Genomic DNA, 353,516 nt, shown 5'->3' with positions numbered 1-353,516 from the left:
TGCGCGGGCGCGTGGGCCGCAGCCACCACCAGGCCTACGCCTACCTGCTGGTGCCCGAGATCGAGGGCCTGACCAAGCAAGCCGCGCAACGCCTGGACGCCATCCAGCAAATGGAAGAGCTGGGCAGCGGCTTCTACCTGGCCATGCACGACCTGGAGATTCGCGGCGCGGGCGAGGTGCTGGGCGAGAACCAGAGCGGCAACATGCTGGAAGTGGGCTTTCAGCTCTACAACGAGATGCTCAGCGAGGCGGTGCGCTCGCTCAAGGCCGGCCGCGAGCCCGACCTGCTGTCGCCACTGTCGGTGACCACCGACATCAACCTGCACGCCCCTGCCCTGCTGCCCAACGACTACTGCGGCGACGTGCACCTGCGCCTGTCCTTCTACAAGAAGCTGGCCACGGCCAAGAGCACCGACCAGGTGGACACCCTGCTGGAAGAAATCGTGGACCGCTTTGGCAAGCTGCCCCCGCAGGCGCAAACGCTCATTGACGTGCACCGCCTGCGCGTGCTCTCGCAGCCCTACGGCGTGGTGAAGGTGGACGCGGCACCCGGCGTGACCCACATCACCTTCCGGCCCAACCCGCCGATCGAGCCGATGCGCATCATCGAACTCATCCAGAAGAACCGCCACATCAAGCTCGCCGGCAACGAAAAGCTGCGCATCGAAAAGGCCCTGCCCGAGGTGAAAGACCGCGTGCAAATGGTGCGCGATGTGCTGCGCGCCCTAGGCCAGCCCCTCACGGCCAACGCCACCGCCCCCACTTCATCCTGATTGCCCCCCATGACCACCGCCACCGAATTCGCCCCCGGCCTGACCCTGCGCGGCGTGACCGCGCCCCTGAAGCTGACCGACTTCAAGCTGATCGCCTTCGACATGGACTCCACGCTCATCAACATCGAGTGCGTGGACGAAATCGCCGATGCCGTGGGCCGCAAGGCCGAGGTGGCCGCCATCACCGAAGCGGCCATGCGCGGTGAGATCACCGACTTCAAAGACAGCCTGCGCCGCCGCGTGGCCCTGCTCAAGGGCGTGACCGAGGCCGACATGGAGCGTGTCTACACCGAGCGCCTGCGCCCCAACCCCGGCGCCGCCGAGCTGGTGCGCGCCTGCCAGGCCGCAGGCCTGAAGGTGCTGCTGGTCTCGGGCGGTTTCACCTTCTTCGCCCACCGTGTGCGCGACACGCTGGGCATCGACTTCGTGCGCGCCAATGTGCTGGAGTTGGACGATGGCGTGCTCACCGGCCGCATGGTCGACCAGCCCTGGGGCGACATTTGCGACGGCGCCGAGAAGCGCCGCACCCTGCTGGAAGTGGCCTCGCTGCTGGGCGCCTCTCCCCAGCAATGCATCGCCATGGGCGACGGCGCGAATGACCTGCCCATGATGGGCGAGGCAGGCCTCTCGGTGGCCTATCACGCCAAGCCCAAGGTGCGCGAGCAGGCCATGGTGTCGATTGAGACCGGCGGCCTGGACCGACTGCTGGAACTGATGCGCTGACACCAGCGCCTTGACGCCCTCCCTGGCGGCACCCTGCCGCCAGGCTTTGCGTGGCCACGCCCACGCGCACCCCATTGCATTCGGCGAATACACGCGGCGCCCACGTGCCAGGCGCCGGCCTGCGTGTGCCCAGCACCGCCGCCCCCAGGCCCAATGCGACCGCCACGTCACCGCCACGTGGCCAACCCCTTTCTCGCCCTAGCGCGACGGTCAATGCAACACGCCTCCTAGCCTGACTCACTCATTGGGCAGTTGCCACATGTCGTGGCAACAGACATGGGAGAAAACAATGCTCAATGACATTTCGAATCGGGAGAGATTCGACATTCTGGTCGAAGAATTTTGTAAAGAAATTGAAATTCCGAGCGCAGCAGAAGACGTCAAGAATCATCAAGCCTTTCTGGCAAATGACTACCTCTGCAAACTGGAATTCAATGCATCGTTTGATCCAGACCGAGCTTACGTCTTTATTGAAGCAGCCCTGGCAACCAAAACACCAGAAACCGTAGGCTTAGAAGCTCGTGCAGATGAAATAGAAGATGGCACGCTAGGCTACATTCACCCAGAGAGCGACAGGTGGATTTACGCGGTTGTTCCCTTTTCTTTGACCGAAACAACAGTGGACGACCTGTCGAACCATGTGTTGACAGCCATCCAAGGTGCCAAAAACCTGCAGCCAGAATAATCAATAACAGGAGAAAAAAATGGAAGCAAGAACCACACCCAGAATTAAAGGCGCCCTCGCCGATTCCCACTTTCACCACCGGAACTACACGCAACAAGGCACCCCGCCATTGCACCTGATCAGCCCCATGAATGACCAAAACATGCGTTATGCAGTTTTGGCACCAATTCCGACCAGCCTGCTGTTACGTTGTGGCAATTGCTCTCATGACCATGGGCATGGAAATAGGCAGCCATCAGAAATCGGTACAAAGACGATAGAAAAATTCTGGTCAAGCTACAACCCGGCGGATGGCTTGCCGGCTGCCGCACAAGAGCATATTGAGTCGATCCTTCCTAACTACTATATCTCGGAACTCAAGGTTCGGAACGCATTCCATGCCAGCCAAGAGGAATACAAAGCGTTGATCGACAAGGACGGGCCGCTCTACTACGACACCGAGGTGGACAGCCGAACGGCGTCAGACTACAACGGGCTAGCCACTGAAGAAGACCCAAAAGGCAATAAAAACAAAGACCGTTTCGACCCGATGATCACAGGCTTGGCACTGGGCGATATGCGGGCATCCGAAAAGCTGATCACGAAGCTGCATAACAATCCAGGGGTTTTTACCGGCATCGGTGAGATCACAGTATTCAAAGAGTGGGTTCAGCACAAGGTCGGAAAAAACCTCCAGGCCAATATGAGCGACCAACAGCGTGCGCTTATCAAACTAATGAAGACGTGCGGCAGCATCGGTATGCCCGTCATTCTGCATTGCGACGTTAACGACTACCACCCTGATGTCAACGATGTCAATCACACCTCAGAAGATGACGAGAAAACCAAACCCAGGTATTTAGATGCCATCTTGGAATTCCTAAAGCATCCAGATTGCCAAAATACAACCATCATCTGGGCCCACGCCTGCGGCTTGGGAAAATATTCACGAGCTCTGCCTTCACACCTAAGCAATATCGAGAAACTTCTGGAGAGCTCCGACCATCAGCACGTAAAAGTTGATCTCTCCTGGGACACGGTCGCAGAACAGCTCTTGTACACAGACGAGGAGCTCAAAAAGGGCGACAAACGAAATCTCGATACAAAAAAATTGAATGATCTAGTCGAGCTGATCAGCAAACATCCTGATCGATTTTTGTTCGGCTCAGATTCATTGAGCCCCAATAGCACCAAAATCTGGGATCAAACGGCAGACACTTACCAACCTCTTTTTGAATCACTCAAGAAGCTACCGAATGGTGAGGCCGTTTGCGAAAAATTCAGAATCGGCAATTATATCGACAATATTCGGAATGCACGCCTAAAAGTAAGGCTATGGGAGAAACTCTGCCTGCCCTATGCGATGGCCGCCATCACGCGCCGCACGGACAACGCACTACCGAGAGATGTAAAAATTGCCATCTCCATTGCGATCAAACAGGCCATCAAGAATGCGAATGGTGTCATCAATGGGAAGATCACCCCTCTACTCGCCGCGGCCAAGAATGATAACGATAACTTTAACACAATAATCAGCAAGTTAATTGAAGTAAGCGCAGGGGATAATGCTGTTCAACAAGAATTCAGCGCAAAGGATTTGGAGCAATGGGCAACTTATATCTACCCCAAAAATGACCAGCCTGCACCGTGGACCGCGAATAAAAAGTTTGTTGAAATCCTGGGCAAGGTAAATAAGCTTTGGGGTGATGAAGGAAAGGCACTCGACGATCTAAGGGACAAAGTTAAGAAGGACAGCAAAGAACACAAGAGCCTGTATGCAACCTTACCCAAGGAAAGCAACGTATATTCCATTGCACTGGATTACGCCCTTCGGGATGCCATCATTCACCGAATGATGCAAGTCGAAATTAATCTGGAACGCGAAATGAACATCAATCCACAAGCAAAGGCAATTGATGACTTCCCACTTTCAGCCAAAACATTGGGCGAAATTTGGGATCAAATAATGGATCCAAAGAGAGGAAACCCAAAGCATGATATTTATGATGATTATGTGAAGCAGGTGGTTGCGGAAATTGAGAAAGCCCAATCTCAACGGGAGGACTGATCGCGATTGTCGTCACACCAGTTCTTGGGAATTGAGCCTTGAACCTTCGGCCAGGTGGGTCATGAGCACAAAACCGCACGGCAAGCTGGTGGCCATGGCGTAAATCGGCTGAGCGATCCGTCTGCGTCCGGCCCCGCCGCGCGAAGTGCGGATACAGCCAAGTTGCGCCGATGGTTCGGCAAATGCAAAAAGCCCCGTGCTTTCGCACGGGGCTTTTTGACGATACCTTTGGTGGGCGGTGCAGGGTTCGAACCTGCGACCCCTGCCGTGTGAAGGCAGTGCTCTACCACTGAGCTAACCGCCCGGTTGGTTGATTTGATTATCAACCTCTCGGAAGCTTCAAATTATAGCCAGTTTTTTGACGTTTTCCTAGCGGGGCGAAAATTTTTGAAAGTTTTCTTCACGCCGGGTCGGGCTGCGGCTCGAATCGGCGCCACACGGTCTTACCCTTGCTGGCCTTGTCGAGGTCAGCCAAGAGAGAGGCGTGGGCCTGGGCCTCGGTCTCGTTGGCCAGCAGCACCGGCAGCTCGAAGCGGCTGAGGTCAACCACCTCAGTCTCGCCTGAGGCGCTCACCTCTTCCACCATCTCCATCACCAGCGCGTCTTGCCCGCGGGTCATGTTGATGTAGACGTCGGCCAGCAGCTCGGCGTCCAGCAAGGCGCCGTGCAGCGTTCGGCCCGAGTTGTCCACGCCCAGGCGGTCGCACAGCGCATCGAGGCCGTTGCGTTTGCCCGGGAACATTTCCTTGGCCATCGCCAGGCTGTCGATCACCCCGCTGACGATGCTGGTGACCGGGGGCAGACCCAGGCGCTCGAATTCCTTGTTCAGGAAGCCGATGTCGAAGGGCGCGTTGTGGATGATGAGCTCGGCGTCGCGCAGGTAGTCGACCAGCTCTTGCGCAATGGCCGCGAACTTGGGCTTGTCGCGCAGGAATTCATTGCTGATGCCGTGCACCTTGAGCGCGTCTTCGTGGCTGTCGCGCTCGGGGTTGACGTAGTGGTGCAGGTTGTTGCCGGTGAGCTTGCGGTTGAGCAGCTCCACACAGCCAACTTCAATGATCCGGTCGCCGTTGTCGGCGGACAGGCCGGTGGTTTCGGTGTCGAGAACGATCTGGCGCATCGGGCAATTATCAACCGGGGCTCACGCCCGGTCAGTGGTTCTCTTTGGCGTGGTTGATCGTGTACTTCGGAATCTCGATCGTCACGTCCTGCTGCGCCAGGATGGCCTGGCACGACAGGCGCGACTGCGGCTCCAGGCCCCAGGCGCGGTCGAGCAGGTCTTCTTCGGCCTCGTCGGGCTCGTTGAGGCTGTTGAAGCCCTCGCGCACGACCACGTGGCAGGTGGTGCAGGCGCAGCTCATGTCGCAGGCATGCTCGATGTTCACGCCGTTGTCCAGCAGCGCCTCGCAGATGGAGGTGCCGGCCGGCGCGGTGATGGTCTTGCCCTGGGGGGCGTATTCGGTGTGGGGCAGGATCTTGATCGTGGGCATGGTGTCAGACGTCTTGGATGTTTTTGCCGGCCAGGGCCTGCTGGATGCCGCGGTTCATGCGCTGGGCGGCGAAGCCTTCTGTGCCTTTGGCCAGTGCGGTGCTGGCGGCCTCGATGGCGGCGGCGTCATTGCCCGCCGCGATGGTTTTCAGCGCTTGCATCAGCGCATCGACCTGCTGGCGCTCGTCTTCGGTGAGCAAATCACCGTCCACCGCCAAGGCCGATCGGGTGGCCACCAGCAGGCGGTCGGCGTCCACGCGGGCCTCCACCAGGGCGCGGGCTTGCATGTCTTGCTGGGCGGTGGCGAAGCCTTCTTGCAGCATCTGGGCGATCTGGTCGTCGCTCAGGCCGTAGGCGGGCTTGACGTCGATCTTGGCCTCGACGCCTGAAACCTGCTCTTTGGCCGTGACCGACAGCAGGCCGTCGGCGTCGATGGTGAAGGTCACGCGGATGCGCGCGGCGCCGGCGGCCATGGGCGGAATGCCGCGCAGCGTGAAGCGGGCCAGGCTGCGGCAATCGGCCACGAGGTCGCGCTCGCCTTGCACCACGTGCAGGGCCAGGGCGGTCTGGCCGTCTTGGTAGGTGGTGAAGTCTTGGGCCAGGGCGGTGGGGATGGCGGTGTTGCGCGGCACGATGCGCTCCACCAGGCCGCCCATGGTCTCGATGCCCAGCGAGAGCGGGATCACGTCGAGCAGCAGCAGGTCGCCATCGCGGCTGTTGCCGGCCAAGGCGTTGGCCTGAATGGCCGCGCCCAGCGCCACCACCTCGTCGGGGTTGAGGTTGACCAGCGGATCGCGGCCGAAGAATTCGCCCACGGCGCGGCGAACCACGGGCATGCGGGTGGAGCCACCCACCATCACCACGCCCTGCACCTCGTCCTTGCCCACGCCCGCATCGCGCAGGGCTTTGCGAACGGCGCTCATGGTGCGGCTGGTGAGCGCGGCGGTGCAGGCCTCGAAGTCGGCCACGGTCACGGCTTGCTCGATGGGGCGGCCCGCCACCTGGGCCTGGAACACGGCGCTGCCGGCGTTGGACAGTGCTTCCTTCACGCGGCGCGCTTCCTTGTGCAGGGCAGCGCGCTCGCCGGCATCGGCGGCCTCGCTCAGGCCTTGCTGGGCCAGCACCCAGGCGGCCAGGGCCTGGTCGTAGTCGTCGCCGCCCAGGGCCGAGTCGCCGCCGGTGGCCATCACCTCGAAGACGCCACGGGTGAGGCGCAGGATGGAAATGTCAAAGGTGCCGCCGCCCAGGTCGTAGATGGCGTAGACGCCCTCGGCGCCGTTGTCCAGGCCATAGGCAATCGCGGCGGCGGTGGGCTCGTTGATGAGGCGCAGCACGTTGATGCCCGCCAGTTGGGCGGCGTCTTTCGTGGCCTGGCGCTGGGCATCGTCGAAGTAGGCCGGCACGGTGATGACCGCGCCATACAGGTCGTCGTTGAAGGTGTCTTCGGCCCGGAAGCGCAGGGTGGCCAGAATCTCGGCGCTCACCTCCATGGGGGTCTTGAGGCCGGCCACGGTTTTCAACTGGGCCATGCCCTGCTCGTCCACCACGGTGTACGAGAGCTTGTCCACGTCGCCCACCTGCGCGCGGCGGCGGCCCATGAGGCGCTTGACCGAGCTGATGGTGTTGGCCGGGTCGCTCACCTGGGCGGCGAGTGCGTCAAAGCCGATCTGCCGGCCCGAACCGCCTTGGGCCGGATCGAGGTAGCGCACCACGCTGGGCAGGATCACCCTGCCTTGTTCGTCGGGCAGGCACTCGGCCACGCCATGGCGCACCGAGGCCACCAACGAATGGGTGGTGCCCAGGTCAATGCCCACGGCCACGCGGCGCTGGTGCGGGTCAAGGGATTGGCCGGGTTCGGAAATCTGAAGAAGCGCCATGACAGAAGATGGGGGTGGGGGTAAAGCGAAACCGCTTATTGTCCCAGTTGCTCAAGCCGGTTCTCGACGTCGCGGGCAAAGCGCTCAACGAACATAAGGGCTCTGACCTGCTGCGCCACGGCGGCGAAGTCGCGCTGCTCGTCGGCGCAGCGCTGAAGCTGCACCAGGCGCTGGCGGCGGGCGTCGGCCACGTCATCGGCCATGCGCTCCAGGTCGTCCACGCCACTGGCCTCTTCCAGCGCTTCGCGCCATTCCATCTGCTGCATCAGGAAATCGGCCGGCATGGCGGTGTTGTTCTCGGCCTGGATGGGCGCACCGTTGAGTTCGCACAAGTAGGCCGCGCGCTTGATCGGGTCTTTGAGGCGCTGGTAGGCCTCGTTGATGCGCACCGACCATTGCATGGCCTGGCGCTGCGTGGCCGCATCGGCGCTGGCGTGGCGGTCGGGGTGGGCCTGGCGCTGCAGGTCTTTCCAGCGTTCGTCCAGCGCCTGGCGGTCCAGGGCAAAGGCCGGGCTCAGACCAAAAATCTCGAAGTCGTTGGATTGCAGGTTCATGGCAGACGAAGGCCGCCGACGCGCGAGCGCGAGGGCGGCCCATTGGCTAACAAAACAGCGGGCGTCAGACGCGGAAGCTCTCGCCGCAACCGCAGCGGTCGCGCTCGTTGGGGTTGTGGAACTTGAAGCCTTCGTTCAGGCCTTCGCGCACGAAATCGAGTTGCGTGCCATCGATGTAGGCCAGGCTCTTCGGGTCCACCAGCACCTTCACGCCGTTTTCCTCGAACACCACGTCTTCGGGCGCGATCTCGTCGGCGTACTCCAGCTTGTAAGCCAGGCCCGAGCAGCCCGTGGTCTTCACGCCCAGGCGTACGCCCACGCCTTTGCCGCGTTTGGCGATGTATCGGGTGACGTGCCGGGCTGCGGCTTCAGAGATCGTGACGGCCATGTTCTTTAAATCTGTGTACCGATGCGAGAGCGCCCCTCGCCAGCACACGCCGCAGAACCGGCTCAGCCGGGCTGCTGGCGTGGTCCCCCTGGGGGGAAGCCGCGGAGCGGCGCAGGGGGAACTTAGTTCGCGTGTTTCTTGCGGTAGTCGTCCACCGCGGCCTTGATCGCGTCTTCGGCCAGGATGGAGCAGTGAATCTTCACCGGCGGCAGGGCCAGCTCTTCGGCAATCTCGCTGTTCTTCAGCGCCGCGGCTTCGTCCAGCGTCTTGCCCTTGACCCATTCGGTCACCAGCGAGCTGGAGGCAATGGCGGAACCGCAGCCGTAGGTCTTGAAGCGCGCGTCTTCGATCACGCCGGTTTGCGGGTTGACCTTGATCTGCAGCTTCATCACGTCGCCACAGGCGGGTGCGCCCACCATGCCGGTGCCCACGGTGTCGTCGCCCTTGTCAAAGGAGCCGACGTTGCGGGGGTTTTCGTAGTGGTCAACAACTTTTTCAGAGTAAGCCATGGTGTTTCTCCTTCATGCACTCAGTGGGCGGCCCACTGGATGGTGGACAGGTCAATGCCGTCCTTGAACATTTCCCAGAGGGGCGAGAGTTCGCGCAGCTTGGCCACGTTTTCTTTGATCGTGGCGATGGCGTAATCGATCTCTTCTTCGGTGGTCCAGCGACCAATGGTCATCCGCAGGCTGCTGTGGGCCAGCTCGTCGCTGCGGCCCAGGGCGCGCAGCACGTAGCTGGGCTCCAGGCTGGCCGAGGTGCAGGCCGAGCCGGACGACACCGCCAGGCCCTTGATGCCCATGATCAGCGACTCGCCTTCGACGTAGTTGAAGCTCATGTTCAGGTTGTGCGGCACGCGCTGGGTTTCGTGGCCGTTGATGAACACCTCTTCGATGTCTTTCAGGCCATTGAGCAGGCGGTCGTGCAGCGCGCGGATGCGCTGGTTCTCGGCGTGCATCTCTTCCTTGGCGATGCGGTAGGCCTCGCCCATGCCCACGCACTGGTGGGTGGGCAGCGTGCCCGAGCGCATGCCGCGCTCGTGGCCGCCACCGTGCATCTGGGCCTCGATGCGCACGCGCGGCTTGCGGCGCACGAACAGGGCACCGATGCCCTTGGGGCCATAGGTCTTGTGCGAGGTCAGGCTCATGAGATCAACCGGCAGGCTCTGCAGGTCGATGTCCACACGGCCGGTGGCCTGAGCGGCGTCCACGTGGAAGATGACACCCTTCTCACGGCAGATGGCGCCGATGGCGGCGATGTCTTGAATGACGCCGATCTCGTTGTTCACGAACATGACCGAGGCCAGGATGGTGTCAGGGCGGATGGCGGCCTTGAACACATCGAGGTCGAGCAGGCCATCGGCCTTCACGTCGAGGTAGGTGACCTCAAAGCCCTGGCGCTCCAGTTCGCGCATGGTGTCGAGCACGGCCTTGTGCTCGGTCTTCACCGTGATGAGGTGCTTGCCCTTGCCTTTGTAGAAGTGGGCAGCGCCCTTGAGGGCCAGGTTGTTGGACTCGGTAGCGCCGCTGGTCCAGACGATTTCGCGCGGATCGGCGTTGATGAGGGCGGCCACCTGCTCACGCGCGGTTTCCACGGCCTTCTCCGCTTCCCAGCCCCAGGCATGGCTGCGCGAGGCGGGGTTGCCGAAGTGCTCGCGCAACCAGGGGATCATGGCGTCCACCACCCGCGGATCGCAGGGGTTGGTGGCGCTGTAGTCCATGTAGATGGGGAAGTGCGGAGTGCTCATGGCAGGCGAATCAATCAGAAATCGAAACCCGTTCGACCAGCGTCAAGCGCCGGGCGGCCGGAAAGGGACGAAGGGGGGCGGTGGCGGCCGGGGCCGCGCGCCGCCGCTGTCATTTGGAGAACGCAGCCCCTCCCAAGGCGAACACCGAGTTGGGTGCGTTCACGCGGATGGGCTTGACCACCGGGGCGCTGGAGATGGCGCGCTTGATCATGGGGGCGTTTTCCACCACCACGCCCTTGGCGAGCTGGTCGTCCACCAGGGACTGCAACGAGACCGAATCGAGGAAGTCGACCATCTTGGCGTTGAGCTGGGCCCACAGTTCGTGGGTCATGCAGCGGTTGCCCTCACCCAGGCAGTTTTCCTTGCCGCCGCACTGGGTGGCGTCAATGGGCTCGTCCACCGAGACGATGATGTCGGCCACGGTGATGTCGCTGGCCTTGCGGCCCAGCGTGTAGCCGCCACCCGGGCCACGGGTGGATTCCACCAGTTCGTGGCGGCGCAGCTTGCCGAACAGCTGCTCCAGGTAGGACAGCGAAATCTGCTGGCGCTGGCTGATGGCAGCCAGCGTGACAGGTCCGTTGTTCTGGCGCAGGGCCAGGTCGATCATGGCAGTGACCGCAAAGCGGCCTTTGGTCGTGAGGCGCATTTCAAGCTCCAGGTTCGTTGGCTTGACCGTCGTGGTCATGCTTCAGCGGCGGGTTGCCGTTGAAGCCCCTTCTCCACCCGCCCCGACCCTTGAGGGTCATTTATTGCGAGAAGGTTCCCGACTGTTTTCGTCGAGTATACATCAAAAACCGACTGATTCGCTCGGCATTGTACCCAAACAGACAGATCAGGACAAGACGAAACCAATTGGTTTTCAATTTAACCAATCAGGCCACATGGTCCTCGCCCGCGGCGCCGAAAACCTGGGCCTTGAGGTGGGCGAGTTGGTCGCGCACCTGGGCGGCGCGCTCGAATTCGAGGTTGCGGGCGTGCTCCAGCATGAGCTTCTCCAGCCGCTTGATTTCCTTGGCCACGTCGCGCTCGCTCATTTCCTCCACCGCCGCGCGCTGGGCGATTTCGGCGGCCAGGCGCTCGGCTTCCTTGCCCGCCTTTTCGCTGTAGACGCCGTCGATCAGGTCTTTGACCTTCTTGTTCAGCGCGCGCGGTTCGATGCCGTGGGCCAGGTTGTGGGCGATCTGCTTGGCGCGCCGGCGCTCGGTCTCGCCGATGGCCCGTTTCATCGAATCGGTGACCTTGTCGGCGTAGAGGATGGCCTTGCCATTGAGGTTGCGCGCGGCGCGGCCGATGGTCTGGATCAGGCTGCGCTCGGAGCGCAGGAAGCCTTCCTTGTCGGCGTCCAGGATGGCCACCAGTGAGACCTCGGGGATGTCCAGGCCTTCGCGCAGCAGGTTGATGCCGACCAGCACGTCGAAGGCGCCCAGGCGCAGGTCGCGGATGATCTCGACCCGCTCGACGGTGTCCACGTCGCTGTGCAGGTAGCGCACTTTCACGCCGTTTTCGGTGAGGTAGTCGGTGAGCTGCTCGGCCATGCGCTTGGTGAGCGTGGTGATGAGCACGCGCTCGTTGCGCTGCACGCGCAGGCGAATTTCTTCCAGTACGTCGTCCACCTGGTGGGTGGCGGGGCGCACCTCGATTTCGGGATCGACCAAGCCGGTGGGGCGCACCACCTGCTCGACCACTTGCCCTGAGTGGCTCATTTCGTAATCGGCCGGCGTGGCCGACACGAACACCACCTGGCGCATGCGCTGCTCGAATTCCTCGAATTTCAGCGGCCGGTTGTCCAGCGCGCTGGGCAGGCGAAAGCCGTATTCCACCAGCGTGGTCTTGCGCGCCCGGTCGCCGTTGTACATGCCACCGAACTGGCCGATGAGCACGTGGCTTTCGTCCAGGAACATGAGCGCGTCGCGCGGCAGGTAGTCGGTGAGGGTAGCCGGCGGCTCGCCGGGCAAGGTGCCAGCCAGGTGGCGCGAGTAGTTTTCGATGCCCTTGCAGTGGCCCACTTCGCTGAGCATTTCCAGGTCAAAGCGGGTGCGTTGCTCAAGGCGCTGGGCCTCCACCAGCTTACCCATGCCCACCAGCTCTTTGAGGCGCAGGTCGAGTTCGAGCTTGATGGCCTCCACCGCGCGCAGCACCTCTTCGCGGGGCGTGACGTAGTGGCTGCTGGGGTACACGGTGAAGCGCGGAATCTTCTGGCGCACGCGGCCGGTGAGCGGATCGAACAGCTGCAGACTTTCGATCTCGTCGTCGAACAGCTCGATGCGGATGGCCATTTCGGAGTGTTCGGCGGGGAAGACGTCGATGGTGTCGCCCCGCACGCGGAATTTGCCGCGCGAGAAATCTTGCTCGTTGCGGGTGTATTGCATGCGAACCAATTGCGCGATCAGGTCACGCTGGCCCAGGCGGTCGCCCACGCGCAGGGTGAGCACCATCTGGTGGTAGCTCTCGGGTTTGCCGATGCCGTAGATGGCCGAGACGGTGGCCACGATGACCACGTCGCGCCGCTCCAGGATGCTTTTGGTGCACGAGAGCCGCATCTGCTCGATGTGCTCGTTGATGGCGCTGTCCTTTTCGATGAACAGGTCGCGCTGCGGCACGTAGGCCTCGGGCTGGTAGTAGTCGTAGTAGCTGACGAAGTACTCGACCGCGTTCTTGGGGAAGAACTCGCGAAACTCGCTGTAGAGCTGGGCCGCCAGGGTTTTGTTGGGGGCGAAGACGATGGCCGGGCGACCGCAACGCGCGATGACGTTGGCCATGGTGAAGGTCTTGCCTGAGCCGGTCACGCCCAGCAGGGTCTGGAAGACCTCGCCGTCGCTGACGCCCTCCACCAGTTGCTCGATGGCGGTGGGCTGGTCACCCGCTGGTGGGTAGGGCAAAAAGAGCTCGAAGGGGGAGTCGGGAAACCGGACGAACTCGCCCTCGGCGGGCTTCTCGGGGGTGGCGTCGATCAAGGGCACGGCAGGCATCGCGAAATTGTGCCGGATGGCGCTTAAGCCGCGCTGGCGCTGGCCGTTCCTGGCGGCACCGCAGCGGCCCGCAAGGACTTTTGGAAGCGGATTTGGAGTTTTTACTGACACGAAAAATAGTTCTTGATACCTCAAAAAAATCACATAAATCGCTTGCTTTTTGTTCTTTTTAACTCCTTGGTAGTATTTTTTTGAGATCGCCACAAGAGTACCTTGCGGGCTTCGAGGCACCGTCAGCGCCGGACCATCCCCCCACCGGCACCTCGACGGCCCGTCGAGCGTTTGATCGAAAACATCAGCAGTTGCACCAAGCGTCCATATCAGGGGGAACGCTTGCCCAGGAGAGCCACAGCGCGGCCACTTAGACCGCGCGGCGCCTAGGCATCGGCCATGGACAGCGGTGACTTTCCTTCATTGGGCCCGGCGGGCATTGACCACATGCCATCCGCACCAACCAGAAGGAGACTCCATGGCCATCGATCTCAACGGCACTCTCGCCGGTGTCAACAACACCATTGCCTACACAGAAGGGGGCGCCTCGATCTCGATAGCACCCGCCGCAAGGGTGGGTGCGGGTAGCACCAGCATCAATTCGGACCAATGGGTGCAGATCAAGGTAACGATGCTGAATCCGCAGGCTGGCGATCTCTGGTCGATCAAGTCATTGCCACTGGGAATGAGCGTGAGTTCGACTTCTGGTGGCGCGCCACTGCCCCTGCCTGTGGACGTGTCAATCGTCACCAGTCCGGTGCTGTACCTCAATGGCGGCCTCTTCACCACGGACAGCGCCTGGCAAACAGCCTTGGCGGCCATCCGGTACCGGGACGCGGGAGAGGTTCTGCCGGGCGAATCGGCTCGCCAGATTGACGTGCTTGGCCGCACCTCCACAGGCAACGGCCCGACAGCCAGCGTCATGGTGAACATGGTGCCGGTGAACGATGCACCGGTGGCCAATGCCGACAGCGGGAGCGCCCTGGAAGCGGGGGGCATCAACAACAGCACCGCGGGCAGACCGGCATCGGGCAATGTGTTGATGAACGACCGCGATCCCGACAGCGCCGCGTCCAGCCTGCGTGTCATCGGCGTGAGCCAGGCGGGCACGGCGGTGCCGGCGGGCACAGCCATCTCAGGCGCGTATGGCTGGCTGGTGATTCAAGCAGACGGCAGCTACGTCTACCGCGTCATTGACAGTCTGCCAATCGTGCAAGCTTTGCGAACCGGCACCCAAACGCTCAGCGAATCGTTCACCTACACCGTCCAGGACGACGCAGGCGCCACCAGCCAAGCAGCCCTGACGGTGACGATTGCCGGGCGAAACGACACACCGGTGGCCACGGCAGATGCGGGCATGGCAGTGGAGCAGGGTGAGTCTGACCCCGGCCGCTCGGCCAGCGGCAATGTATTGGCCAATGACTGGGACGTGGACGCGGGCGACGCCTTGACGGTGGTGTCAGCTGGGCTGGTCGGGCAGGCTGCCGTGGGCACTGGCACGGCGTTGGTGGGGCGCTACGGGACGCTCACGGTGGCCGCCAACGGCGATTACGTCTACACAGCGGACGACTCAATTCCCGCCGTGCAGGCCCTTCGTGGTCCGGGCGACACGCTGGCCGATACATTCGTCTACACCGTGCGCGATCTGGCGGGGGCCACGCGCAGCAACACTCTCACGCTGACGATCAGCGGCCGTAACGATGCGCCTGTGGCCGAGGCGGATGAAGCCATTGCTGTGGAAGCCGGTGGCTGGCGAAATGGCACGCTGGGAGTGGATCCCAACGGCAATGTGCTTGCCAACGACCGCGACCCCGATGGTGGTGACACCTTCAGCGTCGACATCGTCTCCTTTGGCACTCGCACAGGCCAAGTGGGCCAGGCGTTGCAGGGTGCCCACGGCACCTTGTGGCTCAACGCCGACGGCAGCTACCGCTACGCGGTGAACCAGACCGACCCCGCCGTGCAAGCGCTGCGCCGCGCGAGCGACACCCTGAGCGAGACTTTCAGCTATGGCATGCGCGATGCCGCCGGCGCCAGGAGCACCGCCACGCTCACGGTGACGGTGCGAGGCCAGGACGACACTCCCGTGGGCGTGGGGTTTGGCGCCGTGTTCGATGGCACGACGGCCACCGCGCTGTGTGCGGGCGAAGACCCCGGTGCACGGCGCGACTTCGCGATCGTCTTCACCGCCACGCCCATGTCCACCATCGTGCTGCACCACAACGAGGGGGGGCACGTGGATCCACTTAACAGTGGGCAACACTTCGCCATCGCGCCGCAGCGCCAGAGCGCCTGGGGGGACCTGAACCACGCCAGCGTCGGGGTGTCGGTGGGAAGCAATGGGGTGTCGGTGTATGCCGACAACGGCGCGCTCACCCCACTGCTCACATGGGCCGGCGAGGTGCAGCCACAGACCCGCATCGCGGTGATTGTTCAGGACAACCGCCCCACATTGATCATCGACGGCGAAGTGGTTCGCTTGGGGGTGAGCACACCATTGCAGCTGCACCCCGGCACCCAGCTGGGCGCCAGCGCGGAGCACCCTGCTGACGGTTTCATCGGCGGGCTGGAGGGAGTGCGCATCTGGGATGGCCACTACACCCCAGGCTCGCTGGCTTTGCGAGAGCTGACCTCGGCCGCGGGCTCCCCTGGCCTGCTGGGACAGGCACTGAACCCGCAGGTCTCGGAAAACGCCATCGCCGGCACCGTGGTGGCCCGGGCCCACACCTGGGACGTGGACCAAGGCGACAGCGCCACCTATTCGCTGGTGGACGACGCCAACGGGCGTTTCGTGGTGAACGCCAGTACAGGCGTGCTGTCGGTGGCAGACGGCGCGCGCTTTGACCACGAGACGCAACCACAAGTCTCGGTGCGGGTGCGCAGCACCGACCTGAGCGGCCAATGGACCGAGCAAACGCTGCGCATTGGCGTAGCTGACGCCAACGACGCGCCCACAAGTGCTGCAAGTTCGGCCACCATGGCCGAAGACAATCAGATTCGCCTTCGCGCCACCGCACTGGGGGCGGACCCTATCACCAATGACCAAGCCGGCCCGCCCAGGGTTCGCCTGGACGAAGTGCCTGACGCCCTTCAGGGCACGCTCAGGCTGAATGGCGTGGCAGTGGCCGCTGGGCAAGTGATCGCAGCAGCAGACGTGGCACGCCTGGCCTTCCAGCCGCGCTTGTTCCATGTTGGGGCTTTCGCGTTTGACGACCAAGACACAGGCGATGGTCTGTCTGCCGTGCGCTTGGACACGCTGCCTGCCGCCGAGCAAGGCCTGCTCACCTACCAGGGCCAGCCGGTGGTGGCGGGCCTGGTGGTACCAGCCGATCGGTTGGGCGACCTCAGCTTTGAGCCCGTGCGTGACTTCAATGGCATCGTCACCTTTCGGTACAGCGTGTGCGACTGGCAGGGCACTTTCCAGGCAACACCGGGCACCTTCTCGCTGACCGTAACGGCCGTGAATGACACGCCAGCCATCGCGCCCGTGCTCACCATGGACGTTCGCGAGGGCGGCACCACCCGCCTGGACGGCATCCGTCTCAACGACGTGGACGCGGCCGGCGATGAAATGGTGCTGACATTGCGCGTGAGCGAGGGCAAGCTGAGCGCCAATGCCACGCCCGAAGTGGTGGTGCAAGGCAACGGCAGCGACACCCTGCAATTGCGCGGCACTCTGCAGGCGCTAAACGCGCTGGTTCAAAGCGAGCCAGGCATCTCCTATGCGGCCCCGCACCATGAGCCACCGGCGCTGAACTGCACCCTGATGCGCCTGGACAACGACCCCCAGGCCATCGACCCGCTGGTGCGCCTGGTGTTGAGTACCCAGGCCGGGCATCTTCAGGCCATTGGGCGGGAGGGTGTCACCGTCAGTGGCAGCGGCACCGATTGCCTCTCAATCGAAGGCCTGGCCAGTGTGGTGGAAGCCTTCGTGCAAGACGAACAGTCGGTGAAGCGGCTGGTGCCGCACCCGATGGCAGAACTCACGGTAACGCTGGATGACCAAGGCCACACCGGTACCGATCCTGGTTTCACTGGCACCGACCTGAACGAACAAGACACCCGTGTCATGGGGCTGGTGCTGGTGCCTCAAGGACTGCCACTGGCCACCACCGAACCGACCCCAGACACCGGCACGGCGGCACCGACGCACAACACCGGCCTGGACCCGGCCGCCATGGCTGGCGTGGCGGCGGGCACGCCACTGGTGATCGCGCTGGGGCTTCAAGATCGCCTGCGCAGCGTCTTCGTCACCGGTACTGCTGACACGGTCAGCCAGTTGCAGACCACGGCAGCGCGCATCGAGCTGAGCGAGGCCTTGCACACGCTGCGTGGCGATGTGCGGTACCGCGCGCTTCAGTTGGTGGCACTGGCCCCCTCGGCTGATGCACTGACCGTGGTAGCGGGCGCATTGGCCGTGGGCGCGGCCATCGCGGTTGGCACGGTGGTGGTTCAACGCGTATTGCCGCATCCCGGGGCCGACACTGGCACCGGCGGCAGCACCGACAGCAGCGGAACCACCGCGCCACACTTGAACGAGCGCCCCACGATAGGCGCCCCGGCCCAATTGCACGGGGCCGAAGACACTGCCCTGCGAATCACTGGCCTGCTCTTCAACGATGCCGATGCCGGCGACGGCACCGTGCGCCTGACACTGCGCGTGCCCAACGGGCAGGGCACTCTGCACGCCATCGCCACGGCTGGCGTACAAGTGCTGGGAGACAACAGCGACACGCTCACGCTGCTGGGCACCGTCACGGCCTTGCAGGCCTTCGTCAACGGTGCAGCCGGCCCGGAGTACCAGCCCGCCCCCGATGCCCACGACCACGTGAGCCTGACGGTCACCCTCAATGACATGGGCAACACCGGCACAGACCCTGGCACCTCAGGCACGGACCACGACGAGGAGCGCACGGTAGTCATTGACCTGGACATTGCCAGTGTCAACGACGCACCGACCGGGCACGATCACCAGGCCACCGTCATTGAAGGGCGCACCCTGGTGTTCGGCACCGCCGATTTCCCCATTAGCGATGTAGACGGTGACGGGCTTGGCCGCGTGTGCATTGAAAGCCTGCCCAACAGCGGCCAGCTCCTGCTGAGCGGCCGGCCCCTGATGGCCGGCACCTGGGTCACGCGCGATCAGCTCGACGCCGGCGCATTGCGCTACCAGTGCGAGGCCGGGCGGGAAGACGGCCCCCCAAGCTTCCAGTTCCTGGTGGAAGACGATGGTGGCCAAAGCCTTGGCGCCGCCCAACTCGATCCACAAGCACATCTGTTCACCCTGGAAGTGCTGCACACCTTGCGCGTGCGGATGGACGGTCGACACAGCGATGGTCAGGCCACCTGGCGCCAAGATCCCAATGCCGATCTGGCGCTGTTCGGGAATGCCCGCCTTCAAGACATCGACCAACGCGGTCAGCAAGTCGCGGCCATCTGCATCAAAGCCACCCAGCGCCAACCGGGCGACCGCTGGTACCTTGACGATGCCTACGCCAACCTTTACCGCGACGCCACGGGCGCCTGGCCCAGCCCGCTGGAGTGGACAGAAGACACCCAGGGCCGCACGCTGCTACGCCCCACCGATGGCAGCTCGCTCACGACCACACAAGCTGAGGCCCTGCTGCACGCCATTCGCTACCGGAATACCCTCAGCGCGCCAGATGAGACGCCACGCGGCTTCACCGCGTCGGTCATCACCTCCGATGGGGAGACCTCACCCGACGCCCACCTGACCCTGACGGTGCGCAGCACGCTGGGCGACGCCCTTCGGGAGGCGGCAGCACACGAAAACCGCCTGCGCGACGCGCTCGACAGCGGCACTGGCACGGCCGCTGGTCACGGCGAAAGCGCCGCCCTGGTGCGCTTGCTGGACGCAAGGGCAGCGCTGGCCGACAGCGCCTGGCAGGCCCTTGGCATGGCCCGCCAGGGTGAGCATGGCAACGTGGTGGTGGGTGGCATGGTGCTGCAGGCACTTGGCGACCTGGGCATCGACGCGCCCCTGGTGCTGGAAAAGACCGACGACCACCTCAGCGCCTGGACGCAAACCCCTCTGCCAGAAGGTCTCTTGCTGCGCGACCCGGCGTCGGGGCTGGTGTGGATGTCGTCCCGCGTACAGGCCCAATTGCTCTCGCGCATCGGGGCGGTGCAGCAGGAGCAGCGTCAGCTGGCCTGGCAAGAGGTGACGCTGGCCATCGAGGCCGCCACCCCCGGCGACCAGGCCGACGGTGCGCTGCGCCTGACCGGAGCGGCCTGGCTGCTGGATCACCTGCACGGCAAGGGGCTGAACACACCGGAGGTAGTGCACACGGACTCGCCACAGAGCACCTTGGCCATCGACCAGTCGGCCTGGGTGGTGACCACCAGCGGTGACTTGCTGCTGCCACGCGCCGCCTGGAGAGAGCTGGCCACCCAGGTGGAGTTGTTGCGCCATGCCGACCTGAACCCCACGGCCAGCCCCGCAGCGCTGGCGTTCCAGGCACTGAACACCGCATGGGCCGAAGGCACCGCGCTGCTGGTGTCCGCCGACCTGCTGCCGCGCCTGACCGCGGCTGGCGTACCCCACGGTCCTGTGCGCGACGGCAATGAAGACCCCACCAACGCACTGGCTGAGCCCGGCGTGCTGCTGCGTGTGTCCGGTGGCTTGCTGATCGCACCGGCCACTCGGGATTCACTGGCCGGCGCGCTGATGGACCAGCTCATCGAGCACCCTTCGGCCACCTCGCTGGAACCCTTGCGCGATGCGCTGGCCCACGCCAGTCCCGCCAGTGACCCGTATTACCTGCCTGCCCACCTGCTGCCCCAACTGCAGGCCATGGGTTTTCCCCTGCGCTGGGTGGAACAACTCGATGCCCTGTCCTGGCCCGGCGACGTCATGCGTGATGCACAGACCAACTCCATCGCCCTGGGCCGCCAGAGCGTGGCGGCACTCAAGCTGTGGCTGCAGACCCTGGATACGCTGCCCCAGGTCGACGTCTTGCCAAACGACCTGGCACCCAGCGATGCCCTGGCCGGCTTGCGTGCGCTGCAAGCCATGGGTACCGACACTGCAGAGCACCCTGGCCTGGTGGCCTTGCACGATGCCCCAGTGCTGCAGGCGTTGCTGCGACTGGCCGACATTGAGCCCGAGCGCATCGAACGCTACCGCACGCTGGGCATGCACCACGCCCTGGCCGAGCGCTTCGAAGCAGCCGATACCCCGCTGCTGGACGCCAGCCGCGGCGTGCTGTACCTGCCCCGCGCGCTCTACACCGAACTTGCCCACACTCTGCAAAGCGAGCTAACCCGCAGCGTGACATCCCTGGACGGCACACCTCTGGCACTGCCCCCGAGCCGGCCCGCTGCCCCAACATTGGCTCAGGGGCACGATGCACTGGCCCAAGCATCCCCCCAGCCCACCACGGTCGAAACCCTGCAGACGTGGCTGCAGACCGCGCAAGCCCTGCACGCGCTGCTGGGCACCACCAGACCGCAATGGGTCCACGGTGCGGCGCTGGTCAATGCGGTGGCACTGGAAGACATCGCGTTGCCAGCGGTGCAACAACGCTTGGCCAATGCTGGCATCTCGGCCGAAGCAGTGGGCAAGCTGTCCGAGCTTAGCCCGGCGGGGTTGGACGCCTTGCTGCAAGGCACCTCACCCGCCCTTGCCTTGAACGACCAGCAACAAGTGGTGATCGGCTTGAACCAGTGGCAGGCCCTGCAGCAGCATCTGCAGGCGCAGTTCTTCCGTGAGAAGGCGCAGGCCACCGAGGTGCTGCTGCACGAACTCATGCGCACAACCACCCCTGATGGCGTCGCCGTGCTTGTGGGACAGACGCTGCAGGTGGCATCGGCCGGTGACGAGTCGCTGCAAGGCCTGGTAGCCCTGAGCCCAGCGCTGCTTGAACTCCTGCGGCAAGTGGGCGTGGCGCTGCCCAGCATCGACGCCGGTGGCACGCAGCTCACCGACACAGTGCTGCAGGCGCTGCGGGACGAACCCGGCCAAGGCTTTCACGACAGCGCGCGTGGGCTGGTGTGGGTAGCGCAAGCCACCTTCGATGCCCTGGTGCGCGACACTGCTGCCCAATGGCTGGCAGCGCGCGCCATCTGGTGCGCCACCGAACCCGAGGTCACACCAGTCGCCGTGGTGAATCAGCACGCCATGGCGGCGCTGCAAGCCGCCGAGGCACTGCCTCAAGGTCTTGTGCGCGTGGCCGTGGAAAGCAGCGAACTGCGCGCCCTCCACCTGGCTTTCTGGCCCATGGGCGCATTCGATGGCAGCGCCGAGGCCACGGCCGCGCTGGCACTGGCCCGCTGCGGCACCGTGCAGGGCGATCTCACCCAGCCAGGCCACCTGGTGATGAGCTCTGCCACCCGCGACTGGCTGCTGGCGCAAAACGCCAGACTGGAGTCATTGGCCAGCGCCCTGGCATTTGACCCGACACAGGCCAGCCAAGACTTCCTGAGAACCAACCGCCTGGTTCATGCACTGGCGCGGGCCATGCCCGATAGTCTGTCGGGCCTGTTGCGCATCGACGGCCCTGACGATCTGGTGAGCCAGCTGCAGCAGCTCGGCCTCGACGTGGTAGAGCTCGACACCCTATGGCCATTTCACCTGTCCACCGATAGTCCGGCCTTTCAGATTGGTGCAGTGGTGCCCTGGAATGGCCACTACCTGGTGAGCCAGGCCACGCTGGACGCCTGGTCTACCGCTTTGGCCGAACACGCCCTGCGCGTGGGCGGCTCAGTCGCCGATGCGCTTCGTCCACACGAACTGGTACTGCCAGACGACACCCCTGCCCAGATCGCCAGCACCGCGAGCCTCGACCGCTACCGCGAACTGGCGCAGCAGGTGCATGCCTGGGTGACTGGCGCAGAACCCGATCGCGTTCAAGGCAGTGACGGCAGCCACGCCATCTGGCGTCTTCCGGCTCAAACACCTGGCGCATCAGAGCAGGCACTGCAACAACTCCTGCGAAGCGCCGATCCGCCCATCACCGCTTTGGGCACACTCGACACCGCCTCACCGGCCAGTATGGACACACTGCTGGGTCCCTCGCTGGCCTGGGGCCGCGCCGTCAACGGCGACATCCTTGTCTCGGCAGCAGCCCACGAAGCCATTGCGCGGCAGGGACGGCAATTGCTGGAGCGGGCGCGGGCAGAGGTGGCATGGGAGGCCACGCACCTGCTGGTGGCCGGCCATCAGATCGAGCCCGAGACGCTGCCCGTGGGCGACGATGTACCGCACGTGCTGCCTGCGGCTGGCCCGCTGGGCCACATCGAGGTCATCACCGCCCTGGCGCGCCTGCGCGACTGGCCAATCGCGCTGCTGCAAGACAGCGCCGAGCTGGTGCAGAGCCTGCACAACGCCCTGGCGGCCCACAGCGGCCAGGGCTTGATGCAACTTGGTCCCCAGTTGACCGTGCCGCTGGACGGCACCTTGGCCACTGTGCGTGACAGCGGTGTCTTTCTCGACAACGCTCTGGGTCGCGTGCGCCTGGCCGAGCTGCCACTTGGAAGCGTGCAAACCGACAACGACGGCCACCGCTGGATGACACCCGCCACGGCGGCGCTGCTGCTGGCCGAGGCCAGGGGGCTGGCTGCCGTGGCCCGGGGCGAGGGCACCGCCAGCGCCACAGACGAGTTATTTGGCGACTCCCTGCGCATGCTCCACAGCCTGCAAACACTGGCACGCGAGACACTTGCCCAGGTCTGCCCAAGCCCCTCACCCGATACACCCCCAGGCTGGTGGGCGGTGTTCCATGACTGGGTGCTGGTGCCTACCGAGGGCGCCGACCTGCTGGCCAAGCTGCAGGCCTTGAACTTGCCATGCCAAGCGATCACCCTCACCAGCGACGTCGAGTTGGCCAACGCCTTGCATCAGGGCCTGCTGGCACGGCCGCTCACTGTGGTTGTCGACGCTCAGAACCACCACCTCATGTCTGCCAACACCTTGCAGTACCTCACCGAGGCACTGGCCTTGCGTGTTCGAGAGGCCTATGGCCTGGGTCACGACCTGCTCGGCCTGCCTGAGGCCACGCACACCGTGGGCAAACGACAGCTTCAAGACCAGGCCCAAGACACGCCGGGCGAGTCACCTTCTTTTGCTGAAGCCACTCAGCAACTCGTGGCCCTGACCTGCACGCCTGAAACCGTGGCTCCCAATACCGTGGCCGTGCCGGTAGACGCGCGGGCCCTCCAGGCCTGGCTGGTGCGCGCGGCCAACCTGGGTGTGAACCACACTGTCGTGGAAATCGTGGGCGATGGACAGGTGCTGTTTGACGGACAAGCACGCCCGGTGAATGGCACCCTTCACATGACCCATGCGACGGCAATGGCCTTGCAAGACACCCTCCACCAGGTGGCCATCACCCTGGACCTGGACAGCGCACAGGCCATGACCGAGGCACTGCTGGCATCGGCCAAACCCCGCGCTGCAAGCCAGGCCAGCGACACCATGGGTGGGCGCCTGCTGGTCTTGCACACCAACGCCACGGTGGACGACTTCCTCTCACGCCACCCCGAGGTGGGCCGGCCCCAGGCCCGCGACACCGATGGGCGCTGGCACACCATTGGCCTGGACACCCTTCGCATCGCACAGGCCGCCTACGACAAGGCGCTGGCCAGCGACACAGCCAGTGCCCTGCTCAACTCCACCACCACGTTGGTCCTGCCCGACGGACTGGGCAACGCCACCTTCACCCAGGCGGCGCTGCTCGAAGCGGCCCAGCGCCTGGCCACCAACGAACTGGCGGTGGCCCAAGACAGCCGGGGCGACTGGTGGTTGTCGGCCAGCACCCACCAGTGGCTCTTGCGCGAAGCCGCCCAAGAACAATGGACTGCCCGACGCGAGCTGGGCCAGATCGCCTTCGAGGCACTGGACAACGCCAGCACAGACCAGGGCCTCACCACCTTGCACCACCCCGACCTCATTGCGCTGCTGAGCGCCCTGTCAGTTCCACTGCTGGAGGTGAACTCTGCAAACGCCCTGAGCGGTCCCGGCACCTACTTGCGTCTGCCAGGAGGCGCCGTACAAGTGGCCCAGGCCACCCGAGAGGCCTGGGTCGCGGCCACAGATGCCGCCATGAGCGGCAACGACCAAGCCATCCACCTGGCGGCCAATGCCCTTCACTCCGCCCAAGCCATCGCCGACGAGGTGGACTATCTCGTGCAACGCAGCGACATCACACAGCTGGCGGTGCTCGCCACCAGCGCCGACGACCCAACCGGCCTGAGCGTGTTGAGCATTGCCCTGCCCCCCGGTGTGCTGCAAGCCTGGCAAGACAAGCACTGGCTCGCCAATGACCTGACCCGCGTCGACCCGACCGCCCCCAGCGGGCAACACCTGCTCAACCCGCTGCACCAGACCGGCCAAGCCATGGTGCACACCGGCGCCGATGGCCAGGTGCGCTTGCTGGTGACCCAGGCCTCCTGGCAAGAACTGCTCGAGCGCGTGGCCCTTGAGCAAACCTCCACAGCTCACACCCTGGTCATGCTGCCAGACGCCGACGCCCTGTCCGCACTATGGGGTGCGGGGGTACCCCTCGTGCCGGTCGACTCTCTCCTGCTTCGTGGCCAGGCCACCAATCGCTTTGCCCAGGCCACCGCGCTGGGCCAGGCCTTGCAGGAAAGCCCTGTGGGCACCGTGTTTGAAGACGCCCAGGGCCGTGCCTGGATGAGTGCTGACACGGCCCGACTCGCCCAGGCCATGGTGCAGGCGCTGGAGCACGGCGCTACCACGCCCGAGCTCACCCTGGCACCCGCGGCACTGCATCAGCACCTGGCTGCCTACGATGCGCTCATCGAGCGCCTGGCCCATACAGGCGCCACCCCCAGCGAAGACCTGGTGCGCGAACTTTGGGCCGCCGATGCGCAGCAGCAGTTGAGTACCCTGGGCATTGACCTTCAACGCGACATCACCGGGCGAAACGACACCAGCCTGTATGCCAATGACCTGCTGCGGCTGAGGCAAGCCGTGGAACTGGCCGGGCGCAGCGCTGAGGCCAGCCTGTACGAGCACGCCTGGCGTGCGATCGACTACACCGATGCCCACGGCCAGCACCAAAGGGTGTGGCAACTGGACGACCCCGAGGGCCTGCTAGCCCAAGCCCTGGAGCGTTCGCACCTGAGCCTGGGCGCACCAGCTCAACTGCTGGCCGGCGACCTGGCCAGCCAGCTCTCTCCCGGCAGTTGTCGAACAGACGAGCGCGGGCGCCTCTACGTTTGCGACGCCACCCACCAGGCAATGGCCACCCAGCTGAAAATCAGCGCGCTGGAGAACAAGGCCGCGCTGCACAACGCCTTGCGGGCCACGCTCATGCAGGCGCAACTGGCCTCCACCGAGCCACTGGTGCTGGTGAACGACCCCGACACCGTACAGGCCCTACGCCACGACCACCGCCTCAGCCTGCTCGGCACGCTGCAAGACGCCCACCACCTAGACGGGGCGCAGCGCCAGGCGCTGGCCGAACCCACTGGTGGCGCGGGCTATTTCCTCACCCCCGACGGCTTTCTCGTGATGCAGACCGCCGATTTGCTGGCCCTGCGCAACAGCACCGCCTACGCGGTGCCACTGCAACAAAGTGACGCCCAGGACCTGGAGCCGCCACCGGCTGTCATGAGCGTGAAGGCCGCGCACCTCGCCCCCCTACTGCAGCAGAGCGGCCATCCCCTGGGCCACCTGCTCGATGCACAAGGCAACCCCATCGACACCACCGGTCTCACCGCCAGCGGCCTTGGCGACGCGCAGCGCCTACAGCTCAACCAGACAGAAGGGCTGATCGTCCAGGGCGAAAACGGTGAACTTCTGATGTCCACCGACACATGGTCACAGCTCACAGCCCAGCTCACGCGTGAGTCGGGTTCAGCCGACGAGCAGCTGGCCCTAGCGCTTCAACAAGGACTGAGCGCGGATGCCAGCGAAGAAACGGGCCTGGTCACGCTAGACGGCGACGGTCGCACCTGGACCGAGGCCCTGGCCGCCATCGGGCTGATGCCGAGCGTGATTGCCATCCCATCCGCCATGCAAGCGCCTGATGTGGCCAACCTGCTCAATGAGCAGATTGCCGTTGGCATGGACGCACAAGGCCGCCTCGTGATGAGTACCGACACCCACCAGTGGTTGCAGCAAGCCACCCTCGCTCGTGGCCTGCAAGCCGCCCAAGAAGCGACGGGCGCCAAGCTCTCAACTCTTGAGGCGATGCCCATGCTGGCACTGCCAGACCCGTCCCCCGCTTTTGTGGGCAATGCCTCCACTGCCGCCGTGTCCGGCTACGGCTTGCGCGCCGTCTACATGCAGGCCACGGCCATGCGGGCGCACATCAACACCCGCACCGCCCCCGACACCATGCTGGCCGACAACATGGCCCAGGCCATCGAGCTGGTGGCCAAGTACATCAGCAGCACCAACCTGAATGAGCAGGACGCTGCCCGCATGGGCGACATCGAGGCTCTTCGCCAATACCTGGCGCTGCAACAGCCCGAACAGTTGGACACCATTGTTGACCTCCGCGGCCTGTCGCTGGATGGCAGCACCACTCAATTGCAGCGGGCGTCAAAAGCCCTCAGCGCCCTGACCCCTGAGCTGAATGAACGCCTTACCAATGCGAACACCCTGTTCTGCGACCTGTTGCACGAACTGCAGACCCAAGGCGTGCTGCAGGCCAACCAACGTGACTGGACACGCGCCCAATCGCTGCACGGATCGGTGCAACGGGCCGTTGCAGACCTGGCCACCACCATCAACGCCGACGTGCAAACGCTCAAGAAGTCGCTGGACTTGAACGGCCAGTACGAAGTCACTGACGCGGAACTCAACGACCTCTCGACTCTGCTGTCCGACACCTTTTCGCCTGCAGGTGGGAGTACACCCGTGGTACCGGCGAACCTCAGGGCCTGGGCACAACAGGCGTCTGACAGCTTTGAGGCGCTAAGCACCAAGGGCGCGCAACTGCAAGACGAGGTACAAGAGCTGACCGGGCTCGGGAAAAAGCTGACCGATCAACTGCTGCAAGACGCACAAAACGAACTGAAAACCTCCGAGCAGGTGCTGATCGCCACCGAGAAAAAAGCACTGGCCGATGGCATTCAATGGATACGCCTGATGGCCTCGCTGGGCAGCATCGGCCTGTACGTGCCCGGTGCCGTGTCAGACGCGGTGCTCTACCACCGTCAGGCCGCCCTGACGTACACCGGCACCGAGGCCGGTCGGCAGTGGCACGACTACTACCAAGGGCGGGTGATCGGCTCGGCCCTCCAGGCCGCGGGCACCCTGGCCAACAACATGCAGGTGCCCTCGGTTTGGTACAACCTGGGCCCTGGCACCCTGGACAAATGGTGGGACAAGTTCCGACACGACTGGAACTTTCCCGACAACCGAAACCCCTGGCTGCTGGGTCGCCACCGTGAGCCGCTAGGCGAACTGGCCCTCGAATGGGGTGCCAAGGCTGCGGCGACCAAGAAGCTGGGCAGCGTCTACACGCGCAAGAACCTCTTGCACCCGCTCACCTTCATGGACTCCGACACCTGGACGGTGATCAACGGTGTCGCGGGACTGGCCCTGAACCAATACGAGTTCAGGCCAATCGGGAACTACCTCTGGGCGCGCCACCTGGCGGTCACGGCTGGCGGCCTGTCCAACTTCATCGGCAACTCGGCCGCCACCAGCATCCCAGTCGAGCGACTGCATGCCTGGGGTCTCATCAGCGATGCCGCCCTGGCGCAGGCCTGGATCACCCAGGGCTCCATCAACGCCGGCGGGGTGTCGCTGGCCCACTTCATCCTGTCCACCATCGTGCCCGCCATGGACGTGATGGGCCAAAGCATCACCTGGTTGCTCTACGGGCCAGAAAGTGGCGCCTCGCTGTACACCGCGTTCGACAGCGCCCTGTTCCTGGGCATCCACTACGGCACCATGGCCGCACTGCCCTGGCTGGGTGCCGCCACCTTACCCTCCATGCTGGCCACCAACCTGTTCCGGGTGGACAGTGCCTCTGCGGCCAATGCCGGGCATGGTTACCAGTTGCACCAGCAGCTGCTCAGCGAGGGCCGTGAGGTGGAGGCCGGGGTGGTCTACCAGCAGTTCTGGCGCGACGCTATGCGGGCCACGCCCTACGTGAACTGGCTGTCGGGCTGGCTGCAGATCATCGACCTGATGGCCGGAACGCTGCCTGGGCAGGGCCTGACCCTGTCGGACTTTCAGAACGCCGTTCGCCAGCGCGTGGCCGCCCAGGAAAACCATCCCCAGGCCGACCTGCCGGCGCTGTCGCAGGCCATTCTTGACATGGCCAAAGCCCTGCAAGCACAGGAAAACTACCACTTCATCACCGGGCGGGCAGACGACTTTCCCTATGGTTCGAACACGCAGGTGCGGGTGATTCGCTCAGCTCAGGTCTCGCACGTCACCAACGGCGAGGCCGCCACCGAACACGACCTCTGCTTCGCCGACGAAGCCGATCAGGTGCTCGACCCAGCCCAGGCGGACCACTACCACAACCCGGTACCGGTCCGAGTGAACCTGGCCAACACCACAGGCGCTGTGGCGACCTATCACATCAACGCCCCCACCAGCATCACACTGCCCGACCTTCGGCTCCGCGTAGACAGCCCCAACATCGAGTTGGACACCAGGGACTCAAGCGCCGATTCAACCAACCGCGTCATCGTGATGGACCCGCGCAGCGTTGTGCGTGGCGGCGCCGCCACCGACTTGTACCTGCTGGGTCAAGAGCTCACGCCCATCGTGGGCACCGACGGCCGGCTGCTGGCCGGCTTCATCGTGGATGGCAGCCACAGCCCAGGGCGCGACGTGGTGAGCTTTGCCATGGCACCGGCCAGCAGCCCCGACAGCAGCCAGGGCTACCACGTGCACACCGGCACGAACTACCAGGGCTTTGTGCTTTACCAGGGCATCCAGCAATTCGTGGGCAGCGACTTCGACGACCGCTTCACGCGCTACGGTGCCAGCGGCCCCAGCGACACGTGGGTCAGTGTGGTCACCGGCACCGGCTGGGACAAGGTGGACCTGCGCTCGGGCAACAACCTGGTGCTCATCGGGCAGGGATCGGTGCACTTCAACCTCGACACCACCGTCAGCGCTGCCAACATGGCCCTCAACCCACTGGACCTGGCTAACCTGCGCGACCAAGGCCCCTGGGCAAACGACGGTGAGCGCTACGAAACGCTGTACGCCAATCACTTCACCGCGCAAAACACCAACGTCGTCACCTTGACGCCACTGCCGAGCACACCCGGCGACCCAGGTGCCACCGTGCACGTCTACGGCCATGCCCTCGCGCAAGACGTGGTCGATGCCCACCAGCTGCGTGGCCCGCTCCACGTGAGCACGCTGGCAGACGGCCAAACCCGCGTGCACCAGGCCGATGACACCGACGGTGCCCAGACACTGGAGGTCACACTGGACGCCAATGTGGACAGCCTCATCGGCACCCTGGGTGGCGACACCTTCGTGTTCGACCAGCCCACGGGCATCAAGCAGGTGGTGGGCATGGGGGGTGACGACACCTATCGCATCAACACCGCGGGAATGTCCATCACGGCAGGCGACGGACGTGCGCTCATCGAGCTTGGCATCGACGCCTTGAACACCGAACTCAACCTGGGCGACGGTCACCGGGCACAGCTGCACGTCAAGGCGCCCACCGCAATCGCCAGCGCGGACGAGCCGCCAGCAACGGTGCTGGCCCGTATCGACGGCGGCGCCCACAACACCTGGATCGACGCCAGCGACGCCAACGTCGAGCTGCACGTCGTGGCCATGGATGGCTGGGGCACGATCCAGATGGGCGGACTCACCCGGGTAACGGTGGGCCAGGACATGGACCGGCTGGACATTCAGTGCGGCCAGCACGCCCAGTGGAAAGAGCTCTACATCGAGATGGGTGACCCGGGATTCGACTTCGACCAACTCATCACCGCCGATGGTCAGCAAGGCAAATTCCTCAAAACTGTGGTGGATGGGCAAGAGGTGTACGAGACCCGCTGGTACCACGCCTCGGGTGGCTACACCGAACTTCGGTACACCGGCCACGAAAGCGACAACGTGGAAATCGCGGCCCTCAATGGCACCTTCGTTCGGCCCCTGGATGACCTGGTGGCCAGCCCCCTGGCCCACAGCTAAGCGCAGCGCCCACCATGAACCAGCCCTTCGCCACGGCGGTCGCGCCGACCGCCGGAGCCCCTATCACGCCCGGTGCCCAGCCAACAGGGAACTTTGAACTCGCGCTGGCCCTCAGCGCGGCCTTGTGCGGCCGGCCCACCTCGCCCGTTTCGCTGAGCGCGGGCCTACCAAGAGAAGGCCCGCACCTGAGCCCCGATGCCTATGGGCGGGCCGCCGAGAGGGCGCAACTCGAATTGCGGGCCCTGGCGGCCGACGCGCTGTTCGCAGCCCACCAGAGCGGTGAGCTGTTGATCGTGCCCGAGGGAGATGGCTTTGCCGTCATCCGCCGCCACCAGGACGCCGCCCAACGCCTGCCCACGCAGGCGCACGGCACACTGATGCCCCAACCACTCGACGACGACACCCTTCGAGCCACCCTCGCCTCCGGTGGCTGGGCCGTGCGCCCGCGCCACCTCGCCCGCGCGGCCGACACCGAGCTGCCCCCGGTGGTCGATCGTTACGGCTGGCTGCGCCGCGCCGTGCTGGCGCAGTGGCCCACCCTGGCCTGGGTGGCGCTGTCCAGCCTGGTGGCCAACGGGCTGGTGATCCTCTCGTCCTTCTACAGCATGCAGGTCTACGACCGCGTGGTGCCCAACAACGCCTACGAGACCCTGTGGGCACTGTCGGTGGGCGTGACGCTGATCTACGTGTTCGACACGGTGATGCGCATCCTGCGCGCCTACATGCTGGACGTGGCAGGCAAGCGGGTGGACTTCGCCATCTCCTCGCGCCTGTTCGAGCAGGTGCTGGGCCTGAAGATGGCGCAGCGCCCCGCCTCGGCCGGCGTGTTCGCCAACCACCTCAACGACTTCGAGTCCATCCGCGACTTCTTCACCTCACTCACCCTCACCGTCGTCATCGACTTCCCCTTCGTGCTGCTCTACCTCGCCGCCATCGCCTTCATGGCCGGCTCGCTGGTGTGGGTGCCGCTGCTGCTGATGCCGGTGATGCTGGGCATCGCCATCGCCCTGCAAGGCCCGGTGGACCGCGCGGTGCGCACCTCCATGCAGGCCAGCGCCCAGAAGCACGGCATGGTGATCGAGGTGCTGGCCGGCATCGAGGCGCTCAAGCTCTCGGCGGCCGAGAGCGTGTTCCAGGGTGCGTGGGAGCGCGCCGTGCGCCAGATCGCCGAGGCCTCCATGCGCTCCAAGCTGCTGTCCTCGGCGGGCCTGTCGGTGGTGAACTTCATGCAGTCCATGGCCGGCGTGGCCGTTCTCATCGCCGGGGTGTACGCCATTGGCGCGGGGCAGCTCACGATGGGCGGGCTCATCGCCGCGTCCATGCTGGTCTCGCGGGCGCTGGCGCCCATCGGGCAACTGGCCTCGCTGCTGTCGCGCTGGAAACAGACGCGGCAATCGATGGACACCGTGGCCCGCATCTTCGAGCGCCCGGTGGAGCGCCCCGCCGACAAAACCTTTCTGGTGCGCGAGCGGCTGGACGGCGCCATCGAGTTCCAGGGCGTGGGCTTTCAATACCCCGGTGCTCCAGGCCCGGCCTTGGTGGACGTGAGCCTGCGCATCCAACCCGGCGAACGCGTGGCCGTGATCGGCCGCTCGGGCTCGGGCAAGTCCACCCTCATGAAGCTCATCAGCGGGCTCTACGAACCCAGCCAGGGCTCGGTGCTGGTGGGCGGCGTGGACACGCGCCAGCTCGACCCGCACCAGCTGCGCCGCGCCATGGGCTGCGTGCCGCAAGACCCCTTTCTCTTCAACGGCTCGGTGCGCGACAACATCGCCTACGGCGACGACGCCGTGGGCGACGCCCGCCTGGTGCAAGCCGCCACCGAAGCCGGCGTGGACGAGTTCGTGCGCACCCACCCCAAGGGCTACGACCTGCCCGTGGGCGAGCGCGGCGCCCTGCTCTCGGGCGGCCAGCGCCAGGCCGTGGCCCTGGCCCGCGCCCTGGTGGGCGAGCGGGCCATGCTGTTGATGGACGAACCCAGCAGCTCGCTCGACCACGTGGCCGAGCAATTCCTTCGCCGGCGCCTGCTGCAGCGCCGCCCTGGCGAAACCCTGCTGCTCATCACCCACCGCCTGCCCATGCTGGAACTGGTGGACCGCGTGATCGTGCTGCACGAAGGCCGCGTGCAGCTCGACGGCCCACGACAGGCCGTGCTGCAAAAGCTGCAAGCCGCCGCCACCTCAGGAGACCCGACATGACCGCCCTTCTGACCCGTGTTCGCCAGTGCTGGACCGAACTGCGTGCCACCCACACCGGGGCCGACCCGCACCTGGCCCTGCCGCGCGCCATGCTGCTGACCATCCTGGCGCTGCTCCTGAGCTTCCTGGCCTGGGCCGCCTGGTTTGAGCTGGACGAACTGGTGCGCGGCGAAGCCCGGCTGCTGCCCCCCCAGCGACTGCAAACCGTGCAGCACCTCGAAGGCGGCATCCTGGCCGAGCTGCGGGTGAACGAGGGCGACACCGTGCGCAAGGGCCAGGTGCTGATGCTGCTCGACACCAAAGGCTCGCTGAGCGAGCTGGCCGAGGTGCAGCGCCCGTGGCTGCAAGCCATGGCCGAGCTCGCCCGCATCGACGCCGAACTGCAGAGCCGCGCGCTGCGCCTGCCCCCCGCGCTGGACCGCCACACCGAACTGCGTGAGCAAACCCTGCGCAAACTGGCCGCCAACCGGGCCGAGCAGCAGCACGTGCAAAACAGCCTGGAGCAGCTCATTCAACAGCGCCAGCAAGCCTGGCAACGCCTGCGCGCCGACCTCACCCTGGGCGCCCGCGAGCTGCAACTGCTGCAACAAGAGATGGACCTGCTGCGGCCCCTGGCCCCTGCCGTGATCGCCCCCGCCGAGTTGCTGCGCCGCGAGCGCGAGCTCATCGCCAAGGAAACCAGCCAGAGCGCCTTGACGCACCAGGTGATGGAGGCCGCCGGCGCCCTGCGCCAGGCCATGGCCGAGCGCGACAAAGCGCAGGCCACCTACCGCGCTACCCTGCTCAAAGAGGCCTCAGAGCACCAGGCCCGCCTGGACGTGCTGGGCACGCGCACCACCGAAAAAACCGACCGCCTGGCCCGCGCCTCGGTGGTGGCCCCGGCCGATGGCGTCGTGCGCCAGGTGTACACCCGCACCTCCGGTCAGGTGGTGTCTCCGGGCGCCCCTTTGCTCGACCTCGTGCCCGAGAGCGACCGGCTCATCGTCGAGGCCCAGGTCGCCCCCGGCGACGTGGGGTTTCTGCACCCTGGGCAGAAGGCGCGCATCAAGGTGTCGGCCTACGACTTCGCCGTCTATGGCGCACTGGACGGCGAGATCCAGCGCATCAGTGCCGACACCGTCATCGACAAAGACAGCCGCGATCCGCGACCGCACTACCTGGTCACCATCGCGGCGCCCAACGCCCTGCTCGACCGCACGGGCCAGCCCCTGGCCCTGGCCCCCGGCATGACCGCCTCGGTGGACATCGTCACCGGGCGGCGCACCGTGCTCACCTACCTGTTCAAGCCGCTGGTGCGGGGCATGAGCCAAGCCCTGCGCGAGCGCTGAGTTGCACCGCCATGAACGCCCTTCGCCCCCTGTTCTTCGCCTGGTTGCTGCTGGCGCTGTGCCAGCCCCACCCGGCCCTGGGCCAACAGCCCACCACCACCGAATGGCTGCAACAAGCCATCGCCCACGACCCCGCCCTGGCCACCCAGCGCGCCGCACTTGACGCCGCCCGCGCCGCCGAAGACGCCGCCTCGGCCGGCTTTCGCCCCGAGCTGAGCCTGTCGGCCCAGCGCGGGCGCAGCCACCGCACCGCGCCCGAGCGCCTGCCCTTGGCGCCCGAGTCCCACTCGCTGCCAGCGGCCGGGCACACGCTCACCCTGTCGCAACTGCTGTACGACGGCCAGCGCACCGAGGCCACGGTCAGCGCTGCGCAAACGCGCGTGCAGCTAGAGCAACTGCGGCTGAGCCGCCGCCTCAACGAACGCCTGCTGGCCATGCGCGAGGCCCTGCACAACCAGGAAGCCGCCGCCGCCCGGCGCCACCACGCACACGATGCCCTGCGCGACATTCAGACCTTGAACGCCCTGGTGCAGCAAAAGCGCGCCGCTGGCCTGCTGGCCTTGGTGGATGTGCGCCGCGCCGAATCGCGCCTGCTGGAAGCCCAGCGCAGCGTCACCGAAGCCGACGCGCGTTGGCAAGAAGCCCTGCTGACCCTGGCCGGCGAGACCGGCCTGCCGGTGCCGCCGCACGCCCTGCACAGCGATCCCTTTGTGGCGCTGCCGCCGGAGGCACTCGATGCCCTCGGCCTGACCTGCGCCCAGGCCTGTCCCGAGGTAAGGGAAGCGGCCCTTCAGGTGGACCGGGCCCAGGCCGAGCTGCGCGCGGCCGAAGCCGCCTGGCACCCCCGCCTGAGCCTGGAGCTCTCGCGCAGTGACTCGCGCAACCTCTCGGGCAGTGCCGAGCACTACCGCAGCGCCAGCGCCTTCGTGAAACTGAACTGGGCCTTGTACGACGGGGGCCAGCGCTCGGCCCAAACCCGGCGCCTGGGGCACGACATCCAGGCCCAGGAAAACACCCTGGAGGAAATGCGGCGCACCGTGTCCACCCGCTGGTCGGTGGGCCGCTCGCGGCTGCAAGCCAGCGCCGAGCTGCACGCCATTGCGCTGCGCAACGCCACGGTGGCGCGCCAGGCGCGCGAGTTGGCCGAACAGGGCTTGCGCGCCGGCCTGCGCAGCCCCATTGAGCTGGCCGACACGGTGAACGAAGAAACCCGTGCGCTCGACGAAGCCGCCAGCCGCGACGCCGAGCGGCGCATCGCCCAAGACCGGCTGCTGGCGCTCGCCGGCCTGCTGGCCCAGCACCTGGGGCTGGTGCCGGGCGAGCCCTGATCAGCCCTTGATGGCCTTGCCCAGGCGGCGGGCGCCTTCTTCGATCTTGTCCAGCGGCGCGGTGGCGAAGCTCAGGCGCAGCGTGGACACATCCGGCTGGCTGGCGTAGAACGGCGCGCCCGGCACAAAGGCCACACCCGCGGCGATGGCGCGCTCGGCGAACACGTTGGCGTCTTTCTCGCGGCCGCCCGCCCCCGTGAGGCGGGCCCAGATGAACAGGCCACCCTGGGGTTGCACGAACTCGATGGCGTCGCCCATTTCGCGCCTCAGGGCATCGCCCATCACGCGGGCGCGCTCGCCGTACACCTGGCGCACCTTGGCCAGCGTGGCAGGCATGCGCCCGGCCTTGAGGTACTGCGCGGCCGTGGCCTGGGCGAAGGTGCTGCTGTTGGCGTCGCTGAACTGCTTGCACATGGCGGCCTTGGCCAGCAGCTCGGCCGGGGCAATCATCCAGCCCAGGCGCAGGCCGGCACTGAGCACCTTGCTCAGCGAGCCGCAGTGCACCAGGCGCTCGCGCGAGCCCGGCACCTGGGCCGACAGCGCCAGCAGGCTGGGCGGCGGGGCCTCGCCGAAGTACAGGTCGCCGTACGGGTCGTCTTCCACGATCAGGGTGTTGTGGCGCACGGCCATCTCCAGCACCGCGCGGCGGCGCTCCAGCGGCATGAGCGCGCCGCTGGGGTTGCCGAAGGTGGGAATCAGGTACACGAACTTGGGGCGGTGCTCGGCGATCAGTCGCTCCAGCTCGTCGGTGCGGGTGCCCTGCCCGTCCACCGGCACGGTGATGACCTCGGCCCCGTACAGGCGGAAGCACTGGATGGTGGCCAGGAAGGTGGGGCCTTCCACGATCACCTTGTCGCCCGGGCCCAGCAGGGTCTTGCCCAGCAGGTCCAGCGCCTGCTGGCTGCCGGTGGTCACCAGCAGGTCGGTGGGGGCCACATCCTTCGCACCCTTGGACGCCATGAAGATCGACAGTTGCTCGCGCAGCGACTGGTAACCCTCGGTGGCGCCGTAGCTCAGGGCCGGGCCGGGCTCTTCGTCCAGCGCGGTGTTCACGGCGGCGCGGATGCCCTCGGCGTCGCACATGGTGGCGTCGGGGAAGCCCCCGGCGAAGCTGATGATGTTGGGGTCTTTCAGCAGCGCAAACAGCTTGCGGATGGCGGAGGTCTCAACGTGGTTCAGGCGGTCGGCAAAACGCAGGGTGGGTTCCATGGTGGGCGAAGGGGAAAGACAAAGACCGTGCATTCTCGCCAATTCCCCATGCCCGCCGCGATGGGTGGCCTCGCGGATAGACTGCGGCGCCATGAACCGCCAGCAGATCGAACTGTTCTTCGCCACCCTCAAGGCCGCCAACCCCACCCCGCAGACCGAGCTGGAATACACCACCGTGTTCGAGCTGCTGGCCGCGGTGCTGCTCTCGGCCCAGGCCACCGACGTGAGCGTGAACAAGGCCACGCGCAAACTCTTTCCGGTGGCCAGCACGCCGCAGGCCATTCTGGACCTGGGGCTTGAGGGCCTGGAGTCTTACATCAAGACCATCGGCCTGTACCGCAGCAAGGCCCGCCACCTGATGGAGACCTGCCGCATTCTGGTGGAGCGCCATGGTGGCGAGGTGCCCAGCACCCGCGAGGCGCTGGAGGCCTTGCCCGGCGTGGGCCGCAAGACGGCCAACGTGGTGCTCAACGTGGCCTTCGGCCAGCCCACCATGGCGGTGGACACGCACATCTTCCGCGTGAGCAACCGCACCGGCCTGGCCCCCGGCAAAACGCCGCTGGCGGTGGAGCAGCAACTGGAAAAGCGCGTGCCCGCCGCCTACGCGGTGGACTCGCACCACTGGCTCATCCTGCACGGCCGCTACGTGTGCCTGGCGCGCAAGCCGCGCTGCCCGCAGTGCGCGGTGTCGGCCTATTGCGACTTCAAAGAGAAAACACGGGCCTGAGGCCGCGCCTCAGAAATCGAGGCAGCGCCACTCGCCCGGCTGCGGCCCGCCGCGCGGCCATTCCTGGGCGCTGGCGATCACCCGGAGGCCGTGGGCCTTGAGGTAATGCGCCGCCGCGATCACGCCGGCGTGCGTCACCCACACCGCCTCGCCCACGCCGGCGCGGTGCAAATCGAGCACCACCTGCGCCACCCGCTCGATCACCTGCTGGGTGCTCTCGGCCCCGCCCACGCGGTGGTGGGCGAAGTCATCGGTCCAGCGGTCAAAGGCCTCGCGCGGCAGCGCCGCCCAGGGCCGCATCTCCCACTGGCCAAAGTCCATCTCGTTCAGGCGGGTGTCAATGCGCGCGGCCTGCCAGCGCGGGTGGCGCGCCTGCACGGCAGCGGCCAGTTGCTGGGTTCGCGTCAGGCCCGACACCCACACCGGCAAGCCCGCCGGCACCTCAGCCACCACGCGCTCGGCCGCCTGCGCGGTGGCCTCGGGGTGGGCCGGCAGGTCGCTGGCGCCGTAGCACAGGCCCTCGGGCGCCATCACCCTGGCGTGCCGCAACAGCCACAACCTCATGACAGCGCCAGGGCCATGCCCAAATAGAAGCCGACTTCGCTCACCTGCTGCGTGGCGCCCAGGCCGTCGCCGGTGAACCCCTGCAGGCGGCGATGCAGCAGCCGCGCCATCCACGCCAAGCCCAGGGCCGCCCCCAGCACACCGGCCCACCAGGGCGCGGTGGGCCAGCGCCACATCACCAGCCCCATGGCCAAGCCCCACCACAGCAGGCCACCGAAGAAGCTGCCCCAGGCCAGGCTGTCGGCCAACGGCTTGCTCTTGGAGCCGGCCACGTCGCCCACGTGCGCCATGCCCTTGATGACGAACAGCGGCGCGGTGCGCGAGGTGACGTGCGCGGCGAACAGCACCAGCACGGCCAGGTAGGCGTTGGCCTGCGCCAGCAGCGCCAGCAAGGCCACCTTGGTGAACAGCGCCAGCACCAGCGCAATGGCGCCGAAGCTGCCGATGCGCGAGTCTTTCATGATCTCCAGCGCGCGCTCGCGCTGGTGGCTGCCGCCCAGGCCGTCGGCCAGGTCGGCCAGGCCGTCTTCGTGGAAGGCGCCGGTGAGCATCACGCTGGCCACGGTGCAGCCCAGCGCCGCCACCCAGGGCGCGGCCGGTACCGGGGGCAGGCCCAGCAGCAGGCCCCAGAACACCAGCGCGCACAGCCCCCCCACCAGCCAGCCCACACCGGGAAAGTGCGCGGTGCTGGCGCGCAGCATGGCCGGGCTGTAGCCCACCCAGGCCGCCAGCCGGCCAGTGACCGGGATGCGGGTGAAGAACTGCAGCGCCAACAAATAGTGCCGAAGGGCCTGCTTCACGGCTGCACCACCTCACCAGCCTCTTGCCGCGACACGCCGGCCGCCTCGAAGCTGGCCATCTCGTTGAGGATGGCGCAGGCGCTCACCAGCAGCGGCCAGGCCAGGGCCGCGCCCGAGCCCTCGCCCAGGCGCAGGCCCATGTCAAGCAGCGGGTCGGCGCGCAGGTGGGCCAGCATGAGGGCGTGGCCGCGCTCGCCCGAGCGGTGGGCGTACACGCAGCGCTGCGCCACGGCCGGGGCCAGGTGGGTGGCCACCATCACGGCCGAGGTGGCGATGAAGCCGTCCACCACGATCACGCGGCGCTCGGCCGCGGCCTGCAGCACGGCGCCCACCAGGGTGGCGATCTCGAAACCGCCAAAGGCCGCCAGGGCTTGCAGCGGCGTGCGCGCCTCGGGGTGGCGGGCCAGCACCTCGCGCAGGATGCCGATCTTGCGCTGCACGGCGGCGGCGTCCAGGCCGGTGCCGGCACCGGTCACGTCGGCCACGTCCAGCCCGCCCAGGCGGGCCAGCAGCAGCGAGGCGGCCGAGGTGTTGCCAATGCCCATTTCGCCCAGCAGCAGCGCGTTGCCCGGCAGGCCCTGCACGATACGCTGGCCGTTGGCCATGGCCTGCTGGCACTGCTCGTCCGTCATGGCCGGGCCTTCCAGCGCGTCGGCCGTGCCGGGGGCCACCTTGGCCAGCACCAGGCCGGGGCGAGGCGCAAATTCGTGGCGCACACCGCAGTCCACCACGGTGAGGCCAATGCCGTTCTGGCGCGCCAGCACGCTCACGGCGGCGCCACCGGCCAGGAAGTTCTCCACCATCTGCCAGGTCACGTCGCTGGGGTAGGCCGAGGTGCCGCGCGCGGCCAGGCCGTGGTCGCCCGCGCACACCAGCATCTGCGGCTCGCGCAGCACCGGGCGCTCGGTGCCCAGGATGGTGCCCAGGCGCAGGGCCAGGGCTTCGAGCCGGCCCAGCGAGCCCACCGGCTTGGTCTTGTTGTCGATGAGCTGCTGCAGGCGCTGGGCCAGGGTGGCGTCGTCCAGGGGCGCGATGGCGGGCAATGTGGTCATGGAGGGCTCCGGAAAATTCAGGGGGCGATCAGGGCGTCCAGCACCCCGGCTTGGAAATGGGTGTGAATGAAATCGGCCAGGCCGTCGAACACGGCGTCCAGCGAGGGGGCCGCGGCACCGAACAGGGCGCGCAGCGCGGCCTCGTCTTCCAACAGGCCATGCAGGTACAGGCCCAGCACCTGGCCCGAGGCGTCTTGCCAGCCCAGGCCGGGCAGCACCTCGTGGGCGACGTGGCCGGCGGCCACCATGGCCGGGTGCGGCGCGGTCTGGCCGTGGTGGATTTCGTAGCCGCTCACGGCCACGCCAGACAGCGCGGCCCAGGGGCCGTGCACTTGGCCAAACGCGGTGTGGGTGCGCTGCACGGTTTTGTCGGGCGAGAAGGCGGTGACCAGGGGCAGCAGGCCCAGGCCGGGGGCGTTGCCGTCGATGCCGTGGGTGTCAATGAGGGCCTCGCCCAGCATCTGCAGCCCGCCGCACACGCCCAGCACGCGCCCGCCGCGCTGCACGTGGGCGGCGATCTCGTGGTCAAGCCCCTGCGCGCGCAACCAGGCCAGGTCGGCCGCGGTGGCCTTGCTGCCGGGCAGCACGATCCAGTCGGCCCCGGCGCAATCGGCCGGGCTGCGCGCCCACACCAGGCGCACGCCGGGCACGTTCTTCAGCGGCTGAAACTCGTCCAGGTTGCTGATGCGCGGGTAGGCAATGACGGCCACCGTGGTGTGCACCGCGCCGCTGGCGTGGGCACGGTCGTCGAACACGCCGTCTTCTTCGGGCAGGCCGTGGCGGTACCACATGGGCAGCGTGGCCACGGTGGGCACGCCGGTGAGGGCCTGCAGGCGCTCGGGCGCGGGCGAGAGCAGGCTGGCGTCGCCACGAAAGCGGTTGAGCACAAAGCCGCGCAGCAGCGCGCGGTCGGCCTCGGGCATGAGCGCCCAGGTGCCGTACAGGTGGGCGAAGGCGCCGCCCCGGTCGATGTCGGTGACCAGCAGGCAACGCGCCTGGGCGTGGCGGGCCACGCGCAGGTTCACGATGTCGCTGTCCATCAGGTTGATCTCGGCCGGCGAGCCCGCGCCCTCGATCACCACCACGTCGTTCTCGGCGCGCAGTTCGTCCAGCGCCTGCGAAATGGCGGGCCACACGCGCTCGCTGCGCCCGCGCCAGGGCGTGGCGGTCAGCTCGGCGCTCACCTGCCCCAGCAGCACCACCTGGCTGTGGGTGTCGGCCTCGGGCTTGAGCAGCAGCGGGTTCATGCGAACGTCGGGCTCGGCGCGGGCGGCCAGGGCCTGGAAGTACTGGGCAGATCCGATTTCACCGGCCAGCGACCGAGGCGCCGCCGGGCCGCCCCAAGGCGCCTCAGCCCCCTCGGGGGGCAGCGACCCGCCCAAGCGGCGGAGCGTGGGGGCCACGACCCTGGCGTTGTTGCTCATGTTCTGCGCCTTGAAGGGCGCCACCTTCAGGCCCTGGCGGGCGTAGTGGCGGCACAGCGCAGTGGCCAGCCAGCTCTTGCCGGCGCCGCTGGTGGTGCCCAGCACCATCACGCAGCGCGCGCTCATGCCGGCACCTCCACGCCGATGGCCTGGCGCAAGGCGGCCTGGGTCTCGGGCGCCATCACGCGCAGGCGCCACCAGCCCGGCAGGCCGAATGAGGTGGCATCGCGCAGGCGCAGGCCCCGGGCGCGCAGGGCGGCGGCGTCCAGCGGGTGCGGCGGCTGGGCGCAGAAGAAAGGGGTGTCGCTGGGCTGGCAGGTCCAGCCGGTTTGGGTCATCCAGTGCATTTGCTCGGCCTTCCAGGCGCGCAGGGTGGGCAGGCTGCGGGCCAGCCATTGTTGGGTATCGGGCCGCACCCAGGCGGCCAGCATGGCCACGGCGTGCGCCCCCAGGGGCCACGAGGGCGCCAGCCGCTCCAGGGCCTGCACCTCGGCCTCGGCGCCCAGCGGGGCGATGGCGTAGGCGCCGCGCACGCCCACCAGGCCCAGGGCTTTGTTGGGCGTCCAGAGCTGCCACACGCGGTCCAGCAGCGCGGGCGGCAGGCTGGGGGCGCCGCTCAGGCGCAGGGGCTCGTAGGCGCGGTCCAGCACCACGGTATGGCCAAGCTGGGCCACGCGCTCGGCCAGGGGCTCGGCCTGCCCCAGCGGGCTGCTGGGCTCGGCCAGCCAGCACAGCGCGGCCTGGGCCGGCTCGGGCACCGCCAGCAGGCCCCAGGCCTGGGCGTGGTGGGCGTAGTCGCCATAGGCGTGGCCGGGCCACCAGGCGCTGCGGCCGCCGCGCTGGGCCACCCGGGCGCTCAGGCGGGCGATGGCCTCGCTGCCGCTGGCGGCCAGCAGCACGCGCTGCGGTGCCACGCCATGAAAGGCGGCCAGGGCCAGGCGCAAGGCGGTGTAGGCCGGGTCGGGGTATTGGGTGGCGTCGGCCTGCTGCAGGGCGGCCAGCGCGCTGGGGCAAGGCCCGGCCGGGTGGCTGTTGACCGAAAAATCCCAGCGCACAGCGCCCTGCCCGTCCGGGCCGCCGTGCACGCGCTGCGGCGAAGGGTGGTTCATGCGAGGGCTCCCCAGACCAGCAGCAGCCCAGCCAGCAGGCCCACCGCCCCCACGGCGAACCCGGCCAGTTGCAGGGCCTGGGCCACGTCGGTGGCGATCGGCGCGCGGGCCTGGGCATTGAGCGAGTAGCCACCGGGCTTGCGCAGGCGCACGTCCAGCGCCAGGGCCATGCAGGCCATGGGCCAGCCGCTGTTGGGCGATGGCGTGAGGCGGGCCTGCGCCGGCAAGGCGCGCAGCCGCGCCGTGGGGCGCCGCAAGGCCAGCAGCAAGGCGGTCAGGCGCGCGGGCAGCCAAGAGAGCACGTCGTCGGCGCGGGCGGCCCACTGGCCGGCCCAGGTCCACACCCGCCCGCCGCGCTCACCGGGGTAGCCCCACATGGCGTCGGCGGTGTTGGCGAAGCGGTACAGCGCCGCACCCGGCAAGCCAGCCACGGCGAACCAGAACAGCGGCGCCACCACGGAATCGTTGAGGTTTTCGGCCAGGGTTTCGATGGCGCTTTCGCGCACCTGCGAGTCGTCCAGCGAGGCCACGTCGCGGCTGACCAGCCAGGCCAGGCGCGCACGGCCGGCGGCCAAGCCTTGGCCCAGGGCGGTGTCCACGGCCTGCACCTCGTCGCGCAACATGCGCCAGGCCAGCAGGGGCTTGAGCAGCGCGCCCAGGGCCAGGGCTTGCGCCCACCACGCCCATTCAGACATCGCCGATTGCAAGGCCAGGGCCACCCCGCACACGGCGGCAGCGCCCACGCACCAGGCCACCGCGCCACCCAACCAGGGGCGAAACGCGGGCAAGGTGCTGGCCCCGGCCTGGGGGGCGATGCGCGGGCCCAGCCAGCCCAGGTAATTCCCCATCCACACCACCGGGTGCCAGCGCGTGGGCGGCTCGCCCAGCCAGCGGTCAATGGCCAGGGCCACCAGCACGGCCAGTGGGGCGACCACGGCCAGGCCCTCAGCCACGGGCGGCTCCTGCTTGGTCACTCGCGGGCGCGCCCAGATGGGCGGGCTGGCCCCAGGCGTCTTCAAACACCAGGCTCTCCAGCGGGCAACGCTGCGCCCAGCCCTGCTGCTGCAGCATGGGCTCTGGGTAAAACCCGTGCACCGGCCCGATGCACAGCAGCGCCACTGGCTCGGCCCCCTGGGGCATGCCCAGCAGGCGGGCCACGGCGGCGGGGTCGAAGATCGACACCCAGCCCATGCCCAGCCCTTCGGCGCGCGCGGCCAGCCACAGGTTCTGGATGGCGCAGGCGGTGGAGGCCAAGTCCATCTGCGGCATCGTGCGCCGGCCGAACACGTGGCGCTCGCGGCCATCGGCCAGCGCCACGGCCCACACCTCGGCGGCGTCCATCAGGCCTTCCACCTTCAGGCGCATGAACTCGTCTTCGCGCTCGCCCAGGGCGCGCGCGGTCAGCACCCGCTCTTGTTCCACCAGGGCCTGCAGCTCGGCGCGCAAGGCGCGCGAGGCCACGCGCACAAAGCGCCAGGGCTGCATGAAGCCCACGCTGGGCCCGTGGTGCGCGGCCGTGAGCAGGCGGCGCATCACCTCGGGCGCCACGCGGCCGCCCGCGAAGTGGCGCATGTCCCGCCGCTCGAAGATGGCGCGGTACACCGCCTCGCGCTCGGCGGGCGAGAAGGCCTGGTCTGGTGCGGGCTGGGGCTGCATGGCAATGGGCGGTCAGTCTTCGATGCCGCGCTGCGCCGGAATGCCGGCCTGGTAGGCATGCTTGACCAGGCGCATCTCGGTGACGGTGTCGGCCAGTTCGATGATCTCGGGCGGGCAGCGCCGGCCAGTCAGGCACACGTGCACGTCGCGCGGGCGCTCGCGCAGCGTCTGCAGCACGTCGTCCAGCGGCAGCCAGCCGTAGATCAGCGGGTAGGTGATTTCGTCCAGCACCACCAGGAAGTGCGTGCCGGCCAGGATGGTGGCCTTGGCGCGCGCCCAGCCGTCGCGCGCGAGCTGGGCGGAATGCTCCAGGTCTTGGCTTTTCCAGCTGAAGCCGTCGCCCAGGCCTTCGATGGGCAGGCCCAGTTGCTCAAACATGCGGTGCTCGCCAAAACGCGCGCTGGGCACCTTCATGAACTGGTAAATCTTCACCGGCTTGCCGTGCACGTGCTGGCGGCCGTGGGCGCGCAGGGCCAGGCCGAAGGCGGCCGTGCTTTTGCCCTTGCCGTCGCCGGTGTTCACGATGAGCAGGCCGCGCCGGTCACCGCTGGGCTTCTCGACGTTGCGTTCGGTGGGGGGCGATTCGATTTGCATGGTTCGGTTCTCTGAAAACGGTCAGATGGGCAGCGCCACCCAGCGCTCGCCCACGGCTTGAATGGAAATGCGGTGCTCGAACACCGCCTCAAGGGCGCGGTGCGCTTCGGGCACCTGGGCCGGCCCGGCGTAGGCCACCTGGCCCTGGCGCAGCACCACCAGGTCATCGGCCAGCAAGGCCATGCCCACTTCGTGCAGCACGCTCACCACGGTGCGGCCCTGCCCCACCTGCTGGCGCACCAGGTGCCACCAGTCGGCCTGGTGGGGCGGGTCAAGGTTGGCCAGGGGTTCGTCCATCAGCATCACCTGGGCCTGCACCGCCAGCAAACGGGCCAGCAGCACGCGCTGGCGCTCGCCGCCGGAGAGCGCGCCCATGGGGCGCTGGCGCCAGTCCCAGGCCTGGGTGGCGCGCAGGGCCTGCTCCACGGCCTGGCGGTCGGCCTCGCTGGGGCTGGCCAGCCAGCCCTGGTGCGGCAGGCGGCCGAGCATGGCCACGTCCCACACGCTGAGGTCTTCGGCGCCGTGTTCGCCCTGCCCCAGCCAGGCCAGCGCTCGGGCGCGCTCGCGCCCCGGCCACTGCGCGAGCGGGCGGCCCAGCAGGCTCACTTGCCCCTGGTGGGGCAGCAGGCCCGCCATGGCCTTGAGCAGGGTGGACTTGCCCGCCCCGTTGGGGCCGGCGATGCAGGTCCAGCGGCCGGGTGCCAGTGAAAGCGACACGCCACGCAACACCGGGCGGTCGCCCAGGGTGACGCACAAGTCTTGCGCCTGCAGCGCGGGGGTCTGGCGCGGCGCGCTCACAGCACCCCCCCAGCCGCGCGGCGGCGGTGCATGAGCCACAGCAGGTAGCTGCCGCCCAGGGCGGCGGTGAGCACGCCCACCGGCAGTTCTTGCGGCGCCAGCAGCCAACGCGCCAGCACGTCGGCCGCCATGAGCAGCAACCCACCCATGGCCGCGCTCAGCAGCACCAGGCGGGTGTGGGTGGTCTTGACGATGGAGCGCACCAGGTGCGGCGCGGCCAGGCCCACAAAGGCGATCAGGCCGGTCTGCGCCACGGCCGCGCCGGTGCACAGGGCCAGCACGGCCACCAGCGCCAGGCGGGCCGCCGGCAGCGGCAGGCCCAGGCTGTTGGCGGTGGCCTCGCCCAGGGCCAGGCCGTCGAGCACGCGCCCCAGCGCGGCGGCGGCCAGGGCGCCGGCCAGCAAGGCGCCGGCCATCACCGCCACGGCGGGCCAGCCCACGAAGCCGGTGCTGCCCAGCATGAAGCCTTGCATGGCCTGCAGGGTGTCGGGCTGGGCGATGGTGACCAGGTCGCGCGCCGCGCCCAGCACCACCCCCACGATCACGCCGGCCAGCAGCAGGCGCAGGGTGTGCTGCACGCCGCGCGCCAGCACCAGGGTGAGCGCCACGCCCAGCACCGCGCCGGCGAAGGCCGCACCCGTCATGCCCAGGCGCACCAGCCAGGCGGCGGCAAAAGGCGAGCCGCCCCACCACGCCAGCGTGAGGGCCACGGCCAGGGCCGAGCCCGAGGCGCTGCCGAGCAAATAGGGGTCGGCCAGGGGGTTGCGAAACAGGCCCTGCGCCACGGCGCCAGCCAGGCCCAGCAAGGCACCGGCCACCCAGGCGCCCAGGGTGCGCGGCAGGCGGATGTCCCACAGAATCTGCGCGGCCACCGGGTCGTGCCAGGCGCCCCAGACGCTGGCCCAGCCGGTGCTGCCCACGCCCACGCCCACCATCGCCAGCACACTGGCGGTGAGGGCAAGGGCCAGTGCCAGCCAGGCGCTGCGCGCACCGTTCATGGCGTCCCCTTGCTGGCGATGCAGCGGGCCATCAGGCGCGCGGCCTCGGCCATGCGCGGGCCCGGGCGCACCAGCACGTCGGACTCGTCGCGGTTGAAGATGCACACGCGCTGGTCGCGCACGGCGCGCATCTGCGGCCAGCCTGGGCGCGCGCCCAGGTTGGCCGCGTGGTGCGAGCCGATCATGATCAGGTCGGGGTCGGCGCGCACCACGTACTCAGGGTTGATGCGCGGAAACGGCCCCAGGTCGGGCGTGACGATGTTGCTCACGCCCATGCGGGCCATCAACTCGCCAATGAACGACGACGGCCCGGCCGCGTAGCCCCCGGTGCTGACCTCGTAGTACACCCGCAAGGGCCGGCTGCGCGGCGGCAGCGACTGGGCCGCGGCCCCCACACCGGCCTCGATGGCGCGCCACACGCGATCGGCGTCAGGCACGGCCAGCAACTGCCCCAGCGTGCCCAGCACGCGCCGGGCGTCGGCCGCGCTCTTGGTGTCCAGCGCCACCACCTTCAGGCCCAGCGCCTCCAGGCGCAGCGCGGCGCGCGACGAGGTGGACATCAGCACCACGTCGGGCCGCAGGGCCACCACCGATTCGATCTGCGGGTCAAGCCCGCCGCCCAGTTGCGGCAGGCGCCGCACCGAGGCCGGGTAATTCGAGTACCGGTCCACGCCCACCAGCCGGTGGCACTGGCCCAGCTCGCACACGGTCTCGGTGAGCGAGGGCAGCAGCGACACGATGCGCTGTGGCGCTTGCGGCAAGGCCACGCGCACGCCGCGGTCGTCGGTGATCTGCACGCCCTGGGCATGGGCCAGGTTGACCAGGCCGGCCAGCGCCAGCAGGCCGCACAGCAGCCAGCGCCACAGGCTGGCCCAAGTCTTAGGCATGGTTGTCCTTCAAGGTAAGGGACAGGCCCGCGGCCATCAGGGTGGCCCGGGGGCACACCGCCGCCAGGGCCTGGTTGGCGTGGCCCAGGGCGTCCACGAAGGCGCGCACCTCGCGCCCCATGGGGATCACGCCCCAGCCAATTTCGTTGCTCACCAGCACCACCGGGCCAGGCGCGGCGGCCACGGCCTCGCACAGCGCGCGCACCGGGCCTTGCGGATCGGCGGGCTCGCCCTGCATGGGCATGAGCAGGTTGGTCAGCCACATGGTGAGGCAGTCCACCACCACCAGGGTGTGGGCGCGGCTGTGCTGGCGCACGGCCTCGGCCAGGGCCAGGGGCTCTTCCACGGTGCTCATGCCGGGCAGGCGCTGGGCGCGGTCTTGCTGGTGGCGGGCGATGCGTTCGCGCATCTCGTCGTCCCAGGGCTGGGCGGTGGCGATGGTGACGGCGCGGTGCGCGGGCGAGGCGCTCAACCAGCGCATCGCAATGGTCTCTGCCCGGCGCGACTTGCCGCTGCGCTGGCCACCCAGCACGAACTCGCTGCAAAACACCTCAGCCATGGGCCACCATCCAGTCGCGCACGAGGCGGTGCAACTGGGCCACGCCATCGGTGAGGGCGGCGGGGCCGGGCTGCAGGATGTCGGCCGACTTGATCTCGAAGAGCTGCCCGTCGCGCACGGCGGGCACGTCTTGCCAGCCGGGGCGGGCCGCCACTTTCTCGGGCCGGAATTTCTTGCCGCACCACGAGCCCACGATGATGTCGGGCTGGCGGCGCACGATCTCCAGCGGGTCGGCGATGATGCGTTGCTTGCCCATGGCCTGTAAGGCCAGCTCGGGAAACACGTCGTCGCCACCGGCCACGCCGATCAGCTCGGACACCCAGCGAATGGCGCTGATCGGCGGCTCGTCCCACTCTTCAAAGTACACGCGCGGGCGCCGCTTGCCCTGCGCCTGCAGGGCCGCCACCTCGGCCCGCATGGCGGCCAGGCTGGCGCGGTTGGCCTCGATCCAGGCCAGGCCCGCCTCGGCGCAGCCCACCATGGCGGCCACCTGGTACAGCATGCCGTGGATGGCGTCGATGCTGCGCTGGTTGAACACCGTCACCTGCACGCCAGCGCGAATCAGCTCGGCGGCGATGTCGGCCTGCAGGTCAGAAAAGCCGAACACGCAGTCGGGCGCCAGCGCCAGGATCTTGTCGATCTTGGCGTTCAGGAAGGCGCTGACCTTGGGCTTCTCTTCGCGCGCCCGGCGCGGGCGCACGGTGTAGCCACTGATGCCCACGATGCGCGCCTCCTGCCCCAGCAGGTAGAGCCACTCGGTGGTTTCTTCGGTCAGGCACACGATGCGTTGCGGCCCGGGCAGCGTGGCAGTGGTCATGCAGGCTCCGGCAAGAACAAGGACGCGGCGGCCGCAGGCGCCGACGCGAACCAGGCATGGAAATAACTGGCCCCGACGGGACCGTGGCGGTACACCGCCTCGCCCGGCCCCACGGCGCCACCGCGCACCGCCAGCGTCTGCGCGGCGGGCACCAGCGGCGTCTCGGTGCGAGAGTAGTGGAAGGTGTGGCCGCGCAGCGAGCCGGCGGGCAGGTCGAGCTGCTGCGGGCCGAGCGCGGCCAGGCGCTTTTGCATCACCACGCGCCCGGGCAGCAGGCCCCAACCGGCGTGGGTCTGCTCGGCCTGGTCCACCAGCTCGTCAAACAGCGCCATCATGCCGCCGCACTCGGCCCACAGCGGCCGGCCGGCGGCCACGTGCGCGGCCAGGCTGGCGCGGCATTGCGCGCCCTGGGCCAGGGTGGTGGCGTGCAGTTCGGGGTAGCCCCCAGGCAGCCACACCGCGTCGCACGCGGGCAGCGGCTCGTCGGCCAGGGGCGAGAAATACACCAGGCGAGCCCCCATGGCCTGCAGCACATCGAGGTTGGCCGGGTAAATGAAACAGAAGGCCGCGTCGCGCGCCACCGCCACGGTGCGCCCCGCCAGCAGGGGCGGCGTGTCGACGGGCTGCGCGGGCGGCGCGAACTCGGTGGCCCAGCGCGCCAGGTCGGCCGTGTCCATGCGGCCCAGCAGGGTGTCGGCCAGGGCATCGGCGGCAGCGTCAAGCCGGGCCATGGCATCGGGCAGTTCAGCGGCCACCGTCAGGCCCAGGTGGCGCTCGGGCAGGCTGAAGCGGGCATCGCGCATCACCGCGCCCAGCCACGACGAGGCCGCCGCGTCGCCGGGCCCGGCCTGCAGGGCCTGCTCCAGCATTTGCGCATGGCGCTCGCTGGCCACCCGGTTGGCCAGCACCCCGGCCCAGGGCATGCCCGGGCGGAAGTGCTGCAGGCCGAAGGCCAGGGCGCCAAAGGTGCCGGCCATGGCCGAGGCGTCGATCACCGCCAGCACGCGCAGGCCCAGGCGCTGGGCCAGGTCGGCGGCGCTGGGTTCGCCATCGAACAGGCCCATCACGCCCTCGACCACAATCAGGTCGCTCTCGCGGGCCGCCTCGTGCAGGCGCTGGCGTGCGTCGTCCTCGCCGGTCATCCACAGGTCGAGGTTGTGCACCGGCTGGCCGGTGGCCAGCGTGAGCCAGTGCGGGTCCAGAAAATCGGGCCCGCACTTGAAGGCCCGTACCCGCCGCCCGGCCCGCGCGTGCAGCCGGGCCAGGGCACTGGCCACGGTGGTCTTGCCCTGCCCGGAGGACGGGGCGGCCACGAGAACGGCGGGACAGGACACGGCGGCTGGGGTCATTCGCTTCTCACTTAACGAGGGGCCCAGGTCAGGCCCAGGTAGAAGGTGCGGCCGGCGGTGGCGTAGCCGCGCGCGGTCTGGTAGTCCTTGTTGGCCAGGTTGTTCACCCGCGCCAGCAGGGTCCAGTCGCGCGCCACTTCGGTGCTGGCGCTGAGGTTGAACAAGGTGTACCCGCCCAGTTCGTTGCGGTTGGCCACGTCGTCAAAGCGCGAGCCCACGGCCTGTACCTCGCCGCCCAGCTTCCAGCCGCCCACCCGGGTGTCGGCCAGCAAGGTGGCCTGGCGGCGCGCACGGCGCGGCAGGCGCTTGTCGGTGATGGCGTTGCGCGGGTCCATCCAGTCCACCGAGCCACTGAGGTTCACGGCCCCCACCTGGGTGGCAGCGGTCAGGGTGACACCGCGGTACAGCGCCTCGCCCACGTTGCCATAACAGCCGGGGTAGGTGCCCGTGCCGTTGATGCAACTGCCCGGCCCGCTGAGGTAGTCGATCAGGTTATCCACGTGGTTGCGGTAGACCACCACGCCCACCTTGTTCTGGCCCGACTGCCAGCGCAGCCCGGCCTCGACGTTGCGCCCGGTCTCGGCCTGCAGGTTGGGCGTGCCGTAGATGCTGAAACGCTGGAAGAGCGTGGGCGCGCGAAACGAAGTGCCGGCCGACGCGGTGGCGCGCCAGGCGGGCGAGATGTCGTAGCCATAGGCCAGCGAGCCGGTGGTGTGGGTGCCGAACTCGCTGTCGTTGTCGCGTCGGGCGTTGGCTTGCAGGGTATGTGCCCCGGCGCGAAGGGTGTAGCCCAGGGCCAGCGCGTTTTGCGAACGGCGCGTGAGCGAGGGGGTGGTGCTCAGGTTGGTGAGATGGTCTTCGCGGCGCTCCAGGTCCAGGTTGAAGCCATGGCCACCCAGCTTCCATTCGTTTCGCAGCCAATACGAATCGACCTGGGTCTCGGTCTCATAGGGCGAGGGCATGGTTTCGTAGCGCTCGGTGCCGCGAGACAGGCCCACGCGTGTGCTCCACACCTCGCTCCAACGGGCCGCCCAGTTCAGGCCCAGGGTGCGCAGTTCCTGCACGGTCTGGTCGTCCTGGCCTGGCGTGAAGCCGTCGTAGCGGCCTTTCTGGCGGCTGTCCAGGAAGGTCAGGTTGAGCTGGTGGCCAGTGGCGGGCTTCCAGCCCAGACGGCCCGATACCGAGTGGCTGCGGTAGCCGTCGCGATCGGGGTTGCCCGAGGGCTTGGCGTTGAAGCCGTCGCTGCGCTCCGTGGCCAGGCCCAGCGAATAGTCCACCGCGCCCTGCCCGCCGCGCAGCGAGGCGCTGAGGTCGTGCGTGTGGTGGGTGCCCACGCCAGCGTGAATCGAGGGGAAAAAGCCCTCCTCGCCCTGACGGGTGAAGAGTTGCACCACGCCGGCCACCGCGTCAGAGCCGTACACGGCCGCGGCCGGCCCACGCAGCACCTCGATGCGCTCGATGTGCGCCAGCGGAATGCCCTGCCAGGACGCCCCGCCGGTGGACTGGGAGTCCACCCGCACGCCGTCCACGAACACGGCGGTGAAGCGCGTCTCGGCACCGCGCAGGAAAACGCTGGTGGTGGACGCCGCGCCACCGTTGGTGACGATGCTCACGCCAGGCAGACGGGCCAGCACCTCGGCCACCGAAGCAGCACCGCTGCGGTCAATGGCCTCGCGATCGACCACGGTGACGTCGGCCACCACGTCGGTGATGGGCTGCTCGGTGCGGTTGGCCGAGACCACCACGGCATCCAGGGCGGCAACGACCACCGCGTCGGTGGCTGGGGCAGCGTGGGCAGCGCCCACGCACAGCGAAGCACCCGCCAGGACGACAGGCGAGAGCGCGGCCATGGCGGCGCGCGAAGAAGAGCGATTCATGTGAGTTAACGATTGACAGTGTCCTCACCGCCTTCCCCGACGGTGCATGGACGTCACGGCGGCGCCTTGCGGCGCCACCACCTCGTTGGCCGGTATCCGGGCTGGCAGAACAACCTCCATCGCCTTCCCAGCGCACGTGTGCGCGCCAGTGACCGATTGATGGAAGCGGAGCACTCGGCCCGGGTGGGGCCAAGGGTCTCGTCTGCTTACCGTTGCGGGGGCAGCGCAGGTTAGGTCGGGCCGTGTGGAACCCTTCCCTCCTGCTTCCCGTTGAACTGCGGCATGAGAACCACGCCGCGAGCACCAACACCGGGCATTCTACGGTACCCCCTCGGGTGCCCGCCCTACAATGCCCCGAATTGCGAGCGCGCCCATGTCCAACCAGACCCCCATCGACCAGCTCACCGAACGCGTGGAACGCCTGTTGCTGCGACACGAAGAGTTGCAGCGCACCAACCAGTTGCTGATGGAGCAGGTGCAGGCCCTGAGCGCCGAGCGCGACTCGCTCAAGTCACGGCTGCTTGCCGCGCGCGCCCGCGTCGACGCCCTTCTCGACCGCCTGCCAGGCCAGCACAACGCCGCGCCTGAAGCCCCCCAAGACCGCCCATGAGCAACAAGCCCAACCACCAGCAGATGGAAGTCCAGATCATGGGCCAGAGCTACCTGCTGTCCTGCCCCACCGGGGGCGAAGCCGCCTTGCTGGAGGCCGTGAACCGGGTGGACGTTGCCATGTGCCGCATCCGCGACGCAGGCAAGGTGAAGGCGCGCGACCGCATCGCCGTGCTGGCCTCGCTCAACCTGGCCTTCGAACTCGCCCAGAAAGAGGCCGAACCGCAGGCGCAGGCCATGCCCACGCCGAGCGAGACCACCGCGCCGAACGACCTTGACCCCGCCTTGCACACCAAGGTGCAAAGCCTGATCCAGCGCCTGGACCAGACCCTCGGCCAAGACGGCCAACTCATCTGAGGCCCGCGCGTCCGACCGCCTCGGGCGATCGACGGGTGGGCCAATTCCCACCCTTGCGGCGGCCCTACAATGGCGACTGTCTGCAAGGCCGCCGGGCTTTATATTCCTGCAACCAATGCTCTTAGAGCCCGGGCTTGGTACATTGCGTGGCTGGTGCGAGCGTCTCGCGTCAGACGAACCCGAAGCCTCGTTGCCCTCGCCCACCTGAACCCCGGTTCAGGATGCCGGCCTGGTGGCACTTGCAGACACCTTTCATGTCGATCGAACCCCTCCTCGTTCTCGAACTGGCCATCCTCGGCCTTGGCACCGGTTTCCTCGCAGGCCTGCTCGGCATCGGCGGGGGCATGTTGATGGTGCCCTTCATCACCTTCATCCTTGGCGCCCGCGGCGTGTCGCCCGACCTGGCCGTCAAGATGGCCATCGCCACGTCCATGGCCACCATCATCTTCACCTCGGTCTCCAGCGTGCGCGCGCACCACAAGCGCGGCGCCGTGCGGTGGGACGTGGTCAAGCGCCTGGCGCCCGGCATCGTGCTGGGGGCCGCCGTGGCCAGCCTGGGTGTGTTCGCGGTGCTCAAGGGTTCTTGGCTGGCGCTGTTCTTCGCGCTGTTCGTGAGCTTCTCGGCCACGCAAATGCTCATCGACAAAAAGCCCAAGGCCTCTCGCACCCTGCCCGGCACGGCCGGCCAGTTGGGCGCGGGTGGTGCCATCGGCTTCCTGTCGGGGCTGGTGGGTGCCGGCGGCGGCTTCGTGAGCGTGCCCTTCATGACCTGGTGCAACGTGCCCATCCACAACGCCGTGGCCACCAGCGCCGCCCTGGGCTTTCCGATTGCCCTGGCCAATGCCCTGGGCTACATCGTCTCAGGCCAGAACGTGGCCAACCTGCCGGCGGGTTCGCTGGGCTACATCTACCTGCCCGCGCTGCTGGTGATCGCCTGCGCCAGCGTGCTCATGGCCCCGCTGGGCGTGAAGGCCGCGCACGCGCTGCCGGTGAAGGCGCTCAAGCGCGTGTTCGCCAGCGTGCTCTACCTGCTGGCGGCCTACATGCTCTACAAGGGCCTGATGGCTTGATGGCCTGATCACAGCGCCCGGTCGGCCACCACCATGCCGTCTTCGTCGGCATAGAGCCAGTCTCCGGGTCGCACCCACACGCCCTGCACCTGCACCGGCACGTCGCGCTGGCCTTCCTGGCGCTTCTCGGTGGGCATGGGCATGCTGGCCAGGGCGCGAATGCCCACCTGGCACGCCGCCAGCTCACCCACGTCGCGCACACAACCGTCAATGACCACACCGGCCCAGCCGTTGCGCGCAGCGGCCGCGCCCAGGTTGCCCCCCAACAAGGCCTTGCGAAGCGAAGCGCCACCGTCCACGACCAACACGCGACCCTCACCCGGGCTGTCCACCGCGGCCTTCACCAGGGTGTTGTCTTCAAAACATTTCACCGTGACCACGGGCCCCGCGAAACGGCGCAGCGCGCCATAGTCGCGGAACACCGGCGGCAGCACGCGAAAGGCGCCAGAGGTGTCGGTTTTGTGGGCATCGCAGAGGTCGCAAGTGGGGGTGAATTCGGCAGCGCTCATGGGCATTTCCCTTCGGTTGAAACGGCAGCGATTGTGTGGCGAGAGCACCGCCCTCGCGGCCCATCGGCGCACGCACCACGCATGACTGTTGTTTTCCCCGCCAAAAACGCGCATTTCCCCTCTGAAAACTCGCGCGAAAAAGGCCTTCGCACCTTGGATTGCCCCGGCATCTCCATTAGCATGGCTGCACCAGTGCGATAGCGCGTTCATCCACTGGCGAATAGACCACTTCTAGAAGGATCATCAACCATGGCAACTGCAAAGAAAGCGCCGGCCAAGAAGGCCGCTGCACCGGCAAAGAAAGCGGCTCCGGCCAAGGCCGCCGCCGCACCGGCGAAGAAGGCCGCTCCGGCCAAGAAGGCAGCCGCTCCGGCGAAGAAAGCCGCCCCGGCCAAGAAGGCAGCCGCTCCTGCGAAGAAGGCCGCTCCGGCCAAGAAGCGCACGCCCAACGCCGCCTTCATGAAGGCCCTGACCCCCAGCGCCGCCCTGGCCGCCATCGTGGGCGCCAGCCCGCTGCCGCGCACCGAGGTGACGAAGAAGGTGTGGGAATACATCAAGAAGAACAAGCTTCAGGACGAAGTGAACAAGCGCATGATCAACGCCGACGCCAAGCTGAAGGAAATCTTCAAGAAGGCCCAGGCGTCCATGTTCGAGATGACCAAGCTGGTCAACGATCACCTGAAGTGATCCCAGTTGCCTTCGGGCAACCCAACACAAAGCCGGCCCCGCGCCGGCTTTGTTGTTTCTGAGGGCACGCGCCCGTCACCAGCGCGATGGCAAGGGCTTGAGCAGGTGAATCCAGCGGTCACGCACCGCGATGTAGCCGCCGTTTTCCAGGTCTTTGAGCAGGCGGCTGATCATCTCGCGCGAGCAGGCCAGGTGATGCGCCATTTGCTGATGGGTCAGGCGCTCACGCAGCGCTCGGTGGCCGTGCTCGTTGGCTGGCATGGCCAGCTTCTCCAGCAAGAGCACCAAACGCCCGTACACGTCGATCAAGGCCACGCTGCGCGCGCTTTCGGTGGCCAGGCGGGCGCGGCGGATCAGCCGGGCCATGAGTTGCAAGGCGAACTCGGGGTGCTGGGCGATGTACTGCAACAGGGTGGCGCGGCTCACCACGGAACACACCGTGGCCTCCAGGGCCTCCACATTGGCCGAGCGGGGCCCTCCGTCCAGGGCCATTTCGCCCACGTATTCCATGGCGCCGAAAACCCCTAGCGTCAACTCTCGCCCTGAGGCATCCGCCAGGTAGGCCCGCAAGCGGCCCTTGAGCACCACGAACAAGGTGTCGCCCGTGTCGCCCTCTTGGATCAGCAGGGCACCGCGGCGGTAGGTGCGCGGCACGCCCATGGACGCCAGCGCCTCGATGTGGAGTTTGTCTTCGGTGATCGGGGCGTCGGCTGTTTGGGGCATCCAGTGGCGTCAGGGCTAGGCGTCAAGCCTGGGATTCTGCGGCACTGGTGTGACGATGCGCAAGGCGGGAACCACGGGGGGCAGGCTGTTGATGCGCTGCAGGAGTTTGCGGATGCTAGGCACGCCGGCCTTCTCGCGCAGGGTCTTGATCTGGCTTCGCACGGTGGACACGGCCACGCCGTTCTCCTGCGCGATCTCATTGATGACCAGGCCCCGGCACAGGGCCAGCATCACGCCCTCCTCACTCGGGCTCAGGGCCAGGGTGCGCGCAAACATGCGCACGGCCAGGTTGTCGCAGGTGCTTTGGCGCGACAGCATCACCAACACGCTGGGGCTCGTGTCTTCCAGCGGATGGGCCAGCGGATTGAACGTGAGGGAGAGATCGCGCTCGCCTTGCGTGAGCAACACCAGGCGGCGCTGGCCACGCAACGCCGCCTCAAGTGCCAGGCGAATTTTGGTGTCGTGCGCAGGGTCGCCGGATGACAGCACCCCATCGCAGGCGCGCAGAAAATCGCGTCGCCCCAACTCCACCCGCGCCAGGTGGTTGCTGTGCAGGATGTGCCCATTTGAATTGAGCACGATCATGCCGTAGTCAATTTCATCGAAGGCACGCAACAGGTGCCGCATGGTCAGGCCAAGCTCGTTGGTCTCGGGGCTTGCCGCTCCCCGAATGTCCCAGTGAAGGTCTCTGGCGTAGGGCAAGGTGTTGCGTGCGTCCATGCCCACATGCTGGCGCCTTCGCCGGGCTGGCGCTGTGCCAGCTTGCCAACGGGTTTGTGATGTATTCACCAACCTGTTGGCAAGGAAGGGTCACGCGGTTCGCCGGCCCACGCCCACGGCCGCGATCACCGACAGCCCCAGCACCAGCGCGCCACCGGCCAGGGTGGCGGCGTACCAGCCTCGGTCCATGAGCAGGCCAAACACCAGCGGTGACACCGCGAAGCCCACGTCAAGCCCGGAATACACCGTGCCATACACCCGGCCGGTGGCGCCCTTGGGCGTGGCGCGCTTGATCATCATGTCGCGGCTGGGCCCGCCCACGCCAACGGCAAAACCCGTGGCCGCCAGCGCAGCCATGGTGCCGGAGCCGCCCAGCCAGCCGGTGGCGCACACCAGCATGAGCGCAGCGCCCGCCAGCATGGCCCAGGCCACCACGCGATCGCTGGAGAGGTGCGAGCGCTGCCCGTAAGCCGCCACGAAGCCGCCCACCAGCATGCCCAGCGCACTGCACAGCATGTAGGCGCTCACGGTCAGGGTGGCGGCCTCCACGCTCACGCCATAGAGGGCCTTGAGGATGGACGGTGCAAAGCTTTGCACCACCGCCAGGGTGACGGTGGACAACAGAAAGAAGGCAAAGCACCACCACACCACCGGCAGGCGAAGAAAGGCCAGATCAGAAACCGCTGCGGCGTGGCTTGGCTTGGCCACCACCTCGGTCTTGAGGTGGTGGCGCTGCCAGAACATCAAGGCCAGCACACCGGCGTACAAGACCGCAGCCGCGTAATACGCCGTGCGCCACTGACCCAGTGACGCGATGCCCACCAGGAACACCGGCGCCAGCGCCCAGCCCAGGCTGCCGGTGAGACCGTGGACGCTGAAGGCGTGGCCCAGGCGCGCCGAGGAGACCCGCTGGTTGAGGATGGTGAAGTCGGCCGGGTGAAACGGCGCATTGCCCAGGCCAGCCAGCACGGCCACGCCCATCAGGCCGGCGTAGCCATTGGCCTGCGAGGCCACCAGGGAGGCGAGCAGGAAGCAGAAAACGGCGGCAAAGAGCACCGGGCGGGCGCCCACGCGATCGACCAGAAAGCCCGAGAGGGCCTGGCCGGTGCCCGAGATCACGAAGAACACCGTCATCAGCAGGCCGACATCGGAATACGTGAGCCCGAAGTCGCGGATGAACAGCGGGAACAGCGGCGCCAGCAGCAGGTGGGAGAAGTGCGAGGTGGCGTGGGCCAGGCCCACCAAGCCGATCACGGCGGCGTCTTGTTTGAGGGGAACGGAAGGTGGCGATGGCGGCAGTGCGCCAGTGGTAGCGGTCGTCATGCCCCGATGGTAGGCCGCCAGACCCCCGGGGGTAGGTCAGGCCACGAGGCGGTCGACCGAGACTGTCGCCGAGGCGACGCGAGCGGTCTGAAGGATGGCACCGGGCACCCCCACTGGGCGCAGCAGGCGGTCTTGCACCAGGCGCAGGCAGATGCGGCGCGTCATGGAATGGGTCTGCCCGCCCTGGCTCACGAACATGAACAGGGTGCGCTTGGGGTTGACCCACACCAGTTCGGCGCGCAGCCAATCGCGGTGGGAATACAGGTCAACCCAGTCACCGGTGCTCAAGCCGTCCAGCACTTCGTCCGGAGTGGCCTGAGCGGCTTGCGTCTCGGTCACTTCGGCCGAGGCCACCAGGGTGCCGGGCGCCAGTGTCGAGGCCTCCAGCGCCTGTGGCTGGGTGGGCAGGGTGTCCTCGAAACCCGCGGCCTCTTGCTCGGCCACGGCAAGCCATGGGGATTCGGCCGCGCGTGGGGTGCGCTCCTCTGGCGTGGCGGGCTCGGGCTCGACGTAGTTCACCGGCTCAGGCTCAATCGCCACGGGCGCCGCCCCAAGCGGCAGGCCTTTGGCCTGCACTCGCTTGCGCGCGCGCAGCAACCCCAGTGCGGGCTCGTGCAGGTGCATCAGCGCGTCAAAGAAAGCACGCCCCTCCTCCGGGGACTGGCCCAGGCGATGAAGCCCGCGCTGCAGGCCCTGCAACAAGCCGGGCAACAGCCGGAACAGTCGGGCTGGGTCGTTGAGGGTGTCGTCCTTGCGAATGCTCCAGAGCAGATCGCTCAGGGTCTTGTCGTGCTGAGCCGCCTCGGCAGCGGCGGCGGCCGGGTTGGCGATCTCGGCCTCTGCCAGGGCCAGGGCCCAAGGTCCGTACAAGAACTCCAGCACGAAGGCGGGAGCCCCCTCGATGTCGGGGCGCTGGCTGATGGTGCGGGCTATCTCAAGGGCTCGGGCTTGCCGGCGATCGGCGCGTTGCACAGTCTGAAGGCCCGCTTGTCGCCGTTCCATTTCGGCGCGGTCTTCCTGGGCCCAGGCCTCCATCAGATCGGCCAGTACGTGGGCGAACATCAACGGGTGATCGATGCGCATGGCGTTCAGCGCATTGATGGCGTCGCGAACCGGCGCAAAGAAGGCCGCAAACTCGGGCGAGAACTCGTCGTTGTAACGGAAGCTGCGGGCGCTGATGTGCTCGACCATGGCGCGCGCGGCATGGCCTTGCTGATGGAAATAGCGCGGCTCGGGCAGCACCAGGCGCAGCAAGGCCGGCTCAAGCGCCACCACCGCCTCACGCACGGGCGCCAGAAGAAGGGGATCACTGGCCACCTGCCCCACCATCAGGCGCACCATGTCCAGGCCCACGGCCTGCGACACCTCGCTGGCCTGCGCCTTGAGCTCCAGCAGCACCCGCGCCCGCTCATGCGGGTAAGCCATCTCGCCCCAGTCGGCCTCACTGAGCACGCTGTCCACGCCAACCTGCCGCGTTGGGCGGTCCACGGCGGCCAGCCCCTGGTGGCGGTGCCGGGCCGCCAGCACCGCGGCTTCGTCGTGCCGGTAACCCTGCGCCGCCCCTTCCACTGTGGCGCGCTCGCGCGCCAGGGCCGCGCGGTATTCGCTGCCCAGGGCCTGGTCGAAATAGGGGTCTTCCTCTTGGAGGAATCGGTCAAACACCGACGGTTCCAAGGTGCTGTGGACGCGCGCCAGTTCGGTGTGGTCGCCTCCGGTGCCGTCCACCGGTGCGGGGGCAGGCGCCTGAGGCAGGCGAGGCATGCCCGGCAGATCGAACCACTCGTCCAGGAGACCGTGCCCCGTGGCAGGCGCCTGTTCCGGCACCTTGCCGGCGGGCGTGTCGTGAACCAGGCGAACGTGGTACCCGCCCGCTTGCGACTGCTGCAGGATGGCCGCCAGGTCGCTGTACAGCGCCCGCAGCTCTCGCGCCAGGGGCTCGGCCAGGGCGCGAAGCCACTGGGCGCGCACCGCAGGATCGGGCTCACTGGCCAGCATCAGTTCGCGGATCGCCCCCAGGAAGACCGAGGGTCGCAAGGGGTTCTTTCGCCGCGCTGGTCGCACCCCTTCGAGCAAAGGCCCCATGCGCGCGTCCAGCGCCGCCAGCTCGGGCTCGGCCTGGGTGGCCACCGCCTGCAGCGTGCGGCGAAAGGCCACCTGCTCCAGTTGGTCGGCCTCGTCCAGCAAGGCCAAGAGACTGGAGTCGCCCATCAGGCCCATGCGCGAGGTGGCTGCGTCATCGGGCCGCTCCGTCAAGGCCCGCAGGCGCAACACCAGCCGCTGCCCCCAGACCATCTTGTGGCGCATCAGGGCCATCCACACGGGCGAGCAAGACTCGATGACCTTCATCTCACGCCCCGGCGACACCGACGCCAGGTGCTCGGCGATCATGTGGTCAAGGCAGCGTGCCAGCATGCCTGGCGCGCGCGAGATCGCGTCGTCAAGGCATTGCTGAAGCAGGGAGAGGCGGGCCTTCATGGCGATCGGCTGGGCCATGGCGGCCCTTGTTCGTGACAGATTTCACGTTTTATCAGCCGAAGCGCCTGGCATTGAAGCCGTGGGCGATGGCCTGCCCCGCAGGCCCGATGACCGGCCCTGCCATCCCCGAGCCGGCGATGGTGGCGCGATGCCTTAGTTCAAAGGGCTGACAGGGCCGCGCCCGCCAACGCGCAGCCGAGCACCACCACCACCGGGCCTGCACGCGTCTTCATCAAGACGAGCCAGGCCACTGCAGCCAGGGCAGCATCGCCCCAGCCGGCAACAGCGGCCGGCCACATCGGGTGCACCCACGCCGCCAGCAGCAAGCCCACCACGCCGGCGTTCACGCCGGCCATGCTGGCCCGCAGCCCAGGGCGCTGGCGCCAACCGGCCCAGAACGGCAGTGCCCCCACCAGCACCAGGGCGGCCGGTGCGAACAGGGCCAGCAGCATCACCAGCCCGCCTTGCCAGCGCGACAGACCGCTCAGAACGGCCGGCTCCATGGCCGCCCCCAGAAAAGCCGCGAAGGTGAACAAAGGCCCTGGCACCGCCTGCGCCGCCCCATAGCCCGCCATGAAGTCGGTGGCCGACACCGCCCCCGCAGGCACCACCGAGGCCTGCAACCACGGCAACACCACATGCCCCCCACCAAACACCAGCGCCCCCGCCCGGAAGAAGCCGTCTATTTGGGCCCACAGTGGAAGGTACGTCCACGCGGCCAGCAGAGGCAGCGCCACGAGCAGGCCAATGAACACCAGCAGGGCCAGGGCGCCGGTGCGCGCTGACGGCGCGCGCATGGGCGCCGATGCCCCCTCTCCCGCCTTGCCCACCCAGCCGCCACCCCAACGCCAGCCCACCAGCGCGCACAAGACCAGGGGCAGCAACTGTCCGGCCCAGGCCGAGCCTCCCAGCCACGCCGGCCATGCCAGGGCCAGGGCGGCCGTGCCGAGCGCCAGCGCCCGGCGGGTGGCGTCGGGGGTGAGTTGCCGGGCCATGCCCCAGATGGCCTGCGCCACCACCGCCAGCGCCGCCAGCTTCAGGCCCTTGAGCGCGCCTTGCCACCATGGCGCCTGGGTGGCGTCGCCCAGTGCCACCACGCCATAGGCCAGGGCGATCAAGGCCAGCGCCGACGGCAAGGTGAAGGCCAGCCAGGCGGCGGCCATGCCGGCCCAGCCCGCCCTCCCCCACCCAAGGGCCATGCCCACCTGGCTGCTCGCGGGCCCGGGCAAAAACTGACACAAGGCCACCAGGTCGGCGTAACTGGCTTCGTCAAGCCAGCGGCGTTTCACCACGAACTCATGGCGGAAATAGGCCAGGTGGGCCACCGGCCCCCCAAAAGAGGTGAGGCCCAGGCGCAGAAAGGCCCAAAACACCTCGAACACACCCCCGCTTGGCGGGACAATTGCTGGCTTGCTTTGCATGATGCGCGCGAGCATAGCGAGCCTGGCAGACACCGCCATGACTTCTTCACGGCACTGTCATGCCAGCTCGGCAAGCTCGACGGCCACGCCCCGGCATGGCACTTGCAAGCGCCTGCCCCAAGATGATGAAAAGAACGCTGTACGCCAAGACACCCCTGGCCTGGGAGGCCTTGTCCCGCCCCGACGCGGTGGACCGGGACACCCACGCCCTGCTGCTGATGGCCAACGGGCGCCGATCGGTGCACGAGCTGTGTGTGCTGCTGGGCAAGGACATCAGCGTGCTGGCCTACGAACTGGCGGGCCAGGGCTACCTGAAGGTGGTGCTGCCACCCAGCTCACCACCTGACGAGGAACCCCACAGCAGCTTCACGAATTGAAGGCCGTGGCCATCGCGCTCAGGCCCAGCGCCTGAGCCAGGCCATGAGGCGGCGCCACCGATCACCATAGGGCGGGTAGAACAGGTGGCCCAGGCCCAGGCGGGATTGGGTGAACACCGCCTTCTGGTGGCAGAACCGCAGGAAGCCGGTTTCGCCGTGGTAAGCGCCCCAGCCACTCTCGCCCACGCCACCGAAGGGCAGGTTCTCGTGGGCCACGTGCATCAGCGTGTCGTTCACGCTCACGCCACCGCTCACGGTGCGCTTGAGCACACGGTCACGGGCGGTGGTGTCGCGCCCGAACCAATACAAGGCCAGCGGCCGAGGCCCGGCGTTGATGTGCGCCACGGCCTCATCAGGCGTGTTGCAGGTGAGCACCGGCAGCACCGGCCCGAAGATCTCATCGCGCATCAGGCGCGTCGCCGGCGGCAAGTCGAATACCAGCATCGGCGGCATCTGGCGCTGGCCTTCGGGTGGCAGATCGCCCAGCACCACCACCCGCGCGCCGGCCTGACGGGCCTCGTCCACCATGGCCTGCTGTCGGGCCAGGTAGCGCTCGGACACGATGGCCGCGTAATCGGGGTTGCCCACCAGCGTGGGAAACAGCCGCTGCACGGCCTGGGCATAGGCGCGCTCAAACTCGGCCTCGCGCCCTCGCGGCAGCAGCACGTAGTCGGGCGCGATGCAGGTCTGCCCGGCGTTGAGCAGCTTGCCGTGGGCGATCTTGGTGGCAGCGTCGGCCAGGTCGGCCGAGGCATCGATCACGCAGGGCGACTTGCCACCCAGCTCCAGCGTGGTGGGGGTGAGGTTGGCGGCCGCCGCCTGCGCCACCAGGCGCCCCACGTGGGTGGAGCCGGTGAAGAACAGGTGGTCAAACGGCAGCGCGCTGAACTCGGTGGCGATGTCCACGCCGCCCTGCACCACGCAGAACTCCTCGGCCGCGAACGCGCCGTGCACCAGCTCGGCCAGCAAGGCCGAGGTGTGGGGCGTGATCTCACTGGGCTTGAGCATGACCCGGTTGCCGGCGGCCAGGGCGGTGGCCGCCGGCCCCAGCGAGAGCTGAACCGGGTAGTTCCAGGGGGCGATGACCCCCACCACGCCCAGGGGCTGGCGCATCACCTGAGCGCGCGCGGGCCAGAGGTACCAGGGCGTGGGCGCGCGGCGCGCACGCATCCAGCGCGGCAGTTGCCGCTGCAACTGGCCCAGGCCGGCGCGCAGCACGAACAGGTCGGCCACCTCGGTGAGTTCTGGGGAACGGACGCCGAAATCGGCCTGCACGGCCTCGGCCAGGCGATCGCCGTGCTGTTCGATCAGGTCGCGCACACGGGCCACGCGGTCGGCCCGCGTGGCCAGGGGCACATCCACCTCACGGCGGCTGGCCTCGCGCTGGGCATCGAACAGCGCGCGCATGGGTAACGTGGGGGGTATCTGGGTCATTTGGCCATGATAGGCCGCTGACCCGCGGGCGTGTAGGGCCACGCCCGCATGTCCCCCTCCATCCGTCAGGTCAGGCCAGCGGCTGGGCCTCACCAAACTCGAACACGCCCGGGTTGAGCACCGGGTCCACGCCCACCGGAATCACCGACTTGGGCGGGTAGCGGCCTTCGAGCAGCAGCTTGGAGAGCGGGTTCTCAATGCGCTGCTGAATGGCGCGCTTGAGCGGGCGCGCACCGAACACCGGATCGAAGCCCACCTTGGCCAGTTCGCCAAGTGCGGCTGGCGACACCTCCAGGCGCAGGTCCATCTTGTGCAACCGGGCCTGCAAGGCCTTGAGCTGGATGCCCGCGATGGACTCGATGTGCTTGGCGTCCAGCGCGTGAAACACCACCGTCTCGTCGATGCGGTTGAGGAACTCGGGACGGAAGTGGTTCTTCAGCTCGCCCCAGACGGCTTCCTTCACGTCGTCGTAACCCTCGCCCACCATGGCCTGGATGAGGTGCGAGCCGATGTTGCTGGTCATCACGATGACCGTGTTCTTGAAGTCCACGGTGCGGCCCTGGCCATCGGTCAGGCGGCCATCGTCCAGCACCTGCAGCAGCACGTTGAACACGTCGGGGTGGGCCTTCTCCACCTCATCGAGCAGGATCACGCTGTAAGGTTTGCGGCGCACGGCCTCGGTGAGGTAGCCACCCTCGTCGTAGCCCACATAGCCCGGGGGCGCACCGATCAAGCGGCTCACCGAGTGCTTCTCCATGAACTCGCTCATGTCCACCCGGATCAGGTGGTCTTCGCTGTCAAACAGGAAGCCGGCCAGCGCCTTGCACAGCTCGGTCTTGCCCACGCCGGTGGGGCCCAGGAACAGGAAAGAGCCGGTGGGGCGGTTCGGGTCGGACAGGCCCGAGCGCGAGCGGCGGATGGCGTTGGCCACCGCGCTGATGGCCTCGTCCTGGCCCACCACGCGCTCGTGCAGCTTGTCTTCCATGCGCAGCAGCTTGTCGCGCTCGCCCTGCATGAGCTTGCTCACCGGAATGCCCGTGGCGCGCGCCACCACCTCGGCAATTTCTTCCGCGCCCACCTGGGTGCGCAGCAGCTTGTGGCGGCTGGCGCCGTCGCCCGCGGCCTCCTTGGCCTGCGCTTCCTTGAGCTGCTTCTCCAGTTCAGGCAGGCGCCCGTATTGCAGCTCGGCCACCTTGTTGAAATCGCCCTTGCGCTTGAGCGCCTCGATCTCCAGCTTGACCTTGTCCATCTCCTCGCGCACCGTGCCCGAGGTCTGCACCGTGGCCTTCTCGGCCTTCCAGATTTCGTCGAGGTCGTTGTACTCGCGCTGCAGCTTCACCAACTCTTCCTCGATCAGCGCCAGGCGCTTCTGCGAGGCCTCGTCGGTCTCTTTCTTCACCGCCTCGCGCTCGATCTTGAGCTGAATCATGCGGCGGTCGAGCTTGTCCATCACCTCGGGCTTGGAATCCAGCTCGATCTTGATCTTGGCCGCGGCCTCGTCGATCAGGTCAATGGCCTTGTCGGGCAGGAAGCGGTCGGTGATGTAGCGGTGGCTCAGCTCGGCCGCGGCCACGATGGCCGGGTCGGTGATGTCCACGTTGTGGTGCTTCTCGTAGCGCTCTTGCAGGCCACGCAGGATGGCGATGGTGGCCTCCACCGAGGGCTCGTCCACCAGCACCTTCTGGAAGCGGCGCTCCAGCGCGGCGTCTTTCTCGATGTACTTGCGGTACTCGTCCAGGGTGGTGGCGCCGATGCAGTGCAACTCACCGCGGGCCAGGGCCGGCTTGAGCATGTTGCCCGCGTCGATGGCGCCCTCGGCCTTGCCGGCGCCCACCATGGTGTGGATCTCGTCGATGAACAGGATGATGCGGCCCTCGTCCTGCGACACCTCTTTCAGCACCGCCTTCAGCCGCTCCTCAAATTCGCCACGGAACTTGGCGCCGGCCAGCAGGCCGGCCATGTCCAGCACCAGCACCCGCTTGCCCTTCAAGGTCTCGGGCACCTCGCCGGCCACGATGCGCTGGGCCAGGCCCTCCACGATGGCGGTCTTGCCCACGCCCGGCTCGCCGATGAGCACCGGGTTGTTCTTGCTGCGGCGCTGCAGCACCTGAATGGCACGACGAATCTCGTCGTCGCGGCCGATCACCGGGTCCAGCTTGCCGGCGCGGGCGCGCTCGGTGAGATCCAGCGTGTACTTCTTCAGCGCCTCGCGCTGGCCTTCGGCCTCGGGGCTGTCCACGCCCTGGCCGCCGCGAACGGCGTCGATGGCGGCCTCCAGGCTCTTGCGCGAGAGGCCATGCTCGTTCGCGAGGCGGCCGATCTCGCCCTTGGCGTCGGTCAGGGCCAGCAAAAACAATTCGCTGGCGATGTACTGGTCACCGCGCTTGATCGATTCCTTTTCGGTGGCCTGCAACAGCTTGGCCAGCTCTGGCCCCACCTGCACCTGCTCCTGGCCTTGCACCTGGGGCAGGCGTTTCACGGCCGCCTCGGCCGCCTGCGTCAGGCCCTTCACGTTGACGCCCGCGCGCTGCAGCAGCGACTGCGGGCCATCGGTCTGGCGCAACATGGCCGTCAGCAGGTGAATGGGTTCGATGTAGGCGTGGTCATTGCCCAGCGCGAGGGATTGGGCCTCGCCGAGGGCTTCCTGAAACTTGGTGGTGAGTTTGTCGAGTCGCATGGAACGGCGCTCCGAAAGATTGGGATTGCCCGGCACATGGAGCCGGCGGCGGGCTTTTTCAAGACACCCCACCCAGCATGCCGCCGCCAACCCGGCGCGGCCTTGACGCAGATCAGAAGCGCCAGTAGGCGTAGGCCCAGGCGGTTTGCAGGCCGGCACGGCGGTACAGCGCCAAGGCTGGTGCGTTGGCGGCGTCCACCTGCAGGAACACCCTGGCGATACCTTGGCGACGTGCCGCCAACCCCATGGCCTTCAGCACGCGACCCGCCAGGCCATGCCCACGCCAGGCCAGTTCGGTGCGCATGCCGTGCACGCCCAGCCAGCCGCGCGTGAGCGAGGCGGCGCCGCAGGCCCGCATGGCACCGGCCTCTTCCACCCCCACAAAGGCCGTGCCGGCCGCGCTGGCCAGGGCACGGGCGCGGTGGCGGCCGTCCACCGGGTCCAGCCCCGGGCCCAGGTACATGGCCATCCAGGCGCCTGATGGCGCATCGGCCACCTCGCCGGCCTCGCCCGGCAAGGCCAGGAGCGCAGCCACCGAGCCCACCTGGGTGAGCATCGGCGCATCGCACCGGGCGCCCCGGCGCTGCAATTCGGTGGTGAAAGCCTGAAAGCTGGGCAGCACCGGCAGGCGCAGCACAGGCGGCAGGCCGGCGGCGCGGTAGCGGTTGAGGATCTCGTCAATGGCGGCCAAGTCAGGCGCCGCGTGGCTCAGGGGCACCGCGCTCTTGGCGCGCCCCACCGTGCCGTGGTCAAAGGGCAGCAGCCAGCCCGGCAGGGCTTCCACCCGCTCGGGCGACACCGCCTGCAAGGTGGCGCGCTCAATGGCCGCCACCTCGTCGTCGGCCAGCGGCACGCCCTCAGGCATTGCGGGCGTCAATGCCCCAGCGGGCCAAGGCCTTGTCGTCGCTCACACGGGCGTCCACCCAGCGGGCGCCTTCGGGCGTTTGCTCCTTCTTCCAGAACGGGGCCTGGGTCTTGAGGTAGTCCATCAGGAACTCACAGGCCTGGAAGCTCTCGCCCCGGTGCGCCGAGCTCACGGCCACCAGCACGATCTGGTCGGTGGGCTGCAGCAGGCCCACGCGGTGAATGACCCGTGCGCCCAGGATGTCGAAGCGGCCAAACGCCTCGTCGATCATGGCCTCGATGGCCTTTTCGGTCATGCCCGGGTAGTGCTCCAGCTCCATGGTGCTGACCGACTGGCCCTCGTTGCGGTCGCGCACCGTGCCAATGAAGCTGCACACCGCGCCCACGCCACGGTCTTGGCCGCGAAGCGCCGCCACCTCGGCCGACAGGTCGAAGTCCTGCGTTTGGATGCTCACCCGCTCGGCCATGTCAGCCCCCGGTCACGGGCGGGAAAAAGCCCACCTCGGCGCCATCGGCCAGGGCCGCGCCCTCGTCGGCCATGGCCTGGTTCAGGGCCACGCGCACGGCGCGCCCACGGGCCAGGGCATCGGCGTAAGCGCCGCCACGGGCGATCAGTTCATCGCGCAAGGCGGCCAGCGACGCGGCCTGGGTGTCGATGGTTTCAGCCCCATGGCCCAGGGCCTCACGAATGGACGCGAAGTAACGCAGTTGAATCTTCATGCCAGCAACTCAGCCAGTGAAAGGTAAGAAACGGCATCGCCGTGGGCGATGGTGGTGCCAGCCGGGTTGTCCACCAGGCCATCGCCCCACACGGCCGAGGTGAGCACGCCCGAACTTTGGTTGGGGAACAGGTCCAGCCCGCCGGCCGCGTTGCGGCGCACCCGCAGGAACTCGCGGCGCTTGTCGGCACGCGGCAGGTCGAAGTGCGCCGGCAACTGCACCGGCTGCGGCAGGCCCAGCAGGCGCGCATCGCTCACGCCCTGCAGGGCCAGCAGGAAAGGCCGCACCAGCAGCAAAAAGGTCACGAAGCTCGACACGGGGTTGCCCGGCAGGCCGATGAAGTGGCAAGGCGTGGCCACGTCGGCCCCGGCACCCGCGTCGCGCCGCACCTGGCCATAGGCAAAGGGCTTGCCCGGCTTCATGGCGATCTGCCAGAGGTCAAGGCTGCCGAGCTGTTGCACGGCGGGTTTGATGTGGTCTTCCTCGCCCACCGACACGCCACCGCTGGTGAGGATGAGGTCGTGGTGGTCGGCGGCGGTGCGCAGGGCGGCCAGGGTCAGGTCGCGCCGGTCGGGCACGATGCCCAGGTCGCTCACCTCACAGCCCAGGCGCTGCAGCAGCACACGCAGGAAAAAGCGGTTGGAGTTGTAGATGGCGCCGGGCTTCATGTCTTGCGGCGGCACGTCACCGGGCATCACCAACTCGTCGCCGGTGGAGAACAGCGCCACGCGCGGGCGGGCCACCACGTCCAGCCGGGCCAGGCCCAGGCTGGCGGCCATGCCCAGTGCGGCGGGGTTCAGGCGCTGGCCGCGCGGCAGCACCACGGCACCACGGGTCACGTCTTCGCCGGCGCGGCGAATCCACTGGCCCGGCGCAGGCACCACGTCCACGTGCACCGCGTGCAGGTTGCCGCCCACCTCGCGGGTGTCTTCCTGCATGACGATGGCATCGGCCCCTTCGGGCACCGGGGCACCAGTGAAGATGCGGGCACAGGTACCGGGCTGCAGGGCGTGGCCGAAATGGCCGGCGGGAATGCGCTGGCTCACCGGCAGCACCACACCGGGGGCGGTGATGTCGGCCGTGCGCACGGCATAGCCGTCCATGGACGAGTTGTCGTTCGGCGGCACGTGCAGGGCAGACACCAGGTCGGTGGCCAGCACGCGGCGGTCGGCGTCAAAGGTGGCCACGCTCTCGGTGGCCGTGAGCGGCTGCACACGCGCCAGCAACAGGGCCAGCGCCTCCTCCATCGGCATCAGGGGGGCGCGTCGCGGAGCGTTCATGGGGGCAAAACCTCAAACGGGTGGGGAGTATTCGAATCGGCTGGCATTGTCGACCAACCAGGCGGCCACGTCATCGGCCGCGTTCAAATCCAGCACGGGGCGTGCGGGTGGTTCGGGAAGGACCTCGGGGCTGTCGGTGGCGATGGCCAGCACCTGCGCCTGCGCGGGGTAGATGACCGGCTGGCCGCTGGCCTCTCGCCACACCTCGATCTTGGGCAGGCTGCTCTGTTTGAAGCCCTCCACCAGCACCCAGTCGGGCGCGGCGCTCAGGCGGGCAATGAGCTGGTGCACGTCGTGCACCGCGTCTTGCTCGAACTCGCGCATGAACACCAGCCGCTTGGGCGAGGCGGCCACGATCTCCACCGCGCCGGCCTCGCGGTGGCGCCAGGTGTCTTTGCCGGGGCGATCGATGTCAAAGGTGTGGTGGGCGTGCTTGATGACCGCCACCCGGAAGCCGCGAAAACGCAGCGCGGGAATGAGCTGTTCGACCAGCGTGGTCTTGCCGGACCCGGAGAACCCGGCAAACCCCACGACCCTCATGCGCGAGGGCAGTGCTCGGCAATGTAGGCCTGCACACGCGCGGTGTCGGCCGGCATCACCTGCACCCGCTTGGGCAGCGCCTCGATGCCCTCGAACTTGGCCGGGCGCTCGGGCTCGCGGCCCAGCGCCTCGACGATGGTGGCGGCGAACTTGATCGGCAAAGCCGTTTCCAGCACCACCATGGGCACACCGGCTTGCAAGTGCTCGCGCGCCACCTTCACGCCGTCGGCCGTGTGGGTGTCGATCATCACGCCAAAGCGCTCGAAGGTGTCCTTGATGGTCTGCAAGCGGTTGGCGTGCGTGCTCTTGCCGCTGCGGAAACCGTAGCGAACAGCCGCATCAGCGAACACCGGGTCAGCCCCCAGGTCAAAACGCCCCTCGCGCGAGAGCGCGTCGCCGAACAGCGCCTTGCAGCGCGCGGCGTCACGGCCCAGCAGGTCAAACACAAAGCGCTCGAAGTTGCTGGCCTTGGAGATGTCCATCGACGGGCTGGACGTCTCGTGCGTGTCGGCGCTGCCGCGCACACGGTAAGAGCCCGTGCGGAAGAACTCGTCGAGCACGTCGTTTTCGTTGGTGGCCACCACCAGCGTGGCGATCGGCAGGCCCATCTGGCGGGCCACGTGGCCAGCGCACACATTGCCGAAGTTGCCGCTGGGCACGGTGAACGACACGCGCTGGGCGTTGTCGCTGGTGGCCTGGAAGTAGCCGGCGAAGTAGTACACCACCTGGGCCAGCAGGCGGGCCCAGTTGATCGAGTTCACCGTGCCAATCTGGTAGCGGCGCTTGAAGTCGAGGTCATTGCTGACCGCCTTGACGATGTCCTGGCAGTCATCGAACACGCCCTCGATGGCGATGTTGTGGATGTTCGGGTCTTGCAAGCTGAACATCTGCGCCTGCTGGAAGGGGCTCATGCGGCCGTGCGGGCTGAGCATGAACACGCGCACGCCCTTCTTGCCGCGCATGGCGTACTCGGCCGCGCTGCCGGTGTCGCCACTGGTGGCGCCCAGGATGTTGAGCTCTTCACCACGGCGGGCCAGTTCGTACTCGAACAGGTTGCCCAGCAACTGCATGGCCATGTCCTTGAAGGCCAGCGTGGGGCCGTTGGACAGGGCTTCGAGCCACAGGCCGTCTTCGAGGTGGCGCAGCGGCACGATCTCGCCGGTGCCGAACACCTCGGCGGTGTAGGTCTTGGCGCACAGGGCTTGCAGGTCGGCCGCCGGAATGTCGTCGATGTAGAGCGAGAGGATCTGGAACGCCAGCTCGGCGTAGCCCTGCTCGTGGTAGGCCTTGCGCAACTGGGTCAGCTGGGCGTCGTCGATCAGCGGGTAGTGCTCGGGCAGGTACAGCCCGCCGTCGGGCGCCAGGCCTTCGAGCAGGATGTCGCAGAAATGCTTGCGGTCCGGGTGGCCGCGGGTGGAGAGGTACAGCATGGCGTTCGTCCTGCTCGGGCGTTTAGTTCAGCTCTTCCTTGCGGATGCGCGTGATGGGGGCCAGCACCGTGGGCAGTGCCTGCATCTGAGCGATGGCGTCGTTCATGGTGCCTTCACGCGTGTCGTGCGTGAGGATGATGAGGTCGGTCTGGGTGGAGCCCTCGCCGCCCACTTCGTCGGCCTCGCGCTGCAGCACGGCGTCGATGCTGATGCCGGCGCCGGCCAGGATGCCGGTGACCTTGGCCAGCACGCCAGCCTGGTCGGCCACGCGCAGGCGCAGGTAGTAGCTGGTGACCACTTCGCTCATGGGCAGCACGGGCAGCGCATCCATGGCGTCGGTCAGGGTGTGCGGCTGGAAGGCCAGGTGCGGCACGCGGTGCTCGGGGTCGGCCGTGTGCAGGCGGGCGATGTCCACCAGGTCGGCAATCACGGCGCTGGCCGTGGGCTCGGTGCCCGCGCCCTTGCCGTAGTAGAGCGTGGTGCCCACGGCATCGCCCTGCACCACCACGGCGTTCATGGCGCCTTCGACGTTGGCGATCAGGCGCTTGGCGGGCACCAGGCTCGGGTGCACGCGCAGCTCCACGCCCCCAACGGCTTTGCCGTTGGCATCAAATCTTTCGGCCCGCTTGGTAATGCCCAGCAGCTTGATGCGATAGCCCAACTGCTCGGCGTACTTGATGTCAGCCGCGCCCAGCTTGGTAATGCCTTCCACGTAGGCCTTGTCGAACTGCACCGGGATGCCGAAGGCGATGGCCGACATGATGGTGGCCTTGTGCGCGGCGTCCACGCCCTCGATGTCGAAGGTGGGGTCGGCCTCGGCATAGCCCAGGCGCTGCGCTTCCTTGAGCACCACGTCGAAGTCCAGCCCCTTGTCGCGCATTTCGGACAGGATGAAGTTGGTGGTGCCGTTGATGATGCCGGCAATCCACTGGATGCGGTTGGCCGTGAGGCCCTCGCGCAGCGCCTTGATGATGGGGATGCCACCGGCCACGGCGGCCTCGAAGGCCACCATCACACCCTTGGCCGAAGCGGCCGCGAAGATCTCGGTGCCGTGCACGGCCAGCAGCGCCTTGTTGGCGGTGACCACGTGCTTGCCGGCCGCGATGGCCTCCAGCACCAGCGCCTTGGCAATGCCATAGCCACCGATGAGCTCGACCACGATGTCGATGTCGGGGTTGGCGATGACGGCGCGCGCGTCGTTCACGACCTTCACGTCCGGGCCCACGATGGTCTGGGCACGCGCCACGTCCAGGTCGGCCACCATCGTGATTTCAATGCCACGGCCAGCGCGGCGGCGAATCTCTTCCTGGTTGCGCTTGAGCACGTTGAACGTGCCACTGCCCACGGTGCCAATGCCCAAAAGGCCTACTTGGATCGGTTTCATGTCGGTCGTCAAATCAAAAGAAAGGAATCAGGTACCGTGGCGTTTTCGCCAGTTTTCCAGGAAGCGCGCCACGCGGCCGATGGCCTCGCGCAGGTCGTCTTCGTGGGGCAGGAACACGATGCGGAAGTGCTGGTTGTCGGGGTAGTTGAAGCCCGAGCCCTGCACCAGCATCACGCGGGTCTCTTGCAGCAACTCCAGGAAGAACTGCTGGTCGTCCTCGATGGGGTACAGCTTCGGGTCCAGCCTGGGGAACATGTACAGCGCAGCCGAAGGCTTGACACAGGTCACGCCAGGAATGGCGGTGATGAGTTGGTGTGCGAGGTCGCGCTGCTTGCGCAATCGACCACCCTCGTTCACCAGGTCATTGATGCTCTGGTAGCCACCCAGTGCCGTCTGAATGGCGTACTGCCCCGGCACGTTGGCGCACAGGCGCATGTTCGAGAGCATGTTCAGGCCCTCAATGAAATCGCGCGCCGGCTTCTTGTCGCCCGACACCACCAGCCAGCCCGCACGGTAACCGCACGAGCGGTAGCTCTTGGACAGCGAGTTGAAGGTGAGCGTCAGCACGTCTTCCGACAGGCTGGCCAGCGCGGTGTGCTTCACGCCGTCGTACAGCACCTTGTCGTAGACCTCGTCGGCGAAGATGACCAGGTTGTGCTCGCGCGCCAGTTGCACGATTTGCAGCAGCAGCTCGTCCGAGTACAGCGCACCGGTGGGGTTGTTGGGGTTGATGACCACGATGCCCTTGGTGGCCGGCGTGATCTTGCGGCGAATGTCCTCGAGGTTGGGCATCCAGCCGTTGTCCTCGTCGCACATGTAATGCACAGGCGTGCCACCCGACAGGCTCACGGCGGCCGTCCACAGCGGGTAATCAGGGGCGGGCAACAGCATCTCGTCGCCGTTGTCCAGCAAGGCGTTGGTGGCCATCACGATCAGCTCGCTGGCGCCGTTGCCCAGGTAGATGTCGTCCAGCGTCACGCCCTTGACGCCCTGCTTCTGGGTCTCGTGCATCACCGCCTTGCGCGCCGCGAAGATGCCCTTGCTGTCCGAGTAACCCGCCGAGGTGGGCAGGTTGCGGATCATGTCTTTCTGGATCTCTTCCGGGGCATCGAAGCCGAACACCGCCAGGTTGCCGATGTTCAGCTTGATGATCTTGTGGCCTTCTTCTTCCATCTGCCGCGCCGCGTCCATGATGGGACCGCGGATGTCATAACAGACGTTGGCCAGCTTGGCGGATTTGCGAATGGTCTTCAAGGCGGCTCCCAAAGGGTGCGGAACTCGGGCGGTATAGTCGGCAATCCCCCGAGGGGAAACCCGCCATTTGACCACAATCCGCCGCCCGGCCTGCCCCCGCCACCCCATGAAACTGCACGCAGACAAACCCGATCGAGTGGCCATCACCGGCTACGGTCCCGGCTGGATCGCGGTCAACGGCGAGCGCCACACCACCAGCCTGCTGATCGGTGCAAACGGGACGCTGCAGCCTTGGGATTGCCGCACGTTCGAGGCCCTGACAGCCGAGCACTTCGCCGGCCTTGCCGATTCGAACCCCGAGCTGCTGATCTTCGGCAGCGGGCGCCTGCTGCGCTTCCCCTCTCCCAGCGTGTTGCGCGCACTGCTGGAACGCGGCATCGGCGTGGAGACCATGGACACCGGAGCGGCCTGCCGCACCTTCAACATCCTGGCGGGCGAAGGCAGACGTGTCGCCGCCGCCCTCATCCTGGAGGCCTAGGACAGCGGGGGTTCGGACGGCCGGGCATCCATTCGGGTTAAAATGCGGGGTTGTTCCCCGCTAAGCGGGAGCGGTGCCCCGGCATCGCTCTTGGCGCCGCCAGGGGAATGCCAACGCCTCACCATCCACTTACTCAGGGGTCTCCGCAGCATGGCCGTCGTTGTCAACAAACCCATTCCCGAATTCGAATCTATGGCCACGGGGGGCGTGAAAGTCACTCACCAGAGCCACCTGGGTCAGACGGTCGTACTGTACTTCTACCCCAAGGACAACACCCCTGGCTGTACCACCGAGGCCATGCAGTTCCGCGACAAGTACAAAGACTTCGTCAAGGCGGGCGCGCAGGTGTTCGGCGTGTCGCGCGACAACATGAAGTCGCACGACGAGTTCAAGGCCAAGCTGGAACTGCCCTTCGAGCTGATCGCCGACACCGAAGAAAAAATGTGCCACATGTTCGGTGTGGTCAAGAACAAGATCATGTACGGCAAGAAGGTCAAGGGCATCGAGCGCAGCACCTTCCTGATCGGCGCTGACGGCGTGCTCAAGCAAGAGTGGCGCGGCCTGAAAGTGCCCGGCCATGTGGAAGAGGTGCTCAAGGCCGTCAAGGCCCTCAAGAAGGCCGCCTGACGCCTGTCTCCAGCAGACGACAGCGTCTCGCTGGAAGCGCCACGGGGCTCATGCATAATGAATTCATGACGCCAGGACAGCCAACCGTCCTCTCTTCCTGCCAATCGCCCCGCCGCCCTGAAAGCCGCCCGGTCACACCGGCGGCTTTTTGTTTTTCAGACCCGCGCTGAACACGCTCCTCCCATGCCCCTGCCTCCCGCCCCCGCCAAACGCGCCGCCCTCCTGTCGCCCGAGGCCTACCACCTCAAAGCCGATGCCGCCACGGCAGGCCCCGTGACCGCGCAAGCCGTCGCACCGGTGGCGGCTGCACCGGCCGCCGCCGAGCCCACCACCGCCCGCCGCGGCGGCAGCCGCGCCAAGGGCAGCACCGCCGCTGGCGGCGGTTCGGGCGAGAGCAGCACCACCACCGCCCGAGCCAGTGCCCCAGCCAAGGGCAAGGCCGCCATCCCGGCTGCGCAGCCACCCGCCGCGCAGCCCGCCGTCGCCGCCCCGGCGGCCTCGAATGCCAGCGCCGGCAAATCCTCCACGGCCCGCCGGCGAAGCGCCGCAGCACCTGCCAATGGCGCCAAGCGCCTCTTCGTGCTGGACACCAACGTGTTGCTGCACGACCCGATGAGCCTGTTCCGGTTTGAGGAACACGACATCTTCCTGCCCATGATCGTGCTCGAAGAGCTTGACGGGCACAAAAAGGGCATGACCGAGGTCGCCCGAAACGGCCGCCAGACCAGCCGCACACTGGACGCCCTGGCCGCCCAAACAGGCGCCGACATGACCCAGGGGCTGAAGCTTTCGGCCACCGGCCATCAGTCCGCAAGGGGGCTGCTGTTCTTCCAGACCGAACCCCTGGCCAACGACTTGCCCGCCAGCCTGCCAGCAGGTAAGGCCGACAACCAGATCCTGGGCGTGGTGGCTGCCCTGCGCCAGCGCCACCCTGAGCGCGAGGTCATTCTGGTGTCCAAGGACATCAACATGCGGGTCAAGGCCCGTGCGCTGGGGTTGGCCGCCGAAGATTACGAGAACGACAAGACGCTGGACGACGGCGAGTTGCTCTACCCCGGCTCTTTCGCGCTGCCGCCTGACTTCTGGACGCGGCAGAGCAAGACCATCGAGAGCTGGCAAAGCGGCAGCCACACCTTCTACCGCGTCAGTGGCCCCACGGTGGGACAGCTCTACATCAACCAGTTCGTCTACTTCGAGGCCCCCGGCGAGCCCTCGCTCTACGCACGGGTGGTGGAGATTCGCGACAAGACCGCGGTGCTCAAGACCCTGAAGGACTACACCCACCTGAAGAACGCGGTCTGGGGCGTCACCAGCCGCAACCGCGAACAGAACTTCGCGCTGAACCTGCTGATGGACCCGGAGATCGACTTCGTGACCCTGGCCGGTACGGCGGGTACAGGCAAGACGCTGATGGCGCTGGCCGCGGGCCTCACGCAGGTGCTGGACGACCGCCGCTACACCGAGATCATCATGACCCGGGCCACGGTGAGCGTGGGCGAAGACATCGGCTTCCTACCGGGCACGGAAGAAGAAAAAATGGGCCCCTGGATGGGCGCTCTGGACGACAACCTGGAGTTCCTGGCCAAGGGAGAAGCCGGCGGCGCGGGCGAATGGGGACGTGCTGCCACGAACGAGTTGATCCGCAGCCGCATCAAGGTCAAGAGCATGAACTTCATGCGCGGTCGCACCTTCATGAGCAAGTACGTCATCATCGACGAGGCGCAGAACCTCACGCCCAAGCAGATGAAGACGCTCATCACCCGCGCAGGCCCGGGCACCAAAATCATCTGCATGGGCAACCTCGCCCAGATCGACACGCCCTATCTCACCGAAGGCTCATCGGGCCTCACCTTTGCGGTGGACCGCTTCAAGGGATGGCCGCACGGCGGACACATCACCCTGGCGCGCGGTGAGCGCTCACGCCTGGCCGACTTCGCCAGCGAAGTGCTCTGAGGGCCTCGCGTACCCACAAAAAAACCGGCCAAGGCCGGTTTTTTTGTGCCCGATGGATCGGGTGATCAGTAGTCGTCACCACCCATGCCGCCGCCCACGAGGCTCTCGAAACGCGTGAGCATGTTCAGGAAGGCCAGCTTCACCGTACCGGTGGGGCCGTTACGTTGCTTGCCGATGATGATCTCGGCCACGCCTGGCTCTTTGCAGGTCTCGCGGTTGTAGTACTCGTCGCGGTAGATGAACATGATGATGTCCGCGTCCTGCTCAATGGCGCCGGATTCGCGAAGGTCAGACATCATGGGGCGTTTGTCGGTACGCTGCTCCACCGAACGGTTGAGCTGCGACAGCGCGATCACCGGGCATTGCAGCTCCTTGGCCAGCATCTTCAGGCCCCGGGAGATCTCACCCAGTTCGGTTGCGCGGTTGTCGCCCGAGCTGCCGCCCGAGCCGCTCATGAGCTGCAGGTAGTCAACCACGATCAAACCCAGCTTGCCGCACTGGCGGGCCAAGCGCCGGGCGTTGGCCCGCAACTCGCCAGGGGTAAGACCCGGGGTTTCGTCGATGTGCAGCGAGACGTTGCGCAGCTTTTCGATGGCCTCCGTCAGACGAGGCCACTCGTCATCGGTGAGCTTGCCGTTGCGCAGGTGACCCTGGTTGATGCGACCGATGGAGCCCACGATACGCACCGCGAGCTGGGCCGCACCCATTTCCATGGAGAACACCGCCACCGGCAGGCCTTCGTTCAAGGCCACGTGCTCGGCAATGTTGATGGCGAAGGCGGTCTTACCCATGGACGGGCGGGCCGCCAGCACCACCAGGTCGCCTGGCTGCAGGCCAGAGGTCATGCGGTCAAGATCGATGAAGCCGGTGGGTACCCCGGTGATGTCGTTGGGGTTGTCGGCCATTTCCTGCACGCGGTCGAGCAGGTCGACCACGAGCTTGTCCATGGCCTGGAAGCCCTCCTTCATGCGAGAGCCCTCTTCGCCGATCTTGAAGATCTTTTGCTCGGCCTCGTCCAGGATTTTTTCCACCGGGCGCCCCTGCGGGTTGAAGGCCGCCGTGGCGATCTCTTCGCTGGCGCCCACCAGCTTGCGCAATACCGCACGCTCGCGCACGATTTCAGCGTAACGCCGGATGTTGGCTGCGCTGGGCACGTATTGCGCCAAGGAGTTCAGGTAGGCCAGACCGCCCACGTCATCGGCCTTGCCCAGGTTCTGCAAGTGCTCGAACACCGTGACCACGTCCGCCGGCTTGCTGGCGTTCACGAGCGTGGCGATGGCCGAGAAAGCCAGTTGGTGCTCGTGACGATAGAAGTCGGAGTCGGTGATCAGGTCGGCGATGCGGTCCCAGGCGCTGTTGTCGAGCAACAAGCCACCCAGCACGCTGGACTCGGCCTCAATGGAGTGCGGTGGCACGCGCAGTTGGGCGACCTCACGGTCCTGGCCCAGGCCATCCAGGCCGGCGTCGAAATCGGGGAAGGGGCTCGAAAAGACGGCTGACATGGGATCTGTGGGGTGAAAACACGATGGTACGCGCCTGCGCCGCGGGTGCCTGTGGACAACCCTGTGGAGATGCGGTGCAGATGCAGTGCAAATGCAGTGGGTGACGCGGGATAACCGTGGCCCCAAAAACAAAAAGCCGCTGCCCGGAGGCAGCGGCTTTTTGCGAACCGGAAACGGTATCAGGCGGTTTCGCCGAGCACGGTCACGGCCACATCGACGGCCACGTCGGTGTGCAGGCTCACGTTCACGGTGTAGTCGCCGACCAGCTTCAGCGGGCCGTTGGGCATGCGCACTTGGGCCTTGGCCACGGCGAAGCCTTGCTTGTTCAGCTCTTCAGCCACGTCATGGTTGGTGACGGAACCGAACAGGCGGCCGTCAACGCCAGCCTTCTGGGTCAGCTTCAGAGACACAGAGGCGAGCTTCTCGCCCAGGGCTTGGGCTTCGGCCAGCTTGGCGGCAGCGGCCTTTTCGAGCTCGGCGCGGCGGGCTTCGAATTCGGCGATGGCGGACTGGGTGGCACGGCGGGCACGGCCCGAGGGGATCAGGAAGTTACGGGCGTAGCCGTCCTTGACCTTCACCACATCGCCCAGGGCGCCGAGGTTCACGACTTTGTCGAGCAGGATAACTTGCATGTTCTGGGCTCCTCGTTCAGACGCGATGCTGGTCGCTGTACGGCAGCATGGCCAGGAAACGGGCGCGCTTGATGGCGGTGGTCACCTGGCGCTGGTAAATGGCGCGGGTGCCGGTCAGGCGGGCCGGGATGATCTTGCCGTTTTCGGCGATGAAGTCACGCAGGACGTCGATGTCCTTGTAGTCAACTTCTTCCACGTTCGCCACGGTGAAGCGGCAGAAGCGCTTGCGCTTGAACAGCAGCGATTGGGTGTTGCGCTTGGGGCGCTTGTCTTTGTTGAAACGCTTGGGTGCAGCCATGATGGGCCTTCCTATGTCTTGCTGAAATCTTGGATGTGGAACACCACGCCCTTGCCGTTGCGCGCATTGGCCAGAAAGCCGTGAAACTCACAAACCGAATCGAGACCCTGACGGGCAAGGATTTCGGCCTGGGCACCGAAGGCAACCGCCCTCAGTTGCAGCTTCACCAGCCTGGGGGTGTCCAGTTCGACTTGTTGCGATTCGTGCTCAAGCACGATATTGATCGCTGGGATGCCCGCCGGGGTGTAACGCAGGCTCTGCACCTGCACCACCACCGCCGAGAGTCGAACCAGATTCACCTGTTCTGACACTGCCACGCCGCGTCAATCAGGCGGCGGGTTGCTCCTGCGACTGTTGCTGGCTCTTGCGCGCTTCTTCGCGCTCAACCGACTTCATCATGGCCGAAGGGCCAGTGTCGGCCTTCTTGCGCTGCACGACGAGGTGGCGCAGAACGGCGTCGTTGAACTTGAAGGCGTGCTCCAGCTCGCTCATCACAGCCTGACCGGCTTCGATGTTCACGCAGAGGTAGTGGGCCTTGGACAGCTTGTTGATCTGGTACGCCAGTTGACGGCGGCCCCAGTCTTCAACGCGGTGGATCTTGCCGCCGCCGGCGGTGATCATGCCCTTGTAGCGCTCCAGCATGGCCGGAACCTGTTCGCTTTGATCCGGGTGGATCAGCAGCACGATTTCGTAATGACGCATGGACTCTCCTTTTGGATGAAAAGCTGCCCCCGGCGTCAACAGGGGTGCAGCAAGGCAAGCCCGCGATTATACAAAAAGCAAAAGCCCGGTCCACCAGGGGCAGACCGGGCCGACCACCGGCCCCGAGGGACCGGTGCGATTTGGCAGGCGATCAGGTGAGTTTCAGGTTGGGGTAGCGAACGTGCTCCACCAGTTCCTGAATCTTGCGGTTCGGTGCCGGGGTGACCAGGCTGACGAGGATGATCACCGCAAAGCCCACCGGCACACCGAAGATGCCGGCCGAGATCGGCTGGATGCCGAACCACAGTTCCACCGGCGAGGTCACGCCGAAGATGCCGCGCAGCCAGGGTTGGGTGGTCACCATGTAGTAGAAGGTGATGCCCAGGCCGGCGATCATGCCCAACGAGGCGGCGATGCCGGTGGCGCGCTTCCAGAAGATGCCAAGCACCAGGGCCGGGAAGAACGCTGCGGCCGCGAACGAGAAGGCAGCAGAGACCAGGAACAGGATGTCGGCCGGTTTCTGGGCCGCCACGTAAGCAGCGGCCAGGGCCACGACCAGCAGCAGGACCTTGGAAATGGTCACGCGGCGGGCGGTCGAGGCGTTGGGGTCGATCATCTTGTAGTACAGGTCGTGCGACAGCGCGTTGGCGATGGTCAGCAGCAGGCCGTCGGCGGTGGACAGCGCGGCGGCCAGGCCACCGGCGGCCACCAGGCCGGAGATCACGTAGGGCAGACCGCCAATTTCCGGCGTGGCCAGCACCACGATGTCGCCACCGATGGTCATCTCGTTGAGCTGCAGGACGTTGTCCTTGTTGATGTCCACCACCGACAGCAGGGTCGGATCGACCTTGTTCCAGGCGGCCACCCACTGCGGCAGTTGGTCAAACGGCGTGCCGACCAGCACGTGGAAGACCTCGTACTTCACGAGCACGGCCAGGGCCGGCGCGGTGAAGTACAGCAGGAAGATGAAGAACAAGGACCAGGTCACCGACTGTCGAGCTTCCTTCACGCTGGGCACGGTGTAGTAGCGCATCAGGATGTGCGGCAGCGCGGCGGTGCCCACCATCAGGCAGAAGATCAGCGCCAGGAAGTTGGCCCGCGAGGTGTCGAACGCGGCTTTGGCCTTGTCGTCGCCCTTGGGGTCACCCGAGAACTGCTGCGCGTGACGCGGCATGCCATTGAGCGGCGCCGACTTGGCGTCTGCCGCGGCCTTGGCCTTGGTCCAGGCGGCCTTGGCGGCGGCCTCGTCCTTGGGCAGATCGGACAGCGCCTTCTCGGCCGCCGAGATCTGGGCGGCGGGTGCGTTGGCGGTGCGCAGTTCGTTCAGCTTGGCTTCGGCTGCGGCCTTGTCGGCGGCCAGGGCCGCTGCAGGGTCTTTCAGCTTGGCGGCCAGGGCCTCGGAGCGCTGCTTGTAGATGCCGCGCACTTCCAGCTCTTTCGGGTCGTCGATCAGCAGCTTTTCCTTGGCGGTGACTTTTTCGAGCTGCACGCCGTAGATGGCCTGCGGCACGGGCACGCTGGTTTGCTTCACCGACAGCCACACCACCGGGATCATGTAGGCCACGATCAGGATGATGTACTGCGCCACCTGGGTCCAGGTCACGGCGCGCATGCCACCCAGGAACGAGCACACCAAGATGCCGCCCAGGCCCAGGAAGATGCCCAGTTCAAACGCCACGCCGGTCAGGCGCGAGGTGATGAGGCCCACGCCATAGATCTGCGCCACCACGTAAGTGAACGAGCACAGGATGGCCGCGGCAATGCCCAGGAATCGCGGCAGGTTGCCGCCGTAGCGCTCACCCAGGAAGTCGGGAATGGTGAATTGCCCGAACTTGCGCAGGTAAGGCGCCAGGAACAGGGCCACCAGGCAGTAGCCGCCCGTCCAGCCCATGATGAAGGCCAGGCCGCTGTAACCCGTGAGGTACAGGGTGCCGGCCATGCCGATGAAGGACGCGGCCGACATCCAGTCGGCGCCGGTGGCCATGCCGTTGTACACGGCTGGCACACGGCGCCCGGCCACGTAGTACTCGGCCGCGTCGGTGGTGCGGCTCATGATGCCGATGCCTGCGTACAGCCCGATGGTGGCCAGCAGGAAGATGAAGCCAATCCATTCGCGCGAGAGGCCGAGTTGCTCCAACACGGCCAAGGCGATCACGAAGACGATGAAGCCGCCCGTGTACCACTTGTAGACCTTGTTGAGCTGTTGCTTGAATGCCTTGTTGGAGCCACCGCCGCCGGCGGCCGTTTCAAACATGCCTGCCATGGTTCACTCCTCGTCTTCCTCGACACCGTGTTCGATGTCGAGCTTGTTCATGTACCAGGCGTAGTAGCCAATGATCAGGCAGTACACCACCAGTGAGCCCTGGGCCCCCATCCAGAAGCTGAAGGGCCACCCAAAGAAGTTGAAGCTCAACTCCCGGGCGAAGTAGCTCACCACAAACGTCACCACAAACCAGATGGCCAGCAAGATGGCCGTGATATTGAGGTTCTTCCGCCAGTAACGGCGGTGGTTCTCGGTCAGTTCCATGCGATCGACCTCCATCAACTCACCCTTTCGGGCACGTCACGGACACCACCCGTCTCCTGTGGGTGGCCTGCAGCCCAGGTCCGCGTTTTTCGGGCATCGGCTGGCACCGACGCCCCCTTTTGTTGGGCCGCTCAGCCCAAACGCCAGCTCAGGAAGGGGTGGCCCCCAGCCCGGTCTCGCGTTCCAGTTGAGCGGCCACTTTGGGCTCGAACCGTTTGAGGTGGCGAATGATCTTCGCCGCCTCGTCGGGCTCTTGCCGGTCGACATGAACCCGGGCCAGCTGGTACCAGCCGTAAGGGCTCATGGGCTGCAGTTCGGTGTTGCGCTTGAGGGCGGCGATGGCCTCGTCAAAGCGCTGTTGTCGGATCAGGCACAGCCCCAAGCCATACCAGGCCCGATCGAGCTGGGGGTCGATTTCGGTGGCGCGGCGAAAGGCCGTGGCGGCGCGGTCGAGCTGGCCCAACTCTTCGCACACGTAGCCCAGGTTGAACCAGCCAGCGGCTTGCGCGGGCGCCACGTCCACCAGGCGCTGCAGAGCGTCTGCGGCCCGGGCCTTGTCGCCCATGAGGGCCAGCACATGGGCCTGGGTGGCCAAGGCGTGCAGGTTGCCGGGGTCTTGGCCCAGCAGGCGCCGGGTCAGGTCCAGCGCCTGCTCACGGCGGTCCAGCAGCACCAAGGCTCGAAGCTGAAGGCGACCAAACCAGCGATTGAGGGATTGGCTCATTGACACAGTTGCACCCCGATGGACAGGCAATGGTTAATCTTGGCCATGGTGGCGGCCAGCCAGACGAAGCCCAGAATCAAAAACGCCACCAGGGGGAGGTGGCGGTCGAGCACAAAGCGAGGGGTGACGATGCGCGCCAGCCGAACGAAGGGCCGCCCTAGCAGGGTGAGCACTTGGTAGAAGGGGTTTTGGTCGCGCTTGGCACCGGCCAGCAGCCCCAAGACGAACTGCCCAGCCAAGGCCAGCAGGGCAATTTCGGCGACCAACTTGACGATGGAGATGGTGAGGAGCATGTCAGGTGATTGAAAGCTGAAGCCATTCTTAAGGCCCACCTTACCGAGTTCTTACAAAACCACTCTTATCACGGTCTCACCGGTCGAAACCCTGATGGGGTTTTCCCCTGAAAGTCCCTCGAACAGGCGACTACGATCGACGGCACCATGACTGACACCCCCCCTCCATCGCCTGTGCCTACGACAGACACCTCCATGGCCTTGATGGTCGAGCCGGTGGACGCCTTGATGTCCTGCGATCCCCTCTGCGTGTCAGCGGACCAGTCGTTGCAAGAGGTGGCGAGGCAAATGGCACAGCGACGCAGTTCGGCGGCCCTGGTGCGGCAAGACGATGTGTTGCTGGGTCTGGTCACCGAACACGACCTGAGTGCCCGCGTGGTGGCACAAGGGCGCCCGGTAAACACGCCAGTGGCCGAGGTGCTGACGCCCAACCCCCACTGCGTGCGCCGTGGCGTGCCGGCCTTCGAGGCCATGCTGCTGATGGCCCGCCACGGCATTCACCATGTGCCAGTGCTCGATGGCAATCGCCCCGTCGGCCTGATCACGGCCGACGACCTGCTGCGCGCACAGCAGCGCTCGCCCTTGTGGCTGGCGCGCTCGATTGACCGCCAACCGGGCTTGCCCGGCCTGATCGAGGCCTGCGCACAGGTCCCCTTGCTGCAACTGGACCTGGTGGCGGCCGACGCCACCGCGCACCACACGGGGCGGCTCATCACCGCCATCACCGACGCGGTGACCGTGCGGCTGCTGGCGCTGGCCGAACGCGAGCTCGGCCCGCCTCCCCTGCCCTACGCCTGGGTGGCCGCCGGTTCGCAGGCGCGGCAGGAACAGACCGCCCGCTCCGACCAGGACAACGCCCTGGTGCTGGACGACGCTTACAACGCCGACCGCCATGGGCCCTACTTCGAGGCCCTGGCGCGCTTCGTGTGCGACGGCCTGCACGCCTGCGGCTACGTGCACTGCCCCGGCGACATGATGGCGCGCAACCCGCAATGGCGGCTCACGCGGCGCGAATGGGCCGAGCACTTTGACCAATGGACGCGCACGCCTGACCCGACGGCCCTGATGCTCACCAGCGTGTTCTTTGATCTGCGCACCGTGCACGGCGAGGCGGCACTGGTGGAGTCTCTGCGCGGCGAGCTGCTGCGCGGCACACGCGACAACCCCCTCTTCCTGGGCCACCTGGTGGCCAACGCCCTGAGCCGCACGCCGCCGCTGGGCTGGCTGGGTGGCCTGGCCCCGGCGCGCAGCGGCGAGCACAAAGGCACGATTGACCTCAAGCACCTGGGCGTGGTGCCCATCGTCGACCTGGCGCGGGTGCACGCCCTGGCCGGCGGGCACGCCGAGGTGAACACCCTGGAGCGACTGGACGCGGCGGTGCGCGGTGGCGCGCTGAGCGAGCAGAACGGGCGCGACCTGCGCGAGACCTGGGAGTTTCTGGCCGTCACCCGACTTCGCCACCAGGCCCGGCAACTGCGCTTGGGGCTGGGGGCAGACAGCTTCCTGGATCCGCAAGAACTGTCGCCTTTCGAGCGCACCCAGCTCAAAGACGCCTTCGAGGTGGTGCGCACCGTGCAAACCCTGCTGGGCCAGCGCTACCGATTCTGAGGCTCACTGAGGCTCAGTAACGCAGGCGCGAGAGGTAGCTCCGCTCGGCCGCGGCGCGGGCCTGCCCCAGGGTGGTGATGCCCTGGGCGGCCAGCAGGGGCAGCAGGCGCAGGAACACCTCGGCGGTGACGATGGCGTCACCCAGCGCGGTGTGCCGCCCCACCACCGTGACACCCATCCGCTCGGCGATGGCCTCCAGCCGGTGCGACTCTTGCGCCGGGTGCACCACCGCCGAGAGCAGCAGCGTGTCGAGCACCGGCTGCTCGAACACCACGCCAGTGCTGTCCTCTTTGAGCTGCAGAAAGCGCATGTCAAAGGCTGCGTTGTGCGCCACCAGCACCGTGTCGCGGGCAAAGGCGTGAAAAGCGGGCAACACCACATCGATCGTCGGCTGACCGTGCACCATGTGGGGCTCGATGCCGTGGATCGGCACGGTGGAGGCGGGAATGGGGCGCTGGGGGTCGACAAGCTGCTCGAAGCTTTCGTGCCTGAGCACCTTGCCATTGACGATTCGGGTGGCCCCGATCTGGATGATCTCGTCCCCTTGTGAGGGATTGAGCCCGGTGGTCTCGGTGTCAAACACGGTGAACACCAGCTCGCTCAAGGGATGGTCGTCCAGGCTGCGGCTCAACGGCGTGCTCTGGAACAGATCAAAGTCGTAGAACTCGGGACGGCTGCCCGCCAGCACCATGGGCGTGCTGGACTGCACGGGCGCGGCGGCCAGCGGCAGGTGCCAGCGGAAACAGGCGGTCTGGGTAACGCGGTTTCGCTCGAAGCCCAGGCTGCCCCCATGGCGGGCCACCACGTCGCGCACGCTGGTGCCCAGGGTCTGCCCACCCAGGCGGATCGGGTCAAGCTCCCAGCCCATCACGGTTTCGGTGCTGATGGCCGCGCCCACCCACTCCAGATCAAGAATGGCCTGGCCCTCGCCTGGCTGCAGCCGCAGCGCCACCTGGCGCACGCCAAATTCGTCGCCCAGGCGCTCGGCCAGGCTGGCCAGGGCCTGCAACAAGCCGTAGCTCTCGACGTGTAGCCACACAGCATCGTCCACCGCCGCCAGGTCCACGCGCATGCCGGTGGCGTCCTCGATGCGGCGGGCCGCCGCCGCCAGCAGGTCTCGGCCCCACATGTCCTCCAGCGGCCAACGCTGGTGCAAACCCCAACCGGCCTCGTGCTCGCCCATGCGCACGCGGTGGTTCAGCATGGCCTGCGCTTCCTGCAGTCGGGCACGGGCGGCATCGCGCTGCGCGCCCTGCCAGTCTGTCGAATCGACAAGCGCTTGCATCTGCGCCAGGGTCGCGCGACTGGTCTCCACCAGAGACTGCCAGGCGTGTTCGCGCGCGGCCTCTCGCTCCACTTGTTGCGTCACGTTCTCCAGCATCAGCACGAACCCGCTCAGGCCCTCGGCGCTGGTGGTGTCGCGCACGGGCGCCACCTGAACCCGCAACATCTGCGAGCCCACCGCGGTCACGAACTGGGCCTTGGCCTGGGCCTGCCCGCGCGCCAGGCGCTGGCGGATGAGTTCCAGCGCGTGGGCCAGGGACTGGCGGTCCAGCACGCCATAAACCGAGCGCCCCAGCCCGATCAGTTCGGCGCCGCCCAGCCCCCCGGGGGCCAGCGACAGGCCCCGAAACAGCTCGCGCGCACTGGGGTTGTAAAGCAGGACGCGGCCATCGCGGTTGCACACCACCACGCTGTGCGACAGCTCCGACATCAGCGCCGCCAGTCGCGCCTTTTCTTGCGCCACGCCGGCCGTGGCCTCGGCGACGCGGGCGTCCATGTCTTGCAGCACCTGGCGGCGCTGGACCACCAGGTGGTTGATGGCCTCGGTCAGGGCGTGCAGATCGGGCCCGCCCTCCACCTGCAACTCGCGGTCAACGCCGGTATCGGCCAGCGCCCGGGTCCACTCGGCCAGCCGGCGCACCGGCGCCACCGTGCGCCGCCACACCCAGTTGACCAGGGCCGACACCGCGATCAGCAGGCCCACCACCAGCAAGGCCAGCAATGGCCCACGCGACGCCCAGGCCTCCAGCCACGCCTGGCGCACCGATTCGTCCAAGCTGTAGTCCAACAGCGCCACCACCAAGGCCAGCCACGCCAGCACCAGCGCCGACAAAGCGACGGACACCAGCAGCGGACGGCGGTCGGGGCGGGGTTTCATGGCGTGTCTCCTGCGCGCGATGGTACGCCGGGCTCTGACCGCCACCTGACGTCAGCGGGCAGGTCCACGCCGGGCGCAGACGAAAAAAAGCCGGGCAGGTGCCCGGCTTTTGGGTTGGCGTTGGAGCGCGCGATCAGCTCTTGGCGCCGGCCAGCAGTTGCCAGGTGGCGACCACGGTGTCGGGGTTTAGCGAGATGGAGCTAATGCCCTCATCGCGCAGCCACTGAGCGAAGTCGGGGTGGTCGCTGGGGCCCTGGCCGCAGATGCCCACGTACTTGCCCTCGGCCTTGCAGGCGCCGATGGCGAGCTTGAGCAGGGCCTTGACGGCCGGGTCGCGCTCGTCGAAGTCGTGCGCCAGCAGTTCCAGGCCCGAGTCGCGGTCCAGGCCCAGGGTGAGCTGGGTCAGGTCGTTCGAGCCGATGGAGAAGCCGTCGAAGAACTGCAGGAAGTCGTGAGCCAGCACAGCGTTGCTGGGGATCTCGCACATCATGATGATCTTCAGCTCGTTCTCACCGCGCTTGAGGCCTTGGGCGGCCAGCAGCTCGGTGACGCGCTGGGCCTGGCCCAGGGTGCGCACGAAGGGCACCATCACCTGCACGTTGGTCAGGCCCATTTCTTCGCGCACGCGCTTGATGGCCTCGCACTCCATGGCAAAGGCCTCGCGGAAGTCTTCGCTGACGTAGCGGGCCGCGCCACGGAAACCCAGCATGGGGTTTTCTTCGTCGGGCTCGTAGCGGCTGCCACCGACCAGCTTGCGGTACTCGTTGGACTTGAAGTCGGAGAGGCGCACGATGACGGGCTTGGGCCAGAAGGCCGCGGCGATGGTGGCCACGCCTTCGGCCACTTTGTCCACGTAGAAGGCGCGCGGCGAGGCGTGGCCACGGGCCACCGACTCCACGGCCTTCTTCAGGTCGGCATCAACAGCGGGGTAGTCCAGGATGGCCTTGGGGTGCACGCCGATGTTGTTGTTGATGATGAATTCCAGGCGGGCCAGGCCCACGCCGCCATTGGGAATCTGCGCGAAGTCGAAGGCGAGCTGGGGGTTGCCCACGTTCATCATGATCTTCACGTCCACCGGGGGCATCTCGCCGCGGGTGACCTCGGTCACCTCGGTTTCGAGCAGGCCGTCGTAAATCTGGCCGGTGTCGCCTTCGGCGCAGCTCACGGTGACCAGGGTGCCGTCCTTCAGGGTGTCGGTGGCATTGCCACAGCCCACCACGGCCGGAATGCCCAGTTCGCGCGCGATGATGGCGGCGTGGCAGGTGCGGCCGCCGCGGTTGGTGACGATGGCGCTGGCGCGCTTCATCACCGGCTCCCAGTTGGGGTCGGTCATGTCGGTGACCAGCACGTCACCGGGCTGCACCTTGTCCATTTCGCTGATGTTGTGCACCAGGCGAACCGGGCCAGTGCCCACCTTCTGGCCGATGGCCCGGCCCGAGGCCAGCACGGCGCCCTTGCCCTTGAGCTTGTAACGCACCTCGGTCTTGCCGGCGCTCTGGCTCTTCACGGTCTCGGGGCGGGCCTGCAGGATGTAGAGCTGGCCGTCGGTGCCGTCCTTGCCCCACTCGATGTCCATGGGGCGGCCGTAGTGCTGCTCGATCACCAGGGCGTACTTCGCCAGTTGCTCGACGTCGGCTTCGGTCAGGCTGTAGCGGTTGCGCTGCTCCACCGGCACGTCGATGGTCTTGACCAGCTTGCCAGTGGCGGCCTTCTCCTCGGGGGTGGAGAAGGTCATCTGGATCAGCTTGCTGCCCAGGTTGCGGCGAATCACGGCGCGCTTGCCTGCCTTGAGCATGGGCTTGTGCACATAGAACTCGTCGGGGTTCACGGCGCCCTGCACCACGGTCTCGCCCAGGCCGTAGCTGGAGGTGATGAAGACCACGTCTTCAAAGCCGCTTTCGGTGTCGATGGTGAACATCACGCCGGCGGCGCCCAGGTCAGAGCGCACCATGCGCTGCACGCCGGCCGACAGGGCCACGTCGGCGTGGGCAAAGCCCTTGTGCACGCGGTAGCTGATGGCGCGGTCGTTGTAGAGGGAGGCAAACACCTCCTTCATCTTGTGCAGCACTTCTTCGATGCCCACCACGTTCAGGAAGGTTTCCTGCTGGCCGGCGAAGGAGGCGTCGGGCAGGTCTTCGGCGGTGGCCGACGAGCGCACGGCGAACGAGGCGGCGGGGTTGCCGGCGGAGAGCTTGGCGAACTCGTCGCGGATGGCCTTTTCCAGGTCAGCCGGGAAAGGCTGGTTTTCCACCATGGCGCGAATCTCGGCGCCGGCTTCGGCCAGGGCACGCACATCTTCGGTGTCCAGGGCGTCCAGGCGGGCGTTGATGCGGTCGGTCAGGCCGTCGGCCTTGAGGAATTCGCGAAAGGCGTGCGCCGTGGTGGCAAAGCCCGTGGGCACTTTCACGCCGCTGGGGAGCTGCGAAATCATCTCGCCGAGGCTGGCGTTCTTGCCGCCGACGGCCTCGACATCGCTCATTCTGAGCTTCTCGAAAGGGACGACCAGATCGGTCGCGCCAAACAGGTTGGACATGGAAAGACTCCTAAGGTTGAAAAACCGGGGTTCCATGCGCCAGCGATTGACCTGTTGTTCTGTTGTGGGTCGGCACCGGGCAAGGGAGCAAATGGGGGGGCTGGGTCAGCCGGGATAATGGCGCACCCAACACAACCCTCGCATTGTAAGGACGGCCGCACCATGCCCACCAGGACGGTTTTTTTCATCTCTGACGGCACCGGCATCACCGCTGAGACTTTTGGCAACGCCATCCTGGCGCAGTTCGAGACCAATTTGCGCCGGGTGCGCCTGCCCTTTGTGGACGATGTGGACAAAGCCCACCAGGCGGTGCGCCAGATCAACCACACGGCCGACGTGGAAGGCCGCCCGCCAGTGGTTTTCACCACCGTGGTTCGCGAAGACGTGCTCGATGTGTTCAAGCACAACTGCAAGGGCAAGATCCTGGACATGTTCGGCACCTTCGTGGAGCCGCTGGAACACGAACTGGGCATCAAGAGCAACCACCGCGTGGGCCGCTTCTCTGACGTCTCCAAGAGCAAGTCTTACAACGACCGCATCGAGGCCATCAACTTCTCGCTGGCCCACGACGACGGCCAGAGCCACAAAGACCTGGCGGGCTCAGACGTGATCCTGGTGGGCGTGAGCCGAAGCGGCAAGACGCCCACCTCGCTGTACCTGGCCATGCAGCACGGGCTAAAGGCGTCGAACTACCCGCTCATTCCGGAGGATTTCGAGCGCCGGCAACTGCCCCCGGCGCTGGTGCCACACCGCAAGAAGATCTTCGGCCTGACGATCGCGCCAGAGCGCCTGTCCGAGATCCGCAATGAGCGCCGCCCCAACTCACGCTACGCCAGCCTGGCCAACTGCCGCATGGAAGTGGCCGAGGCCGAGGCCATGATGCGCCGCGAGGGCATTCGCTGGCTCTCCACCACCACCAAGTCGATCGAAGAGATCGCCACCACCATCCTGCAAGAGGTGCGGCCCGAGCGCCTCGAGTACTGAAGCGGCGTGGCGAGAAAGCTGACGGCTGTTTAAGGCGACGGTCAGTCTCGCGTCAGCGCCGGGTCAGTGGTGCGTCAGTGGGGGTGCCTACCCTCCGTCTCCTTACCCCCTTAGAAGGAGACAACGATGGACGAAGACTTGGTGAAACGGATCGCAAGCGATCCCACCTATCAGCAACTGCGCCGAAGCCGCTCGGCGTTTGGCTGGTGGCTGACCCTGGCGATGATGGTCGTGTACTACGGCTTCATCCTGCTGGTGGCCTTTGACAAACAACTGCTGGCCCAGCGCCTGGGCGAAGGCGTGATGACGCTGGGCATCCCCGTGGGCTTCGGCGTGATCGTGTTCACCATCGTGGTGACGGCCATCTACGTCAAGCGCGCCAACGGCGAGTTCGACGAGCTGACCGAGCGCCTGCTGAAGGGGGTGAAGCGATGAGCCGCCACCACAACACCTTGCGCCGCGTCGCCACCTTGCTGGCCTTGTGCGGTGTGTCGGCTGCGGTGTATGCCGCCGGTGCCGACCTGGGCCAGGCCGAGAAGCAATCGACCAACTGGACGGCCATCGGCATGTTCGGCCTGTTCGTGCTGGCCACGCTCTACATCACCAAGTGGGCCGCGGCCAAAACCCGCAGCGCCGCCGACTTCTACACCGCCGGCGGCGGCATCACCGGCTTCCAGAACGGCCTGGCCATCGCGGGCGACTACATGTCGGCCGCGTCCTTCCTGGGCATCAGCGCGGCCGTGATGGCCAGCGGCTTTGACGGCCTGATCTATTCCATCGGTTTCCTGGTGGGCTGGCCGGTCATCACCTTCCTGATGGCCGAGCGCCTGCGCAACCTGGGCAAGTTCACCTTCGCCGACGTGGCGGGCTACCGCTTCCAGCAGACGCCGATCCGCGCCTTCGCGGCCTCGGGCACGCTGGTGGTGGTGGCGTTCTACCTGATCGCGCAGATGGTCGGCGCCGGCCAGCTCATCAAGCTGCTGTTCGGCCTGGAGTACTGGATGGCCGTGGTCATCGTCGGCGCGCTGATGATGGTCTATGTGCTGTTCGGCGGCATGACGGCCACCACCTGGGTGCAGATCATCAAGGCGGTGATGCTGCTGGCGGGCGTGAGCTTCATGGCCTTCATGGTGCTGGCACAGTACGGCTTCAGCCCCGAGGCGCTGTTCGCCAAGGGCGTGGAAGTGCGCACCAATATCGCCGCCAACACCGGCATGTCGGCTGAAGACGCCGCCAAGAAGGGGCTGTCCATCATGGGCCCCGGCGGCTTCATCAAGGACCCGATCTCGGCCATCTCGTTCGGCATGGCGCTGATGTTCGGCACCGCCGGCCTGCCCCACATCCTGATGCGCTTCTTCACCGTGCCTTCGGCCAAGGAAGCGCGCAAGAGCGTGATGTGGGCCACCGGCTGGATCGGCTACTTCTACCTGCTGACCTTCATCATCGGCTTCGGCGCCATCACCTTCGTACTGACCAACCCGCAATTCCTGGACGCCAAGGGCGGCCTGGTGGGCGGCAGCAACATGGCCGCCGTGCACCTGGCCAATGCCGTGGGCGGCAACGTGTTCCTGGGCTTCATCTCGGCCGTGGCCTTCGCCACCATCCTGGCCGTGGTGGCCGGCCTGACGCTCTCGGGCGCCTCGGCCGTGTCGCACGACCTGTACGCCACCGTGATCAAGCAAGGCAAGGCCGACAGCAAGGCAGAACTGCGCGTGTCCAAGATCACCACCATTGCCCTGGGCGTGGTGGCGGTGTTGCTGGGCATTGCCTTCGAGAAGCAGAACATCGCCTTCATGGTGTCGCTGGCCTTCGCCATCGCCGCCTCGGCCAACTTCCCCGTGCTCTTCATGAGCGTGCTGTGGAAGGACTGCACCACCAAGGGCGCGGTGATCGGCGGCTTCCTCGGCCTGATCTCGTCGGTGGTGCTGACGGTGGTGTCGCCCTCGGTGTGGGAAGCCACGCTGGGCAACCCCAAGGGCTCGGCGCTGTTCCCCTACACCTCGCCGGCGCTGTTCTCGATGACCATCGGCTTCGTGGGCATCTGGGTCTTCTCGCTGCTGGACCGCAGCCGCCGCGCTGGCGTGGACCGCGCGGGCTTCCTGGCGCAACAGGTGCGCTCGGAAACCGGCATCGGTGCCTCGACGGCGTCGGGCCACTAAGCCACGACCAAGGCCTGGGCGAGCGGTCGCCAGGCCACCAAGGACAAAAGGCCACGGGCACTGCCCGTGGCCTTTTGCGTTTCACCCAGCCTGATGGGGTGCGTCAGGCCGCAACCGCCTCACCCGCCGCCACCACGGGCTGGCGAATGAGGTAGTCAAAGGCGCTCAGCGAGGCTTTGGCGCCATCGCCAGCGGCAATCACGATCTGCTTGTACGGCACGGTGGTGCAGTCGCCTGCAGCGAACACACCGTCCACGCTGGTGTGGCCCTTGGCGTCCACCACGATCTCGCCGAAGCGGCTGAGCTCCAGCGTGCCCTTGAGCCACTCGGTGTTGGGCACCAGGCCGATCTGCACGAACACGCCTTCGAGTTCGACGTGGCGAATCTCGCCGCTCACGCGGTCCTTGTAGCTCAGGCCATTCACGGTGCCGCCAGCGCCGGTGATTTCGGTGGTCTGTGCGTTCACGTGGATGGTGACGTTGGGCAGGCTCTTGAGCTTGCTCACCAGCACCGCGTCGGCCTTGAGGGCGTCGGCGAATTCGATGAGGGTGACGTGTTGCACCACGCCGGCCAGGTCAATGGCCGCTTCCACGCCCGAGTTGCCACCGCCGATCACCGCCACGCGCTTGCCCTTGAACAGGGGGCCGTCGCAGTGCGGGCAATAAGCCACGCCCTTGTTCTTGTACTCGGCTTCGCCGGGCACGTTCACGTTGCGCCAGCGCGCGCCGGTGGACAGGATCACGCTGCGCGCCTTCAAGGTGGCGCCGTTGCTCATCTGCACCTGCACCAGGCCGCCCGGCTCGCTGGCCGGAATCAGCTTCTCGGCGCGCTGCAGGTTCATGATGTCCACGCCGTAGTGGCGCACCTGGGCTTCCAGGTCGGCCGCGAACTTCGGGCCGTTGGTTTCCAGCACGCTGATGTAGTTCTCAATCGCCAGCGTGTCGTTCACCTGGCCGCCGAAACGCTCAGCGGCCACGCCCACGCGAATGCCCTTGCGGGCGGCGTACACGGCAGCGGCGGCGCCGGCCGGGCCACCGCCCACCACCAGCACGTCAAAGGCGTCTTTGGCGTTCAGCTTGGCGGCTTCGCGCTCGTCGCTGTTCACGTCGAGCTTGGCCACGATCTCTTCCACCGACATGCGGCCCGAGCCGAACACTTGGCCATTGAGGAAGACCATGGGCACGGCCATCACCTGGCGGGCTTCCACCTCTGCCTGGAACAGGGCACCGTCGATCACCGTGGTGTGGATGCGCGGGTTGCGAATGGCCATGAGCGACAAGGCCTGCACCACGTCCGGGCAGTTGTGGCAGGACAGGCTCATGTAGACCTCGAAATGGAAGTCACCGTCGAGCGCGGCGATGGTCTCCAGCGTTTCGGCCTCGACCTTGGGCGGGTGGCCGCCGGTCCACAGCAGGGCCAGCACCAGCGAGGTGAACTCGTGGCCCATGGGGATGGCGGCAAAGCGCACACCGGTGCTTTCGCCTTCGCGGGCGATCACGAACGAGGGCTTGCGGCTGTCGCTGCCGGATTCGTCGTAAGACACCTTGTCGGACAGGCCGGCGATCTCTTGCAGCAGCTCGCGCAGCTCGGCCGACGAAGCACCGTCGTCCAGGGACGCGATCAGCCGGATGGGCTGACGCAAGTTGCCGAGGTAAGCCTGCAACTGGTTCTTGAGGTTGGCGTCGAGCATGGGGATCTCCTTCAAAACGGGTGGGGCAAAAGTGCCGCCGGGGGATGGGTCGCGGTCCGCAAGGGACCGCAACCCATCGGGCTGCGGTACTTGGCAGTACTTGAGCGGGTGGCTTAGATCTTGCCGACCAGTTCCAGCGACGGAGCGATGGTCTTGGCGCCTTCGTTCCACTTGGCCGGGCAGACCTGGCCGGGGTTGTTGGCCACGTACTGGGCAGCCTTCAGCTTGCGCAGGGTTTCCTTCACGTCACGGGCGATGGCGTTGTCGTGCACTTCCATCGTCTTGATGGTGCCTTCGGGGTTGATGATGAAGGTGCCGCGCAGGGCCAGGCCTTCTTCAGGGATGTGCACGCCGAAGGCGTTGGTCAGGGCGTGGGTGGGGTCGCCCACCAGCGGGAACTGGGCCTTGCCCACGGCGGGGGAGGTCTCGTGCCACACCTTGTGCGAGAAGTGGGTGTCGGTGGTCACGATGTAGACCTCGGCACCGGCCTTCTGGAACTCGGCGTAGTTGTCGGCAGCGTCTTCCACTTCGGTGGGGCAGTTGAAGGTGAAAGCGGCGGGCATGAAGATCAGCACGGACCACTTGCCCTTCAGGGAAGCTTCGGTCACTTCGATGAACTTGCCGTTGTGGAAAGCCTGGGTCTTGAAGGGCTGAACTTGGGTGTTGATCAGGGACATGGTGTCTTCCTTGAGTTGAGGTTGCGAGTAAGGGTGAAACGCGCGCCACGGCAAAGTGGCGACGGGATGAACTATAGATGATTTCTATGACATTTACGTATTGATAGTTGCTATTCACCCGATAGCTTTTTTGCTGCAACGCAAAACCTGAATGCGAATGTTTCTCGTTTATGGTATCGTTCAGCCTGAACAGCCAGCCAATCGCCCGAGGCGATGCAGCCAGCCGACAACCCTCCGACCGGACTGCTTCACTCATGCCTCAACACCCGCTCTCCCCCCTGCCCCTGGGCGCCATGCTGCTGCTGGGTTCTCTCAATGCCGTGGCCCAGACGGCCCCCGCCACCGCCACCCTGCCCACCGTCGAGGTGCGCGAAGACGCCCTGGGCAGCGACGCCAAAACCACGCTGCGCGCCAAAGAGACCAGCATCGGCAAGGGCCGCCAGGCGCTGCGCGACATCCCGCAATCGGTCACGGTGATGACCGAGCGCCTGCTGGACGACCGCAACCTCGATGACTTCCGCGAGGTGCTGCGCACCACCGCCGGCGTCACCTTCATGTCGGGCGAAACCGGCGAGGAAGACGTGCGCCTGCGTGGCTTCTCGCTGGGCCAGGCCGGCGACATCTACGTGGATGGCCTGCGCGACGCCCCGCTGATCGAGCGCGACACCTTCAACCTGGACCGCGTGGAGGTGCTCAAGGGCTCGGCCTCGATGCTCTTCGGCAAAGGCTCCACCGGTGGCGTGGTGAACCAGGTGAGCAAGCAGCCTTTCCTGATGGACCAGCACGAGGTGACCACCACCATCGGCACCGGCAGCGAGGTGCGCCTGACGGGTGACTTCAACCTCAAGACCGGCGAAGACTCGGCCTTGCGCCTGAACGCCATGGTGCAAAACGCCGACAACGATGGCGCGCGTGACAACAAGCGCGGCGTGGCCGCCGCCTACCGCTGGGGCATCGGCCTGCGCGACGAGTTCCAGGTGGGCCTGATGCACCTGGAAACCGATGGCAACCCCATCTACAACCACCCCTGGTTCCTGAGCAACGGCAAGATCGTGCCCACGCTGGACGCGGGCAACTTCTACGGCTTTGACAGCGACTACAACCGCACCCAAAGCACGGTGGCCACCTTCACCCACAAGCACCGCTTTGACGCCGACACCGAGCTCAAGACCACGGTGCGCCACGGCCAGTACGAACGCGAGATGTGGTCCAGCGTGGTGCGCTTCGCCGCCGGCACCACCCAGGCCAACCTGAACCCGAACACGGTGATCACCCGCAGCCCCAAAGGCCGCGTGGGCTACAGCGACCTGACCCAGGTGCAGAGCGACTACAGCACCGCCTTCGACGCCCTGGGCAAGCGACACCAGCTCATCGCCGGCGTCGACCTGAGCATCGAAGACGCCAAGCGCAACCAGAACTTCGCCGGCACCGCCTCCAGCCTCACCACCACCGTGGGCACGCCCAACAACGGCGACTGGCGCCTGGACACGCGCGGCGTGCCGCCGCTCAACCGCTTCGACGCCAAGGGCCTGGGCCTGTACGCCCAAGACACCATGGCGCTGACGGACACCGTCAAGCTCATCGGCGGCCTGCGCTTTGACCATTTCACCGCCAGCTACCGCGACAACAGCGGCAACACCTTCGACATGAGCGAGAACCTGTGGAGCCCGCGCGTGGGCGTGCTCTACCAGCCCAGCGCCACCGCGTCGTACTACGCCTCGTTCGGCACCTCGTACAACACCTCGGGCGACACCTACCAGTTCGCCACCGGCACGTTCGCGCCCGGCGGCACCAACGCCAAGAACGCCAACACGCCGCCCGAGAAGAGCCGCAACTTCGAAATCGGCGCCAAATACGAGCTGTTTGACCAGCGCGCCTCGGTGGGCGTGGCGCTGTTCCAGGCCGAGAAATACAACGAGCGCAACACCGACCCCGACACCGCCGCCACCCAGCAACTGCTCTCGGGCAAGCGCTACGCGCGCGGCATGGAGTTCAACCTCGCCGGGCGCATCACCCCTGAATGGGAGATCTTCTACAACCACACCTGGATTCCCGATGCCAAGATCACGCGCAGCAACCAGGTGCTGGCCGCCAACGGTGGCGGCTCGCAAGTGCAAGGCGACCGCCCGGCCCTCACGCCCAAGCACAGCGGCAGCCTCTGGACCACCTATCGCCTCAACCCCAAATGGCGTTTTGGTGCAGGCCTGAACTTCCGCAGCAAGCAAAACCCCGAAGGCGCACGCACGACCGTCGCCGCCGGCTTCAGCACCATCGACGCCATGGCCGAGTACACCCTGTCGGACTCCAGCCTGCTCAAGCTGAACATCACCAACCTGACCGACAAGCTCTACGCCGACGGCCTGTACCGCGGCTTCTACCAACCGGGGGCGCCGCGCAAGGTGCAGCTCACCCTCACCACCCTGTTCTGACCCCCATGCTGCTGCACCTGAAACACCTGATCAACGCCGACGAACTGCGGCGCCTGCGGGCGCTGCTGGCCGAAGACGCGCCCTGGGTGGACGGTGCGGCCAGCGCCGGCGCCCAGGCGGCGGCCCGCAAGCACAACCGGCAACTCGCCCAAGACAGCGAGCCCTGCCGCGAGGCGCGCGCCATCGTGCTGGGGGCGCTGCAGCGCGACCCTCTTTTTTTCGCCGCCGCGCTGCCGCGGCGGATCTTCAACCCCCTCTTCAACGCCTACCGCGCCCCGGGCGAGCATTACGGCGCGCACATCGACAACGCCGTGATGCACTCGCGCGCCAGCGGCGAATGGGTGCGCTCTGACCTGTCTTGCACCGTGTTCCTGAGCGAACCCGACAGCTACGACGGCGGCGAACTGGTGGTGCACCACAGCATGGGCCAGCAGCGCGTGAAACTCGCCGCGGGCGACGCGGTGCTCTACCCCGGCACCAGCCTGCACGAGGTCACGCCCGTCACCCGTGGCGAGCGGCTGGCCAGCTTTTTCTGGATCGAAAGCATGGTGCGCAGCGACGAGCAGCGGCGCGTGCTCTTTGACCTGGACATGAACCTGCTGCGCCTGCGCGCACGCGACGGCGAAAGCGACGAGGCCACCGGCCTCTCGGGCGTCTATCACAACCTGCTGCGCATGTGGGCGCAACCATGAGCCACCCGCCCCTGGACGCCGCCACCAACGCCTGGCTCGAAGGCGGTGCCGCCGACGAAATCACCGTGCGGGCCAACGAGACCGCCTGGCAATCCATCGCCCTGCGCCCCCGCGTGCTGCGCCCGCTGGCCGGCAGCCACACCCGCATGCGCCTGCTGGGCCGCGACTGGCCCACCCCCCTGCTGGTGGCCCCCATGGCCCACCAGCGCGTGCTGCACCCCCACGGCGAGCAGGCCACCGCCCTGGCGGCCGCCGCGTTGGGCGCGGGCCTGGTGCTGAGCTGCCAGGCCAGCACCCCCCTGGAAGACGTGGCCCGCCTGCACCTGGCCGACCCGGGGCGCGGGCCGCTGATGTTCCAGCTCTACCTGCAGGCACAACGCGAACAGACCGAGGCCCTGGTGCGCCGCGTCGAGGCGGCCGGCTACGAGGCACTCGTGCTCACCGTGGATGCCCCCGTTCAAGGCGTGCGCGACCGCGAAGGGCGCAGCGGCTTTCGGCTGCCGCCCGGCGTGTCGGCCGTCAACCTGCCAGCCACTGCCCCCGCAGACGTGGCCACCCTCTTGGCCCGCGCGCCCACCTGGGACGACGTGCAGTGGCTGTGCCAGCTCACCCACTTGCCGGTCTGGCTCAAGGGCGTGCTGCACCAGGACGACGCCCGGCAAGCGGTGCTCAGCGGGGCGCACGGCCTGATCGTGTCCAACCACGGCGGCCGCACACTCGACACCGCCTGCCCCACCGCCCACGCCTTGCCCGCGGTGATCGCGGCCGTGGGCGAAGCCCTGCCGGTGCTGGTGGACGGCGGCATCCGCCGGGGCACCGACGTGCTCAAGGCCCTGGGGCTGGGCGCCACCGGCGTGCTGGTGGGCCGGCCGGTGCTGCGCGCCCTGGCGGCCGAGGGCGCCCAGGGCGTGGCCAAGACGATCAAGGCGCTGCACGACGAGCTCATCGCGGCCCAGGCCCTCACCGGGTGCCGCGACGCGCACGAGGCCCGCTCACTGGGCATATTTTTCGATCAACGCAATTAAATGCGAACCATTCGCGTTTAGAATGGCAACATGTCCACACCAGGAGCCCCGCATGAGCAACGGCATCGCCGCCATGGCCATTGGCCTGATCGTGTCCCTGCTGGCCGCCTGGTGGGCCCTGCACCGTTGACCCACCTGGAATCCAGCCCTCCTACACTATGAAACCCCTTGGCGCCGACGCGGCGCTGTCCCTTTCCGTTGCGCATCCAGCCATGACAAGCCTCCCGTCCAAACGCCTGGTGGTGGTCGGCGCCGTGGTGGGCCTGCACGTGGTGGCGGTCTGGGCGCTGCAGACAGGCCTGCTGCGTCGCGCGGCCGAACTGATCATCCCGGTGCAGGTGATGGCCGACCTGATCGAGCTGCCCCAGCCGCAGGTCGCACCGCCCCCACCTGCCCCGCAGCCCAAACCCACCCCAACCCCGGCACCGACACCCAGGCCACGCCCGGTCGCCACGCCTCAGCCGCAACCTGTGTTGACCCCTGAGCCTTCGCCCACGGCCCCCGTGGTGGCGCCCGCACCACCTGCCCCGCCGCAACCGGTGGTGGCCGCCGCTCCACCGGCCCCGGCCGCGCCCCCGGCACCGCCCGCCCCGCCGGCGGTGGTGCTGCCCAGCAGCAATGCCGACTACCTGAACAACCCGCCCCCACCCTACCCGCCGCTGTCGCGCCGCCTGGGTGAGCAAGGCAAGGTGGTGGTGCGCGTGCTCATCAAGGCAGACGGCACCGCGGCCGAGGCCACCGTGGTCAGCTCCAGTGGCTATGAGCGCCTGGACGAAGCCGCCCGCCAGACCGTGCTGCGCTGGCGCTATGTGCCGGGCAAGCGCGCCGGCGTGGCCGAGGCCATGTGGTTCAACGTCCCCATTCAATTTGTTCTTCAGTAAACCCTGTCACACACCATGAACAACGATTTCGCCACCTCGGGCCTGGCCCACGTCTGGACCCAGGGCGACTGGGTCACCCGCTCCGTCGCCCTGGTGCTGCTGGCCATGAGCCTGACCACCTGGGTCATCATCCTGTGGAAGGCCCTGGACCAGCGCGCCCAGCGCGCCCAGGCCAAGGGGGTTGAGGGCTTCTGGCACAGCGCCGACTTCGCCGAGGGCCTGGACAAACTCGGCGCCTCCGAGGGCAACCCCTTCCGCGCGACCGCCCTGGAAGGCCGCGAGGCCGCGCGCCACATCACCCAACCCGAGCGCAGCACCCGCCCCCAACTGCACGACAGCCTGGACGTGAGCGACTGGATCGAGCGCTCCTTGCGCAAGAGCGTGGACGACTTCACCGCCCGCGCCCAGAGCGGCCTGTCGGTGCTGGCCTCGGTGGCCTCCACCGCGCCCTTCGTGGGCCTGTTCGGCACGGTCTGGGGCATTTACCACGCCCTGCTGGGCATTGGCGCGGCCGGCCAGGTGAGCATTGACCAGGTGGCGGGCCCCATTGGCGAGGCGCTCATCATGACGGCCCTGGGCCTGCTGGTGGCCATTCCCGCGGTGCTGGGCTACAACGCCCTGGTGCGGGGCAACAAGGGCATCCTGCACCAGCTCAACCGCTTCGCCCATGACCTGCACGCCTACTTCGTCACTGGCGCCCGCGTGAGCGTGGCAGGCGACGGCAAGGTGCTGCCCATCAAGAAAGCCTGAGCCGGAGCTGCCCCATGGCCATCGGAACGCAAAACGACAACGACGACGTGATGGCGGAGATCAACATGATCCCGTTCATCGACGTGATGCTGGTGCTGCTGATCATCTTCATCATCACGGTGCCGGTCATCAAGCACGCGGTGAACATCGAGCTGCCGCAGGCCAGCGTGAACAAGGTGCAAGACAAGCCCGAAAACGTGCGCCTGTCGGTGGACGCGCAGGGCCAGTACTTCTGGAACGACCAGCGCGTGGACGACACCGACTTCGCCAACCGCCTGGCTTCGGTGGCCGCGCAAGACCCCCAGCCCGAGCTGCACATCCGCGGCGACAAGGCCGTGCGCTACGAGCGCGTGGCCCAGGCCATGGCCGCCGCCCAGCGCGCGGGCGTGCGCAAGATCGGTTTCATCACGGAGCCCGAACGATGAACTCGGCACCCGAGGCAGGCCAGGCGCCGGCCGACGAGCCGCGCCAACCGACCCTCCCCGACCCACCAATGCCGGTGCTGCCCAGCGCGGCGTTGCTGCAGGGCCAGCGGGCGGTGGCCATTGAGCACAACGGCGCCATCTACCGGCTGCAGACCACCCGGCAGGGCAAGCTCATCCTGACCAAATAGTTTTCGTGGGGCGACCCAGGACCGGGCAGATCCTGAGGTCGTGTTGGCCAGCCAAGGCACCCCGCACAGGGGAGCCAGTAGCCAGGCTTTTTTTGCCTGAACCGGGTACGGAGGCCGATTTCAGAGTCCGATGGCGGCAATGCCCGCGCGGGCAATCTGCGCGTCTTCGGTAGACTTGACGCCGCTCACGCCCACAGCGCCGATGCACTGCCCGTCCTTCATGATGGGCACGCCGCCCTCCAGCATGCCCTCCAGCACGGGCGCGCTGAGGAAAGACACGCGGCCGTTGTTGATGGTCTCTTCGTACAGGCGGCTCTCGCGGCGCCCAAGCGCGGCCGTTTTGGCCTTGGCCGGCGCGATGTGGGCGGAGATCGCGGCCACGCCGTCCAGGCGCTGCAGCCACAGCAGGTGCCCACCGTCGTCAACGATGGCGATGGTGACTGGCCAGTTGTTCTTCAAGGCTTCGGCCTCGGCGGCAGCGGCGATGGCCTTCACGTCGGCCAGGTCGAGCACGGCTTTGGTTTTCATGAACTTTTTCTCGGGAAAAGGTGACAAAGAAACGGGAGCCCGACGATACCCGCATTCCCCCCATCCCTTCGCCGGGACGAACCCTGGGGGTGAGAGTGGATCAACGGGCCGACGAGGAAACAGGCCCCTACAATGGCCTGCGATTGATTTTTTCGATCAACCCAGGAGAAACCAACAAATGACCGACCACGTTCAAACCACCGGCCGCTTCGGCGCCGCCGTGTCTGTTGCCTCGCAGCGCAATCGCGTGTTGCGCAACACCTACTGGCTGCTTGCGCTGTCCATGCTGCCCACGGTGCTGGGCGCCTGGCTCGGCGTGGCCACCGGCATCACCGCCGGTCTCACCGGCTTCATGGGCCTGATCGTCTTTCTGGGCGGCGCCTTTGGCTTCATGTTCGCCATCGAGAAGACGAAGAACTCGGCCGCCGGCGTGCCGGTGCTGCTGGCCTTTACCTTCTTCATGGGCCTGATGCTCTCGCGCCTGGTGGCCAATGTGCTGGGCTTCTCCAACGGCGCCAGCCTGATCATGACCGCCTTCGGTGGCACTGCCGCCATCTTCTTTGGCATGGCCTCGCTGTCCACCGTGATCAAGCGCGACCTCAGCAGCATGGGCAAGTTCCTGTTCGTCGGCATGATCCTCCTGCTGGTGGCAGGCATCGCCAACGTGTTCATTCAGTCCAGCGCGCTGATGATCACCCTCTCGGTGCTGGCCATCGGCATCTTCTCGGCCTTCATCCTGCATGACCTCAAGCGCGTGCAAGACGGCGAGGAAACCAACTACATCAGCGCCACGCTGGGCGTGTACCTGAGCCTGTTCAACGTGTTCCAGAGCCTGCTGGCCCTGCTGGGCATCTTCGGCGGCGAGCGCGAGTGAGATCGCCCGCTCCACAGAAAAAAGGACCTTCGGGTCCTTTTTTTTGGCCGATTGATCGGGCTTTGTGCGCCATTGGCATCAAGTTGGTCGAGGGCCTGCCGATACGAAACACAAACTGCTTCAGCACTGCCCATGCGACGCCCCACCCTCCTCAGCCTGATTGCCGTGACCGCCCTGCTCGGGGGCTGTGATGCCCTGGGCATCGAGACCGCCGCCCAGGTGTACGCGCGCAAAGAGGCCGAGGGCCGAGCCATCGGCAGCGCCTGCCGCCACGCGGTGCGCAGCATCGAAGACTGCTTCGCCTCCAACCCCAGGTCCGGCAAGGCCGCCGTGTTCGAGGGCTGGAAAGACATGGACCAGTACATGCGCGAGAACAGCATCGTGGGCATGCCCAGCGAGAACCGCGCGCCGGCCGAAAAAGCCGAGACCAGCGCCGGCAACCGGTCCTGATCCGCCGGTAGCCGGGCACCCAGGCACCCGGCCCCAGCCTCAACCCTGATCGATCAGTTCGAACACCGCCATGCTTTCCACGTGCGCGGTGTGCGGGAACATGTTCACCGCGCCCGCCGCCACGCAGCGGTAACCCGCCTGGTGCACCAGCAGGCCGGCGTCGCGCGCCAGGGTGGCCGGGTTGCAGCTCACGTAGACGATGCGCTTGGGCGGCGTCCAGGGGCCACGCTGCTCGGGCTGCTGGTGCAAGTCGGCCAGCGCCTTCACCAAGGCAAACGCGCCTTCGCGCGGCGGGTCCACCAGCCATTTGTCGGCGCTGCCGTCTGACACCAGCAGGCCAGGCGTCATCTCGAACAGGTTGCGCGCCACGAACTGGGTGGGGGCCAGCGGTCGCTCGCGCCCCATTTGGTTGCGCGCAAGGTTCTCGCGCGATCGGGCCACCAGGGTCTCGCTGCCCTCGATGCCCAGCACCTCTCCCGCCGTGGTGGCAATCGGCAGGGTGAAATTGCCCAGGCCGCAGAACCAGTCGATCACGCGCTCATGCGCCTGGGCGTCAAGCAGGCGCAGCGCCCGCGTGACCAGCACGCGGTTGATGTGCGGGTTGACCTGGGTGAAGTCGGTGGGCTTGAAGGGCATGGTGATGCCGAACTCGGGCAGGCTGTAAGACAGCTCGGGCCCGATGTCGTCCAGCAGCTTCACCGTGTCCGGCCCCTTGGCCTGCAGCCACCACTGCACACCGTGCTGGGCCGCGAAGGCGCGCAGGCGGGCGATGTCGTCCTCGCTGAGGGGCTCCAGGTGGCGCAGCACCAGGGCGGTGACCTCGTCGCCACAGGCCAGCTCGATCTGCGGGCAGGTTTCGCGCGCGTCCATGGCGTAGATGAGCTCGCGCAGCGGCATGAGCATGGCGCTCACGTGGGGCGGCAGCACGTGGCAGACCTGCATGTCGGCCACGTAGCGGCTCTTGCGCTCGTGAAAGCCGATCAGCACCTCGCCCTTCTTGTGCACGAAGCGCACCGACAGGCGGGCGCGGTAGCGGTAGCCCCAGGTGGGGCCTTCGATGGGGCGCAGCAGGGTCTCGGGCTTGACCTTGCCCAGGTGCCAAAGGTTGTCTTCCAGCACGCGCTGCTTTATGGCCACCTGGGCGCTGCCGTGCAGGTGCTGCATCTTGCAGCCGCCGCAGGCGCCGGCGTGCAGGCCGAAGTGCGGGCAGCCAGGGCGCACGCGCTGGGACGATTCGCGGTGGATCTCGGTGGCAGTGGCGGCTTCCCAGTTGTTCTTCTTGCGGTGCACGCTGACGCTGACCTGCTCGAACGGCAGCGCGCCTTCGACGAACACCACCTTGCCGTCGGGGCGGTGGGCGATGCCCTGGGCCTCGATGTCCAGGGATTCGATGGCCAGCCAGCCATCGGGGAGGGTTGTCTTGTCGTCGGTGGGGATGTCGGATTGCATCCCGCGATTGTCTCAGGCCCAGGCGGCCAGGTACTCGCGCCAGTGCGGTTCGGTGTGGGCCAGGCCGTCCAGGGTGTGCTTCACGTAGGCGATTTCCTGCTCGTACTCGGCCTCGGTGAAACCGCCGCGCATCTTTTGGAAGCGGCAGTAGACGAGGTAGGTGTTCATCACGTCGGTTTCGCAGTAGCGGCGCACGTCTTCGGTCTGGCCCGCGAGGTACTGCGCGTACACCTGCGAGCCGTCCATGCCGAGCTTGCCCGGAAAGCCGCAGAGCTTGGCCATGGCGTCCAGCGGCGCGTTGTTCTTGGGTGAGTACATGGCCAGCAGGTCCATCAGGTCAAGGTGACGCAGGTGGTAGCGGCTGATGTAGTTGTTCCACTTGAACTCGCGGTCGTCCTCGCCCATGTCCCAGTATTTGCTGGCCTCCACGCCGTGGCGCAGGCCGCGGTAGTGCAGCACGGGCAGATCAAAGCCCCCGCCGTTCCAGCTCACGAGCTGGGGCGTGTGCTTCTCCACCGCGTGAAAGAAGGCCTGCACCACCCGGCCCTCGCTCTGGCCGTCGCGGTCAACGAAGGAGTGGATGCGCAGGCCCTCGGCGTTGCGGAAGACGCAGCTGATGGCCAGCACCCGCTGCAGGTGCAGCGGCATGAAGTCGCTGCGGCCTTCGGCCTTGCGCTCGGCCAGCCACTGCTCGTGCACCTCGGCGTCGCTGGCCTCGGCGGGGGTGCCCCGCAGGGCGCGCAGGCCCTGCATGTCGGGGATGGTCTCGATGTCGAAGACCAGAACCGGCCAGGCCATGGGCACCTGGGCGCCTCAGCGCTTGGGCAGGAAGCCCAGCGGATCGACCGGCTTGCCCTGGCGGCGCACCTCGAAGTGCAGCTTCACGCGGTCGGTGTCGCTGCTGCCCATCTCGGCGATCTTCTGGCCTTGCTTCACGGCCTGGTCTTCGCGCACCAGCAGCGCCTGGTTGTGGGCGTAGGCGGTGAGGTAGGTGTTGTTGTGCTTGAGGATGATCAGGTTGCCGTAGCCACGCAGGCCGGCGCCGGCGTACACCACGCGGCCGTCGGCGGCGGCCACCACCGGGTCGCCGATCTTGCCGGCGATGCTCACGCCCTTGTTGGTGCTCTCATCGAAGTTGGCGATGACGGAACCGCTGGCGGGCCAGATGAATTGCAGGTCGTCACCAGCAGCACTGGGCGCAGGTGCGGGCGCGGGTGCCAGAGCGGGCGCGGCACCGGCCTCGCTTAAGGGGCGGGCGGCCACGCCGCTGCTGGCCACGGGCGCGGCCACCACGGCCGGGGCGGCGCTGACGGGCGGCTGCACGCGCAGCACTTGGCCGATTTCGATGGTGTTGGGGTTGCTCAGGCTGTTCCAGGCAGCGATGTCGCGCCAGTTCTGGCCGTTGTCCAGGGCGATGCGGTACAGGGTGTCACCGGCCTTGACGGTGTAGTAGCCGGGCTTGCCGGCGTTCTCGGCGCCAGGCAGGGCGGCGGCGGCCGGAGCGCCATCGGCCGGCCGCGAGAAGCCACGGTCAACCACCGGGGCGGGTGCGGTGACGCGGCGGGTGGAACACCCGGCCGTCACCATCAGGGCGGCCAGCACCGTCAGCAGGGCAACGCCTTGCCAACGCGGGCGCGCAGCCGACAGGGATGGGCCCATGGGCAGGGAGAGGGATTGGTTCATGAAGACTCCACCGATGTGCGGGGCCGGCGTGCCGACCCGCGAGAGAACTCGGGAAAAAACGGTGCAAAGCGCCAGCCGAGGCGCAACCGTCAGGCAATGCCCGATTTTAGGGGCACGAAATGAACGGCCTCCAGCTCGGTTCGCACCACGCCGGTGGGGGTTTTGTCCACCACCACCAGGTTCTGCCGCCCTTGGGCGGTGACGGCCGGCGCCACCAGGCGACCGCCCACGGCGAGCTGGTCCACCCAGGCGGTCGGAATGTCTTCGCCACCGGCAGCGGCGATGATGGCCGCGTAGGGCGCGCCACGGGCGAAACCCACCATGCCGTCGCCGAACAGCAAGTGCAGATTGGGCACACGGAAGTGGCGCAGGTTGTCGCGGGCCTTGTCGTGCAGGCCCTTCAGGCGCTCGATGCTGTACACCTCGCGCGCCACCTGGCTGAGCACCGCGGCCTGGTAGCCGCAGCCGGTGCCGATCTCCAGCACGCGGCCAAGCTTGTCGTGCCGGCCGTGCAGCAGCAGCTCGATCATGCGGGCCACCACGCTGGGCTTGCTGATGGTCTGGCCCAGGCCGATGGGCAGGCTGGTGTCTTCGTAGGCCTGGTTGACCAGGGCGCTGTCGACGAAGCGGTGGCGCTCCACCGCCAGCATGGCGGCCACCACCATGGGGTGGGCCAGGCCCTGGGCCTGCAGCTTGCGCACCATGGCCGCGCGCACGGCGGCCGAGTCCATGCCCAGGCCTTGGGGCAGCACGACCTGCGGCGCGGGGGTGGCGGCCAGCGGTTTGCGTGCTGGCTGCGGCGCCGGGGCGCTGGGCAGGCGGGCCGGAAAGGCGGGGCGAGGCCGGTTGGCCGGCGGCTGCTTCACTTCATCGCCCCGGAGAGCTGGGCCGCCGTGGGTGCCCAGTAGGCCAGGCGATCGTGGTCGGTCAGGTCGATCTGCAGCGGGGTGATGGTGGCGTAGCCCTGCTGGGTGGCGTGGAAGTCGGTGCCCTCGGCCTCGTCTTTGGCGGGGCCGGCGGCACCGATCCAGTACATGGTGTCGCCGCGCGGGTTCACCTGGGTGATGACCGATTCGGCCGCGTGGCGCCGGCCCAGGCGGGCCACCTTGAAGCCCTTGAACTCGCTGGCCGGGCGGCAGGGCATGTTCACGTTGAGCAGCCAGGGCTCGTGGCGGCGGGCGGCCTCGGCCGAGGCGGGCAGCAACTGCTGCACCAGTTGGGCGGCCTTCTCGGCGGCCACGTCGAGGTGGGCCCAGCCTTTTTCGGTTTGCGAGAAGGCGATGGCCGGGATGCCGAAGAGGTAGCCCTCCATGGCCGCGCCCACGGTGCCGGAGTAGATGGTGTCGTCGCCCATGTTGGCGCCGTTGTTGATGCCCGAGACCACCAGGTCGGGCCGGTACCCCAGCAGGCCGGTGAGCGCGATGTGCACGCAATCGGCCGGGGTGCCGTTCACGTAGCGAAAGCCGTTGGGCGCGGTGTGCACGTACAGCGGCGAGTGCAGCGTGAGCGCGTTGGACTTGGCGCTGTTGTTGTGCTCGGGGGCCACCACCTCCACGTCGGCCAGGCCTTTGAGTGCCTCGTAGAGCGCCACGATGCCGGGCGCCTGGTAACCGTCGTCATTGGAGATGAGGATTTTCATGGCGGCGATTTTAGGCCGCACCCCATGCCCTTTCGGGCCGGTCGCCCGAGAGACAAGACCGCCCGTGAGGCTGCCCGATCATGCGCGCCAAACCCAACAAGGAGACCGACGAATGAAGGCTTGGCTTTGCGAGAACCCCGTGGGCGTTGAGGCCCTGCGCTGGACGGAACTGCCCACCCCGCAACCGGGGCCCGGGCAGGTACTGGTGGCCATTGAGGCCGCCAGCCTGAACTTCCCCGACCTGCTGATCGTGCAGAACAAGTACCAGATCAAGCCGCCCCTGCCCTTCGTGCCGGGCTCGGAGTTTGCGGGCGTGGTGCAGGCACTGGGCGAGGGCGTGACCCACCTGAAGGTGGGCCAGCGCGTGGCCTGCCTGGCGGGCACGGGTGGCTTTGGCACCCACACGCTGGCACCGGCGGCCATGTGCATGCCGCTGCCCGAGGGCTTCCCGGCCGTGGACGCGGCGGCTTTCATCATGATTTACGCCACTTCATGGCACGCGCTGATGGATCGCGCGCAATTGAAGGCGGGTGAGACGGTGCTGGTGCTGGGCGCGGCGGGTGGCGTGGGCACCTCGGCCATCCAGATCGCCAAGGCGGCGGGCGCGCGCGTGATTGCCGCGGCCTCCACCGACGACAAGTGCGCACTGTGCCGCGAACTGGGTGCCGACGAGACCATCAACTACAGCGTGCACGCGCCCGGCGGCTCGCTGCGCGAAGAGATCAAGCGCCTCACCGGTGGCAAGGGCCCTGACGTGGTGTATGACCCCGTGGGCGGCGAGTTTGCCGAGCCGGTGTTCCGCTCGATTGCCTGGCGTGGGCGCTACGTGGTGATTGGCTTTGCCAGCGGCCCGATTCCTTCGCTGCCGCTGAACCTGCCGCTGCTCAAGGGCGCCAGCATCGTGGGCGTGTTCTGGGGCGACTTTGCCAAGCGCGAGCCCAAGGCCAACGCCGAGATGATGCAGACCCTGGCCCAGATGTACCTGAAGGGCCAGATCAAGCCGGCCATTGACCAGACCCTGCCCATGAGCGAACTGATGAAGGCCTATGAAGTGATGGGCTCGCGTGCGATCAAAGGCAAGCTCGTCCTCGTGAACTGACCGCCCAGCGGGCAATTGTCTTGTTTGCAAACTTTTATTGCACTTTTTTATTACAATAAATTCTATTGTCATAGACAAGGCAGTGCAGAGGGTTTAAAAACTCACGCCAACAAGAAGCTGCTGGAGGCGTGATTGACTACATCTGAAGGAGCAAACGGGGGCGGGGCTCGGGGGCAGGCCAGTGCGAAAAAGAAATCCGATGACGGGGATCTGTCGCTGGAGTCGGTCCCTGCGCCATTGATTGATCTGCAAGCCGCGGGCAGGGTGCCGGGCAGCCAAGATCCGGATGAGAAGGCGTTTGAAGCCTGGATCAAGGGAGCACACGCGCATCAGCGCGAGGCGGCCATCCTTGCCAGCCTTCGGGTGTGCTCACGCGCCCTTGCGCCCGCCCAACCTTCCGATGCAGGCATGGAGCTGGTGCGCCGGGTCATGCCCAACGGGCCTGAGGCGCAGGTGAGCGCCATGCTTTGCCTCACCGCCATGGCCTTTGATGCCGCTCAGGTCAACCGTTTTCGGTTGCTGTTGGCCGAGTCGTTACGGCTGATGCAGCAAAGCTCCCTGCTGGGCACAGCGCTGGCGCCGCCCGAGGTGATGAGCCAGTTGTGCGCCTGCGCCTTGCGCCTGCAGATTGAGCCGCAGGCGGCGCGCGAAGCGATTCTGGCGCAGCGGATTCGGCCAGCGAAGGAAATCGACAGCCTGATCTGGCCTTGGGCGGTGCGCCTGCACACCTTGGGGCGATTTGGGTTGGTGATCGCTGGCGAGCCGCTCACCTTCAAGGGCAAGTCGCCGAAGAAGGCACTGGAGCTCCTGCAGCAGCTGGTGGCCAGCGGGGGGCGAGAGGTCAGCACCGAGGCCTTGATGCAAAGCCTGTGGCCCGAAGAGAGCAGCAGCAACCTGCGCAACCTGTTTGACAACACCTTGCACCGGCTTCGTCGTCTGCTGGTGGACGGCGAGGCCTTGCAAATCCAGAACGGCAAGCTCGGCCTGGACCCTCAGCGCTGCTGGGTGGACGCCTGGTCATTTGGTCGGCTCACACAGGGCGTGGCGGTCGACGTGCAGACCAGTTCGCCGCCGCTGGACGTGGAAAACGCCAATGCCGCGCTGCGCCTGTATTCCGGACATTTCCTGGCCACCGAGGGGGACGTGCCCTGGGCCTTGCCCTATCGCGACCGCCTGCGCAACCGCTTTCACCGGCTGGTGCTGCAGCTGGGGCGGCGATTCGAGGGTTTGAACGCCTGGGAGGCGGCCATTTCCATCTACGAGCAGGGGCTGGAGGTGGACAACCTATCTGAGCTGCTCTACCAGCAACTCATGATCTGCCACCTCAACCGGGGTGAGCACGCCGAAGCCATGCTGGTGTACCGGCGTTGCCGCGAACTGCTCTCCATCGTGCTGGGGGTGGCACCCTCCGAGCGCACAGAGCAGTTGCACCGGGCGGCCATGATCGCTCCCCGTCACTGATCGGCCAGGCGACAGGCTTGCCCAACCGACAGGCGGTGCCTACTCCCCCGCCATTCCTGAGCGATCGCTAAGAGATCGCTAGGCCCCCCCTTCCTAGCATCAGGTCGTTTCTGCACGTCGCAGAAGTGTTTGTCATGACCAGAGCTGGAGGGTGCCATGTCTTACCTTGGCCAATCGCGGGAGTCGGGTGAATCGTCGGTGCGCCGCCGTGGCGACCAGTTGCTCAAGCTGCTCAAGCCCCGAAAACTCTGGAGCAAGCTGCAGGAGAGCTACCAGCTCTGGTGCCACCGGCACGCCTGGCTGGCCTTTCCCTACCCCCCGGCGCACGCCAAGCCCCAGGCTGCGGGCAAGGCACCGCCCGACTTCCGCGCGCAAGACCGCGCCTGGGCCATGCCCGCCAGCACCCACCACCGCCCGCGCTTGCGCATGCGGCCACGGCGCATGCACCTGGTGCGCACGGGGCGAGGCATTGGGCTGGAGGCGCTGGAGCCGCGCCTGCTGCTCTCGGCCGATCTGTCTTACACCGCCATGGGCAGCGGCGACTTCACGCTGCGCCTGGACGAGGTGGACGGCGTGGCCACGGTGCGGCTGGTGGACAGCGCCGACGCGCAGGTGATTTTTGCCTCGGCCGCGCTGGCCGACATCGACGGCAGCAGCGGCGCGGGGGTTCGCGTGGTCAGCAGCGACTACGACGTGCGCCTCACGCTGGACGCCAGCCTGCTCACGGTGGACGTGGCCGGCGGCATCGAATTCTTGGGCGGCGCGGGCGAGGACAGCCTGTTCGGCGCGGCGGTGGATTCGTTGTGGACGCTCACGGGCGACGGCATCGGCACACTGGGCGATGGCCTCACCGATTACCTGCGCTTCAGCGCGCTGGACAACCTGATCGGCGCGGCCGACAACCAGGACACCTTCCGGGTGCAAGCCGGCGGCGCGCTCTCGGGCACGATGGACGGCGGTGCCGGTGGCTTTGACACCATGCTGCTCGACGGCGGGCACTTCCAGAACGTGAGTTACGGCGCCAGCGGCCCGCAGTCGGGCTACGTGGACCGCGACGGCCAGCGCCTGAACTACGAGGGGCTGGAGCCCATCGTGGACAACAGCACCGCCGACAACGTGAGCCTGAGCACCAACCAGCTCAACGACTCGCTGCCCGTTCCCCTGCCCGACAACCTGGCCGATGAGGCCACCCTCACCGACAACGGCGACGGCACGTTGAGCTTTGCCTCGGTCTCGGCCATTCCCACCTTCGAGTCGATCCGCTTCAACAAGCCGGTGCAGACGCTCACCATCCGCCTGGGCGGCGACCCGGGCCTGCCCCTGTTCAACCAGGACACGCTCACCGTGACCGGCGTTGACCTGGGCACGGCCACCCTCACCATCGACGGCGAAGACGGGCGCGATGCGGTCGTCTTCAACGGCAACGTGAGTGCCGGCGCCATCACCGTGCTGGCCGAAAGCATCGACGTGAACGGCAGCCTGTCGGTGGCTGGCGACCTTGTGCTCACCGCCAGCGCCAGCGGCGACGGCACCGTGCCCCTGGCCAGCCAGTACCTGGGCTTCTACCTGGCCAACGACGCCAGCGCGCTGATTGACCTGAGCGGCGCCACGGTGAGCGCTGGTGGCGCCATCACCCTGAGCGCCACGGCCACGGCCAACGTCATCGCCGACCCGGCCGACCTCGGCCCGGTGGCGGTGGCCGGCGTGGCCGCCGTGCCCAAGGCGCAGATCGTGGTGAACAGCGCCGTGCTCTCGGCCGCCAGCCTCTCGGCCAGCGCCAACGTGTCGGCCACGGTGAACGTGGTGGACGCGGCCGACGCCAGCGACAACAGCGTCACGCTGGACGCGGCGGTGAGCATCGTCTACCTGGAGACCGTCTCCAGCGTGCACCTGGGCGGCAGCACCAGCGTGCAGGTGAGTGGCGCGGTGAGTTTGGCGGCCACCACGGTGGCCAGCGTCACCAGCGCCGCTGATGGCACGCAGGGCCAGGCCGGCGCCACGCTGGGCCTGACCATCGTGGACCTGAGCACCGAGGCCCTGGTGCAAGACAGCGCCAGCATTGGTGCGCTGGCCGGTGACGCGCCCGACAGCATCACCATCAGCGCGGCGCTGGGCAGCGCCATCAGCACCAGCGCCACCTCCACGGCCGGCGGCGCCAGCGATGGCGGCGGCAGCAACCAGTCGGAACAGCGCCTGCAAGACCCCAACCAAGACAGCAACACCAGCGACCAGGCCGCCACCAGCGGCGGCGGCATCAACTTCGCCGGCGCGGTGGCCATGTCGTTTTATGACGCCAGCACCACCGCAGCCATCACCAGCACCGGCAGCATCGCCACCGGCGGCGCCCTGGCGCTCACCGCGGCCAGCACCGAGAGCCTGAGCACCACGGCCGACGGCCGCAACACCGGCGCCGGCAACACCGGCGTGGGCGTGGCCGTGGCCTTTGGCCTGACCAACAGCCAAACCACGGCCAGCATTGGCGGGGCCAGCGTGAACGCCGGCAGCGTGAGCCTGGGCGCCACCCTGGCGGCGGGCAACAGCTACACCATCAGCGCCACCTCGGGCGCGGGCGACGCCAGCGAGTTCGGCCTGGCCGGTTCGCTGGCGATTCAGGTGCTGTCCACCACAGTGCAGGCCGAGGTGCTCTCCAGCGCCACCCTCACCCTGGGCGACACCAGCGACCTGAGCCTGAGCGCCAGCAGCACCACCGCCGCCACCACCTCGGCCCTGCCCGGCGAGAGCGGCGCGGCCGGTCTGGGCATTGGCGCCTCGGTGGCGGTGAACGTGATCGACCACAGCACCCGCGCCGAGTTGGCCGGGGCGGTGGACGGCGGGCACGACGTGACCCTGGCCGCCAGCGGCACCCACACCTCAGCCACCACGGCGCAGGCCGGTGGCAAGGGCAACGGCGGCGGCGTGGGCGTGGGCGGCGCGTTTGCCATTGACGTGATCGACAACACCACCGAGGTCAAGCTCAGTGGCAGCGACGAACTGGACGTGAGCGGCAACGTGAGCGCCAGCGCCACCCACAGCGGCAGCAGCACCACCACCGCCAGTGGTGACGCCGCCGGTGGCGACGCCGCCGTGGGCGCCGCCATTGCCCTGGGCTTCGTGGACAACCGCGCCAGCAGCAGCAACCAGCGCGCCAGCGTGCGCGCCGACGGCAGCGTGGGCCTGGCCGCGCACGGCAGCGGCTTCAGCAAGGTGGAGGCCAAAGCCTCGGCCGCGGGCGCTGAAGACGACGGTAGCGGCAGCGCCGACGGGCAGGCGCAAGACCAGGCCGGGCTGGCCAACAGCCGCTCGGGCGACAGCGACGCGGTGGGCCAGTCGGCCAGCGACGGCGGCGGCCAGGGCGTGGGCGTGGCCGCCGCGCTGGCGCTGCAGTCGGGCAGCAGCGTCAGCAGCGCCACGGTGGACGCGGGCAGCGCCATCACCTCAGGCGGGGCCACCAGCCTGAGTGCGAGCAACCAGCACGACGCGCGCGCCCTGGCCGATGGCTCGGCCAAGACCGATGGAGCCACCGGCATCGGCGCGGCGGTGGCCATCAACCTGGCGCAGATGCACAACACCGCGCGGGTGGACGGCAGCGTGAACGCCAACGGCTTCAGCGCCAGCGCCACCATGACTGACCTGGCCGCCCAGAACCCCGATTCGCACGACTTCCAGGCCAGCGCCACCTCGGGCGCCAGCGGGCAGGACGTGGGCGTGGCCGGCTCGTTCGCGCTGAACGTGTCAGAGGCCGACACCTGGGCCGGCATTGGCGGCACCGGCGTGGTGAACGCGGGCACGGGCGACGTGAGCATCACCGCCAGCAGCCGCACGGCCACGCAGGTCACGGCCAACGCCGCCGCCGACGACCTGGGCAGCAACGCCACCGGCGTGGGCGCCGCCATCGCGGTGAACGTGGTGGACAACACCACCGAGGCCACCCTGGCCAACGGCAGCACCCTGAACGGCAGCGCCGACGTGAGCCTGGCCGCCACCGGCCACCACACCACCGGCACCCTGGCCGATGGCGGGGCCAGCGGCGGCACCACCAGCGTGGGCGGGGCCTTTGCCATCACCGTGGCCGACAACCGCACCGCCGCCACCGTGGGCACCGGCTCGGCCATGGCCATCAGCGGCGACTTCAGCGCCACCGCCACCCACACCGCCAGCACCACCACCGAAGCCGGTGGCTCGGCCCTGGGCGGCACCGCCGTGGGCGCGGCCATTGCCCTGAGCTTCGTGGACGACGTGGCCCAGGCCACCACCGCGCGCAGCATCACCGCCGGCGGCTCCGTGACCCTGGCCGTGGTCTCGCAGGCCAGCAGCAGCGCCACCGCCAGCGCCTCCGCCGGCGGCGCCGACGCCAACGAAGACAGCAACGGCGGCGACCCCGGCGGCAACACCGCCGACGACCAGATCGGCAAGCAGACGCAACTGGCCAACGACAAATCGGGCCAGAGCAACAGCGCCGGTGCCAGCAACACCGCCACCGACGGCAACGGCGGCTCGGTGGGTGTGGCCGCTGCCCTGGCGCTGAACGTGGCGCAGGGCGAGGCCCGCGCCGCCGTGCTCAGTGGCAACCTGGTGGCCCAGACCGGGGCGGCCAGCGTCACCAGCGAGCAAGACATGGACGCCGAGGCCGTGGCCGATGGCTCGGCCACCGACGGCGAGGCCTCGGCCACCTCGGTGGGCGCGGCGGTGGCCATCAACGTGGCCAACGTGGAGAACGTGGCCCTGGTGGGCGCGGGCGCCTTCCTCAGCGGCCAGGGCCTCACCGTGGGCGCCACCATGAAGGGTGGCGACACGGCCAAGCACAAGACCGCGGCCAAGGCCAAGTCGGGCGCCAGCGCCACCGACACCGGCGTGGCCGGCTCGTTCGCGCTGAACGTGGCCAACCAGGGCAGCGACGCCGGCACGCGCGCGGCCATTGACGGCAACGCCAGCGCCGGCACTGGCAACGTGAGCATCGAGGCCGAGAACTTGAGCGACCACACCGTGGAGGCCAAGGCCGCCGTGGACGAAGGCGCTGCCACCGGCGTGGGTGCCGGCATCGCCATCCAGGTGGTGGACAACAGCACCCGCGCAGAACTGCTGGGCAATCTCAGCGGCGGCGACGACCTGGCCATTTCGGCCACCGGCAGCCACGACACCCGCACCACCGCCTCGGGCGGCGCCAGCAGCAAAGACGGCACCGCCGTGGGCGGCTCCTTCGCCATCACCGTGGCCGACAACCGCACCCAGGCCGTGGTGGACGGCGGCAGCGCGCTCAACATCACCGGCGATTTCTCGGCCAGTGCCCAGCACCACGGCCACACCACCACCCAGGCCGAAGGCGACGCCGCGGGCGGCACGGCCGTGGGCGCGGCCATTGCCCTGAGCTTTGTGGACGACGTGGCCCACGCCAGCCTGGCGCGCAGCCTCACCGCCGGCGGCGCGGTGGCGCTGGACGCGCACGGCGACGGCACCAGCGTGGCCGAGGCCACCGCCTCGGTGGCCGGCGCCAGCAGCGAACAAGACCCCGGCGGCAGCAGCGCCAACGACCAGCTCACCAGCCAGAAGAACACCGCCAACGCCAAAGACTCGGGCGACAAGGCCAGCACCGCCCCCACCGAGGCCACGGCCGATGACGGCAGCGGCGGCTCGGTGGGCGTGGCCGCCGCGCTGGCGCTCAACGTGGGCGCCTCGCACGCCGAGGCCCTGATCACCGGCAACACCACCGTGGTCAACGCCAATGGCGGCGCGGTGGCCCTGCGCGCCTCCAACAACCAGGACGCCAGCGCCACGGCCGACGGCTCCACCGTGGAGCTTGACCCGGCCGCCGACCCCAACACCGGCACCAAGCCGTCCGACACCGCCGTGGGTGCGGCGGTGGCCATCAACGTGGCCAATGCGCGCAACGTGGCCCGCGTGGGCAGCGGCGCGCAGGTGAACGGCCAGGGCTTCACCGCCAGCGCCACCATGAAGAGCGCCGGTGGCGACACCCTGCACGAAACCGCCGCCCGCGCCACCTCGGGCGCGGCCGCTGGCGAGACCGGGGTGGCCGGCTCGTTTGCGCTGAACATCGTCAACGCCGGCAGCGACTCGGTGACCGAGGCCGCCGTGCAAGGCACCGCCAGCGTGAACGCCGGCACCGGCGCGGTGGCCCTCACCGCCACCAACCGCAGCCAGAACGACGCCGTGGCCGAGGCCGCCACCACCGGCGGCAAGACCGGCGTGGGCGCGTCCATTGCCATTCACGTGATCGACGAGGTGGCGCAGGCCGCCATCGCCAACAACGCCACCCTCACCGGGGGCGGCAACGTCACCGTAAACGCCACGGGCGAACACGACAACATCACCCGCGCCAAGGGCGGCGCCGAGGGCAAGGGCGTGCAGACCGCCGTGGGCGGCGCCTTCGCGCTCACCATTGCCGACCACCGCACCGAAACCCTGGTGGGCAGCACCGCTGGCGCGGGCATGGACATTGGCGGCAGCTTCAGCGCCACCGCCCTGCACCACGGCGACACCGACACCACCGCCGAGGGCAAGGCCCAGGGCAGCGACACGGCCGTGGGCGCGGCCATTGCGCTGGCCTTCGTGGACGACAGCGCCCGCGCCATCGTGCAGCGCGACCTGAGCGCCGATGGCGCGGTGGGCCTCACCGCCAGTGCCGATGGCGCCAGCATCGCCCAGGCCACGGCCTCGGCCAAGGGCGCCGACAAGAACAAGGAATCGGCCAAGGGCAACGACTCGGCCGACCAGCAGGTCACCAAGCAGACCAATGTGCTCAACAGCAAGAACGCCGGGGCCGACAAGAGCGCCGGCAGCAACGCCTCGGCCAACAACGGCAGCGGCGGCAGCGGCTCGGTGGGCGTGGGTGCGGCCCTGGCGCTGAACGTGTCGTCTTCCAAGGCCGAGGCGGCCTTGGCTGGCGCGGGCACCGCCATCACGGCCGACGCCGACGACAACGGCACGGGCGGCGTGTCGCTGACCGCGCGCAACCACATGGAGGCCGAGGCCATTGCCGACGCCAAGGCGGTGGACGGCAGCCTGGCCACCGCCGTGGGCGTGGCCGTGGGCATCAACGTGGCCGACATGCGCAACAGCGCCTCGGTGGGCACGGGCGTGAGCGTGCAGGGTGAGGGCTTCTCGGCCCAGGCGCTCATGAAAACCGTGGCCGGCGACAGCCAGCACCACTACACCGCGCACGCCACCTCGGGTGCGGGCGGTGCCAGCACCGAAACCGGTGTGGCCGGCTCGTTCGCGCTGAACATCGTGAACCCGGCCAGCGGCTCGGTGACCGAGGCGGTGGTGAAGAGCGGTGCCTCGGTCAACGCCCAGGGCGGTGACGTGACCCTGGCCGCCGCCAGCAGCACCGATTCGGACGTGAACGCCAAGGCCGCGGTGAACGGCGCCAGCGCCACCGGCGTGGGCGCGTCCATCGCCGTGCACGTGGTGGACAACGCGGTGAACGCCCGCCTGGAAAGCGGCGCGGCCCTGAGCGGCGGGCACGACCTGACGCTGAGCGCCACCGGCGACCACACCACCACCACCTACGCCGCGGGCGGCGCCAGCGGCGGCGGCACCAGCGTGGGCGGCTCGTTCGCCATCACCGTGGCCGATGGCAACCACACCGACGCCAGCGTGGGCAGCTCGGCCACGGCGCTGGACATCACCGGCGACTACAGTGCCACGGCCACGCACACCGGCGTCACCAACACCAGCGCCAAAGGCAACGCCACGGGCAACACCGCCATTGGCGTGGCGATCGCGCTGAACATCGTGGACGACCAGGGCACCGCCAACCTCAACCGCGACCTCACCGCCGATGGCGACGTCACGCTGCAAGCCGTGGTGGGCGGCACCACCTTTGCCCGGGCCGATTCCTCGGCCGCGGGTGCCAAGAAAGACGAAGGCGGCAACAGCACGGCCGATGGCCAGGTGGCGCAGCAGAAAACGCTGGCCGACCAGAAGAACGGCGCGGGCAGCGACGTGAAGACCGGCCCCTCGGCCTCGGCCAACACCAGCGGCACGGGCGGCGGCGACCAGCAGGTGAGCGTGGCGGCTTCGCTGGGCCTGAACGTGGCCGAGGCCACGGCGCGCGCCAGCATCCTGCCCTCGCGCACGGTGGTGGCGGGTGACGGCGCGGGCGCCGGCAACGTGGCGCTGCGCTCGTCCAACCAGATGGACGCGCGCGCCGATGCCGACGGCTCGGCCAAGGCCACCTCGTCCGATGGCAGCACCGCCGTGGGCGTGGCGGTGGCCATCAACGTGGCGCAAATGGACAACGAAGCCCTGGTGGGCAGCGGCGCCACGGTGCGCGCCGATGGCCTGGCCCTGGAGGCCACCATGCGGCCCACCGGCAACGCCAGCCACGATTTCGCGGCCACCACCAAGTCGGGCTCCAGCGGCGCCAACACCGGCGTGGCGGGCTCGGCCTCGATCAACGTGGCCATCACCAACACCCGCGCAGTGTTTGGCGATGGCGGCACTGCCACCGCGGTGCTGGGCGGCAACGGCGACTTGAGCCTGCAGGCCATCAACCACCACAGCGACACGGTGTCGGCCACCTCGGCCGCCACCTCGGCCGGCAGCGACAGCGTGGGCGCGGGTGTGTCGGTGGGCGTGAACGTGGGCATTCACGACACGATTGCCGAAACCACCAGCGGCAGCAGCGTGACCACCGGCCTGGGCCAGACCCTGGACGACGTGACGGTGAAGGCCGACAGCACCAACACCGTGAAGACCGACGCCAAGGCCGGCGCGGGCGGCAGCACGGCCGTGGGCGGTGCCATCGCCGTGACTTACACCGAAAACCTCACCCGCGCCCAGCTGGGCAGCAGCGCGGGCGTGCTGGCGGTGGACGGCGACATCGACATCCAGGCCTTCCATGTGTCCACCGTGGCCAGCACCGGCGACGGCTCGGTGACGGGCGGGCAGTCGGCCGGCGTGGGCGCTTCGGTGGCCATCAACATCGGCACGCACGACACCACCGCCCTGCTGGGCCGCAGCATCGCGGGCACGCCCGATTCGCTGGACGTGCAGACCCGCTCGCTGCTGAGTTCCACCATCGACGTGACCGCCAGCGCCAAGGGCGGCTCCAGCTCGCAAGGCAAGTCGGACGAGCAGACCACCAACCAGGGCAACCTGGCGCGCTCCAAGGCCGGCCCGGCCGCCGACAAGGCGCCCACGCAAAGCGGCGAAGGCGCCATGACCAGCGCCAACACCAGCACCGAAGGCCAGGGCGGTCAGAAGACCAACTCGTCCAGCGCAGGCGGCTCGGGCGGCACCTCGGTGGCGGCCACCGTGGGCGTGAACTACATCGGCGGCACGGCACAGGCCAAGATCGCCGACGGCGTGAGCGTGGCGGCCAGCGGCGCGGTGCGGGTGGAGACCGAGCACCGCATCACCGCCCACATCGACGCCGACTCCACCGCCACCAACACCTCGTCGGACACCGGCGTGGCCGCGGCCGTGGCGGTGAACGTGGTGGTGGTGGACGCGATCGCCGCCATCGGCAACAACGCCAGCGTGCAGGGCAGCGGCGTGGCCGTGCGCGCTTACATGCCCGGCACCGACCAGAACAGCTACATGGTGCGGGCGCTCTCGGGTGCGGTGGGCAAGAACACCGCGGTGGGCGGCTCCATCGGCATCAACTACATCGACACCCTGGCACAGGCCAGCGTGGGCAACGACAGCACCCTCACCGGCACCAGCGGCGACGTGCGGGTGGAGGCCAGCAACCGCAATGGTCTGCAAAACGTGACCGGCGGTGCGGCCTTCTCCACCAACGGCACTGGCGTGGGCATTGCGGTGGCGGCCAACGTGGCCAACCGCCTGGAGGCCAAGGCCAGCGTGGGCGACCGCAGCACGCTGGACGCCGCCGGCGAGGTGACGGTGAAGGCCGACCTCAGCCTGCTGCCCAAGAAGCTGGACGTGAGCGAACTGGGCCCGCTCAGTGGCGTGGACATTGACCTCACCTCCTTCGCCGCCGGTCTGGCGGGCTCGGGCGGCAGCAACGTGGCGGTGGGTGGCTCGGCCAGCGTGAACGTGTTTTTCATCACCACCGAGGCCAAGGTGGGCAACGACAGCCTGCTGCGCGGCGACGCGGGCGTGACGGTCTCGGCCATTGACCAGCTTCGGGTGGTGTCGGCGGCTGGCAGCATCGGCGCCTCGATGAACGGCGGCGGCGTTGGCCTGGGCTTTGACGTGGGCGTGATCACGCGCGACACCTTGGCCACCGTGGGCCTGCGCAGCGACCTCGAATCCGACAACGGCGACATCACGGTGGAGGCTGACTCTGACGACCGCCTCACCTCGATTGCCGCCACCCTGGGCCTGAGCAGCGGCAGCGCTGGCGTGGCGGGCTCGGTGGGCGTGCTGGTGCTGCTCACCCAGACCCAGGCCACCCTGGCCGGCGGCAGTTCGCTCAACCGCACGCGCCTGATCGCCGGTGGCGACGTGACGGTGCGCGCCGAGGGCACGATGGACGCCTTCCTGCTGGCCGGCAGCGCGGCCTTCAGCGCCAGCAGCGCCGGGGTGGGCGTGGCCACCATCGTGCTGGTGCACGAAGACACCGTGCAGGCCAGCATTGGTGACTACGCCACGGTGGACACCAATGGCGCCAACGGACTGAGCGTGAGCGCCACCTCCAGCGAGGCGGTGGCCACCATCGCCGCCGCAGGCGCGGGCTCGGCCAGCAGCGCGGCGGTGGCCGGCTCGGTGGCGGTGACGGTGCTGACCGAAACCACCCGCGCCACCATCGGCGCCAACGGCGTGATCACCGCCGAGGTGGACGGCGCCACCCGCGACCCCGGCGTGGACGTGTACGCCGAGTCGCACAGCGAACTGCTGACCATTGCCGGCTCGCTGGCGGTCTCGGGCGGCAGCGCGGGCGTGGGCGCCGGCGTGAACGTGGCCACCCTCACCAAGACCACCGAGGCCCTGGTGGGCGCCAGCACCAGCGTGGACGCCGATGGCAACGTGGTGGTAGAGGCCGACAGCCGCGAAAACGTGGGCTCCTTCTCGGTGGCCGCGGGCGTGGGCAGCAGTGCCGGCATCACCGTCACCGCCGATGTGTTCGTGCTCACGCCCACCACCCGGGCGGCCATTGGCGCCAACGCCGACATCGACACCGACGCCAGCGTGCTGGTGCAAAGCAACGACGAGACCGAGCTGGACCTGATCGTGGGCGGCGTGGCCATTGGCGGCAGCGCCGGCGTGGGCGTGGCCGCAGGCGTGGCGGTGGTGAACAAGACCAATGAGGCCCTGATCGGCAATGGTGCCCAAGTGACCGGGCGAGGCGCCGACGTGGTGCTGGCCCGCGTGGGCGCGGCCAGCGAGAGCTACGTGGGTGGTGCGCCGCAAGACTACGAAACCCAGACCGCGGCCGGCAGCCGCCCGACCAAGGGCCAGCTTGAAGGCGGCGCGCCCTCGGGCCTGAGCCAGTTCAACGACCTGGACCAGGACGGCGCCGATGACGGTGCCGACAAGCAAGACCCCGGCCTGACCGGCCGGCGCGAATACAACGCCACCAAGAGCGCCGTGCGCGGGGTGGCCGTGTCGGCCAACAGCGAAGACGACATCGCCACCGTGGCGGTGAGCGTGGGCGGCGGCGGCTCGGTGGGCGTGGCCGTGGGCGCGGCGGTGAACGTGGTGGACGTGAAGACCAGCGCCGCCATCGGCACCGATGCCCGCATCAACCAGACCGGCACCGGCGTGGCCGGGCAGTCGGTGGCGGCGCACGCGGCCAGCGACTTCAACCACGTGGGCGTGGGCGCTGGCGTGGCCATTGCGGGCTCGGGCGCGGGCGCGCCGGGGGTGGACGTGTCGGTGCTGGACATCGAGACCTCGGCCAGCATTGGCGACCGCGCGGTGGTGAGCGCCGCCGATGACGTGGTGGTGAGCGCCGAGGCCAGCGAGAAAGTGCTGATCGTCTCGGCCGGCCTGGCCTTCAGCGGCACGGTGAGCCTGGCCGGTGGCGTGTCGGTGCTGTCGCTGGAAGACACCACCAGCGCCAGCATCGGCAACGACGCGGTGGTGAAGGCCGGCGGCGACGTGGCCGTGATGGCCAACGACGACACCCGCCTGACGGTGATCTCCGGCGCGGTGGCGGTGGGCGCGGCCGGGGCCGGTGCGGCCGGCTCGGTGGGCGTGACCAGCATGACCAAGGACACCACCGCCAGCATTGGCGACCGCGCGGTGATCGACGCGCGCGGCCAGGGCAGCGCGGGGGTGGACGACGTGCTCGATGGCACGGTGGGTGGCGCGGGCTTTGGCAGCGCCGACGACCGCCACGGCGTGGTGGTGCAGGCCACCTCCAGCGAGGCGGTGACGCACATCGCTGTGGCCGGTGGCGTGGGCTTGTACGCCGGCATCGCCGGTGGCGTGACGGTGACGCTGATCGACTCCGACACCATTGCCCGCATCGGCGCCAGTGCCCAGGTGAACCAGGGCTGGGCCGACTACCTCAGCCAGGGCGAGGCGGTGAGCGCCAGCCAGGGCGTGTACGTGAACGCGGGCAACCGCACCGACATCACCTCGTTCGCCGGGGCGCTGGGCGTGGGCCTGGTGGGCCTGGCCGGCGCGGTGGACTTCGGCAACATCCAGAACGACGCCGTGGCCCAGGTGGGCAACAACGCCAAGGTGCGCGCGCGCGGCGATGTGGAGGTGCACGCCGTGGCCGACCGCTCGCTCACCGGCTACACCTTCTCGGGTGCCGGCGGGCTGGTGGGCCTGGGGGCCTCGGTCTCGGTGTGGTCGGTGGGCGAGAACTTCTCGTCCGAGTACAAAGATTCCGAAAAAGGCGGGCAAGACTCGGCCAACGCCCTGCAAGGCGAAGGCGGCGCCAGCGCGGTGAGCGATGCCGGCGGCCAGGCCGAAGGCGGCGTGAGCGCCCTCACCGGCGAACTGGGCGGCTTCGGCGCGGGCGCCAACAGCAAGACGGCCGATTCGCGCGTGCAGGCCGGCATGCTGGACATCAACAGCCGCGTGACCAACCGCCAGTTCAGCCAGACCGACCTGACCAATGGCCTGAACGCCGCCATCTCGGGCGACCGGGGCACCACCGCCAGCGTGGGCGAAGGCGCCGAGGTGCGCGCGGGCGACGACATCGCCATCACCGCCAATGAGCGCATGGAAGTGGACCTGCTGCTGGGCAACCTGGGCGTGGGCCTGGTGGGCGCTGGCGCCTCGGTGGCGGTGCTCAATGTGTCGGGCCAGGTGAACGCCAAGGCACTGGGCAAGCTGCGGGCCGAAGACAGCATCACCGTGGGCGCGACCTTCGATCAGAACGTGGACGTGCTCTCGGTGGCGCTGCAAGGCGGCTTCGTGGGCCTGGGCGCGTCGGTGGTGGTGGTGAACGACACCAGCGCCGTGCGCACCCTGGTGGGCGACAACAGCGCCAGCACGGCAGCCGCCCTGGACGGCGCGCAGACGGTGGCCCTGAGCGCGCAGGCCGACCAGGAATTTCAGGTCTCGTCCACCGGCGTGCAGGTGGGCGCGGTGGCCGCGGGCGCCTCGTTCACCAAGGTGACGGTGGGCGACAGCGACGGTGGCACCAAAGAGGCCCTGGTGGCCGTGGCCAACAACGCGCAGATCGGCCAGGTGGACGCCATTGGCGACCTGACGATGAGCAGCCAGTCCACCATCGACGCCAACGCCGACACCTTCGCCCTGGCCGGTGGCGCGATCGCGGCCACGGTGAACTTCGCCTTCATCGAGATCAACACCGACACCCAGGTGTCGATGGGCGACAACGTGAAGGTGGACGCCACCGGCGCGCTGAGCCTGACCAACGAGACCAGCCACCGGGGCGAGGCCGATGTGTTCGCCCTCTCGGTGGGCCTGGGCGTGGTGGGCACCAGCTTTGCCGACACGCGCATCAACACCACGCTGGCCACCACCATCGGCAGCACGCCCGACATTCAGGCCGCCAGCCTGTCCATGCGCTCGCGCCACAACGTGAGCGACAGCGGCCGTGGCGCCTTTGCCACCGCCGAGGCCGCAGGCGGCGGCCTGTTCAGCGGCCAGGGCGCGGTGCCCGAGGCCCGATCCAACGCCACCGCGCTCACCCGCGTGGGCGCGGGCGGCAACATTGCCCTCACGGGCGACCTGGTGGTGGTCTCCAACGTGGCCAACTACGCCAAGGCCGACACCGATGTGTTCTCCTTCGGCGGCGCGGCCATCGGCGTGACCAAGACCGTGGCCGAGGCCAATGGTGGCGCCACCACCGAATTCGGGGCGAACGTGAGCGCCGCGCAAGACGTGCAGGTGGAGGCCTACGGCACCTCTGACGCGCGCGCCACTTCCGAGGCCGCCGCCGGCGGTGTGCTGGTGGGGGTGAGCGTGAACGACGCCAAGGCCACCGCCAGTCCCACGGTGAACGCCAGCATCCTGGCCAGCACCCAGATCAACGGCGTGCGCCACGTGACGGTGCGCGCCACGGGCGACGGCGAGGCAGACGCCCGCGTGGAGGGCATTGCCATCGGCGGCCTGCTGGGCGCGGGCTCGTCGGATTCGGAATCGACCGCCAGCCCCACGGTGAACGCGCTGATCGGCGCGGGCGCGCGCATCAGCGCCACCGGACTGGTGAGCGTGATCGCGCGCGGCGGCCCGCAAGACGGCGAGGGCTCGGGCTTTGTGATTCGCTCGGCCAACGCCGACGACGAGTCGCTGCAGGTGCTGGGCCACGGCCTGAGCACCGGGCAGGTGGTGGAGTACGTGGTGACCAATGGCACCACGGCCCAGGAAATTGCCGGTCTGGACCAGTTCCTGCCCGATGGCGTGGTGATCGAGATTCCCATCGTGGGCGACGTGGTGGTGAACGTGCACCGCCAGTACGGCGTGATCAACGTGACCGACGACCAGGGCAATGTGGACACCGACCGCATCTACCTGGGCGCCACCTTCGACACCGCCAACGTGGACAGCGCCACCGAGATCATCACCTTCGTGGCGCCACACAACTTCCTGGCCGGCGACCAGGTGCGCTACTACCCGGGCGACAACCAGGCCCTGGCCAACTTCGGCCTGCAAGAGGGCAAGCTGTACTTCGTGCAGCGCATCGACGACACGCGCATCCGCCTGGTGTATGGCGACTACGCCACCCAGGCCGAGCGCGATGCGGCCCGCGCCCGCGCCCTGAACCCCGATGCCTACTACAAGGCCTTTGACGCGGTGAACAGCGTCAACGGCGGGGCCAACACCATCACCATCACCGGCCACGGTTTCGACACCGGCGACCTGGTGATCTACGACGCGCCCGACCCCATCACCTTTGCCACCGGGCAGGTGGACGCCAGCGTCACCTACGACAACGGCCAGCTCAAGCTGGTGTTCCAGGACAACAACACCATCGTCTTCCTCGACGACGACGGCAACCTGTACGAACACGGCTTCGCCGACAACGAACTGGTGGTGTACCGCGCGGTGGATGCCGGTGGCGACCCCAGCAAGGCATCGGCCCTCACCGGCCTGGTCAATGGCGAGACCTACCGGGTGCGCGTGCTCAACGACTACGCCATCCAGATCGTTCGCAGCGAGCGCATCGTGCTGGACAACGTGGACTTCTTCCTCGACAACGGGGTGCAGAAGTTCCTGCGCAACGACACCGGCAGCTTCATTGCCGATGGCTTCACCAGCACCGAGGACGTGACCCTCTACTACGACCTGCTGAACCTGAACCTGGGCAAGTGGGACATCACCAGCGTGAGCACCAAGACGCTCACCGTGGGTGCCAGCCCCAACTTCCAGGCCACGCGCATCGCCGACAACTCCTTCACCTTTACCGCGCAGAACGGCAGCGACCTGGCCAGCATCACCTGGTCGGAGGGCAATTTCCAGAACGAAGGCTTCGCGGCCTTCCAGAGCATTGACGTGACGCGCAGCGGCGTGACCACGCAGTACGTGATCCAGTCGGTCTCGGGCAACCAGATCCTGCTGGCCAACGGTTCGGTGCTGGCCAATGGCACCGACGCGGCCGTGATTGACCGGGGCAACCTCAACAACATTGCCTTCGACCAGGACGCCATTGCCATCGGTCGCCCGCAGGACGTGCTGATCCCCGATCTGGCGCACCCCGAGGTCACGGAGCTGCGCGAGTCGAACGACACCCACACCCTGATCCGCCAGAAAGACCTGCCGCTCAGTGGCCTGCAAGACCAGCACAGCTACTACGTGCAGAAGATCGACAACAACACCATTCGCCTGTACCAGGACGCGGCTCGCACACTGGTGGCCGACATCGCGCAAGTGTCCGACCCCGAAGGCACCCGCACCCTCAACAGCCACCGCCTGGCCGAGTTCGCGGTGGACCTGGACACGGTGGAGTACATCACCGACGGCGTGCAGATCAACGCCCTGGCCGACACCATCACCTTCCTCAACGGCGGCCACAGCTACAGCAACGGCGACACGCTGCGCTACCGGCCTGGCGTGGGCATCGCGGCCGCCAGCGAAGGCGCTGACGCCGGCACCCTGTACTACGTGCGCGTGCTCGACGCCAGCACCATCCAGCTGGTGGACTCGCTGGCCAAGGCCACCAACCCCACCGCCTCGCTGGACGCCTTCACCCCGGCCGACGTGAACGACCAGAGCAACGCCATCACGCAGGTGGGCCACGGCCTGAACACGGGCGACGCGGTCACCTACATCGCCCCGGCACCGGCCACCGCCACCATGGCCGGCGTGAACGAGGCCGGCGACAGCATCACCTTCGGCTCGGCGCACGGCTTCGCCAATGGCGACAAGGTGCTCTACACCGTCAAGGACTTCGTCAACCCCGACCCGCGCGCCAACGACCCGGACGACCCCGACTTCACCGGCCTGCGCAACGACGGCGAACTCACCGCCATCGGCGGCCTGGCGAACAACAGCGTGTACCGGGTGAAGGTGGTCAACGCCACCAGCATCCAGCTCAAGGTGAACGACGTCGTCACCACCGACTACTGGTTCGTGCTGGACAACGGCGTGCAGAAACTGGTGCGCGCCGACCAGAAGAACTGGGCCGACAACGGCTTTGCCACCACGCAGGTGATCCAGATCAGCGGCGCACCGGGCTACAACGGCAGCTACACCATCAGCGCGCTCAGCGGCGCCACGCTCACCCTCACAGGCGGGCCCGATGTGCAGAACCAGCGCATCACCGACGAGTTCCAGTACATCCGCGGCGAAAACCCGGGCGACAAAGACCAGATCGTGTGGATCGGCGGCAGCGGCTGGACTGGCGAGGGCTTCGCGGTGGGCCAGCAGATCACCGTGGGCGCGGCCGGGCTGAACAGCACCGGCGCGGCCGAGACCTACACCATTGACGCCATCAGCGGCAACACGCTCACGCTGTCGGTGTCGCAGCGCCTCTACAGCGTGGCGTCTGACCTGTCCACCATCACGCGCGGCACGGTGAACGCCACGGTGGACGTGCCGGCGGTGATCCAGCTCGCGCGGCAGTACTACGACGCACCGGCCAACACCATTCTTGACCCCGACACCCATTCCTTCGTGCGCGTGCAGGACGTGGCCATTGGCGGCCTCACCAGCAACGCCACCTACTACGTGGACGTGATCGACGCCGACCACTTCCGCCTCAAGCTCAGCCCCAGCGCGGCCGGCGCCCTGAACCTGGCGCCGCGCGCCACCGACCCCGCCCTGCCCTTTGGCAACCACCACATTGGCAAGCTGGCGGTGGACCTGGTGGCCAACCAGGCCACGGCCTCGGTGCAGCAGTTGCGCATTGACCTGTCGGCCAGCTTCACCTACGTGAACGGCAGCAACCCGGTGCACAGCCTCACCGGGCCAGACGGGGTGTCGCTCAGCGAGCTGGTGCCCAACGCCGGCGACGGCATCACCACCGCCTACGCCAAGGGCTCGGGCGGCGGCTTCGTGGGCGTGAACGCCAACGAGGCCACGGTGGTGAGCAACCCCACGGTGAGCGCCGTGCTGGCGGCCACCCAGGTCACCACCAACGGCAGCGTGGTGGTGCAAAGCCTGGCCGAAACCAACACCACCGCCTACGCCACCAATGGCACCGGCGGCTTCGTGGCCGTGGGCTCGGCCAACGCCGACAGCGACCAGTACCTGCAGAGCACCGCCAGCATCGCCGACAACGCCTCGGTGGTGGCGCTGGACAGCGTGACGGTAGAGGCCGACGTGATCGCCCGCTCGGCCTCCACCACCCGCTCCAGCGCGGGTGGCTTCGTGGGCACGGTCTACCCCAACACCGACTACGCCGAAAGCGGCGGCAACGACCAGGACACCAACGACCTCAAGTTCGTCGCCATTGCCAGCATTGGCGAGAACGCCGTGGTGCGCGCCACCAACGGCCTGGCCCGGGTGGACGCCAACGCCTGGGTGAGCATCACCGGCAAGTCCACCGGCTCGGGCATTGGCTTCGGTGGCGATGCCAGCGCCGATGTGCAGATCGACGTGGCCAGCTCCAAGAGTGAAGTGACCATTGGGCAGAACGCCATTCTGGAAGGCAACCAGGTGCTGCTGAGCGCCACCATGGACAAGTTCTACGCCCGCGTGGAAGCCGATGGCCGCGGCGCTGGCTTCTATGGCGAGGGCACGGCCTATGCCGCGCTGTACGCCGACATCAACCTGAGCATCAACCTCATGACCGGGGCCAAGGTCACCGGCTGGGAAGGGGTGGACTTCATCACCCGCTACGACAACGTCGACACCCTCACCAAAACCTTCTCGCGCTCCACCGGCCTGTTCGGCTATGTGGACTCGACCACCCGGGCCAACATTCAGCTGCACTCGGCGGTGAACGGTGCCGCTGGCGCACTGGTGACGGCCGGTCCTCGCCCGCGCAGCGGCGAGGTGAGCGGCGACCCGCTGGGCCACCCCACCGGCACCGGCATTCCCGCAGGCAACGAGGAGCACCTGGCTTTCTACGTGTCCACCGCCAACGGCAGCATCTCCAACGAGGTGAAAGCCAGCACCAGCAAGCGATCACTGGCCCTTGGCGGTTCGAGCAAGTCGCCCGTGCCGGCCACGGTGGGCGACGAGATCGATTTCAGTTCTGACGTGCTCATCCTCTCCGGCCGCTCGCCCGAGCTGCTGGTGCGCGAGCTCAACATTGCCGAAGACGGCAAGATCGAAGTGGCCGTGGAAGTGACCGTGAAAGACGGCGGCACCGACAAGGGCCAGGGCCAGAACGTCAACGGCAGCGTGGTGGAGGTGAACGACATCACCAACCCCGGCCCGGGCGACGTGGTGTTCGTGTCGGCGGCCATCGCCGGCGCGGGTGGCACCTGGACCTTCCGCGAAACCCTCTCGCGCGTGAAGATCACCAACCGCTCCGACAAAGACCTGGTGATCAACGGCATCGACGTGACCGCCGGGGTCGATTCGCGCCCCATCATCTGGCTGGACCCGCGCGAGGCTGGCAACGGCGGCCTCTCCAGCTCGCTGTCGTTTGACATCGTGCAGGACGTGGCCCCCACCGTGATCGAGATCTTCAACCTCGGCCCGGACAGCGGCGCCGGTGCCACGCGCAACGTGTACCTGGACGGCACCATCAACAACCCCATCGGCACCACCTACGTGCGCAACGACGTGGGCTCGGTGTACGGCACCACCGACGCGGACTCGCTGGTGCGCACCAACATCCTGAAGATCGAGGCGCGCGACCACGTGGGCACCACCAGCGCCGGCACGCCCGCCCTGGGCATCGCCAACACGGTGGCGGCCGACCGGGTGAACGTGGACATCGTGGACGCCATGCTCAACGACAGCCAGGGCCTGCCCATCCCGGCCACGCTGCGCACCAACGAGGTCAACTTCACCACCAACCGCATCAACCTGGGCAACGGCAACCCGCTGGTCAATGGCCAGCTGGTGCAGTACCAGACGCTCTCCGGCTCGGCCATTGGCGGCCTGGTGAACGGCCGCTTCTACTACACCGTGGTGGACGACAACGGCCAGACCGTTGGCCTGGCCAACACCCTGGCCGACGCGCTGGCCGGCAACGCCATTGACCTGCTGCCCGGCGGCAGCCCCACCGACCGCCACTCGCTCACCGTGATGGAGCAGTTCACCGTGGACGCCGGCAACAGCGTGGCCATGGAACTGCGCGCCCTGCAGCGCATGGACGGCGCCGACTACGTGGTGGAGATCGACCGCGTGAAGGCCGGGCAAGACATTGACCTGCTGCTGCACTCCAGCCTGAACCAGGACACCAGCGGCCAGTACGGCGGCGTCTTCGTGAAGTGGGACAACACCATCGGCCAGAACCCCGACGGCGTGCTGCACTACACCTTCTTTGACATCCCCGACAACGACCGCATCGACCAGAGCCGCGGCGTGTTCGCCAGCGGCGAAACCAACCCGATCGCCTCCACCTACGACTTCCGGGGCCGCAACCCCGGCGCCCTGCCCAGCGGCGGGCGCTACGAATTGCCGGGCCTGCAGGCCGGCAACAACGTGAAGGTGGTGGCGGTGAACAACGCGGTGAACACCGAGAACCGCATGGTCAATGTGCTGGGCATCACCGAGCTGGCCGCCACGGGCGATCAACAGGGCGAGGGCCACCTCACCGTGCTCACCAACGGCTGGGTGGCGCTCACCGAGAAAACCGGCGACATGCGGGTGCAGAGCATCACCTCGATGTTCAAGGACGTGCTGCTCTACTCGCCGCAGGCCATCATCGACGCCACCTGGGACGCCAACACCACGTCCGACGTGGCCGGGCGAAACATCACCCTGGTGGCGGCCTCGGCCTTCATCAACCCCAACGCCAGCCAGGTGGCCGCGCAGGTGCTCAACCCCACCCTCACCCCCAACGGCGGCACGGGCGGCATCGGGCGCAACAACAACTTCCTGGAGATCAACGTCGCGCGGGCCGACAACAGCACCGGCGTGCTGCGCGCCTTTGACCTGGCCACGCAGAACAACACCCAGGGCATCTTCCTGGACGAGATGAGTGGCGACCTGCTGGTGCACACGGTGAGCACGTCTGAAAACGTGTCGCTGCGCACCAAGGCCGGCTCGGTGTTCGACCGCCAGGCGGGTGAGGCCGCCAACGTGCTGGGCCAGAGCATCGACATCGACGCCAACGGCGGCGCCATCGGCGAAGACGGCAACGACCTGAAGATCGACAGCCGCCGCTCGTCCAGCGCCTTCGCCAGCGGTGCGGCGCTGAACACGCCCGATGGCACCGACGGCAGCGTGGGTGGCTTCATCGACACGCTGCGCCAAGACCTGAACAACGAAAGCCTGGACGACGTGGCCCTGGAGGCCCAGGGCAGCATCTACCTGACCGAGGTGGACGCCGAGCTGCGCCTGCTGCTGGCCCACAGCTACGAGGGCAACATCCGCCTGACCGTGCGCGAGAGCGCCGACCTGGACGAGCACCTGCTGCTGGTGGGCCACGGCACCGCCCGCTTTGCCGAAGACGGCAGCACCCTGCCCGGCAACCAGCTGGATGCCGAGCGCGTGGTGGCCCAGGGCCAGGTGCTGGCCGAGAAGGGCTGGGTGGAACTGCTGGTGGGCGACAACGTGTTCACCGACGAAAACACCGCCATCCTGGCCGCCCTGGCCGTGACCCTGCGCGGCGACCACGGCAACGCCGACCCGAACCGGGGCACCAACATGGTCTTGCGCGGGCGGCTGATCGCCGGCGCCAACGTGACATTGGGCAACCAGACGGGCGCCAACCCCATGGGCACGGCCGCGCCCACGCTCACCGCGCCGCAGCACCTGTTCCAGGTGTTTGGCGGCAGCGACGTGGACACCATCCAGTTCGGTGACCCCAGCGGCATCGCCGGTGGCACCAACAACGGCACCGCCAGCGGCGACGCGTCTGACGGCTATGTGTTCGTGGGCAGCAAGACCCGGGTATACGGGTCGGCCGACGACAGCGTGGCCGTGGGCGACCGGGCCAACGACGGCGAGGACCGCTTCCGCGTGTACTACCTGCAAGACAGTGCCACCCGCACCTCGCCCGAGACGGCCAGCGTGGTGGCCCAGCACACGCTCACCCTGGACGGCCAGGCCGGCAGCGACAGCTACTTCATCCACACCACCGGCTCGAATGCCGGCAGCGCCGCCCTGGAGCGCAACTACATCATCAACCTGCTCGACCGTGGCCAGGAAGACGACGGCGTGGACGAGGCCTTCGTCTACGGCTTCGATGCGCCGGCCGACAAGACCACCACCGACGACATCTTCCTGCTGCGCGCGGGCCAGTTCATTCCGGGCGAAGACCCGGCCAAGGTCAGCCAGCCGGGCTACGTGGCCTTGCTGCACGGCCAGCTCAGCACCTACGAAGACGTGCTGCCGGGCAACGAAAGCTCGAAAGAGGTGCAGCGCATCAACTACGACCGGGGCCTCAACGGGCGACTGGTGATCGAAGGCCGGGGCGGCAACGACGCCTTCTTCAGCGACGACGCCACCGTCATCACCACGCTGGACGGCGGCGCCGGCGCCGACACCTTCCAGATCGGCCAGGTGTTCGGCAGCAACCGCAACCAGGCCGAGGGCAACCTGCTGGCCGAAGACGTGTTCGCCAACCTGGTGGCCACCACGCGCGGCTGGCTGTCGGCCGGCACCAGCGCACCCATGGTGGCGCAGGGCGGCACGGGCAACGACGTGTTCCGCGTGTACTCGAACCAGTCGGCCCTGCGGCTGGAGGGCGACGACGACAACGACCTCTTCATCGTGCGCGCCTTTGCCCTGGCCGCCACGGTGGACTTCGACTGGAACAACGACGGCGTGCGCGACCAGAAAGACCTGGACGCCGGCGTGGCCGTGCTCAAGGAACTGGACCGCCTGTTCCAGCTGGGCAACAGCGTGGCCGCCTCCATCACCGCGCTGAACCTGCCCGGCGTGCTGGGCAATGCCCAGCCGCTGGCCGACTACAAAGACGCCTTGCTGACGCGCATCAACGCCTTGCCCGCCCCGCCGGCTGGCGTGAGCCCGTTCGACGTGAACCGCGACACCACCATCAACTACGTTGACCTCAACCTCACCCGGGGCAACGTGAGCGACGACACCATCGTGCTCGATGCCGACGGCGTGGCCTCGCCCCAGATCGGGCGCGGCTTCTCGGTGGCGCAGGCGCCCGATATCCGCACCGGCGGCGGCAACGACGAGGTGCGCTACAACGTGAACGCCCCGGTCTCGGTGGACGGCGGCGCCGGCTTTGACAAGCTGGTGATCCTGGGCACCGAGTTCGCCGACGACATCGTCATCACCAAGAAGGGCATCTACGGCGCCGGCCTGAACGTGAGCTACACCACCATCGAGGTCGTGGAGGTGGACGGCCTGGAGGGCGATGACCGCTTCTTCGTGCAGTCCACCGAGTTCGGCGTGGCCTACCGCGTGATCGGCGGCCTGGGCTCGGACACCATCAACGTGGCCGGCGACGTGACCGAAGACATCGTCACCCGCGAACTCGAAGGCGCCTCGGGCTGGACGGAGCACCTCGTCACGTCTGACGACTTCCTCTACAACGGCCTGCTGATCGACGGCATCGACTACAACGTGCCGGTGCCCGGCGAGGGCCTGGTGGTCATCAACGAAGAAACCGGTGGCGCCACCAACGGCCGCACCGAGGTGCAAGAGATCACCGGCAACGGCATGACCGACTTCTACACCGTGCGCCTGGCCAAGCAGCTCACGGGCAGCGAGGTGGTGTACGTCACCGTGTCGGCCGCCCGGTCCAACCAGGAAGAGCGCGACGGCTACGACCTCAACGACGACCCGCTGTTTGACGGCAATGGGGACACGATCTGGCTGTCCGAGGTGGACCCGGGCGCCCTCGTCACCGATGCCGACTTCCAGCGCTTCATCCAGGTCAACGGCATCAACACCCCGGTGGCCAACCGCGCACTGGTGCTGAAGTTCGACGCCAGCAACTGGAACCAGGAGCGCAAGGTCTTTGTGTACGCGCCCGATGACCCGCGCGCCGAAGGCGAGCGCGTGGTGGTGGTGCAGCACTCGGTGATCTCCAACGTGCCGGTGTACGACAGCATTGACGTGCGCAACGTCGAGGTCACGGTGAAAGACAACGACACCCCCGGGGTGCAGATCATCGAACTCGACGCCACCGCCTACACCAACCTGGGCACCATCAACCCGGCCACCGACGCGCTCATCAGCGACGGCCGCACCTTGGTGATCGAAGGCAACGCCACCACCGGCCTGCGCGACGCCTTCGTGGTGAAGCTCACCCGCGCGCCGCAGCCGGGCGACAGCATCGCCATCCAGGTGGGCTTCGATGTGCCCGGACAGGACGCGATGTCGCTCACCAGCGCCAAGGCCAAGCTCAGCTCCAGTGGCTTCGTGGCCGGCACCCAGACCCTGCTGTTCACCAGCGCCAACTGGGACAAGGGCTATGTGGTGGTGGTGGAGGCGCACGACGACGACGTGCCCGAAGACGCCGAGACCGCCGTGCTGCGCCTGGAGATCGACCCGGCCCGCAATGTGGACGCCGACGGCGACTACGTGCTGCCCAACCTGCGCGCCAACCCCGCCTTCTTCGATGTGGAAGTCATCGACAACGAAACCGAAGGCTCGGTGGTGCTGGAGAGCGGTGGCAGCACGGTGCTCATCAAAGACGGTGTGGACACCGACACCTACACCATCCGCCTCACCCGCCCCATCGAGGCCGGCAAGACGGTGCAGGTGGCCGTGCTCACCGACGGCCTGGCCGACGTGGCCAATGTGCTCGACGGCAACGGCAACCCGCTGAACCCGGCCTACCAGACGGTGGGTGCCATCCGGCCCACGCTGCGCTTTGACGGCAGCCTGGTGTTCGCCAACGGCGGCGGCCTGGCCACCCTCACCCGCGGCACAGGGGCCGACCTGGGCAGCTTCATCGACGAAGGCTGGCGCGTGGGCGAGCAGCTTCGCATCGGCGGTGCCGGTGCCGGGCGCGACGGCGACTACGTGGTCACCAACGTGAGCGCAGACGGCCAGACCCTCACGCTGGACCGCGCCTTTGCCAGCGCCACCACCACCGAAATCGCCAACGTGGACCTTTCGGTGCTCTCGCCCGAGGGCGTGTGGAAGGGCCACGTGACGCTGGAAGAAAACGTCAAGGACGAGTTGCTCTCGCTCAAGGCCGGCGCCGACGTGTTCGTGGACCGCCTGCTGCGAGACGCCACCGGCAGCATGGAAGGCTGGCTGGCCGAGGGCTTCCTGGAAGGCCAGCGCGTGCGCATCTTCGAGCTGGACGCCAGCGGCCAGCGCACCGGGCAGTTCATCGACCTGAAGATCGCCATCATCCGCGGCGACAACGACACCTTCGACAACCGCCTGCAGTTCACCCTGGAGAACGCCGGCCCCATGCCCGCCTGGCTGGCCAACGCGAATGGCGCGAACGTGGAGGTGAACCGCATCGCCAAGGTCATCACCTTTAACAGCACCGAGGGCGATGCCAGCGCCTGGCACCAGAACCTCACGGTGGTGCTCAAGGCCGACACCTTCTTCGACGTGCCCTCGGTACGCGAAGGCGTGAAGATCTTCCCGGTGACCGGGCACTACCTCTCCAACATCCGTGGCCCGCTGGCCGTGGAAGGCGGCCCCGCGGGCGCCGACCGCTCACTCACCAACGGCGTGAAGCTGCCAGGCGAGAAAGACGGCTTCCTGATCGCCATCGGCGCGCAGGCCCCCGAGAGCCAGCAGATCGACGTGCTCAACGTCTTCAACGACTCCAGCAAGGCCAACACCCGTGGCGTGCTGACGCAGACCAACCTCAGCGGCTTCAACATGGCCGAGACGCTGGACTTCACCAAGCTGGTCTACGGCCTGGACGAGGCCGACGCCGCCACCTTCGGCGAAAGCCTGGTGGTGCCCGGCGGCATCAGCTTCGGCAAGGTGAACTTCGGCTCGGGCGGCATCGGCACCGATGCCCAGCAGTCCACCATCGAAGTGCTCAACGTGATGCTGGGCGAGGGCAATGACCGGCTTGACATCCAGGGCACGCTGCAACCTGCGCCCTTTGTGCAGGCACAGAACGTGTTCACCTTCGCCAACACGGGCTTCGTGAACGACAACGGCCAGGTGATCGGCCAGGGCACCATCACCCGCGCCGGCTTTGACTGGAAGGCACAAGGCTTCCTGGTGGGCCAGCTCATTCAGGTGGACGGCGTGGCCGGCCAGTGGCGCGTGGTGGCCATTGAAGACGCCATCGAGTACGTGGATGGCCTGGGCAACCCCATCCTGAACCCGGCCACTGGCAAGCCCTACCGCGACCCCAACGACAACTCCATCCTGGTGGTGCAGCGCGTCAACGGCGGCCCGGCCCTGCCCACGCCCAGCGGCGAGGTGCGCATCACCGCGCTGGACGCGCTGGTGCTGGTGAGCGGCCAGGCCGTGGCGGTGAGCAACGCCAGCGCCACCGGCGGCACCTTGAGCAAGACCGGCAAGACCTGGAGCGAAGAAGGCTTCCTGGCCGGCCACCTCATCACCCTGCGCACCACGCAGGGCGACCAGCAATACCGCGTGTTGTCGATCTCGGCCAACGGCTTTGACATGACGCTCGAAGGCGCAGGCCTGGCCAACGGGGCCCTGGCCTACCAGGCCCTCTTTGTGCAAGGCCCGCACGGCGGCCTGACCGTGACGCACGGCGGCGGCAACCGCTGGATCGCCACCGACGGCACCTTCAACGTGGGCACCACCACCGTCACGCACAACGGCCAACAGGTGGCGGGCATCACCCTCACCCGCACCGACGGCCGCAGCTTCACCGACGACCAGTACGCGGTAGGCCAGTACATCCAGATTGGCAACGGCGCGCACACCTACCTGGTGAAGGCCGTGGGCGACGCCACCTGGACCGGCCCCGGCACCCAGCCCTTCGACGGCTGGGGCACTGGCTCGGTGCTGGTGCTGATGCCCACCCAGGGCACGCCCATCGCGGCCGGCGCCAACCAGGGCCTGCACATCCACGTGGCCGAGGCCCTGCGCACCACCGTGACCGAAAGCGTGGTGGTGCAACTGGAAGACTTCAACCCGCACCTGCTGGTGGACGACCTGCGCAGCACCATCACCCGCACCGGCCAGACCTGGCAAGACGCCGGCTTCTTCGTGGGCCAAGTGGTCTATGTGGAAGGCTATGCCGGTGGCTTTACCGTGGCGCAGATCCTCAACAGCGGCAGCGGCGCCAGCCTGAGCAGCAAGCTGGTGCTGGCCGATGCGGCCCTGACCCAGTGCGGCTGCGTGGGCCCCAAGACCATCACCGTGTTCGGCTACGACGTGCGGCGTGACGGCGGCATGCGCGTGGGCGGCGACCACTTCGTGGTCACGGGCGGTGCCGGCCCCAACAGCCCGCTGGTGATCTATGGCGACACCAGCCAGGACGGCGTGTGGTACTCGGGCCGGGCGCAAGACCGCCTGGGCCTGGAGTTCGGCGAGAAGCCGTTCGACCCCTTCCCCAACCTGCCGGACGAAGAGAACGAAGACGACGAGTGGATTTTCCCCGTGGCCAATCCCTACAAGCTGGCGGGCCACGACATCATCGACGCCAGCGCCCTGTTCGCCGGCATGACCGATGCCCAGCTGGCCGCCGCTGGCATCACCGTGGGCATCACCGCCTACGGCGGCGCGGGCAACGACCTGATCATTGGCAGCCAGGCCGGTGACCACCTGGCTGGCGGCTCGGGCGACGACACCATTCGCGGCCAGCGCGGCAGCGACCACATCTATGGCGACAGCGGCGTGAACGTGAACATCCTCACCCGCGCACTCGACATCGCCACCAGCGACCGCAGCCCCGCGCCCTCGGTGGACCCGGCCACCCCCAAGGCCGACAGCACCTTCAAGCCCGCGCCCTCGCCGGTGCGCGATGACCTGACGGCCGGGCGCGACGTGCTGGAGGGCAACGGCACTGCCCTGCCCGACCTGCCCAACATCGTGTTCGGCGACCACGGCCAGGTCATCCAGTACGTGTCCGACCCCAACCTGCCTGACCTGCCCGGCGGCCCGCTGCTGCAGAAGATCCAGACCACCAGCCTGGGCTCGGTGCTGGCCATCGTGTCGGTGGAGCTGCAAAACGGCGACGACGACACCATCCGTGGCACCGACATCGCCGACATCCTGATCGGCGGCGCGGGCCATGACATGCTCGACGGCAAGGGCGGCGACGACCTGATCTTTGGCGACAACGTGCGCCTGTACCGCAATGGCGGCGACGACGGCAACCTGCTGGACGACATCGCCAGCCTGCGCTTCCAGAGCCTCTACGGCACCCTGCTCTACAGCCGCACCGACCGCATCGACTCGACGTCACTGGGCGCGGCCTACGCAGCCCTGGCGCCCACCATCAACGAAAACACCAGCGGCCAATTGCTCACCAACGGCGTGGCCCGCGACTACCGCGACCCCAACGGCCCGCAGTGGTGGGCCGAGTACCGCATCGACTACGCCGACCTGCACACCTTCGCGGTAGAGGCCGGCCAGGAGGGCGCAGGCAGCTTTGGCAACGACTACATCGCCGGTGGCGCCGGGCACGACCAGATCTTTGGTCAGCTCGGGCACGACGTGATCCAGGGCGATGGCTCCATCGAAAGCGCAGCGGCCGGTGGCGCACACGTGGGCGCGGCCCGCGCCCAAGGCACGCTGGACGACCCGGTGGGCGCGCTGAAGGTGGTGGCCAGCCAGGACAACGCCGCCACCGACGGGCAGGACTACATCGAAGGCGGCGGCGGTTGCGACGTGATCTTCGGCAACCTCGGCCAGGACGACCTGGTGGGCGGCTCATCGAGCTTCTTCAGCCTGACCAGCGCCAACAGCCGGCCCGACGATGACGACTTCCTCTTCGGCGGCTCGGGCACGCAGATCTCGCGCAATAACGCGCTCAACGCCGACGGCTCCCTGTCCGACAGTGGCACGGCGTCGGCCCGCCACGCGGCCGATGCCGACACCATCGTGGGCGACAACGGCAACATCGTGCGCATCGTGGGCATCAACGGGCAGGACGTGAACACCAACAACCCGGCCAAGCCCAACTACGTCACCTTCAACTACGACATCTACGCCGGCGAGAAGATCGTGGTGCGCGGCGTGAGCCTGCTCGACTACACCCCGGGCGGCCCCGACTTCAAGCCCGACGACTTCTACCTGCCCACCGGCGAGGCAGGCGAGGTGATACCCGCTGGCATGCGCGCCGAGTTCGGCCTCTATGCCCGCCACGACATCGGCGGCCACGACGAGGTGCACGGCGAAACCGGCGACGACACCATCTACCTCGGCGGCGGGGCCGACATCGCCTTCGGCGACGCCGAAGACGACGACATCATCGGCGGCTGGGGCGCCGACTGGATCTCCGGCGGCACCGGCGAAGACGGCGTACTCGGCGACGACGGCCGCATCTTCACCAGCCGCAACACCGCCGACGCCGCCAAGGCCGAATCGCTCTACGGCGTGCTACCCCTGCTCGCCAGCGACCCCGACACCCGCACCAGCCAGGGCGACGTGCTCAACGAGTTCATCTCCACCCCCGGCTCGGTGCAGACCGAGACCATCAACATCGGTGGCGAGATCAAGAAGTCGGTGGACCTCACGCCGCACCTGCTGGTACCCGAGAGCGAGCGCCCCAACAGCGACCCGCTCACCGTGCAGCTCTTTGCACCGCTGTTCGCCGACGACATCATCTTCGGTGGCCTGGGCGACGACTTCCTGCACGGCGGCTCGGGCAACGACGCCATCAGCGGCGCCGAGGCCCTGAACGAGTCGTACACCGTGCGCTTCGGCAGCGAGGTGAACACCGGCCAGCTCGAGCAGCAGGTCACCCCGGTCAGCGGCCTGGTGCGGGTGGACTTCAACCGCCCCTGGAACCCCGGCAACATCCTGTACTTCGGCGACGACACCAACCCGTGGAATTCGCCCAAGCCCATCGTGCCGCGCCTGGGTGAGTTCTTCCTGTACGACGAGTACGACCCGCGCCGCCTCATCCTCTTCCACGCCAGCGGCGAGGTGTGGGACGACAGCAACCCGCTGGGCGCGGGCCAGCAGCTCACCGACCTGAAGCAGTACTTCCTGAACTTCGCGGAAGACGAGGGCGTGAAGATCGCGGGCTACACCCAGTTCAACAACAACGGCACGCCCATCACCAGCTCGCTGCAACAGCGCGAGAGCGACGGCCGCGACGCCATCTTCGGTGACCTGGGCAACGACTGGGTGGTGGGCGGCACCGGGCGCGACCACCTCTACGGCGGCTGGGGCAATGACCTGCTCAATGGCGACGACGTGATGGGCGGGCGCAACGCCAGCTACAACACCGCCACCGGCACCGTGGTCTACAGCAAGACCTACGACACCACCGGCGGTCTGAACGACGTGCCCGACACCCACCCCTCGTACGAAGACCGCGTGTTCGGCGGCGCGGGGCTGGACATCCTGATCGGCAACACCGGCGGCGACCGGCTGATCGACTGGGTGGGCGAGTTCAACAGCTACCTCGTGCCCTTCTCGCCCTTCGGCATCGCCACGGTGAGCCGCCAGGTGCCACCGCACCTGTTCGACTTCCTCTACGCCCAGGCCTTCAGCGACGGCGGCGACATCACCCGCACCGCCGACACCGGCGACAGCAACGGCACCGACCGCTACAGCAACGTGAACAAGCTCTCGGGCGGCGTGAACAGCGAGATCGGCCTGATCACCCAGCAAGACCACGGCTACTGGCAAGACCAGACCGGCGGCCCCACCGACCCGCAGGCCGGCAACATCCCCGGCGGCCGGCGCGACGTGCTGCGCACCGCCACCTTCAACGACGGCACCATGGACGTGTTCGCGGTGGACGCCGGCAAGTTCAGCGTGAGCGGCGGCAAGATGGTGGCCTCGGCCGACAGTGGCACCACCCAGGCCGCGGCGGTGTACTACCTCGACAACTACCTGCCCTCGTACTTCGAGATCAGCGCCACCATCACCGCCGACAAGCCCACCGGCACCTGGAAGGCCAACGCCTACGTCATCTTCGACTACCAGTCGCCCAGCGACTTCAAGTACGCCGGCATCAACGTCTCGACCAACCAGATCGAGATGGGCTACCGCGACGCCAGCGGCTGGCACATGGTGGTCAAGTCCAACAAGCCGGTGCAACTCAAGCCCGGCACGGCCTACGACATGCTGGTGGCGGTGAACGGCACCAACGTCACCGTGTCGGTGGCCGGGGTGAACTGGTTCACCTACACCTTCGCCCCGCGCATGGAAGACGGCGAGGCCCAACCCCTGAGCCACGGCCTGGTGGGCTTCGGCCTGGACGGCTCCAAGGGCACGGTGGACAACTTCACCGTGCAGGTGCTGCCGCCCGACTGGACGCTCAACATCACCGACGGCCAAGACAGCAGCACCGGCCTGCTCGACGGTGGCGCCACCACCGGCACCTGGACCGAAGCCGGCGGCTTCACCACCGTGAGCGCCCCGGCCAACACCAACGCGCTGCGCCTGGCCAACCTGGGCACCGAGATCGCGGCCGACTCCATCATCGAACTGGAGGCCAAGCTCAAGATCACCAGCGCCAGCGGCCTGGCTGGCATCGCCTTCGACGTGTACAGCAGCACCGACTTCAAATTCGTGGCGGTGGACGAGGCAGGCGACCGCATCCTGGTGGGCCACCACAGCAACCGCGACGGCTGGGTGATCGACCGCAGCTTCGCCCGCACCATTGCCGCCGGGGCCGACGTGACGCTCAAGCTGGTCTCCAACGGCGCCTCGCTCAGCGTGTACGCCAACGGCTCGCTGGTGGGCAGCCACGCCTTCAACGCGGCTCTGGTGGACGGCAACTTCGGCCTCATGGCCCGCGGTGCCAGCGCCCAGTTCGACAGCTTCACCCTGCGCGCCAACGACCGCGCCCTGGCGGGCTACACCCTGCCCCAGGCCAGCACCGTGCAACTGCTGCAGGCTGACAGCGTGGGCCAGGGCACCCACGGCCCCGCGCTAACGGCCGAGCAGGCGCAAAGCCTGTTCGATGCCGCCGTGCGCCGGCTCGACCTGGGCGACGACCCGGCCCTGCTGGCTGCGCTCTCCCGGGTGCACCTGCGCATCGAAGACCTGGGCGGCGCGGCCATCGCCAGCTGGCACGACGACGGCGTCATCACGCTGGACATCGACGCCGCCGGCCACGGCTGGTTCGTTGACCTCACCCCCGACGCGGACGAAGAGTTCGACCCCAGCGGCTTCGCCCTGCCGGGCCTGGCCGCCCAGCGCATGGACCTGCTCTCGGCCCTGGTGCACGAGCTGGGCCACGCCACTGGTCTGCACCACGGCGACACGCCCTGGATGGCCGACACCCTGGCCACCGGCCAGCGCAGCGCCCCCGCCTACGGCCTGCCGCTCACCCCGGTGGTGCCCAGCGTGCCGCCGCACGGCCTGTGGCCCTATGGCCTGCCGCTGATGGCCGCGCCCGAGGCCACGGCCGCCACCGCCCGCGCCCCCGCGCCCAGCATCGACTGGACGCTGGGCGGCGCCCAGGCCGCGGCCCTGGCCACGGCGCCCGCTGGCAAGGGCAACTGGGTGCGCGACTTCACCCAGCACCTGGGCCAGGGCGAGGCGCAGCGCAACCCCAACGCCAGCCTGCGGGTGCAACTGCCCGTCAGCGCCAGCGCCGCGCCCAAGGCCACCCTGCGCTGACGCGCCGGGTGGTGCGCCCACCCACCCGCGCCCCCACCCGGGGCGCGGGTGCCAACCGCCCATGCCGGGGCCGCTGCACGCGTGCGCCGGCGTTGGCCATTTCTAGGTCATTTCTACGAAGGCCCCTCTTAGCATGGCCCGCACAGGGCACGGCCACATGGCTGCCCTGCCCCTCAACCAAACACCCAGGAAGGGACACGCCATGAGCACGCAAATGCTGATCTACGAAACCGCATTCCCCGTCTCGGCCCGACGCCACGCCCAATGGAGCGTGGAGCCCTCGGGCGATTACGCCTTCAGCGCCAAGGTCAACTCGGTGCCCCTGATGGCGGTGGAGTTCCCCCCGGCGGCGGCCGAGTACGCCATCGTGTTCGCCGGCAAGGACGACGCGGTGATGCCGGTGGTGATCCTGGGCATGCGCGGCAACCAGAACGTGTACCTCGACCCCAAAGGCGGCTGGCAGGCCAAGTACATCCCGGCCTTCATCCGCCGCTACCCCTTCATCTTCTCCAGCGACGAGGCGGGCAAGACCCTCACCCTGTGCATCGACGAGGCCTACAAGGGCTGCAACCAGGCCGGGCGCGGCCAGCGCCTGTTCGACGAGGCCGGCCAGCCCACGCCCTACGTGGACAACGTGCTCAAGTTCCTGCAGAGCTACCAGGCCCAGTTCCAGCGCACCCAGCAGTTCTGCCGCAAGCTCAAAGACATGGGCCTGCTGGAGCCCATGCAGGCCTCCGTCACCCTGCCCAGCGGTGAAAAGCTCGCCCTCACCGGCTTCATGGCCGTGGACCGCCAGAAGCTCAAGGCCCTCAGCGGCGATCAGCTCAGCGACTTGGCCAAGACCGACGAGCTGGAGCTGGTGTATCTGCACCTCGAATCCATCCGCAACTTCGCCGGCGTGCGCGACCGCCTCACCGTGATCCCCGGTGGCCGGGCCGACGACAGCGCCACCCCGGGCGAGGCCCAGCAGGCCGCGGCCTGACCCGCCACCTGGGCCTGTGCTGAACGCACAGGCCCAGCCCCACCGCCAGGCCCCTTGCCATGAGCAGCACCGCCTCTGTTCACGCCCTGGTGCAGAGCGACCCGGCGCGCGCCGAATCGGCCGCCTGGGCCAGCTTCACCGCGCCCGGCAGCACCAGCGACTTTCACGCCAGCTGGCTGGGCATCCTGTGCGCGCAACTCGCCCAGGCCAAGGGCGCTCTGCTGCTGCTGCGCGACGAGCGCGACGACAGCCCCGGTGGCAGCTTCGTGGCCGCTGCCGTGTGGCCCGACCCCAGCCGCCCCATGCAATACCTTGGCCCCACCGCCACCCGCGCCCTGCAAGAGCGCCGCGGCGTGGTGCTGGGCGCCGACGGCAGCCAGCCCCCTGCGCGCGAGCAGCCGGTGCACATCGGCTACCCCATTGAGGTGGAAGGCGAGTTGCAAGGTGCCGTGGTGGTGCACCTCAACCCCGCCCCAGAGGCCGAGCTGCAACGCGACCTGCGCCTGCTGCACTGGGGCACCGCCTGGCTCATCGACCAGTTCCGCCAACGCCGCCACCAGCACGAGCGCCAGCACCTCCAGCGCCTCACCACCATCACCAACGCGATGGCCACCGCCACCCAAGGCGATGGTCTGGTGCCCAGCGCCGTGGCCACCGTCAATGCCCTGGCCACCGAACTCGGCTGCGAGCGCGTGAGCCTGGGCCTGGACAACGAAGGCGACGCCCGCGTGCTGGCCGTTTCGCACACCGCCACCTTCGACCCCAAGAGCCAGCTGCTGCGCCTGATCGCCGAGGCCATGGACGAAGCGCTCGACCTGGACACCACCCTGGTCTACCCCCCGCCCGACGGCGACGAACTCGGCGCCATTGCCCACCGCGAACTCGCCCGCGAGACCCGCCTGGCCGCCATCTGCACCGTGCCCCTGATCGACCAGGGCCAGCCCTTCGGCGTGCTCTGCTTCGAGCGCCACGCCCCGTTTGACGAGGCCACCGCGCAAACCTGCCAGGCCCTGGGCCTGGCCCTGGGCCCGGTGCTGGCCCTCAAGCAAGACAACGAGCGCGGCCTGTGGCAGCGCGTCACCGAGCCCGTGCGCCACGCCGGCACCGTGCTCTTCGGCACCGGCCACCCCGGCGCCAAGATGGCCGCGCTCGGCGCGCTGGCCGTGGTGCTGGCCCTGGGCGTGGTGCAGGCCGAGCACCGCGTGGCCGCCCGCACCGTGGTGGAAGGCGCCGTGCAACGCGCCGCCGTGGCCCCCTTCGCCGGCTACGTGCTGGAGAGCCGCGTGCGCGCGGGCGACACCGTGCGCGAAGGCCAGGTGCTGGCCCGCCTGGACGACCGCGACCTGCGCCTGGAACAAGCCCGCTGGAGCGCCGAGCTGCAGCAACTGCAAGGCAAGCAGCGCCAGGCCATGGCCGCGCAAGACCGCACCAGCATGCTGCTGGCCGGCGCCCAGATCGAGCAGGCCCAGGCCCAGCTGGCCCTGGTGAACAACCGCCTGGAGCGCGCCAGCCTGAAGGCCCCGTTCGACGGCGTGGTGGTCTCGGGCGACCTGAGCCAGCTGCTCGGCACCCCGGTGGAGGTGGGCAAGGTGCTGTTCGAGATCGCCCCGCTGGACGCCTACCGCGTGATCCTGGAGGTGGACGAGCGCGACATCGACCACCTGCGCGTGGGCCAGGGCGGCGAACTCGCCCTCTCCGGCCTGCCCGGCCAGACCCTGCCCTTCGCGGTGAAGCAGATCACCCCCGTGACCACCGCCGCCGAAGGCCGCAACCATTTCCGCGTGGAAGCCGAGGTGCAGGCCGCCACCGACCGCCTGCGCCCCGGCATGGAAGGCGTGGGCAAGGTGCAGGTGGGCGAGCGCCGCCTGATCTGGCTCTGGACGCACCGCTTCACCGACTGGCTGCGCCTCACGCTTTGGAACTGGCTGCCATGAACCAGCCACACCCCTGCTGGCGGAGGGCACCACCATGAGCGGCTCGGTGACCAGCAGTTCGTGGCACCGCGTGGCGGCGCTGCGCCCGCGCCTGCGCGCCCAGGCGCGGCTGTTTCGCCACCGCTACCGCAGCGAGCTGTGGTACCTGCTGCAAGACCCGGCCACCGGGCGCGTGCACCGCTTCTCGCCCGCCGCGCGTCTGCTCATTGCCGCCATGGACGGCCAGCGCACGGTAGACGAGCTGTGGGCCCTGGCCAACCGCCACCTGGGCGAAGACGCGCCCACGCAGGACGAAGTGATACAGCTGCTGGGCCAGCTGCACACCACCGACCTGCTGCAGACCGACGTGACGCCCGACACCGCCGAACTGTTCGAGCGCGGTGAGCGCGAGGCCCGCACCAAGCGCCGCCGCTCCTGGAGCAACCCCATGGCGCTGCGCCTGCCCCTGTGGGACCCCGACGCCTTTCTCAACCGCACCCAATGGGCCGCCAACTGGCTCTGGAGCCGCTGGGGTGCGTTGCTGTGGCTGGCCGTGGTGCTGCCCGCCGCCGCGCTGCTGCCCTCGCAATGGGGCGAACTCACCCACAACCTGAGCGACCGCGTGCTGGCGGTGGACAACCTGCTGCTGCTCTGGATGGTGTTCCCCGCCCTCAAGGCCTTGCACGAGCTGGGCCACGCCTACGCCACCAAGGCCGGCGGCGGCGAGGTGCACGACATGGGCCTGATGTTCCTGGTGCTCATGCCCGTGCCCTATGTGGAGGCCTCGGCCGCCACCGTGTTTCGCGACAAGCGCCAGCGCGCCCTGGTGGGCGCGGCCGGCATGCTGGTGGAGTTGTTCGTGGCCGCCCTGGCCTTCTACCTGTGGATGCTGGCCGAGCCCGGTCTGCTGCGCGCCCTGCTGTTCAACGCCATGCTGGTGGCCGGCGTGTCCACCCTGGTGTTCAACGGCAACCCCCTGCTGCGCTACGACGCCTACTACATCCTGGTGGACCTGATCGAGATGCCCAACCTCGCCCAGCGCGCCACCCGCTACTGGGCCTACCTGTTCGAGCGCCACCTGCTGGGCGTGCACGAGGCCGAATCGCCCGCCCACACCCGAAGCGACCGCGCCTGGTTCCTTTTCTACGGCCTGGCCTCCACCATCTACCGCCTCTTCGTGACCGTGGCCATTGCCCTGTTCGTGGCCACGCAGTTCTTCTTCGTGGGCGTGCTGCTGGCCATCTGGGCGGTGGTCATGATGGCCGCGGTGCCCGTGTTCAAGGCGCTCAAGCACGTGTTCGGTTCGCCGCGCCTGATGCGCCAGCGCCGCCGCGCGGTGGGCGTGGTGGGCAGCGCCGTGGCAGCGGTGCTCTTGCTGGTGCTGGTGGTGCCCATGCCCTTTCGCACGCAAGTGGAGGGCGTGGTGTGGTTGCCCGAAGAATCGCTGGTGCGCGCTGGCCAGAGCGGCTTTGTGCAACAGGTGCTGGCCACCCCGGGCAGCGCTGTGCGCCCCGGCGAGGCGCTGCTGCGCCTGGACGACCCCGCCCTGCTGGCCGAGCGCGACCGCCTGGCCGCCCGCGTGGCCGAGCTGGAGGTGGAACTCGCCTCGCGCCTGGTGAGCGAGCCCGCCGAGGCCGCGCTGGTGCGCGAGAAGCTGCAGGCCGAGCGCACCGGCCTGGCGCTGGCGCAAGAGCAGGTGGCCCGGCTGCTGGTGCGGGCCGAGGCGGCCGGCGTGTTCCAGGTGCCGCAGGCGCGCGATCTGCCCGGCAGCTTCCGCCGCCAGGGTGAGGTGCTGGGCTATGTGCTCGACCCCGCCCCCGAGCGGCGCCAGGCCGTGGCCCGCGTGGTGGTGTCGCAAGCCGATATCGACGTGGTGCGCCAGGCCACCGCCGCCGTGCAGGTGCGCCTGGTGGGTCGCCTGGCCGACGCCCTGCCCGCGCGCGTGGTGCGCGAGGTGCCGGCCGGCGAATCGGTGCTGCCCAGCCGGGCGCTGTCGGTGCAGGGCGGCGGGCGCTTCGCCACCGACCCGGCCGACCCGCAAGGCACCCGCACGCTGGAGCGCCTCTTTCAGTTTGACCTGGCGCTGGACGCCCCGCTGCGCGCCGACCTGTTCGGCCAGCGGGTGCACGTGCGCTTCGAGCACCCGGCCGAGCCCCTGGGCCACCAGTGGTACCGAGGGCTGCGCCGCGTCTTCCTGACCCAGTTCCACGTGTGAGCCATGGCCCGCGCCCTCACCCACCCCGACCTGGTGCTGCGGCCCTTTCCCGAGCGGGCCGAGCGCGCCAGCGGCTGGCTGGACCGCACCGCCGACGGCCTGCTCGCCCGCACCCTGGGCCAGGCCCAGGCCTGGTGGCTGCGCTCGGCCCCGCGCCACCGCCCACTGCTGCAGGCGGTGCACGAACAAGCCCCGCCGGCCCAAGCCCTGAGCGACGCCGAGCTGCGCCAGCGCCTGGCCGCCCTGCGCCCCGTGCTGCGCCGCGAAGGCTTTGCGCCCGGCCCCACCGCCCAGGCCTTTGCCCTGCTGCGCGAGGCCAGCGGCCGCACCCTGGGCCGGCGCCATTTCGACACCCAGATGATGGGCGCCTGGGGCCTGCTGCAAGGCCGGCTGGTGGAAATGGCCACCGGCGAGGGCAAGACCCTCACCGCCGCCCTGGCCGCCACCACCGCCGCCCTGGCCGGCCACCCGGTGCACGTGATCACGGTGAACGACTACCTGGCCCAGCGCGACGCCGACACCATGGCCCCGCTGTTCCGCTTTGCCGGGCTCGACGTGGGCGCCGTGGTGCAAGACCTCTCACCCGCGCAGCGGCGCGCCGCCTACGCCCAGCCCATCACTTACTGCACCAACAAAGACCTGGCCTTTGACTACCTGCGCGACCGCGTGGCCCTGGGCGAACGCCATGGCCCGCTGCACCGCCAGCTGCAGCGCCTGGGCGGCCAGGGCGGAGACGAGCTGATCCAGCGCGGTCTGCACTTCGCCATCGTGGACGAGGCCGACAGCGTGTTCATCGACGAGGCGCGCACCCCGCTCATCCTCTCGGCCACCGTGCCCGGCGACGACATGGCCGAGCGCTGCGAGCAGGCCCTGGCCCTGGCGCACGCGCTGCAGCCGAACGAGCACTACCGACTCGATGCCGCCATGCACTTCGTGCAGCTCACCCCGGCCGGCATCGAGCGCGTGGCCGAGTTCGCCGAGGGCCTGGGCGGCGTATGGACCTCACGCCGGGGGCGCGAGGAAATCGTGCGCCAGGCCCTCTCGGCCCTGCACCTGTTCCGGCTGGACGAGCACTACGTGATCGTGGAGGGCAAGGTGCAGATCGTGGACGAGTCCACCGGCCGCGTGCTGCCCGACCGCAGCTGGGAGCGCGGCCTGCACCAGATGATCGAAACCAAGGAGGGCTGCGAGCTCACCGGCGAGCGCCGCACCCTCTCGCGCATCACCTACCAGCGCTTGTTCCGCCGCTACCTGGTGCTCAGCGGCATGACCGGCACCGCCCGCGAGGTAGCACCCGAATTGCGCGCGGTGTATGGCCTCTCGGTGGTGCCCATTCCGCTGCACAAGCCCTCGCTGCGCACCGTGGCCGCGCCGCGCGCCTTCGCCACGCTAGACGAAAAATGGCAGGCCGTGGCCGAGGAGGTGCGGCGCGTGGCGCGCGAGGAAGGCCGCCCGGTGCTCATCGGCACCCGCTCGGTGAAGGCGTCAGAGGCCATCAGCGCGGTGCTGCGCGGCCTGGGCCTGCCGCACGCCCTGCTCAACGCCAAGCAAGACCGCGACGAGGCCGAGATCGTGGCCCAGGCCGGCCAGCCCGGGCGCATCACCGTGGCCACCAACATGGCCGGGCGCGGCACCGACATCCTGCTGCCGCCCGAGGTGCTGGCGCGCGGCGGCCTGCATGTGATCCTCACCGAATACCACGAGACCCAGCGCGTGGACCGCCAGCTCTTTGGCCGCTGTGCCCGCCAGGGCGACCCCGGCAGCTGCGCGGCCCTGGTCTCGCTGGAAGACGACCTCTTCACCACCCACGCGCCCTGGGCCACCCAGGCCGCGCGCTGGCGCCTGGCCAGCGGCCAGGCCCTGAGCCCCCGCGCCATCGACACCCTGCGCCGCGTGGCACAGGCCCACGCCCAGCGCCTGCACGCCCAGGTGCGCCTGCACACCTTCAAACAAGACCAGCAGCTCGACCAGCTCTTGTCGTTTTCCGGGAGCACGCCATGAACCGCCCCACCCTTCTCGCGCTGGCCGCCCTGAGCCTGGGCCACGCCAGCGCCCACGCCCAAACACAGGCCCAGCCCGCCGGCTTCGACTGCCTGATCGAGCCCTCGCAGGTGGTGGAAATTCGCAGCGCCGTGGAAGGCCTGATCCAGCGCGTGCACGTGCAGCGCGGCGACGACGTAAAGGCCGGCCAGGTGGTGGTGGAGCTTGACGCCTCGCTGGAGCGCTCGGCCGCCGCCGTGGCCCGCTACCGCGCCCAGGCTGAGGGCCGCATTCAGGCCTCGCGCAACCGCGCCGACTACGCGCAGCGCAAGGTCAAGCGCGCCGACGACCTGGCCAGCAACAGCTTCATCTCGGCCCAGGCCCGCGAAGAAACCGACACCGAGCGCCGCCTGGCCGAGGCCGAGCTGAAAGAGGCCCAGGAAAACCAGGAACTCGCCCGCCTGGAGCACCAGCGCGCGCTCGACCAACTGGCCCAGAAAACCCTGCGCAGCCCCTTCAACGGCGTGGTGGTGGACCGCATGCTCAACCCCGGCGACCTGGCCGAGGCCGGCAACGGTCGCAAGCCCATCCTGAAGCTGGCCAAGATGGACCCGCTGCGCGTGGAAGTGGTGCTGCCCCTGGCCACCTTCGGCCACATCAAGAGCGGCACCAAGGCCCGCGTGCGCACCGAACACGGCCAAGACCTGGACGCCCGCGTGCAGGTGGTGGACCGGGTGTTCGACGCCGCCAGCGGCACCTACGGCGTGCGGCTGGACCTGCCCAACCCCCAAGGCAACATTCCCGCCGGCCTGCGCTGCCGGGTGGAATTCCCGGGGCTGGCGAAACTGGCCGACGCGCGGGCAGCGGGGCGCTGACGCCGCCCGGCACGGCTCAGATCTCGACCTCGTCCACCGCGTAGCGGAACAACCAGTCGTAGCGCTCGTGCACCTTGGCCGCTGACCACTCACGGTCAACGTAGGCGGCGGCACCCTCGGCGTCGGCCAATGCCGGGTTGTGGAAGCGCCGCCCGTTTTCGGTGGAGCGCCGCACGATTTCCGAGGTGCGCTCGATGCGCAACTGCTCGTAGCGCCCAAAGGCCCGTGGCAGGTCGGTGGGCCAATGGTCTACGCAGCGCGCCAGCACAAAGCCGTCTTCAATGGCCATCACCGCGCCCTGGGCCAGGAAGGGAAGCGTGGGGTGGCAGGCGTCGCCCAGCAAGGTGGCACGGCCTTGTGACCACTTGGCCAGCGGCTCACGGCCCATCAAGGCCCACTTGAAGGGCACCTCCAGGCACTCGATCATGGTGTGCACGTCGTCGTGCCAGCCAGCGAAGTCGCGGTGGCATTCCTCGTGGGTGCCACGTTCGGTCCACGACTCCACCTGCCAGTCGCTGCGCTCGACGATGCCCACGAAGTTCACCAACTGCCCGCCGCGCAAGGGGTAATGAATGACGTGGGCGCCGGGGCCCACCCAGTTGCTGCCCACCGGGCGGCGCAGGGCCTCGGGCAGCTTGGCCACCGGGATCACGCCACGCCAGGCCACACAGCCGGAGAACACCGGCCGATCGGCCCCGTGCAACTGGCCACGCGTCTTGGAGTGCACGCCGTCGGCCCCCACCAGCGCTGCGCCGCGCACCTGGCGGCCGTCGGCCAACGCCACGGTCACGCCCTGCTCGTCTTGCGCAAACGAGGCCACGCTGGCCCCCAGCACGATGGCCTGCGGCGACAGGGCCTTGACCGCGTTGGCCAGGGCGGCGTGCAGGTCGGGCCGGTAGATCATGAAGTAGGGGAAGCCGTAGGTCTGCACCGCCGAGGCGCCCAGGTCAAACAGCTTCCAGGTCTGGCCGGTGCTCCACAGGCGCACTTCTTTGGCCGAGGGTTCGCTGGCCACGGCGCGAATGGCGGGCTCCAGGCCCAGGCCAAAGAGCGCGCGCAAGGCGTTGGGGCTGAGCTGCAGCCCGGCGCCTACCTCGCGCAGCTCGGCGGCCTGCTCGAACACGCGCACGTCAACGCCGCGCTGCAACAGGGCCAGGGCCGCCGTCAGGCCCCCGATGCCGCCACCGGCGATCAGGATGGGTTCCGATGTCTTGCTCATGTGCGGCATCAATCCAGGCTAATCGACTTGTCTTTGATGATGCGGCGCCATTTGCTGCTCTCGGCGCTCACGCGCTGCGCCAGCGCCTGCGGGGTGGAGGCCTCGGGCGTGAACTGGGCCTTGCCGAACTGCTCCAGCACCGCCGTGTCGGACAAGGCCTTGCGCGTCATTTCGTTGAGCCGCGTGACCACCGCCGCCGGCGTGCCACGGGGCGCGAACAGGGCGAACCAGGTGCTGGCCTCCAGACCGGAGAGCCCGCTTTCCTGCAGGGTGGGCACATCGGGCAGCTCGGCCAGGCGGCGGGCGCTGGTGACGGCCAGGGGGCGCAGGCGGCCCGCCTTGAACATGGGCAGGGGCGCGGTGGGGGTGTCGAACATCATCTGCACCTCGCCGCCCAGCAGGCCGGTCATGGCCGGCGCGGCGCCCTTGTAGGGCACGTGCTGGGCCTTGATGCCCGCGGCGTCCAGGAACATCTCGGTCATGAGGTGCGGCGAACTGCCCTGCCCCGGCGAGCCGAAGTTGAAGGTGTCGGGCTGGGCCTTGGCCTTGGCCAGCAGGTCGGCCACGGTCTTGATGGGCGAGCTCGCGCTGACGAACAGCACATAGGGCTGCGAGGCCACCAGGCTCACCGGCGCGAACGAGTCCAGCCCGTCAAAGGTGAGCTTGGTGTAGAGGTTAGGCGCCATGGCGTTGGAGCTGAGGCCGCCCCACAACAGGGTGTAGCCATCGGGGGTGGCCCGCGCCACGCGCGCCGCGCCAATGGTGGTGCCCGCGCCGGGCACGTTCTCCACCACGAAACTGCCGCCGGTCTGCTTCTGCAGGGCCTGCGCCATCAGGCGGGCGCTGGCGTCGGTGGCGCCACCGGCCGCGTAGGGCACCACGATGGTCACCGGGCGCTCCGGGTATTCCGCCAGGGCCGAGCCGACGCCGGCCAACAAGGCCAGGCCAATGGCCACCGAGCGCAGACGCGCGGGAAGTTGACTCCACATGTTCATGTCTCCTTATTGGGTATCGAAATGAGCGATTGAACCGAATGCGGCCTCACAATACAAATGAATATATTTTGTTATTTCACATTCATTGCTTATGAATTTGACGCAACGCCAGATGCAGGCCTTTCTGGCCGTGGCCCGGCTGCGGCACTTCACGCGCGCGGCCGAACAACTGCACATCACCCAGGCGGGCCTGAGCGCCATGATGAAAGACCTGGAGGCCCAGCTCGACTGCCGGCTGTTCGACCGCACCACGCGCTCGGTCTCGCTCACCGAAGAAGGCCAGCAACTGGTGCCGGTGGCCGACCGGCTGGTCACCGAGCTGCAGGCCGTGCGCGACGCCATTCACCACGTGAGCTTCAAGGCCCGGTCGGTGCTCACCGTGGGCGTGACGCCCATGGTGGCCGCCAGCGTGATGCCCGAGACCGCCAAGGCCTTCGCAGCCCTGCACCCCGAGGTGGCCCTGAAGGTGCGCGACATTGACCGCCAGGCCATCCAGGACGGCGTGGCCACCGGTGCCATCGACGTGGGCTTTGGCGCCTTCTTCCGGCCCGCCTCGGGCATCGAGCGCCGGCCGATTGCTGTGTTCCGCCTGATGCAGTTCAGCGCCAGCGCACGCGCCAGCACGGGCAAGGGCTCGGCGCGGCTGCGCAAGCTGCGCTGGGCCGACCTGGGCGACGAGCCCCTGCTGGCCCTGCACCGGGCCAACCCCATTCAAGCGCTGATCGATGAGCACCTGCACCGTGTCGGTCAGGGTGGGCGCGCACGCACCGAGCTGGAGAACATTCAGACCCTGCTGGCCATGGCCGAGGCGGGCCTGGGCAGCGCCATCCTGCCGTCTTTCGTGCGGCCGGCGGCGCGCCGGCTGGCCCTGGCCGAGCACCTGCTGGTGGAGCCCGAGGTGCCTGTGAGCTACTACCAGATCACGCGCAAGGGCAAGCCACCCGCGCCCGCGGTGCAGGCCCTGGCCCAGGCCTTGCAGGCAGCGCTGGGTGGGGGCCCACAAGACGCCTCCCCTCGCCAGGCCAAGGCCTAAGCCTAGCGCGACGCGAGATCGGAAAAGCCCACCCGGTTCCATTCGATGGCGCGCTTGCGCCAGTGCGTCTCGATGGCCTGGGTGAAGTCAGCCCGCACTAGCTTGGCCCGAGCCTCACACCATTGGGCAGACTCGCGGCGGATGACCACGCCTTCGAGCGAACCTTGCCGATAGCGGCTGGGGGTGGTGGCCACCAGGCGCTTCAGATCATCGACCGACTGTCGCCCCCTGGCCACCTGGGGCACGGTGACCAAGCCCCCGCTCTCGGCCAGGGCGTTGCGGCGCGAGGTGCACCAGAAACGCTCGGCGCGGCGGTCGTACACGTCAAACAGCAGAAACCAGTCGGGCAAGGCGGCGTAGTCGAGTGAGTGGCGCGCGGCGCACCACTCGCCAAACAGCATGAGGTCAGGCGTGAGCACGCTGCGCAGCGACTCGCCGTGCTGGGCCAGCCAAGCAGGCAAGCGGGCAAACTGCCCCGCATGGGGCTCAACCAAATATTGCCCACGGTTCTGCGCTCGCAAGCTGCCATCCGAGGCAAGGGAGAAGCCGAGATTGGCGCCATCGAGCTTCTCTTCCACGACCACGTCGTCAGCCAGCAGGGCCTTCGCTTCGGAAGGTGACAGCACCTTGTCGTCGCGCGGCGAATCCTGGCCCAGCCAGGCCAGGTGTGGGGTGTGGGGAAAACGAAAGAAGTCGGAATTCATGACCTTCAGCCCGGCAGTTGGGGGGCCGGCTTTTTGGGGAACTTCTTGACGTAGAACGCGCAAGCATCATCCGGACACAAAAACTCAACCTCGACACCCTTCGCCTTCAACGCAGGCCACCAATCGAGCCACTTGCAGTCTGCCGCCTGCCAGATGACGGGCTTGTCCGGATGGGCGTTTGCCACCGCAACGAACTTTCGGTCGGGGACGTCAAACTGGAGTTCAAGTGCCGGATCAGGGAACTCGAGAAAACAGTCGTTTGCGGTATCGGTCAGCGTCACCTGCTCGACACGGGCTGAATTTTCCCCGGCTTGGCGCAGCAGCCACTTCAAGAAGACATCGCCAACACCCTTGGGTGGATTGAGGCGGGTCTTGTTCTGGTACTCGCCCAAGATGCGAAAAGCATCGTCGATCACCGCAACCCCATCCTGCTGCAGGAACAGCAATCGGGTGACGCATTCGGTCACGCACTCAGTAGATACATCGGCGTGCTGGCCATTGGCCACCAACAGCACGTTGGTGTCGATCACCACCTTCACCGGACACCACCTTGCTCGCGCATCTCTTGCTTGCGCCGCATGGCCGCCAAGGTGCGTCCGGCGATGTCGGCCATCTCGTCGCCAAAAAAGTTCTCCGGCCAGTTCTCAATGTCGCCGAACATGTTCAAACGCAGCGGCTCCAATTCGGTTGCGGAACCCGCTCGGCGGCAAAAGTAGACCGCCACGTCTTCTGGCGCAACAGCGCCCTCGGCCACCCGACGCTGCAAGCGGTTCAGGAAATGTTCTGAATGGCTCTCGACGATCAACTGCACATCGCGAGGTTTGCCACCCTCTCGGGCCTGTGTGGCAGAAATGAAGACGTCAGCCAGTTCGGCCTGGACTTGCGGGTGCAAATGGATTTCGGGTTGCTCCATCCAAACTGTGGAGTGCGGCGGGCAATAGAAAGCCTGCACCAAGGCTGGTAACACCTGAGAAATACCAAAGCCGACGTCGGTGATCTTCACCTCGGGCGCCTTGGAATGGGTTTTCACCAACACCTCATATTCCTTGCGGCCCTCCGCCACCGGGCGCACTGCAAAGTCGTGGATAACGCCGAGGTCTTTGAGCCAGGCCGCAATGAACTCGCCAAAGCCCTTGGTGTGATGCCCGACCTGACGATTGAGGCGTCGGCCTTCACCCTGAGCAGCCAGGATGGCGGCCACCGCGTATTCACCCATCTGCCCAACGCTGGCCGGCGTATCGCCTGACCACTGGTAGATGCGCTTGGGATGACTGCGCAGAGGCCCCAGGTAGGAAATGCGCTCCAGCATTGCTTCGGTGGCCAGCGCAAAATCCGCCATGAAGCCCGCGTTCTTGTAGCGGGCCATGCTGGTGTCAGACAAACGATAGAACTTCTCCGGTTCTTCCAGTGGCCATTTGCGCCCATCGGCCATCTTGAAGCCGTATTGGGCAGACGTAAGGTTGAGCTTGCGCTTGTCGTCCCGATTGAGCGTGACGTCGAGCACTTCGTGCTCGCCTGAGGTCAAGGCATAGCGCATGGCCTGAACCTCAGGCTGCTGCGCCTTGTTGGCCGACAGCGTCACGTCCAGGCGCATGCGATCACCCTGATAACGGGTTTCAACCTGCAAGGGATCACGAACCTCCATGGATTTGGGCAGCGTCCAACCAAGCTCAAAAGACAGCGCCTGCTTCAGATCGTGCCCATGCAGGCAATCGGTGAAAGTGCCCAAGTCAATCAGCGACGAGGTATCCCCCAGATGCAACGCGCGCTTGCGATCCGTCGAGCGCGCCGTTTGCTGCAAGGCCAACAGCAGGTGGCCCAGGCTGCTCTTGCCCGCGCTGTTGGCGCCGAAGATCACGGTGAGCGGCGCCAGGCGAATCGGCCCGGTGTCTTTCCAGGCTTTGAAGTTTTTGATGTGCAAATGGTTGAGCATCGGTACCGCTTTCCGTCGTTCGATTGCATCGATGAGGGGTGCGATCGCCCTTTTTGAAAGCGACCTAAGCCTCTCAGACCCCCTTGAACTCTAACGGACTGGGGCGGCCAATCGCCGTCGCACTTGGAATGGGGTTTCGATCCGCTTCCGAGGCAACCACTACCGGTACTAGGTACAGGATATGTACCGAACTGTTGGGTTGCGCTTGAGGGCTTCAGGCAAGACGAACAAACCAAATGTGGATGCAAGAGCCACCCTACCCACACGCCCCCAGAAACCCACAGGCCGTGCACTGCTCGCAGCCGTCTTTGCGGATCACGGCGTGCGCGCCGCATTCCGGGCAGGGGCGGCCGGCCATGAGGCCGGGCGCCGGGGTGGGCGCGGCCTCGGCTTGTGCGGCGGGTTCGCCGCGCTCGCCGCGTCGGCGGGCCAGGATGTTCTGCACGGCGTAGGCAATGGCGGCCACTTCCGATTCGTGCCAGCGCGGCACCTGGGTGCCGTCTTCCTTCACCAGGTGGCCCAGGCGCACGGGGCCTCGGTCCCAGGCGACCTTGCGCATGTCGCTGAGCGCGCGCTCCAGAAAGCCGCCGCGCGCGGCCAGTGAGAGCAGGCGCATGCTGGAGGTGATCCACTGCTGCGATTCGCCGTGCTGGCCCACCGGCATGAAGAACTCGATGGCGCGCTCGGCGGTGCCGCCGTCGGCCAGCGGCACAGGCAGAAAAGAAACCACCAGGTACGAGGTCTTGTGGCCTTCGTGCGTCCAGTACTCGATCTTCTCGGCCACGGCGTTGAGCGCGCCCTTGGGCCGGCTTTCGATGACGGCGCGCATCGGGTCGGGCGCGGGGCCGGCGTGGGTGGCCGCTGGCGTGGGCGTGGTCTGCAGCACCGCGCCCAGGATGGCGTTGGGCCGGTAGGTGGCCAGGCCTTTTAGGCCGGCACGCCAGGCGCGGCGGTAGAGGTCCTGGAAGTCTTCGTAGGGGCAGTCGGCCGGCACGTTCACCGTCTTGGAGATGGAGGTGTCGATGTAGGGCTGCACCGCGGCCATCATGGCGATGTGCTCGTCGGCCCCCATCTCCAGCGCCGACACGAACCACTGGGGCAGTTGGACCACGTCGCCGCCGCGCTCGCGCCACAGGCGCCAGGCGTGGTCGGCCACCTCGTACTCGCGGGTGCCGCCATCGGCCTCGCGCTTCTTGCGGGTGTAGGTCCAGGCGAAGGCGGGCTCGATGCCGTTGGAGGCGTTGTCGGCAAAGGCCAGGCTCACGGTGCCGGTGGGCGCAATCGACAGCAGGTGGCTGTTGCGAATGCCGTGTTCGCGAATGGCGGCTTTCAGCGGCTCGGGCAGGCGGCTGGCGAAGGTGCCGCTCTCCAGGTAAGTGCTGGCCTCGAACAAGGGGAAGGCGCCCTTCTCTTTCGCCAGGGCCACCGAGGCGGCATAGGCCGCGTCGCGCATGCGCTCGGCGATGCGCCGCGCCATCTCGCAGCCCTCGGGCCGGTCGTAGCGCAGGCGCAGCAGGGTGAGCGTGTTGCCCAGGCCGGTGAAGCCCACGCCAATGCGGCGCTTGGCCTGCGCCTCGCGCTGCTGCTCGGGCAGTGGCCAGAAGGTGAGGTCCAGCACGTTGTCGAGCGCGCGCACCTGGGTGGCCACGGCCTGGCCGAAGGCCTCGAAATCGAAGCAGGGCTCGCCGTCCAACCCGAAGGGGTGGCGCACAAAGCGCGGCAGGATGATGGGCCCCAGGTCGCAGCAGCCGTAGGGTGGCAGGGGCTGCTCGCCGCAGGGGTTGGTGGCGGTGATGGTCTCGATGGCGCGCAGGTTGTTGTCGCGCTGGATGGCGTCGATGAACAGAATGCCGGGTTCGGCGAAGTCGTAGGCCGAGCGCATCACCGTGTCCCACAGGGCGCGGGCCTTCACCGTTTCATACACCCACTGGCCATCGGCGCGCTGGTGGGCGCCGGCGCGCAGGCGCTCTTCGCCCGGCGCAGCCACGTGCGCCAACTGCCAGTCACCGTCTTGCTCCAGCGCGGTGAAGAAGGCGTCGGGCACGGCCACCGACACGTTGAAGTTGTTCCACCGCCCGGGCGTGCGCTTGGCGGTGATGAACTCGCGCACATCGGGGTGGTCGATGCGCAGCACGCCCATCTGCGCCCCGCGCCGCGCGCCCGCGCTTTCCACCGTGGCGCACGATTGGTCAAACACATTGATGTAGCTGCACGGCCCCGAGGCGGTGGAGCCGGTGCCTTTCACGCGCGCGCCGCGCGGGCGGATGCGCGAGAAGTCGTAGCCCACGCCGCCGCCGCGGCGCATGGTCTCGGCGGCCTCGCGCAGGGCCTCGTAGATGCCGGGGAAGCCGGCCTCGTCGCGGCCCTGGATGCAGTCGCCCACGGGCTGGACAAAGCAGTTGATGAGGGTGGCCTGCAGGTCGGTGCCGGCCGCGCTCATGATGCGGCCCGCGCCAATGGCGCCCGCCGCCAGGTTGTCGCGGAACACGCGCTGCCAGTGCTCGCGCTGCTCGGGCGCTTCCACCGAGGCCAGGGCACGCGCCACGCGGTCGTAAAGCTCGTCGATGCCCTGCTCCCCGTTCTTGAGGTACTTCTCGCGCAACACGTCCAGGCTGATGCCCTGGGGCGCGGGCTCGGGGGTGGGGGGCACGGGCAGGTCGCGGTTCATGAAGCATCTCCAACGAAGACCACAGCGTAGGCCAGCGCCCATGGTAGGTTGTGTGCAACCGGATGGCGAGCAGGGGCTTGAAGGCTGGTGACAGGCGGGCGGCCTAGCATGGCACCCATGCCCACCTCCCTTCCCGGTTTTTCTTCTCCCGGCGCCAGCACCGAGGCGCCGCTGGAAATGCTGGCCGCCTGCCACGGCCGCATCGAGCGCCAGTGCGAGACCTTGCAGCGCCTGCTGCCCCATGTGCAGGCCCATGGGGCCGATGCGGCGGCCCAGCAGGCCGCGCGCGCGGTGATGCGCTATTTCGACAGCGCCGCCGTGCACCACCACGAAGACGAAGAGCAAGACCTCTTCCCCGCCCTGCGCGAGGCCATGGCCGGCTCGGACGCGGTGTGCATCCGCGAATTGACCGACGGCCTGGTGCAAGACCACCGGCGCCTGGAAGGCCTGTGGCGCGCGCTGCGCGCCGCGCTGGACGCACTGGCCGAGGGTAGCGCGCAGGTGCTGGACGAGGCCGTGGTGGGCGACTTCATGGCCGCCTACGCGGCCCACATGGCGCGCGAGGACACCGAGCTGCTGCCCATGGCCGCGCGCCTGCTGGACGACGCCACGCTGGCCCGCATCGGGCAGGCCATGCGAGAGCGGCGCGGCATTCCTGCGCCCTGAACCGGCGGTGGATCAGCGCTTGGCCTCGGCCGGCGGCGGCGCGGGGAAGTCAATCACGGGCGTGCTCACCGCCTGGCCTGGCGGCACCCAGGCCGGCGCGGGCTGGCCCGCAGGACCGGCGGCGCGCACGTAGCGGTAGATGGCGCGCAGGTCTTCGTCGGCCATGTCGCGCAGGCCGAACCAGGGCATGGGCGGGCGCATCTGCAGGTGGCGGGCGCGGTCCATCCACTCTTTCTCGGTGATCTGGGCCATGTATAGCCGCAGGTTGGTGGGGTAGGTCACGCCCCAGGGACCACGCCAGCCCAGGCTGTCGCCGGTGAGCCATTGCGCTTCGGGAATGGCACCCGCGTTCAGGCCATAGCCGGCGGTGTGGCAGTCGTTGCAGCCATTGGTTTTCACGAGGTAGCGCCCCAGGGCCACCGGGTCGCTGGCGGGGGGACGGCGCTTGGGCGGGGCATCGGCGGCCATGGCGGGCAAGGCCAGCGCCAGACAGAGGGCGGCGGCGGCGCTGCGCAGCGCGCCGCCCGGAAAGTGCTTGTGCATGGTGTTCTCCTCCAGAAAAGCGCTGGAGTCTAGGAACTGGCTCTTCGGCGTGTTCTTAAAACTTCCCTAACCAGCACGCTAACTGTCAGTACACAAAAAGATCGCGTCATTGACTCATTGCACTCGATTGATCGGATCAATGGAGTCAGAAGAAAAAACTCATTTGAACGAATGGCATCGCTGCGCTGGAATGCGGTGTTGGTTCACGGTTCAGGAGGTTCTGCATGGAAACACGCACGCTCGACCACCCGCTGGACACCGCCCCCAAGGCCAGGGGTTCGGCGCAACGCTACCTGCAAGGGTTGCTGGACACCGCCGATGTGCGCCTGAACGGACAACGCCCCTGGGACATTCGGCTGCTGCACCCCGGTGTGCCCGAGCGGGTGCTGGCCCAAGGCAGCCTTGGCCTGGGCGAGGCCTACATGGACGGCTGGTGGGAATGCGATCGGCTGGACCAGCTCTTTGACCGCCTGTTGCGTGCGCGCATTGACCGGCACATTCACCCGTGGACCCTGGCCTGGCACCACCTGCGCGCGCGCTGGCTGAACCTGCAGACCGAGCGACGCGCCTGGCAGGTAGGCCGCGAGCACTACGACCTGGGCAACGATTTTTACGCCGCCATGCTCGACAGCCGCATGACCTACACCTGCGGCTTCTGGCAGCGCGCGCGCACGCTGGACGAGGCGCAGGAACACAAGCTCGACCTGGTGTGCCGCAAGCTGGGCCTGGAGCCAGGCATGCGGGTGCTGGACATTGGTTGCGGCTGGGGCAGCTTCATGAAGTTCGCGGCCGAGCGTTACCAGGTGCAGTGCGTGGGCGTGACGATCTCGGCCGAGCAGGCGGCACTGGGGCGCGAGCGCTGCGCGGGGCTGCCGGTGGAGTTCCGCCTGACCGACTACCGCTCGCTCAACCAGCGTTTTGACCGCATCGTGAGCCTAGGCATGTTCGAGCACGTGGGGCAGAAAAACCACGAGACCTACCTCGACGTGGCGCGGCGCTGCCTGGTGGACGATGGCCTGATCCTGCTGCACACCATCGGGCGCAACGAAACCGGGCACGGCACCGACCCCTGGATTCACCGCTACATCTTCCCCAACGGCGAGCTGCCCACCATCGCGCAGATTGGCCGCGCCTGCGAGAACCGCTTCGTGGTGGAAGACCTGCACAACTTCGGTGCCGACTACGACCGCACCCTCATGGCCTGGCACGCCAATGTGGAGGCGGCCTGGCCACGCTTCGCCGACACCCTGGGCGAGCGCTTTCACCGCATGTGGCGCTACTACCTGCTGATGTGCGCCGGCGCCTTCCGCGCGCGCGACATCCAGCTCTGGCAATGGGTGCTGGCCAAGCCCGGGCGGCCGGGGGTGTACCAGCGCCTGGCGAGCTGAGGCAAGCGGCGTTCAGGGCAGGCGCAGGGCGTCGCGCTGGCAGTCTTCTAGCAGGCGCTGCACGGTGTGCACGGCGTCGCGAATCTTGAAGGGGCGCAGCAGGATGCGGCGCACGCCGAGATCGCGCAGGGCGTGCGCGGTGTCCGTGTCGCACCCCTGCGCCATCACCGCCACGGGGGCGTCGGCACGCGTGGGCCAGGCACCTGCGCGCAGGCGTCGCAACAGAGCCAACCCGTTGGCGGCCTCATCCATGGAAATCAGCAGGCCATCAAAGACCTGCTCGGCCAGGCGCTGCTCGGCCATCGCCACGCTGCTGGCTTGCGCCATCTGGGCCAGCTCCAAGTCTCGGCACACGGCGCAAAGCGTGCCGCGCACCAGCGAGTCCGGCTCCATCACCAACAGCTCGCTCTCTGGTGGACGGGAGCTTAGGAACATGCCGTCACCTTGGGGGCAACCAGCTGCTCCACCACCAGATCGCGCAAGGCATTGAGCACCGCGTGATCGAGTCGGTCAAACTCACGCGGCCGTGTGTCGAGCACACACAAGGTGCCCACCGCTTCACCACCGCGCAGCAGCAGCGGTGCGCCAGCGTAGAAGCGCACGCGGGGTTCGTGTTGCACCAGGGGGTTGTCGAAGAAACGCGGGTCCAGCAGCGTGTCGGGCACCAACAATCCGTCCGGGCGCAAGATGGCGTGCCCGCAAAAGGAAACGTCGCGCGAGGTCTCGCACACGCTCAGGCCGCGCACGGCCTTGAACCACTGCCGATCCGCATCGACCAGTGAAATGGCGGCCATGGGCACGTCGAACTCACTGACCGCGAAATCCACGATGCGCTCGAAGCGCTGCTCGGGCGGGGTATCAAGAATGAGCAAAGCGCGCAGCGCCTGCAGGCGTTGCGCCTCATGGCGGGCGTAGGCGGGAGCGATCACAAAGTGGACAGTCAGAAAAGCCGATAACTGGGGGGTGTATCGGCATGCAGTGCAAGCACTTGAGTGCGCAACAAGCCGCATCACGGATGCCCACCTTGGTGGTCGGGCATTTGCGCGCAGGCCGTGCAAGCGGCGTCAAGGCGGTCTCCAATTGGCGCCCAGAGCGCGGCCAGCCACGCGTCCATGAAACGCCCATGACCCCCTACCTGCTGATTCTCAAAACCGGCGACACCTTCGCCGACATGGCCCGCGAACTGGGCGACTTTGAAGACTGGATTCGCCGTGGCCTGCAAGACCCGCCGCGAGAAGTGCGCGTGCTCGATGCCCGCAGCGCCAGCGCCCTGCCTTCGCTGGACGAACTGGCCGGCGTGCTGATCACCGGCTCGCACCACATGGTGAGCCACCGAGCGCCCTGGAGCGAAGCCCTGGCGCAGTGGCTGGCCCAGGCGGTGCGGGCAGATGTGCCGGTGCTGGGCATCTGCTACGGCCACCAGTTGCTGGCCCACGCCATGGGGGGCGAGGTGGACGACCACCCGCAAGGCCTGGAGGTGGGCACCGTGCCCATCTGCCTGGACGAGCAGGCACAAGACGACCCACTGCTGGGCGGCCTGCCCGTGACGTTTCTGGGGCAAATGGTGCACCAGCAATCGGTGCGCCGCCTGCCACCGGGCGCGGTGCGCCTGGCCCACAGCGCGCACGAGCCCCACGCGGCGTTCCGCGTGGGCCGACGGGCCTGGGGCGTGCAGTTCCACCCCGAGTTCAGCCCGGCGGCCATGTGCGGCTACATCGCCCACCTGAGCGAAGAACTGCGCCACCAGGGTGCCGACCCGCAGGCCATGCGCGAAGCGGTGAAGGCCACCGATTGGGCGGCAGCCCTGCTGGTGCGCTTCGGGCGGCTGAGCTGCAAGCGCGCAGCGCCTGGCGATGCCGCTGCATATGCCAACGGCCGATAAGCTCATGACAACTCGGTCGTTCACAACTTAAACGCACACGGGCAGACTGCGCGGTTTCATCGACCCCCCCTCGTCATGCCCCACTCCACCGCCCACATCCGCCTCCGCCTGAGCGCGCTCGCCATCACCGGCCTGCTGCCCCTGCTCTCGCTGCCCGCCCACGCCACCAACGGCTACTTCCAGCACGGCATTGGCATCAAGGCCCAGGGCCTGGCCGGCGTGGGCATTGCCCTGCCGCAAGACGCACTGGCCGGCGCCACCAACCCGGCGGGCATCGCCGCCGTGGGGCACCGGGCCGACGTGGGCCTCACGCTGTTTGCGCCCCGGCGCAGCGCCAGCCTCACGGGCAACGCCTTCGGACCAGACGAGTCGTTCAGCGGCGACGGCAAAAAAACCTTTGCCATTCCTGAATTCGGCTACGTGCGCCCCATCAACGCGCAAACCTCGGTGGGCCTGGCCGTGTATGGCAACGGCGGCATGAACACCGACTATGCGCAAAGCCCGTACAGCCGCTTTGCTGGCCCGGGTGAGGCCGGCATCAACCTGGAGCAGCTCTTCATCTCGCCCTCGGTGGCCTACAAGGTGAACGACACCCACACCGTGGGCGCGGCCCTCACCGTGGCCCACCAGCGCTTCAAGGCCAAGGGCATCGGCTTTTTTGGCGGCTTCTCGGCCTTCCCTGGCAACGTGAGCGACCAGGGCATCGACCGCACCACCGGCGCCGGCATCCGCCTGGGCTGGACCGGCCAGATCACGCCCGAGCTGCGCCTGGGCGCCACCTGGGCCTCCAAGATCAATGGCCGCTTTGACCGCTACAAGGGCCTGTTCGCCGACGGCGGCGGCTTTGACGTGCCCGAGAACTTCGGCGTGGGCCTGGCCTGGCAGGCCAGCAGCGCCCTCACCCTGGCGGCCGATGTGCAGCACATCCGCTACAGCAAGGTGGGCTCGGTGGGCAACAGCTCGGCCAGCGTGTTCGCGGGCCAGCCCCTGGGCTCGGCCGGCGGCCCCGGCTTTGGCTGGCGCGACCAGACCGTGCTCAAGCTCGGCGCGCAATACCAGGTGAACGAGAAGCTCACCCTGCGCGGCGGCGTGAGCGTGGCCGACCAGGTGATTCCGCCCAGCCAGACCTTCTTCAACATCCTGGCCCCGGGCACGGTGCAGACCCACCTGACGCTGGGTGCCACCTGGAAGCTGGCTGGTGGTGGCGAACTCAGCGGCTTTGCGGCCCACGCCGTGGGCAAAACCGTGCGCGGCAGTGGCTCGGTGCCGCCGGGCTTCCCGCCCGCCGGCCTGGGTGGCGGCGAGGCCAACGTGGGCCTGCGCGAAAACATCATTGGCGTCGCCTACGGCTGGTCGTTCTGACCCTGGCCACGCCAACGGGCCTACGATGGGGGGTATGCAGTCCCTCATCGACCACCCTCCCCGCTTCCTCTTCTTCACCGGCAAAGGTGGCGTGGGCAAGACCTCGCTGGCCTGCGCCACCGCGCTCAAGCTGGCCGACGCCGGCCGGCGCGTGCTGCTGGTGAGCACCGACCCAGCCTCCAACCTCGACGAGATGCTGGGCCTGGCGCTGAGCGACCACCCGCGCGACGTGCCGGGCGCCCCTGGCCTGCAGGCCATGAACATCGACCCCGACGCCGCGGCCGAGGCCTACCGCGGCCGCGTGCTGGCCCAACTGCCCAGCCAGGCCAGCGACACCGAGCGGCGGACGGTGCGCGAGCAGCTATCGGGCGCCTGCACCACCGAGATCGCCGCCTTCGACGAGTTCGTGGGCCTGCTGGCCGCCCCGGCCACCGGGCACGACCACGTGGTGTTTGACACCGCGCCCACCGGCCACACGCTGCGCCTGCTCAGCCTGCCCAAGGCCTGGACCGGCTTTCTGGAAGGCAACGACCGCGGGGCCTCGTGCCTGGGCCCGCACTCGGGCCTGAAGATGCAGGAAGCCCGTTTTCGCGCCGGCCTGCAGGCCTTGAGCGACCCGGCGCAAACCGCCATCGTGCTGGTCACGCGGGCCGACAAGGCCGCGCTGCGCGAGGCGGCCCGCACGCACGAAGAATTGCGGCACCTGGGCCTGCACCAGCAGCGCCTGGTGGTGAACGCGGTGTTCACGGCCAGCGTGCCAGACGACCCCCTGGCCCAGGCCCTGGAGCGGGCCGGGCGCGAGGCGCTGGACACCATGCCCCCTTCGCTCAAGGCCCTGCCCACCGACCAGGTGCCGCTGCGCGCCAACGACATGGTGGGGCTTGACGCGCTGCGCGCCCTGCTCGACCCCGCCCCGCCATCCAGCCCCACCGCGATCGTTGCCCCTGGCATGCCACCCGACGTGCAGCCCCTGGCGGCGCTGGTGGACGCCCTGGCGCAGCAAGACCGGGGCCTGATCATGGTGATGGGCAAGGGCGGCGTGGGCAAAACCACCATCGCCGCCGCCCTGGCCGTGGCACTGGCCCGGCGGGGAAAAACGGTGCACCTGTCCACCACCGACCCGGCCGCCCACCTGGCGAGCACCGTGGAAGGCCAGGTGCCGGGGCTGGAAGTGGGGTGCATCGACCCGGCCGTGGAGACCCAGCGCTACATCGACAAAGTGATGGCCAGCAAGGGCAAAGACCTGGACGAGGCCGGCCGCGCCCTGCTGCTGGAAGACCTGCGCTCGCCCTGCACCGAAGAGGTGGCCGTGTTCCACGCCTTTTCGCGCACGGTGAACGAAGCGCGCAGCGCCTTCGTGGTGCTCGACACCGCGCCCACCGGCCACACCCTGCTGCTGATGGACGCCACCGGCGCCTACCACCGCCAGATGGCCCGCGCCTTCGAAGGCGCCGCGCGCATGGTGACGCCACTGATGCGCCTGCAAGACCCGGACTACACCCGCATCGTGCTGGTGACGCTGCCCGAGGTGACGCCCGTTTCCGAGGCGGCGGCCCTGCAAGAAGACCTGCGCCGCGCCCGCATCGAGCCCTATGCCTGGGTGGTCAACCGCAGCCTGCTGGCCAGCGGCAGCCGCGAGCCGGTGCTGGCCGCGCGCATGGCGGGCGAGGCGCGGCAGTTTGAGCGGGTCACGGGCGGGCTGGCCCAGCGGGTGTATGGCGTGCCGTGGTGCGTGCAGGCCCCGGTGGGGGTGGACGCCCTGGCCGCGCTCAGCGCCTGATCGCCCACGAAAAAGCCCGCTGGGTTTGACACCAGCGGGCTTTTCTTGATCAAGGGGCCTGGCCCCTGGCCGCTCAGTCGAGCGAGATCTTTTGCTTCTGGATGAGCGCGTGCCAGCGCACCACCTCGCTGCGGATCAGGTCGCTGTATTCCTTGGGGGTGCTGGCCACGGGCTCAATGCCGAAGTCGATCAGCTTCTGGCGCACGGCCGGGGTGTTGATGGCGGTGGCGATCTGCTTCTGCAGGGTGTTCACCACCTCGGCCGGGGTACCGGCCGGGGCCACCACGCCCACCTGGGCGGCGGCCTCCACGCCCTTGAAGCCGAGTTCGGCGAAGGTGGGCACGTCGGGCAACTGGGCCAGGCGCGTGGGGTTGGCCACGGCCAGCGGGCGGATCTTGCCGCTCTTGATGAAGGCCGCACCGGCGGCGAGGTCCACCATCATGGCGGACACCTGGCCACCGGCCAGGTCGGCCAGGGCGGGGGCGGCACCGCGGTAAGGAATGTGCACCAGGTGCAGGCCGGCGTTCACCTTCAGCAGCTCCATGGCCAGATGGTGCGGGCTGCCCGCGCCGGCCGAGCCGTAGTTGATGCGACCGGGCTGCGCCTTGGCCTTGGCCACGAAGTCTTTGGCGTCCTTGGCGTCAGAGCCCGGGCCCACCACCAGGATCATGGGGAACTTGCCCATGAGGGTGACCGGGGTCAGGTCTTTGTCGGGGTTGTAGGGGAGCTTGGCGTACAGCGCGCTGTTGAACACCATGGTGCCGTTGTCGGCCGACAGGATGGTGTAGCCATCGGCCGGGGCGCGGGCCACTTCGGCGGCGGCGATGGAGGTGTTGCCGCCCGGCTTGTTGTCCACCAGGATGGTCTGGTTCACCTGGCTGGCCAGTTGCTGGCCAATGGTGCGGGCCAGGAAGTCAGAGCCACCACCGGCCGGGTAAGGCACCACCCAACGGACGTTCTTGGCGGGGAAAGCCTGGGCTTGGGCCAGGCCAGCGGTGCCCAGCAGGGCGGGCAGGGCCAGCAAAGCGGCCACGCAACGGCGGTTCAGCATCAGAGAAGCTCCTCTTGTTGGATTCACGCGGGGACAAACCCGAATTCGTAATCGTACTACGCAAAACGTAAACTGCCGGCTGGTGTTTCCCCTTAAGCTCTGCGCCCATGACCGACGCCCCCACCAAGCCCCGAACCGACCGCCGCCAGCGCGTGCAATCCGCCGAGACCGGCGTGGCCATCCTCAAGGCCCTGGCCCGCCTGGGCGGGGCCGCCAGCCTCACCGCCATCGCCAAAGAGGTGGACGAGAGCACGGCCAAGGTGCACCGCTACCTGAGCAGCCTGGTGCAAGAAGGCATGGTGGCGCAGAACCCCAGCACGCAGCACTACCACCTGGGCGCCGAGGCCATTCAGATCGGCCTGGCCGCGCTGCGCCAGAGCGACCCGATCCGCCTGGGTGAGTCGGCCCTGGTGCGCCTGCGCGAATCGCTGGGCGTGACCTGCTTCCTGGCGGTGATGGGCAACAAAGGTCCCACCGTGCTGCGCATCGAAGAACCCACCCTGCCCGTGACGGTGAACATGCGCGCCGGCACGGTGATGCCGGTGCTGTGGTCGGCCACGGGGCAGGTGTTCCTGGCCCATTCAGACGACCCCACGCTGCGGCGCCTGGCGCAAGAAGAGTTTGACCAGGCCCCGGCCGAGCAGCGCGCCCACCTGGCCGGGCCCGAGCCCATCGGGCGCCTGTGCCGCCAGGTACGAGACCTGGGCGCCGCCGTGGTGCACGACACCATGCTCATGGGCATCAGCGCCGTGGCCGCGCCCATTTTTGACGCCAACGGCCACCCGCGCGCCGCCCTCACCGCCCTGGGCGCCAGCAGCGGCTTTGACACGCGCCCCGGCGGGCGCATCTGCCCCGAGGTGATCCGCGAGGCAGCCGCCATCAGCGCGGCCATGGGCTTTGCCGCCCCGGTGGCCCCACCCGAATTGACCCGGGCCTGAAGGCCCGATTCCCCCTTCGCCGCCCTGCTTCGACGCCTCGGCATGAGGGTTACCCCTTATCGCTCGCCACTTATTGCGTAATACAGTTACGCAAAGCGATATTTATGCCATGACGACGACCACTCCCCCTGCCCGCCCCACCACCCCGCCTTCCGGTTGCCCGGTGCACCACGCCGCCGCGCCGCAAGCCCCCAACGGTTGCCCCGTGAGTGGCCACGCCGCCGCCTTCAACCCCTTTGAAGACGCCTACCTGCAAGACCCGCCCGAGTACCTGCGCTGGGCGCGCGAGCAGGAGCCGGTCTTCTACAGCCCGGAACTGGGCTACTGGGTCGTCACGCGCTACGACGACATCAAGGCCATCTTCCGCAACCACGGCAGCTTCAGCCCGGCCAACGCACTGGAAAAAATCACCCCGCCCAGCGCGGCGGTGCAAGAGGTGCTGAACTCGTACAACTACGCCATGGGCCGCACCCTGGTGAACGAGGAAGAGCCGGCCCACATGGCGCGCCGGCGCCTGCTGCTGGAGCCCTTCACGCCCGAGGCACTCAAGCACCACGAGCCCATGGTGCGCAAACTGGCGCGCGACTACGTGGACCGCTTCATCGACGACGGCCGCGCCGACCTGGTGGACCAGATGCTGTGGGAAGTGCCGCTCACCATCGCCCTGCACTTCCTGGGCGTGGACGAGGAAGACATGCCCTTGCTGCGGCAGTACTCCATTGCCCACACGGTGAACACCTGGGGCCGCCCCAGCGAGGAAGAGCAGATCAAGGTGGCCCACGCGGTGGGCAACTTCTGGCAACTGGCCGGCCAAATCCTGGAGAAAATGCGCCGCGACCCCAGCGGCCCGGGCTGGATGAAGTTCGGCATTCGCATGCAGGCCGAGCACCCCGAGGTGGTGACCGACTCTTACCTGCACTCGATGATGATGGCCGGCATCGTGGCCGCGCACGAAACCACCGCCAACGCCACGGCCAACGCGCTGCGCCTGCTGCTGCAGCACCCCACGGCCTGGCGCGAGATCTGCGAGAACCCCGAGCTCATTCCCAACGCGGTGGAAGAGTGCCTGCGCTTTGCCGGCTCCATCATCGCGTGGCGCCGCGTGGCCATCACCGACGTGACCGTGGGCGGCATTGAGCTGCCAGCCGGCACCAAGTTCATGATGGTCATGGCCTCGGGCAACCACGATGAGAGCCACTTCCCCGAGGCCGACCTGCTGGACATCCACCGCGACAACGCGGGCGACCACCTCTCCTTCGGCTACGGCGCGCACCAGTGCATGGGCAAGAACCTGGCGCGCATGGAGCTGCAGATCTTTCTGGAGGAACTCTCTCGCCGCCTGCCGCACATGGCGCTGGTGCCGCAGACCTTCCACTACCTCTCCAACACTTCGTTCCGTGGCCCCGAGCACCTGCTGGTGCAGTGGGACCCGGCACAAAACCCCGAGCGGCGCGACCCGTCCCTCCTGCAACGCGAGCAGCCGGTGCGCATTGGCGAGTCCACCCGCGCCACCACCGGGCGCGCCATGCGCGTGACCGCCGTGCGCGAGGTGGCCGAGGGCGTGAAAGAGATTCGCCTGGCCCCGGCCGACGGCCGCCCCGTGCCGCGCTGGACACCCGGTGCCCACATCGACATCGAGTGCGGCGACACCGGCCTGTCGCGCCAGTACTCGTTGTGCGGCGACCCGGCCCACCCGCAAGAGCTGGTGATCGGCGTGCTGCTTGACCCGCAAAGCCGCGGCGGCTCGGCCTGGGTGCACCAGCACCTGAACGCCGGCGACACGGTGAAGGTGCGCGGCCCGCGCAACCACTTCCGCTTTGATGAGACCGCCCAGCGCGTGGTGCTGGTGGCCGGCGGCATCGGCATCACGCCCATTGCCACCATGGCCCACCGCGCGCGCCAACTCGGCATCGACTACGAGCTGCACTACTGCGGTCGCTCGCGCCGCACCATGGCCTATGTGGCCGAGCTGCAGGCCGAGCACGGCGAGCGCCTGCGCCTGCACGTGGCCGACGAAGGCACCCGCGCCGACATCCCGGCCCTGCTGGGCCAGCCCCGCCCCGACACCCAGGTGTACGCCTGCGGCCCCGAGCGCCTGCTCGACGCGCTGCAGCAAGCCTGCGCTGCCTGGCCCGACGACGCGCTGCGCGTGGAGCACTTTCACGCCAGCGGCGGCGCGCTCGACCCGAGCAAGGAACACGCCTTTGAGATCGAACTCAAAGACTCTGGCCTGGTGCTGCAAGTGCCGGCCGACCGCACCGTGCTGGAGGCGCTGCGCAGCGCCAACATCGACGTGCCCAGCGACTGCGGCGAAGGCCTGTGCGGCTCTTGCGAGGTGCACGTGGTCTCTGGCCAGATCGACCACCGCGACGTGGTGCTCACCCGCAGCGAACGCGAAGCCAACCAGAAGATGATGGTCTGCTGCTCGCGCTCGCGCCTGTGTGGCGAGCGCCTCGTCCTTGAACTCTGACCCCCTCACCGAAAGACCCACCATGAACATCAGCAAAATTCACCACGTGGCCTACCGCTGCAAGGACGCCAAGGAAACCGTCGAGTGGTACGAGAAGCACCTGAACATGAAGTTCGTGCTGGCCATCGCCGAAAACGAAGTGCCCTCCACCAAGGCGCCCGACCCGTACATGCACGTCTTCCTGGACGCCGGCGGCGGCAACGTGCTGGCCTTCTTCGAGCTGCCCGGCCAGCCCCCCATGGACCGCGACCACAACACCCCCAACTGGGTGCAACACCTGGCACTGAAGGTGGACAGCATGCAAGAACTGCTGGACACCAAAGAGCGCCTGCAGGCCGCTGGCATTGAGGTGGTGGGCCCCACCGACCACACCATCTTCAAGAGCATCTACTTCTTCGATCCGAACGGCCACCGCCTTGAGCTGGCCTGGGACTGCGGCACGCCCGAGATGTACCGCAAGCTCGACGAGGTCAAGCGCGACATGCTCGAAGAATGGAGCCGCACGCGCCGCGCGCCCAAGCACGCCGCCTGGATGCACGACGGCAGCATGGCCAGCTAAGGACTCGCCCCACATGACCATGCTCAACGAAACCCACGACCCGTCCCTGCGCAGCTGGCTGGCATCGGCCAACGCCGAGGGCAGCGACTTCCCCCTGCAAAACCTGCCCTTCGCCAGCTTTCGCCGCGCCGGCAGCCAAGAGCCTTTCCGTGGCGGCGTGGCCATTGGCGACCAGATCGTCGATCTGCGCGCCCTGGCCGCCACTGGCGCGTTCACCGGCGAGGCCCGTGAGGCGCTGCAAGCCGCCGCGCAAGACAAGCTCAATGCCCTGATGGCCCTGGGCGCCAGCGCCTGGAGCGCCCTGCGCCTGGCGCTCTCGCGCGCCCTGCGCGAAGGCGCGGCCGAGCAGGCCACGCTGCAAGCCTGCCTGGTGCCGCAAGGCGAAGCCGAGTTCGCCGTGCCAGCGCAGATTGGCGACTACACCGACTTCTACACCTCGGTGCACCACGCCACCAACATCGGCCGCCTGTTCCGCCCCGACAACCCGCTCATGCCCAACTACAAGTGGGTGCCCATTGGCTACCACGGCCGCGCCTCCACCATCGGCGTGTCGGGCCAAGCCTTCGCGCGCCCCAAGGGCCAGCTCAAGGCACCCGACGCCGAGGCCCCGGTGCTGGCCCCCAGCCAGCGCATGGACATTGAGCTGGAGCTGGGCATCTACATCGGCTCGGGCAACGCCATGGGCAACCCCATTCCCATGGCCCAGGCCGAGAGCCATGTGTTCGGCCTGTGCCTGCTCAACGACTGGTCGGCGCGCGACATCCAGGCCTGGGAATACCAGCCCCTCGGCCCGTTCCTGTCCAAGAGTTTCGCCACCACCATCTCGCCCTGGATCGTGACGATGGAAGCACTGGCGCCCTACCGCGTGGCCCCGCACCGCCCCGCCGACGACCCGCAGCCCCTGCCCTACCTGGACTCTGCCGCCAACCGCAGCGAAGGCGCCATCGACATCCAGCTCGAAGTGGGCCTGCACACGCCGCGCCTGCGCGAGGCCGGCCAAGCTGCTGCCACCATCTGCCGCACCAGCTACCGCCACGCCTACTGGACGGTGGCGCAAATGGTCGCGCACCACACCATCAACGGCTGCCAGCTTCAGCCAGGCGACCTGTTCGGCAGCGGCACGCTGTCGGGCCCCACGCTCGATCAGGCCGGCGCGTTGATCGAACTCACCCAGGGCGGCAAGAACCCGGTGCAACTGCCCAACGGCGAGCAGCGCACCTTCCTGCAAGACGGCGACGCCGTGGTGCTGCGCGGCTGGTGCGAGAAGGCCGGCGCCGCGCGCATCGGCTTTGGCGAGTGCTGGGGCACGCTGCTGCCCGCCATCGCCGGCTGACACCAGGCCAGAGGTGCGCGGTCAGCGCATCTCGAACAGCTCTTGGTGAAAGCGACCTGGGGGCAGGCCCATGGCCTCCAGGTCTTGCCGCAACTGCCGGCCAAAGGCGGCCGGCCCGCAAAACCACACCTCGGCCTCGCGCCACTGCGGCACCGCCTCGGTCAGGCGCTGGGCGTTCAGGCGGCCATCGCGCTGGCTCAAGAGCACGTGCAGGCGCACGCCGGCCGCGTCAGCGTCCTCTTGCATGCGCGCCAGCGCGGCCTCGTCCAGGGCCGAGGTGGGGTGAAACAGGTCCACCGCGCGCCCATCGGGCGCCTTGGCCAAGGCCTGCATGCGCGCGATGAAGGGCGTCACCCCAATGCCCGCGCCCACCCAGATCTGCCGTGGGCAAGTGCCCTGGAAGTTGAAGCGCCCATACGGCCCCTCGACCTTCACCACGTCGCCCACCCGCACCCGATCGGGCAGGGTGCGCGTGTAGTCGCCCAGGCCCTTGATGACGAAGGTGATGCGGCCATCGTCTACCCAGGCCGAGGCCATGGTGTACGGGTGCGGTCCCTCGTCTTCGTGCAGCGTGAGAAACGCGAACTGCCCTGACTCGTGCCCCGGCCAGCGCCCGCGCAGGCGAATGTCCATGGCCAATACGCCTGCGGCCTCATAAGGCCGCAGCGCCTCCACCTCGCCCACCACCTGGCGCTGCACCGCCACGCGGCGGGTGAGCACGCGAAGCGCCGCCGCCGTGCCCGCGGCCATGCCCAGCGCCATCAGCACGCCCAGCGGGGTGAACCAATAGGCCCACTGCATCAGCACCGCCGAGTGCCACACCAGGGCCAGGTAGGCCACGGCCAGCAGGCGGTGCGTCTTGAAGAAATACCGATAAGGGAAGCGCTTGAACAAGGCCAGCGCGATCAGCACCACCGCGCCGTAGAAGGCCCACTCGCCCACCCCCTCGGCCAGGCCGCGCTGACCCTGGAAAAACTGCGCCAGCACCGCATCGGGTGGCGGTGGGCGCGGGCCGCGTGCCGGGCGGGTGAGCAAGCCCCAGCCGATCAGCCACTTGGGGCCTTGCGCGCCAAGCCAGTGCACCACCGACACCACCAGCGCTGCGATGCCCAGCCATTTGTGCAAGCGGTACATCTTGTCCAGCCCCCCAAGCCAGGGCTCCAGCACCACCGGCCGCGCCGCCAGCACCATGGCCATGGTCATGGCCACCATGGCCATCACGCCGCTGTACTGCATGAACAGGCTGCGCCAGCCCAGCCAATTGGCCACCGTGGCCCAGTCGGTAGCGTCGGCCCACCACCACAAACCGGTGATGAGCAGGCCAGTCACCCAGAAAGTGCGGCGAATCGTGTGTGTCATGTGTCTTCTCCCAAGGGCGCTCCGGCCGCCCGAAGCAAGTGTCGACCCAGGCGGGCGGCGGGCGCCTGCGACAAATCAAAGACAATCGCTTTTTCCCGCGCTTCCCCCTACCCGTGTCCGACCTTCCGACCCCCATGTCGGCGCCCGCGCCTCAGACGCGCGATGCCGGCCAGCGTTTCCTCTTCATCGACGCCCTCAAGGCCCTGGGCTCGCAGTTCATCGTGCTGCACCACCTGGCCTTCTACGGCCCCATGTCCGACTGGACCCACCGCATCGCCCCCGGCTTGGTGGAGTGGCTCAGCCGCGATGCGCGCATGGCGGTGCAGGTGTTCCTGGTGGTGGCCGGCTTTCTGGCGGCGCGCACCCTGGCCCCCGACGGCGTGCTGCGCACCACCACCCCCATCCGGGCGCTGTGGCAACGCTATGTGCGCATCGGCCTGCCCTACCTCGCCGCCCTGGTGGTGGCCATGCTGTGCACTGAGCTGGCCCGCTTGTGGATGGACCACGACACCATCGCCGAGCCGCCCACTGCGTGGCAATTCCTGGCCCACGCACTGATGATCCAGTCCCTCATCGGGGTGGACTCGCTCTCGGCCGGCGTCTGGTACGTGGCCATTGACCTGCAACTCTTTGCGCTGCTGCTCTTGCTGCTGTGGGCGGTGCGCGCGGCGGTGCCCGACCGCGAGGGCTGGCGCCCACGCGCCGCGCGCCTGGGCGTCACGCTGGTGGTGCTGGCCTCGTTCTTCCACTTCAACCGCGACGCCGAGTGGGACAACTGGGCCTTCTATTTCTTCGGCGCTTACGGCCTGGGCGCCATCACCGCCTGGGCCAGCGCGCCCGGCCGGGCGGAGACCGCTCGCTGGCTCTGGTGGGGCGTGGTGATGGCGGCCATGCTGGCCCTGGCGGTGGACTACCGCGAGCGTCTGCTGCTGGCGCTGGTGGTGGCCAGCCTGCTGGCCTGGTCATTGCGCGGCGGCTGGCTCTACCGATGGCCAGATAGCCGCCTGCTGGCCTACCTGGGCCGCATTTCCTATTCGGTCTTCCTGCTCAACTTCCCGGTGGCGCTGGTGGTAAACGCGTGGTTCACCCGCTACGCCAGCCCGGACCCTGTGGTGCAGACCCTGGGCGTGGTGGTGGCGTGGGTGGCCTGCAATGTGGCCGGTGCGCTGTTCCACCACGGGGTGGAACAGCCCTTGAGCCGCCTGGGCCGCGGCCGGCGCTGATCGCGCGGCCGCGATGCCCAAAACCAGGCTCAGGCCGTGACGGGCAGGGGGCTGGCGCAGCGCTGGCGCAGGTGCTGCAGCGCCTCTTCCACCTGGTCGATCAGCACCAGGCACAGATCGCCGGGCTGCAGTCGTTGCAGCGCGGTGTCAATGGCCAGGAACTCGCCCTGGATGGTGTCGATGCGTTGGGTGCGGGTGGCCCCGTCCAGGCCCTGGCGCAGCAAGCCCGTCACCTCGCCCGGCTCACGGCCGCGCTGGCAGGCGTCTTCGTACAGCACAGCCTCATCAAAGGCCTCGCCCAGAATCTGGGTCTGCTCGCGAATGTCGCTGTCGCGCCGGTCACCGGCACCACTGATGACCACATAGCGCCGCTGGGCCGGAATGGCATTGGTGGCGGCCACGAGGGCGCGCATGGCATCGGCGTTGTGACCGTAGTCGGCAATGATGGTCGCGCCCCGGTAGTCCATCACGTTGAAGCGGCCGGGCACGCTGGCCACGTCGCTCACGAAAGACCCCAGGCCACGGGCGATCACGTCCCACGGCACACCCAGGCCCCAGGCGGCGGCCACGGCGGCCATGGCGTTGTCCACCTGGAAGCCAATGCGTCCCCCCAGGGTGATGGGCATGTCGGCCAGCGGCAGGGTGTGGCGCTCTTGCCCTTCGGCGGCCACGATCTGGCCGTCTTCCACCCACACCGAGCGCTTGCCTTGGGCGCGGTGCGTGGCCAGCACCGGGTGGCGGCCATCGGCAGCGAAGAAAATCACCTGGCCGCTGCACACCTCGGCCATGCGCACGCAATGCGGGTCGGTGGCGTTGAGCACGCCGTAGCCGTTGGGGGCCACGTTCTGGATGATCACGCGCTTGAGCACCGCCAGGTCTTCCACCGTGGTGATGTAGTTCAGGCCCAGGTGGTCGCCCGCACCGATGTTGGTGACCACCGCCACCTGGCAGCGGTCAAAACCCAGGCCCTCGCGCAAGATGCCGCCGCGCGCGGTTTCGAACACGGCTGCGTCCACCTCGGGGTGCATCAGCACGCTGCGCGCGCTCTTGGGGCCAGAGCAGTCGCCGGTGTCGGTGACGCGGCCGTTCACGTACACGCCATCGGTGTTGGTCATGCCCACGCGCAGGCCCTGCTGCCCCAGCAGGTGGCCGATCATGCGGGCGGTGGTGGTCTTGCCGTTGGTGCCGGTCACGGCCACCACCGGCACACGGCCGTTGTCGCCAGGGGCGAACAGGTGGTCAATGATGGCCTCGCCCACGGCGCGGCCCTTGCCATAAGAAGGCTGCAGGTGCATGCGCAGGCCCGGGGCCGCGTTCACCTCGACGATGCCACCGCCGGTTTCCTCCAGCGGGCGCAGCACGTTGTCGCACACCACGTCCACACCGCACACGTCCAGCCCGATCATGCGGGCCGCCGCCACGGCGCGCGCCGCCACCTCGGGGTGCACGTCGTCCGTCACGTCGGTGGCGGTGCCGCCGGTGGACAGGTTGGCGTTGTTGCGCAGCACCACGCGCTCGCCCTTGGCGGGCACCGAATCGGGCGAGTGGCCCTGCATCTTCAGGCGGGCCAGGGCGATGTCGTCGATGCGCATGCGGGTGAGCGCGGTGGCGTGGCCGTCGCCACGGCGCGGGTCGGCGTTGACGATGGCCACCAGCTCGGCCACGGTGTGAACGCCATCGCCAATGACTTGCGGCGGATCGCGTCGCGCGGCCGCCACCAGCTTGTCGCCCACCACCAGCAGGCGGAAGTCGGCGCCCGGCAGAAAACGCTCGACCATGGGCTGGCCATATTCCGAGGCCACGCGGTAGGCCAGTTCCAGGTGCTCGCGGTCGGTGATGTTCACCGTGACGCCCTTGCCCTGGTTGCCGTCTTGCGGCTTCACCACCACCGGCAGGCCAATTTCCAGCGCAGCGGCCCAGGCGTCGTCCACGCTGTCGGCCGGGCGGCCCAGCGGCACGGGCACGCCAGCGGCGCGCAGCAGGTTTTTGGTGAGGTCTTTGTCTTGCGCGATGCTTTCCGACACCGCACTGGTGCTGTCCACCTCGGCAGCCCAGATGCGGCGCTGGCGCGAGCCCCAGCCGAACTGCACCAGCGAGCCCTGCGTGAGCCGGCGGAACGGAATGCCCCGGGCCACGGCCGCGTTGACGATGGAGCCAGTGGACGGGCCCAGGCGCAGGTCTTCGTCCAATTCGCGCAGGTCCAGCAACAGCTTGTCGATGTCAAAGGGCTCGGTGTCCAGGCCACGGGCCACGGCGATCAGGCGCTCGGCGGCCTTCAGGGCTCGGCGGCCCACTTCTTCTTCCGTGTATTCCACCACCACCTGGTAGGTGCCGGGTTCCACCGTCTCGGTGCAGCGCGAAAAGCTCACCGGGCAGCCCGCCTGGGCCTGCAGAGCCAGCGCCGTGAGCTTGAGCACGTGCGCCAGCGACAGGTCATCGGGCGCACGGCGCCAGGCGCCAAGCTGCGGGAAACGCTCGCGCAGCGTGGCCTCGAAGCCCGGCATGTTGGCCAGGGAGCGCTCATCTGGTTCGCAGTGCACGATGGCCTCGATGGCGGTCTGGCGAGTCCAGAGGTTGGGGCCGCGCAGCGCGCGGATGCGGGAAATGTCCATGGCTCAGGTGAATGAGATAGCGATGGCGTCGCGGAATCGTGGGGCAGACAGACCGACCACCCGATGCGTCAATTGAGGGTAGAGGCGCCGAAGCGCTCCAAGCCCGCGGCGATGAGCTCGGGCGACAGGCCAGCCGCCCAGGCCGCAGCGGCCGCGCCGCACAAGGCCGTGGCGGCATCGGTGTCCAGGGCCTGCCCGGGGCGCGCGCGCACCACGAGCTGGCCGTTGTCCATCAGGCACACAGCGCCCTCGCACCAGCGCACCAGGCGCGTGCCGGGCATGCCTTCGGGCACGCTGCCTTCACCGAACCAGTAACAGTCGCCGTCGCACAAAGGCGCCAGCGCCGCCACTGCCGGGTCGTCCACGCGCAGCACGCAGGCACCATGGCCCAGCACCACGTCCACCTGGGTGCGCAGCGCGCGGGTCATGTCTTGCGGGCCGCTCACGTCGTGGCGAGCCAGGGTTTCCCAGCCGCGAAGGTCGGTGACCACACCCACCAGGCAGCGGTCGTAGGGCAGCCCACGGTCAAGAATCAGACCAGGCTGGGTCTCCACCACCACGCTCTGCACCTCGCGGTTGAGCAAGAGGCGCTGGCATTGCTCCCAGTAATCGCGGGCGGCGTCTTCCACCCGGCGATCGCCCAGGAACACGCCCGCCCGGCAGGCCAGGCCCGTGGGGCCGCTGGCCAAGCCCAGCAGGAAGGCCGACGCGCGGGCCAAAAGGGTGGTGTGGCCGGTGCCGCTGATGCCGATCAAAGGCACACGGCCCACGTCGGGTTCGCTGCCCGGAAAGAGCTGCGCCACGATGGCCTCACCCACCGGGCGCGGCTGGCCCACGGCGGGCTTGAGGTGCATCAGCAGGCCCGGGCCGGCGTTGACTTCCACGATGGCACCGCCCTGCTCTTGCAGCGGTCGGCCGATGTTCTCGCACACCAGGTCCACACCGGCCACGTCAAGACCCACCGTGCGCACGGCCAGGGTGACCGCATAGGCCACCTCGGGGTGCACGTCGTCGGTGCAATCGATCGCCACGTTGCCGTTGCGCTGCACCAGCACGCGGTGACCCGCCGGCGGCACCGACTCGGCAGCAAAGCCCTGGCGCTCCAGCAGCAGGCGCATGGCCGGCTCACGGTCCAGGTGAATCGTCTCGAGCGGAAATTCCTCGGCCTCGCCTCGGCGCGGGTCGCTGTTGAGTTGCAGGTCGATGAGCTGGCGCACGTCGTGCACGCCATCGCCCGTGATGTAGAGGCTCTCGCCCCGGCTGGCCGCCACCACCTTGCCACCCACCACCAGCACGCGATGCTCGTCGCCGCGGATGTAGCGCTCCACCATCACGTCGCTGCCTTCGGCATCGGCAATGGCGAAGGCGCGTTCAATGTCACCCTGCTGGGTCAGCTCAAGGGACACCCCACGGCCGTGGTTGGCGTCGCTGGGCTTGACGACCACCGGCAAGCCAATGTCTTGTGCGGCCTCCCACGCCTCTTCAGGGCTGTGCACCACCTGCCCCTCGGGCACCGGCACGCCGCATGACTTGAGCAGCATCTTGGTGAGGTCTTTGTCGCTGGCAATGTTCTCAGCGATGGCGCTGGTGAGTTCGCTCTCGGCCGTCCAGATGCGGCGCTGGCGCGCACCATGCCCGAGCTGCACCAGGTTGCCGTCGGTGAGGCGCACATGCGGAATGCCTCGTTCGGTGGCCGCGTTCACGATGGCGGCCGTCGACGGGCCAAGCCAGGTGGCGTCCACCACCTCGCGCAAGGCGTGCACGGCACCGGCCACGTCAAAGGGTTCGTTGTTGATGGCCGCTTCCAGCAGCGCATGGCCCTGCTTGAGCGCGGCCTCGGCCGTGGCGCGGTTGCGCGCGCGGAACACCATGCGGTACACGCCAGGCTTCGAGGTGCTGCGGGTCTGACCAAAGCCCGTGGGCATGCCCGCCTGGTTCAGCAACTCAATGACGCAATGCTCCAGCACATGGCCGGCCCATGTGCCTTCGCGCAGGCGCTGCACAAAGCCGCCGTGCTCACCGACCCCGCAGTGGTGCGACTCCAAGCCCGGCAACCAGGCCAGCAGGCGGTCGGTCAGGCCATCGATGGTGTGCGACGGGCGTTGCTCCAACTCGCCGAGGTCCAGCCAGACCTCCATCGTGGAGCGGTAGGTCCAGGCATTGGGGCCATCCAGAAATTGGTGCCGCAGCACCGTCAGCACAAAGCGGTTGGAATCCATAGAGACAGCGTTGTAACGCACAAAGGCCATTTGCACAGCCTGACCATCGGTCCATCGACGGCATGCTGGGCCGCCTGAATCGGCACGCAAACCAGCAACGAGGGCACAAGCCGATGGCACACAACCCGATATTCTGGGGGCAAGGCGCGGCCAGGGCCTGACGGTTTCTTAAGTATTGGCAACCGAATGTCTCGCCACGCCACGAGACGAGACTTGGCGCACAATTCCGCACCCATGCAGCCCGCCACCGCCACGCCCAAGACGACCAGCGACGCTGGCACGACGCCCCCCCTGAACCCCGATGAAACGGTCCTGGCCCGGATGGCCATTGACCTGGACGGACAAGGGCGCTTTGCCAAGCACCAACTCGCCCTCACCCAGAAGGCCCTCTGGACCTTCGAAGGCGCAGACTGGCGCCGCATCGACCTGAGCCCAGGCATGCGCCTGCGCCACACCGACCTGGCTGGCGTGGCCTCGCTAGACCTGCTGGGTGCCAATGGCCTGCAAGCACGCTGGCGCTTCACCCTTGAACACAACCCCACCGCGCTGCGGCTGCAACGCGCCTTCGATCAGGCCGTCACGCACTTGCACAGCGCGCCAACCCTCAGCGACGACAGCGCTCGCTGCCCCACCTGCCACACGCCACTGCCCCCCGACAGCGACGAGTGCGAGGTGTGCCAGCGCGAGGTGGCGCAGCCGCCTTCCACCTGGGTGCTGCTGCGCCTGTGGCGCTTCGCACATCCTTACCGCTGGACGCTGCTGGCGGGTTTCCTGCTCACGCTGGCGTCCACTGCGGCCACGCTGGTGCCGCCCTACCTCACCATTCCACTCATGGACGAGGTGCTGATTCCGTTCCAGAACGGCCAGCGCATCGACCCGGTCTACGTGAGCTGGCTGCTGGGCGGCCTGCTGGGCGCGGGCCTGCTGGCCTGGGGCCTGGGTTGGGCTCGCACCTGGCTGCTCGCGCTGGTGTCCGAGCGCATCGCCGCCGACCTTCGCACCACCGCCTTCGAACACCTGCTGAGCCTGTCGCTCGATTACTTCGGCGCCAAGCGCACGGGCGATCTGATCGCGCGCATTGGGTCAGAAACCGACCGCATTTCGGTGTTCCTGTCGCTGCACGCGCTGGACTTCGCCACCGACGTGTTGATGCTGTCGATGACAGCCGCCATCCTGTTCTCCATCAACCCGTGGCTGGCCCTCGTCACGCTGCTGCCCCTGCCCTTCATTGCCTGGATGATCCACCTCGTGCGTGACCGACTGCGCACCGGCTTCGAAAAGGTGGACCGCGTCTGGGGCGACGTGACCAACGTGCTGGCCGACACCATCCCCGGCATTCGCGTGGTCAAGGCCTTCGCGCAAGAGCGCCACGAGGCCAAGCGATTCCACGAGGCCAACGCCCAGAACCTGGCGGTGAACGACCGCATCAACAAGACCTGGAGCCTGTTCTCACCCACTGTCACCCTGCTCACCGACATGGGCCTGCTGGTGGTGTGGGCCTTTGGCATCTGGCAAATCAGCAAGGGCGACATCACGGTGGGCGTGCTCACCGCCTTCATCGCCTACATCGGCCGCTTCTACGGCCGGCTCGACTCGATGAGCCGCATCGTGTCGGTCACGCAAAAGGCCGCGGCCGGCGCCAAGCGGATCTTTGACATCCTCGACCACGTCTCCAATGTGCCCGAGCCCGCCGAGCCAGTGAAGGGCGTCACCATCAAGGGTGGCCTGACCATCGAGAACATCGGCTTTCGCTACGGCAACCGCGCCGTCATTCGCGGCCTGAGCCTGGACATCCGGCCCGGCGAAATGATCGGCCTGGTGGGCCACAGCGGCTCTGGCAAGAGCACGCTGGTCAACCTGATCTGCCGCTTCTACGACGTCACCGATGGCCGCGTCATGCTGGACGGCACCGACATCCGCCGCTTTGCCGTGGCCGACTACCGCCGCCACATCGGTCTGGTGCTGCAAGAGCCCTTCCTGTTCTTCGGCACGGTGGCCGAGAACATCGCCTATGGCAAGCCAGACGCCACGCGCGAAGAAATCGTGGCCGCCGCGCGCGCCGCCCACGCGCACGACTTCATCCTGCGACTGCCCCAAGGCTACGACTCGCTCGTGGGCGAGCGCGGACAGGGCCTCTCGGGCGGTGAGCGCCAGCGCATCAGCATCGCCCGCGCGCTGCTCATCGACCCGCGCATCCTCATCCTCGACGAAGCCACCTCGGCCGTGGACACCGAGACGGAGAAGGAAATCCAGCGCGCGCTGGACAACCTCGTGCAGGGCCGCACCACCATCGCCATCGCCCACCGCCTGTCCACCCTTCGCAAGGCCGACCGTCTGGTGGTGATGGACCGCGGCGAAGTGGTGGAGGTCGGCCCGCACGATGACCTCATCGCCCGCCGGGGCCACTACTGGCGCCTCTACGAAGCCCAGGCCCGCCAGGCCGCCGCAGAAGATGCCGAACGCGACGCCAGCCTGCTGGCCCACCGTGTTCCCGTGCAATCGGCCCACTCCGCCAGCAACCAGCCATGAACGCCACCCCCCAATCCCAGACCAATGTCGACCTGCGCCGCGATGCGCTCGGCCAGTGGGTGTGCCGCTTGGGCGATGCGCCCGAGCACGTGGGCGTCCAAGTGGTGCGCGGCTTTCCCCTGAGCGCGCCAGAAGAAGCCCTGTCCATCGTCGGCACCGACGGCCATGAGCTGTTGCACATCAGTCGCCTGGCCGATCAGCCGCCCGGCTTGCAGCAGGCACTGCGCGAGGCGCTCACCGAGCGCGAGTTCATGCCGGTGATCGAGCGCATTCGCTCGGTCAGCACCTTTGCCACGCCCAGCACCTGGCTCGTGGACACCAACCGAGGCACCACTGAGCTGGTGCTGAAGGTGGAAGAAGACATTCGCCGTCTGCCAGGGGCACGTCGCCTGCTCGTCACCAGCGCCCACGGCGTGGTGTTTGAGATCGCAGACCGCAACCGCCTTGACCGGGCCTCGCGCCGGCTGCTTGAGCGCTTCCTCTGATACGGGTCGTTCGGCCTGCCTCCCAATAAGGTTCCAGCCTCGCTGGCCTAAACCCTTAGCCAAGCAACGCATGGGCCTCACGCTCGGGGCCGGGTGTGCCCTGTCCACCACCGTTTGGCGGCCGGGTATTTCGGCACATCAAATTAATTCTTTAGAATTATTTTTTTCGAAATCACCCGATTCCAACCGAAAGCCAAGCGCCAAGGAATTCAAACCATGCACTTGCAGAGCCTGCCACGACGGATGAACGCCACCACCAGACCCCGTGCTCACCGACAGTCGCTTCACCGCCTCCATCCGCGCTCCACGGCGAGACACCTGGTTGCCGACTTCGCCAACACCCAGCCCACAGCACCCAGTATTCAAGCTGGCAAGCAAGCACAAGAGGACGCGCCGCGTGCCAGACAGCCAGTGCTCGGTGCGATCAACCTTTACCTAGTGGCCTATGTGGTCGTCTTTTGTGTCACCTTGACCGTGGTCCTGTTCACCACAGACCTGACGCTCGCCCTGGACGTGGTCGTCCTGGTCGCGCGCGAATCGCTGTGGTGCGCACCCATCGTGGGCACCACGTTGCTGCTGGCGCCCTGGCGGCGCACCAGTCATCGCCACCGCCGGGACTGAACGCCAACGCAGGAACAAGAACCGCAGGCCTTGCCCACGCCCACTGGCGTGACGGGCCAAGGCGGCCTCAGACCGTCACCTCTCTCAATAGCCGGCGCAGCACCTTGCCGGTGCCGGTGGCAGGCAGGGCGGCCATCAGTTGCACGGCACGAGGCACCTTGTAGTGCGACATGTTCTCGCGTGACCAGGCGACAAGTTCGGGCATGTCCACCTGCCGACCAGGCTTGGGCACCACAAACGCCTTCACCACCTCGCCTTTGTCGGGGTCGGGCACGCCGATCACAGCCACCTGCCCCACGTCGGGGTGCAAGATCAAGATGGCCTCTACTTCTTCCGGGAAGACGCTGAAGCCCGACACCTTGATCATCTCTTTCACCCGGCCGATGAAGGTGAGGTAGCCATCGGCATCGAGCTTGCCGATGTCACCGGTGTGCACCCAGCCCTGGCGCAGCACCTCGGCCGTGGCCTCGGGCTTGTTCCAATAGCCCTTGAACACGCCAGCGCTGCGCAGCACGATCTCGCCGGTCTGCCCGGTGGGCACCGGGTTGCCATCGGTGTCCAGAATCTTGACTTCCACCCCTGGCCCCGGCACGCCGTTGGTGCCCCAGCGAACGGCGTCGCGGGGCATGAGCACGTCGTTGGTGTGGGTCTCAGACAAGCCATAGCCAGCCTCGTAGACCAGGCAATCGTTGGCGAAGCGGCTCCAGCGCTGGGCCAGCTCTTCGGTGAGCTTGATGCCGAAGCTGGTACCCATGGTGGTTTGCAGCGTGCCCAGGTTGAAGCGCTCGGCGCCGGGCTCGTTCATCACCGCCACCATCATGGGGGCCATGGCGTACCACCAGGTCACGCGGTGGCGCTCGATGGCCTGCAGCACGGCCAGCGGGTCCATGCGGTTGAGCAGCACCACCGTGGCGCCGGTATAGGCCAGCAGGGTGAGCCCGCAGATCATGCCGGCGATGTGGTACAGCGGCGCCACGGCCAGCACGGTGTCGTCCTGCCGGATGCGGAACATGTCCGCCCCCACGGCGGTTTTGTAGAGCGCGTTGCCGTAGGTGAGCATGGCACCCTTGGGCATGCCGGTGGTGCCCGAGGTGTAGGTCATGAGCGCCACGTCGTCCATCGACAAGGTCGGGCGGGGTGGCTGCGCCGGCACGCGGGCGATCACGGCGCAGAAGTCGGTGGAGCCCTCTGGCGTGGGGCGGCGTTCGGCCACTTCGTCGGGCACGCGCAGGGTGGGCGTGTCCGGCAGGAAGTCGGCGTAGCGCACGCTGTAGAGGTGCTGCACCGGCACGCGGTCGCGCACCGAGAGCACGATGGGCACCAAGTGGTCGGCGGCCACAATGGCCTTGGCGCCGAGGTCGCCAACCTGGTAGGCGAACTCGTGCGCCTTGAACATGGGGCTGCAGGGACTGACGATGGCACCGAGCTTCTGGATGCCGAAATGCGCCATCAGGTACTGCGGGCAGTTCTGCATGAACAGCGCCACCCGGTCACCCTTGCCCACGCCAATGCGATGCAATTCGGCCGCGAAGGCATCGCTGGCCGCGTCCAGCTCGGCGTAGGAAATCTCGCGACCGTACCAGACGATGGCGGGCTTGTCGGGCTGGGTTCGGGCGTAGTGCCGCAGGTACTCGTGCAGGGGCTGCTCACCGTGGCGGAAGTTCAGCATGGAGGGGGTTCCTGTGTCAGAGGCCCAGCACGTGCTTGGCCATGATGTTGCGCTGGATTTCGGTGCTGCCACCGTAGATGGTCATGGCGCGGCGCCAGAAATGGCTGGACGCGGGGGTGACGGCATAGTCGGGGCCAATGGGCGCCACGTCCGCATCGGTGAACAGCAACTCGGGCTGATAAGGCTGTGCATCGGCGCCCGTCGCTTCCAGGATGAGCTCCAGCACGCTTTGCGCGATTTGAGTGCCCCGCACTTTGATGAAAGACGAGGCACCTGCACCCGCCGGCACACCGGCCTGGATGTTGGAGAGCACGCGCAGCACGCCGATCTCCAGCGCCTTGAACTGCGCCTCCACCGCGCTCACCTTGGCGGCGAACAGGGGGTCTTCGATCAACGGTCGCCCGCCCACGCGCACGCTGCTGGCGATGCGGCGCAGCTTCAGCAGCTCTTGCGTAATGAAGCGCAGGTTGGCGTTTTCCACCCGCTCGTGTTCCAGCAGGAACTTGGCGTAGGTCCAGCCCTTGCCCTCTTCCCCGATGCGGTTGGCCTTGGGCACCTTCACGTCGCTGAAGAACACGGCGTTGAGCGAGTGGGTGCCGTCGATCATGCGAATGGGTTGCACCTCGATGCCCGGGGTCTTCATGTCGATCAGCAGGAACGAAATGCCGGTCTGCGGCCGCGCGTCGCGGCTGGTGCGCACCAGGCAGAAGATCCAGTCGGCCCAGTGGGCGTAAGAGGTCCAGATCTTCTGGCCATTCACCAGGTAGTGGTCCCCTGCGTCGTCGGCCCGGGTGGAAAGGGCCGCCAGGTCGGAGCCGGCCGAGGGCTCGGAATAGCCCTGGCACCACCAGACCGATGAGTCGCGGATGCCGGGCAGGTGGCGTGCCTTCTGCTCGTCGGTGCCGTAGGTATAGATGACAGGCCCCACCATGGACGGGCCAAACACCTGCAGCTCGGGGCAGTTCATCTCGCCCGCGATGGTGTTGAAGATGTAGGTCTGCACCGCCGTCCACTCGTGCCCACCCACCGAGCGGGGCCACGCGCCGGTGAACCAGCCGCGCTCGGCCAGCACCTGCTGCCAGCGCATGTAGTCGTCGCGGTCGAGGTGGCGGTCAAGCCGCACCTTGTCTTCGATGTCACGCGGCAGCCGGGCGGCAATGAAATCGCGCACCTCCTCGGCGAACGCCTGTTCCTGCGGAGAGAGTTTCAGGTCCATGCCGTCCCCTTCAATTGGCCGCGTGACGGCGCAGGTGCCAGTTCGAGTCGCCCAGGCTCAGGCCGATCAAGGTCAGGCGCTTGAAGTAGTGGCCCACGTTGAGCTCTTCGGTCACGCCCATGGCGCCGTGCAGCTGCACCGCTTCCTGGCCCACCAGGCGAGCGGTGCGGTCGATCTCGATCTTGGTGGCCGACAGGGCCTTGCGCCGCGTTGGGGCATCGGCCTCGTCGATCATGAGGGCGCCGTACAGGGCCATGGATCGGGCCTCGTCCAGGGCGATGTGCATGTCCACCATGCGGTGCTGAAGCGCCTGGTTGGTGCCGATGGGGCGGCCGAACTGCTTGCGGGTCTTGAGGTAATCGAGCGTGGTGTCCACCAGCGCCCCCATGGCGCCCACCGCCTCGGCGGCCAGGGCGGCGATGCCCCGGTCCAGCACGCGATCGATGGCATCGAAGGCGCCGCCTTCCTGGCCCAACAGTGCCGACGCAGGCAAGGCCACGCGATCGAAGGTCACGTCGGCCGCTCGTGTGCCGTCGTGGGTGGCATAGGCCTTGATCGCCACGCCCGGGGCCTTGGCCGGCACCACCACGGCGCTGAGGCCCTGCTCGTCGCCCACTGCGCCTGAGCTGCGGGCGATCACCACGAACGCATCGGCCACGCCGCCGCCGTGCACCAGCACCTTGCCGCCACTGAGCACCAGACCCTGGCCGTCGTGCTGCAGACGGGTGTCGCAATGCGCCCGCTCGTAGCGCCCGCCCGCCTCGGCATGGGCCAGGGCCAGCTTGGTCTGCCCGGTCATCATCGGGGCCAGCCACTGCGCCTTCTGCTCAGCGCTGCCCAGCGCCGCGAGCACGCCGCCGGCCAGCACCACGTTGGCCAGGTAAGGCTCCAGCAACAGGCCACGCCCCACCCCTTCCATCACCAGCGCGACGTCGGCCGCGCCGCCACCGATGCCACCGTCGTCTTCGCTGAAGGGAATGGCCAGCCAGCCAAAGTCGGCGTATTTCTGCCAGCAGGCTTCGTCGTGACCAGGATCGCTGGCCACCAGCCGGCGCCGGTGGGCGAAGTCGTATTCCTCGCGCACGAAGCGTTCCACGCTCTCGCGCAACTGCAGTTGTTCGGGTGAGTATTGAAGGTCCATGGGATGGGTATTGGTGGGGTGACGAAAAAGACAGAGAGGCAAGCGACCTACAGGGCCAGGTAGCGCTGCTGGATCTCGGGCTGGCGGTCAAAGGTCTGCCAGTCACCGTCGAAGACGATGCGGCCGGTATCGATCACGTACACGTGTTCGGTGCAGCGGCGTGCGAACCAGATGTTTTGCTCGCAAAGCAGCAGGGCCACCTTCTGCTCGGTGCAGGTGCGCACCACGTCGCGGGCCATCTCCTCCACGATGATGGGCGCGAGGCCCTCGGTGGGCTCGTCCAGCAACAGGTGGCTGGGGTTGGCCGCCATGGCCCGGGCCACGGCCACCAGCTGCTGCTGCCCGCCGCTGAGCTGGCCACCGGGGCGCTGCTGCAGGGGCTCCAGCATCGGAAAGCGGCGCACGATCTCGGCCACCGGCACCGCCGGCCGGTCGGGCCCGCTGCCGTGGCGGGCCATGGCGATGTTCTCGGCCACCGTGAGGTGGGTGAAGATGCGCCGGTCCTCCGGCACCAGGGCCAGGCCCATGCGGGTGCGCCGGTGCGTGGGCATGGCCCCCAGGGCCTGGCCCTTGAAGTGCACCTCGCCCTTCACGCGCGGGCCGGCGTTCATGATGCTTTTCAGCAAGGTGGACTTGCCGGCGCCATTGCGCCCGAGCAAGGCCACGCGTTGTCCAGGCCCCACCCTCAGGCGGGCCCCCATCAGCACATGGCTGTCGCCGTAAAAGGCGTCGAGTTCGCGAACGTCAAGCACCGACCATCTCCTTGCCCAGGTAGACCTCGCGCACGCGCGGGTCGGCGCGAACCTCATCGACCGTGCCGGTCGAGACGACTTCGCCGTAGTTCATGACCATGATCCGGTGCGCCAGGCCGAACACCACGTCCATGTCGTGCTCGGTCATCACCACCGTGATCTCCCGTTCGCGCTGGATGCGCGACACCAGCCGGGCGATGTCGGCCCGGTCGCTGGGCGACATGCCAGCGGTGGGCTCGTCCAGCATCAGTATGGAAGGCCTGCCCGCCAGGGCGATGGCGAACTCCAGTCGCTTCTTGTCGCCGTGGGACAGAAAGCGGGCGTCCTGTTCGGCCAGCTCACCCAGCTTCACGTCGGCCAGCAGGGCATGGGCCTCGGCCCGCACCTCATCGGCCGCGCGCCAGCGCAGGCCTCGGCGCGGGGCCTCGCCGCTGTGGCGCCGGCGCGCCTCGATGGCCACGACCAGGTTGTCCAGCACCGTGAAGTCGCGGAACACCCGGGCCACTTGGAAGGTTCGGCCAAAGCCGCGCTGCACCCGCTGGTAGGCCGGCAGTGCGGTCACGTCCTCGCCACCGAAGTGGATGCTCCCGCCGTTGCACGGCACCTCGCCCGTCATCACCTTGAACATGGTGGTCTTTCCGGCACCGTTGGGGCCGATGATGGCGAACACCTCGCCCACGTTGACCGACAGGCTCACCCCGCGCAGCACCTCCAGGGCACCGTAGCGCTTGCGCACCCCGTCCACCCGCAACAGCTCGTTCATCGCGACACCTCCTGTTTGAGCGCTGCCATGGGCATGGCGGGCGTTGCGTCAGCGGCCGGCCGATGGGCCGGGGCTGCGCCCCAGCGCCGCCACAGCCGCTCCTCCAGTTGGCGCCACAGGCCAACGGCCCCGTTGGGCGCCAGCAGGATGATGGCCAGCAGGCCGGTGCCCACGATCAGCTCGGACAGGCCCACCAGCGTGCGGGTGGCGTAGGCAATCGACGCAAACAGCCCGGCCCCCACCACCGGCCCCCAGAACGAGCCCACGCCGCCCAGCAAGGTGTTGAGCATGGGCTGGGCCGAGGCCAGCCAATGCACCTCTTCCACCGTGACGATGCGCGCCCACGGCGCGTACATGGCGCCCGCCACCGCCGCCACGGCACCCGACAGCACGAAAGCACCCAGGCGGTAGGCCGCCACGTTGGTGCCCATGAAGGCGGCGCGCTCGGCATCTTGCCGGATGGTCTGTAGCGTGCGGCCAAAGCCGCTGTGCAGCACCCACCACAGAACCGCCGTCATGGCCACCGTGCCGGCCAGCAGGAACCAGTAGTAGCCATTGGCGCTGCTGGTGTCGATGGTGAAGAGGCCCAGGTCCAGCTTGGGGCGGGGAATGTCGGTGATGCCGTCCTCGCGCCCCAGCCAGGACGAAAACCCGATCACCAGGCGCACGGCTTCAGCCAGGGCCACCGTGAGCACCGCCAGGAACACGCCCGACATGCGCCGCAAGGCCAGCAGCCCGATGGCCCAGGCCACCATGGCCCCCAGCACCGCTGCGCCCAGCAAAACGCCCACAAATGGAAAGCCGACCACGTTCTTCAGCACCAGCGCCGCCAGGTAGGCACCGATGGCGAAGAAGCCCGCGTGCCCGAAGGACACCAGCCCGGTGTACCCAAACAGAATGTTCCACGACAGCGCGAACATCACCTGGATCAGCACCGTGCCCACGATGTAGAGCGGCCCCGCATTCACCCACAGCGGCAGCGTGGCCAGCAAGCCCACCAGGGCCAGCCCCAGCACCTGCCAGGTGCGCCGCGCGATGCGCGGGCGGTGCGAGCCGCTGGCGTGCGCCTCGTGCGCGCTCTCTTCCTGCATGCCCACGGCAGGGAACAGGCCGGTGGGCTTCCACAGCAGAAAGGCCGCCAGCACCACGTAGATGGCCAGGCCCGGCACCGAAGGCAGCAACACCGTGTTCAGGCTCTGCACCAGGCCCAGCACCAGTGAGCCGATGAAGGCGCCGCGGATGTTCCCAAGGCCGCCAATGATCACGGCGAAGAAGGCGTACATCAGGTACGAGTCGCCCAACCCGGTGGACAGGCTCTGGTTGGGCAGCAGCAGGCCGCCAGCCAGGCCCGCCAGCATGAAGCTGGCCATCACGCTCAGCGCCACCCCGAAGGAGACGTTCAGGCCCATCACGCTGGACATCCAAGGGTCGGCCGCCAGCGCCTGCATGAGCTTGCCGAACCACATGCGGTGAATCACCACCTCCAGCACCACATAGGCCACCAGACCGGCACCGATCACGAACAACTGGTAGGCCGAGAAATACAGGCCCAGCGCGTTGATGGGCTGGTCCAGCCCGGGCGGCGGGTTCACCGAGAAGAAGTCCACGCCCCAGATGAGCTTGGTCACGCCGGTGCACACCATCATCAGCGCGAAGGTGGCGATCAGTACGTAGTGCGGATCGACATTGCGCAGCCGGCGCAGCACCAGGCGGTCGGTCACCAGCCCCAGCAGCGCCACCACCACGCCGCCCGCCAGCACGCCCAGCAGAAACATGCCGATGGACTGCACGTCTCGCCCCATCACGGAATAGGCCGTGTAGGCGCCAATCATGAAAAAACCGCCCTGCGCCATGTTGAGCAGGCGCAGCAGGCCGAAGATCAGCGTGAGCCCGGCGGCCACCAGAAAAATGGCCATGCCGAAAGCGGCGGCGTTGAACACCGCGAACATCAGGTCGTTGAGCACAGGGCCTCCTCGCGTAGAACCGTTGGCATGAGCGATCAGCCCTCGAACTTCTTGCCGGGCGACGGGGGTTCGACCACGTCCGCCTCGTTCAGCACGATCACGTCCTCCAGCCCATAGCCGGGCGCCGCCTCGCGCGCGCCGATCTTGGCGAAATAGGCCGACCCCACGCCCTGGTGGTCTTCCTTGCGAATCAGGTACGGGCCAGCGGCGGTGTCGAACTGCAAGCCTTCCAGCGCCTTGATCACCGCCGGCGATTCGATGCTCCCGGCCTTCTTCACCGCATTGAAGATGGCCAGGGCCGAGCGGTGGGTGGCCTGCACGATGCCCGGTGGGTGCGCGTTGCCTGTCACCTTCACGATGCCTTCCATCAGCTTGCGGCTGAGCGGAAAGCTGCTCTTGAAGGGCTCCAGTTCGGGCGCCCAGAAGGTCACGCCCCACAGGTTGTTGGGCGTGGACTTCTGCATGGCCTTGGCGATCATCAGCTCAGTGCCGGCCTCGCCAATCACCTTGAACTTCTTGTCCATGCCCACGGCACGTCCCTGCTGCAGCAGGCTCACGCAAGGCGCGGCCGTCAGGCCCACGAACAGGCCCTGGGCACCCGAATTCATCAGGCTGTTGATCTCCACCCGGTAGTCGGCCTTGTTCAGGCTGGCGTACACCGGCTCCAGCAGCCGGGGCGACTTGCCGCTGGCCGCAGCCGCGCGCTGCACACCCTTGTTGAAGTAGCGCACCATGTCGCGCCCGTTCTCGCTGTCGGGCACGATGGTGGCCCACGAGTCCACGTCGGGAAAGCGATTGGCCAGCATGCTGCCGATTCCGCCGAACAGCATCGACGCGTTGGACGCGGCGCGGAAGAAGTACGGGTTGAAGTGCTCGTGGGTGAGCGACATCACCGTGGGCGCTGGCGCCACCACCACCGATTTCAACTCGGGCAGGATGGGCGCCACCGCCAGGGCCATGGGCGATTGGGCGCAACCTACGATCAGGTTCACGCCCTGGCCCGCCAGTTCGCGCGCCGCGCTCACCGCCCCGGCGGCGGTGAACTTGTCGTCGCGCACCACCAGTTCGATGGGCCGGCCCAGCAGGCCGCCCTGCTCGTTCCACATCAGCTGCGCGGCCTTGATGCCGGCCAGCCAGGCCGCGCCGGCCTCGGCACCGATGCCGCTCATGGGCAGCATCACCCCCAGCTTCACGGGCGCGGGTTGCGCCCGCACGATGCGGGCGGTCCCCGCAGACAAGGCCGCCACGGCGGCCGTGGATTTCAAGAGAGAACGTCGGGTGATGCTCATGGTGTGCTCCAAACGGCGGGGCCGGTGACCCTGCTCAGGCCTCGAATTTCTTGCCCGGGGTGGGCGGCTCGGCCACGTCAGCCTCGTTGAGCACCACCGCGTCGGTGATGCCGTAGCCCGGCGCCTCGTCCTTCACGCCCACCTTGGCGATGTAAGCCGTGCCCAGGCCCTGGTGGTCTTCCTTGCGGATGTGGTACGGGCCCATTGCGGTGTCATAGGTGAGGCCCTCCAGCGCGGCGATCACGGCCGCGGTATCGGTGCTGCCGGCCTTCTTCACGCCGTTGAACAGGCCCAACGCGGCGCGGTGACTGGAATGCACGATGCCCGCCGGGTTGCGGTCACCAGTGAGCTTGGCGTAGCCCTCGTGCAGCGCGCGGCTGAGCGGGTAGCGGTTGGAGCTTTCGATGCCCGGCACCCAGAAGCTGATGCTCCACAGGTTGGGCGGCAGCGACTTCTGCATGGCCTTGGCGATGAGCATCTCGGTGCCGGCGTCGCCAATCACCTTGAACTTCTTGTCCATGCCCACCGCACGGCCCTGCTGCAACAGGCTGATGCAGGGCGCGGCGGTGAGGCCCACGAACAGGCCCTGCGAGGGCGCGTTCATCAGGCTGTTGATCTCCACCCGGTAGTCGGCCTTGTTCAAACTGGCGAACACCGGCTCCAGCACCTTGATCTGGCGACCGGCCTGCTGGGCGGCGCGCTGCGCCCCCAGCGTGAAGTAACGCGCCATGTCGCGCCCGTTCTCGCTGTCGGGCACGATCAGTGACCAGGTCTGCACCTCGCTGAACTTGTTGGTCAGCAGATTGCCCACGCCAGCGAAGGCAATAAAGGCATTCCACGAGAGGCGGAAGAAATTGGGCTGAAAACCCTCGTGCGTGAGCGACATCACCGTGGGGCAAGGCGCCACCATCACCGCCTTGAGCTCCGGCAGGATGGGCGCGGTGGCCAGCGCCATGGGCGACTGCGAGCCGCCAATGAGCAGGTTCACCCCACTGCCAGCCAGCTCACGGGCCGCGGCCACCGCGCCGGCGCTGGTGAACTTGTCGTCGCGCACCACCAGCTCAATGGGCCGCCCCAGCAAGCCGCCGGCTGCGTTCCACTGCTCAACCGCCACCTTCACGCCCGCGTGCCAGGCCGCACCAGCCTCTGCGCCGATACCGCTCATGGGCAAGATAAGGCCCACGCGAAGCGGGCCCGACTGTGCCCTGGCGATGCCAGTGGCACCAACTGCTGCAGCGGCGGCAGCACCCTGAATGATGGAACGTCTGCTGAGGCTCATGCGTGTCTCCTGTGTTGTGAACCGACTGTCGAACCCAAACGCAACCTGTCATTTGTTATAACAGATTGAAAGTTTCACAAAACACAAAGAGGCGAAACCCTCTCGTAAACCCCTATCTCAAGAAACCAAGAAATCGATGAGCGGACGCAGGGCCCACTCCACCCCTGGCCGTCACTGACGTCCTCAGCGGGCGTAGGCGCTCAGCATCTGCTCGCGCAGCCAGCGGTTGGCGGGATCGTTGTCGGTGCTGCTGTGCCAGTAGAGGTAGGCGTCCATGGCCGAGAGCGGCACGGGAAACGGCAGCACCTGGTTGCCAAACTGCCGGTTGGCCATGTGCGCGTAGCTCTCGGGCATCGTCAGCAGCAGGTCCGTCTGAGCCACCGTGCGGCAGGCAGCGAAATAGAACTGGCAACGCAGCGCCACCTTGCGGTGTAGCCCCAGCCGGTGCAGTTCCAGGTCTTCAAACCCCTGCCCTTGGCGGCGCGAGGTGACCAAGATGTGACGCTGCGCGAGGTAGGTATCAATGTCCAGCGAGCCGCGGACCACGGGGTGGTCTTGCCGGGCGACCACGGCCATGCCGTCCACGTTCACGCGGGTGAACTTCACCGCTGGCGACACGGGCAGCAGCACGTCCACCGCCAGGTCCAGCGTGCCTGCGGCCAATTCGCTCTCCAGGCTGCGTCGGTTGGCGCGCACGGTGGACACCTCCACCTGCGGCGCCTGGGCCGACAGCGTCTGCATAAGCCGGGGCATCACGGTGGATTCCATGTAATCGCGCAGCCCGATCACGAAACGCTTGTTGGCCGAGGCCGGGTCAAACCCCTCGGTGTCGTTGAGGATGGCGCCCAGCTGCTGCAGCGACTCTCGCAGCGGATCGATCAAGCGCTTGGCCAGCGGCGTAGGCACCATCTTGTGGCCCTGGCGCACGAACAGAGGGTCATTGAACAGATCCCGCAGCCGCGCCAGTGCGTGGCTGATGGCAGGCTGCGTGAGGTGCAGTTTCTCCGATGCCTTGGTGATGCCGCCTTCGGTGTAGATCGTGTCGAAAACCACCAGCAGGTTCAGGTCAACGCGGGATATATGCATGGTCTGTATCCGTCTCCATTCCCCGCTTTCATTGGCTTGCCTGAGCGGGCGTGCTTACCCTCAAGCCGGGGATCATGCTACCGATGGGGTGGCAGTCCGTTCACCTGGGAGACAAAGCGCGATGCCCGATAACCCGTCACCCGAGCGACGTCCCCCGCTGCTGCGCCACCTGTGCCTGATGGTGCCCCGCCTGGAGCCCGCCGTGGCCACGCTTCGGGCGGCCTTCGGGCTGGAGGTGGCCCACCGCGAACCACTGGTGGGCATGTGGGACGTTGAGAACGCGGTGATGCCGGTGGGCACGCACTTCCTGGAGTGCTGCGCACCCCTGCGCCCGGGCTCAGCGGCCGCACGCTACCTGACCAAGCACCCGCAAGGCGGGGCCTATCTATTGGTGATGGCCTGCGACGACCTGCCCCGGCGCCGCGCCCGGCTGGACGGCATGGGCATTCGCGTGGTGACGGAGTTGTGCACGCCGGGCTTTCGCAACCTGCAGATGCACCCGCGCGACACCGGCGCCTGCATGCTGGAGTTCAACCACCACAACAACAGCCAGGCACCCCTGGGCCCCTACGCGCCAGCCGGCCCGGCCTGGCAGCGCGCCATCCGCACCGATTGGGTGGACGGCCTGAGCGCGGTGGAGGTGCGCTCGCGCACGCCCGAACGCCTGGCCGCGCATTGGGGGCGCATCACCGAAACCCCGGTGACGCGCAATGCACAAGGCCCCTTGCTGCGCCTGGGCACCACGGTGCGCTTCGCCCTGGCCGACGACGACGAGCCCCAGGGCATTGCGGTGGTGGAGCTCAGCGCCCGCCACCCAGAGGCCACCCTGGCGCGCGCCCTTCGCGCCGGGGTGCTGCCCGGCTCACGGCCAGACACACTGGCCCTCTTCGGCCTGGACTTCCGCTTGGTGCCACCGGCCTGAGCGGCTGGCGGCACCAGCGGCCTCACAACACCTCAAACACCCCGGCCGCGCCCATGCCGCCGCCAATGCACATGGTCACGCACACGCGCTTGGCGCTACGGCGCTTGCCTTCGATCAGGGCATGGCCGGTCAGGCGCTGGCCGCTCACGCCATAGGGGTGGCCCAGGGCAATGGCGCCGCCGTTCACGTTCAGGCGATCGGCCGGAATGCCCAGCTTGTCGCGGCAGTACAGCACCTGCACCGCGAAGGCTTCGTTCAGTTCCCACAGGTCAATGTCGTTCACCGTGAGGCCCAGCTTCTTCAGCACCTTGGGCACGGCGAACACCGGGCCGATGCCCATCTCATCAGGCTCGCAACCGGCCACGGCGAAGCCTAGGAAACGGCCCAGGGGCTTGAGGTGATGGCGGCTGGCGTACTGCTCGCTCACCACCACGCAAGCGCCCGCGCCGTCGCTGAACTGGCTGGCATTGCCGGCACTCACCAGGCCACCGGGCAAGGCACTGCGGATGCCCTTGATGCCGTCGTAAGTGGTGCCGGGGCGAATGCCCTCATCGGCCGACACCGTGACCTCGCGCGTGCACATGCCCAGCGTCGGGTCCACCACGCCAGCCAGCACGGTGACGGGCACGATCTCATCGCGGAACAGCCCTTGAGCCTGCGCAGCCGCCGCCTTTTGCTGGCTTGCCGCGCCGTATTCGTCCATCTGTTCGCGGCCAATGCCGTAGCGATGCGCCACGGTCTCAGCCGTTTGAAGCATCGACCAATAGATGGCGGGCTTGTGTTGCGCCAGCCAACCATCGGTAGCCATGTGGGCGTTGGCCTCGTTCTGCACGCACGAGATGCTCTCCACGCCGCCGGCCACGTACACATCGCCCTCCCCGGCGATGACACGCTGCGCGGCCATGGCAATGGTCTGCAGGCCGCTGGAACAGAAGCGGTTGATGGTGACGCCGCTGGTGGACACGGGCAGCCCGGCACGCAGCGCCGCCTGGCGCGCGATGTTGCCGCCGGTGGCGCCCTCGGGCGTGGCGCAGCCCATGAGCACGTCTTCGACGGCCCCGGGCTCGATGCCGGCGCGGGCCACGGCGGCCTGCACGGCGAAGCCGCCCAGGGTGGCGCCATGGGTCATGTTGAATGCGCCCTTCCAGCTTTTGGCCAAGGGCGTGCGGGCGGTGGAAACAATGACAGCTTGGGTCATGACAAAAGCTCCGGTGAATAGATTCAGGTGAGGGTCTTGCCCTGGGCCAGCAGTTGCACCAACAGCGGTGCCGGCTGCCAAAAGGCCGCATCGTCCAGCGGGTTGGCGGCGAAGCGGCGCATGCGCTCGATCACCTCAAATAGGCCCACCGTGTCGGCGTAGCACATGGGGCCGCCGCGCCAGGCCGGGAAGCCGTAGCCCGTGAGATAGACCATGTCGATGTCGCTGGCCTTGCTGGCGATGCCGTCTTCCAGGATGCGCGCGCCCTCGTTCACCAACGCCAGCACCAGGCGCTGCACGATCTCCTCATCCGAAATCTTGCGCGGCTTGATGCCCAGGGCCTGGCGGTGCTCGGCAATCATCTGCTCCACCTCGGCGTTGGGGATGGCGTCGCGCTTGCCCGGCACGTAGTCGTACCAGCCCTTGCCCACCTTCTGGCCAAAGCGGCCGCGCTCGCACAGCAGATCGGCCGTCTTGCTGTATTTCATGTCGGGCTTTTCCTGGTAGCGGCGCTTGCGAATCGCCCAGCCAATGTCGTTGCCCGCCAGGTCGCCCATTCGGAAGGGGCCCATGGCAAAACCAAATTTCTCGATGGCGCGGTCCACCTGGGCCGGGGTGCAGCCTTCGTCCAGCAGGAAGCCGGCCTGGCGGCCGTACTGCTCGATCATGCGGTTGCCAATGAAGCCGTCGCACACGCCCGAGACCACCGCCACCTTCTTGATGGTCTTGGCCACGGCCATGACGGTGGCCATCACGTCCTTGGCGGTCTTGGCGCCGCGCACCACTTCCAGCAGCTTCATCACGTTGGCCGGGCTGAAGAAGTGCAGGCCCACCACGTCTTGCGGGCGCTGGGTGAAGGCGGCGATCTTGTCCACGTCCAGGGTGGAGGTGTTGCTGGCCAGGATGGCGCCGGGCTTCATCACGGCGTCCAACTGGCGGAACACCTTTTCCTTCACGCCCAGCTCTTCAAACACGGCCTCGATCACCAGGTCGGCGTCTTTGAGGTCGTCGTAGCTGGTGGTGGTGGTGAGCAGGGCCATGCGCTGCTCGTACTTGTCTTGCTTGAGCTTGCCCTTCTTGACCTGCGCTTCGTAGTTCTTGCGCATCACGCCCACGCCACGGTCGATGGCTTCCTGGCTCATCTCCAAGATGGTCACCGGAATGCCGGCGTTGAGGAAGTTCATCGAGATGCCGCCGCCCATGGTGCCGGCGCCGATCACGGCCACGCGTTCGATCTTGCGCTTGGGCGTGTCTTCGGGCACATCGGGGATTTTCGCCGCCGCGCGTTCGCCGAAGAAGGCGTGTCGCAGGGCCTTGCTCTGCGGTGTGTCCAACAGGGCCATGAAGCCGGCGTGTTCTTCGGCCAGGCCCTCGTCATAGGCCGCCTGCACCGCCATTTCCACGCAGTCCACGTTGCGCAGCGGCGCCGGGTAGTGCGGCTGACTGGCCTTGAGGGTGTTGCGCGCGAACTGGAAGTAGCCGTCGGGGTTGGGGTGGCTGGCGCGCAGATCGCGTACCCGGGGCAGCGGCCGCCGCTGCGCCACCTCGCGCGCCAGCGCCACGGCAGCGTCCACCACATCGCCCTGCTCCACCAGGCGGTCAAACAGGCGCTGGCCTGGCTGCGCCGCCAGCCGCTCGGCGGGCATGGCCACGCCGGTGACGATCATGTTCAGGGCGGTCTCAACGCCCAGCAGGCGCGGCAGGCGTTGCGTGCCGCTGCCGCCGGGCAAGAGACCCAACTTCACCTCGGGCAGCGCCACCTGTGTGCCAGGCGTCACCACCCGGTAGTGGCAGCCCATGGCCAGCTCCAGCCCACCGCCCATCACCACGCCATGAATGGCGGCCACCACCGGCTTGCCGGCCTGCTCGATGAGGTCGATCAGGTTCAACAGGTGGGGCTGCGCCATCGCCTCGGGAAAACCGAATTCGCGAATGTCCGCACCCCCACAAAAGCCACGCCCGGCGCCAGTGAGCACCACCGCGTGCACGGCAGCGTCGGCCAGCGCGCGCTGCATGGCGCCGGCAATGAATCGCCGATTGGCCAGCCCCAGGCTGTTGACCGGCGGTGTGTCCATGGTGATGACGGCGACCCCGTCCCTGACTTCATAACGCTCGCTCACGGTGGCTTCCTCTTGTGTTGAACAGAAGCCGGTGATCGTGCCCAGGCAGGCGCGTCGTCGCATCAGAACTTCGCATGCGGCGGATGAAAAGCCTGCATGCAGCCAAGGGCTCGGCGGGGCAACATGGGCCCATGAACACACTCTCCTTCGACACCCTTCCCCAGTTCGTGGGCAAGACCTTGGGCACCTCGGCCTGGATCGACATGCCGCAAAGCCGCATCGACGCCTTCGCCGACTGCACCGAGGACCGCCAGTGGATCCACATCGACGTGGAGCGCTCTTTGAAGGAAAGCCCCTTCGGTGCCCCCGTGGCACACGGCTTTCTCACGTTGTCCCTGCTGCCCATCACCATCTACGAGGTGTTCGACGCACTGAAGGCGCGCAAGTCGGTGGCCTATGGCATCGACAAGGTGCGCTTCATTTCTCCGGTACGGGCCGGTGCCCGCGTGCGCAACCACATCAAGCTGCTGTCGGCCGAGCGCCGCGACGACGGTTTCTGGCTGCTTCGCCTGGAGCACACCGTCGAGATCGAAGGCGAGCCCAAGCCCGCGCTCATCGCGGTGACGCTGGGCCTGCTGTCTCCGGCCTGATCTCCCATCCTCAACCCATCACCTCACACCCCATGCACTTCGAGCACTCCCCCAAGGTTCAGGACCTGCAGCAGCGCCTGCTGCGCTTCATGGACGAGCACATCTACCCCAACGAAGAGCGCCGCGAGCGCGAGGCCCGCGCCAGCGGCGCCAACACCCCCAGCTACGGCACGCTGCCACTGATGGAAGAGCTCAAGGAGAAGGCCCGGGCCCAGGGCCTTTGGAACCTCTTTCTGCCCGAGAGCGGACACGGCCCCGGCCTGAGCAACCTGGAATATGCGCCGCTGTGCGAGATCATGGGCCGGCGCTACTGGTCGGCCGAAGCCTTCAACTGCAACGCGCCCGACACCGGCAACATGGAAGTGCTGGCCCGATACGGCACGCCCGAGCAGCAAGAGCGCTGGCTCAAGCCGCTGCTGGCGGGCGAGATCCGCTCGTCCTTTGCCATGACCGAACCGGCCGTGGCCTCGTCAGATGCGACCAACATCGAGTGCAGCATCCGCCGCGACGGCAATGACTACGTGATCAATGGGCGCAAGTGGTACATCACCGGCGCCATGAACGAGCGCTGCCAGATCTTCATCCTGATGGGCAAGACCGACCCGGACAACCCCAACCGCCACCAGCAGCAATCGATGATCCTGGTGCCGCGCGACACCCCCGGCGTGACCGTGGTGCGCGACATGACCCTGATGGGCGTGTACGACCCGCCCTTCGGCCACCCCGAGGTGCTGTTCGACAACGTGCGCGTGCCAGCCTCCAACATCCTGCTGGGCGAAGGCCGTGGCTTCGAGATCGCCCAGGGCCGCCTGGGGCCGGGGCGCATTCACCACTGCATGCGCATGATCGGCATGGCCGAGTCGGCGTTGGAGATGATGTGCCAGCGCGTGGTTTCGCGCGTGGCCTTCCACAAGCCGCTCTCAGACCAGGGCGTGTGGCGCGAGCGCATTGCCCGCGCCCGCATGCTGATCGACCAGACGCGCTGGATGGTGCTGCACACCGCCTGGCGCATGGACACGGTGGGCAACAAGGTGGCCGCGAAAGAGATTGCCATGATCAAGGTGCTGGCGCCCAACAACTGCATCCAGGTGATCGACGATGCCATGCAGGCTTTTGGCGCCGCGGGCCTGAGCCAGGACACCTTGCTCACCACCTTTTATGCCTATGCCCGCCATCTGCGCGTGGCCGATGGCCCCGACGAGGTGCACCGCAACGCCATTGCCAAACAAGAGTTGGGCGGCTACCTGGCCACCGCGCGCTGATCGGCGAGGCACGCGACAGGACGGGGCAACCCGGCCTGCGCCCTCTCCCACCACGAATCCCCGCCGATGCGGGGATTTTTTGTGCCTATCGGTAAGCGAAGCGCATGCCTGCGGGCGCGCGGTCTGCCGGGTCCACCAACAGGCGGCGCAGCAGCTTGCCTGTGCCAGAGGCTGGCAGCCCCTGGCTCAGCACCACTGATCGCGGCACCTTGTAGTGCGCCATGTTCTGCAAGCACCAGCGGATGATGTTTTCCTCGGCCTCGTGGCCATGCGACTGCGTGGCCCGCTTGGCCGCCACCGACTTGAGCACCACATACGCCCGCAGCGCCTCACCCAGGTTGGGGTCGGGGCAGCCCACCACCGCCACCTGCTGCACGTCGGGGTGCGTGGCCAGAATGGCCTCCACCTCTTCGGGAAACACGCTGTAACTCCAGACCTTGATCATCTCTTTGCGGCGGCCCACGAAAGTGAGGTACCCCTCATCGTCGAGCACACCGATGTCACCGGTGCGCGTCCACCCGTCCACCACGGTCTCAGCGTTGGCATCGGGGCGCCGCCAATAGCCTTTGAAGGGCACCGGGCTGCGCAGCCAGATCTCGCCGCGGCAACCCACCGGCAGGTCGTCGCCCGAGTCAGGGTCAACAATGCGCACCTCCACCCCTGGCGCTGGCCGGCCATTGGTGCCCCACTTGATCGCGTCGCGCGGCATGATGGTGTCGCAGGTGTGCGTCTCGCTCAGCCCATAACCGGCCTCGTAAATCTCGCAGCCGCCGGCAAACGATGCCCAGCGCTCGGCCAGGGTCTGCGTCAGCTGCACGCCGAAGCTGGTGGCCACCGTGCCCCTGAGCGAAGACAAATCGAAGGTATGGGCGTCGTCGCAGCTCATCACCGCGGGCAATGACGGCGCCATGGTGTACCACCAGCTCACCTTGCACGCCTCGATGGCCTGCAACACCGCCGGCGCGTCGAAGCGGTGCAGCAGCACCACCGTGGCCCCGGCATAAACCGGCAAGGTCAAGCCGGTGACCAGGCCCGAGATGTGGTGCAGGGGCGTATCGGCCAGCATCACATCGTCGGCATCGATGCCAAACCCATCGGCACCCACCGCTGTCTTGTACAGCGCGTTTTCGTGGCTGAGCATGGCCCCTTTGGGCAAGCCGGTGGTGCCCGAGGTGTACACCATCATGGCGACGTCGTTGAGGTCAACCACCTCCGGCAAAGGACAAGGCGGCGCATCGTCCAGTGCCTGATCGAAGTCGATGGCAAACACCGGGCGCACCGGCGCAGGATCGCCCGGCAGGCGCACCTCGGGGGGCACGTCCATGGCCACCACACGGGGCAAGCAGGCTCCGTAGTCCACCGCAAACACATGCGGCACCGTGGGAAAAACGCCCGCCTCGGCCACGACGCCCAGCAACTCATCGCCAGACACGACGGCGCTGGCGTCCACCTCTCGCACCTGATGCCCCAGCTCATACGCCTTCGCGTGCGGATTACAGGGGCTGACGATGGCGCCGACTTTTTGTGCGCCGAAGTGCGCCACGTGGTACTGCGGGCAGTTGTGCATGAAAAGCACCACCACATCGCCCGGGCCAATTCCGCGGGCCAGCAGACTGCGGGCAAACCGGTCGCTGCGTTCGTCCAGTTCGGCGTAGGTGATGCGTCGCCCGTACCAGATCAGGGCAGCCTTGTTCGGCGTGCTGCGGGCGTGCGCCCGCAGGTGGTCGTGCAGTGGCCGTCGGCCATGGCGGTAACCATTCATTCGCACTTGTCTCCTTGTCCGTCTCGTGGGCCCCGGCAATCGGGGCTGCGGCATGGGTGCAAGCCGGTTTGTGCCAACCGGTCTATCGTGCGAACAATTATGTGGGGCAGGAGAGAGCAGCGCGCAAGCAACTTCCATGAATATTCGGCATGCAGGCGCATAGCGTCGGTGCATGCCGCCAAGGGGCGCCCTCGCCCCCCTGGGGCATCACAGCACCTCGTCGCGGGTCTTGCGCTCGCGACGGGCGGGTGCTGCCTCGGCCACGTTCCCCTGCGCCTTGAGGTAGGTCAGGATCGGTTGGGTGGTGCGCTCCAACTCTTCCAGAATGCCTTGACGCGCCGCCTCCGGTTCGGCCCGGCGCAGGCCACGCAGCACCGCCAGGTGCGGGTGTTGCTTGCGCGGCTTGGCCATGGGGAACCGGTCCAGTGCCCGCATGAGAGGGCCGCACTGCAACCAGAGCCCCTCCACCATGCGCAGCAGCACCGGCATGCGCGCCAGTTGGTAAACGCCCATGTGAAAGCGCTCCGACTCGGCGCGGGCACCGGCCGTGTCACCGGCGTCGCTTAAGGCCGCCATGCGCTCGTGGATCGCCTCCAGTCGGGCCAGGTCAGCGGCGGTGGCGTGCAGAGCGGCACGAGCAGCTGCCTGCCCCTCCAGCACCATGCGAAGCTCCAGCACTTCATTGAAGCGCTCTTCGTCCATCACCGGCACCCGCACCGAGTGATGGCCCACCTGTTCAAGCGCCTGCTCAGAAATCAGCCGGGCCAGTGCCTCGCGCACCGGCGTCGGGCTGATGCCCATTTCCTGTGCCAGGTCGCGCAGCTTGAGCTTCTCGCCCGGGCCGAATCGCCCTGCCTTCAGGTCGCGGCACAGGCGCTCATAAGCCTGCCCGTTGAGGCTTTTGCGAGCGAGTTGGGTGCCGTCCATTTCCTGATCGTCATCCATGTCTTTCCTTCTCGCCCGGCTTCCTTGTCACCGGGCCATAAAAAAAATTTGTCATATTTTATTCGGCATCACGAAGGCACCCCATCAGCGCCCGGTGAACGCAGGCGCCCGCTTCTCCAGGTAATGCGCCACGCCTTCGCGAAAATCCTCGCAGCCAAATGAGGCCACCATGTCCCGGTCGGCCTGTCGCCAGGCTTCGTCCAGGCTCTGAAACAGGCTGTCCCACACCTGGCGCTTGATCACCCCGATCGAGCGGGGTGAGGAGGTGTGCACCATCTCGCGCGCCAACACCTGCACCGCGCCGAGAAAGCCCTCTTGCGGCAGCGCCTTCACCAGACCCATGGCCGCGGCCTCTTCGGTAAGCACCGGGCGGGCGGTGAGCAAAAGATCCAGCGCCTGGGTGGGGCCCACCAGGCGTGGCAGCATCCACGAGGCACCGTGCTCGGCGATGAGGCCACGGCGGGCGAAGGCCGTGGTGAGCTTCTGTCCCTGCGCCATGTAGCGGAAGTCGCAGAACAGCGCCATGCACAGGCCAATGCCCGCGATGGGGCCATTGATGGCGGCGAAGATGGGCTTGGGCACACGCAGCAAGTAGCTGAAGCGGTGCGCGTAATTGGCGTCGATACCCTCGCCTTCACCGTACACCGGCGCCGAGGCGTCGTCGGCCGACGGGTCGCCCGCCACGCCCGCCTCCAGAATGGACATGTCAGCCCCCGCACAGAAGCCCCGCCCTGCCCCGGTGACCACAATGGCGCGCACGCCGTTGTCTTGCGACGCGTTCTGCACCGCCGAACGGAATTCGCTCTCCATGCGCGGCGTCCAGGCGTTGAGCTTGTCGGGGCGATTGAGGGTGATGGTGCACACCGTGTCGGCCACGGCCACGGCAATGTCTTGGTAAGCCATGCGCTGCCCCTTCACGCTTCGCCGCGCACCATGGCGCCACCATCCACCGTGATGGTGGTGCCCGTGATAAAGCGACCGGCGGGCGAGCCCAGCAGCAAGGCCGCACCCGCAATGTCCTCGGGCTCGCCGATCATGTTCAGCGGGCTTGAGGCCAGCGCACCGGCCAGCGTCTGCGGGTTGTCCCACAGTGCCTTGGCGAAATCGGTTTTCACCAGGCCGGGGGCGATGCAGTTCGCCCGAATGCCCTGCTTGCCCCATTCCAGCGCCAGGTTGCGCACCAGCTGCATGTCGGCTGCCTTGGAGATGGCGTACGCCCCCAAAACGCGTGAGCCGGTGTAGCCCGAGATGGAGCTGACGATCACGATGGCGCCGCCACCCCGCGCGGCCATGCCGGGCGCCACCCGGTTGACCAGCCACAGGTTGGACAAGATGTTCACGTCCAACACCTTGCGAAAGGCATCGTCCGGAATCTCGGCCATGGGCCCATAGAAGGGGTTCACCGCTGCGTTGCACACCAGCACATCGGCCGGCCCGAAGGCCTTTTCGGTCTGATCAACGAGGGCATGGATCTGCTCCTTGCTGGAGATGTTGCAGGGCACCGCAATGGCCTCGTGCCCCTCGGCCCGCAGGGCCTTGGCCACGGCGTCGCAGGCGTCGGCCTTGCGGCTGGTGATGACCACACGCGCCCCGGCACGGGCATAGGCCTCGGCAATGGCACGGCCAATGCCTCGGCTGGAGCCAGTCACGATGGCGGTCTTGTCTTTGAGCGAAAACAGGTTCATGGGGGTCTCCTCCTGGCCCGGCGGGCTCATCGGTTGTGAAACTGCGGGGCGCGCTTCTCGACAAAGGCGCGCGCTGCCTCTTGGTGGTCTTCGGTCATGCCGCAGCGAATGTGGCGAATGGCCTCATGGTCGAGCGCCTGCGCCAGCGTGGCGCCTTGCTCGGCGAAGTTCAGGTTGGCCTTGATGTGGCCCAGGGTGATGGTGGGGCCATTGGCCAGACCCTGAGCCAGTGCCTGGCCCTGCTCATCCAACGCATCGTCGGGCACCACGCGCGCCACCAGCCCCATCTGCAAGGCCTCGTCCGCCTTGAGCACGGGCGAGAGCAAGGCGAAGGCTCGCGCCCGCGGACCCAGCAGCTTGGTGAGGAAATAGGTGCTGCCGAAATCACCCGACAGGCCCACCTTGGCAAAAGCCGAGGTGAGCTTGAGCGTGTCGCTGGCCACGATCAGGTCACAGGCCAAGGCCAGAGACAGACCGGCACCGGCCACCGCCCCACGAGCAATTGCCACCGTGGGCTTGGGCATCTCGTGCAACAGGCGGGCGCATTCCATGTGCTCACGCAGCATCTGGCTGCGCTCTTCCAGCGTCTGGACCACGCCGTCGTCTTCGGCCATGGCCTTCACGTCACCTCCCGCGCAGAACGCCCGCCCGGCGCCGGTGAGCACCACCGCCCGCACCGCCGGGTTCACGGCGGCCTGTCGCAGCGCCACCAGCAGCGCCTCGGTCATGTCCACGGTGAGGGCGTTCAGGCGCTCGGGCCGGTTGAGCGTGAGGGTGAGCACGCCGTGGTCAAGGCGCGCCAGAAGTTCCTGGGTCATGGCTTCTCCAAAAAGGTAAGCGGCGATCAGGCAGCGCCGCAGGACGGTGAGAGATCGGAAGGTGTCTGGGCGCGGCCCAGCCAGTCGGCAAAGACCTCCGCGCTGTGTGCGCCCACCGGCGCAATGGGGTGACGCACGCGCAGCGGGGTATGAGACAAATGGATGGTCACGCCCTGCATGGGCACCGCCTGTCCACCCATGTCCATCTCGACGATGTGCCCGCGGTGGCGCAACTGCTCACTCTGGGCCACCTCCGCAATCGTGGCCACCTTGGCGCAGGGCACACCCTCAGCCTCCAGACGGGCCACCAGTTCATCTGCCGTGTGCTGGCGCATCCAGTTGACGACCTCGGCCTCGATGGCCTCGACGTGATCGCGCCGGGCCGCCATGGTCGCGAAGCGGGCATCGGCCAGCAGATCGGGCCGCCCCATGGCGCGCACCAGGCGGGGGAACATGTTGTCGTCGCCGGCCACGATGAGCACGTACCGACCGTCGCCAGCCTCAAAGGTATTGGACGGCGCCACGTAGCGGTCTCGGCTGCCGCGGCGCGTCATCTGCGTGCCTGACAGCGCGTACTCGGGAATGGCCGTCATCAACATCGAGGTGGCGCTCTCCAGCAAAGAGACATCCACCAATTGCCCGCGCCCCGTGGCGTGGCGCGCATTCAAGGCGGCCAGCACCCCCAGGGCCGCGTACATGCCGGTGGTGTAGTCGCACATGAACGAGCCGATCATGGTGGGCGGCCCATCGGCGGGCCCCGTGAGCTCCATCAGGCCGCTCATGGCCTGCGCCACACCATCGAAGCATTGTTTGTGGGCCAAAGGCCCGTCCTGGCCAAAGCCCGAAATGCGAGCCATGACCAGCCGCGGGTTGAGCGCCTGCACCTGCTCCCAGCCCAGGCCCATCTTCTCCATGGTGCCGGGGCGAAAGTTCTCCACCAGCACATCCGCCTGGGCGATGAGATCGCGCAAGTCCGCCTGAGCGGCCGGGTCTCTCAAATCCAGCGCCAGGCTCTTCTTGTTGCGGTTCACGATGAAGGTATAGAGGCTGGTGCCCGCCACCTGCGGTAACGCCCGGCGCGCGTACTCGCCCTCGCCGGGCGGCTCCACCTTCACCACCTCGGCGCCCATGTCGGCCAGCATCATGGCGCAGTAGGGGCCCGCAATGAAGCGAGAGAGATCCAGAACGCGAACACCGGCAAGGGCTGTCATGGGTTCAAAAGCATGTGTCGTCGAATTGACGTTTTTGTTATAACATATTTTAAATCGGCGTGACGCCAAACCAAAAAACAAGGAGACAGCATGTACCTTCGCTTGCGCCAGTTGTGCCTGGTGGCCCACCAGCTCGATCCAGTGGTCGACGACCTGTGCGCCATCTTTGGCGTGCGCGTCTGCCACCGCGATCCCGACGTAGGCCAGTTCGGCCTGCACAACGCCTTGATGCCCTTTGGCACCAGCTTCGTTGAAGTGGTCGCCCCCGTCGTCGAAGGCACCACCGCGGCCCGCTACCTGCAGCGGCGCCAGGGCGATGGCGGCTACATGGTGATCCTCGACAGCGATGGCCTTGACCGCTGGCGCCCGCACCTCGCTGACCTGGGCGTTCGCATCGCGGCTCCGCTGGCGATTGGCGATTACGAAGGCGCCCAGCTACACCCCAGAGACACCGGAGGCGCCCTGCTGGAAATCAACACCACCCAAAACGGCGCGGACCTGATGGGCCCCTATTGGCCCGCCGGCCCCCATTGGCAGCCCTTCGTGGCCACAGACCGGGTCGAGGCCATCGTGGGCGCTGTGCTGCAAAGCGATCAACCTCAGGCATTGGCCGAGCGCTGGGGTGCCATCCTTCGCCGCCCGATTGAAGCCCAAGGTGGCGGCTGGCGCTTGGCGCTGGACAACGCCCACCTGCGCTTCGTCCAAGCCCAGGACGGCAGGGGCGAGGGCCTGTTCGGCATTGACCTGCGGTGCCACGACGCGCAGGCCATCGTCCGGGCAGCCGCCCAACGAGGCCGCCCCACCCAAGGCCAGGCCGTCAACGTCGGCGGCGTCTGGTTCTTTCTGCAACCCTCTTCGCACAACGCATGACCATGGAACTCGCCTTCTCTCACGCCGAGCAAGCCTTCGCCCGCGAAGTGCACGATTTCATCCAAGCCAACCTGCCCGATGACATCCGCCAGCGCGTCGAACACGACTTGCACCTCACCCGCGACGACTACATGCGCTGGCAACAGATCCTGGGCCGCCAAGGTTGGCACACCTACACCTGGCCACGGGAACACGGCGGCCCGGGCTGGAGCGCCGTGCAGCGCTACATCTTCGAAAAGACCAGCGCCGAACTGAACTGCCCCACCATCCAGCCCTTCGGGCCGCGCATGGTGGGCCCGGTGATTTTCAACTTCGGCTCAGAGGCCCAGAAAGCCCAGCACCTGTCCGGCATCCGCGACTCGACGGTCTGGTGGTGCCAGGGCTACTCCGAACCCGCCTCGGGCTCCGATTTGGCCTCGCTGGCCACTCGCGCCGACGACGCTGGTGACCACTACGTCGTCAACGGCCAGAAGATCTGGACCTCTTATGCCCACTACGCAAACTGGATGTTCTGCCTCGTGCGCACCCAGCGCGGCACGCGGCCCCAGGAAGGCATTTCGTTTCTGTTGATCGACATGACCACGCCGGGCATCGTGGTCCAACCCATTCCCATGCTGGAGGGCACGCACTCTTTCAACACCGTTTTCTTCACCGATGTGAAAGTGCCCAAGGCCAACCTGGTGGGCGAAGAGGGCCAGGGCTGGCGTTACGCCAAGTTTCTGCTCGAACATGAGCGGGTGGAGAACTCGAACATTGGATTCTCGACCTTCGCCATGCGCCGGCTGCACCGCGTGGCCAAGAGCGTGATCCAGCACGGAAGACCGCTCTTGGAAGACCCTGTTTTCCGATCCAAAGTCAGTGCCGTGGAGGCACAACTCAAGGCGCTGGAAATCAACACATTGCGAGCCCTGTCGGCCATGGGCAGCGGCAGCTCACCCGGCGCGGGCCTGGCCTCATCCCTGAAGATTCGCGGCACCGAAATTGGTCAGCGCATCAGCGAGCTCATCTGCGAGGCCGCCGGGCCGCAAGGGCAGGCACTTGACCCCGTCCTGCTCAGCGGCCAAGGCGACATGGCAGGCATCGAACCGAGCCTGATCGGCGCTCCTGCCAACTACTTCTGGCGCCGTGCCATGTCCATCTATGGCGGCAGCAACGAAATCCAGCGCAACATTATTGCCAAGCAAGTGCTGGGCCTTTGAGGCCACCTGGGGAGCTGACGGAGTCGCACCGGACACCCAATCCGCCCCGCTCACCCCGCCGACCAGCGCGTCCAGAGCGCGGACGCCGGGTAGCGGAATTCCCACCATGGGATTTTTGCGTACCCCAGATACGACAAAGCCCGGTCAGAAACCGGGCTAAATCGTTGATTTATTTGGGGTGGCTGATGGGACTCGAACCCACGACAACAGGAATCACAATCCTGGACTCTACCAACTGAGCTACAGCCACCGCAAGCCTCAAATTATAGCCTGAAATTGCCAGGCCTCAGCGAACTTCTCCTGCAGCGGGCGCCACAGGCTTGGCCACCTTGATGACTGCCTTGTGACGGGCCTTGAGCAGCTCGTAATACGCCTGGCCTTCCGCCGAGGCCCACCACTGGTTGTATTGCTGCACTTCGCGGGCCACCTGGGCCGCCGGACGAGCCTCGGCAGGCAGCACCTTCTCTACCTTGACCACGGCATAACCGCGATCGGGGAGGTTGACGCCAATCCAGGCCGGCAGTTGCTTGGGGTCGGCGCTCAAGGCAGCATTCAACACACCCGCCAACTGGTTCTGCGGCGTGGCGCGCGACAGCGTCAGGGCTGGGCCCAGACCGGCCACCTCCCCCCCGCTCTTGCCTGCTTGCAACTGCTTCTCGCCTTCTGCCTTGGCGAGCTCGGTGGCTCGCTGGGCGATCAGTTTGGCACGCACCGTCTCACGAACGTCGGCCAGCGCCAAGGTGTGAGCGGGCGAGTGTTTCACCACGCGGGCCGCGGTCAACTGGCTGGCCCCCGTCTCCACGGCTTCGGTGTTGCGCTTGCTGCTGACCGACTCGGGAGAAAAGATGGCGGCCAGCAACCGTTCATTGGCCAGCACGGTACCCGCCAGACCCTGGCGCTGCAGGCCTTGCGCGGTCTGCACCTTGAGCTTCAAGCGATCGGCGGCGGCCTGCAGGCTGTCGGCCTGTTCGTAGACCGTGTTGCTGAACACGTCGGCCGCTTCGGCAAACTGGCGTTGGGCTTGCTGCTTTTTCAGGTCTGCCTCCAGCTGAGCTCGCACCTCGTCGAAGCTGCGCTTGGGCGGCGACTTGATGTCGGTGAGCTGGATGATGTGAAAACCAAAATCGCTCTCCACCACATCGGAGATCTGGCCCTTCTTGAGCGAATAGACCGCGTCTTCAAAAGGCTTGACCATGGCACCGCGACCGAAGAAATCCAGGTCGCCACCGCGTTCGGCTGAGCCCGGGTCTTGCGAATTGGCCTTGGCCAGTGCGGCAAAGCGCTTGGGGTCTTTGCGCAGCTCGGCCAGCAGGGCGTCGGCCTTCTGGCGCACGGCGGCTTTGTCCGCAGCCGATGCGCTGGGCGCCACGTTCAAGAGGATGTGGCTGGCACGGCGCTCTTCCTCGCCAGCCAGGCGCGCGGCGTTCTGTTCGTAATATGCGCGCACGTCCGCCTCGTTGAGGGCGATGGTCTTTTCCAGAGCGGCCGCGTCAAGCACGAGGTATTCCACATCCACCTGCTCCGGCGCTTGGAACTGCGCGGTGTTGGCGTTGTAGTAGGCCTCGATCTCGGCGTCGCTGGGGTTCACCCGAGAGGCGAAGTCACCCGAATTGAACAAGGCCACGCGGGCCTCGCGGCGCTCAAAGAAGGCATTGAGCGACACATTGGCCAGCTCACCCGTGGCGAAGCCCGAGGCCAGCAAGCCCTGGATCACCTGGCGCTGGGACAGGTCGGCCCGAACGGATGCCTCAAACCCTTCAGGCGTCAGGCCCTGGCGGGCCAGCAACTGGCGGTAAACCTCCACGTCAAGCGAGCCATCGGCCTTGCGCAGTGAGGCAATGGCTTCGTTCTGCTGCAGGTCGCGAGCCAGACGGGTGTCGCTGGTGTAGAGGTGCAAATCGGCAGCGGCGGCGGCCAGCACACGCTGACGCACCAGACGCTCCAGGGTGGCGTAGCGAGCTTCGTCGCTGTCGAGCAGCTTCGCGTCAAGCTGGGGCATGGCCTGACGCAGGCGTTGCGACTCTTGCTGGTGGGCCTGGTCCCACTCGACCTTTTTGATCTTGTGGCCATCCACCGTGGCGACGGCGTCCCCTCCCTCGTTGAAGCGCGAATAGCCCTCGATGCCGAACAGCACGAACGAAGGAATGATCAGGATCATCAAGAAGCCCATGAGGTACTTCTTGTGATGGCGGATGGTGTCAAACATGCCTAGGGCCCTGTGTCTTCTGAAGGGATGAAACCAACGATTCTGCCCAACAAAAAAGGCGAACCGTTGTTCGCCTTTTGTATTCGATTGGTTGGTGGGTGCTGACGGGGTCGAACCGCCGACCTACGCCTTGTAAGGGCGCCGCTCTACCGACTGAGCTAAGCACCCAACCTGGAAAATCGAACCGGTGCTCAGTTCAGAGCGTCCTTGAGGGCCTTGCCCGGACGGAACTTCGGCACCTTGGCGGCCTTGATTTTAATCTCGGCGCCGGTGCGGGGATTGCGGCCCTTGCGAGCGGGGCGCTTGGTGACGGCAAACGAACCGAAGCCCACCAGCGACACGGTGCCACCCTTCTTCAGGGTGGTGCGGATGGCGGTGATGGTGGAGTCGAGCGCGCGGGTGGCGGCGGCCTTGGAGATATCTGCGTGCTTGGCGATGTGTTCGACGAGTTCGGTTTTGTTCACGAATAGCCCCTCAGGAAAGGAATTGGATGAATCGTGTGGTCGGGATAGATGTGGTTTTCGCTCGGTGCCGTCATGTGACTTCGGGCCACCAAAAACCGCGCCTGGTGTGTGCTGCAACGCGCTTGCGGGCCCAGGCCAAGCCATTAGACCCACGCGCTGGAACCCCTGTCAATACAGCAGGCACGACACAGTGGATCGGCCGACACGAGCGGCGGATTCTAGTCCCATTCGATCACCCCTCCCCTGGGGTTTCACCCGGCGACGTAGCGCGCAATCGCCTGTCCCACCTCGACGGTGCTCGCATTTCCCCCGAGATCTCGCGTGCGCGGGGCTCCGTTTTGCGGGTCAAGCGCACGCTCGACAGCCGACAGAATGGCGTCGTGAGCCGCCCGGTGGCCGAGGAAGTCCAGCATCATCGCGCCGCACCAGATCTGCCCAATCGGGTTGGCGATGCCCTGGCCTGCGATGTCGGGCGCCGACCCGTGCACCGGCTCGAACAATGACGGAAACTTCCGCGTCGGGTTGAGGTTGGCGCTGGGCGCGATGCCGATGGTCCCGGTACAGGCGGGCCCCAGGTCGGACAGGATGTCACCGAACAGGTTGCTGCCCACTACCACGTCGAAGAAGTCGGGGCGCTGCACGAAGTGCGCGGTGAGGATGTCGATGTGGAACTTGTCCACCTTCACGTCCGGGTACTCCTTGGCCATGGCCTCCACGCGCTCATCCCAATAGGGCATGGTGATGGCGATGCCGTTGCTCTTGGTGGCGCTGGTGAGGTGTTTCTTTGGCCGCGTGCGCGCCACCTCAAACGCATAACGCAGCACGCGGTCCACGCCGTGGCGAGACATCACCGTCTCCTGCATCACGATCTCGCGCTCGGTGCCGCCGTACATGCGCCCGCCGATGCTGCTGTATTCACCTTCGGTGTTCTCGCGCACGATCACCATGTCAATCTCGCCGGGCAGGCGTGGGCTGCCGTCGCGCCGCACCACGGGCGCGATCACCCCAGGCATCAAGCGTGCCGGGCGCAGGTTGATGTACTGGTCGAACTCGCGACGGAACTGCAGCAGCGAGCCCCACAGCGAGATGTGATCGGGGACGGTGTCGGGCCAGCCCACCGCGCCGAAGTAGATGGCGTCATGACCACCGATCTGCGTTTTCCAGTCGTCAGGCAGCATCTGGCCATACTTCAGGTAGTAGTCGCAGCTCGCGAAATCGAAGTGATCGAACTGCAAGGGAATGTTGAAGCGCTGGGCCGCTGCCTGCAGCACGCGCAGGCCCTCTGGCATGACCTCGGTGCCAATGCCATCGCCCGGGATGACAGCAATTCGATGGGGACGCATGGGGTTCTCCTGGTGAAAAGTGGATCCAAGCATATCGTCGCCATTGGCAATAATCCTTCACCTCATTGCTTCCTGGACATCAACAAATGGATCGCACCGATCTGGAGCTGGTGCTCTGCGTTCAACAGCACGGCAGCATGGCCGCGGCAGCGGTTCAGCTTGGCATCACCCGCTCTGCCGTCACCCGCCGCCTGGCCGCGCTGGAGGCCCACCTGGGCGTGCGGCTGTTCCAGCGCACCACCCGGCGGGTGAGCACCACGGCCGAGGGCGATGCCTTCTGCGAACGCGCGCAGCGGCTGCAACACGATTTTCTGGCCCTGGAGGCAGAGCTGCGCGAGCGCCAGGCTGAACCAGCCGGCCCTATTCGCCTGTTGTCGAGCTTTGGTTTTGGGCGTCGCTGGGTCGGACCCGCATTGGCCGACTTTCAATCGTTGCACCCGGGCGTGAGCGTGCAATTGCAGCTGTCCGATCACCTGCCAGACCTGGCCGCAGAGGGCTTCGACGCGGCCGTGTGGCTTTGGCATCCACCACCGCAGCGCGCCGGGGAATGGGTGGCCAGGCGACTGGCGCCCAACCGGCGCGTGCTGGTGGCCGCACCTGCCTACCTGCAGGTCCATGGGCGCCCGGCGCGCCTGGAAGACCTGGAGCAGCACCGTTGCCTGCTGGTGCAAGAACACACCGACGCCATGCCCGCGCGGGTTCACCATTGGGCCTTGCAGCGCGAGGGCGACGAGACCATTCAGCGCGTGGTGGTGCGCGGTCCTCTGTCCAGCAACTCGGGAGAGCTGGTGCGCGATTGGTGCGCGGCCGGTCACGGCATCATGCTTCGCAGCCTGTGGGACATTGCGCCCCAACTGGGCAACGGTGAACTGGTTCGGGTGTTGCCACGCTGGAGCCAGCACGACGCCGATGTGCACTGGCTGGCGCCCTGGCGGGCGCGGGTGCCACGGCGTGTGCAGTTGCTCAGCGAGTTCCTGCAAAAGCGCTTTGTGCGCGAACCCTGGCGGCCGCGCAGCCGTTCATGAGCTGCGCCCGGCGCGCACCACCAGCCACACGCCCAGCGCCGTGAGCGCAGTGCCCAGCAAGGTGCTCAGGGTGATGGGCTCGCCAAACAGCAGCCAGGCCAGCACCGCCGTGCACGGCGGCACCAGGTACATCAGGCTGGTCACGGCGGTGGCCGCGCCGCGCTGGATCAGCACGTACAACAGCGAACTGCCGCCCAGTGTCAGCACCAGAACCGACCAGGCCAGAGCCCCCACGAGCTCGGGGTGCCAGTCCATGCCACCGGCCTCCCAGACGACCCATGGCAGCGTCACCGCCAAGGCGGCGAGCAATTGCACGGCGTTGGCCGATCGCACGTCACAGGGTTGCACAAAACGCTTCTGGTACAGCGTGCCGGTGGTGATCGACGCCAGGGCCACCACGGCCATGGCGACATTGCCCCACGTGGCCGAATCGCCCGGCCCGCCGGCGCTGAACTTGTGCGACACCACCAACATCAGGCCAAGCAAACCCAGTCCAAGGCCCAGCCACTGCCGGGCACTGACGCGAGCACCGGTGGCCGACACCCACAGCGCGGTGATGACCGGCTGCAGGCCCACGATCAGGGCCGACAAGCCCGCCCCCATGCCCGCCTTCACCGCCATCCACACCCCACCCAGATAGCCCGCGTGCATGAGCATGCCGGTCACGGCCAGGTGCACCCACTGAGCGCGAGAAGTGGGCCAGGGCACGCGGGCCAGCGCGATCCAGACCACGAAGCACAGCACCGACAAGGCGTAGCGCCAGGACAGAAAGGTGAGCGGCGGCGCGTGTGGCATGCCGTAACGCGCCACGATGAAGCCTGTGCTCCAGATCAGCACAAACACGGCGGGCACCCACGCCCACGCACTGGCGGAGGGGCGCGCGGGCGTCATGTTGGAGGTTCAGCGGGCCCGGGCCCGGATTTCAGGCAGTGCCTTGCGCAGGTAGTACACCATCGACCAAATGGTGAGAACCGCTGCCACCCAGATCAGCACCTGGCCCCAGAGGTGGGTGTCGATCACGCCAAAGAGCGTGCCGTTGAACAGCAAGAAGGGAATGGCCACCATCTGCACCGTGGTTTTGAGCTTGCCGATCATGTGCACCGCCACGCTCTTGGTGGCCCCGATGATGGCCATCCATTCGCGCAGGGACGAGATGGCGATCTCGCGGCCGATGATGATCAGGCCCACGAACACATCGGCCCGGCCCAGGTGCACCAGCACCAGCAGGCTGGCGCACACCAGAAACTTGTCGGCCACCGGGTCCAGAAAGGCGCCAAAGGCCGAGGTCTGCTTGAGCTTGCGCGCCAGGTAGCCGTCGGCCCAGTCGGTGAGCGCGAACACGACAAACAGCACCGTGGCCGACAAGTTTTGCTCGGCTGGCGTCAGGCCGTCCCAATAGAACACCCCGACGATCAGCGGAATCGCGACGATGCGGGCCCAGGTCAGCAGGGTGGGTAGGTTAAAAAACATGTTGCGATTATGCGGGGGCGATCGCGCGCAGGTTTGTCACTTTTGGGGTGACTGCGTCAATGCAAGGCGCGGTAGATGGCATCGGCCAGCTCGGCTGAGATGCCTTCCACCGTGGCCAGGTCTTCCACGCTGGCCGCGGCCACACCGCGCACGCCACCAAAACGCTGCAGCAGCCGCGCCCGTTTCTTGGGACCGACACCCGGAATGTCCTCCAGCTGGCTGCCGCCCACCCGGGCCTTGGCGCGCTGCGCGCGCATGCCCGTGATGGCGAAGCGGTGCGCCTCATCGCGGATCTGCGCCACCAGCATCAGGGCGGCCGAGTCGTGCCCCAGGTAAACCTTGTCGCGGCCATCGGCAAACACCAGCTCCTCCAAGCCCACCTTGCGGCCCTGCCCTTTTTCCACGCCCACGATGATGGACAGGTCAAGCCCAAGCTGCTCGAACACCTCGCGGGCCACGCCCACCTGCCCCTTGCCGCCGTCGATCAGCACCAAGTCGGGCATGCGTGGTCCGCTGGGCGCGTCGCCAGCAGCTTTCTCTGCCTCGCCTTCTGAGGACTCGGTCTGGGCCAGCGCCGCGGCATCGCCTTCGTTGGCGCGAATGGCCTGGGCGATCTTGCCGTAGCGGCGCATGAGCGCCTGGCGCATGGCGGCGTAGTCATCGCCTGGCGTGATGCCGTCGATCTTGTAGCGGCGGTACTGGGCGCTCTGCATCTTGTGGTCCTCGAACACCACGCAGGACGCCTGGGTGTGTTCGCCGGCCGTGTGCGAAATGTCGAAGCACTCGATGCGCAGGGTGTCGAGCTGGTCGTCGGGGAGTTGCAGCGCATCGGCCAGGGCACGCGTGCGGGCCTGCTGGCTGCCCTCTTCCGCCAGCAGGCGGGCCAAGGCAATGTCGGCATTTTTCTGCGCCATCTCCAGCCAGATGCGGCGGTGCTCGCGCGGGTTGTGCACCGCGCTCACCTTGCGCCCGCTCTGCTCGGTGAGGGCGTCGATCAGGTCTTTCGAGACGGCGTGGCTGGTCACCAGCACGTTGGGCATTGCCGTGCCCAGGTAGTGCTGGGCAATGAAGGCCTCCAGCACGCGCACCGCCGTGCGCTCGGTCGGGTCACCGTCCGGGGCGGTGTCGGCCAGCAGTTCGTCGATGGCGCTGGCGTCGTCCACGTGGGCAGGGAAGTACGGCCGGTCACCCAGGTGTCGGCCGCCACGCACCATGGCCAGGTTCACGCAGGCGCGGCCGCCGTGCACCTTCACCGCCAGGATGTCCACGTCCTGGTCGCTGCCGGTCTCCATCGACTGCTGGTGCAGCACGCGCGAGAGCGCGGTGATCTGGTTGCGAATCTCGGCGGCCTGCTCGAACTCGAGCTTTTCCGCGTGCGCCAGCATGCGGCGCTCCAGTTCGTCGAGCACCGCCTGGGTTTCCCCGCGCAGGAAGCGCTCGGCGTCGCGCACATCGCGGGAATAGTCTTCCTGGTCGATCAGGTCCACGCAAGGCCCGCTGCAGCGCTTGATCTGGTACAGCAGGCAGGGCCGCGTGCGGTTGGCGAACACCGTGTCTTCGCAGGTGCGCAGGCGAAACACCTTCTGCAGCAGCGTGATCGACTCTTTCACCGCCCAGGCGCTGGGATAAGGCCCGTAGTAGCTGTGGCGCCGGTCCACAGCGCCCCGGTAGTAGGCCATGCGCGGAAACGCCACCGAGGGCGATGGCATGGCGGCGGCGGTGCGGAAGGTCTCGCGGGTGCCGGTGATCTTGAGGTAGGGATAGCTCTTGTCGTCGCGGAACAGGATGTTGAACCGCGGGTTGAGCGTCTTGATGAGGTTGTTTTCCAGCAGCAGGGCCTCGGCCTCGCTGCGCACCACCGTGGTCTCCAGCCGCACGATCTTGCTGACCATGTGACCAATGCGCGTGCCCCCGTGGTCTTTCTGAAAGTAGCTGGAGACGCGCTTCTTGAGGTTGCGCGCCTTGCCCACGTAGAGCAGCTGGCCCTGCGCGTCGAAATAGCGGTAGACGCCAGGCAGCGGCGGCAGCGCGGCCACCTCGGCCAGCAGTTGTTCGGAATGCACCTCGGACATAGCCGCGTATTGTGGCGCCCGCGAATGCGGCAAGATCGCGCCCCATGCCAAACCCCTTGCCCGCTCAGCCCCCGTTGCGCTGGGACATCTTCTGCCGCGTCATCGACAACCACGGCGACGCAGGCGTCTGCTGGCGCCTGTGCTTTGACCTGGCCAGTCGCGGCCAACACGTGCGCCTGTGGATCGATGACCCCTCGCCACTGACGTGGATGGCGCCCCAGAGCGCGCCCGGGGTCGCGGTGCACCGCTGGGACTGCGACTTTCACCTCAGCGACGCGGTGCCCGGTGACGTCTGGATCGAGGCCTTCGGGTGCGAGCTGCCCGATGCTTTTGTGGCCGCCCGCCAGGCCACTCCGGTGTGGCTGAACCTGGAGTACCTGAGCGCTGAGCCGTATGTGGAGCGGATGCACCGCCTGCCCTCGCCCGTGATGCGCGGCCCGGGCGCGGGCCTGACCAAGTGGTTCTTCTACCCGGGCTTCACCGAGCGCACCGGTGGCCTATTGCGCGAGCCCGACCTGATGGCGCGGCGCCAGGGCTTTGACGCGACCCGGTGGCTGACAAGCCACGGTCTGCCGACGGACGGCCGTCGCATCACGCTGTTCTGCTACGAGCCCGCCAGCCTGCCCAAGGTAATGGCCCAGGCCGACGCGCACTGGCTGGTCACCCCGGGGCGCCCGGCGCGCGCGGTGGAGCGGATCGCGCAGAAGGCCGGCCAGGTGCACCCCCTGCCATGGCTCACCCAATACGACTTTGATCACCTGCTGTGGGCCAGCGATTTCAACGCCGTGCGGGGTGAAGACTCGCTGGTGCGTGCTCTCTGGGCCGGCCAGCCCTTCGTCTGGCACATCTACCCTCAGGACGACGACGCTCACCACGCCAAGCTCGACGCCTTTCTCGACTGGATGGACGCCCCTGAGTCGATGCGAGCCTTTCACCGCCACTGGAACGGCATCGACACCCGGGACGCGGGGTGGCCGGGCTGGGCAACGGTGGATGGCTGGCGAGACTGCGTGTTGGCCGCCCGCGCGCGCCTGCTGGCCCAGCCTGACCTGACAGAACAGCTCCAGCGCTTCGTACTGGAAAAGCGATAAAATCAGGGGCTTTGCGAAAACGGCCGGATCGATCCACCTCTGAGGTGAGGACCGCGGCCCCACCCTCCCTCGGAATCTCTCTTTATGAAAATCGCTCAAGAAATCCGCGCCGGCAACGTGATCATGCACGGCAAGGACCCCATGATTGTTCTGCGCACCGAATACGCCCGCGGTGGCCGCGGCGCCGCCACCGTGCGCATGAAGCTCAAGGGTCTGCTCGGCAACATCGGCACCGAAGTGGTGTTCAAGGCCGACGACAAGATGGACCAGATCATTCTGGACAAGAAGGAGTGCACCTACTCCTACTTCGCCGATCCCATGTATGTGTGCATGGACACCGAGTACAACCAGTACGAAGTGGAAGCCGAGAACATGGGCGACTCCCTGAACTACCTGGAAGACGGCATGGCCGTGGAAGTGGTGTTCTACGAAGGCAAGGCCATCTCGGTTGAACTGCCCACCACCATCGTGCGCGAAATCACCTGGACCGAACCCGCCGTGAAGGGCGATACCTCGGGCAAGGTGCTCAAGCCTGCCAAGATCGCCACCGGCTTCGAAGTTGCCGTGCCCCTGTTCGTGGAACAGGGCGACAAGATCGAAATCGACACCCGCACCGGCGAATACAAGAAGCGCGTCTGAACCCCGCGTCTCTATACTGACTCAAAAGGCTCCCACGGGAGCCTTTTGTGTTTCTCGCTGGTCTCACTTTCTTTGCGAAACCCTTGCCCATGGCACCCGAAATCATCACCGAAAGACGCCTGGCCGATGCATTGGCCGACCTGCAGGCCCAGGCCAGCAATGGCCTGAAGCTGCAGACCGACGCCTACCGCCTGGCGTTCGCCGACCCCGAGTTCCTGCTGCGCCGCGAGACCCGCGGCATTCGCTTCCAGCTGGAGATGCTCAAGCCCGACCTGGCCCAGATCGAGCTGGGCATCGAGAACACCATCGTGGTGTTCGGCAGCGCCCGCTTCCGCGAGCCCGCCGTGGCCCGTGAGCAGTTGGCTCAGGCCGAGGCCAGTGGCGACCCGGCCGCCATTACCCGCGCCCAGGCCCTGCTGCGCAACGCGCCCTACTACGACCACGCCCGTGAGTTCGCGCGCATCGTGGCCCGCTACAGCGCGCGCTGCCCACACGAAGACCAGCTCTACATCTGCACGGGCGGCGGCCCCGGCATCATGGAAGCGGCCAACCGCGGCGCGCAGGACGAAGGCGCTTTGAGCGTGGGCCTGAACATTGCCCTGCCACACGAGCAATCGGCCAATCCCTACATCTCACCGCAGCTCAGCTTCAAGTTCCACTACTTCGCGCTGCGCAAGATGCACTTCATGATGCGCGCCAAGGCGCTGGTGGCTTTCCCGGGTGGCTTCGGCACGCTGGACGAGCTGTTTGAGGTGATCACCCTGGTGCAGTGCAAGAAGGCCAAGCCGGTGCCCATCGTGCTGTTCGGCTCGTCTTACTGGAAGCGCCTGGTGAACTGGGACGTGCTGGTGGAAGAAGGCGTGATCTCGCCGGACGACCTGAAGCTGTTCACCATCGTGGATGAGCCCCAGGCCGCCTGGGAAGCGATTCAACGCTTCTACGAACTGCCCCCGGTGTAAGGGGCATGGGGCGGCCTGCTGGGCGCCCCATGGGCTTCACTCAGACCAGCCACCGCCCAGGGCGCGGTACAGCGCCACGCGGTTCTGCTGCAACGCCAGGCGCGATTGCGTCACCGCCTGCTGCGTGGCGAACAGCGATCGCTGCGCGTCCAACACGTCGAGGTAGCTGGCCACGCCATTGCGGTAGCGCAGCTCGGCCAGGCGGAAGCGGTCGGTCTCGGCCGTGAGCTGCGCCTGCTGGGCGCGCAACTGCTCGCCCAGGGTGGCTTGGCCCGCCAGGGCGTCGGCCACCTCTCGGAAGGCGGTTTGAATGGCCTTCTCGTACTGCGCCACGGCAATGTCGCGCCCGGCCTGAGCCGAGTCGAGCCCGGCGCGGTTGCGCCCGGCATCAAAGATCGGCAGCAAGGCCTGGGGCGCCAGCGTGAAGCCCCACGAGCCATCTTTGAACAAGCCGGAGAGGTCGCTGCTGGCGGTGCCCACCGAAGCAGTGAGCGAGATGCGCGGGAAGAAGGCCGCGCGAGCCGCGCCAATGTTGGCGTTGGCGGCCACCAGTTGCTGCTCGGCCTGGCGGATGTCGGCTCGGCGAGTGAGCAAGTCCGATGGCAAGCCCGCAGGCACGTCGGCCAGCACAGCCTCGGGCAAGGCGGCGTCGGCTTGGGTGGGAGACACCAGTTCCGACGGTGGCGTCTGCCCCAGCAACAGCGTCAAGGCGTTCAGGTCGAGGGCGCGCTGGCGCTCCTGCTGCGCCAGTGTGGCCTGGGCGGCAGCGGCCAGCGACTCGGCCTGGCGCAGGTCCAGGGCCGAAGCGGCGCCATTGTCAAAGCGCAGGCGGGTCAGGCGAAGGGAATCCTCGCGGGTGCGCAAAGTTTGGCGCGTCACGGCCAGTTGTTCCTCGTCGGCCTGCAGCGCCAGCCAGGTGCTGGCCACCTGGGCCACCAGACTGGTCTGCACAGCCTTGCGCGCCTCTTCGCTGGCCAGGTACTGGGCCAGCGCGACTTCCTTCAGGCTGGACAGGCGACCAAAGACGTCGATCTCCCAGGCGCTGGTGAGAAAGCCCACGCTGTAGGTGTCGGCGATGCCACCCTTGCCGTCGGGCTGACGGTTGCCGGTGAAGCCCGCGTTGACCGTGGGAAACTGGTTGGCCCGCTGGATCTGGTACTGCGCCCGCACCTGTTCGATGTTGAGCGCGGCCACGCGCAGGTCGCGGTTGTTCTGCAACGCCAGGCCGATCAACTGGCGCAGGCGCGCGTCGGTGACAAAGCGCGACCACGCCACATCGGCAGCGTTGCTTGACGCGCCCACCGGGGCCAGGGGATAGGCCGAGGCCACGGGCGGCTCAGGGCGCTCCAGCTTGGGAATCATCGAGCAGCCGGCCAGCACAGCAGCGGCGGCCACCACGCCCAAACGGGCACGAAGGGTAAAAGCGTTCATTGGCATGTCAGTGCACCCCATGTTGGCCGGCCATGTCGGCGTGGACACGGTGCTGGCGTGGCCCGCCCTTGAAGAGCGAGCGCACCACCACGAAGAAGATGGGCACGAACACCACCGCCAGCACGGTGCCGGTGAGCATGCCGCCGATCACGCCGGTGCCAATGGCACGCTGGCTGGCAGAGCTGGCGCCCGATGCAATGGCCAGGGGCAGCACGCCCAGCGTGAAGGCCAGTGACGTCATGATGATGGGGCGGAAGCGAAGGTGCGCCGCGGCCAGCGCCGCCTCGATCACGCTCTTGCCCTGGGCCTGCAGGTCCTTGGCGAACTCGATGATCAGGATGGCGTTCTTCGCCGATAGACCAATGATGGTGATCAGGCCCACCTGGAAGTAGACGTCGTTCGCATAGCCCCGCAACAAGGTGGACAGGAACACGCCCACCACGCCCAGCGGCACCACCATGATCACCGCCAGCGGAATCGTCCAGCTCTCGTACAAGGCGGCTAGGCACAGGAAAACCGCCAGGATGGCGAAGGCGTAGAGCACCACGGCTTGCGAACCGGCGAGTTTTTCTTCGCGCGATTGGCCCGTCCATTCAAAGCCGAAGCCCTGCGGCAATTGGCTGGCCAGCTTTTCCATTTCGGCCAGCGCATCGCCCGTGCTGTAGCCCGGCGCGGCGCCGCCGCTGATGCGCATGGACGGGTAGCCGTTGTAGCGCACGGTCTGCATGGGGCCGGTGATCCAGCGCGTGGAGGCAAAGGCCGACAGCGGCACCGCCTTGCCCTGGTTGTTCACCACGGTCAGGCGCAGCAGGTCCTCGGGCTGCATGCGGGCCGGTGCATCGGCCTGCACCACCACCCGTTGCAGGCGACCTTCGTTGGGGAAGTCGTTCACGTAGCTGGAGCCCAGCGAGGTGGCGATGGCCGAGTTGATGGCGTCAAAGCCCACGCCCAGCGCATTCGCTTTGTCGCGGTCAATGTCGATCTGCAGTTGCGGCGCGTCCTCCAGGCCGTCGGGGCGCACCTGGGTGAGCACCTTGCTTTGCGAGGCCGCGTAGAGCAACTGGTTGCGCGCGGCCAGCAGAGCGTCGCGGCCCAGGCCCGCACGGTCCTGCAGCCGGAAGGTGAAGCCGGAAGAGGCACCCAGTTCGGGAATCGGCGGCGGGTTCAGCGGAAAGATGAACGCATCGCGAATGCCAGACAAGGCCCCAAAGGCACGGCCGGCGATGGCATCAGCGGAACTGCCGGGTGCGTGGCGCTCGGCCCAGTCTTTGAGGGTGATGAAGGCTAGCGCCGCGTTCTGGCCCTGGCCCGAGAAGCTGAAGCCCAGCACGCTCACCATGCTCTGCACCTCAGGCTGCTGCAGCATGAAGCCTTCGACCTGCTGCATCACGTCCAGCGTGCGGTCAATCGTGGCACCCGGGGGCAGTTGCACGTTCACCAGCATCGTGCCCTGGTCTTCACCAGGCAGGAATGAGGTGGGCAGGCGCTTGTAGACCACCACGGCCGCGCCGATGATGGCCAGGTACACGATCAGCGTGCGCCCGGCGCGCGGCAGCAGCTTGGCCACGCCGCCTTCGTAGCGCTTGGCGGTGCGCGAGAACGCCCGGTTGAACCAGCCGAAGAAGCCCTTCTTCTCGTGGTGGTGGCCAGCCTCAACAGGCTTGAGCAGCGTGGCGCACAGGGCCGGCGTGAGCGACAGCGCCATGAAGGCCGAGAACGCGATGGACACGGCCATCACGGCCGCGAACTGGCGGTAGATGTTGCCCACCGAGCCACTGAAGAAGGCCAGGGGCACGAACACCGAGATCAGCACCACCGTCACGCCGACGATGGCGCCTGAGATCTGGCCCATGGCCTTGCGCGTGGCCTGCAAAGGCGGCAAGCCCTCTTCGCTCATGATGCGTTCGACGTTCTCCACCACCACGATGGCGTCGTCCACCACGATGCCGATCACCAGCACCATGCCGAACATGGTGAGCACGTTGATCGAGAAGCCCATGGCCAGCAGCGCGGCGAAGGTACCCAGCAGGGCCACCGGCACCACCACCGTGGGGATGATGGTGTAGCGGAAGTTCTGCAGGAACAGGAACATCACCAGGAACACCAGCAGGATGGCTTCGCCCAAGGTCTTGGCCACTTGCTCGATGGAGATCTTCACGAAGCGCGAGCTGTCGTAGGGGATGTCCCAGGTCATGCCCGCCGGGAAGAACTTCTCCAGTTCGGCCATCTTGGCGCGCACCGCATTGGCCGTGGCCAGCGCGTTGCCGCTGGGCGAGAGCTGCACACCGATACCAGTGGAGGGCTTGCCGTTCAAGCGCGCCGAGGTGGCGTACGACTGCGCCCCCAGTTCAATGCGGGCCACGTCTTTCAGGCGCACGGTGGAGCCATCGGCATTGGCGCGCAGCACGATGTTGCCGAATTGTTCGGTGGTGCTGAGCTGACCGTTCACCACCACGGTGGCGGCAATCGCCTGCCCCGCCACGTTGGGCAGGGCGCCGATTTCACCGGCCGACACCTGCGCGTTCTGGGCGCGGATGGCGGCGTTCACGTCGGCCGCGCTCAGGTTGAAGCCCAGCAACTTGGCTGGGTCAATCCAGATGCGCATGGCGCGCTCGGTGCCGAAGAGCTGGGCCTGGCCCACGCCGGGCAGGCGCTGCAGCTCGGGCACCACGCTGCGCGAGGCAAAGTCACCCAAGGCCACCGGGTCCCACTTCGGGTCGTCGCTGGACAGGATGGCGAACAGCAGGAAGTTGTTGCGCGACTTGTCCACGCGCACGCCCTGCTGCGTCACCGCTGAGGGCAGGCGCGGCTCGGCGCGGGCCAGGCGGTTTTGCACGTCCACCTGCGCCAGGTCGGCGTTGGTGCCGGGCTGAAAGCTCAGCGTGATCGAGCCGGTGCCGTTGGCTTGGGCCACCGACTCCATGTAGATGAGGCCGGGCGAGCCGTTCATCTCTTGTTCAATCACCGACAACACCGAGTCTTCCAGTGTCTTGGCGGAAGCGCCGGGGTAGGTGGCGTTGATGATGATGGACGGCGGCGCCACCGGTGGGTATTGCGCAATCGGCAACTGCGTGATGGCCACGCCGCCAATCACCATGATGAACAGCGCGATCACCCACGCGAAGATGGGCCGGTCAATGAAGAATTTCGCCATGTCGCGCGCTCCTTAGCTCGCCTTGGCCGGGGCCGCGGCGGCGGGCTTGGCACCCGGCGGCGTCCACGGCACGGCCTTCACCGCCACGCCCGGGCGCAGCTTCTGGAAGCCATCCACCATCACCTGCTCGCCCGCTTTCAGGCCATCGGTGACGATCCACTGACCGTTCTGCTGGCCGCTCACCTTCACCGGGCGCGGCGCGACCTTACCCTCGGCATCCACCACCATCACCGAATCGCCCTGGGCGCTGCGGGTCACGGCCTGCTGAGGCAGTGCGATGGCGTTGACGGCGGTCGCCTGCTCCAGGCGCACACGAACGTACAGACCCGGCAGCAGCGTGCCCTCGGCATTGGGCACCTCGGCGCGAAGGGTGATCTGGCCGGTGGCGCTGTCCACCGTCAAGTCGGAGAACAGCAGGCGGCCAGGCTTGGAATACTCGGTACCGTCTTCCAGCACCACCTTCACGCTGGCCGCCTCCTGGCCGGCGCCCTTCAGTTGTCCGGCGGCCAAGGCGCGCTTGAGGCGGTACACCTCAGACGCCGACTGGGTGAAGTTCACGTACATGGGGTGAATTTGCTGGATCAAGGCCAGTTGCGTGGCCTCGCCCTGCCCCACCAACGCGCCTTCGGTCACCAAGGCGCGGCCGATACGACCTGAAATGGGAGCGGTCACGCTGGCGTAGCCCAGGTTGATGCTGGCCGTCTGCACCGCCGCCTTGCCAGCGGCCACGTCGGCCTCGGCGGCCTTTTGCGCGGCCACGGCGTTGGCGTATTCCTGCTGGCTCACGGCGTTTTCCTTCACCAACGGCGCGTAGCGCTCGGCCAGCGCCTTGGACTGGGCCAGGTTGGCTTCGGCGCGCGCCAGTGAAGCGCGGGCGCTTTGCAGGGCCGCCTCGTACGGCGCTGCGTCGATCGAGAACAGTGCCTGCCCGGCCTTCACGTCACTGCCTTCGCGGAACAGGCGCTTCTGCAAAATGCCCGCGGCGCGAGCGCGCACCTGCGCCACACGCGAGGCCTCCAGCCGGCCCGGCAATTCATTGAGCAAGCCCACCTCACCCAACTGAACCGTGACCACGCCCACCTCAGGCGGCGGCATGCCACCACCGGGAGGCGCGGCGGCCTTGTCACCGCCACCACAGGCGGTCAGGGCCGCCGCCAGAGCAACGATGGAGAGTGTCTTGCCAGCATTCAGAGACAAAAAAGGGCGCAGGGCAGGCATGAAAGTCCTCGGCTGAGAAATGGGGGGGATGGGCCGGGCGACCCAGGCGCGTCAAGTATGGAACACCACCGATGCAGACGCATGACGCCAGGCGGGCCAAAGCGCGGCAGTATACATACATCCATGAATGTATGTATAGTTGCGAGGCTATTCGTTTTGTGAACAAACCGCTGGGCTGCCATGGTTCGACGCACCAAATCCGATGCGCTGGTCACGCGCAACAAGCTCCTCGATGCCGCAGAACAACTGTTTCAGCGGCAGGGCGTCGCGCGCACCAGCCTGAATGACATTGCCATCGCCGCGGGCACCACGCGCGGGGCCATCTACTGGCACTTCAAGGACAAGGCCGATCTGTTCAACGCCATGATCGAGCGGGTCACCCTCCCGCTGGAGGCCGCCATTGCCGGCACCGGCTGCGCAGCTGCCAATGGCAAACCTTCTTTGCCCGCCTTGCGCGAGACCATGCTCGGCGCGCTCAAGCAGACCGCCACCGATGAGCACACCCGCCGCGTGTTCGAGGTGGCCACCCACAAGGTGGAGTACGTGCCGGAAATGCAAGCGGTGCGAGACCGTCACCTGTTTGTGCGCAACGCCTGCATGGCACAGACCGAAACCGCCTTGGACGCCATTGCCAAGCAACATGGCATCGCTCTGCCCATGCCCGCCCGCACCGCCGCGCTGGGCTTGCATGTGCTGCTGGACGGCCTGATCCAGAACTGGCTGCTCGACCCGGACGCCTTCGATCTGGTGCGTCAGGGCGAACAGGTGCTCGACACCTTCCTCACGGGCCTGGGCCTGGACCCTTCCAAGCTCCAGGGCTGACGAAGCTCAGTCGCCGAGTCGATGTGGCTCAGGCGCCGGCACCGAGAGGCCGAACGCCAGGCGCGAGCCCAGCCCCACCACGGCGCCCACGCACCAGAACACCACGCCCACGCCCACCAACGCGCCAGCCGTGCCGAACAACATGGGCATGAGCACGCTGGAACCGTTGATGGTCATTGAGCGAAGGCCCAGTGCCTCGCCGTGGCGGTGCGGTGGGGTCATCTGGTGCATCGAGCTCATGATCATGGGCTGCACCGAACCCAGCGAAACGCCCAGCAGCACCGACAGGGCCGCCATCGTCCAGGCGCCGGGCGCAAAGGGATAGAGCCCGAACAGCACCGCCGTGACCACCATGGCCGAGCCGATCACCACCCGCTCGTGCAAGCGCGCGGCCAGCCAGGGCATGAGCAAGCGAATGGCGGTGGCCGCCAGGGCAAACGAGCCCAGAATCGCACCGATGGCGCTGGCGCTCAGACCGCGCTCATGGCCAATGACCGGCACCAGAAAGGTGTGCACGTCCCAGCAGGACGAGAGCATCCAGTTGATGCCCATCAGGCGGCGAAACGCCGATGCCTTGAGCAGGTCCCAGGACGACCCCTTCTTCTGCCCCGGCTGGGCCACCACGCGCGGCAGTTCGGTGACACCCCGCAAACCCAGCAGTGCCAGCAAGGGCACCAGCGACAGCAACAGGAAAGCTGCGCGAAAGCCCGCCGCGTCAATGACCAGACCCGCCACCAGCGGGCCAAGAAAGTTGGAGATGGACGGGGCCACCGCCATCCAGCTGAACACCTGCTTGAGTTCCGTGGCGCCCTGCGCCAACCGGCCCACGTGGCGTTGCAAGGCAATGAGCGCCAGCCCGGCGGCGGCGCCGCAGCTCAGGGCCGTGAGGCACAGCACTGGGTAGATGGGCCAGATGGCCGATGGCAAGGCCCCCAGCACCGCCGTGACCACCGCGACGCGGATCGGACGCCGCAGGCCGTGCCGGTCGGTGAAGCGCCCGGCCGGCAGGGCCAGAAACACCTGAGACAAGGCGAACAAAGCCAGCAGCACGCCCACGGCGGCCGGGCTGAAACCTTCGCGCAAGGCCATCAGCGGGGCGGCCATGCGAAAGCCCGTCATGCAGGCATGCAGGCAGACTTGGGTGGCGATCAGCCGGGCCAGTACCGCGCGCAACTCGCCGGTCAAAGATCGCCTCTCTCGTTGGGGTCCAGCGGCAGCAAAGCCCCAGCCTGATCCGCCGGGAGCGCCTCCACCGACTTTAGCGCGCGGCCCATGGCACGGCTGCGCACCTCGGCCGCGTCCAGCGTGTTGAGCACGGTCTGGGTCTGGTTCTTGACCTTGGCCAGCACGTCACCGAACTTGCCGAACTCGGTCTTGACCGCCCCCAGCACTTGCCACACCTCGCTGGAGCGTTTCTCAAGCGCCAAGGTGCGAAAGCCCATCTGCAGCGAATTGAGCATGGCCATGAGCGTGGTGGGCCCGGCCAGCGTGACGCGGTGGTCGCGCTGCAGCGACTCCATCAGGCCGGGGCGGCGCAGCACCTCGGCGTACAGGCCCTCGGTGGGCAGGAACAGGATGGCGAAGTCGGTGGTGTGCGGCGGCTCCAGGTACTTCTCGGCCATGGACCTGGCCTCCAGCCGGATGCGCTGCTCCAGCCCCCGCGCCGCCAATTCGGCACCTTCGGCATCGGCGCGCTGCTGGGCGTCGAGCAAGCGCTCGTAGTCTTCGTTGGGGAACTTGGCGTCAATCGGCAACCAGCAAGGTTGCCCGTCCTCGCCTCGCCCTGGCAGCTTGATGGCGAAATCCACCACGTTGCGACTGCCCGGGCGCGTGGCCACCTGGGTGGCGTACTGGTCGGGCGCGAACACTTGCTCCAGCAGGGCCGCGAGCTGCGCCTCGCCAAACATGCCTCGGGTCTTCACGTTGGTGAGCAGGTGCTTGAGGTCGCCCACGCCCTGGGCCAGCGTCTGCATTTCGCCCAGGCCTTTGTGCACCTGCTCCAGCCGATCGGCCACCTGCTTGAAGCTCTCGCCCAGGCGCGCCTGCAGGGTGGTCTGCAGCTTTTCGTCCACCACCGCGCGCATTTCGTCCAGCTTCACCGCGTTGCTCTGCTGGAGCGAAGCCATTTGCGCCTCCAGCGTGGCGCGCATCTCGGTGAGGCGGCGCTCGTTGCTCTCCATCAGCGAGCGCAGTTGCTGGGTAAGGGTGTCACCCAGCGTGCCGCGCAACTGCACCAGTTGCTGCGCGAAAGCGTCGATCTGCGCGTTCTGCGTGCGCGTGGCCTCGGCCGCCTGCTGGTTCATGGCCAGGCCCAGTGCCTGTAGCTGCGCCGTGAGCGTGTCGCCCAGGGTGCCGCGCAGTTGCAGCAGTTGCTGGGCAAAGGCGTCGAGCTGGGCGTTCTGGGTTCGGGTGGACTCGGCCGACTGGCGCGAGACCGCCTCTTGAAAGGTGGTGAGCGTGAGCTGCAATTCCTGGCGCGCCCCGCGCGAAGACTCGGCCACCTCGCGGCGCAACTCGGTCTCCAGGCGCTCCAGGCGCTGCTGCTGTGCGGCGGCCATGGCCTGCAGCTGCTGCGCCAGGGCCTCGCGCTGCGCCTGCTCTTGCGGATCGGGCCCACGCCGCCGCCAACCCGAGATCACCACCGCCACCAGCGTCAGCAAGGCCAACGCCAGCAGCACCCAGAAACCCACCGTGTCCGTCATTCGCGGGCGCCCTTTCCAATGATCTCGGCGTTCAGCGGCGTGATCGGCCGGCCTTCGGTGAGGTAGGCGATCACGTTGTCAGCGGCCAGCTTGGCCATGGCCCGGCGCGTCTGCAGGGTGGCGCTGGCGATGTGCGGGGTGAGCACCACGTTGGGCACGGTGAGCAGGTCGGGGTGCACCTTGGGCTCACCTTCAAACACGTCCAGACCAGCGGCGGCAATGCGCCGCTCGCGCAGGGCCTGGGCCAGGGCCGCGTCGTCCACGATGCCGCCACGCGCGATGTTCACCAGGGTGGCGGTGGATTTCATCTGGGCGATTTCGGCCGCGCCGATGGCGTGGTGGTTCTCGGCGCTGTAGGGCAGCACCAGGATCAGGTGGTCGGCTTCGCGCAGCAGCGTGGCCTTGTCCACGTACCGGGCACGGCACTCGGCCTCGGTGGCGGCGTCAAGGCGTGAGCGGTTGTGGTAGATCACCTTCATGCCGAAGCCCAGCGCACCGCGCCGGGCGATGGCCTGGCCGATGCGGCCCATGCCGAGGATGCCCAGCGTGCTGCCGTGCACCTCGGCACCAGCGAACATGTCCAGCGACCAGCGGTTCCATTGACCGGCGCGCAGGAAATGCTCGCTCTCGGTCAGGCGGCGCGCCGTGGCCATGATCAGCGCAAAGCCGAAGTCGGCCGTGGTCTCGGTGAGCACATCCGGCGTGTTGGTGGCCAGCACACCCGCGGCGCTGAGGGCCGGCACGTCGAAGTTGTTGAAGCCCACCGCGATGTTGGCCACCACCCGCAACTGCGGGCAAGCCGCCGCCACGGCGGCATCAATTCGCTCGCTGCCCGTGGTCAGCGCCCCCACCTTGCCTTGCAGGCGCTCGATGAGCTGCGCCGGTGAATACACATCATCGGTGTCGTTCATCTCGACTTCGAAGTGCGCCCGAAGGTGATCGACGATGTCGGGGAACACCTTGCGGGCAATCAGGATGGCGGGTTTGCTGGGCATGGGCAATGTCTCCTTTTTTTGATGGTCAAACGCGTCAGACGAACCAGATCCAGGTCATGAGGGCGAACAGCGGCACCAGGATGCCGAACGACCAGGCCATGTAACCAAAGAAGCTGGGCATCTTCACGCCACGGTCTTCGGCAATGGCCTTGACCATGAGGTTGGGCGCATTGCCGATGTAGGTGTTGGCGCCCATGAACACGGCACCAGCCGACACGGCCACCAGCACCGGCGCGAGCGTGGTCATCAGCACCGCCGGGTCGCCCCCCGCGGTGTTGAAGAACACCAGGTAGGTGGGCGCGTTGTCCAGGAACGAGCTGAGCGCGCCCGTGGCCCAGAAGTACATGGCCGTGTTGGGCGAGCCATCGGCGTTGGTCACGGCGCGCACCACCGCGCCAAACGGGCCGTCCACGCCAGCCTTGAGCATGGCGATGACAGGGATGATGGTGAGGAAGATGGCCGCGAACAGCTTGGCCACCTCTTGCATGGGGCCCCAGCCGAACTGGTTGCCCTCGTGAGCGCTGGCCGGCGTGATCTTCAGCGACACCAGGGCCACCACGATCAGGCCAATGTCGCGCACGATGCCTGGCAGACCCACTTCGGTGCCGGCCACGTTGAACACCACCGACGACTTCCACAGGCCGCTCAAGAGCACCAGCCCCACCACCACGCCCAGCAGCAGGAAGTTCACCCCGCCTTCGAAGCCCACGCGGCGCGTATCGGGCGTCGGGTCCACCGGGCGGACCTCTTCGCGCTTGTGGTAGTACCACCAGTCAATCGCATAGAACAGCGCCAGCAGGATACCGACCAGAAACAGCGTCTGCGGCCACAAGTGGGTGACCGTCCAGAAAAAGTCAACGCCCTTGAGGAAGCCCAGGAACAGCGGCGGATCGCCCAGTGGCGTGAGCGCGCCACCGGCGTTGGAGACGATGAAGATGAAAAACACCACCACGTGCACCTGGTGCTTGCGGTTGTCGTTGGCGCGAATCAGCGGGCGGATCAGCAGCATCGAGGCACCGGTGGTGCCCATGAAGCTGGCCAGGAAGGCCCCCAACGCCAGCAAGCCGGTGTTCAAACCGGGGCTGCCATGCAGGTTGCCCCGCACGAAAATGCCGCCTGCCACGGTGAACAAGGCCGTGAGCAAGATGATGAACGGCACGTACTCGGCCAGCGCCGCGTGCACCACCGCCTGCCCCGTGGCCGCCGGCCCGAAGGTCACGGCAAAAGGCACCAGAAAGGCCAGTGCCCAGGCCGCGGCCACCTTGCCGAAGTGGTGGTGCCAGAAGATCGGCGCCAGCAGGGGCACCAGGGCAATCGACAGCAGCACGCCGGCGAACGGAATGCCCCACCACACCGCGAGCTGACGGCCATCCAGTTCGGCCGCGCCCGCCACCAACGGTCCCAACGCCAGCGTCAGCGCCAGGGCGGCGCTGCGCCATTTTTTGTTTTGCATCATCGTCTCCAAGGGCCGGTTGTGCGATCAGACCGCGAGCAGGTCCACCTCGAACAACAGGGTGGCGTTGGGCGGAATCACGCCGCCTGCGCCGCGCGCGCCGTAACCCAGTTGCGGCGGAATCACCAGGCGGCGCGTGCCACCCACAGCCATGCCCTGCACGCCTTCGTCCCAGCCCTTGATGACATGACCGGCGCCCAGCGGAAACTCGAACGGCTGGCCACGGTCTTTGCTGGAGTCGAACTTGGCGCCTTGCACGCCGTTGTTGAACAGCCAGCCGGTGTAGTGCACCTGCACGGGGCGACCGGCCTGGGCGACTTCGCCCTGGCCAACCACGGTGTCTTCGTATTGCAGGCCGCTGGGGGTGGTGATCATGGAATGCTCCTGTGGGTCAAATGAAAAAGGAATCAAAGCCAGGTGGTGAACGATTCCACCGGCACGCGGGGCGTGTGGAAGGTGTTCACCAGGGCGTCGGGGTCGGCATAGCCCAGGGACATGCCGCACACCAGCATTTCCTGGTCGCTGGCGCCAATGTGCGGACGGATGATGCTGACGTAATCGTTCCAGGCGGCCTGAGGGCAGGTGTGCAGGCCATGACCGCGCGCGGCCACCATGATGTTCTGCAGGAACATGCCGTAATCCACCAGCGAGCCGCGGCCCATGACGCGGTCAATGGTGAACATCAGGCCCACCGGGGCATCAAAGAAGCGGAAGTTGCGCTGGTGCTGCTCGTGCATGCGGTCTTTGTCGGCCTTGCCGATGCCCAGCAGACCGTACAGACCCCACCCGTTTTCACGGCGGCGGTCGATGTAGGGGCTGACCCACTGCTGTGGGTAGTAGTCGTACTCTTCCTGGTACTGCGCCTTGAGCGCGGGGTCGGCGCGCACCGCGTCATGCGCAGCGCAGACCTTGGCCACCAACTCGTCACGTGAGGCGCCTTGCAACACATAGACGCGCCAGGGCTGGGTGTTGGTGCCCGATGGCGCACGGCTGGCCACCTGCAGGATGTGCTCGATGGTCTCGCGCGGCACCGGCTTGGGCAGGAAGGCGCGGGCCGACATGCGGCTGGTGATGGCGGCGTCAACACTGGCCGCGTCGATCACGGCCTGGGGGTTGGTGGTCATTTCAATGTCTCCAGGGTGGTTTTCAAGGCTTCTGGCAAAGGAACCGGTCGGCGCGTGTGCCGATCCACGTACACGTGCACGAAATGACCGCAGGCCGCGCTCAGCGGCTCGCCTTCGGCGAACAGCCCCACTTCGTAGCGAACACTCGACGAGCCCAGGTGCGCCACACGCAAGCCAGCTTCCACGTTCTGCGGAAACGCCAGCGGCGCGAAGTAGTTGCACTGGGTCTCAATGACCAGACCAATCACCGACCCTTGGTGAATGTCAAGCGCGCCGGCCTCAATCAGGTGGGCGTTCACCGCGGTGTCGAACCAGCTGTAATAGACGACGTTGTTGACGTGCCCGTACACATCGTTATCGGCCCAACGGGTGCCGATGGTGCGGAACACGCGGAAGTCTTCGCGGGGACGGGGCTGGGGTCGGGCTGGCGCGGTCATGGCCGGGCATTGTGCCAGCGCCCATCCACCCCCTCTGTCACCGCGGTCGGCGCCGTCCAGCGGCGCAGGTAAGCCCGCGCCACCCGGTAGGTGTTCACCTGAACGGCCACGGTGGCCTCCAGGTCGTGGCCATAACCGCCGCCCATGGCCATGGCCACCGGCAGGCGGCGCTGCCAGGCCCAGTCCATCACGCGGCGGTCGCGTGCCTCCAGCCCGTCAAAGCTCAGGCGCAAACGACCCAGCCGATCCCCCTCGTGCGGATCGGCGCCGGCCAGGTACAGCACCAGCTCAGGCTCGAAGCGGTGCGACAGCTCGTCTAGAGCGTGGTCCAGTGCGGCCAGGTACTCGTCGTCGCCGCAGCCATCGGGCAGCTCCACGTCCAGGTCGCTCGGTTCCTTGCGGAAGGGGAAGTTCTTGGCCCCGTGCATCGACAAGGTGAACACGCTCGGGTCATTCGCAAAGATGCGAGCCGTGCCATTGCCCTGGTGCACGTCCAGGTCAACGATGACCACGCGCAAGGTGCCTCGACCACGGTGCAAGCGCGCGTGCTCGGCCTGCATCAGGCGGGCCGCCACGGCGAAATCGTTGAACACACAGAAGCCCCCACCTTTGTCGGCGTGGGCATGGTGGGTGCCGCCCGCCAGATTGGCCGCGATGCCTCCGTGGGCCATCACGTGCCGGCAAGCCTGCAAGGTAGCCCCCACCGAGCGGCGCGCGCGCTCGGCCATGGCGGGGCTCCAGGGAAAACCAATTTCGCGCTGGGCCGCTGGCGGCAACGTGCCCTGCGCCACGGCCGCGATATAGGCGGGGGTGTGCACCAGCGCCAGTTCGCCATCGGTGGCGGGCAGTGCCTCGTTCAAGGCGATGTCGGGCAACTCGGCCGCCAGGCGCTCGCGCAGGCGGGCGTACTTGGCCATGGGAAAACGGTGCCCCTGGGGCAGTGGCAAGACGAAATGGTCGGCATAGAAGGCGTGCACCGCGAGATTGTGGCCAGGCGCGAATGCCACAGTGCCTTGCCCGCTTATGGCCATGCCTTGGTGGCCGCTCGTCGCCAAATTGCTGCACCGCAACAAAAACACTTGCAGTCGATGCCCGTCTCCCCAATAATTCGACTCATGTTGCACCGCAACAAAACCCGAATCCCTTGATTCACCACCCTCTCAGGAGCCTGAACATGCTGACCGCCGAACAAATCGTCGCCGCCCAGAAAGCCAACATCGAGACCCTCTTCGGCCTGACCCAGAAGGCTTTCGAAGGTGTGGAGAAGCTGGTTGAGCTGAACCTGCAAGCCACCAAGGCCGCGCTGGCCGAATCCGCCAACAGCACCCAGGCGCTGCTGAGCGTGAAGGACGCCCAGGAACTGCTGGCCCTGCAAACCAGCCTGCTGCAGCCCATGGCCGAAAAGACCGTGGCCTACAGCCGCCACCTGTACGACATCGCTTCCGGCACCGGCGCCGAATTCACCAAGGCCGCCGAAGCCAACGCCGTGGACGCCCAGAAGAAAATCATGGCCGTGGTGGACAACGCCTCCAAGAACGCCCCCGCCGGTTCCGAAACCGCCGTGGCCGTGATCAAGAGCGCTGTCTCCGCCGCCAACAACGCCATGGAATCGGTGCAGAAGGCTGTGAAACAAGCCACCGAAATGGCCGAAGCCAACTTCAACACGGTCACCGCCACCGCTGTCAACGCCACCAAGACGGCCGCGGCCAAGAAGCGCTGATCGTCGACGGGGCGTGCGGATACCTTGATCCCGATCAAAGCATCTGGTCTTGAAACCAGGCACCATTGCCCCATCTTCTAGTTGTCTCCTCGGGTCCTTTTCGAAACACCGTTTCATCGGACCCCTTCAAACCCTCACCGCCCGGTGAGGGTTTTTTTTCGCCTCAGGCAGGGCGAAGCCGGGCCAGTTGGGCCTTCAGCTGCGGCAACGCCGCCTGCATGGCAGCACGCCCCGCCACGATGGATCGTTGCCGGGCCGAAAAATCGGCGCTGCCCACGCCCTTCAGGGCCGGCCGCACCACCACTTCGGCATCGGCCAATTCGTGGCGGTTGATGCTCTGCCCCATGATGGCAAAGGTTTGCAACAAGATCTGCACACTGCCGTTGGACGCATTGCCATCAGGTGGGCTGGAAATGTCCACCGCCAACACCACCTCGGCGCCCATGTCGCGCGCCTGGCGCACCGGCACAGGGGCCACCAGGCCGCCGTCCACGTAGTCGCGGCCAGCAATCGTCACCGGCGTGAAGACGCCCGGCACAGCGCTGGAGGCCCGCACCGCCAAGGCAGTGTCCCCCCGACGGAACAGCACACCCTGGCCGTTGGACAGATCGGTGGCCAGCACACCCAGCGGCAGCTTCATTTGCTCGATCAGCTTGCCGTCCACCGCCTTGCGCACGTAGCGGCTTAGCGCTTCGCCGCGCAACATGCCCCGCCCGAGGATGGGCAAGGTCCAGTCGGTCAGCGTAGCCTCTTCCATGGTGAGCGCGGCCTTTTCCAGTTGGGCGCCGCTCATGCCGCTGGCGTACATGGCGGCCACCAAGCTGCCGGCCGATGTGCCCACCACCAGGTCAGGACGGATGCCGGCCTGCTCCAGCACTTGGATCACGCCCACGTGTGCAAATCCTCGCGCAGCACCGCCACCCAGCGCCAAACCCAGGCGAGGTGCGCGCTGGGGCGGCTGAACCACGGGCGGCGGGGCCGTGGGACGGACTTCGGCCTCGGTCGTGGCGCCCGTGTCGACCGTGGTGGCCGGCGGCAGGGCGCTGCAACCGGCCAAGGCCAGCACGGCCAAAAGCCCCCAACGGCGGATAAAGTTATTGAGAACAATTCGCGTTAGTGTTAGCATGGACTCTATTGTGCAACGCCGCACAGCCATTGCCGGTGGGCATTCACAACCGGTTGCTGTTCCAGAAAGTCTGTTCATGAAGCTCGTGATTTCCGCCGTGCTCACGGCCCTGGCCACTGCCGCCGCTATGCCCGCCATGGCCCAAGACAAGGTGCTCAACGTCTATTCCGCCCGCCATTACCAAACCGACGAGCAGATGTACGACGCCTTCTCCAAGGCCACGGGCATCAAGATCAACCGGGTGGACGCGGACGACGCCGGCCTGATCGCCCGCCTGCGCGCCGAGGGCGCCGCCTCGCCGGCCGACGTGATTCTCATGGTGGACGCCGCCCGCATGGCCGTGGCCGACGCGCAAGGGCTCTTCCAGCCGATCAAGTCGGCCAAGCTGGACGAGGCCATCCCGTCCCACTTGCGCGCTGCCGCCACGCCCGAGGGCGTGACCTGGACCGGATTTTCCACCCGCGCCCGCGTGATCGTGTACGACCCACTGCGCGTCAAGGCGGCCGATGTCGCCAACTACGAGCAACTGTCCGACCCCAAGCTCAAGGGCCTGTTCTGCACCCGCTCGGGCTCGCACCCCTACAACCTGTCGCTCTTCTCCACCGTGGTTGAGCGCCTGGGCGACGAAAAAGGCGAGGCCTGGCTCAAGGGCATGGTGGCCAACATGGCTCGTGACCCGAAGGGCGGCGACACCGACCAGATCAAGGCCGTCGCCTCGGGCGAATGCGGCGTGGCACTCACCAACACCTACTACCTGGCCCGCATGATGAAGTCCACCAAGCCGGAAGACCGCGCCGTGGTCGAGAAGGTGCGCGTGGTGTTTCCCAACCAGGGCACCACCGGCACGCACGTGAACATTGCCGGCGCCGCCGTGGCCAAGCACGCCAAGCACCGCGACGCCGCGATCCAGTTCATGGAATACCTGGCCAGCCCCTCGGCGCAAGAGTACTTCGCCAACGGCAACAACGAGTTTGCTGCCGCCAAGGGCGTGAAGATTGACAACCCAGCCCTCAAGGCCATGGGCGGCGACAAATTCAAGGCTGAAACGGTGCCGCTGGCCGTGGTGGCCAAGAACCTGACCAAGGTGCAACAGATGCTGGACCGCGCCGGCTTCAAGTGATCGCCTTGCGCACCCAGCAAAAGCCCGCTGTCGCCAGCGGGCTTTTTTGTGCCTGCGCCGCCCGAGGGCGTCAGTAGACCTGGGGCACGTAAATTTCGCCGGGCACCTGATGGCGGCGGTAGCCGTCGTGCCGCACGCGCTCAGGCAGAACGATGGCTGGCCGCTCGATTTCGTGGAACGGCATCTGCGACAGCAGGTGGTGAATACAGTTCAGTCGCGCCTTCTTTTTGTCGTCGGCGGGCACCACCCACCAGGGCGACTCGGGAATGTGGGTGCGCTCGAGCATGGCCTCTTTGGCCTTGGTGTAGAGCTCCCAGCGGCGCCTGCTCTCCAGGTCCATGGGGCTGAGCTTCCATTGCTTGAGCGGGTCGTGAATGCGGCCCAGAAAGCGCAGTTCCTGCTCTTCGTCGGAGATGGAAAACCAGTACTTGATGAGCTGGATGCCCGAACGCACCAGCATCTTTTCAAACTCGGGCACGGTGCGGAAGAACTCCTCCACCTGCTCGTCGGTGCAAAAGCCCATGACCTTTTCCACGCCAGCACGGTTGTACCAACTGCGGTCGAACAGCACGATCTCGCCGGCCGCGGGCAGGTGTTGCACGTAGCGCTGGAAATACCACTGGGTGCGTTCGCGGTCGTTGGGCGCTGGCAAGGCCACCACCCGACACACGCGGGGATTCAGGCGCTGGGTGATGCGCTTGATCACACCGCCCTTGCCGGCCGCATCGCGGCCTTCGAACACCACCACCACCTTGTGCCCGGTGGCCACCACCCAGTCTTGCAGCTTCACCAGTTCGGCCTGGAGGCGGAACAACTCACGAAAGTAGTCACGCCGGGCGGCCTTGCGCCGAGCCAAGGCGTCCGCGTCCAAGGTGCCGCCAATCTCGTCCAGATCGCGGTCTTCTATTTCCATCTCCAACTCTTCGTCGTACCCGTCGAGCAAGTCGTCATGAAGACGGCGCATGGTGTCATCGTGGCTGTCCAGCATGGGCACACCCCTCCTATTCAAAGCCCCCGACCGTACCCGGGCAATATGACACCCGCGTGTCGGTCGCACAGATGCCATGAAGCAACGCGAGGCTGCCCCATAATTGACGTTTACGTCAACGTAAATCCCCCATCCACCCAAGGAGCAAACATGGACATTCAAGGCAAAGTTTTCATCGTCACCGGCGGGGCTTCGGGCCTGGGCGAAGGCACGGCGCGCATGCTGGCGGCCAACGGCGCCAAGGTGGTGATCGCCGACATGCAGGCCGAAAAGGGGCAGGCCGTGGCACAAGAGATCGGCGGCGCCTTTGTGAAATGCGACGTGAGCAACGAGGCCGATGGCCGCGCCGTGGTGGCCCAAGCCACCAGCATGGGCAAGCTCATGGGCCTGGTGAACTGCGCCGGCATCGCCCCGGCCGTGAAAACCGTCGGCAAAGAGGGCGCTCACCCCTTGGACACCTACACCAAGACCATCATGGTCAACCTGGTGGGCACCTTCAACATGATCCGCCTGGCTGCGGAGGCCATGAGCAAGAACGAACCCGAAGCCACCGGCGAGCGCGGCGTGCTGATCAGCACCGCCAGCGTGGCGGCCTACGATGGCCAGATCGGCCAGGCCGCCTACAGCGCCTCCAAGGGCGGCGTGGTGGGCATGACCCTGCCCATTGCCCGCGACCTGGCCCGCGACGGCATCCGCAACATGACCATCGCCCCCGGCATCTTCGGCACCCCCATGCTCTTCGGCATGCCCAAAGAAGTGCAAGACAAGCTGGCCGCTGGCGTGCCCTTCCCCAGCCGCCTGGGCACCCCGCAGGACTACGCCAAGCTGGTGAAGCACATCGTGGAGAACGACATGCTCAACGGCGAGGTGATTCGCCTGGACGGCGCCATCCGCCTGGCACCGCGCTGAGCAAGCCCGCCTGGTCAGGCCCCCAGCGGGGCTGGCCTGGGGCCGCGGGGCGCCGTTCAGGTACTGGTTCGGCGCAGGATGGCGTCCCGCATGCCTTCATCGGTGGGCACCACCGTGAGGTGCCACTGAAAGGCGTCACCCAGCGCAAGCGCGGCCTTCTCAGGCGTGGGCCAGGTGCTGGGGTCAAGACCCGCCAAGACCAGCAAATGGTCGATCAAAGGGTCGCGCAGCGGCGTGGGCAACCAGGCGAACGACACCAGTTCGCCGTCCACGCGGAAAAAGACCTGGGTGAGCCCGACAGACACGTCCGTGTCCAGGTGAATTTCTTGCGCCTGCGCCTGATTGGCGCAGTCCACGATACAGCGCACCAACTGCGCCACGGCCGACAAATCGGCAATTCGCTGCCCGCGCTGCGCCTGAAGGATGGCCACCAAGGCCTGGGACACCTGCTCCTCAAACTGGCTCTCGCCAGGAATGAGCGCATCGGCTGGATGAAAGGGGGCTTCGTTGACCATGGACGACTCCGACTGGTTGAGGATGGGCAGACCAATGCCATTGCTGTGCTCGCGAAGGCTGATGAACCAGCCGCAGCACACCAGCGCCCTGCGCGATCTGCCGACAACGCAGAGCCCTCCCCTGCTGCCACCGATGGCACCCGACGACGGCCCACATCACCCGGGCAGCGTCTTCACCAATGGCAGACGAATCTGACACACTGTGCCGCGCCCAGATATCCACTACCCCCTTGGGTATCAACCCTTTGTCAGGAGACAGTCACGTGACCACCGCACACCGCCGATCTCTGCGCCGCCTGAGCTGGCTCGCCATCGCCACCGCCTTGCTTTCGGCGTGTGCATCGCCCTCGACCAGCCCCACCTGGCAAGCACCCGAGGCCGCGTCTGGCCTGCAACGCAAACCGGGCTGGACGTTGGAACGCCAGGCCGTGGCAGCAGCCAACCCGCTGGCCACCCAGGCGGGCGCGGACATCCTCCGTGCGGGCGGCAGTGCCGTGGACGCCGCCGTGGCGGTGCAGATGGTGCTGACCTTGGTGGAACCCCAGTCCAGCGGCATCGGCGGCGGCGCCTTCCTGCTGCACCACGATGGGAAAACCGTGCTGGCCTATGACGGCCGGGAAACCGCACCGGCAAAGGCATCGCCCGCGATGTTCCTGGACGAACAAGGCAAACCGCTGCCCTTCAACACGGCCGTCACCAGCGGCCGTTCGGTGGGGGTGCCGGGTGCGATGGCCATGCTCAAGCTCGCTCACCAGCGCCATGGCCGCTTGCCCTGGGCGCGCCTGTTTGAGCCCGCGATTGCCTTGGCCGACAACGGTTTCCCAGTGAGCCCACGCCTGCACACCCTGCTGGCGGCCGACGAAGCCCTGCGGCAAGACCCGGTGGCGCGGGCTTACTTCTACCGAGCAGACGGCTCGCCCTACCCGGTAGGCCACCGCTTGCGCAACCCCGAGCTGGCCGAGGTGTTGCGCAACATTGCCGCCATCGGCCCCCTGGCCCTGCAGGAAGGGCCAGTCGCCAATGCCATCGTGGCCGCGACCAAGCGAGCGCCGCTGCCGGGCGAGTTGTCAGCCGACGACCTTCGCCGCTACACGCCCAAGGTGCGAGAGGCCCTGTGCCACCCCCACCAGGCGGCGGGCCGCGAACTGCGGGTGTGCGGCTTCCCGCCGCCCAGTTCTGGCGCCTTGGCGATCGGGCAGATCTTGGGCCTTGTGGCGCGCACGCCGCAGGCCACGGCGCCTTTGGTGGACGGACTGCCCTCGCCCGAGTGGCTGCACCGCTACGCCGAAGCCTCTCGCCTGGCGTTTGCCGACCGCGCACTCTACGTGGCCGATCCCGACTTCGTGCCCGCGCCGGCTGGCGACTGGCACAGCCTGCTCGACCCGGCCTATCTGGACGAGCGCGCCCGACTGATCGGCCCGCAGCGCGCCCCCGACGCCCCTGCCGGCCAACCTGGCGGGGCCAAGGTGGCGCTGGGCGCCATGCCCAAGCAGCCCGAGTACGGCACCAGCCACATCAGCATCGTGGACGCCCACGGCAACGCGCTGGCCATGACCACCACCATCGAGGCGGGTTTCGGTTCGCGGCGCATGGTCAGCACGAACCCGGCGCGCCCCGGCGGCTTCCTGCTGAACAACGAGCTCACCGACTTCAGCTTCACTCCCACCGATGCCCAGGGCCGCCCCATCGCGAACCGCGTGGAGCCTGGCAAACGGCCGCGCTCGTCGATGTCACCCACCTTGGTGTTCGATGCGAAAAGTGGCGACGTCTTGATGAGCGCGGGCAGCCCAGGCGGCGCTTTCATCATTCACTACACCGCCAAGACGCTGCACGGCGCGCTGCAGTGGGGCCTGACGCCCCAGGCGGCGGTGGACCTGCCGAACTTCGGTTCGCTGGGTGGGCCTGTGCAACTGGAGAAGGGGCGCTTCCCACCCGCCACTGTGCAGGCCTTGCAAGCGCGCGGCCACACCGTGCAAGAGGTGGAACTCACCAGCGGCGCCCAGGCCTTGTTGCGCCGCGACGGCCGCTGGCTGGGGGGTGCCGACCCTCGGCGCGAGGGCATCGTGGCCGGGGACTGAGCCCCGGCTCACTGGCTCAGACGTCGATGGCCTGCGCCGAGCCCGCGAGCTTGCGCAGCTCGAACTTCTGGATCTTGCCGGTGCTGGTCTTGGGCAGCTCGCCAAACACCACCGCGCGCGGCACCTTGAAGCCCGCCAGGTGCTGCTTGCAGTGCGCCACGATGTCCTGCACCGTGGTGCTGGCCCCGGCCTTGAGCTCCACGAAGGCGCAGGGCGTCTCGCCCCAGCGCGCATCGGGCTTGGCCACCACCGCCGCGGCCAGCACGTCGGGGTGGCGGTAGAGCACGTCTTCCACCTCAATGGAGGAGATGTTCTCCCCGCCCGAGATGATGATGTCTTTGCTGCGGTCCTTGATCTTGATGTAGCCGTCGGGGTACTGCACCGCCAGGTCGCCGCTGTGGAACCAGCCGCCGGCAAAGGCCTCTTGCGTGGCCTTGGGGTTCTTCAGGTAGCCCTTCATGGCGATGTTGCCGCGGAACATGATCTCGCCCATGGTCTGCCCATCGGCGGGCACCGGCTGCATCGTCTGCGGGTCAAGCACGCGCACGTCGCGCTCCAGGTGGTAACGCACGCCCTGGCGGGCGTTCAGGCGCGCGCGCTCGCCAATGTCCAGCCCGTCCCACTGCTCGTGCTTGGCGCAAACGGTGGCCGGGCCGTACACCTCGGTGAGGCCGTACACGTGGGTGAGGTCAAAGCCCATCTGCTCCATGCCTTCGATCATCGAGGCCGGGGGCGCGGCGCCCGCCACCATGGCCTTGATGCCTGCGGGCACGCCGGCCTTCAGGGCCGCAGGGGCGTTGACGAGCAGGCCGTGCACGATGGGCGCGCCGCAATAGTGGGTGACGCGGTGCTGGCGCATGGCCTCGAAGATGGCCTGCGGTTCCACCCGGCGCAGGCACACGTTCACGCCCGCGCGGGCGGCCACCGTCCAGGGGAAGCACCAGCCGTTGCAGTGGAACATGGGCAGGGTCCACAGGTACACGGCGTGCTTGGGCATGTCCCACTCCAGCACGTTGGAGATGGCGTTGATGGCCGCGCCCCGGTGGTGGTAGACCACGCCCTTGGGGTTGCCGGTGGTGCCGCTGGTGTAGTTCAGGGCGATGGCATCCCACTCGTCGCCGGGCAGTTGCCAGGCGAAGGCGGGGTCGCCACCGGCCAGGAAAGCCTCGTAGGCCTGCCCGCCCAGGGGCTGGGTCTGGCCGGTGAAGAGCGGGTCTTGGGTTTCGATGAGCAGCAGCGGCTCGCTGCGCTGGCGCAGCGCGATGGCGCGCGCCAGCACGGGGGCGAACTCGGGGTCGACGATCACCGCGCGGGCCTCGCCGTGGTCGAGCATGAAGGCAATGGTCTCGGCGTCCAGGCGGGTGTTCAGGGTGTTGAGCACGGCCCCGGCCATGGGCACGCCGAAGTGGGCCTCCACCATGGGCGGGGTGTTGGGCAGCATGGCGGCCACGGTGTCGCCACGGCCGATGCCCGCGCGCTGCAGGGCGCTGGCGAGCTGGCGGCAGCGCGAATAGGTCTGGGCCCAGGTCTGGCGCAGCTCGCCGTGCACGATGGCCAGTCGATCGGGGTAGACCTCGGCGGTGCGCTCGATGAAGGACAGCGGGGTCAGCGGGGCGAAGTTGGCTTCGGTGCGGGGAAGGTCTTGGTCGTAGATGCGGTTCACGGTGGCCTCTCGGTACAAGGTCCTGGGGGGAAGGGTCCGTGCGCGAGAATACTCCCGTGGCCATACCGCAAACTTTCATTCAGGAACTGCTCAACCGCGTGGACATCGTCGACGTGGTGGGACGCTACGTGCAGCTCAAGAAAGGCGGCGCGAACCTCATGGGCCTGTGCCCCTTCCATGGGGAAAAGTCGCCCTCGTTCAGCGTGAGCCCGACCAAACAGTTCTATCACTGCTTCGGTTGCGGGGCGAATGGCAACGCCATCGGCTTCCTGATGGAACACGCCGGCATGAGCTTCGTCGAGGCGGTGAAAGACCTGGCCCAGCAGACCGGGCTGCAAGTGCCGGAAGACGACGCCTCGCCACTGGAGCGCGAACGCGCGGCCCAGCAGCGCCAGAAACAGGCCACGCTCACCAGCGTGCTGGAGAAGGCGGCGCAGGCCTATGTCAAAGACCTGAAGGGGTCGCCCCGCGCCATCGATTACCTCAAGCGGCGCGGCCTCTCGGGGCAGATCGCCAAGGTGTTTGGCCTGGGCTACGCGCCAGAGGGCTGGCGCCACCTGGCCGGCGTGTTCCCCGACTACCAGGAGCCGCTGCTGGTGGAGTCGGGCCTGGTGATCGAGCACGAAGACGAAAAAGGCGCCGATGGCCACGCCAAGCGTTACGACCGGTTTCGCGACCGCATCATGTTCCCCATCCGCAACGTCAAGGGCGAGTGCATTGGCTTTGGCGGGCGGGTGCTGGACAAGGGCGAGCCCAAGTACCTCAACAGCCCCGAGACGCCGGTCTTCAGCAAAGGGCGCGAGTTGTATGGCCTGTTCGAGGCCCGCACCGCCATTCGCCAGCAAGGCTATGCCCTGGTGACCGAGGGCTACATGGACGTGGTGGCCCTGGCGCAGTTGGGCTTCGCCAACGCCGTGGCCACGCTGGGCACGGCCTGCACGGCCGACCACGTGCAGAAGTTGTTTCGCTTCACCGACGCGGTGGTGTTCAGCTTCGACGGCGACGCCGCCGGTCGCCGCGCCGCACGCAAGGCGCTGGACGCCGCCCTGCCCTGGGCCACCGACCTGCGCAGCGTGAAATTTTTGTTTCTGCCGGCCGAGCACGACCCGGACAGCTACATCCGCGAGTTCGGCACTGAGGCCTTTGCCGAGGAAGTGAAAAAGGCCACACCGCTTTCGCGCTTTCTGGTGGAGGCGGCCAGCGCCGAGTGCGAGCTGGACACAGCCGAGGGCCGCGCCCGCATGGCCAGCCAGGCCCGACCGCTGTGGAGCGCCCTGCCCGATGGCGCGCTGAAGCGCCAGTTGCTGGCCGAGCTGGCGCAGGGCGTGGGCATGGGCGCCAACGAACTGCTGCAAATGTGGCAACACACCCCCGGCGGCCGTGCGCCACGTCGCCCTGCGCCAGACCATGCTGCACCACATGCCGACGCCGGCGTACCCAGCGACGATGGCGGGGCCTATTACGACCCCGAGGGCATGGGCCAAGCGGCACCTGCCCAGAACCCGGGCCGGCGCTACCCGCCGTCGGGCCAGGCCGGGCGCTTTGGTGGCAAGGGGTACGGCGGCAAAGGCTATGGCGCCTGGCGCCGAGGAGAGCCCCCGCCCCCGCGCATGCTGGGGCAACGCCGCGCCGGCGGTAGCCGCGCCGACCGCGCGGTGGGCTTGTTGCTGGCGAACTCCCAGGCGTGGGACAGCCTGTCCGCCGAAGACCACGCCATGCTGGCCCACCTGCCCGCGCCGCACGGCCCGGTCTTCGTGTGGCTGGAGAGCCAGTTGCACGAGCATGGCCCGCAGCCCTGGGCCGCCCTGCGGGAGGCGCTGCGGGGCAGCGAATTCGAGGCCATGGCCTGCACCGAAGTGGAGCAGGCCACGATGGGCGCGGACACCGAGCTGGAACTGGCCGAGCTGGCCGGGGTGATGGACCTGTTGCGCGGCGATGCCCTGAACGCCCGCGCCGAGGGGCTGGCCCAGCGGGTAGCCCAAGGTGACCCCTCGGCATTTGAAGAGTTCAAGCGGGTGAACGAGCAGATCAAGGCCTTGAAATCGGGTCAATCGGTATAATCTGAGGTTTCGCACCGCAAGCGCGACAGCAGCACCTCCGGCCCTGGCCCGTCCCCACGCACGGGGAATCGATGGAAACCTCTTCCTGGCCAACCCCGGCGCCCTGTGTTCCACAGGCCCGGCGGCAACCCGCAAGGACTGCACACCAAATGTTCGCCCAACAGCTTGCAAGCTCACCTCTGCCGGCATGAGGTGGGTGTTGTGCACCACAAAATCTCCGGCTCGGCTGGCCCATGGGCGATCGACTGGCGGTTTTGGTGTCTCTTGCCGGTTCCCGTTTGACCTTATTTGAGGTGTCCATGCCCGCGAAGAAGTCCAGCACGCCCGTCGTTGCCAGCACCAAGCCCGCCAAGAAGACCGCCACGCGCGCGGCCGAACCGGTGGCAGCTCCCAAGAAAGCCCCTGCAGTGACGACGAAAACCACCACCAAGGCCGCCGCCAAGAGCGACACGGCCAAGACCACCACCAAGAAGACCAAAGCGGAAGAGGTGCTGGACGAAACCCTGAGCGCCGAAGCGGCGCCCAAGAAGAAGCCAGGCCGCCCGGCCAAGGCCGCCGCCGCTGACAAGCCGGCCGCCAAGCGTGGCCGCAAGCCCAAGGCCGCCGCCAAGGAAGAAAGCGACCTGGACGATGCCGACCTGAGCGACATCGAAGAAGACCTGGCCGAGGAGGTGGTGGAAGAAGTCGCTGACGCCACCCAGCCCGCCGAGAAGGTCAAGCCGCTGCGCATGAAGATCAGCAAGGCCAAGGAGCGCGCGCTGATGAAGGAATTCGGCCTGGACGAGACCGTCCTGTCCGAAGAAGAAGCCCGCAGCCGCCGCGAACGCCTGAAGACCCTGATCAAGCTGGGCAAGACGCGCGGCTACCTCACGCACGGCGAAATCAACGACCACCTGCCCGACAAGCTGGTGGAGGCCGAGACCCTGGAAGTGGTGGTCTCGCTGCTCAACGACATGGGCGTGGCCGTCTATGAGCAAACGCCCGACGCCGAGACCCTGCTGCTGAACAACACCGGCCCGACCGCCGCCACCGAAGAGGAAGCCGAGGAAGAAGCCGAAGCCGCCCTGTCCACGGTGGACAGTGAGTTCGGCCGTACCACCGACCCGGTGCGCATGTACATGCGCGAGATGGGCACGGTGGAGCTGCTCACCCGCGAAGGCGAAATCGAGATCGCCAAGCGCATCGAGGGTGGCCTGCACGACATGATGGCGGCCATCAGCGAGAGCCCGGCCACCATCGCCGAGATCCTGGCCATGGCCGAGGAAATTCGCGAAGGCAAGGTGGTGATCTCCACCGTGGTGGACGGCTTCGCTGACGCCGACGAGGCCGACGACTACGTGGCCGAAGAAGACTTCGACGATTACGACGAGGCCGACGACGACGATGGCAAGGGCGGCTCCAAGGCCCTGACCCGCAAGCTTGAAGAGCTCAAGCGCGAGGCGCTGACCCGCTTTGATGCCATCCGCGACCTGTTCGAGAAGCTGCACAAGGTCTACGACAAGGAAGGCTATGGCGGCCCGAGCTACCTGAAGACGCAAGTGGCCATCACCGAGAAGCTGATGACCATCCGCTTCACGGCCAAGGCCATCGAGAAGCTGTGCAGCACCCTGCGCACGCAGGTGGAAGAGGTGCGCAAGAAAGAGCGCGAGCTGCGCCGCATCATCGTGGACAAGTGCGGCATGCCGCAGGAAAAGTTCATTGCTGAGTTCCCGGACAACCTGCTCAACCTGCAATGGGTGGAGAAGCAGGCCGCCGCTGGCAAGCCCTGGAGCACCGTGATCCAGCGCAACATTCCGCCGGTGCAGGAACTTCAACGCGGCCTGATCGACATTCAGAGCAGCGTGGTGGTGCCCCTGGCCCACCTGAAGGACATCCACAAGCGGATGAACGAGGGCGAGGCCAATTCGCGCGACGCCAAGAAGGAAATGATCGAGGCCAACCTGCGCCTGGTGATCTCGATCGCGAAGAAGTACACCAACCGCGGCCTGCAGTTCCTCGACCTGATCCAGGAAGGCAACATCGGCCTGATGAAGGCGGTGGACAAGTTCGAATACCGCCGCGGCTACAAGTTCTCGACCTACGCCACCTGGTGGATTCGCCAGGCCATCACGCGCTCGATCGCCGACCAGGCCCGCACCATCCGCATTCCGGTTCACATGATCGAGACGATCAACAAGATGAACCGCATCTCGCGCCAGCACCTGCAAGAGTTCGGCTTCGAGCCGGACGCTTCCATCCTGGCCGAGAAGATGGACATGCCCGAGGACAAGATCCGCAAGATCATGAAGATCGCGAAGGAGCCGATCTCGATGGAAACCCCCATCGGTGACGACGACGATTCGCACCTGGGCGATTTCATCGAAGACCAGGCCAACACCGCGCCAATCGACGCGGCCATGCAGGCCGGTCTGCGCGAGGTGGTGAAGGAGATTCTGGACAGCCTGACGCCGCGCGAAGCCAAGGTGCTGCGCATGCGCTTCGGCATCGAGATGTCCACCGACCACACGCTGGAAGAAGTGGGCAAGCAGTTTGACGTCACGCGCGAGCGCATCCGCCAGATCGAGAGCAAGGCGGTGCGCAAGCTCAAGCACCCCAGCCGCTCGGACAAGCTGCGCAGCTTCATCGATTCGCTGTAATCCGCTTCAGCGATTGCGCACAACACGGGGGCCTTCGGGCCCCCGTTTTTTTGTCCCGAGCAGAACGGTGGCGCCGTGAGTGTCGGGTGTCCGACGCAGCGAAATAAAGGAGGAGGAACGGCCATTGCCGTTCCGGGGGACATTCGCGGAGTCGGATACCCGGCGATCACGGCAGCGCCAACACGTCAGCACACACAAAACGAAAAGGGAGCCAGAGGCTCCCTCCCTTTAGCAGCGCCAGACGCCGACAAGAGGTCAGACTGTCTCCAACGCCAACACACCGGTCGCCGTGTTGGAGATGGGGATGTGGTAGTTGCTGTGCACCTTGCGCACCCCGGCGCCCGCGCTGGTGAGTGCTGCGCGCATGGCCAGCCACATCAGCAGCTCCACGCCCTGGGTGCCAGCCTTCTCCACCAGCTCCAGGTCGCTGAACTGCGTCACCCACTCGGGGTTGCTTTCCATGCTGGCCAGGAACTGCAGATCGAAGGCCTTGTTGATGAAGCCGGCGCGCTCGCCGTCGAGCTGGTGGCTCAGGCCGCCAGAGGCCAGCACCGCCACCTTCTTGACGCTGTTCCAACTGGCGATCGCTTCGCCCACCGCCTTGCCCAGCTTGTAGACGCGCTTGGCCGTGGGCAGGGGGAACTGCACCGTGTTGATGTTGATGGGCACGATCTGCACCGGCGCCACCTGGTGCTCGGGCCAGAACAGCTTCAAGGGCAGCGTGCAAGCGTGGTCCACCAGCATTTCCTGGCAGGTCACGATGTCGAACTCTTTCGCGATCAGTTCGCGGATCAGGTGCCACGACAGATCGGGGCAGCCCGGCACCGGCGGCAGGGTGGGAATGCCCCAGCCTTCGTCGGCGTTGCTGTAGCTGGCCGCCGCGCCCACGGCGAAGGTGGGCATCTTGTCCAGGAAGAAGTTCAGGCCGTGGTCGTTGTAGAAGACCACCACCACGTCGGGTTTGGCCTTGTCCAGCCACTCGTGAATGGGCGGAAAACCGTCAAAGAAGGGCTTCCAGTAAGGCTCGTTCTGCTTGCCCTTGTGGATGGCGCCGCCGATGGCGGGAATGTGCGAAGTGGCCAGGCCACCGATGAGTTGTGCCATGAAGATGCTCCTGCTTGTCTCAACACTGCTCGTTGGCCGCCAGCAGTTTGGCTTTAAAGGCGTCCTTGCTCATGCCGGTCTGCTGCGCGCCAATGTCTTGCATGTCCAGCCCGAAGATGCCCGCGAACTTGGCCAGGTAATAGGCGTTGCCGCCGGCCTCGATCATGGCCAGCACCTGCTTGGAGCGAATGGCCTGGGCCTGTTGCTCGTTCAGGCCGTATTGCCGCATGTAGGCCTCGGGGTCGGCCAGAAAGGCCTCGCGGTTGGCCTGGTGGTTGAACGAGAAACACATCTTGTTCAAGGCATAGCCCTTCTGCGCGGCGTCGCCGTCGAAGGGGGTGGTGCCGGGGATGGTTTTGCTCACGGCCGCTCTCCTGCTTGAAGGGGAATTGATATGGGTCAGCCCGCAGTGTCGCGAAGCCCTTGCCGGAAATAAACCGATCTTTCATCATCTGACCCATGAATCATTTCGATTGGTCAGACCTGGATGCCCGCGCCTTGCAACAGTTGGTGGCGGTGGTGGACACCGGCAGCGTCACCGGCGCGGCGCAACAGTTGGGGGTGACGCAGTCGGCCGTGAGCCACCAGCTCGACAAGCTGCGCGCCATCACCGGTGACCCGCTGTTCGTGAAAAGCGGGCGCGGCATCGTGGCCACGGCCCGCGCCCAGCAACTGGCCGAGGACGCACGGGGCTTGTTGCGCCAACTGGAGCGCTTCGCCCACGCCGGCGATTTCGACCCCGCGCGCTGGCAGGCCACGGTGACGATTGCCGCCAACGACTTCCAGCGCGACGTGCTGCTGCCCGCGCTGGCCCAGCGCCTGCGCGAGGCGGCGCCGGGCGTGGTGCTGCGCGTGATTCCGTCAGACGTGCCCAGCCTGGAGATGCTGCGCGACCGGGTGTGCGACATCGCCATCAGCCCCCGGCCCCCAGAGGGCAGCGATATCCTGCAGCAACGCATTTTTGAAGACCGCTACCGTGTGTTCTACGACCCGGCCGTGCGCCGCGCGCCCGCCACGGTGCAGGACTACCTGGCCGCCGACCACGCCACCGTGGTCTACGAGCCGCGCCGCTCGCTCTACCTGGACCGCACGCTGGAAGCGCAGGGCATACGCCGACGCTTCGTCGTCACGGTGCCGGGCTTCGCGGGCCTGCCCGCCTTCATCAAGGGCAGCCCCCTGTTGGCCACCGCGCCTTCGCTGCTGCGCCACAGCCTGATGCGCGACCTCGCCCACGCCGAGGTGCCCGTTCCCTGCCCCACCATGCCCATGTACCTGATCTGGCACCGCCAGCACCACGCGGACGCCTCGCACCGCTGGCTGCGCGAGCAGTTGCTGGCCCTGGCACCGGCCGCCGTGCCGGGCGATCGCCAGGGCGCGTGATCAGCCCCGCACCGCCTGCCCGGTGTGGGCACGGCGCCATGCCTGCGGGCTTTGGCCGGTGCGCCGTTTGAAGAAACGCGAGAAATAGGCGGGGTCTTCAAAGCCCAGCTCCAGCGCCAGGCTGGCAGCCGGCGCCGCGATGTAGACCAGGCGCCGACAGGCCTCGCGGGTGAGGCGGTCGTGCACCAGTTCCAGCGCGGTACAGCCCCGCTCGGCCCGCACCAGGCGGTTCAGGCGCTGGGTGGACAGGCCCAGGCGCGAGGCGTAGCGCTCCATGGGCCAGTGCTCCAGAAAGTGGCGCTCCACCAGCAGCAGAAAACGGGTGAACAGGGCCTGGTGGGCGCGCGACTCGCCGCCTTCGCGCTGCCCCTGGGCGCTGGCACGGGCCAGGCGCCACACCACCGCGCGGGCCAGCCAGCGCAGCACCGGTGCCTCGGCCGCGCCTGGCAGCAGGAACTCGGCGGCCAGTTCGGAGAGCTGGGCACTCAAGCGCTGGGTCTCACCGTCTTCTTGAGAAAAGTGCAAGACCCCCGGGGAAGAGAACAACAGGCGAAACGCCTCGCCCACCGCCTCGAACTCACCCTCCACCAAAAATCGGGCACTCAGGGTGAGCACCATGCCGTCGGTCTCTGGGGCGAAATGAAAGCCGTGCACCACGCCGGGCGGCACCACGATGGCGGCGGGGCCTTCCACCCTGCCCCGCCATTCGTCCAACATGACATCGGCCCAACCCCTCGCCAACCATAGGATCTGGTAGAGCCCCTGGTGCAGGTGGGCATCAATTTCCCAGTGGTACAGGCGGCTGCGCGACTGCACTTCTTCGATGTGAAGCAGCTCTTCCCCCGGCCTGGCGGGTTCACCGTACAGCGCGAAGCGGGGAATGCCGCCTGCTGACTTGCGGGACGAAGAGGCGGGCGTCGCCTGTGTGTTCAAACGGGGCTTTGGCATGTGCTTGATCGAAAAGTACCAGAATTATCCCTGGTAAGTGCAGTGGCTTTCACCCGACCGCGCCCTAGAGTCGAGCTCCACGATTCACCCATCTGGAGACACCCGTGAGCCTCGGCAGCTTCCACTTCGACCCTTACTCGCCGGCCATCGACGCCGACCCCTTCCCCTACTACCAGCGCCTGCGCGACGAATTCCCCTGCTTCTGGAGCGAGGAGGCGCAGATGTGGGTGCTCTCGCGCTACAGCGACATCGTGAGCGCCGGACAAGACTGGCAAACCTTCTCCAGCGCCAGTGGCAACCTGATGACCGAACTGCCCGGGCGCGCCGGCGCCACCCTGGGCAGCTCTGACCCACCGAAGCACGACCGCCTGCGTGGCCTGATTCAGCACGCGTTCATGAAGCGCAACCTGCTGGCGCTCGAAGAACCCATCCGCGCCGTGGCCAAGGACGTGTTCGGCCAGCTCAAGGGCATCAACGAGTTCGACTTCAAGGACGTGTCTTCGCAGTTCACCGTGAAGGTGCTGATGGCCGCTCTGGGACTGCCCATGGGCGATGACGCCCTGGTGCCCGAGCAAGAGGTGCGCGACAACGCCGTGCTGATGGTGCAGAGCGACGCCCGCACCCGCGCCAAGGGCCCTGAGCACATTGCGGCCTACAACTGGATGCAGGACTACGCCAGCAAGGTGATCGCCATGCGCCGCGCAGAGCCCAAGAACGACCTCATCAGCCACTTCGCGCTGGCCGAGATCGACGGCGACCGCCTGGACGACCGCGAGGTGCTGCTGACCACCACCACGCTGATCATGGCCGGCGTGGAAAGCCTGGGCGGCTTCATGATGATGTTCGCCTACAACCTCGCCACCTTTGATGAGGCCCGCCGCGCCGTGGTGGCCAACCCGGCCCTGCTGCCCGACGCCATTGAAGAAAGCCTGCGCTTCAACACCTCGGCCCAGCGCTTCCGCCGCCGCCTCATGAAGGACGTGACCCTGCACGGCCAGACCATGAAAGAAGGCGACTTCGTGTGCCTGGCCTATGGATCGGGCAACCGCGACGAGCGCCAGTACCCCAACCCCGACGTGTACGACATCACCCGCAAACCGCGCGGCCACCTCGGCTTCGGCGGCGGCGTGCATGCCTGCCTGGGCACGGCCATCGCCCGCCTGGCGGTGAAGATCGCCTTTGAAGAGTTCCACCAAGTGGTGCCCGAGTACAAGCGCGTGGCCGATCAACTGGCCTGGATGCCCTCTTCCACCTTCCGCAGCCCCTTGGTGCTGCAGCTCAAAGCGCAATAAACCGGAGACCCCCACCATGGCGAACATCACCTTTGTCGAGGCCAGCGGCCAAGCCACCACCCTGAACCTGCCCGATGGCTGGAGCCTGATGCAAGGCGCCACCGCCAACGGCGTGGACGGCATCATCGGCGAGTGCGGCGGCTCGTGCGCCTGCGCCACCTGCCATTGCTACGTGGACGACCTGCTGGCCCGCGTGCTGCCCGCCCCCTCGCAAAACGAGCTGGACATGCTGGACAACGTGGTGGCCGTGCGCCGGCCCAACAGCCGCCTGGCCTGCCAGATCAAGGCCAGTGCCGCGCTGGAAGGCGGCGTGGTGCACCTGCCCGAGTGCCAGGAGTGACGAACATGAGCCAAGCGCCGGGCATCGTCATCGTGGGCGCCGGCCAGGCCGGCGTGCAGACCGCCGAGGCGCTGCGCGCTGGCGGGTTTGAAGGCCCCATCACCCTGCTGGGCGATGAGCCACACGGCCCTTACCACCGCCCGCCGCTGTCCAAGGCCTGGCTGGCCGGCGAGATGGACGCCGCGCAACTGGTGATGCGCGCACCCGAGATGCTGGCGCGCAAGAACATTGAGCTGCGCACCGGCGTGACGGTGCAGCGCATCGACCGGGCCGCGAAGTGCGTGGCGCTGGCCGACGGCAGCACGCTGCCCTACAGCGGCCTGGTGCTGGCCACCGGCGCCACGCCACGCGCCCTGCCCTTGCCCGGCGCCAACGCGCCCGGCGTGCTGCCCCTGCGCTCGCGCGCCGACGCCAGCGCCATCGCCGAGCGCATGGGCACCTGCCTGGAAAAGGGCCTGCCCATCGTCGTGATCGGGGGTGGCTTCATTGGCCTGGAAGTGGCGGCGACGGCGCGCAAGAAAGGCGCCACGGTCACCGTGCTGGAAGCCGCACCGCGCCTGCTGGGCCGCGTGCTGGCGCCGGTGCTGTCCGACTGGTACGCCGAGCTGCACCGCGGCCACGGCGTGCAACTGATGCTGGGTGCCCAGGTGGCGGCCATCGAGGCCGACGCCAGTGGCGTGACCGGCGTGAAGCTGGCCGATGGCACCGTGCTGCCGGCTGGCCTGGTGGTGGTGGGCATTGGCGTCAGCGCCAACGACCAGCTCGCCCGCGAGGCCGGGCTGGAGTGCGACCGGGGCATCGTGGTGGACGGCTGCGGCCGCACCAGCGACCGGTCAATCGTCGCTGCTGGCGACTGCACCGCTCGCCGCCTGGCCGACGGCAGCCTGCTGCGGCTGGAATCGGTGCAGAACGCCACCGAACAAGGCAAAAGCGCAGCCGCCGCCCTGCTCGGCCAAGACCGCCCCTTCACCGCCACGCCCTGGTTCTGGAGCGACCAGTACGACAAGAAGCTGCAAATGGCCGGCCTCTCCATAGGCGCCGACACCTGGGCCGTGCGCGGCGACATGGCCAGCGGCAGCTTCAGCGTCTACCACTTCCAGGGCCAGCGCCTGCTGGCGGTGGACAGCGTCAACGCCGCCAAAGACCACCTGCAGGCCCGCAAGCTGCTGGACGCGGGCGTATCGCCCACGCCCGAGCAGGCGGGGGATGCGGGGTTCGATCTGGGTGGACTGTTGAAGTGAGGTGGCGGGGGCGACAGTTCAACCGGGCATCTGCCGCGCATCACCTTCGTTGCGCAAGTGTCCGACTGCGGATGTCGGCCCTCATGACCTCAGGTTCGCGAGCGTGCGCATGGCGTCGCGGAGCTTTTGCAAGCGCCCCTGGCTGGACGCATCGCCCGGCAAATGCCCGGCCAACGAGGTGTTGAAGTCTGCATCGGCCAGCAAGTGGTTGAACGCCTCGGACAGGTACGCCCGCAGTTCTTGCGGCGCTGAGGCGCATTCATCCAGCAGCTCCGGGCGTCGGTCCACCACGGTGATGATGTCCTCCAGGTCGTGACTGCCGAGGTAATCGGGTTGTCCATCGGCATGGCGGCCTCGGTCCCTGAAGGCTTCCAGCTTGGTGGCGACAAACACTGGGGCACTGATGAGACGAATGCTCAACCCCGACGCCAGCGCCACCGGCGTGGCGGTTTCCACTGCCAGCGGATACCAGCGGTTGGCAAAACCCAGGATGTCCTGCACGGTGGGCATCACGTCCACCGTGACGGTGCCATACACCCAGCGGCAGATAGGCGCCCCAGGACGCATGTCGTTGCTGAAGCCGCGTGCACGCACCTTGTCCTCAATGGCGTGGTAGTCGCGGGCCGTGAGCGCCTGCGCAATGATGTCCACGTCTTCCGTGATGCGAATGCGCTCTGGGCGCACCTGGGTGAGCAAGAGACCGGTTGCGCAGCCGCCCACAAACACCACGTCATCGCACACCGGGCCCAAGGCAGTGGCCACCAGATCCAGGATGGCCAAGTTCGGGTTGCTCATACCAGCCGCGCCTCCAGCATGCCGCGCACCAGCTCACGCTCACGTGCCTGCCCGATGCGCAGTGCATCAAACAGCGCCAGCAGCTCGTAGAACGCCGGGTCCTTCTGCGCGGCCAAGGGCAGCTTGGGGTACAGCGGCAGCAGCGTGGTCCCGCGCGTCGTGCCCTCGGCGTGCGGCCACACGGGCGGCAACTCGTCCGCGAACATCACCTTTGACCTGAGCGGCTCGACTCCCTGCGCCGTGGGAAAGCCCACCGTGACCTCCCCTCGTACCGGCGGAAAAAAGTACGCCGCCCCCTGCAGTACAAGTGGCCGGAACGCGGGCATGACCAGGCTCGGCACGCCATCCACCTCCGTCAACAGCCGTGACGCTGACAGCCTGGTCATGCAGGCATGCGCCTCGAAAGGCGAAAGGTTCAAGGCTTGAGCCAAGGCTGCGTAAGGCAACTTCTGGCCTTTAAGGCAGACCAACTTGAAGGCCACCGCCAAGTCTTGCGGCTTCAGCGTCCACTGGGCGTGGCTCAAGCGCGATTTGATTCCAGAACTGCTCACCCGAGACTCCATACGCAATATGCATATGGAATATGCCACGTAGCAATTCGTTTTTCAAGCAATCGATTCGAAAATATGCAATATGCATATTGCAAACAAAAAGACATCCGCCGTTCGCGAATCACAAACCGACCTCTGCCCCCTGCAATTCCTTCAGCGTTAGCCCCTGAGCGTCCTTCCACTCGATGCGTCCATTCGCACCACGGCCCAGCACCACGGCGGCGGCTGTACTGGGCGAACTGAAGCTGTCGTCCTGGGTAAGCCGGTACCAGCCGGCAAACAGCCGGCCGTTGCCCCCTCAGAACACCTCCGTGTCCACCTCCCTGTTCGCCTGCTCGTTGTAGCGGTTGCCGCTGACGGTGGCGGGGTTGACGAGGGCTTCCAGGCGGGCCATCACGTCGGCGCTGAGTTGCACGCTGGCGGCGGCGTTGTTCTCGTGCAGGTGCTCGATGTTGGCGGTGCCTGGGATGGGCAGGATGTCCGGGCCTTTGTGCAGCAGCCAGGCAATGGCCAGTTGGGCCGGGGTGCAGCCCACCTCGGCCGCGATGGCAAGGTAGCTGGGCAGCCACTGGCGGTTGGCGGCCATGTGCTCGGCGCTGAAGCGGGGCATGGCGCGGCGGATGTCTTTGGCGTCGAAGCTGGCGGGGTTCAGCTCACCGCACAGGAAGCCGCGCGCCACGGGGCTGAAGGCCACGAAGCTCACGCCGAGTTCGCGACACGCGTCAAGCACGGCGATCTCGGGGTTGCGGGTCCACAGCGAGTACTCGGTCTGCACGGCCGCGATGGGGTGCACCGCGTGGGCCTTGCGCAGCGTGGTGGCGGACACCTCGCTCAGGCCGATGCTGCGGATCTTGCCGGCGCGCACCAGGTCGGCCAGGGCGCCCACGCTCTCTTCCACAGGCACTTGCTTGTCCCAGCGGTGCAGGTAGTAGAGGTCGATCACGTCGGTCTGCAGGCGCTGCAGCGCGGCCTCGCAGGTGGCGCGCAGGGTCTCGGGGCGGCCGTCGATCACGCGCACGAGCTGGCCATCGCCTTTCACGTCCACGCCCTGCATGCCGCACTTGCTGGCCAGGGTGAAGCGGCTGCGGTGGCGCGAGAGCACGCGGCCCACGGTGCGCTCACTGGCGCCAAAGCCGTAGAGGGCGGCGGTGTCGAAGTGGGTGACGCCGTCGTCCAGCGCGGCCAGCAGCAGGCGCTCGGCCTGGTCATCGGGCAGCGGTGGGCCGTAGGCGTGGCAGATGTTCATGCAGCCCAGGCCGATGGCGCTGACGCTGAAAGGACCGAGTTGGCGTTGTTGCATGGGGGTTGTCTCCTGAAACGAAAAACGGCCCCAGCCGGATGGATGGAGCCGTGGGCGCTAAGAAGCGAATGATGGGAGTTGCGCCAGGGACGCCGCGGAACCGGCTTTGCCGGGCCGCTGGCGTCGTCCCCTTGAGGGGATGGCGCGCAGCGCCGCAGGGGTGGGCCTCATCAAGCGTTGAGTTGTTGCTCGAGCTGGTGCAGCACCTGGTAGCAGGCGAACACGCTGGCCACGCTGGAATTGGGCTCGCGGCCTTCCTTGATGGCGGCGAAGAACTCGCGGTCTTGCAGCTCGATGCCGTTCATGGACACGGCCACGTTGGACACGTCGATCTTCTCTTCCTTGCCGGTGAACAGGTCGTCGTAACGGGCGATGTAGGTGGCGGTGTCGCCGATGTAGCGGAAGAAGGTGCCCAGCGGGCCATCGTTGTTGAACGACAGGCTCAGCGTGCAGATGGCGCCGTTGGCGGCCTTGAGCTGGATGCTCATGTCCATGGCGATGCCCAGCACGGGATGGATCGGGCCCTGGATGGCGTTGGCCTTCACGATGGGGCTGCCGCACTGGTAGGCGAACAGGTCAACGGTGTGGGCGGCGTGGTGCCACAGCAGGTGGTCGGTCCAGCTGCGGGCCTGGCCCAGTGCGTTGGTGTTGGTGCGGCGGAAGAAATAGGTCTGCACATCCATTTGCTGGATGTTGAACTCGCCGGCCTTGATCTTGTTGTTGACGTACTGGTGGCTGGGGTTGAAGCGGCGGGTGTGGCCGCACATGGCCACCAGGCCGGTCTGCTTTTGCAGGGCCACCACTTCTTCGGCGCCCTTGAGGCTGTCGGCCAGGGGAATTTCCACCTGCACGTGCTTGCCGGCCTTCAGGCAGGCCAGGGTCTGCTCGGCGTGCATCTGGGTGGGGGTGCACAGGATGACGGCGTCCACGTCGGGGCGGGCCAGGGCTTCGTTCAGGTCGGTGGTGACGTGGCCGATGCCGTACTTGTCGGCCACTTCCTTGGTCTGGTCGAGGCGGCGGCCGATCAGCGAGACGACTTCCACGCCGTCGATGTTCTTGATGCCGTCCAGGTGCTTGACGCCGAAGGCGCCGGCGCCGGCGAGTGCGACTTTGATGGTCATGTTTTTTCTCCGTTGAAGGATCGGGCCATCGCTGGCCCGCTCCAGGTTTATTGGTTTTCGAGGATCACGTGGCCGACAGCCGTGTTGCTGGCGGGCACATGGTAGAAGCGGTGGGCCACCTTGGGCTTGGGGCCGCCGGCCGCGTCGGCCATGGCGCCACGGGCGATGAGCCACATCACCAGCTCAATGCCTTCACTGCCGGCTTCGCGCACGTAGTCGATGTGCGGCGTGTCGGCGCAGGCCACCGGGTCGTCGATCATCTTGTCGAGCCAGGCGTTGTCCCACTCGCGGTTGATCAGGCCGGCGCGCGCGCCCTGAAGCTGGTGGCTCATGCCGCCGGTGCCCCAGATGTGCACGTTGATGTCTTCGTCAAAGCTCTCCACGGCCTTGCGGATGGCCTGGCCGAGCTGGTAGCAGCGGCGGCCGCTGGGCACGGGGTACTGCACCACGTTCACCGCGAACGGAATCACCGGGCAAGGCCAGGCTTCGGGCTGGCCGCACATCAGCGACAGCGGCACGGTCAGGCCGTGGTCCACGTCCATCTTGTTGACGATGGTCAGGTCAAAGTCTTGCTGAATCACGCTTTGCGCGATGTGCGAGGCGAGTTCGGGGTGACCGATCACCTTGGGCACCGGGCGCGGGCCCCAGCCCTCGTCGGCCGGTTGGTACTCGGCGGCGGTGCCGATGGCGAAGGTGGGGATGAAGTCCAGGCTGAACGCGGTGGCGTGGTCGTTGTAGACCAGGAAAATCACGTCGGGCTTGTTGTCCTTCATCCACTGCTTGGAGAACTCGTAGCCCTGGAACAGCGGTTGCCAGTACGGCTCCTGGGTCTTGCCCAGGTCAATGGCCGCGCCAATGGCGGGCACGTGCGAGGTGTAAACGGATGCGGTGATCTTGGCCATGGTCAGGCTCCTTTCTTGCCGGCAGCGCCTTGGGGCTGGCGGTGGGCTTGGGCGTCGCCGTCCTCGCCGATGTAGCGGTTGCCTTCGGCGCTGCGGCCGCCGGCGAGCATCATGGCGCGGTACTCGTCTTCGGTCATGCCGGTCATGGAGCCCGCCATTTGCTGGAAGCTCTTGCCATCGGTAGCGCCGATCTTGGCCAGGAAGTAGATGTTGCCGCCGGTGCGCATGCACCAGTTCAGGTCGCGCGCCAGCACGGCCTGCTTCTGCTCTTCGGTCATCGGCCACTCGTCGAGGTAGGCCCGCTCGTCGGCCTTGAAGCGCTCGCGGTTCTCGGCCTTCATCAGGCTCATGCAGAACTGGTTGAGCCAGTAGCCTTTGCGACTTTGCTCGGCATCAAAAATGATGGTGCCGGGCACGTCTTGGTAGGGTTTATCAAGTGCCATCTCAGACCTCCTCGGGCCAATAGAGCTTCATCGGGTTGTCCACCAGCAGCTTGCGCTGCAGCTCGGCCGTGGGCGCGATGTGCGGGATGAAGTCCACCAGCAGGCCGTCGTCGGGCATGTGGTCCTTCAGGTTGGGGTGCGGCCAGTCGGTGCCCCACAGCACGCGGTCGGGGAACTGCTCCACGATGCGGCGGGCGAAGGGAATCACGTCGGTGTAGGCGTTCTGCTCGCCGTTCAGGGCCTTGGGGCCAGTCACGCTCAGGCGCTCGGGGCAGCTCACCTTGCTCCACACATTGGGGTGCTCGCGCATGAACTTCTCGAACAGCGCGAACTGCGGGCCGTCCACCGGCAGCGACACGTCGGGGCGGCCCATGTGGTCCACCACCACGGTGGTGGGCAGGCTGGTGAAGAAGTCCCACAGCTCGGGCAGGTCAACCGCCTCGAAGTAGATCACCACGTGCCAGCCCAGCTTGGCGATGCGCCCGGCGATCTCCATCAGCTCGTCCTTGGGCGTGAAGTCCACCAGGCGCTTGACGAAGTTGAAGCGCACGCCGCGCACACCGGCGTCGTGCATGGCCTGGATTTCCTGGTCGGTCACGCTGCGGCGCACGGTGGCTACGCCGCGTGCTTTGCCGCCGCTGGCAACACAGGCATCGACCATGGCGCGGTTGTCGGCGCCGTGGCAGGTGGCCTGCACGATCACGTTGCGTGCGAAGCCCAGGTGGTCGCGCAGGGCGAACAGCTCGTGCTTGCTGGCGTCGCAGGGGGTGTACTTGCGCTCGGGGGCGTAGGGGAACTCGGCACCGGGGCCAAACACGTGGCAGTGCGCGTCCACCGCGCCGGCGGGCAACTGGAAGCGGGGCTTGCTGGGGCCGGTGTACCAGTCCAGCCAGCCGGCGGTTTTGGTGAAGTCACCAGAAGTGGGTTTGCTCATGGGAGGCTCTCAGTCGATGTAGCGCAGGCCGGCGGCGGCCAGGGGTTCGCGCATCTTGTACATGTCCAGGCCCAGCACGCCGCTGGCCAGCTTGTCGCGCTTCTCGCCTTCGAAGCTCTCGCGCTTCTGGGCGGCGGCCAGGGTTTCCACGGCGCGGGCGGCGGGCACGCAGACCACGCCGTCGTCGTCGGCCACGATCACGTCACCCGGGGTGACCAGCATGCCGGCGCACACCACGGGGATGTTCACCGAACCCAGCGTGGCCTTGATGGTGCCCTTGCTGCTGATGGCCTTGCTCCAGACCGGAAAGTTCATTTCCTTCAGGGTCTTCACGTCGCGCACGCCAGCGTCGATGACGAGGGCGCGGGCACCGCGGGCCTGGAAGCTGGTGGCCAGCAGGTCGCCGAAGTAGCCATCGGTGCACTCGGCGGTGATGGCGGCCACCACGATGTCGCCGGGCTGAATCTGCTCGGCCACCACGTGCATCATCCAGTTGTCACCGGGGTGCAGCAGCACGGTCACGGCCGTGCCGCTGACCTGGGCGCCCGGGAAGATGGGGCGCATGTAGGGCTTGAGCAGGCCCACGCGGCCCATGGCCTCGTGAACGGTGGCAGAGCCCAACGCGGCCAGGCCGTCGGCGGCAGCGCGGTCGGCGCGCTGGATGTTGCGGTAAACGACACCGAGTTCGTACATGGTGATTCCTTCGAATGGGGGTTACAGGCCCTTGGCCTTGAGGCGCGCGTCCAGGCGCGAGAACACGCGGCGCGTGTTGCCTTCGTAGATGGCGTGCTTGTCGTCGGCCGACAGGATCTTGGAGGCCTCGATGTAGCGCTTGGTGTCGTCGTAGTAGTGGCCGGTGGTCGGGTCGATGCCGCGCACCGCGCCGATCATTTCGCTGGCGAACAGCACGTTCTTCACCGGGATCACGGTGTTGAGCAGGTCAATGCCGGGCTGGTGGTACACGCAGGTGTCGAAGTACACGTTGTTGAGCACGTGATCGGTCAGCAGCGGGCGCTTGAGTTCCTGCGCCAGGCCACGGAAACGGCCCCAGTGGTAGGGCACGGCGCCGCCGCCGTGGGGGATCAGGAACTTCAGGGTGGGGAAGTCCTTGAACAGGTCGCCCTGGATGAGCTGCATGAAGGCCGTGGTGTCGGCGTTGAGGTAGTGCGCGCCGGTGGTGTGGAAGCAGGCGTTGCAGCTGGTGCTCACGTGGATCATGGCCGGCAGGTCGTACTCCACCATCTTTTCGTAGATGGGGTACCAGTGCTTGTCGGTCAGCGGGGGGCTGGTCCAGTGGCCGCCCGAGGGATCGGGGTTCAGGTTGATGCCCACCGCGCCGTATTCCTTGACGCACTTCTCCAGCTCGGGGATGCAGGTGGCCGGGTCCACGCCGGGGCTTTGCGGCAGCATGGCCACGGGCACGAAGTGCTCGGGGAACAGCTCGCTGACGCGGAAGCACAGCTCGTTGCAGATGGCCGCCCAGGTGCTCGACACGTTGAAGTCGCCGATGTGGTGGGCCATGAAGCTGGCGCGCGGCGAGAACAGGGTCAGGTCGCTGCCGCGCTCTTTCATGAGCTTGAGCTGGTTGTTCTCGATGGTCTCGCGGATGTCGTCGTCGCTGATCTTCAGGTCAGACACTTTGGGCATGACCGACGGGTCTTTGATGCCGGCGATCTGCTGGTTGCGCCAGTTCTCCAGCGCCTTGGGCGCCGTGGTGTAGTGGCCATGGCAGTCGATGATCATGTTGGCTCCTCTTGGGGGTTTTCGGAAAAGACAATGAATCGGAGAGCGGCCCGCAGGCTCAGGCCGGGTCCATGCCCTGGCGGCGCTTGGCCTCGGCGGCCTCGTCGCTGGTCATGAAGTTGAGCATGTCGCGCACCCGCGCGGCGTGCGGCGTGGCCACCGGCAGACCGGCGGAAAAAATGGTCGTGATCTGCACCTCGGGCGGCAACGGGCCCACCAGGGTGATGCCCTGCACGTGCAGCAACTCGCTGAGTTGTTGAAAGCCCAGCTCCACCTCGCCACGCGCCACCAGCGCACCCACCGGCACGCCCGGGGGCGCCTGCACGATGCGCGAGGCGATCTGCTCGGCAATGCCCCAGCGCTCGAACAGCTTTTGCAGGGCCACGCCGCTGGGGCCGGTGGAATAGCTCAGCGTGCGCGCGGCCAGCACGGCCTGGCGCAGGGCGTCTTCGTTGGCCATGTCGGGCACCGGGGCACCCGCGCGCACAGCCGCGGCCACGCCCGAGCGCACCAGGTCCACCCGGCTGCCGGCCTGCAAGTGGCCGCCGGCAATGAGCTTGTCGATGGCGTCGGACGCCAGAATCACCACGTCAAAGGCTTCGCCGGCCTGCACGCGCTTGGTCGCGTCCACGCCGCCCACCGACTCGATCTCGGCCCGGTCACCGCTGCGCTGGGCAAAGGCTTCCACCAAATCGGCCAGCACCAGGCGGGTGGCCATGGACGAAATGCCCTTCAGGGGCGCAGGCGAGGTGTCGTTGGCAGCGGTCATACGAGCCCATTAGGTTTAGTCGGCGCATTGTGGCGGGGGGTCTGCCCGACGAAAAGAGACAGACCCCGCTATCAGCTAGAACAATTCGGCATAACAATGCGCTACCCTTTCGCCCTCCTCCTTTTCCCCTCCCTGGCGCCATGGACCTGAAGCAACTGGAATATTTCGTTCGCGTGGCCGAGCTGGGCAGCTTCACCCGCGCCGCCGTGGCCTTGAACGTGGCCCAGCCCGCCCTCTCGCGCCAGGTGCGCCTGCTGGAGGTGGAGCTGCGCCAGAACCTGCTGGTGCGCAACGGCCGGGGCGCCACGCCCACCGAAGCCGGCAAGCTGCTGCTGGAACACGGGCGCGGCATCCTGCACCAGGTGGAGCGGGCGCGCGAAGAGTTGGGCCGGGTGCGCGGCGCGCTGGCCGGCCGGGTGGCCATTGGCCTGCCGCCCAGCCTGGCCAAGGTGCTGGCGGTGCCGCTCACCCGGGCGTTTCGCCGCGAACTGCCCGAGGCCAGCCTGTCCATCACCGAAGGCCTGTCCACCGCCATGCAGCACTGGCTCATGACGGGCCAGCTCGACATCGCCGTGCTCTACAACGCGCAGCCCGCCCCCGAGATCGACATCCACCCCCTGCGCGACGAGTTGCTGTGGCTGGTGCAACCGCGCCCGCCCGGCCTGCCAGAAGACCCGCCGCCACCGCCCGTGCCCCTAAGCGAGGTGGCCAAGCTGCCGCTGGTGATTCCCAGCCGCCCCAACGCCATTCGCATGCAGGTGGAGGCCGAGATGGCCAACCAGGGGCTGCGGCCCAACGTGGCGCTGGAGATCGACGGTGTCTCGGCCATTCTGGAACTGGTGGCCGACGGTGCCGGCGCGGCCATCCTGGCCCGGCAAGCGGTGACGCGCTCCATTCGCCCCTCGGCCTATCGGCTGCGGCCCATTGAGCCGCCGCTGTACACCCGCGTGAGCCTGGCCACCAGCTCGCTGCGCCCGGCCACGCTCACCCAGCAGCGCACGCTGGAGCTGATCCGCCAGACGCTGGACACCGTGGGCGCCGACGACTGACGGGCCGCCGGCTCAGGCCGCGCCGTCGGGCTTGGGCCGCGCGGCCAGCAGCCGATCGGCGTAGTCGGCCCACTGGGGCTGGGGCGGCAAATTGGCGAAGTGCCCGGCGCGGGCCTGCGCGGCCATCCAGTCGTGCTTCTGCGCAATGGCGCTGGCCATGAAGGGTTCAAAGCCGGCCTCGCGCACGGTCTGCGCCACCTCGCGCATTTCCTCGGCGCGGCGCTTGCCGTGCTGGGCCACGCGGCTGAAGAAGTAGCTGCCCTGTGTCTGCCAGTCGATGCCGGGAAAGGTCTCTTGCAGGGTGGCGATCATGGCGTCCTCCACCCCGTAGTGGCGGGCGGTGGCGTAGCTCTCCAGCACCAGGGCCTCCAGGCCCTTGATCATCACGCTGCGGCACATCTTGGTGGCCGAGGCCACGCCCAGGCGCTCACTGGCCACCTTGGCGTCCATGCCCCAAGCCTGTAACACCGGCAGCAGGCGCGCCGCGTGCGGCCCACCCAGCAGCATGGGCACGCGAATGCCATAGGGCGGCACCGAGGTCATCACGCCGGCTTCCACGTAATGGCCGCCGGCCGCGTCGATCAGGGCCGCCGCGCGTTGCTTGGTGCCGGGCGAGGCGGAATTCAGGTCCAGAAAGAAGGTGCCGGGTGCGATGTGCGCCGCCACGGCCTCGGCCACCGCCAGGGTGTTGGAGGCCGTCACGGCCGAGACGATCAGGCCTGGGCCGCCCGCGCACAGCGCGGCCACGCCCTCGGTGGCGCGCACACCCGCTTGCGCCGCGTGCGCCAGCGGGGCTTCACGCCGCTGGGCGTCGGCCAACAGCAGGTCCCAAGCCAGCACCTCGGCCACGCCGGCCTGCAACAAGCCGCTGGCGAAAATGCGCCCCACCTCGCCATAACCCACCAGGCCAACGCACCGCATCGCCCTGCCCTCCATGCGTTTATTGCTTGGGAATGCCGGCGCGCTCGATCACGGCGCCCCAGCGTCGGATGTCGCCCACCAGCAGGGCCGAGGCCTGCTCGGGCGTGCTGGCGCGGGCGTCGATGTTGAGGTCGCGCAGCTTCTTGCGCACCTCGGCATCGCCCAGCGCGGCGGCAATCTCGCGCTGCAGGCGCTCCACCACCGGGCGCGGCGTCTTGGCCGGCACCGCCAACGCGTTCCACGACGAGGCCACGAAACCGGCCACGCCCTGCTCTTGGGCGGTGGGCAGATCGGGCAGCACCACCGAGCGCTTCTCGCCGGCCACGGCCAGCGCGCGCAAGGCGCCGCCCCTGACCTGGGCCAGCGCCGGGGCCAGGATTTCCACGCCCACGTCCACCTGGCGGCCGCGCAAGGCGCCGATCAGGTTGGGCGTGCCGTTGAAGGGAATCACCTGCGCCTCGATGTCAGCGCTGCTCTTGAACAGCTCGGCCGCCAGGTTCTGCGTGCTGCCAATGTTGATGCTGCCGATGTTGAGCTTGCCCGGGTGCGCCTTGGCGTAGGCCACCACATCGGCCAGGGTCTTAAAAGGTGCCTCGGGGTGCGAGAGCACCACGATGTCAAAAAAGCCCAGCGTGGACACCGGGGTGAAGTCCTTCACCGTGTCAAAGGGCAGCTTGTTGAACAGGCCGGCCGTCACGGCCGTGCCGTTGGACATCAGGAACAGGGTGTGGCCGTCGGGCTCGGCACGGGCCACCGCGTCGGCGGCCACCACGCCGCCGGCACCGGGGCGGTTGTCGATCACCACCGACTGGCCCATCTGCGTGGCCAGGCGCGCTGCCACGATGCGGGCGGTGAGGTCGCCCACACCACCCGCGGCGAATGGCACCACGATGCGCAGCGCCTTGGCTGGAAAGGTTTGTGCCCGGGCCTGCCAGGGCAGGCCAGCCAGCGCCAGCGCGGCCGCGCTGGCACCCATCAGGCGACGGCGATGAAGTCCTGCATCAGCCCACATACTGGACAAGCCAGAGCGAGATGGACGGGAACAACAGCAGCAAGGTGGTGCGCACCACGTCGCTGGCCAGGAAAGGCAGCACTCCCTTGTAGCTCTCGCCAATCGGCACGTCCTTGGCCATGCCGTTGACCACGTACACGTTCAGGCCCACAGGCGGCGCCAGCAGGCCAAAGCCCACGGTCATGAGCACCATGATGCCGAACCAGATCGCCACCGACTCGGCAGGCATGCCGAAGTCCAGGCCCATGATCACCGGGAAGAAGATCGGGATGGTCAGCAGGATCATGGACATCTCGTCCATCACCGCGCCCAGCACCACGTAGAACAGCAGGATGCCAGTGACGATGAGCACCGGCGCCACGTCCAGGCCCTTGATCAGCTCGGCCAGTTGCGCGGGCACCTGGGTGAGCGCCAGCGACGCGTTCATCATGTCGGCGCCAATGAAGATCAGGAAGATCATGGCGCTGCTCGATGCGGTGGAGAGGAAGCAGTTCATCACCTTCTTCACCGTCAGCTCGCGCTTGAGCACCGCTGCCACAAAGGTGGCGGCTGCGCCCACGCCAGCCCCTTCGGTGGGGGTGAACAGGCCGCCGTAGATGCCACCGAACACCACGATGAACACCGCCGCGATGGGGGCGATGGCCATCACCGCGCGCCAGGTCAGGCGACGGTGCTCGTCGTCCGTCTCGGGCGCCTGGCCGGGGACCACGCGCACGTAGATCGCGATGGCGATCATGTAGCCCGTCATGGCGATGATGCCGGGGATGGTGGCCGCGGCGAACAGCTTGGCGATGTTCTGCTCGGTCAGGATGGCGTAGATCACCAGCGGCACCGAGGGCGGAATCAAGATGCCCAGCGTGCCGCCCGCGGCCAGCGTGCCGGTGGACAGGCGCCCCGAATAACCGTGGCGCTTCATCTCGGGCAGGGCCACTTGCGTGATGGTGGCGGCCGTGGCCACCGACGAGCCGCAGATGGCGCCAAAGGCCGCGCTGGCCATCACTGCGGCCATGGCCAGACCGCCCTTGAAGCGGGCCATGACCACGCTGGCAAAGTCGAACAGCGCTTTGGAAATGCCGCCCTGGGTGGCGAAGTTGCCCATCAGGATGAACAGCGGAATGACCGACAGGTCATAGCTGGCGAAGCGCGCGTACGCAATGCCGTTGAGGTTGTTCAGGAAAGGCGGCAGGCCCACCTGCATCACATAGCCGACGCAACCGGCGGCGAACATGGAAATGGCGATCGGCACGCGGATCGCCATCAGCACCAGCATGGAGGCGAAGATGAACCCCGCCATGGACAAGGAACTCATTGCGACTGCTCCGAAAAATTGCCGAAGAAGGTCTGAGCCAGCGCAATCAAACCCGTGAGGAACAAGGGCGGCACCATGGCCGCATACACCACCCACTCGGGGAAGCCCAGCATCATGGTGGTGGTCTGCGACTCGTACGCACTCATGCCACCAATACCGGTGCGCCAGCAGATGGCGAACATGGCCAGGCCCAGCACCAGCGAGCCCACGCGGTCGAGCTTGGCGTTGAAGCTGTCGGAGAACTTGGTGGTGAAGAAGTCCACGATGATGTTCTCGCGGCGCAACTGGCACCAGGGCATGAACAGGGCCACGGCCGCGCCGGCGGCCACGGCGGTCAACTCGTAGTCGCCCAGCAGCGTGGTACCCGTGGTGTTGCGGCCGATGAGGCTCGCGCAGGTGATCAGCGTGATCACCGTCAGCAGCAGGCCCGCCAGAATGGCGCAGGCCTTGGCCAGGAAAGAAAGAAATTTCAAGGTATCACCCCGGATAAAGAGAAGCCGATTCTCCCCGGGTGAGGGGAAAACCGGCGTTCGGTCATGGGCTCCGGCGTTGATTCGCGAGCGGAATCAGCGCTGATGCTTCTTGATCAGGGCGCGGGCCTCGGCCACCAGCTTGGCGCCGTCGATGCCCTTGCGACCCACTTCCTTGACCCAGTCGGCCTCCACCACGGCAGCGGCTTTGCGCCAGCGTGCGGTTTCGGCCGCGTCAAGAGCGACGATATTGTTACCGGCCTTCTGGGCAATGCCTCGGCCAATGTTGTCGCCCTCGTCCAGCGCACGGCCGAACATGGCGGCGGTCTGCACGCCCGAGTTGTTGTCGATCACCTTCTTCAGGTCGGGCGGCAGCTTGTCGTAGGCGGCCTTGTTCATCACGAAGCCAAAGGTCTGGGTGAACAGGCCCTCGGTGCCAGAGAAGGTGGTGTGGTTCTTCACCAGCTCGGCAATCTTCAGCGACGGCGTCACTTCCCAGGGAATGGTGGTGCCGCTGATCACGCCCTTGTTCAGGGCCTCGGTCACGGCCGGCACCGGCATACCCACCGGCGTGGCGCCCAGCTTGCCCAGCATCGAGCTGATGATGCGCGAACCACCGCGAATCTTCTTGCCCTTGAGGTCTTCCAGCTTGGCGATCGGCTCCTTGGAGTGGAACAGGCCCGGGCCATGGGTGTGCACCGCGATGAGCTTCACGTCCTTGAACTCGTCGGCGGCGTACTTCTCCACGTACTCCTGCAGCGCGGCCGACGACTGCTCGGCCAGGCCGCCCATGAAGGGCAGCTCGAACACTTCGGTCTTGTTGAAGCGGCCGGGGGTGTAGCCCAGCACGGTCCAGCTCAGGTCCACCACGCCGTCGCGGGCCTGGTCAAACAACTGGGCAGGAGCGCCGCCCAGGGCCATGGCGTGGAACATCTGGACCTTGATGCGACCGCCAGACTCTTTCTCCACCTTCTGTGCCCAGGGGATCAGGCCCATGGCGGCGGCGGGGGCCTGCTGCGGCAGGAACTGGTGCAGGCGCAGGGTCACGGTCTGGGCAAAGGCATGGCCCGAGAAGCTCAGGGCAGCGGCCATCCCGAGCGCCGCCACGGCGGCACGGCGATTAAAAAAGGACATGGGGGTCTCCGAGAAAGACGGCGTTCGGTCGAGCGACCCACGGGCGCGCCAACCGTCTGCCGACGGGGAAAGTCGAAAGACCGGCACTTTGCATGCCGATGACACCCCGTGCCAGACCCATACCGAACTTTCAGCTATGCCGGAATTGTATGGAACCCCCACCGGCGGGGTGGTAGGCAAAGGCTGTTCGGGTTCGCAATTCGAACCACGGCAATCGGGGAAATCCCCCGCCATTTCCTTTGCGCCACATTGTTGCGGCGCAACCAAGCTAGCAATCTGGTAGCGCCGCAGCGGGCGGCCTATAGTGCAACGGGAGTGGCCGGCACAGGCCACCGCAGGAGACAGTCCATGGCCAAGGACACTGAAGCCACCGCCCGCCTTTTTGATCTGCTGGAATCGCGCTACGCCATGCGCGTCATCTGGGCCCTGAGCGATGGCCACCCCCAGACATTTCGGCTGCTGCAGGACAGCGTGGGCGGCGTCACCCCCAACACCTTGAACACCCGCATCAAAGAGCTGCGCGCCGCCGAGCTGGTGGACCACTGCGGCACGGGGTACAGGCTCACCCCGCAGGGGGCCGACCTGGCGCGGCGCCTGGGCGACGTGCGCCTGTTTGCCTCACGCTGGTCCATGCGCCGCCCTCGCCCCCCCGAGTGATCCCGCGCGTTCAGCGCGCCGGGCTGTCCACCACCCGCTGGCGCTGCTCGCCCAGGCCACGCCCACCCAGGGTGACCACATCGCCCGCTTTCAAATAGAGCGGAGGCTTGTGGCCCATGCCCACGCCGGGCGGCGTGCCGGTGGGAATCACGTCGCCGGGTTGCAGCACCATGAAGCGGCTGAGGTAGCTCACGATGGTGGCCACGCCAAAAATCATGGTGCGGGTGTTGCCCGTCTGGCGGCGCACGCCGTTCACGTCAAGCCAGAGGTCAACGGCCTGTGGGTCGCCCAACTCGTCGGGCGTGACCAGCCAGGGGCCGATCGGGCAGTGCGTGGGGTAGCTCTTGCCCTTCACCCACTGGCCCTCCAGCTCCATCTGATAAGCGCGTTCGGACACGTCGTTCACCAGGCAGTAGCCCGCCACATGCGACAGGGCGTGCGCCTCGCTCACGTGAAAAGCCCGCTGCCCAATCACGATGCCCAGCTCCACCTCCCAATCCAGCTTGGCGGCGCCGGGGGGCAGCCACACGTCATCGTGCGGCCCGCTGATCGAGCCGGTGTGCTTGTTGAACACGATGGGCTGCGAAGGCGGCTTCAGCCCCGCCTCGGCCGCGTGGTCGGCGTAGTTCAGGCCGATGGCCACCACATTGCCCACCCCGCCCACGCAGGGGCCCAGGCGCCGGTCGGCGGGCACCACGGGCAGGGCTGCGGTGTCGAGCCCAGCCAGACGGGCCATAGAATCGGGCCCCAGCGTGGCCGGGCCAATGTCGGCCACCACCCCGGTGAGATCGCGCAAGATGCCGTTGGCATCGATCAGACCGGGCTGTTCGGCCCCGGCAGGCCCATGGCGAAAGAGCTTCATGTGGTCGGCTGGCGAAAAAGCGCGATTCTGCCCCGCCGCCTTCTTTGGCCCTGTCGCCAACAGGGCCTCTTGAAATGCCTTGTACCGGCCCCAGATGCCGGCCAGCGCCACCCGCTCACCAGCGGCTGGCACCTGTTTTTTCCGATCTCTAACCGCCAACGCCATGAGCCAGACCCCTGCGCAAGACAACCGCCTGACGCCCGAGAACCAAGCCCCGATGAGCCCCGAAGAGGCCGAGGCCGCGGCGGCAGCCAACGAGGCCGATGCCATGGCGGCCCTGCAGCAGGAACTGAGCACCCTCAAGGCCCAGAACGCCGACCTGGCCGAGCAGTTCCTGCGCGCCAAGGCCGAGGCCGAGAACGTGCGCCGCCGCGCCGAAGAAGAAATGAGCAAGGCGCGCAAGTTCGCCGTGGAAAGTTTTGCCGAAAGCCTGCTGCCGGTGCTCGACAGCTTCGAGGCCGGCCTGGCCATTCAGGAAGCCACGCGCGAGCAGTTGCGCGAAGGCTCCGAGGCCACGCTCAAGCAACTCAAGAGCGCGCTGGAACGCCACAAGGTGGTGGCCATCGCCCCGGCCGCTGGCGCCAAGTTCGACCCCAACCAGCACCAGGCCATCAGCATGGTGCCGGCCGATCAGGAACCCAACACCGTCGTCACGGTGCTGCAAAAGGGCTACCTGATCGCCGATCGCGTGCTGCGCGCGGCCCTGGTCACCGTGGCCGCCCCCAAATGATTTGAGGCGCCGAGGGCTTGAAATGCCCACCAGTTATCCACACCTTTCTCACAATCTTTTCCACCATTCATCTTTCGCAAACGGAGCAACAACATGGGACGCATCATCGGCATTGACCTGGGCACCACCAACTCTTGCGTGTCCATCATGGAAGGCAACACCACCAAGGTGATCGAGAACTCGGAAGGTGCGCGCACCACGCCGTCGATCGTGGCCTACCAGGAAGACGGCGAAGTGCTGGTTGGCGCTTCCGCCAAGCGCCAGGCCGTGACCAACCCCAAGAACACGCTGTTCGCCATCAAACGCCTGATCGGCCGCAAGTTCACCGAAAAGGAAGTGCAGAAGGACATTGACCTGATGCCCTACTCCATCGTGGCCGCCGACAACGGCGACGCCTGGGTGGAAGTGCGCGGCAAGAAGATCTCGGCCCAGCAAGTGTCGGCCGACATCCTGCGCAAGATGAAGAAAACCGCCGAGGACTACCTGGGCGAGCCCGTGACCGAGGCCGTGATCACCGTGCCGGCCTACTTCAATGACGCCCAGCGCCAGGCCACCAAAGACGCCGGCCGCATCGCCGGCCTGGAAGTCAAGCGCATCATCAACGAGCCCACCGCCGCGGCCCTGGCCTTTGGCCTGGACAAGCAGGAGAAGGGCGACCGCAAGATCGCCGTGTACGACCTGGGCGGCGGCACGTTCGACGTGTCCATCATCGAAATCGCCGATGTCGATGGCGAGAAGCAGTTCGAGGTGCTGTCCACCAACGGCGACACCTTCCTGGGCGGTGAAGACTTCGACCAGCGCATCATCGACTACATCATTGGCGAGTTCAAAAAGGAACAGGGCGTTGACCTGTCCAAGGACGTGCTGGCCCTGCAGCGCCTGAAGGAAGCCGCCGAGAAGGCCAAGATCGAGCTGTCCAGCTCGGCCGCCACCGACATCAACCTGCCCTACATCACGGCCGACGCGTCGGGCCCCAAGCACCTGAACATCAAGCTCACGCGCGCCAAGCTCGAGGCCCTGGTGGAAGAGCTGATCGAGCGCACCATCGCCCCCTGCCGCACCGCCATCAAGGACGCCGGCGTGAGCGTGGGTGACATCCACGACGTCATCCTGGTCGGCGGCATGACCCGCATGCCCAAGGTGCAGGAAAAGGTGAAGGAGTTCTTCGGCAAAGACCCCCGCAAGGACGTGAACCCCGACGAAGCCGTGGCCGTGGGTGCCGCCATCCAGGGCCAGGTGCTGTCGGGTGACCGCAAGGACGTGCTGCTGCTCGACGTGACCCCGCTGTCGCTGGGCATCGAGACCATGGGCGGCGTCATGACCAAGATGATCGCCAAGAACACCACCATCCCGACCAAGTTCTCGCAGGTGTTCTCCACCGCCGAGGACAACCAGCCGGCCGTGACCATCAAGGTGTTCCAGGGCGAGCGCGAAATCGCCGCGGGCAACAAGCTGCTGGGCGAGTTCAACCTGGAAGGCATTCCCGCCGCACCGCGTGGCATGCCCCAGATTGAAGTGACCTTCGACATCGACGCCAACGGCATCCTGCACGTGGGCGCCAAGGACAAGGGCACCGGCAAGGAAAACAAGATCACCATCAAGGCGAACTCGGGCCTGTCGGAAGACGAGATCCAGCAGATGGTGAAGGACGCCGAGCTCAACGCCGCCGAAGACAAGAAGAAGGTCGAGCTGGTGCAAGCCCGCAACCAGGCCGAGGCCATGGTGCACAGCGTGAAGAAGAGCCTGGGCGAGCACGGCGACAAGCTCGACGCCGCCGAGAAGACCGCCATCGAAGACGCACTCAAGGCCGTGGAAGAAGCCGCCAAGGGCGAAGACAAGGCCGAGATCGACGCCAAGACCGAGGCCCTGATGACCGCCAGCCAGAAGCTGGGCGAGAAGGTCTACGCCGCTCAGCAGGCCGAGCAGCAAGCCGCTGCGGGTGCCGCCGACGCCGGCAACGCCGGTTCGTCCAAGGCCGCTGACGACGACGTGGTCGACGCCGAGGTGAAGGAAGTCAAGAAAGGCTGATCGCCGCCCGCCGGGCCGCCCATCGCCACGCCGCGCCCGGGCTTGCCCGGCGCGGCGTTTGTGCTCCAACAGAACCGCACGAGACCATGTCCAAACGCGACTTTTACGAAGTGCTGGGGGTTCCCAAGAACGCCTCGGACGACGAAATCAAAAAGGCTTATCGCAAGCTCGCGATGAAGTACCACCCCGACCGCAACCAGGGTGACGCCGCCAAGACCGCCGAAGAGAAATTCAAGGAGGTCAAGGAAGCCTACGAGATGCTGTCGGACCCGCAAAAGAAAGCCGCCTACGACCAGTACGGCCACGCCGGCGTGGACCCGAACATGCGCGGTGGCCCGGGCGCTGAAGGCTTCGGTGGTTTCTCCGACGCCTTCGGCGACATCTTTGGCGACATCTTCGGTGGCCAGCGCGGCCAGCGCGGCGGCCGCCAGGTGTACCGCGGTGCCGACCTGTCCTACGCCATGGAGATCACGCTGGAAGAAGCGGCCCACGGCAAGGAAACGCAGATCCGCATTCCCTCGTGGGAAGACTGCGACACCTGCGGCGGCACCGGCGCCAAGCCGGGCACCAGCGCCAAGACCTGCGGCACCTGCCACGGCCAGGGCGCAGTGCAGATGCGCCAGGGCTTCTTCAGCGTGCAGCAGACCTGCCCCACCTGCCAGGGCAAGGGCAAGGTCATTCCCGAGCCCTGCACCAGCTGCCACGGCCAGGGCAAGATCAAGAAGCAGAAGACGCTGGAGATCAAGATTCCCGCCGGCATCGACGATGGCCAGCGCATCCGCTCCAGCGGCAACGGCGAACCCGGCCAGAACGGCGGCCCCGCGGGCGACCTGTACATCGAGATCCGCCTGCGCAAGCACGACATCTTTGAGCGCGACGGCGACGACCTGCATTGCCAGGTGCCGGTGAGCATGACCACCGCCGCCCTGGGCGGCGAGATCGACGTGCCCACCCTGCAAGGCAAGGCCACCATCGACCTGCCCGAAGGCACCCAGAGCGGCAAAACCTTCCGCCTGCGCGGCAAGGGCGTGAAGGGCGTGCGCTCCAGCTACCCCGGCGACCTGTACTGCCACGTGGTGGTGGAGACCCCGGTCAAGCTCACCGAGCACCAGCGCAAGCTGCTCAAGGAACTGGACGAGTCCTTCAAAAAAGGCGGCCATAAGCACAGCCCCAACGACAAGGGCTGGTTTGAGAAGGCCAAGGCCTTCTTCTCGTGAGAGAAGGCGGGCAGGCAGAGGCGGGCGATGGCCCGCCTTTTTCATTGGTGGCGCGGCATCTGGACTGGGTAAATCAGCGCCATAAAAACTATTGAACACAAAAACCAGATAGTTTTCGCAAAATACAGGCTTCCCCTCACCAGAAGCCTGCCATGACCGCCCTCATCCGCCGCGTTCGCCCCGTCTGGGACCAGCTCAGCCCCTTCGACCTGGAGGTGCCGCCCCACGCCTGGCGGCAGGCGTTGCTGGCGTTGGCTGCCGGTTTGCTGGTGATGGCGGGCATCGCGGCGGCCTCAACCTTCTGGGCGCCCACCCGCGCCTGGTGGGACACCGCCGGCGCCAGCAGCGCCATGGTGGCCGGTCTGCAGGCCTCGCTGCTGGCAGCCCTGGCGACCGCCGTGGGCGCCCTGCCCGTGTTCGTGGTGCAGCGCGTGACCAAACGGCAAGAGTCGGCCTTGCTGTCCTTTGCGGCGGGCGTGATGTTGGCGGCTGCCCTGTTCGCCTTGTTGCTGCCCGCGCTGGACGCCGGTGCCGCGCTGCTGGGGCGTGGGGTGGGTGCCAGCGGCCTGACCGCCGTCGGCCTGGCCCTGGGCATGGGCCTGATGCTGGGCATCGATCGCCTGCTGCCCCACGAGCACGCCGTGTTGCCGCCCGCTGCCCAGGGCCACGCCCAGTACTGGCAATCCGCCCATCCGGCCACCCAGCGCGCGGCCATGATGGTGCTGGCCATCCTCATTCACAACGTGCCCGAAGGCCTGGCCGTGGGCGCGGCCTACGCGGGCGGCGCCGACACGCCCGACGCCGCGGCGGCTGGCGCCTCGGTGGCGCTGGCCATCGGTCTGCAGAACATGCCCGAGGGGCTGATCGTGGCCATGGCCCTGCGCAGCCTGGGCCGCAGCGCAGCCCAGAGCTGGGGGGTGGCCGCCCTCACCGGCCTGGCCGAACCGCTGGGCGCCATCCTGGGCGTGGCGGTGCTGGGCAGCCTGCCGCTGCTCTACCCCGTGGGCCTGGCGCTGGCCGCGGGCGCCATGCTGTTCGTCATCAGCCACGAGATCATTCCCGAGACGCACCGCAATGGCTTCGAGGGCTGGGCCTCGGTCACGCTGCTCGCAGGCTTTGTGTTCATGCTCATGCTGGACGCCGCGCTGGCCTGACACCAACGCAAGCCAGCGGCTCGGCTCACGGGGCTAAGATGCCCCCATGAGTGTCCACATCCGCTTTCTGGGAGGGGCCGGCACCGTGACCGGCTCCAAGTACCTGATCGAACACGACGGCCAGAGCCTGCTGGTCGACTGCGGGCTGTTCCAGGGCTACAAACAACTTCGCCTGCGCAACCGCGACCCGCTGCCGGTGCTGCCCAACCGCATTGGCGCCGTGCTGCTCACGCACGCCCACCTGGACCACAGCGGCTACCTGCCGCTGCTGCACCGAGAGGGCTTTCACGGCAAGGTGTGGGCCACGCCGGCCACGCGCGACCTGGCGCAGATCCTCTTGCCCGACAGCGGCCATATTCAAGAAGAAGACGCCGCCTTCGCCAACCGGAAGGGCTTCAGCAAGCACGCCCCGGCCTTGCCGCTCTACACCGAGGAAGACGCGCTCAAGAGCCTGAAGCTGTTTCGCACCGTACCCATGCGCGAGGCCTTCGAGCCCTTGCGCGGCTGGCACGCGCGCTTCAGCAGCGCCGGCCACATCCTGGGCGCGGCCAGCCTGCTGCTGGAGGTGGGCGGCCGACGCCTGCTGTTCTCGGGCGACCTGGGCCGCCCCGACGACGTGCTCATGCTGCCACCCGACCCGCCGCCCGCGGCCGACGTGGTGATCTGCGAATCCACCTACGGCGACCGCAACCACCCGCAGGAAGACGTGGTGGCCGAACTGGGCCCGGCCCTGGCCCGTGCGGCCGCGCGCGGCGGCACGGCGGTGGTGCCGGTGTTCGCCGTGGGGCGTGCCCAGGAAATTCTGTTCGCCATTCACCAACTCAAGGCCTCGGGCCAGTTGCCCCACGGTTTGCCGGTGTACCTGGACAGCCCTATGGCCATCGAGAGCACCGAGCTGTTCTGCCAGCACCTCGGTGAGCACCGGCTCAACGCCGGGCAATGCCGCGACATCGGCCACGTGGCGCGCATGGTGCGCAGCGTGGAAGAGTCAAAAGCCATCGCGCGCCAGCACGGCCCGAAGGTGATCCTGGCCGCCAGCGGCATGGCCACCGGCGGGCGTGTGCTGCACCACCTGGCCCAGCACCTGGGCGACCACCGCAACATGGTGGTGCTCACCGGCTACCAGGCCCCGGGCACGCGCGGCGCCACCCTGGCCGCCGGCCACCCCAGCCTGCGCATCCACGGCCAAGACATGCCGGTGCGCGCCGAGGTGGTGCAGCTCACCTCGGCCTCGGCCCACGCCGACAGCAACCAGCTCATGGCCTGGCTGAAAGCCCTGCCCTCGGCCCCGCGCCGCGTGCTCGTCACGCACGGCGACATGGAGGCCTCTGACCGGCTGCGCCACCGCATCGAAACCGAACTGCGCTGGCAAGCCCTCGTGCCCGAGCACGGCAGCACCTGGCTGGCCTGACCGACCCCCTATGCATCTGAATCAATTGAAGCACTTGCCCCTGCTGGCCGCCCTCATCGCCAGCGCCCCGGTCTTCGCGCAAGACGCTGCGTTCACCGCCTGCCTCGATGGCCTGCGCGCCCCGGCCCGTGCCGCGGGCGTGAGCGAGGCCACCTTCGCCCTGCACACCCAGGGCCTGCAGCCCGACCTGAGCGTGATCGACAAGCTCAACTTTCAGCCGGAATTCAAGACCCCCATCTGGGACTACCTGGCCGCACTGGTGGACGACGAGCGCGTGGCCGACGGCCAGGCCCGCCTGGCCCAGCACGCCGAGGTGCTGGCGCGCGTGGCCCAGCGCTACGGGGTGGACCCGGCCACCGTGGTGGCCGTGTGGGGGGTGGAGAGCAACTTCGGCCAGAGCTTTGGCAACGCGCCGCTGGTGCAGTCGCTGGGCACGCTCTCGTGCCTGGGCCGACGCCAGCCCTACTTCCGCACCGAGTTCTATGCCGCCCTGCGCATCTTGCAGGCGGGCCACATCGCGCCCGAGCAGTTCAAGGGCTCGTGGGCGGGCGCCTTCGGCCACACCCAGTTCATGCCCAGCACCTTCGAGCGCCTGGCGGTGGACTTTGACGGCGATGGCCGCGCCGACCTGATGAACAGCACCGCCGACGCGCTGGCCTCCACCGCGAACTTCCTGGCCAAGGCCGGCTGGCAAAGCGGCCTGCCCTGGGGCTTCGAGGTGAAGCTGCCACCCGACCTGCCCACGCGCGGCGAGGGCCGGCGCGTGAAGCGCCCCATGAGCGAATGGGCCGCTCGCGGCCTGGTGCGGGCCGATGGTTCGCCCCTGCCCGCCACCGGCTCGGCGGGGCTGATGCTGCCGGCGGGCGAGCGAGGCCCGGCTTTTCTGGTGACGCGCAACTTCGACGCCATCTACAGCTACAACGCCGCCGAGAGCTATGGGCTGGCCATCGCCCACCTGGCCGACCGGCTGCGCGGCGGCGGCCCCTTTGCCACGCCCTGGCCCACCGATGACCCGGGCCTGTCGCGCGCCGAGCGCCGCGAACTGCAAACCCTGCTGACGGCGCGCGGCCACGACATCGGCGCCATCGACGGCATGCTGGGCGAGAAAACCCGCGCCGCCGTGCGCGCGGAGCAGCAGCGCCTGGGCATGGAGCCCAGCGGACGCGCCGGGCAGAAGCTGCTCAAGGCGCTGCGCGCGGGCTGAGGCTCAGCCCCTCAGAGCTTCACCGCGGTGCCGCTCACGGCCACCATCATCATCCCGTTGGTTTCGCCCAGCACTTCGTAGTCGAAGTCAATGCCAATGACGCCGTTGGCGCCCAGCTCGCGGGCCGCTTCGATCAGGTCTTCCAGGGCAGCGTCGCGAGCGCCCGACAGGGCCCGCTCGTAACCCCCGGCGCGGCCGCCCACCACATCGCGAACCGACGAGAACAGGTCGCGAAAGATGTTGGCGCCGATGATGGCCTCGCCATGGACCACGCCCAGGTACTGCGGCATCTCGATGCCCGGCGGCGTGGTGGTGCTCAGGAAAAAGCCGTCGCGGCTCTTGGAAAACCAGCCCATGTGACTACCCTCGACCTGGTGGTTGAACAGTGGTCGGATGGTAGCAGCGGGCTTACCACAGGGGCCGCAACTGCCCCTCGCGCAAGGCCCAGGCGTGGGCGGCCATGGCGCGGGCCTCGGCCTCGTCGTGCGTGACCAGAATCGCGCTCATGCCGGCTTCGCGAATGCGCTGCGCGAACTCGGCGCGCAAGCGCTCGCGCAGGGTGGCATCAAGCGCGCTGAAGGGTTCATCGAGCAACAGCACGCGCGGGTTGGTGATGAGCGCCCGCGCCAGCGCGACGCGCTGCTGCTCACCGCCCGACAGCAGCCACACCCGCGAGCGGGCGTGTTCGGCCAGGCCAAAGCGCGCCAGCATCTCGCGCGCGCGCTCGCGGGCCTGGGCCCGTGGCACGCCTTGCTCCACCAGGCCGAAGGCCACGTTGTCCTGCACGTTGAGGTGGGGAAACAAGGCGAAGTCCTGGAACATGAGCGCAAAGCCGCGCCGGTGTGGTGGCACGGCGGCCAGGTCTTGGCCATCAAAGCACACGCTCCCGCGCTCGGGCGCTTCCAGCCCGGCCACGATCTTCAGCAGCGTGCTCTTGCCGCTGCCCGAAGCGCCCAGCAAGGCCACCGTCTCACCGGGGGCCACGCGCAGGTTCACCCCGGCCAGCAGCGGGCGGTGGTCCCAGTGTTTGTGCAGGTCACGCAGGTCGAGCATGGGGGTCAGTGTCCCGTCGGCGCGGGCCTTCAATCAAGAGGAACGCCAGCAAGGCCAGCAGCATGAGCAGGGCCGCCAGCACCAGGGCGGCGTCCAGGTTGGCGGCACCGGGCCGGCCCAGGCGCTGGTGGATCAGCGTGGTGAGCGTGGTCCATTCCGGGCGCGATAGGAACAGCGACACGGCGAACTCGCCCAGCGCCGTGGCGGCCGCGAAGGCCATGCCCCGGCGCAAGGCGGGCGCCACCAGCGGCAGGGTCACGCGCCAGGCCACGCGCACGGGCGAGGCGCCCAGGCTGGCCGCCGCCTGCGCATACGAGGCGGGCAAGGCGTCCAGCGCCGCGCCCAGCGATTGCGCCACGAAGGGGTAGGCCAGCACGGCGTAGGCGGCCACCAGCAGCGGCAAGCTGGCGGTCCACTCGGGGTAAAGCAGCAGCAGGCCAAAGGCCACGGTGATGGGCGAGACCACAAAGGGCAGGTAGGCCGCACCGCGCCACACCCAGCCCCAGGCGCCGAACAGGCGCGCCGCCAGGGCATGGGCCAGGCCCAGCGCGGTGGCCAGCAGCACCGCCATGGCGGAAAAACGCAGGGTGTTCCAGGCCGCGGCCCGGGTCTGAGGCTCGGTCAGCACCTCGGCGCCCTGCCCCGCCCACAAGGCCTGGGCTGCGCGCGCCAAGATGGCCAGCAGCGGCGCACCACACACCGCCGCCCACAGGGCCAGCGCAGCCACCAGCGCCAGCCACTGCCAGGGGCCTTGCGGGCGCTGGCGCGGCAAGGGGTTGGGCCGGCCGGGGGCCATGAGGCGGCGCTCCAGGTAGGCGTAAGCCAGGGCCACCGCGCCGGTGAGCAGCAGCATCCACACCGCCAGCACGCTGGCCTGCGCCAGCGCCAACTCGTGAGCCACCAGGGAATAGATCTCCACCTCGGCCGTGGCCCAGCGCTGGCCGCCCAGCACCAGGGCCAGGCCGAAGCCGCTGAAGCAGTACAGGAACACCAGGCTCAGGGCCGAGGCCATCCAGGGCGCCACGGCCGGCCATTCCACGCGCCAGAACACGCGCCAGGGGGTGGCGCCCAGGGTGCGCGCGGCGGCCACGCGGCTGGCGCTCACCTGCTCCAGCGCCTCCACGCCGGCGCGCACCACCAGGCACAGGTTGAAGAACAGGTTGCCGTAGAGCAGCAGCCAGGGCGTGCCGCTGAGGTCAATGCCGGCCTGGGCCAGCGGCCCGCCAATCCAGCCGCGCGGCCCCCACAGGGCCAGCACGCCCAGGGCCGCCACCAGGGTGGGCACCACGAAGGGCAGCATCAGCCCACGCAGCACCCAGCGCCGCCCGGCGAACTCCCAGCGCGCCAGCACCCAGGCCAGGGGCAGGCCCAGCAGCAGCGAGAGCGCGCAGGTGATGGCGGCCTGGGCGAAGGTCCAGGCGATGCGCTGGCGCAAGAAATCGTCTTGCCACACCGCCCACCAGGCCACCTCGGCGCCGCCCAGGCCTTCGCCCAGCAGGCGGGCCACCGGCGCGGCCAGCACCAGCAGCACAAAGCCCAGGGGCAGGGCCGGCAGTGCCCAGCGCATGGCGTTTACTTCAGTACCACGCGGGTCCAGCGCTCTTGCCAGGCGCGCGAGCGTTCACTGGCCAGCTCGGCGGGCGGGTTGCTGAAGGCCTGGGGTTCGCTGGCGTGGCGGCGCATCACCTCCACGCGGGGCGCGCCCGCCTCGGCGGGGAACATCCACATGCTGGTCTGCAGGGCCTGCTGCACCGGGGCGCTGCGCAAAAACTCGATGAACTGGCCCGCTGCCGCGCGCGCGGCCGGGGCCGCGCCCTTCACCAGGGCCACGCCCTCCACCTGGCGGTACACGCCACCAGGCAGGAACAGGTTGGCGGTGGGCGAATCGGCCGGTGCATCTTTGCTGAAAAACACCTCGGCGGCCGGGCTGCTGGCGTAGCTCACCACGATGGGCCGGGTGCCGCCGTTGCGGGTGAACTCGGTGTAGTAGGCCTCGGTCCAGCCTTTCACCACCTTCACGCCGTTGGCTCGCAGGCGGCCCCACCAGGCGAAGGCGGCCTCTTCGCCCAGGCCGGCGATGGTGGCTTGCAGAAAGGCCTGACCGGGGCTTGAGGTGGCGGGGTTCTGCACCACCAGCAGGTCGCGATAGGCCGGTTGGGCCAGCTCGTCCAGCGAACGCGGCAGCGCCAGCTTGCGCTGCGCGAACCAGGCCTTGTCGATGTTCAGCGCCACAAAGCCATAGTCCACCGGCACCAGCGCACCGCCCAGCGGCGCGGCGCTGGGCCGGCGCGCGGCGGGGCCGTCGTACGCATCGAGCACACCGGCTTTCTCGGCGCGCGGCAGCAGCGCGTTGTCGATGCCGAACACCACGTCGGCGATGGGCTTGGCGCGGGTGAGGATGAGCTTGTTCAGCATCTCGCCCGCATCGCCGCCCTTGATGAGCTGCAGCTTGGCGCCAGCGTCCTTCTCGAACTGCGCCAACAGGGGCGGCGGCAGCTCGAACGAGTCGTGCACGAGCACGCGAAGCGGCACGGGCTGGGCATGGGCGCTGACCAGGGCCAGTGCCGCCAGAGAAAACACGAAAGGTCGCCGTTGCATGTGGGGTGGCCGGGTGCGGGCGGGTCGGCAGCGGCGGCGCGTGGCCGGGCCCCATGGCCTGTCACGCTCCCTACGCTGGCACGACCCAGATCAGGTGAACGGGGTGTCATCTCAGCCGCGCCTGGCACCGGCGCGGCACCCCCGGTGAAGCCCGGGATTGTAGGCCGCCCCCCAGGCGCCAGTGCGGGCAGCGCATATGCTCGACCCCCATGTGGGCCCTGTTGAGCACCTATTCCTGGCAAGAGCTGCGCCACCACCCCTGGCGCAGTGGCGCGGCCGTGGTGGCGGTGATGCTGGGCGTGGCGCTGGCCCTGGCGGTGCAGCTCATCAACGCGTCGGCACTGGCCGAGTTCGGCAGCGCGGTGAGCGCGGTGAACGGCCAGCCCGACCTGGAGCTGCGCGCCCGCCGGGGCGCCCTGGACGAGCGCTGGCTCGACCGCGTGGCCGCCCACCCTCAGGTGCGCGTGGCCAGCCCGGTGCTGGAGTGGCAGGCCCAGGCCGCCAACGCGCAAGGCCAGCAGCTCGGCGTGCGGCTGGTGGGCGTGGACGCCCTGAGCGTGGGCGCGCTCGCCCCCGCCTTGATGCCGCGCAACGCCGACACGGCCGACCGGCTGGACCTGTTCGCCCCTGACGCCGTGTGGCTCAACCCGGCCGCTGCCCAGGCGCTGGGCGCTGGCCCGCTGCGCCTGCAAAGCGGCCTGCGCTGGCAAGCGGTGCGGGTGGCCGGGCACGTGGCCGCGCCGGGCGGCCCGCTGGTGGTGATGGACATTGCCGCGCTGCAAGACCTCAGCGAGCGCCTGGGCGAGCTCAGCCGCATCGACGTGCGCCTGGCGCCCGGGGCACAAGCCGAGCGCGTGCTGGCCGACCTGGCCTTGCCCGAGACGGTGCTGGCGCAGCGGCCCGAGGCCGCGGGCGAGCGCGTGAGCCAGCTCTCGCGGGCGTACCGGGTGAACCTCACGGTGCTGGCGCTGGTGGCCCTGTTCACCGGGGCCTTTCTGGTGTTTTCGGTGTTGTCGCTGTCGGTGGCGCGGCGCCAGCCGCAGTTCGCCTTGCTGGGCGTGCTGGGGCTGGCCGCGCGTGAGCGGCTTCGCCTGGTGCTGGCCGAATCGGCCGCGCTGGGCCTGATCGGCAGCGCCCTGGGGGTGGCCCTGGGCACCGGGCTGGCGGCGCTGGCGCTCAAGTTGCTGGGCGGCGACCTGGGTGGGGGTTACTTTGTGGGCGTGGCGCCGCCCCTGCGCTGGAGCACCAGCGCGGCTGTGCTGTATGGCGCGCTGGGCGTGGCGGCGGCCCTGGCCGGCGGTTGGTGGCCGGCACGCGCAGCCGCGGGCCTGGCGCCCGCACAAGCCCTCAAAGGGTTGGGCACCAGCCAAGCGCCCAGCGCGCGCCGACAGGCCCTGGCCCCGGTGCTGATGGCGCTGGCCCTGCTGCTGGCCCTGGCCCCGCCAGTGGCCGACATTCCGCTGGCGGCGTACGCCTCGGTGGCGCTGCTGCTGGTGGGCGGCATCGTGGCCCTGCCGGTGGCCATGGGCTGGGTGCTGGACCGCCTGGCGCCGCGCGTGCAGCAGCGCGTGCTGCCCCTGCTGGCGGTGGAGCGATCGCGCCGGCAACGCCACACCGCCGCCGTGGCCACCAGCGGCGTGGTGGCCAGCCTGGCGCTGTCGGTGGCGCTCACGGTGATGGTGGCGAGCTTTCGCGAGTCGGTGACCCAATGGCTCGACGCCGTGCTGCCTGCGCCGCTTTATGTGCGCAGCACCGGCAACACGCAAGACAACCAGCACCTGCCACCCGCTTTTGTGGACGCCGTGCGCGCCCTGCCCGGCGTGGCGCAGGCCGACGCCCTGCGTGCCCTGCCCTTGCAACTGGACGCCGCCCGGGCGCCCGTGACCCTGCTGGTGCGCCCCTTGCGCGCCGACAACGGCAACCTGGCCCTGCCCCTGGTGGGCCCGCTGGTGGCCGTGCCCGATGGGGCCGTGCCCGTGTACGTGAGCGAAGCCATGGTGGACCTCTACGGCGCCAAGCCCGGCCAGTCTTTGCCTACCCTGGCCCAGGCCTGGGGCCACGCGGCGAACTTCGTGGTGGCCGGTGTGTGGCGAGACTACGCCCGCCAGCAAGGCAGCATCGCCATGGACCGCGCCGACTTCGTGCGCCTGAGCGGCGACACCCGCGTGAGCGACCTCGCCCTGCACCTGCGCCCCGGCACCGACGAAGACACGGTGCGCGGGGCCCTGCAGTCCCTCGCCAATCAGCAAGGCGCGCAAGGCCTGCTGGAGATCGCCTCGGCGGGCGAGATTCGCGCCATCTCGCTGCGCATCTTTGACCGCAGCTTCGCGGTGACGGTGTGGCTGCAGGCGGTGGCCATCGGCATTGGCCTGTTTGGCGTGGCCGCCAGCTTCAGCGCCCAGGTGCTGGCGCGCCAGCGCGAGTTCGGCCTGCTCGCCCACCTGGGCCTCACGCGCGCACAGGTGCTGCGGCTGGTGGCCCTGGAGGGCCTGGCCTGGACCACGCTGGGCGCGCTCGCCGGCCTGGCCCTGGGCCTGGCCGTGAGCGTGGTGCTGGTGCACGTGGTCAACCCGCAGAGCTTTCACTGGACCATGGACCTGGTGCTGCCCTGGACGCGGCTGGCCGCGTTGTGCGCGGCGGTGGTGCTGGCCGGCACGGCCACGGCTTGGCTCTCGGGCCGGGCCGCCGCCAGCCGCGACGCGGTGCAGGCCGTCAAACAAGATTGGTGAGCCCGCCATGGCACTGCCCCGACGCCACTTTCTCATCACCGGCCTGAGCACCGCCCTGCCTACCCTGGCCTTGGCCGAGCCCGGCCACCGCCCCGGTGACGCCTTGCGCCCACGCCCACTGGTGTTCCCCCGCGACCATGGCGCGCACCCCGAGACGCGCACCGAGTGGTGGTACCTCACCGGCCATGGCCAAAGCGCCGAGGGCCGCGTGTTCGGCTTTCAGGTGACCTTCTTCCGCAGCCGGGTGGACGTGGCCCAAGGGCTGCGCAGTCGCCTGGCGGCACGGCACCTGCTGTTCGCGCACGCGGCCATCACCGACGTGCAGGCGGGCCAACTGGTGCACGCCGAGCGCATGCTGCGCTGGAACGGCCTGCCACCCGCCTCCCCCGAGACGCCGGTGTTCGCCAGTGAGCAAGACACACACGTTGCCCTGCGCGACTGGTTCATCCGGCGCGGTACCGGTGGTGACTACGAAGCGCGCATCGCCAACGACGACCTGCTGATCGACCTGCAGGCCCGACCCACCGGGCCGCTGCTGCTGCAGGGCCAATCGGGCTTCTCGCGCAAAGGGCCCGAGGCGGCCCAGGCCAGTTTCTACGTGAGCGAGCCCCAGCTCGATGTGCAGGCCACGCTGCGGGTGAACGGCACGGCGCACACGGTGCGTGGCCGGGCCTGGCTGGACCACGAGTGGAGCGAGGCCATCCTGCACCCCGAGGCGGTGGGCTGGGACTGGCTGGGCATGAACCTGCACAACGGCGCCGCCCTCACGGCCTTCCGGCTGCGCCGGCGCGATGGCAGCGCGGTGTGGGCAGGCGGCTCCTTCCGCGCAGCCGGACAAGCGCAGGCCACCGCGTTCGACGCGAATGAGGTGCGCTTCGAGCCCTTGCGCCATTGGACGAGCCCGCGCACCCAGGCGCGCTACCCGGTGGCTTGGCGCGTGGCCACACCGGCCGGCACCTTTGGTGTGCAGGCCCTGGTGGACGCACAGGAACTCGACAGCCGCAGCAGCACCGGCACGGCCTATTGGGAAGGCGTGTCCGATCTGCTGGACGCCCAGGGCCGCCCCGTGGGCCGGGGCTACCTGGAGATGACCGGCTACGCCGGGCGCCTGTCGCTCTGAGCCGGCAGCGGCCGGCGCGAGATCAAGGTGCCTTGGCCGGCGCTTCGCCCACGGCGTCGCGCACGCACTTCTTGGTGAAGCTGTTCTTGGCGGCACCGGCCAGCTTCTTCTCGGCGGCGTTGGCGTTGCAGGTAGCCGAGGCGTCTTTCTCGCACTTCTTCAGGAACGAGGTCTTGGCGGCACCCGAGAGCTTTTTCTCGGCAGCCGCCGCCTGGCAGCTCTGGGCTTGCGCGGCGCTGGCACCCAGGCACAGCAACAGCAGCGGCAACACGTGGCGAATCTTCATGGCTTCTCCTCCATTGGTGCAATTCAATTGCACGCAAGTGAACATACCACCATTGAATGGCATGTCGGCCAGCCAGGTTGCAGGTGCAACAAACAGGCGCAACAAATCCCGCACACTCGGGGCCATGGCCACCTCAAGCACCAGCTCCGCCCGCCCTGCCGCCCAATCGCCACGCTCCCTCAGCGGCCTGCTACCCTTTGTGCGGCCCTACTGGCTCGCCATCGCGCTGGCCCTGCTCTTCCTCACCCTGGCCGCCGCGGCCACGCTGCTGTTCCCGGTGGCCCTTCGCCACCTGATCGATGGCGGCCTGGTGTCGGCCGACAAGGGCCAGGCCGCCATGGGGCTGCGCGGCTACTTCGTGCAGTTGTTTGGCGTGGCGGTGGCGCTGGGCGTGTTCTCGGCCGCGCGCTTCTACCTGGTGAGCTGGCTGGGTGAGCGCATCACGGCCGACCTTCGCAACGCCGTGTACGCGCACGTGCTGCGCCAGAGCCCGGCCTTCTTCGAGCACACCCAGACCGGCGAGGTGATCTCGCGCCTGAGCACCGACACCACGCTGGTGCAGACGGTGGTGGGCTCGTCTCTCTCGCTGGGGCTGCGCAACGCGGTGATGGGCATCGGCGCCCTGGGCATGCTGGTGTGGACCAACCCGCAGGTCATGCTGCAGGTGCTGCTGATCTTGCTGCTGGTGGTGGTGCCGTCCACCTGGTTCGGGCGGCGCGTGCGGCGCCTTTCGCGGGCCAGCCAAGACCGCGTGGCCGACGCCAGCGCCATCGCCACCGAGGTGATCAACGCCATTCCCGTGGTGCAGAGCCACACCGCCGAGGCGCGCGAAGCCAGCCGCTTCGCCGACGCCACCGAACGCGCCTTTGGCACCGCCGTGCGCCGCACCCGAGCCCGCGCCGCCTTGGTGGCCTTCGTCATCATCAGCACGGCCGCCCTGCTGCTGTGGGGCCTGTACCAGGGCACCCAGGCGGTGCTGGCGGGCAGCATCACGCCCGGCCACCTGGGGCAGACGGTGGTCTACACCATCATCCTGGCCGGCGCGGTGGCGGTGCTGGGCGAGGTGTACGGCGACCTGCTGCGCGCCGCGGGCGCCAGCGAGCGCCTGATGGAACTGCTGGCCACCGAGTCGCCCATTCGCTCGCCCGCCCAGCCGGTCAACCCGCCCTGGCCCGAGGGCGGCAGCGCGGTGCTGTTCGAGTCGGTGGACTTCCGCTACCCCTCGCGCCCTGACGACCCCACGCTGCGCGGCGTGAGCCTGCGCGTGAACCCCGGCGAGACCGTGGCCCTGGTGGGGCCCAGCGGCGCGGGCAAAACCACCGCGCTGGCCTTGCTGCTGCGCCAATACGACCCGCAGGGCGGGCGCATCCTGCTGGACGGTGCGCCCATCGACGGCATGGACCTGCAGCACCTGCGCCAGCGCATCGGCATCGTGCCGCAGGAACCCGTGATCTTCTCCGGCTCGGCGCTGGACAACATCCGCTACGGCCGCCCCGAGGCCAGCGACGCCGAGGTGCGCGCCGCCGCACAGGCGGCCTACGCCGAGGAGTTCATCGAGCGCCTGCCACAAGGCTACGACACCTTCATGGGCGAGCGCGGTGTGCGCCTCTCCGGCGGGCAGCGACAGCGCATCGCGATTGCGCGGGCCATCCTGAAAAACGCGCCGCTGCTGTTGCTCGACGAGGCCACCAGCGCCCTGGACGCGCAGAGCGAGCGCATGGTGCAGGCCGCGCTGGAGAGCGCCATGCGCGACCGCAGCACCTTGGTGGTGGCGCACCGCCTGGCCACGGTGCAGCGGGCTGACCGCATCGTGGTGCTGGACCACGGCCGCGTGGTCGAGCAAGGCACGCACGCCGAACTGGTGGCGCTGGGCGGCGTCTATGCGCGCCTGGCCGCGCTGCAGTTTCAGACCTGAGGCCACACCCAAGGGCCATGCGCGGCGTGCATATCGCCATCGAATCGCGGCCTTGGACAGGCTTCGGGCGCGCGCCTACAGTGCGGCCACGGTGTCAACCCGACCCGCATCCTCTAGGCGATTCGACCCACCATGTCTTCCGCTTCACACGCGCCCGCGGCCTTCACGCAAGCCCTGCCCTCTTATCTTGACCCCAACCACCTCGGTCCCTGGGGCACCTACCTGCAGCAAGTGGACCGCGTCACCCCCTACCTGGGCTCACTGGCCCGCTGGGTGGACACCCTCAAGCGCCCCAAGCGCTCGCTCATCGTGGACGTGCCCATCCACCTGGACGACGGCACCGTGGCCCACTTCGAGGGCTACCGCGTGCAGCACAACACCTCGCGCGGCCCCGGCAAGGGCGGCGTGCGCTTCCACCAGGACGTGACCCTTTCCGAGGTGATGGCACTGGCGGCCTGGATGTCCATCAAGAACGCCGCGGTGAACGTGCCCTACGGCGGCGCCAAGGGCGGCATCCGCGTGGACCCGCGCCAGCTCAGCCGCGGTGAGCTGGAGCGCGTCACCCGCCGCTACACCAGCGAGATCGGCATCATCATCGGCCCCACCAAAGACATCCCGGCGCCAGACGTGAACACCAACGAGCAGGTGATGGCCTGGATGATGGACACCTACTCCATGAACGAAGGCGCCACCGCCACTGGCGTGGTGACCGGCAAGCCCATTGACCTGGGCGGCTCACTCGGCCGGCGCGACGCCACCGGGCGCGGCGTGTTCACCGTGGGCGTGGAAGCCGCGCGCCGCATTGGCCTGGAAGTGGCCGGCGCCCGCGTGGCGGTGCAAGGTTTCGGCAACGTGGGCGGTGTCGCGGCCCGCCTGTTCGCCGAGGCCGGCGCCCGTGTGGTGGCGGTGCAAGACCACGGCGGCGCCCTGTACCGCGAAGCCGGCATCGACGTGCCCGCCCTGCAGGCCCACGTGGCCGCCAACGGCACCGTGGCCGGCTTCCCCGGCGCCGAACCCCTTGACCGCGACGCCTTCTGGGACACGCCCTGCGACATCCTCATCCCGGCCGCCCTGGAAGGCCAGATCACCGCCGCCAACGCCGGGCGCATTCAGGCCCGCATGGTGATCGAGGGCGCCAACGGCCCCACCACACCCCAGGCCGACGACATCCTCAACGAACGCGGCGTGCTGGTGCTGCCCGACGTGATCGCCAACGCCGGCGGCGTGACGGTGAGCTACTTCGAGTGGGTGCAAGACTTCTCCAGCTTTTTCTGGACCGAAGACGAGATCAACGCCCGCCTGGTGAAGATCATGAAAGAAGCCTTCGCCGGCGTGTGGCAAGTGGCCGAAGAAAAGCGCGTCACCCTGCGCACCGCCACCTTCATCGTGGCCTGCCAGCGCATCCTGCGCGCCCGCGACCTGCGTGGCCTCTACCCCTGAACGACGGCGCCCCTGAACAACAAAAAGCCCGGCTTGGCCGGGCTTTTTACTGCAGGGTTTCTTTGATGATGGGAAGGTCGGGCAGCGGTAGCACGTCGATACCATCTTCCAGCAGCGCCAGGGCCTCTTGCGGCGTGGTGCGGCCGCGAATGTTGCGGCGCTCGATCTCACCCTCGTGCATGGCCCGCGCCTCGGTGGCGAAACGCTCGCCCACGTCTTCCGACTGCGACACGAGCTGGCGCAGCGCATCGACCATGCGGGCCTGCAGGGCCTGCAGCTCCGGGCGCACAGCGACCGGCGCGGCCGCCTCGGCTGCTGGCGCGGCGGCCGGTTCGCCACGAGGCACTTTCAGGTTCAGGCGCGGGGCGGACAGCTTCTTTTCAATGTGGGCATCGCCACACAGCGGACACGTCACCAAACCGCGCCCCAACTGGGCGTGAAAATCGTCTTCGGACGCGAACCAGCCTTCAAAACCGTGCTGGTTGGCGCATTGCAGATCGAGCACCTTCATGGCGCCGGATTATCGCCCCAGGCCAATGTCCACGCGCCGCTGAGCACGTTCTGCAGCCACAGCGCCCCCACCAGCGTCTTGCAGTCGATGATGGCCCCGCTGCGGCACCAGGCCTGCAGCTCGTCGGGGGTGGCCGCGAACACGTCCAGCGCCTCGCCATCGTCGAGTGCTCGCTCGCCCAGGCTGAGGCCGCGCGCGAACCAGATGTCGATCACCTCATCCGAATAGGCAATGGTGGGCGCCAGTCGCCCGGCAAACGCCCACTCGCGGGCGCTGTAGCCGGTTTCTTCGCGCATCTCGCGCTGGGCACAGGCCAGGCTGCCCTCTCCCGCATCCAGCTTGCCCGCGGGGAATTCGATCATCACCTGCTGCATGGGGTGGCGGTACTGGCGCTCCAGCACCACCCGGCCATCGTCGAGCAGGCCAATCACCATCACCGCCCCCGGGTGCAGCACGAACTCGCGGGTGGCCTCTTGCCCATCGGGCAGGCGCACGGTGTCGCGCACCACGTGCAGAAAATGGCCGCGCAGCAGCTCGGTGCGGGCCAGAGGGGTTTCGCGCAGGTGTTGGTCGGCGTGCATGGTCAGGTTGCCGCCAGACCCGATCGCACCGGGCTCAGCCCGGCGCCATCAGCCCCGGCGCTTGAGCAGGTAACGGAAGACGAAGCCGGGGAAGGCCAGCGTCACGAACAGGGCCGCCGTGGTGGCGTAGAACTCCCAGCCCTGGGGGTAGATCTGGCCCTGGTGCTGCTCAAGGGCCAGGCCCAGGCCGCCCACCAGGAAGTACCAAATCACCAGCTCCAGCAGGCGCATCCAGAGCGTCTTGGGCAAGGCGCGCGGAATGACGCCCAGCCACCGGTTGTTCAGAAACGGCAGATTGGCCGCTAGCGTGGCGGCCAGCAGCACCAGCCAAACGTAAGAAGAAGAATTCATCGTGGTGCTCAGAGCCTGGGCAGCGAGCCGGGTTCCCGGCCACGCTGCCTGGGCCAGATCAGGCGAACAGCGAAGCGATCGCCTGGGCGCACAGGGTCATCAGGCCACCCGGCACGATGCCCAGCACCAGGATCAAGGCGCCGTTCACGGTGAGCACCGAACGGGCATCCCAGCTGCCCTCGATCGGGGCGGTCTGGGTGGGTGCGTCGAAGTACATCACCTTCACCAGGCGCAGGTAGTAGAAGGCACCGATCAGCGACATCACCACCGCGAACACGGCCAGGCCGATGTGGAAGGCCGTGCCAGCGGCCACCAGGGCCTCGAGCACCGCCAGTTTGGCGTAGAAGCCCACCAGCGGCGGGATACCGGCCAGCGAGAACATGCAGATGGCCATGATGCCCGCGTAGAAGGGGCTGCGCTGGTTCAGGCCGGCCAAGTCAGCGATGTCGTCCGACTCGAAACCCGAGCGCGAGAGCAGCAAGATCACGCCGAAGGTGCCCAGGGTGGTGAGCACATAGGTGATCACGTAGAACATGGACGCGCTGTAGGCATTGGCCATGTTGGCGGTGTCACCGGTGTGCGACACGCCAGCCAGCAGGCCCAGCAGCATGAAGCCCATCTGCGAAATGGTGGAGAACGCCAGCATGCGCTTGAGGTTGCTCTGCGCGATGGCGGCCAGGTTGCCCACCAGCAGCGACAGCACGGCCAGCACACCCAGCATCTGCTGCCAGTCCACGGCCAGGGGGCCCAGGGCCTCGACCAGCAAGCGCATCACGATGGCGAAGGCTGCCAGCTTGGGCGCGCCACCGATGAGCAGCGTGATCGACGTGGGCGCACCGTGGTAAACGTCAGGCACCCACATGTGGAAAGGCACCACGCCCAGCTTGAAGGCCAGGCCGGCCACCACGAACACCAGACCCAGCACCAGCACCTGGGCCGAGCCCTTGAGGGTGGCCTCGCCGCCGGCGATGGCCTTGAACACCTCGGCCACATCGAGCGAACCGGTGGCACCGTACACCAGCGACAGGCCATACAGCAGGAAGCCGCTGGCCAGGGCGCCCAGCACGAAGTACTTCATGGCAGCTTCGGTGGCCGCCAGGTCATCGCGGCGCAAGGCCACCAGGGCGTAGCTGGAGAGCGTGAGCGCTTCCAGGCCCAGGTAGATCACCAGGAAGTGGTGGCCCGAGATCATCACGTACATGCCCAGCAGCGCCAGCAGGCTCAGGGTGTACCACTCGCCGCCGCGCATCATGTCGCGCGGGCCGGCGTAGCTGCGGCCGTAGACCAAGGTCACCAGCAGGGCGATCGTGGCAAAGCACTTGAGCCAGTTGCCCATCGGGTCGCTGACGATCATGCCGCCGAAGCCTTCAATGGTCTGGCCCGAGGCAGCGGCCTGTCCCAGCAGCACGGCCGACACCGCCAGGGTCAGCACGCTGAGCAGGTAGGTGGCGCCACGCAGTGGCGACTTCACGGCCAGGTCCACCAGCGCAATCACGCAGGTCATCACCAGCAACAGAATTTCCGGGTACGCCGCGACCCAGCTGAGCTTGTCAATCATGTGTGCGTTCTCTCGTGTCGTTGGACGGGCTCAGGTCAGTTCGGGAGCTTGGACACCGCCACGTGGCGCAGCAACTCGGCCACGGAGGGGTCCATCACGTCGGTAAAGGGCTTGGGGTACACGCCCATGTAGAGCACGGCAATCGCCAGCAGGGCCATCACCAGAAATTCGCGGGCATTGATGTCGGTGAGGCCCTTCACGTCGTCGTTGGCCGGCGCGCCGAGGTAGACGCGCTTGAACATCCACAGCGAATAGGCAGCACCGAAAATCAGCGCCGAAGCCGCCAGCAGGCCGACCCAGAAGTTGGCCTTCACGGCGGCCAGGATCACCATCCACTCGCCCACGAAACCGGCGGTGCCCGGCAAGCCGCAGTTGGCCATGGTGAACAGCAGGGCGAAGGCGGCGAAGCGCGGCATGGTGTTGACCACGCCACCGTAAGACGCAATCTCGCGCGAGTGAACGCGGTCGTACAGCACGCCGATGGCCAGGAACATGGCGGCCGAGACGAAGCCGTGCGAAATCATCTGCACGATGGCGCCGGACACGCCCAGGTCGCTGAACACAAAGAAGCCCAGGGTCACGAAGCCCATGTGGGCCACCGACGAATAGGCCACCAGCTTCTTCATGTCCTGCTGGACCATGGCCACCAGGCCCACGTAGATCACCGCCACCAGCGACAGGCCGATCATCAGGCCAGCCCATTGGTGAGAAGCGTCGGGCAGGATGGGCAGCGAGAAGCGCAGGAAACCGTAAGCGCCGAGCTTCAGCATGATGGCGGCCAGCACGGCGGAGCCGCCGGTGGGCGCTTCCACGTGCACATCAGGCAGCCAGGTGTGCACCGGCCACATCGGCACCTTCACGGCGAAAGCCGCGAAGAAGGCGAAGAACAGAAGAGTCTGCGCATGCGATCCCAGGGGCAGCTTGTACCAGTCGGCCAGGGCGAAGCTGCCACCCGATTGGGTGTACAGGTAGATCAGCGCCACCAGCATCAGCAGCGAACCCAGCAGCGTGTACAGGAAGAACTTGAACGCCGCGTAGATCTTGTTGGGGCCGCCCCAGATGCCGATGATCAGGTACATCGGGATCAGCGTGGCCTCGAAGAACACGTAGAACAGCATCGCGTCCTGCGCGCTGAACACGCCGATCATCAAGCCCGAGAGGATCAGGAAGGCGCCCATGTACTGGTTCACGCGGGTGGTGATCACCTCCCAGCCGGCCACCACCACGATCACGGTGATGAAGGCGGTGAGCAGAATCAGCCACAGCGAAATGCCGTCCACGCCCAGGTGGTAGTGCACGTTGAATCGCTCGATCCAGACACTCTTTTCCACGAACTGCATCGCGGCGGAACCGACCTCGAAGCCGGTGTACAGCGGCACCGTGACCGCCAGCGCGGCCAGCGCGCCGATCAGGGCGATCCAACGCACCATGCCGGCGTGCTCGTCACGGCCAAAGGCCAGCAACACGGCGCCGAAAAAGATGGGCGTCCAGATGGCAAGGCTCAGCAAACCCATGATGTTCTTCTTCCTCTTGTTTTATTTGGCCAGCCAGACGAAGTACGTCATGAAGAGCAGCACGCCCACCAGCATCACGAAGGCGTAGTGGTACAGGTAGCCGGTCTGCACACGGCGCACCACCGACGACACCACGCCCACCAGCTTCCAGCTGGCGTTCACGACACCGCCTTCGATGATGCCGCGGTCGCCCCCCTTCCAGAGCACCACACCCAGTGCGCGCGCACCGCGGGCGATGATGTTCTCGTTGATCCAGTCGAGGTAGTACTTGTTTTCGAGGATGGTCACCACCGGCTTGAGCGCGCGGGCAATGGCCGCAGGCACCGCCGGGTTCACCAGGTACATGTACCAGGCCGCGATGGCGCCAGCCGCCGCCAGGTACAGCGGGGCGGTGCTCAGGGCATGGCTGGCCATGGCCAGCGGGCCATGGAACATCTCGGCGAACTTGGCCATGGCCGGGTGGGCCGCGCTGTTCACCGTGATGGCGTCCTTCAGGAAGTCACCGAACAGCATGGGCTGGATGGTGAAGTAGCCGATCACCACCGAGGGAATGGCCAGCAGCACCAGCGGCAGGGTCACCACCCAGGGCGACTCGTGCGGCTTGTGGTCATGGCCATGGTGGCCGTGGTCGTCGTGGTGGTCATCGTGGTGCGCGTCCGGGTTCTGGTCGTAGCGCTCCTTGCCATGAAAGACCAGGAAGTACAGGCGGAACGAGTAGAACGAGGTCACGAACACACCGGCCAGCACCGCGAAGTGAGCGAAGCCAGCGCCAGGCAGGTTCGAGAAATGCACGGCCTCGATGATCGAGTCCTTGGAATAGAAGCCCGAGAACAGCGGCGTGCCGATCAGGGCCAGGGTGCCCAGCAAGGAAGTGATCCAGGTGATGGGCATGTACTTGCGCACGGCGCCCATCCAGCGGATGTCCTGGTTGTGGTGCATGCCAATGATGACCGAGCCGGCGGCCAGGAACAGCAGGGCCTTGAAGAAGGCGTGGGTCATCAGGTGGAACACGGCCACCGAATAGGCGGAAGCACCCAGGGCCACGGTCATGTAGCCCAACTGCGACAGCGTGGAATAGGCCACGACGCGCTTGATGTCGTTCTGGATGATGCCCAGGAAGCCCATGAACAGCGCGGTGATGGCGCCGATCACAAGGATGAAGTTCAGCGCGGTGTCCGACAGCTCGAACAGCGGCGACATGCGGGCCACCATGAAGATGCCGGCCGTCACCATGGTGGCGGCGTGGATCAGCGCGGAGATGGGCGTGGGGCCTTCCATCGAGTCGGGCAGCCACACGTGCAGTGGGAACTGGGCGCTCTTGCCCATGGCACCGATGAACAGGCAAATGCAGATCACGGTGATCAGCATCCAGCTCGTACCGGGGAAGCTCAACGCGCCCAACTCACCTGCCTTGGCGAACACCTCGGTATAGTTCAGCGTACCGGCGTAGGCCACGATCAGGCCAATGCCCAGGATGAAGCCGAAGTCGCCCACGCGGTTCACCAGGAAGGCCTTCATGTTGGCGAAGATGGCCGTGGGCTTGTTGAACCAGAAGCCGATCAGCAGGTACGACACCAGGCCCACCGCTTCCCAGCCGAAGAACAGCTGCAGCAGGTTGTTGCTCATGACCAGCATGAGCATCGAGAAGGTGAACAGCGAGATGTAGGCGAAGAAGCGGTTGTAGCCAGCGTCTTCTTCCATGTAGCCGATGGTGTAGATGTGCACCATCAGCGACACAAAGGTCACCACGCACATCATCATGGCCGTGAGGCCGTCCACCATGAAGCCGATCTCCATCTTCAGGCCACCCACCACCATCCACTCGTAGATGGTCTGGTTGAAGCGGGCTCCGCCCATGACGTCAGCCAGGGTCATGGCCGACAGCACGAAGGCGATCAGCACGCCCAGGATGGTGGCGGTGTGGGAGGCGCGGCGGCCGATGACGTTGCCGCCGAAGGTGGTGCCCAGGACGCCGGCGATTGCCGAGCCCACTAGGGGCGCCAGCGGAACGGCCAGCAGGGTGCTTGCAGAAAGGGTGTTGCTCATGTTCTTACCTGTGCTTGCCCGGGCCTCAACCCTTCAGAGCGTTCAGTTCCTCAACGCTGATGGACGACCGGTTGCGGAACAGCAGCACCAGAATGGCCAGGCCGATGGCCGACTCGGCCGCCGCCACGGTGAGGATGAAGAACACGAAGACCTGACCGTGCATGTCGCCCAGGTAGTGCGAGAAGGCCACGAAGTTCATGTTCACGGCCAAGAGCATCAGCTCGATGGCCATCAGCAGAACGATCAGGTTCTTGCGGTTCAGGAAGATGCCGATCACGGAGAGCGCGAACAGAATCGCACCGACCGAGAGGAAATGACCCAGCGTGAGGCTCATGCCTTGCCCTCCTCGGTGGCGGCAGGCGCCGCCGGTTTCTGGGTGGCCGCCATGGGCACCACCACGAGGCGGTCACGTGCCTTGACATGCACCTGATCGCCGGGGTTGATGGCTTTGCTGTCCTTGCGGTGGCGCAGGGTCAGCGCGATGGCCGCGATCATGGCCACCAGCAGGATGACGGCGGCGATCTCGATCGGGTAGAGGTATTCGGTGTACAGCAGCTTGCCCAACGCGTGGGTGTTGGAGCCCTGCACCGCCGGTGCGCTTGCGCTCACCGTGGGGAAGCCCGTCCACACCACGGCGATGAGTTCGGCGGCCACGAAGCCGCCAATGATGGCCGCCACGGGGAAGTGCTTCCAGAAGCCCTGGCGCAGCTCGTCCACGTTGATGTCGAGCATCATCACGACGAACAGGAACAGCACCATGACCGCTCCCAGGTAGACCAGCACCAGCGTGATGCCCAGAAACTCGGCCTTGAGCAGCAGCCACAAGGCCGATGCCTGCGAGAAAGCCAGCATGAGGTAAAGCACCGCGTGCACCGTGTTGCGCGAGGTGATGACGCGGAAGGCTGCGAACAGCAGCACCGCGGCAAACAGGTAGAAGAAACCGGTGGTGTAGGCCATGGGGTGTCGAAGGTTCGAATCCGGACGGGCCGGGGTCAGCGGTACTTCGCGTCGGCGGCCTTGGCCGCGGCGATCTGGGGTTCGTACTGGTCACCCACCGCCAGCAGCATCTCTTTGGTGAAGTAGAGATCGCCGCGCTTCTCGCCGTGGTACTCGAAGATGTGCGTCTCGACGATGGAGTCCACCGGGCAGCTTTCTTCGCAGAAGCCGCAGAAGATGCACTTGGTCAGGTCGATGTCGTAGCGCGTGGTGCGGCGGGAACCGTCGGCGCGCACGTCGCTCTCGATGGTGATCGCCATCGCCGGGCAGACCGCCTCGCACAGCTTGCAGGCGATGCAGCGCTCTTCGCCGTTCTCGTAGCGGCGCAGGGCGTGCAGGCCACGGAAGCGAGGCGACAGCGGCGTCTTCTCCTCGGGGAACTGCACGGTCACCTTGCGGCGGAAGGCGTAACGGCCGGTCAGGGCCATGCCTTTGAAGAGCTCCACCAGCAGGAAGCTCTTGAAAAAGTCGCGCAGCGAAAACGGCGCAACAACGGCAGGGGATGCGGTGGTGGTCGTCATGGTCGTCTCCCTGGCTTACTTCCAGATGTTCCAGGGCGTCTGCATGAGGGCGCCCACGAGGAGCAGCCAGATCAGCGTCACGGGGATGAAGATCTTCCAGCCCAGACGCATGATCTGGTCGTAGCGGAAGCGGGGGAAAGTGGCGCGAATCCAGATGAACATGGACACGACCACGAAGGTCTTGAGGCCCAGCCAGATCCAGCCCGGAATGGCGTTGAACAGCGCGCTGTCGATGGGAGGCAACCAGCCGCCCAGGAACATCAGCACCGCCAGGATGGACACCAGCCACATGCTGGCGTATTCGGCCAGGAAGAAGATGGCGAAGCCCATGCCCGAGTACTCGACCATGTGGCCGGCCACGATTTCGGCCTCGCCCTCGACCACGTCAAAGGGGTGACGGTTGGTCTCGGCCACGCCAGAGATCAGGTACACCACGAAGATGGGCAGCAGCGGCAGCCAGTTCCACGACAGGAAGTTCAGGCCTTCGCTGGCGGCAATGCCCTTGTCCTGCGAGGCCACGATCTGGGCCAGGTCCAGGCTGCCGGCGGTCATCACCACCACCAGGAAGCAGAAACCAATGGCGATTTCGTAGCTCACCATCTGGGCCGAGGCGCGCAGCGCGCCCAGGAAGGCGTACTTCGAGTTGGAAGCCCAGCCGGCGATGATCACGCCGTACACCTCGATCGAGGTGATCGCCAGGATCACCAGCAGGCCGGCGTTCACGTTGGCCAGCACGGTTTCGGGGCCGAAGGGAATGGCCACCCAGGCAGCCAAGGCCGGCATGATGGCCATGATCGGGCCCAGCCGGAACAGGCCATTGCTGGCGGCGCTGGGGCGGATCAGTTCCTTGGTCAGCAGCTTCAGCGCGTCAGCGATCGGTTGCAGCAGGCCGAAGGGGCCCACGCGGTTGGGGCCATGGCGCACCTGCATGAAGCCCAGCAGCTTGCGCTCCCACAGCGTGAGGTAGGCGACGGCACCCATCAGCGGTGCCAGCACGGCCACGATCTTGAGCAGGTTCCAGATCACGGGCCAGGCGGCCGTGGTCCACCAGGAGGCGGCAATCAGGCCGAGGCCGCCGTTGTACATCGCGTCGATCATGCGGCGGCTCCTTGGGCGGCACGGGCATCGGCGGTGAGTTGCAGCGCAGGCGCGCGGCGCACCAGACCGTCAAGCTGGTAGATGGACGCCACGCAGGGGGCGGCCTGGGCAGGCGACAGGTCCACCGCCGCGTTGGTGCGGTTGTTCAGGCGAGCGGCATCGACCACCGCCCCTTGGGCCACGCCCGGCAGAGCCGAGGCCAACACGGCTTGCGAGGTCTCGGCGTCAAAGCCCGAGAGGCCCAGCAGGTTGCCCAGCACGCGCAGCACTTTCCACCCCGGGCGGGTGTCGCCCAGCGGGCGCACCACGGCGTGGAAGCTCTGCAGGCGGCCTTCGGCGTTCACGAAAGAACCCGAGGTCTCGCTGAAGGGCGCGATGGGCAGCAGCACGTCGCTGATGTCCAGGTTGGTCTTGAAGGGGCTGAGCGTCACCACCATGCCGGCGTTGCGCAGGCCGGCTTCGCCAGCGGCGCTGTCGCGCGAGGGCTCGGTGTTCAGCAGGATGGCCGCCTTCAGGGCGCCACCCAGCATCTGGGTAGCGTTCAGGCCGCCCTGCCCCGGCACGGCGCGCACCAGTTGCGCACCCACTGTGTTGGCGGCCTCGGTGAGGTAACCGACGCTGGCGCCCGTCTGCTCGGCGATGAACTGGGCCAGCGCCAGCAGGCTGGAGGCCTTCTCGTGGTGCGCAGCGGCATTGCCCAGCAGCACGGCCTTTTGCTCGCCGCCCAGCAACGAGGCGGCGATGGCGCGGTGGGTGTCGTTGGCGTCGGCGGCGACGGGGGCGCTGACGCCCTTCTCGGCGGCCACCGCAGCGGCAACACCCGCCAGGGCTTGGGCCCAGCCGCGGCTATCGCTCACCAGGGTGTTCTTCACCGCCATGGCCCACTCGGGTGCGGTGTCGACGATGGCATTGACCTGGGCGCCCTGGCGAACGGCCTGGCGGATGCGCTGAGCGAACAGCGGGTGGTCTTTGCGCAGGTTGGAACCCACCACCAGCACGCGCTGCAGGTTCGACAGCTCGGCGATGGGGCGACCCAGCCAGCGGGCCTGGCCGGCGGGCGCGGCATTCGTGAAGTCAGCGGCGCGCAGGCGGGTGTCGATGTTCTCGCTGCCCAGGCCTCGCACCAGGGCACCGGCCAGGGCCAGCTCTTCCACGGTGCTGTGCGGGCTGGCGATCACGCCAATGGCGTTGGCGCCCTGCTCTGCCTGAATTTGCTTCAGGCCGTTGGCCACGTATTCCAGCGCGGTCTGCCAATCCACCGTTTTCCACTCGCCGCCTTGCTTGAGCATGGGGGCGGTCAGGCGGTCTTCGCCGTTGAGGGCTTCGTAGGAGAAGCGGTCACGGTCGGCGATCCAGCACTCGTTGACGGCGTCGTTCTCATAAGGCACGACACGCATCACCTGGTGATTTTTCACCTGAACGATCAGGTTGGCACCGGTGCTGTCGTGCGGGCTCACGCTCTTGCGGCGCGACAGCTCCCAGGTGCGGGCGCTGTAGCGGAAGGGCTTGCTGGTGAGGGCACCGACAGGGCAGATGTCGATCATGTTGCCCGACAGCTCGGAGTCCACCGAGTGGCCCACGAAGGTCTCGATCTCGGCGTGCTCGCCGCGATGCGACATGCCCAGCTCCATGACGCCGGCGATCTCTTGGCCAAAGCGCACGCAGCGGGTGCAGTGGATGCAGCGGCTCATCTCCTCCATGGAGATCAGCGGGCCAACATCCTTGTGGAAGACCACGCGCTTTTCTTCCTCGTAGCGCGAGGCGCCACTGCCGTAACCCACGGCCAGGTCTTGCAACTGGCACTCGCCGCCCTGGTCGCAGATGGGGCAATCCAGCGGGTGGTTGATCAGCAGGAACTCCATGACCGACTTCTGGGCCTTGACGGCCTTGTCGCTCTGGGTGCGCACGATCATGCCCTGCGTCACGGGCGTGGCGCACGCCGGCATGGGCTTGGGCGCCTTCTCCACGTCCACCAGGCACATGCGGCAGTTGGCGGCGATGGAGAGCTTCTTGTGGTAGCAGAAGTGCGGGATATAAGAGCCCGCCTTTTCGGCCGCATGCATGACCATGCTGCCTGGGGGCACTTCGACCTTGCGGCCGTCGAGTTCAATTTCGATCATGGTGATATCCGATGTCCTGCCGGTCACGAGGCCTGGGCAGCGCTGGCCGCCGCGATCTTGGCCTCGAACTCATGACGGAAGTGCTTGATCATGGCGCGCACCGGCATGGCCGCTGCATCGCCCAGGGCGCAAATGGTGCGGCCCATGATGTTTTCGGCCACGTTGTCGAGCAGGGCCATGTCGTCCGGGCGGCCCTGCCCACGGTCAATGCGGTCCACCATGCGCCACAGCCAGCCCGTGCCTTCGCGGCAGGGGGTGCACTGGCCGCACGATTCGTGCATGTAGAAGTACGACAGGCGCTTGAGCGACTCGACCATGCAGCGCGAGTCGTCCATCACGATGACGGCACCCGAGCCCAGCATGGAGCCGGCCTTGGAGATGGAGTCGTAGTCCATCGTGCACTCCATCATGATGTGCGCGGGCAGCACCGGGGCAGACGAACCGCCCGGGATCACGGCCTTGAGCTGGCGACCCTTGCGCACGCCACCGGCGAGTTCGAGCAGTTTGCTGAACGGCGTGCCCAGAGGCACCTCAAAGTTGCCGGGCATTTCCACGTCACCGCTGACCGAGAAAATCTTGGTGCCGCCGTTGTTGGGCTTGCCGCACTCAAGGTAGGCCTGGCCGCCATTGCGGATGATCCAGGGCACCGCCGCGAAGGTCTCGGTGTTGTTGATGGTGGTGGGCTTGCCGTACAGACCGAAGCTGGCGGGAAATGGCGGCTTGAAGCGCGGCTGGCCCTTCTTGCCTTCCAGCGATTCGAGCAGCGCGGTTTCTTCGCCGCAGATGTAGGCGCCGAAGCCATGGTGGGCGTGAAGCTGGAAGCTGAAGTCGCTGCCCAGAATCTTGTCACCCAGCAGGCCGGCCGCACGGGCCTCTTCCAGGGCTGCCTCGAAGCGCTCGTACACCTCAAAGATTTCGCCGTGGATGTAGTTGTAGCCCACGGAAATGCCCATGGCATACGCCGCGATCGCCATCCCTTCGATGACGATGTGCGGGTTGTGCATGAGGATGTCGCGGTCCTTGCAGGTGCCCGGCTCGCCCTCGTCGGAGTTGCACACCAGGTACTTCTGGCCCGGGAACTGGCGGGGCATGAAGCTCCACTTCAGGCCGGTGGGGAAACCCGCGCCGCCGCGACCACGCAGGGCCGATTCCTTCACGGTGGCGATCACCTGGTCTTGGGTGAGGCCCTCGCCCCCGTCCTTGCCCAGGATCTTGCGCAGGGCCTGGTAGCCACCGCGCGCCTCGTAGTCTTTGAGCGACCAGTTGCTGCCGTTCAGATCCGCGTATATCTGCGGATTGATGTGGCGGCCATGGAAGCAGGTCTGCACGCCGGTGGCGGCGAACTGGCGAAGAATCTGGTCGGCGTTCATGCTTGCCCCTCAGCGGCGCGCAGGCCGTCGATCAGCTGGTCGAGCTTGTCGTTGCTCATGAAGCTGCACATGTGGCGATCGTTCACCAGCATCACCGGCGAATCGGCACAGGCACCCAGGCACTCGCTTTGCTGCAGGGTGAACATGCCATCGGGCGTGGTCTCGCCCATGGCAATGCCCAGCTTGTGCTCCAGGTGGTGCAAGGCTTTTTGGCCATCGCGCAGCTGGCACGGCAGGTTGGTGCAGACGTTGAGCTTGAACTTGCCCACCGGCCGCTGGTTGTACATGTTGTAGAAGGTGGTGACCTCATGCACCGCGATCGGCTCGATGCCGATGTAAGCGGCCAGGGCGGCCTCGGCCTCGGGGCTGACCCAGCCCTGCTCTTGCTGGATGATCGAGAGGCAGGCCATCACGGCCGAAATGCGTTGCTCGGCCGGGTACTTGGCGCACTCGCGATCGAAACGGGCAATGGTGGCGGCAGAAAACTGCGTGGGGGCGTTCATCGGTCAATCTCCCCGAAAACAATGTCCATGGTGCCGATGATGGCCACGGCGTCGGCCAGCATGTGGCCACGTGCCATCTCGTCCAGGGTGGCCAGGTGGGCGAAACCCGGCGCGCGAATCTTCAGGCGGTAAGGCTTGTTGGCGCCGTCGCTCACCAGGTAGATGCCGAACTCGCCCTTGGGGTGCTCGACAGCGGCGTAGGCCTCGCCTTCGGGCACGTGGAAACCTTCAGTGAAGAGCTTGAAGTGGTGGATCAGCTCTTCCATGTTGGACTTCATGGCCTCACGGGCCGGCGGCGCCACCTTGTGGTTGTCGGTGATGACCGGACCCGGGTTGGCGCGCAGCCAGTCCACGCACTGCTTGATGATGCGGTTGGACTGGTTCATCTCTTCCATGCGGACGAGATAACGGTCGTAGGTGTCGCCAGTCTTGCCCACCGGGATGTCGAACTCCATGCGGTCGTACACGTCGTACGGCTGCTTCTTGCGCAGGTCCCAGGCGATGCCAGAGCCACGCAGCATGGGGCCGGTCATGCCCAGGTTCAGTGCGCGCTCAGCCGGCACCACGCCGATGCCCACGGTGCGCTGCTTCCAGATGCGGTTGTCGGTGAGCAGCGTGTGGTACTCGGCCAGGTAGGTGGGGAAGCGCTGGGTGAAGTCGTCGATGAAATCGAGCAGCGAGCCCTGGCGGTTCTTGTTGAGCTCGTCCACGCCCCGCTGGTTGCGCACCTTGCTCGCCTTGAACTGCGGCATGGTGTCGGGCAGGTCGCGGTAGACACCGCCCGGGCGGAAGTAGGCCGCGTGCATGCGAGCGCCAGAGACGGCCTCGTACATGTCAAACAGGTCTTCGCGCTCACGGAAGGCGTAGATCAGGATGGTGGAACTGCCGCAGTCGTTGCCGTGCGAACCCAGCCACATGAGGTGGTTGAGCAGGCGAGTGATCTCGCTGAACATCACGCGGATGTACTGGGCGCGGATCGGCACCTCAATGCCCAACAGCTTCTCGATGGCCAGGCAATAGGCGTGCTCGTTGCACATCATGGACACGTAGTCCAGACGGTCCATGTAGGGCAGCGACTGGATGAAGGTCTTGTGCTCGGCCAGCTTCTCGGTGGCACGGTGTAGCAGGCCGATGTGCGGATCGGCGCGCTGGACGACTTCGCCGTCCAGTTCCAGCACGAGGCGCAGCACGCCGTGCGCGGCCGGGTGCTGGGGACCGAAGTTCAGGGTGTAGTTCTTGATCTCTGCCATGGTGGTTCACCAAGAGGGACGAGCCCTCAGTGCAGGCCCCCGTAGTTGTCTTCGCGAATGATGCGAGGGGTGATTTCGCGCGGCTCGATCGAGACCGGCTCGTAGATCACGCGCTGGCGCTCGGCGTCGTAGCGCATCTCGACGTGGCCCGACAAGGGGAAATCCTTGCGGAAGGGATGGCCGATGAAACCGTAGTCGGTGAGGATGCGGCGCAGGTCGTTGTGGCCCTCGAACACGATGCCGTACAAGTCAAAGGCCTCGCGTTCGTACCAGTTGGCAGCAGCCCAGATGCCCATGACGGACGGCAGCAGCGGAAAGTCGTCCTCGGGGCAGAACACGCGCACGCGCACGCGCTGGTTGAGCGACACCGACAGCAAATGCACGACGGCGGCGAAACGCGGCCCCTCCCAGCGGCCATCGCCGTAAGTGGAGTAGTCCATGCCGCAGAGGTCAATGAGCTGTTCGAAACGGGCCACCTCGGCATCGCGCAGCGTCTGCATCACGCCCAGGTATTCCGCCGCCGAAACGGTGATCGTCACCTCGTCGCGCTCGACGTCGATGGATTGCACCTTGCCGTCCAGCAACTGGGACAGGGTGGCTTGCAGGGCCTGAGGGGCCACGGCGTAAGGGGTGGTCTGGGTGTCTGTCATGAGCAGGCTCACGGGTCTTGATCGAGCAAGGGCAGGCCGATGGGCTTGCCGTCAGGCGCGAGCGATGGTCTGGGTGCGCCGGATTTTTTGTTGCAGCTGGATGATCCCGTACAGCAGCGCCTCGGCCGTGGGCGGGCAGCCCGGAACGTAGACGTCCACCGGCACGATGCGGTCACAACCGCGCACCACCGAGTAGCTGTAGTGGTAGTAGCCGCCACCGTTGGCGCATGAGCCCATGGACAGCACCCAACGAGGCTCGGCCATCTGGTCGTACACCTTGCGCAGGGCCGGCGCCATCTTGTTGCACAGCGTGCCGGCCACGATCATCAGGTCGGACTGGCGCGGACTGGCGCGAAAGACCTCCGAGCCGAAACGGCCGATGTCATAACGGGCCGCCGCGGCGTGCATCATTTCCACCGCACAGCAGGCCAGACCAAAGGTCATCGGCCACAACGAACCCGTCTTGGCCCAGTTCACCACCGCGTCGTAGCTCGTGGTGACGAAGCCTTCCTTGAACACACCTTCAATCATGCTTTGCTCCGCAGCGGCCACGAAAGTGGGCCGGGTTTACTCCCAATCGAGAGCGCCTTTTTTCCACTCGTAGGCAAAGCCGACGGTCAGGATGGCCAGGAAGACCACGCCCGCCAGGAAGCCGGTGGCACCAATGTCGCCAAAGGCCACGGCCCAAGGAATCAGGAAGGCGATCTCAAGATCGAAGAGGATGAAGAGGATGGCCACCAAGTAGTAGCGCACATCGAACTTCATGCGAGCGTCTTCGAAGGCCTCGAAGCCGCATTCGTAGGGGGAGTTCTTTTCCGCGTCTGGCAGGTTGGGCCCAAGGATGTAGCCCAGCAGTTGCGGAATGACCCCGACCGCTATGCCCACCAGAATGAACAGGAGAACGGGCAAGTATTGGTCGAGGCTCATCTTGGGTCGTTTCCGCTGACACGGCGCCAAGGCCGTGTTGTCCAAAGATCTGGTGCCGACGGCGAGACTCGAACTCGCACAGCTTTCGCCACTACCCCCTCAAGATAGCGTGTCTACCAATTTCACCACGTCGGCTGGTTTGAAGTGTCAGGCTGCTCGATTTGTGATTTTGCGTTCCTGACAACCACGAGAGTTTACCCTGAATTGACACCCTTTTTGGGCTTGGCCTGAAGGATTTTCAAACCAAGCCCGACCATTGCACCCAGCAGGACCGCACCCGGGCGAGGCACGGCCCAGAAAGGCTTTATTTGGCTGGAATCTGGCCAGCGCCGCTGGCGGCAGGCGCAGCGGGTGCCGCGGGCGTGGCCAGCACGGCGCCAGTGGCGCCGTTGGTGCCGGGGATCTGCTGCACCGGGTCGGCAGGCGCGGCTGGCACCTGCACGCTCTCCAGCACAGAGCCGGTGCTAGGGGCGCTGCGCAGGTTGCCAAAGTAGGCCAGGGCCAGCGTGCAGACCAGGAAGACCCCCGCCAAGACAGCGGTGGTGCGAGACAGGAAGTTGGCGCCGCCGGTGGCACCGAACAGGGTGGCAGAGCCGGCTCCGCCGCCGAAGGCGGCGCCCGCATCGGCGCCCTTGCCGTGTTGCACCAGGATGAGGCCGATCATGCCGAGGGCCGCCAGGATTTGCACGGCCAGCAGAATGGTCAGGAAAACGTTCATGAAAAACTCCGAATGGAAGGCGCAGGCAACAAGGCCGCGGTTTACTGGGCGTTGGCAGCGGCCACGATCTGCAGGAAATCGGGCGCCTTGAGGGAAGCACCACCGATCAGGCCGCCGTCAATGTCGGGTTGAGCCAGCAAGGTGGCGGCGTTGGCAGCGTTCATGCTGCCGCCGTACAGGATCTGAATGCGCTCGGGGTGCGGCGTGGCGGCCTTGAGCTGGGCTCGCAGCACCGCATGCACCGCCTGCGCCTGCTCAGGCGTGGCGGTCTTGCCAGTGCCAATGGCCCACACAGGCTCATAGGCCACCACGATCTCGGTGATGCAATGGCCCACCAGGTGGATCACGGCGGCGAGCTGGCGCTTCACCACCTCTTCGGTCACGCCCGCTTCGCGCTCGGCCAGGGTCTCGCCCACGCATACGATGGGGGTGATGCCGGCGGCCAGCGCACGCTGGGCCTTTTCGGCCACCACGGCATCGGTCTCGCCATGGTACTGGCGACGCTCAGAGTGGCCGACGATGGCGTAGCGGCAGGCGAAGTCGCGCAGCATGGCCGCCGACACTTCACCCGTGAACGCGCCCTGCTCGTGGGCAGAAACGTCTTGGCTGCCCCAGGCGATGGGCGACCCGTTGAGCAGCAACTGCAATTGGGACAGGTAGGGCGCTGGCGCGCAAAGGGCCACATCGGCCTTGGGCGAACCAATGCCGGCCAGCATGGCTTGCACCAGGGCCTCGTTGGCAGCCAGGCTGCCGTTCATTTTCCAGTTACCGGCGATGAGTTTCTTCATGCGTCAGAAAGGTGGTGGTCAAGCCCAGCGGATGACGAGCTTGCCGATGTGGGTGTTGGACTCCATCAGGGCGTGGGCCTGAGCCGCCTCGCCCGGCGCGAAGACCTGGTGAATGACCGGGCGAATGGCACCCGATTCGAGCAGAGGCCACACGCGCGAGCGCAGGGCCGAGGCAATGGCGGCCTTAAAAGCCACCGGGCGCGGACGCAGGGTGCTGCCGGTGATGGTGAGGCGACGGCGCAGCACCAGGCCAGCGTCAAAGCCCGCTTGCACACCACCCTGCACCGCGATGATGACCAGGCGGCCGTCTTCGGCCAAGGAGCTCACCTCGCGCGCCACGTAGTCGCCCGCGACCATGTCGAGAATGACATCGACGCCTCGCCCGTTCGTGAGTTCGCGCGCCACGGCGGCGAAATCTTGCGTGCGGTAGTTGATGGCGTGGTCGGCACCGAGCGTCAAGCAGGCGGCGCACTTCTCGTCGCTGCCAGCGGTGGCGATCACGCGCGCGCCCATGGCCTTGGCCATTTGAATGGCGGTCACACCGATGCCGCTGGTGCCACCCTGGATGAGCAGGGTTTCGCCGGCTTGCAGGCGGCCGCGATCGAACACGTTGCTCCAGACCGTGAAGAAGGTCTCCGGCAGCGAGGCCGCGGCCACGTCGTCGAGGCCGGCCGGCACGGGCAGGCACTGCCCCACCGGGGCCACGCACCAAGGCGCATAGCCGCCACCGGCCACGAGCGCGCAGACGCGATCGCCCAGCTTCAAGCCAGCCTCGGCCATGGCGGCGGCGTCACCTGACTCGATGACGCCGGCCACCTCCAGCCCCGGAAGGTCAGAGGCGCCAGGCGGCACCGGGTAGAGGCCTTTTCGCTGCAGCACATCGGGGCGATTCACGCCCGACGCGGCCACGCGAATCAGCACCTCACCCGCACCCGCCTGCGGCACGGGGCGCTCCGCCAGGCGGAGCACCTCGGGCGCGCCGTACTGGGCGATTTCGACGGCTTGCATCACGGCCATGGTGGGCTTACTGCTGCTGTTGCTGCTGGGCTTGCTCGCCACCGCCGTTGCGGTCGATGAGCGCCTTCATGGACAGCTTGACGCGGCCCTTTTCGTCGGTCTCGAGCACCTTGACCTTGACGATCTGGCCTTCTTGCAGGTAGTCAGACACCTTCTCCACGCGCTCGTGGGCGATCTGGCTGATGTGCAGCAGACCGTCCTTGCCGGGCAGCAGGTTGATCAGGGCACCGAAGTCGAGGATCTTGGTGACCGGGCCTTCGTAGACCTTGCCCACTTCCACTTCGGCGGTGATCTGCTCGATGCGGCGCTTGGCTTCGGCGGCCTTGTCGCCGTCGGTGGAAGCGATGGTGATGGTGCCGTCTTCACCGATGTCGATCTGGGTGCCGGTCTCTTCGGTCAGCGCGCGGATGGTGGCGCCACCCTTGCCGATCACGTCGCGGATTTTCTCCGGGTTGATCTTCATGGTGTACAGGCGCGGCGCGAAGGTGCTGATCTCGGTCTTGGCTTCGCCCATGGCTTCCTGCATCTTGCCCAGGATGTGCAGGCGCGCTTCCTTGGCCTGGGCCAGGGCGACTTGCATGATTTCCTTGGTAATGCCCTGGATCTTGATGTCCATCTGCAGGGCGGTGATGCCGTTGGTGGTGCCGGCCACCTTGAAGTCCATGTCGCCCAGGTGATCTTCGTCACCCAGGATGTCGGTCAGCACGGCGAAGCGGTTGCCTTCCTTGATCAGGCCCATGGCGATGCCGGCCACGTGCGCCTTCATGGGCACGCCAGCGTCCATCAGTGCCAGGCAGCCGCCGCAGACGGAGGCCATGGACGAGGAGCCGTTGGACTCGGTGATCTCGGAGACCACGCGCATGGTGTAGGGGAACTCTTCCTTGCTCGGCAGAGCGGCCACCAGGGCGCGCTTGGCCAGGCGGCCGTGGCCGATTTCGCGGCGCTTGGGGCTACCCACGCGGCCGGTTTCGCCGGTGGCGAAGGGCGGCATGTTGTAGTGCAGCATGAAGCGGTCTTCGAACTCGCCGGCCAGGGCGTCAATGCGCTGGGCGTCGCGGTCGGTGCCCAGGGTGGCGATCACCAGGGCCTGGGTTTCGCCGCGGGTGAACAGGGCCGAGCCGTGGGTGCGGGGCAGCACGCTGTTGCGGATTTCAATGGCGCGCACGGTGCGGGTGTCACGGCCGTCGATGCGGGGCTCGCCGGCGAGGATCTGACCGCGCACGATCTTGGCTTCGATCTCGAACAGCAGGCCTTCCACGACCACGCCGTCGAATTCCACGCCGTCGGCCTTCAGGCCGGCCATCACGTCGGCGTAGGCGGCGCGGCAGGCCTGGGTGCGGGCCTGCTTGTTGCGGATCTGGTAGGCGGCTTCCAGCTTGGCCTGGGCCAGGGCGCCAACCTTAGCGATCAGGGCCTCATCCTTGGCCGGGGCTTGCCAGGTCCACTCGGGCTTGCCGGCTTCGCGCACCAGCTCGTTGATGGCGGCGATGGCGATGTTGCCCTGCTCGTGGCCGAACACCACGGCGCCCAGCATCACGTCTTCAGACAGTTGGTCGGCTTCGGACTCGACCATCAGCACGGCGGCTTCGGTGCCGGCCACCACCAGGTCCATCTGCGAGTTCTTGCGCTCGGTCTGGCCGGGGTTCAGCACGTACTGGCCATTGACGTAGCCCACGCGGGCGGCACCGATCGGGCCGTTGAAGGGGATGCCGGACACAGCCAGCGCGGCCGAGGTCGCCACCATGGCGGCGATGTCGGCATCGACTTCGGGGTTCAACGACAGGGTGTGGATCACCACCTGCACTTCGTTGAAGAAGCCTTCGGGGAACAGGGGGCGGATGGGGCGGTCGATCAGGCGGCTGGTCAGGGTTTCCAGCTCGCTGGGGCGGCCTTCGCGCTTGAAGAAGCTGCCGGGAATCTTGCCGGCGGCGTAGGTCTTCTCGATGTAGTCGACGGTCAGGGGGAAGAAGTCCTGGCCGGCCTTGGCTTCGGTCTTGGCGACCACCGTGGCCAGCACGACGGTGCCGTCCATGTCGAGCAGCACGGCGCCGCTGGCCTGACGGGCGATTTCGCCGGTTTCCATGCGGACCGTGTGACGGCCCCACTGGAAGGTCTTGGTGACTTTGTTGAACATGGTCATGTGTTTCTCCTGTGCCCCCGCTCAAGCGGAGGCTGGGTGTTGTGCAGCGAGCTGCACGGCCCTGAATTCACCCCCCAGAACACGATGCCATTCCAGAGACGTTGCCGGTGGGCAAGGCCTTTGGAATGACACAGCTTCGATCTGCGGCAATGTCTCCAGGCTCGAAAAACGGGCGCACCAAACAAAAATCGCCCGAGCCAGCGAACCAACTCAGGCGTTTTTTGGCGGGCACACCCGTGGGGATTACTTGCGCAGGCCCAGCTTCTGGATCAGCGCGACGTAGCGGTCAGCGTCCTTGGACTTGAGGTAGTCCAGCAGCTTGCGGCGACGGCTCACCATGCGCAGCAGGCCGCGACGACCGTGGTGGTCTTTGGCGTGGGTCTTGAAGTGGGGGGTCAGCTCGTTGATGCGAGCGGTCAGGATGGCCACTTGCACTTCGGGGCTGCCGGTGTCGTTGGCGGCGCGCGCGTTGGCCGCAATGACTTCGGCCTTGACGGATTGAGCGATCATGAAATTTCCTTCAGTTACATGCGTCCCGCGACAGCCTGAGCCGCTGCGGGCGTGACACTGCCCGAACGGACAGCAACCACGGATTATAGCCGAGCCTGCCCCGCCAGCCACCCCTTGAGCCGATCCACCCCGTCAATGAGGCGCTGCGGCTCACGGCTGGCGAAGCACCAGCGCAACCAGCCCGTGGCCTCGGGCCCGAAGGCGCTGCCCGGGGCCAGGCCCAGCCCGGCCTCGCGCACCAGGCGCTTGGCCACCGCCAGGCAGTCGTCGTGTCCGGCCAGGCGGAAGAAGGCGTACATGCCGCCCTTGGGCACCGCCAGCTCCACGCCCGGCAGGGCCTGCAGCAGCGGCACCAGGGTGTCGCGGCAGGTGCGCAAGTGGGCCACCAGACCGGGTGTGATCTCGTCGCCACGGGCCAGGGCGAGCTGGGCGGCGCGCTGCACGAACACGGGCGCGCACGAGGTGTTGAACTCGATGAGCTTGCCCACCGCCTCGGTGAGAAACGCCGGCAGCACCAGCCAGCCCAGGCGCCAGCCGGTCATGAGAAAGCTCTTGGAGAAGCTGTGGGCCACCACCAGGCGGTCGTCGGGCTCGGCCACGTCCAGAAAGCTGCTGGCCGCGCCGTTGGGGGTGTCATGGGCGTAGTACAGGCGCTCGTACACCTCGTCGGCCAGCACCCAGGTGCCGGTGCGGCGGCAATGCGCCAGGATGGCGCGCTGCTCGTCGGCCGACAAGGTCCAGCCGGTGGGGTTGTTGGGCGCGTTGACGATGAGCAGGCGTGTGCTGGGCGTGATGGCGGCGAGCAGCGCGTCCAGATCCAGCGCCCAAGCGCCCGCCTGCACGCGCAAAGGCACGCAGCGCACCCGCGCGCCCATGATGGCCGGCTGGGCCGCGAGGTTGGGCCAGGCCGGCGTGACGACCACCACCTCGTCGCCGGCGTCCACCAGGGTTTGCGAGGCCAGCATCAGGCCATTGACGCCGCCCGAGGTGACGGCCACGCGGTCCAGCCAGTGGGCGGCGCCACGGCCGGGGTGCAGCCGGTCGGTGTAGGCAGCGATGGCCTCGCGCAGTTCGGGCAGGCCCAGGTTATGGGCGTAGAAGGTGTCGCCGGCCTGCAGCGAGGCCATGGCCGCCTCACGCACGAAGTCAGGGGTGACCTGGTCGCTCTCGCCGAACCAGAAGCGCAGCACACCTTCGCGCCCCATGCCCTCGTTGGCCACCTCGCGAATGCGCGAGCCAGCCAGGTCGGCCACCACCGCGCGCATGCCATGGGCCTTGTCCAGGCCCGCGCTCATGGGCGCACCATGCGGCAGGTGTGGGGCAGCTCGGCCTGCTCGGGCGTGAGCTGGCGAATCACGCGAAAGCCGTAGCCCGAGCCTTCCACGTCGAACTTCACGCCGGGCGCGCCCTGGCGGTCCATCACGGCCACGGCCAGGCTTTGCTGGAACTGGTGGTCGCCCGCGCGCATGCGGGCGCGCTGGCCGGCCAGGCTCACGTCGGCCTTTTCCAGTTGAGCGGCGATGGCGCCCGCCTCGACCTTGCCGGCGCGCTCGATGGCCTGGGCCAGCGACTCGATCATGAGCTGCATGCGCATGTGCACGTAGTCGTCGGCCGGGCTGGGGAAGCGCTGGCGGAAGCCGCGGTAGAAGGCCTCGGACTCGGGCGTGGGCACGTTGGGGAACCAGTCGGCCACGGCCACCACCTGGCCGATGCCGGCCTCGCCCATGGCGGCCGGTGCGCCCAGGGCGTTGCCGTAGAAGGTGTAGAAGCGGCCGTCAAAACCCACCTCGCGGGCGGCCTTCACCAGCAGGGTGAGGTCATTGCCCCAGTTGCCGGTGAACACGGCCTGCGCCCCGCTGGCCTTGATCTTGGTGGCGTAGGGCACGAAGTCTTTGACGCGGGCCATGGGGTGCAGCTCGTCGCCCACGACCTTCACGTCGGGTCGCTGGGCGGCCAGTTGCTCGCGCGCGGCGCGCAGCACGTTCTGGCCGAAGCTGTAGTCCTGCCCGATGAGGTAGATGCTCTTGAGGGCTTTGTCGTCCTTCACCACGCTCATCAGCGCCTTCAGGCGCATGTCGGCGTGGGCGTCGAAGCGAAAGTGCCAGTAGCTGCAGTCCTGGTTGGTGAGGGACGGGTCCACCGCCGAGTAGTTGAGGAACACCATTTGGCGCTGGGGTTCGCGCTCGTTGTGCTTCTCAATGGCCTTGATGAGGGCGCTGGCGGTGGCCGACGAGTTGCCCTGGGTGACGATGGCGATGCCGCGGTCATTGGCCGAGCGCAGCGCCGACAGGGCCTCTTCCACCTGGCCCTTGCTGTCAAAGCGATCGATCACCAGGGGGCGGTTGCCGCCGGGCAGCTTCACGCCGCCACGGGCGTTGACGCGCTCGGTGGCCCAGACCAGGTTGCGGAACACCGCCTCGCCTGCATTGGCCACCGGGCCAGACAAGCCTTCGATCATGGCGATGCGAATGGGCGCGCCGGTCGGCGCGGGCTGGGCCCAGGCGGCCGGCACCAAGGCCGAGGCCACGGCGCCAGCCATCAGGGCACGGCGCAAGACAGACAGAGGGGGCATAAACACTCCTTGGGTTCGGCGAGAAGCTGGGCGCCCGAGGGGGCGCCCGGGCTCAGGCGGCCAGTTCGGCCAGGGGCCAGCGCGGGCGCACGTCAAAGCGCCAGCCGGCCTCGATGGGTTCGGTCACCAGCAGACCGGCCTGGGCGCGCAGGCCCGCGGCCAGGGCGATCATGGCGCCGTTGTCGGTGCACAGGTGCAGCTCGGGGTAGTGCACTCGCAACCCGCGCTGGGCGCAGATCGCATTGAGTTGTTCGCGCAGGCGGCGGTTGGCGCCCACGCCGCCGGCCACCACCAGGCGCTTGAGGCCGGTGGCGCGCAGGGCGGCCAGCGATTTCTTGACCAGCACCTCCACGATGGCGGCCTGCGCGCTGGCGGCCACGTCGGCCTTTTGCTGCAGGGTGAGCGGGTCGGCCAGGTGGCTGGTGGCGGGGCCTTCGGGCGCCGCGTGGGCCAGGCGCTTGACCTGGGTGAGCACCGCCGTCTTGAGGCCGGCAAAGGAAAAATCGAGATCGCCGCTGTGCAGCAGTGGGCGCGGAAAGGGGTAGGCGGTGGCGCTGCCCTGCTCGGCCAGGCGCGAGAGGGCCGGCCCACCGGGGTAGCCCAGGCCCAGCAGCTTGGCCGATTTGTCAAACGCCTCGCCAGCGGCGTCGTCGATGGTCTCGCCCAGCAGTTCGTAGCGCCCTACCCCGTCCACGCGCATGAGCTGGGTGTGGCCGCCCGACACGAGCAAGGCCACGAAGGGAAATTCGGGCGGGTCGGCACTGAGGAAGGGCGAGAGCAAATGGCCCTCCAGGTGGTGCACGCCCACCACCGGCTTGCCCAGCGCGAAGCCCAGGGCACTGGCCACGCCCGAGCCCACCAGCAAGGCGCCAGCCAGGCCGGGGCCGCGCGTGCAGGCCACGGCGTCAATGGCCGACAAGGGCAGGCCGGCCTGCGCCATCACGGCGTCGGTCAGGGGCAGCACGCGGCGGATGTGGTCGCGGCTGGCCAGCTCGGGCACCACGCCGCCATAGGCTTGGTGCATCTCGATCTGGCTGTGCAGGGCGTGGCCCAGCAGGCGGGGCGTGCCGCTGCCGCTGGCGTCGACAAGGGCGACGCCAGTTTCGTCGCAAGAGGACTCGATTCCCAGGATTCGCATGGGCGAGGAGTGTACGGGGCGGCACGGATGTTGCTGCTGCGTCGGGACTCTTCCGCCCCTTGCCCCACCGCCCATGAGAACTGGCCTGCACTTTCTGGTGGCCGCCAAACACTGCGAGATCGACGAGCTGCGCCACCTGGCCCTGACCACCGAGTTGGTGGCCGTCACGGCGCGGCTGGTGCACGCGCTGCAGCGCGAGCGCGGGCTGAGCAACCTGGTGCTGGCCTCACAGGGCCAGCGCTTCGGCGCCGAGCTGGCGGCCCGGGTGCTGGAGAACCGGGTCGTGGAGTCCGAGTGGCGGGCCTGCGTGCAACGGCTGGACCCGGGCGACATTCGCGGCGGGCACGGCGCGCGCCTGTACAGCCGCCTGGCCTATGCCCTGCAAGGCCTGGATGCACTGGAGGCCCTGCGCGAGCGGGTGCGGGCGCTGGACTGGACGCCAGCGCAGGCCACCGAAGCCCTGGTGCGCCTGGTCGCGGCCTTGCTGGCGGTGGTGTTCGAGGCGGCCGACAACGCCAGCGACCCCGACATCTCTCGCCTGCTGGTGGCGCTGTTCCAGTTCATGCAGGCCAAGGAGTTCGCCGGCCAGGAACGCGCGCTGGGCGCCGCCCGCTTTGGCACCGGCCGGGCCGAGGGCGGCGACCAGCAGCGCCTGCTGCATTTGATTGAATCGCAAGAGCGTTGCCTGGAGGTGTTCAACGGCTTCGCCGATGACGCCACCCGTGCCCTGTGGGCCGAGAGCGAATCGGGCGCCCTGACGGCCGGGCTGGAAAAACTGCGCCGGGTTCTGTGCACCACGCCAGAGGGCGCACCGCTCAAGCCCGAGCTCAGCCAAGTGTGGTTCGATGCCTGCAGCGAGCGCATGGACCGCATGAAGCACGTGGAAGACCAGCTCGCCGCCCGGCTGGCCAGCACCTGCGAGGCGCGCCTGCTGGGCGCGCAGCGGGAGGCCGCCGCCATCGAGGCGCTGCTGCAAGCGCCCTCGGTGCCCACCGACCCGCTGGGCTTTTTCGCACAAGAGCCCCCCACCCAACGGGCGCCGGGCTTTGGGCCGCAGGTGGAGCGCTCCATCCTTGACCTGCTGCAAGAGCAGGCCCTGCGCTTGCAGACCATGGCCGGCGAGCTGGACACCGCCCGCGCCAGCCTGAACGAGCGCAAGCTGATCGAACGGGCCAAAGGCCTGCTGATGGCCCACCGCCAACTGAGCGAGGCCGAGGCCCACAAGACCATGCGCCAGATGGCCATGAACCAGAACCGGCGCCTGATCGACGTGGCCGAGGCGGTGCTGGCCATGGCCGAGGTGCTGCCCGAACGCGGACGCTGAATCGCGGCGATCTTGCTGCGGCGCACAAGATTCGTGCCGATCGCCCAGTGGCGCGCACCAAGCCGGTGAACACCGCAGTGAACAACGCGCATTGCGTTGACTCACGCCGGTAATTTCCGCATCCCAATGCGCGAATACCCACGGTTTTCACAACAGTTCACCCGAAACAGCGCTGGCACGCTTGCTGCATAGAAGAGGGCACGGGGCCGGGCCAATGGCGGCCAGGCCCCCTGGGATCTCTTCCCGACAAGGACAACGGCGTCCACCCCCCTCCCGCGGCCACGCGGGACCGGAGGTGGGCGCCGTTTTGCTTTTGGCCTTCTCGACGGGTTCTTCACCAGGAGTTGCACATGACCGCTGACACCCCCACCTCCCCGGCCGCCCCTGGGCGCCGCCGCTTCCTGCAGCAAGGCGCCGCCGCTGGTGCGGGCGCCCTGTTCGCCAGCCTGGGGCACCAGCCCGTGTGGGCGGCCGGCTCTGATGCACCGGAGAAGAAGGAAGTGAAGATTGGCTTCATTCCCTTGACCGACTGCGCCAGCGTGGTGATGGCTTCGGTGCTGGGCATTGACCAGAAATATGGGGTGAAGATCGTCCCCACGAAAGAGGCGAGCTGGCCCGGCGTGCGCGACAAGCTGGTCAATGGCGAGCTGGACATGGCCCATGTGCTGTGGGGCCTGATCTATGGCGTGCACCTGGGCACTGCCGGCCCCAAGAAAGACATGGCGGTGCTGATGAACCTGAACCACAACGGGCAGGCCATCACGCTGTCGAAGAAGCTGGCCGACAAGGGCGCGGTGGACGCCCCCAGCCTAGCCAAGCTGATGGCCACCGAGAAGCGCGAGTACACCTTCGCGCAGACCTTCCCCACCGGCACGCACGCCATGTGGCTGTACTACTGGCTGGCCTGCGTCGGCGTGAACCCGATGAAGGACGCCAAGGTCATCACCGTGCCGCCGCCGCAGATGGTGGCCAACATGCGCGTGGGCAACATGGACGGCTACTGCGTGGGCGAGCCCTGGGGCCACCGGGCCATTGCCGATGGCATCGGCATCACCGGCGCCACCACGCAGGACATCTGGAAAGACCACCCCGAAAAGGCCCTGGGCACCACGGCCGAGTTCGCGCAGAAGTACCCCAACACCTGCCGCGCGGTGATCGCCGCCATCCTGGAGGCCAGCAAGTGGATCGACGCGGGCCTGCAGAACAAGCTGAAGATGGCCGAGACCGTGGCCGACCGGGCCTACGTGAACACCAGCGTGGACGTGATCAACCAGCGCATCCTGGGCCGCTACCAGAACGGCCTGGGCAAGACCTGGGACGACCCCAACCACATGAAGTTCTTCAACGACGGCTACGTGAACTTCCCCTACCTGTCTGACGGCATGTGGTTCCTCACGCAGCACAAGCGCTGGGGCTTGCTGAAAGACCACCCCGACTACCTGGCGGTGGCCCAGCAGATCAACCGCATCGAGCTCTACAAGCAAGGCGCGGCGGCCGCCAAGGTGAGCGTGCCCAAGGACGCGATGCGCAGCAGCAAGCTGATGGACGGCGTGGTGTGGGACGGCAAGAACCCCAAGCAGTACGCCGACGGTTTCAAGGTCAAGGCCTGAGGAGCACACCATGGTCAGCGCCGTTTTTCACACCCCCCTTCCCGCCCACGCCGAGGCAGCCCCCGTGCGGGCTGAGCATACCCCGGTTCGGACTGAGCCTATTGAAGCCCCGCGCACCACCGCTCGCCTGCCTTTTGACTGGCGCGCTTTGTGGCTTCGCGTGGTGCCCCCCCTTCTTGGCCTGGGCCTGCTGGTGCTGCTCTGGCAATTGGTCGCCCAGTCCACCGGCAGCGGCATTCCCTCGCCCGCCTTCACCTGGGACGCGGCGGTGAAGCTGTTTAGTGACCCCTTCTATTCCAACGGCCCGAACGACCAGGGCATTGGCTGGAACGTGCTGTCCTCGCTGCAGCGCGTGGGCATGGGCTTTGGCATGGCGGCCCTGGTGGGCATACCGGCGGGCTTCCTGATCGGGCGCTTTCGCTTTCTCTCGCGCATGTTCAACCCGCTGATCAGCCTGCTGCGCCCGGTCTCGCCGCTGGCCTGGCTGCCCATCGGCCTGCTGGTGTTCAAGGGCGCCAACCCGGCGGCCATCTGGACCATCTTCATCTGCTCGATCTGGCCCATGGTCATCAACACCGCCGTGGGCGTGCAGCGCGTGCCGCAGGACTACCTGAACGTGGCGCGGGTGCTGAACCTGAGCGAGTGGAAGGTGATCACCAAGATCCTGCTGCCCGCCGTGCTGCCCTACATGCTCACTGGCGTGCGCCTGGCCGTGGGCACGGCCTGGCTGGTGATCGTGGCGGCCGAGATGCTGACCGGCGGCGTGGGCATCGGCTTCTGGGTGTGGGACGAGTGGAACAACCTCAACGTGGCCCACATCATCATCGCGATCTTCACCATTGGCCTCGTCGGCCTGGTGCTGGAGTTCGCGCTCGTCCAACTGGCCACGGCCTTCACCTACGAAGAGGTCAAGTCATGAGCACGACCAAGTACATCGAGATTCAAGGCGTGGCGCAAACCTTCAAGACGAGCAAGGGCGCGTTTCCCGCGCTGCGCGACATCCACCTCACAGTGGCCAAGGGCGAGTTCGTCGCGCTGATCGGGCACTCGGGCTGCGGCAAGTCCACGCTGCTGAACCTGATCGCCGGCCTGACCACGCCCACACAAGGCACGCTGCTGTGCGCCAACCGCGAGATCGCCGGCCCCGGCCCCGAGCGCGCGGTGGTGTTCCAGAACCACTCGCTGCTGCCCTGGCTCACCTGCTTCGAGAACGTGTACCTGGCGGTCGAGCGCGTGTTCGGCGCCCGCGAGAACCGCGCCCAGTTGCGCGCGCGCACCGACGCCGCCCTGGCCCTGGTGGGGCTGGGCCACGCCGCGCAGAAGCGCCCGGGCGAAATCTCGGGTGGCATGAAGCAGCGCGTGGGCATTGCCCGCGCCCTGTCGATGGAGCCGCAGGTGCTGCTGATGGACGAGCCCTTCGGCGCGCTGGACGCGCTCACCCGCGCCAAGCTGCAAGACGAGCTGCTGGACATCGTGGCGCGCACCCAGAGCACGGTGGTGATGGTCACGCACGACGTGGACGAGGCGGTGCTGCTGTCCGACCGCATCGTGATGATGACCAACGGCCCGGCCGCCACCATCGGCGAGGTGCTCACGGTGGACCTGCCACGCCCGCGCCAGCGCGTGGCGCTGGCCGATGACCCGCGCTACCAGCAGTGCCGCAAGGCAGTGATCGATTTTCTGTACACGCGGCAAGGCCACGTGGAAAAAGCCGCCTGAGGAGACAGCCATGGACATGCGAGTCAATCCCAAGGCCAAGATGCCCAAGATGCGATTGGTGCTGGTGGGCAACGGCATGGCCGGTGTGCGCGCGCTGGAAGAGCTGCTCAAGCTGGCGCCCGACCTGTACGACATCACCGTCTTCGGCAGCGAGCCGCACCCCAACTACAACCGCATCCTGCTCTCGCCGGTGCTGGCCGGTGAGCAGACGCTGGACGAGATCGTGCTCAACGACTGGGCCTGGTACCGCGACCACGGCATCGCCCTGCACGCCGGCTGCACCGTCACGCGCATCGACCGCGTGCGCCGGGTGGTGGTGGCCCGCGATGCCCAGGGCCAGGAGATGGAGGCCGGTTACGACCGCCTGGTGCTGGCCACCGGCTCCCACCCCTTCATGCTGCCCGTGCCGGGCAAAGACCTGCCCGGCGTGCTGGCCTACCGCGACATCGCCGACACGCAGGCCATGATCGACGCCGCCGCGCGCCACCGCCACGCGGTGGTCATTGGCGGCGGGCTGCTGGGCCTGGAAGCGGCCAACGGCCTGATGAAGCGCGGCATGGACGTGACGGTGGTGCACGTGGCGCCCTGGCTAATGGAGCGCCAGCTCGACGAGCATGCCGGGCGATTGCTGCAGCAGTCGCTGCAGGCGCGTGGCATGAAGTTCCTGATGGGTGCGCAGACCGAGGCCCTGCTCGGCGAAGACCGCGTGCGCCTGGTGCGCTTCAAGGACGGGCGGGAAACCCCGGCCGACCTGGTGGTGATGGCCGTGGGCATCCGGCCCAACACGGCACTGGCCGAATCGGCCGGGCTGCACGTGAACCGCGGCGTCGTGGTGAGCGACACGCTGCAGACCGTGACCGACCCGCGCATCTACGCCGTGGGCGAATGCGCCGCGCACCGGGGCGTGGCCTATGGGCTGGTGGCGCCGCTGTTCGAGCAAGGCAAGGTCTTGGCCAACCACCTGGCGGAGTTCGGCATTGGCCGCTACACCGGCTCGCAGACCTCGACCAAGCTGAAGGTGACCGGCATCGATCTGTTCTCCGCCGGCCATTTCATGGGCGGCGACGGCACCGAGACCATCGTCATGAGCGACCCTGGCGCGGGCATCTACAAGAAGCTGGTGCTCAAGAACGACCAGCTCGTGGGCGCCTGCCTGTATGGCGACACGGTGGACGGCAGTTGGTACTTCAAGCTGCTGCGCGAGGGGCGCAACGTGTCCGACCTGCGCGACCGCCTGATGTTTGGCGAGCACTTCAGCACCAGCGCCATCGGCGACGTGGGCCACCAGGGCCAGAGCAAGGCCGCGGCCATGGCCGACAGCGACGAGGTGTGCGGCTGCAATGGCGTGAACAAGGGCAGCATCTGCAAGGCGATTCGCGACAAGGGCCTGTTCACGCTCGACGAGGTGCGCAAGCACACCAAGGCCAGTGCGAGCTGCGGCTCGTGCACCGGCCTGGTCGAACAGATCCTGATGGCCACGGCGGGCGGCGACTACTCGGCCACGCCCAAGCTCAAGGCCATCTGTGGCTGCAGCGAGCACGGCCACCAGGCGGTGCGCGACGCGATCCGCGACCAGCACTGGACCACCCGCGCCGAGGTGTTCACCGGCCTGGGCTGGCGCAGCGCCGACGGCTGCGCCACCTGCCGCCCGGCCATCAACTACTACCTCATCAGCACCTGGCCCAAAGAGGCTCGAGACGACCCGCAAAGCCGCTTCGTGAACGAGCGCATGCACGCCAACATCCAGAAAGACGGCACCTACAGCGTGGTGCCGCGCATGTGGGGCGGCGAGACCACGGCGGCCGAGCTGCGGCGCATTGCCGACGTGGTGGACAAGTACCGCATCCCCACGGTGAAGGTCACCGGTGGCCAGCGCATCGACCTGCTGGGCGTGAAGAAGGAAGACCTGCCGGCGGTGTGGCGCGACATCGGCATGCCCAGCGGCCACGCCTACGCCAAGGCCCTGCGCACGGTGAAGACCTGCGTGGGCAGCGAGTGGTGCCGCATGGGCACGCAAGACAGCACCCAGCTGGGCAAAGACCTGGAGCGCGCCATGTGGCGCATGTACGCCCCGCACAAGGTGAAGTTCGCCGTGAGCGGCTGCCCGCGCAACTGCGCCGAGGCCGGCATCAAGGACGTGGGCATCGTGGGCGTGGACAGCGGCTGGGAGATGTACGTGGCCGGCAACGGCGGCATCAAGACCGAGGTGGCGCAGTTCCTGGTGAAGCTCAAGACCGCCGAAGAAGTGATGGAGCACACCGGCGCCTTCATGCAGCTCTACCGGCTCGAGGGCTGGTACCTGGAGCGCACGGTGCACTACGTGGCCCGTGTGGGGCTGGACCACATCAAGCGCCGCATCGTTGACGACGCCGAGGGCCGCCGCGCGCTGTGGGCGCAACTGCAGGCCGCGCTCGACGGCGAACCCGACCCCTGGTTCGAGCACCAGGCCGCCGCGGTGGACACCCGCCAGTACATCCCCATTCAGCCGGTTTCATCCGGCCACACCGAAGGGAGCGCCGCATGAACGCCTCGACACCCGAGTGGATCGCTATCTGCGCCGTCACCGACATTCCCGTGCTGGGCTCGCGCACCGTGCCGCGCGCCCAGGGCCTGGACGTGGCGCTGTTTCGCACCCCCGATGACCAGGTCTTCGCCCTGCTCGACCGCTGCCCCCACAAGGGCGGCCCGCTGAGCCAGGGCATCGTGTTCGGCCAGCGCGTGGCCTGCCCCCTGCACAACTGGACCATCGGCCTGAACGACGGCCAGGCGCAGGCGCCCGACCAGGGCTGCACGCCGCGCTTCGCGGTGCGGGTGGCCAACGGCCAGGTGCTGCTGAACGCACACGAGCTGGCCACCCTGGGCCTGAACCTGAGCCGTCCCGTGGCCGGCCCCGCTCGCCGCGCCGCACCCTGCCCTTCCACCGCCCACCCCTGACGCGCCATGGCCACCCTCGACACCCGCCACACCCGTTCCACCTGCCCCTATTGCGGCGTGGGCTGCGGCGTGATCATCGAGTCGCAAGGTGAGCAGATCACCGGCGTGCGCGGCGACCCCGAGCACCCGGCCAACCGGGGCCGGCTGTGCTCAAAAGGGCAGACCCTGCACCTGAGTGCCGCCCCCCACATCGGCGCGCAAACCCGGCTGCTGCAGCCCCTGCACCGCGCCACGCGCGGCGCCACGCCGCAGCCGTTGGGCTGGGACGCCGCGCTCACCCTGGCCACCGAGCGCGTGGCCCATGCGGTGCGCCAGCATGGCCCCGACGCGGTGGGCTTCTACATCAGCGGCCAGTTGCTCACCGAGGACTACTACGCCTTCAACAAACTGGCCAAGGGCCTGATCGGCACCAACAACATCGACACCAACTCGCGCCTGTGCATGAGCAGCGCCGTGGCCGGCTACAAGCAGACGCTGGGCGCCGACGCGCCCCCGGCCTGCTACGACGACATTGACCACGCGGGTTGCCTGTTCATTGCCGGCAGCAACACCGCCTACGCCCACCCGGTGCTGTTCCGCCGCATCGAGGCCGCCCGCCAGGCCAACCCCACCCTGCGCCTGGTGGTGGTGGACCCCCGCCGCACCGACACCGCCGCCGCGGCCGACCTGCACCTGCCCCTGGCGCCCGGCACCGATGTGATGCTCTTCCATGGCCTGCTGCACATCATGCTGCGCGAGGGCTGGATCGACCGCGACCACATCGCCCGCCACACCACCGGCTTCGACGCCCTGGCCGCCCTGGTGCAAGACTGCCCGCCGGCCCGGGTGGCCCAGGTGTGCGGCCTGCCGCAGGCCGACCTGTTCACCGCCGCGCGCTGGTTCGCCTGGGGCGGGCAAGACACGCCCCCGCCCAGCGGTCGCGCGCCCACGCTGAGCCTGTACTGCCAGGGCCTGAACCAGAGCAGCAGCGGCACCGACAAGAACGCCACCCTCATCGGCCTGCACCTGGCCACCGGCCAGATCGGGCGCCCCGGCGCCGGCCCCTTCTCGCTCACCGGCCAGCCCAACGCCATGGGCGGGCGCGAGGTGGGCGGCCTGGCCAACCTGCTCAGCGCCCACCGCGACCTGGCCAACCCCGCACACCGCGCCGAGGTGGCCGCCCTGTGGGGCGTGCCCAGCGTGCCCGAGCGCCCCGGCCTGAGCGCGGTGGAGATGTTCCAGGCCGCGGCCGACGGGCAAATCCGCGTGCTGTGGATCGCCTGCACCAACCCGGCCCAGTCCATGCCCGACCAGGCCACCGTGCGCCGCGCCCTGGAGCGCGCCGAGTTCGTGGTGGTGCAAGAGGCCTTCGCCCACACCGCCACCGCCGCCCACGCCGACCTGCTGCTGCCCGCCACCACCTGGGGCGAGAAAGACGGCACCGTCACCAACAGCGAACGCTGCATCAGCCGCGTGCGCCCGGCTGTGCCCGCCCCCGGCCAGGCGCGGCACGACTGGCGCATCGCGGTGGACCTGGCCCGGCGCCTGCAGCCCGTGTTGCGACCCGAGTTGCCCGATCTGTTTCCCTTCTCCACACCGCAAGCGATCTGGGAAGAGCACCGCGAGTCCACCCGTGGCCGCGACCTCGACATCACCGGCCTCAGCTACGCCCGCCTGGAACATCTTGGCCCGCAGCCCTGGCCCCTGCCCGAAGGCCAGACCGAGGGCCGGCGCCGCCTGTACACCGACCACCGCTACACCACGCCCGACGGCCGCGCGCGCTTCGTGGCCGCGCCCTACCGCCCCGTCAGCGAGTCTTGCGACGAGCGCTTCCCCTTGGCCCTGACCACCGGCCGCCTGCGCGACCAGTGGCACGGCATGAGCCGCACCGGCACCCTGGGCCGCCTGTTCGGCCACGTGAACGAACCGCAGATCGAACTGAACCCCAGCGACCTGCAGGGCCTGGGTCTGCGCGACGGCGAACTGGTGCGCGTGGCCGGCCACCGGGGCGAGCTGGTGTTGCCCGCCAAGGGCAGCGACGGCGTGTTGCCCGGCCGCGCCTTCACCGCCATGCACTGGGGCAGCGAGTACCTGGGCGGGCGCGGCGCCGACGGCCAGCCGGCCCTGGGCGTGAACACCCTCACCAGCGCCACCGCCTGCCCCCACTCGCGCCAGCCCGAGCTGAAACACGCCGCCGTGCGCGTGGAAGGCGCCAAGCTGCCGTGGCGACTGGTGGCCATGGCCTGGCTGCCCGACGACCGCGCCCTGACCGTGCGCGAGCAACTGCGCGAGCTGATGGCTGCGTTTCCCTTCGCCAGCTGCGTGCCCTTCGGGCGTGAGCGCACCGGCCTGTGTTTTCGCGCGGCCGACCGCGCACCGGCCACCGACGAGCAGCTTCAGCGCATCGAACACCTGCTGGGCCTGGACCGCGCCGACGCGCTGCGTTACGCCGACGCCTCTCGCGGCCAGCGCCGCTGCGCCCTGCTCGACGGCGAGGGAGAACAGCGTCCCCTGCGCGGCTTTCTGCTGGCCGGGCAAGACGAGGCCGAGGCCTGGCTGCGCCCCCTGTTGCTGGACGAAGCCCCCGCCACCGCCCTGGGCTGGCGCCTGCTCATGCCGGGCACCCAGGCACCGGCGGGCCAGCCACCGCGAGGGCGCCAGGTGTGCACTTGCCTGAACGTGTCGGACACCGCCATCCAGGGCCACCTCGCCCAGGCCAGCGGCTCGCCAGACGAACGCCTGGCCTCGCTGCAAGCGGCCTTGCGCTGCGGCACCCAATGCGGCTCTTGCGTGCCCGAGCTGCGCCGCCTGATTGCGGTGGCGCCAGCGCCCGTTTGCTTATAACGGCAAGTCATCAAACTTCGCCCACAATGCCGCCCCATGAGCATTCGGCAGTACCTCAAAGAGATCGGACGCGGCAAGGACGGCGCCCGAGCGCTCAGCCGCGCGCAGGCGGCCGACCTCATGGGCCAGGTGCTGGATGGCCAGGTGGACCCGCTGGCCCTGGGCGCCTTTTGCGCGGCCATGCGCATCAAAGGCGAAACCCCTGAAGAGATGGCCGGCTTCCTGGACGCCACCGAAGCCCGCCTGCACAAGCTGCCCAATGCCGGCGTGCCCACCGCGGTGCTGCCCAGCTACAACGGCGCCCGCAAACTGCCCGTGCTCACGCCGCTGCTGGGCCTGCTGCTGGCGCAACGCGGCGTGGCGGTGGTGGTGCACGGCACGGCCACCGAAGACACCCGCGTGAGCAGTGCCGATGTGTTGGCCGCCCTCGGCCACGCGCCCGCCCCACAGCCCCCTGCGCCGCTTCAGGCCGGCCAACTGGTGTTCGTGCCCACCGGCCAGTTGCACGCTGGCCTGCAGGCGCTGCTGGCGGTGCGCCGCGTGGTGGGCTTGCGCAACAGCGGCCATGCCATGGTGAAGCTCATGAACCCCTGCACCGGCCCGGCCCTGGTGGTGGGCAGCTACACACACCCCGAATACGCCACCAGCATGGCCGCCACCTTCGCGCTGACCGGCGCGCACGCCCTGCTGCTGCGCGGCACCGAAGGCGAGCCGGTGGCCGACCCGCGCCGCCTGCCGCGCCTGCAAGCCTTTCGCGGTGGGCAGATCCAGGAACTGCGCCCAGCCCAAGAGGGTCCATTGACCCAGTTGCCCGATCTGCCCGCACCAGAAGCCAGCGCCACCGCCACCTGGACCCGCGAGGTGCTCGACGGACGGCGCGAAGTGCCGCCCCCAATGGCGCAGCAAGTGGAATGCATCTTGCGAGAACTCGATCACCATGCCTGACACCACCCCCACCCACCCCTTCCGCCCCGGCACCGTCACCCTGGTGGGCGCCGGCCCGGGCGACCCCGAACTGCTCACGCTGAAAGCCGTGCGCGCCATCCAGAGCGCCACCGTGCTGCTGGTGGACGACTTGGTGAACGACGCCGTGCTGGCCCACGCTTCGCCCTCGGCGCGCGTGGTGCACGTGGGCAAGCGCGGCGGCTGCAAGAGCACGCCGCAGGCCTTCATCGAAAAGCTCATGGTGATGGCCGCGCGCGAAGGCGAGGTGGTGGTGCGCCTCAAAGGCGGCGATCCGTTCATCTTTGGTCGTGGCGGCGAAGAGGTGGAGCACCTGCAGGCCCAGGGCATTGCGGTGCAGGTGGTCAACGGCATCACGGCCGGGCTGGCCGGGCTGAGTTCGTTGGGGGTGCCCCTCACCCACCGCGACCACGCGCATGGCGTGGTGTTCATCACCGGCCACGCCAAGCCGGGCGACGCCGGCACCGACTGGCAGGCCCTGGCCGCCACCGCCCACTCGGCCAAGCTCACGCTGGTGATTTACATGGGCGTGTCGCACGCCAGCCAGATCGAGCAAGACCTGCTCACCGGCCTGCCGGCGCACACGCCGCTGGCCATCATTCAGCACGCCAGCCTGCCGCAGCAGCGCCACGCCGTCACCACGCTGGGCCAGCTCAGCGCCACGCTGCAGCGCGAAGGGCTGGGCAGCCCTTCGGTGATCGTGGTGGGCGACGTGCTCAGCGGCTTGGCTGCCCTGGCCCAGCCGGCAGTGCGCAGCGCCTGATCGGGCGCGCGCTCAAAGGCGCGCCTCTTCCAGCGCCAGCGACAGAATCTCGATCGGCTGCCGGTTCACCTCAAGCGGGTTGGACTCCAACTCAATCAGCCCTCCCCCCGCGTCTTGCCCGCCTGCGTTGAGCGCCAGGCGTTCATGCCACCAAAGAATGGCGTCCAGGCATTCCATGCGCTGGTGCCTGGGCGTCAGGGCCAATGGCGCTGGCGAGTGGGGACTGAAGAACCCGTAGCGGTACCCAATGGGCAACACCAGCACGTGCACCAGCGGCTCGTCCGGCGCGCGACGCACCGCCAGGCCAAATGCGCGCAAGGGCCGCAGAGCGCGTCGCATGCCACGGCTCTCGCCGTCCAGTTGCATCTCGCCCAGCGCATCCCAGTGCAGCCGCTGCAAGCGAAGCCGCGCCGCGCGGGGATGGGCGCGGTGAAAGTGGGCCAGCACGTCTGCCCAACATAGGCCAGGCTTGAGCAAAGAGTCACCGTCTTCGTTCTGCACCGAATCCAGCAACCAGGCGTAGGCGTGCTCGGCATCGGCGGCCTGACGCCCCAGCAGCTCCATCGTCACCATGTTGAACGCCGCCAGGCAGGCACTTGGCTCTGGGGGCAAGGCCTTGGCCACCTGGTGGAAATAGGGCCTCACGGCCTCGGCGCCAGGCAAGCTGTCAAAGAAGCGATAGCTGCCGCGGCCTTCCGGCAAGGTCAGCTCTCGCACCCGAAATCCCTCAGCCAGCTTCACCGGGTGGAAAGCGCCCGTGTGGCGGTCCAAGGTGAACAAGGCCAGGCAACCCACCTCATGGGGCGTAAGGTCGCGCAGCACCGGCACCACCTCGCCATCCAACTCCACCGGGTGCCCGGCGATCAGGCTGGCCAACTGCGATAGGGCACGCGACTGAAGCCCCCGCGGGTCGCCCACCCCCGTGCGCAACACCGTCAGCAGGGTGGAGCGGCGTGTGCTCAGGGGCGCCTTGATCAACACGTTCAGCCACTTCACGAACAAGGCCGCCCCAGCGTGGTCGCTCAGTTCCAAGGACTTGGCGGCGAACGACAAGGTATCGCCCAAGCCGTTGAACACGCGGCTGCAGCCGTTGTCGAGCACCTCCAGCAGGCCATCGCGCACCTGCGCGGACGAAAACCCGAAAGGATTGGGCACGTCCTTGGGCGAGATGGACAGGGTGGCGGGGTCCACCTCCCCGGGAAACCAACGCATCAGGAAGACAGAAGCCAGCTCGGTGGGGTCGTCAGAAAACCAGTCGGTGAGCATGAGGTAGAAATCCTCGGTGATCACCCGGGTGACCAAGGTCCGCCCGTCGGCGGGCAGCGGGCACCAGACACTCAAGGCCGTGACCAAAGACGCCCCCAGAATGCCGGCCGCGTCGCGAAACACCTGCTGCCGCCACTTCATCGACTTGGGGACCCCATTCAACTGCAGCAGCGGAAAGAGTGGCCCTGAGCTGCCCGTCTGGAAGGCCTGTCGGACGTACTTGGACACAACGGTCAGGTAGGCCTGCGCGGCCGTGAAAGCGGCCGTGCCACCCCAGCGCAAGGTCTTGGCGTGCACATCCGACACCAGGGTGCCCGCCACCACCGGCCCCAGGGCACTGAGCAAAATGGCCGAAATCTGCCCGGCCTGCATCACCACGGTGCTGAAGCGCCAATGGCGAAACTGTTGCGGCAGTGGGTGACGGCTGCGATGCAGCAGGAAATAGACATACCCGGCCGCCAGCGTGCCTGCGCTCAACACCCCGAAGGCAGCAGCGATCTCCCGGTTGGAATAGCCCGCCTCGCGCATCACGTCAAACAGACTCTCCACCGTCTGCCGGGCAATGCATCGCCCAAGAAAAATGCACACCGGCTTTTGCACCAGAACCGTCAAAGGCACCCCAATGGCGAAGCGCCACGGACGCGCCCTTGGCTGGCGCGCGCCTTCGCGGGCCAGCGACGACAACTGCTCCACCGTGTGCTGCACCGACTCGGGAATGAAGCCCACCGTGCTCTGTTGCGTGGCCTGCAGGCGCTGCTGCACCAGTTGTTCCAGCATGGCCGACCACTGCGCAGCCCCAATGCCGTCGCCGCCTTCGTCTCCCGCCTGGGCTCGGCGATCAAGCCCACCAATCACCGTGCCCAACAGCTCGAAGAGATCGTTTTCGCTGTAGCCGGCCTGCAGCAGATTGCTCACCACGGCCTGTGGCGTGGCCAGAGACGTCTCGCCGATGTTCTGCCACTGGGCCTCGACCCTTTGCTGAAAACACTGCAACTCCACGTCCTGCCAAGCCGACTGGAAGCGCGGATGTCTCTCGCCGTACGCCCGCATCCAGCCCCTGAGTCGCAGGCCCGCCTTGCGCTCGTCTTCGCTGGGCGCGAAACGCCAGCGCTGGGCCAGCGCGAACAAACGGTCGCGGCACAACGCGGGGGAGGCCACGGCGAGGTGATCACGACAAAAATGCTTGAGGGCCTTCTTGGAGGTCAGCTCTCCCTGGGGCACACCCAGGATGGCGTGCACGGCCACCGATGCCCAGGCCTCGTCCAGAACGGTCGGCTCGGCAACCTCATCGGAGGACTCGGCAGTGGCGAATGCCGTGTCGCCGCCTTCTTCTTCCAGGCTCACGATCACGTCGTCTTCCTCCAGGTCAAGCTGGCGGTCGTCGGCTGACGGGGTCGACTGGGCCTCGGCGCGCGGCGACGCGGTTCGAACGGAGGCGCGTTGCACGAAGTCGCTGCTCAAGGACCAAGCGGCGTTCAAGGCGTGTCCCAATTGCCCGGTCACGAAGTTCGCGCCGGCGCTAAATCCCGCCCAGTAGCTGGCGGCCGTGGTGGGCGGCTGCGCCGGCACTTCGATCTCCACACGAATATCGGGGCGCGGGTCGGATTCCCTCACCGAGGAGGACGTGCTTTCACTTTCAAGCTCCATGGTCGTCTCACTCCACCCAGGTGGGGGCCATCTGCCCCGACACAGTTGACTGCCCCTTGCCTGGCATGGGTTCGGGTGGTGCCTGCAGCACCTGCCCCGACACCCAGGCGGCCCGCTGCTCGGCCATCAGCACCATCGAGGTCAGCAAAGACTCGGGGCTCACGCGGTCCAGCGGCAGGCAAGCCACCAAAAGCAAAGCCTCGGTCTGCGGGTGACGCCCCAGCGTCATGTGTCGGTTGCGCGCCAGCAGCAGGTTGATCTCCAGCGCCAGCCGCAACACCGCTAACTCCTGCCCCGGGGCTGGCCGGCACAACTCGGTCTCGACCACGAACTGATCGGCGTCCGTTGTGGGCGAGTAGGTCAGGCACAGGGGCGTCTCCTCAATCGTCACGTTCACCCAGATCGGGCCATCGCCCACCTCGGTCGGTGCTGGCGCATCGGCCCCACACAAGCGACACAAGCCCGCCACCAGCGAAAGGAACTGCGCCGTTCTTTCCTGTTTCTCGTCCATTCCATTTCCCCTCTCACCCACGGCGGGAGCCAGACCGTCCGGCCACCCTTGCCCCGCGAGCACCGGGCAGTGTCGGAAGCAGCAGGTGTTTTGACCATGCGCGCCCTGGCCTGAGGCCAGCACCCCAAGACACAGGCGCGGCGCAAAGGACGCGCTCGCTACACTGCGCGCCATGCAGCAATTCGACGTGGTGGTGATCGGCGCAGGCGCGGCCGGCCTGTTTTGCGCCGGCATCGCCGGCCAGCGTGGCAAACGGGTGCTGGTGCTGGACCACAGCGCCAAGGTGGCCGAGAAAATCCGCATCTCCGGCGGCGGCCGCGCCAACTTCACCAACCGCGACCTCGACCCCCGCGCGCCACACAAGCATTACCTGGGCGAGAACCCGAACTTCTGCCGCTCCGCCCTCTCGCGCTACACACCGGCCGACTTCATTGCCCTGGTGCAACGCCACGGCATCCCCTTTCACGAGAAGCACAAAGGCCAGCTTTTCTGCGACCGCTCGGCCGACGACCTGATCCAAATGCTGCTGCGCGAGTGCGACGCTGGGGGCGTGACCCGCTGGCAACCTTGCGGCGTGGCGGCCGTGCGCCGAGCAGGCGACGGGTTTTACGAACTGGACACCGCGCAGGGCGTGGTGCGCGCCGAAAAAGTGGTGGTGGCCACCGGTGGCCTGTCAATCCCGGCCATTGGCGCCACCGACTTCGGCCACCGCCTGGCCGCGCAGTTCGGCCTGCGCCTGGTGCCCACCCGCCCCAGCCTGGTACCCCTCACCTTCGACGGCGCCCAATGGGCGCCCTACGCCGACCTCGCCGGCCTGGCACTGCAGGTGAACATCGAGACCGGCAGCAAAAAGACCCGCATGGCCTTCCTCGAAGACCTGCTCTTCACCCACCGCGGGCTCTCCGGCCCGGCGGTGCTGCAAATCTCCAGCTACTGGCAGGCGGGCACGCCCATCCGCCTGAACCTGGCGCCCGACACCGATCTGGACGCTTCCTTGCTGGAGGCCAAGGCACGCTCGCGCAAACTGCTGGTCAACGAACTGGCCACCCTGGTGCCCAGCCGCCTGGCCGATGCCTGGGTCTCGCAAGACGCCGACTGGCAGCGCCCGGTGGCCGACACCAGCGACAAGGCCCTGCACCGCCTGGCCGAGCGCCTGGCACGCTGGGAAATCACTCCCACCGGCACCGAGGGTTACAAGAAGGCCGAGGTGACGCTGGGCGGCGTGGACACGCGCGACCTGTCTTCCCAAACCATGGAATCCAAGCAGGCAGGGCTGTATTTCATTGGCGAGGTGGTGGACGTCACCGGCTGGCTGGGCGGCTACAACTTCCAGTGGGCCTGGGCCTCGGCGGCCGCCTGCGCGAACGCCCTGTGAACGGGCGCTGGTCAGCCGCCGCCAAAGGGCTATAATCTTGGGCTTTGCTGGCAAACTCCCGTCGGCCAATACTAGTTAATGACGGGAAACTTCGCTGCAACGAAGGCCGGGCCCGATCTTCCCGACCATCCTCTTGCTGCACATTCTGGAAACATTTCGCCAATGACCACCATCCGTGTTAAAGACAACGAGCCGTTTGACGTTGCTCTGCGTCGCTTCAAGCGCACCATTGAAAAGCTCGGCCTGCTGACCGACCTGCGCGCCCGCGAGTTCTATGAAAAGCCCACCGCCGAGCGCAAGCGCAAGAAGGCAGCCGCCGTCAAGCGCCACTACAAGCGCGTGCGCTCCATGCAGCTGCCCAAGAAGCTGTACTGATCTCGCACACCGCTGCCGGCGTTAGCCCGGTTGCAAAAAAAGCCCGCTGGAGGACGCTCAGGCGGGCTTTTTTGTTGTTCATCCCTCTCTCGGAGCACCCCATGAGCCTGAAAAACCAGATCACCGAAGACATGAAAAACGCCATGCGCGCCAAAGACATGGAGCGCCTGGGCACCATCCGCCTGCTCACCGCGGCCATCAAACAAAAAGAAGTGGACGAGCGCGTGGAGCTGGACGACGCGGCCGTGATCGCCGTGATCGACAAGATGGTCAAGCAGCGCAAAGACTCCATCACCGCCTTCGAGCAGGGCGGCCGCGACGACCTCGCGGCCAAGGAAAAGGCCGAAATGGCCGTGCTGGCGGCCTATCTGCCCGCACGCCTGTCGGCTGACGACATTGCCGCCGAGGTCAAGGCCATCGTCGCCGAACTGGGCGCCAGCGGCCCTGGCGACATGGGCAAGGTGATGGGTGCGGTCAAAGCACGCCTGGCCGGCAAGGCCGACATGGGTGCCGTGTCCGCCGCCGTGAAGGCCGCCCTGGCGGGCTAAGGCCACCACGGTCCACCGGGGTCCCTGCGGGACCCGGCAAGCCACCCGAACGGCCCATCGGCATTTCCCAGGCTTGTAATTCTTTTGGCTTATGGCAAAGTCGGCGCCGCCCAGTGGGCAAGGCGCTGGTTCTTGCCCCGTCAACAGGAGACTGCCCGTGGACCCGATTCGCCGCCTGCGCCACTGCTGCGCCGCCCTGCTCGTTCTTTTCTGCCCAATGGGGATGGCGCAAACGGCTGCGCCCGAGCCGGTGAAGATCGGCGTGATCGGGCCCTTCAGCGGCCCATCGTCCGACTTCGGCAAGCCCATGCTGCAGGGCATTGAACTGGCGATCGACGAAATCAACGCCGTGGGCGGTTACCTCGGCCGTCCCCTGGCCCTGGTGATCAAAGACGACGAAGGCAAGCCCGACGTGGGGTTACGCGGCACCCAGGAGTTGATGAGCGAGCGGGTGGTGGCCACGCTGGGCTTTTGCAACACCGGCGTGGCGCTCAAGGCGATTCCGGTCTTCCAGCACAGAGAATCGCCACTGATCGTGCCTTGCGCGGCTGGCGCCCCAGTGACCGCTCAGGCTCCCGCACCCGACAGCTACGTGTTCCGCAACGCCCCCTCCGACGCCATCCAGGCACCGTTCGTGGTGAACGACCTGGTCCGCCGAGGCTGGACGCGCGTGGCGATCTTCGCCGACACCACCCCCTACGGCGAAGCCGGTCTGCAAGACGTGCAGGCCGCACTGGCCACGCATCGGATCAAGCCCGTGCACGTGGCGCGCTTTGACCTGGGCGTGAAAGACCTCAGCGACGCCCTGCGCCAAGCACGGGACGCTGGCGCCAACGTGGTGTTCAGCTACACCGTCGGCCCCGAAAACGCGGTCATCGCCAAGGGCCGCCAAGCCATCAAGTGGGACATGCCACAGGTAGGTGGCTGGCCTTTGTCATTCCCCTTCTTCATCCAAGGGGCCAAGGCCGCAGCCGAAGGCGCCATGATGGCGCAGAGCTTCATTGCAGAGCCCAGCAATGAGCGCCGAGCGGCGTTTCTGAGCGCGTTTGCCCGCAAGCACCAGCAAGCCATCACCGTGCCCATGGCCGCCGCCCAGGGCTACGACGCCGCCTACCTGCTGGCGCATGCGCTCTTCAGCCTGCGCAACGGGCGCTTCCCCGGCCCTGCCGTCAAGGCTGCGCTGGAAAACCTGCCTCGCACCTACTACGGCGTGGTGGCCACCTACGAGAAGCCTTTCAGCCGGGACGACAAGGAAGCCATTACGGCCAACATGCTGGTCATGGGCATGGTGCGCGATGGCAAAGTGACCTTCGCCTACCCCGAAGACGCCAAGCGCAACCTCATGGTGCAGCGCAAACCGCGCCCATAAGGCATGCGCTGTTGTCAGCTGCCGGCCACCTTCATGCGGTTGACCAGCACCGAGCCCACCGTCTTGGCACCGTAGTTGTAGGCATCGGCACCCACGGCCTCAATGCCCAGGAGCATGTCCTTGAGGTTGCCGGCGATGGTCACCTCTTGCACCGGGAAGGCGATTTCGCCGTTTTCCACCCAGTAGCCGGCGGCACCGCGCGAGTAATCGCCGGTCACGTAATTGACGCCCTGGCCCATCAATTCGGTGACGAAGAGGCCACGCCCGAGCTTCTTGAGCATGGCCACCAGGTCATCGCCCGGCTGGGTGAGCCGGCTGCTGAGGGTGAGGTTGTGCGAGCCCCCGGCGTTGCCGGTGGTGCGCATGCCCAGCTTGCGCGCCGAATAGGTGGACAGGAAATAGCCTTGCACCACGCCTTCGTCCAGCACCACGCGGCGGGCGGTGCGCACGCCCTCGTCGTCAAACGGCGCGCTGCCCTTGCCGTTGACGATGTGCGGGTCTTCCAGAATGTCCAGGTGCGGGGCCATCACGCGCTGCCCCAGGCTGTCGGCCAGGAAGGTGGTCTTGCGGTACAGCGCACCGCCGCTGGTGGCCTGCACATAGGCGCCCAGCAGGCCAGCGGCCATGGGCGACTCGAACAGCACCGGGCATTCGGTGGTGGGGATCTTGCGGGCGTTCAGTCGCGCCAGCGCGCGCTCGGCGGCGTAACGGCCCACGGCCTGCGGGCTTGCCAGGTCTTGCGGCGCCCGGTGGCTGGTGTACCAGTAATCGCGCTGCATCTTGGCGCCCTTGCCCGCAATCGGCGAGACGGACAGGCTGTGGCGCGAACTGGCGTAGCCGCCGCTGAAGATGCCGGGCTTGCCGCGTTCGCCCCCACGCAGGTGAGCGGTGTAGAAGTGCGACTGCTGGGCCGACACACCGGCCCCTTCGCTGTTGCTGATCTTCTTGCTGGTAGCAAAGGCCGCGGCCTCGCACTCCAGCGCCAGGCGCACCGCCTCTTCGGTGCTGATGGCCCAGGGGTGGAACAGGTCAAGGTCGGGGTAGTGGTCGGCGATGTCTTGCGCATCGGGCAGGCCGGCCACCGGGTCTTCGGCGGTGAAGCGGGCGATGTCGTAAGCGGCCTGCACGGTCTGGCGAATGGCCGCCGCCGAGAAGTCCGAGGTGGAGGCGTTGCCTCGGCGTCGCCCCAGGTACACCGTGACCCCCAGTGACTTGTCGCGGTTGCGCTCCACGTTCTCCAACTCGCCCTTGCGCACCGACACGCTCAGGCCGGCGCCCTCTGACACTTCGGCTGCGGCATCGGCTGCACCCAATTGTTTGGCGTGCGACAGGGCCAGGTCGACCCATTCTTCAAATTGGCTGCGGGCGTATTGGAAACCGGCAAGCGGCTGAGTGGAGGCGGTGTTTTTCATGTCGGTCGCTATGATACGGGCCGCTCTACACCGGCGCTGCCCTGCGCGCAGTGCCCCTCCCCCATGCCCCGCAAACCCACCAAAGGCTACTTCGTCCGCGGCCAGTTCGTTGCCATTGGCAGCGAACTGGACCAGGAACTCAAGCGCGAGCTCAAAGGCTCGGTCGAGCACAGCAAGACCGATCTGAAGAAGCACAGCGAGCACCTGCAAGCGCTGGGCGAAGCCCTCCTGACCCTGCGCAGCGACCTGATGGCCCGGCTCGACCTGAGCGACAAGCTGCTCGACGCGCTGGCCGAGGCCAAGCGCATCACCAACTTCGAAGGCAAGCGCCGCCAGATGCAGTTCATCGGCAAGCTCATGCGCGCGCTCGACGAATCGGTGGTGCATGACATCGAGGCCGCGCTGGAAGAACAGCGCAAGCCTTCTGCCCGCGAAACCCTGATGCTGCACCAGGCCGAGCAATGGCGCGACGCGCTCATTGCCGACGACGCTGCCCTCACCCGCTGGCTCGAACAAGACCAGCAAGCCGATGTGCAGCACCTGCGCGCCCTGATCCGCCAGGCGCGCAAAGACGCCCAGGCCACCGCCAGCCAAGAACGCCCCGGCGAGGCCGTGCGCCACGGCAAGGCCTACCGCGAAATCTTCCAGGCCGTGCGCGCCGCGCTGGCCCGTGACGACGAGGACACCCCGCCCCATGACCACGACTGACACCCCGTTTGAGCCGGTGCGCATCGGCATCGTCTCCATCAGCGACCGCGCCAGCACCGGCGTCTACGAAGACAAAGGCCTGCCCGCCTTGCAAGAGTGGCTGGGCCGGGCGCTGAAAAACCCCATCACCTTCGAGCCGCGCCTCATTCCCGATGAGCAAGAGCGCATCAGCGCCACCCTGATCGAGCTGGTGGACGCTGGCTGCTCGCTGGTGCTCACCACCGGCGGCACCGGCCCGGCCAAACGCGACGTGACACCCGAGGCCACCCTGGCCGTTGCCCACAAGGAAATGCCGGGCTTCGGCGAACAGATGCGGCAGATCAGCCTGGCCTTCGTGCCCACGGCCATCCTCTCGCGTCAGGTGGCGGTCATCCGCGACAACAGCCTGATCATCAACCTGCCAGGCCAGCCCAAGGCCATTGCCGAGACGCTGGAAGGCCTGAAGAACGCCGACGGCACCCAAAAGGTGAACGGCATCTTCGCGGCCGTGCCCTATTGCGTTGACCTCATTGGCGGCCCCTACCTCGAGACGAACGACGAGGTGTGCAAGGCCTTCCGCCCCAAATCCGCCGTGCGCCCCGCGCGCTGAGCCCCTTTGTCCGAGAGCCCGAACATGAAGATCACCAAAGACACCGTCGTCACCCTCACCTTCCAGGCCCGCGACAGCCAAGGCAAGCTGCTGGAAGACGGCAAAACGCCACGCGCCTACCTGCACGGCGGCTACGGCAACACCCTGCCCGGCATTGAGGTGGCACTGGAAGGCCAGGAAAAAGGCTTTGCCACCACCATCACCCTGCAACCCAAGCTGGCCTTCGGTGATCGCGACGAGTCACTGGTGACCACCCTGCCCAAGAAAGACTTTCCCCCGGGCGTGAAGGTGGGCGGGCAGCTCGAAGGCACCGACGACCAGGGCCGCCGACAAGTCTTCACCGTGAAGAAGATCAAGGGGGACACCGTGCACCTGGATGGCAACCACCCGCTCGCGGGTGAGGACCTGACCTTCAGCCTGAAGGTGATCGATGTGCGGGCGGCGACGGCTGAAGAGGTGGCGCATGGACATGCTCATGGGGACCATGGGCATCACCACTGATCGGCTGATCGGCTGATCGCTGGTCGGGTTGGATTTTTGAGGGGTTCGGCTGGCGCCGGACTTTTTGTAGTCCCCCCCTATCCCCCCACCCCCCTTTCCACCCCCGCCGGGGTGGAAAGGGGGAGCCTCATTTGGCCTCTGGTCGCCGACTGTGGCACCACGGGCGTGACGTTGCCCCTACCTTTTCGCGCCAGCATGTGGTGCCGGCGGTCGTAGGGAGTGCCTGCGATGTCGGCGCTCCACTGACATGGGCGGCGTGTTGGGTGTTGACGGGTTCGGCTGGCGCCGGGCCTTTTGTATTCCCCCCCTATCCCCCAGCCCCCTTTCCACCCCCACCGGGGTGGAAAGGGGGAGCCTGATTTGGCTTTTGGTCGTCGGCTACTGAACCACGGGCGAGGCGTCGCCACCGGAGTTGGCTCGCGCAGATTTCTCGGCTGCTGTTGGGGCCGCCGGCTGACGATTCTTGGGGTGAAACGGTGCATCGGCTGTCACGCCCTGCGACCGCATGCCTGCCTGTATTGGGGACGGCAGGAGTCTTTCCGGCTGAGCGCCTTAAGCGCAGGCCCTCTCTACGACCGCCGGCACCACATGCTGGCGCGAAAAGGTAGCGGCAACGTCACGCCCGTGGTGCCCTGGTCGGCGCGAAGAAACCAAATCAAGCTCCCCCTTTCCACCCCGGTGGGGGTGGAAAGGGGGTTGGGGGGATAGGGGGGGGAATACAAAAGGCCCGGCGCCAGCCAAACCCCTCAAACCAAACCAAGCAGAGAAATCACTTCCCCACCAACTGATTCAGCTTCTCCGCCTCAAAGTTCTCCTTGCGCGCCGCGTCGTCCGGCACACAGTCCCCACGTTGCGCGCAGGCCAGCTTCTCGATCGCTTGCCACAGCAAGGCAATCTGGTGTTCCTGGCTGGAGGCGTTGTCGATCAGGCCGCGCATGGCCTGGGAGAGCGGGTCGTCGTCCTGGGTGATGCCGTAAGCCGTGAACTTAGGCGGTTCTTTGCGCTCTTCGGTCACGTCGGCGCTTTCGCCCTTTTTGCTGGGGATGATGCGCGCCGGAATGCCCACGGCGGTGGCGCCGGCGGGCACGGGCTTGATGACCACGGCGTTGCTGCCGATCTTGGCGCCGTCGCCCACCTCGAAGCCGCCCAGCACCTTCGCGCCAGCGCTCACCACCACGTCTTTGCCCAGCGTGGGGTGGCGCTTGGTGCCTTTGTAGAGCGAGGTACCGCCCAGGGTGACGCCCTGGTAGATGGTGCAGCCGTCGCCGATTTCCGCGGTTTCACCCACCACCACGCCCATGGCGTGGTCGAAGAACACCCGGTTGCCGATCTTGGCGCCGGGGTGGATTTCGATGCCGGTGAGGAAGCGGTTGAGGTTGGAGATGAAGCGCGCCAGCCACTTCAGGCCGTGGTGCCAGCACCAGTGGGCAGGCCGGTGCAGCAGCACGGCGTGCAGGCCGGGGTAACAGGTGAGCACCTCCCAGGCGCTGCGCGCGGCGGGATCGCGCTCAAGAATGCACTGGATGTCGGAGCGGAGGCGGTCAAACATAGGTCGGCCAGTCTATCGCTTTGCCTTCTCGGCGGCCTGGATCATGGCTTTGGCAACACCGCGAAGGATGTGGATTTCTTCCTCGGTCGGTGCGGCCCGGTTGAACATCTGGTTAAGCCGGGGCATGAGCTTTTTGGGCGCGGCCGGGTCCAGAAAACCCACGGCCACCAGGGCCTGCTCCCAGTGGCTCAGCATGCCGGCCACGGCGGGGACATCGGCGGCCGGGCGCTGCGTGGCGCCGGGGGGCACCTCAAAACCGCCAAGGGCCTGGCGCCACTCGTAGGCGATGAGCTGCACCGCCGCCGCCAGGTTGAGCGAGCCAAAGCCCGGTGCGGTGGGAATGCTCAGGGCCACGTGGCATCGGTAGACGTCTTCGTTGGCCATGCCAAAGCGCTCGCTGCCAAACAGAAAGGCCACGCCTGCGGGTGGCTCGGGCTGGGCCACCAGGGCTTCAAAGTGCTGGCGAGGCGCCTGGGTGGGCGGGCCGAAGTCGCGCGGGGTCATGGCGGTGGCGCACAAGTGCGTGATGCCGTCGAGGGCTTCGTCCAGGGTGTCGACCACGCGGGCACGGGCCAGCACATCGGTGGCGCCGCTGGCGCGCTGGATGGTTTCTTCCTTGCGCAGCACGTTGGACCAGCGCGGCGCCACCAGCACCAGCTCGTCAAAACCCATGACCTTCAGGGCCCTGGCCGCGCCGCCCACGTTGCCGGCGTGGCTGGTGTTGATCAAAACAAATCGGGTTTTCATACACAGGGCAGTAAAATCGCGCCTATTGTCGCCGCCCGCATCGCCGGATCGGTCCTGTCTGCTCTTCCACCGCTGCGCCATGCGCCGAGGTCCACAATTCATGTCGTCCAATCTCCACCCCATGCTCAACGTGGCCATCAAGGCCGCCCGCACCGCAGGTGCCCTCATCAACCGCGCCGCGCTGGACGTGGAGACCGTTCGTGTCTCGGCCAAGCAGACCAACGATTTCGTCACCGAAGTCGACCACGCGGCCGAAGCGGCCATCATCGACACCCTGCTCACCGCCTACCCTGACCACGGCATCTGGGCCGAGGAATCGGGCCAGCGCGAAGGCAAAGGCCGCGACAAGGACCACGTGTGGATCATCGATCCGCTGGACGGCACCACCAACTTCATCCACGGCTTCCCCGTGTACTGCGTGAGCATCGCGCTCATGGTGGGCGGGCGCATCGAGCAGGCCGTGGTGTATGACCCCACCCGAAACGACCTCTTCTGCGCCACCCGTGGCCGCGGCGCCTACCTGAACGAGCGCCGCATCCGCGTGGCCAAGCGCAACTCGCTGCGCGAGTGCCTGATCTCCACCGGTTTCCCCTTCCGCCCCGGTGACGCTTTCCAGACCTACATGCAGATGCTGGGCGACGTGATGCCCAAGTGCGCTGGCGTTCGCCGCCCTGGCTCTGCCGCGCTTGACCTGGCCTACGTGGCCGCTGGCTTCGCCGACGGCTTCTTCGAGATGGGTCTCTCGCCCTGGGACGTGGCCGCCGGCTCGCTGCTGGTCACCGAGGCCGGTGGCCTGATCGGCAACTTCACCGGCGAATCCGACTTCCTGGAACAGAAGGAATGCCTGGCCGCCAACCCCAAGATCTATGGCCAGTTGGTGGCCCTCACTGGCAAGTACAGCAAATTCGCCAGCGCAGGTGACAAGGCCGCCGTGCGCCAGACGCGCCTGGCCGCACGCAAGGGCACTGCCGCAGACGAAGCACCCGCCTCGGACGACACGACGCCGCCCGCCGCCGCCGCCGACACCCAGCCCGACGCCCCGTTCTGATCGCGTTCAGGCCAGCGGCAGGCGCAACCAGAAGGTGGCGCCTGCGCCGGGTATCGAGTCAGCCCACACCTTGCCTCCATGGCGCTCAACGATGCGCGCCACGATAGCCAGCCCCACGCCCATACCCGGCACGTCGCTGCCGGCATGCAAGCGCTGGAAGAGTCCGAACAGCTTGCCCGCATGGGCCATGTCAAAACCCATGCCGTTGTCGCGGATGAAATAAGCCCCCTGCTGGCGGTCGTGCCCCACGACCACGGCGGCGCCAGGCCGATGCCGCGAGTACTTGATCGCGTTGTCCAGCAGGTTGCTCAAGACCTGACGCAGCAGGATGGCGTCGCCCAGGGCCTGGGGCAAGGGTTGCACATCCAGCGTCACGTCGCCAGCCTGCGGGGCCAGCGTGTCCCAGACCGATGCGATCAGCGCCTGCATGTCCACCGGCAGCAGCGTGAGGTCCACCCGCACCACGCGCAACAGCTCCAGCATGTCGGTGATCATCTGTCCCATTTGGCCCGAGGCCTTCGCAATGCGCTGGAACATCTGGCGACCGGGTTCGCTAAGGCACTCGTCGTTTTCCAGGATAAGCGCCGCAAAGCCGTTCATCGAGCGCAGGGGCGCACGCAAGTCGTGGGCCATGGAGTAGGAAATCGCCTCCATGTCGCGCAGGGTGCGCTCCAACTCGGCGGTGCGGTCCTGCACGCGCTGCTCCAGGCCCGCGTTCAGGGCACGGATTTCCTCCTGGGCGGCCACGCGTTCGGTGATGTCGGTGTGAGTGCCTGACATGAAACGCGAACGGTCCTGCGAGTCAGGCAAGTGAATTCGGCCGCGCGAATTCACCCATACCCAATGCCCGTCGCGGTGACGCATGCGCGCATCGCAGTCGAAGAACGGCGCCTCACCCGCAATGTGACGATCGCGCTCCAGGTTCACTCGTGGCAGGTCGTCGGGGTGCACCAGTGCTTCCCAGGTGGCGTAGGTCACGGGCTCGAGCTCGGCCAGCCGGTAGCCCACGATCTCAGCCCAACGCTCGTCCACCGTGAGGCTCATGTCGGCCAGGTCCACTTCCCACACTCCCGCCCGCGTGGCCGCAAGCACCCAGGCGAGGCGCTGACGCTGCCGCCGCAGGTCTTCCTGCACCTTGAAGTAAGAAGTCACATCCGTGAAGGTGCGCACCATGCCGCCGCTGGCCAGGCGACGGGTGCGAACCTCCAGGGTTCGGCCGTCGCGGGTATGGCGCCAGTAGAAATCGGGGGTGGAACTCCAGTCGGCAGCGATCATCTGCTCGCGCACCTCTGGCTGCACCAGGGCCTGGCCTTGGCCGAAGTCGCCCCGGTCGACCTGGAATTGCAAAACCTGGGAGAACGGCGGACCGTTGCGCAGCATCTCCTCGGGCAGATGCAGCAGCTCCAACAGGCGTTGGTTATAGAAGGTCACCCGCGCCTGCGCGTCCACCCGCACCAGGCCCTGGCTGATGCTGTCCAGCGTGGTTTGCAAGGCTTCGCTCTTTTCGGCCAACAGGTCGCGAGCGGTCTGCAACTCTCGCCGCGTGCGCCGCCGCTCGGTCTGGGCGCGCCAGGCCAGCACCAGTTGGCGAACGGCACCCAGCATGGGTTGCAGGAACTCGATGTCGGCCTCGCTGTAGCCACCGGGCTGGTTGGCCAGGCCCACCATGGCCAGCGTTTCCTCGCCCACCTTGATCGGCACGCCGAGAAATGCATCCAGGGGTGGATGGCCTTGCGGGCGCCCGCCGCGCCGGGGGTCGCTGTCGGGGTGGTTGGCGATCACGGGCTCACCGCTCACCAGGGCGTGACCGAACAGGGTGTCCGGGTTGCGAAACAACATGCCGGCCTCGCGCTGCTCGTCAAAGGCTCGGCGGGATTCCTCATCCCAGGCAATGTTGGTGATGGCGTGCATGCGCACGGCTGGCTGGTCTTGTTCGTCCTGGATCACCTCGCCAATGAAGCCGTAGGCGCTGCCGGTGACGTTGAGCAATGCATCCAGCAGGCCCTCGAAGGCCTGGCGCTTGTCGTCCGCGCTGATGTAGGTGGCCTGCGCCTGGCGGATGGCCTCGATCATGCGGTGCTGGCGCTCGAGTTGCTGCGCCACGCGCCGAGACTCGCTCACGTCCATCACAAAGCCGTGCCACAGCACCGAGCCATCGGCCTCGCGCTGTGGCACCGCGTCCACGTGGTGCCAGCACACGCCCTTGCTTGGCAGCACCACGCGGTACACCAGGTGCCAGGGCATCAACTCACGCGTGGAGCGCCGCAAGGAATCGATGAGTTGCGGGCGATCGTCGGGATGCACCCGGGAGAACAGCAGGCGGGCGTCTTGCTGCAGCTCTTCGGGCGTCAGCTCCAGCATTTCCTTGGCCGCGTCGTTCACGTAATGAAACCGCGTGCTGCCATCGGGCAACTGGCGGGCCTGGTACATCAGGCCCGGCGCGCGGCTGGCGATGTTTTGCAGCAGCGCCAGCTGCTCGGCCAGCTTCTGGCCGGCTTCGTGCTCCGCGGTGATGTCTTGCATCACCCCGAAGTCGGAAGGCCCCGACCCGCCCTGTGACGTCAGGCCGATCATGGAGCGCAGCCAGCGGATCTGCCCGTCAGGCCGCACACAGCGAAAGATGACTTCTCGGCCGTCCGCGGCATTGCGCGCCGCCAACCAGCGAGGAAGGTCATCAGGGTGAATGCTGGCGCGGGCCTGAGCTCGCGTGACGATGGGGCGAGGCGCCCAGCCGGCAATCTCGAACATGCCAGGTGACCAGATCACCTCGTCAGGGTTGGGCCCGTTTCGCCAATGCCCCACGCGGGCCACCTTTTCAATGGCGTCGTGCAACTCAAGCCGCTCCAGCAGCAGCGCGTGGGTGTGGTCACGCTCGGCCATGGCTTGCGCTTCGGGCTCAGCGTCAATCACACAGCACAGCAAGAAACCGGGTTCGCCTTGCAGGGCGCTGAGCTGCAGGCGCACCGACACCGAGCGCCCGGTGGGCAGGCGCCACTGCTGCGGGTGGTCTCGCAGGGGCAGCGAGCGCAAGGCCTCACCTCGCTCTTTGGCGTCTTGCCACAGCCCGAGCTCCAGGGTGGTCATGCCCAGAATCTGGTCTGGCGCCATGCCAGTCAGTGACGACCAGGCCGGGTTCACGGCCACGATGCGCCCGTCGTCTCGCCGGGTGAGGGCGCAGGGCATAGGGGCGCCAGCAAACAGGGTATCGAAGGCGGCCAGCGCCGATGGCGACCGTGCGGCCGGGTCCAGATCAGACTCGCTACTGGTGATTGCCACAGAAATATTGCCCCCAAAACAATTGCCAGCAACCCAATTGCACGTGCTTCGCCGCCTCGTGCAACCCGCTGGCGGCCGCCCCACCTGCCCAAGGGGGATTGTCAAGCCTGGCCTGCTACATTCTGCGGCTGTCTTTCCAACGCCTCCGTCAGCCTTGACCGCCCCCCTGGACGCCCACACCCCCATGATGCAGCAGTACCTCGCCATCAAGGCGGGGTATCCCGACACGCTCGTGTTTTACCGCATGGGCGATTTCTACGAGCTGTTTTTTGCCGATGCGGAAAAGGCCGCTCGGCTGCTGGACATCACGCTCACGCAGCGCGGGCAGTCGGCGGGGCAGCCCGTCATCATGGCGGGCGTGCCCTTCCATTCGGTGGACAGCTACCTGGCGCGCCTCATCAAATTGGGAGAATCGGTCGCCATCTGTGAGCAGGTGGGCGATGTGGCCACCAGCAAGGGCCCCGTGGAGCGCAAGGTGGTGCGCGTGGTCACCCCCGGCACGCTCACCGACGCCGAGTTGCTGTCCGACAAGACCGAGGCCCTGCTGATGGCCGTGCACCCCGGTGCTCGTACCGGTTGTGGCTTGGCCTGGATGTCGGTGACGCAGGGCATTGTGTTCCTGGCCCAGTGCGCCAGCGACGAACTGGCCGACTGGGTGGCCCGCATCGGGCCGGGCGAGTTGCTGTACAGCGCCGAGGTCACCCCCGCTTTCGAGAAATCGCTTCAGGCGCTGGCCGCCCAACCCGCCACTGGCGGTTCGCGCCTGGTGGCCGTGGTGCGCCCCGCCTGGGCTTTTGACGCCGCTCTGGGCCAGCGCAAGCTGCTGGAGCAGCTTCAAGCCGCCAGCCTGGGCGCCTGGGACGCCACCGACCTGCCCGACGCCCACGCCGCCGCCGGCGCCTTGCTGGCCTACGCCGAGCACACCCAGGGCCGCGCCCTCACCCACGTGCGCCACCTGCAGGTGGCCCGTCGCGACGACCGCATCGACCTGCCGGTGAACACCCGGCGCAACCTGGAGCTGGTGCAAACCCTGCGCGGCGAGACCAGCCCCACCCTCTTGAGCCTGCTTGACGTGTGCTGCACCGGCATGGGCAGCCGCGCGCTGCGCCAGTGGCTGCTGGAGCCGCGGCGCGACCGCACCGAGGCCCGCGAGCGCCTGAGCGCCATTGGCGTGCTGCGCGCCGGCGGCTGGAACGCGCTGCGCGGCACCCTGAAAGGCGCCAGCGATGTGGAGCGCATCACCGCGCGCACCGCGCTGCGCCAGGCCAAACCGCGCGAGCTGGTGGGCCTGGGCCAGACCCTGCAGCGCGCCGAAGCCCTGGCGCGGCAGACCGTCACCCTCTCGGCCTCGCCCCTGCTGGCGCGGCTGGCGCAAGACCTGCTGCCGCCGCCGGGCTGCGCCGAGTTGCTGGCGCGTGCCTTGCTGCCCGAGCCCGCCGCGCTGGTGCGCGACGGTGGCGTCATCAACGACGGCTTTGACGCCGAACTCGACGAACTGCGCGGCATCCAGAACAACTGCGACGGCTTCCTGCTGGAGCTTGAAGCCCGTGAGCGCGCCCGCACTGGCATCGCCAACCTGCGCGTGCAGTTCAACAAGGTGCACGGTTTCTACATTGAGGTCACGCAAGGCCAGCTTGACCGCGTGCCAGACGACTACCGCCGCCGCCAGACCCTGAAAAACGCCGAGCGCTTCATCACGCCCGAGCTCAAGGCCTTCGAGGACAAGGCCCTGAGCGCGCAAGAGCGCGCCCTGGCGCGCGAGAAGTGGCTGTACGAGCAATTGCTCGACGAACTGCAAGCCCACGTGCCCGCCCTCACCACGCTGGCGCGCGCCCTGGCCTCGCTGGACGCGCTGTGCGCCCTGGCCGAGCGCTCGCTCACGCTGAACTGGAACGAGCCGCAGTTCGTGCCCGAGCCCTGCATCGACATTCGCGACGGCCGCCACCCGGTGGTGGAGGCCCGCCTGAACGAAACCAGCGGTGGCGGCTTCATTGCCAACGACACGGTGCTCGGCCCCAAGGCGCGCATGCAGGTGATCACCGGCCCCAACATGGGCGGCAAAAGCACCTACATGCGCCAGGTGGCGGTGATCGTGCTGCTGGCCAGCATGGGCAGCTACGTGCCGGCCAGCGCCTGCCGCCTGGGCCCGATTGACGCCATCCACACCCGCATCGGTGCGGCCGATGACCTGGCCAACGCGCAGTCCACCTTCATGGTGGAGATGACCGAGGCCGCGCAGATTCTTCACGCCGCCACGCCCAACAGCCTGGTGCTGATGGACGAAATCGGGCGCGGCACCTCCACGTTTGACGGCCTGGCCCTGGCCGGTGGCATCGCCACGCACTTGCACGACAAGTCGCGCTGTTTCACCCTGTTCGCCACGCACTACTTCGAACTCACCGAATTCCCCGCCACGCACCACGCCGCGGTGAACGTGCACGTGAGCGCCACCGAAGGCGGCAAAGGCGGCATCGTGTTCCTGCACCACATCGAGCCCGGCCCGGCCAGCCAAAGCTACGGCATTCACGTGGCCCGCCTGGCCGGTGTGCCCGCACCGGTGGTGCAGCACGCACGGCACGCCCTGGCGGCGCTGGAGGCGCAGAGCGAGCAGCACCGGGTGCAGGTGGACCTGTTCGCACCCCCCCCACCCGAGGCCGAGCCCGAACCGCACCCGGTGGTGCGCGCCCTGGGCACGGTGGACCCCGACAGCCTGAGCCCGCGCGAGGCGCTGGAGCACCTCTATTCCCTCAAGAAACTACTGAACGCATCATGACCTACTGTGTTGCCGTCAAGCTGAACGCCGGTATGGTGTTTCTGTCCGATTCGCGCACCAACGCCGGGCTCGACCAGATCAGCACCTTTCGCAAGATGATCGTGTACGAGAAACCGGGCGAGCGCTTCATGTGCCTGCTCTCGGCCGGCAACCTGAGCATTTCGCAATCGGTGCGCGAGATCCTGCAGGTCGAGCAAATCAAAGACCCGGAGGGCGGCGAGCCCATCACCATCTGGAACGCACGCAGCATGTTCGATGCCGCGCGCGTGCTGGGCGCGGCGGTGCGCCACGTCTACCTGCGCGATGGCGAGTCGCTCAAGCGCGCGGGCGTGGATTTCAACGTCTCGATCATCTTTGGCGGCCAGATCGCCGGCGAAGGCATGCGCCTGTTTCAGGTGTACTCGGCGGGCAACTTCATCGAGGCCACGGCCGAGACGCCCTTCTTCCAGGTGGGCGAGAGCAAGTACGGCAAGCCCGTGCTGGACCGCGTCATCACGCCCGACACGCCGCTGGACGAGGCCGCCAAGTGCGTGCTGGTGTCAATGGACTCCACGCTCAAATCCAACCTGTCGGTGGGCCTGCCGCTGGACCTGGCGGTGTACGAGGTAGACAAACTGCAAAGCGACAAGATCACCTGCATCGACGAGCAGAACCCCTACTTCCGCATGGTGCGCGAGACCTGGGGCCAGAAGCTTCGCGAGGTGTTCGACAGCATTGAAGACCCCACCTGGAACGGCGGCCACACCGAGGTGCCGCTGGTCTGCGCCGGCGCCCGCACCAAGCCACTGAAAAAGATCACACACTCGCGCGAGAAGTTGATCTGAGGCCATGTCGCTCATCGTTTTCTCGCACGCCAACAGCTTTCCTGCGACGGTGTACGCGGTGCTGTTCAAGTCGCTGCGCGCTCGCGGCCACACGGTGCGCGCGCCGGAGAAGTTTGGCCACGACCCGCGCTACCCCGTTACCAGCAACTGGCCGCACCTGGTGCAGCAGCTCGCCGACTTTGCCGCGCCCGAGATCGAGAAACACGGTGCGCCGGCCTGGCTGGTGGGCCACTCGCTCGGTGGCTTCCTGAGCCTGATGTGCGCCGCCCGCCACCCTGACCTCGGCGGGCATGGTGTGCGCGGCGTGGTGCTGATCGACTCGCCCGTGCTGGGCGGCTGGCGTGCCCGCACGGTGGAACTGGCCAAGCGCACCCAACTGGTGGGCGCCGTGTCGCCGGGCAAGATCAGCCGCCGCCGGCGCAACACTTGGCCCGACCAACAGGCTGCACACGATCATTTTGCGCACAAGAAAGCCTTTGCTCGCTGGGACCCGGCCGTGCTGCGCGACTACATTGAGCATGGCACGCACGACCAGACCCTGCCCAACGGCCAGACCCAGCGCGTGCTGAGCTTTGACCGCGACATCGAAACCGCGATCTACAACACCCTGCCCCACAACCTGGACCGTTTGCTGCGCCGCCATCCGCTGCAATGCCCTGTGGGCTTCATCGGCGGCACGCAATCGCAGGAAATGAAGCAAGTGGGCATGACCATGACCCACAAGCTGGTGGGGCGCGACCACCCCGAGCGGCTCGTGATGCTGGAGGGCAGCCACCTGTTCCCCATGGAGCGCCCACAAGAGACAGCCGCGGCCATAGACCGCCTGCTGCAGGCGCTGGATTCCTAAGACCCATCAACGTCACCAAGCACTTCCCACTCTTAAAACCACCCTTGATGACAAGCGCCTTCCTGCGGCTGCGAAACGCCATTTCCCAATGGGACCCTGACCGACACCCACTGTGGTTGCGGCTGCTGGCGGCCGTCGCCATCACCACGGTGGCTGCGGCCATGCGCATGGCGCTGGCGCCCGCCGAATCGGGAGGGCGCTTCATCACCCTGAGCCTGGCGGCGGCGTTGGCGGCGCTGTACGGCGGCTTCCGGGCCGGCCTGCTCAGCACGGTGCTGGGCATGGTGCTGGTGAACTTCCTGATGGTGAAGCCTTACCTGAGCCTGGCCATTGGTGACCTTCGCGAGGCGGTCTGGCTCAACGCCTGGCACTTGCTCACGCAGCTGCTGGTGGTGGGCGCCATCTCGGTGATGCAGCAGCAGAACCGCAGCCTGCGCCAGGCCGTGGCACTGGCACGGCGACACCACCAGCAGCTGAAAGACACCTTCGAGAACAGCGCCACCGGCATGGCGCACACCCACATCGACGGCCGCTGGATTCGCGTCAACCGCACCTACTGTGAGCTGATCGGTTACACCCCCGACGAGGTGCTGGCCACCAACTTCCGCGCCTACTCGCACCCCGAGGACATGGCCGAGGATGACCGGCAGCTCAAGCGCTGCGAGGCAGGCGAGATTGACCACTTCAGCATGGAGAAGCGCTACCGCCACCGCCAGGGCCACTGGGTGTGGGTGCACCTGACGGTGTCTCTCATCAGAGACCACGAAGGCAGGCCCGACTACTACATCGCAGTGGTGCAAGACATCTCGGCCCGCAAGGCAGCCCAAGAGGCTCTGGCCCTGCGCGAGGAGCTGCTGCGCCAGGCGCAACTCATCGCGCGCCTGGCCACTTGGCAATACGACTTCACCACGCGGCGCTTCACCGCATTGGCCAACTCGCGCGAGTTGCTGGGCATGCCATCTGACGAGTACGACGAGACCGATGTGATCGAGCGCACCCACCCGGATGACTTGCCGCGCGTGCAAAGCGCCTGGCAAAAGGCGATCGCCGGGGAAGGCTCCTACGACCTCGAATGCCGCATGCGCCTGGGCCAGGACTACGGGTGGTACTCGGTGCGGGCAGTGCTTCAGCGCAACGAGAGTGGCGAGGCGGTGCGGGCCCTGGGGGTGCTGCACGACATCACGGCGCGCAAACGCAGCGAGATGGAGATCCACCAACTCAACGCGACGCTGGAGCAGCGCATACAAGAGCGCACCCAGGCGTTGAAGGCCGCCTACGACGAACTGGAAAGCTATTCCTATGCGGTGGCGCATGACCTGCGCTCGCCGCTGCGCATCATCAACGGCTTCGCCGCCGCGCTGCTGGAAGACCTGCCCAACCTGCCGGCCGACAGCCGCGGGCACCTGGCCCGCATCATGGAAGCCAGCCGCAAGATGGGCGAGTTGATCGACGGCCTGCTCAAGCTGTCGCAAATGGCGCGGGGCGACTTGCAGCGCGAACCCGTGAACCTCAGCGCCATCGGCACCCGGCTGCTGCGCGACCTGGCCGCCACCGACGCGCAGCGCCAAGTGCAATGGAGCGTGCAGCCCGGTCTGTGGGCCAACGCCGACGCCGCGCTGGTGGAAGCCGTGTTGCAGAACCTGCTGCACAACGCCTGGAAGTACACCGCGCACACCGAGCACGCGAGCATCGAACTCAAGGCGCAGGATGCCAACGGCCAGCGCTGGTTCTGCGTGGAGGACAACGGCGCCGGCTTTGACATGGCCCGCGCGGCCAAGCTGTTCCAGCCGTTCCAGCGCCTGCACGGGCAAGAAGAATTTCACGGCCTGGGCATTGGGCTGGCCACGGCCAAGCGCGTGGTGCAGCGCCATGGCGGTGAGCTGCGGGCCGAGTCGGCACCCGGCAAGGGTGCCTGCTTCTGCTTCACGCTGCAGCCGCCTGCCCCTGGCGGCTGAACAAGCCCCGTGAGCGGGGCTTGTGGGCATCAACGAATCAAGCCGTCCAGTCGATCCAGCCCATGCCGGCGGTGAGCAAAATCACGCCGCCGAACACGATGCGGTACCAGGCAAATGGCACGAAGGTGTGGCTGCTCACGAAGCGCAGCAACCAGCGCACGCACACCCAGGCCGACAACCACGAGAAAAACAGGCCCACGGCAAACAGCGGCACATCGGCCGTGCTGAGCAGGTCGCGGTGCTTGTAGATGTCGTAGGCGGCGGCACCGAACAGCACCGGAATGGCCAGGAAGAAGCTGAACTCGGTGGCGGCGCGGCGGTTGAAGCCCAGCAGCATGGCGCCGATGATGGTGGCGCCCGAGCGGCTCACACCCGGAATCAAGGCCACGCACTGCACCAGGCCTACCTTGAGGGCATCAGTCCAGTGCATGTTGTCCACCTCGGTGATGCGGGCCTTGGCGCCGCGCTTTTGCAGCGCCTCGGCCCACAAAATCACGAAGCCGCCCACGATGAAGCCCAGCGCCACCACCAGCGGGTTGAACAGCACGCCCTTGATCACGCCGATGAACAGAAAGCCCAGGAAGGCGGCGGGGAAGAAGCCGATGAGCACGTTCATCGCAAAGCGCTGCGCCTGGCGCTCGCGCGGCAGGCCGACGAGCGTGCCCCACAGGCGCTGGAAATACACCGAGACGATGGCCAAAATGGCCCCGGTCTGGATGACCACCTCAAACAGCTTGATCTTGTCGCCGGGCATGTTGAGCAGCGCGGCGGTGAGGATGAGGTGGCCCGTGGAGGACACGGGGATGAATTCGGTCAGGCCCTCGACCACGCCCATGACGGCGGCCTTGAGCAGCAACAGCAAGTCCATGAATCAACCGGAAAGTGAAAACAGCCCGAGATCGTACCCGCTGCCCTTCTCGGGGCGGTGACAACGGGGGCCGCGCCTCACTCGTGGCGCAGGGCCTGAATGGGCAAGAGGCGCGAGGCACGGCGCGCCGGGTAATAGCCGAAGAACACGCCCACCAGCGCCGAAAAGCCCGCGGCCAGCAGCACCGACTCAGGTGTCATGCTCACTTGCCACTGGCCCAGGCGCGCCGCGCCCCAGGTGGCCAGCGCCCCCAGCGCCACGCCTATGGCGCCGCCAATCAGGCTCAGGGTGACGGCCTCGATCAGGAACTGCGCCAGGATGTCGCGCGAGCGCGCGCCCACCGCCATGCGCAGGCCGATTTCGCGGGTGCGCTCGGTCACGCTCACCAGCATGATGTTCATGATGCCGATGCCGCCCACCACCAGGCTCACGCCGGCCACGGCGGCCAGCAGCAGCGTCATCACCCGGCTGGCCTCTTCCTGCGCCTGCAGAATTTCGGAGAGGTTGTTCACGCCAAAGGTGTCGTCGCCGCCCGGCGGCACGCGCAGGCGCTGGCGCAGCAGCTCGCGCACCGCCTCCTCCGTGGCCTTCATGTCTTGCCCCTCGCGCACCTTCACGTGAATCGTCCAGATGCGCTTGACGTTGCCGCCCGCGTTCCAGATGCGGTTGCGAAAGGTGGACATGGGCATGATGAGCACGTCGTCCTGGTCTTGCCCCGAGGCGTTCTGGCCCTTGGGCGCCAGCACGCCCACCACGGTGAAGGGCACGCCGCGCACGCGAATGACCTGGTCAATCGGGTCTTCGTCGCCGAACAGCTCACGCGCCACCGTCTGCCCCAGCCAGGCCACCTTGGCCGAGCCGGCCTGCTCGGCCGGCTCGAAGGGGCGGCCGCTGGCCAGCGACCAGTCGCGCACCTCCAGGTAGTCGTTGCTGGTGCCGAAGATGGTGGTGTTCCAGTTGGCGTTTTGCGCCACCGCCTGCGCGGTGGTGCGCGAGCCCGGCGCCACGGCCTGCACCTCGGGCACCTCCAGCGCAATGGCCTCGGCGTCTTCTTCGGTGAAGCGCGATCGCGTCTGCGCGGCCTGGCGCACGCCCGCGGCCGAGAGGCTGCCGGGCACCACCACCATCACGTTGGAGCCCAGCGATTTCATCTGCTCTTGCACGCGCTGCGTGGCACCCGTGCCCACGGCGATCATGGTGATCACAGCCGCCACGCCAATGATGATGCCCAGCATGGTGAGCACCGAGCGCAAGGCGTTGGCCGTGAGCGCCCGCCAGGCGCTGCGCACCGCGGTGAGCGCGTT

Annotated in this window: 275 protein-coding genes, 4 tRNA genes and 2 riboswitches (2 of these 281 running past the window's edge); of the genes, 105 read left to right on the top strand and 174 right to left on the bottom strand. The window is 67.4% G+C overall.

Annotation, left to right across the window (positions count from 1 at the left end):
- From ACE3RQ_RS02775 to ACE3RQ_RS02760, 4 genes are all read left to right on the top strand, one after another.
- Positions 1 to 773, top strand: a 773-nt coding sequence (locus ACE3RQ_RS02775; RefSeq protein ID WP_374519659.1) for a TRCF domain-containing protein, incomplete at its 5' end; no start/stop codon positions are given.
- A gap of 9 nt (positions 774 to 782) precedes the next feature.
- Positions 783 to 1,496 (top strand): phosphoserine phosphatase SerB, encoded by a 714-nt coding sequence (gene serB / locus ACE3RQ_RS02770; protein ID WP_374519657.1) that lies wholly within the window; start codon positions 783 to 785, stop codon positions 1,494 to 1,496.
- Positions 1,497 to 1,785: 289 nt separating this feature from the next.
- Positions 1,786 to 2,181: a hypothetical protein gene (locus ACE3RQ_RS02765; protein ID WP_374519655.1), complete on the top strand. Its 396-nt coding sequence runs from the start codon at positions 1,786 to 1,788 to the stop codon at positions 2,179 to 2,181.
- A 19-nt stretch (positions 2,182 to 2,200) separates the two neighbouring features.
- Entirely contained in the window at positions 2,201 to 4,228 is a 2,028-nt protein-coding gene (locus tag ACE3RQ_RS02760) for a hypothetical protein (protein WP_374519653.1), read from the top strand.
- 229 nt (positions 4,229 to 4,457) lie between these two features.
- On the opposite strand, the gene ACE3RQ_RS02755 is transcribed toward ACE3RQ_RS02760, so the two are convergent.
- The 10 genes from ACE3RQ_RS02755 to uvrB form a co-directional block, all read right to left on the bottom strand.
- Positions 4,458 to 4,532: transfer RNA gene (locus ACE3RQ_RS02755), tRNA-Val, on the bottom strand.
- A gap of 96 nt (positions 4,533 to 4,628) precedes the next feature.
- Positions 4,629 to 5,348 (bottom strand): DNA polymerase III subunit epsilon, encoded by a 720-nt coding sequence (dnaQ, locus tag ACE3RQ_RS02750; protein ID WP_374519651.1) that lies wholly within the window; start codon positions 5,346 to 5,348, stop codon positions 4,629 to 4,631.
- 31 nt (positions 5,349 to 5,379) lie between these two features.
- Positions 5,380 to 5,718: an ISC system 2Fe-2S type ferredoxin gene (gene fdx / locus ACE3RQ_RS02745; protein ID WP_374519649.1), complete on the bottom strand. Its 339-nt coding sequence runs from the start codon at positions 5,716 to 5,718 to the stop codon at positions 5,380 to 5,382.
- Positions 5,719 to 5,722: 4 nt separating this feature from the next.
- Positions 5,723 to 7,594 (bottom strand): Fe-S protein assembly chaperone HscA, encoded by a 1,872-nt coding sequence (gene hscA, locus ACE3RQ_RS02740; RefSeq protein ID WP_374519648.1) that lies wholly within the window; start codon positions 7,592 to 7,594, stop codon positions 5,723 to 5,725.
- Positions 7,595 to 7,629: 35 nt separating this feature from the next.
- The gene (gene hscB, locus ACE3RQ_RS02735; RefSeq protein ID WP_374519646.1) at positions 7,630 to 8,148 is read right to left on the bottom strand and encodes a Fe-S protein assembly co-chaperone HscB; all 519 of its coding nucleotides are present in this window, start codon (positions 8,146 to 8,148) and stop codon (positions 7,630 to 7,632) included.
- A 64-nt stretch (positions 8,149 to 8,212) separates the two neighbouring features.
- A complete protein-coding gene (gene iscA, locus ACE3RQ_RS02730; RefSeq protein WP_374519644.1) occupies positions 8,213 to 8,536 on the bottom strand; it encodes an iron-sulfur cluster assembly protein IscA in 324 nt (107 codons plus the stop codon).
- A gap of 122 nt (positions 8,537 to 8,658) precedes the next feature.
- The gene (gene iscU / locus ACE3RQ_RS02725) at positions 8,659 to 9,045 is read right to left on the bottom strand and encodes a Fe-S cluster assembly scaffold IscU (protein ID WP_374519642.1); all 387 of its coding nucleotides are present in this window, start codon (positions 9,043 to 9,045) and stop codon (positions 8,659 to 8,661) included.
- A 20-nt stretch (positions 9,046 to 9,065) separates the two neighbouring features.
- The gene (locus tag ACE3RQ_RS02720; protein ID WP_374519640.1) at positions 9,066 to 10,283 is read right to left on the bottom strand and encodes an IscS subfamily cysteine desulfurase; all 1,218 of its coding nucleotides are present in this window, start codon (positions 10,281 to 10,283) and stop codon (positions 9,066 to 9,068) included.
- A gap of 109 nt (positions 10,284 to 10,392) precedes the next feature.
- Positions 10,393 to 10,929, bottom strand: a complete 537-nt coding sequence (iscR, locus tag ACE3RQ_RS02715) for a Fe-S cluster assembly transcriptional regulator IscR (protein ID WP_374519638.1) — start codon at positions 10,927 to 10,929, stop codon at positions 10,393 to 10,395.
- A 226-nt stretch (positions 10,930 to 11,155) separates the two neighbouring features.
- Positions 11,156 to 13,252, bottom strand: a complete 2,097-nt coding sequence (uvrB, locus tag ACE3RQ_RS02710) for an excinuclease ABC subunit UvrB (protein WP_374519636.1) — start codon at positions 13,250 to 13,252, stop codon at positions 11,156 to 11,158.
- 469 nt (positions 13,253 to 13,721) lie between these two features.
- Here uvrB and ACE3RQ_RS02705 point away from each other — a divergent pair, with 469 nt between their 5' ends.
- The 4 genes from ACE3RQ_RS02705 to ACE3RQ_RS02690 are packed head-to-tail and all read left to right on the top strand — an operon-like array spanning position 13,722 to position 35,213.
- On the top strand, positions 13,722 to 30,359 hold the full coding sequence (locus tag ACE3RQ_RS02705; RefSeq protein ID WP_374519634.1) for an Ig-like domain-containing protein: 16,638 nt from the start codon (positions 13,722 to 13,724) through the stop codon (positions 30,357 to 30,359).
- Positions 30,360 to 30,373: 14 nt separating this feature from the next.
- Positions 30,374 to 32,557 (top strand): type I secretion system permease/ATPase, encoded by a 2,184-nt coding sequence (locus ACE3RQ_RS02700; RefSeq protein ID WP_374519632.1) that lies wholly within the window; start codon positions 30,374 to 30,376, stop codon positions 32,555 to 32,557.
- On the top strand, positions 32,554 to 33,885 hold the full coding sequence (locus tag ACE3RQ_RS02695) for an HlyD family type I secretion periplasmic adaptor subunit (RefSeq protein WP_374519631.1): 1,332 nt from the start codon (positions 32,554 to 32,556) through the stop codon (positions 33,883 to 33,885). Before ACE3RQ_RS02700 ends, ACE3RQ_RS02695 begins: the two co-directional genes overlap by 4 nt.
- 11 nt (positions 33,886 to 33,896) lie before the next feature.
- Positions 33,897 to 35,213, top strand: a complete 1,317-nt coding sequence (locus ACE3RQ_RS02690) for a TolC family protein (RefSeq protein ID WP_374519629.1) — start codon at positions 33,897 to 33,899, stop codon at positions 35,211 to 35,213.
- On the opposite strand, the gene ACE3RQ_RS02685 is transcribed toward ACE3RQ_RS02690, so the two are convergent.
- Entirely contained in the window at positions 35,214 to 36,410 is a 1,197-nt protein-coding gene (locus ACE3RQ_RS02685; RefSeq protein ID WP_374519696.1) for a PLP-dependent aminotransferase family protein, read from the bottom strand.
- A 103-nt stretch (positions 36,411 to 36,513) separates the two neighbouring features.
- Here ACE3RQ_RS02685 and nth point away from each other — a divergent pair, with 103 nt between their 5' ends.
- Positions 36,514 to 37,149 carry an endonuclease III gene (gene nth, locus ACE3RQ_RS02680; protein ID WP_374519627.1) on the top strand — a complete coding sequence of 212 codons (636 nt, stop codon included), beginning with the start codon at positions 36,514 to 36,516 and terminating at the stop codon, positions 37,147 to 37,149.
- 9 nt (positions 37,150 to 37,158) lie between these two features.
- Here nth and ACE3RQ_RS02675 read toward each other — a convergent pair whose 3' ends face one another.
- From ACE3RQ_RS02675 to ACE3RQ_RS02605, 15 genes are read right to left on the bottom strand one after another with little or no spacing between them, the layout of a single operon-like run.
- Positions 37,159 to 37,713, bottom strand: coding sequence for a histidine phosphatase family protein (locus tag ACE3RQ_RS02675; protein WP_374519626.1), 555 nt, complete (start codon positions 37,711 to 37,713; stop codon positions 37,159 to 37,161).
- Positions 37,710 to 38,513, bottom strand: a complete 804-nt coding sequence (locus ACE3RQ_RS02670; RefSeq protein WP_374519624.1) for an adenosylcobinamide-GDP ribazoletransferase — start codon at positions 38,511 to 38,513, stop codon at positions 37,710 to 37,712. The genes ACE3RQ_RS02675 and ACE3RQ_RS02670 overlap by 4 nt, the downstream gene beginning before the upstream one ends.
- Entirely contained in the window at positions 38,510 to 39,565 is a 1,056-nt protein-coding gene (gene cobT / locus ACE3RQ_RS02665; RefSeq protein WP_374519622.1) for a nicotinate-nucleotide--dimethylbenzimidazole phosphoribosyltransferase, read from the bottom strand. Before cobT ends, ACE3RQ_RS02670 begins: the two co-directional genes overlap by 4 nt.
- A 17-nt stretch (positions 39,566 to 39,582) precedes the next feature.
- Complete coding sequence (locus ACE3RQ_RS02660; protein ID WP_374519620.1) at positions 39,583 to 41,115, bottom strand: cobyric acid synthase; 1,533 nt, start codon at positions 41,113 to 41,115, stop codon at positions 39,583 to 39,585.
- Positions 41,112 to 42,098, bottom strand: a complete 987-nt coding sequence (locus ACE3RQ_RS02655) for an aminotransferase class I/II-fold pyridoxal phosphate-dependent enzyme (RefSeq protein ID WP_374519618.1) — start codon at positions 42,096 to 42,098, stop codon at positions 41,112 to 41,114. Before ACE3RQ_RS02655 ends, ACE3RQ_RS02660 begins: the two co-directional genes overlap by 4 nt.
- On the bottom strand, positions 42,095 to 43,072 hold the full coding sequence (cbiB, locus tag ACE3RQ_RS02650; RefSeq protein WP_374519616.1) for an adenosylcobinamide-phosphate synthase CbiB: 978 nt from the start codon (positions 43,070 to 43,072) through the stop codon (positions 42,095 to 42,097). The genes ACE3RQ_RS02655 and cbiB overlap by 4 nt, the downstream gene beginning before the upstream one ends.
- On the bottom strand, positions 43,044 to 43,754 hold the full coding sequence (gene bluB, locus ACE3RQ_RS02645; RefSeq protein WP_374519614.1) for a 5,6-dimethylbenzimidazole synthase: 711 nt from the start codon (positions 43,752 to 43,754) through the stop codon (positions 43,044 to 43,046). The genes cbiB and bluB overlap by 29 nt, the downstream gene beginning before the upstream one ends.
- A gap of 12 nt (positions 43,755 to 43,766) precedes the next feature.
- Positions 43,767 to 44,348, bottom strand: coding sequence for a cob(I)yrinic acid a,c-diamide adenosyltransferase (gene cobO, locus ACE3RQ_RS02640; protein ID WP_374519612.1), 582 nt, complete (start codon positions 44,346 to 44,348; stop codon positions 43,767 to 43,769).
- A gap of 21 nt (positions 44,349 to 44,369) precedes the next feature.
- Entirely contained in the window at positions 44,370 to 45,146 is a 777-nt protein-coding gene (locus ACE3RQ_RS02635; RefSeq protein WP_374519610.1) for an ABC transporter ATP-binding protein, read from the bottom strand.
- Positions 45,143 to 46,144 (bottom strand): FecCD family ABC transporter permease, encoded by a 1,002-nt coding sequence (locus tag ACE3RQ_RS02630; RefSeq protein WP_374519608.1) that lies wholly within the window; start codon positions 46,142 to 46,144, stop codon positions 45,143 to 45,145. The genes ACE3RQ_RS02635 and ACE3RQ_RS02630 overlap by 4 nt, the downstream gene beginning before the upstream one ends.
- On the bottom strand, positions 46,141 to 47,031 hold the full coding sequence (locus ACE3RQ_RS02625; protein ID WP_374519606.1) for an ABC transporter substrate-binding protein: 891 nt from the start codon (positions 47,029 to 47,031) through the stop codon (positions 46,141 to 46,143). Before ACE3RQ_RS02625 ends, ACE3RQ_RS02630 begins: the two co-directional genes overlap by 4 nt.
- Positions 47,024 to 47,590 (bottom strand): bifunctional adenosylcobinamide kinase/adenosylcobinamide-phosphate guanylyltransferase, encoded by a 567-nt coding sequence (locus ACE3RQ_RS02620; RefSeq protein WP_374519604.1) that lies wholly within the window; start codon positions 47,588 to 47,590, stop codon positions 47,024 to 47,026. The genes ACE3RQ_RS02625 and ACE3RQ_RS02620 overlap by 8 nt, the downstream gene beginning before the upstream one ends.
- Positions 47,583 to 48,407 carry an ABC transporter substrate-binding protein gene (locus tag ACE3RQ_RS02615; protein WP_374519603.1) on the bottom strand — a complete coding sequence of 275 codons (825 nt, stop codon included), beginning with the start codon at positions 48,405 to 48,407 and terminating at the stop codon, positions 47,583 to 47,585. Before ACE3RQ_RS02615 ends, ACE3RQ_RS02620 begins: the two co-directional genes overlap by 8 nt.
- Positions 48,404 to 49,756 carry a cobyrinate a,c-diamide synthase gene (locus ACE3RQ_RS02610; protein ID WP_374519601.1) on the bottom strand — a complete coding sequence of 451 codons (1,353 nt, stop codon included), beginning with the start codon at positions 49,754 to 49,756 and terminating at the stop codon, positions 48,404 to 48,406. The genes ACE3RQ_RS02615 and ACE3RQ_RS02610 overlap by 4 nt, the downstream gene beginning before the upstream one ends.
- Positions 49,757 to 49,767: 11 nt before the next feature.
- Positions 49,768 to 51,633: a TonB-dependent receptor domain-containing protein gene (locus tag ACE3RQ_RS02605; RefSeq protein ID WP_374519599.1), complete on the bottom strand. Its 1,866-nt coding sequence runs from the start codon at positions 51,631 to 51,633 to the stop codon at positions 49,768 to 49,770.
- Between the two features lie 69 nt (positions 51,634 to 51,702).
- A riboswitch (cobalamin riboswitch) is annotated at positions 51,703 to 51,956 on the bottom strand.
- A 50-nt stretch (positions 51,957 to 52,006) separates the two neighbouring features.
- On the opposite strand from ACE3RQ_RS02605, the gene ACE3RQ_RS02600 reads away from it, so the two are divergent.
- From ACE3RQ_RS02600 to ACE3RQ_RS02590, 3 genes are all read left to right on the top strand, one after another.
- Positions 52,007 to 52,243: a DUF904 domain-containing protein gene (locus ACE3RQ_RS02600; protein WP_374519597.1), complete on the top strand. Its 237-nt coding sequence runs from the start codon at positions 52,007 to 52,009 to the stop codon at positions 52,241 to 52,243.
- The gene (locus tag ACE3RQ_RS02595) at positions 52,240 to 52,599 is read left to right on the top strand and encodes a cell division protein ZapA (RefSeq protein WP_374519596.1); all 360 of its coding nucleotides are present in this window, start codon (positions 52,240 to 52,242) and stop codon (positions 52,597 to 52,599) included. Before ACE3RQ_RS02600 ends, ACE3RQ_RS02595 begins: the two co-directional genes overlap by 4 nt.
- A 254-nt stretch (positions 52,600 to 52,853) precedes the next feature.
- Positions 52,854 to 53,669, top strand: coding sequence for a sulfite exporter TauE/SafE family protein (locus tag ACE3RQ_RS02590; protein ID WP_374519595.1), 816 nt, complete (start codon positions 52,854 to 52,856; stop codon positions 53,667 to 53,669).
- An 8-nt stretch (positions 53,670 to 53,677) separates the two neighbouring features.
- On the opposite strand, the gene rraA is transcribed toward ACE3RQ_RS02590, so the two are convergent.
- Positions 53,678 to 54,178, bottom strand: coding sequence for a ribonuclease E activity regulator RraA (gene rraA, locus ACE3RQ_RS02585; RefSeq protein ID WP_374519594.1), 501 nt, complete (start codon positions 54,176 to 54,178; stop codon positions 53,678 to 53,680).
- Between the two features lie 249 nt (positions 54,179 to 54,427).
- On the opposite strand from rraA, the gene ACE3RQ_RS02580 reads away from it, so the two are divergent.
- Entirely contained in the window at positions 54,428 to 54,865 is a 438-nt protein-coding gene (locus ACE3RQ_RS02580; RefSeq protein WP_374519592.1) for an SWIB/MDM2 domain-containing protein, read from the top strand.
- Between the two features lie 75 nt (positions 54,866 to 54,940).
- Here ACE3RQ_RS02580 and ACE3RQ_RS02575 read toward each other — a convergent pair whose 3' ends face one another.
- The 5 genes from ACE3RQ_RS02575 to chrA all read right to left on the bottom strand — a co-directional run bounded on the left by ACE3RQ_RS02575 (position 54,941) and on the right by chrA (position 61,542).
- Positions 54,941 to 55,588 carry a Crp/Fnr family transcriptional regulator gene (locus ACE3RQ_RS02575; RefSeq protein ID WP_374519590.1) on the bottom strand — a complete coding sequence of 216 codons (648 nt, stop codon included), beginning with the start codon at positions 55,586 to 55,588 and terminating at the stop codon, positions 54,941 to 54,943.
- A 15-nt stretch (positions 55,589 to 55,603) separates the two neighbouring features.
- Entirely contained in the window at positions 55,604 to 56,308 is a 705-nt protein-coding gene (locus ACE3RQ_RS02570; protein ID WP_374519588.1) for a helix-turn-helix transcriptional regulator, read from the bottom strand.
- A gap of 90 nt (positions 56,309 to 56,398) precedes the next feature.
- Positions 56,399 to 57,631 (bottom strand): MFS transporter, encoded by a 1,233-nt coding sequence (locus ACE3RQ_RS02565; RefSeq protein ID WP_374519586.1) that lies wholly within the window; start codon positions 57,629 to 57,631, stop codon positions 56,399 to 56,401.
- A gap of 36 nt (positions 57,632 to 57,667) precedes the next feature.
- Positions 57,668 to 60,124: a DUF1631 family protein gene (locus ACE3RQ_RS02560; protein ID WP_374519584.1), complete on the bottom strand. Its 2,457-nt coding sequence runs from the start codon at positions 60,122 to 60,124 to the stop codon at positions 57,668 to 57,670.
- 140 nt (positions 60,125 to 60,264) lie between these two features.
- Positions 60,265 to 61,542, bottom strand: coding sequence for a chromate efflux transporter (gene chrA / locus ACE3RQ_RS02555; RefSeq protein ID WP_374519694.1), 1,278 nt, complete (start codon positions 61,540 to 61,542; stop codon positions 60,265 to 60,267).
- 80 nt (positions 61,543 to 61,622) lie between these two features.
- Between chrA and ACE3RQ_RS02550 the strand changes: the two genes are divergently transcribed.
- On the top strand, positions 61,623 to 61,904 hold the full coding sequence (locus ACE3RQ_RS02550) for a hypothetical protein (RefSeq protein WP_374519582.1): 282 nt from the start codon (positions 61,623 to 61,625) through the stop codon (positions 61,902 to 61,904).
- 18 nt (positions 61,905 to 61,922) lie between these two features.
- On the opposite strand, the gene ACE3RQ_RS02545 is transcribed toward ACE3RQ_RS02550, so the two are convergent.
- The 10 genes from ACE3RQ_RS02545 to ACE3RQ_RS02500 all read right to left on the bottom strand — a co-directional run bounded on the left by ACE3RQ_RS02545 (position 61,923) and on the right by ACE3RQ_RS02500 (position 73,487).
- The gene (locus ACE3RQ_RS02545) at positions 61,923 to 63,338 is read right to left on the bottom strand and encodes a coniferyl aldehyde dehydrogenase (protein ID WP_374519580.1); all 1,416 of its coding nucleotides are present in this window, start codon (positions 63,336 to 63,338) and stop codon (positions 61,923 to 61,925) included.
- Positions 63,339 to 63,408: 70 nt separating this feature from the next.
- Positions 63,409 to 66,015, bottom strand: coding sequence for an ATP-dependent chaperone ClpB (gene clpB, locus ACE3RQ_RS02540; RefSeq protein ID WP_374519578.1), 2,607 nt, complete (start codon positions 66,013 to 66,015; stop codon positions 63,409 to 63,411).
- A gap of 112 nt (positions 66,016 to 66,127) precedes the next feature.
- The gene (locus ACE3RQ_RS02535) at positions 66,128 to 66,880 is read right to left on the bottom strand and encodes a GNAT family N-acetyltransferase (RefSeq protein ID WP_374519576.1); all 753 of its coding nucleotides are present in this window, start codon (positions 66,878 to 66,880) and stop codon (positions 66,128 to 66,130) included.
- Positions 66,873 to 67,346, bottom strand: coding sequence for a molybdenum cofactor biosynthesis protein MoaE (locus ACE3RQ_RS02530; protein ID WP_374519574.1), 474 nt, complete (start codon positions 67,344 to 67,346; stop codon positions 66,873 to 66,875). Before ACE3RQ_RS02530 ends, ACE3RQ_RS02535 begins: the two co-directional genes overlap by 8 nt.
- A gap of 1 nt (position 67,347) precedes the next feature.
- Complete coding sequence (locus ACE3RQ_RS02525) at positions 67,348 to 67,599, bottom strand: MoaD/ThiS family protein (RefSeq protein ID WP_374519572.1); 252 nt, start codon at positions 67,597 to 67,599, stop codon at positions 67,348 to 67,350.
- Positions 67,596 to 68,879, bottom strand: a complete 1,284-nt coding sequence (gene glp / locus ACE3RQ_RS02520; protein WP_374519570.1) for a gephyrin-like molybdotransferase Glp — start codon at positions 68,877 to 68,879, stop codon at positions 67,596 to 67,598. The genes ACE3RQ_RS02525 and glp overlap by 4 nt, the downstream gene beginning before the upstream one ends.
- A gap of 12 nt (positions 68,880 to 68,891) precedes the next feature.
- On the bottom strand, positions 68,892 to 69,419 hold the full coding sequence (mobB, locus tag ACE3RQ_RS02515; RefSeq protein ID WP_374519568.1) for a molybdopterin-guanine dinucleotide biosynthesis protein B: 528 nt from the start codon (positions 69,417 to 69,419) through the stop codon (positions 68,892 to 68,894).
- Positions 69,416 to 70,849 (bottom strand): threonine synthase, encoded by a 1,434-nt coding sequence (thrC, locus tag ACE3RQ_RS02510; RefSeq protein WP_374519566.1) that lies wholly within the window; start codon positions 70,847 to 70,849, stop codon positions 69,416 to 69,418. The genes mobB and thrC overlap by 4 nt, the downstream gene beginning before the upstream one ends.
- A gap of 22 nt (positions 70,850 to 70,871) precedes the next feature.
- Positions 70,872 to 72,233: a homoserine dehydrogenase gene (locus tag ACE3RQ_RS02505; RefSeq protein WP_374519564.1), complete on the bottom strand. Its 1,362-nt coding sequence runs from the start codon at positions 72,231 to 72,233 to the stop codon at positions 70,872 to 70,874.
- Positions 72,234 to 72,260: 27 nt separating this feature from the next.
- The gene (locus ACE3RQ_RS02500) at positions 72,261 to 73,487 is read right to left on the bottom strand and encodes a pyridoxal phosphate-dependent aminotransferase (protein WP_374519562.1); all 1,227 of its coding nucleotides are present in this window, start codon (positions 73,485 to 73,487) and stop codon (positions 72,261 to 72,263) included.
- Between the two features lie 106 nt (positions 73,488 to 73,593).
- Here ACE3RQ_RS02500 and ACE3RQ_RS02495 point away from each other — a divergent pair, with 106 nt between their 5' ends.
- From ACE3RQ_RS02495 to ACE3RQ_RS02485, 3 genes are all read left to right on the top strand, one after another.
- On the top strand, positions 73,594 to 73,965 hold the full coding sequence (locus tag ACE3RQ_RS02495; RefSeq protein ID WP_374519560.1) for an Mth938-like domain-containing protein: 372 nt from the start codon (positions 73,594 to 73,596) through the stop codon (positions 73,963 to 73,965).
- 150 nt (positions 73,966 to 74,115) lie between these two features.
- Positions 74,116 to 74,592: a peroxiredoxin gene (locus ACE3RQ_RS02490; protein ID WP_374519558.1), complete on the top strand. Its 477-nt coding sequence runs from the start codon at positions 74,116 to 74,118 to the stop codon at positions 74,590 to 74,592.
- 183 nt (positions 74,593 to 74,775) lie between these two features.
- The gene (locus tag ACE3RQ_RS02485) at positions 74,776 to 76,545 is read left to right on the top strand and encodes a PhoH family protein (protein WP_374519557.1); all 1,770 of its coding nucleotides are present in this window, start codon (positions 74,776 to 74,778) and stop codon (positions 76,543 to 76,545) included.
- Between the two features lie 65 nt (positions 76,546 to 76,610).
- On the opposite strand, the gene dnaB is transcribed toward ACE3RQ_RS02485, so the two are convergent.
- The 9 genes from dnaB to ACE3RQ_RS02440 form a co-directional block, all read right to left on the bottom strand.
- Positions 76,611 to 78,047 (bottom strand): replicative DNA helicase, encoded by a 1,437-nt coding sequence (dnaB, locus tag ACE3RQ_RS02480; RefSeq protein ID WP_374519555.1) that lies wholly within the window; start codon positions 78,045 to 78,047, stop codon positions 76,611 to 76,613.
- Between the two features lie 179 nt (positions 78,048 to 78,226).
- The gene (rplI, locus tag ACE3RQ_RS02475; RefSeq protein ID WP_374519553.1) at positions 78,227 to 78,679 is read right to left on the bottom strand and encodes a 50S ribosomal protein L9; all 453 of its coding nucleotides are present in this window, start codon (positions 78,677 to 78,679) and stop codon (positions 78,227 to 78,229) included.
- 16 nt (positions 78,680 to 78,695) lie between these two features.
- Positions 78,696 to 78,977 (bottom strand): 30S ribosomal protein S18, encoded by a 282-nt coding sequence (gene rpsR / locus ACE3RQ_RS02470; RefSeq protein ID WP_374519551.1) that lies wholly within the window; start codon positions 78,975 to 78,977, stop codon positions 78,696 to 78,698.
- An 11-nt stretch (positions 78,978 to 78,988) separates the two neighbouring features.
- Positions 78,989 to 79,294 (bottom strand): primosomal replication protein N, encoded by a 306-nt coding sequence (gene priB, locus ACE3RQ_RS02465; protein WP_374519549.1) that lies wholly within the window; start codon positions 79,292 to 79,294, stop codon positions 78,989 to 78,991.
- A 10-nt stretch (positions 79,295 to 79,304) separates the two neighbouring features.
- A complete protein-coding gene (gene rpsF / locus ACE3RQ_RS02460; protein ID WP_374519547.1) occupies positions 79,305 to 79,679 on the bottom strand; it encodes a 30S ribosomal protein S6 in 375 nt (124 codons plus the stop codon).
- A 151-nt stretch (positions 79,680 to 79,830) separates the two neighbouring features.
- On the bottom strand, positions 79,831 to 81,942 hold the full coding sequence (locus tag ACE3RQ_RS02455) for a sodium:solute symporter family protein (RefSeq protein WP_374519545.1): 2,112 nt from the start codon (positions 81,940 to 81,942) through the stop codon (positions 79,831 to 79,833).
- Positions 81,943 to 81,945: 3 nt separating this feature from the next.
- Positions 81,946 to 82,206 (bottom strand): DUF4212 domain-containing protein, encoded by a 261-nt coding sequence (locus tag ACE3RQ_RS02450; RefSeq protein ID WP_374519692.1) that lies wholly within the window; start codon positions 82,204 to 82,206, stop codon positions 81,946 to 81,948.
- A 148-nt stretch (positions 82,207 to 82,354) separates the two neighbouring features.
- Entirely contained in the window at positions 82,355 to 82,930 is a 576-nt protein-coding gene (locus tag ACE3RQ_RS02445) for a tetratricopeptide repeat protein (protein WP_374519543.1), read from the bottom strand.
- Positions 82,927 to 83,223: a hypothetical protein gene (locus tag ACE3RQ_RS02440; protein WP_374519541.1), complete on the bottom strand. Its 297-nt coding sequence runs from the start codon at positions 83,221 to 83,223 to the stop codon at positions 82,927 to 82,929. The genes ACE3RQ_RS02445 and ACE3RQ_RS02440 overlap by 4 nt, the downstream gene beginning before the upstream one ends.
- Before the next feature lie 195 nt (positions 83,224 to 83,418).
- Here ACE3RQ_RS02440 and ACE3RQ_RS02435 point away from each other — a divergent pair, with 195 nt between their 5' ends.
- Positions 83,419 to 84,831: a DUF294 nucleotidyltransferase-like domain-containing protein gene (locus ACE3RQ_RS02435; RefSeq protein WP_374519539.1), complete on the top strand. Its 1,413-nt coding sequence runs from the start codon at positions 83,419 to 83,421 to the stop codon at positions 84,829 to 84,831.
- A 13-nt stretch (positions 84,832 to 84,844) separates the two neighbouring features.
- Here the strand turns inward: ACE3RQ_RS02435 and ACE3RQ_RS02430 are convergent, their stop codons facing one another.
- The gene (locus ACE3RQ_RS02430; protein WP_374519537.1) at positions 84,845 to 86,992 is read right to left on the bottom strand and encodes an exonuclease domain-containing protein; all 2,148 of its coding nucleotides are present in this window, start codon (positions 86,990 to 86,992) and stop codon (positions 84,845 to 84,847) included.
- A 133-nt stretch (positions 86,993 to 87,125) separates the two neighbouring features.
- Positions 87,126 to 89,525: a phosphoenolpyruvate synthase gene (ppsA, locus tag ACE3RQ_RS02425; RefSeq protein ID WP_374519535.1), complete on the bottom strand. Its 2,400-nt coding sequence runs from the start codon at positions 89,523 to 89,525 to the stop codon at positions 87,126 to 87,128.
- Between the two features lie 162 nt (positions 89,526 to 89,687).
- On the opposite strand from ppsA, the gene ACE3RQ_RS02420 reads away from it, so the two are divergent.
- From ACE3RQ_RS02420 to ACE3RQ_RS02410, 3 genes are all read left to right on the top strand, one after another.
- Positions 89,688 to 90,509: a pyruvate, water dikinase regulatory protein gene (locus ACE3RQ_RS02420; RefSeq protein WP_374519533.1), complete on the top strand. Its 822-nt coding sequence runs from the start codon at positions 89,688 to 89,690 to the stop codon at positions 90,507 to 90,509.
- A 126-nt stretch (positions 90,510 to 90,635) separates the two neighbouring features.
- Positions 90,636 to 90,944, top strand: a complete 309-nt coding sequence (locus ACE3RQ_RS02415) for a DUF485 domain-containing protein (protein ID WP_374519531.1) — start codon at positions 90,636 to 90,638, stop codon at positions 90,942 to 90,944.
- Positions 90,941 to 92,668, top strand: coding sequence for a cation acetate symporter (locus ACE3RQ_RS02410; RefSeq protein WP_374519529.1), 1,728 nt, complete (start codon positions 90,941 to 90,943; stop codon positions 92,666 to 92,668). The genes ACE3RQ_RS02415 and ACE3RQ_RS02410 overlap by 4 nt, the downstream gene beginning before the upstream one ends.
- Before the next feature lie 103 nt (positions 92,669 to 92,771).
- On the opposite strand, the gene ahpF is transcribed toward ACE3RQ_RS02410, so the two are convergent.
- Positions 92,772 to 94,358, bottom strand: a complete 1,587-nt coding sequence (gene ahpF, locus ACE3RQ_RS02405) for an alkyl hydroperoxide reductase subunit F (RefSeq protein ID WP_374519527.1) — start codon at positions 94,356 to 94,358, stop codon at positions 92,772 to 92,774.
- A gap of 113 nt (positions 94,359 to 94,471) precedes the next feature.
- The gene (gene ahpC, locus ACE3RQ_RS02400) at positions 94,472 to 95,035 is read right to left on the bottom strand and encodes an alkyl hydroperoxide reductase subunit C (RefSeq protein ID WP_374519525.1); all 564 of its coding nucleotides are present in this window, start codon (positions 95,033 to 95,035) and stop codon (positions 94,472 to 94,474) included.
- 254 nt (positions 95,036 to 95,289) lie between these two features.
- On the opposite strand from ahpC, the gene ACE3RQ_RS02395 reads away from it, so the two are divergent.
- From ACE3RQ_RS02395 to hemP, 7 genes are all read left to right on the top strand, one after another.
- Positions 95,290 to 97,464, top strand: a complete 2,175-nt coding sequence (locus tag ACE3RQ_RS02395) for a TonB-dependent receptor (RefSeq protein ID WP_374519523.1) — start codon at positions 95,290 to 95,292, stop codon at positions 97,462 to 97,464.
- A 5-nt stretch (positions 97,465 to 97,469) separates the two neighbouring features.
- Positions 97,470 to 98,156, top strand: a complete 687-nt coding sequence (locus ACE3RQ_RS02390; protein WP_374519521.1) for a Fe2+-dependent dioxygenase — start codon at positions 97,470 to 97,472, stop codon at positions 98,154 to 98,156.
- Positions 98,153 to 99,181 carry an alpha-hydroxy acid oxidase gene (locus tag ACE3RQ_RS02385; protein ID WP_374519519.1) on the top strand — a complete coding sequence of 343 codons (1,029 nt, stop codon included), beginning with the start codon at positions 98,153 to 98,155 and terminating at the stop codon, positions 99,179 to 99,181. The genes ACE3RQ_RS02390 and ACE3RQ_RS02385 overlap by 4 nt, the downstream gene beginning before the upstream one ends.
- A gap of 212 nt (positions 99,182 to 99,393) precedes the next feature.
- Positions 99,394 to 100,062, top strand: a complete 669-nt coding sequence (locus ACE3RQ_RS02380) for an energy transducer TonB (protein ID WP_374519517.1) — start codon at positions 99,394 to 99,396, stop codon at positions 100,060 to 100,062.
- 15 nt (positions 100,063 to 100,077) lie between these two features.
- Positions 100,078 to 100,812, top strand: a complete 735-nt coding sequence (locus ACE3RQ_RS02375) for a MotA/TolQ/ExbB proton channel family protein (protein WP_374519515.1) — start codon at positions 100,078 to 100,080, stop codon at positions 100,810 to 100,812.
- A gap of 14 nt (positions 100,813 to 100,826) precedes the next feature.
- Positions 100,827 to 101,237 carry an ExbD/TolR family protein gene (locus ACE3RQ_RS02370; protein WP_374519513.1) on the top strand — a complete coding sequence of 137 codons (411 nt, stop codon included), beginning with the start codon at positions 100,827 to 100,829 and terminating at the stop codon, positions 101,235 to 101,237.
- Positions 101,234 to 101,425 carry a hemin uptake protein HemP gene (gene hemP / locus ACE3RQ_RS02365; RefSeq protein ID WP_374519511.1) on the top strand — a complete coding sequence of 64 codons (192 nt, stop codon included), beginning with the start codon at positions 101,234 to 101,236 and terminating at the stop codon, positions 101,423 to 101,425. Before ACE3RQ_RS02370 ends, hemP begins: the two co-directional genes overlap by 4 nt.
- A gap of 120 nt (positions 101,426 to 101,545) precedes the next feature.
- On the opposite strand, the gene ACE3RQ_RS02360 is transcribed toward hemP, so the two are convergent.
- Positions 101,546 to 101,953 (bottom strand): heme-binding protein, encoded by a 408-nt coding sequence (locus ACE3RQ_RS02360; protein ID WP_374519509.1) that lies wholly within the window; start codon positions 101,951 to 101,953, stop codon positions 101,546 to 101,548.
- A gap of 178 nt (positions 101,954 to 102,131) precedes the next feature.
- On the opposite strand from ACE3RQ_RS02360, the gene ACE3RQ_RS02355 reads away from it, so the two are divergent.
- Both ACE3RQ_RS02355 and ACE3RQ_RS02350 read left to right on the top strand, forming a co-directional pair.
- The gene (locus ACE3RQ_RS02355) at positions 102,132 to 102,827 is read left to right on the top strand and encodes a Bax inhibitor-1/YccA family protein (protein WP_374519508.1); all 696 of its coding nucleotides are present in this window, start codon (positions 102,132 to 102,134) and stop codon (positions 102,825 to 102,827) included.
- A gap of 132 nt (positions 102,828 to 102,959) precedes the next feature.
- A complete protein-coding gene (locus ACE3RQ_RS02350) occupies positions 102,960 to 103,277 on the top strand; it encodes a hypothetical protein (RefSeq protein ID WP_374519506.1) in 318 nt (105 codons plus the stop codon).
- Positions 103,278 to 103,316: 39 nt separating this feature from the next.
- On the opposite strand, the gene rlmD is transcribed toward ACE3RQ_RS02350, so the two are convergent.
- The 5 genes from rlmD to surE all read right to left on the bottom strand — a co-directional run bounded on the left by rlmD (position 103,317) and on the right by surE (position 108,048).
- Positions 103,317 to 104,726 carry a 23S rRNA (uracil(1939)-C(5))-methyltransferase RlmD gene (gene rlmD / locus ACE3RQ_RS02345; protein ID WP_374519504.1) on the bottom strand — a complete coding sequence of 470 codons (1,410 nt, stop codon included), beginning with the start codon at positions 104,724 to 104,726 and terminating at the stop codon, positions 103,317 to 103,319.
- Between the two features lie 12 nt (positions 104,727 to 104,738).
- A complete protein-coding gene (locus ACE3RQ_RS02340) occupies positions 104,739 to 105,524 on the bottom strand; it encodes a 3'-5' exonuclease (protein ID WP_374519502.1) in 786 nt (261 codons plus the stop codon).
- Positions 105,525 to 105,539: 15 nt separating this feature from the next.
- Entirely contained in the window at positions 105,540 to 106,385 is an 846-nt protein-coding gene (locus tag ACE3RQ_RS02335) for a peptidoglycan DD-metalloendopeptidase family protein (protein WP_374519690.1), read from the bottom strand.
- Between the two features lie 113 nt (positions 106,386 to 106,498).
- Positions 106,499 to 107,275, bottom strand: coding sequence for a protein-L-isoaspartate(D-aspartate) O-methyltransferase (locus tag ACE3RQ_RS02330; protein ID WP_374519500.1), 777 nt, complete (start codon positions 107,273 to 107,275; stop codon positions 106,499 to 106,501).
- On the bottom strand, positions 107,272 to 108,048 hold the full coding sequence (gene surE / locus ACE3RQ_RS02325; protein ID WP_374519498.1) for a 5'/3'-nucleotidase SurE: 777 nt from the start codon (positions 108,046 to 108,048) through the stop codon (positions 107,272 to 107,274). Before surE ends, ACE3RQ_RS02330 begins: the two co-directional genes overlap by 4 nt.
- A gap of 112 nt (positions 108,049 to 108,160) precedes the next feature.
- Here surE and ACE3RQ_RS02320 point away from each other — a divergent pair, with 112 nt between their 5' ends.
- The 8 genes from ACE3RQ_RS02320 to ACE3RQ_RS02285 all read left to right on the top strand — a co-directional run bounded on the left by ACE3RQ_RS02320 (position 108,161) and on the right by ACE3RQ_RS02285 (position 151,114).
- On the top strand, positions 108,161 to 109,147 hold the full coding sequence (locus tag ACE3RQ_RS02320; RefSeq protein WP_374519496.1) for an NADPH:quinone oxidoreductase family protein: 987 nt from the start codon (positions 108,161 to 108,163) through the stop codon (positions 109,145 to 109,147).
- 408 nt (positions 109,148 to 109,555) lie between these two features.
- The gene (locus tag ACE3RQ_RS02315; protein WP_374519494.1) at positions 109,556 to 110,608 is read left to right on the top strand and encodes a BTAD domain-containing putative transcriptional regulator; all 1,053 of its coding nucleotides are present in this window, start codon (positions 109,556 to 109,558) and stop codon (positions 110,606 to 110,608) included.
- Positions 110,609 to 110,764: 156 nt separating this feature from the next.
- On the top strand, positions 110,765 to 143,149 hold the full coding sequence (locus tag ACE3RQ_RS02310; RefSeq protein WP_374519492.1) for an LEPR-XLL domain-containing protein: 32,385 nt from the start codon (positions 110,765 to 110,767) through the stop codon (positions 143,147 to 143,149).
- Positions 143,150 to 143,351: 202 nt separating this feature from the next.
- Positions 143,352 to 144,131, top strand: a complete 780-nt coding sequence (locus tag ACE3RQ_RS02305) for a SapC family protein (protein ID WP_374519490.1) — start codon at positions 143,352 to 143,354, stop codon at positions 144,129 to 144,131.
- Between the two features lie 59 nt (positions 144,132 to 144,190).
- On the top strand, positions 144,191 to 146,065 hold the full coding sequence (locus tag ACE3RQ_RS02300; protein WP_374519488.1) for an efflux RND transporter periplasmic adaptor subunit: 1,875 nt from the start codon (positions 144,191 to 144,193) through the stop codon (positions 146,063 to 146,065).
- A 34-nt stretch (positions 146,066 to 146,099) separates the two neighbouring features.
- On the top strand, positions 146,100 to 148,259 hold the full coding sequence (locus ACE3RQ_RS02295) for a hypothetical protein (protein WP_374519486.1): 2,160 nt from the start codon (positions 146,100 to 146,102) through the stop codon (positions 148,257 to 148,259).
- Between the two features lie 3 nt (positions 148,260 to 148,262).
- On the top strand, positions 148,263 to 150,260 hold the full coding sequence (locus tag ACE3RQ_RS02290) for a preprotein translocase subunit SecA (RefSeq protein ID WP_374519485.1): 1,998 nt from the start codon (positions 148,263 to 148,265) through the stop codon (positions 150,258 to 150,260).
- Positions 150,257 to 151,114, top strand: coding sequence for an efflux RND transporter periplasmic adaptor subunit (locus tag ACE3RQ_RS02285; protein ID WP_374519483.1), 858 nt, complete (start codon positions 150,257 to 150,259; stop codon positions 151,112 to 151,114). Before ACE3RQ_RS02290 ends, ACE3RQ_RS02285 begins: the two co-directional genes overlap by 4 nt.
- A gap of 16 nt (positions 151,115 to 151,130) precedes the next feature.
- Here the strand turns inward: ACE3RQ_RS02285 and ACE3RQ_RS02280 are convergent, their stop codons facing one another.
- Both ACE3RQ_RS02280 and ACE3RQ_RS02275 read right to left on the bottom strand, forming a co-directional pair.
- Positions 151,131 to 152,333, bottom strand: coding sequence for an FAD-dependent monooxygenase (locus ACE3RQ_RS02280; protein ID WP_374519482.1), 1,203 nt, complete (start codon positions 152,331 to 152,333; stop codon positions 151,131 to 151,133).
- Positions 152,334 to 152,341: 8 nt separating this feature from the next.
- The gene (locus ACE3RQ_RS02275) at positions 152,342 to 153,322 is read right to left on the bottom strand and encodes a Bug family tripartite tricarboxylate transporter substrate binding protein (RefSeq protein WP_374519481.1); all 981 of its coding nucleotides are present in this window, start codon (positions 153,320 to 153,322) and stop codon (positions 152,342 to 152,344) included.
- Positions 153,323 to 153,419: 97 nt separating this feature from the next.
- On the opposite strand from ACE3RQ_RS02275, the gene ACE3RQ_RS02270 reads away from it, so the two are divergent.
- Positions 153,420 to 154,361 carry a LysR family transcriptional regulator gene (locus ACE3RQ_RS02270; protein WP_374519479.1) on the top strand — a complete coding sequence of 314 codons (942 nt, stop codon included), beginning with the start codon at positions 153,420 to 153,422 and terminating at the stop codon, positions 154,359 to 154,361.
- A gap of 2 nt (positions 154,362 to 154,363) precedes the next feature.
- Here ACE3RQ_RS02270 and ACE3RQ_RS02265 read toward each other — a convergent pair whose 3' ends face one another.
- The 4 genes from ACE3RQ_RS02265 to ACE3RQ_RS02250 all read right to left on the bottom strand — a co-directional run bounded on the left by ACE3RQ_RS02265 (position 154,364) and on the right by ACE3RQ_RS02250 (position 159,666).
- On the bottom strand, positions 154,364 to 155,065 hold the full coding sequence (locus tag ACE3RQ_RS02265; RefSeq protein WP_374519477.1) for an RNA ligase family protein: 702 nt from the start codon (positions 155,063 to 155,065) through the stop codon (positions 154,364 to 154,366).
- A 5-nt stretch (positions 155,066 to 155,070) separates the two neighbouring features.
- Positions 155,071 to 155,595 carry a hypothetical protein gene (locus tag ACE3RQ_RS02260; protein ID WP_374519475.1) on the bottom strand — a complete coding sequence of 175 codons (525 nt, stop codon included), beginning with the start codon at positions 155,593 to 155,595 and terminating at the stop codon, positions 155,071 to 155,073.
- Between the two features lie 5 nt (positions 155,596 to 155,600).
- A complete protein-coding gene (locus ACE3RQ_RS02255; protein WP_374519473.1) occupies positions 155,601 to 156,998 on the bottom strand; it encodes a DUF3696 domain-containing protein in 1,398 nt (465 codons plus the stop codon).
- A 256-nt stretch (positions 156,999 to 157,254) separates the two neighbouring features.
- Positions 157,255 to 159,666 (bottom strand): adenosylcobalamin-dependent ribonucleoside-diphosphate reductase, encoded by a 2,412-nt coding sequence (locus ACE3RQ_RS02250; RefSeq protein ID WP_374519471.1) that lies wholly within the window; start codon positions 159,664 to 159,666, stop codon positions 157,255 to 157,257.
- A 117-nt stretch (positions 159,667 to 159,783) separates the two neighbouring features.
- Between ACE3RQ_RS02250 and ACE3RQ_RS02245 the strand changes: the two genes are divergently transcribed.
- A complete protein-coding gene (locus tag ACE3RQ_RS02245) occupies positions 159,784 to 160,332 on the top strand; it encodes a hemerythrin domain-containing protein (RefSeq protein ID WP_374519470.1) in 549 nt (182 codons plus the stop codon).
- Between the two features lie 12 nt (positions 160,333 to 160,344).
- On the opposite strand, the gene ACE3RQ_RS02240 is transcribed toward ACE3RQ_RS02245, so the two are convergent.
- Positions 160,345 to 160,875 carry a c-type cytochrome gene (locus tag ACE3RQ_RS02240; RefSeq protein WP_374519468.1) on the bottom strand — a complete coding sequence of 177 codons (531 nt, stop codon included), beginning with the start codon at positions 160,873 to 160,875 and terminating at the stop codon, positions 160,345 to 160,347.
- 224 nt (positions 160,876 to 161,099) lie between these two features.
- Here ACE3RQ_RS02240 and cfa point away from each other — a divergent pair, with 224 nt between their 5' ends.
- Positions 161,100 to 162,263: a cyclopropane fatty acyl phospholipid synthase gene (gene cfa, locus ACE3RQ_RS02235; protein ID WP_374519466.1), complete on the top strand. Its 1,164-nt coding sequence runs from the start codon at positions 161,100 to 161,102 to the stop codon at positions 162,261 to 162,263.
- A 12-nt stretch (positions 162,264 to 162,275) separates the two neighbouring features.
- Here cfa and ACE3RQ_RS02230 read toward each other — a convergent pair whose 3' ends face one another.
- A complete protein-coding gene (locus ACE3RQ_RS02230; RefSeq protein ID WP_374519464.1) occupies positions 162,276 to 162,698 on the bottom strand; it encodes a histidine kinase in 423 nt (140 codons plus the stop codon).
- Positions 162,689 to 163,192 (bottom strand): GAF domain-containing protein, encoded by a 504-nt coding sequence (locus ACE3RQ_RS02225; RefSeq protein WP_374519462.1) that lies wholly within the window; start codon positions 163,190 to 163,192, stop codon positions 162,689 to 162,691. The genes ACE3RQ_RS02230 and ACE3RQ_RS02225 overlap by 10 nt, the downstream gene beginning before the upstream one ends.
- Positions 163,193 to 163,386: 194 nt before the next feature.
- Here ACE3RQ_RS02225 and ACE3RQ_RS02220 point away from each other — a divergent pair, with 194 nt between their 5' ends.
- From ACE3RQ_RS02220 to arsA, 3 genes are all read left to right on the top strand, one after another.
- Entirely contained in the window at positions 163,387 to 164,145 is a 759-nt protein-coding gene (locus ACE3RQ_RS02220) for a glutamine amidotransferase (RefSeq protein WP_374519461.1), read from the top strand.
- 75 nt (positions 164,146 to 164,220) lie between these two features.
- On the top strand, positions 164,221 to 165,507 hold the full coding sequence (locus tag ACE3RQ_RS02215; RefSeq protein ID WP_374519459.1) for an OmpP1/FadL family transporter: 1,287 nt from the start codon (positions 164,221 to 164,223) through the stop codon (positions 165,505 to 165,507).
- Positions 165,508 to 165,541: 34 nt separating this feature from the next.
- Positions 165,542 to 167,287, top strand: a complete 1,746-nt coding sequence (gene arsA / locus ACE3RQ_RS02210; RefSeq protein WP_374519457.1) for an arsenical pump-driving ATPase — start codon at positions 165,542 to 165,544, stop codon at positions 167,285 to 167,287.
- 73 nt (positions 167,288 to 167,360) lie between these two features.
- Here the strand turns inward: arsA and ACE3RQ_RS02205 are convergent, their stop codons facing one another.
- On the bottom strand, positions 167,361 to 168,338 hold the full coding sequence (locus ACE3RQ_RS02205; RefSeq protein ID WP_374519455.1) for a Bug family tripartite tricarboxylate transporter substrate binding protein: 978 nt from the start codon (positions 168,336 to 168,338) through the stop codon (positions 167,361 to 167,363).
- A gap of 107 nt (positions 168,339 to 168,445) precedes the next feature.
- On the opposite strand from ACE3RQ_RS02205, the gene ACE3RQ_RS02200 reads away from it, so the two are divergent.
- From ACE3RQ_RS02200 to fahA, 4 genes are all read left to right on the top strand, one after another.
- Entirely contained in the window at positions 168,446 to 169,276 is an 831-nt protein-coding gene (locus ACE3RQ_RS02200) for an IclR family transcriptional regulator (protein WP_374519453.1), read from the top strand.
- A gap of 109 nt (positions 169,277 to 169,385) precedes the next feature.
- Complete coding sequence (locus tag ACE3RQ_RS02195) at positions 169,386 to 171,746, top strand: cytochrome P450/oxidoreductase (protein WP_374519451.1); 2,361 nt, start codon at positions 169,386 to 169,388, stop codon at positions 171,744 to 171,746.
- A gap of 22 nt (positions 171,747 to 171,768) precedes the next feature.
- Positions 171,769 to 172,305 carry a VOC family protein gene (locus ACE3RQ_RS02190; RefSeq protein WP_374519449.1) on the top strand — a complete coding sequence of 179 codons (537 nt, stop codon included), beginning with the start codon at positions 171,769 to 171,771 and terminating at the stop codon, positions 172,303 to 172,305.
- A 13-nt stretch (positions 172,306 to 172,318) separates the two neighbouring features.
- Positions 172,319 to 173,638 (top strand): fumarylacetoacetase, encoded by a 1,320-nt coding sequence (fahA, locus tag ACE3RQ_RS02185; protein ID WP_374519447.1) that lies wholly within the window; start codon positions 172,319 to 172,321, stop codon positions 173,636 to 173,638.
- A gap of 21 nt (positions 173,639 to 173,659) precedes the next feature.
- Here fahA and ACE3RQ_RS02180 read toward each other — a convergent pair whose 3' ends face one another.
- Positions 173,660 to 174,997 carry a ferric reductase-like transmembrane domain-containing protein gene (locus tag ACE3RQ_RS02180; protein ID WP_374519445.1) on the bottom strand — a complete coding sequence of 446 codons (1,338 nt, stop codon included), beginning with the start codon at positions 174,995 to 174,997 and terminating at the stop codon, positions 173,660 to 173,662.
- Between the two features lie 134 nt (positions 174,998 to 175,131).
- Between ACE3RQ_RS02180 and ACE3RQ_RS02175 the strand changes: the two genes are divergently transcribed.
- Positions 175,132 to 176,220, top strand: a complete 1,089-nt coding sequence (locus tag ACE3RQ_RS02175) for an acyltransferase family protein (protein ID WP_374519443.1) — start codon at positions 175,132 to 175,134, stop codon at positions 176,218 to 176,220.
- 29 nt (positions 176,221 to 176,249) lie between these two features.
- On the opposite strand, the gene cphA (ACE3RQ_RS02170) is transcribed toward ACE3RQ_RS02175, so the two are convergent.
- Positions 176,250 to 178,832, bottom strand: a complete 2,583-nt coding sequence (cphA, locus tag ACE3RQ_RS02170; RefSeq protein WP_374519441.1) for a cyanophycin synthetase — start codon at positions 178,830 to 178,832, stop codon at positions 176,250 to 176,252.
- A gap of 68 nt (positions 178,833 to 178,900) precedes the next feature.
- Positions 178,901 to 181,051: a cyanophycin synthetase gene (gene cphA, locus ACE3RQ_RS02165; RefSeq protein WP_374519439.1), complete on the bottom strand. Its 2,151-nt coding sequence runs from the start codon at positions 181,049 to 181,051 to the stop codon at positions 178,901 to 178,903.
- Between the two features lie 234 nt (positions 181,052 to 181,285).
- Between cphA (ACE3RQ_RS02165) and ACE3RQ_RS02160 the strand changes: the two genes are divergently transcribed.
- From ACE3RQ_RS02160 to ACE3RQ_RS02150, 3 genes are all read left to right on the top strand, one after another.
- Positions 181,286 to 183,580: an ABC transporter ATP-binding protein gene (locus tag ACE3RQ_RS02160; RefSeq protein ID WP_374519437.1), complete on the top strand. Its 2,295-nt coding sequence runs from the start codon at positions 181,286 to 181,288 to the stop codon at positions 183,578 to 183,580.
- Positions 183,577 to 184,065 (top strand): DUF1854 domain-containing protein, encoded by a 489-nt coding sequence (locus ACE3RQ_RS02155; RefSeq protein ID WP_374519435.1) that lies wholly within the window; start codon positions 183,577 to 183,579, stop codon positions 184,063 to 184,065. The genes ACE3RQ_RS02160 and ACE3RQ_RS02155 overlap by 4 nt, the downstream gene beginning before the upstream one ends.
- Positions 184,066 to 184,308: 243 nt before the next feature.
- Complete coding sequence (locus tag ACE3RQ_RS02150) at positions 184,309 to 184,686, top strand: hypothetical protein (RefSeq protein ID WP_374519433.1); 378 nt, start codon at positions 184,309 to 184,311, stop codon at positions 184,684 to 184,686.
- A 67-nt stretch (positions 184,687 to 184,753) separates the two neighbouring features.
- On the opposite strand, the gene ACE3RQ_RS02145 is transcribed toward ACE3RQ_RS02150, so the two are convergent.
- From ACE3RQ_RS02145 to ACE3RQ_RS02105, 9 genes are all read right to left on the bottom strand, one after another.
- A complete protein-coding gene (locus ACE3RQ_RS02145; RefSeq protein WP_374519431.1) occupies positions 184,754 to 186,355 on the bottom strand; it encodes an AMP-binding protein in 1,602 nt (533 codons plus the stop codon).
- A gap of 16 nt (positions 186,356 to 186,371) precedes the next feature.
- Positions 186,372 to 187,571, bottom strand: a complete 1,200-nt coding sequence (locus ACE3RQ_RS02140; RefSeq protein ID WP_374519429.1) for an acyl-CoA dehydrogenase family protein — start codon at positions 187,569 to 187,571, stop codon at positions 186,372 to 186,374.
- Between the two features lie 10 nt (positions 187,572 to 187,581).
- Positions 187,582 to 188,712, bottom strand: a complete 1,131-nt coding sequence (locus tag ACE3RQ_RS02135; RefSeq protein WP_374519428.1) for an acyl-CoA dehydrogenase family protein — start codon at positions 188,710 to 188,712, stop codon at positions 187,582 to 187,584.
- 47 nt (positions 188,713 to 188,759) lie between these two features.
- Positions 188,760 to 189,464, bottom strand: coding sequence for an ABC transporter ATP-binding protein (locus tag ACE3RQ_RS02130; RefSeq protein ID WP_374519426.1), 705 nt, complete (start codon positions 189,462 to 189,464; stop codon positions 188,760 to 188,762).
- On the bottom strand, positions 189,457 to 190,227 hold the full coding sequence (locus ACE3RQ_RS02125) for an ABC transporter ATP-binding protein (protein WP_374519424.1): 771 nt from the start codon (positions 190,225 to 190,227) through the stop codon (positions 189,457 to 189,459). The genes ACE3RQ_RS02130 and ACE3RQ_RS02125 overlap by 8 nt, the downstream gene beginning before the upstream one ends.
- A complete protein-coding gene (locus tag ACE3RQ_RS02120; RefSeq protein ID WP_374519422.1) occupies positions 190,224 to 192,191 on the bottom strand; it encodes an ABC transporter permease in 1,968 nt (655 codons plus the stop codon). Before ACE3RQ_RS02120 ends, ACE3RQ_RS02125 begins: the two co-directional genes overlap by 4 nt.
- 35 nt (positions 192,192 to 192,226) lie before the next feature.
- The gene (locus tag ACE3RQ_RS02115; protein ID WP_374519420.1) at positions 192,227 to 193,480 is read right to left on the bottom strand and encodes an ABC transporter substrate-binding protein; all 1,254 of its coding nucleotides are present in this window, start codon (positions 193,478 to 193,480) and stop codon (positions 192,227 to 192,229) included.
- A gap of 34 nt (positions 193,481 to 193,514) precedes the next feature.
- Complete coding sequence (locus ACE3RQ_RS02110; RefSeq protein WP_374519419.1) at positions 193,515 to 194,759, bottom strand: ABC transporter substrate-binding protein; 1,245 nt, start codon at positions 194,757 to 194,759, stop codon at positions 193,515 to 193,517.
- Between the two features lie 183 nt (positions 194,760 to 194,942).
- The gene (locus ACE3RQ_RS02105) at positions 194,943 to 195,845 is read right to left on the bottom strand and encodes a LysR family transcriptional regulator (RefSeq protein ID WP_374519417.1); all 903 of its coding nucleotides are present in this window, start codon (positions 195,843 to 195,845) and stop codon (positions 194,943 to 194,945) included.
- A gap of 121 nt (positions 195,846 to 195,966) precedes the next feature.
- On the opposite strand from ACE3RQ_RS02105, the gene ACE3RQ_RS02100 reads away from it, so the two are divergent.
- Positions 195,967 to 196,767, top strand: a complete 801-nt coding sequence (locus ACE3RQ_RS02100; RefSeq protein WP_374519415.1) for a VOC family protein — start codon at positions 195,967 to 195,969, stop codon at positions 196,765 to 196,767.
- 22 nt (positions 196,768 to 196,789) lie between these two features.
- Here ACE3RQ_RS02100 and ACE3RQ_RS02095 read toward each other — a convergent pair whose 3' ends face one another.
- A complete protein-coding gene (locus ACE3RQ_RS02095) occupies positions 196,790 to 197,965 on the bottom strand; it encodes an acetyl-CoA C-acyltransferase (protein ID WP_374519413.1) in 1,176 nt (391 codons plus the stop codon).
- A 23-nt stretch (positions 197,966 to 197,988) separates the two neighbouring features.
- On the bottom strand, positions 197,989 to 200,085 hold the full coding sequence (locus ACE3RQ_RS02090) for a 3-hydroxyacyl-CoA dehydrogenase NAD-binding domain-containing protein (RefSeq protein ID WP_374519688.1): 2,097 nt from the start codon (positions 200,083 to 200,085) through the stop codon (positions 197,989 to 197,991).
- 131 nt (positions 200,086 to 200,216) lie between these two features.
- On the opposite strand from ACE3RQ_RS02090, the gene ACE3RQ_RS02085 reads away from it, so the two are divergent.
- Entirely contained in the window at positions 200,217 to 200,675 is a 459-nt protein-coding gene (locus ACE3RQ_RS02085) for a MaoC family dehydratase (protein WP_374519412.1), read from the top strand.
- A gap of 32 nt (positions 200,676 to 200,707) precedes the next feature.
- Positions 200,708 to 201,937 (top strand): acyl-CoA dehydrogenase family protein, encoded by a 1,230-nt coding sequence (locus ACE3RQ_RS02080; RefSeq protein ID WP_374519410.1) that lies wholly within the window; start codon positions 200,708 to 200,710, stop codon positions 201,935 to 201,937.
- Positions 201,938 to 202,022: 85 nt separating this feature from the next.
- Here the strand turns inward: ACE3RQ_RS02080 and ACE3RQ_RS02075 are convergent, their stop codons facing one another.
- The 6 genes from ACE3RQ_RS02075 to ACE3RQ_RS02050 all read right to left on the bottom strand — a co-directional run bounded on the left by ACE3RQ_RS02075 (position 202,023) and on the right by ACE3RQ_RS02050 (position 208,358).
- A complete protein-coding gene (locus ACE3RQ_RS02075) occupies positions 202,023 to 203,699 on the bottom strand; it encodes an AMP-binding protein (protein WP_374519408.1) in 1,677 nt (558 codons plus the stop codon).
- Between the two features lie 207 nt (positions 203,700 to 203,906).
- Positions 203,907 to 204,644, bottom strand: a complete 738-nt coding sequence (locus ACE3RQ_RS02070; RefSeq protein ID WP_374519406.1) for a GntR family transcriptional regulator — start codon at positions 204,642 to 204,644, stop codon at positions 203,907 to 203,909.
- A gap of 84 nt (positions 204,645 to 204,728) precedes the next feature.
- A complete protein-coding gene (locus ACE3RQ_RS02065) occupies positions 204,729 to 205,547 on the bottom strand; it encodes an enoyl-CoA hydratase-related protein (RefSeq protein ID WP_374519404.1) in 819 nt (272 codons plus the stop codon).
- An 11-nt stretch (positions 205,548 to 205,558) separates the two neighbouring features.
- Positions 205,559 to 206,329 (bottom strand): SDR family NAD(P)-dependent oxidoreductase, encoded by a 771-nt coding sequence (locus tag ACE3RQ_RS02060; RefSeq protein ID WP_374519402.1) that lies wholly within the window; start codon positions 206,327 to 206,329, stop codon positions 205,559 to 205,561.
- A gap of 26 nt (positions 206,330 to 206,355) precedes the next feature.
- On the bottom strand, positions 206,356 to 207,147 hold the full coding sequence (locus ACE3RQ_RS02055; protein ID WP_374519400.1) for an enoyl-CoA hydratase: 792 nt from the start codon (positions 207,145 to 207,147) through the stop codon (positions 206,356 to 206,358).
- A 26-nt stretch (positions 207,148 to 207,173) separates the two neighbouring features.
- Positions 207,174 to 208,358: a CaiB/BaiF CoA transferase family protein gene (locus ACE3RQ_RS02050; RefSeq protein ID WP_374519398.1), complete on the bottom strand. Its 1,185-nt coding sequence runs from the start codon at positions 208,356 to 208,358 to the stop codon at positions 207,174 to 207,176.
- A gap of 90 nt (positions 208,359 to 208,448) precedes the next feature.
- Here ACE3RQ_RS02050 and ACE3RQ_RS02045 point away from each other — a divergent pair, with 90 nt between their 5' ends.
- The gene (locus ACE3RQ_RS02045) at positions 208,449 to 209,228 is read left to right on the top strand and encodes a VOC family protein (RefSeq protein ID WP_374519397.1); all 780 of its coding nucleotides are present in this window, start codon (positions 208,449 to 208,451) and stop codon (positions 209,226 to 209,228) included.
- A 2-nt stretch (positions 209,229 to 209,230) separates the two neighbouring features.
- Entirely contained in the window at positions 209,231 to 210,427 is a 1,197-nt protein-coding gene (locus ACE3RQ_RS02040) for an acyl-CoA dehydrogenase family protein (RefSeq protein WP_374519686.1), read from the top strand.
- 174 nt (positions 210,428 to 210,601) lie between these two features.
- Here the strand turns inward: ACE3RQ_RS02040 and ACE3RQ_RS02035 are convergent.
- The 5 genes from ACE3RQ_RS02035 to ACE3RQ_RS02015 all read right to left on the bottom strand — a co-directional run bounded on the left by ACE3RQ_RS02035 (position 210,602) and on the right by ACE3RQ_RS02015 (position 214,440).
- Positions 210,602 to 210,677 (bottom strand) — tRNA-His (locus tag ACE3RQ_RS02035).
- 36 nt (positions 210,678 to 210,713) lie between these two features.
- On the bottom strand, positions 210,714 to 212,633 hold the full coding sequence (locus tag ACE3RQ_RS02030; RefSeq protein ID WP_374519395.1) for a SurA N-terminal domain-containing protein: 1,920 nt from the start codon (positions 212,631 to 212,633) through the stop codon (positions 210,714 to 210,716).
- A 92-nt stretch (positions 212,634 to 212,725) separates the two neighbouring features.
- A tRNA-Val gene (locus tag ACE3RQ_RS02025) sits at positions 212,726 to 212,801 on the bottom strand.
- A gap of 23 nt (positions 212,802 to 212,824) precedes the next feature.
- Positions 212,825 to 213,097: an HU family DNA-binding protein gene (locus ACE3RQ_RS02020; RefSeq protein ID WP_066158910.1), complete on the bottom strand. Its 273-nt coding sequence runs from the start codon at positions 213,095 to 213,097 to the stop codon at positions 212,825 to 212,827.
- A gap of 251 nt (positions 213,098 to 213,348) precedes the next feature.
- Entirely contained in the window at positions 213,349 to 214,440 is a 1,092-nt protein-coding gene (locus tag ACE3RQ_RS02015) for a tartrate dehydrogenase (protein WP_374519392.1), read from the bottom strand.
- An 86-nt stretch (positions 214,441 to 214,526) separates the two neighbouring features.
- On the opposite strand from ACE3RQ_RS02015, the gene ACE3RQ_RS02010 reads away from it, so the two are divergent.
- Entirely contained in the window at positions 214,527 to 215,465 is a 939-nt protein-coding gene (locus ACE3RQ_RS02010) for a LysR family transcriptional regulator (RefSeq protein ID WP_374519390.1), read from the top strand.
- Here ACE3RQ_RS02010 and ACE3RQ_RS02005 read toward each other — a convergent pair.
- Genes ACE3RQ_RS02005 through uvrC form a run of 3 tightly spaced genes read right to left on the bottom strand, consistent with a single transcriptional unit; the run spans position 215,460 to position 219,007 of the window.
- Positions 215,460 to 216,356, bottom strand: coding sequence for a DMT family transporter (locus ACE3RQ_RS02005; RefSeq protein WP_374519388.1), 897 nt, complete (start codon positions 216,354 to 216,356; stop codon positions 215,460 to 215,462). The two genes, ACE3RQ_RS02010 and ACE3RQ_RS02005, sit on opposite strands and share 6 nt — an antisense overlap.
- A 9-nt stretch (positions 216,357 to 216,365) precedes the next feature.
- Positions 216,366 to 216,935: a CDP-diacylglycerol--glycerol-3-phosphate 3-phosphatidyltransferase gene (gene pgsA, locus ACE3RQ_RS02000; protein ID WP_374519386.1), complete on the bottom strand. Its 570-nt coding sequence runs from the start codon at positions 216,933 to 216,935 to the stop codon at positions 216,366 to 216,368.
- 56 nt (positions 216,936 to 216,991) lie between these two features.
- Complete coding sequence (gene uvrC, locus ACE3RQ_RS01995) at positions 216,992 to 219,007, bottom strand: excinuclease ABC subunit UvrC (protein ID WP_374519384.1); 2,016 nt, start codon at positions 219,005 to 219,007, stop codon at positions 216,992 to 216,994.
- A gap of 44 nt (positions 219,008 to 219,051) precedes the next feature.
- On the opposite strand from uvrC, the gene earP reads away from it, so the two are divergent.
- The 3 genes from earP to ACE3RQ_RS01980 all read left to right on the top strand — a co-directional run bounded on the left by earP (position 219,052) and on the right by ACE3RQ_RS01980 (position 221,696).
- Positions 219,052 to 220,098: an elongation factor P maturation arginine rhamnosyltransferase EarP gene (gene earP / locus ACE3RQ_RS01990; protein WP_374519382.1), complete on the top strand. Its 1,047-nt coding sequence runs from the start codon at positions 219,052 to 219,054 to the stop codon at positions 220,096 to 220,098.
- Between the two features lie 84 nt (positions 220,099 to 220,182).
- A complete protein-coding gene (efp, locus tag ACE3RQ_RS01985) occupies positions 220,183 to 220,737 on the top strand; it encodes an elongation factor P (protein WP_374519380.1) in 555 nt (184 codons plus the stop codon).
- An 89-nt stretch (positions 220,738 to 220,826) separates the two neighbouring features.
- Positions 220,827 to 221,696, top strand: coding sequence for a TIGR00730 family Rossman fold protein (locus tag ACE3RQ_RS01980; RefSeq protein WP_374519378.1), 870 nt, complete (start codon positions 220,827 to 220,829; stop codon positions 221,694 to 221,696).
- Positions 221,697 to 221,732: 36 nt separating this feature from the next.
- Here the strand turns inward: ACE3RQ_RS01980 and ACE3RQ_RS01975 are convergent, their stop codons facing one another.
- The 3 genes from ACE3RQ_RS01975 to ACE3RQ_RS01965 are packed head-to-tail and all read right to left on the bottom strand — an operon-like array spanning position 221,733 to position 227,499.
- Positions 221,733 to 223,127, bottom strand: coding sequence for an efflux transporter outer membrane subunit (locus tag ACE3RQ_RS01975; RefSeq protein WP_374519376.1), 1,395 nt, complete (start codon positions 223,125 to 223,127; stop codon positions 221,733 to 221,735).
- A gap of 7 nt (positions 223,128 to 223,134) precedes the next feature.
- Positions 223,135 to 226,281, bottom strand: coding sequence for an efflux RND transporter permease subunit (locus ACE3RQ_RS01970; protein WP_374519374.1), 3,147 nt, complete (start codon positions 226,279 to 226,281; stop codon positions 223,135 to 223,137).
- 12 nt (positions 226,282 to 226,293) lie between these two features.
- Positions 226,294 to 227,499: an efflux RND transporter periplasmic adaptor subunit gene (locus tag ACE3RQ_RS01965; RefSeq protein WP_374519372.1), complete on the bottom strand. Its 1,206-nt coding sequence runs from the start codon at positions 227,497 to 227,499 to the stop codon at positions 226,294 to 226,296.
- A 180-nt stretch (positions 227,500 to 227,679) separates the two neighbouring features.
- Here ACE3RQ_RS01965 and ACE3RQ_RS01960 point away from each other — a divergent pair, with 180 nt between their 5' ends.
- Positions 227,680 to 228,321: a TetR family transcriptional regulator gene (locus ACE3RQ_RS01960; protein WP_374519370.1), complete on the top strand. Its 642-nt coding sequence runs from the start codon at positions 227,680 to 227,682 to the stop codon at positions 228,319 to 228,321.
- 6 nt (positions 228,322 to 228,327) lie between these two features.
- Here ACE3RQ_RS01960 and ACE3RQ_RS01955 read toward each other — a convergent pair whose 3' ends face one another.
- The 8 genes from ACE3RQ_RS01955 to ACE3RQ_RS01920 are packed head-to-tail and all read right to left on the bottom strand — an operon-like array spanning position 228,328 to position 236,009.
- Positions 228,328 to 229,494: an MFS transporter gene (locus ACE3RQ_RS01955; protein WP_374519685.1), complete on the bottom strand. Its 1,167-nt coding sequence runs from the start codon at positions 229,492 to 229,494 to the stop codon at positions 228,328 to 228,330.
- 8 nt (positions 229,495 to 229,502) lie between these two features.
- The gene (gene rmuC / locus ACE3RQ_RS01950) at positions 229,503 to 231,023 is read right to left on the bottom strand and encodes a DNA recombination protein RmuC (protein ID WP_374519368.1); all 1,521 of its coding nucleotides are present in this window, start codon (positions 231,021 to 231,023) and stop codon (positions 229,503 to 229,505) included.
- Positions 231,020 to 232,018 carry a 2-hydroxyacid dehydrogenase gene (locus ACE3RQ_RS01945; protein WP_374519366.1) on the bottom strand — a complete coding sequence of 333 codons (999 nt, stop codon included), beginning with the start codon at positions 232,016 to 232,018 and terminating at the stop codon, positions 231,020 to 231,022. Before ACE3RQ_RS01945 ends, rmuC begins: the two co-directional genes overlap by 4 nt.
- A gap of 34 nt (positions 232,019 to 232,052) precedes the next feature.
- The gene (locus ACE3RQ_RS01940; protein WP_374519364.1) at positions 232,053 to 233,471 is read right to left on the bottom strand and encodes a sodium:proton antiporter; all 1,419 of its coding nucleotides are present in this window, start codon (positions 233,469 to 233,471) and stop codon (positions 232,053 to 232,055) included.
- 27 nt (positions 233,472 to 233,498) lie between these two features.
- Complete coding sequence (locus ACE3RQ_RS01935; RefSeq protein WP_374519362.1) at positions 233,499 to 233,846, bottom strand: FKBP-type peptidyl-prolyl cis-trans isomerase; 348 nt, start codon at positions 233,844 to 233,846, stop codon at positions 233,499 to 233,501.
- A gap of 32 nt (positions 233,847 to 233,878) precedes the next feature.
- Positions 233,879 to 234,595, bottom strand: a complete 717-nt coding sequence (locus ACE3RQ_RS01930; protein ID WP_374519360.1) for a nitroreductase — start codon at positions 234,593 to 234,595, stop codon at positions 233,879 to 233,881.
- Positions 234,592 to 235,032, bottom strand: coding sequence for an acyl-CoA thioesterase (locus ACE3RQ_RS01925; RefSeq protein WP_374519358.1), 441 nt, complete (start codon positions 235,030 to 235,032; stop codon positions 234,592 to 234,594). The genes ACE3RQ_RS01930 and ACE3RQ_RS01925 overlap by 4 nt, the downstream gene beginning before the upstream one ends.
- Positions 235,029 to 236,009, bottom strand: a complete 981-nt coding sequence (locus ACE3RQ_RS01920) for a histone deacetylase (protein WP_374519356.1) — start codon at positions 236,007 to 236,009, stop codon at positions 235,029 to 235,031. Before ACE3RQ_RS01920 ends, ACE3RQ_RS01925 begins: the two co-directional genes overlap by 4 nt.
- 197 nt (positions 236,010 to 236,206) lie before the next feature.
- Between ACE3RQ_RS01920 and ACE3RQ_RS01915 the strand changes: the two genes are divergently transcribed.
- Positions 236,207 to 236,752 carry a phasin family protein gene (locus tag ACE3RQ_RS01915; RefSeq protein ID WP_374519355.1) on the top strand — a complete coding sequence of 182 codons (546 nt, stop codon included), beginning with the start codon at positions 236,207 to 236,209 and terminating at the stop codon, positions 236,750 to 236,752.
- A 163-nt stretch (positions 236,753 to 236,915) separates the two neighbouring features.
- Here ACE3RQ_RS01915 and ACE3RQ_RS01910 read toward each other — a convergent pair whose 3' ends face one another.
- Positions 236,916 to 237,878, bottom strand: coding sequence for a patatin-like phospholipase family protein (locus ACE3RQ_RS01910; RefSeq protein ID WP_374519353.1), 963 nt, complete (start codon positions 237,876 to 237,878; stop codon positions 236,916 to 236,918).
- A gap of 76 nt (positions 237,879 to 237,954) precedes the next feature.
- On the opposite strand from ACE3RQ_RS01910, the gene ACE3RQ_RS01905 reads away from it, so the two are divergent.
- Positions 237,955 to 238,998, top strand: coding sequence for an extracellular solute-binding protein (locus ACE3RQ_RS01905; protein ID WP_374519351.1), 1,044 nt, complete (start codon positions 237,955 to 237,957; stop codon positions 238,996 to 238,998).
- Positions 238,999 to 239,068: 70 nt separating this feature from the next.
- Here ACE3RQ_RS01905 and ppk2 read toward each other — a convergent pair whose 3' ends face one another.
- Positions 239,069 to 239,986: a polyphosphate kinase 2 gene (gene ppk2, locus ACE3RQ_RS01900; RefSeq protein WP_374519349.1), complete on the bottom strand. Its 918-nt coding sequence runs from the start codon at positions 239,984 to 239,986 to the stop codon at positions 239,069 to 239,071.
- Between the two features lie 150 nt (positions 239,987 to 240,136).
- On the opposite strand from ppk2, the gene ACE3RQ_RS01895 reads away from it, so the two are divergent.
- The gene (locus tag ACE3RQ_RS01895; RefSeq protein ID WP_374519347.1) at positions 240,137 to 240,895 is read left to right on the top strand and encodes a 3-hydroxyacyl-CoA dehydrogenase; all 759 of its coding nucleotides are present in this window, start codon (positions 240,137 to 240,139) and stop codon (positions 240,893 to 240,895) included.
- Between the two features lie 56 nt (positions 240,896 to 240,951).
- On the opposite strand, the gene ACE3RQ_RS01890 is transcribed toward ACE3RQ_RS01895, so the two are convergent.
- Positions 240,952 to 241,410: a hypothetical protein gene (locus tag ACE3RQ_RS01890; RefSeq protein ID WP_374519345.1), complete on the bottom strand. Its 459-nt coding sequence runs from the start codon at positions 241,408 to 241,410 to the stop codon at positions 240,952 to 240,954.
- 179 nt (positions 241,411 to 241,589) lie between these two features.
- Between ACE3RQ_RS01890 and ACE3RQ_RS01885 the strand changes: the two genes are divergently transcribed.
- Complete coding sequence (locus ACE3RQ_RS01885; RefSeq protein WP_374519343.1) at positions 241,590 to 243,488, top strand: gamma-glutamyltransferase; 1,899 nt, start codon at positions 241,590 to 241,592, stop codon at positions 243,486 to 243,488.
- 16 nt (positions 243,489 to 243,504) lie between these two features.
- Here ACE3RQ_RS01885 and ACE3RQ_RS01880 read toward each other — a convergent pair whose 3' ends face one another.
- Entirely contained in the window at positions 243,505 to 245,151 is a 1,647-nt protein-coding gene (locus tag ACE3RQ_RS01880; RefSeq protein WP_374519341.1) for an acyl-CoA synthetase, read from the bottom strand.
- A 56-nt stretch (positions 245,152 to 245,207) separates the two neighbouring features.
- On the opposite strand from ACE3RQ_RS01880, the gene dnaG reads away from it, so the two are divergent.
- Together dnaG and rpoD are read left to right on the top strand one after the other, a co-directional pair.
- The gene (gene dnaG / locus ACE3RQ_RS01875; RefSeq protein ID WP_374519339.1) at positions 245,208 to 247,211 is read left to right on the top strand and encodes a DNA primase; all 2,004 of its coding nucleotides are present in this window, start codon (positions 245,208 to 245,210) and stop codon (positions 247,209 to 247,211) included.
- A 299-nt stretch (positions 247,212 to 247,510) separates the two neighbouring features.
- Positions 247,511 to 249,847, top strand: a complete 2,337-nt coding sequence (gene rpoD / locus ACE3RQ_RS01870) for an RNA polymerase sigma factor RpoD (RefSeq protein WP_374519337.1) — start codon at positions 247,511 to 247,513, stop codon at positions 249,845 to 249,847.
- A gap of 255 nt (positions 249,848 to 250,102) precedes the next feature.
- On the opposite strand, the gene ACE3RQ_RS01865 is transcribed toward rpoD, so the two are convergent.
- On the bottom strand, positions 250,103 to 250,951 hold the full coding sequence (locus tag ACE3RQ_RS01865) for a class III extradiol dioxygenase family protein (RefSeq protein WP_374519335.1): 849 nt from the start codon (positions 250,949 to 250,951) through the stop codon (positions 250,103 to 250,105).
- A gap of 19 nt (positions 250,952 to 250,970) precedes the next feature.
- Positions 250,971 to 251,315, bottom strand: coding sequence for a protocatechuate 4,5-dioxygenase subunit alpha (locus ACE3RQ_RS01860; RefSeq protein WP_374519333.1), 345 nt, complete (start codon positions 251,313 to 251,315; stop codon positions 250,971 to 250,973).
- 95 nt (positions 251,316 to 251,410) lie between these two features.
- Here ACE3RQ_RS01860 and ACE3RQ_RS01855 point away from each other — a divergent pair, with 95 nt between their 5' ends.
- A complete protein-coding gene (locus ACE3RQ_RS01855) occupies positions 251,411 to 252,331 on the top strand; it encodes a LysR family transcriptional regulator (protein WP_374519331.1) in 921 nt (306 codons plus the stop codon).
- Here ACE3RQ_RS01855 and ACE3RQ_RS01850 read toward each other — a convergent pair whose 3' ends face one another.
- Positions 252,332 to 253,279, bottom strand: coding sequence for a helix-turn-helix domain-containing protein (locus ACE3RQ_RS01850; RefSeq protein ID WP_374519329.1), 948 nt, complete (start codon positions 253,277 to 253,279; stop codon positions 252,332 to 252,334).
- Positions 253,280 to 253,383: 104 nt separating this feature from the next.
- Here ACE3RQ_RS01850 and ACE3RQ_RS01845 point away from each other — a divergent pair, with 104 nt between their 5' ends.
- Genes ACE3RQ_RS01845 through ACE3RQ_RS01835 form a run of 3 tightly spaced genes read left to right on the top strand, consistent with a single transcriptional unit; the run spans position 253,384 to position 256,152 of the window.
- Positions 253,384 to 254,571, top strand: coding sequence for a cytochrome P450 (locus ACE3RQ_RS01845; RefSeq protein ID WP_374519327.1), 1,188 nt, complete (start codon positions 253,384 to 253,386; stop codon positions 254,569 to 254,571).
- Between the two features lie 16 nt (positions 254,572 to 254,587).
- A complete protein-coding gene (locus ACE3RQ_RS01840) occupies positions 254,588 to 254,911 on the top strand; it encodes a 2Fe-2S iron-sulfur cluster-binding protein (protein WP_374519325.1) in 324 nt (107 codons plus the stop codon).
- Positions 254,912 to 254,916: 5 nt separating this feature from the next.
- Positions 254,917 to 256,152 carry an NAD(P)/FAD-dependent oxidoreductase gene (locus tag ACE3RQ_RS01835; protein ID WP_374519323.1) on the top strand — a complete coding sequence of 412 codons (1,236 nt, stop codon included), beginning with the start codon at positions 254,917 to 254,919 and terminating at the stop codon, positions 256,150 to 256,152.
- Positions 256,153 to 256,233: 81 nt separating this feature from the next.
- On the opposite strand, the gene ACE3RQ_RS01830 is transcribed toward ACE3RQ_RS01835, so the two are convergent.
- From ACE3RQ_RS01830 to ACE3RQ_RS01780, 11 genes are all read right to left on the bottom strand, one after another.
- Entirely contained in the window at positions 256,234 to 256,947 is a 714-nt protein-coding gene (locus ACE3RQ_RS01830) for a hypothetical protein (protein ID WP_374519322.1), read from the bottom strand.
- A complete protein-coding gene (locus ACE3RQ_RS01825) occupies positions 256,944 to 257,471 on the bottom strand; it encodes a hypothetical protein (protein ID WP_374519320.1) in 528 nt (175 codons plus the stop codon). Before ACE3RQ_RS01825 ends, ACE3RQ_RS01830 begins: the two co-directional genes overlap by 4 nt.
- 148 nt (positions 257,472 to 257,619) lie before the next feature.
- A complete protein-coding gene (locus tag ACE3RQ_RS01820) occupies positions 257,620 to 257,781 on the bottom strand; it encodes a DUF4357 domain-containing protein (protein ID WP_374519683.1) in 162 nt (53 codons plus the stop codon).
- A gap of 15 nt (positions 257,782 to 257,796) precedes the next feature.
- Complete coding sequence (locus tag ACE3RQ_RS01815; protein WP_374519318.1) at positions 257,797 to 258,798, bottom strand: aldo/keto reductase; 1,002 nt, start codon at positions 258,796 to 258,798, stop codon at positions 257,797 to 257,799.
- 170 nt (positions 258,799 to 258,968) lie between these two features.
- Positions 258,969 to 259,919, bottom strand: a complete 951-nt coding sequence (locus ACE3RQ_RS01810) for a Gfo/Idh/MocA family oxidoreductase (protein WP_374519316.1) — start codon at positions 259,917 to 259,919, stop codon at positions 258,969 to 258,971.
- 47 nt (positions 259,920 to 259,966) lie between these two features.
- Entirely contained in the window at positions 259,967 to 260,821 is an 855-nt protein-coding gene (locus tag ACE3RQ_RS01805) for a class III extradiol dioxygenase subunit beta (protein ID WP_374519315.1), read from the bottom strand.
- A 2-nt stretch (positions 260,822 to 260,823) separates the two neighbouring features.
- Positions 260,824 to 261,264, bottom strand: a complete 441-nt coding sequence (gene ligA / locus ACE3RQ_RS01800) for a protocatechuate 4,5-dioxygenase subunit alpha (protein WP_374519313.1) — start codon at positions 261,262 to 261,264, stop codon at positions 260,824 to 260,826.
- Between the two features lies 1 nt (position 261,265).
- Positions 261,266 to 262,198: an amidohydrolase family protein gene (locus tag ACE3RQ_RS01795; protein ID WP_374519311.1), complete on the bottom strand. Its 933-nt coding sequence runs from the start codon at positions 262,196 to 262,198 to the stop codon at positions 261,266 to 261,268.
- Positions 262,199 to 262,207: 9 nt separating this feature from the next.
- Positions 262,208 to 262,891: a 4-carboxy-4-hydroxy-2-oxoadipate aldolase/oxaloacetate decarboxylase gene (gene ligK, locus ACE3RQ_RS01790; protein WP_374519309.1), complete on the bottom strand. Its 684-nt coding sequence runs from the start codon at positions 262,889 to 262,891 to the stop codon at positions 262,208 to 262,210.
- A 21-nt stretch (positions 262,892 to 262,912) separates the two neighbouring features.
- The gene (locus tag ACE3RQ_RS01785) at positions 262,913 to 263,941 is read right to left on the bottom strand and encodes an amidohydrolase family protein (RefSeq protein WP_374519307.1); all 1,029 of its coding nucleotides are present in this window, start codon (positions 263,939 to 263,941) and stop codon (positions 262,913 to 262,915) included.
- 58 nt (positions 263,942 to 263,999) lie between these two features.
- Positions 264,000 to 264,710: a substrate-binding domain-containing protein gene (locus ACE3RQ_RS01780; protein ID WP_374519305.1), complete on the bottom strand. Its 711-nt coding sequence runs from the start codon at positions 264,708 to 264,710 to the stop codon at positions 264,000 to 264,002.
- 140 nt (positions 264,711 to 264,850) lie between these two features.
- Here ACE3RQ_RS01780 and ACE3RQ_RS01775 point away from each other — a divergent pair, with 140 nt between their 5' ends.
- A complete protein-coding gene (locus ACE3RQ_RS01775) occupies positions 264,851 to 265,759 on the top strand; it encodes a LysR substrate-binding domain-containing protein (RefSeq protein ID WP_374519303.1) in 909 nt (302 codons plus the stop codon).
- 12 nt (positions 265,760 to 265,771) lie between these two features.
- Here ACE3RQ_RS01775 and ACE3RQ_RS01770 read toward each other — a convergent pair whose 3' ends face one another.
- The 5 genes from ACE3RQ_RS01770 to ACE3RQ_RS01750 form a co-directional block, all read right to left on the bottom strand.
- On the bottom strand, positions 265,772 to 266,680 hold the full coding sequence (locus ACE3RQ_RS01770; RefSeq protein WP_374519301.1) for a DUF1932 domain-containing protein: 909 nt from the start codon (positions 266,678 to 266,680) through the stop codon (positions 265,772 to 265,774).
- Between the two features lie 19 nt (positions 266,681 to 266,699).
- Positions 266,700 to 267,656 (bottom strand): tripartite tricarboxylate transporter substrate-binding protein, encoded by a 957-nt coding sequence (locus ACE3RQ_RS01765; protein WP_374519299.1) that lies wholly within the window; start codon positions 267,654 to 267,656, stop codon positions 266,700 to 266,702.
- A 25-nt stretch (positions 267,657 to 267,681) separates the two neighbouring features.
- Positions 267,682 to 269,001, bottom strand: a complete 1,320-nt coding sequence (locus ACE3RQ_RS01760; protein WP_374519297.1) for a TRAP transporter large permease — start codon at positions 268,999 to 269,001, stop codon at positions 267,682 to 267,684.
- The gene (locus tag ACE3RQ_RS01755; protein ID WP_374519295.1) at positions 268,998 to 269,474 is read right to left on the bottom strand and encodes a TRAP transporter small permease; all 477 of its coding nucleotides are present in this window, start codon (positions 269,472 to 269,474) and stop codon (positions 268,998 to 269,000) included. The genes ACE3RQ_RS01760 and ACE3RQ_RS01755 overlap by 4 nt, the downstream gene beginning before the upstream one ends.
- A 93-nt stretch (positions 269,475 to 269,567) precedes the next feature.
- Positions 269,568 to 270,605 (bottom strand): TRAP transporter substrate-binding protein, encoded by a 1,038-nt coding sequence (locus ACE3RQ_RS01750; RefSeq protein WP_374519293.1) that lies wholly within the window; start codon positions 270,603 to 270,605, stop codon positions 269,568 to 269,570.
- A gap of 348 nt (positions 270,606 to 270,953) precedes the next feature.
- Here ACE3RQ_RS01750 and ACE3RQ_RS01745 point away from each other — a divergent pair, with 348 nt between their 5' ends.
- The gene (locus tag ACE3RQ_RS01745) at positions 270,954 to 271,262 is read left to right on the top strand and encodes a winged helix-turn-helix transcriptional regulator (protein ID WP_374519291.1); all 309 of its coding nucleotides are present in this window, start codon (positions 270,954 to 270,956) and stop codon (positions 271,260 to 271,262) included.
- 10 nt (positions 271,263 to 271,272) lie between these two features.
- Here the strand turns inward: ACE3RQ_RS01745 and ACE3RQ_RS01740 are convergent, their stop codons facing one another.
- Positions 271,273 to 272,124: a fumarylacetoacetate hydrolase family protein gene (locus ACE3RQ_RS01740; protein ID WP_374519290.1), complete on the bottom strand. Its 852-nt coding sequence runs from the start codon at positions 272,122 to 272,124 to the stop codon at positions 271,273 to 271,275.
- A gap of 163 nt (positions 272,125 to 272,287) precedes the next feature.
- Between ACE3RQ_RS01740 and grpE the strand changes: the two genes are divergently transcribed.
- The 6 genes from grpE (at position 272,288) to ACE3RQ_RS01710 (ending at position 279,868) form a co-directional block, all read left to right on the top strand.
- Complete coding sequence (gene grpE, locus ACE3RQ_RS01735; protein ID WP_374519288.1) at positions 272,288 to 272,854, top strand: nucleotide exchange factor GrpE; 567 nt, start codon at positions 272,288 to 272,290, stop codon at positions 272,852 to 272,854.
- Positions 272,855 to 272,947: 93 nt separating this feature from the next.
- Positions 272,948 to 274,882, top strand: coding sequence for a molecular chaperone DnaK (gene dnaK / locus ACE3RQ_RS01730; protein ID WP_374519286.1), 1,935 nt, complete (start codon positions 272,948 to 272,950; stop codon positions 274,880 to 274,882).
- 86 nt (positions 274,883 to 274,968) lie between these two features.
- Positions 274,969 to 276,099, top strand: a complete 1,131-nt coding sequence (gene dnaJ, locus ACE3RQ_RS01725; protein ID WP_374519284.1) for a molecular chaperone DnaJ — start codon at positions 274,969 to 274,971, stop codon at positions 276,097 to 276,099.
- A 152-nt stretch (positions 276,100 to 276,251) separates the two neighbouring features.
- Positions 276,252 to 277,253, top strand: a complete 1,002-nt coding sequence (locus ACE3RQ_RS01720; RefSeq protein ID WP_374519282.1) for a ZIP family metal transporter — start codon at positions 276,252 to 276,254, stop codon at positions 277,251 to 277,253.
- A 46-nt stretch (positions 277,254 to 277,299) separates the two neighbouring features.
- Positions 277,300 to 278,664, top strand: coding sequence for an MBL fold metallo-hydrolase (locus ACE3RQ_RS01715; protein WP_374519280.1), 1,365 nt, complete (start codon positions 277,300 to 277,302; stop codon positions 278,662 to 278,664).
- Positions 278,665 to 278,674: 10 nt separating this feature from the next.
- Positions 278,675 to 279,868: a lytic murein transglycosylase gene (locus ACE3RQ_RS01710; protein WP_374519278.1), complete on the top strand. Its 1,194-nt coding sequence runs from the start codon at positions 278,675 to 278,677 to the stop codon at positions 279,866 to 279,868.
- Between the two features lie 11 nt (positions 279,869 to 279,879).
- On the opposite strand, the gene ACE3RQ_RS01705 is transcribed toward ACE3RQ_RS01710, so the two are convergent.
- Genes ACE3RQ_RS01705 through ACE3RQ_RS01690 form a run of 4 tightly spaced genes read right to left on the bottom strand, consistent with a single transcriptional unit; the run spans position 279,880 to position 283,519 of the window.
- Positions 279,880 to 280,224 carry a heavy metal-binding domain-containing protein gene (locus ACE3RQ_RS01705; protein WP_374519276.1) on the bottom strand — a complete coding sequence of 115 codons (345 nt, stop codon included), beginning with the start codon at positions 280,222 to 280,224 and terminating at the stop codon, positions 279,880 to 279,882.
- A gap of 52 nt (positions 280,225 to 280,276) precedes the next feature.
- The gene (locus tag ACE3RQ_RS01700; RefSeq protein ID WP_374519274.1) at positions 280,277 to 280,921 is read right to left on the bottom strand and encodes an ABC transporter ATP-binding protein; all 645 of its coding nucleotides are present in this window, start codon (positions 280,919 to 280,921) and stop codon (positions 280,277 to 280,279) included.
- Positions 280,905 to 282,488: an ABC transporter permease gene (locus ACE3RQ_RS01695; protein WP_374519272.1), complete on the bottom strand. Its 1,584-nt coding sequence runs from the start codon at positions 282,486 to 282,488 to the stop codon at positions 280,905 to 280,907. The genes ACE3RQ_RS01700 and ACE3RQ_RS01695 overlap by 17 nt, the downstream gene beginning before the upstream one ends.
- 5 nt (positions 282,489 to 282,493) lie before the next feature.
- Positions 282,494 to 283,519, bottom strand: a complete 1,026-nt coding sequence (locus tag ACE3RQ_RS01690; protein WP_374519270.1) for a thiamine ABC transporter substrate binding subunit — start codon at positions 283,517 to 283,519, stop codon at positions 282,494 to 282,496.
- Between the two features lie 49 nt (positions 283,520 to 283,568).
- Positions 283,569 to 283,672: riboswitch (TPP riboswitch) on the bottom strand.
- 56 nt (positions 283,673 to 283,728) lie between these two features.
- Between ACE3RQ_RS01690 and ACE3RQ_RS01685 the strand changes: the two genes are divergently transcribed.
- Together ACE3RQ_RS01685 and ACE3RQ_RS01680 are read left to right on the top strand one after the other, a co-directional pair.
- Positions 283,729 to 286,248 carry an ABC transporter permease gene (locus tag ACE3RQ_RS01685; RefSeq protein ID WP_374519268.1) on the top strand — a complete coding sequence of 840 codons (2,520 nt, stop codon included), beginning with the start codon at positions 283,729 to 283,731 and terminating at the stop codon, positions 286,246 to 286,248.
- Between the two features lie 7 nt (positions 286,249 to 286,255).
- Positions 286,256 to 287,368 (top strand): lipocalin-like domain-containing protein, encoded by a 1,113-nt coding sequence (locus ACE3RQ_RS01680; protein ID WP_374519266.1) that lies wholly within the window; start codon positions 286,256 to 286,258, stop codon positions 287,366 to 287,368.
- Positions 287,369 to 287,390: 22 nt separating this feature from the next.
- On the opposite strand, the gene ACE3RQ_RS01675 is transcribed toward ACE3RQ_RS01680, so the two are convergent.
- Positions 287,391 to 287,654: a hypothetical protein gene (locus ACE3RQ_RS01675; protein ID WP_374519264.1), complete on the bottom strand. Its 264-nt coding sequence runs from the start codon at positions 287,652 to 287,654 to the stop codon at positions 287,391 to 287,393.
- A 124-nt stretch (positions 287,655 to 287,778) separates the two neighbouring features.
- Here ACE3RQ_RS01675 and ACE3RQ_RS01670 point away from each other — a divergent pair, with 124 nt between their 5' ends.
- Both ACE3RQ_RS01670 and ACE3RQ_RS01665 read left to right on the top strand, forming a co-directional pair.
- Positions 287,779 to 289,569: an ABC transporter transmembrane domain-containing protein gene (locus ACE3RQ_RS01670; RefSeq protein WP_374519262.1), complete on the top strand. Its 1,791-nt coding sequence runs from the start codon at positions 287,779 to 287,781 to the stop codon at positions 289,567 to 289,569.
- A 132-nt stretch (positions 289,570 to 289,701) separates the two neighbouring features.
- Positions 289,702 to 291,009 (top strand): Glu/Leu/Phe/Val dehydrogenase, encoded by a 1,308-nt coding sequence (locus ACE3RQ_RS01665; RefSeq protein ID WP_374519260.1) that lies wholly within the window; start codon positions 289,702 to 289,704, stop codon positions 291,007 to 291,009.
- Between the two features lie 46 nt (positions 291,010 to 291,055).
- Here the strand turns inward: ACE3RQ_RS01665 and ACE3RQ_RS01660 are convergent, their stop codons facing one another.
- The 26 genes from ACE3RQ_RS01660 to tsaD form a co-directional block, all read right to left on the bottom strand.
- Positions 291,056 to 291,520: a DUF1178 family protein gene (locus ACE3RQ_RS01660; RefSeq protein ID WP_374519258.1), complete on the bottom strand. Its 465-nt coding sequence runs from the start codon at positions 291,518 to 291,520 to the stop codon at positions 291,056 to 291,058.
- Positions 291,517 to 292,101, bottom strand: a complete 585-nt coding sequence (locus tag ACE3RQ_RS01655) for an NUDIX domain-containing protein (protein WP_374519256.1) — start codon at positions 292,099 to 292,101, stop codon at positions 291,517 to 291,519. Before ACE3RQ_RS01655 ends, ACE3RQ_RS01660 begins: the two co-directional genes overlap by 4 nt.
- Before the next feature lie 48 nt (positions 292,102 to 292,149).
- Entirely contained in the window at positions 292,150 to 292,452 is a 303-nt protein-coding gene (locus ACE3RQ_RS01650; RefSeq protein ID WP_374519254.1) for a DUF2818 family protein, read from the bottom strand.
- Between the two features lie 58 nt (positions 292,453 to 292,510).
- Entirely contained in the window at positions 292,511 to 294,010 is a 1,500-nt protein-coding gene (gene nuoN, locus ACE3RQ_RS01645) for an NADH-quinone oxidoreductase subunit NuoN (RefSeq protein ID WP_374519252.1), read from the bottom strand.
- A gap of 35 nt (positions 294,011 to 294,045) precedes the next feature.
- Complete coding sequence (locus tag ACE3RQ_RS01640; RefSeq protein WP_374519250.1) at positions 294,046 to 295,524, bottom strand: NADH-quinone oxidoreductase subunit M; 1,479 nt, start codon at positions 295,522 to 295,524, stop codon at positions 294,046 to 294,048.
- 21 nt (positions 295,525 to 295,545) lie between these two features.
- Complete coding sequence (gene nuoL / locus ACE3RQ_RS01635; protein WP_374519248.1) at positions 295,546 to 297,570, bottom strand: NADH-quinone oxidoreductase subunit L; 2,025 nt, start codon at positions 297,568 to 297,570, stop codon at positions 295,546 to 295,548.
- 25 nt (positions 297,571 to 297,595) lie between these two features.
- Complete coding sequence (gene nuoK / locus ACE3RQ_RS01630) at positions 297,596 to 297,904, bottom strand: NADH-quinone oxidoreductase subunit NuoK (RefSeq protein ID WP_374519246.1); 309 nt, start codon at positions 297,902 to 297,904, stop codon at positions 297,596 to 297,598.
- Positions 297,901 to 298,527 carry an NADH-quinone oxidoreductase subunit J gene (locus ACE3RQ_RS01625; RefSeq protein WP_374519244.1) on the bottom strand — a complete coding sequence of 209 codons (627 nt, stop codon included), beginning with the start codon at positions 298,525 to 298,527 and terminating at the stop codon, positions 297,901 to 297,903. Before ACE3RQ_RS01625 ends, nuoK begins: the two co-directional genes overlap by 4 nt.
- Before the next feature lie 35 nt (positions 298,528 to 298,562).
- Entirely contained in the window at positions 298,563 to 299,087 is a 525-nt protein-coding gene (gene nuoI / locus ACE3RQ_RS01620; RefSeq protein WP_374519242.1) for an NADH-quinone oxidoreductase subunit NuoI, read from the bottom strand.
- A 15-nt stretch (positions 299,088 to 299,102) separates the two neighbouring features.
- Entirely contained in the window at positions 299,103 to 300,185 is a 1,083-nt protein-coding gene (nuoH, locus tag ACE3RQ_RS01615; protein ID WP_374519240.1) for an NADH-quinone oxidoreductase subunit NuoH, read from the bottom strand.
- On the bottom strand, positions 300,182 to 302,305 hold the full coding sequence (nuoG, locus tag ACE3RQ_RS01610) for an NADH-quinone oxidoreductase subunit NuoG (RefSeq protein ID WP_374519239.1): 2,124 nt from the start codon (positions 302,303 to 302,305) through the stop codon (positions 300,182 to 300,184). The genes nuoH and nuoG overlap by 4 nt, the downstream gene beginning before the upstream one ends.
- Before the next feature lie 23 nt (positions 302,306 to 302,328).
- Positions 302,329 to 303,675: an NADH-quinone oxidoreductase subunit NuoF gene (nuoF, locus tag ACE3RQ_RS01605; RefSeq protein ID WP_374519237.1), complete on the bottom strand. Its 1,347-nt coding sequence runs from the start codon at positions 303,673 to 303,675 to the stop codon at positions 302,329 to 302,331.
- The gene (gene nuoE / locus ACE3RQ_RS01600) at positions 303,672 to 304,178 is read right to left on the bottom strand and encodes an NADH-quinone oxidoreductase subunit NuoE (protein ID WP_374519235.1); all 507 of its coding nucleotides are present in this window, start codon (positions 304,176 to 304,178) and stop codon (positions 303,672 to 303,674) included. The genes nuoF and nuoE overlap by 4 nt, the downstream gene beginning before the upstream one ends.
- Positions 304,175 to 305,428 carry an NADH-quinone oxidoreductase subunit D gene (locus tag ACE3RQ_RS01595; RefSeq protein ID WP_374519233.1) on the bottom strand — a complete coding sequence of 418 codons (1,254 nt, stop codon included), beginning with the start codon at positions 305,426 to 305,428 and terminating at the stop codon, positions 304,175 to 304,177. Before ACE3RQ_RS01595 ends, nuoE begins: the two co-directional genes overlap by 4 nt.
- Before the next feature lie 26 nt (positions 305,429 to 305,454).
- Positions 305,455 to 306,078 carry an NADH-quinone oxidoreductase subunit C gene (locus ACE3RQ_RS01590; protein WP_374519231.1) on the bottom strand — a complete coding sequence of 208 codons (624 nt, stop codon included), beginning with the start codon at positions 306,076 to 306,078 and terminating at the stop codon, positions 305,455 to 305,457.
- Between the two features lie 51 nt (positions 306,079 to 306,129).
- Complete coding sequence (locus tag ACE3RQ_RS01585; protein WP_009520160.1) at positions 306,130 to 306,609, bottom strand: NADH-quinone oxidoreductase subunit B family protein; 480 nt, start codon at positions 306,607 to 306,609, stop codon at positions 306,130 to 306,132.
- A gap of 36 nt (positions 306,610 to 306,645) precedes the next feature.
- Entirely contained in the window at positions 306,646 to 307,005 is a 360-nt protein-coding gene (locus ACE3RQ_RS01580) for an NADH-quinone oxidoreductase subunit A (RefSeq protein ID WP_374519228.1), read from the bottom strand.
- 50 nt (positions 307,006 to 307,055) lie between these two features.
- Positions 307,056 to 307,140: transfer RNA gene (locus ACE3RQ_RS01575), tRNA-Leu, on the bottom strand.
- Positions 307,141 to 307,309: 169 nt separating this feature from the next.
- Positions 307,310 to 307,723, bottom strand: coding sequence for a preprotein translocase subunit SecG (gene secG / locus ACE3RQ_RS01570; protein WP_374519226.1), 414 nt, complete (start codon positions 307,721 to 307,723; stop codon positions 307,310 to 307,312).
- Between the two features lie 41 nt (positions 307,724 to 307,764).
- A complete protein-coding gene (tpiA, locus tag ACE3RQ_RS01565) occupies positions 307,765 to 308,511 on the bottom strand; it encodes a triose-phosphate isomerase (RefSeq protein ID WP_374519224.1) in 747 nt (248 codons plus the stop codon).
- Positions 308,512 to 308,529: 18 nt separating this feature from the next.
- Positions 308,530 to 309,519 carry an NAD(P)H-quinone oxidoreductase gene (locus tag ACE3RQ_RS01560; protein WP_374519681.1) on the bottom strand — a complete coding sequence of 330 codons (990 nt, stop codon included), beginning with the start codon at positions 309,517 to 309,519 and terminating at the stop codon, positions 308,530 to 308,532.
- A gap of 16 nt (positions 309,520 to 309,535) precedes the next feature.
- Positions 309,536 to 311,668 carry a polyribonucleotide nucleotidyltransferase gene (gene pnp, locus ACE3RQ_RS01555; protein WP_374519222.1) on the bottom strand — a complete coding sequence of 711 codons (2,133 nt, stop codon included), beginning with the start codon at positions 311,666 to 311,668 and terminating at the stop codon, positions 309,536 to 309,538.
- 243 nt (positions 311,669 to 311,911) lie between these two features.
- On the bottom strand, positions 311,912 to 312,178 hold the full coding sequence (gene rpsO, locus ACE3RQ_RS01550) for a 30S ribosomal protein S15 (RefSeq protein ID WP_374519221.1): 267 nt from the start codon (positions 312,176 to 312,178) through the stop codon (positions 311,912 to 311,914).
- 83 nt (positions 312,179 to 312,261) lie between these two features.
- The gene (locus tag ACE3RQ_RS01545; protein ID WP_374519679.1) at positions 312,262 to 313,443 is read right to left on the bottom strand and encodes a pyridoxal phosphate-dependent aminotransferase; all 1,182 of its coding nucleotides are present in this window, start codon (positions 313,441 to 313,443) and stop codon (positions 312,262 to 312,264) included.
- Between the two features lie 26 nt (positions 313,444 to 313,469).
- Positions 313,470 to 314,750: a branched-chain amino acid ABC transporter substrate-binding protein gene (locus tag ACE3RQ_RS01540; RefSeq protein ID WP_374519219.1), complete on the bottom strand. Its 1,281-nt coding sequence runs from the start codon at positions 314,748 to 314,750 to the stop codon at positions 313,470 to 313,472.
- Positions 314,751 to 314,802: 52 nt separating this feature from the next.
- Entirely contained in the window at positions 314,803 to 315,888 is a 1,086-nt protein-coding gene (tsaD, locus tag ACE3RQ_RS01535; RefSeq protein WP_374519217.1) for a tRNA (adenosine(37)-N6)-threonylcarbamoyltransferase complex transferase subunit TsaD, read from the bottom strand.
- 73 nt (positions 315,889 to 315,961) lie between these two features.
- Between tsaD and ACE3RQ_RS01530 the strand changes: the two genes are divergently transcribed.
- From ACE3RQ_RS01530 to cobA, 9 genes are all read left to right on the top strand, one after another.
- Entirely contained in the window at positions 315,962 to 317,212 is a 1,251-nt protein-coding gene (locus tag ACE3RQ_RS01530) for a nitrate- and nitrite sensing domain-containing protein (protein WP_374519215.1), read from the top strand.
- A gap of 350 nt (positions 317,213 to 317,562) precedes the next feature.
- Positions 317,563 to 318,822: a CmpA/NrtA family ABC transporter substrate-binding protein gene (locus ACE3RQ_RS01525; RefSeq protein WP_374519213.1), complete on the top strand. Its 1,260-nt coding sequence runs from the start codon at positions 317,563 to 317,565 to the stop codon at positions 318,820 to 318,822.
- 10 nt (positions 318,823 to 318,832) lie between these two features.
- The gene (gene ntrB, locus ACE3RQ_RS01520) at positions 318,833 to 319,741 is read left to right on the top strand and encodes a nitrate ABC transporter permease (RefSeq protein ID WP_374519211.1); all 909 of its coding nucleotides are present in this window, start codon (positions 318,833 to 318,835) and stop codon (positions 319,739 to 319,741) included.
- Positions 319,738 to 320,541 (top strand): ABC transporter ATP-binding protein, encoded by an 804-nt coding sequence (locus tag ACE3RQ_RS01515; protein ID WP_374519209.1) that lies wholly within the window; start codon positions 319,738 to 319,740, stop codon positions 320,539 to 320,541. The genes ntrB and ACE3RQ_RS01515 overlap by 4 nt, the downstream gene beginning before the upstream one ends.
- A 40-nt stretch (positions 320,542 to 320,581) precedes the next feature.
- Positions 320,582 to 323,065, top strand: coding sequence for a nitrite reductase large subunit NirB (gene nirB, locus ACE3RQ_RS01510; protein ID WP_374519677.1), 2,484 nt, complete (start codon positions 320,582 to 320,584; stop codon positions 323,063 to 323,065).
- Positions 323,062 to 323,475, top strand: coding sequence for a nitrite reductase small subunit NirD (gene nirD / locus ACE3RQ_RS01505; RefSeq protein WP_374519207.1), 414 nt, complete (start codon positions 323,062 to 323,064; stop codon positions 323,473 to 323,475). Before nirB ends, nirD begins: the two co-directional genes overlap by 4 nt.
- Before the next feature lie 6 nt (positions 323,476 to 323,481).
- A complete protein-coding gene (locus ACE3RQ_RS01500) occupies positions 323,482 to 326,298 on the top strand; it encodes a molybdopterin-dependent oxidoreductase (protein ID WP_374519205.1) in 2,817 nt (938 codons plus the stop codon).
- Positions 326,299 to 326,334: 36 nt separating this feature from the next.
- Positions 326,335 to 327,243, top strand: a complete 909-nt coding sequence (gene ybiB / locus ACE3RQ_RS01495; RefSeq protein WP_374519203.1) for a DNA-binding protein YbiB — start codon at positions 326,335 to 326,337, stop codon at positions 327,241 to 327,243.
- Positions 327,236 to 328,024: a uroporphyrinogen-III C-methyltransferase gene (cobA, locus tag ACE3RQ_RS01490; RefSeq protein WP_374519201.1), complete on the top strand. Its 789-nt coding sequence runs from the start codon at positions 327,236 to 327,238 to the stop codon at positions 328,022 to 328,024. The genes ybiB and cobA overlap by 8 nt, the downstream gene beginning before the upstream one ends.
- Before the next feature lie 12 nt (positions 328,025 to 328,036).
- Here the strand turns inward: cobA and ACE3RQ_RS01485 are convergent, their stop codons facing one another.
- Positions 328,037 to 330,937 carry a hypothetical protein gene (locus tag ACE3RQ_RS01485; RefSeq protein ID WP_374519199.1) on the bottom strand — a complete coding sequence of 967 codons (2,901 nt, stop codon included), beginning with the start codon at positions 330,935 to 330,937 and terminating at the stop codon, positions 328,037 to 328,039.
- A gap of 7 nt (positions 330,938 to 330,944) precedes the next feature.
- The gene (locus tag ACE3RQ_RS01480) at positions 330,945 to 331,448 is read right to left on the bottom strand and encodes a CesT family type III secretion system chaperone (protein ID WP_374519197.1); all 504 of its coding nucleotides are present in this window, start codon (positions 331,446 to 331,448) and stop codon (positions 330,945 to 330,947) included.
- 172 nt (positions 331,449 to 331,620) lie between these two features.
- Here ACE3RQ_RS01480 and ACE3RQ_RS01475 point away from each other — a divergent pair, with 172 nt between their 5' ends.
- The 4 genes from ACE3RQ_RS01475 (at position 331,621) to ACE3RQ_RS01460 (ending at position 335,115) form a co-directional block, all read left to right on the top strand.
- The gene (locus ACE3RQ_RS01475) at positions 331,621 to 332,823 is read left to right on the top strand and encodes an NAD(P)/FAD-dependent oxidoreductase (RefSeq protein WP_374519195.1); all 1,203 of its coding nucleotides are present in this window, start codon (positions 331,621 to 331,623) and stop codon (positions 332,821 to 332,823) included.
- Between the two features lie 162 nt (positions 332,824 to 332,985).
- Entirely contained in the window at positions 332,986 to 333,198 is a 213-nt protein-coding gene (gene rpsU, locus ACE3RQ_RS01470; RefSeq protein ID WP_056273869.1) for a 30S ribosomal protein S21, read from the top strand.
- 101 nt (positions 333,199 to 333,299) lie between these two features.
- Positions 333,300 to 333,746: a GatB/YqeY domain-containing protein gene (locus ACE3RQ_RS01465; RefSeq protein WP_374519193.1), complete on the top strand. Its 447-nt coding sequence runs from the start codon at positions 333,300 to 333,302 to the stop codon at positions 333,744 to 333,746.
- 217 nt (positions 333,747 to 333,963) lie between these two features.
- On the top strand, positions 333,964 to 335,115 hold the full coding sequence (locus ACE3RQ_RS01460) for an ABC transporter substrate-binding protein (RefSeq protein ID WP_374519676.1): 1,152 nt from the start codon (positions 333,964 to 333,966) through the stop codon (positions 335,113 to 335,115).
- Between the two features lie 14 nt (positions 335,116 to 335,129).
- On the opposite strand, the gene pmbA is transcribed toward ACE3RQ_RS01460, so the two are convergent.
- Entirely contained in the window at positions 335,130 to 336,527 is a 1,398-nt protein-coding gene (gene pmbA, locus ACE3RQ_RS01455) for a metalloprotease PmbA (RefSeq protein ID WP_374519191.1), read from the bottom strand.
- 63 nt (positions 336,528 to 336,590) lie between these two features.
- On the opposite strand from pmbA, the gene yjgA reads away from it, so the two are divergent.
- Genes yjgA through ACE3RQ_RS01440 form a run of 3 tightly spaced genes read left to right on the top strand, consistent with a single transcriptional unit; the run spans position 336,591 to position 338,325 of the window.
- Entirely contained in the window at positions 336,591 to 337,235 is a 645-nt protein-coding gene (gene yjgA / locus ACE3RQ_RS01450; protein ID WP_374519189.1) for a ribosome biogenesis factor YjgA, read from the top strand.
- Positions 337,222 to 337,824 carry a molybdopterin adenylyltransferase gene (mog, locus tag ACE3RQ_RS01445; RefSeq protein WP_374519187.1) on the top strand — a complete coding sequence of 201 codons (603 nt, stop codon included), beginning with the start codon at positions 337,222 to 337,224 and terminating at the stop codon, positions 337,822 to 337,824. Before yjgA ends, mog begins: the two co-directional genes overlap by 14 nt.
- A 24-nt stretch (positions 337,825 to 337,848) precedes the next feature.
- The gene (locus ACE3RQ_RS01440) at positions 337,849 to 338,325 is read left to right on the top strand and encodes a peptidylprolyl isomerase (RefSeq protein ID WP_374519185.1); all 477 of its coding nucleotides are present in this window, start codon (positions 337,849 to 337,851) and stop codon (positions 338,323 to 338,325) included.
- Positions 338,326 to 339,094: 769 nt separating this feature from the next.
- Here the strand turns inward: ACE3RQ_RS01440 and cysE are convergent.
- Positions 339,095 to 339,874 (bottom strand): serine O-acetyltransferase, encoded by a 780-nt coding sequence (gene cysE, locus ACE3RQ_RS01435; protein WP_374519183.1) that lies wholly within the window; start codon positions 339,872 to 339,874, stop codon positions 339,095 to 339,097.
- 12 nt (positions 339,875 to 339,886) lie between these two features.
- On the bottom strand, positions 339,887 to 340,621 hold the full coding sequence (locus ACE3RQ_RS01430; RefSeq protein ID WP_374519181.1) for an RNA methyltransferase: 735 nt from the start codon (positions 340,619 to 340,621) through the stop codon (positions 339,887 to 339,889).
- Positions 340,622 to 340,721: 100 nt separating this feature from the next.
- Between ACE3RQ_RS01430 and ACE3RQ_RS01425 the strand changes: the two genes are divergently transcribed.
- The gene (locus ACE3RQ_RS01425) at positions 340,722 to 341,669 is read left to right on the top strand and encodes an inositol monophosphatase family protein (RefSeq protein ID WP_374519179.1); all 948 of its coding nucleotides are present in this window, start codon (positions 340,722 to 340,724) and stop codon (positions 341,667 to 341,669) included.
- Between the two features lie 6 nt (positions 341,670 to 341,675).
- Here the strand turns inward: ACE3RQ_RS01425 and ACE3RQ_RS01420 are convergent, their stop codons facing one another.
- Positions 341,676 to 344,945: a PAS domain-containing protein gene (locus tag ACE3RQ_RS01420; RefSeq protein ID WP_374519177.1), complete on the bottom strand. Its 3,270-nt coding sequence runs from the start codon at positions 344,943 to 344,945 to the stop codon at positions 341,676 to 341,678.
- A gap of 184 nt (positions 344,946 to 345,129) precedes the next feature.
- Between ACE3RQ_RS01420 and mutS the strand changes: the two genes are divergently transcribed.
- The 4 genes from mutS to ACE3RQ_RS01400 are packed head-to-tail and all read left to right on the top strand — an operon-like array spanning position 345,130 to position 351,344.
- Positions 345,130 to 347,718: a DNA mismatch repair protein MutS gene (gene mutS / locus ACE3RQ_RS01415; protein WP_374519674.1), complete on the top strand. Its 2,589-nt coding sequence runs from the start codon at positions 345,130 to 345,132 to the stop codon at positions 347,716 to 347,718.
- Complete coding sequence (locus ACE3RQ_RS01410; RefSeq protein WP_374519175.1) at positions 347,715 to 348,542, top strand: peptidase; 828 nt, start codon at positions 347,715 to 347,717, stop codon at positions 348,540 to 348,542. The genes mutS and ACE3RQ_RS01410 overlap by 4 nt, the downstream gene beginning before the upstream one ends.
- Positions 348,543 to 348,546: 4 nt before the next feature.
- Positions 348,547 to 349,389, top strand: a complete 843-nt coding sequence (locus ACE3RQ_RS01405; protein ID WP_374519174.1) for an alpha/beta fold hydrolase — start codon at positions 348,547 to 348,549, stop codon at positions 349,387 to 349,389.
- Positions 349,390 to 349,436: 47 nt separating this feature from the next.
- On the top strand, positions 349,437 to 351,344 hold the full coding sequence (locus ACE3RQ_RS01400; protein WP_374519172.1) for a PAS domain S-box protein: 1,908 nt from the start codon (positions 349,437 to 349,439) through the stop codon (positions 351,342 to 351,344).
- A 37-nt stretch (positions 351,345 to 351,381) separates the two neighbouring features.
- On the opposite strand, the gene ACE3RQ_RS01395 is transcribed toward ACE3RQ_RS01400, so the two are convergent.
- Positions 351,382 to 352,212: an undecaprenyl-diphosphate phosphatase gene (locus ACE3RQ_RS01395; RefSeq protein WP_374519170.1), complete on the bottom strand. Its 831-nt coding sequence runs from the start codon at positions 352,210 to 352,212 to the stop codon at positions 351,382 to 351,384.
- Between the two features lie 77 nt (positions 352,213 to 352,289).
- Positions 352,290 to 353,516 carry the 3' portion of an ABC transporter permease gene (locus ACE3RQ_RS01390; RefSeq protein ID WP_374519168.1) on the bottom strand. The gene runs 3 nt beyond the window's last position, so 1,227 of the gene's 1,230 nt are visible here — the last part of the coding sequence; its start codon lies off the right edge, out of view — the gene reads right to left on this strand; it ends in the stop codon at positions 352,290 to 352,292.
- A protein-coding gene (locus ACE3RQ_RS01385; RefSeq protein ID WP_374519166.1) for an ABC transporter ATP-binding protein crosses the window boundary here: on the bottom strand, position 353,516 shows a 1-nt sliver of it. The gene runs 719 nt beyond the window's last position; only 1 of the gene's 720 nt is visible here; its start codon lies beyond the right edge, outside the window; the stop codon is cut by the window's right edge — 1 of its three bases falls inside, at position 353,516. The genes ACE3RQ_RS01390 and ACE3RQ_RS01385 overlap by 4 nt, the downstream gene beginning before the upstream one ends.

The organism is Hydrogenophaga sp. (assembly GCF_041913525.1).
In the GTDB taxonomy this organism is placed as follows: Bacteria; Pseudomonadota; Gammaproteobacteria; order Burkholderiales; family Burkholderiaceae_C; genus Hydrogenophaga.
The sequence above is the reverse complement of the archived record's forward strand: the minus strand, read 5'-3'. Positions and strand labels throughout refer to the sequence as shown.

Bases quoted from the DNA above. Each gene is read 5' to 3' on its own strand.
- ACE3RQ_RS02700 (WP_374519632.1), top strand. From the start codon at position 30,374: ATGAACCAGCCCTTCGCCACGGCGGTCGCGCCGACCGCCGGAGCCCCT.
- ACE3RQ_RS02275 (WP_374519481.1), bottom strand. From the start codon at position 153,322: ATGTGGAGTCAACTTCCCGCGCGTCTGCGCTCGGTGGCCATTGGCCTG.
- ACE3RQ_RS02430 (WP_374519537.1), bottom strand. From the start codon at position 86,992: ATGAAACCCCGCCCCGACCGCCGTCCGCTGCTGGTGTCCGTCGCTTTG.
- ACE3RQ_RS02610 (WP_374519601.1), bottom strand. From the start codon at position 49,756: ATGACCCCAGCCGCCGTGTCCTGTCCCGCCGTTCTCGTGGCCGCCCCG.
- ACE3RQ_RS02340 (WP_374519502.1), bottom strand. From the start codon at position 105,524: ATGGCCTGGCCGGTTCTGGTCTTCGACATCGAGACCATCCCCGACATG.
- fdx (WP_374519649.1), bottom strand. From the start codon at position 5,718: ATGCCCACGATCAAGATCCTGCCCCACACCGAATACGCCCCCCAGGGC.
- nirB (WP_374519677.1), top strand. From the start codon at position 320,582: ATGCCCAAGATGCGATTGGTGCTGGTGGGCAACGGCATGGCCGGTGTG.
- pnp (WP_374519222.1), bottom strand. From the start codon at position 311,668: ATGACCATGTTCAACAAAGTCACCAAGACCTTCCAGTGGGGCCGTCAC.
- ACE3RQ_RS02615 (WP_374519603.1), bottom strand. From the start codon at position 48,407: ATGACCACTGCCACGCTGCCCGGGCCGCAACGCATCGTGTGCCTGACC.
- ACE3RQ_RS01675 (WP_374519264.1), bottom strand. From the start codon at position 287,654: ATGAAGATTCGCCACGTGTTGCCGCTGCTGTTGCTGTGCCTGGGTGCC.
- ACE3RQ_RS02155 (WP_374519435.1), top strand. From the start codon at position 183,577: ATGAACGCCACCCCCCAATCCCAGACCAATGTCGACCTGCGCCGCGAT.
- ACE3RQ_RS02495 (WP_374519560.1), top strand. From the start codon at position 73,594: ATGAAACTGCACGCAGACAAACCCGATCGAGTGGCCATCACCGGCTAC.
- ACE3RQ_RS01795 (WP_374519311.1), bottom strand. From the start codon at position 262,198: ATGAGCAAACCCACTTCTGGTGACTTCACCAAAACCGCCGGCTGGCTG.
- ACE3RQ_RS02360 (WP_374519509.1), bottom strand. From the start codon at position 101,953: ATGAAAACCAAAGCCGTGCTCGACCTGGCCGACGTGAAGGCCATCGCC.
- ACE3RQ_RS02115 (WP_374519420.1), bottom strand. From the start codon at position 193,480: ATGAGCATCACCCGACGTTCTCTCTTGAAATCCACGGCCGCCGTGGCG.
- nuoF (WP_374519237.1), bottom strand. From the start codon at position 303,675: ATGAACGCCGACCAGATTCTTCGCCAGTTCGCCGCCACCGGCGTGCAG.
- ACE3RQ_RS02565 (WP_374519586.1), bottom strand. From the start codon at position 57,631: ATGACGACCGCTACCACTGGCGCACTGCCGCCATCGCCACCTTCCGTT.
- yjgA (WP_374519189.1), top strand. From the start codon at position 336,591: ATGCCCCGCAAACCCACCAAAGGCTACTTCGTCCGCGGCCAGTTCGTT.
- ybiB (WP_374519203.1), top strand. From the start codon at position 326,335: ATGAGCATTCGGCAGTACCTCAAAGAGATCGGACGCGGCAAGGACGGC.
- ACE3RQ_RS02705 (WP_374519634.1), top strand. From the start codon at position 13,722: ATGGCCATCGATCTCAACGGCACTCTCGCCGGTGTCAACAACACCATT.
- rlmD (WP_374519504.1), bottom strand. From the start codon at position 104,726: ATGCAATCCGACATCCCCACCGACGACAAGACAACCCTCCCCGATGGC.
- iscU (WP_374519642.1), bottom strand. From the start codon at position 9,045: ATGGCTTACTCTGAAAAAGTTGTTGACCACTACGAAAACCCCCGCAAC.
- thrC (WP_374519566.1), bottom strand. From the start codon at position 70,849: ATGCTGTACCTCTCCACCCGCGGCCACCCGGACCGCAAGCATTTCTGC.
- ACE3RQ_RS01690 (WP_374519270.1), bottom strand. From the start codon at position 283,519: ATGCAACGGCGACCTTTCGTGTTTTCTCTGGCGGCACTGGCCCTGGTC.
- cfa (WP_374519466.1), top strand. From the start codon at position 161,100: ATGGAAACACGCACGCTCGACCACCCGCTGGACACCGCCCCCAAGGCC.
- ntrB (WP_374519211.1), top strand. From the start codon at position 318,833: ATGGTCAGCGCCGTTTTTCACACCCCCCTTCCCGCCCACGCCGAGGCA.
- chrA (WP_374519694.1), bottom strand. From the start codon at position 61,542: ATGCTCGCGCGCATCATGCAAAGCAAGCCAGCAATTGTCCCGCCAAGC.
- ACE3RQ_RS02355 (WP_374519508.1), top strand. From the start codon at position 102,132: ATGACCGACCACGTTCAAACCACCGGCCGCTTCGGCGCCGCCGTGTCT.
- ACE3RQ_RS02215 (WP_374519459.1), top strand. From the start codon at position 164,221: ATGCCCCACTCCACCGCCCACATCCGCCTCCGCCTGAGCGCGCTCGCC.
- clpB (WP_374519578.1), bottom strand. From the start codon at position 66,015: ATGCGACTCGACAAACTCACCACCAAGTTTCAGGAAGCCCTCGGCGAG.
- ACE3RQ_RS01895 (WP_374519347.1), top strand. From the start codon at position 240,137: ATGGACATTCAAGGCAAAGTTTTCATCGTCACCGGCGGGGCTTCGGGC.
- ACE3RQ_RS02180 (WP_374519445.1), bottom strand. From the start codon at position 174,997: ATGACACACACGATTCGCCGCACTTTCTGGGTGACTGGCCTGCTCATC.
- serB (WP_374519657.1), top strand. From the start codon at position 783: ATGACCACCGCCACCGAATTCGCCCCCGGCCTGACCCTGCGCGGCGTG.
- pmbA (WP_374519191.1), bottom strand. From the start codon at position 336,527: ATGAAAAACACCGCCTCCACTCAGCCGCTTGCCGGTTTCCAATACGCC.
- ACE3RQ_RS01965 (WP_374519372.1), bottom strand. From the start codon at position 227,499: ATGCCTGCCCTGCGCCCTTTTTTGTCTCTGAATGCTGGCAAGACACTC.
- nuoE (WP_374519235.1), bottom strand. From the start codon at position 304,178: ATGAACGCCCCCACGCAGTTTTCTGCCGCCACCATTGCCCGTTTCGAT.
- tsaD (WP_374519217.1), bottom strand. From the start codon at position 315,888: ATGCGAATCCTGGGAATCGAGTCCTCTTGCGACGAAACTGGCGTCGCC.
- ACE3RQ_RS02285 (WP_374519483.1), top strand. From the start codon at position 150,257: ATGAACCGCCCCACCCTTCTCGCGCTGGCCGCCCTGAGCCTGGGCCAC.
- ACE3RQ_RS02550 (WP_374519582.1), top strand. From the start codon at position 61,623: ATGGCACTTGCAAGCGCCTGCCCCAAGATGATGAAAAGAACGCTGTAC.
- ACE3RQ_RS01775 (WP_374519303.1), top strand. From the start codon at position 264,851: ATGGACCTGAAGCAACTGGAATATTTCGTTCGCGTGGCCGAGCTGGGC.
- ACE3RQ_RS01695 (WP_374519272.1), bottom strand. From the start codon at position 282,488: ATGCGCTGGGCACTGCCGGCCCTGCCCCTGGGCTTTGTGCTGCTGGTG.
- glp (WP_374519570.1), bottom strand. From the start codon at position 68,879: ATGAACGCTCCGCGACGCGCCCCCCTGATGCCGATGGAGGAGGCGCTG.
- ACE3RQ_RS02295 (WP_374519486.1), top strand. From the start codon at position 146,100: ATGAGCGGCTCGGTGACCAGCAGTTCGTGGCACCGCGTGGCGGCGCTG.
- ACE3RQ_RS01765 (WP_374519299.1), bottom strand. From the start codon at position 267,656: ATGGGTGCCAGCGCGGCCGCGCTGGCGCTGGCTGGCCTGCCCTGGCAG.
- ACE3RQ_RS02230 (WP_374519464.1), bottom strand. From the start codon at position 162,698: ATGTTCCTAAGCTCCCGTCCACCAGAGAGCGAGCTGTTGGTGATGGAG.
- ACE3RQ_RS01595 (WP_374519233.1), bottom strand. From the start codon at position 305,428: ATGGCAGAGATCAAGAACTACACCCTGAACTTCGGTCCCCAGCACCCG.
- mutS (WP_374519674.1), top strand. From the start codon at position 345,130: ATGATGCAGCAGTACCTCGCCATCAAGGCGGGGTATCCCGACACGCTC.
- ACE3RQ_RS02455 (WP_374519545.1), bottom strand. From the start codon at position 81,942: ATGGCAGGCATGTTTGAAACGGCCGCCGGCGGCGGTGGCTCCAACAAG.
- ACE3RQ_RS01940 (WP_374519364.1), bottom strand. From the start codon at position 233,471: ATGCAAAACAAAAAATGGCGCAGCGCCGCCCTGGCGCTGACGCTGGCG.
- ACE3RQ_RS01925 (WP_374519358.1), bottom strand. From the start codon at position 235,032: ATGACCGCGCCAGCCCGACCCCAGCCCCGTCCCCGCGAAGACTTCCGC.
- ACE3RQ_RS01665 (WP_374519260.1), top strand. From the start codon at position 289,702: ATGTCTTCCGCTTCACACGCGCCCGCGGCCTTCACGCAAGCCCTGCCC.
- ACE3RQ_RS01760 (WP_374519297.1), bottom strand. From the start codon at position 269,001: ATGAGTTCCTTGTCCATGGCGGGGTTCATCTTCGCCTCCATGCTGGTG.
- ACE3RQ_RS02250 (WP_374519471.1), bottom strand. From the start codon at position 159,666: ATGAACCGCGACCTGCCCGTGCCCCCCACCCCCGAGCCCGCGCCCCAG.
- ACE3RQ_RS02390 (WP_374519521.1), top strand. From the start codon at position 97,470: ATGCTGCTGCACCTGAAACACCTGATCAACGCCGACGAACTGCGGCGC.
- ACE3RQ_RS01865 (WP_374519335.1), bottom strand. From the start codon at position 250,951: ATGGCACAACTCATCGGTGGCCTGGCCACTTCGCACATTCCCGCCATC.
- iscA (WP_374519644.1), bottom strand. From the start codon at position 8,536: ATGGCCGTCACGATCTCTGAAGCCGCAGCCCGGCACGTCACCCGATAC.
- rpsF (WP_374519547.1), bottom strand. From the start codon at position 79,679: ATGCGTCATTACGAAATCGTGCTGCTGATCCACCCGGATCAAAGCGAA.
- dnaJ (WP_374519284.1), top strand. From the start codon at position 274,969: ATGTCCAAACGCGACTTTTACGAAGTGCTGGGGGTTCCCAAGAACGCC.
- ACE3RQ_RS01935 (WP_374519362.1), bottom strand. From the start codon at position 233,846: ATGATCACCACCCCCAGCGGCCTGCAATACGAAGACACCGTGGTTGGC.
- ACE3RQ_RS01625 (WP_374519244.1), bottom strand. From the start codon at position 298,527: ATGGCCTACACCACCGGTTTCTTCTACCTGTTTGCCGCGGTGCTGCTG.
- ACE3RQ_RS02175 (WP_374519443.1), top strand. From the start codon at position 175,132: ATGTCGGCGCCCGCGCCTCAGACGCGCGATGCCGGCCAGCGTTTCCTC.
- ACE3RQ_RS02695 (WP_374519631.1), top strand. From the start codon at position 32,554: ATGACCGCCCTTCTGACCCGTGTTCGCCAGTGCTGGACCGAACTGCGT.
- efp (WP_374519380.1), top strand. From the start codon at position 220,183: ATGAAAATCGCTCAAGAAATCCGCGCCGGCAACGTGATCATGCACGGC.
- ACE3RQ_RS02315 (WP_374519494.1), top strand. From the start codon at position 109,556: ATGGAGCTGGTGCGCCGGGTCATGCCCAACGGGCCTGAGGCGCAGGTG.
- ACE3RQ_RS02320 (WP_374519496.1), top strand. From the start codon at position 108,161: ATGAAGGCTTGGCTTTGCGAGAACCCCGTGGGCGTTGAGGCCCTGCGC.
- nuoI (WP_374519242.1), bottom strand. From the start codon at position 299,087: ATGACGACCACCACCGCATCCCCTGCCGTTGTTGCGCCGTTTTCGCTG.
- ACE3RQ_RS01710 (WP_374519278.1), top strand. From the start codon at position 278,675: ATGCATCTGAATCAATTGAAGCACTTGCCCCTGCTGGCCGCCCTCATC.
- tpiA (WP_374519224.1), bottom strand. From the start codon at position 308,511: ATGAAGAAACTCATCGCCGGTAACTGGAAAATGAACGGCAGCCTGGCT.
- ACE3RQ_RS02190 (WP_374519449.1), top strand. From the start codon at position 171,769: ATGAACATCAGCAAAATTCACCACGTGGCCTACCGCTGCAAGGACGCC.
- ACE3RQ_RS02045 (WP_374519397.1), top strand. From the start codon at position 208,449: ATGTACCTTCGCTTGCGCCAGTTGTGCCTGGTGGCCCACCAGCTCGAT.
- ACE3RQ_RS02575 (WP_374519590.1), bottom strand. From the start codon at position 55,588: ATGCCCCAAACAGCCGACGCCCCGATCACCGAAGACAAACTCCACATC.
- ACE3RQ_RS02580 (WP_374519592.1), top strand. From the start codon at position 54,428: ATGGCAACTGCAAAGAAAGCGCCGGCCAAGAAGGCCGCTGCACCGGCA.
- ACE3RQ_RS01915 (WP_374519355.1), top strand. From the start codon at position 236,207: ATGCTGACCGCCGAACAAATCGTCGCCGCCCAGAAAGCCAACATCGAG.
- ACE3RQ_RS01685 (WP_374519268.1), top strand. From the start codon at position 283,729: ATGTGGGCCCTGTTGAGCACCTATTCCTGGCAAGAGCTGCGCCACCAC.
- nth (WP_374519627.1), top strand. From the start codon at position 36,514: ATGAACCGCCAGCAGATCGAACTGTTCTTCGCCACCCTCAAGGCCGCC.
- nirD (WP_374519207.1), top strand. From the start codon at position 323,062: ATGAACGCCTCGACACCCGAGTGGATCGCTATCTGCGCCGTCACCGAC.
- ACE3RQ_RS02290 (WP_374519485.1), top strand. From the start codon at position 148,263: ATGGCCCGCGCCCTCACCCACCCCGACCTGGTGCTGCGGCCCTTTCCC.
- cobT (WP_374519622.1), bottom strand. From the start codon at position 39,565: ATGACCACATTGCCCGCCATCGCGCCCCTGGACGACGCCACCCTGGCC.
- ACE3RQ_RS01805 (WP_374519315.1), bottom strand. From the start codon at position 260,821: ATGGCCAAGATCACCGCATCCGTTTACACCTCGCACGTGCCCGCCATT.
- dnaQ (WP_374519651.1), bottom strand. From the start codon at position 5,348: ATGCGCCAGATCGTTCTCGACACCGAAACCACCGGCCTGTCCGCCGAC.
- cysE (WP_374519183.1), bottom strand. From the start codon at position 339,874: ATGTTTGACCGCCTCCGCTCCGACATCCAGTGCATTCTTGAGCGCGAT.
- ACE3RQ_RS01460 (WP_374519676.1), top strand. From the start codon at position 333,964: ATGGGGATGGCGCAAACGGCTGCGCCCGAGCCGGTGAAGATCGGCGTG.
- ACE3RQ_RS01745 (WP_374519291.1), top strand. From the start codon at position 270,954: ATGGCCAAGGACACTGAAGCCACCGCCCGCCTTTTTGATCTGCTGGAA.
- ACE3RQ_RS02590 (WP_374519595.1), top strand. From the start codon at position 52,854: ATGTCGATCGAACCCCTCCTCGTTCTCGAACTGGCCATCCTCGGCCTT.
- ACE3RQ_RS02150 (WP_374519433.1), top strand. From the start codon at position 184,309: ATGAACGCCACCACCAGACCCCGTGCTCACCGACAGTCGCTTCACCGC.
- earP (WP_374519382.1), top strand. From the start codon at position 219,052: ATGCCAAACCCCTTGCCCGCTCAGCCCCCGTTGCGCTGGGACATCTTC.
- ACE3RQ_RS01835 (WP_374519323.1), top strand. From the start codon at position 254,917: ATGAGCCAAGCGCCGGGCATCGTCATCGTGGGCGCCGGCCAGGCCGGC.
- nuoG (WP_374519239.1), bottom strand. From the start codon at position 302,305: ATGATCGAAATTGAACTCGACGGCCGCAAGGTCGAAGTGCCCCCAGGC.
- ACE3RQ_RS02055 (WP_374519400.1), bottom strand. From the start codon at position 207,147: ATGACCCAGGAACTTCTGGCGCGCCTTGACCACGGCGTGCTCACCCTC.
- ACE3RQ_RS01525 (WP_374519213.1), top strand. From the start codon at position 317,563: ATGACCGCTGACACCCCCACCTCCCCGGCCGCCCCTGGGCGCCGCCGC.
- ACE3RQ_RS02300 (WP_374519488.1), top strand. From the start codon at position 144,191: ATGAGCAGCACCGCCTCTGTTCACGCCCTGGTGCAGAGCGACCCGGCG.
- ACE3RQ_RS02080 (WP_374519410.1), top strand. From the start codon at position 200,708: ATGCACTTCGAGCACTCCCCCAAGGTTCAGGACCTGCAGCAGCGCCTG.
- ACE3RQ_RS01440 (WP_374519185.1), top strand. From the start codon at position 337,849: ATGAAGATCACCAAAGACACCGTCGTCACCCTCACCTTCCAGGCCCGC.
- ACE3RQ_RS01810 (WP_374519316.1), bottom strand. From the start codon at position 259,919: ATGACCATCAAAGTCGCACTCGCCGGCGCCGGCGCCTTCGGCGTCAAG.
- ACE3RQ_RS01815 (WP_374519318.1), bottom strand. From the start codon at position 258,798: ATGCAACAACGCCAACTCGGTCCTTTCAGCGTCAGCGCCATCGGCCTG.
- ACE3RQ_RS02450 (WP_374519692.1), bottom strand. From the start codon at position 82,206: ATGGAACTGACCGAGAACCACCGCCGTTACTGGCGGAAGAACCTCAAT.
- ACE3RQ_RS02490 (WP_374519558.1), top strand. From the start codon at position 74,116: ATGGCCGTCGTTGTCAACAAACCCATTCCCGAATTCGAATCTATGGCC.
- ACE3RQ_RS02195 (WP_374519451.1), top strand. From the start codon at position 169,386: ATGACGACGACCACTCCCCCTGCCCGCCCCACCACCCCGCCTTCCGGT.
- nuoH (WP_374519240.1), bottom strand. From the start codon at position 300,185: ATGATCGACGCGATGTACAACGGCGGCCTCGGCCTGATTGCCGCCTCC.
- ACE3RQ_RS02075 (WP_374519408.1), bottom strand. From the start codon at position 203,699: ATGAATGGTTACCGCCATGGCCGACGGCCACTGCACGACCACCTGCGG.
- ACE3RQ_RS02370 (WP_374519513.1), top strand. From the start codon at position 100,827: ATGGCCATCGGAACGCAAAACGACAACGACGACGTGATGGCGGAGATC.
- ACE3RQ_RS01780 (WP_374519305.1), bottom strand. From the start codon at position 264,710: ATGACCGCTGCCAACGACACCTCGCCTGCGCCCCTGAAGGGCATTTCG.
- ACE3RQ_RS02410 (WP_374519529.1), top strand. From the start codon at position 90,941: ATGAGCCGCCACCACAACACCTTGCGCCGCGTCGCCACCTTGCTGGCC.
- surE (WP_374519498.1), bottom strand. From the start codon at position 108,048: ATGAAAATCCTCATCTCCAATGACGACGGTTACCAGGCGCCCGGCATC.
- ACE3RQ_RS01850 (WP_374519329.1), bottom strand. From the start codon at position 253,279: ATGCCAAAGCCCCGTTTGAACACACAGGCGACGCCCGCCTCTTCGTCC.
- cobO (WP_374519612.1), bottom strand. From the start codon at position 44,348: ATGCAAATCGAATCGCCCCCCACCGAACGCAACGTCGAGAAGCCCAGC.
- ACE3RQ_RS02420 (WP_374519533.1), top strand. From the start codon at position 89,688: ATGCCCACCAGGACGGTTTTTTTCATCTCTGACGGCACCGGCATCACC.
- ACE3RQ_RS02110 (WP_374519419.1), bottom strand. From the start codon at position 194,759: ATGAGCCTCAGCAGACGTTCCATCATTCAGGGTGCTGCCGCCGCTGCA.
- ACE3RQ_RS02415 (WP_374519531.1), top strand. From the start codon at position 90,636: ATGGACGAAGACTTGGTGAAACGGATCGCAAGCGATCCCACCTATCAG.
- ACE3RQ_RS02560 (WP_374519584.1), bottom strand. From the start codon at position 60,124: ATGGCCCAGCCGATCGCCATGAAGGCCCGCCTCTCCCTGCTTCAGCAA.
- ACE3RQ_RS02095 (WP_374519413.1), bottom strand. From the start codon at position 197,965: ATGACCCAAGCTGTCATTGTTTCCACCGCCCGCACGCCCTTGGCCAAA.
- arsA (WP_374519457.1), top strand. From the start codon at position 165,542: ATGCAGTCCCTCATCGACCACCCTCCCCGCTTCCTCTTCTTCACCGGC.
- ACE3RQ_RS02435 (WP_374519539.1), top strand. From the start codon at position 83,419: ATGGCCTTGATGGTCGAGCCGGTGGACGCCTTGATGTCCTGCGATCCC.
- rmuC (WP_374519368.1), bottom strand. From the start codon at position 231,023: ATGACGGACACGGTGGGTTTCTGGGTGCTGCTGGCGTTGGCCTTGCTG.
- ACE3RQ_RS02160 (WP_374519437.1), top strand. From the start codon at position 181,286: ATGCAGCCCGCCACCGCCACGCCCAAGACGACCAGCGACGCTGGCACG.
- ACE3RQ_RS01885 (WP_374519343.1), top strand. From the start codon at position 241,590: ATGGCAGACGAATCTGACACACTGTGCCGCGCCCAGATATCCACTACC.
- ACE3RQ_RS01910 (WP_374519353.1), bottom strand. From the start codon at position 237,878: ATGCTAACACTAACGCGAATTGTTCTCAATAACTTTATCCGCCGTTGG.
- ACE3RQ_RS02505 (WP_374519564.1), bottom strand. From the start codon at position 72,233: ATGAAACCGATCCAAGTAGGCCTTTTGGGCATTGGCACCGTGGGCAGT.
- ACE3RQ_RS02535 (WP_374519576.1), bottom strand. From the start codon at position 66,880: ATGCCTGAGGGCGTGCCGCTGGCCGACGACGAGGTGGCGGCCATTGAG.
- ACE3RQ_RS02655 (WP_374519618.1), bottom strand. From the start codon at position 42,098: ATGAACCACCCTTCGCCGCAGCGCGTGCACGGCGGCCCGGACGGGCAG.
- ACE3RQ_RS02385 (WP_374519519.1), top strand. From the start codon at position 98,153: ATGAGCCACCCGCCCCTGGACGCCGCCACCAACGCCTGGCTCGAAGGC.
- ACE3RQ_RS01980 (WP_374519378.1), top strand. From the start codon at position 220,827: ATGGCACCCGAAATCATCACCGAAAGACGCCTGGCCGATGCATTGGCC.
- ahpF (WP_374519527.1), bottom strand. From the start codon at position 94,358: ATGCTCGACGCCAACCTCAAGAACCAGTTGCAGGCTTACCTCGGCAAC.
- ACE3RQ_RS02660 (WP_374519620.1), bottom strand. From the start codon at position 41,115: ATGAGCGCGCGCTGCGTGATGGTGCTGGGCACCACCAGCGGCGCCGGC.
- ACE3RQ_RS02205 (WP_374519455.1), bottom strand. From the start codon at position 168,338: ATGCTGAACCGCCGTTGCGTGGCCGCTTTGCTGGCCCTGCCCGCCCTG.
- nuoK (WP_374519246.1), bottom strand. From the start codon at position 297,904: ATGAGCCTCACGCTGGGTCATTTCCTCTCGGTCGGTGCGATTCTGTTC.
- ACE3RQ_RS02070 (WP_374519406.1), bottom strand. From the start codon at position 204,644: ATGGATGACGATCAGGAAATGGACGGCACCCAACTCGCTCGCAAAAGC.
- ACE3RQ_RS01430 (WP_374519181.1), bottom strand. From the start codon at position 340,621: ATGAAAACCCGATTTGTTTTGATCAACACCAGCCACGCCGGCAACGTG.
- ACE3RQ_RS01715 (WP_374519280.1), top strand. From the start codon at position 277,300: ATGAGTGTCCACATCCGCTTTCTGGGAGGGGCCGGCACCGTGACCGGC.
- ACE3RQ_RS01400 (WP_374519172.1), top strand. From the start codon at position 349,437: ATGACAAGCGCCTTCCTGCGGCTGCGAAACGCCATTTCCCAATGGGAC.
- cphA (WP_374519441.1), bottom strand. From the start codon at position 178,832: ATGGACATTTCCCGCATCCGCGCGCTGCGCGGCCCCAACCTCTGGACT.
- ACE3RQ_RS01405 (WP_374519174.1), top strand. From the start codon at position 348,547: ATGTCGCTCATCGTTTTCTCGCACGCCAACAGCTTTCCTGCGACGGTG.
- ACE3RQ_RS01540 (WP_374519219.1), bottom strand. From the start codon at position 314,750: ATGCCCCCTCTGTCTGTCTTGCGCCGTGCCCTGATGGCTGGCGCCGTG.
- ACE3RQ_RS01650 (WP_374519254.1), bottom strand. From the start codon at position 292,452: ATGAATTCTTCTTCTTACGTTTGGCTGGTGCTGCTGGCCGCCACGCTA.
- ACE3RQ_RS02060 (WP_374519402.1), bottom strand. From the start codon at position 206,329: ATGAACCTGTTTTCGCTCAAAGACAAGACCGCCATCGTGACTGGCTCC.
- ACE3RQ_RS02135 (WP_374519428.1), bottom strand. From the start codon at position 188,712: ATGGACCTTCAATACTCACCCGAACAACTGCAGTTGCGCGAGAGCGTG.
- cobA (WP_374519201.1), top strand. From the start codon at position 327,236: ATGCCTGACACCACCCCCACCCACCCCTTCCGCCCCGGCACCGTCACC.
- ACE3RQ_RS02395 (WP_374519523.1), top strand. From the start codon at position 95,290: ATGCCTCAACACCCGCTCTCCCCCCTGCCCCTGGGCGCCATGCTGCTG.
- ACE3RQ_RS02570 (WP_374519588.1), bottom strand. From the start codon at position 56,308: ATGGACGCACGCAACACCTTGCCCTACGCCAGAGACCTTCACTGGGAC.
- ACE3RQ_RS01655 (WP_374519256.1), bottom strand. From the start codon at position 292,101: ATGCACGCCGACCAACACCTGCGCGAAACCCCTCTGGCCCGCACCGAG.
- ligK (WP_374519309.1), bottom strand. From the start codon at position 262,891: ATGTACGAACTCGGTGTCGTTTACCGCAACATCCAGCGCGCCGACCGC.
- rplI (WP_374519553.1), bottom strand. From the start codon at position 78,679: ATGCAAGTTATCCTGCTCGACAAAGTCGTGAACCTCGGCGCCCTGGGC.
- ACE3RQ_RS01395 (WP_374519170.1), bottom strand. From the start codon at position 352,212: ATGGACTTGCTGTTGCTGCTCAAGGCCGCCGTCATGGGCGTGGTCGAG.
- uvrB (WP_374519636.1), bottom strand. From the start codon at position 13,252: ATGCCTGCCGTGCCCTTGATCGACGCCACCCCCGAGAAGCCCGCCGAG.
- ACE3RQ_RS01560 (WP_374519681.1), bottom strand. From the start codon at position 309,519: ATGCAAGCCGTCGAAATCGCCCAGTACGGCGCGCCCGAGGTGCTCCGC.
- nuoN (WP_374519252.1), bottom strand. From the start codon at position 294,010: ATGATTGACAAGCTCAGCTGGGTCGCGGCGTACCCGGAAATTCTGTTG.
- ACE3RQ_RS01770 (WP_374519301.1), bottom strand. From the start codon at position 266,680: ATGCGGTGCGTTGGCCTGGTGGGTTATGGCGAGGTGGGGCGCATTTTC.
- ligA (WP_374519313.1), bottom strand. From the start codon at position 261,264: ATGGCACTTGATAAACCCTACCAAGACGTGCCCGGCACCATCATTTTT.
- ACE3RQ_RS02605 (WP_374519599.1), bottom strand. From the start codon at position 51,633: ATGAATCGCTCTTCTTCGCGCGCCGCCATGGCCGCGCTCTCGCCTGTC.
- ACE3RQ_RS01975 (WP_374519376.1), bottom strand. From the start codon at position 223,127: ATGAACGCTTTTACCCTTCGTGCCCGTTTGGGCGTGGTGGCCGCCGCT.
- ACE3RQ_RS01855 (WP_374519331.1), top strand. From the start codon at position 251,411: ATGAATCATTTCGATTGGTCAGACCTGGATGCCCGCGCCTTGCAACAG.
- ACE3RQ_RS02270 (WP_374519479.1), top strand. From the start codon at position 153,420: ATGAATTTGACGCAACGCCAGATGCAGGCCTTTCTGGCCGTGGCCCGG.
- ACE3RQ_RS02545 (WP_374519580.1), bottom strand. From the start codon at position 63,338: ATGACCCAGATACCCCCCACGTTACCCATGCGCGCGCTGTTCGATGCC.
- ACE3RQ_RS01465 (WP_374519193.1), top strand. From the start codon at position 333,300: ATGAGCCTGAAAAACCAGATCACCGAAGACATGAAAAACGCCATGCGC.
- ACE3RQ_RS02255 (WP_374519473.1), bottom strand. From the start codon at position 156,998: ATGCTCAACCATTTGCACATCAAAAACTTCAAAGCCTGGAAAGACACC.
- ACE3RQ_RS01720 (WP_374519282.1), top strand. From the start codon at position 276,252: ATGACCGCCCTCATCCGCCGCGTTCGCCCCGTCTGGGACCAGCTCAGC.
- ACE3RQ_RS02690 (WP_374519629.1), top strand. From the start codon at position 33,897: ATGAACGCCCTTCGCCCCCTGTTCTTCGCCTGGTTGCTGCTGGCGCTG.
- ACE3RQ_RS02245 (WP_374519470.1), top strand. From the start codon at position 159,784: ATGCCCACCTCCCTTCCCGGTTTTTCTTCTCCCGGCGCCAGCACCGAG.
- ACE3RQ_RS02530 (WP_374519574.1), bottom strand. From the start codon at position 67,346: ATGGCCGAGCGGGTGAGCATCCAAACGCAGGACTTCGACCTGTCGGCC.
- ahpC (WP_374519525.1), bottom strand. From the start codon at position 95,035: ATGTCCCTGATCAACACCCAAGTTCAGCCCTTCAAGACCCAGGCTTTC.
- rraA (WP_374519594.1), bottom strand. From the start codon at position 54,178: ATGAGCGCTGCCGAATTCACCCCCACTTGCGACCTCTGCGATGCCCAC.
- nuoL (WP_374519248.1), bottom strand. From the start codon at position 297,570: ATGAGCAACACCCTTTCTGCAAGCACCCTGCTGGCCGTTCCGCTGGCG.
- rpsR (WP_374519551.1), bottom strand. From the start codon at position 78,977: ATGGCTGCACCCAAGCGTTTCAACAAAGACAAGCGCCCCAAGCGCAAC.
- ACE3RQ_RS02220 (WP_374519461.1), top strand. From the start codon at position 163,387: ATGACCCCCTACCTGCTGATTCTCAAAACCGGCGACACCTTCGCCGAC.
- ACE3RQ_RS02445 (WP_374519543.1), bottom strand. From the start codon at position 82,930: ATGAGCCAATCCCTCAATCGCTGGTTTGGTCGCCTTCAGCTTCGAGCC.
- ACE3RQ_RS01700 (WP_374519274.1), bottom strand. From the start codon at position 280,921: ATGCTCGACCTGCGTGACCTGCACAAACACTGGGACCACCGCCCGCTG.
- ACE3RQ_RS02305 (WP_374519490.1), top strand. From the start codon at position 143,352: ATGAGCACGCAAATGCTGATCTACGAAACCGCATTCCCCGTCTCGGCC.
- ACE3RQ_RS01485 (WP_374519199.1), bottom strand. From the start codon at position 330,937: ATGGAGCTTGAAAGTGAAAGCACGTCCTCCTCGGTGAGGGAATCCGAC.
- ACE3RQ_RS01590 (WP_374519231.1), bottom strand. From the start codon at position 306,078: ATGACAGACACCCAGACCACCCCTTACGCCGTGGCCCCTCAGGCCCTG.
- ACE3RQ_RS02085 (WP_374519412.1), top strand. From the start codon at position 200,217: ATGAACACACTCTCCTTCGACACCCTTCCCCAGTTCGTGGGCAAGACC.
- ACE3RQ_RS02675 (WP_374519626.1), bottom strand. From the start codon at position 37,713: ATGAGGTTGTGGCTGTTGCGGCACGCCAGGGTGATGGCGCCCGAGGGC.
- secG (WP_374519226.1), bottom strand. From the start codon at position 307,723: ATGAACGTTTTCCTGACCATTCTGCTGGCCGTGCAAATCCTGGCGGCC.
- dnaK (WP_374519286.1), top strand. From the start codon at position 272,948: ATGGGACGCATCATCGGCATTGACCTGGGCACCACCAACTCTTGCGTG.
- ACE3RQ_RS01945 (WP_374519366.1), bottom strand. From the start codon at position 232,018: ATGCCCAGCAAACCCGCCATCCTGATTGCCCGCAAGGTGTTCCCCGAC.
- ACE3RQ_RS01705 (WP_374519276.1), bottom strand. From the start codon at position 280,224: ATGGGCTGGTTTTCCAAGAGCCGCGACGGCTTTTTCCTGAGCACCACC.
- ppsA (WP_374519535.1), bottom strand. From the start codon at position 89,525: ATGTCCAACCTGTTTGGCGCGACCGATCTGGTCGTCCCTTTCGAGAAG.
- hemP (WP_374519511.1), top strand. From the start codon at position 101,234: ATGAACTCGGCACCCGAGGCAGGCCAGGCGCCGGCCGACGAGCCGCGC.
- rpoD (WP_374519337.1), top strand. From the start codon at position 247,511: ATGCCCGCGAAGAAGTCCAGCACGCCCGTCGTTGCCAGCACCAAGCCC.
- ACE3RQ_RS01740 (WP_374519290.1), bottom strand. From the start codon at position 272,124: ATGAAGCTCTTTCGCCATGGGCCTGCCGGGGCCGAACAGCCCGGTCTG.
- rpsO (WP_374519221.1), bottom strand. From the start codon at position 312,178: ATGATCGCTCAATCCGTCAAGGCCGAAGTCATTGCGGCCAACGCGCGC.
- fahA (WP_374519447.1), top strand. From the start codon at position 172,319: ATGACCATGCTCAACGAAACCCACGACCCGTCCCTGCGCAGCTGGCTG.
- ACE3RQ_RS01640 (WP_374519250.1), bottom strand. From the start codon at position 295,524: ATGGGTTTGCTGAGCCTTGCCATCTGGACGCCCATCTTTTTCGGCGCC.
- ACE3RQ_RS02105 (WP_374519417.1), bottom strand. From the start codon at position 195,845: ATGCATATATCCCGCGTTGACCTGAACCTGCTGGTGGTTTTCGACACG.
- ACE3RQ_RS02280 (WP_374519482.1), bottom strand. From the start codon at position 152,333: ATGAGCAAGACATCGGAACCCATCCTGATCGCCGGTGGCGGCATCGGG.
- uvrC (WP_374519384.1), bottom strand. From the start codon at position 219,007: ATGTCCGAGGTGCATTCCGAACAACTGCTGGCCGAGGTGGCCGCGCTG.
- ACE3RQ_RS02265 (WP_374519477.1), bottom strand. From the start codon at position 155,065: ATGAATTCCGACTTCTTTCGTTTTCCCCACACCCCACACCTGGCCTGG.
- ACE3RQ_RS02015 (WP_374519392.1), bottom strand. From the start codon at position 214,440: ATGCGTCCCCATCGAATTGCTGTCATCCCGGGCGATGGCATTGGCACC.
- ACE3RQ_RS01580 (WP_374519228.1), bottom strand. From the start codon at position 307,005: ATGAGCCTCGACCAATACTTGCCCGTTCTCCTGTTCATTCTGGTGGGC.
- ACE3RQ_RS02030 (WP_374519395.1), bottom strand. From the start codon at position 212,633: ATGTTTGACACCATCCGCCATCACAAGAAGTACCTCATGGGCTTCTTG.
- ACE3RQ_RS01840 (WP_374519325.1), top strand. From the start codon at position 254,588: ATGGCGAACATCACCTTTGTCGAGGCCAGCGGCCAAGCCACCACCCTG.
- ACE3RQ_RS02125 (WP_374519424.1), bottom strand. From the start codon at position 190,227: ATGAACGAGCTGTTGCGGGTGGACGGGGTGCGCAAGCGCTACGGTGCC.
- dnaB (WP_374519555.1), bottom strand. From the start codon at position 78,047: ATGTCAGCCGTCTTTTCGAGCCCCTTCCCCGATTTCGACGCCGGCCTG.
- ACE3RQ_RS01890 (WP_374519345.1), bottom strand. From the start codon at position 241,410: ATGGTCAACGAAGCCCCCTTTCATCCAGCCGATGCGCTCATTCCTGGC.
- ACE3RQ_RS02240 (WP_374519468.1), bottom strand. From the start codon at position 160,875: ATGCACAAGCACTTTCCGGGCGGCGCGCTGCGCAGCGCCGCCGCCGCC.
- ACE3RQ_RS01530 (WP_374519215.1), top strand. From the start codon at position 315,962: ATGAGAACTGGCCTGCACTTTCTGGTGGCCGCCAAACACTGCGAGATC.
- ACE3RQ_RS02350 (WP_374519506.1), top strand. From the start codon at position 102,960: ATGCGACGCCCCACCCTCCTCAGCCTGATTGCCGTGACCGCCCTGCTC.
- mog (WP_374519187.1), top strand. From the start codon at position 337,222: ATGACCACGACTGACACCCCGTTTGAGCCGGTGCGCATCGGCATCGTC.
- ACE3RQ_RS02010 (WP_374519390.1), top strand. From the start codon at position 214,527: ATGGATCGCACCGATCTGGAGCTGGTGCTCTGCGTTCAACAGCACGGC.
- ACE3RQ_RS01410 (WP_374519175.1), top strand. From the start codon at position 347,715: ATGACCTACTGTGTTGCCGTCAAGCTGAACGCCGGTATGGTGTTTCTG.
- ACE3RQ_RS02200 (WP_374519453.1), top strand. From the start codon at position 168,446: ATGACCGACGCCCCCACCAAGCCCCGAACCGACCGCCGCCAGCGCGTG.
- ACE3RQ_RS02440 (WP_374519541.1), bottom strand. From the start codon at position 83,223: ATGCTCCTCACCATCTCCATCGTCAAGTTGGTCGCCGAAATTGCCCTG.
- cphA (WP_374519439.1), bottom strand. From the start codon at position 181,051: ATGGATTCCAACCGCTTTGTGCTGACGGTGCTGCGGCACCAATTTCTG.
- ACE3RQ_RS02100 (WP_374519415.1), top strand. From the start codon at position 195,967: ATGCCCGATAACCCGTCACCCGAGCGACGTCCCCCGCTGCTGCGCCAC.
- ppk2 (WP_374519349.1), bottom strand. From the start codon at position 239,986: ATGCTGGACAGCCACGATGACACCATGCGCCGTCTTCATGACGACTTG.
- hscA (WP_374519648.1), bottom strand. From the start codon at position 7,594: ATGGCGCTTCTTCAGATTTCCGAACCCGGCCAATCCCTTGACCCGCAC.
- ACE3RQ_RS02485 (WP_374519557.1), top strand. From the start codon at position 74,776: ATGCCCCTGCCTCCCGCCCCCGCCAAACGCGCCGCCCTCCTGTCGCCC.
- ACE3RQ_RS02720 (WP_374519640.1), bottom strand. From the start codon at position 10,283: ATGAGCACTCCGCACTTCCCCATCTACATGGACTACAGCGCCACCAAC.
- ACE3RQ_RS01680 (WP_374519266.1), top strand. From the start codon at position 286,256: ATGGCACTGCCCCGACGCCACTTTCTCATCACCGGCCTGAGCACCGCC.
- ACE3RQ_RS02065 (WP_374519404.1), bottom strand. From the start codon at position 205,547: ATGGCTTACCAAGACATTGCCGTGGCCGTGGCCGACACGGTGTGCACC.
- ACE3RQ_RS01930 (WP_374519360.1), bottom strand. From the start codon at position 234,595: ATGACCACCAACCCCCAGGCCGTGATCGACGCGGCCAGTGTTGACGCC.
- ACE3RQ_RS02600 (WP_374519597.1), top strand. From the start codon at position 52,007: ATGTCCAACCAGACCCCCATCGACCAGCTCACCGAACGCGTGGAACGC.
- ACE3RQ_RS01785 (WP_374519307.1), bottom strand. From the start codon at position 263,941: ATGATCATCGACTGCCATGGCCACTACACCACGGCGCCCAAGGCGCTG.
- ACE3RQ_RS02380 (WP_374519517.1), top strand. From the start codon at position 99,394: ATGACAAGCCTCCCGTCCAAACGCCTGGTGGTGGTCGGCGCCGTGGTG.
- ACE3RQ_RS02140 (WP_374519429.1), bottom strand. From the start codon at position 187,571: ATGGACCTGAAACTCTCTCCGCAGGAACAGGCGTTCGCCGAGGAGGTG.
- pgsA (WP_374519386.1), bottom strand. From the start codon at position 216,935: ATGTTTTTTAACCTACCCACCCTGCTGACCTGGGCCCGCATCGTCGCG.
- bluB (WP_374519614.1), bottom strand. From the start codon at position 43,754: ATGCAGCCCCAGCCCGCACCAGACCAGGCCTTCTCGCCCGCCGAGCGC.
- hscB (WP_374519646.1), bottom strand. From the start codon at position 8,148: ATGAACCTGCAATCCAACGACTTCGAGATTTTTGGTCTGAGCCCGGCC.
- ACE3RQ_RS01500 (WP_374519205.1), top strand. From the start codon at position 323,482: ATGGCCACCCTCGACACCCGCCACACCCGTTCCACCTGCCCCTATTGC.
- ACE3RQ_RS02620 (WP_374519604.1), bottom strand. From the start codon at position 47,590: ATGGCTGAGGTGTTTTGCAGCGAGTTCGTGCTGGGTGGCCAGCGCAGC.
- ACE3RQ_RS01515 (WP_374519209.1), top strand. From the start codon at position 319,738: ATGAGCACGACCAAGTACATCGAGATTCAAGGCGTGGCGCAAACCTTC.
- ACE3RQ_RS01480 (WP_374519197.1), bottom strand. From the start codon at position 331,448: ATGGACGAGAAACAGGAAAGAACGGCGCAGTTCCTTTCGCTGGTGGCG.
- ACE3RQ_RS01660 (WP_374519258.1), bottom strand. From the start codon at position 291,520: ATGAAGGTGCTCGATCTGCAATGCGCCAACCAGCACGGTTTTGAAGGC.
- ACE3RQ_RS02765 (WP_374519655.1), top strand. From the start codon at position 1,786: ATGCTCAATGACATTTCGAATCGGGAGAGATTCGACATTCTGGTCGAA.
- iscR (WP_374519638.1), bottom strand. From the start codon at position 10,929: ATGCGCCTCACGACCAAAGGCCGCTTTGCGGTCACTGCCATGATCGAC.
- ACE3RQ_RS01425 (WP_374519179.1), top strand. From the start codon at position 340,722: ATGTCGTCCAATCTCCACCCCATGCTCAACGTGGCCATCAAGGCCGCC.
- ACE3RQ_RS01960 (WP_374519370.1), top strand. From the start codon at position 227,680: ATGGTTCGACGCACCAAATCCGATGCGCTGGTCACGCGCAACAAGCTC.
- ACE3RQ_RS02040 (WP_374519686.1), top strand. From the start codon at position 209,231: ATGGAACTCGCCTTCTCTCACGCCGAGCAAGCCTTCGCCCGCGAAGTG.
- ACE3RQ_RS01585 (WP_009520160.1), bottom strand. From the start codon at position 306,609: ATGATTGAAGGTGTGTTCAAGGAAGGCTTCGTCACCACGAGCTACGAC.
- ACE3RQ_RS02375 (WP_374519515.1), top strand. From the start codon at position 100,078: ATGAACAACGATTTCGCCACCTCGGGCCTGGCCCACGTCTGGACCCAG.
- ACE3RQ_RS02310 (WP_374519492.1), top strand. From the start codon at position 110,765: ATGTCTTACCTTGGCCAATCGCGGGAGTCGGGTGAATCGTCGGTGCGC.
- ACE3RQ_RS01545 (WP_374519679.1), bottom strand. From the start codon at position 313,443: ATGCGCGCGGTGGTGGCCGACCTGGCTGGCTCGCGCATTCGCGAGGTG.
- ACE3RQ_RS02335 (WP_374519690.1), bottom strand. From the start codon at position 106,385: ATGGGCCCATCCCTGTCGGCTGCGCGCCCGCGTTGGCAAGGCGTTGCC.
- ACE3RQ_RS02145 (WP_374519431.1), bottom strand. From the start codon at position 186,355: ATGCTGAACTTCCGCCACGGTGAGCAGCCCCTGCACGAGTACCTGCGG.
- ACE3RQ_RS02625 (WP_374519606.1), bottom strand. From the start codon at position 47,031: ATGCCTAAGACTTGGGCCAGCCTGTGGCGCTGGCTGCTGTGCGGCCTG.
- grpE (WP_374519288.1), top strand. From the start codon at position 272,288: ATGAGCCAGACCCCTGCGCAAGACAACCGCCTGACGCCCGAGAACCAA.
- ACE3RQ_RS02760 (WP_374519653.1), top strand. From the start codon at position 2,201: ATGGAAGCAAGAACCACACCCAGAATTAAAGGCGCCCTCGCCGATTCC.
- ACE3RQ_RS01475 (WP_374519195.1), top strand. From the start codon at position 331,621: ATGCAGCAATTCGACGTGGTGGTGATCGGCGCAGGCGCGGCCGGCCTG.
- ACE3RQ_RS01750 (WP_374519293.1), bottom strand. From the start codon at position 270,605: ATGTCCTTTTTTAATCGCCGTGCCGCCGTGGCGGCGCTCGGGATGGCC.
- ACE3RQ_RS02050 (WP_374519398.1), bottom strand. From the start codon at position 208,358: ATGACAGCCCTTGCCGGTGTTCGCGTTCTGGATCTCTCTCGCTTCATT.
- mobB (WP_374519568.1), bottom strand. From the start codon at position 69,419: ATGAGGGTCGTGGGGTTTGCCGGGTTCTCCGGGTCCGGCAAGACCACG.
- ACE3RQ_RS02630 (WP_374519608.1), bottom strand. From the start codon at position 46,144: ATGAACGGTGCGCGCAGCGCCTGGCTGGCACTGGCCCTTGCCCTCACC.
- ACE3RQ_RS02525 (WP_374519572.1), bottom strand. From the start codon at position 67,599: ATGAAGATTCAACTGCGTTACTTCGCGTCCATTCGTGAGGCCCTGGGC.
- ACE3RQ_RS01830 (WP_374519322.1), bottom strand. From the start codon at position 256,947: ATGAGCAACCCGAACTTGGCCATCCTGGATCTGGTGGCCACTGCCTTG.
- ACE3RQ_RS01670 (WP_374519262.1), top strand. From the start codon at position 287,779: ATGGCCACCTCAAGCACCAGCTCCGCCCGCCCTGCCGCCCAATCGCCA.
- rpsU (WP_056273869.1), top strand. From the start codon at position 332,986: ATGACCACCATCCGTGTTAAAGACAACGAGCCGTTTGACGTTGCTCTG.
- ACE3RQ_RS01970 (WP_374519374.1), bottom strand. From the start codon at position 226,281: ATGGCGAAATTCTTCATTGACCGGCCCATCTTCGCGTGGGTGATCGCG.
- ACE3RQ_RS02005 (WP_374519388.1), bottom strand. From the start codon at position 216,356: ATGACGCCCGCGCGCCCCTCCGCCAGTGCGTGGGCGTGGGTGCCCGCC.
- ACE3RQ_RS01905 (WP_374519351.1), top strand. From the start codon at position 237,955: ATGAAGCTCGTGATTTCCGCCGTGCTCACGGCCCTGGCCACTGCCGCC.
- ACE3RQ_RS02595 (WP_374519596.1), top strand. From the start codon at position 52,240: ATGAGCAACAAGCCCAACCACCAGCAGATGGAAGTCCAGATCATGGGC.